Genomic DNA, 461,373 nt, shown 5'->3' on the forward strand with positions numbered 1-461,373 from the left:
TTGTTTTTTTCTGAGTGGTAATGATAATCGGTATCGTTCGTTTTTACGTAAATTTACGTCCCATTTACGCTGCTTAACATTTAAGAGGTCGGCGATGTTTGTTCCCTTTCTCATCATGCTGCGTGAAGGCCTGGAGGCAGCGCTCATCGTGAGCCTTATTGCCAGCTACCTGAAAAGGACGCAGCGCACACAATGGTTCCCTGCCATGTGGGCGGGCGTGTTTATTGCCGCTGCGCTTTGCCTTGCGCTGGGCATCGTCATTAACCAAACCACAGGGGAGTTTCCTCAGAAGCAGCAAGAGCTTTTTGAAGGCATTGTTGCGGTGGTCGCGGTCGTCATCCTGACCTCAATGGTGTTCTGGATGCGCCGGGTGGCGCGCAATATCAAGCTGGAACTGGAGCAGGCGGTCGATCAGGCTTTACAGAAATCAGCCGGGGGCGGCCTGGCCCTGGTCCTGATGGTGTTTCTTGCCGTCGCCCGGGAAGGGCTGGAGTCAGTGTTCTTTTTACTGGCCGCCTTCACTCAGGACGTCGGTTATGCGCCGCCGCTGGGGGCCGTGCTTGGCCTGGCGACGGCCGTTGTGCTGGGCATGTTGATCTACTGGGGCGGGGTTCGTCTGAATATGGCGCACTTTTTCCGCTGGACCAGCCTTTTTATTATTCTGGTGGCCGCGGGGCTGGCAGCTGGCGCTATCCGTGCCTTTCATGAAGCCGGGCTGTGGAACCATTTTCAGCAGGTGGCCTTCGATATGAGTAACACCTTATCGACCCATTCACTGTTTGGCACGCTGCTTGAAGGCATTCTGGGTTATCAGGAAGCCCCCAGCGTAAGTGAAGTGGCCGTCTGGCTGCTTTATTTGATTCCGGCATTATTACTGTTTGTTATGCCTGCACGTGCTGGAACCTCAGCCGCTGCGCGCTAACGCGTTTACCGGGCGCGTCAGGCGCGCCTCTGACTGAATAGGGAAAAATATGAAGAAGCGTTTTCGTCGTCACGCGGTGCTGGCTTCGCTGCTGGCGGTTTCCGGCTCCACACTGGCTGCAGCCATTCCACAGGTTAGCGTGAGTGTCACGGACAAGCAGTGTGAACCGATGTCACTGACGGTTCAGGCGGGCAAGACTCAGTTTCTGATCAAAAACAACAGCCAAAAGGCGCTGGAATGGGAAATCCTGAAAGGGGTGATGGTGGTTGAGGAGCGCGAAAATATTGCGCCCGGCTTCAGTCAAAAACTGACCGCCAACCTTGAAGCGGGCGAATATGAAATGACCTGCGGCCTGCTGACGAATCCGAAAGGCAAGCTGATTGTCCAGGGCGGCGCGGGCAAAAACGTGCAGAAAGGTAAAACAGAACTGATGCAGCTGGCGGGTCCAATCAACGCCTACAAAGCCTACGTGACGGACGAAGTCAACCAGCTGGTGGCGGGAACCCAGGCCTTTACGGATGCGGTGAAAGCCGGAGATATCGAAAAAGCCAAAGCGCTGTTTGCCCCCACGCGCCAGCATTACGAACGTATAGAGCCGATAGCTGAGCTGTTCTCCGATCTGGATGGTCGCATTGACGCCCGTGAAGATGATTATGAGAAAAAGGCTGAAGACCCGAAATTCACCGGTTTTCACCGGCTTGAGAAAGCGTTGTTTGCCGATAATAGCACCAAAGATATGGCGGGCTATGCCGAGCAGTTAAACAACGACGTGCGCGATTTGCAGAAACGCGTTAGCGAGCTGGCGTTCCCACCGGCCAAGGTCGTGGGCGGCGCCGCAGGGCTGATCGAAGAAGTGGCTTCCAGTAAAATCTCCGGCGAAGAAGATCGTTACAGCCGTACCGACCTGTGGGATTTCCGGGCGAACGTGGATGGCGCGCAAAAAATTGTCGAGCTGTTGCGCCCCGTCCTGAAGCAGGCAAATCCAGCGCTTCTGGCAAAAGTGGATGCCAATTTCGCGAAAGTTGACGCGATTCTGGATAAATACCGCAGCGGTCAGGGTTATGAATCGTATGAAAAACTGACGCCAGCCGATCGAACCGCGCTGAAAGGGCCGATTACTGCCCTGGCGGAAGATCTTTCTCTGCTGCGTGGCACCTTAGGCCTGGATTGATGATGGATAAGGATAAGGCGTTAAGCCAGCCATCGCGCCGCCGTTTATTGAAAGGACTGGGGATGCTGGGCGGCGCGGCGGCCGTCAGCGGTGGGTGTCCGTTTCATGCCGCTGCCGCCGAAAACCCGGACAGCTTTTCGCCCGGCACGGTAACGCCGAACGCGCGTCAGCAAGTGCAGCCCTTTTATGGCGTGCATCAATCCGGCATTACGACGCCACAGCAGGCGTCAATGATGCTGGTCGCGTTCGATGTGCTGACCCGCGATAAGCAGGAACTGCAGCGTTTGTTCAAACTGCTTACGCAGCGCATCGCGTTTCTGACCCGGGGCGGGATGGCGCCCGCGGTGACCAACCCACAGCTGCCGCCGCTGGATTCAGGCATTCTGGGCGCCGAGATTGCCCCGGACAACCTGACGATGACTGTTTCCGTCGGTCATTCCCTGTTTGATTCGCGCTTTGGTCTGGCGGCGCTTAAGCCGGCTAAACTGCAGGCCATGAGCCGTTTCCCTAACGACTCTCTGGATGCAAATCAGTGCCACGGCGATCTGCTGTTGCAAATCTGTGCTAACACGCAGGACACGGTGATTCATGCACTCCGTGATGTGGTGAAACATACGCCCGATTTGCTCGGCATTCGCTGGCGACGGGAAGGTTTTATTTCCGATCATGCCGCGCGCAGCGCGGGAAAAGAAACGCCTATTAATCTGCTGGGTTTTAAAGACGGCACGGCCAATCCCGATACGCATAACATGGCGTTGATGGATAAGCTGCTGTGGGTAACGGAAGAGCAGGCGGAACCCGCGTGGGCCCGTCACGGCAGTTATCAGGCAGTAAGGTTGATCCGTTTTCATGTGGAAATGTGGGATCGCACGCCATTGGGTGAGCAACAAACGATCTTTGGTCGCGAGAAATTAAGCGGCGCACCACTGGGCATGAAAAACGAGCACGACGTGCCGGATTATCGCCAGGATCCTGATGGCGATGTCATTGCGTTGGATGCGCATATTCGGCTGGCGAACCCGCGCACGCCTGCGACCGAAAGCAGCCTGATGCTGCGCCGGGGCTACAGTTATTCGGCGGGTATTTCAGCGTCAGGCCAGTTGGAAATGGGCTTGCTGTTTGTTTGTTATCAACATGATTTAGAATTGGGTTTTCTGACCGTACAAAACCGTCTGAATGGTGAAGCGCTGGAAGAGTATATACGTCCCTTTGGCGGCGGATACTTTTTTGTATTACCCGGCGTTATCAATGAAAATCATTATTTGGGCCAGTCCTTACTTGAAAGCTGATTAAATTTTAATCACGGCATTCTGTGCCTGACCGCCCAGCGTGCCGTATTTCTGTCTCAGGTTTTTTATCCCCCGCCTGTGTTTTCGCGCTCCGTTTTACACCGTTGATGCCGCATTGAAAAATAAACTAACTCTCTGTAATACTTGCGTAATTTAATTTAAGTAAGGTTGGCGTTAACGCAGGGTTGAATATTTATTTTTCAATAAAGTGAAAATACTGTTGCAAAATACCAATAAGATGGTTCACTTTACTATGAAAGCGTAATCGGGCGTGTTGATGTCTCACACTGGAGTTCGCGCATGGATAGATGTTTTTACAGCCGTTCAGCAGTAAAAAATATCGCATTTACCCGTGAGGAGGTTTCTTCCTCAACCGCTTTTACACCGCAATGTGTTTTCTCTTTTCAACCTCACTCCTTTTTTACCGGTATACGGCCTGGCTGTTTTGCTGCCGGATATCAATCGTCATGGCCTGTCACGGCTCTAAAGGAAGCCAACTGAAACCTCTAAAGCGTTCACGTAATCGCATCGGGCTTGTTGCCTGAGCGGGAAATGAAACCAACTGTAAGGTGCCACTATGGGAAGACAGAAAGCAGTGATCAAAGCGCGTCGAGAAGCAAGACGAGTGCTTCGCAATGACTCCCGCAGTCATCGTCAGCGTGAAGAAGAATCGGTCACTTCGCTGGTGCAAATGGGTGGGCTGGACTCGATTGGCATGGCGCGCGATGTGCGCGATCGTGCTCCGATTGAAGCCCGCAATGAAGCTCAGGCGCACTATCTCAACGCCATAGAATCAAAACAGCTTATCTTCGCTACCGGCGAGGCAGGCTGCGGCAAAACCTGGATTAGTGCTGCGAAAGCGGCAGAGGCCCTGATTCATAAGGATATCGACAGGATTATCGTTACGCGCCCGGTGCTGCAGGCGGATGAAGATCTGGGATTCCTTCCCGGGGATATCTCAGAAAAATTCGCCCCGTATTTCCGCCCGGTTTACGACATTCTGGTTAAACGTCTTGGCGCATCCTTTATGCAATATTGTCTGCGTCCCGAAATTGGCAAAGTTGAAATCGCGCCCTTTGCTTATATGCGCGGTCGTACCTTTGAAAATGCAGTGGTGATTCTCGATGAAGCGCAGAACGTTACCGCTGCGCAAATGAAAATGTTTCTGACCCGCCTTGGCGAAAACGTCACGGTGATTGTTAACGGCGATATAACCCAGTGCGATTTGCCCGCTGGGGTGCCTTCTGGTCTCGCGGACGCGCTGGCGCGTTTTGAAGAGGACGAGATGGTGGGCATTGTCCGTTTTGGCAAAGAGGATTGCGTGCGTTCCGCGCTGTGTCAGCGCACTTTGCATGCTTACAGCTAGCGTTCGATTGAGTCATGTAGCGACCAAAACCCGGCTTCGGCCGGGTTTTTTATCTCCGTGATGGGGCGCTATTCGCCGCTGCCGATTTGCCAGATAAAGGTAGGATCGCGCCCGTTGACTTCCCAGTCGCCCACGTTACGGCTTTTATAGATCACCGGATTGTGCGAGCCAATCGTTCGGGCATTGCGCCAGTGACGGTCCAGCGCTTTACTCACTCGCGTATCTGACGCGCCAAGCGCGTTAAACAGCTCACTGGCCGCACGCGTCACCCAATCCACGGCCACGACCTGCGCCTTCGCAGCCTCCACTTCTGCCTGGACGTTGGCGGCATGAATCTGCGTTTCATCTTGTCCCTGAACGTGCGTATCAAAAGCCTGTTGCAGCGCGTGCGTGGCCCGCTGCACGGCGGCATCGGTTGCCCATATCCAACTGCTGATCTGTCCCACCACCTGTAAGACCTGCACGTCCTGGCTGACCTGACGGGCATTACCGTGGCTGTAGATTCGTTTTCGGTTTGCTACGCCCTGTGACACGTCCCGCACGATAGCCCTGCCTATCCCGGCCAGCGTCGCCAGTAAGACATGCTGATAGAAGGCGGTTTGATATCGGAAGCGCTCGCTGAAATCATAGACATGGGCAGGTTCCACAACGGCCTGATGAAAACGCGTGGTTCCGCTACCGGTAAGACGTTGACCAAATCCGTCCCAGTCATCCTCTCGCACTACCGCATCCTGATGTGTACTGACCACCGCAATGACATCGCGCTGGTTGTCCGTACGCTTAGCGTAAACATCAATCCAGTCGGCATACAGCGTGCCGGTGCTGTAAAATTTTTCGCCCTCAAGCCGCCAGCCGTTGGCGGCGGGCGACACCTGCGTATTCACGTCTCCTAATCGAACGCTGCCTGTTTCACTCCAGCCGCTCCCGACAATATCACCGTCGATAAACCGATTAAACCAGCGCTGGCGCGCCTCACTGTCGGGCTGGTTAAGACGATCCTCGACAAAGGCCATGTGCGCGCGCAGCGCCTGAGGCAGGTTAGAATCCGCTTCTGCCAGCTCGGTCAGTAAGCGGAACAGTTGTGGCAGCGAGGCACCCAATCCGCCGTTTGCTTGTGGAATACGCAGCGTGCCAAAACCCGCCGCCTTCAGCCAGCGAACCGGCTCGTGAAGCAGGGTACGATTCCGTTCGCGATCGGCAGCGCCTTCGGCGATGCGGGCAAAGATGGGGCGGAAACGCGCCGCCAGCGAGGTGTAATCGGGCTCAGACATGGTGTTCTCCGTGTGTTGACTGGTCATCGATATCGTGACGAGTGGGTTCAAACCGGACGACTAACAGGAAAATGATGGGAATAAGGGCGGCCAGTGACACGATCCAGAACATATTGGTGCCATAAGCCGCCTGCAATATGGGCAGAATGAACAGCGCCAGCGCGCTCCCGATGCCTGAGACGGAACGACTAAAACCGACGCCGGTGGCCCGAATGTGCGTGGGATAGGAGAGGGCGGGATAGATCATTAACTGCGCTCCTGGCCCAAAGCCCTCAGCAAACAACCACAGCCCCAGCAGTAAAATGGCAAATACGACGCCGTAGGTTGCAACAGGATGGCCAATCAGAGCCAGTGAGATCAGCGCAATAAACTGCAGGGCAAATCCGGCAATCGCAACATGGCGTGACGGAAATCGCCAGGCCAGACGCATGCCAAGCAGGCCGCCGGTAAAGGCGAACAGCGCGTTAAGTCCTAGCGAGGCGGAGATCGTTTCAAAGACGCCCGCCCCCAGAAACTGCGCCAGGATAGAGGGCAGGAAAAAGGCGATCGCCGTATATTCGAATGAAATACAGGCGTTCATCACCGCCGCCACAACGGTGCGCTCCCGGTAAGGTTTTTGAAACAAGACGCGAAAACTGACCGCCTGGGCGACGGGTTTGGCCGCCGGCTCAGCGCGCTTATCTTCGTGCGCGTGAATGCCGTACGAATCGCGCAGGATTCGCGCTGCGCCGCTTAAATCCCCCTGGTTTGCGGCCCACAGCGGAGACTCATTCATAAACCTGCTGCGCACAGCAATGATGAGCAGGGCAGGCACTGCGCCAAACAGCAATGAAGCGCGCCACAGCCAGTCGAGGTGCTCTGCAGGCAGCAGAAAGTAAAGGCCAAAAATAATCAGAAAGCACACCGAAGACGCGGCATACCACATGGGGCACCAGGCGGCGAGCCGCGACGCTTTATTCCCCTTTCCGGAGAATTTCGAAAATTCGGCCAGATAGGCCATCGCGACAGGCAAATCGATGCCCACACCAACGCCCATCAAAAAGCGCGCGCCAATCAGTACCCAGACGTTCGGCGCCAGGCCGGCCGCAATAGCGGACACCACAAAAAAAAGCATGTCCGCCATAAAGACGGAATAGCGGCCATATTTATCCGTCAGCCAGCCCCCGACCAGATTACCGACAATGGTGCCAATCATAATGGATGAGGTGACCAGTCCGGTTAATGTGGGCGTTAAGCTGAATGTTTTCACGACATCATCAATGCCGTAAGACAGGGTGGTCAGGTCGTAGGCATCCAGAAATACGCCGCCTAACGCCAGAAACACGATCCAGCGTGCGTAGCTGTTTTTCTCACTTTGCGTATTAATCAACTTTGCAACGTCGCTGACGGAGCGAATGGGCGTTGAGTGAGGTAAGGGGATCGCGGCATCGTCATCGATATTTAATGTGCTCATTATATCCTCGTTATTGTCTGTACAGGTGACGCCTTTATATGCAGGAATCGCGATGTAAACAAACAACAAAAAGTGATAACTATTACTTTAATTTCAATAAGTTAATTTGATTTTTGTAGATAAGGGAAATACCGGGTGCGCTGTGACGCATCCGGTAAAATTAGCGGGCAAGGGGACGTGATGTCAGTCTGCTCAGCGGCAGACGGGCTATCCGAACAGATCGTTAAATCCCCTCATGATGCCTCCGCAGGCACAACCCGGCCTGATACCGAGGTTGTGCGTCGATATCCTGCGCCGGGATGAGGATGCTCAAGGCGGGCGCCCTTAGCAAACAGCTTCTCTCTCAGCGTACCGGGTTGGTAATCCTGTTTATAAACGCCACGTTTTTGCAGTTCCGGCACCAGCAGATCGACGACATCAGCAAAGGTTTCATGCGTGAGGGCATAGGCCAGATTAAAGCCATCCACGTCCGTCTCCTCCACCCAGCTTTGCAGTTCATCGGCAACGGTTTCTGTGCTGCCCACCAGCAGGGGGCCAAAGCCGCCAATGCCCACCCAGTCGGCCATGTTTTGCACCGTCCATTCACGCTGCGGATCGGCTGTGGAGAAGCTCTCTACAACAGACTGAATGGCATCGGTATGCAGATGCTTAAAAACCTGGTCGGGTTGGTACTGACTGAAATCGATGCCGGTCCAGCCGGAGATCAGCGCCAGTGCGCCTTCATGGCTGACATAGCGTTTGTAATCCTGCCACTTGGCCTGGGCCGCTTTATCGGTTTCCCCCACAATGACCGTTTGCATATTGAAAATCAGAATACTGCGCGGATCGCGGCCGGCCTCCTCTGCACGACGACGTATATCAGCCACGGTTTTCTTCAACAGCACTTTAGACGGCGCGGCAACAAATACGCACTCGGCGTGTTGTGCGGCGAAGGCTTTACCGCGGCTGGATGCGCCTGCCTGATACAGCACAGGCGTGCGCTGGGGCGAAGGCTCACACAGATGAATGCCCGGTACCTGGAAAAACGTTCCCTGATGATTAATGGGATGCACCTTATTGGGATCGCTGAAAATATGACGCTGGCGATCGCGTATCACGGCATCATCCTCCCAACTGCCTTCCAGCAGCTTGTATACCACCTGCAGATATTCGTCGGCGTAGTCATAACGCGCATCGTGGCTGGTTTGGCTGACCTGTCCCAGATTGCGGGCTCCGCTTTCCAGATAGGAGGTAACGATATTCCAGCCGATCCGACCTTTGGTCAGATGATCCAGCGTCGACATGCGCCGGGCAAACGGATAGGGATGCTCAAAAGAGAGTGATGCGGTCAGGCCAAAACCGAGGTGCTTTGTCACCATCGCCATCGGCGTAATCAGAGCCAGCGGGTCATTGACCGGTACCTGGGCGGCACTGCGAAGAGCAGCATCATTATTCCCGTTGAAAACATCGTAAATCCCCAAGACGTCGGCGATAAACAGGCCGTCGAACTTACCGCGTTCCAACAGGACCGCCAAATCTGTCCAGTATTCCAGATCTTTGTATTGCCACGAGCGGTCGCGAGGGTGCGCCCACAGGCCAGGTGACTGGTGACCCACACAGTTCATATCAAACGCATTAAGGCGGATTTCACGTTGTTTAGGCATAGCAAACTCCTGAGCGGATGCGGCACTGTCGGGCCGCCCACTTCGTTGGGATGAAAAAGGGGGGTAAATTAATTAGTCAGAGAAAGGGGACATCGCTCATGACGCGTGTCATCAGTGAGGTTGAGCAACTGGCGTGCGACGGCCTCAGCATGTGTGGCAACCTGCGGCAGGCCCATTAATTCACCAAAACGTCCGCGCGCCGCAGGCCCGACCACATACAGATGAGGATTCGCCTGGCCCTTGGGGTTTAGCGTCTGTGACCGGGCATTGACATGAATTCCCAGCGCCAGCGGATCGGACTGAATAACGCCATCCTGAGCCAGCTGGTTGAGTAACGCATCGCGCTCAATCAACGCGCCATGCGCAGGACCGGTGGTGACGATGATCTTGTCCACCTCCAGCGCCTGTACGCCGCCGAAACGCGGTTGCAGGCTGAGCCTGACGGCAGAGGGCAACGCCGCCGCCGCGGTCAGTCGTGCGGCGAGCACGCGGAGTGTGCCGCTGCGTTGGTGGTGCTTTAACACCTGCCCAACCTGGGGGGCAATCCGATAACGGTGAACGTCCCACCATGGCCGCAGATGCCGCAGGAAACGCCGTTGTTCATCCAGCGACAGGCTTTGCCAAATCGCCTGACCGTTGTGACGGACCTCATCGAACACCACCTGCCACGGGATGTGCCTGGCCGCCGCCTGGCGAATTTCCTGTCTGATCCGGCGTAGCCAGGCGCGAACGCCCAGAGGTTTGCTGAAATCAATACCAAGATGCCAGCTGAAATTGTCCTCAGTGAGGCTGGAACGCGGAAGCTGACCGCGTCGGGAAAAGACGGTGACTGGCCCGCGATGTCCCTGACGGTCCAGGGTCGCAACCATGTCTGACATGGTTAAGCCGGTACCCACAATGGCAACCCGGTCGTCAGGCGCAATCTGAGACAGGGCACCTTCCCGCCAAGGATCGGCAATCAGTGCCGGGTGAGGTGCCAGCGAGGCCAGGGCTGAGGGAAGTTGAGGCGCGGGATGGCTGATGGCCAGTACCACGATATCAGCATCGAGATGTGCGCCGGATGCGGTGCTGACCGTACCTTGTCGCAGCGCAACGGCGCGGTCCTGCACATGCAACAGCTCAACAGGGGAATGCTGTTTTACTGCACTAAACTGTTCACTGACCCACTGGCCAAACTGCCTGCGCTGCGGAAAAACCGTGCCGTCGTGCCATTCAGCCGCCGCATCCCTGGCAAATGCGGCAGAGGCACGGAACCAGCGCTCAAAGCTGCCTTCCTCGTCGCCGGCGAGTTGCATACGCGAGGCGGGGACGTTGGTGCGATGCGCCGGGTCGGTGGTCGAGTAAGCTACGCCCTGGGCCAGCTGCGCGCGGGGTTCGATGACCGTGACGCGCAGGCCCGGGCCGCCCAGACGACCAAGATGAACGGCCAGCGCCGTTCCGCTGAATCCTCCACCCACAATGACAATATGCTGCTCGGACATACACTGCCTCTCTGATTAGCTTGCACTGGCCTGTTTTTCGGGACGACGGTCGCCTCCGATGGTTTCGCCAAAAGGACCGGTATTAACCGTGCGCTGTTTATTTCCCGCAGGGGTTGAAAGCGGCAACAGCGGCATCAGCAAATCGGCAACCCGGTGTGCTTCTTCGAGATGCGGATAACCGGACAGAATAAAGTTATCAATGCCCAGCGCCTGGTATTCCCGAATCCGTTCCGCGACCTGCTGCGGATTTCCCACCAACGCGGTACCCGCGCCGCCGCGTACCAGACCGACGCCAGCCCATAAGTTGGGACCGATGCGCAGTCCATCACGCGAGCCACCGTGGAGTGCGCTCATGCGAGCCTGTCCGGTCGAATCCATTCTGGCAAAGATTTTCTGGGCGGCGGCGATGGTGTCTTCATCCAGATGTGCGATCAGCTTATCCGCCGCGGCCCAGGCTTCTTCCTCGGTTTCCCGCACGATGACGTGCAGACGAATACCGTAGGAAAGCGTCCTGCCGCGTTCCTCTGCGCGCTTCCGCACCCCTTCAAGTTTAGCGGCAACCTGCGCTAAGGGTTCGCCCCAGGTCAGATAGGTATCAACCTGACGGGCTGCAACGTCAACCGCTTCATCGGATGAGCCACCGAAATAAAGCGGTGGACCTTCGGCCTGTACCGGTGGAAAGAGGATCTCAGCCCCTTCCACGTGAATATGTTCCCCGTGATAGTCCACTTTCTCTCCTTTAAGCAGGCGGGAATAGACATCAAGAAACTCACGGGTGACCTGATAACGTTCAGCGTGGCTGAGAAAAATGCCGTCGCCCTTGTTTTCAACCGGATCGCCGCCGGTCACCACATTGATCAGCAAACGTCCTTCAGACAGACGATCCAGCGTAGCCGCCATGCGGGCCGCCAGGCTGGGTGGCTGCAATCCCGGCCGGACGGCTACCAGATAGCGAAGCTGTTTAGTAATCGGCACCAGCGCAGAGGCTACCAGCCAGGCATCTTCGCAGCTTTTTCCAGTGGGAATTAAAACGCCATAGAAACCCAGATTATCGGCGGCAAGGGCTACCTGTTGCAGATAGGGCAGGTCTACCGCTCTGCCGCCCTGGGTGGTTCCCAAATAACGCCCGTCACCATGTGTCGGTAAGAACCAAAAAAGATTGATGTTTTTTTCAGCGGTATCAGGCATTAGCAGATTCCTTTATAACGATATTTGAAATTGGCAATTAGAAAATTCATTTTCAGTTATATAGCTCTAAGCAGGATACGTGCCAACAGGTTAAGTGTTTTTTATTTTTTAATATCAATAAGATAGGTTTTTATTGCGGCGGCGGCGGCTGCTGCAAATGCAGCAATATGTGAAGGATACTGCTGTATTTGCAGCAAATCACGCTGGGCAGCGGCTCGTTTCTGGCCGCAACAAGGGATATCTTTAGCGCTCTCTCACTCACTCAGCAGGAACGCGCTATGCAACACGCTGGCCCCGATTTAATTGACCCTGCTTCCCTGGCGTTCAGGCATATTCTGGATCAGCTGGCGCCCACGGACGCGACCGTATTAATCATTGGTGAAACCGGCACTGGCAAAGAGGTGATGGCGCGCTATCTGCATCATCACAGCCCGCGCCGCCATGCGCCCTTTATGGCAGTGAACTGCGGTGCGCTAACGGAGAGCCTGGCAGAATCAGAACTCTTTGGTCATGAGAAGGGGGCATTTACCGGCGCGACCGACCGTCATCGTGGCTGGTTTGAGGCCGCGCAGGGCGGGACGTTACTGCTGGATGAAATCGGCGAGCTGAGCCTGCCCCTTCAGGTCAAACTGCTTCGCGTACTGCAGGAAAGGGAAATTACCCGCGTGGGATCTTCTCGCGCAGTAAAAGTTGACGTCCGGGTGATTGCCGCGACGAACCGCGATCTGACGACTGCGATAGCCGAGCGGCGGTTTCGCGAGGATCTCTACTACCGGTTAAACGTCGCCAGCGTTGCCTTGCCGCCGCTGCGCCAGCGGTGTGAGGATATCCCGGTTCTGGCTAACTATTTTCTGCAAAGCTATGCGCGCCGACTGGGGCGACCGCAGCTGCGCCTGAGCGACGAGGCAATGGAAACGCTCAAGGCCCATTCATGGCCAGGGAATATACGGGAGCTGGAAAATACATTACATAACGCGGTGCTGCTCTGTGAAACACCGCAGGTAGAACCACAACAGCTGCGGCTGGGCACGGTTACGGGCACGGGGCGGGTACAAAAGCATGATGCGCTTGATGATTTTATTCGCCAGCAGATCCAGTGCAGTGACACGCCACTTTATCCCCGCGTCATTGAGGCACTGGTGAGAAATGCCTATGAACTAAGCCAGGGCAACCAGTTACAGGCCGCGGCGTTGCTGGGGATTAGCCGTAACAGCCTGCGTACGCATCTTGGCCATTACGGCATCATCAAGCCGCGTCGCAGCCTGACGTCAACCCTTCGCACCGCGTCAACAACGGGCGCGCAGGAGCGCGAGTTGCGAATTGGTTATCAAAAGTTTGGCAACCTTGGCATCCTCAAAGCGCGCCAGCAGCTTGAACAGCAGCTCGCCGGGCAAAACGTCAGCATCCTGTGGAGCGAATTTCCCGCCGGGCCTCAGCTGCTGCATGCGCTGAGCAATCGGGAAATTGATTTTGGCACCACCGGCGAAGTACCGCCTTTATTTGCCCAGGCCAGTCACTGTTCTCTGGTGTACGTTGCCTGGGAGCCGCCCGCGCCACAAAGCGTGGCGCTGCTGGTGGCTAAGCACAGTCAGATAAACCAGATGGCAGACTTAAGAGGCAAACGTATTGCCGTAAATAAAGGTTCCAACGTGCATTTTCTGCTGCTGCAAATCCTTGATGAGGCGGGGATGACGCCAGAGGACGTGCGGATTGTGTACGCGCCGCCTAAATACCCGCTCACGCCCAGCGATCTGAATGCCGTTGATGCATGGATGATGTGGGATCCTCTGCTGAGCGAGGCAGAAAAAGGGGAACAGCTCCGGGTCATTGCCGACGGCGTAGGACGGGTGAATAACCATCAGTTCTACCTTGCCGATCGCCACTTCGCGAACCAGTCTCCAGACCTTTTAGAAATACTGGTAACCGCGCTGGAGCAGACGGGGCGCTACATTGATGCCCATCCTAAAGAGGCCGCCGGGCTGCTGGCCGGGGAGCTAGGGATGTCTGATCGCGCGCTGCGCCTGGCGCTGGCCCGGCGGAGCCACCAGACGCAACCAATGAATCTGGCGATCATTCGGGAGCAGCAGAGAATCGCGGATCGTTTCTACGCGCTGGGCCTGTTTCCCCGCGCGATTAACGTACGTGACGCGGTGTGGTCGCAATGACGTTTTATGACTAAAGATAGAAGTTTTACGCATTAAGGCGTTGAGGCCTGGTTTGCTATGTTGCGCTGACGACAACACCACTCAGGAAAGAGACATGAAAAAAATTATATTCAGCGCACTGCTTGCGGTCGCGCACATTAGCAGCATCGTGACGGCACACGCAGAAGAGAAACCCAGGGTAGTGAATATCGGTTTTCAGAAAGCCAACATTTTTGCCTTACTGAAATACCGGGGCACGCTCGACAGTGAATTCAAAAAGCAGGGGATTGCCGTGCACTGGGTGGAATTTCCGGCGGGACCGCAAATGCTGGAAGGGCTCAACATAGGCAGCATCGATCTGGCCGCAACGGGTGATGCGCCGCCAACTTTTGCGCAAGCCGCGCAGGCTGACCTGGTTTATCTGGGCCATTCACCGGCAAATCCACAAACCGAAGCCATAGTGGTGCCTGCGGATTCGACGATAAAAAGTGTCAAGGATTTAAAAGGCAAGCGCGTCGCCCTGAACAAGGGATCGGATGTGAATTATCTTCTGGTATCAGCCCTTGAGCAGGCGGGGCTAAAATACAAGGATATCACGCCGGTTTATCTTCCTCCTGCTGATGCGCGAGCGGCTTTCCAGCGAGGCGCTGTAGATGCATGGGTCATCTGGGACCCTTACCTGGCGGAAGTAGAAACCACCGCCGGCGCGCGGCTGCTTAAAAATGCCGAGGGGCTGGTACCGCACTACACCTTTTATCTGGCCAGCCGCAAATTTGCGGAAGGTCATCCAGACGAGGCCAAAGAGGTTCTTTCAGAGCTGCAAAAGCTGAGCAGCTGGGCCAATAAAAACCAGGGCGAAGCCGCGAAAATTCTGTCTGGCTCGACTGGCCTGCCCGAACCTATCTGGCAGCGCGCGCTGGCTAGAATGCCCTTAGGGGCCGAGCGGATGACGCCGGATGTTTTCAAAGAGCAGCAGGCACTGGCAGATAAATTTACACAAATTGGTTTATTGCCGGTGAAGGTCGATGTCCGCAGCGCGACATGGTCGCTGGATAAAAAGTAACGGGTGAATGTGTTAAAGGGCCTGCCGGGTAGACCGGTAGGCCTTTTGTATTGGTGGGGGATACATTTCGTAGCGCGTAATTTTTTGGGGAGCGGCTCGCACTTCGCGTACGCAAGGCGTGAACAGGTGAGTGGGGAATCTGAATCGCTGATAGTGTGGGCGGGTGTTATTCATGGCCAGCGGTAATGGCGATGCGCACCGATTGGATTTCTTACTTTTTTACAAATAGCTTCAGATCCATTTGGACGTAAGACCAGGGGCCTTTGGCTTGTGAAGTGTAGTAATCATTACTATAATTCTCGCCATAACGAAAAGGGACTTTTCATGGGTTTTACGCTTTATGTTCATAAACGTTTTGACAGAGTGTTTAAAAAAACGCGTCTGACAGACAGCGTCCTGTGTTACGCAGAAGGTGACGTTATTACTGGCGTGTTTGAGGCTGACTTAGGCGGTGGCGTTATTAAAAAGCGTCTTGCTCTTCACCAAGGCAAGCGTGGCGGCGTGCGAACGGTCATCTTCTTCAGACAAGGCACCAACCTGGTTTATTACGATGGATGGGTTAAAAACTTGTCGAGGAAATACGCCAGGGAAATCGATGAAGATCAGCTGGATACCTACAGGGATGTGGCAAGAATGTTTTTCCGTGCAAATAGTGAAGTGATGAGCCTGCTCGTCAGAAGCGGAATGGTCAGAGAGGTTAAATGTAATGAAAACTGAACCCGCCGAATTGAGTGAACTACTTGAAGATGCGAAAGCGTTTCACGCGTTAGGACTGGCAACAGATGAAGAAGTGGAGTCCATAGCAAAGCGCGCAAAAAATCGTGAACTCCGTGCCCGTATTGCATCAGTAAAGCCCATGACAGCAACTGAAATCAAAGACGTGCGCATGCGTTGGGGAATGTCGCAATCGCTTGTGGCGCTCTCATTTGGCATGACGGTCGATAGCGTATCGAAATGGGAGCGAGGTGAAATCACACCGAGCCCACCGGTGATGCGGATGCTGCAACTCCTTCGCGATAACGGCCCTGAACTCTTTACCTCTAAGCATGAAGGTATCTAGACGCCGAACCCCGGTCGGGGCTTCTCATCCCCCTCGGCGCAGAATATGCAAAAAAAAGTCCAGAGGTTAGTCTGGACTCTTCTTTGAATGTGGCGGTGAGAGGGGGATTCACTCGCTGCGCTCGCCCTTCGGGTGGCCTGCGGCCATGCAAAACGGCGGGCCGTTTTGTCGAACCCCGGTCGGGGCTTCTCATCCCCCTCGGCGGAGAATATATAAAAAAAAAAGCCTGAACGTGAGTTCAGGCTCTTCTTTGAATATGGCGGTGAGAGGGGGATTCACTCGCTGCGCTCGCCCTTCGGGTGGCCTGACGGCCATGCAAAACGGCGGGCCGTTTTGTCGAACCCCGGTCGGGGCTTCTCATCCCCCTCGGCGGAGAATATGTAAAAAAAAGCCTGAACGTGAGTTCAGGCTCTTCTTTGAAGATGGCGGTGAGAGGGGGATTCGAACCCCCGATACGTTGCCGTATACACACTTTCCAGGCGTGCTCCTTCAGCCACTCGGACACCTCACCGCAAATTGTTGCTGACCGCGCTGGGTCAACGGGGCGCTACTATAGGGAGTCGGCCTGAAACGGTCAAGCACTATTTTTCTCTTTTTTTCTATTCGCTTAAGCTCTGAACGAATCGCGTTAAGGCTGCGCAAATCGCGTTTTTTTGGCGCCAAAAACGCGATATTGCACAGCGTAACAGAAGGGGAGATTCGCTGGGTTGCCTGAGCTTACTGCGCGCTTTTTACGCGGTTGGCAAAACTCTTGCGCAGCTTTTGCAGTTTGGGGGGAATCACCGCCATGCAGTAACCGTTTCGCTGACCGGCGCCTTCCCAGTAATCCTGATGATAACCTTCAGCGGGATACCAGGCTTTTAACGGTTCAATGGTGGTCACAACAGGCTCAGCATGATCCTGTTGGGCACGCGCGATGGCCGCTTTGGCTTCGGCTTCCTGCTCCGGCGTCTCAACAAAAATCGCGGAACGATACTGTGTACCGATGTCATTGCCCTGACGATTGAGCTGGGTCGGATCGTGGGTCGCAAAGCTGATGTCCAGCAAATCGCCATAGCTGATCTTTTCAGCATCAAAACCAATACGAATGGCTTCGGCATGACCGGTTGCGCCGCTGCACACCTGCTCGTAGGTGGGATTAGGGCGCGCACCGCCGGTATAACCACTTTCCACTGACTCAACGCCGATCACATCTTTAAAGACCGCTTCTGTACACCAGAAACAGCCGCCTGCGATCACTGCATATTGGATAGCCATAAAATTACTCCTGTCTGGTCTGAAGGAAAGAGGTGGGGATGAGATCGATCGTTTTCAACGTCACACAAGGCATTTCAGGCCGTTGCCAGGTTTTAGCGGGGTGATGGCATGGCGTGAGATGAATGATTTAGCGTAGCAGGGATCGATCGCCTGCGCCTGGCGGGCAGCCTGAAGGCGCGGCAGGTTAATGTTTCCTTAATATAAGGAAGCGATACTGCATAAAACATCACTGGAGAGATCGATGAAAACCCCCACCGTATCCGTCAGTTCTGTTCCGTCTCGCAGCCTCAGCGAATATCTAGCCGTGATTATTGCCGCCGGCACAGTGATTGCTTTTCTGGTCTGCTGGTTCAACGGCTAAATCACGCAGTAGCGAAGTTTACCCTGGCGCGGCAGCCTGAACGATCTGGGCGATTTTCCAGCAGGAATTGTCCGCCATGGAGCTGGACAATCCGGCTGACAATGCTCAACCCCAGGCCAATGCCGCCGTAGCCGGTATCCATGCGTACAAAGGCTTTACTCAGTTCACCGCGCATACTTTCATCAATGCCGTTCCCTTCATCCTCAATGATGAGCGACAGCCCGGCTGTTGCCTCAATACGCACCGTAATGTTTCCGCCCGATGGACTGTAGCGATGAGCATTCTCTACCAGGTTACGCAGTAGCATTCTCAGCAAGATGGCATCGCCCTTCACCCGGAACATGTCCTCGACCTCCAGGGTCAGTGTCTGCTCGCGCGTCTCCAGCATTGCACTCAACTCAGCCTCCATCGGCAGGATGACTTCCTCTACTATCTCAACATTCTGATAACTGCCAGAGGTGAACTGCTGACCTGCACGCGTGAGTTGCAACAGTTGAGAGACATTGCCAGACATCTGATCAAGCCGCTGTAATAACGGTTGTGTATCGACGGCCTGGTTGCGCTGTAACAGTTCAAGATGTAAACGCAGCCCAGCGAGCGGCGTACGCAGTTCATGAGCAACATCGGCAGTAAAGAGGCGTTCGCGTTCAAGACTGGCGGTTAACCGCGCAACAAGTCGGTTAATGGACTGCGTGACGGCATCAATCTCCTGAACGGAGCCTTCAAAGATAATCGGCTCCAGGTTCACCTCACTCCGGCTTTCCAGCTCATGCTGCAGTTGATAAAGCGGGCGCGTAATCCATCTTACCGCCTGATAGCACAGCAGTAGCGTCAGGCTAATCATGACCAGGCTGGGCAGCGCCAGGCTCAGGATGGCTTCACGGACCTCTTTATCCACGTGCTTATCCATGTTGCGGTTAAGCAGGTTGGCTTCCACCAAAAACTGCACCTGCTCTTTACTCTCATGCCAGAGCCAGGCCACGCTGATCAACTGAAAAAACAGCATGATCATGCCAATCGTGAGCATCAGCCGGAAACGCATGGTATTGCCAGAACGGTAGGGATTCATTCGGGTGATGACTCGTTTTCTGTGCGCGGCTGAGATAAGGCATAGCCAAAACCGCGAACCGTTCGGATCGTGGCTTTGCCCACTTTGTCGCGCAGGTTATGAATATGGACTTCCAGCGTATTGGTGGAGGGCTCATTATCAAAGTTGTAGATGTCCTGATACAGCAACTCACGGTGAACCGGATGGCCTGCTTTCAACATCAATCGGGACAGAATGGAAAACTCTTTGGGCGTCAGGTCGAGCAGCACGTCATCCAGATGAATCTGGCGGTGAGTCATATCCAGTGACAGATTACCCACTTCGAGGCGGGAATCGCCCTGGTTGACGTGACGCCTGATCAGCGCGCGAATCCGTGCCAGCAACTCATCCAGCGCAAAAGGCTTAATCAAATAGTCATCAGCGCCGGCATCGAGTCCGGCTATGCGCTCTTCAATGGTATCGCGTGCGGTCAGGATTAAAACGGGCTGCATCTGCTTTTGACGACGCAGGCGTTGCAGTAAATGCAGGCCGTCTTCGTCCGGCAGGCCGATATCCAGCACCACCAGGCTGTAAAGTCCGCTGGCAAGGTGGGCTTCGGCAGAACGGACCGTTGAAACACCATCGCACACATAGCCTGCACCTTCCAGCGCCAGTACCAGCCCCTGAAGTAGCAGGGCATCGTCTTCAACAATCAATATTTTCATAAGTTCTGAAACCCTTTACGAATCGGCGCTGGCAGTGAGACAGGCAGATAAAGCGTGTTTGAGTCCCCATCGTGTGGGTGAACAGGACAAGCGCCCCGGGGCTATTGTGACCGAAAGCAACGTAAACGCCTATTGCGTCAGGGAATCTCAGCCTATTAATCGATGGCAAACGACGCGTAACCTTTACCGAATGCCGCGATAACGCTGAGAGACTGCCTGACGCAATGCCACATTCAGACGAATGGCAACGCCGTATGACGAAAACCTTGCCAGGGCAATAAAGCTGTCGCGATATAGCAAAACATAAAATGCCGCATTGCCAAAAGGACGTAATCAGTAATAGGGGAAAGCGACGCCCAAAAAATGATTTCATACGGAAAGGAATTATTAATCCAGGACGCATGGAAAGTCATTAATTACTATTACCACCGATTAAAAAGCGTTCATGAAACCAACAAAATACCGCCCATCCGTGTACGCGCGAATGAGTTGACAATAATTTTAAACAGTCTGCTGATTAAAGATTAAGAAAACCTTAAATAGGGCCATTTATTACACTTTTATTTCATTGCTGAGCGCTTGATAAAAAGACGGTAAGCGCTCAGGGATCGGTCCGGGCCAGTCCAGGGCATTGGAAAGCGAGACGGCTGGCACAGGAAATGCATATTCCTGGCAGAACGAAATTTAGCGACTACACTTTATGGGGCGACAATAGCAGCCAGCGGATTTATCAGCATCAAAACACATTTGTTTTTTGAGAAAGGGTTGTTGAATTGCAGGGTTTTACCACGCAGTCTCCTTACTTCACATGGCCTTGAGCCAACCTCTTGCTGAAACGTCCTCTGCTGTGATGTCCTGATGATGAACCTATTTACAGGAGAAGACACGTGACCCAGATGGCAGATAGTGATGCCTCATTTCCGTCATTGAGCGGCGGTCTGTATGCCTTCTTTTTTGATGTCGATGGCACGCTGGCAGCGATTCAGTCCCAGCCCGATGCTGTTTTCATTCCAGAAAATGTCGTCGCAGAACTGCAACGGCTCTCATCGTTATGCCATGGCGCAGTGGCGCTGGTTTCTGGCCGACCTGTCGAACAACTGGATGCGCTGGCGGCGCCTCTGCGGGCACCGGCAGCCGGCGTGCATGGAGCTGAACGGCGCGATGCGACAGGCGAACTGCATCGGGTGACTTTGCCAGATGATGTTGAACGTCCGCTCAAACGCCTGCTTGAGGAGGCGATGGAGCAGTGGCCGGGTACGCAGTTGGAAGCTAAAGGCATGGCTTTCGCGCTTCATTACCGTCGCGCGCCGCAGCACGAACAGGATGTTATGCAACTGGCTCAGGCTGCGGTGGCGCGTTTTAACGGTCTTGCGCTGCAACCCGGCAAATGCGTTGTAGAAATCAAACCCACCGGGATTGATAAAGGCGCAGCCGTCCATAAATTTATGCAGGAAGCCCCATTCTCAGGCCGTATCCCGGTGTTTATCGGGGATGACCTGACCGATGAGAAAGGATTCGCTGCGGTGAATGCCCTGCAGGGAATCTCTATAAAAGTGGGGGAAGGCCCCAGTCAGGCGCATTATCGTTTACATGACGTTACGGATGTCTATGCCTGGCTTGAAACAACACGATTACAATTAGAGCAAGACAACATTGGTAAGGAGTGTAGGTTATGAGTCGTTTAGTGGTTGTATCTAACCGTATCGCCATGCCAAATGGGAACAAAACCGGTGCTGGCGGCCTGGCCGTCGGCATTCTGGACGCGCTGAAGAGCACGGGCGGACTCTGGTTTGGCTGGAACGGTGAGATCAGTGAGTTTTCAGGTGAAGAAGAAAATCCGGTATCGGTAATGGAACATGACGGTATTGAATATGCCTCTTTCCCTCTGAGCCAGAACGAATACGATCTTTACTACTGCCAGTTTTCAAACACCGTTATCTGGCCCGCCTTTCACTACCGGTTAGACTTAGTTCAGTTCCAGCGCGAAGCCTGGGAAGGCTACTGTGAGGTCAATGATGCGGTCGCGCAGCGATTAAAGCCGCTGATTAAGCCGGATGACATTCTGTGGATCCACGATTACCACTTTTTACCTTTCGCCGCTGCATTGCGTCGGGCTGGCATTAACAACCGTATCGGCTTCTTCCTGCATATTCCTTTCCCTACGCCGGAAATTTTCAACGCGCTGCCTCCTCATAAGGAACTGCTGGAGATGCTGTGCGAATACGATCTGCTAGGCTTCCAGACAGAATCAGATCGTGTGGCTTTCCTCGATAGTGTCAGCCAGTTGACCCAGTTGCAGAATAAGGGTGACAAGAAACACCGCGCCTATGGCAATACCTTTATGACCGAGGTCTACCCGATAGGGATTGAACCCGACAGCATTAAAGAGATGGCTGAAGGGCCGTTGCCACCGAAGATGGCCGCGATGAAAAAAGAGCTGGGCGATGCCCGCAACATCATCGCCTGTGAGCGTCTGGACTACTCCAAGGGGTTACCAGAACGTTTCCTGGCTTATGAGGCGCTGCTGGAAAACTTCCCTCAGCATCACGGCAAAATTCGCTATTCCCAGATTGCGCCCACGTCACGCGGTGATGTGCAGGCTTACCAGGATATTCGTCATCAGCTTGAAACGGAAGCAGGGCGCATTAACGGTAAATACGGGACACTGGGCTGGACGCCGCTGTACTACCTTAACCAGCACTTTGACCGTCGTCTGTTGATGAAAATCTTCCGTCTGACCGACGTGGGGCTGGTGACGCCGTTACGTGATGGGATGAACCTGGTTGCGAAAGAGTATGTTGCGGCACAGGACCCGGATGATCCGGGCGTACTGGTACTGTCCCGCTTTGCCGGTGCGGCGAATGAGCTGACCTCGGCATTGATCGTGAATCCCTATGACCGGGATGAGGTGGCCGCTGCGCTGGACAAGGCCATTACTATGCCGCGCACGGAAAGAATTTCTCGCTATAACGATATGATGGCCGTTCTGCGTAAGAACGACATCACCGCATGGCGCGAAAGCTTCCTACGCGATCTCGAAAAGATTGCGCCACGTAGCGCCGATCATGGAATGGCGAATAAAGTGGCCACATTTCCAAAACTCGCCTGATGCCGCAGCAAGCCAGGGATGGCTTGCTGTTTGCTGTTTGTCGTATTTGACCCTCGCTTGCCGTCTGCAAACTCTCCTTATGTTTTAATCAGTTACCCTTAACTCAAAGGCGGTCCTGTACCGCTGCAGGACACTATTCCGGCACTTTTGCAGTCAAAATGACCCATTAAAATGTCAAAACACTATTTTTACCTGGTTAAGCTAAAGTTTTGGCGATCCGGGCCGATACTCTTAGTGCACAAAACTATCTTGCCTGCAATTCATTCACGTTATTAATGTAACTCCTTGTTACATCGACGATCACCCTCTAAACACCTTGCTGTCACCCTTTACAACGGATTGCCAGAACGCGCCTAATCCCCATCGCCTGCCGGACATGGCTGTTGCCCCTTACTCTGCAGTAAAACGCTAACTGACTAATTTAAAAACAAATAATTGTTTCTGCTGGCAGCACATTCCACTGCTTTTATGGTTTTGAATGGTTCTAAATAGGGTACAAATTGCATTCGTGAACATAAACCTGACCTCAACGGTCTGATTTGGCTTTTGCGGCCGTTTTGTTGCTAATTAAGTCCTGGTTAGGACAAATCCCTACAAAAAAAACGTAATTTCGCTCAAAAAACACACAGTCAAAATGTGATCATAAAGTATTTCTGAAGAAAAAAGGCTAAAAAGTGTGACCTGTGTCACACTTTATCCAAAATTTCACTGAACTGTCGTTGTATGTGAGGATCAGACGATATAGATTTGCCTTGTTTTCGGATTAGTCTTAAAAAATGTATGAAGGCCTCACGGAAGAAGGTTGAAGACTTAAGAATAAGGTGGACTGAAAAAATTGACTTCTGACCCAAAACACAGGGTCGTAAAAAGAAGCAGCACTCAGAACCATTTGCCTTTTATGTTTAATTATTTTTGCCATCTTTAGATTTACCAACCAGCAGCTCGATACGCAGAGATGTTATCTGCGGTAAGTTACGTCGCGTCTCTCAGGATGGAAAAATGGGTACATCTGAATTACTAAAACATATTTACGATATCAACTTGTCATATTTACTGCTCGCGCAGCGATTAATTAACCAGGAAAAAGCTTCGGCAATGTTTCGCCTCGGGATTGATGAAAAGATGGCAGATGCGTTGTCAGAATTAACCTTACCTGAAATGGTAAAATTAGCTGAGACCAATCAACTTGTGTGTCAGTTTCGTTTTACCGATAGCACCGTTATTAATCGCCTGACGCAGGAATCTCGCGTGGATGATTTGCAACAGATCCACACCGGGATTTTGTTATCCAGCCGTTTATTACGCAGCGCGTCTAAAGACGCCGCGCCTACTAAAAAGAGGGCGGTATAATGGGTGAAAAAAGTATTGTTCAGGAAGCGCGCGATATTCAGCTCGCCATGGAGCTGATTACCCTGGGTGCGCGGTTACAAATGCTGGAAAGCGAAACGCAGCTGAGCCGCGGTCGCCTGATTAAACTGTATAAAGAGTTGCGTGGTAGTCCACCACCTAAAGGCATGTTGCCTTTCTCTACTGACTGGTTCATGACGTGGGAACAAAATATTCATGCTTCCATGTTCTGTAACGCCTGGACTTTCTTACTGAAAACCGGTTTGAGCAAAGGTATTGATGCGGTAATCAAAGCCTACCGCCTCTATCTTGAGCAGTGCCCGCAATCGGACGAGGGCCCGCTGTTGGCGCTGACACGCGCCTGGACCCTGGTGCGATTCGTCGAAAGCGGTATGCTGGAATTATCGGATTGTAAAAGCTGCAACGGCAGCTTTATTAATCATGCACATCAGCCTGTTGGCAGCTTTGTCTGCAGCCTGTGCCAGCCACCATCACGTGCCGTAAAAAGACGTAAACTTTCTGCAGATACTGCCGATATCTTTCCACAACTGCTGGATGAACAGGTTAAACACGCCGTTTAAATTTGTTCGCAATGTGGAAGTCATCCAGCAGCGGTTAATCCCGCTGCTTTTTTTTTGCCTCCACGTGGTGAACATCACCTGGGTTTCTGGCTTAACGTCGACCAACACGTTACGGACGTAAGGATTTTTTGTGCTGATAATTTTAGGTTACATCGTTGTATTAGGTTCCGTGTTGGGCGGATACGCTTTAGTGGGCGGCCATCTTGGCGCGCTTTACCAGCCTGCAGAACTGCTGATGATCGCCGGGGCGGGCGTCGGTGCGTTTCTGGTGGGCAACAACGGTAAATCGATCAAGAAGACCCTGAAGGCCCTGCCGCTCCTGTTTCGTGGCTCGAAATACAACAAAGCGGTCTATATGGATTTGATGGCGCTGCTGTATCGCCTGATGGCGAAATCACGCCAGCAAGGCATGTTGTCACTGGAGCGCGATATTGAAGATCCCGCTCAGAGCGAAATTTTTGCTAATTATCCCCGCATCTTAGCCGATAAACAGTTAGTAGATTTCATCACTGACTATTTACGCCTTATGGTCAGTGGCAACATGAATGCCTTCGAAATCGAAGCATTGATGGATGAAGAGATTGAAACCTACGAACACGAGTGTGAAGTTCCTGCGCAAAGTATCGCAGCAGTGGGCGATGGCCTGCCGGCTTTCGGTATCGTCGCCGCGGTGATGGGCGTAGTGCATGCCCTGGCGTCAGCCGACCGCCCAGCCGCAGAGTTAGGTGCGCTGGTTGCCCATGCAATGGTGGGAACCTTCCTCGGGATTTTACTGGCATACGGTTTTATTTCGCCGCTGGCGTCAGTGTTACGTCAGAAATGTGCAGAAACAACCAAGATGATGCAGTGCGTAAAAGTGACGCTGCTTTCAAGCCTGAACGGCTATGCGCCACAAATCGCCGTCGAGTTTGGCCGTAAAACGCTTTACTCCGCCGAGCGTCCTTCGTTCAGTGAACTGGAAGAGCACGTACGCAACGCGAAGAACCCGGCTAAACAGACTTCGGATCAGACCTCATGAAACATGGCAATCGCCCAATTGTGCTGATTAGAAAGCGCAAACATAAGAAACATGAAGGAGGGCATGGTTCATGGAAAATCGCTTATGCCGACTTCATGACGGCGATGATGGCATTTTTTATGGTGATGTGGCTGCTGTCGATCGCCAGCCCACAGCAGTTGATTCAGATAGCGGAATATTTTCAGACGCCCTTAAAAGTGGCGCTGACGGGTGGACAACGCAGCAGCGACAGCAGCAGCCCTATCCCGGGTGGCGGTGACGACCCAACGAAGAAAGAGGGTGAAGTTAAGAAGGTTGTGGATATGGATGCGCAGAAACGCAAGCTGGATGAGATTCGCCTCAACCGGTTACGTGAAAAGCTCGACCAGCTGATTGAAGCCGACCCGCGCCTGAAAGCACTGCGTCCGCATTTGATCATCAACATGGTGGAAGAGGGGCTGCGTATTCAGATTATCGACAGTCAGAATCGCCCAATGTTTAAAACCGGCAGCGCAGAAGTTGAACCTTATATGCGCGACATTTTGCGCGCGATTGCCCCGGTTCTGAACGACATTCCAAACCGAATCAGTATCGCGGGGCATACGGATGATATTCAGTACGCCGGTGGTGATAAAGGCTACAGCAACTGGGAGCTCTCTGCTGACCGCGCCAATGCGTCACGTCGGGAACTGGTGATTGGCGGGCTGGATGGTGGAAAGATTCTTCGTATTGTCGGCATGGCTGACACGATGAAACTGAAAAACCGCGGGGGGGATGATGCCGTGAACCGCCGTATTAGTTTGCTGGTGTTGAACCACGATACCGAAGCCGCCATTGAGAAAGAGAATGCTGAAAGTGATGCCGTGCAGGTTAGCGATCCGGCTGCGTTTGAGAAAGTTACCGAACCTTCAGCCTCCATCGGTACAGCAGCAGATAAAGCGGGTGCAGTGAAAACCGCAACCTCAGCACCGTCCGCCTCGGCAGGCGGTGCGATGAAAACGACAGCGTCTTCGCCGTCCGCCCCGGCGAACGGCACAGTGAAAACAGGCACTTCCACGCAGCCCGCGTCTTCAGCGGGTGCGGTGAAAACAGCAACGTCCGCACAACCAGCGTCTTCGACTGGTGCGGTAACAACCGTATCTCCCGCGCCGTCAGCCTTATCGACGGGTACGGTGATAACAGTAACCTCTGCACCGCCAGCGTCATCGGCTGGTGCGGTTAAAACAACCTCCGCGCCGTCAGCTTCGTCGGCTGGTGCGGTCACTACAGCAGCCCCCTCACAGCAGAGGTGATTCCCGTGAGCATGGACATCAGCGATTTTTACCAGACGTTTTTTGATGAAGCCGATGAGCTGTTAGCGGATATGGAGCAACACCTGTTGGGACTCGATCCCCAGGAACCTGACTCTGAACAGCTTAACGCCATCTTCCGCGCCGCCCACTCCATTAAAGGCGGGGCAGGAACCTTTGGTTTTACGGTTTTACAGGAAACAACCCATATCCTGGAAAACATTCTGGATGGTGCTCGTCGCGGCGAAATGCAGCTCAGCACCGACATCATCAATCTGTTTTTGGAAACTAAAGATATTATGCAGGAACAGCTCGATGCTTATAAAACCGCGCAAGAGCCTAACGCGGAAAGCTTCAAGTATATCTGTGAAGCATTACGCCAGCTGGCGTTAGAGGCTAAAGGTCTGCCGGTTGAAGCGCCGGTGGTGGTTGCCCTTGATGCACCGGTCAGTCAGGCAGAGTCCGCGCAAGCAGGCGCCGATGGCGTTCATCTGCAACTGGTCGATCTGAAAGAAAAAGACATTGATTTGATGCTGGAAGAGCTGGGTAACCTCGGCACAATCAGCGATGTCAAGAAAGGCAGCAACTCGCTTGAGTGCCACATTACGGGCGTTGGCAAAGACGATATCGTCGCCGTGCTCTGTTTTGTGATTGATGAATCCCAGATTCGCTTCCCAGAGGAGGGCGACGCAGCCCCAGCCGAGACAGCGCGCGCCGCTGAGCCTGAGGTGGCCGAAGTACAGACCGCGACCGTTACCGAATTGCCCGTTGCCGCAGCCAAACGCGAAAGCAAGCGCGTTGCCGCACCGGCGAAGACCAGCGAATCCAGCAGCATCCGTGTTGCCGTTGAGAAGGTCGATCAGCTGATTAACCTGGTGGGTGAGCTGGTAATCACGCAGTCAATGCTGGCACAGCGCTCTGGCGAACTGGATCCGGTGGCGCACGGCGAGTTGCTGAACAGCATGGGCCAGCTGGAGCGTAATGCGCGTGACCTGCAAGAGTCGGTGATGTCGATTCGTATGATGCCGATGGAATACGTATTCAGCCGCTTCCCGCGTCTGGTTCGCGATCTGGCCAGTAAACTGGGCAAAGAAGTCGAACTGACCTTACTCGGCAGCTCGACCGAACTGGATAAGAGCCTGATTGAACGCATTATCGATCCGTTAACGCACCTGGTGCGTAACAGCCTGGACCACGGCATTGAATCGCCTGATAAGCGTATTGCCGCAGGAAAAGTCGCGACGGGCAACCTGACGCTGTCCGCAGAACATCAGGGCGGCAACATCTGTATCGAAGTCTCCGATGACGGTGCGGGCCTGAACCGTGAGCGTATTCTTGCTAAAGCACTGTCATCCGGTCTACCGGTTCATGAAAACATGAGCGACGAAGAAGTCGGCATGTTGATTTTCGCGCCAGGCTTCTCCACCGCAGAACAGGTCACGGATGTGTCTGGCCGCGGCGTGGGCATGGACGTTGTGAAACGGAATATCCAGGAAATGGGTGGTCATGTCGAAATTGCCTCTAAACAGGGCAAAGGCACCACAATCCGTATCCTGCTGCCGCTGACGCTGGCCATCCTTGATGGCATGTCTGTACGCGTCGCGGATGAAGTCTTTATTCTGCCGCTGAATGCGGTGATGGAATCATTGCAGCCTCGCGCAGAAGAGTTGAAACCGCTAGCGGGTGGCGAATGTGTTCTGGAAGTCCGTGGCGAATATCTGCCGCTGGTTGAACTGTGGAACGTCTTTGATGTGAAAGATGCCAAAACAGAAGCGACACAGGGCATCGTGGTCATTTTGCAAAGCGCGGGCAAACGCTACGCCCTGTTGGTAGACCAGTTAATTGGTCAGCATCAGGTTGTTGTTAAAAACCTGGAAAGCAACTATCGCAAAGTACCAGGGATTTCAGCCGCCACCATCCTCGGCGATGGCAGCGTGGCGCTGATTGTTGACGTTTCGGCGTTGCAGTCACTTAACCGTGAAAAACGTGTGGCCGGCGCTGCCGCCTGATTGATAACGAAAGGGTAAATAACATGAGTGGAATGGCAACCGTGACAAAAATTGCTGGCGAAACCGTGGGCCAGGAGTTCCTGGTGTTCACGCTGGGTGATGAAGAATACGGCATCGATATTCTTAAGGTTCAGGAAATTCGTGGTTACGATCAGGTAACCCGCATTGCCAACACGCCGGATTTTATTCGCGGCGTAACGAACCTGCGTGGCGTGATTGTGCCTATCATCGATTTGCGTGTGAAATTTGCACAGGCAGACGTTGAGTACAATGAGAATACGGTCGTAATCGTTCTTAATCTGGAAAACCGCGTCGTCGGTATCGTGGTTGATGGCGTGTCTGACGTGCTGTCGTTGACGCAGGAACAGATCCGTCCTTCACCTGAGTTTGCCGTGACAATGTCCACCGAGTACCTCACCGGTCTGGGTGCGCTCGGCGACCGCATGTTGATTCTGGTTGACATCGAGAAGCTGCTGAGCAGCGAAGAGATGGCGCTGGTCGATAACCTGCGTACGGCATAATCCTTCTTCACGGGTCAGTCCAGGCTGGCCCGTGAGGTTCTGTGTCTTGTGTACAGCCTGAATTAGTGTGATCCGCTTAACCCACGCATCGCTTCCACCTCTCATTTTTCCCCTGTTGTCTGTGACCTGGGCCACTAAAAAACACCCTCAGCTGATATCAATAATTACAAAAGCCCTAATTGCCGCTTTTTCACTGAAGTTGACTAAACCCTCTCTCTTTCCCGCCGATACAGCCCCTGCACTTTACTTTTTATGCTCGGGGAAAAAGATGTTAAAACGAATAAAAGTCGTGACCAGTCTTATCGCGGTACTGATGCTTTTCGGTGCCATGCAGCTGCTGTCAGGCAGCCTGTTCTGGTCAGCGCTGAATAATGATAAAGAGGCCTTTGCACTGTCACAAATTTCCACCCGGAACGTTGCGGCGATGACCGATGCCTATATGGCGCTGAACCAGTCTCGTACCACCCTCAACCGCGCAATGTTGCGCCTGCAAACCAGCCTGGCGTCTCAAATGAACGGCGGCCAGCTGGACAGCCTGACAGAGAAAGCCGTTAACGAGGCGAATAAAGGTGAGCAGTACCTGGCAGAATTTAACGCGATTCCGGAAACACCGGGCGCAGATACGGAAATGCGCGATCGACTGCAAAACGATTTTAAGGCCTATCTGACCGGTCTGCGCGGCATGATCGCCAGCCTGAAAGCGAAAGATCTGGAAGGCATGTTTAAACAAAATATTGAACAGAAGCAGCAGGCGATGCAGGCCACCTATTCCGCATGGCGCCTGAAGCAAAGCGAACTGTCCGCACACGGCGCAGAGCAGAATCAACAGGCCTTCACGCAGATGATGTGGATGCTCGGCATGGTGGGCGTGCTGGTGATTGTGGTTATTCTGGGCTGCTGGTTTGGACTGCGTCAGCTCTTGATTCAACCGCTTCAACGTCTGCTGGTGGATATTCGCACCATTGCTTCTGGCGACCTGACGCAACCCATTCTGGTGGAAGGCCGCAATGAGATGAGCCAACTGGCCGCCGGCATCCATGAGATGCAGCATTCGTTGGTATCGACCGTGGGTGAGGTTCGCAGCGGGTGTGATGCCATTTTCACCGGCGCCAGTGAAATCGCGGCCGGGAATAACGATCTGTCTGCGCGTACGGAAGAGCAGGCAGCTTCGCTTGAACAAACGGCAGCCAGCATGGAGCAGTTAACGGCGACGGTAAAACAGAACGCAGATAACGCACGTCAGGCTTCTCAACTGGCACAAACCGCATCCGAAACCGCGCTGCAGGGCGGTAAAGTGGTGGATGGCGTGGTGACCACCATGCAGGAAATTGCCGGCAGTTCGAAGAAAATCGCAGACATTATCAGCGTTATCGACGGCATTGCTTTCCAGACCAATATTCTGGCGCTTAACGCTGCCGTAGAAGCGGCGCGTGCCGGTGAGCAGGGCCGTGGCTTTGCCGTGGTGGCGGGTGAAGTCCGCAGTCTGGCACAGCGCAGTGCTCAGGCAGCAAAAGAGATCAAAGGGTTAATCGAAGATTCAGTGGCACGCGTTAACAGCGGCTCGCTTCAGGTTGAAAGCGCGGGCAGCACTATGAATAACATCGTGGGCGCGGTAACACGCGTGACCGATATCATGGGCGAAATCGCTTCTGCATCTGACGAGCAAAGTCGCGGCATCGATCAGGTGGGCCAGGCCGTAACAGAAATGGATCGTGTGACACAGCAGAACGCCTCGCTGGTCGAAGAGTCAGCCGCCGCGGCCGCCGCGCTGGAGCAACAGGCCAGCGCCCTGTCCCAGGCCGTATCCGTCTTTAAAATCTCGCGCGTTTAAGTTTTCCCAACCTCTTTTTACGGCCAGCGTGAACCTGTCTTCACGCTGGCCGTAAAGTTCCGCACGTCCGGGCCGATAAACAGAATCGAATTGCTAATGAATGAGGTTTCTATGTTTAGTCGAGTACGTGTTGTCTCCGGTCTTCTCTGTGTATTGGCACTGTTCGCGCTACTGCAAATTTTTTCGGGTGGCGTGTTCTATAAGACGGTGACAGAAGATAAAGAAAATTTTGCCTATAACCAACGTCTGAGTACGCTTCAACGCGCCATGGGCACCTCTTGGGTCGCACTGGTACAGGCGCGAAATACCTTAAACCGCGCCGGGATCCGTTATTTGCAGGATGGGCAAATGGCCGGCTCAGGTGCCACCGTTAAAGAGCTGGTGGCGCTGGCAGATAGTGAATTAAAGCGTGCGGAAGAAGGCTATGCCATGTTCAATGCCAATCTTTCTGAGAAAGGCAAAACTGCAGAAAACGTACTGACGCTGCAGGCAAACTATAAGCAATTCCATGACGGACTCGCGGAACTGATCGTATTTCTTGGCAACGGTAACTTTAAAGGGTTTGTAGACCAGCCGACGCAGAGCTATCAGGACAAATTCCAGAAAGACTACGATGCCTGGCTAAACTACAACCTTCAACTCAGTCAGCAGGGCGTGGATGCCAACAATGCCGCCTATCAACGCATGATTATGCTGGTTGTAGGGACGCTGTTGGTCACGCTGTTGGTGATTGTGCTGGTCTGGAACCTGATGCGCAGCCTGCTTATTCGACCGCTCAAAGAGAGCATTGAACATATTCAGCACATCGCAGGCGGCGATCTCACGCAGCCCATCAACATTAGCGTACGTAATGAAATTGGCGATCTGCTGACCTCGCTGCAGGACATGCAACGTTCTCTGGTGCGCACCGTCAGCACCGTGCGAGACGGCGCAGATGCAATTTATACCGGGGCCAGCGAAATCGCCGTCGGTAATAACGATCTTTCTTCCCGAACCGAACAGCAGGCGGCATCGCTGGAGCAAACGGCGGCCAGCATGGAAGAACTTACCGCGACCGTAAAACAAAATGCGGAAAATGCCCGTCAGGCTTCAAAGCTGGCGCTTAATGCCTCTGAAACCGCGCAGCAGGGTGGCAAAGTCGTTGATGGCGTGGTCACGACCATGAAAGAAATTGCCGGCAGCTCACGGAAAATTGCGGACATTATCAGCGTCATTGATGGTATCGCTTTCCAGACCAACATCCTGGCGTTGAACGCAGCGGTTGAAGCCGCGCGAGCTGGCGAACAGGGACGAGGCTTTGCCGTGGTAGCCGGTGAGGTTCGTAACCTGGCCCAGCGCAGCGCACAGGCGGCAAAAGAGATTAAAGGCCTGATTGAAGACTCCGTTGGTCGCGTTAACACCGGCTCAGTGCTGGTTGAGAGCGCGGGCGATACCATGAATGAGATCGTCAGTGCGGTGACGCGCGTGACCGACATCATGGGTGAAATTGCCTCTGCATCCGACGAACAGAGCCGTGGTATCGACCAGGTCGGTCAGGCAGTGACGGAGATGGATCGCGTAACACAACAGAACGCCTCGCTGGTGGAAGAGTCTGCTGCTGCCGCTGCGGCGCTGGAAGATCAGGCCAGTAACTTAAAACAAGCGGTTTCTGCCTTCAATATTGGTAAAGAAATTGTCACGCAGGCCGTTAACAAGACTACGGCGGCAAAAAATTTACGTTTAGAAAGTCCGTCAGAAGGCATTCGCCAGCCATCACCGCGCGGTGATGAGAACTGGGAAACCTTTTAATTGCCTGGATGGCCCAGCCGCTGAGACGCGGTTGGGCGTAGCAGCAGATGTTCAACAGGTTTAGTTCAGGCCAGGTGCAAAGATGAAGAAATCGACGTTATTAGATCAACCGGAAGCGACGACGCTGCTGTCACAAATGGTGCAGCGTCTGCCCCTGTCCGATACCCATTTTCGCCGTATCAGCCAGCTCATCTATCAGCGTGCGGGTATCGTGCTGGCCGATCACAAGCGCGAGATGGTTTACAACCGTCTGGTTCGTCGTCTGCGCACGCTGAATATCGATGATTTTGGTCGCTATCTGGCCCTGCTGGAAAATGATCCAAACAGTGCTGAGTGGCAGGCGTTTATTAATGCGTTAACCACTAACCTGACAGCGTTTTTCCGCGAGGCGCATCATTTTCCAATCCTTGCGGAGCATGCACGTAAACGTCAGGGAAATTTTAGCGTCTGGAGTACGGCAGCGTCCACCGGCGAAGAACCTTACTCTATCGCGATTACGTTGGCTGAAACCTTAGGCATGGGACCGGGTAAATTCCAGGTACATGCCAGCGATATCGATACCCAGGTTTTGGAGAAAGCCGTGGCGGGCGTTTACCGCCAGGAAGAGCTGCGTACGCTGTCGCCCGCGCAGTTACAGCGTTTCTTTTTACGCGGTACAGGTCCACATGCTGGCATGGTTCGTGTCCGTTCCGAACTGGCGAACATGGTGAACTATACCCAGCTTAACCTGCTGGCAAATGACTGGGCCTTACCGGGACCGTTCGATGCGATCTTCTGCCGCAACGTAATGATCTATTTCGATAAAGAAACACAAGAAAAAATTCTACGTCGTTTTGTTCCTCTGCTTAAGCCCGGCGGCATTCTCTTTGCCGGACACTCAGAGAACTTCAGCCAGATTAGTAAAGAGTTTTGGCTGCGTGGGCAAACCGTGTATGGACTGACGAAGGAAAGATGATGAGCAAAATTACCGTGATGTGCGTAGATGACTCTGCGCTGATGCGGCAACTGATGACCGAAATCATCAACAGTCATCCTGATATGGAAATGGTGGCTACGGCCCCGGATCCGTTAGTGGCACGCGATCTGATTAAACAGTTTAATCCGCAGGTGTTAACGCTGGATGTTGAAATGCCGCGCATGGACGGCCTGGACTTTCTTGAAAAACTGATGCGTTTACGGCCCATGCCCGTGGTCATGGTGTCATCCCTGACGGGACAGGGCTCAGAAATCACGCTGCGCGCGCTGGAGTTAGGTGCGATCGATTTCGTGACGAAGCCGCAGTTAGGCATTCGTGAAGGCATGCTGGCCTACAGCCAGATGATTGGCGACAAAATTCGCGCGGCGGCCCGGGCGCGCCTGCATGTTCGTAACGTTATGCCCGCGCCGGTCACGCTGAAAGCCGGCCCGTTGCTGAGTAGTGAAAAGTTGATTGCCATTGGTTCATCAACCGGCGGCACAGAGGCGATTCGCCACGTTTTACAGCCGTTACCGGCCACCAGTCCGGCACTGCTGATTACGCAACATATGCCACCGGGCTTTACCCGATCTTTTGCCGAGCGGCTGAACAAGCTGTGCCAGATCACGGTGAAAGAAGCGGAAGATGGCGAGCGTATTCTTCCCGGCCATGCCTACATCGCGCCTGGCGCAATGCACATGGAACTGGGGCGCAGCGGGGCGAACTACGTGGTGAAGCTGAATGAAGGCCCCCCGGTTAACCGGCATAAACCTTCAGTGGATGTCTTGTTTAAATCGGTTGCGATTAACGCCGGGCGTAATGCCGTCGGCGTCATCCTGACCGGTATGGGTAACGATGGGGCAGCAGGCATGCTGGAAATGCATCGTGCCGGCGCCTGGACCATCGCGCAAAATGAAGCAAGTTGTGTCGTTTTTGGCATGCCACGCGAGGCGATAGCCAGCGGTGGCGTGAGCGAAGTAGTAGATTTAAGCAACATCAGCCAGCACATGCTGGCGAAAATTAGCGCCGGACAGGCATTGCGTATATAACCAGGCCCGTCCTGCCGGGCGAGATAACACAGGAGTAGATATGGCTGATAAAAACATGCGCTTTTTAGTAGTGGACGACTTCAATACGATGCGTCGTATTGTACGTAACCTGCTGAAAGAGCTTGGTTTCAATAACGTAGAAGAAGCGGAAGACGGCGTTGATGCGCTAGGCAAGCTGAAAGCAGGTGGTTTCGATTTCGTTATCTCTGACTGGAACATGCCAAATATGGATGGCCTGCAACTGCTGCAGACTATTCGTGCCGATGCTGCCATGGCGAGCCTGCCAGTTTTAATGGTGACGGCAGAAGCGAAGAAAGAAAACATTATTGCTGCCGCTCAGGCGGGTGCAAGCGGCTATGTAGTCAAGCCGTTTACTGCAGCCACGCTTGAAGAAAAGCTGGGCAAAATTTTTGAAAAACTGGGTATGTAAGGAGATGTGATGAGCGACCTTCCGAAATCAGCTGAGCAAGCCGCGGCACACGATATCATTTCCCGCATCGGTTCACTGACCCGCATGCTGCGTGACAGTCTGCGTGAGCTGGGGCTGGATCAGGCCATTGCAGAAGCTGCTGAAGCCATTCCTGACGCCCGCGACCGTCTGGACTATGTAGTGCAAAAGACCGCTCAGGCGGCCGACAGGGCGCTGAACAGCGTCGAAGCAGCGCAACCGCACCAGGACAAAATGGAAGCGGGCGCGATTGCGCTGAAAGGACGCTGGGATGCGTGGTTTGAAAATCCAATTGAACTTGCCGACGCGCGCGAGCTGGTGACGGATACGCGTGAGTATTTAGGGGAAGTGCCTACGCACACCTCTTTTACTAACAAGCAGTTGCTCGACATCATGATGGCGCAGGATTTCCAGGACCTTACCGGTCAGGTCATCAAGCGCATGATGGATGTGATCCAGGAGATCGAGCGCCAGCTGTTGATGGTGCTGCTGGAAAACATGCCAGAAGTGAGCGCCGAGAAACGTCAGGTTGGCACCACGCTGCTTAACGGACCTCAGGTCAATGCCGCTGCGCCAGGCGTCGTGGCGAATCAGGACCAGGTTGATGACCTGCTGGACAGCCTGGGTTTCTAACCGCGAGTCTGTCTGGTCATCGCCGATCCGTTAACGGTTGGCGATTACCGCCCCTTCTAAGATGGCCTGTTTCTGACAGGCCACTTCTCTTTTCTCTTTTGCCATCCGTGAAAGAGCGCGCATTTTTCACGTTTTATCCACGCTTTAACCAAACCCAAATTTGGCATTCTATGCTCAGAATTCCTGCCAACCGAGGTTTGTGGTGTCAGAAAATAGCGACGAAGAAAAAACAGAATCGCCCACGGCCCACCGACTTGAGAAAGCACGTGAAGAAGGCCAGATTCCGCGTTCGCGCGAATTGACCTCATTACTGATGCTGTTAGCCGGCATCATGATTTTATGGGTCGGCGGTGCCATGATGGCCCACCGGCTGGCCGCGATGGTGTCAACCGGATTACGATTTGACCATGCCATGGTGACCGATGACAAAATCATCATTGCGCATGTGGGCAATCTGATTATGCAGGCCATTGCGGCGCTGCTCCCGCTGCTGGGCGGGCTGGTTCTGGTCGCGATTGCCTCGCCAATGCTGCTGGGCGGCGTGGTGATCAGTGGAAAATCCATTAAGGTCGATTTTGGCAAACTGAACCCGCTGTCTGGTTTAAAGCGCATGTTTGCCGCTCAGGCCTGGACCGAACTGTTTAAAGGCATCCTGAAGACTATTCTGGTCGGGTGTGTTGCAGGCTGGTACGTCTGGAGCCACTGGCCCGATATGCTGCGTCTGATTGCCGAATCACCGACAACGGCACTGATTCACGGCATGGATATGATTGCCATCTGCTGCTCGCTGGTCATGCTCGGGTTGATCCCCATGGTGGGGTATGACGTTTTCTGGCAACTGTACAGCCATTTTAAAAAGCTGCGCATGTCGCGTCAGGAAATTCGTGATGAACACAAACAGCAAGAGGGTGATCCGCACGTGAAAGGGCGCATCCGCCAGCAGATGCGCGCAGCCGCCCGACGTCGCATGATGGCCGATGTTCCCAAAGCCGATGTTATCGTCACCAACCCAACGCACTACTCGGTTGCCTTGCAATATAACGAGAAAAAGATGAGCGCGCCGAAGGTCATCGCCAAGGGCGCAGGGGATATTGCCTTACGCATTCGTGAACTGGGCGCGGAACACCGTATTCCGGTTCTGGAAGCGCCGCCACTGGCGCGTGCGCTGTACCGACATACTGAAATTGGACAACACATTCCGGGTGCGCTCTATGGCGCCGTCGCGGAAGTGCTGGCCTGGGTCTGGCAGCTACGTCGCTGGAAGCGCGAAGGCGGCCTGATCCCGGTAAAACCTAAAGACCTGCCGGTCCCGGCAGAGATGGACTTTGCAGGAGAGAACACAAACGATGGCTAATCTGGCCGCTAAATTACGCCTACCGGGCAACTTCAAAGATATGCAGTGGCAGGTGCTTGCTGGCCCGGTACTGATCATCATGATTTTATCGATGATGGTTCTGCCGTTACCGCCATTCATCCTTGATCTGTTGTTCACCTTCAACATCGCCTTGTCGATCATGGTGCTGCTGGTGGCGATGTTTACCCAGCGCACGCTGGAGTTTGCGGCGTTTCCAACCATCCTGCTGTTTTCGACCTTGCTGCGCCTGGCGCTTAACGTTGCCTCAACCCGTATCATTTTACTGGACGGCCACACCGGGGCCGCCGCCGCCGGACGGGTGGTGGAAGCCTTTGGCCACTTCCTGGTCGGGGGCAACTTTGCCATCGGTATTGTGGTGTTTATCATCCTGGTGATTATCAACTTTATGGTTATCACCAAAGGTGCCGGCCGTATCGCTGAAGTGGGCGCGCGCTTTGTTCTTGACGGGATGCCCGGTAAGCAGATGGCCATCGACGCCGACCTGAATGCCGGTCTGATCGGTGAAGATGAAGCGAAACGCCGCCGTGCTGAAGTCACCCAGGAAGCCGACTTCTACGGTTCAATGGACGGTGCCAGTAAGTTCGTACGTGGTGATGCCATCGCCGGCATTTTGATCATGGTAATCAACGTGATTGGCGGGCTGTTGGTCGGTATCGTGCAGCACGGCATGGATGCAGGACATGCGGCAGAAACCTATACGTTGCTGACTATCGGTGATGGTCTGGTTGCTCAGATCCCGGCGCTGGTTATCTCGACTGCGGCGGGTGTTATTGTGACGCGCGTGGCAACCGATCAGGACGTCGGCGAGCAGATGGTTGGCCAGCTGTTTAAAGATCCTCGCGTACTGATGCTGAGCGGCGGCGTAATCGGTTTGCTGGGCCTGGTGCCGGGCATGCCGAACTTCGTTTTCCTGCTGTTTACGGCGGCCTTACTGGGGCTGGCATGGTGGTTACGCGGCCGCGAAATGCAGCCGAAAAAGAGTGTCGAATCACCCAGCAGCCTCACCAAATCTATGGAAACACCCGCATCGGCCGAGGCGTCCTGGACCGATGTACAGCTGGAAGATACCCTGGGAATGGAAGTGGGCTATCGCCTGATTCCGATGGTCGATCATAATCAAAACGGTGAACTGCTGGGGCGTATCCGCAGTATCCGTAAGAAGGTGGCGCAGGACGTCGGCTTCCTGCCACCGGTGGTGCATATCCGTGACAATATGGAATTACCGCCGGCCCGCTATCGCATTTTGATGAAGGGCGTAGAAATTGGCAGTGGTGACGCGTATCCGGGGCGCTGGATGGCGATTAACCCCGGCACCGCAGCGGGCACCTTGCCGGGTGAAGCCACCGTCGATCCGGCGTTTGGCCTGGCGGCCGTGTGGATTGATGGCGCGCTGAAAGAGCAGGCCCAGATCCAGGGCTTTACCGTGGTCGAAGCCAGTACGGTGGTGGCAACCCATCTTAATCATCTGATTGGTCAGTATGCCAGCGAGCTGTTTGGTCGTCAGGAGGCGCAACAGCTGCTGGATCGCGTCTCGTCTGAAATGCCTAAACTGACTGAAGATCTGGTGCCGGGCGTCATTACCCTGACAACCCTGCATAAAGTGCTGCAAAACCTGCTGGTGGAGCGCGTCTCTATTCGCGACATGCGCACCATCATTGAAACGCTGGCAGAGCACGCGCCGGTTCAAAGCGATCCGCAGGAGTTGACCAGCGTGGTGCGTGTCGCGTTGGGTCGTGCAATCACCCAACAATGGTTCCCGGGCAACGGTGAAGTTCAGGTTATTGGCCTGGATGCTACGCTGGAACGCCTGTTACTGCAGGCTCTGCAGGGCGGTGGTGGGCTGGAGCCGGGGCTTGCCGATCGTCTGCTGGCCCAGACGCAGGAAGCCTTACAGCGTCAGGAGATGATGGGCGCGCCGCCGGTCTTACTGGTAAACCATCCATTACGTGCGTTACTGGCGCGCTTCCTGCGTCGCAACATGCCGCAGCTGGTTGTGCTGTCCAACATGGAATTAAGTGACAATCGTCAGATTCGCATGACCGCCACCATCGGAGGCAAACAATGAGATCGATGATGCTGTTTGCACTGCTCCTGCCGCTGTCTGCCCTGGCCGCTGACGGCGCCTGGAGCGCCAGCGCGGCGGGCCCGCTGATGGCCAATCGCGGTAGCTGGCAATCCTCACAGCCCTTAACGCCGCCGGGCGACGTAAAAGGGGCAATGACCGTGGTGAACTGGCGCTATCAGCTCACCCGGCCTGCGCCATCGGGCCTGCAGGTCCGGCTTTGTGCGGCGCAGCGCTGTACCGAACTGGACGGTGCCAACGGCGCGACGCGGGGTCTGACCGGCGTGACCGCGGATGAAACATTGCATATGGTGTTTGGTTTCGCTGGAAGCGGCAGCTTACCGCCCGGGCTGAAAGTGGTCAGCACAGACGTGACGGTTAATTACCAGTAAGCCTGATTATTTCATTGTTAAGACAGACCGGCAGCGATCGTGCAGGCGTGCACGATCGCTGCCGGTCTGCATAATGAAGTCATTTTCGCATTAAATCAGTCTGTGCTTAGCAGCAGAAAACGAGAGATCAATCCGCCAGCCACACCGCCCACCATCGGCACCAGCCAAAACACCCACAGCTGCTGCAAGGCCCAGGTTCCCTGGAACAGCGCCATCGCCGTACTGCGCGCCGGGTTTACCGACGTATTGGTCACGGGGATGCTAATTAAATGAATAAGCGTTAAGGCCAGGCCAATGGCGATGGGCGCGAAACCCGCGGGCGCGCGTTTATCGGTCGCCCCCTGAATAATGATCAGGAAAAAGGCGCTGAGTACTAGTTCAGTGACCACTGCTGCACAAAGGCTGTAGCCCCCGGGAGAGTGTTCGCCAAAGCCGTTAGCCGCGAACCCGCTGGTGGTGGCATCAAAATCAGACTGACCACTTGCAATCACATACAGCACGGCCGCCGCCGCGATACCGCCCGCGACCTGCATAATGATATAGGGCAAAATGGCCTGATATCCGATACGGCCGCCCGCCCATAAACCCAGCGTGACGGCAGGATTAAAATGGCCGCCCGAAAGATGACCAACAGCAAAAGCCATCGTCAGTACGGCAAGGCCGAAAGCCAGAGCCACTCCGGCAAAGCCAATCCCGGTTTGCGGAAAGGTTGCCGCCAGCAGGGCGCTTCCACAACCTGCCAATACTAACCAGAATGTGCCTATGAATTCGGCAAACGCTTTTTTAATCATCAATTTAGTTTCCTTTCTCGTTAACAGGTCAAGACCTGATGAAATGCGGGCTTATAGTAGAGCGCGCGCATCAGAAAGGAATAACCCCATGATCTTACGCAGATAAACAGGACATTATGGCGGCATGGGCCAGTTTGTCCGTTGCTATGCATCATGATGTCTGGTTTTCAGGCGATAGCGGGCCGATTCATATCGTGGGCAGAGCGGGCGGCGAAAACAGCGGTCGCGGAAATCATGACGCGGCGGCGGGGAAGGCAGGGAAGGCAGGCGCCGGGCCACGGTGGGCACTCAGCGCCTGAAGAGGTTACATGCGATCGACGGTTTTGATACCCAGCGTGTCCAGCCCCAGTTTCAGGGTTTTGGCGGTCAGGGCAGCAATCTGTAACCGGCTCTGACGGGTCGCTTCATCTTCGGCCGCCAGAATCGGGCAATGCTCGTAGAAGCCGGAGAACAGGCCAGCCACGTCATAGAGGTACGCACACATCACATGCGGCGTGCCGTCACGGGCAACCTGAGTAATGACTTCTTCAAACTGCAGTAGGCGTGTAGCCAGCAGGGCTTCACGATCGTCCGTCAGGGTGATGTCGGCCTGAATCGCGTCGGCTTCAATACCGGCCTTACGGAATACCGACAGGACACGCGTGTAAGCGTACTGCATATAAGGCGCGGTGTTACCTTCAAACGCCAGCATGTTGTCCCAGTCAAAGATATAATCCGTGGTGCGGCTCTTTGACAGATCGGCATATTTTACAGCGCTGACGCCGACGACTTCCGCAAGTGCACGCCGCTCTTCTTCGCTCATCTCCGGGTTTTTTTCGCTGACCAGCGAGTAAGCACGATCGTAAGCTTCATCCAGTAGATCCGAAAGTTTGATGGTGCCGCCGCTGCGGGTCTTAAACGGACGACCGTCTTTACCCAGCATCATGCCAAATGCATGGTGCTCAAGCGGCACAGATTCAGGCACATAACCGGCTTTACGCACGATGGTCCACGCCTGCTGTAAATGCTGATGCTGGCGCGAGTCGATGTAGTAAATCACCCGATCGGCATGCAGCGTTTCGTAGCGGTATTTGGCGCAGGCAATATCGGTAGTGGTGTAAAGATAGCCGCCGTCTTTCTTCTGAATGATGACGCCCATAGGCTCACCTTCTTTATTCTGGTATTCATCCAGAAAGACCACGGTCGCACCTTCGCTCTCAACGGCTAACCCTTTCGCTTTCAGGTCGGCAACAATACCCGGCAGCATGTCGTTGTAAAGGCTCTCGCCCATGACATCTTTGCGGGTCAGCGTGACGTTAAGGCGGTCATAGATATGCTGGTTCTGGCTCATGGTGATATCAACCAGCTTTTTCCACATCTGGCGGCAGTAGTCATCGCCGCCTTGTAACTTCACCACGTAGCGACGTGCGCGCTCTGCAAATTCCGGATCTTCATCGTAGGTGCGCTTGGCTTCACGGTAAAACCCTTCTAAGTCAGCCAGCGCCATTTCGGCATGGTTTTCGTTCTGCTGTTTCTCAAGGAAAGCTATCAGCATACCGAACTGCGTTCCCCAGTCGCCAACGTGGTTGGCACGGATGACGTTATGGCCCAGAAACGCCAGAGTGCGGACAGCGGCATCACCAATAATGGTGGAGCGGACGTGGCCGACGTGCATTTCTTTCGCGACGTTCGGGGCAGAGTAATCCACGACGATAGTCTGAGGTTCAACGCGGGCGACGCCGAGTCGCGGATGCTGAAGGGCATTCCTGGCATGTTCTGCCAGCCAGCCACGATCGAGAAAGATATTAATAAACCCGGGTCCGGCAATCTCAACCTTGCTGGCAATACCGGTAAGATCCAGATGTTGAATAACAGTTTCAGCTAATTGTCGCGGCGCCTGGCCCAGTTTTTTAGCCACGGCCATGATGCCGTTTGCCTGATAATCACCAAACTGAACTTTGGCCGACTGGCGAACCTGAGGTTCGCAATCGGAGGGAGCACCAGCCAGCACCATAGCCTGACTGACTTTTGCGGAAAGAAGCGCCTGAATATTCACCGGGTTACCTTACATATGCTAAGAAAAGCACGCTGACAGCGCAGCGCGCTTCATCCTCATTCTGCCGGAGGCGATAACCAGAGTCATCACCAGGCAGAACGGAAAAAAATGAGGGGAAAAGTATACGTGAATTGTCAGCTTGAGTCAGTAACTGGATAAACGCGGAGAAACAGAGCTAAGGATGTTTCCCAAAGGATTAGCGGCGGCGCGCGCGGCGCGCATTTTTAACGCTTTTGTCTTCTCGCACCTTCCAGTGGCGCGCAAGGGCAAATCCCATCAGTGCGATCAATGTTGCCACTACGATGAGCATAGTCATAAAAACTTTCCTTATAATGGTATTGATGCAAATTTATAAGAAAGGTGACGCGGCTGCAATCATGTTGGCGGTAAATGGGAATTGTCTTATGGCATTAATTAATGTCAATTTAAACAGATAGTTAGGTGGTTTTTGTCAACTTAAGGGTGGATCTAAAAAGAAGATAAGTCTGAATTGAAAGCGTAATTTATCTGCTTTAATGGAAAAGAATCACGTAAATAAGATGAATCTCACCATTATGTCGTTTAGGATTTAATGCTAACAATGAGTTACGATATTTAAGTCTGTAAATTTTAGAGGGGCAGAGGCAACCGTGAGCACCACCTTTCCATCAGAACTGGACGATTTACGCGAAGATTTGGCCGCTTTCGAACAACGGTTACAAAGTTTTTCACAGCGACTCGGATTAGATAATGCCGGACTCGATGTCGATCATGTCGCGGTTCGCTGTCACCAGAACACCACCGCCGAACGTTGGCAGCAGGGTCTGGCGAAAATGGGCCAGCAATTTTCGGCAGCGATGATCAATGGTCGTCCTGTCTGCCTGTTCAAACTGCATCAGCCGCTCCAGATTGCCGGCTGGCATATCGACGTGGTGGAGTTACCCTGGCCCGGCGAGAAACGCTATCGCCATGAAGGCTGGGAGCATGTGGAAGTGGTATTAAGGGGTGAGCCAGAAACGCTTGGGATGCGGGCAATGGCGTTGCTGTCCGACCATGCACTGTCCCAACCCGGTATTTCGTTCAAGACCAGCTCGCCAAAAGGGGAAAATGAACGTTTGCCTAATCCTACCCTCGCAGTAACCGACGGGGAAACCACGATAAAGTTTCACCCGTGGAGCCTGGAAGAGATCGTGGCCAGTGAGCAGTCTTAACCCAGGGCGTCAACCGCGCGTTTAAGCCGCTTTGCCGCTTCTTCCAGCAGCGCGCGTGGACAACCGAAGTTGATACGCACGAAACGATCATCGCCAAAATCGCGACCCGGTGAGAAACCCAGCCCGTACTTTTCAAAATAGAGTGCCGGGCTGGCAACCGGCAATGCGCTGGCATCAATCCAGCCGAGATAGCTGCCTTCTGGTGACACCATCGAGAGTCCGGGGAGCGCATTGACCTGTTCAACCAGCCAGTCACGATTACCGCGCAGATAGTCCAGCTGTGCATCAAGCCAGTCATCATTGTCGCGCCAGGCAACCTCTGCGGCCACCAGTGCCAGAATATCAACCGAGGGAACGATGCCCTGGCGGACGGCGTTGAAACGTTCACGCAGTGCCGGGTCAGGGATGATGGCGACGGATGCGCCCAGGCCTGCGATGTTAAAGGTTTTCGAGGGCGAAAGCAGCGTGACGCTGCGCCGGGCGGCATCGTCGCTCAGGGAGGCGAACGGGATGTGTTGCAGGCCCTGTGTTAAAAGCAGGTCGCAATGGATTTCGTCAGAACAGACAATCAGGTCGTGCTGCTGGGCAAACGCCAGCTGGGCCTCCAGCTCTTCCCGGCGATAAACCGTACCGCCAGGATTCTGGGGATTACACAGCATCAACAGCTTTTTGTCCTGCATTTTCCCTTCGGCCGCGCTCAGGTCCATGACCCAGCGCCCGTCCTGTAATATTAATGGCAGACTCAGCTGGTCGCGTTCCGCCAGTTTAGCGGCAGAGCGAAAAGGGGGATAAATCGGTAAGGGCGCCACGGTACCTTGCGGTGGCTGAGTAAAGGCGCGGACCGACAGATTTAAGCCGCAGACAACGCCGGGCAAGACAACAACCCATTCGGGATCGACCTGCCAGTGATAACGTGATGCACAGCGGGCGATAAGGGCCGCAATCAACCCCTGGGGCTTATCGCCATAGCCGAAAACGCCGTGGTCAACGCGGGCTTTAATGGCTTCAATGATACGCTCAGGCGATCGGAAATCCGTATCGGCGACCCATAGTGGCAGAATATCCTGACCCGCATATTTGTGCCATTTAAGACTATCACTGTGACGGCGGTCTATCCGTTGGTCAAAATTGAATGTCATAGTTAGTTTTCCACGTAAACTGTTCTAAGGGATAAGCGTACCTGACGAATTTGGCGTGAACAGGAAGCCATGTAAAGGAGAAGACAATGACGACACTGGAAATTTGTTGCTATGGGGTGGATTGTGCATTAACCGCCCAGCAGGCGGGAGCCGATCGCATAGAGCTTTGCGCCGCGCCGCGTGAAGGCGGGCTGACGCCTTCTGCAGGCATGCTGGAGGTCGCCCGTCGTGACATTTCAGTTCCGGTGCATCCTATTGTTCGCCCTCGCGGTGGCGACTTTTGCTATTCCAGCCGTGAATTTGAAACGATGAAGTCAGACGTGGCGCGTATCCGTGAGTTGGGTTTTCCCGGCATCGTTCTGGGCATGCTGGATGAAGATGCCAATATCCATGCCAGTCAGATGCGACAAATCATGGCCTTGTGCGACGGGATGGCGGTGACTTTTCACCGCGCCTTCGATCTGTGCCATCGGCCCAAGCGTTCGCTTGATGTGCTTACGGATTTTGGCGTCAGGCGCATCCTGACATCTGGCCAGCAACAAAGCGCGGAAAACGGAATTGCATTATTGAGGGAACTTAATGAATACAGCGCAGGTCCAATCATTATGGCCGGTGCTGGCGTTCGCCTCAGCAACCTGCAAAAGTTTCTGGATGCGGATATTCGCGAGGTACACAGCTCGGCCAGCCACCTTGTGGCATCCCCGATGCGCTACCGTAAAGTGGGTGTTTCCATGTGTTCCGAAGCCGAAATTGATGAGTTCAGCCGCAACTGCGTCGATGGCGATGTCGTTGAGGCAATGAAAAGTGTGATGCAAATGAATACCGCCCGGGTGGCCTGACTCATGACCAGTTTTGCCGCGCAGCACGCCGATTGATGACGTGATGTTTGCAAGTACCAAACCCCAGTAAATTTGCTGGGGTATTTTTTGCCCAAAATTCCTTCAGCGCCCTTTATCGTCGTGCCCGCGAGGCTGAATTCAGTCGCTGCTGGCGCTGAGAGAAGAATTCCGCTTTCCATCATCCGTCGGTTCCTGCTATTTAGGGTAAACCGTTTACGACATTGACGTCCGAGGTGCACACCATGCGATGCGTTCTGCTGTCCGCTGTGATTACGTTATTCTCCTTTCCCTCCGCCTGGGCCGCAGCCTCATGTCAGCCATACAGTAAAGCGGTGACCAACAGCAATAACTGGATCCTGCTGGGCGGCAGTGCCAAAGGTCAGGTGCGTCAGGTGATCGCCGGCGAGTTTGGTAAAGACGTCAACTCACAGAAACGGGTACTGGGGCAGTTTGATCGCTGTGGCGATCTGCTGGTGGCGGACATCAGCTATGACAAAAATGAGCGCAACGTCATTCTGAGCATGGAACAGCACCTGGTTCGGGTTCAGGACGGCTGGGTTGCGGAATATGCCTATCTGGTTAAAGTCATCAAGCAGGGCAGTGAAGTGGTGGTCGATAACCGTCAGGGCACTATTCAGTGGCAGAAGGGCAAAAACGGCAACATCATCAGCGCATCGGATAAATTTATCAGCATGGGTAAAGACGGGTTTACGGATACGACTTACCGTTATGATAAACGTTTCCACTTACTAAAAAGTATTGCGCGAGGTACCGATCCCGTCAGCAACGGGGAATACCGTTATGAGTGGAATCCACAAGGCCTGGTCACCCGTTCGACCTCTGCCCGCCGCAAAGATACCTACACCTATGATAACCAGTGGCGGGAACGGCGCCTGAATGGCACCGCAACGACAGACGTCAGCACATTGCGCACCGTGGATGAATGCCAGTTCTGGGATGAGAAGGGCAACTGCACGCTGAGTTATCTGAATGAAACGGAAGTGTTCGAGAAAGGGACGATTCAACGCCACCTCAGCGCAGTCTATAAATACCAGTACTGGGATAAACCCGCTGAGGTGACGGAATAGCCGTTATTTTACCGTTTGACTGAACGCATCCAGCCCCAGCAGCGCATGGGCAATTTGCTCCGGTGCCAGGTTGGGGTTAAGGTTTTTCAGCGTATCGCCTTCACTGTTTGCCAGTGCGCCTATTTTCACCAGATTTTCCCAGCTTTCGCCCTCCAGATGCATCTCTTTCAGGGTGGTGGGCATCTTAATAGAGCGATAGAAACGGATGTAGCGTGCGATCTCCTCGTCCGGACGCTGCTCCAGCACCATCTGGGTTAAGGTACCGTAGGCCACTTTCTCGCCGTGGGTGAGATGATGGATATCGCCTTCAATAGCGGTAAAACCATTATGAATGGCGTGCGCGGCTGCCAGGCCGGCATTTTCGAATCCCAGGCCCGACAGCAAGGTATTCGCTTCCACCACCGCTTCCACCGCCGGTGTCACGCGTTTTTCCGAAACGGCAACATAGGCGCTGTAACCCCAGGTCAGCAGGGTTTCCTCACAGGCACGGGCGATGGCCAGCCCGGCAATGGTCGGATCGCCATTGACCATCGATTTGGCATGGCTGCGGGCTACCGCCTGGGCTTCCACCCAGGTTGCGAGGCCATCCGCAATGCCCGAGGCAAACAGGCGGGCAGGCGCAGCGGCACAGACGGCGGTATCCACCAGCACCAGATCGGGGTTCTTATTGTAGAAGCGGTAGCTCTCAAACACGCCGCTGTCAGAATAGATAACGGAGAGTGCGCTACAGGGCGCATCGGTAGAGGCAATCGTGGGAACGATCACAACCGGTTGTTGGATCTCATCAGCCACTGCCTTAACGGTATCCAGCGTTTTACCGCCGCCCAGCCCGATGACCACGTTGCAGTTCTGCTGTTGCGCCTGCTGGCTCAACCGGGTGATTTCATTACTGGACGCCTCGCCGTTGAACTGCTGGCGCACCACGTTCACGCCCACCTTTGTGAGCGTGGCCTGAGCCCGTTCACCAATCAGTCCCCAGACGACATCGTCCGCGACCACAAAAGCCTGAGTACCCAGTTCGGTGACGTAGCTCCCCAGTTCATCGAGTACGCCTGCACCTTGCACATATTTGCGCGGTGACGAGAAAATAAATTTCATAAACGTTGCTCCTGATTGCATAAATCATGGCCGTGACCGACCCGTTGATAAAGCCCTTAAAAGGGTAGCAGTTAATGGGGTTTTGCTGGCTGTACAGACAAAAAACCGCTTGTTATTCTGAGCGGATGTTTACCGGGGATACGCTTATGACGGCTTCGTTGCTCTCTTTCCTGCTGGCTATTATTATTTTGACCCTGACGCCGGGCTTTGATACGGCGTTGATCCTGCGATCGGCCGCCGCACAGGGCTGGCAGCGTGCCAGTGCCACGGCGCTGGGCGTGGCAACCGGCTGTTTGCTCTGGGGCATTGCGGTAGGGCTGGGATTAGGCGCGCTGCTGCTGGCGTCTGAGATGGCTTATAACCTGCTGAAGTGGGCTGGCGCCGCTTACCTCCTCTATCTGGGCATTAAGCTGCTGTGGCATCCGCGCGCCCAAAGCGTGTCAATGGATGCCGAGGCCGCGGCTCAGCAACGTCATCTTGCCTGCTTCACGCGTGGATTATTGGGGAATCTGCTGAATCCCAAGGTGGGCGTCTTCTATGTGACTTTTTTGCCCCAGTTCATTCCGCAGGGCGCCTCTGTCCCGATCTGGTGCAGCCTGATGGCATTGACGCACATGCTGGTGGGGTTGGCATGGAGCACGGTGCTGATCGGCAGCAGCCACTATTTTGCTGAGCAGTTAAAACGGCCACGAATAGTCAAAATCATGGACCGTTTAACGGGCTGCGTCTTTATTGGTTTTGCGGCGAAACTGGCGCTGTCTCGCCGCTGAGGGTCAGGGTTTGGTGGCAACCAGAACGGCGCGCAGCGGTGCGGGATAACCTTCAACGGTTTTGCTGCTGTCGTCGGGATCCAGAAACTCGGCCAGTGATTCACTGGTCATCCAACTGGTACGACGTTGCTCTTCCGTCGAGGTCAGGGCAAAGTCGACAATGCGCACGTTAACAAAGCCACACTTCTCCAGCCAGCTTTTCAGCGCCTCGGCAGAGGGAATAAAATAGACGTTGCGCATCTGCGCATAGCGTTCGCCCGGCACCAGCACCTGGTTCACATCGCCTTCGATCACCAGCGTTTCCAGTACCAGCTCGCCGCCGCTGACCAGCTGATTTTTTAGCTGAAGGAGGTGGTCAAGGGGGGAACGGCGATGATACAGCACGCCCATCGAAAAGACCGTGTCGAACGCCTGGAGCGCCGGCAGTTGTTCAATGCCCAGCGGCAGTAAATGGGCGCGACGGTCATCATTCAACAGCTTACGCACGGCTTCGAACTGGCATAAAAACAGCTGCATGGGATCGATACCCACAACCAGATGCGCACCCGCACCGATCATCCGCCACATGTGATAGCCGCTGCCGCAGCCGACATCCAGCACGGTTCGTCCGGCCAGCGAGGAAATATGAGGCAGCACGCGCTCCCATTTCCAGTCAGAACGCCATTCGGTGTTAATCTCCGTTCCGTACAGGGAATAAGGGCCTTTGCGCCACGGCATCAAATTGCGTAGTAGTTTCTCAATGCCCTGACGATGACGATCGCTGATGTCATCCCGATCGGCGCTTACGCTGTTCAGCAGGTCCAGCCGCTGGGGTTCCAGCAGCGGTAAGTATTCCAGCGACTTGTACCAGTCACGGAAGTGCCCGTGCAGATTCTCCCGCTGCCAGTCGCTAATCTGTGCAGGCAGCACGTCAAGCCATTTTGCCAGGGGGCCAACGGCGATTTGCTGATAAAAACGGCCAAAGTCGATCATTTTAATGCCACCAACGAACCAAAATTAAAGCACTGAAACCATAATTCAGCGTGCGAAAAGCCCGCCTGCTTAAGACGAGCCTTATGCGCTTCCACACTGTCGGTCAGCATGACGTTTTCCAGCATGCTGCGCTTCTGGCTAATCTCCAGTTCGCTGTAGCCGTTGGCGCGCTTAAAGTCATGATGCATGTTAAACAGCAGTTCGCCGACGTCACGATCTTCAAAGCTGAACTTCTCCGAGAGAACCAGGGCTCCGCCGGGATTCAGCCCCTGCCAGATTTTACTGAGCAGCGTAAGACGGGCAGGCGGCTCAAGAAACTGCAGGGTGAAATTGAGCACCACCAGAGAGGCATTCTCAATCTCAATGTCACAGATGTCCGCTTCCACCACGGTAACCGGCGTGTCGGCGCGAAAGGCATTGATATGGCGGCGGCAGCGTTCGACCATGGCCGGAGAGTTGTCTACGGCGATAATCTGGCAGCCTGGCACGTGAATATTACGACGCACCGAAAGTGTGGCGGCACCGAGTGAGCAGCCCAGGTCAAACACCTGGCTGTTGGGCTGGACGAAGCGTTCTGCCAGCATGCCAATCATCGAAATGATATTGGAATAGCCGGGCACCGAGCGCTGAATCATGTCGGGAAACACTTCAGCGACACGTTCGTCAAAGGTCCAGTCGCCCAGTTTTTCAATGGGCGCAGAAAAGAGTTGATCGCGATCAGACATATCGAAAATCCGAAGAGACGGCGGAAAGGGCGCTATTCTGGCAGAAACTGCCGCGGCCTGCACCCTTTAAGCCGCAACATTAATGCAGGCTGAGCACCAGTTGCCAGGGGAGATAGATGAGGTTAAAAATCACCATTCCACTCAGGCCAAACAAGGTCAGCATCATGCCGTATTTGCGTCCACTCATCACGTCTTTACGCAGGCCATAAGCATGCAAAAAACGGCCAACAAAAAACACGATGCCCGTCAGGTGAACCATCCAGACATCCGCCCCGTTCATCTCAAGCGTGATCAGCAGCAGCAGCGCCAGGGGAATGGTTTCAACGGCATTGCCATGAATGCGGATGGCCCTGTTCAGGTCGTGATGACCGCCATCCCCAAAAGCAACATGATGTTGACGCCGAAAGCGGACGACATTGAGGGTGAACTTCATTATCAGTAACGCACCGATAACCACATATAACGCGCTAATCATCATGGATTCCTTTTTTATTCATATCACCAGAGGGGGCGAGGCTGCCTATCGCTATCAGAATAGCGAATCCTGTTGCGGCCAGTCAGGTCCGGGACCGATGCTGGCATCAATTTTTTGTAATGCAGGCCAGAGCGCCTGCACCAGCGGAAACACCTGTCCCATATCTGGCGTGTGGATAAACACCAGAGGGTCACTTTGCGTGTGCCATTCGGCCAGCTTGGCCAGCCAGATTTGAAACAGTGGCAGGCTTTCTTCCAGGTTGTCGCTGCCGACAAAACGGATCATGGGGCGCGAACCGGTCAAAAGTGCATGGGGCGGAACGCGAGGCTTTTGCTGGCGGGCGTGAAGTGCCGCCGGGCTTTGCGAGGTTGAGGCATGAACCGGACGGCTGTCCAGCACCACACGATTGACGCCGCGCTGCAGCAGGCCGCGATTCAGCGCGCGCTCAGCCTCGCCTTTGGCAAAAAAGGCGGCATGGCGGACTTCGACGCCGTAAGAGAAATGGGTGGGCAGGCTGTCCAGAAAGCGCCAGAGATCGTTCAGTTGCGCAGGGGAAAAGCTGGCGGGCAGCTGCAGCCAGTACTGACCCATGCGGTCGGCGAGCGGTGCCATCAGGCGAAAAAAATCCGTTACTAAGTCGTCGGTATTTTGCAGGGCGGCCTGATGGCTGATGCTGCTGGGAAATTTAAAACAGAAACGAAACTGGTCATGGGTCATATCCCGCCAGCGCAGGACCGTTTCCGCATCAGGCAGCGCATACAATGTGGTATTGCCTTCCACCGTGCCGAAATAACGCGCATAGTCAGCCAGGGTTTCGATTCCCCATCGCTTCCAGTGCGCGTGATGCCATTGTGGCAAACCAATACGAAGTGTCACGCCTGATTCCCGCCTTTGAGTGTGATGGTAATTATCCTGTAACGCAGTATATTGACGCAAACAGGTGAAAAGCGAACAGGAAATGCCGCGCTTTAACGTGGCTCCACTTATCCTGTTTGCCTTTTTCCATTATAATAGCGGCCTTTTTTGCGACAGCACCCCACAAGGTGACGCGGCCTGGTGCTGTCAGCTGCAGCGGCGAAGTTAAAAGGATAGTGTTATGCGTACAGAGTATTGTGGACAGCTCAATCTGTCTCATGTAGGTCAGCAAGTCACGCTTTGCGGCTGGGTCAACCGTCGTCGCGATCTGGGAAGCCTGATTTTTATCGATATGCGTGACCGTGAAGGCATCGCACAGGTTTTTTTCGATGCCGATCATCAAGACGCTTTCCAACTGGCATCTGAACTGCGTAACGAATTCTGTATCCAGATTACCGGCACCGTGCGTGCCCGTGACGAAAAAAACAGAAACAGCGACATGGCCACGGGTGACGTAGAAGTCTTTGCCCACGCGCTGAACATCATCAATCGTGCTGAACCGCTGCCTCTGGATTCTAACCAGACCAACAGCGAAGAAGCACGTCTGAAGTACCGTTATCTGGATCTGCGTCGTCCTGAAATGGTTGAGCGCTTAAAGACTCGCGCTAAGATCACCAGTTTTGTCCGTCGTTTTATGGATGACGCTGGCTTCCTGGATATCGAAACGCCGATGCTGACGAAAGCCACCCCGGAAGGCGCGCGCGATTACCTGGTGCCGAGCCGCGTGCACAAAGGCAAATTTTATGCGCTGCCTCAGTCACCGCAGCTGTTTAAACAGTTGCTCATGATGTCGGGTTTCGATCGCTATTATCAGATTGTTAAATGTTTCCGTGATGAAGACCTACGCGCAGACCGTCAGCCCGAATTTACGCAGATCGATGTGGAAACTTCCTTCCTGACCGCACCTCAGGTGCGTGAAATTATGGAGCGCATGATTCGCGAACTCTGGCAGAGCGTGAAGGGCGTGGATCTGGGTGAGTTTCCGCAGATGACCTTTGCCGAAGCCATGCATCGCTACGGTTCAGACAAACCCGACCTGCGTAATCCCATGGAGCTGGTGGACGTGGGTGATCTGCTGAAAACCGTTGAGTTCCAGGTATTTTCTGGCCCGGCTAACGACGAGAAAGGCCGTGTTGCCGCGCTGCGTGTTCCCGGCGGCGCGCAGCTGAGCCGTAAGCAGATTGATGAATACGGCAAATTTGTTGAGATTTACGGTGCCAAAGGCCTGGCCTGGATGAAGGTAAACGAACGTGCGAAGGGCCTGGAGGGCGTACAGAGCCCGGTAGCGAAATTCCTTAATGCCGATATCGTTGAAACCCTCCTCAGCCGCACGAGCGCGCAGGATGGGGATATCATCTTCTTTGGTGCCGACCGTGCCAAAGTGGTGGCCGATGCGCTGGGCGCACTGCGCCTGAAAGTGGGACGTGACCTGCAAATCACCGACGACAAAGCCTGGGCGCCGCTGTGGGTTGTCGACTTCCCGATGTTTGAAGAAGATGACGAAGGTGGGCTGGCTGCCATGCACCATCCGTTTACGGCACCGAAAGAGATGAGTGCGGAACAGCTGGCAGCCGATCCAACCCAGGCCGTAGCGAATGCTTACGACATGGTGATCAACGGTTATGAAGTCGGCGGCGGATCTGTGCGTATCCACAACGGTAACATGCAGCAGACCGTGTTTAGCATTCTGGGCATTGAAGAGCATGAACAGCGTGAGAAGTTCGGCTTCCTTCTGGATGCACTGAAGTACGGCACGCCGCCGCATGCAGGCCTGGCATTTGGTCTGGATCGCCTGACGATGCTGTTAACCGGCACCGACAATATTCGTGACGTTATCGCGTTCCCGAAAACCACGGCAGCGGCCTGCATGATGACGGAAGCGCCAAGCGAAGCGAATCCGGCGTCACTGCTTGAGTTAGGCATTCAGGTCGTCAAGAAAGATAAGCCTGAGACGAAGTAATGCCGTATAAACATCCGGTTTCTGTGTTAGTGGTGATTGTGGCGCAGGATAGTGGCCGGGTGTTAATGCTGCAGCGCCGTGATGACCCGGATTTCTGGCAATCGGTCACCGGCAGCCTGGAAGCAGATGAGTGTCCGCTGCAGGCGGCCGAGCGAGAAGTCGGTGAGGAGCTGGGGATTGATGTAAAGGCCGAGCAGCTAACGATTGAAGACTGTCAGCGTGAAATCGACTTTGAGATTTTCCCGCACTATCGTCATCGTTATGCGCCGGGCACGACGCACAACCGTGAACACTGGTTCAGGCTGGCCTTGCCTACAGAGCGTGATCTGTTGCTCACCGAGCATCTTGCCGCGCGCTGGCTCGATCCCGCCGCCGCCGCTGCCCTCACGAAATCCTGGAGTAATCGCCAGGCGATTGAAGAATTTATCTGAATGCTCGCCGCTGCGCGTTTTTCCCGTGGCGAAGGCATTAGGTTTTATGAATCGGGTGGGTTTTCAATGAACGCACCGAACAATATCGACAGTCAGGCGTAATCGGCGCCGCGAGGGTGTCCACCGCCAGCGCACCGCAACGGATCGTACTTCTGTACGTGGGAATTGCGGGTACGGCCTGGGGACACGTTCGCACGTAAGATAGCCTGCACCCAGTAAAAGATCGGAGAAAATGCAACATGGCTGGACACAGTAAATGGGCGAATACCAAGCACCGTAAGGCCGCTCAGGACGCCAAGCGCGGTAAAATCTTTACGAAGATCATTCGTGAGCTGGTCACGGCTGCCAAACTGGGCGGCGGCGATCCGGGCTCCAACCCGCGCCTGCGTGCGGCAATGGATAAAGCGCTGTCTAATAACATGACGCGCGATACCATGAACCGTGCCATTGCACGCGGCGTAGGTGGCGAAGATGACTCCAATATGGAAACCATCATTTATGAAGGTTACGGTCCGGGCGGATCGGCCATCATGATTGAGTGCCTGAGCGACAACCGCAACCGTACCGTGGGCGAAGTGCGTCACGCCTTCACCAAAACGGGCGGCAACCTGGGTACCGATGGCTCCGTCGCCTATCTGTTCAGCAAAAAAGGCGTAATCTCCTTCGCACCCGGTCATGACGAAGATGCGGTGATGGAAGCGGCGCTGGAAGCGGGCGCAGAAGACGTGGTCGGTTACGATGACGGCGCGATTGACGTGTTTACCGCATGGGAAGAGATGGGCACGGTGCGCGATGCGCTGGAAGCGGCGGGCTTTAAAGCCGACTCCGCCGAAGTGGCCATGATCCCCTCGACCAAAGCCGAAATGGATGCGGAAACCGCGCCTAAACTGCTGCGCCTGATCGATATGCTGGAAGACTGTGACGACGTGCAGGAGGTTTACCATAACGGCGAAATCTCCGACGAGGTGGCGGAAACGCTTTAATGCTGTACCGCTGCACGCTCAGGCTGGAGACGCGTCATGTCGATTATTTTAGGGATTGACCCTGGCTCACGCGTGACCGGTTATGGGGTGATTCGTCAGACTGGCCGCCAGCTCACTTATCTGGGCAGCGGCTGTATTCGTACCAACACAACAGAGTTGCCTGCGCGTCTGAAGCTGATCTATGCCGGAGTATGCGAAATCATTACGCAGTTCTCGCCGGATTTTTTTGCTATCGAGCAGGTGTTTATGGCGAAGAATGCCGATTCTGCCCTGAAACTGGGGCAGGCGCGGGGGGCCGCGATTGTGGCGGCGGTTAACCATGATCTGCCGGTGTTTGAATATGCCGCGCGCCAGGTCAAGCAAACGGTCGTTGGCACCGGTGGCGCAGAAAAAAGTCAGGTGCAACACATGGTGAAATCGCTGCTGAAACTGGCGGCGAATCCCCAGGCCGATGCCGCCGATGCGCTGGCTATCGCCATCACGCACTGTCACGTGGCCCAAAACGCGGCGCGCATGAGTGACAGCAAGCTGGTGCTGACCCGCGGCCGGTTGCGTCAGAGTTAACAACCCTTACGTCGTCATCGCTATCAGGCTGGATATTCATCCAGCCTTTTTTATGGTATAAATTCCGCCACATACTTTGGATAAGGAAGGCTTCAGGTGATTGGTCGTTTACGGGGCATTATTCTGGAAAAGCAGCCACCGCTGGTGCTGCTGGAGGCGCACGGTGTCGGCTATGAAGTCCATATGCCAATGACCTGTTTTTATGAGCTGCCCGATCTTAATCACGAGGCGGTGATCTTTACTCAGTTTGTGGTGCGCGAAGATGCACAGTTGCTGTTTGGCTTTAACAGCAAGCAGGAACGTGCACTGTTCCGTGAGTTGATTAAAGTCAATGGCGTTGGGCCTAAGCTGGCGCTGGCCATTCTGTCGGGCATGTCGGCACAGCAGTTTGTGACGGCGGTTGAAAAGGAAGAGATTGCCGCGCTGGTTAAACTGCCGGGCGTGGGCAAGAAAACCGCTGAACGTCTGGTGGTGGAAATGAAAGACCGCTTTAAAGGCATGCATGGCGATCTGTTTGGCGGCGATTCGGCCTTTACGCTGACCACGCCGGGCCCGGAGCCAGAGACCAACGATGCAGAATCGGAAGCGGTTGCAGCGCTGGTGTCGCTGGGGTATAAACCGCAGGAAGCGAGCCGCATGATCAGCAAAGTTGGCCGTCCTGACGCGGATTGCGAAACGTTGATCCGTGAAGCGCTCCGCGCCGCTATTTGAGGTAATTCATGATTGAAGCCGATCGCCTGATCTCCGCTGCCAGCATTAACGAAGAAGAGGGCCTCGACCGCGCCATTCGTCCTAAGATGCTGACCGAATATGTGGGCCAGCCGCAGGTGCGTGAGCAGATGGAAATTTTCATCAAGGCGGCACAACTGCGTGGTGATGCGCTGGATCATTTATTGATTTTTGGCCCTCCCGGGCTGGGCAAAACGACGCTGGCCAACATTGTGGCCAACGAGATGGGCGTTAATCTGCGCACGACCTCCGGCCCGGTGCTGGAAAAAGCGGGCGACCTGGCCGCGATGCTGACCAACCTCGAACCTCACGATGTGCTGTTCATTGATGAAATCCATCGTCTTTCGCCGGTCGTGGAAGAGGTACTTTATCCGGCTATGGAAGACTATCAGCTGGATATTATGATTGGTGAAGGCCCGGCTGCGCGTTCCATCAAACTGGATCTGCCGCCCTTTACGCTGATTGGCGCTACGACGCGGGCAGGCTCGCTGACGTCACCCCTGCGCGATCGCTTCGGCATCGTGCAGCGTCTGGAGTTTTATCAGGTAAAAGATTTACAGCACATTGTGGGACGCAGCGCCGCCTGCCTTGGTCTGGCACTCAGTGAAGAAGCCGCCCTGGAAATCGCCCGCCGGTCACGCGGAACGCCACGTATTGCCAATCGCCTGTTACGTCGGGTAAGGGATTTTGCTGAGGTGCGCGCGAACGGTGTACTGAGCGGTGATGTCTCGGTGACGGCGCTGGATATGCTGAACGTAGACAGCGAAGGCTTCGATTATATGGATCGAAAACTGTTGCTGGCCATTATCGATAAATTCACCGGTGGGCCGGTCGGGCTGGACAACCTGGCGGCAGCGATTGGCGAAGAGCGGGAAACCATCGAAGACGTGATTGAGCCGTTTTTAATTCAGCAGGGCTTTATTCAGCGCACGCCGCGCGGCCGGATGGCCACGCAGCATGCCTATCGCCACTTTGGTATCACCAAAGAAGCCTGATCACAGCGCCGGTTTGCGCACCATGCTGAAGAGAAAAAGGATGGCGGCGCACAACACGACGGAAGGGCCGGCGGGCGTGTCATAAAACGCCGAGAAGGTTAAGCCGCCGGTCACGGCAATCACGCCAATCAGTACGGCCACCGCCGCCATCATTTCGGGTGAACGCGCAAAGCGCCTGGCGGTGGCAGCGGGAATGATCAGCAGCGATGTGATGATCAGCGCACCAACAAACTTCATCGCCACACCAATCGTCAGTGCGGTTACCAGCATCAGCATCAGCCGGGTGCGTTGAATATTCACGCCGTCAACCTGTGCCAGTTCAGGGCTGATTGTCATCGACAGCAGTGCGCGCCACTGCCAGGCCATAACGGCCAGCACGAATATCACACCTGCAGCCATGGCCCAGAGATCGCTGGGCGTTACCGCCAGCAAATCGCCAAACAGGTAGGCCATCAAATCCACCCGCACGTTCGACATCAGGCTCACCACGACCAGTCCGAGCGAAAGCGCACTGTGCGCCATGATGCCCAGCAGCGTATCTATCGCCAGATGCGGGCGACGCTCAAGCCAGACCAGACCCAGTGCCAGACAGACCGTGACCAGGATCACGGCATAGTAAGGGTTGACGTTGAGCAGCAAACCAAAGGCGACGCCGAGCAGTGAGGCATGCGCCAGCGTGTCGCCGAAATACGACATCTTGCGCCAGACGACAAAAGAGCCCAGGGGGCCCGCCGCCAGCGCCAGCATCACGCCGCCCAGCCAGCCCGGAAGCAGTAATTCAATCATGATGGACCCGGTCCTTTGCGTAATACGATACGTCCCTGAAGGTCGTGACGGTGATTATGGTGATGACGATAGATAGCCAGTTCCTGCGCACCGCGCGGGCCGAACATGGCAATGAATTCGGGATGCTGCGACACCGCCTCAGGCGTACCTGAACAGCAAATGTGATGGTTAAGGCACAGCACCTCATCCGTTTTCGCCATGACTAAATGCAAATCATGGGAAACCATAAGCACAGCGCAGTTCAGCTCGTGTCGCAGTTGATTGATCAGATCGTAAAGCGCGACCTGCCCGTTGACATCCACACCCTGCGTCGGTTCATCAAGCACCAGCAACTGAGGCTGATTGAGCAAGGCGCGAGCCAGTAACACGCGCTGCGTTTCGCCGCCCGACAGTTTCTGCAACGGCGAGGTCAACAGGTGACCCGCCTGAACGCGTTTCAGGGCAGGCAAAATATCCTGATTGCGCGCACCGCGCGACAGGCGCATAAAACGTTCGACCGTGACCGGCAGCGTGGGATCGATATGCAGCTTCTGTGGCACGTAGCCGATGCGTAAGCCCGCACTGCGACTGACCCGACCGGAGGAGGGCGCAAGGAGGCCAAGCACCACCCGGACCAGCGTCGATTTGCCCGCGCCGTTAGGACCGAGCAGGGTTAAAATTTTACCAGGATGGAGTTCCAGACTCACGCCAGATAAGACCTGACGTTGATCAAAACTGATGGATACGTTTTCAAGTGTGACAAGTGATGGCATAAGATTTACAGGTTGCACAGAATTTCGAATGTTATAATATCACATCCAATCTGTTGATGACGAAGGAATGACGCATTATGTTACATAATAAAAAAGGGGGCTTTTTGACCCTGACGGCGATGGCTTTCGCCACCTCTGCTGCCTTGCCCGCTCACGCCGATATTGTGGCCTCCATTAAGCCCGTTGGGTTTATCGCCTCGGCCATTGCTGACGGCGTCACACCCGTGGAGGTTTTGCTGCCGGATGGCGCATCCGAACACGATTATGCCCTGCGCCCCTCTGATGTAAAACGCTTACAAAACGCGGACTTAGTTGTTTGGGTTGGCCCTGAAATGGAAGCCTTCATGACAAAATCTGCGGCGTCTCTGCCGGAAAAAAAGAATCTTGAGATCGTGCAAATTTCCGGCGTAAAACCCTTGCTACTGCGTGGAGGTGAAGACGATGATCATCACGACCATGATGACGCAGAGCACGATCATGATGAAGCGCATCATCACCATCATGGTGAGTTTAATATGCACTTGTGGATGTCACCAGAGATAGCGAAAAAAACCGCGGTTGCAATCCACGGAAAATTATTGGAACTTATGCCGCAGGATAAAGCCAAACTTGACGCCAACCTGCAGCATTTTGAGGCAGAATTAGCGGACACAGATAAGCGCATTATCTCACAGCTTGCCCCCGTTAAAGATAAAGGGTATTTCGTTTTTCACGACGCTTACACGTACTTTGAAAAACACTACGGTCTCTCGCCTACCGGGCATTTTACCGTTAACCCTGAGATTCAGCCGGGTGCACAGCGCTTACATCAAATTCGAACACAGTTGGTTGAGAAAAAGGCCGTTTGCGTCTTTGCTGAGCCACAATTCAGGCCGGCGGTCATCGATGCTGTTGCCCGTGGAACCCAGGTGCGTAAAGGCACGCTTGATCCGCTGGGTACAGACATCAGCTTAGGAAAAGACAGCTATGTGAAATTCCTCTCACAGCTGTCGAGCCAGTATGAGACCTGCCTGAAAGGAGCATAGAGGAATAGTTCAACGTGCAGCAGATAGCCCGCTCTGTCGCCCTCGCATTTAATAATTTGCCGCGCCCCCACCGCGTTATGCTGGGATCGTTAACCGTAGTGACTCTGGCCGTCGCCGTCTGGCGGCCTTACGTCTACCATCCCAGTAATGATGTGACGCCCATCGTCAAAACCATCGAACTGGACAAAAACGAATTTCGTACACTGCTTCCCGAAGCCAGTGAACCCATCGACCAAAGTACCCCAGAGCCGGATGAAGAACTCCCTGCAGATGATGTCGATCAGGACGTCGCCGACAGTGCTGGCACGCATGAATACACGGTTTCTTCTGGCGATACCCTGAGCAGTGCACTTAATCAGTACGGCATTGATATGGGGGACATTAACGCCCTGGTCTCCAGCGATCGCGATCTGCGGAATTTGCAGGTCGGGCAGCAGCTCAGCTGGACATTAAACGATGACGGCGCGCTGAACACCTTTAGCTGGGAAATTTCGCGTCGTGAAACTCGCACCTATACGCGCACGGATAGCGGCGGCTTCAAAATGCAGTCGCAGATGCAGCAGGGCGAATGGCGCAACAGCGTGATGCAGGGTGAGATACACGGCAGCTTTGCCGCCAGTGCCCGTCGGGCCGGTTTAACCAGTGGCGAAGCCAGCAGCGTGATCAAAGCGATGCAGTGGCAGATGGATTTCCGTAAGCTGCGGGCAGGCGATAAGTTTAGTGTGCTGATGTCACGTGAAATGATGGACGGCAAGAGCGCACAAAGCCAGTTGCTGGGGGTGCGTTTGCGCAGTGGCGGTAAAGATTATTACGCCTTCCGTGCTGATGACGGCAAGTTCTATGACCGCAGCGGTGCAGGACTGGCGCGCGGCTTTATGCGCTTCCCCACCGTCAAACAGTATCGGGTGTCCTCTAACTTTAATCCCCGCCGCCTTAATCCTGTGACGGGTCGCATTGCGCCGCACAAAGGCGTTGATTTCGCCTTACCGATCGGTACGCCTGTGCTGGCGGTCGGTGATGGTGAGGTGGTGGTGGCGAAAAACGGCGGCGCCGCCGGAAACTATGTGGCTATCCGGCATGGTCGTCAGTACATGACGCGCTACATGCACCTGAAGAAAGTGTTGGTGAAGCCAGGTGAAAAAGTGAAGCGCGGCGACCGCATTGCGCTGTCAGGCAACACAGGCCGTTCTACTGGCCCGCACCTGCACTTTGAGATCTGGATTAATAACCAGGCGGTTAATCCCTTAACGGCTAAGCTACCGCGTATGGAAGGCCTGACCGGTAAAGAACGGACGCAGTACCTTACCCAGGTGAAAGGCTGGTTACCTCAGCTGGGGCTAAAGTAAGTTTTTCGCTAAAATCGACGGCATTGCCGTCGATTTTTTTATCTCTGGCGCAGGATGATTGCAAATTTACTCGTCGCCACTATCATTAGCCCGTCATTGATTGAGGCGAGTGCATGGAAACCCGTAAAAAAAATAACAGCGAATTTATTCCCGTTTTTGAACGATCTTTTTTAAAGCCTAAATACTGGGGCAGCTGGTTGGGTATTGGTGCACTGGCAGGCATCGCCCTGATGCCCGCCACCGTGCGCGATCCGCTTCTGGGGCGGCTGGGCAAAATGGCCGGAAAGCTGGCGAAAGGCGCGCGTCGTCGTGCGCTGATTAATCTCTATTATTGCCTGCCTGAATTAAGCGAATCTCAACGCGATGCGATCGTTGATCAGATGTTTGCCACTGCGCCACAGGCGATGGCCATGATGGCTGAGTTGGGGATGCGCGATCCGGCACAAATTCGTCAGCGCGTTGAGTGGCACGGTCGGGAAATTATTGACCAGTTGCAGGCCGACAAGCAGAACGTTATTTTTCTGGTACCGCATGGCTGGGCTGTCGATATTCCTGCTATGCTGCTGGCCTCAGAGGGCCAAAAGATGGCAGCCATGTTCCACAATCAGAGCGATCCGCTGGTGGACTATGTCTGGAACCGTGTCCGTCGCCGCTTTGGTGGCCGTATGCATGCGCGCAATGATGGCATCAAGCCGTTTATCAGTTCGGTTCGTCAGGGCTACTGGGGCTATTATCTGCCTGACCAGGATCACGGTCCGGAGCACAGCGAGTTTGTCGATTTCTTTGCGACCTATAAAGCCACTTTGCCCGCGGTGGGGCGACTAATGAAAGTTTGCCGTGCCCGCGTTGTACCACTGTTTCCGGTCTATAACGGTGAAAGTCACAAACTGGAAATTTATGTTCGCCCTCCCATGGACGACTTACTTGACGCGGATGACCGCCAACTGGCGCGCAGGATGAATGAGGAGGTGGAGGTGTTTGTGCGTCCGCATCCGGAACAATATACCTGGATACTCAAGCTGCTGAAAACTCGCAAAGAAGGTGATATCGAACCCTACTCGCGCGACGAGCTTTATCCACGTAAATAATCATCAGGCCGCATTGCGGCCTGAAAGCTTCAGAGAGGCGTTACTTTGGCGTGACGTTTACGTTCACGCAGGAACATCAGCACCAGCCCAAACCACATCACGCCGCTGATAAAGTTGATCAGGCTAAACCAGATGACCCCACCGTTGAAATAGAAGTGCTTCGCTAACTCAATGCCGATAGCCAGGGTCAGAATACTGACCATGCCCAGCATGGCCGCCACGCTGCCTTTTCCTTCATCACTGGCATACAGTGTCAGACGATAAAGTCCTGCATTGACCATGCCGCCGCCAAAGGCATACAAACTCAGTCCCGCTGTGATAAAGAGATAGCTGTGCGCGTCAATCAGGGTAGCTGACAGGGCAAGGCTCAGGCCCAGCAGTATCGGCCATGCCGCAAATTTTACTGGCTGCTCTATCGGCATGCGGCCTACCACCTTACTCAACGTCACATTGCCCGCAATCATCGCCAGAAAAACCGGAAGCTGGAGCAGGGCATACTGCATGCGGGAAAGGCCCTCATCGCGCATTAAAATCACGGGTGACAAGGCAACCCAGGTCAGAATGGGAATGAATACCAGCCCGATAGCAAAGGAGCCATACATCACCTGGCGATGTTTCAAAAGACGGCCGTAATTACGTGCGAGCACGGGCAGCGCAACAGACTGAGTGCGATCGCCTGCGGTTTCAGGCATCACCCGCCATAAAACGAGAAAAGCCACGGCGCTACAGGCGGCAAACAGCCAAAACATACTGCGCCAGCTGCCTACCGTTAGCCAGGCTGCACCCGCCAGCGGTCCGGCGAGCGGGGCGAGCAGGGCCACATTCGCCATGAGTGCCATGATCCGCACCGCTAAGGCTTCTTCAAACGCTTCCTGAATGGCGGCATAGCCCACCGCGCCGATGAAGCACAGACTGATGCCCTGCACAAAACGCAGGCTGACAAACTGCTGAATATCACTTACCCAGGTTGTGAGAATGCAGGCGGACGCAAAAAAGAGAATGCCGAATAGCAACACGGGCCTGCGGCCATATTTATCCGACAGCGGGCCGAGTAACCACTGGAGCACGACGCCGCCCAGTAAGTAGGCCGTCAGAGAGGTTGATACCCATTCTGCGCCAACGTTGAACTCGGCGGTGACCAGTAACATGCCTGGTTGGATCATGTCGTGCGCAATATAGGTTGCAAACTCGTAGAGCACCATAGCCAGTGGGAACAGCATTATGCGCCCCGTAAGCTGGCTGATGGGTTGATAACGGGCCATCTGGCCTCCTTGTGGAAAAACAAAAACGCGACTGCAGGGCAGTCGCGTTTCCAATGGTAATACAGGTGATGGGAAAAAGGCGGAATTAATCGACGCGCAGCACACGACCTGTGTTGGTTGTTCCGGTTGCGCCCATCACATCACCCTGGGTGACCACGACAAGGTCACCCGACAGCAGAAAGCCTTTATCACGCAGCAGATTAACCGCGTCGTGCGCGTTTGCTACGCCCTCATTATTGCTGTCGAAGAATACCGGCGTTACGCCACGGAACAGCGCCGTAATGTTCAGCGTGCGCTCGTGGCGCGACATGGCAAAAATCGGCAGGCCAGAGGTGATGCGCGAGGTCATCAACGGCGTACGGCCTGATTCCGTCATCGTAATAATGGCGGTCACGCCCTGCAGATGGTTGGCCGTGTACATGGCTGACATCGCGATGGCTTCTTCGATGTTGTCAAACTGCACGTCAAGGCGGTGTTTAGAGACGTTCACGCTGGGGATTTTTTCTGCACCCAGACACACTTTTGCCATCGCCGCGACCGTTTCAGCCGGGTACTGGCCTGCGGCGGTTTCAGCAGAGAGCATCACGGCATCGGTGCCGTCCAGCACGGCGTTGGCAACGTCCATGACTTCAGCGCGGGTGGGCATTGGATTGGTAATCATGGATTCCATCATCTGGGTTGCCGTGATGATGGTACGGTTAAGCTGACGGGCGCGGCGGATAAGCGCCTTCTGAATACCCACCAGTTCCGGATCGCCGATTTCAACGCCAAGATCGCCACGGGCCACCATGACCACGTCTGAGGCCAGAATGATGTCGTCCATCGCCTCCTGCGAGGCAACGGCTTCAGCACGTTCAACCTTCGCCACCATCAGCGCATCACAGCCTGCGTCGCGCGCCAGACGGCGCGCATAGTGCATGTCTTCACCACAGCGCGGGAAAGAAACGGCCAGGTAATCCACATTGATTTTGGCTGCGGTGATGATGTCTGCTTTGTCTTTTTCGGTCAGGGCTTCGGCTGATAACCCGCCGCCCAGTTTGTTGATCCCTTTATTGTTGGAGAGCGGGCCGCCTACCGTAACTTCAGTAAAGACTTTTACGCCCTGAACTTCCAGCACCTTTAACTGAACGCGACCATCATCCAGCAACAGAATATCGCCAGGCACCACGTCTTCAGGCAGACCTTTATAATCGATGCCCACGCGCTCTTTGTCGCCTTCGCCTTTACCCATCGCCGCGTCCAGCAGGAAACGATCGCCGACGTTCAGGAACACTTTGCCTTCTTTGAAGGTCGAGACACGGATCTTAGGGCCTTGCAAATCGCCCAGAATGGCAACATGACGACCCAGTTTTGCGGCAATCTGACGGACTTTATCAGCACGCAACTGATGATCTTCAGCCGTGCCGTGAGAAAAGTTAAGACGCACGACGTTGGCGCCAGCTGCAATGATTTTTTCGAGGTTGTTGTCGCGGTCAGTGGCTGGGCCGAGGGTAGTTACGATTTTGGTTCTTCTTAAACGTCGAGACATAGGGATTCCTTTGGAGTTTGGAACTGAGCTGAATCGTTACATTTTAAGGTGTTAGCCCATCAGATACTGCTTACCACACAGAGGTATTATTATACATTCGAGTGTGTCAGAACTGTGGCACTGCGCCATAACCCTGTCGAGAAAGGGCGATTTTGTTAGATACAATACTGAGACTCATCAAGGAAGTCATCCCCCTCACGGCATTAGCGAAAGCTTAATTGACCAGGCGCATATGATGTCACTTTTCCGATCGCTTTTACGCGGTATCGGGAAAATGAACCCAGGGCGCAGAGATCAGACGCTATCGTTATCGGCAATGGCAGGTTTGTCGTAACGAGATGACTTTAGCGCCTCTTTTACCCGCTTCAGGTTCTGCCTGAAAGCGGGCCCCCGTTCCAGGGTAAAACCGGTCGCCAGCAGGTCGATCACGGTGAGTTGAGCCAGCCTGGACACCATCGGCAGATAGATATCGGTATCTTCGGGCACATCGACGAGCAGCGCCAGCGAGGCCTCATGGGCAAGCGGCGATCCGGCTGAGGTAATGGCGATAACGGTCGAGCCGTTGGCCTTTGCCATCTGCGCTAGCTCAACCATGTTGCGGGTACGGCCGGTATGAGAGATCAAAACAAACACCTCTTTGTCGCGGCTGTTGATACAGCTCATTCGCTGCATCACCACATCATCTGACCAGATAACCGGCAGGTTGAAGCGTAAAAACTTGTTGAAGGCGTCGTGTGCCACCACAGCGGAGGCACCTAAACCAAAAAAAGTGATTTTATCGGTATGCGTCAGATAGCTCACGGCCTGCTGCAGCGCGGCAAGATCGAGATGCTCCCGCACCCGCTGAAGCCCGGCCAGGGCAGAATCGAATATTTTCTCACTGTAACGCTCAACGCTGTCATCTTCCTGTACGTCCCGACTGAGCCAGTTAGGGGACTTGACCAGCGCCTGAGCAAGTTGAAGCTTGAAGTCGGGAAAACCCGCCGTGCCAAGATGGCGGCAAAACCGGTTGACGGTGGGCTCACTCACTTCCGCCGCCCGTGCCAGCGTAGCAATACTGGAATGTATCGCCTGCTCCGGAGAAGCAAGGATATGTTGTGCTACTTTACGCTCTGACTTACTGAGCGCACTCATCTGCACCCGAATTTTATCCAACATAGTCCTGACCTAATAAGCGTGGAATATCTGTTAATATGAATAATTACTGTTGTTACAGGAAATTAACGGAGAATATACCCCGCCTGACCGAGGTGGGCGCAAGGTCTGATAAGTCTGCGGCCCTTTTTTTTGCGATAATCAGGCCCGTACTGGATTTTAACCAGACAATATTTGACACAGAAAAATAACTGAAAGCGCACGTGTCAACATACCCCAGACGCTAATTGGGTGCAGAGTTAGCGTCGTGACGCCGCAGGCTGGTTTACCTGGCCTGGGGAAAAAAGTACATTGTGCTGAAAGAAAATGACAACTTGGACCCGGTGCTCAGGACGCAACGCCACCGGGACAATCCTGCAACGAGGAGAGGAAAATGGCGGTAACACAAATAGCCCAGGCATGCGATCTGGTAATTTTCGGCGCCAAAGGCGATCTCGCCCGTCGTAAACTGTTGCCCTCGCTGTATCAGTTAGAGAAAGCGGGCCAGATTCATGAAGAAACCCGCATCATCGGCGTGGGCCGTGCCGAGTGGGATAAAGCCGAATACACCAAAGTGGTGCGTGAGGCGTTAGAAACCTTCATGAAGGAAAAGATCGATGAAGCACTCTGGGACAAGCTCAGCAACCGTCTCGATTTCTGTAACCTTGATGTAAACGATACGTCGCACTTCCCACGCCTGGGTAAGATGCTGGACCAGAAAAGCCGTACCACCATTAACTATTTTGCCATGCCGCCCAGCACCTTCGGTGCGATCTGTCAGGGACTGGGCACGGCAAAGCTGAACGCTAAACCCGCGCGTGTTGTCATGGAAAAACCGCTCGGTACCTCGCTGGAAACCTCAAAAGAAATTAACGACAGCGTGGGTGAGTACTTTGATGAGAGTCAGGTTTTCCGTATTGACCACTATCTGGGCAAAGAAACGGTTCTTAACCTGTTAGCGCTGCGCTTTGCTAATGCCATTTTTGTTAATAACTGGGATAACCGCACGATCGATCACGTGCAGATTACCGTGGCGGAAGAAGTGGGTATTGAAGGACGCTGGGGCTACTTTGATAAAGCGGGCCAGATGCGCGATATGATTCAGAACCATCTGTTACAGGTTCTGACGATGATCGCCATGTCACCGCCTTCCGATCTCAGCGCCGACAGTATTCGTGATGAAAAAGTGAAAGTACTGCGCTCGCTGCGTCCTATCGATCAAACCAACGTCCGCGAGAAAACGGTACGTGGTCAGTACACCTCTGGCTTCGTTCAGGGCAAGAAAGTGCCAGGTTATCTGGAAGAAGAGGGTGCCAATAAGACCAGCGCCACCGAAACCTTTGTGGCTATTCGCGTGGACATCGATAACTGGCGTTGGGCAGGCGTGCCGTTCTACCTGCGTACCGGTAAACGTCTTCCGACCAAATGCTCAGAAGTCGTGGTGTATTTCAAAAACCCGGAGATGAACCTGTTTAAGGATTCCTACTCCCAGTTGCCGCAGAACAAACTCACTATTCGCCTGCAGCCTGATGAAGGCGTGGATATTGAGATCCTGAACAAAGTGCCGGGTCTTGATCATAAACACAAACTGCAAACCACCAAGCTGGATCTGAGCTACTCAGAAACCTTCAATCAGTCTCATCTGGCCGATGCCTATGAGCGCTTATTGCTGGAATCCATGCGCGGTATTCAGGCGCTGTTTGTGCGTCGCGATGAAGTGGAAGCGGCATGGACCTATGTGGATTCCATCATCAATGCCTGGGCAGCCGACGGCGACTCATCCAAGCCTTATCAGGCGGGAACATGGGGGCCAGTGGCCTCTGTGGCAATGATTACGCGTGATGGCCGCTCCTGGAACGAATTTGAATAACCACCCAGCCCGCCGCGAGCGGGCTTTTTTTTGCACCAACTCTCAAAAATGAACTGCCGTTTTAAAAATCTTTCCCGGTCATAGACGGGCAAACGGCGGATCCTGTATGGTAGTAGCGCTGTTAACCGGGCTGACCTGGCGATGTCCTCGCCGTGCTGCTCCCAATGTTATCCATCAGGGGACGTGATGAAAAACTGGAAAACGAGTGCCGAACAGATTCTGAAAACCGGACCGGTCGTGCCGGTGATTGTGGTTAACAAGCTGGAACATGCCGTTCCCATGGCTCAGGCCCTGGTCGCCGGTGGCGTCAAGGTACTGGAGGTCACGTTGCGCACCCCTGTGGCGATGGATGCCCTGCGCGCCATCATTAAAAACGTACCTGACGCCATTGTGGGAGCCGGCACTGTGCTTAACACCCAACAGCTGCAGGAAGTCACGCAGGCGGGTGCCCAGTTCGTCATTAGCCCGGGGATTACCGAGTCTCTGCTTAAGGCTGCCGTTGAAGGCCCGATTCCGCTGATTCCCGGCATTAGCACGGTGTCAGAATTGATGACCGGCATGGACTATGGTTTGCGGGAATTCAAGTTTTTCCCTGCGGAAGCGAACGGTGGAGTAAAAGCGTTGCAGGCCATCGGCGGGCCTTTCCCTCAGGTACGCTTCTGCCCGACTGGCGGTATCTCACCGACAAATTACCGTGACTATCTGGCTCTCAAAAGCGTGCTCTGTATCGGCGGTTCCTGGCTGGTGCCAAACGATGCACTGGAAGCGGGCGACTGGCAGCGAATCACGCAGCTGGCGCGCGACGCTGTCGCTGGCGCGGAGTAATCTCCGGCGGGAAGTCAAACGCGAGCGGTGAGTCACTGACTCACCGCAATGGCACTATCCCTGAACGCTGACAGCCGCCGCGCTGGCAACGGCACGCGCAACGGCTTCTTCAGTTGTATCCGCACTGGCCAGGGCAACACCTAAACGGCGCTGACCGTCGATTTCAGGTTTGCCAAACAGGCGCAGCTGCAAACCTGAACCCAATGCCGCCTCCACATTGACGAACTGCACGTTCTGACTGGTCAACTGCGGCAGGATAACAGCTGACGCGGAAGGACCATACTGGCGAACGGCGCCAATCGGCAGGCCAAGGAACGCACGCACATGAAGCGCGAATTCAGACAGATCTTGTGAAATCAGCGTCACCATACCGGTATCGTGCGGGCGAGGGGAGACTTCGCTGAACACCACTTCGTCGCCGCAGACAAACAGCTCTACGCCAAACAGCCCATAGCCACCCAGCGCTTTCACCACGGTTTCCGCAATGTGCTGCGCACGCTGCAGCGCCAGCTCACTCATTTGCTGAGGTTGCCATGATTCACGGTAATCCCCGTCTTCCTGGCGATGACCAATGGGGGCACAGAAATGAATGCCGTCAACGGCACTGATCGTTAACAGGGTGATTTCAAAATCAAACTTCACCACGCCTTCCACGATAACGCGCCCGGCACCCGCACGGCCGCCTTGCTGCGCATAGTCCCAGGCTTTTTCCAGCTGGCTGGCATCCCGGATAAAGCTCTGACCTTTACCTGAAGAGCTCATCACTGGCTTCACGATGCACGGAAAACCAATTTCGGCGGCGGCAGACACGAAATTATCTTTGCTGTCGGCAAAACGGTAGTGGGAAGTGGGAAGCGCGAGCTCTTCTGCTGCCAGACGGCGAATGCCCTCGCGGTTCATGGTCAGGCGCGCCGCGCGGGCGGTCGGCACGACGTGCTGGCCTTGCTGCTCCAGCTCCAGGAGTTTTTCAGTCGCAATAGCTTCAATTTCGGGTACGACGAAGTGAGGCTTTTCCTGCGCAATCACCGCGGCCAGCGCGTCACCATCCAGCATATTAATCACGTGGCTGCGATGAGCAACATGCATGGCAGGTGCATCAGCGTAGCGGTCAACGGCAATCACTTCCACACCCAGGCGCTGACATTCCAGCGCAACTTCTTTCCCCAGTTCACCGGAGCCCAACAGCATTACGCGCGTTGCACCAGGGCGCAGCGCAGTTCCAAGAGTCGTCATAAATTCCCCTAAAATCGAAGCAGTCAAAATGCGCGCGCAGTATATACGAAAACGTTTGCGTTCTCACCCTTCAGCTTATTTGCCTGGGTTTGCGCTACTTTTCCTGCTCTGACGTTTCCTGACATCTTTTTGGTAATGATGTTGTTTCTGAATGGTAAAGGGAGATGATGATGAATAACTGGCTGCAACAGATTCAATCGGTACTGGCTAAAAAAAGCAGCGAGGGTAAATCCAGCGGAGGATTAAGCGATATGCTGGCGCCGGGGGCTTTAGGCGGGCTGGCAGCCATGCTGGTGGCCAGTAAGTCATCCCGAAAGTTGTTAACGAAATATGGCGGTCAGGCTTTGATTATCGGCGGCGGGGCCGCGGCGGGTGCCGTGCTGTGGAACAAATATAAGCAGCGGGTACGCGAAACGCATCAAAACGATCCCGGCTTTGGTGAGTTGCAAACGCCAGTGGATCAGCGGGCGGAGCGGCTGGTGACCGCGCTGGTTTTTGCTGCTAAAAGCGATGGCCATATTGACGATCGTGAACGCGCGGCGATTAAGCATAATATTCACGAGGCTGGCTATGGTCAGGATGCCGAAAAACTCATCCAGCAGGCCATGCAGCGACCGCTGGACCCCGAGTGGCTCGCGGCGGACGTCAAAAATGAAGAAGAGGCGCTTGAACTCTATTTTCTGAGCTGCGCCGCCATCGATGTGGACCACTTCATGGAGCGCAGCTATCTTTCCGCCCTGGGCGATGCGCTAAAAATCCCGCAGGATGTGCGTGACGGCATTCAGCAGGATATCCTGCAGCAGAAAGCGGGCTAACCGCACAGGGCCAGCGATATGGCCCTGCACAACCTCACATTACCTTCACTTTACTTGGCATCTCTTTACATTAGTGCCACGCTTAGTGTTCATTACATTCAGCGGGACGGATGACATGAAAGCACCGAGCGCAAAAAAAATCCCTTACGAATTATCGCTGCATGGCGAAACGCGCATCGACAATTATTACTGGCTACGTGACGACAGGCGTGAAAACAGCGAGGTGCTGGACTATTTACGCGCTGAGAACAATTACGGCCAGAAAATCATGGGCTCACAACAGCCCTTACAGAATCGCATTCTGCATGAGATTATCGATCGCCTGCCGCCGCAGGACCACTCAGTACCCTATGTGAAAAATGGTTATCGCTATCAAAGCCGGTATGAAAGCGGCAATGAATATGCCGCCTATTACCGACAGCCCGCTGACAGCGATGAGAGCGACCCGTGGACACTGCTGCTGGATGCGAATCAGCGCGCATCACACAGTGATTTTTATACTATGGGCGCACTGCACATCAGCCCGGATAACCGGGTGCTGGCAGTGGCAGAGGACTTCCTTTCCCGGCGGCAGTACGGCATTCGTTTTCGCAATCTGGACAGTGGGAGTTGGTATCCGGAAGTGCTTAACGATGCCTCGTCCAGCTTTGCGTGGGCGAATGATTCACGCACCCTCTATTACGTTCGTAAACATCCGCAAACCCTGTTGCCTTATCAGCTATGGCGGCATGAGTTGGGTACGCCCCAGCACGACGATCGGCTCGTGTACGAAGAAAAAGACGATACCTATCACCTCAGCATTCATAAAACCACGTCGAAACAGTTCATCCTGATCGTGCTATACAGCACCAGCAGCAGCGAGATTCAGCTGATCGATGCGGATTTCCCGGACGCCCTTCCGCAGGTTTTTTTGCCCCGGCGGCGCGATCATGAATACAGTCTTGATCATTATGATCACACGTTCTTCATCCGCTCGAATCGCGAGGGTAAAAATTTCGGACTCTACCGTAGCCATTATCTGGATGAAGCGCGCTGGCAAACCGTGATCCCCGCGCGCGACCATATCGTAATGGAGGATTTCCAGCTTTTTCGTGACTGGCTGGTGGTAGAGGAGCGCCAGCGTGGGCTGACCAGCCTGCGGCAAATCAACTGGGAGACGGGAGAAACCAGCGGCATTGCGTTTGACGATCCCACTTACGTTACCTGGCTGGCTTACAATCCTACGCCGCGCACCAGTAAGCTGCGCTATGGCTATTCGTCCATGACCACGCCCGCCACGCTGTTTGAACTGGATATGGATACGGGGGAACGTCGCATCTTAAAACAAAGTGCGGTCAAAGACTTCAATCCGGATGAGTACAAAAGCGAGCACCATTGGATCACCGTTTCTGACGGCACAGAAGTGCCGGTCTCGCTGGTGTACCACCGCACCCATTTTCAGAAAGGGCAGAACCCCATGCTGGTGTATGGCTATGGCGCCTATGGCAGTAGCATGGACGCTGACTTTAGCGTCAGTCGGCTCAGCCTGCTGGACCGCGGGTTCATCTATGCGCTGGTGCATGTGCGAGGCGGCGGGGAGATGGGGCAGCAGTGGTATGACGGCGGCCGCCTGCTCAATAAGATGAACAGCTTCACCGATTTTATCGACGTGACAAACGGGCTCGTGGCGCGTGGATTCGGGCACCCAGACCGGCTCTATGCGATGGGAGGAAGTGCAGGGGGATTGCTGATGGGCGCAGTCATGAATCTGGCGCCCACGCGCTATCACGGTGTGGTTGCGCAGGTGCCTTTTGTTGATGTGCTCACCACGATGCTTGATGAGTCTATTCCACTGACGACCGGGGAATATGACGAGTGGGGCAATCCGAATGACGCAGAGTACTATCGCTATATCCGGCAATACAGCCCATATGACAACGTTGCGGCGAAAACCTGCCCCCACCTGCTGGTGACAACCGGCCTGCATGATTCACAGGTGCAATACTGGGAACCGGCAAAATGGGTGGCTAAGATGCGTGAATATAAAACCGATGATAACCTGCTGCTGCTCTGCACCGATATGGACTCGGGGCACGGCGGTAAGTCTGGGCGCTACAAGGCCTATGAAGGCGTTGCCCTGGAGCTCACCTTCATCATCGCCCTTGCTCAGGGCAGTTTGCCTCCGGCCGCGCTTACGGAAGCTGACTAAGGCACTTGCGCAGCGCCTGCCGTAACGGTGGGCGCAAATCTTTCACGTTATCCAACATCCATTTCAGGTAACCCGGATCTTTTCGGGCCACCACGGCCAGCGCCTGACCACGATATTTACCAAACGGCAGCACATCATCACGCTGCGCGGCAGGCTGCGAGCGCAGACTCATTTCGTCCGCACGCCAGCCGGACAGATCCATAATTCGAATGAGCAGCGCGGCCGTCACGTAGCAGTCGTACAGCGCCCGGTGAGCATGCAAATCCGCTGGCGGCGTCACATCCAGCTTGAGGCTGTGCCGAAGCGCCTGATTACCGTATTTAATGCCGGGCCATAGCTGACGAGCCAGCGTCATGGTACAGATCCACTCGCCGTGCATTTCCGGCAACATCCGACGGTCAAAGCTGGCGTTGTGGGCCACGTAAAAGGGACTGCCGTGGTAGCGCAGGATGGCCTCTTCAATCGGCGGTTTGCCCATCACCATGGCTTCAGTAATGCGGTGCACGGCCATGGCCTGACGACTGATGGGGCGATCGGGTGAGACAAGATCGCTCATTGGATTGACGATTTGGCCGTCGATCACATCTACCGATGCAACCTCAACCACGCCGCCCTGCAGTCCGCAGGTTTCCGTATCGATAACGCGTAGCATCATTATTTCTGTTTAGGCTCGTAGGGCAGGCGTGACAGGTTGAGAGAGGCCTGGCGGTAATGCATTAAACGCTGACGAAACCAGTCCCGCAGGGCTTCAGGTTGTTCGTTGGCGACCATTTCTGCCACGACAGGCATGTTGTAGCGCTCTTTAAAAGCAACGCCTGCTGCAGCCAGATCGACATTGACTTTGTCTTTCTCTTCCTGCGACAGCAAGGCAAGGTTGTGACTCATGATATTCTCCCGATAAGCGTGACCAAAAGTAATGTTTTCCTCCTCCTGGCGCAAGGGACAGGATAGCATTGCTGGCCTCGACAGTTAAATTTCAGCGGCGTATTCTTGCGCCACGTTCGTGGCCTTTGCCGCCGTTAACAGGATGAAGAGATGAAAAAAACCGCGATTTCACGTGGGGTGCTGGCTCTGATCGCCACCGGCACAATGGTGTTTAGTCAGCTTGCACTGGCGCACGCCCACTTAGCGTCGTCGGTGCCGGCAGCCAACGCGGCGGTAACGCCTGCGCCGCAACACATTACGCTGAGCTTCACCGAAGACGTTGAAGCCGCATTCAGTGGCGTTGACGTCATGAATGCACAGCATAAAGCCGTGGGTGAAAAGGCCCGGCTGGATGGCAAGCAGCACGACCGCCTGCGGGTTGATTTTGCCCAGCCGCTGGCGCAGGGTGCTTATCAGGTAAACTGGCACGTGCTGTCCGTTGACGGGCACAAAACGCACGGAAGCTATACCTTCACCGTGAAATAAAACCGTGACCCTGTTGTGGCTGGTGCTGCGCGCACTGCATTTCACGGCATTAATGTTGCTGGTTGGCAGTGCCTTTTACAGCAGGTTGCTGGCACCGGTTGCCTTTCGAACCTCGCTGGCCGCGCGATTATTTCCGCTAATGAAGTGGAGTACATGGCTGGCCCTGCTGTCGGCACTGGCGATGCTGGCCACACAAAATGTGTTGATGAGCGGTGACTGGCACAATTTGTCAGAGACGGCAGTGTGGCTGGCGGTATTCACAACCCGCTGGGGGGCCGTGTGGCAATGGCAGCTCCTCTTTTCGCTGTGTAGCGTGGCTGCGATTGTCATGCGTGACCGCTCCCGTCAGCAGGTTTGGCTGTTAACTGGCCTGCTACAGACAGGCTGCCTGGCGCTAACGGGCCATGCCGCCATGCGCGAGGGTATCGCCGGGCTCCTGCAACAAAGTAACCAGGCCTTACATCTCCTCGCCGCCGCCTTTTGGGCGGGCGGGTTAGTGCCTGTGTTGGTGTTGATGCGCATGGCGCGTAACATCGAATACCGGACAGCCGCAATCCGCACCATGATGCGTTTTTCCCGTTATGGTCACGTTGCCGTCGCCTTAACGATAATTACCGGTGTCGTTAACAGCCTGCTGATTGCCGGGGCGCCAGCAAACTGGCATCTCAACGATTATGTTGTACTGTTGTTGTGCAAAGCAGGGCTGGTCATGCTTATGGTACTGATTGCGCTCTGGAATCGTTACTGGCTGGTGCCGCGCTTTCATATTGCGGGCCTTGCCGCACAACGACTGTTTATTCGCATGACCCAGCTGGAAATTGTGCTGGCATGCGGCGTAGTGGGGTTGGTCAGCGTGTTTGCTACGTTGTCACCAACCTGAATGATGAAAACCCCATAAAGGTAAGTTATGTTGCTGAAGAAAGCGATCCCCACACTGCTGTTATTAACGCTGGCTGGTCAGGCAGCAGCGGCACAAATCATCACCGTCAGCCGTTTCGAAATTGGTAAAGACAAGTGGCCGTTTAATCGTGAAGAGGTGATGCTGACCTGTGAGAAAGATGGATCGCTGTTTGCCATCAATCCCAGCACGCTGATGCAGTACCCGCTTAATGAGAAGGCGGAGGCTCAGGTCAACGCTAAGCGGGTGAAGGCACAGCCCATCAGCGTGATTCAGGCGCCGGATAAAGCGCATCCGGATCGGATGATGAGTCTGCAACCTGTCGTGGATCGTGCACAGGCGCTGTGCACAAAATAAGACGATGCAGGCAAGAGTGCGCAAATTTGTCTTACGTGTCACAAACCTGTCGGGTTTATGGTCTGAGCCGCGGCGCTGGCTGGAAAATCTGGCGCGTTGTCCTACGCTTTAGAAGCAAGGCGAAAGCCTCTATTAATGCCAACTTTTAGCGCACGGCTCCTTGAGAGCCATTTCCCTGGACCGAATACAGGAATCGTGTTCGGTCTTTTTTTGCCTTTCAACGCTCACCATGACGACCCAGACAGCGGGGATGGTGTTCACCAGGCCGCACGGTACTGGCCCGGCTCACGCAACAGGATGGCAGAAACGAAACCGGCGCGATCGCGTTTCTCCCTCCTGTGCGAAAGGGCGTTTACACCCGGAACGCTTCTACCATACCGCGCAGCGCGTGTGCCTGCTCAGAAAGGGATTGTGAAGCGGACGATGATTCCTCAACCAGTGCGGCGTTGTTCTGAGTAACGCTGTCCATCTGGCCCACGGCGACGCTCACCTGAGAAATCCCCTGCATCTGTTCGGAAGAGGCCAGCGAGATCTCATCCATAGCCGTTGCCAGTTCACCCACCATGTTAACGATTTTCAGGATACTTTGACCGGTTCCACTCGCGACGGTTACGCCGGTTTCAACCTGCTGAACGGCCTGTTCAATCAAGGTTTTAATTTCCTTCGCGGCGGTAGCACTCCGCTGGGCCAGATTTCTGACTTCGCCAGCCACTACGGCAAATCCGCGCCCCTGCTCACCGGCACGCGCGGCCTCAACGGCAGCATTGAGCGCCAGAATGTTGGTCTGAAAAGCAATGCCTTCAATCACGCCGGTTATATCACGAATCTTCGCAGCACTGTCTGAAATGTCTTTCATGGTTGCCGACATCCGTTGCATATCTGCTTCGCCGCGTTGAGCCAGATTGGCCGTTTCGCGAGCTGATGTGGCTGTATGCTGTGCCCCGGAGGCATTACTCTTCACCGTCGCGGTTAACTGTTCCATGCTGGCAGCGGTTTCCTGAAGCGCGGCAGCCTGCTCTTCGGTACGGGACGATAATTCGGTATTTCCTTGCGCGATTTCATCGGCGGCAAGCGCAACGTTAGCTGAAGAATCTTTGATTTCGACAACCAGGCCGCGAAGTTTAGCCTGCATTCCGTCAAGGGATGCCAGCAAACTTGACGTATCCTTAGGACGCAGGTGCACCGCCGAGGTCAGATCGCCGTTAGCAATGGCCGCCGCAATGAGTTGGGCCTGAGCAGGCTCGCCCCCTAACTGGCGCATCAGTAAACGGGTAATCATCCATCCGGTGGCGACAGAAAAAACGACGGAAAGCAGGCCCAGGATAACCAAAACGAGTGTTGAGGTTCGGGTTGAACGATTATTCTCTTCCACCGCGTTGCGACTGTTATTCAACTGAACGTTGGTCATTTCACCAAGTGAACTGAGTAACGCACGCTGAGCAGGACGCACCGTCACCATCAGATAATTTGTGGCTTCCTGAGGACGGTTATCCAGGCCAAACTGACCGGCCTTTTCCAGACCGGAAATCACCTGCGCTTCATTGGCCTGAAGTTTTTCCAGCGCAGCACGTCCGGCGGGCGTGGAATCCTCACGCATGATTGTTTCAAGCGCTTCACGATTTTTTAAGTAAGCTGCTTTTTGCAGTTTCAGCCTCTCCCACTCTGGCTGCATGGCTTTCGCATCGCTGAGAAGCGCGAGGTTTCTCGCGGCAATCGCCATGTCTCTCAGTTCATCTCGCATATCAACGGCGAGCTGATATTTTCGCATCTTAACATTGACCGCATCATCCATACCGGTGCTCGCGGAATGCAGTGCTTTAAAAGAAATAGTAATACAGATAATAAAAAGCAGAATTAACAGGCCAAAACCGATTGCCAGACGCGTGGAGATTTTCATCTTAGAATTCCTGAAAGTTAAGTTCAGCGTTCTTATCGGCAAAAGACGTGTAAAAAATTAATAAAATAGACATATTTCTGAAACAGTAAATTCCGCAAGCAGGGTGGAAGTTTCCAGAGTAATGGTCATTTAAAAGGACTTATAAGTTCAATTAATCAATTGAGTGCAGGTAATCAGGAGAGGGTAATTGATATTTAAAATGCTTTTAGTAAACACAGCAGCGCGCTGGCGCGATATATGAACGGCGAGGGCAGCACTGCGCTGACCTTGATTTGAAATAAGTCTTGTCATTTTCCTAATGTGTGGCGTTTTTCGTAAATGCACAGATAAGACGACACGTTCACCCGTCCCCAATAAATATAGCCCCCTGCTGCAGGGTGTTAGCCAGATTCACTCTCACGCAAGGCACCTGTGATTCGAACGGGCGATTATATTACACCTGAGAGGCGCTCTGGCGCATTGATGAAGCGTACTTACATCTCTGATCACTCAACCCGTGCGTCGTAAATGGTAGTTAACCTGATAATCGTGGGTGTTTCTGTACATCACGGCGTAGTTGATAAATGAGCCCGTATTGCTGTATGAAAGCGAATCGACTCTGAGTAGGAGGGTTTTTTCAGCGATATCCATCAGGTGCGACAGGCGCTTATCGGATAAAACCGGTCTTAATGACTCATAATTGCCCTCTAAAACAATGCCACACTCCTGCTCGATATAGTCAAATTTAGATTTTTCCAAATGGGCCAGGCTAAGGTCAGGGAATATTTTCACTGGCATATAACTTTCTTCGAGCATCAGCAGCTTTTCATCAACATAACGTAACCGACGTGAGAAAAAGAGGCGTTCACCACTGTTTATGCGTAACTGATCGGCTATGGCGGGAGGCGCGGCGATTAACTCGAACGCCAGTACCTTACTGATCACCTCTTTTCCCTGCAGACGTAAGACTTCTGCCAGCCCGGTGAGCGAACTGGTTTCATGACTGATATCCTTTGCGGACACGTAGGTTCCGCTGCCATGCCGTCGCTCCAGCAACCCCTCTCTGACCAGTAAATCTATTGCCTTACGCAAGGTCATTCTCGCCACGCCAAACTCTGTGGCGAGCACTTTTTCAGCCGGAATAGCACTCCCGACCGTGACAAAGGGCGAATTTAGCCGGAGACGCAGTTTGTCAGCGATAAATTTATAGATCACTTTTGTACCTCCTGAGAGGGAGACATAACCGTCAACAGGCATGGCATAAAGTTAGTGCGTGCAGGGGGATAAATAAATAGATTTTTTATTTCCTATAGCCGCGCTGTGAGATGTCTAGTTATTGCCATGAAAATAGACGTCATGATGAAAATTAAAACCATGAGGGCGCTCACGAAGTCGTTAATGTCCCACTCTGCCAGAGGCGTGACTGCCTTATTTTGGCTGCGTTTACATTGACTTTAACGATATATCCTTAGAATCGTTACGTGAGGAACTTAAATGCTCAGTCAAATACAGCGCTTTGGCGGCGCCATGTTTACGCCGGTATTATTATTTCCCTTCGCCGGTATCATCGTTGGTCTTTCCATTATGTTACGCAACCCTTTATTTGTAGGGGAAGTATTAACGCATCCAGAGAGTTTGTTTAATCAAATTGTCTTCATTATTGAAGAGGGCGGATGGACGGTTTTTAGAAACATGCCGTTAATATTCGCGGTTGGCCTCCCGGTGGGGTTGGCAAAACAGGCTCAGGGGCGAGCATGTCTGGCCGTTGTCGTCAGTTTTTTAACCTGGAATTATTTAATTAATGCCATGGGCAGCACCTGGGGCGATTTTTTTGCCGTCGATTTTTCCAAAGGAACAGAAGCCGGAAGCGGACTGGCCATGATCGCGGGGATAAAAACACTGGATACCAGCATCATCGGTGCCATCGTCATTGCCGGTCTGGTGACGGCTCTACACAATCGTTATTTTGAAAAACCGCTTCCGGTTTTTCTGGGTATTTTTCAGGGCTCATCTTTTGTCGTCATTGTTGCCTTCTTAGCGATGATCCCCTGTGCCTGGTTAACGCTGTTTGGCTGGCCCAAAATTCAAACGGGCATCGAGTCGCTTCAACAGTTTTTACGCGATGCGGGCGCGGTTGGCGTGTGGGTTTATACCTTTCTGGAACGTATCCTGATCCCGACAGGATTGCACCACTTTATTTATGGGCCTTTTATCTTTGGCCCGGCAGTGGTTGAAGGCGGCATCCAGGTTTACTGGGCAGAGCATCTGCAGGCCTTCAGCCAGAGTACGCAACCACTCAAACAACTGTTTCCTCAGGGCGGTTTCGCGCTTCATGGCAACGCAAAAGTCTTCGGCGCAGTGGGGATTGCGTTGGCGCTCTATTCGACAGCCTCAGCGCGTCACCGGGTCAAAGTCGCAGGGTTGTTAATTCCGGCCACGTTGACAGCCGTTCTGGTCGGCATCACTGAACCCCTGGAGTTTACCTTCCTGTTTATTTCGCCTCTGCTGTTTGCGGTGCACGCTGTGCTGGCCGCCAGCATGGCGACAGCAATGTATATGTGCGGTGTGGTGGGGAACTACGGTGGCGGCTTACTGGACCAGTTTCTGCCGCAAAACTGGATCCCAATGTTCCCTAACCATGCCGGCATGATCTTTACCCAAATCGGTATAGGCCTGGTTTTCACGGGGCTCTACTTCGTGGTTTTTCACCAACTCATCCTGCGGCTGAACCTGAAAACACCCGGTCGGGAGGACAGTGACGTCAGGCTTTACAACAAGGCCGACTATCGGGCAGCGCGAGCAGCGCCAGCTTCCCCGGGCGGGCATAACCCGCAACGCGATCAGGCTTGGGGTTTTCTGAATGCGCTGGGTGGGGCCAGCAATATAGCCAGCATCAACAACTGCGCCACGCGCCTGCGGATAACACTGGTCGATGAGGCCAAAACGCAGAACGATGCCGCGTTTATGGCGCTGGGTGCCCACGGTGTCGTCCGGCGTGGCAACAGTATTCAGGTCATTGTGGGCTTACAGGTGCCCCAGGTGCGCGAGCAACTTGAAAGCCAAATGAAAGACCCGGCCCGGTCTGAAGCAACACTTACCATGGAGAAACCTTTATGAAGACATTCTCAGTTTTAATTGCGGGCGGCGGTAGCACCTTTACGCCGGGTATTGTGCTAATGCTCCTGGCGAACCGGCACCGCTTTCCTTTACGCCAGCTGAAGTTTTACGACAATGACGCGGCCCGTCAGGAAACCATTGCCCGGGCCTGTAAGATTATCTTGCAGGAACAGGCACCTGACATTGTGTTCAGCTATACCACCGATCCGCAGGAAGCATTCAGCGACGTCGATTTTGTCATGGCGCATATTCGGGTGGGTAAATATCCCATGCGTGAGCAAGATGAAAAAATCCCCTTGCGTCATGGTGTTCTGGGCCAGGAAACCTGTGGGCCGGGTGGTATTGCCTATGGCATGCGCTCAATCGGCGGCGTCCTTGAGCTTGTCGATTATATGCAACAGTACTCACCCGACGCCTGGATGCTGAATTATTCCAACCCGGCCGCCATCGTGGCTGAGGCAACGCGACGCCTGCGACCTGAGGCTAAAATCCTGAATATTTGTGACATGCCGATTGGTATTGAAAGTCGGATGGCAAAAATTGTCGGTCTGCAAGACCGCAAGCAAATGCGGGTGCGCTACTACGGGCTCAATCATTTTGGCTGGTGGACCGCTGTTGAAGATTTGAAGGGGAATGATTTAATGCCACAGCTGCGTGAGTACGTGGCAAAGTACGGCTATGTTCCTCCCTCTGGATCGTCATCAGTGGAGTCCAGCTGGAAGGATACTTTCCTGAAGGCGCGCGATGTGCAAGCGCTGGACCCCCAGACGTTGCCCAATACCTATCTGAAATATTATTTGTTCCCAGATTATGTGGTCGCGCATTCCAACCCTGAACGCACCCGCGCTAATGAGGTCATGGAGCATCGTGAAAAGCAGGTGTTCAGCGCCTGCAGGGCAATCACCGATGCCGGGCATTCATCCGCCGGGGAGTTGGAGATAGACGAACATGCTTCCTATATTGTCGATCTGGCGACCGCGATCGCCTTCAATACCCAGGAGCGTATGCTGCTCATTGTGCCTAATCAGGGCGCTATCCCCAACTTTGATGCGGACGCTATGGTGGAAATTCCCTGTCTGGTGGGGCGCAACGGTGCGGAACCTCTTCAGGTTGGCGACATTCCGACTTTCCAGAAGGGGTTAATGAGTCAGCAGGTTGCGGTCGAAAAGCTCGTGGTGGAGGCATGGGAACAGCGCTCCAGGCACAAGTTATGGCAGGCCATTACCTTATCTAAAACGGTACCAAGTGCCGCCGTTGCAAAAGCGATTCTCGACGATCTTATCGAGGCAAATAAAGCCTTCTGGCCGCCGTTGAGCTAGAGCGCCCGTCAGCCAGCCTGGGTTCGCGTTCAGGCTGGCTGTCTTTAGCGCAGACAGGGCAAACCAGGAGAATCGAATGCCGTGAGGGATAACCCTGTGGATCGCGCGCGCGAGTCGTCAATATTCCAGTGTGCATTGCGCGGCAGTGCAGTCCTGAGCTCGGCGTGCCGGGACTGCACTGCCGCGTCATGCCTCTCCACCGTTGCGCGTGCTTGATTTTCAGCACGCATCCCGCCACATTAGCGCCTCGTATCCTGCCGCTTGCAAAGGAGATGATCGTGTCGACTGTACCCCCACTGACCTTACTGAAGCGTATTGATGAACGCTACCGATCGCTCACCGGACATGGGCTTTACTGTCCTCATGATATTGATGACCGTTATCAGTGGCTGCATGAACAGGCGCCGTACAGCATTCTTGCCCACAGTACCGCAGCCGATCCCGTGTTTGTCTATGCCAATCGTTGTGCTCTGAACTGCTTCAAATACAGTGCGGAAGAGATACGGCAACTGCCGTCACGACTCAGTGCCGGGCCTTTCGACAGGGAAGCACGACAGCGCCTGCTGGATATTGTCAGACGCGATGGCATTGCCACCGGCTACAGCGGACCGCGTGTCGATAAGCAGGGCAAAAGCTTCATTATCTACGATGGCGAAGTCTGGCAGTCAGACGGACGCGATGAGGCGGGATGGGGCCAGGCCGCACTGTTCTGGCCCAGCCCCCGTCACGCGTTGGCAGCGTTCTGATCGGCGCGACGACGCCTTTCTGCCGTGTGCTGACAGGCTTATACCCGGAACGCTTCTACCATGCCGCGTAATGCGTGGGCCTGTTCAGAAAGGGACTGAGAAGCAGAGGATGACTCTTCAACCAGCGCCGCGTTGTTCTGGGTGACGCTGTCCATCTGGCTGACGGCGACGCTCACCTGAGAAATGCCCTGCATTTGTTCGGAGGAGGCCAGTGAGATCTCATCCATCGCGCTGGCCAGGTCGCCGACCATGCTGACGATTTTGAGGATGCTTTCACCTGTACCGTTGGCGACTTTGACGCCGCTGCCAACCTGTTCAACCGCTTGCTCAATCAGCGACTTAATCTCTTTTGCTGCGGTCGCGCTGCGCTGGGCCAGGGTGCGGACTTCACCTGCGACAACGGCAAAACCCCGGCCCTGTTCGCCAGCACGCGCGGCCTCTACCGCGGCATTGAGGGCCAGGATATTGGTCTGGAAGGCGATGCCCTCAATAACGCCGGTGATATCGCGAATTTTAGACGCGCTCAGCGAAATGTCGTTCATGGTTTCCGACATCCGGTGTACGTCGCTTTCGCCACTGCGCGCCAGCACGGCGGTCTCACGGGCAGTTGACGCAGTGCTTTGCGCACCGGCGGCGTTACTTTTCACCGTGGCGGTGAGCTGTTCCATGCTGGCTGCGGTTTCCTGCAGGGCGGCGGCCTGCTGTTCGGTCCGGGAGGACAGCTCCGTGTTCCCCTGGGCGATCTCTTCCGCTGCCAGCGCAACGTTACCCGAGGTCTGTTTGATCTCTGACACCAGAGCACGCAGTTTAGCCTGCATACCATCCAGTGAAGCCAGCAGGCTGGTGGAATCATTACGGCGGAGCGTGACGCTGGCGGTCAAATCGCCCGAGGCAATCGCGGCCGCCAGTTCCTGGGCCTGGGCAGGCTCACCGCCCAACTGGCGCATTAACACCCGGGTGATGACATAGCCGGTGGCGATGGAGAACAGCACGGAAAGCACGGATAAAAACACCAGCGTCAAGGACGCCCGGCTGGTTGCCACGCTGTTAACTTCCACCGCGTTGCGGCTGTTATGCATGAGAATTTCTGTGGTTTTGTTTAGCGCATCCAGCATATTGCGTTGCAAGGGGCGCAAGGTCTCCATGAGATAACGCGTCGCTTCATCTCGCTCATTCTTCAGCCCCAGTTGCCCGGCAGCTTCGAAAGCGCTCATCACCGTGCCTTCCAGTTCTTTAATGTGGTTTAAGGCAGCCTGTTCTTCAGCCGTGGACTGGCTTTGCATGATCACCTCAAGCGTTTCACGGTTTTCCGCGAACAGTTTTTTTTGCGCTTCAAGACGCTCCCATTCAGGCTGCATTTCCTTAACGTCGCTCAACAAGGCCAGATTTCGCACGGCTATCGCCAAATCCCTGAGTTCGCCGCGCATATCAAGAATCAACTGGTACTTCCGCATTTTGACATTCACGACCTCATCCATTCCGGTTTTAGCGTTATGCAGCGAGTTAAGTGAGACAGAGGTGCAGATAATGGAAAGCAAAATTAACAAACCGAAACCGGTTGCAAGACGAGTGGAGATTTTCATAAATATGTTCCCGATGGATTGCTGTTTTGTTCTCTATCGGCACGCGTCAGGAAAATGATTAACAAAAAGGCCAAAATTTACATAAGTATCGTTAATATTATTATTTTGAATTTAAAAAATGATCTTAATCAATAGATGACGATATTTTTGTTATGTCTTGAATATCGTAAGGTAATGGCCGAAAAATATGCAATGGGTTGATGTATTGAGTCAGGTTGAGGGGGCGTTTTTTATTAAATCATAAATTTAAATGGTGGTTGCCACTAACCCGGATCGACGGGCAGCGAAGGGCAGACATGACCTCGTAGCGGGCCTGGATCTGCGCTCGCCACTCTGTTGCTCATCAGTGATCCCGTCACGCTACCCAACAGATCAAACTCTGAAGTGACGGCGTTGGGTAAGGTGTGCCTGTGCGACGAACACAGCGCGTATACGTCCGATAAATATGTGATCGGGGTAACAATCTTGACATGAATTTTAAGTTTATCAGACAGTTCATTACGCCAGTTTCTTCACTATAGCGACTCCATTCACAGCATGGGAAAGCACAATGAGGAAACCGTTAGCAGTGGCCTGGTTGTTTTTGATCATTTCATTCGGCGCAACGGCGCAAAGTCTGACGCACAGCAGGGCCGATCCCACCCATTATGCGGGATTAAAGACGCACAGCAGCATCGCAGATACGCCGGAATCACCGGATGAGCATGTAAGAGAGAGGCAGCACGACGTGGGTAAAGCATTGTGAAGTAAAAAAATGGCTCGCCAGTGCGAGCCATCTTTTCATCAGCGTGCAGGCCTGGGTGCCAGAAACTTCTTGCCCAGTTTTATTCCCGGTTTTTCCACACAGTTAAACAGTAATGATGCCAGCGCGTAGGTCACCGGAATCGATACGGCACAAACAATCAAAAAACGCGTCAGATCATTTTGATACTCAATGTCCGTTTGATTGAGCAACAGCGCAATGGCCGGGATCACGATCAGCAGATGCAGCAAGTAGACCGAAAACGACACATCGCCCAACCATGTACTCAGACGGTTGTTTAACACCTTACGCGGAATGCGGATCAGTTTTGCCATCAGGCTGCTTTCCTGATACTGCCAGAGCACGGCCGCCATACCGATAATCATTAAGGCTTCCAGCATCACCTGCAGCTTAATGGCACCCAGCCCAATCAGCACGCTTACGGCCGGTCCGGCAAGGGCAAACAGCACGTACAGCAGGGATTTACGGCGTACCGCTTCAGCCAGCAGCATGCCTGAAATAAACATATTCAGTTTAATCAGAATCATTGACGGCATTTCAAAGGCTTCATAGTAGTCGGGCAGCAGGTAACGGCCTGCGCAACTCAGCGCCATCATGCTTAGCAGGGCGGTCGCGTAACCGAAGCGCATCACCGCCAGCATCATAAACGGAAACAGCAGATAGAACTGCATTTCCAGCCCAATGCTCCAGTCGGGCAGCGTGGTATTGAATCCATAGGCGGGCAGCACGCCAAACAGGAATGACAGATGCGTCAGCACGTTCATGAACGACTGATCCGCATAGCGTGAAGATTCTGTTGCGGTCCCGGAATAAAACTGGGCAATGGTATCGCGCATCTCACCAAACCAGGGGCCATAGATCAGGGCAACCGCCAGCAGCAGATAATAAAGCGGGGCAATGCGGAAAAAACGGCGTAACCAGAATTTTTTAATGGTTTCCGCGCGTTGCCAGGGCTCCTTGTGCTGGCGTTCCACATAGTTTTTTGCCATCAGATAGCCCGAAAGCAGGATAAAGAGATCCACGCCAATGCCGGGTGAGGAGATCAAGGTAATATGGCAATGGATAAGCAGACTTATGTGTCCCAGCAGTACCCAAAGAGAAGCGATGCCGCGTAACCCCTCCAGTTCCGTGGACCAACCTCGTGTCGCAGACATGGTAAAACCCCGTTAATCAGTTAGTTATACTTGCACTAAGGCGGTAACTAAGCCCTAACGTGGTGGTTAAGTCCACCCGTTGAGAAAAAAGTGAGAGGATTCTGACGCTGTGGTTAATAATTAATCGGCGAGATAATGCGCTCGCTGATTATTTATGGCGGTTCAAACGGGAGCACGCAAGATGAATAAGCACGGCAATACATTGTTGATCACCGGTGGGGGAACGGGCATTGGGCGCTCACTGGCGCATCGCTGGCATGACGCCGGGAACAAGGTGATTATTACCGGGCGTCGTCAGGACGCGCTGGACGAAGCGGCGGCCGGACGAGAAGGCATAGCGACCTGGGTTTTAGATGTCACCGATGCGGATGACGTCAGTCACGCCATTCCTCTGCTGCTCCAGACGTATCCGCACCTGAATGTTTTAGTCAACAATGCTGGCGTCTTTAGCCCTGAGGACATCACTTCACGCCGCGACCTGAGCGATGTTGTGAGAATGACCGAAACCAATTTTATTGCGCCCGTCAGGCTCACTGATGCGCTAATCGATCACCTGAGCGCTCAGCCCGCTGCGGCTATTATTAACGTGTCGTCCGGGCTGGCATTTGTCCCTTTCCCTGCGTCGCCGACCTACAGCGCCACTAAAGCGGCACTTCACTCCTATACCGCAGCCCTTCGGCCGCTGTTAAAAGGGAAGGTTGAGGTGATTGAGATTATCCCGCCACAGGTGCAAACCGAGTTAGCGCCCGGGCAGTCTCAGGATCCTGACAGCATGCCGCTTGATGCCTTCGCCGATGAGGTTATGACGTTATTGCACAGCGGCACAACGCCCACCGAAGTCTGTGTGGAACGCGTGCGCTACTTTCGCGAGGCCGAAGCGAAAGGGCAGTTTGATGAGGCATTGCAGATGCTGGTGCAATACAGCTAAGCCCCGGCCAGGCGCGAGGCGACAACGCGAGCGACGATTATGCTGTTCCACTGATTTCGTGCAGCCAGTCTGTGAGATCGCGCTCAAGCGTTCCTGCCTTTGCGACCTCAGGCGAGAACAGGCAATACTCTGAGCCATCTTCCACAAACCCCATTGGTGCGGCCAGTATGCCGCTTTGAATATCATCTTTAACGAGCGGCCAGGGTCCTATGGCTACGCCGATCCCGGCTACCGCCGCCTGCAGGCTAAAATAAAAATGTTCGAAACACTGCTGCACGTTAACGGGAGCCGGTATCTGCATCGCCGTCGCCCAGACCTGCCACGCCTCCGGGCGGCTTCTGGAGAGCAGTAAAGGCGCGTCCGGATTCAAACCCGGACGCTCGCTGTCGAACCAGGCCGTGACGCGATCGGGGCGGCAGACCGGTCCCACCTTTTCCCTGAACAAGTGTTCGATATGGCAGGGCGATACGTGAGTAAAATCATTGCGGCGCAGTGCAAAATCAATCCCCTGATCAAACGAGAATGCGCCACTGGCCGCGACCAGATGGATCTCATTTTTACCGAAGCGCGCCTCAAAATCGCCCCAGCGTGGAATCAGCCAGCGCATTAATAACGTGGGCTCACATGACAGCACGCGCTGGCGCGTTCCCGCGCGTAAGCGGTTTACGCTGCGGGAGATCATGGCGAAGCCGTGACTGACCGCGTCAGCCAGCTGTTCGCCTGCTTCTGTCAGACAGACTTTCCGGTTACGACGCGCAAACAGCGCAACACCTAAATCCTCTTCAAGTACGCGCACCGCCCGGCTGACAGCACCGGGCGTGAGATGCAGTTCGTCTGCTGCACGGGCAAAGCTTTCGAAACGCGCCGCCGCTTCAAAACAGCGCAGCGCCATTAACGAGGGCAGGCGGTTGCCTGGTAAAGGTGAGTTTAACTCACCGTTTGGCGCAGAAATCATCGTTATATCTCGCGTTTTTTCACCATTAATATCAATCAAACCGAGAAGGGTTGGATATTTATATTACCAGGGGGTCAGTAACGTGGACTATATCATTCGGGAAGAAATACCGTCTGTAGAAACCTATCGCCACATCAGAGTGAGCGCAGGATTAAGTGACAAAACGGAACAGGCCGCAAAGACGGGGTTAAGAAACGGTTTGTACAGCGTGGTGGTTTGCCATCAGGACGCGCCGGTTGGCATGGGAAGAGTGATTGGCGACGGAGGCTGCTTTTTTGTCATTACCGATATTGCTGTGCTGCCACAACATCATAAAAAGGGGGTGGGCGATCGTATTATGACGGCGTTAATGGCCTGGATAGCGCGCCATGCGCCGCCCTCCGCCTACATCAGTTTGATTGCCAGTCATGGCTCGCCGGGTTTTTATGCCCGTTATGGTTTCGAACCGGCATTGCTGCCAGAACGTGCGGGCATGTTTTTGCGAATCCAGGGATAAAGATGAAAAAGGGGACGTCAGCGTCCCCCTGTTATCAGGCCAGTTTCAGAATGATCATGCCCAGCAATAACAGCACAAGCCCCACCCAGCCCTTGAGGTTGAGCCGCTGACCAAACAGTATCCATCCTGCTGCCACGGTCGCGACGATACCAAAGCCGCCCCACAGGGCGTAAGCAACCGACAGATCGATGCCTTTAACCGCCTGAGACAGCGCGCTAAACGCCAGCAGCACGCAGGCCAGAGACAGCATTCCCGGGAGGATTTTTTTAAAGCCGTTGCTGTACTTAAGCAAAATATTTGCGGCTATCTCCAGCAGGACCGCCAGTGCCAGCCAGGCAAAATGGATCACATCAGGCAGGATCATGTTCTGCCTCCTTCACCTCACCGCTGCCGACTTTAATGAGCAGAATGCCCGTCATCAGCGTGATCAAACCGCAGATTTTCATTAACGACAGGGTTTCATCAAAAAGCTGCACGCTAAATAAGGTGATCAGCAGAATGCCAATGCCCTCCCAGAGCGCGTAAGCCACACCCAGCGCAATGCGCTTGATGGCGAAACTCAAAAAAAAATAAGAACAGGCAATCATCCCCAGCATGACCACATAACCCAGCTGACTCTGATTCAGGCTGGACCATTTCATGGTCAGGGTACCTATAATTTCCGTAACAATAGCGAGTACTAATAATCCCCAGGCGCGCATGGGTTTTCTCCATCAATCGACGTCATGATTTACCGTGATGCGTAACGCAACGGCAGAAAAGAAGTTGGCTGGCAGAAAGGGGACTAAAGGGCGCTGCGCCAGTGCTGATCGACGGCGTTAACGCTGACAGGTGCGAGGGTAAAAAGGGGGTTAAAAAGAGTAATGAACATCCTGCTCATAATTAAACAATGCATCCACGTTGTTGCTTCTCTTCAGTGGACGGGGAAAGCCTCCGGTAATGAACACAGTAGCGTTATATCATTAAAACCGCCCCAGGAACAGCCTGTTTATTCGGGATTTTGACAAATATCAGGTCAATATTGCTGGGATTTAGGCACGGTTGCGTTTCGGCAAAAAAAAGCCGGACAGCAGTCCGGCTTTGATGTCGTAGAAAACCTTACGCTGGGCGCGCGGGTTCCGTACGAACGGGCGCTTCGCCCGCCACATAGTAGTCAGCCGTGCTGCGTGGCAGAGCATCAAGTCCACGAATGCAGTCGGCAATTTTTTCACCGATCATAATGGTGGTCGCATTCAGGTTACCGGTGATGATCTGCGGCATAATTGAGGCATCGACAACGCGTAATCCCTGGAGTCCGTGAACGCGGCCCTCACCGTCAACGACCGACATCTCGTCATTGCCCATTTTACAGGTGCCGCAGGGATGATAGGCCGTTTCGCCGTGATTACGGACAAACTCATCCAGTTCTTCATCGGTCTGGCATTCAATGCCCGGACTGATTTCACGTCCGCGGTATTTATCCAGGGCTGGCTGATTAATGATCTCACGCGTAATGCGGATGGCATCGCGGAATTCGTGCCAGTCCTGCTCATGAGACATATAGTTGAACAGGATCGCAGGATGGCGACGTGGATCGCGCGATTTCAGGCGCACATGACCCCGGCTCGGCGACCGCATAGAGCCAACGTGACACTGGAAACCGTGCGCATCTACCGCATTTGACCCGTTATAGTTAATCGCGACCGGCAGAAAATGGTACTGAATATTCGGCCAGCTAAACTCTTCGCGGCTGCGAATAAATCCGCCTGCCTCAAACTGGTTGCTTGCCCCGACGCCGGTGCCGTTAAACAGCCATTCCGCGCCAATCTTAGGCTGGTTCCACCATTTCAACGCCGGATAGAGCGAGACCGGCTCTTTGCACTCGTACTGCAGGTACATTTCCAGGTGATCCTGCAAATTTTCACCCACGCCTGGCAGGTCATGTACCACCGGAATATCGAACTGGTTCAGCAACTCGGCTGAACCCACGCCGGAACGCTGCAGGATCTGAGGGGAGGCAATGGCCCCTGCACACAGCAAGACTTCACGGCGGGCGTGAACCGTATGCAGCGTATTGCTGTCGCCGATCAGGTACTCGACACCTATTGCACGCTTGCCTTCAAACAAAATGCGATCGGTCGTGGCATGCGTAACGATTTTCAGGTTGGCACGATTTTTCGCCCTGTCCAGATAGCCGCGCGCGGTGCTTGAACGACGACCTTCAGGCGTGACAAAGCGGTCCATTGGACCAAAGCCTTCCTGCTGATAGCCGTTAAGGTCATCGGTACGCGGATAGCCGGCCTGAACGCCTGCCTGAATCATCGCCTCAAACAGAACGTTATTGCCTTTCTTCGGCGTGGTCACGCTGACTGGACCCTCTCCGCCGTGGTAATCGTTGGCACCCGTATCACGGGTTTCTGATTTACGGTAGTAGGGCAGACAGTCCAGGTAGCTCCAGTTTTCCAGACCGGGCATGGTCGCCCAGTTGTCCAGATCCATGGCGTTACCGCGGATGTAACACATGCCGTTGATCAGTGATGAACCGCCCAGGCCTTTGCCTCGGCCACACTCCATCCGGCGGTTGTTCATGTAAGGCTCAGGTTCCGTTTCGTAGGCCCAGTTATAACGTTTTCCCTGTAAAGGGTAAGCCAGTGCCGCAGGCATCTGGGTTCGGAAATCAAAACGATAGTCGGGGCCGCCCGCTTCCAGCAGTAAGACATTCACATTGCTGTCTTCGGTCAGTCGGGTAGCCAGGACATTCCCTGCGGATCCGGCTCCAATGATAATGTAATCAAATTCCATTCGTCGCTCCTCAGGTAGGGGGATTAAAATACAGACTGAAAACGCGTCAGTTCTACCTGAACCGACTTCACCTGGGTGTAATTTTGCAGCGTCATCAGGCCGTTTTCACGTCCCACGCCAGAGTGCTTATAGCCACCAACCGGCATTTCGGCGGCAGATTCACCCCAGGTGTTAATCCAGCAAATACCGGCTTCAATCTGATGGATCACGCGGTGCGCGCGGTTAAGGTCTTGCGTGACCAGGCCGGCAGCCAGACCGAATTCGGTGTCATTGGCCCGACGTATCACTTCGTCTTCAGAGGTGTAGCTCAGAATTGACATCACAGGACCAAAGATTTCCTCACGGACAATCTTCATCTCGTCACGGCAGTCGCTGAATACGGTGGGTTCAACCCAAGCGCCCTGATCAAAGCCTTCGCCCGTTAAGCGTTTTCCGCCACACAGCAGACGTGCGCCTTCTTCAACGCCAGAGGCGATAAAGCGCATGACGTTGTCGCGGTGGCTAAAGCTGACCAACGGACCAAAATTAGTCTCAGGATCGCGCAGGTCGCCCGCTTTGATGCGCGCAACGCGCTCAAGAATTTTGGCTTCAAACGCCGACTGCAGCCCGGCGGGAATAAACACGCGCGTGCCGTTAGTACACACCTGGCCTGAACTGTAAAAGTTAGCCATCATGGCGATATCCGCGGCGAGATCGAGATCGGCATCATCAAAGATGATCAGCGGTGACTTACCGCCCAGCTCCATCGTAACGTCTTTCAGCGTAGAACCTGCCGCGTTCGCCATTACCTTCTTACCGCTGACGACGCCGCCGGTGAACGAGACTTTATCAATGCCGGGATGTTCGGTCAGCAGCTGACCGGTCACCGCGCCGGTTCCCGGCAGCACGTTGAACACGCCATCCGGCACGCCCGCTTCCGTGTAGATTTCAGCCAGTTTCAGGGCCGTCAGTGGCGTGACTTCACTGGGCTTGAAGATCATGGCGTTGCCGGCGGCCAGAGCAGGCGCTGACTTCCACAGCGCGATCTGGATTGGATAGTTCCAGGCACCGATGCCCGCAACAACGCCCAGCGGTTCGCGGCGGGTATAAACAAACGAGGTATCACGCAGCGGAATTTGCTGGCCTTCCAGCGCAGGGATCAGCCCAGCGTAATATTCCAGTACGTCGGCACCGGTCACGATGTCCACGCTGGAGGTTTCACTGAACGGCTTACCGGTATCAAGCATTTCCAGCTCAGCCAGCTCATCATTGCGCTCGCGCAGGATATCAACCGCACGACGCAGAATGCGTGAACGTTCCATTGCGGTCATCGCTGCCCAGATCTTTTGTCCTTTTCTGGCAGCGGCGACGGCACGATCGACATCCTCGCGTCCGGCGATCTGAACATCAGCCAGAACCTCACCGTTGACCGGATTGATGCTCTGGAAGGTTTCTCCAGAGGTGGCGGCAACGTAGGTACCATTGATGTAGAGTTGTTGCTCGTTGAATCGGGACATAATTTCTCCTGGTTCCGTTACTCGTGTTCGCCAGCTAACTGCTGACGAATGAATTGGGTGGTCAGTGTTCGGGCGGTGGCGGCGTCAAACGGCTTGCCACTCAACGCGGCGCGTAACCACAGACCGTCGATCATGGCCGCCAGCCCGTACGCGGCAAGACGGGCCTTTTCCTTTGGTAACTGGCGGCGAAATTCAACCGCTAAAGAGGAAAACAACCGCCGGTGGCTGACCCGTTCCAGACGTTTGAGCTGCGGCTGATGCATGCTGCTCGACCAGAAATCAAGCCAGGCTTTCATTACCGCACGTTCGATCTGACTTTCGTCGAAGTTGCCGTCAACGATAGCGCGCAGCCGCACCTCTGCTGAGGCCTCTGTCAGGGACGCCAGTCGACTCGCGACCGCCTCACGTAGCTGACGCGTCACATCGCGCATGGTGGCTTCCAGCAGGCCGTTCTTATCCTTGAAGTAATGACTGATGATGCCCGTTGAAACCCCTGCGCGCCGTGCAATCTGGGCAATGGTGGCATCATTAATACCCACCTCATTAATTGTTCCCAGCGTTGCATCGATCAGCTGCCGACGTCGTATTGGCTGCATCCCTACCTTTGGCATGACTCTCACTCCAGCCTGAAACCGAACCCCTATTTAAACTTTTTTTGATTGGATGTTCAATATAAATAGAATCCTTGTTAGGATGATGTGTCCTAAAAGTTGAGTAAGTGAAGCGGTAAGTGTGGCAGATTTGCTAGTTTTGACCAGAATGTAACAGCAGGAAACGAAGCGTAAAAACACACGACGCCGGGACGCCGGATTATCCAAACAGGATGATCCCTTGCAAAATTTACACGCCAACAACCAGAGGTAAACGATGACGAGTCCACCTAGTAGTGAAAAAGACAGAATCAATCCTGTAGTGTTTTATACATCGGCGGGATTGATTCTGACCTTTTCACTCATCACCATTTTGTTCAGTAACGAAGCCGCAGGCTGGATCCTCAAGGCAGTCAACTGGGTATCTTCCGCGTTCGGCTGGTATTACATGCTGGCGGCCACGCTCTACATTGTGTTTGTGATTTACATGGCCTGTTCCCGTTTCGGCTCAATCAAGCTGGGGCCGGAGCAGTCAAAGCCAGAGTTTAGTGTACTGAGCTGGTCGGCGATGCTGTTTGCTGCCGGTATCGGTATCGACCTGATGTTTTTCTCGGTAGCCGAACCTGTTTCGCAATATATGCAGCCGCCGGAAGGTGCAGGGCAGACCATGGAGGCGGCCCGCCAGGCGATGGTCTGGACGCTTTTCCATTACGGCTTAACCGGGTGGTCAATGTATGCCCTGATGGGGATTGCGCTCGGCTACTTCAGCTACCGGTATAATCTGCCGCTCACCATTCGTTCGGCGCTGTATCCCATTTTTGGCAAGCGCATCAACGGGCCGATTGGGCACACGGTTGATATCGCCGCCGTTATCGGCACGATTTTCGGTATCGCCACCACGCTTGGCATCGGTGTTGTGCAGCTCAATTACGGGCTGAAAGTGTTGTTTGATATTCCGGAAGGGTTAACTGCCCAGACCGCGCTGATCATTTTATCGGTGGTTATCGCCACCATTTCAGTGACCTCCGGTGTGGACAAAGGTATCCGTATTCTGTCGGAACTGAATGTCGCCCTGGCGCTCTGCCTGATTCTGTTTGTTCTGTTTGCAGGCAACACCAGTTTCCTGCTGAATGCGCTGGTGCTTAATGTGGGAGACTACATCAACCGCTTTATGGGCATGACGCTGAACACCTTTGCCTTTGACCGGCCAACGCAGTGGATGAACAGCTGGACGCTGTTTTTCTGGGCCTGGTGGGTTGCCTGGTCGCCGTTCGTCGGCCTGTTCCTGGCGCGTATCTCTCGCGGCCGTACCATCCGTGAATTCGTTCTGGGTACGCTGGTGATTCCTTTTACCTTTACGCTGCTGTGGCTGTCCGTATTCGGCAACGCGGCCCTGTATGAAATTATTCACGGCGACGCCGGTTTTGCACAGGAAGTCATGACGCACGCCGAACGTGGCTTCTACAGCCTGCTGGCGCAGTATCCGGCGTTTAAGCTGAGCGCATCGGTCGCCACCATTACCGGCATGTTGTTCTACGTCACCTCAGCGGATTCCGGATCGCTGGTGTTAGGTAACTTCACCTCAAAGTTGAAAGACATTAACAGTGATGCCCCCAACTGGCTGCGTATTTTCTGGTCGGTAGCCATCGGCGTCCTGACGTTAAGTATGCTGATGACCAACGGCATTACCGCGCTGCAAAACACGACGGTTATCATGGGGCTGCCATTTAGCTTCGTGATCTTCTTTGTGATGGCGGGGTTGTATAAATCACTTAAGGTTGAAGATTACCGCCGCGCCAGTGCTTCACGGGAAACTGCACCCTATCTGGCCCATGCGACCGATCGTCTGACCTGGAAAAAACGCCTGTCGCGCCTGATGAACTATCCTGGCTCGCGTTACACGCTGAAGATGATGGAAGAAACTCTCTTCCCTGCCATGCAGGAAGTGGCGAAAGAGCTAGAGCTGCGGGGGGCTAAGGTTACGCTGGACAGGGTTGCGGCCAATGACGAACATCCCCTGGGTTATCTGGACCTGCGGGTGCAACTGGGCGAGGAGCAGGATTTCCTCTATCAGGTCTGGCCTCAGCAGTACTCTATACCGGGCTTTACCTACCGCGCGCGTAGCGGAAAATCGACCTATTACCGGCTGGAAACCTTCCTGCTGGAAGGCAGTCAGGGCAATGACCTGATGGACTACAGCAAAGAACAGGTGATTATTGATATCCTCGATCAATACGAACGCCATCTTAACTTTATCCATCTTCATCGTGAGGCACCGGGAAACAGTATTACCTTCCCCAACGCCTGAGTCAGCAGCCCGTAAGCCATGTGGTTTACGGGCTTTTTTTATAGTCGGAATTGTCCCGACCTAAACCGTGACAAAATCAACTATGGTTAACTCTGACAGGACACCGACCAACGGGGTAGACAGGGAGTCGTATGCGAAAAATACTCAGAACATTTCTGCCGCTTTATACCACGACGCTGTTAATGCTGCTGGGTTCGGGCTTGCTGACCACCTATGTGTCACTTCGCCTGGCGCATGAAGCGGTAAACGGTGCCTTAATCGGCGCGATTATTGCCGCCTATTACATTGGCCTGGTGATTGGTGGAAAAGTGGGACACAACCTGATTGCCCGCGTCGGCCATATTCGCGCTTACGTCGCCTGCGCCGGGATTATCACCGCCTCGGTAATAGGGCACGGGCTGACGGACTTTATACCGCTGTGGGTTTTCCTGCGTTTGATTATCGGCCTGTGCATGATGTGTCAGTACATGGTGCTGGAGAGCTGGCTCAATGACCAGGCGGAATCTTCCCAGCGCGGCCTGATTTTTGGCTTCTATATGGTGGCGACCTACCTTGGCTTAAGCAGCGGTCAGGTGGTGCTGACGCTGCAAAGCGGGTTTGGTATTAACACGCTCCTGATCGTGGCGCTCTGCTTTGCGCTTTGTCTGGTGCCCATTGCGCTGACGACGCGCACGCACGTCCGGCCCATGTCGCCTGCACCGATGGAGCTGGGCTATTTCATTCGCACCATTCCTAAGTTGCTCAGTACCACCCTGTTAACTGGCATGGTGGTCGGCGCGTTCTATGGTCTGGCGCCGGTCTATGCCAGCAGCAAAGGGTTCAGTGACGCGCAGACCGGTATCTTTATGAGCCTGACCATCTTCGCCGGACTCGTCTCGCAGTTTCCGCTCAGCTGGCTGTCCGATCGCTATGACCGTCAGCGGCTGCTGTTTTATATCTCACTGGTTTTGATGCTGGCCTGTTTGCCGCTGGTCTTGCTGCCAAATCTACCCTTTAACTGGGTACTGGGTATCGCGTTTGTCGCCAGCATGGTGCAGTTTGCGCTTTATCCTTTACAGGTTGCCCTGGCTAACGATCAGGTGGCTGCCGAGCAGCGCGTTTCCCTGACGGCCTGTCTGCTGATGGCATTTGGCATCGGGGCCAGCATCGGTCCCTTGTTGGTGGGTACATTGATGCAGCCCTTCGGCAGCAACCTGCTCTATCTGTTCTTCACCCTGTGTACGCTGCTGATTGCCGCACTGAGCTTCATGAAAACGCCTCAGCCGTTACCCACCACCGAAGTACCCCTGCCGCACGTGGTGTTGCCAGACAGCCTGGCGACATCGCCCTTAGGCGCGGCGCTTAATCCGGTGCTGGAAGACGAGGCGATTCAGGCGGCGATGGTCAACAGTGATGAGATAAACGAGGACGAGGAAGGCGGTGAAGATGATGGCGGGGACGAGAATGATGACGACCCTGGCACGAATAAGACGCTGAATCAGTCATCTCCGCCCCGATGAACAACGGCCCTGAACGTGCCGCTGGCACGATGAAAATCCTCGACAAGTTGCGCGGGTTTTGTCACGCTGAAAGCCGAAATCGCCGAGGAAGATGCCATGCTGGAACTGCGCCCTAACTGTGAACGCTGTGATATTGATTTGCCTGCGGCATCCCACGATGCGCGCATCTGTTCGTTCGAGTGCACGTTTTGCGCCGCCTGCGCTGAGCAGCACCTTAAAGGGCGGTGTCCGAACTGTGGCGGTGAACTGGTCCGGCGTCCTGTCCGGCCTGCCGCTAAGCTGCTGACGCACCCGGCCAAAACGCGTCCCGCCTGAGGTCGTGACATCACAACGCCGGCTTCTGCCGGCGTTCTTCCGTTCTCATTACCGCCTGTCGTGCCCGCTAACCTCCCCGAATCACCCCCTTTGCAAGGTGAAAATGGGATGATTTCGTGACAGTGTCACAAAGGGCGAGTGGGGCGATTACCGGAACAGCCTGCCGTCGCGTACCAGCTCGCGGGGATAGCTGTTTTTAATACGGCTGCCAACACGTTTAGCCAGCCCGAGCGGCTGATCCTGATAGGTCACTATCATTTCATCCCGCGTGGGGACGCTTTCAGGATAAATATCGCGACCGCGATACCACTCTTCAGCTTCAGCTTCGTTTAGCGCAAACGTCTGATCGGGGCGCGGGGAGGCAAGGGCAATGACGGCCTCGTGTTGCCAGCGATAGCCTTTTGCAAAGGTTTCGGCCAGCTTCAGGCCAATCCGCGAGAAACGGACCTTACCTAACAGCGGTGTCACACCGTCCGGGAACAGCCAGATCTCCTTATCGCGCTGCCAGAGCTGAAGGTTGTCATCCCACTGAATCGCCACCTGCGCCGCCGACTGTACAATCTCGCTTTCCAGTTTGCGACTGACGTGGCTGAACGGCAGCTTACCGACTTTATAGGTCGGTTCAGGTAGCCGTGTGACAGAGGCCGTTTTACGCAAGCAGGCGACAAAGAACCCTTCGCTGTCGAACAGGTGCGGGAAAACGTGAAGATAACCTTCAGGCGTCGCGGCCCGCTCCGCCCCGGCAAACAACCCATTCAACGGGGCGATTTCAACGGCGTCCGGATAGCGCGCCAGCAGCCAGGCGACAACCTGTTGGTTCTCAATCTGATTAAGCGTACAGGTAGAGTAAACCAGCGTACCGCCGGGCTTGAGTGCGTGGAACGCGCTTTCGATAAGGTCGCGCTGAGTCTGCGCGATAGTCTGCGTGCTGGTCAGCGACCAGTTTTTCAGGGCATCAGCATCTTTACGCATGACGCCTTCACCCGAGCAGGGCGCGTCCAGCAAAATGGCATCAAACTGTTCCGGCAGCGCAGGCCCAAAGACGCGGGCATCAAAGTGGGTCAGGGCGCTGTTGGTTACGCCGCAACGGGTTATGTTGGCATGAAGCACTTTGACCCGGCTGGCGGAAAACTCGTTGGCCAGAATAACGCCCCGGTTGTGCATGCAGGCGGCAATCTGGGTGGTCTTGGAACCGGGGGCAGCAGCCATATCCATGACGCTCATGGCATCGGGCTGGGCCGCAAACAGTGCTGTCACCGGCAGCATTGAGCTGGCTTCCTGGATATAAAACAGGCCGCTCAGATGCTCCGCAACGCTGCCCAGCGGCAGGCTTTCGTCCTCGCGATTTATCCAGAATCCTTCCGCACACCAGGGAACCGGCGTCAACTGCCAGCCGTAATGCGCGGTTTGTGTCAGAAAGTCACTAACGCCGATCTTTAAGGTGTTAACGCGCAGGCTGCGACGTAATGGCTGCAGGCTGATGTCAATAAACTGCTGCAGGTCAGTATCATCGGGCAAGCTCTGGCGTATCAGATCGAGGAATTCGGCAGGGAAGCGTGAGGCGGAGTCGGACACGGATAAGTTCTCTTTGAGGCAAAGGCGGCAGTGTAGCACGCCAAAAGAAAACGGGCAGCCTGGGCTGCCCGTATGGCTTAAGGTTGATTCGGGTCGGGGATCGCCGTTCCCCAGTTACGCCAGTCTTTAGGCGGTTCATCCTGCAGCAGGAAGTGTTTGTTTGACGTTGCCTGAGGTGCCAGCGGCACGGTCGGCGGCGTAGCAAACTGAATACCGCCACGGATAAACTGCTGGAAGGTGCCGGTTTTCACCACGCCGCCAATCAGGCCAAAGTCCAGGTTATAGCCCGAGGCCAGCCAGAACACCGAATTGTTGCGGACCAGATGCTGGTATTTCTTACTGATACGCAGCGCGATTTGTACACGGTCTGCCATATTCCCCAGCGATGTACCGGTCACCGTGCCCACTTCTACCCCGCGGAAAAGCACCGGCGTACCCAGCGACAGGGAACCCGCTTCGGTCGCATCCACATAGATGTTCAGGCCGTTAAGGTAACGTGAATCCGTGATGGTGCTTTCCTGCAGCTCAAAGGTGCGCGCGCCACGGCCTTTGCCCGGATCGACGTTGACATAAGGCTGGAGGATCGTTTCCAGATGATTTACACCTGCGGCAGAAATTTCTGGCGATACCACCGAGAAACGGCTGTCGACGCGGGCAAAACTCTGCACATATTCAGGGTAAAGTACGGCCTTCGCCACCACCTGATTGTTGTCATCGCTCAGCGACAGCGACTCGATTTGTCCCACATTGATACCAAGGTAACGAATTGGCATGCCGGCGGACAGCTTGCTGGCGTCATAGGTATGTAACGTAATCTGGCTGCCCACGGCCCGTGCAGCCGTTTCAGACGGATAAAGCACGCGCTTCGCGCCTTTATCAATTTTCGCGCCCGTCAGGTTGTCGAAGCTAATGGCGCCTTTCAACGCCCGGTTTAGCGGCGAGGCCTGCACGGTTAACCCACTGCCGTTAAGCTGAACGCGTGCGCCGCCTTCTGCCCAGAACACACTTTCAGCAGAGAGCAGTTTGCGGTATTCCGGTTTGATGTGGACCGCGATATCAAACGCATCAGCGCGCGGGGTGACTTGCGTAATTTCACCGACCTGGAATTTACGATAGAGCACAATTGAGCCGGCCTGAACGTCTGGCAGGCTTTTCGCCGTCAGCATCAGCGTGGTGGATGGGCCATCGCCGGTAATGCCTTCTTCCGCGCGTTCAGCATCGGCAAAGAGGGGATAGGCCGTCTTAGGTGCGCCTTGTTTACCCGGCTCCAGACGAATACCGCCATCGACCCACTCGCGGGCGCTGGCGCCCAGCACCTGCATGCCATCCAGGCCGAATTTCACGTCAAGGCGACTGTTTACAATGAATTTACTGTCGCCGTGGACCAGTTGGCGCTGGTCAGGATTGACCGCGACAACAAAATTAACGCCGTTTGCATCCAGATCCCGGGAAATTACCTGACCAATTTTTAGTCCGTGCAACATCAGGGGTTGGCCGGCATCGATGCCGTAGCTTTCGGGGGCGCTCAGTTTCACGGTGAGAACATTGGGTTGCTGCAGCAGCGTTTTATTGGGTGCGACCACCGTAAAATGCTGCTGCGGTGCACCATCGCCAGGCACCAGCTCAAAGGTGTTACCGGTCAGCAGGCTGCTCAGGCTGGTATCCGTGAGGCTGAGTTTGGGGCTGCGCATCTCAATACGCGTGCCTTCACGCATCAGTCCCACGACAGAGGGATCGATCGTCATCTCACCGGTCACTTTACCGCCATCCTGCAGATTCAGTTTGGTCAGGGTGCCGACTTCTAAGCCCTGATACATCAGCGGCGTACGGTTGGCTGAGAGATTATCCCCGCTGGGCAGATCCAGCGATATCAGCACGCCACGCTGGCTGTGAGCCAGGTCGGGATAGAGCTGATAGTTCTGATCGGTTTTGGCGGCTTCCGCGCCCTCAGGCGAGTCAAAGGCGATAGCGCCGTTGACTAAGGCTGACAGGCTTTCTAGCTGTACTCTGGCCCCGCTCAGGCTGACGTCTGCATTCATTCCTGACACATTCCAGAAGCGGCTGCTGGTTTTCACCAGGTTCACGAAGCGCCGCTCAATCAGGACGTCAATCGACACGCCGTTGTTCTGATTGTTAATGCTGTAATCGTAGACCCGGCCCACCGGGATTTTGCGGTAATACACTAACGAGCCGGTGTTCAACGAGCCGAGGTCGGATGAATGCAGGTGAATCATGAGCTCACCGGTATTCACGCGGTATTTCGGTTGGGTATCCAGCGCGGTAAAGGTGTCACTTTCTTTACCATCGCCTGGCATCATGCCGATGTAGTTCCCCCCCACCAGCGCATCCAGACCGGAAACCCCCGCCAGTGAGGCTTTTGGCGTGACCAGCCAGAACTGCGTATTTTCACGCAGCGCATCGCGCATGTCGCTCTTAATGCTGGCCTTGATCTGAATCTTTTTGTAGTCGTCGCTAAGATTGATGCCCTGCACAGTACCGACTTCCACGCCCTGATAGCGGATAGGCGTGCGGCCGGGCACGATGCCATCGGCCGTCTGGAAATTGATGGTGATGGTCGTGCCGCGCTCTTGAAAATTGGTCCAAAGCAGCCAGCCCGCAATCAGCATTGCGATAATGGGCAGAAGCCAAAAAGGTGAAATTTTACGCTTGTTGCGCAGCGTAGCATTAGTCGGTGTAGTCGGCGTTTCCTGTTGCATGTGCATCCCAGAGCAGGCGGCTATCCAGCCACTCAACGGCCATAATGGTCAGGATCACTGCCGCGCCAAAATAAAACGCAGCGGGTCCCATGGTAAAAGCCAGTAGTTGATCGCGATTGACCAACGACATGGTTAGTGAAATGACAAACAGATCCAGCATAGACCAGCGTCCAACCCAGGTCACAAAACGTAGCAGACGAATGCGGGTTTTCAGGCCCTGTTCGCAGCGGAAATGGATACTGAGCAGCAGCGCCAGCATCACCAGCACTTTGGTGAAGGGAACCAGAATACTGGCGATAAACACCACGGCTGCGACGGGCACGTTACCGGATGCCAGAGACAGGATGCCGGAGAAGATCGTGTCTTCACGGCGCGATCCGTTCAGGTACACCACCGAAATCGGCAACAGATTGGCGGGAATCAGCAGCACAATTGACGCGATAAGGGCGGCCCAGGACTTTTGTAAGCTGTGGCGGCGCCGAAAATCAAGCGGCGTATGACAGCGCGCGCAGCGGCCGCGGGCGTCAGGAATATCGGTGTAGTGGCAGTTAAGGCAGACCTGAAGATCGTCACGCCGCGTCACCTGGTGCGACTGGGGATAAAAGTGCTCCCAAAGCTGCTCCATGTTCAGATGAATCAACGTAATGACGCTCAGCACGGTTAGCGCCACATAGGCGACCAGCCCATAGCCTAATTCGAGGTCGGCGTAATCCTGGACTTTTATGGAGGCGACGGCGATGCCAATCAAAAAAATATCCAGCATCACCCACTCTTTGAGCTTATCGAGCATCAGCAGCACCGGGCGCAGATTCATCCCTAAACGCTCACCCAGGGCCAGATAGCCAATGCCTGCCACCAGCGTCACCGGCGCGCCGATAGTACAGAACGCCACCATCGAGGCGGTCAGGACATTGCCCTGTAGCGTCATCTGAACGATACCTTCCAGTACGCTGGCGTCAATGCGCATGCCCAGCAGGCGAATGTCGATAAGCGGCATGCTAAAAGCAAAAGGCATCAGCACCAGCATCGTGGCCGCCATCGCCAGCAGACGTGTCATTGACCAGTCGCGGCCGCTCACAATTTGCGCGTTGCAGCGGGGACAGTGGGCTGACTGATACGATTTCACATCTGGTAAGGAAAAAAGGGTATCGCATTGCGGACAACGCTGATAACGTGCCTGAGGCAATGTCTGGCTGATAGCGTGAATTTTCATAAATTAGTGCATGTTTCGCTTATTGTGATTAACGCAAAGGGTCAGTAAGACATCGCCTGGGTACCTGTCTCGGGTATCACGCTTCGATCCACAGAATGTTAAGGTTATAGTAACTAACGCTATGATTCACCTTATGGCTATGGATTTTTAGTGCTTATTTTTAACAAGCGGAGTGGTTAGCCGCTCGGATGTCACTGGTAACGGTTGAATAATGAACAAAACTGCCTTTTACGCCGATTTAGATCGCGATATGCGCGCCTTACTGGCGGGAGAAACGGCGTTCCTCGCTGCAATGGGTAATTTTAGCGCGCTGTTGTATGAACGTCTCGAAGGCGTGAACTGGGCAGGTTTCTACCTGCTAACGGAAGCCGATACGCTGGTTCTGGGCCCGTTCCAGGGGAAAATCGCCTGCGTGCGCATTCCCGTGGGCAAAGGGGTTTGCGGCACCGCACTGGCGCAACAACAGGTGCAGCGTGTTGATGATGTCCATGCTTTCCCTGGCCATATCGCCTGCGATGCCGCCAGTAATGCAGAAATTGTGATTCCTCTGAAAATAAACGGTCAGGTTGTCGGCGTACTGGATATCGACAGTGTGGAATACAATCGCTTCGATAGTGAAGATGAAAAAGGGCTGGTCGCCTTGACTAACGGGCTTTGCGACGTGCTCGCGAACAGTGACTTAGAAAAATATTTGCAGCTGACGCGTAGCTAATCGACTGGATTGCATGGCATTTGGCGATGTTGTCATTATAATGTCGCCTGTTCATGCCTGCTCTGGTCGGCAAACCCGTAGTAATCAGGAAATTTCATGGAAAATCAACCTAAGTTGAATAGCAGTAAAGAAGTCATTAGCTTTCTGGCGGAGCGCTTTCCGCACTGCTTTAGCGCTGAAGGCGAAGCGCGTCCGCTCAAAATCGGTATCTTTCAGGATCTGGTAGAGCGCGTTCAGGGCGAAATGAACCTGAGCAAGACGCAGTTGCGTTCGGCCTTGCGTCTTTATACCTCTAGCTGGCGCTATCTGTACGGTATCAAAGCGGGTGCCACCCGTGTGGATCTCGATGGAAACCCCTGTGGTGTTCTTGATGAGCAGCACGTGGAGCATGCCCGTAAGCAACTCGAAGATGCCAAAGCGCGTGTTCAGGCACAGCGCGACCAGCAGCGAGCCGCTCGTCGCGAAGCCGGTGAAGGCGAAGAGGGTGCCAGCGCACCACGTCGCCCACGCAAGCCTGCTCCGCGTAAACCGGCAGAAGGTGATGCCGCGCGTAAGCCGCGTCCACAGTCTGCTGAGCGTCCTACTGCATCGCAGAATCGCAAACCGGCACCACGCCCGGAGCAGCAGGCTAAACCCATCACTGATACCTCAACTTTGCAACCCGGCCAGAGTATTAAAGTTAAAGCAGGCAAAAGTGCGATGGACGCAACCGTTCTGGAAGTGTCGAAAGACGGCGTCCGGGTACAGCTCGCTTCCGGCATGGCAATGATTGTGCGCGCAGAACATTTGCAGTTCTGAAACGGAGGCTGACCCCGGCATGAACACCCTTTTAAAAGTTGGATTGATTGCGGGCCTGCTGTTGTCAGGCCCTTCCTTTGCGGCCGAGAACATTACACGTGCCGATCAAATTCCACAGCTGCATGAAGATCCGCAGGATGCGACGGTAAGCGAGCGCGTGACGTCGCGTTTTACCCGTTCTCACTATCGTCAGTTCGATCTTGACGGCGCCTTCTCGGCCAAGATTTTTGACCGCTATCTCAATATGCTCGACTACAGCCACAACGTGTTGCTGGCGTCGGACGTTGCACAGTTTGCCAGCAAGAAGACCCAACTGGGTGATGAGCTGCGTAGCGGTAAGCTGGATATTTTTTACGATCTTTATAATCTGGCGCAAAAACGCCGCTTTGAGCGCTATCAGTATGCGCTTACGGTGCTGGCGCGTCCGATGAACTTTACCGGCAATGACACCATCGATATTGACCGTTCTAAAGCGCCCTGGCCGAAAGACCAGAGTGAGTTGAATGCGCTGTGGGACGCCAAGGTCAAATACGATGAGCTGAGCCTTAAACTCGCCGGTAAAGACGAAAAAGAAATCCGTGAAGTGCTGACCAAACGTTATAACTTTGCCATCCGTCGTCTGGCGCAAAGCAACAGTGAAGATGTATTCCAGCTGGCAATGAACGCTTTTGCCCACGAAATCGATCCGCATACCAACTACCTTTCACCGCGTAATACGGAGCAGTTCAACACCGAAATGAGCCTGTCGCTCGAAGGGATTGGTGCCGTGTTGCAGATGGATGATGACTATACCGTTATCAACTCTATGGTGGCCGGTGGTCCGGCGGCGAAAAGTAAAGCGATCACCGTTGGGGACCGCATCGTCGGCGTCGGTGAGCCTGGCAAGCCAATGGAAGACGTTATCGGCTGGCGCCTGGATGATGTGGTCGCCAAAATCAAAGGGCCGAAAGGCAGCAAGGTTCGCCTTGAGATTCTGCCTGCTGGCAAAGGCACTAAGACCCGTATTGTGACCTTAACGCGTGAGAAAATCCGTCTGGAAGATCGCGCGGTTAAAATGAGCATTCACACTGTCGGTAAAGAAAAAGTCGGCGTGCTCGATATTCCTGGCTTCTACGTTGGCCTGACCGATGATGTCAAAGTGCAGTTGCAGAAGCTGCAAAAGCAGAACGTTGACAGCATCGTCATCGATCTGCGCACCAACGGCGGCGGCGCACTGACCGAGGCGGTTTCGCTTTCTGGCTTGTTTATTCCAAGTGGCCCGGTTGTTCAGGTCCGTGATAACAATGGCCACGTGCGTCAGGATAGCGACAACGACGGCATTGTTTATTACAAAGGCCCGCTGGTGGTGCTGGTTGACCGCTTCAGTGCTTCTGCATCAGAAATTTTTGCAGCGGCAATGCAGGATTATGGTCGTGCGCTGATCGTCGGCGAACCCACCTTTGGTAAAGGCACCGTTCAACAGTACCGGTCACTGAACCGCATTTACGATCAGATGCTGCGTCCGGAATGGCCTGCGCTGGGTTCGGTGCAGTATACGATTCAGAAGTTTTATCGTATCAATGGCGGCAGTACGCAGCGCAAAGGCGTGACGCCGGACCTGTTGATGCCAACCGGTGTTGAAGCGGCGGAAACGGGCGAGAAGTTCGAGGACAATGCGTTACCGTGGGACAGCATTACGGCCGCGACCTACACCCGCACAGGTGATGTCAAGGCGCTGGCGCCACAGCTGACCAAAGAGCACGATGAGCGCATCGCTAAGGATCGCGAGTTCCAGTACATCATGAAGGACATCGCCCGCTTTAACGCCATGAAAGACAAGCGCAACATTGTGTCGCTCAATCTTGCCCAGCGCGAGAAAGAGAACCACGAGGAAGATGCGCTACGTCTGGAACGCATTAACGCGCGCTATCAGGCTGAAGGTAAAAAGCCGCTGAAGAGCCTTGATGATTTGCCGAAAGACTATAAAGAGCCCGATCCTTATCTGGATGAAACGGTAAAAATTGCCAATGACCTGGCGCAGCTGGAGAAATCCTCACCTGAGGCACCGGCAGCCAAAACCAACTAACGGCATAACCCGGGTTATCCAAAGCACCGCCCAGCGCGGTGCTTTTTTTTATCATTAATTTGGCAGTGATAAGCGTCGTTAATGTGTTCGTCTGAGCGGTTTCCGACAGGTTGCGCGAAAGGTTGTGTCATATTGTAAAGTTATGTCTTTTTAGACACTTAAACGTTAAGGTCGCTTGAAAACCCGCACAATGCTCATAGGATATGTATCCGCGCATGAGCGCATGAACTACTGAGGAAGATTAACCGTTATGATGCGTATTGCTCTTTTCCTGCTGACCAACCTGGCTGTGATGTTGGTATTCGGGCTGATTCTCAGCCTGACAGGAATCCAGTCAAGCAGTGTTCAGGGCCTGATGATAATGGCAGGCTTGTTTGGCTTCGGCGGTGCGTTTGTCTCACTGCTGATGTCGAAGTGGATGGCGCTACGTTCAGTTGGCGGTGAAGTGATTGAGCAACCGCGCAACGAAACCGAGCGCTGGTTAATTGACACGATTGGCCGACAGGCACAGCAGGTCGGTATTGCTATGCCCCAGGTCGCTATCTATCACGCGCCGGATATCAACGCGTTTGCAACCGGTGCGCGGCGTAATGCCTCGCTGGTGGCGGTTTCTACTGGCCTGCTACAAAACATGAGTCGTGATGAAGCGGAGGCGGTGCTGGCGCACGAGGTGGCGCACATTGCGAATGGCGACATGATCACCATGACGCTGATTCAGGGTGTGGTGAACACCTTTGTTATCTTTGTGTCGCGTATCCTGGCACAGATTGCGGCGGGCTTTATGTCCGGCAACCGTGATGGCGAGGAGAGCAGCAACGGAAATCCGCTGGTCTACTTTGCTGTCTCGATGGTGCTTGAACTGGTATTCGGTATTCTGGCCAGCATCATCACGATGTGGTTTTCACGTCATCGTGAATTCCATGCCGATGCCGGCTCGGCCAAACTGGTGGGGCGCGAAAAAATGATTGCGGCTTTGCAGCGTCTGAAAACCAGCTATGAGCCGCAGGAACCCAGCAGCATGATGGCGTTTTGTATTAACGGAAAAGGAAAATCATTTAGCGAACTCTTTATGTCGCATCCACCGTTAGATAAACGAATCGAAGCGCTGCGCAGCGGTGAATACCTGAAGTAACCCTCACGAAAAAGGCGACGGCAACGTCGCCTTTTTTTATCGCTGAACTCAGGCTTTCATTCGTGACAGGCTGAGAAGGGCGGCGACGGTAGAGAATCCTCCCGCTAATAACAGCGAGGCATGGGTTCCGCCATTTCCCATCAGATTGAACATCAGCGCGACCAGCGCCGCGCCGCTGCTCTGGCCCAGTAATCGCGCCGTGCCTAACATACCGCTGGCACCGCCGCTGCGGTTGCGCGGCGCAGCAGTGACGATTGTATGGTTGTTTGGCGACTGAAACAGGCCAAAACCGGCTCCGCACAGCATCATGCGCCAGATAATATCCATGTCGTCAGGTTGGGCAGGCAGCCGGGCCAGCAGGAACAGCCCGCTGGCAAACAGTGCCAGACCAATGCCGCCGAGCAGACCGGCATGGACCCGCTCAATCAAACGGCCCGCAATGGGTGAAAGCAGCATGGTAGCAAGAGGCCAGGGCGTCAGCAGCAGGCCTGTTGCGACTTCATCGCGACCCAGTACGCTTTGCAGATAAAAAGGCAGAGAGACCATCGCCAGCATTTGTGCACAGAAAGAGCAGACGGAAGTGCAGATCGACAGCGCGAAAATGGGAATACGCAGCAAGTCAACCGGCAGCAGCGGCACCTCCATCCTTAACTGACGACGGATAAAGAAATAACCGACCAGGATGATCACCACAATTTCGCTGGCGATCAGCCAGTGGGGCTGTCCCTGCGCAAATCCCCCCAGAGCCGAAATCAACAGCCCGAAAAAAAGCGCATTCATCACCGCACTGGTGATATCGAACTTCTGGGTTTTTGCCCGTTGTGGGTTATCGGGCAGATAACGCAACGCCAACCAGAGTGTCACTGCACCCAGCGGCAGGTTAATCAGAAATAACCAACGCCAGCTGGCAACAGAAAGAATGGCTGCCGCGACGGTGGGACCGGCAGCGGTTGAGATCGCCACCAGCAGTGCATTGATGGCAATGCCCCGACCCAGATAGCGAGGAGGATAGATAATGCGTATCAGCGCTGTATTAACGCTCATGACCGCAGCACCGCCAAGCCCCTGCAAGACACGCGCAACGGTCAGCATCGTCAGCGTGGATGACAGCGCGCAGAACACCGATGTCGCGGCAAAGACCACCAGGCCGAACTGATAAACGCGGCGGTATCCAACGATATCGCCCAAAAAGGACAGCGACAGCAGTGAAGCCACAATCGCGATCTGATAGGCGTTAATGACCCAGACCGACTGGGCCGGGCTGGCCTGCAGCTCACGTGAAATGGTTGGGAGAGCCACATTGGCAATTGAGCCGTCTAACACCGCCATGATGAGGCCAATGGCGATTGTCAGAATAGCCCAGTACCGTTGTGGCACAGGAAGTCCGCCGTCAGAAGAAGAGAGTGACATAGAGGCTAATATTAAAGAGTGTGAATATCATCATGCTAATCAATTGGCGGACAAAATGCACCGCGCCGGAATGAAAAATATATTTTACAGATGTTACAGACCTTGAAAGTTTGCCGGAGCGAGGCGCCGCAATCTATACTGCAACCCCGTTCCGTTTTTTTTGAAACACGTATTCAAGGTGAGCAATGGTTCCTGATTCAAAGGACAAACAACCTGATTCTGTCTCTTCGGTGCAAAAGGTGTTTGGCATTTTGCAGGCCTTAAGCGAAGAGCGCGATCACGGTATTACCGAACTGGCTCAGCGGCTGATGATGTCTAAAAGCACCGTTTACCGTTTCCTGCAAACCATGAAATCACTGGGCTATGTCGCCCAGGAAGGGGAAAGCGAAAAATACTCACTGACGTTAAAACTGTTTGAGGTGGGATCGAAAGCGCTGCAGAACATTGACCTGATCCGCAGTGCCGATGTGCAGATGCGTGAACTGTCCCGGTTAACCAAAGAAACGATCCATCTGGGCGCGCTGGACGAGGACAGTATTGTCTATGTCCATAAGATCGATTCGCTGTATAACCTGCGCATGTCGTCACGTATTGGCCGCCGCAATCCGCTGCACTCAACCGCGCTGGGTAAAGTGTTACTGGCGTGGCGCAGTCGGGAAGACATTAACGACATTTTGCAGCGGATAACCTTTACCATTAATACCGCGAATACGCTTTCTGACGCCGGCGCGCTTATTGACGTCCTGAGTCAGGTCAGGAAGCAGGGTTATGGTGAGGATAATGAAGAGCAGGAAGAGGGCGTTTGCTGCATCGCCGTGCCCATTTTCGATCGTTTCGGCGTGGCCGTCGCGGGGCTGAGTATCTCTTTTCCTACGCTGCGCTTCCCGGCATCGAACAAGCACACTTACGTGGCAATGCTGCATGAGGCGGGACGCCGTCTTTCCGCTGAGCTTGGTTACCACGATTACCCTTTAAACTGAAAAAGCGGGCCGTGGCCCGCTTCAGTGCGATCAGTTATCAATCACGTCGCCACTCTTTTTCAACAGCGGGCAGTCGGTAACGCCCACGACGCCGCTGTCGGTGTGCAGATATTGTGCCGTGATCATGCCCCGTGCGGTCAGGTAGTTACACTTCAGGCCCAGACCTGCGGCATTCTTGTTACTTCCGGCCAGCACGCCATATCCGGTAAACAGCATGGCCAGCCAGATGATTCCCACAACAACAATTGCCCGAATGAACAGTTTCATTGTATCTCCTTATGATACCCAACGCAGTGTTCCAGTGACTGCTGCTTAACATGATGTACAGGGGCAGCATGCCTCGCTTTTAAAAGGGATGCGATCAGAGATAACTGAAAGAAGCAGATTGATACACATCATTTACGTCACCATTATCTTTTACTGCGCCACAGGGTAGAATGGCGGGTCGTCCCCTTTATTGTGATTTCACCTGGTATCTTGAGGCAGTTATGAATGAGTTAGCCGCTAATGCGGGTCCTGTGGTCAGCTTTGGCGTGATGGGAATCGTGCTGATTGTGGCATTGATGCTATGGTTCTATGTTAACCGCGCCAGCGTTCGGGCAAATGAACAGATTGCGTTGCTGGCGTCACTGTTAGAAGAGCAAAAGAAACAAAACGCGCTGCTTAAGCGGCTGATCGAGAGGCAAACGGGTGCCGCCGAGCAAAAAGCGGAAGAGCAGGCGGAAAGCAATGATTTTATTCGCCTGATCCCGGAACGTTAAATCCTGCATGGAGGCCGGATGGCCTGGAAAAATCCCTGGTATGACAGCAGTAAACCCCATCATACGCCGGAGGGGTTTCGCAACCCTGAACCTGATATGCGCCAACAGGGTGACCTGAAGCGCTGGCGTAAGGAACGTAAAGTGCAGGGATTACCGCATCCGCCTCAGCAGGGCTATGATGGTTTTAGGGCGCAGTGGTGGCAACCCGCCGACCTGAGCGGTGACGACGATCGCATCTGGTGGCTGGGCCATGCTGCGCTGCTGTTGCGGCTGAATCAACGCTATATTCTGATTGACCCCGCACTTTCCCGGCGGGCATCGCCATTGCCGTTTCTGGGGCCGGAACGCAAAACACCTTCGCCGCTGACGATCGACCAGTTGCCACATCTGGATTACGTGTTGATCTCCCACAGCCATTACGATCATCTGGATAAGCCGACCATCAAGCAGATCGTACGCCACTTTCCAGAGGCGGTTTTTGTGGTTCCGCTGGGTCTGGCTGACTGGTGTCAACGCCGTGGCGTGAAGCAGGTACATCAGCTTGACTGGTGGCAGCAGAAAGCCTTCGAGGGTATTCAGTTTCATGCGGTTCCGGCCCGCCACTGGAGTATGCGCACGTTAACTGACCGCAACCGGTCATTGTGGTGCGGCTGGGTCATCCACACCGCGTCGCTGCGCTTTTGGTTCTCGGGGGACAGTGGCTACACTGAAAACCTTCATGCCATTGCCGCGCGTCTCGGGCCGTTTAATCTTGCCGCGCTGCCCGTCGGTGCCTATGAACCCCGCTGGTTTATGGCGGGGCAACATATGGATCCTCAACAGGCGGTGTCGCTCTGGCATGCAATAGGGCAGCCTCTCACGATCCCTGTTCACTGGGGCGTCTTTGAACTTGCTGATGAATCGCTCGATGCGCCCCCGGCAGAATTGCTGCGGGTCTTACAACAACGTGGGGAAGCAAGCAGGCATTTTACGCCCTGGCAGATAGGCGAGAGCCGCAGCCTGAGCTATATCGACCAGGCGTAGTCAGAGGTAATAACCTTTCCTTCTGACGTCACGGGATTCTGGCTGAAATCAATATTCCTTCACGGCCCCCGGCAGGCGTAATTCAAAAAACGCCTGCATGCAAGCTGTAAGTGATTGCGTTAACGCTCAACTTATGATTTTACTGGAAATAAAATTTATATTTGTACGAAATAGAATTTATTGTACAAGCCTGCTGCAATAGTTTACCCGCGCTTCACTTATCGGCTCCTTTATTTGGTGCAACTTTGCCATATTAGTGCAATGTTATTTTTTTAATGTTATCCCTCTGGCTGGACGGCCGAGACGGCGTCAGATATCACCCTGTCTGGGCAGAAAAGCATTATATTATAGGGTTGTTGTGACTATTAGTGGCGTTCAGTACACAGGCTTATGTACCAGAAAGTACATTCTCTGGGAGCTGTCTTGCAAATATGTGAAAAGCGCCGACCGTGTTTATAAAAATGGCTTGCCATTATTTAGCGGATATGTGATAACAATTCGTGGGTTAAACGAGGTACAGTTCTGTTTATGTATGGCATCTTCAGTAAAGAAGTTACGAGTAAAGACGTTGACGTTGAATACCGCTTCCTTGCCGAACTTTAATCAGTGCCTCATTCAGTAATGTCTCTGTTTTATCTGTAGGTTAGCCTCCGGGCAAAATAAACACTTTAAGGAATTAGTAAAATGGCAAAGATTAAAGGTCAGGTTAAGTGGTTCAACGAGTCTAAAGGCTTCGGTTTTATCACTCCAGCTGACGGTAGCAAAGATGTATTCGTACACTTCTCTGCTATTCAGGGCAACGGCTTCAAAACGCTGGCCGAAGGCCAAAACGTTGAGTTCGAAATTCAGGACGGCCAGAAAGGCCCAGCAGCGGTTAACGTTACTGCTATCTGATTTCGCCTCAGACGGGTGCCATGCACCACAGTCTCAGATATTAAAGCCTTGGCCAACTGGCCGAGGCTTTTTTTACGCTTTCGCTATTGTTTCCCGTCAAGTACACTTCCGCGCGTTAATCTTTGCCGGAGCGCCTGATGTCTTTGAACTGCCCACTTTGTCACTTCCCCCTGACCCTGACTGACCGCAGCTGGCGCTGTGAAAATCGCCATCAGTTCGATCAGGCGAAAGAGGGCTACGTCAATTTGCTGCCCGTTCAACATAAAGGTTCACGTGAACCGGGCGACAGTGCAGACATGATGCAGGCGCGACGTGCGTTTCTGCAGGCCGGTCACTACCAGCCATTGCGGGACAACGTGGTTGCCGTCCTTAACCAGCATCTGAACCAACCGGCTGCGCAGATTCTGGATATCGGCTGTGGAGAAGGGTACTACACGGGCGCACTGGCCAGCGAGCTCGCGCCTGAGGGCCAGGTTTATGGTCTGGATGTGGCGAAGATGGCCGTCAGGCTGGCGGCAAAGCGTTACGCCCAGGTTTTATTTTGCGTGGCATCAAGCCACCGCCTGCCGTTTGGTGATGCTTCGCTGGATGCGGTGGTCCGCATTTATGCGCCCTGTAACGAGACTGAGCTCAGCCGGGTCATTAAACCGGGAGGCTTTTTACTCACGGTCACGCCCGGGCCTCATCATCTTCAGCAGCTTAAGGCGCTGATATACCGCGACGTTCAACTCCACGCCTCGGAAGAGAAAAGCTACCAGGGATTTCGTCAACTCGCCCAGCATCGTTTAACGTATCCAATGGCGTTGAGCGGGCAGTCTGCCACCACCTTGTTGCAGATGACGCCCTTTGCCTGGCGCGCGCGACCTGATGTGTGGCAGAGCTTAGCGGAACGTACGCAGTTTCCCTGCGACGCAGACTTTATGATCACCCTGTGGCAACGCGATTAGCGTGCCTCCACCAGGGTCTGGTAAATGCGTTCCAGATCGTCAAGCTGTTGCACGGCGATAAGCAACCGCCGCTGCTCAAGCTGCATCACCAAAATACCGTCCTCGGAAAGATTGATGCTCTGTATCTGTGGATACGTTGTCCATCTGCCGGCATAAAACAGCCCCTGACTTTTCATCAGCAATTTGGGGCGGCGCACCCAGAAAAGCCAGAACGATAAAAAGCACAGCACCATCAAAAGCGTGGTTGTGAGTTTCGGCCCCTGATGGGTCAGATTGTTCCACAACAGAATGAGCAGTAAGCCAATAAAAATCAGGCTGTCTGCTTTGTGTTGGCGTTGGAGCGGGACACGTAAAAGCGCAGGGCCATGACGACGTGGCAGCACGGCTTCAACGTAAATAGCCAATAACAGAAGGGCAGCGATGCAGAGGGCGATGACGATGTCGGTCAATGACATTCTTCTTCCTTTACTGATTAAAGCCGGGCGTGAGTCACGCGACCACAATCTGAAAACATCGGGAGCCGCAGCTCCCGATGTGATGCCGGTTACAGCCCGAGCAAACCAATCCAGTAGCCAAAAATACCGATAGCAAAAAAGCCCACAATGATCCACAGGGCATTGACCTTACGGCGCAGCAGCCACATACAGGCGAAGGTCAGCAGGAGCGGTACGATCCCCGGCATCAGCTGATCCAGAATCGACTGCACGGTTGTCACCGTGGTTTTTCCGGTTTGATCGGTGATGCGTGAAACCACCAACGGAATGTTGACGTGCGTCCACTTATTGACCAGCGCCCCCATGACAAACAGGCCGAGTATGGATGCCCCCTCGGTCAGTTTTTGCAGGAAGCCACCGCCCATATCGCTGACGATATCAATCCCCTTACGGTAACCATAAGCGACGCCGTAATAACGGGTTAACAGACGCGCCAGGTTAAACAGGATAAAGAACAGCAGCGGACCGAGCAGACTGCCGCTCATTGCAATCCCCGCGCCTAATGCCGCAAACACGGGACGAACGGTTCCCCAGAAAATCGGGTCACCAACGCCAGCCAGCGGGCCCATCAGGCCCACTTTGATGCCGTTAATGGCACCGTCATCAATCGCGGCACCGTTGGCGCGCTGCTCTTCCATTGCCATCGTCACGCCCAGCACAGGCGCGGCGACGTATGGATGTGTATTAAAAAACTCCAGATGGCGTTTGATCGCCTGCTTACGATCGTCATTATTTTCAGGATAAAGACGGCGAATGACCGGCACCATTGAGAAACAGAACCCCAGCGCCTGCATACGTTCAAAGTTCCAGGAGCCCTGAAACAGGTTTGAGCGTAAAAACACAGCGCGTACGTCACCCGGCGTCAGTTTCTTTTCGACTTTTGTTATATCAACCATGTTGTCACCTGTTCCTTAATCGAGTTCGTTGTCGAGGTCGTTAGCTGACGGCGATGCCGCAGGCGCACCGGCTGCGCGGTTATATTTCGGGCTGAGCTGGATATAGAGCACCGCCATCACCACGCCAATCACGCCCAGTGCCACCAGGTTAAAGCTGGTAAACGCGGCAGTAACGAAACCCAGATAGAAGAACGGCATCAGGTAGCCTGCGCGCATCATGTTGATGACCATGGCATAACCCACCACCACGATCATGCCACCCGCGATGTTCAGGCCGTTGGTGACCACCTCCGGAATAGAGCTGAGCAGGGAGTGAACCGCATCCGTTCCTACCGAGATAGCCACAATCAGCGCCGGAATCGCGATGCGCATGGCCTGAAGCAGTAAGGCGGAAACGTGGATCCATGAGATGGCCGTAAGGTTGCCTTTCTCCGCCGCTTTGTCAGCGGCATGCTGGAAGGCTACGGTCAGCGTACGCACGATGATAGTCAGCACCTGACCGGCTGCCGCCAGCGGGATGGCCAGGGCGATACCGGCACCGACGCTCTGTCCACCGGCAATAACCAGAATGGTGGAGATAATCGAGGCCAGCGCAGCGTCCGGGGCAACCGCAGCACCGATGTTCATCCAGCCCAGCGCAATCATCTCCAGCGTACCGCCGATGATGATGCCCGTTTTCATATCACCCAGCACAATGCCAATCAGCGTACAGGCGACTAACGGACGGTGAAACTGGAACTCATCCAGGATCGAACCCATCCCGGCAATACAGGCAATGATAAAGATTAATACAATTTGAAGTGTGGTTATTTCCATCATACTGCTTGTCCTCTACAGGATAGAAAAAGACGGCTGGCGCGTTATGCGCTCACCTTTGCCACCAGATCCATCATTTTTAGTTTTGGATCGCCCGAAACTTTACGCACCTCAAGTTCGATGTTGCGCGCGTTAAGCTGGCGAAATGCGGCGATATCTTTTTCATCGACCGAGACGGCATTGTTGACCTGGGTTTTACCCTGGCGAAAAGCCATGCCGCCAATGTTAACGCTCTTGATATCAACCCCTTGCTCAACAATCCGCAGGACATCCGTCGGGTTGGTAAACAGCAGCATGACCCGATCCCGGGCATATTTGGGGTTATTCCAGACGCGCACCATCTTATCGACGCCCACCACATGCGCGGTGACGCCCGGCGGTGCCACCTGGGTTAACAGCGTTTTGCGCACGTTGTCGTTGGCCACTTCGTCGCTGACAACGATGATGCGGCTGACGTTGGTTTCCTTGGTCCAGCGTGTAGCGACCTGCCCATGAATCAGGCGGTCGTCGATGCGCGCCAGGCAAATATTCATATGGTCGTCGGGGGTGAGAGGGCGACTGGCATGCGGGGCGCTGGCCGGGGCGGAGGGCGAGGCGGCAACCGCTGCGGGTTTTTCTTCAGGTTGTGCTTTTAAGGCTCTGACGCCTTCGCGACCGGTTTCTACCGCAATGGCCACCAGTTCGTCAAAAGAGGGGTTATCATCCCGCGCCATCAGGGTTTCCACCAACATGGGAATGTTTACCCCGGCGACCACCTCATAATGTGTTTTATCAACGACCAGCCGGCTGGCTGCATTGAAAGGGCTGCCGCCCCAGGTATCAACCAGAAAAAGCACGCCCTGTGAGGTGTCCAGTTCTGTCAGTCTTGCCTGATATTTCTCAATCAGCGTGTCCGCGTTTTCTCCCGGGACAAAATCAATCCATCCCACATTTTCCTGTTCGCCTAAAAGCATCTCTGCCGTTTTTAGCAGCTGCTCCGCTGCCCAGCCGTGTGTACCAATTACAAGAGCAATGGTCACGTGCTACCTCCGTTCGCTTGTTAGTTCCTCAGAACCTGAGGAACCGTTAAGAATTATCGCGTTAACAATATCCAAATCTTGTTAATGTGATTTAACCTGACTTCAACATTGCAGGGATAACTAACTCACTACGTGATGCCGGATTTATTTTAGTGTCCGAAAAAATAAATTTTGTGACATTGGTTGGTTATTTGCAGCATGAAAGAGGGAAGTTGAGTTTTTATGTCACTCAATGCCGTCTGGCGAAAATGTAAAAACAGGAAAATTTTTTGACCTCGTGGTACGAACTGATACATTAGCGATCTGTTTATTATTCAGGAGTAGCGGGCAGCAGCCCACCCTTATGGATCGTCACCGACGTTGCTTAACCTTGTCTTTGCGCTCTTCAGCGCGCCAATTTACGCCAGACCGCGTTTTCTCTGCTTTTCCGGGCCTCTCTCTGTCACGTCCTTCGACGCGGGCATGCGTTAGCGTAATCACATCCTTTTTCTGGAGTCACTAATGGAATTTCTGTTCGACCCCTCAATTTGGGCGGGATTGCTCACGCTCATCGTGCTGGAAATCGTACTCGGCATTGATAACCTGGTCTTTATTGCCATTCTTGCGGATAAGCTGCCTCCTAAGCAGCGTGATAAAGCGCGGTTAATTGGTCTTTCTCTGGCACTGGTGATGCGCCTGGGGCTGTTGTCACTTATCTCCTGGATGGTAACCCTGACGCGCCCTCTGTTCAGCGTGGGGGATTTTAGCTTTGCCGGACGCGATCTGATTTTGCTGGCGGGCGGGATATTCCTGTTGTTTAAGGCCACCATGGAACTGCATGAGCGGCTGGAAAACCGTCAGCTGGAAAACAGCGGTAACCGTAGCTACGCCAGCTTTTGGGCGGTGGTGACCCAGATTGTCATACTGGATGCGGTCTTCTCACTGGATGCCGTGATAACTGCGGTAGGGATGGTGAATAACCTGCCGGTCATGATGACTGCGGTCGTGATTGCGATGCTGGTGATGCTGCTGGCTTCCAAGCCGCTAACCAAATTCGTTAACGCGCATCCTACTGTTGTGGTGCTGTGTCTGAGTTTCCTGTTGATGATCGGCCTGTCACTGGTGGCTGAAGGCTTTGGCTTTCATATTCCGAAAGGCTATCTGTATGCGGCGATTGGTTTCTCGATTCTTATCGAGTTGTTCAATCAGATTGCCCGTCGCAACTTCATTCGTCATCAGTCCCATCGTCCGATGCGTGAGCGCACCGCCGAGGCCATTCTGCGGTTGATGGGGGGACGTAACCGGGTGCAGAGCGCACCTGCGAGCACTGAAGAGCAGGCGATTGCCGTCGCGATGCCGCAGGAAGCGTTTAAAGATGAAGAGCGCTACATGATTAACGGCGTACTGACGCTGGCGTCACGTTCCATCCGCAGCATTATGACACCGCGCGGCGATATTTCGTGGGTGGATGCCAACCGTCCTGTGGATGAAATTCGTATTCAACTTCTGGATACGCCGCACAGCCTGTTCCCGGTGTGTCGGGGGGAACTGGATGAGATCATCGGCGTGGTCAGGGCCAAAGAGCTGCTGGTGGCGCTGGATCACGGCGTTGACGTCGCGACCTTTGCCGCCAGCACACCGACGATTATTGTGCCGGAAACGCTTGACCCAATTAACCTGCTCGGCGTGCTGCGTCGTGCCAAAGGTAGCTTCGTGATCGTGACTAACGAGTTTGGTGTGGTGCAGGGCTTAATTACGCCGCTGGACGTGCTGGAAGCGATTGCCGGTGAATTCCCGGATGAAGATGAAACGCCGGATATCATCATGGATGGCGACGGCTGGTTAGTAAAAGGCGGCACTGACCTGCATTCTCTGCAGCAGCTCCTGGACTTCCATGAGCTGGTGAAGCCGGAGGAAGATCATGCTTCACTGGCTGGCTTGTTGATTGCGCAAAAAGGGCAGTTACCTAAGCCCGGCGACGTGATCGATATCGAACCGCTGCACTTCCAGATTATCGACGCGACGGAGTACCGCATTGATCTGGTCCGGGTAACCAAAGATCAGCGTGACGACGACGAAGAAGAAGGTTAAGGCCACACCTGAAGATAAAACGCATCACGGAGTGATGCGTTTTTTTTGCGCGGAATAACGCGATGGCACACTTTTATCGCATTACAGGCCGAGGGTAAGCTGATGCTGACGCAACCATTCCGGAAAGTCCTCCAGCGGCATGGGGCGGGCAAAGTAATAGCCCTGTAAATGTTCCACTCCCCGATCCCGCAGATAGTGGGCCTGTTCCTCGGTTTCAACGCCTTCCGCAACCAGACTGATGTTCAGGCGCTGTGCCAGAGAAATCACCATATCCGTCACGGTGGCGTTGATGGCATCTGTGCCAATTGACGCGGTAAAAATTTTATCCAGCTTTAACACGTCCGGCTGCAAATCTTTCAGGTAGGACAACGAGCTGTGCCCGGTGCCGAAATCATCAATCGCCAGACGTACCCCAATGTTGTGCAGTTGAGAAATTACGGCCTGATCGACGACGGGCAGCGCATCACGTTCGGTTAATTCAACAACCAGCGTGGGAACGGGCTCGGCGGGCCACCAAAGCGTTTGCAGGTCTTCCAGAATGGCGCGGTCGCGGAAGTGGCTGGCAGCCACGTTAATGGCAATGTGAAAATGAGGGCTATGCGGAAGGTCGGGTAAGGCTTCGACAACGCGGTTCAGTACAAAGCGGGTTAACGGCTTAATCAGGTTCTGACGCTCAACAAGAGGGATAAAGACGTCAGGCGGAATCCAGCCCTGCCGAGGATTGTGCCAACGCAACAGTAGCTCAATGCCTTCACACTCAGACGTACGAGCATTGATCAACGGCTGGCAGTAAACCATAAACTCCCTGGCCGTAATGCCGTAACTAATCTGCCAGCTCAGACTCATACGATTGGCGGTCGCCAGCCAGACCACGTAGCCAATCAGTAAACTCAGCATAAGCGCCAGCGGCAACTGCGAGGGTAAAGATTCCAGCGCCAGGCGGGAAGGTGACGGACCATAGAGCGTCACGGTGTAAGGATAACGCAGTGAAGCCTCGGTATAGGTGACTTCATCCTCAGAAGGCTGCGTGGACTCAATCAACGGATTACCGTATTCCAGGCTTTTACCGTTGACGTTGAAAATGGCCCGTTCAACCCAGGGCGCCTGCGGCTCCAGCAGGTAGCTGCTCATTAATTCAATATTAATGGCCTGAAGAATGCCAGAACGATTATCCAGCGTCGTTGGCGTCCACAGTAATAAAACGGGTGAACCTTTAAGCAGATACTCATCCGTGGATAACACCATGCGCCGATCGTTAAGGGCCAGTTCGGGGTAGGTCTGACTAAATGAGATGTCCCGGGTGCCAAAAATACTGGAACAGTAGAGCGTGTCCCCATCGACCAACAGAACAGCGCGCACCGTTTGTAGTGACGAAATCTTTTCAATTAATGGAAAACGGGCATCCTGGCAGGGCATACCCACCAGGCCCAGCATGTTGTTCGCTGAGACGTCGAGAGGTGAAAACATGCGATCGAAACGCGTGATCGCCGTGTCGGCAAAGCTGATTGCTCGCTTTTGAATACGTGATTTTTCTTCAAAATAGCGAAAAGCCAGCGTTAATGTAAGAACAATCGAAGCAATCACCAGCGCAATAAGCAATCGCTTACGTCTGTATTGTCCACCATATTGCTGGGCCATGAACATCAAGAATCACCTTCCCAAAACCAGAAAATAGATATAGCTGGGTTGTTATCGGCACGGCCCGAAGCAAATTTAGGACCTGAGCGTAAAATGAAAGGTCATAAAAAAAGGAGAGCGACCCGAAGGTCGCTTTAACATTGTTAATATTTATAGCAGGCAGGGCTGACTAATGCACTGGTTAAAAAGCAGAAAGTTAGAAACAAATCTCAAAAAATATTAGTCACACTGAACTTTTATCGCCAGTCCGCCGCGGGAAGTCTCGCGATATTTGGCATTCATGTCTTTTCCTGTCTCGTACATGGTTTCAATGACCTTATCCAGCGAAACGCGCGGCTCGCTGGTGCGGCGCAGGGCCATACGTGCAGCGTTGATGGCCTTCACGGAGGCAATGGCATTACGTTCAATGCAGGGCACCTGGACCTGACCCGCCACGGGATCGCAGGTCAGACCCAGATTGTGCTCCATGCCGATCTCCGCAGCGACACAGACCTGCTCTGGACTGGCACCTAACAGTTCCGCCAGACCGGCTGCAGCCATAGAACAGGCAACGCCCACTTCGCCCTGACAGCCCACTTCGGCACCGGAGATAGAGGCATTCATTTTATAAAGAATGCCGATCGCGCCGGAGGCGAGAAAATAGCGAATAAAGATATCGGGCGTGACCGGTTCGATAAAGTGGTCGTAGTAGGCCAGCACGGCTGGCACGATGCCGCAGGCACCGTTGGTTGGTGCGGTGACCACGCGCCCCCCGGCGGCATTCTCTTCATTTACCGCCAGAGCAAACATGTTAATCCAGTCAATAACGACCATGGGATCGTTAGAGTGCTTGGCAGAGGAGATCAGCAGGCGGCGCAGTGACGCGGCGCGGCGCGGCACGCGCAAGGGACCGGGCAGCACGCCTTCGGTATTCAGGCCGCGATCGATACAGGCCTGCATGGTTTGCCAGATTGTTGCGAAATAGGCGTTAATGTCGTCACGCGAATGCAGTGCCAGTTCATTTTTCATCACCAGCCCTGACAGGGAAAGCCCGGTTTCACGGCAGTGCGACAACAACTCTTTTGCCGAGTGGAAAGGCCAGGGAACCGAAACTTCATCCAGCGCAGACTGACCAAAATGCTCTTCATCGACAATGAAGCCGCCGCCAACGGAGTAATAGGTCTTTGACAACACCAGCAGATCGCCCGAAAACGCCAGCAGGCGCAGGCCATTTTCATGCAGAGAAAGGTTCTCGCTGCGGAAGACCATGCCGCCTTCGCGAGGAAAATCGACTTCATGCGCGCCTTTCGCAACCAGCAGACGTTCCCGCTGCTGCACGTCTTTGATAAAGGCAGGAATGGAATCAATGTCTACGCTGTCAGGTGACTCACCCGCCAGGCCCATGATGATAGCGATATCGGTATGGTGACCTTTACCGGTCAATGACAGGGAACCATAGACATCGACGGCGATGCGTGTCACCTCATGCAGTTTGCCCTGTTCAGACAACAGATCCACAAACTGCTTACCCGCTTTCATCGGACCGACCGTATGAGAACTGGATGGGCCAATGCCCACTTTAAACATGTCAAAAACCGAAATCATGGGTGACACTCCTCACAAAAAAAACTTACCCTGCCGTGGCAGTTTATGGCGCTAATAGTAAACGGCGAAGCAGGATGAACGCGCTGCTTTTCGCATGAAATAAACTAATTAAAACCACGAAAAAAAATTATAGTGTGAGATTGCGCGGAAACCCGTAAACAGGGTTAAAAATGAAAGCTGCGTCAACTAAAACGCAATTTGCTGACTCAGTGAACGAATAATGCCTGCTGTCATGCCCCAGACCAGGTAATCCTGATAGCGCGACAGCCACACAGGATGGCGAATACCGGCGCGGTAGTAGTCAAGCTCTGCGTAGCGGCTGAGGCGCAACGCTTCGGTCAGGGGCATTTCAAAAGTACTCACCACTTCATCGGGGTTGATGCGCAGCGCGAGGCGGTCCGGGATGATGCCTAACACAGGCGTGACCTGAAATCCTGTGCTGCTGGTCACCGCAGGCAGGCAGCCCAAAACCTCCACCTGAGCGGGTGAAATGCCCACCTCTTCCTGCGCTTCCCGCAAAGCGGTAGCGACCAGCGAACCATCTTCGGGGTCCTGCATGCCACCGGGAAAAGCCACCTGACCGGCGTGCTTACGCAGCCCGTGTGAACGCTGGGTCAGCAGAAGACCGGGCTGCTGACGTGCAACAATGGGAATTAACACCGCCGCATGGCGCCCAGAAAGCGGCTGCGTAGGTTGCTGAGGGGGCTGCAGCAGAAAGCGGGTGCGGAAATCCGCCAGGGTCAACGCCATTCAGGCCCCTTTTTCCAGCGCGGGCAAAATGCGGCTGACCTTATCCAGGGTTTCCTGATATTCCGATTCCAGCTCGCTGTCGGCCACTAAACCGCCGCCAGCCGAACAGTAGAGGTGATGATCTTCGGCAATCAACGTACGAATCGTAATACTGGTGTCCATCCGACCACACACACTCAGATATCCGATGCTGCCACACCAGGCGTTACGGCGTTGCGGTTCCAGTTCATCGATAATTTCCATTGCACGAATTTTCGGCGCACCCGTGATCGAACCGCCGGGAAAGCAGGCGCGTAACAGATCGCAGGCCTGCAGATTTTCGGGCAGCGTGGCGCGAACGGTGCTGACCAGATGATGCACGGCCGGAAAGGGTTCCACCACAAACAGTTCGGGTACGCTTACGGAACCGGCCACGGCGACCCGGCCTATATCATTACGCAGCAGATCGACAATCATCAGATTCTCTGCCCGGTCTTTGGCGGACGTCCGCAGACTTTCGGCCTGGGCGGCGTCCCGCACCGGATCGCTGTCACGCGGGCGCGTACCTTTAATCGGGCGAGTCGTAATGACGTGTTGATCCAGCGCCATAAAGCGCTCGGGGGAAAGGCTGAGAATGGCGCTCTCCGGCAGGCGTAAAAAAGCGCTGAAAGGCGCGCGATTAGCCTGATTCAGCAAGCAGAACGCACGCCATTCGTCACCCTGATAACCGGCCTTGAAGCGCTGTGACAGGTTGACCTGATAGCAGTCACCCGCCTGGATATAGGCCTGGACCTTGCGAAAACGTTCCGCGTAGTCATCAACGCTGAGGTTAGCGGACCATTCGCTGGTCAGTGAAAACGGCGCACTTTCGCGTGTGGGCCAGCCTTCCAGCCAACTGAGCCGCTGCGCAACATCCTCTACAGCAACCAGGGTCAATGTCTGACGATGATGATCGGCAATTAATGCCCAGTTGTAGATGCCCACCGCCATATCCGGCGTCTGCAGATCGGCGGTGGCGATCTGAGGTAACTGCTCAAAGCGCCGTCCCAGGTCATAGCCAAACAGCCCCAGCGCGCCGCCCACAAAGGGTAAATCCGGATGGCGTGTTGGGGAGATGCCCAACGCGTTGCAGTAGTGCTGCACGAGAGAGAGAGGATCGTCCTCACTGTTTTCATGGCCATGTCCATGGCGAATTTCTGTTATCCTGCCACGCGTCGTCAGTGTGGTAAGGGGATCGGCGGTCAGGATATCAAAACGGTTATCGCTGTGATCGGCGTGCCCTGACGACAGCAGCATCGCCCATGGCAGATGCGCAATACGGGAAAAATAGTGCGTAAGGGCGTCAGGAGAATAACGTAGGTTATGAGTTTGAACGTTCATTGAGCACAAAATCTGACATCAGAAATGCCGTTAGACTGACATATTTTTTCCTGACTGGCACCTGTTTGTTCCCCATGAAATAATGGCAGCCCTAAAGCAGGAGTGAAACATGATTACAGGATTACCCGCACTTTCACACGACCAGCAGCAACGCGCGGTAGAACGCATTCAACAGTTAATGGCAGAGGGCATGTCCAGCGGCGAGGCGATAACCCTGGTGGCGCAGGAAATTCGTGAAAGTCACACCGGAGAACTGATTCGGGCGCGCTTCGAAGATGAAGACGACGAAGGCTGACGCCCGGAACCGGGGTTAACGCGCGGCGATAATTTTTATTTCGACTTTATACTTCGGATTCATTAAGGCTGCCTGAACCGTGCAGCGCACTGGGGCATTGCCGGGTGAAACCCAGGCGTCCCAGGCGCGGTTCATTGCCGCAAAATCAGCTTTATCGACCAGAAAAATGGTGGCATCCAGGATTTTGCTTTTGTCACTGCCCACGCGTGTAAGCAGGGCGTCAATCACCGCCAGCGCATTGGCGGTTTGCGCTTCGGCATCCGCATCAAGGTTTTCAGGCACGCTGGTATAATAAATCGTGTCGTTATGAACAACCGCTTCGGACATACGATGTTCGGGATCAATGCGCGTAATGCTCATCATCTTCTCCTTATTTTTTGGACGCCTAGCCTGACATATTCCCGATGCCATTGTCATCCATTGCAAACGCCTGCGGGCGTCGGTCGCGCATCGTGGCCGGAAAAATGGTATAAAACGTCGCTTATCAGTTCAGGACTCCTAGGAAGAAGGCATGGCGAATACGCAATATCTGTTTTGGGTGATGTTTGGCGCACTGGCGCTGCTGTCTGTGGTGGTGTCAACTTTTGTGGGCATGTCGCGTACGGCCAGACAGGGGTTTATCACGCTGGCGGTTTTATGGGTGATCCTGGCGGCGGGTGCGCTTTATATCAGTCATTAGCGGCATTCCCTGCATCCAGCTAGCATAATGGAGACGCCCGCGTCAGCAATTTCCTTAAGGCGGGAAAGACTGACATAATATACAGTGTTTTTTGCCGGAATTGAGAGGATACGTGGCAGACGATTTTGCATCAGATGGCGCGCTGGCAAAGCGTATTACGGGGTTCAAACCGCGTGAAGCACAGCGTGAAATGGCCCAGGCTGTCACCGAGGCCGTGCAGAGCAGCGGTGAGCTGGTTGTTGAAGCGGGCACGGGGACGGGCAAGACCTATGCCTACCTGGCACCGGCGTTACGCGCCAATAAAAAAGTGATTGTGTCCACGGGCTCAAAAGCCCTGCAGGATCAGCTTTATGCTCGCGATTTGCCCACCATTGCTAACGCGCTAAAATTTACCGGTAAAACGGCGCTGCTTAAAGGGCGATCTAACTACCTGTGCCTGGAGCGGATGGATCAGCAGTCTGCCACCGGCGGCGATCTGAGCGTTCAGTCGCTTACCGACCTGGTGACGCTGCGCGCCTGGGCCTCACACACCGTCGACGGCGATATTAGCGCCTGTGCAGACGTGACGGAAGACAGTCCGATATGGCCGCTGGTGACCAGTACCAACGACAACTGTCTGGGAAGCGATTGCCCGCAGTATAAAGCGTGTTTTGTCGTCAAAGCGCGCAAGAAGGCTATGGATGCCGATGTGGTCGTCGTCAATCATCATCTTTTTCTTGCCGATCTGGTGGTGAAAGAGGGGGGCTTCGGTGAGCTGATCCCTGAAGCGGACGTCATGATTTTTGACGAAGCCCATCAGTTACCGGATATCGCCAGCCAGTATTTCGGTCAGCAGATCTCCAGCCGTCAGTTAGCCGATCTGGCGAAAGACATCATTATTGCCTATCGCACCGAAGTGCGTGACGTTCAGCAGCTGCAAAAATCGGCCGACAGGCTGGCTCAGTGCGCTCAGGATTTTCGGCTGGCGCTGGGCGAACCCGGCTATCGCGGAAATCTGCGGGACTTACTCAGTGATAACAACATCATGCGCATGTTCACGCTGCTCGATGATGCCCTGGAACTGTGCTATGACGTCATTAAACTCTCTCTCGGGCGTTCTGCGCTGCTTGATGCGGCCTTTGAACGCGCAGCGCTTTACCGTACGCGACTGAAGCGCATACGATCCATCAGCGAACCGGGATTCAGTTACTGGTATGAATGCACATCGCGTCACTTTGTGCTGGCGCTAACGCCGTTATCCGTGGCCGAACGCTTCCGGGAAATGATGGATGACCGCAAAGCGGCATGGATTTTCACCTCAGCGACCCTGGCCGTCGATGAAAAGATGGACCATTTTGCCGATCGGTTAGGCGTGAGCAAGGCGAAGAGTTTGATTCTCAGTAGCCCGTTTGACTACTCACAGCAGGCATTACTGTGCGTTCCACGCAATCTGCCGGAACCGAATCGTCCCGGTGGCGCACGCCAGCTGGCTAAAATGATGAAACCCTTGATCGATGCAAATAAAGGCCGCTGCTTCTTCTTATGTACCTCACATCTGATGATGCGTGAGCTGGCGGCCGAGTTCCGCGCCTCCATGACGTTGCCGGTGTTGGTGCAGGGCGAAACCAGTAAAGGGCAACTGCTGAAACAGTTTATCGAAAAGGGCAATGCTCTGCTGGTGGCTACCAGCAGCTTCTGGGAAGGGGTGGACGTACGTGGCGATGCGCTCTCGCTGGTCATCATCGACAAGCTGCCGTTTACCTCACCGGAGGATCCGCTGTTAAAAGCCCGCATGGAAGACTGCCGTTTGCGGGGAGGCGATCCCTTCAGTGACGTGCAACTGCCCGACGCCGTGATTACGTTGAAACAGGGCGTTGGCCGTTTGATTCGCGATACTGACGATCGTGGCGTGCTGGTGATTTGCGACCAGCGTCTGGTATCCCGGCCTTATGGCGCGCTGTTTCTTAACAGCCTGCCGCCCACTCCACGCACGCGGGATATCGCGCAGGCTATTGCCTTTATTCGTCAGCAACCTGACGCGTAATTTTATGCTAAGATGCGCGCCGTTTTTGAATCCTCTGAGGTCGTTATGTCGGTCCGAATTTTAGCGCTGGATACAGCGACAGAAGCCTGTTCTGCAGCCCTGCTCAACGGGCAGCAGATTGATGCGCGCTTTGAGATCGCGCCGCGCGATCACACCCAACGAATTTTACCCTTAGTGGCAGAACTGCTGCAGTCTCAGCAGTTGGAACTAACACAACTTGATGCGCTGGCATTTGGCCGCGGTCCGGGCAGCTTCACCGGCGTGCGTATTGGTATCGGGATCGCTCAGGGGCTGGCACTGGGCGCTGCGTTGCCCATGGCGGGCATCTCTACGCTGGCCACGCTGGCGCAGGGCGCCTGGCGGCTGCACGGCGCCACGCGGGTATTAACCGCGATAGATGCTCGTATGGGCGAAGTCTACTGGGCCGAGTATCAGCGTGATGAGCAGGGTCACTGGCAGGGTGAAGCGAGCGAGAGCGTACTGTCGCCCGCCGCGGCCTTGACGCGGATGCAGGCGCTGGAGGGAGAATGGTTTACTGCCGGAACCGGCTGGCAGGCCTGGCCAGATCTGCAGCAGGGCCATGCCCTTCAGCTGGTTAACAGCCATGTGGAACTGCCTGCGGCAGAAGATATGTTGCCGCTGGCCGTCGCCGCTTTGCAGCAGGGCGCGACGGTATTGCCTGAAAACGCAGAACCCACCTATCTGAGAAACGAGGTGGCCTGGAAAAAACTGCCTGGACGCTGAAACGAGACGCAACTTATTGTTATCGGAGCACTCTAAACAGCAACTTTCAGGAGAATACCCATGTCAATTCGTCGTCACGGTGTTGCCGGTCTGCTACTGGCCTGCGCCCTGGTTTTAAGTGGTTGTGTTTCAGTGCCGGATAATATTAAGGGCAATTCCGCCATGCCCCAGCAGGACTTATTGCGGGTGATGAAAGATCCGGCCATCTATGTCGGTCAGGAATCGCGCTTTGGCGGCAAGGTGGTTAACGTGTTCAACCGTAACGGCAAAACCCGGTTGGAAATAGCGACGCAGCCGCTGGATGAGGGCGCGCGTCCCGTACTGGGCGCCAGCTCTGTGGGTCGCATCTATGCCGACATTCCCGGCTTCGTCGATCCGACGGATGTCAAAGATCAGTACGTTACGGTGCTTGGTACGATTAAGGGCACGGAGCAGGGCAAAATTGGCGAGGCCACCTATCAGTTTGTGGTCATCGACGTTCGTGGCTATCAGCGCTGGCATCTGACGCGCCAGATTGTTGCGCCTCCGCAGCCCATTGACCCGTGGATTTGGTATGGCCCGACGCGCCATCGTGGGGGCTACTGGGGACCTAACCCGTACTGGGGAATGTATAACAGCGGGCCCGCACAGGTTGAAACTATCCTGACACAGTAAGCATTACCTGTTTTATTCAGCCCGGTAGCGGTGCTCGCTGCCGGGCTTTTTATTTGTATTGTCTGCAAAGACGAAATTTAGTGATGGACTTCGCAACCTCAACATGACAAGAAGAGCAAACTGGTACAATCAGTTAAAATATTGTTAACAAATGCGATTGTCGAGGCGGCGATGAGTACACAACAAGATTATCGGGGTGAATCCTTGAATAAGGTTTGGCTAAAACGCTACCCGGCAGACGTCCCTGCCGAAATTAATGCTGATCGTTACCGCTCTCTGGTTGATCTGTTTGAGCAGGCCGTTGCCCGTTACGCCGGGCAACCTGCTTTTTACAACATGGGTCAAAAGATGACCTATCGCCAACTGGACGAAAAAAGTCGGGCCTTTGCCGCCTATCTGCAACATGAGTTGAAACTGAAACAGGGCGACCGTGTTGCCCTGATGATGCCTAATCTGCTGCAATATCCGGTTGCGCTCTTTGGCGTTTTGCGGGCCGGAATGGTCGTGGTCAACGTCAACCCACTCTATACGCCGCGCGAATTAAAACACCAACTTAATGACAGCGGTGCCAGCGCGATCGTTATTGTCTCTAACTTTGCGCATACGTTAGAAAAAGTCGTCAGCGAGACCGCGATCAAACACGTTGTTTTGACCCGCATGGGCGACCAGCTTGCACCGGTCAAAGCCACCCTTGTGAACTTTGTGGTGAAGTATGTGAAGCGACTGGTACCAAAGTACCATTTGCCGGGTGCGATAGCGTTTCGCCACGTACTGGAAGCCGGAGAGAAAATGCCGTATCAGCGCCCGGATGTCAGTAATGAGGATCTGGCGTTTCTGCAATACACGGGCGGCACGACAGGCGTGGCGAAAGGTGCCATGCTGACGCACCGGAATATGCAGGCAAACCTTGAACAGACGAAAGCCACCTACGGCAAGCTGTTACGGGATGGCAAGGAGTGCGTTGTCACAGCGTTACCGCTTTACCATATCTTTGCGCTGACCGTTAACGGCTTGCTGTTTGTTGAGCTGGGTGGGCAGAATCTGCTGATCACCAATCCGCGTGATATTCCCGGTTTTGTTAAAGAGATCGCCAAATATCCGTTTACCGCCATTACCGGCGTGAATACGTTGTTCAACGCGCTGCTTAATGACGATGGCTTTACCAAACTCGATTTTTCTACCCTGCGCCTCTCTGCCGGGGGCGGGATGGCGGTACAAAAGGCCGTCGCTGAGCGCTGGGAAAAACTCACCGGCCACTATTTACTGGAAGGCTACGGTCTGACCGAGTGCTCTCCGCTGGTCTCCGTCAATCCTTATGACATCAGCTGCCACACGGGCAGTATTGGCTTACCGGTGCCCTCTACGGACGTGATCATTCTGGATGAAAACGGCAATGAAGTGCCAACCGGAGAGCCCGGCGAATTGTGTATCCGGGGTCCGCAGGTGATGCATGGCTACTGGCAGCATCCGGAGGCCACGGCAGAAGTCCTGAAAAATGGCTGGCTCCACAGCGGGGATATTGTTACCGTTGACCACGAAGGATTTATCCGTATCGTGGACCGCAAAAAGGATATGATTCTGGTGTCAGGTTTCAACGTCTATCCGAATGAAATTGAAGACGTTCTGATGCAGCATCCCAAAGTGCGCGAAGCGGCTGCGATTGGCGTGCCCAGCGAACTGTCGGGCGAGGCGGTGAAGGTCTGTGTGGTGAAGAAAGATCCCTCGCTGACCAAAGAAGAGCTGCTCGATCACTGTCGTCGTCAGCTCACCGGCTACAAAGTGCCGAAAATCGTTGAGTTCCGCGATGAACTACCCAAAACGAATGTAGGAAAAATTCTGCGTCGTGAACTGCGCGACGAGGTGAAAACCCACACGGGTTGATTCACCGTCAGGATTCAGGTTGAACGCCGGCTCTGTCCGGCGTTTTTATTGCTTTTAACATGGAGCACCGCACGTTGTCGGCTGCGGTGAAAACTGAACGTGAACTATTCCCTGATCGATAACGATGATCGCCTGGCCGAGGTGTGCAACAAAGCACGCCAGCATACGGCCGTCGCCCTGGATACGGAATTTGTCCGTACCCGTACCTACTATCCACAGCTGGGACTGATTCAGCTGTTTGATGGCGAACAGCTGGTGTTGATCGATCCGTTACCTGTGCGTGACTGGTCACCGTTTATCGAACTGTTAACGGATACCCGCGTCACGAAATTTTTGCACGCGGGCGGCGAAGATTTGGAAGTCTTCCTGCACCGTTTTGCGGTACTGCCACAGCCGATGATTGATACACAGATTCTGGCGGCCTTTAGCGGTCAACCGCTTTCCTGGGGATTTGCCTCCAGTGGCGCACTTTACCCAGGTCGAATTAGATAAGAGGTGAGGCGCGCACGGACTGGCTGGCGCGTCCGCTGACGGAACGGCAGTGCCAGTATGCCGCTGCCGACGTGCATTACCTGTTGCCGATTGCTCATCAACTCATGCAACAGGTTGAGCAGGCAGGGAACATGGCGGCGGCGCTGAGCGAATGTGAAAACCTGTGCCAGCGTCGGCTGGATAGCTTAGCGCCGGAAGATGCCTGGCGCGATATCACCAATGCCTGGCAGCTGCGTCCGCGCCAGCTGGCGGCGCTGCAACGCCTGGCGGCCTGGCGGCTCAAGGTTGCCCGAGAAAAAGACATGGCAGTGAATTTTGTGGTGCGGGAAGAGAACCTGTGGAAAGTCGCCCGTTTCATGCCGGGCTCGCAGGGTGAGTTAGATCACCTGGGCTTATCTGGCCATGAGATTCGTTTTCACGGCAGGGCGATGCTGGCGCAGGTCGCAGACGCAGCCGGACTGGCTGAAAGCGAGCTGCCGCCGCCGTTAAGCAATCTGGTCGATCATGTGAACTATAAGCGGGCGTTTAAAGCGATCAAAGCACTGGCAGCAGGTAAGTGAGCAGAGCGGGTTTAGTCAGGAGCTGCTGGCATCGCGCCGACAGATCAATCAGGTACTGAGTCAGCACTGGGGGCTGAAGCCACAAAACCGCGAACCTGAACTGTTATCAGGGTGGCGAGGCGACGTGCTGAAACCCGGCATTATGACCATCCTTGCCGAGATGTAAGAAATTTCCCCCTGCCAGTACAGCGCAGGGGAAAATCAGGAAACGGTCGACGTCATTTAGGCACGTCTTCCGTTTCAGGTAGCGTGACGTTCAGTTCCAGAATGGAGATATCATCCCCTTTCTGGTCGAGTTGAACCGTCACCATGTCCGGATCAATCTTCACGTACTTGCAAATCACTTCGAGAATGTCACGCTTAAGTTGCGGAAGATAGTGGGGCTCACTGTCGCCCCTTCTCCGTTCTGCCACAATAATCTGTAGCCTTTCCTTGGCTATGTTGGCAGTGTTCTTCTTCCGGGATAAAAAGAAATCAAGTAATGCCATGGTTTATCCCCCGAACAGGCGTTTCAGGAAACCCTTCTTCTCTTCTTCAATAAAGCGGAAGGGGCGACTTTCACCGAGTAACCGGTCAACGGTATCGGCATAGGCTTTACCAGCATCAGACTCACCATCGAGAATTACCGGCTCACCCTGGTTAGAGGCACGAAGAACCGACTGGTCTTCCGGGATGACGCCGACCAGAGGAATACGCAGGATTTCCAGAACATCTTCCATGCTCAGCATATCACCACGATTAACGCGGCCAGGATTGTAACGGGTCAGCAGCAGATGCTCTTTAACCGGTTCCTGACTGGTTTCCGCACGGCGGGATTTGGAAGAAATAATACCGAGAATACGGTCAGAGTCGCGTACAGAGGAAACTTCCGGGTTCGTGGTGATGATGGCTTCGTCGGCAAAATAGAGCGCCATTAACGCACCGGTTTCGATGCCGGCCGGCGAGTCACAAACGATGAAGTCAAACGCCATCTCTGCCAGATCGTTCAGCACCTTCTCAACACCTTCGCGGGTAAGGGCGTCTTTGTCGCGGGTCTGTGAGGCAGGCAGAATATAAAGTTGTTCTGTGCGCTTATCACGAATCAATGCCTGGTTCAGCGTGGCATCACCCTGAATGACATTAACAAAATCATAAACCACACGGCGTTCGCAGCCCATGATTAAATCAAGGTTACGCAGGCCGATATCAAAGTCGATGACAACCGTTTTTTTGCCTTTCTGCGCTAAACCGGTGGCGATGGCCGCGCTTGACGTGGTCTTACCAACGCCCCCTTTACCGGATGTAACTACAATAATGCGTGCCATAAATGTTGATTTCCTTAACGAAAGAAAAGGGGCCTAATTAAGTGTCTGGATAGTCAGCGCGCCGTCCTGAAGGCAGAGGCGTGCCGCTTTAGCAAAAAACGCTTCGGGGATTTGATCCATGATCCAGTACTCCCCGGCGATAGAAACCAACTCTGCTGCCAGGTTGGTGCAAAAAATCTGGCAATCTCTGTCACCGCTGGCACCCGCCAGCGCGCGGCCGCGCATCATGCCATAGATATGAATATTGCCATCGGCAACCAGTTCCGCGCCGGCGCTGACGCTGCTGGTGACAATCAAATCCGCATTGCGGGCATAGATTTGCTGACCAGAACGCACCGGCGTGTTAACGATGCGTGTTTTCGCCACCAGCGCTTCCGTCGCAACGGGTTTTGACTCCGGCTCCGGCGCTTCGCGCTTGTGGCTCTCTTTACCTTCGGCCAGCACCGGAAGACCGACGCGGGCGATCATTTTTTTCAGCGCCTCGTCTTTGCATCCACTGACGCCGACGATACGGAGCCCCGTTGCGCTGACGGCCTGCTGCATCTGTTTCCAGTTTACGGCCGCATCAAGGGCCGCAACATTCAGCACCACGGGTGCGTTTTTCAGGAAATCTGGCGCCTGGTCAATTTTGTCCTGTAGCGCTTTGCGGATCACCTCTGGCTCATGGTGATGCAAATGAACAACGGACAAGGTAAAACTGCTTCCCTTAAATTCGATTGGCGATTGCGGCATCTGTCCCGACTCAGTCCTGTTTTACTACCCTGTGCTAAGCGATCATAAAAGCATCGTTAAAGCGCGATCGGCGAATATTCGAAGTACTGCAAGCATGTTATAGTTACCGCTATATTCAAACAAGCCTCACGGCTGGTTAATTCGAGTAAAAAATATGTTTTGTGTGATCTACAGAAGTCCCGTCCGCGACCAGACTTATCTCTACGTTGAAAAAAAAGACGATTTTTCGCGCGTTCCTGAGGCCCTGCTAAAAGGCTTTGGTAAGCCTCAGTTAGCGATGGTGGTGAACCTGGCCCAGCGCGACAAACTGGCCAATGCGGACATCAATAAAGTGAAGCAGGGGTTAAGCGAGCAGGGATATTATTTGCAAATTCCACCACCCATCGAAAGTTTGTTAAAAACGCATCTCGAACTGGATAGAAAAGATTAACTCGGATTGTTCCTTTAATATAAATTTTGCAGGGCCGTCATCAGCAAATTTATATTCCCGTGAGGCTGAATAATAATTGCACAGTCGCGCCGCTGCGGCGCGCTGTTTGCAACCTGACCGGTCAGATGAAGGCGGCGACGCACAAATAGCCTGGCTGACTTATTGACAATTCTCGCGCATCTGTCAGGTTTATGCATCTCAGTGATAGCTGGCAGGCTGGCTTTAGGTGTTGTCTGTCAGTAACGTCAATCCGCCGACATGACTGGCATTTCGGCACTCTAAGCAGGGGATTAGCATGTATCAGCATCGTAACTGGCAAGGCGCTTTGTTAGATTATCCCGTGAGCAAAGTGGTTTGCGTGGGCAGCAACTATGCGAAACACATCAAAGAAATGGGCAGTGCGACACCGACCGAGCCGGTTATTTTTATTAAGCCGCAAACGGCCTTGTGCGATCTGCGCCAGCCTTTATCTGTTCCCGATGAGTTTGGTGAAGTGCACCACGAAGTTGAGCTGGCCGTACTGATAGGCACCACCCTGAAGCAGGCTTCAGAAGCGCACGTGGCGCAAGCGATCGCCGGTTACGGTGTGGCGCTGGATTTAACCCTGCGTGACCTGCAGGCAGGCTTAAAAAAAGCCGGGCAGCCGTGGGAAAAAGCGAAAGCCTTTGATAACGCCTGTCCGGTGTCGGGATTTATTCCGGTCGCTGAGTTCTCAGGCGACCCGCAGAATACCGAGCTGAAGCTGGTGGTCAACGGTGAGGTTCGCCAGCAGGGCAACACCGCCGATATGATCCACAAAATTCTGCCACTGATTGCACATATGAGTCAGTATTTTACCCTGCATGCGGGTGATGTCATCCTGACCGGCACGCCTGAAGGCGTGGGGCCGATGCGCTCGGGCGATACGCTTGAGGTTTCTGTTGCGGGCCACGGCATCAGCACGCGCGTACTCTAAAACTTGCATCATCGCGTCAATATCTTTATAAGGTGCGGTTTAGGCTAAATCTGGACAATCATCATGACTGAAACCCCTTTCTGGCAACATAAGCGCCTGGCACAAATGAGCGATGAGGAATGGGAATCCTTGTGTGATGGTTGTGGCCAGTGCTGCCTGAACAAATTACAGGACGCCGATACGGATGAAATCTATTTCACCAACGTCGCCTGTAATCAGCTCAATATAAAGACCTGTCAGTGTCGCAATTACGAACGTCGGTTTGAATTTGAAGAAGACTGTATCAAGCTGACGCGCGAAAACCTGACCACCTTCAACTGGCTGCCCCGTACCTGCGCCTACCGGCTGCTGGGCGAGGGGAAGCCGCTCCCGGCCTGGCATCCGCTGCGCGCGGGCTCCAAAACTGAGATGCATGCTCAACGTATTTCGGTGCGTTATATTGCGGTGCGGGAAAGCGAAGTGCGTGACTGGGAAGATCATATTATTGATCGGCCGGATCGTAACGGCTGATGCACATACATTAAAGGCTGCCAGTGGCAGCCTTTTTAACGTTAGCGGCCAAATAGATCCCGGCGCTTAGGTTTTAACGGCTGCGCGATCAGAACCAAAATGCCGACCAGCAGATAGGCAGCGAAAACACCGATCATCCACTGTGGCATGCTGAGCGACAGGAATTCCCACCCACGATCTGAGCAGTCTCCGCTGGCGACGAACACCGACGGTAGCCATTTATCCAGCGGCAGCCACGTTGGAAAACGGGCCGCGAAATCACAGGTCACAAAAGGATTGGGATGCAGCAGGATCATCGTGTGTTCGTAAGACAGCCGCAGGCCTTCCCAGGCGCTGTAGATCCAGACCAGAATGGCCACCAGCCGCAACGGTGAACGTGGTAGAAGAAACCCGATAAGCCCTGCAGCCACTACGCCAAACAGCGCACAGCGCACATAAATACACATTACACAGGGTTTGAAGCCCAAACCATACTGGAACCACAACGCCGTAAGCTCCAAGGCCAGTGCAGAGAGGGCCAGTAATAACCAGGCCCCGCGACCACGCGAACATTGGTTTAAATATCGCAACATATTGCATTCCCTGTAAACGTTAATGCCCCGCAGTGTAAACCAAAAGTCGCTGCGCGCCATCCTGCGTTGGGTAAAAATTATGTACAAACATGACCTGGCACTGATCCAGATTAATGACTTAACAAAAATTCTGATAACCGCGTGATATTGATGTTCTTTTGCGCGTCACATCCCGCAAGCGAGGGAACCGCGTGGTAGCAATGCGCCCGCCCAAAACGCTGAGGTAAGGCTGGCGTAAATACGGCCGTAATGATCGCGGTAATCTGTCTTAATTTTGTGCTAAACCGCGCTTTTAATGGTTGTGCAGTCTGTATCCGCTATAGGGCGTCTGGTATGATGAGTCCCCATTACGATCCAGAAAGCAATGAGAACACACAGTTATGGTTATTAAGGCGCAGAGTCCAGCCGGATTTGCTGAAGAGTATATAATTGAAAGCATCTGGAACAGCCGTTTTCCGCCTGGATCCATTCTTCCTGCTGAACGTGAGCTTTCTGAACTGATTGGTGTAACACGTACCACATTGCGCGAAGTGCTGCAGCGTCTGGCGCGTGACGGCTGGCTGACGATTCAGCACGGCAAACCTACTCGCGTGAATAATTTTTGGGAAACCTCGGGTCTTAATATTCTTGAAACCCTGGCGCGTCTCGATCATGACAGCGTACCCGCCCTGATCGATAACCTGTTATCTGTCCGAACCAATATTTCTTCGATCTTTATCAGTCGCGCCTTACGCCATTATCCAGAGAAGGCACGCGAGGTGCTGGAAGCCGTAAACAGTGCTGAAGACCAGGTAGACAGCTATACCGAACTGGATTACCGGGTGTTTCGCGGGCTGGCGTTCGCATCAGGCAACCCAATTTATGGCCTGATCCTGAATGGGCTGAAAGGGCTTTACACCCGCGTTGGACGCCACTACTTTTCCAACCCGGAAGCGCGTAAGGTGGCACGCGATTTTTATCAAACGCTGCTCAACCTGTGTGACAAAGAGCCTACTCAGGACGAAATCGTTGAATGTGTCCGTCGCTATGGTCGTCAGAGTGGCGATATCTGGCATTCGATGCAAAAAACGTTGCCGGACGATTTAGGCAGCAAACGTTAATAAAAAACCGGACATGGCGTCCGGTTTTTTTTATTCCCCATTCCGCTTAAAGCGGGGAGTTACGCGGTGGATTACGGTCCAGTAGCTCAACGCTCCCGTCTTCGTTTTGCTGTTCCAGAATAACGTCAAATCCCCATAGTCGTTGCACGTGTTTAAGCACTTCCCGGCGGCTTTTGTCCAGCGGCGCACGGCTCTGCGGGACATAGCGCAGCGTCAGGGAACGATCGCCACGCAGGTCAACGTTGTAAACCTGAATGTTGGGCTCCAGGTTACTCAGGTTGTACTGAGCGGAGAGCTGCTGACGAATCGCACGGTAGCCCGCCTCATCGTGGATGGCAGCGATCTCCAGAAAGTTATTACGATCGTCATCCAGCACGGTAAACAGGCGGAAATCGCGCATAACCTTTGGCGACAGGAACTGACTGATAAAACTTTCATCCTTGAATTCACGCATCGCGAAATGCAGGGTTTTTAGCCAGTCAGAACCTGCAATATCCGGGAACCAGTAGCGATCTTCTTCGGTTGGCGACTGGCAAATGCGCTTGATGTCCTGGAACATCGCAAAACCTAATGCATAGGGGTTGATCCCGCTATACCACTGGCTGTTATACGGTGGCTGATAGATGACGTTGGTATGGCTGTGGAGAAACTCCATCATGAAGCGCTCGGACACTTTGCCTTCATCGTACAGGTGGTTCAGGATGGTGTAGTGCCAGAAGGTGGCCCAGCCTTCATTCATGACCTGGGTTTGTTTCTGGGGATAGAAATACTGGCTCACCTTACGCACTATGCGCAGAATCTCCCGCTGCCAGGATTCGAGCAGGGGCGCGTTCTTTTCCATAAAGTAGAGCAGGTTTTCCTGCGGCTCTGAAGGGTAACGCGCGGCCTCAACCAGCGTGGCTTCTTTCTCTTTGCGCGGCAGCGTACGCCAGAGCGTGTTCACCTGACTCTGCAGATACTCTTCACGGCTTTTTTGCCGCGCTTTCTCTTCCTGCAACGAAATTTTCTGGGGACGCTTGTAGCGATCAACACCGTAGTTCATCAACGCGTGGCAGGAATCAAGCAGGCGTTCCACTTCTTCAACCCCGTAACGCTCCTCGCAGTCAGAAATATAATTCTTTGCAAACAACAGATAATCCACGATGGAGCTGGCATCGGTCCAACTACGAAACAGGTAATTATTCTTGAAGAAGGAGTTGTGCCCGTAGCAGGCGTGCGCCATCACCAGCGCCTGCATGGTCATCGTGTTCTCTTCCATCAGATAGGCGATGCAGGGATTGGAATTGATCACGATTTCGTAAGCCAGGCCCTGCTGGCCGTGCTTATAGCGCTGCTCGGTCTCAATAAATTTTTTGCCAAAAGACCAGTGCGAGTAGTTGATGGGCATCCCTACGCTTGAGTAGGCGTCCATCATTTGCTCTGAGGTGATCACTTCTATTTGGTGCGGGTAGGTATCCAGACCGTAGTGTTTGGCTACGCGGTCGATTTCAGCGAGATAGACATCGAGCAGGTCGAAGGTCCAGTCGGGTCCATCGCTGATGCGTTTGCTGTCCATGAGTGAATCGTCAAAGATTGTTGTCATAGCGCACCTCTGTTTTGGCGAACGGACTCACGCGGTGGGGTTGCCCGTTGCGATTTATTTAAGGCTCTTCCTGAGAAAGGGAACCCAAAAAAACTGAGTGAACATATCAATGATAGTTCACTGTCGCTTATCCGATCCGGGAACTCAAACGAATTCTTTGGCAGAAAAATCATTTCAGGTTTAAGGGGTTGGGATTAAATAGCTCTACCGACTACATTGTAGGTATTTATTAGCACAATATTCTGGAGTTGGGCCAAAAGGCGCGCTTTGAATGATTCTCCTGAAAGTGGTGGAATTAACTATAGACAATGTCATTTATGCCTGCTTTTTTCACTATTGGCGCATAACTCTCTGAATTTAAGTGGGTGAAATGATTTTAGTTACCTGCGGATGAAAAAAGAGGTGAAATAGTTGAATTGTTTAGAGGATGTTTCCACTTTGTGATCACACTGAATGTAAACCATTGCACAGTGGATTATGCTTTTTAAATTCGCGGGGGACTTATGCACGTAGTGATTCTTGGGAGTGGCGTAGTAGGGGTAACGAGCGCATGGTATCTGGCGCGTGCCGGACACCAGGTCACCGTGATCGATCGTCAGCCTCAGCCTGCGATGGAAACCAGTGCCGCCAATGCCGGGCAAATCTCCCCCGGTTATGCTGCCCCCTGGGCGGCGCCGGGCGTGCCGCTTAAAGCGATGAAGTGGATGTTTCAGCGCCATGCGCCGCTGGCTATCCGTCTGGACGGCAGTCGCTTCCAGCTCGAATGGATGTGGAACATGCTGCGCAATTGCGATATGCGTCACTACCAGCAAAACAAAAGCCGTATGGTCCGCCTGGCCGAATACAGCCGTGACTGTCTCAAAGCGTTGCGTGCGGAAACCGGCATCGCCTATGAAGGTCGTCAGGGCGGCACGCTGCAGCTGTTTCGAACCCAGCAGCAGTTCGACAGCGCCAGCAAAGATATTGCGGTGCTACGCGAGGCCGGTGTGCCCTATGAATTACTGGAGGCGCACCAGCTGGCCAGCGTGGAACCGGCACTGGCAGTAACACAGCATAAACTCACTGGCGGCTTGCGCCTGCCTAACGATGAAACCGGCGATTGCCAGCTTTTCACGCAGCGTCTGGCCAAAATGGCTGAAGAGGCTGGCGTTGTCTTCCGGTTTAATACGCCGATCGATCAGCTCCTGCGTGATGGTAATCGTATTTATGGGGTGAAGTGCGGTGAGGAAGTGATCAAAGGTGACAGCTATGTGGTTGCGCTGGGATCCTACTCAACCTCGTTGATGAAAAACATCGTCGATATTCCTGTTTACCCGCTCAAAGGCTATTCCCTGACCATACCGGTGACCAATCCCGATGCCGCCCCGGTTTCAACGATCCTCGATGAAACCTATAAAGTGGCGGTGACACGCTTCGATAACCGTATTCGCGTCGGCGGTATGGCGGAGATTGTGGGTTTTAACACCAAACTGCTGGAGGCGCGTCGCGAAACGCTGGAGATGGTGGTCACAGATCTCTATCCTGAGGGGGGAGATGTCAGTCAGGCCAGCTTCTGGACCGGTCTGCGTCCCATGACGCCAGACGGGACGCCGGTGGTCGGTGCCACGCCGCTTTCGAATCTTTTCCTGAATACCGGCCACGGCACGTTGGGATGGACAATGGCGTGCGGCTCCGGTCAGTTACTGGCTGACGTCATATCCGGTACCTCATCCGCGATAGCCGCGGACGATCTTACCGTCTTTCGTTATTTACCCGGTTTTGCGGCGACCCGATCGCCGCTTCGTAACGTTAACGCAGTACGTTAAGCCTTCAGGGAGAGGAATATGTCACGTCCAATTGTCGCGACCATCGATCAACAGGCGTTGCGACATAATCTGGCGATTGTGCGCCGGGCGGCCCCGACGTCACGCGTCTGGTCAGTGGTAAAAGCCAACGCTTACGGTCACGGCATCGCCCGCGTATGGGAAAGCCTGTCCGCCACGGATGGTTTCGCGCTACTCAACATGGAAGAGGCCATTTTGCTGCGCGAGCAGGGTTGGAAGAAGCCGATATTGCTGCTTGAAGGCTTTTTTCACCCTGACGATCTGGCATTGATTGATCGCTACCGGCTGACGACCAGCGTGCACAGCAACTGGCAAATTCACGCCCTGGCAAACGCCACGCTCTCTGCGCCCGTTGATCTCTATCTCAAGATCAACAGCGGCATGAACCGGCTGGGGTTTCGTCCTGAACAGGTCAACGGAATCTGGCATAAGCTGCGTGCGCTCGAAAATGTCGGAGACATTACCCTGATGGCGCACTTTGCCGATGCGGAAAATCCTGACGGAATCGTCGAGCCGCTTAAACGCATCGCACAGGCTACGGAAGGGCTGGACAGTCCGGTGTCATTATCCAATTCGGCCTGCACGTTGTGGCATCCTGAAGCGCATTACGACTGGGTACGTCCGGGCATCATCTTGTATGGCGCTTCGCCAAGCGGGAACTGGCAGGATATCGCCAGCAGCGGACTAAAACCGGTCATGACGCTGAGCAGTGAGATTATCGGCGTACAGCAGCTGCAGGCCGGTGATGGCGTCGGCTATGGTTATCGCTATCATGCAACCCAGCCGCAGCGTATCGGCGTGGTTGCCTGCGGTTATGCGGACGGCTATCCACGTCATGCGCCGACAGGAACCCCGGTTGCCGTTGACGGGATAATGACGCAGGTTGTCGGCGCGGTTTCGATGGATATGATAACGGTGGATCTCACGCCGTGCCCGCAGGCTGGCATTGGCTCGTCCGTGGAGTTATGGGGGGAAAATGTCAAAATCGATCAGGTGGCGAAAGCAGCCGGAACGGTGGGCTATGAGCTGATGTGCGCGCTGGCCCCTCGCGTTCCGGTTAAAATCAGTTAACGGCGGTAATCCGGCTTTGCATTTTCTTACTGCAGCGCCAGGCCAGGAAGGCCAGCGCTGCGCCCAGCAGCATCATCAACGTTAATGACAGTTTCTCCGCTACCGGCAGAGCCACCACGATCAGGCTGCCTGCTGCGCCTCCCGCCATCTGGATAAATCCCTGCAGCGCCGAGGCCACGCCTGCCTGCTGCTGAAAGGGTTCCAGCGCATAGCTGGTTGCTGGCCCAACGGTGAAAGCCAGCCCGGCTACGGCGACCGCCACCGGGAACATATACAGCGCCCAATGGAACTGCAGGCTGTCAGGCAACAAGGTCATTCCCGCCACGAGCAGAACGGCACCCGTCAACATGGTGATAAAACCGATGGCAAGGCAAAATGGTCGGCCCGCTTTGCGAATCGCTTTATTCACCACCACGCTGACCAGCATGATCCAAAAACCATTTGCACCAAAGGCAAACGAGAAGGCCAGAGGCGAAAGTCCCCCTTCGGTCATTAATACCTGCGGGGCCAGCGAGACATAGGTCAGCACCATCCCCAGCGCGCCGGCATTGGCAAAGGCAAACGCCAAAAAGCGCGGCTGGCGGAGAATCGCGGCGTACTGGTTTACCGGAAGGCCCTTCACGCGCAGCGTATCCGCCGGACGCGTTTCAGGCAGCCAGATGATGACCATTAGCATCACGACTGCCGCATAGGCACACAGGAACCAGAACGGCGCGCGCCAGTCGAAGGCGCTGGCCAGAATGCCACCCAGCAACGGCGCCAGAGCAGGCACAATATTCAGTGCCCCGTTCAGGAAGCCGTAAGCCCGGGCGGCGTCATCACCACTGAGTCGGTCACGCACGCCGCTAAAAGCCACCACCGCGCTGCAGCAGACCGCGCAGCCCTGAACCAGTCGGGCAATTAAAAATAGCGGGAAAGTGGTCGCCGTCGCGGCAATGACGCTGCCGGCGATGTACAGCGCCAGGCCCAGTAAGGCGATGGGCTTACGGCCATAGTTGTCCACCAGCGGGCCACTGACCAACTGTCCCAGCCCCATAATCAGTAAGAAAAGCGGGATCGTGGTTTGTACCAGGGCGACGGGCGTCGATAAGCCTTCAGCAATCTGCGGCAGCGTGGGTAAATAGAGATCAATGCCTAAAGGTGCCAGCAGCACCAGGCTCAATAGCAATAAGGTATATTTTTGCATAGCAACCAGAGGGTAAACGTTCGATAAAGCGAGGAAAGAGGGTAATGATTAACAGCGAAAAAGGAAAGCAAATTACCGGGAGAAATGGCGATGCCTGCTGAAACAGGCATCGCATGCTAAATCAGTAGGCGCCGTCGCGGCGGAAAACCACACCGGCCGTTTTAAACAGGATGGCGATGTCTGTCCATAACGCCCAGTTTTTAACATACCAGGAGTCGAAATAGACGCGGGTATCGTAATCAATATCGTTACGTCCGCTGACCTGCCATAGCCCAGTCATTCCCGGTTTCGCCATCAGGTAGTAATCCACATCGCCGGCGTAGCGCTCAAGCTCAGCCTCAATCACCGGACGCGGCCCCACCAGGCTCATCTCCCCGCGGATCACGTTCCACAGCTGCGGCAGCTCATCCAGGCTGGTTTTACGCAGGAAGCCGCCGATGCGGGTAATACGCGGATCCTTCTTGAGCTTAAAGTCTTTGTCCCATTCCCGACGCGCTTCTTCACTGGTTGCCAGCAAGCTTTCCAGCACCTCTTTGGAATTGGTCACCATTGAGCGGAACTTCAGACACTTGAACTTTCTGCCATCCTGCCCGATACGTTCGTGACCATAGATGGCATTGCCCCCATCACGCTTGACCATATAGCAGAGCAGGGCAAAGACCGGTGCCAGGAACAGCAGCAGTAACGACGCCACAACAATATCGAAACTGCGCTTAAGGAAACGTGACGAATGCTTTGCCAGGTTATTACTGACGCGCAAAATCATCACTTCATGGCTAAAGATAAACGACATATCCGTGCCGTAAAGCGGGACGCCACGCAGGGTTGGGATCACCGACACTGACCGGCAGTTCATTTTTGACAGAAACTTCAACCAGCGATCGCGCTCCGGCTGCTGCTCGTACTCCATCGCGACAATAAACTGCACGTTGTCGCGATCGATGGTGCTCCAGTTAATATCGTTGGCAGAAATGACCGGTACGCCATTCACGCTCTGCTGCAGCGGCGCATCTTCTACGGAAATAAATGCCTGAACGTTATATCCCAGGATTTCTTCACTTTGTAAGGCCGCATAGGCTTCGGTAGCGTTACGGCCAGAGCCAATAATGATGGTTTCTTTTTGCCACTGACCGGCTTTATTAATGGCACTTTTAACGCCTGCGCGCAGCAGCGGCAGCAGCAGCAGGGCATAGCTCCAGCTGAACACCCACACCATGCGGGAGAAGTCCCATTTAGAAAACGCGATTAATGCCAGATCGAGCAGGGAGAAAACAACCAGTGTTTTCACAATTTCTTTCAGTTCGAACCAAAAGGGTTTGCGGTAGGTGTAGTGACGCAGGCGCATCCAAAACCAGCCGGTACATAATACCGACATAATAAACTGCGCAATAAAACGGTTTTCAATTTGATGCGGCGGAATAAACGCATCCAAATCTCCCCAAATACCCTGCACGGTAGCGGCAGAGAGAAACAGCGCCAGGTTCAGCGCAATAAGGTCTGAAAAACTCAGTGCAAACTTTACCAGAATATTCTTACGAAGACCGCTCCATGAGCGACTCGCATTGTTTATTACCATTGTACTTGCCATAAAACCTGCTCTCTTAATTAAGTAAAAGATGGCCTGACCAGAATCAAGTACGCGTTCAGGGGTTAACGACTGAAAACCCGAAACCGGGATGTTTTCAGTTTGTTACAGTCATTAGAGCCATTGATGCTACAAATAAACCGTTACTAAGCGTGATTTGAGTCACGTAAAATTGCAGCACTGAAAGAGAGTATGCAGGAGATATTTGACGGAGTTAATACGGAAGAATTCTTAAAAAACCAGGTGAAAATTGCGCAGAATTGGCTTAAATGGCTGATTTGGAAAATAATATTTTAAAAGTATAACCTATAAGCCGTGCGGCCAGGGCCACTTTTTAGGAATTACCGCCAAATCAACTGACTGGCGGTAATACTCAGGCTCAGGCCGGTTCTTTTAATACCCACCGGTCTTGCTGCTTATCGTAGTGAGCGATATGTAAAATGACCTCTTTATCGTCGATCCATGCCGGAACGCTGGTGTCGTGATCCCAGCCGTCGAGCTGATAGCTCAGTCCGGGGTTGGTGTGGCAGGGAATACTCACTGTCAGCGGTTTTTCGCTGCTGAATTCTGCATCGACAATTTCGTAGCGACCAATTTTAACCACGTGACCCATGGATAACTCCCGTTTTCACTGAATGTTATAAAAGCGTAGTGCAATTCAGCCTATTTAACGCGCCAGCGAAGTAAGATTATTCTTTGTCTTCACTTGGGCGCACACCAATTTTCACAATCTGATTATCTTCTTTTTCCGCCACGGTCCAGGTCAGTTGATTCCATTCAACCTGATCGCCCACGACGGGCGTGCCACCCAGCATGCCAAGCATCAGCTGCCCGAGCGATTGTTGAGCATTGGTCTGTTCGTCCAGTTCAAGGCCGTAAATTTGCGCCACGTCGTTCAGGCGCGCGTCGGCATCCAGAATAAAGTCACCAAAGAAACGCTGATCCAGCGCGACGGGCGGCGACTGACTGAACATTTTTCCTAGCGCAGGCAGGTCACGCTCGCGTCCAATCACGCAGATAACGTCGTTTTCTTTTAATCGTGTCGCCCCGTTGGGATGCATCAGCACATTATCCCGAAACAGGGCAGCAATGCGGGTTTCACGCGGCATCTGTAAATCACGCAGCGCAGCGCCCACGCACCATTTGTCGGCACTGAGCTGGTAAACAAACTGCTCCCAGGGATTTTCCGGGTGGATATCTAACCCAATTCGGCTGACAGGCGATGCCGTGGGCGGTACCACCACTTTGGCTTTTTTTGCCGCATAGCCCAGAGAGGTGCCCTGCAGCATCAGGGAGACCAGCACGACAAAGAAGGCGATGTTGAAATAGAGTGATGCGTTTTCAAGTCCGGCCATCATCGGGAATACCGCCAGGATGATCGGAACCGCGCCCCGCAGGCCTACCCAGCTGATAAAAATCCGTTCACGGCCTGTAAAACCGCGGAAGGGCAACAGGCCGATAAACACGGAGAGGGGGCGCGCAACCAAAATCAACCACAGGGAGAGGATCATTGCCGGAACCGCAATATGCCAGAGATCGGAAGGTGTGACCAACAGGCCCAGCACGATAAACATCCCTATCTGACTGAGCCACGCCATACCGTCAAAGGTTTGCAGAATGCCAAATCGGTTACGGATGGGGCTGTTACCCAGTAAAAAGCCGCACAGATACACGGCCAGAATGCCGCTGCCTTCCAGCACCGTTGTCAGGGCGAACACCAGAATCCCACCGCTGAGTGCCAACAAGGGATACAGGCCGGGTGCCAGGTTGATGCGGTTTATGAGCTGCTGCAGGGCCCAGCCGCCGCCCAGTCCAAGTACGATGCCCAGGCCGAACTGTTGGATGAGATGCACGAGAAACATCCAGTCAAGACCGGTTTTGCCCTGCTCGATCATTTCAATCAGCGTGATAGTGAGAAACACGGCCATGGGATCGTTGCTGCCTGACTCAATTTCCAGCGTTGAGCTGACGCGTTCGTTCAGGCCTTTATCCCCAAGCAGTGAAAAAACGGCTGCCGCATCGGTAGAGCCAATAATGGCACCGATCAGAAAGCCCTGCATCATATCCAGCCTGAAGAGCCAGGCCGCGACCACGCCGGTCAGGCCAGCCGTAATCATTACGCCTACCGTTGCCAGTGACAGGGCCGGCCCCAGCGCCACCTTGAAGGAGCTGGCTTTGGTACGCATCCCACCGTCCAGCAGGATAATCGCCAGGGCAAGGTTAGAGATAAGGTAAGCGGCGGGATAGTTATCGAAGGCGATGCCGCCAATGCCATCCACGCCGGCCAGCATGCCCAGTGCCAGAAATATCACCAGAATAGGAATGCCAAGACGGGATGAAAAAGAGCTGAGTAAGATACTCGACGCAACCAGCACGGAGCCAATAATAAAAAGACTATAAACAATAGTGTGGTTCAAACGCGGTCTCCTGAGATTCGGCAGTCAATGTCAGCTAATGTGTAGAAACATCCATGCTATCTCTGCAAGATAATGTTTTATCAATGAGTTGTCATGGTCATTTTGCAATTTATATCAATTGCTAATGCCTTGGTTAATCCGTTTAAACGATATTAATAGAGGAGTTGGAGGAGTTGTTGCAGGAAAGGCCATGTTTTAACAGGTTATTACGCAAAAAAAAAGCCGACAGAGCGTCGGCTTGATGTGTCAGGCTTCCATCGCCTGCTTGTGAAACAGTTCACGGAAGACCGGATAGATATCCTCCGGCTCGCGAATGTGCTGGATCGCAAAGTTATCAAATACAGACTGCAGATGTTCATATTCGCGCCACAGTGTCTGATGCGCGCGACGCGTGATTTCAATGTAGGTGTAGTAACGGACGACCGGTAAAATGTTCTTTGCCAGAATTTCGTGGCACAGGGGGGAATCGTCGGCCCAGTTGTCGCCATCAGAGGCCTGCGCGGCATAGATATTCCACTGTGCCGGATCGTAACGCTCTTTCACCACGTCATCCATGAGCTTAAGGGCACTCGACACGATAGTGCCGCCGGTTTCCTGTGAGTAGAAAAACTCCTGCTCATCAACTTCTTTCGCCTGAGTATGGTGGCGAATGTAGACCACCTCGACATTTTTATAGGTTCGACTCAGGAACAGATAGAGCAAAATATAAAAACGTTTTGCCATGTCCTTGGTGGCCTGGTCCATTGAACCCGAAACGTCCATCAGACAGAACATCACGGCCTGGCTGGACGGTTCAGGGCGTTTTTCAAAATTTTTATAGCGTAAATCAAACGTATCAATGAAGGGCACCCGATCGATACGTGCTCGCAGCTCGGCAATTTCTTTGCGTAAGCGCTCCTCTTCGAGCAACTGAGCCGGTTCAGATTTTTCAACCGTCGTCAGCGCATCCTCAAGCTCATGCAACTGGCGGCGCTTACCTGCGGTCATCGCCGTACGGCGCGCCAGCGAGTTCTGTAGCGAGCGTACCACGCTGATGTTGGCCGGTACGCCATTAGACGTAAAACCGGCGCGGTGGGTTTTATACTCATTCAGCTGGCGATGCTGGTTTTTACGCAGGTTGGGCAGGGCCAGGTCTTCAAACAGCAGGTCCAGATATTCGTCTTTAGAAATCTGAAAAACAAACTCATCCTGACCTTCACCGTCCTGACCGGCGTTGCCCTGGCCTGAACCGCTGCCACCGCCGCCCTGCGGCCGCTCCACGCGGTCATTTTGCACAAAGTGATCGTTACCGGGATGGACGCGGTGGCGCTGCCCGCCGCGTCCCTGATGGAAAATCGGTTCGTTGATGTCATCAATCGGAATAGAAACGGATTCGCCACTGCTGACGTCGGTGACCGAGCGTTTGTTAATGGCCTCGGAGATCGACTGCTTAATCTGAGACTTGTAACGACGCAAGAAGCGCTGGCGGTTGACCGCGCTCTTGTTTTTACCGTTTAGTCGGCGATCGATAAAATAGGCCATGATGTTCCCCCAAACTACATTGCAAGCAGGCCGGGTTGTCCCGACCTTAAGAGACCGGTGCTATCCCGCACCGGTTTGCTTACAGACTCTGATCAGGACGATTTACGCACGCGCAGATACCATTCACACAGCAGGCGAACCTGTTTGCGGGTATAGCCTTTTTCCATCATGCGATCGACAAAATCATCGTGTTTCTTCTGCTCATCCGTAGAGGTTTTCGTGTTAAACGAAATAACCGGCAACAGCTCCTCGGTATTCGAGAACATTTTTTTCTCAATCACCGTACGCAGTTTCTCATAACTGGTCCAGTTTGGATTGCGGCCGTTATTGTGCGCACGCGCACGCAGCACAAAATTGACAATTTCGTTGCGGAAGTCTTTAGGATTACTAATCCCGGCAGGCTTCTCGATTTTCTCCAGTTCCGCATTGAGCGACTCACGGTCAAAAAGCTGTCCGGTGTCAGGGTCGCGATATTCCTGATCCTGGATCCAGAAGTCGGCATAGGTAACATAGCGATCGAAAATATTCTGACCGTATTCGGAATAGGATTCCAGATAAGCCGTCTGAATCTCTTTGCCAATAAACTCAGCGTATTTCGGAATTAAATAACCTTTAAGGTGCTCAAGGTATTTTTCCGCCTGCTCCTGTGGGAACTGCTCGCGTTCAATTTGCTGCTCCAGCACATAAAACAGGTGAACAGGGTTGGCTGCCACTTCAGTGTGATCGAAGTTGAAGACGCGGGACAGAATCTTAAAGGCGAAACGCGTTGACAGCCCGTTCATCCCTTCGTCGACGCCAGCGTAATCATGATACTCCTGCCAGGACTTCGCCTTAGGATCGGTATCTTTCAGGCTTTCACCGTCATACACACGCATTTTTGAGTAGATACTGGAGTTATCCGGGTCCTTAAGTCGCGAAAGGATGGAGAATCTCGCCAGCGTTTCCAGGGTGCCTGGTGCGCAAGGCGCGGTAGACAGCTCACTGTGGTTCAGCAGCTTCTCATAAATCTTAATCTCTTCGGACACGCGCAGGCAGTAAGGCACCTTAACAATATACACACGGTCAAGGAACGCCTCGTTGTTTTTGTTGTTGCGGAACGTCACCCACTCCGATTCGTTCGAGTGGGCCAGAATGATACCGTTAAACGGCAGGGCGGAAATGCCTTCTGTACCGTTGTAGTTACCTTCCTGGGTGGCGGTCAACAGGGGATGTAGCACTTTAATCGGTGCTTTAAACATCTCCACAAATTCCATGATGCCCTGGTTAGCCCGGCACAGCGCGCCCGAGTAGCCGTAAGCATCGGGATCGTTCTGCGCATGGTTTTCCAGTTTACGAATGTCCACCTTACCGACCAGCGCGGAGATATCCTGGTTGTTTTCGTCGCCCGGCTCTGTTTTAGCAATGGCTAACTGCTCCAGAATCGACGGCCACACTTTCACCACTTTAAAGCGGGTGATATCCCCGCCGAAATCATGGAGGCGTTTAGCCGCCCATGGCGACATAATGGTGCCAAGGTAGCGGCGCGGCACGCCGTACTCTTTCTCCAGAATATTGGCGTCTTCCTGAGGATTGAACAGGCACAGTGGATGATCGTTAACCGGGCTCCGTTCGCCATCGGCGCTCAACACATAGATAGGAACGCGTTGCATCAGGGATTTGAGACGTTCCGCCAGCGAGGATTTACCGCCCCCGACCGGACCCAGCAGATAGAGAATTTGTTTCTTCTCTTCAAGGCCTTGTGCCGCGTGTTTCAAATAAGAGACGATCTGTTCAATCGCTTCTTCCATACCATAAAACTCTTCGAACGCCGGGTAACGGCCCATTACCCGGTTAGAAAAGATTCTGGAAAGACGTGGCTCCTGAGCGGTGTCCACCATCACGGGTTCACCGATTGCCATTAACAGTCGCTCTGCGGCGTTGGCGTATGCACTGCGATCCTGTCTACAGATTGTCAGAAATTCCTGCAGTGTGAACTCTTCGTCCTTGGCAGCTTCATAACGCTGACGATAATGATCGAATATATTCATAGCGATGCCCGTCCTTTCGTTTTTAGCACAGGTAAAGGAGCAATAATCAGTGCTCGTACAGCTCCCGGAAGATATTATCTGTTAGTACAGCAACCCTTATGCCAACCTGATCATTGTTATCGGGATGCACAACATTTATGACGACACTCTTGCAACAAAACCTCGGGTATTAAGTTTAACTGTAGAAGGCATTCAGAAAATTTCATCATAGATTTTTGATTAGTGAGCCACATATCAATAACAAAATCATTTTGTTGCGAAACCTTTTTGACAGGGTAATGGCGAATTTGTGATGCCTCCAACCCGGTTATGCCACATTCCGCCATAAATGCGGTAGATGATTTTCATATAAGGTTAATTCAGTCTGTAAAAAGCGTTAGACTGTATGAGTGATTGTTATATTTATGGAATGAATAAATTGTGAACCAATTCAAACTTAACACGCTTATCGCGCTTATCCCTTGTTATTTTCTGGGGCATTCAGTACAGGCCGCACCTTTATCGCTTGGCGCATCAGTGATTTATGCCCAGTCGCCTTACCGGGGTGGGCAGGACCGCTATTTGCCGGTGCCCATCATCAATTATGAAGGAGAAAACTTCTGGTTTAACACGCTGCAGGGCGGCTATTACCTGTGGAAAGACCCGCAGGATCAGCTGTCTCTGACCCTGCTCGGCTCGCCCCAGGAGTATGACCCCGGTGATAACGATCTGGGGGATATGAAAGGGCTGGATAAGCGCCGTATGACGCTGATGGGCGGGGCAACCTACCGACATACTGCAGACTGGGGGATTATCCGTACCTCACTGCTGGGCGACCTGCTCAACAACAGCAACGGGATCATCTGGGACCTGACCTATCTCTACCGCTTCAACTTCGGTGACTTTACCCTGACACCGGGCATCGGGGCGATGTGGAACAGCGCGAACCAAAACCGCTACTACTATGGTGTTTCCGGCAATGAGAGCGATCGCACCGGCATCAGCCGCTACCATCCTGATGACAGCTGGTCGCCCTATGCTGAGCTGAATGCCAGCTACAGTATTACGCCGCAGTGGAATGCCAACCTGTCCGGTCGCTATACGCGTTTTGCCAGTGAAATCAAAGACAGCCCTATGGTCGATAAAAGTGGGCAGTTCACAATCTGGACCGGTGTCAGTTACAGCTTCTGATTTGCACCCTAAGAGGGCAGGCGTTGCCCTCTGATTGTTTGTCTGCCCTACAACAGTGCAGGAGAGTCAAATGGCACAACGTCTCGATGTTGCGGGTCACCAGGGCATCCCGACTATTGGCCTCGGAACCTGGTACATGGGCGAGGACAGCGCTCGCCGTCAGCAGGAAGTCACGGCGCTTCAGGCGGGTCTGGATGCAGGCCTGAAAATTATCGATACGGCAGAAATGTATGCCGATGGCAGAGCGGAAGAGGTGGTCGGCGAGGCATTAAAAGGGCGCCGCGATAGCGCGCTGCTGGTATCGAAAGTCTACCCATGGAATGCCGGTGAAGATGATGCGATAGCGGCCTGCGAAGCCAGCCTGCGCCGTTTGCAAACCGACCGTATTGATCTCTATCTGCTGCACTGGCGCGGCAGCGTCCCGTTGGAAGAGACGATTCGCGCCATGCAAAGGCTTCAACAGCAGGGGAAGATTGTTCACTGGGGCGTTTCAAATTTTGACAGCGATGATATGGACGAGCTCTGGGCCGAACCCGGGGGCGAAGCATGTGCGACGAATCAGGTCCTTTACCATCTCGCCTCTCGCGGTATTGAGTACGACCTGTTACCGCAGTGTCAGCAGCGTGCTGTGCCGATCATGGCATACTGTCCGTTGGCACAGGCAGGGCGGCTGCGCAGCCATTTGTTTTCTGAGCCCACGCTGGTCGCTTTGGCTCAGCAGAAAGGCGTGACGGTTGCACAGCTGCTTCTGGCGTGGGTAATCCGCGCTCCCGGCGTGATGGCTATTCCTAAAGCCAGTTCCCTTCAGCACGTCCGGGAAAATGCCGCGGCACTGGATATCACCCTGAGTGATGAGGCGTGTTTCCTGATCGACAAGGCTTTCCCGCCACCGCGGCATAAAATGCCCCTGGACGTGGTGTGAATTAAGCGTTAATTCACTTTCCCTTTCAGACGGATCGTGGTGGCCAGCCGGGCCGGTTTTTCGCCCGCGCTGCGTAACGGTTTGCTGATTCGCGCCGTTTCCACGCACACCATGGTTTTATACCCTTCGTTGGGCATGTCCGTCATACTGCAGGAGAGTTCGACGCCGGGGTTCCACGTGACAACGTCACTATGATGGTGGTGATAGACTTCAATCTGGCGCTTTCCAGCCTGATCGTTAATCACCGAACAGTCATTGGCCGAGGTGAAAATACGGTCAACCCGGGTGGTAAAGCGCTGTTTGCCGTCGCCCGTGCCTGGCTGATTGTCGTTAACCTTGTCGATATAGTGCTCACCCAGACCCGACACCTCTACGCCGTTGATATCCGCCACGTTAAAGTAGCTGTGCAGGGCGGCGGTGGACATGTAGTCGCCATAGGCTTCCAGTTCGATCTCACAGTGCTGCCCCAGGCGGAAACGGGCGATTAACGTGAATTCATGTGGCCACAGCTTTAAGGTTTGCGGATTACTTTCCAGCACCAGCGTCAAGATAACGCCATCTTCGTTTTCGTCATGGGCGGACAGCGTCCACGACTGGTTACGGGCAAAACCGTGTGCGGGTTCACCTGCGGGGCCAAACCAGGGCCAGCAAATTGGAATGCCGCCTCGAATCGCTTTGCCTGGTGAGAAGGGGCTTTTGTCACTTAGCCACAGGACAGGTTTCTCCCCGCTGGGCTGCCAGGCGATGAGATGCGCGCCCTGTAACGTGATAGCTGCGCGCACGCGGGGATGACTGACGACGATAGTCGGAAGTTCGCCCACCTGACGCTGTGACAGGTAAGGCGTAATCTGTTTAATGACGGGAAGAGAAAAAAGTTTGTCTTGCATGCCCGACTCCTTACGAAAGGGATCAAAAAAAGGGTGACCGAAGTCACCCTTATTCTCTAGTGTCTGGCTGCCTTATTTAGCAGAAACCAGCGCAATCAGGTCGAGAACTTTGTTTGAATAACCGGTTTCGTTATCGTACCAGGAAACCAGTTTAACGAAGTTGTCATTCAGCGCGATACCCGCTTTCGCATCAAATACTGAAGTCAGCACTTCGCCGTTGAAGTCGGTAGAAACCACGTCGTCTTCAACGTAGCCCAGCACGTCTTTCATTTCGCCTTCTGCTGCTGCTTTGATCGCTGCACAGATTTCTTTGTAAGATGCGGCTTTTTCCAGACGAACGGTCAGGTCAACAACAGAAACGTTTGGCGTCGGAACGCGGAACGCCATACCTGTCAGCTTGCCATTCAGTTCTGGCAGCACTTTACCTACGGCTTTGGCCGCACCGGTAGATGAAGGGATGATGTTCTGAGACGCGCCACGACCGCCACGCCAGTCTTTGTGAGACGGGCCATCAACGGTTTTCTGCGTTGCAGTCGTTGCGTGAACGGTGGTCATCAGACCTTCCACGATACCGAACTTGTCATTGATCACTTTAGCCAGTGGTGCCAGGCAGTTAGTGGTACAAGAGGCGTTAGACACGATGTCCTGGCCCTGGTATTTGTCGAAGTTTGCACCACGAACAAACATTGGGGTGTCATCTTTAGACGGACCGGTCAGAACGACTTTCTTAGCACCCGCAGTGATGTGCTTACGTGCCGTTTCGTCGGTCAGGAAGATACCGGTTGCTTCAGCAACAACGTCAACGCCGACTTCATCCCACTTCAGGTTAGCCGGATCTCTCTCAGCAGTAACGCGGATTTTCTTACCGTTAACAACCAGAGCGCCGTCCTGTACTTCAACGGTGCCGTCGAAGCGGCCGTGAGTAGAGTCGTACTTCAGCATGTACGCCATGTAATCAGCGTCCAGCAGGTCGTTGATAGCAACGATTTCGATGTCAGAGCGCTGTTGAGCAGCACGGAAAACGATGCGACCGATACGGCCAAAACCGTTGATACCTACTTTGATAGTCATATATTCCACCAGCTAGTTGTTAGTGAATAAAAGGTTGGCTGTAAAATTACAAAAACCTTACCAGGCGTCAAGCGGAATCGTGTCAATTGTTGCGACAGGTCAATCCACCAGACAGGAATTATTGGGGCCGCAACCGCTTGCGCTCAGCGGTAAACGGCGTGCTCTGTTGAATCCTTCGCCGAATATATAGGGATATGCCAGAGAAAAGGTGATCGAGTTCACAAATCCACCTAGTGAGATACTGACTGAAGGGTTGAGCACAAAATAAGACCCGATTAATGTTGATCGTTTGTTAGAATACTAGTCGATTTTTACAGAATGACATCCCGGAATTGCTCAAATGCCTAAAGAAACCGCACCCGAAGCAAAAATTGCCCAACTGACTGAGATGCAACGCTATGTGACTCAACAGCGAGGAACGGAGCCGCCTTACAGCGGTGCCCTGCTGCATAACAAGCAGGAAGGGATTTATCACTGCCTGGTCTGCAATGCGCCGTTGTTTTTGTCTGATACCAAGTACGATTCAGGTTGTGGCTGGCCGAGTTTTTATCAGCCGGTAAGCGATGAGGCCATTCGCTATCTGGAAGATAATTCCCATGGTATGCAGCGCATCGAAATCCGCTGTGGCAGCTGTGATGCGCACCTGGGGCATGTTTTCCCGGATGGCCCCCAGCCGACAGGCGAGCGTTACTGCGTCAATTCTGCCTCGCTGAACTTTACAGATCAGCAAGGTGAGGAGACCCAAGGATAATCATGAAACAGCAACTTGAAGCCATGCTTGAAGCCCTGACGCCTGAAATTTATGAGCGTCTTGTTGTGGCCGTTGAAACCGGAAAATGGCCGGACGGTGTAGCGCTTACCCAGCAGCAGCGTGATAACAGCCTGCAACTGGTGATGATGTGGCAGGCACGTCATAACGATGCACCTCAGCATATGACCATCGGAAAAGACGGTGAGATGGTCACCAAATCGAAAAGGCAGCTGAAAGAAGAGTTTGGTATCGAACCAGACGTCACGCGTATCAACCTGCATTAAGTCTGATAAGGTGCTTCTGTCAGGGTGCTGACAGAAGCGTTTAGCGTGGATGACGGGCTGGCACGCTGCCAGCCCGGAGCACGTCAGACAATGACCGCACCCTGGGCGGCCATCTGGGCCAGTGCGATGTCGCTGTCTTCAGGATTCAAATTCACCCCGCGGCAGCCTTCGGCGACCACGTCCACCTGATAGCCCAGTTCCAGTGCATCCAGAACGCTGTATTTCACACAGTAATCGGTTGCCAGCCCCAGCATAACCAGATGGCTGATGCCGCGTTCACGTAACCAGCTGTCCAGCTCCGTTTTACGGCGATGGCCGTTATCAAAAAAAGCGCTGTAGCTGTCGACATCCTGATCCTGGCCCTTGTGAAAAACAGCATCAAACAGGCTGCGATCGAGACCAGGATGAAAATCAGCGCCCGCCGAATGCTGAACACCATGATCGGGCCACCAGATTTGAGGCAAACCGTTGAGCTCACCCAGGGTATAAACCGGCTCGCCCGAGACAGAAGCAAAGCTGCCATGATTGGCCGGGTGCCAGTCCTGCAAGGCCACTACGCATTCGCCTTTCTCATGAAAGGCACGGGCATAGCGATTTGCTACCGCGACGGTGTGATCGCCTTCTCTCACGGCCATTGGGCCGCCGGGGCAGAAGTCGTTCTGAATATCGATAATGATCAGTGCCCGTTTCATTCCCGTTTGCTCCGTTTTAGTCTTCTGTCAGTTCGCCACGCAGGTTTTGCTGCATTTTGGCACGGATTTGCTCGCTTGAAAGTTCCTGACTTAACAGATAGTGAAGTTTGGTCAGGGCCGCTTCTACCGTCAGATCAAAACCGCTGATCACGCCTGCATGCTCCAGCGCATTGCCCGTCGCGTAGCCGCCCATGTTAACTTTGCCGGAAATACACTGCGTCAGGTTAACGACCACAATGCCGCGCTCGCTGGCCTGCTGCAGTTCAGAGAGAAACTCAGCGTTCTGCGGCGCATTACCCACGCCATAAGAGCGCAGAATAAGGGCTTTAACCGGCTGGCGCAGGAAGTTGCGCACCACATCGGCGGAAATACCGGGGTAAATGGTAACCACGCCAATAGGCTGTGGCGTAATGGTATGAACGATGAGTTCACCTTTCCCCTGTGGCGCGGGTGGCGTGTTCAGACGACGAATGTGGATGCCGGCTTCCAGCAGCGCAGAAAGGTTGGGTGAGGCAAAGGCATTAAACCCGTCAGCATGCGCTTTTGTGGTGCGGTTACCGCGATAGAGCGTGTTATTGAAAAACAGCGTCACTTCATTAACCGGATAGTTAGCGGCGACATAGAGTGAATTTAGCAGGTTTTGCTGACCGTCCGAGCGCAGTTCTGCCAGGGGGATTTGCGAGCCGGTTACGATGACAGGCTTGGCCAGGTTCTCCAACATAAACGACAGGGCGGAGGCGGTAAAAGCCATGGTATCTGTGCCATGCAGAATCACAAAACCGTCGTAGCGATCGTAATTACGCCGGATATCTTCGGCAATTGACTGCCAGTCCTGAGGCGTCATATCGGACGAGTCGATCAGGGGCTGATATTCGTGAATCGTAAAGTCAGGCATTTCCGGGCGATGGAATTCCGGCATTTTTGCCAGCTCTTGCTGCAGGTGACCTGAAACCGGAATATAACCTTGAGCGGAACGTTGCATACCGATAGTACCGCCCGTATAGGCAACGTAAATGTTTTTCTTTTGCATAGGTGTACTCAGACTTGCCGTAAAACGCGCAGTATAAGGGCAATGGCAGGGAAAAGCAGCCCGACCAGCGGTCGGGCTGAGAGGTTTATCGCACTTCGCCGCAGGTCAGGCAGAAGGCATAGCGGTTTTGTGGATCGTTAAGATGGTCGAACAGGCCAGGCTGACGTCGCATTGCACTCATTACGTCGAACATCGGCGCAGGCAGCCAGGCTTTGATCGGGTCAGGCAGAACAGCCTGCACGGAGGCATTCATTTGATTTAGCATCAAATCAATAAAGCCGGGATCTTCCTGGTACCAGTCAAGCTGCGGCTGGGAAACCTTCGCCAGTTCAGCGGCTTTTTTCACTGCGTCATCAAAATCCCCCAGCGCATCGACCAGGCCATTAGCTTTCGCATCACTGCCGGTCCACACATGTCCCTGGGCGATGGCGTCAATTTGCTCCGGCGTTTTGTGACGCGAGGCGGCAACCAGACCAACAAAGTTGTGATAGCCGTTTTCGATGGTCAACTGCATAAGCTGTTGAACCTCGGGGGGCAGCGCCTTAGTGCTGGCGACGTCCGCCAGAGGCGATGTCGCCACGCCGTCCGTGTGCACACCAATACTGGCCAGACTGTTCTCCAGGGTATTAATTACGCCGAAGATGCCAATAGAGCCGGTCAGGGTACTCGGGCTGGCGATGATGTAGCTGGCTGGCGTTGAAATCCAGTATCCACCGGATGCCGCCATGCCGCCCATTGACACCACTATCGGTTTCCCGGCCGCTTTCGCTGCAGCCAGTTCGGCACGGATGGCCTCCGAGGCCGTCACGCTACCGCCCGGGCTGTTGACCCGAAGAATGATCGCTTTGATTTTCGGATCCAGGCGTGCATCACGAATCTGCGCCGCCGTGGTATCGCCACCGACGTTGCCCGGCGTTTCATCGCCATCCATGATGGCGCCGCTGGCCATGATCACGGCAATATTGCCTTTCTGCTGAGTGGCGTCCGGTTTCACGTTGTAGTCATAAATACTGACGCTGCGATAATCGCTACTCTGCTTATCGAAACCAAAGGTCTTGATTAACATCTGATCGGCATCGGCCCGTGAACCCAGAACGTCGACCAGTTTGTTATCCAGCGCGTATTGACCCGTATCACCTTTAACAGCCTGCAGGCCGGCGATAATGGCCGTTGCACCAGGGAACAGCTGCTCAGGCGTAATCTGACGGTTAGCCGATACGGTGTTCAGGTAATTTTGCCAGAGTTGGCCAACCCAACGGGTATCCGCATCGCGCGCTGCAGGTGACATATCGTCGCGCAGGAAAGGCTCAACGGCAGACTTATAGGTTCCAACACGGAAGACGTGTGAATTGACTTTCAGCTTTTCAAGCAGCGTTTTGTAGTACAACCCGTTGGTGGCGAAACCATGCAGGTCAACCGTACCCTGAGGCGAGAGGTAGATTTTAGTTGCATAGCTTGCAAGGTAGTACTGAGCCTGGCTGTAGCTGTCGCCCAACGCATAAATCGGCTTACCACTTTCCCTGAATTCGCGCAGCGCTTTGCCCACATACTGCAGCGAGGGCTGATCGCCACCGGCAAAGTCACGCAGGTCCAGCACCATGCCTTTGATATTACTGTCATCCTTTGCCTGACGGATCGCATCGACCACGTCAAACAGGGAGTTTTCCTGCAGTCGGTCGCTGCTGGTGCCTAACAGTTGACGGCCAATTTTGCTCAGGCGATTACTGACGGAAGGCTTATCGACCAGCACACCGGTCAGGTCAACTTTTAACGCACCTTGCTGTATGGGAGCAGAATGACTGCCTGAACCACTGACCTGAAGCCAGATCCCGACACACACGACAATTAAAAAAATCAGGAACAAATTAAGAATTAATTCCCTGATAAAGTTCAGCACTCGCCAGATCCCGCGGAACAGGCCAGCAATTATTCGCCACAATGTGCGCATCACACTCTCCATATTGATATAACCGGAAATCGCCGCTTAGCGGTCCAGGTCTCCGTTGACGACCTCATCCTAAAGAGCGGCGAAACAAAAGTCAGCAGGAAATCACCCTGGACTGTTACAAAAAATCCACCTGTGCCAGGATTACGCATGCTTTTACCCCACTGGAGAAAAACATGGATGCACTTGAATTACTGGTTAATCGCCGTTCGGCTTCCCGTCTGGCGGATCCGGCTCCCGGCGGCGAGGCGCTGGATAACATTCTGCGCGCAGCCATGCGCGCGCCCGATCACGGCACCTTACAACCGTGGCGCTTTATCATAGTTGAAAACAGTGGACGCGATCGCTTAAGCCAGCTTCTGGAAAAAGCGGCACGTGACAATCAACTGGATGACAAGGCCATCAATAAAGCCAGCCAGGCCCCATATCGTGCCCCAATGATCATTACGGTTGTGGCCCATTGTGAACTGAATCACAAGGTGCCACGCTGGGAGCAAATTGCATCTGCAAGCTGTGCCGTGATGGCTATGCAAATGGCCGCGGTCGCACAGGGATTTAATGGTATCTGGCGAAGTGGGGCCTGGACTGACGATCCCCAGGTACGCGAGGCCTTTGGCTGCCGTGAGCAGGACGCGATTGTGGGCTTTCTCTATTTAGGCACGCCCCAGCTGAAATCCAACACCACCGTGATACATCCCGACACTGCGCCGTTTGTGCGCTATTTCTGATCGCCCCTGAGCGGGTTTGCGCGGTTATTGTGCGAACAGTTCAGCATTGAACCCGGCGCGCTTATCAGCCGCGCGCCGCCAGGCTACCATAGCGCTGCTTCATCTGGCAGCGCATACTCTCTTCCAGCCTGTGCGCATGATGTAACCGTTCTTTGGACTGAGGCGCAGGCATCATGTTGCCGACTGTTTGTTGACCGGTAGTGCGTTGTCATCATTGTTGTTTGCTGACGTTAAGGATTACCCGATTTAATGCGTTTGTTTATTGCAGAGAAACCCAGCCTTGGACGGGCCATTGCCGATGTACTGCCTAAACCGCACCGGCGTGGTGAGGGCTTTATCGCCTGCGGCAATGACCAGATTGTCACCTGGTGCGTGGGGCATTTACTGGAGCAGGCGCAGCCTGATGTGTACGACAGCCGCTATGCGCGCTGGTCGCTGGTCGATCTGCCGATTATTCCTGAAAAATGGCGTTTGCAGCCGCGTCCTTCGGTGGCAAAACAACTCAAAGTGGTGGAAGGCTTACTGGCCCAGGCCGATGAAGTGGTGCACGCCGGCGACCCGGACAGGGAAGGCCAGCTGCTTGTGGATGAAGTGCTGGATTACCTTCAGCTTCCCGCTGAGAAACGCAGTAAAGTGCAGCGCTGTCTGATTAACGATCTCAACCCACAGGCTGTGGAGCGGGCTATCAACCGGCTGCGCGAGAATCGCGAATTTATTCCCCTCTGCGTGTCCGCGCTGGCGCGAGCACGTGCCGATTGGCTTTACGGTATTAATATGACCCGCGCCTGGACGCTGCTGGGCCGGAATGCGGGCTATGATGGCGTGTTGTCCGTTGGACGCGTACAAACGCCGGTGTTGGGGCTGGTGGTGCGACGGGATGAAGAGATCGCGAATTTCGTCCCGAAGGATTACTTTGAAGTGAAAGCGCACATCGTCACGCCGGATGAGAGCCGGTTTACCGCGAACTGGATCCCCAGTGAAGCCTGTGAACCCTGGCAGGATGAAGAAGGTCGCCTGCTGAAACGCTCACTGGCGGAACATGTGGTGGCGCGCATCAGCGGTCAGCCCGCTATCGTTACCGCCTACAGTGACAAGCGAGAAAACGACATTGCGCCGTTGCCGTTTTCACTCTCCAGCCTGCAAATCGAGGCGGCAAAGCGCTTTGGTTTGAGTGCACAGGCGGTGCTGGACATCTGCCAGCGGTTATATGAAACCCACAAGCTGATCACCTATCCACGTTCTGATAGCCGCTACTTACCCGATGAGCATTTTGCCGGCCGTCATGCGGTGCTCAATGCGATCCAGTCCCATCAACCCGATCTTACTCCACCAGCAGACTTTGATGCAGATCGAAAAAATCGCTGTTGGGATGACAAAAAAGTGGATGCGCACCACGCCATTATTCCTACCGCGCGCGCCAGCGCAGTGAAGCTTAATGAAAACGAACAGCAGATTTATGGACTGGTTGCGCGTCAGTATTTGATGCAGTTTTGTCCGGATGCCGTGTTCCGCAAATGCACCATCGATCTGGATATCGCGGGCGGTAAATTCGTGGCTAAAGCGCGCTTTCTGGCGGAGGCGGGCTGGCGTGCGCTGTTGGGTGGCAAAGAGCGCGATGAAGAAAACGATGGCATGCCGCTGCCTGTTGTAGCGAAAGACGATGAGCTGCTGTGCGAGCGGGGTGAGGTGCTGGCGAAACAGACACAACCGCCACGCCACTTTACCGACGCGACCTTGCTTTCGGCCATGACCGGCATTGCGCGCTTTGTGCAGGATAAAGAATTAAAGAAAGTGCTGCGTGCGACCGATGGTTTAGGAACGGAAGCCACGCGCGCAGGCATTATTGAATTACTGTTCCGTCGTTCGTTTTTGCATAAGAAAGGGCGCTATATTCATTCTACTGATGCAGGCAAAGCGCTGATCCACTCGCTACCGGATCTCGCCGCCAGGCCGGACATGACGGCGCAATGGGAATCAACCCTGACGCGTATCAGTGAAAAGGCCTGTCGCTATGATGAATTTATGCAACCCCTGGTGCAGACGCTGAGCGGGCTTATTCAGCAGGCGCGACAGCAGCCCTCGGGACAGGCGTTTCGTGGTTTACCGTCCACCGGCCAAAAACGTCCACCGCGTAAAGCAGGGCGTAAAACGAAGGAAACTGAATAATGAGTAAATCAGCCTGGCTAATTCTGGTTGCAATGGCTGCCTGTAGCCCCGCGCATGCTAACTATCATCAGCAGGGCGCGGCAGGTGGCACCAATACCGATGTGATCGTGGATATGCCACCGGAAGTCTGGACGCAGGGGCAAAACCGTCAGCAAAACTGTCTGCAGTGCTGTATTTTTGAAAACCGAAATTACACAGAAGGCGCTGTGGTGAAATCGGAAGGTGTCCTGCTACAGTGCGCGCGCGATGAGAAGTCGTTGGGAACCAATAATCTGATTTGGAAAATAGTGAAATAAGGACGCGTGGCATTTCACCACGCGTCAGGATCCTGTCAGAAGTGGAAGGTTGACCAGACCGGCGCATGATCGGACGGTTTTTCCATACCGCGAATCTCGTAATCGATGCCTGTTTCAATACAGTGTGAGGCCAGCCCGGTGCTGGCCAGCAGCAAATCGATACGCAGACCGCGATTGTCATCAAAGCCTTTTGAACGGTAGTCGAACCACGAAAACCGATCGTTAATCTCAGGGTTTTGTGCCCGCCAGGTATCAACAAGGCCCCAGCTGAGCAGGCGATCCATCCATTCACGTTCTTCCGGCAGGAAAGAGCATTTACCGGTACGCAACCAGCGCTTGCGACTGTCTTCTCCAATACCGATATCGAGATCGGTGCTGCTGATATTCATATCACCCATGATCAGCACCGGCTTATCGGCCGCCAGGCTGTCGCTCAGGTAGCTTTGCAAATCGCGATAAAACTTCTCTTTCGCCGGAAATTTTGTCGGATGGTCACGGCTCTCGCCCTGGGGGAAATAGCCGTTAATTACCGTAATATCGCCAATCGGGCTGGGGATCTCCGCCATGATCAACCGACGCTGAGCATCGTCGTCATCGCCCGGGAAGCCGCGTCGCACGGATACCGGCTGGACTTTTGTCAGCAGCGCCACACCGTAGTGCCCTTTTTGACCATGGTAAAACACGTTGTAGCCCAGCTTAGCCACGTCTTCTAAGGGGAACATATCGTCATGAACTTTGGTCTCCTGCAGTCCGATGACGTCCGGCTGATGTTTTTCTACCAGCGCTTCAAGTTGGTGAGGGCGAGCCCGCAAGCCGTTAATGTTGAATGAAATAAATTTCATGAGATGACCTTCAGCGAATGATAGGCAGGATGGTAGCGATTTTTACAGGAAAAGTCATGGCAGAGCAGGGCAATTTCAGCGAGTGGTGGACAGGCTCAGTCAGAAAGCGGGAAGCGGGTTCAAGAGGATGATTTCACCCTGCGGGCCGCGCTGATGCGCGTTGTCTCGCGATGCTCGACCCGAACCTTAGTCGAAGGTTCTCATCCCTCTCCCCGAAGAAGATGGTGATTGAGATTATCTTGGGCAGATCAGGAGAATATTTAAGATGGTGGTGGGAGAAGGATTATTCGGCGCGTTGCGCCTCACCCTGCGGGCCGCGCTGACGCGCGTTGTCTCGCGATGCTCGACTCGAACCTTAGTCGAAGGTTCTCATCCCTCTCCCCGAAGAAGATGGTGATTGAGATTATCTTGGGCAGATCAGGAGAATATTTAAGATGGTGGTGGGAGAAGGATTATTCGGCGCGTTGCGCCTCACCCTGCGGGCCGCGCTGACGCGCGTTGTCTCGCGATGCTCGACTCGAACCTTAGTCGAAGGTTCTCATCCCTCTCCCCGAAGAAGATGGTAATAAATGTCTTTATTTGGGAGGGCGTGCAATATACGAGATGGTGGTGGGAGAAGGATTCGAACCTTCGAAGTCTGTGACGGCAGATTTACAGTCTGCTCCCTTTGGCCGCTCGGGAATCCCACCGGGGATGATATGTGTGTTCAGGCAGCAGGTTCAGATGGTGGTGGGAGAAGGATTCGAACCTTCGAAGTCTGTGACGGCAGATTTACAGTCTGCTCCCTTTGGCCGCTCGGGAATCCCACCAGGGACTGAATTGTTGTGCTCTGAAGCGGGGCGCATCATACCAAATGCGCCATGACTGTAAAGCGACGACTGGCAAATGGTGAATCGTTTGCCCACTTTTTGCCCGTAGCGCTGGAATGTCAGCCAATCCAGCGCCGTTTACGCTTAAAGAATAATCGTGCGGTTACCATAAACAAAAACACGCTGGCCCAATACTTTATCCAGCGCGCGGCTCAGCACGTTTTTTTCGACGTCGCGTCCGGCCCGCATCATCTCTTCGGCGGTGTAACTGTGATCGACATTAATCACGTCCTGCATGATGATCGGACCTTCATCAAGGTTATCGTTAACGTAGTGTGCCGTTGCGCCAATGATTTTCACACCACGTTCGTAAGCCTGATGGTAAGGCCGTGCGCCGATAAAGGCCGGCAGGAAAGAGTGGTGAATGTTAATAATCTGATTTGGGTAGCGCTGCACAAAGCCCGGCGTCAGCACGCGCATGTATTTGGCAAGCACCACATAATCGGGCTGATAACGATCAATCTCGTCCGCCATGCGGTTGTCATGCTCTTCGCGCGACAAGCCTTCGTGGCTGACCAGAACAAACGGAATATCGAAACGCTCTACCAGCGAACGCAACGTGTCGTGATTACCTATAACGGCGGCGATTTCCATATCGAGGCCGCCAAACGCACTCTTCATCAGCAGGTCGCCAAGGCAGTGTGCTTCTTTGGTAATGAGAATAACAACACGGCGACGGCCTGCGCTATGCAGTTCACGCACGGAACCTTGCGGAAGGGCACTATCGAGATCGGCCAGCAGGGTGGTGTCGTTAAAAATCCCCTCCAGCTCTGTGCGCATAAAAAAACGCCCGGTGCGATGGTCAACAAACTCATTGTTTTGCACGATATTCAGTTCGTGCTTGTAACAAATATTGGTGATTTTGGCGATCAGACCTTTTGCATCGGGACAAATGGTTCGTAAAACTTTTCTTTGCATGGTTTGCGCTTGCATCTCAATCAGAGTCCTGTCAAAGCATTAAGGGTAAAACCGTTACGCAGGCAACTGCCTTAGCCGCAACATTTTTTGTATTTTTTATCGGCGCCACAAGGACAGCGATCGTTACGCCCAATAGCGGGCGTCACTCCGTCTACATAGTACCAGCGTTGATCCTCGCGAAGAAAGCGTGAACGTTCGTACATTGCCCGATCGGCGCCGTTTTCACGATAACGGGCGAAAAAAGTCACAAACGATTCATCATCATCGCGCCCCGGTTCACGCTGCGTGATGTTCAGGCTCAGCCATTCAGTACCAGCAAAACTTTCAGACAACAGTCCCGCAAGTGCCGGATCGCGCCGGGTAGGATGCCAGGTAGACACCAGGTAGTTGACGTCATGTTTGACATAAGCGCAGTAGCGAGAGCGCATAAGTTGTTCAGCTGATAAGGGAATTTCTGCTCCTTTAACAAAGGGCTGACAACATAGGCTATACTGCTTGCCGCTACAGCAAGGGCAAGATTCGGACACACTTTCTCCTGTTAATCACAGTCGTTGTTGATGATATCGTTTACTTTATCTGACCCATGCTTATGACGCTACGTATTGACGCCAGGAACCGAGCAAGATGAGAAAGCAAAAGATTGGATTGGCTCTGGGTTCCGGTGCCGCCAAAGGATGGGCGCATATCGGCGTCATCGAAGCGTTGGAAAGCGCAGGCATTGAAATTGACGTAGTCGCCGGGTGTTCAATCGGTGCCCTGGTCGGTGCGGCTTATGTCAATCACCGGTTGCCCCATATGAAAAAATGGGTCAGCGCTTTTAGCTACTGGGATGTGATCCGCCTGATGGATCTCTCCTGGCAGCGCGGCGGACTCCTGCGCGGTGAACGCGTATTTAACCATGTCCGCCAGCTCATCACGAATGATGCGCTTGAGTCATGCCATAAGCCCTTTGGCGTAGTGGCGACCAACCTGAGCACCGGGCGTGAATTATGGCTCACTGAGGGAGAATTGCATCAGGCGGTTCGCGCTTCCTGCAGTATGCCAGGTTTATTACCACCGGTCGGCTACAATGGATATTGGCTGGTAGACGGTGCCGTGGTGAATCCGGTGCCGGTTTCGCTAACGCGCGCACTGGGCGCTGATGTGGTTATTGCCGTCGATCTTCAACACGATGCGCACCTGATGCAGCCTGATTCAATGGTGCTGACGCCGCAGAGTTCTGAAGAACATGCCGCGGCTGTCGCACTGAATCTTGACTGGCGCGGAAAGCTGCGCCAGAGGCTGGTCAGTTTTACCCAGCGACGGGCATCACAAGTGCCGGGCGCGATGGAGATCATGGCAACATCCATTCAGGTCCTGGAAAATCGCCTGAAGCGAAACAGGATGGCAGGCGATCCGCCCGATGTGCTTATCCAGCCGTTTTGTCCACAAATATCCACGTTGGATTTTCATCGTGCAGAAGAAGCTATTGCGGCTGGGAAGGTTGCCGTTGAGAAACAAATGGATGAATTATTACCGCTGGTCCGTAGAAGATAATCTGGTTGTTCACGCACAGATGTTACTTCGGTCTATTCTGAAAGGCGCAACTGCGTTTTATGAACCACTATTGAATTATCGGGTACGCAGGGGGATGGAATGGAAAAACCACTGATCGGCAAAAAGATACTCATTGTCGAAGATGAGGCCGTTTTCCGTTCGCTTTTAAACCAATTTCTGTCATCGATGGGGGCTGTCACAGTTGAGGCAGAAGATGGCCTCGAGGCTATTGAGCAACTGAAGCAGCATGCTGTGGAGCTGGTGATTTGTGATCTTGAGATGCCGCGCATGAGCGGTATCGAATTCGTTGAACACGTGCGCAGCCGGGGTAACAGCGTCCCGATTTTGATTATTTCCGCCACAGAAAATATGTCCGATATTGCTCAGGTTTTGCGTCTTGGCGTACAGGATGTGCTGCTTAAGCCGCTAAAAAACTTTGAACGTTTTCGTGAAGCGGTTTACGAATGCCTCTATCCCTCCATGTTTACCTCAAAGGTGGAGGAAGACGAGCAGCTGTTTCAGGACTGGGACGCTCTGGTTCGCGATCCCTCTGCGGCGGCAAAACTCCTTAAAGAACTTCAGCCACCCGTACAACAACGCATTGCTAACTGTCGGATCAACTATCGGCAACTGACGATGGCCGAGCAGCCAGGTCTGGTGCTGGATATTGCGGCGCTTTCAGACAAAGATCTCGCCTTTTATTGTCTTGACGTTACGCGCGCTGGCGACAACGGCGTACTGGCCGCCTTGCTTTTGCGCGCCTTATTTAACGGACTCCTTCAGGAACAGTTATCTGGCCAAAAACAACGCTTACCTGAGCTGAGCAGTCTGCTCAGACAGGTTAATTTGCTGCTGCGCCAGGCAAATCTGACCGGTCAGTTCCCGTTGCTGGTGGGCTACTATCACCGCGGATTAAAAAATCTGGTACTGGTTTCAGCCGGATTAAATGCAACGCTGCACGTTCAGGCCCATCAAATACAACTCAGTAACGGTGTGCCACTTGGCACTATGGGCAGTACACATACTAACCAAATAAGCCAGCGCGCTGATGACTGGCAATGCCATATTTGGGGGGCCGGAGGCCGCATACGACTGATGTTATCGTCTGACCAGTAAACCCGAATGGATAGTTTATTATCTGATGGGAGACAGGGCCAGAAGTTAGCTTTACACTTGGGTAATAGTCTTAAATTCTACGGATAGCGGTCTTCCAGGATAAATCCGTTCACGACTAACTGATATACTCATTTCCGAATTTAAACCGACATATCAAGCATTAAAACTTGAACGGCCTATAAGAGAGGTATTTTGATGTCTGCCTATAAGACCAAAGTAAAAAAAGCGGTAATTCCAGTAGCGGGTTTGGGTACACGTATGTTGCCTGCTACCAAAGCGATTCCAAAAGAAATGTTGCCGCTGGTTGATAAGCCGTTAATTCAGTATGTCGTTAACGAGTGTATTGCTGCGGGTATTAATGAGATTGTGCTGGTTACTCACTCCTCTAAAAACGCCATTGAGAACCATTTTGATACCAGTTTTGAACTGGAGTCTATGCTGGAAAAACGCGTCAAGCGCCAGCTGCTGGACGAAATTCAGTCCATCTGTCCTCCGCACGTGACCATCATGCAGGTCCGTCAGGGCATCGCGAAAGGTCTGGGCCATGCGGTCATGTGTGCACATCCTCTGGTCGGCGATGAACCTGTTGCGGTCATCCTGCCTGACGTGATCATCGACGAATACGAATCTAACCCAACCAAAGATAACCTGGCAGAAATGCTGAGCCGTTACGAAGAGTCTGGCCGTAGTCAGATCATGGTTGAGCCCGTCAGCGATGTGACGGCATACGGTGTTGTAGATTGTCAGGGTGCAGAACTGAATCCTGGTGACAGCGCGCCTATGGTCGGGGTTGTTGAGAAACCTAAAGCGTCTGAAGCGCCATCCAACCTTGCGGTTGTCGGTCGTTACGTTCTGTCTGCGGATATCTGGCCACTGCTGGCGAAAACGCCTCCAGGTGCCGGTGGCGAAGTTCAGCTCACCGACTCCATTGCCATGCTGATGGATAAAGAAACCGTCGAAGCCTATCACCTGAAAGGGGTAAGCCACGACTGTGGTAACAAACTGGGTTATATGCAGGCTTTCGTTGAATATGGTGTCCGCCATCCGGTATTGGGTAAAGAGTTCACTGAATGGCTCAACAATACTGTTAGCGATAAAAAGTAATTTTAAACACAGGATAGCTCAATGAAAGTCACTGTATTTGGTATCGGCTATGTCGGTCTGGTTCAGGCTGCGGTGTTGGCCGAAGTCGGACATGACGTTCTCTGCATTGATGTGGATGAAAACAAGGTCGAGAACCTTAAAAAAGGCAAGATCCCAATTTTTGAGCCGGGTCTGACGCCGCTGGTTATGTCGAATTACGAATCGGGTCGCCTGAAGTTCAGCACTGATGCTGCTCAGGGCGTGAACCACGGTGTAATGCAGTTTATCGCCGTCGGCACGCCGCCTGATGAGGACGGCTCGGCCGATCTGAAATATGTTACTGCCGTAGCGCGTACCATTGCTCAGCACATGACAGATCACAAAGTCGTGATTGATAAGTCAACGGTACCGGTCGGAACGGCTGACAGAGTCCGTGCTGTCATGACAGAAACGCTGCAGGCGCGCGATGCCAACATCAGCTTTGATGTGGTATCCAACCCAGAGTTCCTGAAAGAAGGCGCGGCCGTTAACGACTGTATGCGCCCTGAGCGTATCGTTGTCGGCACCGACAATGATGACGTGGTGGAGCTGTTGCGTGAGCTGTATGAGCCATTCAACCGTAACCACGATCGTATGATTTTGATGGATATTCGCAGTGCAGAACTGACGAAGTACGCCGCTAACTGCATGCTGGCGACGAAAATCAGCTTTATGAACGAAATTTCCAATCTCGCAGAACGTTTAGGTGCGGATATCGAAAAAGTGCGCCAGGGGATTGGTTCTGACTCACGTATCGGCTATCACTTTATCTACCCAGGCTGCGGCTATGGCGGTTCCTGCTTCCCGAAAGACGTTCAGGCGCTGATCCGCACAGCGGAGTCTATTGGTTATACACCGCGCCTGTTGAAGGCGGTGGAAGACGTCAACGACAGCCAAAAGACAAAGCTGCCCACCTTCATTAAACGCCACTTCGGTGACGATCTGAAAGGTAAAACGTTTGCGCTGTGGGGCCTGTCATTCAAGCCCAACACAGATGATATGCGCGAAGCATCCAGTCGCGTGTTGATGGAAACGTTATGGGAAGCGGGTGCCTCTGTTCAGGCGTTCGATCCGGAAGCCATGGACGAAGCGCAGCGCATCTATGGTCATCGCGACGATCTGAAGCTGATGGGAACCAAAGAAGCGGCGCTGCACGGTGCAGACGGCCTGGTGATTTGTACGGAATGGCAAAATTTCCGTGCACCTGACTTTGACGTGATTAAGAGCGCACTGAAAGAACCCGTGATTTTTGATGGACGTAACCTGTATGATCCAGAGCGTATCAGCAAACGCGGCTTCGTTTATTATGCAATCGGCCGCGGAGCATCTATCCAGGCTGTGTGATTAACGAGGGATTTATGAATTTTCTGGTAACCGGCGCAGCAGGCTTTATTGGCTTTCATGTCAGTCAACGCCTGCTGGCCGCCGGTCACCAGGTTGTCGGTCTTGACAACCTGAATGACTACTATGATGTAAACCTTAAACAAGCTCGCCTTGATATCATCGGTGACAATCCATCCTTTACCTTTATTAAAGCCAATTTGGCCGATCGTCAGGCTATTGCCACACTTTTTGAACAGCACAATTTTCAGCGCGTTATTCATCTGGCCGCTCAGGCAGGGGTGCGTTACTCACTCGAAAACCCCCATGCGTATGCCGATGCAAACGTCATTGGGCACCTGAATATTCTTGAAGGCTGCCGCCACCATAAAATCGAGCATTTGCTTTATGCTTCATCCAGTTCGGTTTATGGCCTGAATAACAAGATGCCATTTTCAACAGAAGACAGCGTCGATCATCCCGTGTCATTGTATGCCGCGACGAAAAAAGCCAATGAGCTGATGTCGCATACCTATTCACATCTCTATCAATTGCCTACCACTGGCTTACGTTTTTTCACGGTCTATGGCCCGTGGGGACGTCCGGACATGGCGTTGTTTAAATTCACCCGCGCAATGCTTGCAGGCGAGGCGATAGATGTTTATAACCAGGGGCAAATGAAGCGCGACTTTACTTATATCGATGATGTTGCAGAGGCGGTTATTCGCTTGCAGGATGTTATCCCGCAGGCGGACGCAGACTGGACCGTGGAAACGGGTTCTGCCGCGTCAAGCTCTGCCCCTTATCGCATATATAACCTTGGCAATAGCCAGCCGGTGAGTCTGATTCACTATATTGAAGCGATTGAGAAAGCGCTGGGTGTGAAGGCAAATAAAAATCTGATGCCCATGCAACCGGGGGACGTGCTGGCAACCAGCGCGGACACAACCGCATTATTTAATACCATTGGATTTAAACCCCAAACCGGTGTTGATGAAGGCGTAAGGCGCTTTGTAGACTGGTATCGAAATTTCTATTCAATCTGAAAATAAAAAAAAGGAAGCGATCGCTTCCTTTTTTTTCTGGTGCGGATAATCGTAAAGCTAACAATAAGCGAAACAGGCTAAGCATTACAGCAGGAAGTCGTCTAACTGCTTACCTTGTTCTTCCATGGCTTTCTTGATTGCTGCTGGCGTACGGCCCTGACCCGTCCAGGTTTTGGTCTCGCCATTTTCATCTACAAACTGATATTTAGCCGGGCGGGCAGCACGTTTGGCTTTGCCAGCCGTTTTTGATTCTGACAGAGTATTGAATAATTCGTTGGGATCGATACCATCCGCTAACAGCATCTCGCGATATTGCTCAAGTTTACGCGCACGCTCTTCGTTTTCAGCTTTAGAGTTTGACTCTTCGTCGCGACGTTCATTTACCACGACGTCCAGTTTTTCCAGCATTTCTTCCAGCGTTTCCAAAGAACACTCTCTGGCCTGGGCACGCAGCGTGCGGATATTATTAAGATTTTTAAGTGCTTCGCTCATTGTCCTGATCTCTGAATAATTAATAGGAGAGTTGTTCTGCCCGCTAATAGTAGTGGTGGAGAAAAATAAGTTCAACATTAAATTAATTTTTAGCTTAAAAAGAGTAAGCGAGGAATTTATTAAATTATTAATTCACCCCGATGACGTGTGATGTCAGGTGGGTTGAATCAATGAAAAGATTAAGATCTTAGCTGAAAATGCGCTGATACATTATCTGTATAAAAATAATGTTTAATCACACATGTGCTTTAATATTTATCCTGACCTAAAGACCCAATGCCGCATCATATTAACCGCTGCATCATCAATGAGTGATGCTAATCTGAACAGCATAAGGTGAAAATCCCCCCAGCAGCAACCTGTAGATATGGTAAAATCGGCCCTGTTTTTTCATCGTATCCGAGAATCGGCGCAAATGGCTCAACTCTATTTCTACTATTCGGCAATGAACGCCGGTAAATCAACCGCATTATTGCAGTCATCCTACAATTATCAGGAACGCGGGATGCGCACGCTCGTCTATACCGCTGAGATCGACAATCGCTTCGGCGCAGGCAAGGTGAGCTCGCGTATTGGATTATCTTCTCCTGCGGTGCTTTATAATGCAGCCAGCCAGCTTGATGTGGAAATTGCCCAGGAACATGCGCGACAACCCGTTCACTGTGTACTGGTGGACGAAAGCCAGTTTCTGACGCGTGAGCAGGTTAAGGCCTTGTCTGACGTGGTAGATAATCTGGATATTCCCGTACTCTGCTACGGGCTGCGTACCGATTTTCTTGGTGAACTCTTCACCGGTAGCCAGTATCTTCTGGCATGGGCGGATAAGCTGGTAGAGCTGAAAACGGTCTGTCATTGTGGACGTAAAGCGGGCATGGTGCTGCGTCTGGACAGTGACGGTAAACCTTTCAGAGAGGGGGAGCAGGTCGTCATCGGCGGCAACGAACGTTATATCTCCGTATGTCGTAAGCATTATAAAAAGGCGATAGAGCAGGGTTGTTTGCAGGCCATCCATGGGGCGCAAACCCCCGTGGGGGAATAAATAGCCCTCAACCAGCGCCAGGCTGCTTTTCCATGGCGCTCGTTAAGGGCGCAAGGCGATGTGATCACGGACTTTATCCCTTTTCCCGTCCGGCTCAGGTCAATATTCTCTTCACTACGCTGATGCACCAGGCAGCAGTGTTTATCAAAGCGATAAATCCGCCATAAAAAACCCCTTGAGGCACGGGCCAGACAAGGGGTTTCGGCAGCCCGTTCATCGGGCGCGGAGCGGATTAGGCTTTTTTAGCTTTCTTCGCCGCTTTGCTGTCACTGACAGGCTGAGCCTGGGCAGCCTCGGCGGCACTGGCGAACGGCTCGACAAATTTGCGTCCGTAGTAGCTGTCCAGCATCAGCTGTTTGAGTTCGGCAATCAGCGGATAACGTGGATTCGCGCCAGTACACTGGTCATCAAAGGCATCATCCGCCAGTTTATCGACTTTCGCCAGGAAGTCAGCCTCCTGCACACCGGCTTCACGAATTGAGGCCGGAATACCCAGTTCCGTTTTGATTTCATCCAGCCATACCAGCAGCTTCTCAATTTTCTGGGCAGTGCGGTCGCCCGGCGCGGTGAGACCAAGATGATCCGCAATTTCAGCATAACGACGACGCGCCTGGGGACGATCGTACTGGCTGAATGCGGTTTGCTTAGTAGGGTTGTCATTGGCGTTATAGCGAATAACGTTGGAAATCAGCAGCGAGTTAGCCAGTCCATGAGGAATATGGAACTCAGAGCCAAGCTTATGCGCCATTGAGTGACAAACCCCGAGGAAGGCGTTAGCAAAGGCGATACCGGCGATGGTGGCGGCATTATGTACACGTTCACGGGCAACCGGATTTTTTGCACCTTCTGCATAACTCGCCGGTAAGTTCTCTTTAAGCAGCTTAAGCGCCTGCAGTGCCTGACCATCGGAGTATTCATTGGCCAGAACGGACACATAGGCTTCCAGCGCGTGCGTCACCGCATCCAGACCGCCGAAGGCACAAAGTGAACGTGGCATATCCATGACCAGGTTGGCATCAACGATAGCCATATCCGGCGTCAGCGCATAATCGGCCAGCGGGTATTTCTGTCCGGTCGCGTCATCCGTTACCACGGCAAAAGGCGTCACTTCTGAACCTGTGCCTGAGGTTGTCGTAATGGCCACCATGCGCGCTTTCACGCCCATTTTAGGGAACTTATAGATACGTTTGCGAATATCCATAAACCGCAGTGCCAGCTCTTCAAAATGGGTTTCTGGATGCTCATACATGACCCACATGATTTTGGCTGCATCCATCGGCGAACCGCCGCCCAGGGCGATGATCACGTCTGGCTTAAAGCTGTTCATCTGTTCTGCACCTTTCCGCACGATGCTTAAGGTGGGATCCGCTTCAACCTCAAAGAAAACTTCGGTTTCGATGCCGTGAGATTTTAAAACGCGGGTGACCTGATCGGCATAACCGTTGTTAAACAGGAAGCGGTCAGTCACCACAAACGCGCGTTTGGCACCGTCGGTGGCGATCTCTTCAAGCGCAATGGGTAAAGAGCCGCGACGGAAGTAAATGGACTTCGGAAGTTTATGCCACAACATATTTTCAGCTCGCTTAGCGACGGTTTTCTTGTTGATGAGATGTTTGGGCCCCACGTTTTCAGAAATGGAGTTACCGCCCCAGGAACCACAACCCAGTGTCAGAGAAGGGGCGAGTTTGAAGTTATATAAATCACCAATACCGCCCTGAGAAGCTGGCGTGTTGATCAGAATGCGGGCTGTTTTCATCTTGTCGCCAAAATAGTGCACGCGCGCTGTCTGATTGTCCTGGTCGGTATACAGACATGACGTATGACCAATACCGCCCATCGCCACCAGTTTCTCCGCTTTGCTGACGGCATCCTGATAATCTTTAGCACGGTACATCGCCAGTGTCGGCGACAGTTTTTCATGAGCGAAAGGCTCTGATTCATCGACCCGTTCAACTTCGCCAATCAGGATTTTGGTTTCACCAGGTACGCTGATGCCGGCCATCTCCGCAATCTTCACCGCAGGCTGGCCCACAATGGCGGCGTTAAGCCCACCGTTTTTTAGAATGATATTTTGTACCGCACTCAGCTCCTGTCCCTGAAGCAGATAGCCACCATGGCTGGCGAAGCGCTCGCGCACGGCGTCGTAGACGGCATCCACCACGATAACCGACTGTTCAGAGGCACAGATCACACCGTTATCAAACGTTTTTGACATCAGGATGGAGGCAACGGCGCGTTTAACATCAGCTGTTTCATCGATGACAACGGGCGTGTTACCGGCCCCCACGCCAATCGCCGGCTTACCTGAGCTGTAGGCGGCTTTGACCATGCCGGGGCCACCCGTCGCCAGAATCAGGTTAATATCAGGATGGTGCATCAACTGATTGGACAGTTCCACAGAAGGTGCATCAATCCAGCCTATAATGTCTTTGGGCGCGCCAGCGGCAATCGCTGCCTGCAGGACAATATCCGCCGCTTTGTTCGTCGCATCTTTGGCTCGAGGATGGGGGGAGAAGATAATCCCGTTGCGGGTTTTAAGGCTGATAAGTGCCTTGAAAATCGCGGTGGAGGTAGGGTTAGTGGTGGGGACGATACCGCAAATCAGGCCGATGGGTTCAGCGATTGTGATGGTGCCAAACGTATCATCGGTGTCCAGTACGCCGCAGGTTTTCTCATCCTTATAGGCGTTGTAGATGTATTCAGAAGCGAAGTGATTTTTAATGACTTTGTCTTCAACAATGCCCATGCCCGATTCTGCCACCGCCATTTTAGCGAGTGGAATTCGGGCATCCGCGGCGGCCAGTGCGGCTGCGCGGAAGATGGCATCGACCTGTTGTTGAGAAAAATTGGCGAATTCTTGCTGGGCTTTTTTTACACGTTCAACCAGTGCATTGAGTTCAGCGACATTAGTAACGGCCATTGTGCTCTCCTGAGGAAGTTAAACTTTTTTTAGTAAACAAGCCTGAATCCCTGAGTATAGCCATGGTGCAAACGGCACGGTTTACGGGAATAAAGCAGCGGTTTTTCAATTGTTTACTAAAAGAGCTTCTCTCTGTTTCGAAATAATGAGACCTGCGTTACTGACAGAGAAAGAGTATCGGGTTTGGGAGAGAACAATGATGATTTAGATCAATTTAAACCCAAGCTGACTCCTTTCAGCTCTGCATTCAGGGGGGCCGGGCTGGGGGATAATAAACGGGGCGTAAAAGTAACATCTTCCACAAGATAGTTAATGCGTGGTTAAAGCCACTAAATTGTAAGTAAAATAACAGCATAAATAACTGCTTAGGCATCTGGCGCCCACGGCTTTTTTCACTTACATTAGGCGCGTTTTTCATCTGGGATGGGGAGTTAACCGTGAATCCTGCGTTATTAGATCTGTCTGGCTATATCAAGTTTTTCGTAGGCCTGTTTGCACTGGTTAATCCCATCGGCATCATTCCGGTATTTATTAGCATGACCCGCTATCAGGGCGTGGCAGAACGCAATAAAACCAACCTGACGGCCAACCTCGCGGTGGCGATTATTCTCTGGACCTCGCTGTTTCTGGGCGATGCAATCCTGCATGTCTTCGGTATCTCTATCGACTCGTTTCGCATTGCGGGCGGGATTCTGGTGGTGACCATCGCTATGTCGATGATTAGCGGCAAGCTGGGCGAGGATAAGCAAAATAAGCAGGAAAAAACGGAAACGGCAATTCGGGAAAGTATTGGCGTGGTTCCCCTTGCGCTGCCGCTCATGGCGGGCCCAGGCGCCATCAGTTCGACTATCGTCTGGAGCACACGTTATAACAACTGGCTCAACCTTTTGGGTTTTACCGTTGCGATTGCTGTTTTCGCCTTTAGCTGTTGGCTGCTGTTCCGCGCAGCGCCTTTAATGGTCAGGCTGTTAGGGCAGACAGGGATTAACGTGATTACCCGTATCATGGGATTGCTGTTAATGGCGCTAGGTATTGAATTTGTGGTGACCGGCATCAAGGCAATTTTTCCCGGTCTGGTTGGGTAAACCGACTTATTTAATCGCGCTTAAGAAGAAATGAACCAATAAGGTGCAAAAGGCGATTTTTTTGCACCGTATTGATGCAATTATTTGCCTCTCTTCACATCCTTCTTCAGTTATCACTTCCGCTAATAACCTTTGCTGCAGCGCCAGTGCTGGCATCGCGGCATGTCACTATATTCACACTATATTCTGCTTCCGCAGCGGAAGTTGGCATGATTAATGCTGGTCTACGTCGCTTAAACCGTTTTTTAAATGATGTGACGGTGTGTATTCACACTACAACAACGCAACGCCAGGGTCTAAATGTTGTTTTTTGGTTAAATTGACATCAATGTGATGAGATTGTTTATTAATCAGTCTGTTAAGCTATTTTTAGGGCAAAAATTAACACTTCCACTGGGAAAAATCTCATGATAAAAGAGAAACAGGTAACATTTTAGCGATTTAGTTTTGGCGCCCCTCTGCAGCATCTGCTAATTTTCGGCGCATTAATAATGTTTTCCCAAACGTCAAAAGCAAAAGATTTATTCCTTATTGATGCTGGGATATCAGAATAAAAATTGGCATTTAACAAGGGTGTGGGAAATGAACGCGCAGCACTACCTGGCTTGTCTGGCACTAACCTTAACCGCATTGCCCACCTGTGCTGCCACCGTGCCATCAGACGTGACGCTCTCCGCCGTCCAGCAAATCGTGATTAATAACGGTTCGGAAGTTGCCTCGCTCGATCCGCATAAAGTCGAAGGTGTACCGGAGTCAAACATCATCCTCAACCTGCTGGATGGGCTGGTTAACACGGACAATAACGGTAATGTGGTGCCGGGTGTGGCTGAGCGCTGGGAAAACCAGCAAGGTAAAATCTGGACATTCACCCTGCGCGGCAATGCCAAATGGAGCAATGGGGAGCCGGTTACGGCACAGGACTTCGTTTACAGCTGGCGTCGTCTTGCCGATCCTAAAACTGCGTCGCCCTATGCCAGCTATCTGCAGGCTGCCCATATTGCGAATGTCGATGCGATTCTTGCTGGTAAAGTTGCCCCCGATCAACTGGGCGTGAAAGCCCTGGACGATCGCCATCTGCAAATTACCCTGACCGAACCGGTGCCTTATTTAGTGGCCATGCTGGCGCACACCGCGATGAAACCCGTTTACGCACCTGCCATCGAAAAGTGGGGTGAGGGCTGGACCCAACCCGGTCACTATATCGGTAACGGCGCCTATACGCTGAATGACTGGGTGGTGAATGAGAAAATTGTTCTGAAGCGTAATCCTCTTTACTGGAACAATGCTCAGACCGTTATTGAGCAGGGAACGTTTCTGGCCATCAGCTCGGAAAACAGTGATATCAATCGCTATCGCAGCGGTGGCATTGATATGACCAACAGCGCGGTTCCGCCCGACCTGTTTGCTAAATTGCGCAAAGATATGGGTGATGAGGTTAAAGTCAGTCCGCTGCTCTGCACCTTCTATTACGAAATTAATAACAAAAAACCGCCGTTCACCGATGCCCGCGTGCGCGCTGCGATCAAAATGACGCTGGATCGCGATATCATCGCTCGTAAGATCATGGGGCAAGGGCAAATTCCGGCCTACAGCTTTACGCCGCCTTACATCGCAGGCGCTGCGTTATCTTCCCCAGACTGGATGGCGTGGACACAGCCGCAGCGCAACGCGGCTGCGAAAAAACTGCTGGCCGAGGCGGGTTACAACGATAAAAATCCGCTGCGCTTTACGCTGCTCTATAACACATCCGATCAAAACAAAACCCAGGCCATCGCCGCCGCGTCCATGTGGCAACGCAATTTGGGCGCGCTGGTTACGTTGCAGAATCAGGAATGGAAAACCCTGCTGGAAACCCGGCATCAGGCACAATATGACGTTGTGCGCGCCACCTGGTGTGCGGATTACAATGAGCCCTCAACATTCCTGAATATGTTCCAGAGCCAGTCGTCGACCAATACCGCGTTTTACCACAGTGCGGAATACGACCGTCTGTTAGCCGCAACATTAACGGCTGAAAATGAAGCGGACCGCGCATCATTGTATCAGCAGGCAGAAACACAACTCGACAAAGACTCAGCAATTGTGCCAGTTTACTATCGCGTCAGCGTGCGGCTGGTTAAACCCTGGGTTGGCGGTTTTACTGGCCACGATCCGCAGGACATGACAGACCTGAAATACTATTTCATTAAAAAACACTGAGTCACGCGCTTAACCGGCGGCACAGTCGGGAAGGGCGTGGCCGTGCAGACCACACAACAGGGTCAATACGCCCCAGGTGGCAAACACCGGGGACCCGAATACGGGGAACGCTGAGGTCGCAAACACCCTCAGTGAAAATAAAAAACTGGAGTTAAGAATGAACAACATCACGAAAAAAACCTTGATTGCTGCCAGCGTCTTTGCAGCGATGAGTGCGCTCGCAGCGAACAGCGTTATGGCAGCCACAGTACCTGCCGGCGTAGAACTGGCCGCGAAGCAGGAGCTGGTTAAAGGAAACGGTAGCGAGGTTCAGTCACTGGATCCGCATAAAATCGAAGGCGTTCCGGAATCTAACGTGAGTCGTGATCTGCTGGAAGGTCTGGTCATCAGCGATACGGATGGTCATCCCATTCCTGGTGTGGCTGAAAGCTGGGATAACAAAGACTTTAAAGTCTGGACTTTCCACTTGCGTAAAAATGCAAAATGGTCAAATGGTGAACCTGTCACTGCTCAGGATTTCGTCTACAGCTGGGAGCGTTTGGCCGATCCGAAAACCGCATCGCCTTATGCCAGCTATCTGCAATACGGCCATCTGGCTAACGTTGATGATATTATCGCTGGCAAGAAGCCGCCTACAGACCTGGGCGTAAAGGCGATTGACGATCATACACTGCAAGTGACCTTAAGCGAGCCGGTGCCTTATTTCTATAAATTACTCATTCACCCCTCAATGTCGCCAGTTAATAAAGCTGCAATCGAAAAATTCGGTGACAAGTGGACTCAGCCAGAAAACTGGGTGGGTAACGGTGCGTTTAAGTTGGAATCACACGTTATCAACGAACGTATTACCGTTGTGCGTAACCCTGAATACTGGGATAACGCGCATACCGTGCTGAACAAAGTCACTTTCCTGCCAATCTCGTCGGAAGTCAGCGATGTAAACCGTTACTTCTCTGATAACGGCAGTGACATGACCTATAACAACCTGCCTATTGAGCTGTTTAAAAAATTGCAGCGTGACAACGGTAAAGAGCTGCATGTTGACCCGTATCTGTGTACCTACTACTACGAAATCAACAACCAGAAAGCGCCATTTAACGATCCGCGCGTTCGCGCTGCGCTTAAGCTCGGCATCGATCGCGACATTATCGTAGACAAAGTCCTGGCGCAGGGCCAGAAACCGGCTTACAGCTACACGCCGCCAGCGACAGATGGTATGGAATTGGTGAAGCCTGAGTGGTTTACCTGGTCACAGGAAAAACGCAATGCCGAAGCGAAAAAGCTGCTGGCTGAAGCCGGTTATACGCCAGAAAAACCGCTGACCTTTAATCTGCTGTACAACACCTCTGACCTGCATAAGAAACTGGCCATTGCCGCGTCGTCTATCTGGACGAAAAACCTGGGGGTGAAAGTGAAGCTGGAGAACCAGGAGTGGAAAACCTTCCTGGATACCCGCCACCAGGGCAACTTTGACGTTGCGCGTGCAGGCTGGTGTGCAGACTACAACGAACCGACATCGTTCCTGAACACCATGCTGTCTGACAGCAGCAACAATACCGCGCACTATAAGAGCCCAGCTTTCGACAAGCTGATGAAAGATGCGTTGGCCACTACAGATGATAAAGCGCGTTCGGCTGATTACGAGAAGGCAGAGCAGCAGCTGGATAAAGACTCTGTGATCGTGCCGCTTTACTACTACGTTAACACGCGCCTGGTGAAACCTTATGTTGGCGGTTATACCGGTAAGGATCCGCTGGATAACGTAGCAGACAGAAACCTGTACATCATCAAGCACTAATAAAACACCAAGAACAGCGGCGGCGCGTTACGCGCCGCCAGTACTTTTTTTAATGCAATGTGAAGCACCAGCCTGGTAGGTACGGCAATGTTAAAATTCATTCTGCGTCGGTTGCTTGAAGCAATTCCGACGCTTTTCGTTCTGATTACCATTTCCTTCTTTATGATGCGACTGGCGCCCGGCAGCCCTTTTACCAGCGAGCGCACCCTGTCGCCAGAGGTCATGGCAAATATCGAGGCGAAATATCACCTCAACGATCCTATCGGTAAGCAATACGTTGATTATCTGATTCAACTGGCGCATGGCGATTTCGGGCCCTCGTTCAAGTACAAAGACTATTCGGTCAATTACCTGGTCGGCCATGCCTTCCCGGTTTCAGCCAAACTCGGCCTTGCTGCCTTTATCCTGGCGGTGGTTCTGGGCGTCACGGCGGGCGTTATCGCGGCGCTGAAGCAGAACAGCCTGTGGGATTACGTTGTGATGGGGGTGGCAATGACCGGCGTGGTGATACCGAGTTTTGTGGTAGCGCCGCTATTGGTTCTGGTGTTCGCAATCACGCTTAAGTGGCTGCCGGGTGGCGGCTGGAATGGCGGTCAATGGAATTACATGCTGCTGCCGATGGTGGCGCTCTCACTGGCCTACATTGCCAGTATTGCGCGCATCACCCGCGGCTCAATGATTGAAGTTATGCACTCCAACTTTATCCGTACCGCGCGAGCGAAAGGGCTGCCGCTGCGTCGTATCGTGTTACGTCATGCACTGAAGCCTGCGCTGCTGCCGGTCATTTCCTATATGGGGCCGGCCTTTGTGGGCATCATTACCGGTTCTATGGTCATCGAGTCGATTTACGGACTGCCGGGTATTGGTCAGCTGTTCGTGAACGGTGCACTTAACCGTGACTATTCACTGGTGCTGAGCCTGACCATCCTGGTGGGGCTGTTGACCATCCTGTTTAATGCGATCGTCGATGTGCTGTATGCCGTTATCGACCCGAAAATCCGCTACTGATTCTGGAGTTCGCCATGATGTTAAGTAAGAAAAATAGCGAAGCTCTTGATGCATTCAGTGAAAAACTGGAAGTCGAAGGGCGAAGCCTGTGGCAGGATGCCCGTCGTCGTTTCATTCATAACCGCGCCGCATTAATCAGCTTGATGGTGCTGATGCTCATCACGCTGTTTGTGATTTTTGCGCCTATGCTGTCGCAATTCTCCTATTTCGATACCGACTGGGGAATGATGTCATCACCGCCCGATACCACGTCGGGACACTGGTTTGGCACCGACTCCTCGGGGCGCGATTTGCTGGTGCGCGTAGCCATTGGCGGGCGCATTTCACTGATGGTCGGGATTGCTGCCGCGCTGATCGCCGTGATCGTGGGAACCTTGTACGGTTCAATCGCGGGTTATCTGGGCGGGAAAACCGATTCCGTGATGATGCGTATTCTGGAAATCCTTAACTCCTTCCCGTTTATGTTCTTCGTTATCCTGCTGGTGACCTTCTTTGGCCGCAATATTCTGCTGATCTTTGCCGCTATCGGCATGGTGTCCTGGCTGGACATGGCGCGTATCGTGCGCGGGCAGACATTAAGCCTGAAGCGCAAAGAGTTTATCGAAGCTGCACACGTTGGCGGTGTTTCCACCTGGAAAATTGTGACGCGCCATATCGTCCCCAACGTTCTGGGCGTCGTGGTGGTTTACGCTTCGCTGCTGGTGCCCAGTATGATCCTGTTTGAATCTTTCCTGAGCTTTCTGGGGCTGGGAACGCAGGAGCCACTGAGTAGCTGGGGCGCACTGCTCAGCGATGGTGCGAACTCCATGGAAGTCTCGCCGTGGCTGTTACTGTTTCCGGCGACGTTCCTGGTCGTCACCTTGTTCTGTTTCAACTTTATTGGCGATGGCCTGCGTGATGCCCTCGACCCCAAAGATCGTTAAGGAGTTTCCCGATGACTATTCATGAATTTCAGCCTGCTCAGGCTGCGCGCGCGGGAAGCGAACTGCTGCTTGAAGTGCAAGATTTACGCGTAACCTTTGGCACGCACGATGGTGACGTCACCGCCGTTAACGATCTCAACTTTTCACTGCGGGCAGGTGAAACCTTAGGGATTGTGGGCGAGTCGGGTTCGGGTAAATCCCAGACCGCCTTTGCGTTAATGGGGCTGCTGGCCAGCAACGGGCGCATCGGTGGTTCGGCGTTGTTCAACGGTAAAGAGATCCTGAATCTGCCTGAGAAACAGCTGAACCGACTGCGTGCCGAGCAAATCGCCATGATCTTCCAGGATCCCATGACGTCACTGAACCCCTATATGCGGGTCGGCGAGCAACTGATGGAAGTGCTGAAGCTGCATAAAGGGATGAGCAATGCACAGGCATTTGAAGAGTCAGTAAGAATGCTGGATGCGGTTAAAATGCCGGAAGCGCGTAAACGTATGAAAATGTATCCCCACGAGTTTTCGGGTGGGATGCGTCAACGTGTGATGATTGCGATGGCCCTGATGTGTCGGCCTAAGCTGCTGATTGCCGATGAGCCGACAACCGCACTGGACGTCACGGTTCAGGCGCAGATCATGACCTTGCTGAATGAGCTTAAGCGCGAGTTTAACACCGCGATCATTATGATCACCCACGATTTGGGTGTGGTTGCGGGCATTTGCGATAAAGTTCTGGTGATGTATGCCGGACGCACCATGGAATATGGCCGCGCCCGTGATGTGTTTTATCAGCCCGCACATCCCTATTCTATTGGTTTGCTGAACGCCGTACCCAGACTGGATGCGGAAGGGGAAAGTCTGACGACGATACCGGGTAATCCGCCTAACCTGCTGCGTTTGCCGCAGGGTTGTCCTTTCCAGCCGCGCTGCCCTCACGCCATGGATATCTGCTCCAACGCACCGCCGCTGTTACCTTTTGCAGAAGGGCGTTTGCGCGCCTGCTTTAAGCCGGTGGAGGAACTCGTATGAGCAGCCTGGCAGAAAAGAAAGTGTTACTCGAAATCGCCGATCTGAAAGTCCATTTTGATATCAGGGATGGCAAGCAGTGGTTCTGGCAGCCGCCAAAATCTCTCAAGGCGGTGGACGGTGTCAGCCTGCGCCTGTATGAAGGTGAAACCCTGGGCGTCGTCGGGGAATCCGGCTGCGGCAAGTCTACGCTGGCGCGGGCCATTATTGGCCTGGTAAAAGCCACCGAGGGCCGCGTTTCATGGCTCGGGCGTAACCTGCTGGGGCAGAGTGAAGAAGAGTGGCGTAAGGCGCGAAGCGATATCCAGATGATTTTCCAGGATCCGCTGGCCTCGCTGAATCCGCGTATGACAATCGGCGACATCATTGCAGAGCCGTTACGCACTTATCATCCGGAGCTGTCGCGTCAGGATGTCAAAGATCGCGTCAAGACCATGATGATGAAGGTAGGGCTCCTGCCTAACCTGATCAACCGCTATCCACACGAGTTCTCGGGTGGACAGTGCCAGCGTATCGGTATTGCGCGCGCATTGATACTTGAGCCTAAGCTGATTATCTGCGACGAGCCGGTGTCGGCCCTGGACGTGTCCATTCAGGCTCAGGTCGTTAACCTGCTGCAGCAACTGCAACGTGAAATGGGCCTGTCGCTGATTTTTATCGCCCATGACCTCGCGGTGGTTAAACACATTTCCGACCGCGTGCTGGTGATGTATCTGGGGCACGCCGTGGAGCTGGGCACCTACGATGAGGTGTATACCAATCCGCAGCATCCCTATACCAAAGCGCTGATGTCGGCGGTGCCGATTCCCGATCCGGACCTGGAGAAGAATAAGCAAATCCAGCTCCTGGAAGGGGAATTACCCTCACCGATTAATCCGCCCTCCGGCTGTGTGTTCCGGACGCGCTGTCCGATTGCCGGCCCTGAGTGTGCGAAAACCCGACCGCTGCTTGAAGGCAGTTTCCGCCATGCGGTGTCCTGCCTGAAGGTGGATCCGCTGTAAAACAAAAAGCCGGGCAATCGCCCGGCTTTATATTCATGGTGTTACGCTATTCACGCCACAAAATATGGCACAGCTTGTGATCTTTTTCGCGACACAACAGCACGCGCGCAAAAACATCAGTAATAGGTTCGCCATCCGCTTCGCCCAGACCGATAACCACTTCTGAGAAAAAATCTGGATTCAAATCGAAATCCACATGATCCTGCCAGTCATCGGAAGGGTCAAACAGCTCTGCGCCACCACGCTCTTCAAACTGCAGGTTGAAAAGAATGATATCGGCCGGATCAAGATTATCGCCAGCCAGTTCAAGAAAAATGTCATAGGCCTGTTCCAGCGTTTCGTCTTCTGTCAGGCGGTTATTCAGATCCATGCTCAGTCCCGTTTATCTAAGGGCAGTTCGTAATTTCGCTCGTTTTACAGTAAAGGGCTGAAGAAGTAAAACAGTCGTTCGACAATCCGCTGCCACCAGGCACGTTTTGCCCAGCGTTTGGGATCGAGCAGACGCGAACGGGCAATATAGTCATCCTGCACGCAGGCCAAATCGCTGCCGAATCCGGCATCATCGACAGCCAGGGTAATTTCGAAATTCAGCCACAGGCTACGCATGTCCAGGTTAACGGTTCCCACCAGGCTCAGTTGACCGTCCACCAGCACGCTTTTGGTATGCAGCAGGCCATCTTCAAACTGGTAGATTTTTACCCCTGCCTCAAGCAGCTCGCCAAAGAAGGAGCGGCTGGCCCAGCCGACCAGCAAAGAGTCATTGTGAAGGGGAACCACAAGACTCACGTTAACGCCCCGCATGGCCGCCGTGCAAATGGCATGAAGCAGATCGTCACTCGGCACCAGATAGGGCGTGGTCATGATAAGCTGCTCACGCGCTGAATACACCGCCGTGAGCAGGGCCTGATGAATCAAATCCTCCGGAAAACCGGGACCGGAGGCGATAACCTGCACCGTGTGCCCACTTTCCTGTTCAAACGGCATGATATTGCGGTCTGGCGGCGGCGGCAAAATACGCTTACCGGTCTCAATTTCCCAGTCACAGCTGTAGACAATTCCCATGGCGGTGGAAACCGGACCTTCCATGCGCGCCATCAGGTCAACCCACTGGCCTACGCCGGCCTCTTGTTTAAAAAAGCGCGGATCAACCAGGTTCATGCTGCCGGTGTAGGCAATATAGTTGTCGATCAGCACCATTTTACGATGTTGACGCAGGTCCATACGGCGCAGGAATACGCGCAGCAGGCTCACCTGGAGCGCCTCAACGACGTCAATGCCTGCATTGCGCATCATGCCCACCCAGGGGCTTCTGAAAAACGCCACGCTGCCCGCTGAATCCAGCATGAGGCGGCAGTGAACGCCGCGGCGTGACGCGGCCATTAACGACTCGGCGACCTCATCCGCCAGACCGCCCGGATTCCAGATATAGAACACCATCTCGACATTGTGGCGAGCCAGCTGGATATCGCGAATCAAGGCTTTCATGACGTCATCAGAGCTGGTCAGAAGCTGCAACTGATTGCCTTTTACGCCCGCAATGCCCTGGCGGTTGTTGCACAGTTGAAACAGCGATCGTGCGACGTCGCTGTAATCTGTCGCAAAAATTTCGCTGCGTTTCTTTAAATCATTTAACCAGCGAGCGGTGGAAGGCCACATGGTACGTGCGCGTTCAGCGCGGCGCTTACCCAAATGTAATTCGCCAAAGGACAAATACGCGATGATGCCAACCAGCGGCAGAATAAAGATAATCAGCAGCCATGCCATCGCTGAGGTAACGGCCCGTCGCTTCATCAGGATGCGCAGCGTGATCCCGGCAATCAGTAACCAGTAACCAAACAACAGCAACCAACTGATAAGCGTGTAAAACGTGGTCATTAAGTGGACATCCTGTTCGCGCTTGAGTCAGAGAAGTTTACGTGGAGATGAGGGGGAGCGAAACCCTTAATAATAGCGGCGTTTCGATGAGAGATCCGATTTGGCATTCGCTCAGAGATCTTTATAATGCGTGCGCGTGAGTTTGATGCCAGAGAGGAAGTGATGAGACGAAGCAGAAACGAAGTGGCCCGCTGGAGAATGTTACGTCAGGTACAGCGCAGACGTTCACGCTGGCTTGAGGGGCAGTCACGTCGCTATAAACGGATTCACGGAATTCGCCATCAACTGGCGCAGCAGCAGCGTCGTTCGATTCTGTTTATCACACAAAATCTGTAATCGATCAGCCGCCCGGCGCGGCTGAGACATTAATGCCCGGTCATCAATAACTTGACGTTAACCAGCTGTACCGCAGCGGCCAGGACGATCAGCATGACGATCAGGTGCTTTTTATTCCGCCAGCCGTGTTTTCGCCACAGATAAAGCGCCGCACCTACTAACAGCATAATCACCAGCAACAGGGTGATAATAATCGATTGCATAAAATATCATCTCGAAAAAAAAGCTTCTGAGCGGCTGCCCGGAAGCTCTTTTTTGGCTGCGGAGTTAAATCAGAAGACGCGCTTAAACGGCTTAACGCTAACCTGCTTGTAAACACCGGCGGCGATGTAGGGATCGTCTGCAGCCCAGGCCTGCGCCGTTTCCAGCGACGGGAATTCGGCGACGACGGTGGAACCGGTAAAGCCCGCAACGCCCGGATCGTTACTGTCGACCGCAGGCATAGGACCGGCGACGATTAACCGACCTTCTTCATGTAACAGCTTCAGACGTGCCAGGTGAGCGGGGCGCACGGCGTTGCGTTTTTCCAGAGAATCGGCGTTATCTTCAGCATAAATGACGTAAAGCAATTGGGCGCTCCCATTAACTCTTAAATTTGGCAACACGGTAAGGGATAGTTAAGTAGAGTGCAAACGAAACCTTGCGTCAATGGCCTCTGCAGCATATTGGGCTAAACAGGCTTTTTTAGCCGCAAAACAAGGAGGTTATTGAAACTGATTGCTATTTGCATTTAAAATCGTGACTTGATTTCACTACTGCGATTGCTATGACCACGCTGACTATGCCCTTACCGAAACGCACGCCTGTCGCCATGATCTTGTCTGTTGCACTGCACGGTGCAGTCATTGCGGGTGTTCTTTATGCGTCTTTTCATCAGACCATTGAGTTACCTAAAGCATCACAGCCGATTAGCGTGACGATGGTTACACCGGCCGTTCAGCCAGAACCTGCAATCGCCCAACCCGCGCCGCAACCGACGCCTCAGCCAGAACCGGAACCCGTACCGGAGCCTCAACCTGCGCCAGAGCCGCCAAAAGCCGAACCGGTGCCGATCCCCAAACCTGAACCTAAGCCTAAGCCAAAGCCAAAGCCCCGTCACGAGCCTAAGCGTGAACAACCCAAGCGCGAGGTGAAACCGCGTCAGGACGTGAAACCGCAGGCAAATCCGTTCAGCCATGATACGGCCGCCACCCAAAGCAAGCCTGCCACCGCGCCAAAAAGTACGCCGTCGGCAGCACCCACGCAAAGTGTTTCCTCCGGGCCCAAAGCGCTTAATATCAGCAAGCCGTCTTATCCGCCACGGGCGGCGGCCTTGCGCGTTGAAGGACGCGTCAGGGTAAAATTTGACGTAGACAGCGACGGCCGGGTCGATAATATCGAAATCCTTTCTGCCGAACCGCGCAATATGTTCGAACGTACCGTTAAGCAGGCCATGCGAACGTGGCGTTATCAGAGTGGAAAACCGGGCAGCGGCCTGACGATGAATATCGTATTCAAAATTAACGGCGGGGCCAGCATCGAATAGCCGGAGAAAGGCTGTCTGAAGGGCGCTTGTGGCGCCGTGAGCGATCGCAACCTGCGCGTCGCTTACGGCAACAGGGAATTATCTGCAGGGCAGATTCAGCACCGAAAACCTGTTATCAGGCAGGGTAGGACTGGTTATCCCGTCCTGCTGGCAGTTGGCGAGGATGCCCCTCGTTGTCCACCGCGACGTAAATAAACACGGCTTCGGTAGCACAATATGTCTGCCCGATAGGTTCAGATGACACCTTCTTGATCCATACCTGAACGTTAATCGTCATCGAGCTGTTGCCGGTGCGGATACAGTGCGCATAGCAACTGACGACATCGCCCACTGCGACGGGTTTTAAGAAGGTCATACCATCAACGCGTACGGTGACGACGCGGCCTTCAGCAATCTCTTTAGCCTGGATCGCGCCACCCATATCCATTTGTGACATTAACCAGCCACCGAAGATATCGCCGTTAGCATTTGTATCCGCTGGCATCGCCAGGGTGCGCATCACCATTTCGCCCTTGGGCAATTTATGTTTATCGTCCATTGCTCTGGTTTCTTAAGTCTGAGAGAGACGTTGCCCGCCTGAGCGGACAACAGGTTTATTTTTGTTCTTGTTGCGGCATCTTACGCCAGATATAGACGCCGCTCAGCAGCGTAAACAGCAGCGTAAGGCCGGTCAGTCCAAACACTTTGAAGTTAACCCAGACTGACTGAGGTAACCAAAACGCAACATATATGTTTGCCAGGCCACAAATCAAGAAAAACAGCGCCCAGGCGATGTTGAGATTTCGCCAGACGTGGTCAGGCAGTTCCAGCTCTTTACCCAGCATGGTCTGTATTAACGGCTGTTTCATGAACCACTGGCTGAACAGTAACGCCAGCGCAAACAGGGTATAGATGACGGTGACTTTCCACTTAATAAATTCATCATTATGGAAAACCAGCGTCAGCGTGCCGAAGACGGCCACCAGAACGAAGGTGAAAATCGTCATTTTCTCAAGCTTGCGATACAGCACCCAGCTCGCAACCAGCGCCAGTCCGGTCGCGACAACCAGCGCGCCCGACGCCACAAAAATGTCGTACAACTTATAAAAAATAAAGAAAACAACAAGGGGGAGAAAGTCGAGTAGCTGCTTCATAGTCATTCCAGTTAAGGCTGCATGGCCTGCCAGTGCGCCGGAAGGCGCACGGACAATCAACGTAACAGCATATAAAGCCGGTACAAATAAATCACCAACAGGGTCGAAACCAGGTTACCGATGGCGGTGAAAATCACCGTTGAAACATTCATGGGCAACAGGGTTAATGAGGTAAAGAAAAACATCACGGCGAGCTTAGCCAGTAACCATACGATAATGGCAGGGGCAATCAGCTTCACGTTTTTCCAGGCCATTCGCATGCTGGCGCGCATTGCGGCGATAACGCCGAGTTTTTCACTCGCCAGAATGATTGGCGACAGCGACAGCACAATGGTCAGCAATACGCCCGGAACCACCAGTACCATAAAGCCCAGCTGCGCCACCAGGGTAACGAGAAACGTCAGCAGCAGTAGCTTTGGTAGCAAGGGTGCAGAGGCGCCAATCGCTCGCAGCGCACTTACGCGTTGGCCTGACGAAACCAACGGAATCAGGCACAGCATACCGCCCAACAGCAGCGTATTCCCCACCAGCCCCGCAAACGTTCCCGCTGCAGAAGCGCGCAGCAGCACCTGTTGCTGTTCGGGTGACATGCTCTGCACCATATCGAACAGCGAGGTACTGCTAATTTCGCCTTGCTGCAATATCGCCATTTGATCGTCACCGGGCGTCAGAACGTGTAACAGCATGACCGTGACAAACGCGGTCAGCAGCGACATCAGCACCAGGGTGAACAATTGATGACGAAAAAAATTTCCAGTGTCACGGTATAACGAGCTTGCCGTGATAGACATGTACTCTCCTTGAAAGAACCGGGTTAATTAACCCGGCGATTGTACATGTTCTGACGGCTCGCTGGCACCCGCAACCCGATAACTTTCTGTCATATCAGGTAAAGATGGGTGAAAAAGTGCGGGAAGGCCAAAGCGCGCTCTGGCCCGGTCGCAGCCTTCGTTCCAAACCCCCTGTTCTCCAGACATCTCAAACTCACGGCAGGGCGAAGGCCGGTTTTCATAGATACTGCACGAAACACAGCCGCCAATATCGCCCTTGAGCGCGACACAGCGCGGTGTGCGATCGTTCGTGCCGCGCATATTCCGCATTAACAGACTCAGGGGCTCCGTTAATTCCGTTGGCACCAGCCCCCCGGCGTCATCGGCTTCTGCCCAGTAAAAAGAGACGCGAAAGTGGGCACAACAGGCACCACAGCTAATACAAGGGTTGAGAGTATCGCTCATTTGATCGCCCGCCACCTCTGAGGCATCGAAGCAAAACAGTCTGGGGAGATCAGCAAAGTAATGCGGCGTTACGGTTTCGGCAAGGGATATTTAGCGACCACCAGAGCACGCAAAATTGATTTGAATCAATTCATTGTTTTTTAAATCATTTTTCCGGGTTGATTTAGATGCAATTGACAATGAATCGCGCTAAATCTGTGCGGACAAAAAAATGATTCAGTGCAGGCATTCAATTTCTCACAGGAGTGAATATGAAACTGGCTAAATGCGCCATGCTGCTGGCGCTTGCATTACCGCAATTTGCGTTGGCTCACCAGGCGGGCGATTTCTTTGTCCGTGCAGGAAGTGCCACAGTCCGACCCACCGAAGGCTCAGACAATGTGCTGGGAATGGGGCCGTTTAGCGCAAGCAACGACACTCAGCTGGGCTTAACCTTTACCTATATGGCCACTGATAATATCGGGGTTGAGCTTCTGGCCGCCACGCCGTTTCGTCATAAAGTCGGGCTGGGCCCAACCGGCACCCTGGCGACGGTACGTCAGCTGCCGCCCACGCTGATGGCACAGTATTACTTTTTTGACAGCCAGAGTCAGGTGCGTCCCTATGTGGGCATCGGCGTTAACTACACCACCTTCTGTGATGCCGATTTTAACCAGACCGGACGGGATGCGGGCTTGAGCGATCTCAGCCTGAAGGATTCGTGGGGCGTTGCCGGGCAGGTGGGGCTGGATTACCAGATCAACCGCGACTGGATGCTGAACGCTTCCCTGTGGTACATGGATATTGATACGCAGGTGAAATTCAAAGCGGGCGATCAGCAGCAGAATATCCATATGCGCGTGGATCCCTGGGTGTTCTTCTTTGGCGCAGGTTACCGTTTCTGATAAAAAAAAGGGCCACGTCAACGTGGCCCTACATTTTTTAACCGACGTTATTTAATTTGCATGTTATTAACGACGGATCTTACGCCTGCCACGCTGCGGGTAACCTGGACGGCATGGTTAGCCATCTGCGGCGAGCTGACAAAACCGCTGAGCTGCACTTTACCCTTAAAGGTTTCAACGTTGATTTCAGTCGATTTCAGCGACTCATCTTTTAACAGTTCTGCTTTTACTTTCGTGGTGATGACGGTGTCATCGATATAACCGCCGGTGCCTTCTTTAGTTGGCGTTGGCGCACAGGCGCTCAGTGTTAATGCAACAACAGCCGCGACCATGGCACTTGCCAGCACTTTAAACCATTTCATTGCTTCTCTCCCTGTCACAAATTGGATGCGACGTTACCATAACGGCGCCTGTTAATTGTGGTGCAGAAAATCCGAAATTAGCAAACCGGGAATGAAAAAAAACAGGGAAATCATGCCTTACCGGGCGGTAAGGCATGTGGGGAATTAGCGGGTGGCGGCTTTGAGGTTACCAATAAAGGTTCTCAGGGCATCCAGCATCACTTCGGGTTCTGCCTGATGTTGTTCAATGATTTTAACCACGGCCGAACCTGAGATCGCACCGGCGGAGCCCGCACCGAGAGATTCTCTAACCTGCGAGGGTTCAGAAATGCCAAAGCCCTGCAGCGGCGGCGCTGCATGATATTCCCGTAATTTTGTAATCAGGTGGTCCAGCGGCAGGCTGGCCCGCTTCTCGGTACCGGTCACCCCAGCGCGTGACAACAGATAGGTATAACCGCGGCCGTGAGAGGCAATTTCACGGAGTAGTTCATCGCTGGCGTTGGGGGGGCAAATGAAAATGGGCGCAATCCCGTGACGCATAGCGGCCTGACGGAACGGCGCGGATTCTTCCACGGGCACATCTGCCACGAGAACCGAATCAACCCCGGCCTGGGCACAGCGGGCATAAAATTCATCAATGCCGTTGCTGAACACAAGGTTGGCGTACATGAGTAAGCCAACAGGTAATTCAGGGTACTTATGACGGATGGCAGCAAGCATTTCAAAGCACTGTGCTGTGGTGGTGCCCGCAGCAAAGGCGCGCAGCGTTGCGCTTTGAATTGTCGGACCATCCGCTAGCGGATCTGAAAAGGGAATACCCAGTTCAAGCGCATCTGCACCACCTTCTACCAGCGCATCAATAATTCGTAATGACATTTCGGGTGACGGATCGCCCAGCGTAACGAAAGGCACCAGTGCACCTTCTTTCTTCTCTGCCAGACGTGAAAACAGTCGATCGTAACGTTCCATCAGATTTCTCCCTGCGCAGTCAGAATATCGTGGACGGTGAAGATATCTTTATCACCGCGACCCGAAAGGTTGACGACAATCAACTGCTCTTTCTCGGGTTCTGCCTTAATCATTCTCAGCGCGTGGGCCAGCGCGTGCGCCGACTCCAGGGCAGGAATGATACCTTCGGCGCGGCACAGCGTTTTAAAGGCAGCAAGCGCTTCATTGTCGGTTACCGAAACATAGTCAGCCCGACCAATACTGTTGAGGTGAGCGTGCTGAGGACCGACGGAAGGAAAGTCGAGTCCGGCTGAAATTGAGTATGACTCTTCAATCTGCCCTTCGTCAGTCTGCATCATCGGGGCTTTCATACCGAAGTAAATGCCGACGCGGCCGTGCTTCAGTGGTGCACCGTGTTCGCCGGTTTCAATCCCGTGTCCGGCCGGTTCAACACCAATCAGCTTCACCTTCTCTTCGTCGATAAAGTCGGCAAACATACCGATGGCATTGGAGCCCCCGCCGACGCAGGCGATCACGGCATCCGGCAGGCGACCTTCCTTTTCCAGAATCTGCTTTTTGGTCTCTTCACCAATCATGCGCTGAAACTCACGCACAATCGTCGGGAACGGGTGCGGACCCGCCGCAGTGCCCAGCATATAGTGAGCGGTTTCATAACTGCCTGACCAGTCGCGCAGCGCTTCGTTGCAGGCATCTTTCAGCGTGGCAGAGCCGCTGTGCACCGGGATGACCTCGGCGCCCATCAGGCGCATACGAAAGACGTTCGGCGACTGCCGCTCTACGTCTTTGGCGCCCATATAGATGCGACATTTCATGCCCAGCAGCGCGCAGGCAAGGGCAGAGGCGACGCCATGCTGGCCTGCACCGGTTTCGGCAATGATTTCGTTTTTGCCCATGCGCTTAGCCAGCAGAGCCTGCCCTAACACCTGGTTGGTCTTGTGCGCGCCGCCGTGCAACAGGTCTTCGCGCTTTAAGTACAGGCGGGTTTTCGACCCTTTGGTCAGATTACTGCACAGGGTTAAGGCTGTGGGGCGGCCAGCATAATTTTTCAGCAGATCGGTAAATTCAGCCTGGAATTCCGGATCTTTTTGCGCGCTGACAAAAGCTTCTTCTAGCTGTTTCAAGGCCGGCATCAAAATCTGCGGCACATACATGCCGCCGAAGTCGCCAAAATAGGGATTAAGTAAGGTCATGTTTTGCTATCCTTTTTTTTGGCCCGTCAACACACGGGCCAGGTCAATCAGTAGGCGCGAAGCGTCCGGAATACCGAGGCAATTTTGCTGGCGTCTTTAATACCCGGCTCGCTTTCCACGCCCGAATTGAAATCCAGCCCTGCACAGCCTAACTGAGCGGCTTCGACGCAGTTGTCAGCGCTCAGTCCTCCTGCCAGCAGAACATTCTTCAGGTCCTGTCCTTTTAGCAGCGACCAGTCAAATGTCTGGCCCGAGCCACCGTTGCCGTTATCGAAGACATAGCGGTCAACATGGGGCCAGCGACGTTCGGGCAGGGCCGTCTGGATGCTGAGAGCTTTCCAGATTTGCACGTTTTCTGGCAGCGCCTGATAAAGCTCAGCCACATAGTCCGGGTCTTCATCGCCATGCAGTTGCACGGCACTCAGCTGTAACGCCTCTGTTTTGGTGACAATGTCACTTATAGCGGCATCACGGAACACGCCAACATACTTTAGCGGTGCGCCAGCCATGACCGCGCGTGCACGCTCGGTATCAACCTGACGCGGTGAACCTTCAACAAAGATCAAACCACCAAAAATGGCACCTGCCTCGCAGGCCGCGCAGGCGTCTTCAGGACGGGTCAGACCGCAGACTTTATTGCTGCCCAGGGTGACGCGGCGCACGGCGGCATGAAGATCCTCTTCTTCCATTAGCGCAGAGCCGATGAGGAAACCATTCGCAAAATGGCTTAACTCGCGGACATCCCGATAGTTGTTGATGCCCGACTCGCTGATCACGGTGACGCCAGGGCCCAGGCGCGGGGCCAGTACACGGGTCCGGTTAAGGTCGATGGAGAGATCGCGTAAGTCACGGTTGTTGATGCCGACCACTTTGGCTTCCAGCGCAATCGCGCGTTCCAGCTCCTGCTCGTTACTGACTTCAGTCAGGACGCCCATCTGCAGGCTGTGCGCAATGGCGGCCAGCTGGCGATACTGCTCGTCGTCAACCACAGAGAGCATCAGCAGGATGGCATCCGCCTGGTAGTAACGCGCCAGGTAAATTTGATACGGATCGATAATAAAATCTTTGCACAGGACCGGCTGCGTAATGGCCGCGCTGACGACGGGCAAAAAGGCGAAGTCACCCTGAAAGTATTTCTCGTCCGTTAATACGGAAACGGCAGAGGCATAGTGGCGATAAACCCCGGCTATCATCTCAGGATCAAAATCATCACGAATAAGCCCTTTGGATGGAGAGGCTTTTTTGCATTCCAGAATAAAGGCAGTGCGGGTGCCCTGCAGTGCGTCATAAAAACTACGGCTGGAAAGCGCCACTCGCTGCTGGAAACTCTCCAGAGGTTGCTGCTGCTTACGCGCCTCAACCCAAACGGCTTTGTCTTTCACGATTTTATCTAACACTGTACCCTGCATGATTATCCTCTTGCTGCCAGAGCCACCACGCGCTCATAAGCCTGACCGCTACGGATGGCATTGAGCGCACGCTGTGCATTTTCACGGAGATCTTCATTACCAAACACTTTGAGCAGCATCGCCACGTTGACGGCAACCGCCTCCTCGTGGGCCTGCTCGCCATTACCCTGGAGTAAACGTGTCAGAATGTCACGGTTTTCTTCGGGCGTGCCGCCGGCCAGCGCCTCTTTAGGATGGAAGCCAAAGCCGAAATCCTCTGGCGCCAGCTGATAGCGGGTAATCTCACCTTCACGCAGCTCCGCTACATGGGTGACATCGTGAAGGGCCACCTCATCCATGCCGCCCCCGTGTACCACTGCCGCGCGCTGGTAACCCAGAACTTTTAGCGTCTGCGCGATGGGCAACACCAGCTCGGGGCTGTAAACCCCAATCACGGCCAGCGGGGGACGTGCAGGATTAATCAGTGGCCCCAGCACGTTAAACAGCGTGCGGGTTTTCAGCTGTTGGCGCACCGGCATGGCATGACGAAAGCCCGTATGGTACTGGGGGGCAAACAGGAAGCAGACATTAAGATCGTCCAGCGCTTTGCGTGCCCGCGCCGCAGGCATATCAAGATCGATGCCGAACGCCGCCAGCAGATCGGAAGAACCTGATTTGCTGGATACGCTGCGATTTCCGTGTTTCGCCACCTTCAGGCCGCAGGTTGCTGCGACAAACGCGCTGGCGGTGGAAATGTTAATGCTGTTACTGCCATCGCCACCGGTGCCGACAATATCGGCAAAGGCATAATCCGGGCGAGGAAAGGGTTTAGCATCTTCCAGTAAGGCACAGGCCGCCCCGGCAATCTCCTCGGGGTTTTCGCCACGCACCTTCATAGCAATCAGCGCGGCGGCCAGTTGAGTAGGTTCAAGCTGACCGGTGATGATGGCGCTAAACAACTGATGACTCTCGTCTTGCGTCAGGATGTGCGACTGGTAAAGTTTTTCCAGAATCGTGTTCATATCTTGCTCCCTGTTACTTCGCCAGCGCCCAGGCCAGCGTCTGTTCAAGCAGACGTGCGCCCTGCGTGGTTAAAATGGATTCCGGATGAAACTGGAACCCGCAAACGCGATCTTTCTCGTGACGGACCGCCATTACCATGCCGTTGTAGCTGGCATTCACCGTTAACTCGTCGGGTGTATTACTGCCAACCAGTGAGTGATAACGGGCGACGGGAAGAGGATTGCTGAGCCCGGCAAACATCGCTTCACCGTCATGACTGATGGCAGAGGCTTTACCATGCAGAATTTCGCCCGCCTGGCCTACGTGGCCGCCGTAGGTTTCCACGATTGCCTGATGCCCAAGGCAGATACCAATAACCGGCAGCTTTCCGCGAACCTCGCGCAGCAACGCTGGCATACAGCCCGCATCTTTCGGTGCGCCGGGTCCGGGAGAGAGCATCAGCACCGGATTATTCATGCTGTGCAGTCGGTCGAGCAACAACGACGCCGGCATCGTATTGCGATAAACCACCACGTTATGCCCGAAGGTGCGCAGCTGATCGACGAGGTTGTAGGTAAAAGAGTCGATGTTATCCAGCAGCAGGATGTCAGCCATCAGAAAATCTCCTTGCAGTGATGAGCAGTGGCAATTGCGCGCAACACCGCGCGGGCTTTATTACGGCTTTCGTCCGCTTCGGCCTGTGGGTTCGAATCCAGTACCACACCGGCCCCGGCCTGCACCGTTGCCACGCCGTCTTCCACATAGGCTGAGCGGATCACGATGCAGGTGTCTAAATCACCGTTAGCGGTGAAATAGCCTACTGCGCCGCCGTAGATGCCGCGACGGGTGCCCTCAGCTTCGGCAATCAACTGCATCGCTCTGACCTTTGGCGCACCACTAAGGGTGCCCATGTTCATGCAGGCGCGATAGGCATGCAGCACATCAAGATCATCGCGCAGCGTGCCGACGACGCGTGAGACCAGATGCATAACAAAAGAGTAGCGGTCCACTTTGGTCAGATCGGCAACATAGCGGCTGCCGGGGCGACAGATACGGGCTAAGTCATTGCGCGCCAGATCGACCAGCATCAGGTGCTCTGCCAGCTCTTTGTGGTCCGTGCGCATTTCCAGCTCAATGCGGCTGTCGAGATCGCGATCCAGGGAGCCGTCGGCGTGACGACCACGTGGACGCGTACCGGCTATGGGGTAAATTTCAATCTGACGTGAAGTGGCATCGTACTTCAGTGAACTTTCAGGCGAGGCACCAAACAGTGAAAAGTCCTGGTCCTGCATAAAGAACATATAAGGACTTGGATTACTGCGTTTCAGCGTGTCGTAAGCCGCCAGCGCAGATGGGCAGGGCAGTGAAAAGCGGCGTGAGGGCACAACCTGGAAGATTTCGCCAACGCGAATGGCTTCCTGCATTTTTCGCACCACCTCACAATACTCATCATCACTCTGGCTGGTGGTCAGCGTCATGGTTTCGACAGGCTGAACCGGCAATACCGGCGCAGGCTGTAACATCTGCCCATGCAGTTGCTCAATACGGCGCTGCAGACGCTGAAATTCAGAGGTGGAAGCGCTGAACAGACTGGCCTGCAGGCGTGCGCTGCGCGCCTGGTGATCCAGCACCAGTAGCGTTTCCGCCAGATAGAAGCAGTAGTCGGGGCAACGTTGCTCGCTGCTGAGCTCGGGTAAATCTTCGAAGCCTGCGACCAGGTCATAGGCGAACAGCCCGCCAACAAACACGGCTTCACGCTCTTCACTGGGTGAATTCACCAACTGCGGGATCAGACGCAGGGCATCAAATACCGACAGGGCGCGCAAGCGGGAATCTTCATCCTGCTGATCCTGAGGCGCAGGAAAGGTCAGAACACGGCCGTCAGGACGCGGCTCATTCAGAATGTCAGAGGGTAACGCGTCATCCAGCAGCGGCAGCAGTGCCCGACCATTGTCAGACAGCGCCTGAAAGGTGACGCGATTGCCCAACGCGCTAATGCGCAGGGCGCTGTCGACAATCATCAGGCTTTGTAAGTTTTCTTTGCTGTCAATGTCCGCCGATTCGAGTAACAGGGTGGCCGGACGCGCACCGCATAACTGGTGAAACACCGCGGCAGGATCTTCCCGATAGGGCGCGCTGCCGGTAATTAACTTCACTGTAGGTTTTGCATTGAGCATGATGATTTCTCTGAATATCGTCCAAAAAAAAGCCCGCTCGGTGGCGGGCTCAGGTATCTGCACAGTGTTTACGCTAGGTGTGCACGACAACGTCGCCCGTACTGGGAAACATTGCGCCACCAACCCATCAAAAGCGTAATAACAGTTTTCATGATCAAATACCCGTTTGCGGTGAACTTGTGTACTAGTTAACTGGTTCGCGACAAAAATGTCAATACACTTTTTCAGTGACCGATAAAATCGTTATTATGCTGACCCGAGCAGTAGCCAGCAGGAGTTGTTTTGAGCGATATCGCCCGTTTTCCGCTTTACGATCTTCATAGTCACACACGGGCTTCAGACGGATTACTGTCGCCGCAGGCGCTGGTTGAGCGCGCGGTCGACATGCGCGTCGGGGTGCTGGCCATTACCGATCACGACACCGTTGCGGGCGTAACCGAGGCGCAGCAGACCGTACGGGATCAGCAACTGCCCATTAGCGTTTTAGCCGGTGTTGAAATTTCCACGCTGTGGGAAAACCATGAGATTCATATCGTCGGCCTCAATATTGATATTCAGCATCCGGTCATGACTCAGTTCCTTGCCGGTCAGTATGCGACGCGGCTGGAACGCGCGCATCGCATTGCTGAACGGCTTGAAAAGGCCCAGATCCCGGATGCGCTGGCAGGGGCTATGCGTTTGGCTGATGGCGGAATGATTACGCGTGGCCATTTTGCCCGCTACCTGGTTGAGGTGGGAAAGGCCAACAATATGGCCCAGGTGTTTAAAAATTATCTGGCACGAGGCAAAACCGGCTACGTCCCGCCCCTATGGTGTACAATTAATCAAGCTATTGATGCTATTCACCATTCTGGTGGATGTGCCGTGCTGGCACATCCGGGACGGTATGGATTATCGGCAAAATGGCTAAAGCGCCTGGTCGCGTTTTTTAGCGCCGCGGGGGGCGATGCTATCGAAGTGGCGCAGTGCCAGCAGGCACCTGATGAGCGTACGACGTTAGCGCAATATGCCCGAGATAACGGCCTGGCAGCATCGCAAGGTTCTGATTTTCATCAACCCTGCCCGTGGATCGAACTTGGCCGCAAATTGTGGCTGCCCGCGGGGGTTGAACCGGTGTGGGAACGTTTTCCCGCGCTGGCACCCGCAGTCGAATGTACGGAAAGGGGATAAGAGGTTTCTATGAGTCAACTGTTTCATATTCATCCAGATAATCCGCAACCGCGCCTGATTAATCAGGCGGTAGAGTACCTGAATAAAGGTAGCGTTATTGTCTACCCGACGGATTCGGGTTATGCCCTGGGGTGTCGGCTGGAAGAGAAAGGGGCGATGGAGCGAATTTGCCGGATCCGTCAGCTGGACGGCCATCACAACTTCACCCTGATGTGCCGTGATTTATCTGAGCTGTCAGTCTATTCTCAGGTCGGTAATAGCGCCTTCCGGCTGCTTAAAAATAACACGCCAGGTAATTACACCTTTATTCTCAAGGCGACCAAAGAAGTGCCGCGTCGTCTGATGAATGATAAGCGTAAAACGATTGGATTACGCGTACCTTCAAATCCGGTCGCGCTTGCGCTGCTTGAGGCGCTAAACGAGCCAATGATGTCCACCTCGTTAATTCTGCCGGGTAATGACTTTACTGAATCCGATCCGGAAGATATTCAACACAGTATTGGCAAACTGGTCGATTTGATTATTGACGGTGGCACGCTAGGACAGCAGCCCACCACCGTCATCGATCTGACCAGCGATGCACCTGAAGTCGTCCGTGAAGGTGTGGGGGATGTTACGCCTTTTCTGTAATGCACTCAGGTTTTACGGGTGGCCGGAAGGGTCGCCTGTAACCAGTTTTTAAACTGGCCGTAAGGGATATACAGTGACACGTCTTTTAAAATCACTTTTCCGCTGCGGCCATTTTTAATGGCATCTGAATAACCTACGATAACCCCGCCCAGCGTATCATCACTGTTGTAAACACCGCCGCCGGACATGCCCTGAACCACACCGGCGTTAGACGCCATCGCGATACAAGGGCTTTTATTCCAGGTATTACGAATGGCTGTGCGCGCCAGGTTTACCCCTTTCGACTCCACCGGCATGGCGGAGATATAGCTGTATCCGTACATTTTCACCGCATCACCAATATCGGTGCTGCGGAACTGGGTTAGCGTATTAGGGGGATTCTTGTGATAAATAATCGCAAGGTCGCAATAAGGGTGGTAGGACTTCACGCGCTGCACGGCAAATTTAGCCACGTGCGCGGCAGTCAGGCTGTAGTCAGGCGTCAGAGGAATGCTGGTGCCCAGCGTCCCTAAACCGAGAATGGTAGGGATGCCTGTCACACTCATATCCACGTGTTGCATTGCCGTACGGCTGTACTCAGTGTGACCCACAGAACAACCGCTTAGCGCCAGCGTCATAAGCGCCGGGCATAAAAACTGTTTTTGCATAATGATGTCTTCAGGTGAGCATGTCAGTAAAATCCCTGGTGAAGATTCAAGACATGCAAATTAAAGCTCATCGTGAGCTGTATTAACGCAATATTCCTGATGCGCCGGTTTATAAATATTCAATAACAACCAGTTAGCTGTCTTTTCATACTGCCGCGATAAAGATACCGAAGCCTGTAAGGTTCTCAGAATTAGACGGCCAGAAAGGTCGTATAAGGGTTATCGGCTAAAATTCGTATTAGCCCAATTTTTTTAATTAACTTTTGCTTTATTGACAGAACGACTACATGAGCAGCAGGCCAACCCAATCAGGTCAGCACAAGGGTATTATCGGACAATAATTAAAATTGTACAATTTTTTTATCTTTGTATAGATTTGTCATGCGATTACTGTTGTTTTACAAGGTAAAAAACGCAGCTGTCCAGCGTGAAAGGGTTGGGTTTCGCGCATTCCTGTACAGGCTAAATGGCCACGCGTTTATTTGAGTTAAGTGAAATTTTGCCCGATTTTTATTTAACTCAAATTAAATGGGGTGCGCTAAATAACCTTCCTCATGGAACTTTTGTTGTCACCGCAGAAGCCGTGAGCGAACCGCTTAAATTGTTTGACGGTAAATCTATAGTACAGAAATCATTAAATACAAATCTGTTTTATAGCCATTTTTAAAAACAGATGACGCGTAAAGTTTTATAGTCGCTCATCTGAGAAACATTAGATAAAATTAAGTAACAAGGCGTTACATTTTGCGTTGAGGACAAATAAATCTCTGCCGGGAACCTGTTACAGAAAAGAGCGCGGACAGCCGTGAATCCAGACGACAGTATGCTGAGGATCTGAGGAGGCGCCTTTCTGATAATTATGCAGACAAGGCGTGGCGCGAGCCCGGCTTCAAAGACGACGTTTTCATTATTACAATAAAGAGCAGGCTTCGCTTTCCTTGCCTTCAGCCGCGTTGATGCGTAACAGACGAGCGGTGGGTTTCATCTGTTTTCATGCTGATTTTTACTTACCTGCGGCGCGCATCAGGGCAATGCCATAATACGGGTTACATTAAGAGGGACATCCTGTATAATGGGGCCAACAGGAAAATATAAGCCATTGATTTTTAAGGTTAAATTCCTAATCCATCCGACGCCTGGGAAGGCGACAATGAGGTAGCTCCATGAGCGAAAAGTTACAAAAAGTCTTAGCGCGTGCCGGTCATGGCTCGCGTCGTGAAATTGAAGCGATGATTGCTGCCGGGCGCGTGAGCGTTGACGGCAAGCTGGCCACTCTCGGCGATCGTATCGAAAACAGCAAGGCCCTGAAGATCCGTATTGACGGTCATCTGGTGTCGATTGCTGAATCAGCAACAGAAGTCTGCCGTGTTCTGGCCTATTACAAACCTGAAGGTGAGCTTTGTACCCGCAGCGATCCGGAAGGGCGCCCTACAGTCTTTGACCGACTGCCGCGCCTGCGCGGTTCGCGCTGGATCGCCGTGGGCCGCCTTGACGTCAATACCTGTGGATTGATGCTGTTCACAACCGATGGTGAACTGGCTAACCGCCTGATGCACCCCAGCCGTGAAGTTGAACGTGAATATGCGGTGCGCGTGTTTGGTCAGGTTGATGACGACAAAATTCGTCAGCTCAGTAAAGGTGTGCAGCTTGAAGATGGCCCCGCGGCATTTAAAACACTGCGCTTTGCCGGGGGGGAAGGGATTAACCAGTGGTATAACGTAACCCTGACCGAAGGACGTAACCGGGAGGTTCGTCGTTTGTGGGAAGCGGTGGGCGTTCAGGTGAGTCGACTGATGCGTGTTCGCTATGGCGATATCACGTTGCCAAAAGGCGTACCACGCGGTGGCTGGATGGAGCTTGATCTCCCTGCTGTTAACTATCTGCGCAATATGGTGGGAATGGACGATGAGACCGTCACCAAGCTGGCTGTCGAAAAAGATCGCCGCCGCACCAAAGCCAACCAGATCCGTCGTGCCGTTAAACGCCACAGCCAGACCAGTGGCAGACCTGCGCGTCGTAATCCGGGCAGCAAACGCAACGCGACCTGATATCAGGCTGAGCTGAAGCGCCGGATTAATAAAAAAGCCGCAACGTGATCGTTGCGGCTTTTTGCTGTCAGGGAGAGGTGATCTGAGCCGGTTTAGCGGTGGAACAGTGGAAACGCGCCGGTAATTAATCCCCCGGCCATTAGCACCAGACTGATTAAAATGCCCCACTTAATGGCAAAACGCTGGTGGTCACCAATATCGACTTTCGCCAGACCGACCAAGAGATAAACCGATGGAACCAGCGGGCTGAGCAGGTGGAAAGGCTGACCCACAATCGAAGCGCGGGCAATTTCCTCAGCAGAAATCCCATAGCTGGCCGCCGTTTGGGCAATGACCGGCAGGATGCCAAAGTAGAAGGCATCGTTGGACATAAAAAAGGTAAAAGGCAGGCTGATTAATGCGGTGAATACCGCGAGATAGGGGCCAAAGCTGTGGGGGATAAACGCCAACAGGCTCTTCGCCATGGCATCCACCATGCCGGTTCCGGAAAGGATGCCGGTAAAAATACCTGCGGCAAAAATCAGGGCTGTGACGGCCAGCACATTACTGGCATGGGAACCAATACGCGCCTTTTGCTCTTCCAGCGTAGGGTAATTCAGCATTACCGCAATCGCGAAGGCCAGCATAAACAGAATCTGGATAGGCATCGCGCCAATAACCAACAAAACCAGCAGCACCGTGGTAAGAATAAAGTTTGGCCAGAACATTTTAGGTCGACGATTCGCCGCGCACTCTTCCGCATCGCCCAGGCCCAGCTCAATATTATCCAGATGGTGATCGTTGATGCTCATGACCCCCAGGCGCTTACGTTCCTGCAGGCCAAACAGAAACGCCAGGCCGACAAGGGCCACGCAGGCGATAAAAATGGCCGGCAGCATGGGAATAAAAATGTCCAGCGCGTCAATGCGCAATGCCGCCGCCGCACGGGCCGTCGGGCCGCCCCAGGGAGAAAGGTTCATGATACCGCTTGCAAGGTTAACCAGACAGGTCATTGCCAGCACGTTCATACCCAGCTTGCGGTAAAGAGGCAGAAACGCGGCAATCGCGATCATGTAAGTTGTTGAGCTGTCACCATCCAGTGAGACCAGCAACGTTAACACGGCCGTTCCGACGAGAACCTTAAGCGGATCGCCACGTACGATTTTCAAAATAAACCGCACCAAGGGGTCAAACAGACCCGCATCGATCATCAGGCCGAAGTAGAGGATAGAGAAGGTGAGCATCACGCCCGTAGGAGCCAGCGTTTTCACACCATCGAGCATCATGGCGCCCAGACCCTGGTAAAATCCCCCTATCAGGGCGAACAGTGTGGGAATAAGAATTAGCGCTATCAGCGCTGACATGCGTTTGGTCATGATTAAATACATGAAACAAACAACCATCGTAAAACCCAGTATGGTCAGCAAAATAACAGCCCTCTTATTGGCAAAAAGTTATTCAATTGTGAGTAAGCAAGGTAATAATTTATGGAATTACTTAGCGTGTTAATAGTTAACCTGTTGTTTTGATTAACCATGCACATAGAGATGATATTAAAGCTAAATTATTTTTATCATTTCTTTAACATAAAAGGGTGATCCCGATCGGTTTCCGGCCCGGCTGGCCCGGCACAATGTGACTGTGATCAATGAATGCTGGCGCGGGAAAGGGTTAATTTCAGGCATCATTAACTGGAAAGGGCGCGTAAAACCTAAGCGAAAAAATGACATTGATCGCCAGTTGAATGGGGTAAGGCCGTGAGCAGCCTGCACAAATTGCCCCGACAACCTTAACGCGCCACCGGGAAGGGCGCGTGGTGGGTCATCTCGCGTTTGAGCAAGGGATGGGGATGACAGCTATAGCAAAGTGATAACAGATTGATAATTTGATTGAGACAAAAAAGAGGCGGGTCAGACGGATTCACGCCTGACCTTTATGGCATTGTGTTAATTAACGCTACCAGTCTATGCCCTGTTGGGCCTGGATACCGGCGTCAAAAGCGTGCCTGACGGGGCGCATTTCCGTTACCGTATCGGCCATATCCAGCAGCGTGCGATGGCAGCCCCGGCCAGTAACGATAACGCTCTGATGCACCGGTCGCTGTTTCAGGGCCGTTACCACCGCCTCAAGCGGAAGATAATCCATGCTGACCATATAGGTGATTTCATCAAGTATCACCAGGTCCAGCCGGGGATCGGCCAGCATGCGCTGAGCATGTTGCCACACGGCAAGGCAGGCATCGGTATCGGTCTGGCGATTCTGCGTTTCCCAGGTGAAGCCGGTAGCCATCACCTGAAACTCCACGCCATGCTGTTCCAGCAGATTGCGCTCGCCGTTTGGCCACTCGCCTTTGATAAACTGAATGGCTGCGGCACGCTTACCATGCCCGCAGGCGCGGAGCGCGGTGCCAAACGCCGCCGTGGTCTTACCTTTGCCATTGCCGGTAAACACCATCAGGATGCCCCTGACTTCACTGGCTGCGGCAATGCGGGCATCGACGTGTTCTTTCAAACGCTGCTGTCGCTGTTGGTGGCGTTCATCCGTCATTACTCGGCCGCTCCGGGTTTTCTGCCAGGCTGGGCATCAAAGCTGATACCGGTTTTGCGACGACTGTCGTCGCCCATCAAATACAGGTAGAGCGGCATGATATCGGCGGGGGTTTTAAGTTTGCTGGCATCTTCCTGCGGAAACGCACTGGCACGCATTTTAGTCCGCGTACCGCCGGGATTGATACAGTTGACCCGCAACCCATGATTTTTATACTCATCTGCCAGCACCTGCATCATGCCTTCGGTGGCAAATTTCGATACCGCATAGGCTCCCCAGCCTGCCCGGCCGGTGCGGCCTACGCTAGACGTGGTGAAGACCAGCGAGCCGCTATCTGATTTTAACAACAGCGGCAGCAGGGCCTGGGTGAGGAAGAAAGTCGCATCAACGTTAATCTTCATCACCTGTTGCCACACCAGGGGATCAAGCTCGGCCAGCGGCGTGATGTCACCCAGAATACTGGCGTTATGTAAGACGCCATCCAGGTGTGAAAACCGTTGTGCCAGTTGCCCGGCCAGCTGGTGGCAATGCGCCGGCGTGGCCTCAGACAGATCAAATACGACCGAGTGTGCCGGACATTTGTTTAACTGATTAATCGCCTCTTCTGTCTGCTGCAGCTTTTCGGCGCTGCGCCCCAGTAAGATGACTTCCGCACCAAAGCGGGCATAGGTTAACGCGGCTTCCCGTCCAATGCCGTCAGAGGCACCGGTCACGAGAATCAGGCGATTCGCAAGTAAATCATTTTTGGGTTGGTAATGCATGTTGGGAGCCTCCCGCAACGTGAGGGTTTCACGCTTTATGCCTCAATTCAGGGCATGACGCAATTAGCAACAGGTACATTCTGTGCCAGGTGCTGGCATTTCAGGCGACGAGCCAAAATAAACCAGTTAAACTAACCCTTTGTCAGTAATCCTCTGTTTAATAAGGCGACACGATGGAACTTCTTTTGAATTATGGACTGTTTTTAGCAAAAGCGGTGACGGTGGTGATTGCCATTGCAGCGATCGTCATGATCGTTGTGAACGCCGCACAGCGCAAACGTCACCAGGGTGGGCAACTCCGTTTAACCCACCTCGGTGATGACTACAGCAAAATGAAAGAGGATCTGCAGCTTGAGAAAATGAAACCTCAGGCACAAAAGCTGTGGTTAAAAAATCATAAGAAAGCCGAGAAACAAAAGGCTAAAGCAGAGAAACGCGCAGTGAAGCAGGGCAGCCTGGAGACCGCCAGGCCGACGCTTTATGTGCTCGACTTTAACGGCAGCATAGATGCCAGCGAAGTGAAATCATTGCGTGAAGAAGTCTCTGCCGTACTGGCAGTGGCCCAGCCCGGTGACGAAGTCCTGCTGCGGTTGGAAAGCCCGGGTGGCATGGTGCACGGCTATGGTCTCGCCGCCTCTCAGTTGCAGCGCCTGCGTGACGCCGGATTAACACTTACGGCTGCCGTTGATAAGGTCGCGGCCAGCGGCGGTTACATGATGGCCTGTGTTGCCAGCCAGATCGTGGCGGCGCCCTTTGCGGTCATAGGTTCAATTGGCGTTGTCGCGCAAATTCCTAACTTCAATCGCCTGCTCAAGCGCAACGATATCGATGTTGAACTGCACACGGCGGGCCAGTACAAACGCACCCTGACACTGTTTGGTGAAAACACGGAGGAAGGGCGTGAGAAATTCCAGCAGGATCTGAATGAAACACATCTGTTGTTTAAGCAGTTCGTTCACGAAATGCGCCCGTCACTCGACATCGACCGTGTCGCCACCGGTGAGCACTGGTACGGACGCCAGGCCCTGACGTTAGGCCTGATCGATCGTATTTCAACCAGTGACGATCTGATTATTCAGCACATGGATAAATTTACCGTGCTGGGCGTGAACTACGTGCGTCGCCGTTCAAGAATCGATCGCCTGACCCACAGTTCAGGACAGGTATTTGAACGCCTGCTGCTAAAGTGGTGGCAACGCGGTGATAAACCGATGTTATGAGTACAAACCCGGCTTCGGCCGGGTTTGTTGTTATTGCAGGTGGTAGCGGGGAGACAGCTCAACCGCCAGGTGTTTAAAGAGATTGAAGACCGCGGTGGTTTTTGCCGTTGGCAACCCTTCTTCATCCAAAAAAAGCGGGCCACGGAAGACCAGCACATCACCCTGCTGACTGACCGCCTCCACCGCGACACCGGCTAAATAATCATCATGTTGCCTGAGAAGAGCATTGGCAATCTCCAGTAGTGCCTGGGGCGAAATACCCTGAGTCGGGTTGTGCATGTGTCGGCTCCTTTTTGACAGTCTGACAATTCTTTCTATATTACTTGCGTATCGCATCGTTCGACAAACGGCTGCAGGGGTAAAAAGGGGCTTTACTCACAACAGATGCTAATTAAGTTGCGTAACAGATTTTATCAGGTACAGTGTGGGCGTTTCAGATTCCAGGGATATTGCACCGGGAAGTGCGATTAAGTCAGGCAGAAAAAGCGATTTTTATCATAAAGTTGCATTGGACTGTAATCACTGACCAGAGATTGAGCCCCTCGTCCTGAAATAAAAAACAGGCGTAGCAATATTGAACCCCGTGGGTTTTTGGGCATCCAATCCTCTCCCGTAGAGCAGGACGTATTCATTAGGTAAAGGTAAATATGGGTAAAGCACTCGTTATTGTTGAGTCCCCGGCAAAGGCCAAAACAATCAATAAATACCTGGGCAGTGGCTACGTGGTGAAATCCAGCGTGGGCCATATCCGGGATCTGCCGACCAGTGGTTCAACCGCCAAAAAAAGTGCTGAAACCTCGACAGATAAAAAAGTCAAAAAAGTAAAGAAGGACGAGAAGGCCGCGCTGGTCAGCCGTATGGGCGTTGATCCCTATCATGGCTGGGAAGCGGACTACCAAATCCTGCCAAATAAAGAGAAGGTGGTCGCTGAACTCAAAGCCTTGGCTGAAAACGCTGACCACATTTATCTCGCAACCGACCTTGACCGCGAAGGGGAAGCCATTGCCTGGCACCTGCGGGAAGTCATCGGCGGCGACGACAAACGCTTTAGCCGCGTGGTGTTTAACGAAATCACCAAAAATGCGATCCGTCAGGCGTTTGATACGCCGGGCGAACTGAATATTGACCGCGTTAATGCGCAACAGGCACGCCGCTTTATGGACCGTGTTGTGGGCTACATGGTTTCGCCGCTGTTGTGGAAAAAAGTCGCGCGGGGATTATCTGCGGGCCGCGTACAGTCGGTTGCCGTGCGGTTAGTGGTTGAGCGCGAGCGCGAGATCAAAGCGTTTGTTCCTGAAGAGTATTGGGAACTCAGCGCTAACCTGACGACGCCGAAGGGCGATGACCTGGCGATGGACGTGACTCACGCGGGTGATAAGCCTTTCCGTCCGGTCAATCACGAACAGACGCATGCCGCCCTGGCGCTGCTTGAAAAAGCCCGCTTTGCCGTTACCGATCGCGAAGATAAGCCAACCAGCAGTAAACCCGGTGCGCCATTTATTACGTCTACGCTACAGCAGGCCGCGAGTACCCGCCTGGGCTTTGGCGTCAAAAAAACCATGATGATGGCACAGCGACTTTATGAAGCGGGTCATATCACCTATATGCGTACCGACTCGACCAATCTGAGTCAGGATGCGGTTTCCATGGTGCGCGGCTATATCGAAGGGAATTTCGGTAAAAAGTATCTGCCAGACAACGCCAATACCTTTGCCAGCAAAGAGAATTCACAGGAAGCGCACGAAGCGATTCGTCCTTCTGACGTGGATGTGGTGGCTGAGCAGCTCAAAGATATGGAAGCGGATGCACAAAAGCTGTATCAGCTCATCTGGCGTCAGTTTGTTGCCTGCCAGATGACACCTGCTCAGTATGATTCAACCACGCTGACGGTAACAGCGGGGGATTACAAACTGAAGGCCAAAGGGCGCACGCTGCGTTTTGACGGCTGGACTAAGGTCATGCCCGCCCTGCGCAAGAACGATGAAGATCGCACCTTGCCGCCGGTGAACGTGGGTGACGAACTGAGCCTGCAGGCATTGCTGCCAAGCCAGCACTTTACCAAGCCACCGGCTCGCTTCAGCGAAGCCTCGCTGGTGCGCGAACTGGAAAAACGTGGAATTGGCCGGCCTTCGACCTATGCCGCTATTATCTCCACCATTCAGGACCGGGGCTATGTCCGGGTTGAGAATCGCCGTTTTTATGCCGAAAAAATGGGTGAAATCGTCACCGATCGCCTGGAAGAAAATTTCCGCGAACTGATGAATTACGATTTCACCGCGCATATGGAAAGCAGCCTCGACCAGGTTGCCAACAATCAGGCGGAATGGAAAGCGGTGCTTGATCGCTTCTTCTCAGACTTCAGCCAGCAGCTGGAACAGGCGGAGAAAGATCCTGAAGAAGGCGGCATGCAGCCAAACCAGATGGTGTTAACCACCATTGACTGCCCCACCTGCGGCCGCAAAATGGGCATTCGCACGGCCAGTACCGGCGTTTTCCTGGGATGTTCAGGTTACGCACTGCCGCCGAAAGAGCGCTGTAAGCAAACCATTAACCTGATTCCAGAAAATGAAGTGCTGAATATTCTGGAAGGGGACGATGCTGAAACCAATGCGTTACGCGCACGTCGTCGTTGCCAGAAGTGCGGCACGGCAATGGACAGCTACCTGATTGATAACGGACGCAAACTGCACGTGTGTGGTAACAACCCTGAATGCGATGGCTATGAAATCGAAGAGGGCGAGTTCCGAATCAAGGGTTACGACGGTCCGGTGGTTGAGTGCGAAAAGTGCGGGTCTGAAATGCACCTGAAGATGGGGCGTTTCGGTAAGTACATGGCCTGTACCAACGATGACTGCAAGAATACACGTAAAATTTTGCGTAATGGCGATGTGGCACCACCGAAAGAAGATCCGGTGCCGCTGCCAGAACTGCCGTGTGAAAAGTCAGATGCCTACTTTGTGCTGCGCGACGGTGCGGCGGGTGTGTTCCTGGCCGCTAACACCTTTCCAAAGTCACGTGAAACCCGTGCACCGCTGGTGGAGGAACTGCAACGTTTCCACGATCGCCTGCCTGAGAAGTTGAAATACCTGGCCGAAGCGCCAGCAACCGATCCGGAAGGCAATAAAACGTTGGTGCGCTTTAGCCGTAAAACGAAACAACAGTACGTTGCCTCTGAAAAAGAGGGTAAAGCGACGGGCTGGTCAGCGTTTTACATTGACGGCAAGTGGCAGGAAGCGAAAAAGTAATCCTCAGAGGCCAGCACACGCTGGCCTTTTTTCTCGCCTTATATCAATCCGTTCTACATTGTTTCTTAAAATGCTATAGTGGTTATAGCATTTCCGAACCCTTCTTGCTGCTCAGCACTCCTCCACCGGCCGGGGCGACAGTACGTCATCCGGGGATGCGACTCTGTAACCGACCAGGATAAAAAAAGATATGAAATTACAGCAGTTGCGCTATATCGTAGAAGTCGTGAACCACAATCTTAATGTCTCTTCGACAGCGGAAGGTCTTTATACCTCGCAGCCTGGCATAAGCAAACAGGTGCGTATGTTAGAAGACGAACTGGGCGTGCAGATTTTTGCCCGCAGCGGTAAACATCTCACCCAGGTGACGCCGGCCGGTGAAGAAATCATTCGTATTGCCCGCGAAGTCCTCTCTAAAGTCGACGCAATCAAGTCTGTCGCCGGTGAACATACCTGGCCAGATAAGGGCTCCCTGTATGTGGCGACTACCCATACTCAGGCTCGCTATGCCCTCCCGGGCGTGATCAAAGGATTTATCGAGCGCTATCCCCGTGTTTCACTGCATATGCATCAGGGCTCCCCAACGCAGATTGCCGAGGCGGTCTCCAAGGGAAATGCGGATTTTGCCATTGCGACGGAAGCGCTGCATCTGTACGACGACCTGATCATGCTGCCGTGCTATCACTGGAACCGCGCCATCGTTGTCACGCCCGATCATCCTCTGGCAGGTAAAGCGCAGGTAACGATTGAGGAGCTGGCCGATTTTCCGCTGGTCACTTATACCTTTGGTTTCACCGGTCGCTCGGAGCTGGATACCGCGTTTATGCGGGCAGGATTAACGCCGCGTATCGTTTTTACCGCGACGGATGCGGACGTTATCAAAACCTATGTCCGACTGGGGTTAGGGGTTGGCGTTATCGCCAGCATGGCCGTCGATCCCGTTGCCGATCCCGACCTGGTCAGAATCGAAGCCTCTGAAATTTTCACCAACAGCACGACCAAGATTGGCTTTCGTCGCAGCACCTTCCTGCGTAGCTACATGTATGACTTTATCCAGCGCTTTGCGCCTCATCTGACGCGAGATGTCGTTGATACGGCTGTCGCGCTACGCTCAAACGAAGATATTGAAGCCATGTTTAAAGATATCAAACTGCCGTTTAAGTAACAGAGATGTCCAATCCCTTAGTCTCAGGCTGCCTTGTGCAGCCTTTTTTTTGTTTGAATGTTAGCGCCATGCTTAGGTTGATAAGTTTTATTATTTTTTTGTTAATGCTGCGTCGATCACATGTTTAATGTTTGCTGTATCTTAAATGCGAAACACAACACATTTTTGACGCGATATCTTTGCGGGCTGCCAGGATAATTCCCATACTCCAGTTAAGCCTTGATGGAGAAGCGTTAATTAGGGGGTGATTAAAAGACGGGTTTAGTAATGACTGGATCTAAAGTTAAATTAACTCAAATTTTTGTCACTGCCGTTTACGTTTATTTGGAATAAGTCATTAATCATCACTTAAGTAATTTTTACCATTTTGATAAATTGCGTTAATCGTTTTGTGCAATAAAAATTACTGGATTTTTGGCCTTAACGGGTTTAGGATTCGTCCTAAATCTTAATCGATGTTATCAATCGTTTTGTTGAGAGTGATTATCAAAAACTATGACTACGAGACTGACTGTAGACCCGGGTTTCCCGGCTAAAAGCACCAAGGTTAAGCGCTCCGGTAACACTCGTCGCAACGCCTGGTTAACTGTATTTGCTGCCTCAGCGCTGTTTTGGGTTGTTGTAGCGTTAATGATTTGGCGCATCTGGGGTTAAGCCATGTGGGCAAACGCACTCTGCCATAAGCACACAATGACCACTCGTCAGCATCGCCTCTCTGGCTACAAAGCTAAAGAGCCCGTTGCAAAGGCGGAAAAAGTGTCTATCCCGGAAAGCTGGGATCTCAACGAACATCAACGCAATTTCATCGAGTCGTTTCTGGACCCGAAAGTAAAATAATTAATTATCGTTCTTTTCTTTTCGACACATCTTCTGTCATTCGGCTGCTTAAAAAAGCCTTTCACACGTAGCATAAAAGATGTCATCCGTTAAAACGGTTGGTAGTGCGGCTTTCTATTGCCCATTCGGCGCAGGAGTGATCTTATGAATATGATTAAAATGACCTGGTTCAGTGCCTATGCTTTCTCTTTTAGCGTGTGGATGGCAGCACTTTGGGCAGCCTTGTAATATATCGTTTCCTGTTAATAAATAATGCCTCGTAATTTTACGGGGCATTTTTGTTTGCGTCAGATTGTAGCAATTGGTGTTGTAATCAAAACGTTAACAGAAAAGTGGTCTATCTTTAAGCTAAACCTTGTTGTCTCTGAGGTTTAAAGACCATGATTATTAAGGAGGAGCTATGTCGTCAACCCTACGCGAGCAGAGTCAGGAAACACTGCAGGTAGATAATCAAAACTATCACATCTTCAGTCTACCTCGCGCATCACAACATCTCGGCAACATTGATCGTTTGCCTAAATCCATGAAAGTTCTGCTGGAAAACCTGCTGCGCTGGCAGGACGGTGATTCAGTCACGGAAGAGGATATCCAGGCACTGGTCGACTGGCAGAAAACGGCCCATGGCGATCGGGAAATTGCCTATCGCCCTGCGCGTGTATTAATGCAGGACTTCACTGGCGTGCCTGCCGTGGTGGATTTGGCCGCCATGCGTGAGGCGGTGAGTCGTCTTGGCGGCGACGTCGCCAAAGTGAATCCTCTGTCGCCGGTCGATCTGGTTATCGACCACTCTGTCACGGTTGACCATTTCGGTGACGATAACGCATTTGAAGAAAACGTGCGGCTGGAAATGGAGCGCAACCATGAACGCTACGTTTTTCTGCGCTGGGGCCAAAAGGCTTTTGATCAGTTTCGGGTGGTACCGCCAGGCACAGGTATCTGTCATCAGGTGAACCTGGAATACCTGGGCAAAGCGATCTGGCAGCAGAACATTAACGGTGAACGTTACGCCTGGCCTGATACGTTAGTCGGAACCGATTCTCATACCACCATGATCAATGCCCTGGGTGTACTCGGCTGGGGCGTGGGCGGGATTGAGGCAGAGGCCGCCATGCTTGGCCAGCCGGTTTCTATGCTGATCCCCGACGTCGTGGGTTTCAAGCTAACCGGGAAACTGCGTGCGGGCATCACCGCAACCGACCTTGTACTTACCGTCACGCAAATGCTGCGTAAGCACGGCGTTGTCGGGAAGTTTGTCGAGTTCTATGGCGATGGCCTGGCTGATCTGCCGCTGGCCGACCGTGCCACCATTGCTAATATGGCACCGGAATATGGCGCAACCTGCGGATTTTTCCCGGTTGATGAAGTTACACTCAGCTATATGACGCTAACCGGACGCGATGCCGAGCAGGTGGCACTGGTTGAACACTATGCTAAGCGACAGGGCCTGTGGCGTAATGCGGGCGATGAACCGATTTTCACCAGTAGCCTTGCGCTTGATATGAATGATGTCGAGTCGAGCCTGGCCGGACCGAAACGTCCGCAGGATCGCGTCTCGCTGGGTGATGTGCCCGCCGCTTTCGATGCCAGCAATGAGCTGGAAGTGAACCATGCACAGAAACCGCATAAGCAGGTCGACTATACCGACAGCGAGACCGGCCTGAGCCACACGCTGACCGATGGCGCGGTGGCGATTGCGGCGATTACCTCCTGTACCAACACCTCTAACCCCAGCGTGCTGATGGCCGCAGGTTTACTGGCGAAAAAAGCGGTTGAGCGGGGATTAAAACGCCAGCCGTGGGTCAAAGCGTCGCTGGCTCCGGGTTCTAAAGTGGTCTCCGACTATCTCGCGGTCGCGCAGCTGACACCTCATCTCGATAAACTGGGTTTTAACCTTGTGGGCTACGGCTGTACGACCTGTATCGGTAACTCGGGTCCGCTGCCGGATGAGATTGAATCGGCCATCAAAGAAGGGGATTTAACGGTAGGGGCCGTCCTGTCCGGTAACCGCAACTTCGAGGGCCGTATTCATCCGCTGATTAAAACCAACTGGCTGGCATCGCCACCGCTGGTCGTCGCCTATGCGCTGGCAGGTAATATGAAAATCAACCTGCAAACCGACCCGCTCGGTCACGATCATCAGGGCAAGCCGGTATTTCTGAAAGACATCTGGCCTTCACCTGAAGAGATTGCGACCGCCGTCCAGCAGGTCACCAGCGATATGTATCACAAAGAGTACGCTGAGGTATTTAACGGCACGCCAGAGTGGCAGGCCATTAAGGTAAGTGAAGCGGCTACCTACGACTGGGATGAAGGATCAACCTACATTCGCCTGTCGCCCTTCTTTGACGACATGGAAAAAGAACCTAAGCCGGTTCAGGATATTCATGGCGCGCGCCTGCTGGCGATTCTTGGCGATTCGGTCACCACTGACCACATCTCGCCTGCCGGTAGCATCAAAGCGGAAAGTCCGGCCGGTCGCTATCTGCTGTCCCACGGCGTGGAGCGGAATGATTTTAACTCCTACGGTTCACGGCGCGGCAACCACGAAGTGATGATGCGCGGGACCTTTGCGAATATCCGTATTCGAAATGAAATGGTGCCCGGCGTGGAAGGGGGTTACACCAAACACTACCCCAGCGGTGAGCAGTTGGCCATTTATGACGCGGCGATGAAATATCAGGCTGACGGCATTCCCCTGGCGGTGATTGCGGGTAAAGAGTACGGTTCAGGATCGAGCCGTGACTGGGCGGCGAAAGGGCCGCGTTTGCAAGGCGTCCGCGTGGTAATTGCGGAATCCTTCGAACGTATTCACCGTTCCAACCTGATTGGTATGGGGATTCTGCCGCTGGAGTTCCCTCAGGGCGTAACGCGTAAAACGTTAGGTCTGAAAGGGGATGAGGCGATAGATGTGGAAAACCTGGCGCAGCTTAAACCCGGATGCACCGTTTCTGTCACGCTAACGCGCGCAGATGGCAGTCAGGAGAAGCTGGATACGCGTTGCCGTATTGATACCGGTAATGAACTGACCTATTACCGAAACGACGGTATTCTGCACTACGTGATTCGTAACATGCTGAACTGATAAATCAGCCGGGGAAACCCGGCTGTTTCATTCAGGACTTCGGCAGAAGATGACCCATTTTTTCTGCCTTGGTATCAAGATAGTGCGCATTCTCAGGATTGCGCCCGACAACCAACGGCACCCGCTCAACAATATTGATCCCGGCTTCACCAAGAATTTCCACTTTCCGCGGATTGTTAGTGAGCAGCCGAACTTCATTTACGCCCAGTAACTTAAACATATCGGCACACAGCGTGAAGTCACGTTCGTCAGCGGCAAAGCCCAACTGATGATTGGCTTCAACGGTGTCGTAGCCTTTATCCTGCAACGCATAGGCACGAATCTTGTTCAGCAGACCGATGTTACGACCTTCCTGGCGGTGATAGAGCAGTACACCGCGGCCTTCTTCAGCAATGGCATTCAGGGCCGCTTCAAGTTGGAAGCCGCAGTCGCAACGCAGGCTGAACAGCGCATCGCCAGTCAGACACTCGGAATGAACACGAGCCAGGACTGGTTGATTATCGTTAATATCGCCAAAGACCAGGGCAACATGGTCATGACCGGTTGCCAGTTCTTCAAAACCTACCATCAGGAAATCTCCCCATGGCGTGGGCAGTTTGGCTTCTGCCACCCGTTTAAGCTGCATGTGACTCTCCAGAACCCTCAAAGGATGCACTATCATCATAATAGTGCACAGGCCGATGCGGCCCGACAAACGTGGAATATTGTGCCACAACCGCGAGGCAGGCTGTTAATCTGTGTAAACGATTGTTGTGATAAAGCACGATTATCTAATCTTAAAAGGTTATGTTATTCTTTTTTAAGCTAAAGTTATGCTTTCGCAACAGGTTTTTACCGGGAAAAAGGAAAAGGGATGATTAAAATCTTTCAACGGACGCTGGCGGGAATGCTGCTGCTGCTTATTATGCCGGTTGCAGTATGGTTGTCCGGTTGGCAATGGCAGCCTGGCGAAAGTAATACCTTTCTTAAGGTCTTGTTCTGGATGACCGAAACGGTCACACGGCCGTGGGGAATGCTGACCAGCCTGATTTTAAGCGCGTGGGTGCTGTGGTGCCTGCGTTTCAGGCTCAAACCGGCGCTGCTGCTCCTGGTGATCATGAATGCCACCATTCTGGCCGGTCAATACACAAAATCCTTTATCAAAGAGCAGGTGCAGGAACCCCGGCCCTATGTCGTCTGGCTGGAGAAAACCCACGGGCTGGACGACAAGACCTTTTACCAACTGAATCGTGAGCAACGTGGCCAGCGCGTCACGGCGCTGATTGCGGATGAATCCCATATTCCGGGCTGGTTGAAAAAGCACTGGGCCTTTGAAACAGGGTTTGCCTTCCCGTCCGGACACACGATGTTTGCCGCCAGTTGGGCCTTACTGGTCATCGGTTTACTTTGGCCACGCCGGCATTACAAAACGATTGTGCTTGTCGGACTCTGGGCGACAGGCGTCATGGGCAGTCGCCTGCTGCTGGGCATGCACTGGCCGCGCGATCTGGCCGTGGCAACATTCATTTCCTGGGTGTTTGTCGTGGTGGCAACCTGGCTCGCTCAACGCTTCTGTGGGCCGCTCAGCCTGCCACCGGAAGAGAAGCAGGAGGTGGCCGAACGGGAACAAGGATTGTAATTGCGCCCTTCAGCACCATATCTTTATCTTGAAACTGAGCAAAAGCTCTTCGTCTGATGCGGCCGGGAGCAGTATTTTTGCCGTAATTTTGGCATAATTCTATTCGACAACCTCACAACGGGATGCACTGTGAAATATTTGCTGATTTTTTTAGTGGTTTTGGTCATTTTTATCATTTCCGTGACCCTTGGCGCGCACAACGACCAGGTTATCACCTTTAACTATCTGCTGGCGCAGGGTGAATTCCGTATCTCTACGTTACTGGCAACGCTTTTCGGCGTCGGTTTTTTGCTGGGATGGGTTATTTGCGGACTCTTCTGGTTACGTCTTCGGGTCTCTCTGGCCAATGCACAACGTAAAGTTAAGCGCCTGCAGACACAGATTGATCAGAGCACGCCAGCGCCTGTCGGTAAACCGCTACCGCCGGCCGCGCAGGAATAAGTCTCCATGTTAGAGCTGCTGTTTCTGTTACTTCCTGTCGCCGCTGCCTATGGTTGGTACATGGGCCGCCGAAGCGCGCAGCAGGATAAGCAACAGGAATCAAACCGCCTGTCTCGTGACTACGTCGCAGGGGTAAACTTTTTACTCTCCAACCAGCAGGATAAAGCGGTCGATCTGTTTCTTGACATGCTCAAGGAAGACAGCGGCACGGTTGAAGCGCACCTGACCCTTGGCAACCTGTTCCGTTCGCGCGGTGAGGTTGACCGCGCCATTCGAATTCATCAGTCTTTAATGGAAAGCGCGTCGCTAAGCTACGAACAACGCTTGCTGGCCATCCAGCAACTGGGGCGTGACTATATGGCAGCAGGTCTTTATGACCGCGCCGAAGACATGTTCAAACAGCTGACGGATGAGACAGATTTCAGGATCGGTGCACTGCAACAGCTGTTGCTTATTCATCAGGCAACCAGCGACTGGGTTCAGGCTATCGAGGTGGCTGAGCGGCTGGTTAAACTGGGCAAAGACAAGCAGAAGGGTGAGATTGCCCATTTTTATTGCGAACTCGCGCTGCAGGCCATGAGCAGCGACGATCTCGACAGGGCGATGACCCTGTTGAAAAAGGGGGAGTCAGCCGATCGCCAGAGCGCACGCGTCTCGATTATGATGGGGCGCATCCTGATGGAGAAAGGGGAGCACGCTAAAGCTATCGAGCATCTGCAGCGTGTTCTGGATCAGGATAAAGAGCTGGTCAGTGAAACGCTGCCGATGTTGGAAACCTGTTTTCAGCGTCTTAATCAGCCCGACGCCTGGGCCGCATTTCTTAAACGCTGTGTGGAAGAGAACACCGGCGCCGCGGCGGAACTGTATCTTTCCGCGATTCTGGAGCAGGAGCAGGGCGCGGAAGCGGCGCAAAACTACATCAATAACCAGTTACAGCGTCACCCCAACATGCGCGTATTCCATCGTCTGATGGAGTTTCACCTGCATGAAGCGGAGGATGGTCGTGCTAAAGAGAGCCTGATGGTGCTGCGCGATCTGGTCGGCGAGCAAATCCGCACGAAACCACGCTATCGCTGCCAGAAATGCGGCTTTACGGCCCATGCGCTCTACTGGCACTGTCCGTCATGCCGGACCTGGTCATCAGTCAAACCGATTCGCGGACTGGATGGGCAATAACCTGTTGGTTATTGTCTTCGGTTTTCAATGCTTTTTAGTTACAACATACTTAAATTGTTAATTACAGAAATTGCCTGACCTCCGTGCGTTTATCGCCTGGCAGCGCAACAGGGATTGTGATGCGAAAAGCGGGCAGGTAGAATGCGTGCCGTTTGTCTAACGCGCCAGCAGGTGCCTACCGCAGAGGAAATAGCATGGCCTTATCCCAGACTTCACCGGTGTTAGTGGCGCTTGATTACCACGATATGAACAGCGCACTGCATTTTGTCGATCAGATAGAGCCGGGCAGCTGCCGCCTGAAAGTGGGCAAAGAAATGTTCACATTGTTCGGCCCACAGCTGGTAAAAACCCTGCAACAACGTGGATTTGAGATCTTTCTCGACCTGAAATTTCACGACATCCCTAATACCACCGCCCGCGCGGTCGCTGCCGCCGCCGATCTTGGCGTCTGGATGGTGAACGTTCATGCGAGCGGCGGGGCACGCATGATGAATGCCGCCCGTGAAGCGCTTCTTCCCTATGGTGAGCAGGCGCCGTTACTGATTGCCGTCACCGTCCTGACCAGCATGGATGCCGAAGACTTACTGGGCCTGGGCATCACGCTGTCTCCCGCAGAGCAGGCTGAACGCCTGGCAAAACTCACGCGCGAATGCGGTCTTGATGGGGTTGTCTGCTCCGCACATGAAGCCGCGCGGTTCAAACAGGCGATCGGTCATGATTTTAAGCTGGTTACTCCCGGCATTAGGCCTCAGGGAAGCGACGCGGGCGATCAGCGCCGCGTTATGACGCCACAGCAGGCCCGCCTTGCTGGCGTCGATTATATGGTAATAGGACGTCCCATTACGCAGTCAGCGGACCCCGCCGCGACGCTTAAGGCGCTGTTGCAGGATTTGGAGAGCGTAAAATGAGTCGCGATAATCCCTTGGTGTATTCAACCGACGCTGGCCGTATCACTCAGCCCGAACAAAAGGCGGAACGGCCCAAAGGCGACGGCATTGTTCGCATTCAGCGCCAGACCAGTGGACGCAAAGGCAAAGGTGTTTGCCTGATTTCTGGCGTCGATATGGATGAGGCAGCACTGAACCAGCTGGCCGCTGAACTGAAGAAAAAATGCGGTTGTGGCGGGTCGGTGAAAGAGGGCGTGATCGAAATCCAGGGCGACAAGCGCGATTTATTAAAAAGCCTGCTGGAAGCCAAAGGCATGAAGGTAAAACTGGCTGGGGGTTGAAAGAAGAAACCGGACTACAAGGTAGCCCGGTTTTTTATTATGTAGATGCGCTGCGTAGCCGTGATTTATTGTTATAGCGTGCTTAGTGAACCTGGTGACCGATAATACCACCCACAGCTGCACCACCCACGGTACCCAGCGCGCTGCCGTTGGTTAATACAGAGCCACCAATTGCGCCGGCACCTGCGCCAATCGCAGTGTTACGGTCGCGTTTAGACCAGTTCGAACAGCCGCTTAACGCCACAACCAGCGTGGTCGCCAGGACAGCGGCGGTCACTTTTTTCATTGTAATTGTCATGAACTTCTCCTTTATTGTGTATGCAGATGCAACACAGTAAGTATAGCTGTGAAATTTTTTCAGGCCGCCTGTGAGGCATGATTACCGCATCCTTTCAGTATAAAAATGCCAGACACCATGGACAATCTGCTTGTAGCGGCTGAAAAGCATCATTAACAGATGGACCTGTCTGATGCCTGACAGAATTCTATTCATTTTGCAGAATTTCCGAAGATGGAAAATTCTTAATTCGCGACACAATTTTTCATTCACAGCCATTTTCCGCTGCTTTTTAGCTATTTGCTCCATAACGTTTTTTCTGCCTGCTCCGCACACTATGAAAACCCTTCTCAGCAGGAGAAAAAAATGCTGGAGCACCTTAAACAACAGGTCCTGGAAGCCAACCTGGATCTCCCCAAATACAACCTTGTCACCTTCACATGGGGAAACGTCAGCGCGATTGACCGTGAGCAAGGTCTGTTAGTGATTAAACCTTCTGGCGTCAGTTACGATGTCATGAAAGTGGAGGACATGGTGGTGGTCAACCTGGCGACCGGCGAGGTGGTGGAGGGCGAAAAACGGCCTTCATCCGATACGGCTACACACCGGGCACTCTACCTGGCCTGGCCTGAGGTTGGTGGAATCGTCCATACGCATTCACGTCATGCCACCATCTGGGCGCAGGCCGGACGTGCCATCCCCGCGTGGGGCACCACCCACGCGGACGACTTTTACGGTGAGATTCCCTGCACCCGAGCCATGCGCGATGAAGAAATCAAAAATCAGTATGAGTGGAATACGGGGGAGGTGATCATTGAAACCTTCGCCGAGCGCGAACTTTCTCCTTCGGCCATTCCTGCCGTGCTGGTGAATTCTCACGGGCCTTTCGCCTGGGGCAAAGACGCACATGCGGCCGTCCACAGTGCAGTGGTACTGGAAGAAGTGGCTTACATGGGATTGTTTAGCCAGCAGCTCACGGCCGGGCTGCCTCCCATTCAGCAGACCCTGCTTGATTTGCACTATTTGCGCAAACACGGTGAAAATGCCTGGTACGGCCAGAAATAATGCCTGGGGCGCAGCGGTGCCTGCGTCCCGAAATGGCTCGTGATGAGCGAGCCTTAAGGGAAGGACAGTCCCATCAATGCCGGTTATCGGTTCGCGCCTTTCTGTGGTAAAGGCTGCGGATATCAAGAAAGTCTACTAATCATTTAAAGGTGGTGCATCGGGGATCACTCTGGAATTTATGTTGTAAATCAATCTCTCATTTGGTCTGGCCTCACTCTGGATTAGGCTGATGTGGCGCAATTAGCGCATCAAAATAATAGAGGATGAGACAATGACCGTGATTAACCAACCCACATGCAGACTGTTTTCCGAAGCCGGACAAACCACGCAGTTAGTTGCCTATTACGAGGAAGGACGTCGCACCATGTGGATGATGTTGCGCGCCCAGCCACGACCCAGTTTTAATCATGAGTTGATTGAAGAGATCATGAATCTGAGTTACACGGCGCAGCGATCGGGCTTACCTATCGACTTCTGGGTCACCGGCTCGTTAGTCCCACAAATGTTTAATGCCGGTGGCGATCTGCGCTTTTTTGTGGAATGTATCCGCAACAACCGGCGCGAAGCGTTACGTGCTTATGCCCGTGCCTGCGTTGACTGCATCCACTCGGCGGCACGTGGATTTGACACCGGCGCGGTAACGCTGGCGATGATTGAAGGCAGTGCGTTAGGCGGCGGTTTTGAAGCCGCGCTGGCCCATCACTTTATTCTGGCGCAAAACAATGCGCGGATGGGGTTTCCGGAAATCGCCTTTAACCTGTTTCCCGGAATGGGCGGCTACTCATTAGTCGCGCGGCGTTCGGGCATGAAACTGGCTGAAGAGCTGATTATGGAAGGCGAATCGCACAGTGCCGAATGGTATGAAACCCGTGGTCTGGTCGATAAGGTTTTCCAGCCGGGCGACAGCTACCGCGCCACCCGCACCTTTATCGATACGCTGCGACCTAAGCTGAATGGCGTACGCGCCATGCTAAAGGCGCGCCAGCGGGTACTGCAGCTGTCACGCGCGGAACTGATGGATATCACCGAGGACTGGGTAGATTATGCATTCACGCTTGAAGCGAAGGATATTGCCTATATGGAACGTTTAGTCCAGTTACAGAACCGCCACAGCGCATCACTGCGTAAAGCGGGTTAGATAATTACACGCGGGCAGGATGCTGAGCCAGCCAGTGCCCAAACTGATCGGCGGGCATTGGTTTTGCGTAAAAATAGCCTTGCCGCCCATCGACGCCGCTTTTTAACACAAAGGCTTCTTCATCGACGGTTTCAATACCTTCGGCAATCACCTGCAAATCAAGCGCCTTCGCTACCGCAACAATCGCCCTGACGAGTGACTGAGAAACGGGACGTTTATTCACATTACGGATAAAGCTTTGATCCAGTTTGATGGCATTAATAGGGACGCGCGCCAGCTGTGAAAGGGAGGAATAACCGGTGCCAAAGTCATCAAGGTGAATCTGGGCACCCAGTTCCTGAAATTTACGCATCAGCTTGAGCGCTTCGGCTTCATTCTCAATCAGGCAGCTTTCCGTCAGTTCGATATCCACCGGGCACTCGGTTAAACCGGCATCCGTCAGGGCTTGTTTCAGGTCACTGTAGATTGTCTGGTCGAGTAACTGGCGCGCCGAGACATTAACCGCGACGCGCAGATAAATATTCTGCTCCCGCCAGGCAATAATTTGCTTCAGCACGTTAAGCATGACCCAGCGACCCAGTGGCACGATCAGCCCGGATTCTTCCGCGTAGGGAATAAATTCCCCGGGTGAAACCAGCCCGCGCTCGGGTGAGTTCCAGCGAACCAGCGCTTCCGCACTGCGCACTTTACCGTCAGCATCCACTTTGGGCTGGTAGTGCACTAATAAATGGTCCTGCTCCAGCGCTTTGCGCAGGTTGGTGTCGAGCCAGAGATATTCAAAAACCCGGCGGTTCATCTCCTCGGCAAAAACACAATAGCTGCCACGGTTGTTCTCTTTGGCGTGATACATCGCCGTATCAGCGTTACGAATCAGACACTCACGGTCCTCTCCGTGTAGCGGAGCCAGGGCGATCCCGACGGAGCAGCCGCTGTAAACCTCGATGAGGCCGATGCGGAAAGGCTGACGCAGGCGATCGAGAATGCGCGTAGCCATTGCTTCCAGCGCAGCCTGACTGGTGTGCTCAGCCAGCACCACAAACTCGTCACCGCCCAGCCGTCCAAGCGTCTGGTTCTTGCTCAGACAGCTCAGAATCGCCAGGGAAACGGCCTGCAACAGTTGATCGCCGAACATATGACCGTAGGCATCATTCACTTTTTTGAAATTATCTAAATCCAGGTAGACCACGCCGGTTTCACTGCCCTCAGCCCGCTCCAGCGCATGGCTGATTTGCTGGTGAATCGCGTGGCGATTGGGCAGGCCAGTGATGCCATCGGTGTTGGCCATCACGCGCAGGCGCTCTTGCGCACGGCGTTCTTCCGTAATATCCGTTCCTGAACAGATGAGGAAAATTTCATTTTTACCGCTGCCACTGTGAACAAACTTATTACGAAAAAGAAACAGTCGCTGTCCTTTCATCGTCTTGATCCAGCGTTCCACTTCGTAGGAATTCCCATCGCGAAAGAACCCTGCGATGTTCCTGCGTGAGGCCGCGGCTTCCTGTTTGGTCATAAACAGCTGGAAAACATTACGGCCGATCACATCCTGTTCATACAGGCCGGTATACTCTTCGCTGAGGCGGTTAAAGCGTTGAATGTTGCCGCGCTGATCAAGGATAACGATGACCGAGTTGGCCTCCGACACGACCTGTTCAGCAAATGACAGGCCCAGCGTCAGGTCGCGCGCCACCGCCGACGTATCGCCCCATGCCGAAGCGGTGCCCGCCCACACGGACTGGTTGATCCGCCGGCCAACAAAATGCATGGCGACCTGCTCGCCGTGAATCGTTAACGTCAGATTAATACTGGAAGTAATAACGGGCATCGCGCGCAATAAACTGCACTGGCCGGGCGTCAGTGGCACAGCAACGCTGGTGTTCGATGATTCATCTAAGGCAAAAAGCAGCGCATCACTGTCTGCGGTTAATCGCCAATGAGGGCTGGTTGTACCAAACAAGGTATACAACAACGATTGCCCTTGTTCATCGGTCATGGTCACTCCCTCCAGGAAGTACATTGCTGGCGTTATCTCGTTATTTTAGCAACAGTATTCATCAACTGACGCCAGCACAAGACGAAACTGTATTTATTTTGCTTTCCAGAAAAAACGGGCAGAAAAAACCCCGCCGAAGCGGGGCACACTTTCTGTTCAGCACGGACATTTTCCCAGCTTACCGGCCTGGCTGGGGAAGCGGGCATCCAGACAATAACGATGAAAGTCCCGCTCGCTCATCGGCGCAATGTCAGGATGATGTTGCCGCATATGCTGCAGGTATTTCGGATAATCCTGCACGCCGACCATCAAACGAAAACTTTGCTGAAGTCCCTCCCACAGCGCTCGCCAGCGAAAACCCACGGGTTTTGGCCTGGAAAGTAACGTGCAGCGCATTATATGCCAGCGACCCTGTGGGCGCGCTACGCGATGGATGCTGTCAACCATGACGAAGCTCCTTACGTAAGGATATGTCTGACTCATGCGTAGTGGGCACATCGCTACGCAGCGCGCGACGAATGACAAAGAAGGCCGCAATCAGCATCGTAACGGCAACCAGCATAAAGAACCCGCACAGGGCAGCATTAATCTGGTTACTGAATACGATGGTTTGCATATCGGCCACGGTTTTCGCGGGGGCGATGATCACGCCATCATCCAGGCCTTTGCGGAATTTATTGGCCTGAGCAAGAAAACCAATTGACGGTTTTTCGTGGAAAATTTTTTGCCAACCTGCTGTCATCGACGTAATAAACAGCCAGATAGTGGGCAGAATCGTCACCCACGCATAGCGCTGCTTTTTCATCTTAAACAGCACGACCGTGCCCAGAATCAGCGCCATCGATGCCAGCATCTGATTACCAATACCAAACAGTGGCCACAACGTGTTAATCCCGCCCAGAGGATCGATCACGCCCTGATAAACGAAGAAACCCCAACCAGCGACGGCGACGGTCGTGCCGGAAAGGTTTCCTAGCCATGAGCGGTTATTGGCCAGTGAAGGCACAACCGTACCGACCAGATCCTGTACCATAAACCGGCAAGCGCGCGTACCGGCATCCACGGCGGTTAAGATAAACAAGGCTTCAAATAAGATGGCAAAGTGATACCAGAAGGCCATCATCGCGCGGCTGTTGAACACCTCCGTAATGATGTGCGCCATGCCGACCGCAAAGGTTGGCGCGCCCCCGGCGCGTGACAGAATTGAGGCTTCTCCCACGTCTCTGGCGATACCGCTTAACATTTCAGGTGTGACGACAAAGCCCCAGCCGTTAATCACCTGAGCGGCATTTTCTACCGTAGTGCCAATCAGTGCAGCAGGGGCGTTCATCGCAAAGTAAACGCCTGGGTCCAGCACGGAGGCGCATATCAGCGCCATGATTGCCACAAACGACTCCATCAGCATCGCGCCATACCCGATAAAGCGAATATGGCTTTCACGCTCAATCAGCTTCGGCGTGGTGCCGCTGGAGACCAGCGCATGGAAGCCGGAGATGGCGCCACAGGCAATGGTGATAAACAGGAACGGGAACAGGGCGCCGGAAAAAACCGGGCCTGAGCCATCAATAAATTTGGTCACAGCGGGCATTTTCAGTTCTGGCATGGCAAAGACGATGCCAACGGCCAGCCCGACAATTACGCCGATTTTCAGGAAAGTAGACAGGTAATCTCTGGGAGCCAGCAGCAGCCAGACCGGCAGCACCGAGGCGATAAAACCATAGATGACCAGTACCCAGGTCAGAGAGGTGCCTTTCAGTGTGAAGAACGGGCCCCAGTAAGGATGCTGAGCCACATCACCACCGTAGATAATGGCCGCCATCATCAGCACAAAACCGATCAAGGAGACTTCGGCGATCTTACCCGGGCGCAGAAAGCGCATGTAAATGCCCATAAACAGGGCGATAGGAATCGTTGCTGCAATGGTGAACAGCCCCCACGGGCTGTTCGCAAGGGCTTTAACCACCACCAGCGCCAGCGCGGAGAGAATGATGATCATCACGCCCAGCGCACCCAGCATGGTAATAACCCCGGCAAAGGCGCCCAGCTCCTGACGGGCCATTTCACCTAAGGAACGGCCGTCACGTCGCGTAGAGATAAACAGGATCAGAAAGTCCTGCACCGCGCCCGCCATCATAACCCCAATCAGGATCCAGATCGTGCCTGGCAGAAAGCCCATCTGGGCCGCCAGAATAGGGCCGACCAGCGGCCCGGCGCCCGCGATCGCCGCAAAGTGGTGACCGAACAGCACCCACTTATTGGTGGGAACATAGTCAAGACCATCGCTGAGGCGCTCGGCGGGGGTAAGACGGCGATCGTCCAGTTCAAAAATGTTGCGGGCGATAAACAGGCTGTAAAAACGATAAGCGATGCTGTAACAGGCTACGGCGGCAATCACCAGCCAGACTGCGTTGACGTGCTCGCCGCGGTTAAGCGCCAGCATCGCGAACGCACCCGCGCCAATTAACGCCACTGCCAGCCAGAGCACGCCGTTTTTGACGTTCTTCATAACTCACTCCTTGTAGAGACCGAATGGAAGGCGATCGGATACAACGAGCTAACGTTAATGTAATGTAATGTAAGTGGAAGTTAATAAAGATAAAACTGTGAAGCGTGGAGCAAATTTAACGCGAAGATACAGGGGCAGGCGGAGGAAAAAAGACCGTCGGAGCAGGCTGTGCTGTCCCGACGGTGGTGTCTTAGGCGGCAGGGCGTGCAACAACGCTGCGTGTTTCCATGCGAACTTCCGCAATGGTCACGTCAATCACGTCGGATACGCGGTAAACCACGTCACCTTTTATCTGTACCGTACCGCTTTCCTGGCTGCACACCAGCTCATCGCGCACGGCATGCAGGAACGGCGCAGGAATAAACGCGACGGCGCCATTTTCCAGCAGACGGACGCGCATGCCACCACGCGATACATCAATGATTTCTGCGCTAAACTTGCGGTCAGTTGCGGCAAACGGCGACAGATAGCGGGCATAAAGCCAGTCACCCACGTCGCGCTCGGCCATGCGGTTTAGACGACGACGCTCGCTCATGGTGACTGTCAGCGCATCGTCCGGACGGCCGATGGGTTCGCCGCGCACGATCGCCTTCAGCAGACGATGGTTGATCATATCGCCAAACTTACGAATCGGTGAGGTCCAGGTGGCATAGGCTTCCAGCCCCAAACCAAAGTGCGGGCCCGGCTCGGTGGTGATCTCTGCATAGGTCTGGAAACGACGAATGCGGCTGTCGAGGAACTGAGTAGGCTGCGCATCCAGCTCACGACGCAGTACGCGGAAACCGTCGAGCGTGGTGATCGCCTGCGGATCGGCCGTGATGCCGTGAGTTGCCAGGACAGCGGCGGCCTGTTCGGCGTTTGCTGCGTCAAAACCGGCATGGACGTTGTAGATACCAAAGCCCAGCTTTTCGCGCAGCACGTTGGCGGCACAGATGTTCGCCAAAATCATCGCTTCTTCAACCATCCGGTTCGCTATGCGGCGCGGTTCGGCGACGATTTCCAGCACTTCGCCTTTTTCGCCCAGCAGGAAACGATAGTCCGGGCGATCTTTAAACACCAGCGCGTGCTTTTGACGCCACTCGGCGCGTGACAGGCACAGGCGGTGCAGCAGACGAATCTGGTCAGCAATCGCGTCGCTCTGTGGTTGCCATTCGCCACTGTTTTCCAGCCAGTCTGAAACCTCGTCGTACACCAGCTTGGCTTTGGACTCGATCCAGGCCGCAAAGAACTGCACATCGTCCGCCAGGCTTCCATCCTGAGCCACGGTCACGCGGCAGGCCAGAACCGGCCGACGCACGTCAGGGCGCAGCGAGCAGACATCGTCAGACAGCTCGCGCGGCAGCATGGGAATATTGAAGCCCGGCAGGTAGTTGGTAAAGGCACGCTGCGCCGCCAGCTTATCCAGCTCGCTGCCTTCGGCAACATAAGCGGTCGGATCGGCAATGGCGATAGTGAGACGCAGGGCGCCATCGTCCAGCGCTTCAGCATACAGCGCATCGTCCATATCTTCCGTGCTGGAGCTGTCGATGGTCACAAAATCCAGCGCGGTCAGGTCTTCACGCGTCAGGCTTTCGTCCAGCATCTCGCCAAAGCCGATTTCTGGCGCTTCGCGCTCCAGATTATGACGTGACAGTGTCACCCACCACGGTGCAAGGTGGTCGTCGGCTTTAACGATAAATTCGGTGAGTTCGGCATAAAAGCCACGGTCGCCTTTTAAGGGATGGCGACGCATTTCTGCCACGGCCCAGTCGCCATTCTGGAAATCATGGCTCAGTCCACGGACCGGACGACACTGAATCGCGTCTTTGAGCAGAGGATGATCGGGCACGATAGAAAGGCGGTCATCTTTTTTCTGCACGCGGCCAACAAAACGGCTCAGAAAGGGCTCGACCAGCGTTTCAGGCTCGGCACTTTCGCGATCTTTATCGCTGTGGACGATGGCAACGATACGGTCGCCATGCATCACTTTTTTCATCTGTGGCGGCGGGATGAAATAACTTTTCTGTGCATCGACTTCCAGAAAGCCGAATCCCTTTTCGGTGCCTTTAACAACGCCTTCTGCACGGGGCGTTTGCGAGTGAAGCTTCTCTTTAAGCTGCGCAAGCAGCGGATTATCCTGGAACATGATTTTTACGTTTCGTGGCCTAATAGCGGCTGACAGTTTTACGCGAATCGGGGTCTCGCGGCAAGGCAAAAAGCCGGACGAACCGGCTTTTTGCCTGGAGAAAAGCCTGAATCAGGCGATGCGTTGGGTTGCCAGCGCCTGCGTCAGTTCGAGCTTAACCGGCACGGATTTTGAGGTGGGCGTGCCGCTGATATCACCGAAGCTGTTTAACGGAACCAGCGGGTTGGTTTCAGGATAGTAGGCGGCCAGGTTGCCGCGAGGAATGTTATAAGGCACCAGCTTGAAGCCGCTGACGCGACGCGTGACGCCATCATTCCACAGCGTTTCAATATCCACATTCTGCCCTTCGCTGAACCCTAATTCAGCCATGTCATCGGGGTTGATGAAGACGACTTCGCGCTGACCGTAAACGCCGCGATAGCGGTCGTCGAGACCGTAGATCGTCGTGTTGTACTGATCGTGCGAACGCAGCGTTTGCAGCGTGAAGGGCACGTCCTGATCCAACTGCGGAAACAGCGAGTGGGGCAGCGCAGCAGGGCTAAACTCAGCCTTGCCGGTCGGCGTATTAAAACGCAGTTCTGCCGCCGCGTTGCCAAGATAGAACCCGCCAGGCTGATCGCATTTGGTATTGAAGTCGGCAAAACCCGGAATCGTTGCCGCGATATGATCGCGAATCAGGTTGTAATCCGCCGCCAGATCTAACCACTTCACCTTGTCATCACCGAGAACCGCGTGAGCAATACTCGCCACAATTGAGGTTTCAGAACGCTGCGTCTCCGCCAACGGAATCCCCACGCCTTCAGAGGCATGAACCATGCTGAAGGAGTCTTCGACCGTAATGAACTGGTTACCCGTAGCCTGCAGATCGCGCTCGGTGCGGCCCAGCGTAGGCAGAATCAGTCCTTCATGACCCGGCACGAGGTGGCTGCGGTTAAGCTTGGTGCTGATGTGCACCGTCAGACCACAACGGGACAAGGCTTCTTCGGTACGCGGAGAATCCGGTGCCGCCGCTGCGAGGTTGCCCCCGAGCGCGATAAGCACTTTGATTTCATCACGCAGCATGGCGTTGAGCGCTTCAACAGTATTGTGGCCTGCAGCACGCGGGGGTTCGAAGCCAAAGTGCTGACCCAGCGCGTCGAGGAAAGGCTTAGCCGGTTTTTCATCAATGCCCATGGTGCGGTTACCCTGAACATTACTGTGACCGCGAACAGGGCACAGGCCCGCCCCTTTTTTGCCTAACTGCCCAAACAGCAGCTGCAGGTTGGTGATTTCACGCACGGTATCAACCGAATGCTTGTGTTGGGTGATGCCCATCGCCCAGGTGCAAATAACCCGATCGGCACTCTGATAAATTGCCGCCGCTTCGCGGATTTGCGCCTCTGTCAGGCCGGACTGCGCCACAATCTGCATCCAGTCGGTGTTATCAACTGCTTCAAAATAGGCCTCAACGCCATGGGTTTTGGCATTCAGGAAAGCCTGGTCGAACAGGCCGCTTTCGCCCGCCGCAAGGCGTGCACGATGCGTTTCCAGCAGGGCTTTCACCATGCCGCGAACGGCAGCCATATCACCGCCCAGATGCGGCTGGTAATAGGCAGAGCTGATGGTGCCCGCTTTAGACGTGACAATTTCCAGCGGCTTTTGCGGATCGGCAAAACGTTCCAGACCGCGCTCGCGTAGCGTGTTAAAGGTCACGATTTTTGCGCCATGGTCGGCGGCGTGACGCAGGCTGTGCAGCATGCGCGGATGGTTTGTCCCTGGATTTTGGCCAAAGACAAAAATGGCATCGGCATGGTCAAAATCGTCAAGACGGATGGTGCCTTTACCCACGCCGATGCTGCGTTTCAGGCCCGCACCGCTTGCCTCGTGACACATATTGGAGCAGTCCGGGAAGTTATTGGTGCCCAACATGCGGCCGAACAGCTGATAAAGCCAGGAGGCTTCATTACTGGCGCGACCAGAGGTGTAAAGCTCCATCTGATCCGGGTTATCCATCGCTTTAATATGTTGTGCGATGAGCGCAAAGGCATCATCCCAGCTGATGGGTTCGTAATGATCGCTTTCGGCGTTGTAGCGCAACGGATGTGTCAGGCGGCCCTGATATTCCAGAAAATAGTCGCTTTGTGCATACAGGGTTGCCACGCTGTGTTTGGCAAAAAAGTCGGTATCAACAACGCGGCGCGTGGCTTCCCAGGTGACGGCTTTTGCACCGTTTTCGCAGAAGCTAAAGGTACTTTTATTGTCATCGCCCCAGGCACAGCCCGGGCAGTCGAAGCCGCGTGCTTTGTTCATGCGCATGAGGTTACGCAAATTTTTCAGCGCAGCTTTACTGTCGAAAACAAAACGTGTGGTGGCTTCCAGTGAACCCCAGCCGCCCGCTGCGGCACGGTATGGCTTAATTTGACGCTTAAATTTCATCATGTGTGCAGGCTTATTTTTATGTTGGACGAATGTTGCAAGGATATATCCTGATGGTAAAGATTAGTGTGCTATTCACGACAAAGCTTGTCTAATTGATTGGCTTAATGGTGCGATAGCTGGCGTTTATCGTGGGGCACGCCAAGTGTGATGGTGTTCATGTTTTACCTTTTCGTAACCTTGCCATAACGGGTGTTATCGGCACATCGCGCTAATACTTGCTGTTTAAAACAGAAAAGGGCGCGACACCATGAAACAACTGACCAGCCAGATCCATGCGTTTGGCAAGGCGTTGATGATGCCGATTTCGGTGATTGCGGCGGCCGGCATCTTTCTGGGGCTGGCAGCCGCCATGCAGAATCCCGCCGTCACCGGTGAAGCCTTCGCACAGATGCAGGTTGCCCAGCTTATCATCGGGTTTATTCGCAAAGTCGCAGGCGCGCTCTTTGCTAATCTGCCGCTGTTCTTTGCCGTGGCCAGCGCCATCGGGCTGGCAAAAGCGGAAAAGCCGACGGCAGCCTTTGCCGCAGTTATCGGCTATATCGCCATGAATGTCGGCATTAACGCCACGCTGGCCGCCAGGGGCATTACCGCCGCCACGACCACACCTCAGGCGCTGCAGCAGGCCGGAATGGATCAAACCACGGCCATGATGACCTCGGCAGAATATATCCAGATGCTGGGCATCTTCACCTATAACATGAGCGTGCTGGGCGGCGTGATTGCCGGACTGCTTACCGTCATGTTGCATAACCGCTTTTATACGCAGCAACTCCCCACAGCGATCAGTTTCTTTGGCGGACGCCGTTTTGTGCCCATCGTGACGGTGGTTTTCCTGCCGCTGATCGGCGTGCTTCTGGCGCTCGTCTGGCCCACTATCGGTGAAGGTATTGCCTGGGTAGGACAGATGATCGGTCGGAGCGGGCAGTATGGTGCGTTCCTGCTGGGCGCTTCAGAACGTATTCTGATCCCGACGGGCCTCCATCACATCCTGAATGAAACCGTACGCTTTACGCCCATCGGCGGTATGGCCATCGTGGACGGGCAGACGATTGTTGGTGCGTTGAATATCTTCAATACCTCGCTGACCCATCCCGGGATGATTCCTGATGCGACGCTCCGCACCGCCACGCAGTTTCTGGCGCAGGGAAAAATACCGGTCATGATGTTTGGCCTGCCGGCCGCGGCCCTGGCGATCTATCACACCGCAAGGCCTGAGCATAAACAGCGCGTTAAGGCGCTGGTCATGGCCGGCGCGCTGACGTCCTTTACCACCGGGATCACCGAACCGCTGGAGTTCTGCTTTATTTTTGTTTCGCCGGTGCTCTATCTGCTGCATGCATTTCTAACGGGCCTGTCATTTATGCTGATGTCCATGCTACATCTGATGATTGGTAACGTGCAGGGCGGCATTATCGATCTGGTGGTCTTCGGCGTGCTGGGTGGCAGTAAAACCCACTGGTGGTGGACGCTGGTGCTTGGGGCAATCTACGCACCTGTTTATTACTACGCGTTTCGTTATGTGATTACGCGCATGCATGTCGAAACGCCCGGGCGGGAAACGGACGATGAAAAACCCCAGCTTGTTGAAGCCAGCGAGCGCACTAACGTGATCATCAGCGGACTGGGCGGGGCGGCCAATATAGAGGATGTCGATTGCTGCTTCACGCGTTTGCGGGTTCGCGTCAAAGACATGAAAGAAGTGGCGGATCAGACGTTAATGCGTACCGGCGCGAATGGTATTAACCGCGTGAGCGAACAGGATGTGCAGGTGATTTATGGCCCACAGGTTGAGAAAATCGCACAAGAGGTGAAATCAGCGTTGGGCGTCGGATAATCCCCCTTCACCCGGCAAAGGTGCGAGCACGGTGCCTTTGCCGTTTGTCACTCCTGTGCATTGCCCGCCTTCCTGCTCAGTGTCCATTGTCCCCTTAAAGCGCGCCTCCGCGACAATCCGTACGCTTGTAACAAACTGGTCACAATATATAAGCAGGGCTTTATGTTTCATTTTGTGAACGGGGCTTGTACTTTACCGGTAACACTCTAAGGTAAGAGGTGAAGGTCAAATACACGCAATCAAAAGGGGGTTATTAATGGCTAAACACAGTCTGATTAAAATCGTTGAAATATCAGCAATTATATTCTTTGCGTTGGTGGTGATTTATTTACTGGCTACCGGCGTCCTGTCTTCCACAGGGATTGATCACGCCTGGCCGTATCCCACGAAGTGAGTGTCGCAATACCAGGGAAACACCAATAAAATTACAAATAATACAATGTTAAGATCAACAATAACCCCAATCTATTGCCCACATGGGGCGTTCTCCACTTGATTGTCTGATGTACCGCCGTCTTAATAGCGCTTCCACACTACGCCGCATGCACGAAACCGCAAGCGCCCGCGATCTCTTTACCACAATGCTATCTCCGACTGGCAATCTGTTAACCCATCGGCACATAATAGGTGTTCATTAGAACGGTGTGACGGCGGGTAAAAGAAAATCGATATCAAGCAACTCATCTATCTCTGCAATCTCGAACGCGAACGCCATTTTGGTCGTGCCGCCGAAGCCAGCTTTGTCAGCCAGCCAACCTTATCGATGCGGTTAAAAAACCTGGAGCGTGAACTGGGCCTGTCGCTGATCAACCGCAGTAACAACTTTGCCGGTTTCACGCCGGAGGGCGACAGGGTGCTGGCATGGGCACGGGAAATCGTTTCGGTTTATCAGGGGCTGAAGCTGGAGGTCGAGTCGTTAAAACACGGCGTGAACGGTACGCTTCGCCTCGGTGTGGTCCCGCAGTGCAGCGTTTCGTTGGCAGAGCTGTTAAAAGCGGTGCAGACTCGCTATCCGCAGCTGGATTACCGCATTGCCGTGTTAAGTGCCGATCAACTGCTGGACGCGCTGAACAGCCACACGGTTGATGTCGGCATTGGCTTTTTTGAAATGGCGACGCTGCGGGAACTGCATTTTCAGGCATCGCTGCTGGCGGATAGCGGCGTTGAGGCGGTTTTTCATCCCGCCCATTTCCCCCCGTTATGCGCCCATGAAACGCTTGACCTGCCAACGCTGGCGCAGCAGCCGCTGTGTCTGGCGGAGCCAACCCGTTATTTTCGCCGCTATCTGGATATGACGTTTCGCGATGCTGCGCTGGTGCCGCGCGTGGTGGTTGAAAGCGCCTCTGTCATGCAGCTGTTGCAGTGTACCCAGGTCGGTCTGGGTGTTCTGATCTCGCCACGGGGCCATTTGCTGCCTGAATCCTTACACGGCCTGGAAAAGCGCACTATTTCGATGCCAAAAATGGCGCGTCAGGCCGCGCTGGTGATCGCAGAGCCTGGCCGGGCCACGCCGCTCGCACAGCATTTTTATGACGAAGCGCGAAGCTATCTGGCCAGCTAGCTGGCTTCACCACAGGCATAAAACAAACGGCTGTTCCAGTTGGCCAGCGCGATAGCCTGTATCACGCTGAACTGCCTGGCATGCGACCAGCCAGCTTGCGCCAGCGGTTGCAGATCGAGCGCACTGACGCGCTCTGGCTGGCGGGTGAGCTGAGCGGTTAGTGTAATGAGAGCCTGCTGCTCACTGTCGGTTTTCGCCTCGTCCGCCTGACTCATTCGCTTCTCTGCATCTGCAGCATGCTGCCAGATCCAGCGGCTGCCCAGTATCCGGGCGGCGGTCGCCTCGACGCTTGCGCTTGCGCCATCTTGCAGCTGTTGACGCAGGGCAAACCAGCTTTGCAGCAGCGCAGGCGCGTGAGCCAGCAGCCAGACTGTATCTTTAAGCACCGGCGCATGCTGACACGCGGCGACAGCGGCATGTTGCGCCTCGCTGGCATAGCGCGGCTCCAGCGGCGTCAGCACAGGCTGCCACGCGCAGGGCTGGGCAAACGTCGCCACATCGGCGTCAGGAGCCGGTGACATACCCGGCATCCAGCGCACCGGCCGTTCCAGCAGAGCATGAATCCCGGCGATGACGCGCGCCTGATAGCAGACAAAGCCCACCAGATGGTTAAGTGTGACGATATCGGCTTCGCTCAGCCCTACCGCATGCAGCGCGCGGATGCTCTCCGCCGTAATTAATGCGGGCTGCATCGCCAGCAGGCGGGCATATTGCGTAATTTGCGTCAGGCGATTGTTGCTTTCACGAGAGGAATCAGGACCCGGCAGGGGATTGAGGCGGGCGGAATAGTGGTTACACAGGCGTTGAATGCCTGCCACCTGAGCCACCGTCAAGGCGGTGCTTAGCCGGTCATACAGCGTAAGCGTATGGGTCAGTGTGGTTTCAATCTGGTCGGGAAACAGCTGGTCAACAACGTGATGGGCGATCTGTATGGCGGGCTGGTCGGCCTGAAGTAAAGGCTGAATAACAGAAGCGTCCTGTGCTAACCCCAGCAAAAACCGGTCATCGACATGGGCGGCTTCTGGAAAAAGCGGGGCAGCCTGTACGCTGCGCGGACTGGTCTGACTTTCATAAAACCAGTGGTCCTGGCCGGGATAGCGGCGTTGTTGCATCATCAGTCCTTTTGCAAAATCTGATGCGGCGCATGCGGTGATTCAGTCGCAGGCCGCAGGGCTGACTTATCGTCGCCCACGGGCAGGTCAGGGCAAAAGACCAATCGGTGATAATTAATAGCGATAAGGAATAACGCGGGGATCGGACAGGGGGCGCGCAGGGCGAGCAACGCTCGCCCGTGAGGAAACTTATTTCAGTTCCAGTTCATTCATCGCAGCGATGCTGAAACCGCCGTCAACGTGAACGATTTCACCGGTGATCCCACCCGCAAGGTCGGAACACAGGAAGGCCGCAGAGTTACCTACGTCTTCAATGGTGACGGTACGACGAATCGGGGTGACCGCTTCACAGTGGGCCAGCATCTTACGGAAATCTTTGATGCCCGATGCCGCCAGGGTACGAATTGGACCCGCAGACACGGCGTTAACACGCACGCCTTCAGGACCCATCGCGTTCGCCATGTAACGGACGTTTGCTTCAAGGGACGCTTTCGCCAGGCCCATTACGTTGTAGTTAGGGATAGCGCGCTCTGCACCCAGGTAAGACAGCGTCAGCAGGGCGGAGTTAGGGTTCAGCATCGCACGGCACTCTTTTGCCATTGCAACAAAGCTGTAGGCGCTGATGTCATGTGCGATTTTGAAACCTTCGCGGGTTACGGCATTGACGTAATCGCCATCCAGCTGGTCGCCAGGGGCGAAGCCAATGGAGTGCACGAAACCGTCAAATTTCGGCCAGGTTTTTGCCAGCTCAACGAACAGGGATTTGATGCTTTCATCTTCTGCAACATCACATGGCAGCACAATGTCAGAACCCAAATCTTTGGCAAACTCTTCCACACGACCTTTCAGTTTGTCGTTTTGGTAGGTGAAAGCCAGTTCTGCGCCCTGTTTGCGCATCGCCTGTGCAATACCGTAGGCGATGGAAAGTTTACTGGCAACACCAGTAATCAGAATGCGCTTACCGGAAAGAAAACCCATAGCTGTAATCCTTATGGTCATGGTAGTTGGCGGTCGCGTTGTTTAAATAATAGACGACCGACGTTAATCGACGTGCGGATTCTAGCACGTCTGCTTGAAATCAGGAAAACCGCTCAGCGTTTTCCACAATATGCCGCAAAATCAACGCTCACGCCGCCAGGCTTCGGCGGTCAGCGCCTCGCCAAAATGGCTGTTGATCAGGCGTTTGGTCATCTCGTGCAGCGGCGAGGCGAGCACGTCTGCCGTTCCGCCGCGTTCCACCACTTCACCGTGATGCATGACGAGTACTTTATCGCTGATGTGCTTCATCATGCCAAGATGCTGGGTCACATAAATATAAGCAATGCCGTGTTTTTCCTGGAGTTCCAGCATCAGATTGACCAGTTGAGAGCGCATGGTCATATCCAGAGAGGCCAGCGCCTCGTCGGCCACAATCACTTTGGGCTGCAGGATCAAGGCCCGTGCCAGCCCAAGGCGCTGTTTTTGGCCCGGTGCCAGCATGTGGGGATAGTAACCCGCGTGATCGCGCAGCAATCCCACCTGACGCAGCGTTGCAATGATGCGTTTTTCCCGTTCCTCAGCATCCAGCCCGGTATTCAGGCGCAGCGGCAGATCCAGAATCTGGCTCACGCGCTGGCGCGGGTTGAGCGACGTTGACGGATCCTGAAAAATCATGCGAATGCGTTGGCTACGATAGCCGTAATCACCAAAGCTGAGCGGATGATCGTCAATGATGATCTCCCCGTCGCTGGGGGCAACGGTGCCGCTAAGCATTTTCGCCAGGGTCGATTTACCCGATCCGTTCTCGCCGATAATCGCCAGGGTCTGCTTTTCACGCAGCGTAAAGCTGACGGATTTAACGGCTTCAACGTGCTGGCGGCGAAACAGGCCGGTGCGGTAGCGAAAGGTTTTGCTGAGATTGCGGACTTCCAGCAACGTTTCCATGTTATTGGCCCTCAACGTTAAGCGGGAAGTGGCAGGCGTACAGGTGCGAGCGGGTGCCCGTCAGCCGCGGCGTTTCAATGCACTTACGCTGCGCGTAGGGACAGCGTGGTCCCAGGCGACAGCCAATCGGCAGGCTCTCCAGCGACGGAATCGCGCCGGATAAGGTGTTCAGCCGGCTTTTGTGCGGCAGCGGACGACCAAAATCAGGCATGGCGCGAATCAAAGCCTGAGTATAGGGATGATGCGGGGTCGTCATCAGGTCTTCGCTTTGCGCCGTTTCGACCGTCTGGCCGCAGTACATGACGTTAATGCGGTCAGCCCACTGGCTCATCGTGCGCAGATCGTGGCTGATCAATAAAATGGTGGTGTTGTTGTTCTGGTTAAGACGGCTCAGCAGGCGGAATATCTGCGCCTGGGTTGTAGGCTCCATCGCATTCGTTGGCTCATCCGCAATCAGCAGGCGGGGCTGATTCGCCAACGCGATGGCGATCATAACTTTCTGGCACTCGCCCTCGGTTAACTCATAGGGAAAGCTGCGCATGATGTCTTTATGATCCTTAATGCCCACCCGATGCAGCAGTTCAATCGCCCGGGTTTTACGCCAGAACCAAAAACGCTTCATCCACGGGCCTTTATAGGTCCAGCGCGGAATCGCCTGCATCAGCTGACGCCCGACACTTTCAGAGGGATCGAGACAGGATTGCGGCTCCTGAAAAATCATCGATACGTTATGACCCACGATGCGGCGGCGCTCACGGGCAGACAGACGCAGCAGATCAACGTCATCAAAGACCATGCGGTCTGCGGTAACGCGCCAGTTGTCGTTAGTCACGCCGCAAATCGCCTTGGCCACCAGGCTCTTACCCGAACCGGACTCCCCGACCAGACCGCGAATTTCGCCTTCACTGAGGGACAAATTAACGCGATCGACCGCTTTAACCGGCCCGTCCGCGGTCATAAATTCAATCGTCAGATTACGAATATCCAGTAACGGCATTATTCCACTCCCGCCTCGACGGCCCGACGAATGCCATCACCGAGCAGGTTAACCACTAATACGCTTAGCATAAGCGCCGCACCGGGCAACATCACGGTCCAGGGGGCCACGTAGACCAGCTCCAGGGAATCGCCCAGCATCGCGCCCCATTCCGGTGAGGGCAACTGCGCGCCAAGGTCGAGAAATCCCAGGGCGGCAATATCAAGAATGGCCATGGAGAGCGCACGCGTAATTTCGCTGATCAGCATCGGTAACACGTTAGGGAGAATCGCATGCCACATAATATTAATGCTGGTCGCCCCATCGAGACGCGCCGCCACCACATACTCTTTTTCCAGTTCATCATGAACGGCGCTGTAAATTTCCCGCACCAGCCTTGGCATCAGCGCCAGCCAGACCGCCAGCAACGCATGTTCAAGGCGTGGGCCGAGAAAGGCCACCACGATGATGGCCAGCAGGAGAGAAGGAATTGACAGTAACGTGTCCAGCACGTGATTCAGCACGGCAGAGCGCACGCCGTGCGTCATGCCCGCCACGATACCGAGTACCAGTGCCCAGAAAGTGGCAAACAGCGTAACGACAATGGCTGAACCCACTGTCGGGGCCACGCCATTGAGCAGACGGCTGAGTAAATCACGCCCTAAATCGTCTGTTCCAAGGAAGAACGACACTTCACCGTAGCGTGACCAGGAGGGCGGTAACAGCTGGTAGCCCAAAAACTGCTGGTCGATGGGATAAGGTGCCAGGAAATGCCCAAACAGACAGAGCAGCAGCAGTGCGCCAAAGCCGTACAGACCTATCATCGCAGGCATGTCGCTATAAAAATGGTGCCAGCTCTGACGAAATGCGCTCGGCAGGCGTTTTTCGGCGTAGATGTTATCGTAGGGCATACCATTCCTTATGTTTCAGCGGATTCAGCGCCGCACCGACAATGTCCGATAGCACATTCACCACAATCACCACGCCGCCGGTCACCATCACACCGGCCGATATCGCCGCATAATCCTGCTGGCGGATAGCGTTAATCAGCCAGCGCCCCAGGCCGGGCCAGTTGAAGACCATTTCCGTGATCATCGCCAGCGTTAACATGCTGGAAAACTGCAGACCCAGGCGTGGAATGACGGGCGGAAGGGCATTATGCAGAACGTGGCGGCGAATCACGGTAAAACGGGATAACCCACGGGTGGCGGCCGCCTTCACATAGCTTTTATCCACGACATCGATGGTGCTGATACGCAATAAACGCACGATCTCGGTCGTTGGCGCCATGGCCAGAACGGTCACCGGCAAAATCAGATGCATCAGCACGCTAATCATCATTTCATTCCGCCACGGCGAGGGGCTGAGCCAGGCATCGATCAAGGCAAAGCCGGTAATGTTCTGGACCGGATAGAGCAAATCGTAGCGGCCGGAAACCGGCAGCCAGCCCAGCGTCAACGAAAAAAACAGCGTAAATAGCAGGGCAAGCCAGAACACAGGAATCGAGAACCCTAACAGGGCGAGAGCGCTGATCAGTTTATCCTGCCATTTATGCCGCATCGCACCGGCGCAAATGCCCAGCGGAATCCCGACGATCAGCGCTAAGCTAAAGGCCATCAGGCACAGCTCCATCGTAGCGGGAAACACCTCACGCAGCTGTACGCCAATTTCCTGGCCATTGGTGCTGGAAACCCCAAAGTCCAGCTGCAGCATGCCTTTAAACCAGAACCACCAAGCATCGAACAGCGATGCGCCTTCCAGCGGCGCGTTAGGGGTGAAATAGCTCAGGCTGAAGCTCACCAGCGAAAGAAAAAACAAGGTAATCACCAGCAATACCAGGCGACGCAGGATATAGATGACCACTTAACGTTCCTCTCGCTCATCACGATACACGCCGGCAAATGACGCATTGCCAAACGGACTCAAAACCAGACCTTTAATATCATGCCGATAGGCTTGCAGACGCAAAGATGAAGCCAGCGGCAGAACGGGCAGCTCGCGCGCCAGAATCTGCTGGGCTTTATCATAATTTTCAATACGCCCCGACAGCTGCTGTGACAACAGGGCATTTTTCAGCGTGTCGTCAAACGTGGGTGAACACCAGTGAGCATAGTTGGTCTGCGAACTGATGGCGGCGCAGCTGAGCAGCGGACGAAAGAAGCTGTCGGGATCGTTACTGTCAGTTGCCCAGCCCGCCAGCGTCAGATCGTGGTTCATTGCCATCAGCTGCGCCTCCTGAAAACGCCCCTCAACCGGCACGATGGTGACCTGTACGCCAATTTGCGCAAGGTCAGCCTGGATAAGCTCTGCCGTTTTCAGCGGCGCAGGGTTCCAGGACTGCGAGGCCGCGGGCACGACCAGGCGCAGATGAAGATCGTGGACGCCAGCGGCTTCCAGCGCTTCTTTGGCCTTTTTGGGATCGTAAGGGGTAATGCTGGCATCGGTATCGTAAGCCCAGGACGCGCGAGGCAGTATGGATGCAGCCGTCTCGGCAGTGCCGTAATAGATAGATTCCATCAGACGCTCATTATTCATCGCCAGCGCCAGTGCGTGACGGACTTCCGGCCTGTCGAGCGGCGGTTTTCGGGTATTAAATGCTAAATAGGCGATGTTCATCCCGGGCCGCAGCGTCATGCGCAGTCGGGGATCGTCACGCAGAATGGATATTTGGCTGGCGGCAGGATAGGCGAGCACGTCGCATTCGCCCGTAAGCAGCTTCGATAAACGGCCTGTTCCGCCGGCTCCGAGGTCGATAACCACCTGCTGCAGGCGCGGCACGCCTTTCCAGTAATGCGGGTTACGCGCCAGACGAATATATTGCCCGCTGCGGTATTCACTCAACTGGAAAGGACCGGTGCCGACAGGTAAACGATCCAGCTCTTCCTGGCGGCCCACTTTATCCAGGCTGTCAGCATACTCTTTCGACAAAACGGGCGCGTAGTGCGTCGCCAGGTGCCAGAGAAAAGAGGCGTCCGGACTATTCAGACGGAATTCGACGGTATCGTTATCGATTTTTTTAATGCTCTGAACGGAATCGGCGAACTGCAGGCTGTCGAAATAGGGGTAATAGCCACCGTTGACGTTATGCCAGGGATGTTTGCGATCGAACATGCGGGCAAAGCTGAATACCACGTCATCCGCATTCATGGCGCGGGTGGGTTTAAAGGTTGCGGTGTGCTGGAACTGCACCCCATGACGCAGGTGAAAACGGTAAGTGGCACCGTTATCACGCACGTCCCAACTGGCAGCCAGATCGGACTTCAACCGGTAGGTGTAAGGATCCACATCTAACAGGCGGTCGTACAGCTGCGCAGCCAGCGTATCCACCGTTAAACCACTGCTGGCCATCTGCGGATTGAAGGTATTCAGCGTGCCGTTAACGCAATAGACGAATCCGCTTTGACGGATATCACCCGCCAGCGTCGGCGCAGACCACACAGGCGCGCTCAACACGCTGAGACTCAGTAACAGCGAAGGAATTAGTTTTAACATAGAACTCAACGATTCTCAGGCATTAGGCAGAGTGTATCGCAAAGCGGGCCTGGCCCCAAATACGCATCAGCGATTGCCAGCTCTTTGCGCGCGCACCAGCGTAAAAGTGGGATTGGCTGCCGCTGCCGATCGCGATCAGTTTTTACTCAGGCAGAACCTGTTTGTGTCGATGGCACAGGAGGAAAGCACCCATGACTATTGATGAAGTGACGGAAAATAAAAAAATCTACCTGCCGCTATTGCGGTTGGCCGATGAACAGGAAGATATGATTGACCGCTATCTTGCCAGCGGACGCATGTTCAGGCTGTGGGATAACGGAGTGAAGTGCATTGCCGTGGTGACGCGTTTAAACGAGACGGAATGCGAGCTTAAAAATATGGCGACCTGCCCGGCAGATCAGGGTAAAGGCTATGGACGCGCGATGCTGGCTTATCTTGCAGAGACGTTTTTAAAAGCGTGAAAGACGATGTACGTCGACACCGGGGACGTGCCAGGCATACTCCGTTTTTATCATAAAAGCGGTTTCGCGAGTCACACTGGATCAAGGATTTTTTCACGGACAATGATGACAAACCGATTATCGAAGAGGGCGTACAGTTACGTGACATGGTCTATTTACGCAGAGACGCAAATGACGCGTAAGCACGCGGAGTTGCGTGAAAAATAAAGGCATAGCGTTGATGTGGAAATGAGAAAAGTTCTCAATAAGGCTTTACAGATGCGAACAGGAATGATTATTATTCAGCTGCGCTTCGACGGTGGCTCTACCGAAGAAGAGCACGACATTGCTCACATTGCTTCCAGTTGCCCGCTTCGGCGGGCCCTTTTTTAGGCTCCCGCCCGCTTTCTGACTCACTCTCTTGTCTCAGTCGTATCAAAGAATCGCCCGCGGAAAATGCCGCAGAAAAACAATGCCTTGCCACGTATCGGAACCGGCCAGATCCTTTATGCTTGTCCGTCTCGCGCCTGAATCCCGTGCTTTTTCATCATCGCTCTGAGCTGGTGGTAGGTCACACCCAGTAAGCTGGCGGCACGACGTTGATTGTACTTCGCCTGTTGTAAGCTGATTTCTACCACATCGTGCTCCTGCTGATTCTGCCACTGACGCAGGTCAAGCGGTAAAGAAGGCAGGGCCGATGCCGCATCCGGCACCAGGGCAGGCGGCGGGGCATCTTCGGGGGCGGTGCGTCGTTCAAACGGGTTGATAATGATGTTATCCAGAGGTTCATCGCTGGTGTTATGGCGATAGACCGACCGCTCAACGACGTTTTTTAGCTCACGCACGTTACCCGGCCACGGGTGTTCCAGTAAGGTTTGCTGAGCCTGCTGAGTAAAACCGGGAAACAGGGGCAAGGTCAACTCCCGGCACATCTGGATGGCGAAATGGTCCGCCATCACCAGAATATCGCTACGGCGCTCGCGGAGCGGCGGCAGTTGAACCACATCGAACGCCAGACGATCGAGCAGATCGGCACGAAACTTCCCGGCGGCGGCCAGCGCGGGCAGGTCTTCATTGGTGGCGCAAATCAGGCGCACATTCACCTGAAAAACGTGATTCCCGCCTACGCGTTCAAGCTGACCGTATTCAATAACCCGCAGGAGTTTTTCCTGAACCAGCATCGGGGCGGTTGCCAGCTCATCAAGGAACAGCGTGCCGCCGTCTGCCCGTTCAAAACGGCCCAGGTGACGCTTTTGCGCGCCGGTAAAGGCGCCTGCCTCATGTCCAAACAGCTCCGAATCCAGCAGGTTTTCATTTAGCGCGGCACAGTTGAGCGAGATAAAAGGGCCCTGCCAGCGATCGGACAGATAGTGCAGACGACTGGCGATCAGCTCTTTACCGGTACCGCGTTCGCCCACGACCAAAACCGGTTTTTCCAGCGGTGCGAGTTTCGATACCTGCTCCAGCACTTCCAGAAAGTTGTTCGATTCGCCCAGCAGGTTATCGTTGTTAGGAGACATGATGAATTTCGCCACTGATTAATCAATTTAACTATCTTAGAACAGATAAAAAAAACTGCAAAGCCATCAATACAATAAAAATCAATAAGATAAAAGTTGGCACGCATCTTGAATTAACCAGAGCAGCAAGTTGAAACTATGACAATCAAGAGGAACATCATTATGGGTATTTTTTCGCGTTTCGCTGACATCGTTAATGCCAACATTAATTCCCTGCTGGAGCGTGCAGAAGATCCGCAGAAGCTGGTGCGCCTGATGATTCAGGAAATGGAAGATACGCTGGTTGAAGTCCGCTCCACCTCTGCGCGCGCCCTGGCAGAGAAGAAACAGCTGGCACGGCGGATTGAGCAGGCAGAGCTACAGCAGGCCGAATGGCAGGACAAGGCTGAACTGGCTCTGCGTAAAGACAAAGAGGATCTGGCCCGCTCCGCGCTGATCGAAAAGCAGAAACTCACCGATCTGATCGCCACCCTGAAACAGGAAGTTGACCAGGTTGAAGAGACGCTGGCTCGCATGAAAGGCGAAATCACCGAGCTGGAGAAAAAGCTGAGCGAAACCCGCGCACGCCAGCAGGCTCTTACGCTGCGCCACCAGGCGGCATCGTCTTCACGCGATGTCCGCCGTCAGCTGGACGGCGGTAAAATTGATGAAGCGATGGCGCGTTTTGAATCCTTTGAGCGTCGCATCGATCACATGGAAGCAGAAGCAGAGAGCCACGGTTTTGGCAAACCGAAAACCCTGGATCAGCAGTTTACCGATCTGAAAGCGGATGACGAAATCAGTCAGCAACTGAACGCGCTGAAAGCCAAAATGAACCGCAGCGAATAAGACGCCGCTTTCTGCTGGACAGGATTAAGGAGAGTCAATGAGCGCATTATTTTTAGCCATTCCATTAACGATATTTGTGCTGTTTGTGGCACCCGTCTGGCTATGGCTACACTACAGTAACAAACGCAACGGGGGCACCGATCTGTCGCAGAGTCAGATGCAGCGTCTGCAACAGGTAACCAAAGATGCCCAGCGCATGCGGGAGCGCATTGAAGCGCTTGAAGCCATTCTCGATGCTGAACATCCTAACTGGAGGCAGCCATGATGAAAGGCCGCAAGTTATGGCGTAAGCCTGACGAAGGGAAGCTGATGGGCGTGTGTGCCGGTTTAGCCGAATACCTTGACGTTCCGGTACGACTGCTTCGCATCATTGTCGTCTTGTCACTGTTCTTTGGTCTGTTTGTGTTTACCGTGATCGCCTATTTCGTGTTGGGTTTTGTGCTGGACGTTAAACCGGCCGACGTGGATAACGGGGAATACGCGCCCAGCGCCGGTGAACTGCTGGACCAACTGGAAACGACACTGCAACAGGATGAGCGTAATGTTCGGGATATTGAACGTTACATCACCTCTGAAACCTTCAGCGTGCGCAGTCGTTTCCGTCAGATTTAATCGTTGTTCTGCAGCGGGCCAGTGTCTGGCCCGTTTGTGAACCGTTTGGAGGAAGTGATGACTGTTTCACGCACTGCGGCTTTTCGTCATCGCGCAACACCTGCGTTGAAGTCCGCCGCTAAATTTATCATTATCAATGCGATAACTTATGGTCCTGCGGGCGTGACCGGCTGGGCGGTGAAATCGGTGGCGCGTCGTCCGTTGCGTATTCTGTTAGGACTGGCGCTTGAGCCACTGCTGAAACGCGTGATGAACACTGTGGCATCACGCTTCATCAAGGAGAAAGATGAAAAGACTGCAAACTGAATTGCTGGCATTGATGAACCGCGGCGTCGATCGCCATCTTCGTCTGGCGGTAACCGGATTAAGCCGCAGTGGCAAAACGGCCTTCATTACCTCGCTGGTTAACCAGCTCCTGTCTGTTCACAGCGGTGCCCGACTGCCGCTGTTTTCCGTGGTGCGCGATGAGCGCCTGCTGGGCGTGAAACGCGTCCCCCAGCGAGACATGGGCACGGCGCGTTTTACCTACGATGAGGGGCTGGCGCAGCTTTACAACACACCGCCTGCCTGGCCAACCCCGACGCGAGGCGTGAGTGAAATGCGCCTGGCACTGCGTTATCGCCCCAACGATTCGTTACTCCGCCATCTCAAAGACACCGCCACGCTCTATCTTGAAATCGTCGATTACCCGGGTGAGTGGCTGCTCGATCTGCCTATGCTGGCACAGGATTATCTGACCTGGTCGCGGCAGATGAACGGCTTATTACAGGGCGATCGCGCCAGCTGGGCCGCGCCATGGCGTGCACTGAGTCAAACGCTTGATCCTTTCGCTCCGGCGGATGAGAACCGCCTGGCCGACATCGCTGCGGCCTGGACTGACTACCTGCATCAGTGTAAAGCGGAAGGGCTGCACTTCATTCAGCCGGGACGTTTTGTTCTGCCTGGCGATATGGCCGGTGCGCCAGCGCTACAGTTTTTTCCCTGGCCAACTGACGATGAAGCCCAGGCGGCGAAGCTGGCGCAGGCCGATAAAGGCAGTAACTTTGCCATGCTGCAGCAGCGATTCAATTACTACTGCCAGCATGTCGTAAAAGACTTCTATAAAAATCATTTTCTGCGCTTTGATCGCCAGATCGTGCTGGTGGACTGCCTGCAGCCGCTCAACAGCGGGCCGCAGGCGTTTAATGATATGCGGCTGGCATTAACGCAACTGATGCAGAGCTTTCATTACGGGCAGCGTACGCTGTTCCGACGACTGTTTTCACCCGTCATCGATAAGCTGTTATTTGCTGCGACCAAAGCCGATCACATCACCAGCGACCAGCACGGCAATATGGTCTCTTTGCTGCAGCAGCTTGTGCAGGACGCCTGGCAAAACGCCGCGTTCGAAGGCATCAGCATGGACTGTATTGGCCTGGCCTCGGTTCAGGCCACACAAAGCGGGCTGATCGATCACCGTGGCGAAAAGATCCCGGCACTTCGCGGTCATCGCCTGCAGGATGGCGAGGCATTAACCGTTTATCCGGGTGACGTTCCGCCCCGGCTACCGGGCAGCGCGTTCTGGCAGCAGCAAGGCTTTCAGTTTGAGCAGTTTCGCCCACAGCAGCTGGATATCGATCGCCCACTGCCGCATATCCGCATGGATGCGGCGCTGGAATTTTTACTGGGAGATAAATTGCGATGAGCGATCCGTTAAAACCGCGTATCGATTTTGCCCACCCGCTGGAGGATAAGCCCGAAAGTGTGCTGCGGCCTGCTCAAACGTTTGAAGACGATGCCCAGGCCGCTTTTTTGGCTGTGCAAGACAGCGACGCGACGGTTGAAGAAGAAAGCGCAGGGGAAAGAGCCGTCGAGGCCGCGCTGAAACCTAAACGCAGCCTGTGGCGCAAAATGGTGGGCGCAGGCCTGGCGCTGTTTGGCGTCAGTGTTGTGGCGCAGGGCGTGCAGTGGAGCCACAATGCCTGGCTGGCGCAGGACTGGTTTGCGCTGGGCAGCGGCGTCGCCGGCGGACTGATTGTTCTGGCCGGTGTGGGCGCGCTGACCCAGGAATGGCGCCGCTTATATCAACTGCGGCAGCGTGCGGAAGAGCGCGATCGGGGCCGGGAACTGCTTAACAGCCACGGCGTGGGCCAGGGGCGGGCTTTTTGTGAAAAACTGGCGCGTCAGGCCGAACTGGATCAGGCTCATCCAGCGCTGCAACGCTGGCATGCCTCGCTTCACGAAACCCACAATGATGGTGAAACGGTCCGGCTCTATGCCCAACTGGTGCAGCCGGTTCTTGATCGCCAGGCCCGGCGGGAAATCAGCCGCCATGCTGCCGAATCGGCGCTGATGATCGCTGTCAGCCCGTTGGCACTGGTCGATATGGCCTTTATCGCCTGGCGTAACCTGCGGCTGGTCAACCGCATTGCGGCCATTTACGGTATTGAGCTGGGCTATTTTAGTCGACTGCGCCTGTTCCGACTGGTGCTGCTTAACATGGCGTTTGCCGGGGCCTCAGAGCTGGTGCGCGAGGTCGGAATGGACTGGATGTCGCAGGACATCGCGGCCCGCCTGTCGACGCGTGCCGCGCAGGGCATTGGTGCGGGGCTGCTCACCGCCCGGCTGGGTATCAAAGCGATGGAGCTGTGTCGGCCTTTACCTTGGCTGGAAAATGATAAACCTCGTCTCGGCGATTACCGCCGGGAGCTGTTAGGGCAGTTGAAAGACGCGCTACAAAAGGGCGGGAATAAACATCCGCAAAACTGACTATAGATGGGGACCGTTATTTAACGTCCCCTGTTTAGCGCGCCTAATCTGCGGGAGGCCGTTCCGGGATACTGGGAAGATTAACTGCGAAAGACGTCGAAAACTCAAGGCGTTATGGCGCGCCACGCGCGACGGACGTTTAAAAAAAACGCGCTTGCGTTAACGCTGTCAACTTTTCCTGACAGCCCCCTTTCTGCGGACGGGCTGTTTAGCGTATTATCGCGACATATCAAACGGATTAAGGCCCACGCAATGCGTTTAGAAGTGTTTTGTCAGGACCGTATCGGACTGGCGCGTGAATTGCTCGACCTGTTGGTGGCGCGCAGTATCGATCTTCGCGGCATTGAAGTCGCCGCCTCAGGCCGTATCTATCTCAATTTCTCCACGCTTGAATTCGAACAGTTCAGTAATCTGATGGCGGAAATCCGTCGTACACCCGGCGTCACCGATGTCCGCACGGTCCCCTATATGCCGTCTGAACGTGAACATCGGGTACTCAGCGCCTTGCTGGTTGCCATGCCAGAGCCGGTATTTTCGGTCGATTTGAGAACGAAGGTTGAGCTGGCGAACCCGGCGGCGCAAAACCTGTTTAATCTTGATGAAAACAAGATCCGCAATTTTACCGCCGACCACCTGATTAACGGTTTTAATTTTGCGCGCTGGCTGGAGAGCGATCGCGTTCAGGCGCAGGCGCAACATGTGGTGATAGAAGGGCGCGACTTCCTGATGGAAGCACACCCGATTTACCTGTCAGAGGACAACGACCAGGCCGACCAGCTCGTCGGCGCAATGGTGATGCTGAAGTCTACTGCCCGTATGGGGCGACAACTGCAGAACCTGGTGGTGACCGATGAAACCGAGTTCGATCATATTGTCGCCGTTACGCCCAGGATGCGGCAGGTCGTGGAACAGGCGCGCAAGCTCGCGATGCACGATGCACCGCTGCTGATTATCGGCGACACCGGCACGGGCAAAGACATGCTGGCGCGGGCCTGTCATTTACGCAGCGCACGCGGAAAGATGCCTTTTCTGGCGCTTAACTGTGCATCGCTGCCGGATGACGTAGCGGAAAGTGAGCTTTTTGGTCACGCAGCCGGGGCCTATCCCAATGCGCTGGAGGGCAAAAAAGGCTTTTTCGAACAGGCAAACGGTGGCTCGGTGCTGCTGGATGAAATTGGCGAGATGTCACCCACTATGCAGACGAAGCTGCTGCGTTTTCTGAACGATGGCACTTTCCGCCGCGTCGGTGAGGAGCATGAGGTACACGTGAATGTCCGCGTGATCTGCGCCACCCAGAAGAACCTGTTTGAGCTGGTTCAGCGCGGCGAGTTCAGGGAAGACCTTTTCTATCGCCTGAATGTGCTTACGCTGAATCTGCCGCCGCTGCGCGAGCGCGTTCAGGACATTATGCCGCTAACGGAAATGTTCGTGGCGCGTTTCGCCGATGAACAGGGCATTCCACGGCCGCGTCTTTCCTCACAGCTGAATGCTTTTCTGATGCGCTATAACTGGCCCGGAAACGTGCGGCAGCTAAAAAATGCCTTGTATCGTGCATTAACCCAGTTGGAAGGCCATGAGTTACGGCCGCAGGATATCGTCTTGCCGGAACAGGCGCTGGATGTGTCACTGGGGGAAGAAGCGATGGAAGGCACGCTGGATCAGATCACCAGCCGCTTTGAACGATCTATTTTGACGCGGTTATATTTGTCTTATCCGAGCACGCGCAAACTGGCAAAACGACTGGGGGTTTCCCATACCGCCATTGCCAATAAACTGCGAGAGTACGGTCTGGGGCAGAAGCGCGGCGACAACGAATAAAACGCAGCGGATAAGTCTGGCTTATCCGCTGTGGCCATTATTTCAGCGCAGCGAGTGCGGCATCATAATCGGGTTCAGTGGTGATCTCATTCACCAGCTGGCTGTAAAGCACTTTGTCATGCTCATCCAGTACGATAACGGCACGGGCCGTCAGACCCTGAAGGGCACCATCAGCAATTTCCACGCCAAAATCTTTTTTGAATTCCTCGCCGCGCAGCGTTGACAGCGTAACCACGTTGTTGAGGTTGTCTGCGCCACAAAAACGCGATTGAGCAAAGGGCAGGTCGGCGGAAATACATAACACCACCGTGTTATTCAGTTCGCCCGCTAACTGGTTAAACTTGCGCACCGAAGAGGCGCACACGCCGGTATCGACGCTGGGAAAAATATTCAGAATCTTGCGTTTTCCTGCATACTCAGAGAGTGAAACGTTAGACAGGTTTTTCGCCACGAGGGTAAAAGCGTTAACGCTATCGCCCGGCTGCGGGAACTGACCTGCAACCGCTACAGGGTTGCCCTGAAAGTGAACAGTCTGAGACATAAGAATTCCTTCTAATGATGTTATCTGACAGAAAATAAAGCGTCAGTACAGGTATAGCCATTGTTTATGACATAAATTTTAAGGGTTTACGAGAGCATTTGTTGCCTAAAGTTAAATGGCGATGATGAATCCCAGAGAAAAGGAGAGGTAATGAGAACGGTAAAATGTTATCCCGAAGCATGGCCGCTGCATACGCCGTTTGTCATTGCTCGTGGCAGTCGCACCGAAGCCAAGGTCGTTGTCGTCGAAATCGAAGAAGAGGGCGTGAAAGGGATCGGCGAGGCCACGCCTTACACGCGCTACGGCGAAAGCGAAGCCCTGGTGCTGGAACAAATTGCGACCGTTATGCCTCAACTGCAGCAAGGGCTGTCGCGTGAAGCCTTGCAGAGCCTGTTGCCTGCCGGTGCGGCAAGAAACGCCATCGACAGTGCTCTCTGGGACCTTGCCGCTCGCCAGCAGCATGTGACGCTGGAGCAGTTAGTGGGCGCGGAACCGACCCAGTCTGTTGTGACTGCACACACGGTGAGCATTGATACGCCAGAAGCGATGGCCAGCAGCGCGCAGGCGTTGTGGCAACATGGCGCAACCCTGCTCAAAATCAAAATGGACAATAACTTTATTACCGAGCGCCTGATGGCGATTCGCGCTGCTGTTCCCGACGCGACATTACTTGTGGATGCGAATGAATCCTGGCATGCCGAAGGGCTGGCAGCCCGTTGCCAGCTGTTAGCCGATCTGGACGTGGCCATGCTGGAACAGCCGTTACCGGCAGGTGAAGACGCGGCGCTGGCGAACTTTATCCATCCTCTTCCGATCTGCGCCGATGAAAGCTGCCACACGCGGGAAAGCCTGCCTGCCCTCCGTGGACGCTATGAGATGGTGAATATCAAGCTTGATAAAGCGGGCGGACTCACTGAAGCGCTTGCCCTGGCACATGCTGCGCTGCAGCAGGGTTTTACGCTGATGTCCGGCTGTATGATCTGTACCTCAAGAGCGATTCGCGCGGCGCTGCCACTGGTGCCGCTGGTGCGTTTTGCCGATCTTGATGGCGCAACGTGGCTGGCCGTGGATGTTGAACCGGCGCTTAAGGTACATGACGGGGCGTTAATGACGGCTGCCAGCGCAGCAGAGTAAGCATCGTCTCCAGATACGTTTCTGTGGCTTCGTCCACCGAGATAGCCGGCATCTCGGCAGTGACGCAGGGCAGACTCAGGTCGTGGCACCAACTGCCAAAGGAGCCCGGCGTGGCATAGCCCACGCTGCTCACCCGCGGTAATTGGGTCTGCGCCGCCAGCCAGGCGCCTACGTCTGTCTGTTCGGGGTCATCAATGCAGGCCAGAGGCTCGTGCCACGAGACGACCCAGGCCGGTTTAAGCTGATGAATGAGCGCGCACAGCGCCTGGGTTTCCGGCTCCGATGCCGGATGTGTCCCCGTTGACAGCTTAACGTCCCGCGCGTCTGCCGCGCTGTTCCAGCGGTAAACCGTTTCGCCCGACTGCCAGTTGGCGGCCGGAAAGTTTCGGTTCAGATCCACGCCATTCGCATTGGCACGCAGGCCCAGCTGACAGCCGTCGGGGTTCATCGCCAACACCACATGATGCCGACGCTGTGCCTCCGGCAAGGTCCGCAGCGCAGCGGAAAGGGCGGCTATCGCCGCGTTTTCATCACCGTGAGTGCCGGCCAGAATCAGGCCACTGTCGCCGTCCGCCTGCACGGCGGGAAACCAGAGTAGCGGGGCGCCCAGAACAGAGCGGCCATACTGCTGCCAGGAAATAGCCAGTTTGCCGCGCAGCGGTCGCGGATGAATGGATGACATAGTGACGTTCTCCTGAGTTTATTTAAAAGTAGCGGAAAAGCCGGTCGGGGAAAATAGCTATTTATCAATCAGCAATTTGCGATAAAGTGGCCGTTAACAGGCTGAGTCAGTAATGCGCTGATCCAGCGCGTCTTTATTGCAAAGGGGTGATAATGGTAATCCGCTTTTCATTAACGCTAACGGCCCTGAGCCTGCTTAACGCGTTTGTGCCCGCGTTGGCCGCCGAGGTTCCTGCCGGTGCACAGCTCGCCGCGAAACAAGAGATTGTCCGCCATATCAAAGATGAACCCGCTTCCCTCGATCCGGCCAAAGCCGTGGGCCTGCCTGAAATCCAGGTGATGCGCGATTTGTATGAAGGGCTGACCAGTCAGGATGCCCACGGCAAAATTGTGCCCGGTGTCGCGCAGATCTGGAGCAGCAGTGACAATAAGGTCTGGATACTTACTTTACGTAATAATGCCCGTTGGTCTGATGGCAAACCGGTGACCGCGCAGGATTTTGTATACAGCTGGCAGCGCGTTGTCGATCCTAAAACCTCATCGCCTCAGGCCTCCTTTATCGCACTGAGCGGCATGAGCAACGCGGGCGCGATTACCAAAGGCGAAATGACACCGGATAAGCTGGGCGTCACCGCCCTGGACAAGAATCGCCTGAAGATTACGCTGACCCGTCCGGTTCCCTGGTTTCCTGCGATGCTCTCTAACGTCGCGTTTTATCCAGTACCGCAGGGCGTGGTTGAAAACGCAGGTGCAGACTGGACCCAGCCGGGCAAACTGGTGGGCAATGGGGCTTATCAACTCAGCCAACGCGTCGTGAATGAAAAAATCGTTCTGGTGCGCAATCCCCATTACTGGGACAACGCCCACTCCGTTTTAACCAAAGTGACCTTTGTGCCCATCAACGAAGAATCGAGCGCAACTAAGCGCTACCGCGCTAACGATGTGGATATCACCGAATCTTTCCCCAAAAACATGTACGCGCTGCTGAAGAAAACGCTGCCCGGCCAGGTTTATACGCCGGATCAGCTCGGCACCTACTATTACGCGTTTAATACCCAGAAAGGGCCAACGGCCGACGTACGCGTGCGCAAGGCGCTGTCGTGGAGTATCGATCGCGCCGTTATCGCCGAAAAAGTCCTGGGCACAGGGGAAAAACCGGCATGGCATTTTACCCCTGACGTCACGGCCGGGTTCACACCGCTGCCCGCCCTACAGCAACAGCACAATCAAAAAGAGATGGATGCGCAGGCCAGAGCCCTGTTGGCAGCCGCAGGTTACAGCCCCGCTAAGCCGTTAAAGCTGACGTTGCTGTACAACACTTCTGAAAGCCATCAGAAAATCGCGATTGCGGTGGCGTCGATGTGGAAGAAAAACCTTGGTGTGGATGTGAAACTGGAAAACCAGGAGTGGAAAACCTATATAGACAGCCGAAACAGTGGGAACTTTGACGTTATCCGCGCCTCCTGGGTAGGGGATTACAACGAACCCTCGACGTTCCTGAATCTGCTCACCTCAGGCAACAGCAGCAACATTCCGCGCTTCAGTAATGCCGAATACGATGCCGTCATTGCCAAGGCAAGTATGGAAACCAGCGATAAGGCGCGCAATGCGGATTATAACCGGGCAGAGCAGATTATCGCTGACCAGGTCCCAATCGCGCCCCTTTATCAGTACACCAATGGCCGGCTCATTAAGCCGTGGGTCAAAGGTTACCCGATTACTAACCCCGAAGACGTTGCCTACAGCCGGGAATTGTGGATTGAGAAACACTAAGTCACAGCGGCCTGACATCAGGCCGTCTTTTGACATCTTTGTACACAGGCTCAGGATTGCAACTCAACAGCGCCACGCTAGACTGTATCGTATTGATTTTGATAGCGGGGTAACGGTGTGGACGGTGTAAAAGGAAAAGCGCTTCAGGTGACAGATGCCATTATTTCCTGCCAGTTGGATGGCAAGGGTGGCATGATCCCCATTGATGAAACACAGGTGCTGCAAGACGAGCATCCCTGCTGGTTGCATCTTAATTATACCCATCCTCGTAGCGCCGAATGGCTGCAGTCTACGCCTCAAATTCCGGATGCCGTGCGCGATGCGCTGGCTGGTGAAAGCATGCGTCCCCGTGTTTCCCGGCTGGGGGACGGTTTTATGATTGTCCTGCGCAGCGTCAACCATAACAGCGATGCACGTCCTGACCAGCTGGTGGCAATGCGGGTGTTCATTAACGATCAGCTCATTGTCTCCACCCGCCGACGCAAAGTGTTTGCCGTGGATGAAGTGCTGACCGATCTCGAAAACGGCAACGGTCCGGTGAACTGTGGCAGCTGGCTGGTTGAAGTCTGCGATGCCTTAACCGGGCACACCAGCGAATTTATCGAAGACCTACACGATAAAATCATTGAGCTGGAAGATGCCTTACTTGATCAACGTATTCCGCCGCGGGGTGAGCTGGGACTGTTACGCAAACAGCTGATCGTAATGCGCCGTTATATGGCACCGCAGCGCGATGTCTTCTCGCGCCTGGCGAGTGAAAAATTGCCGTGGATGGACGACAGCGAGCGCCGCCGTATGCAGGAAATTGCTGACAGACTGGGCCGCGGCCTGGACGATCTGGACGCCGGCGTAGCCAGAACCGCCGTGCTGGCAGACGAAGTGGCCTCGGTCATGGCGGAATCCATGAACCGCCGAACCTACACGATGTCGCTTATGGCCATGATCTTTCTGCCAGCGACCTTTTTGACTGGCCTGTTTGGCGTCAATCTGGGCGGGATCCCCGGCGGCGCATGGCGCTATGGCTTTAGCGTCTTTTGTCTTTTACTCGTGGTACTGGCGTTAGGCGTGGCTGGTTATCTGCGCAAGCGACGCTGGCTGTAAGGCATGGGAGAGGAGCAGGGCGTCAGTCAGGAAAATTCCATTAACAGGACTAAAGCTGATCGACATCAATATCTGCCAGACGCAAACCGCGCAAAATCTCTCTCGCAGGTGAATGCAACGTCAAGCGATGGGCGTTGCGCTCCATATTGTCTTACTTCCTTTTTTGAATTATTGCATAGCATATTTAATTCGAAATACGCCGGCTAACTAGCCGGCTTTTTTTTGCCCGCTGGCTGAGATGTCAATTCTTTCCTAAGCTTAAAATCCATTCGCATAAGAGGAGAACGGCATGATGGCGATTCACAACAGCGAGCCCATTCCAACGGATCCGCCCCCCATTCCGCAGCCGCAGCCCGATCCGCCACCGGAACCGGAGTTTCCGCCGGTAATGGATCCGCCCCCTCACCGCAACGTATAAAAAAAGGGCACGCGAGTTGACGCGTGCCCTTTACTTTCAACGAACAGATAAGCGTTACTTAATTTCCAGCACGTTAAGACGTTCGCTGAGGTCAGGCGTTTCTTCTTCCTCGGCGCGCCAGCCAACCGGTGTGACCGGCAGCGTTTCGCGATCAAAGGCCAGATCGCCGCCATCGACCACGGCATCGCCGTGTTGAATACCTTTAAAATCAAAGAGGTTGATATCTGCCATGTGAGAGGGCACGACGTTTTGCATGGCGCTGAACATGGTTTCAATACGGCCAGGATAACGTTTATCCCAGTCGCGCAACATGTCTGCGACGACCTGACGTTGCAGATTCGGCTGAGAACCACACAGGTTGCACGGGATAATCGGAAACTGACGGGCTTCTGAGAAACGAATAATATCTTTCTCGCGGCAGTAAGCCAGAGGACGGATCACGATGTGTTTACCATCGTCACTCATCAGCTTGGGCGGCATGCCTTTCATCTTGCCACCGTAGAACATATTCAAAAACAACGTTTGCAGAATATCATCACGATGGTGGCCAAGGGCGATTTTCGTACAGCCCAGCTCCGTAGCGGTGCGATACAAAATTCCCCGACGCAGACGTGAGCACAGAGAGCAGGTCGTTTTACCTTCGGGAATTTTATCTTTAACGATTGAGTAGGTGTCTTCTTCAACGATTTTGTACTCAACACCCTGAGCATCAAGATATTCAGGCAGAATGTGTCCCGGGAATCCCGGCTGTTTCTGGTCAAGATTCACCGCCACCAGGCTGAATGACACCGGCGCGCTTTTTTGCAGGCTACGCAGGATTTCCAGCATGGTATAGCTGTCTTTGCCGCCTGACAGGCAAACCATAATGCGGTCGCCTTCCTCAATCATATTAAAATCGGCGATAGCCTCGCCAACGTTACGGCGTAAACGCTTCTGAAGCTTGTTGAGGTTGTACTGCTCTTTCTTGCTCGTTTCTTGATTTTGTTGCATTACGCGGTTTCTCAGTCATCAAAAGGGAAGTTCACAGAGTCAGTGTGCGGGTTAACCCGGCCCTGGCCCCGTGGGTCAATGCGCACAAACCTTTTACGCACTGCCGCGCCCCTTTGATTGGCTCTCTATGACGGCTTGCCGCCGGCAGTAAAAGCCAGCGGACAAAAGTATGCCGCGTATGGTACGGATTACGCGTTCAATTTCCAATATCAATTTCTGCGTGCAGCAGAAAGTTCAAGGCTAACGATTCAGTCACGACAGGTCCGTTAGCCCTGTCTGGCGATAATGATAAACAGGAAGACCTGGCTATTCTGCCTGCAAAGGTCAGGCCACCATCCAGAGGTCTGTCAGGCCTCTGCCATTTTCTATGCTGGCGCGGTTCATCATTCGCCCGGCAGGGCATCTTTATTCCCATAGCGTCCCGTTTATTCGGGCCCTGATCACATCATTTCCAGCGACTGCACGCCTTTGACTTCCATGATTTTGTCATACAGGTGCGCATCGCTGGATTTGCGCGATAAGGTAACCTGCACGCTTAATTCACACTGGCCGCTTTCTTCATCCCGGTTAATCACCGAAATATTGCCGTAGCGGATGCCTTCACGTTGCATCACCAGTAACACCAGCGGCACGCTCTTGGCTTTGAGGTAAACAATCAGCGTATGATGTTTACCAATTAATAAATGGCTCAGGCGGCGGAACACCTCCAGCACCACCAGTGCCAGCACCGTGCCGTAAATCCCAATCTCATACATACCGCTCCCGATCACCAGCCCGATAGCGGCGGTAACCCAGAGTCCGGCCGCCGTGGTCAGGCCTTTTACCACCTGCTTTTGAATCAGGATGGTGCCGGCACCCAGAAAGCCCATGCCGCTTACCACCTGCGCCGCAACGCGGCTGGGATCGAGCGCCACATGATCTTTCATCAGCATGTCGGCAAAACCGTATTTCGAAACCAGCATAAACATGGCGCTGCCGATACCGACCAGGATATGGGTACGTAACCCGGCTTCTTTGGCACGCATCTGGCGTTCCAGGCCAATCAGCCCGCCTAAAATGCCGGCCAGCGCGATACGAATCAGCATATCCATTAACATTGTTTTTCTCCGGTAATCATCATGTTCAGATAAGTGCAGTTACGTGACAGTGTGATAACAGGATAATTCTGCTTGCAATTAGCTGTGAGGTTTTTTGTAAAAAGCTGTTTCTTCTATCGACCCCGCGTCAGGGCTGACATATTCTTGCTAAGCCTTTAACTCACCTTCCCGGAGTCTGATTGATGAAAGCCGCTACTTTTCTGCTGGCTGGTGCCGCGTTGATACTGTCTGCCTGCAGTAGTAACAGCGATGACAACGAGCCACCACAACAAGCTACTGCCGCCCATGTTCAGCCACACGTGGTGATGTCGTCAATGGCAGAGGCAAACTGTGCCAATGCAGGAGGGACACTGGCGTTCTCAAGTCAGCTGGACGGATCGCGCATCGGGATGTGCCAGTTAGTTAACGGCCGCCGCTGCAGCGAACAAGCGCTAATCGGCGGTAACTGCGCACGCTAACGGGTTCAGGCCGGATAACACCGGCCGGATACGTCAGGCGGTAACCCGATTCTGACAGGTTTCGCCGCGGTTTAGCTGGCTGAGGTTTTCCAGCGTGGTGTCTGAAATCGCCGTCAGGGCTTCGGCGGTGAGAAACGCCTGATGACCGGTAAACAGCACGTTATGACAGGCTGACAGGCGGCGGAATACATCATCCTGAATCACATCATTAGATTTGTCTTCAAAGAACAGATCCCGCTCGTTTTCATAAACGTCCATGCCCAGCGCGCCTATTTTTTGCTGCTTCAGCGCATCAATCGCAGCCTGAGAATCAATTAATCCGCCCCGACTGGTATTAATGATCATGACGCCGTCACGCATCTGCGAAAAAGCCTGTGCGTTGAGTAAATGATGGTTCTCCGCCGTCAGTGGACAGTGCAGACTGATGACGTGCGACTCGGCAAACAGGGTTTTCAGATCGACATACTCCGCGCCGAGCGCTAAAGCCTGCTCGCTGGGATAAGGATCAAACGCCAGTAAACGCATTCCGAACCCTTTTAATATGCGCAGCGTGGCGATGCCGATTTTGCCGGTGCCAATGATACCGGCCGTTTTGTTATGCATGTTAAAACCGGTCAGGCCGTCCAGCGAAAAATTGGCATCGCGGGTGCGCTGGTAAGCGCGATGAATCCGGCGGTTCAGCGTCATCATCAGCCCCACGGCATGCTCGGCAACGGCTTCCGGGGAGTAGGCAGGCACGCGGACGACCTGAAGCCCCAGCTCGGCTGCCGCGTCGAGATCGACATTGTTAAATCCCGCACAGCGCAGGGCAATGTAGCGGACGCCCAGCCCCGCCAGCTCTTCGAGCACCGGGCGGCTGCCGTCATCATTCACAAAGATACATACCGCATCGCAGTCTACCGCCGTCTTCGCCGTGCTTTCGCTGAGTAAAAAATCAAAAAAGACCAGTTCGAAACCATACTGTTGGTTGACCTGTTCAAGGTACTTCTGGTCATAGTGTTTAGTACTGTATACGGCGATTTTCATCGTTGTGCTCCTGAAAAGGGAATGCAACAAGAATAACGTTTTCTGTTGCTTTTTGCTGGTCGCTGTTTACCTTTCGCGGTGAAACCTTCACCTTCCGGACGTTACGTGCCATCATTATTCTCAGGATAGTGAGAAAAAAAGGATGCTTGTTTTCATGCCGCGGATTTTCCGTCGACGTCTCGCCGCTGTTCTGGCGCTGATTTTATTGCTGCTGGGATTACTACTGACGATCACACAGTGGCTGCCGCGCCTGGTGGGGATTTGGCTGCCTGCAGGTACGCGCGTCGAGCTGGAGGGCGCGCCACGCTGGCGGAACGCGCAGGTGCTGTTTCCCAACATCCATTACCTGGCGGATGACTGTCGTCTGGCGAGTGTCAAAAACGCCGCGCTGGGTTGGCATCACGCGCGCTGGGCGCTCAATGCGGATCAGGTCACGCTGGAAAGTGAATGTCTGCAACAGCTACCTGAAACGCAAAACGATACGGCCGCGCCCAAAACTCTGGCCCAGTGGCAGGCGATGTTGCCGGGCGCCGACATTCATATTGGTAAACTGACCGTTTCCCCCTGGCAGGATTATGCTGGCGGGCTGGATCTGACGCTGGATAAATCGCGCCAGCAGTTACACTACCGCGGTGATAACCTGCAGCTCGACGCCACATTACAAGGACAGCAGCTCAATATCAGTCAACTGACGGTGACGCATCCCGCTTTACCCGAACCGCTCAGCCTCAATGGCCACTTCGAACTGCCCAAATATGCCAACGGCTTGCCGGTGAACGGTGAAATTACCGGCACGCTGGCGCTGGCGGCATTCCCGCAACCCGTGGACGCTGCGCTCAGCTGGGCGCATCAACGCGGTCTACTTAATGTCACCACGGGGGGCAGCGATCGTCCTTTACTCCATCTTCCCTGGCAGGCCAGCCGAACCCGTATTGATATCGAAAAAGGTGAATATTACTGGCCACTGGCCTCGCAGCCGCTGTCGGGTTTCGTCAATCTGACGCTGAATAACTGGCAGGACGGGCTGGAGGCGACCCAAATCGTCGGTCGTCTCAATATGCTCACGCAGGGCCGGGGCGGTAAAGGTAACGTGGTGCTGGGGATGGGGCCGGGCCACCTCAGCCTTACGCAAAGCCAGCTGCCTTTGCAGCTGACGGGCGAAAGCAAATTCGCGGCGATGCAGCTTTACGGCAGCATTCCCGGCGAGCTGAACGGCTCGTTGCTCAATCCGCAATTGACGATAAAACCGAAAGCACTTTTGCGCCTGCGCGGGCGTTTGCTCTCCACGCTGGAAGTCGATGAAGCGCGCTGGCCGCTGGCCGGCGTGCGCTTATCTTCGCAAGGCATCTCCGGACGCCTGCAGGCCATTCTCCGCGCTCACGATCCCAGCTTTGGCCGCTTTGCGCTGCACCTGGATGGCGGCGCGCATAACTTCTGGCCGGATTCAGGCGTCTGGAACTGGCGTTACTGGGGCGAGGGAGAAATGCGTCCCTTACAGGCAAAGTGGGACGTCAATGGCACGGGCGGCTGGCGTGATACGCTGATTCATCTGGATAGCCTGTCTACAGGTTTCAATCAGCTGGAATACGGCAGCGTTCAGGTAGAGAAGCCGCGCTTAACGCTAACGGCGCCGGTGAACTGGCAGCGTGATGCGCACCACCCGTCATTTACCGGCCAATTCCAGATGCAGGCAGGAGAAACGCGCTTCAGCTACGGGGGCAGGCTGGCGGCCTCAACGCTGGACTTCGGTGCGACGGGCAGCGATCCGGGGCATTTCGTCTGGGGCGGACAGCTTAAAGCGGGCAAGGTGGGGCCGGTACGTGTTAACGGTCGATGGGACGGCGAGCGTTTACGCGGACAGGCCTGGTGGCCAACGCAGTCGCTGACGGTATTCCAGCCGCTCCTCAGCCCTGAACTTAAAATGAAGATTCAGTCAGGTGAGTTACGCGCTCAGGTGGCTTTTTCTGCCGCCGCCAGACAGGGCTTTCAGGCTGGCGGTCACTGGACGGTGAAAAACGGCAGCGTCTGGACGCCGGACAGCCAGGTCAACGGGGTGGATTTTTCGCTGCCATTCCGACTGCAAAATCAACAGTGGCATTTCGGGTTACGCGGGCCGGTTTCGTTACGTATCGCCGAGATTAAAAATCAGTTTGCGATGCAGAACATTCGGGCCGACCTGCAGGGCGCTTATCCATGGCGTGAAAACGATCCGCTGTGGTTACAGGATGTCAGTCTGGATCTGCTGGGCGGACACATTACCCTGCCATCCCTGCGCCTGCCTCAGCACAGCCCGGCGCGCGTTTCGCTCCGTGACATCAGCCTCAGCAAGCTCGTCAGCGCCATTAAACCCAAACAGTTTGCCATGTCTGGAAACGTGAATGGCGAGTTACCGCTGTGGATCAGTAATCCCCACTGGATTATTGAAAATGGCTGGATTGCCAACAGCGGGCCGCTGACTTTCCGTATGGATAAAGATATGGCCGATGCCATTACCCGCAACAATGTCGCCGCCGGTGCGGCGATGGACTGGCTGCGCTACATGGAGATTTCGCGGTCATGGGCCACGCTTAATCTGGACAATCTCGGGGAGCTGACGATGGAAGCCCAGGTAAAAGGCACCAGCCGCTTCAGTAATCGTAATCAGACCGTTAATTTAAATTATCGTCATCAGGAAAACCTGTTCCAGCTGTGGCGCAGCCTGCGCTTTGGCGATAATTTGCAATCCTGGGTGGAGCAAAATGCCACCTTGCCGTCAAAAAAGGATCAATCACCATGAGCCTCAGGGCCTTACTGCTGATGGTAGCCTGGCTACCGCTGATGGGTTGTGTGCCACGCATCGAAGTGGCCGCGCCAAAAGACCCCATTACCATTAATATGAATGTGAAAATTGAGCATGAGATCCACATTAAAGTGGACAAGGATGTCGAAGCCTTACTGAAAAACCAGAGCGGCCTGTTCTGAGGAGAGCCAGCATGAAACGCATTGGTCTTGCACTTTTACTGGCGACGACGATGAGCCAGCCGGCCTGGGCTCTGACGCTTGATGAGGCCCGTCAGTCGGGCCGGGTCGGCGAAACCCTGTCCGGTTATATTGCCCCTCGATCAGACGACAGCGAAACCCTCGCACTGGTTAAACGCATCAATGACGGACGGCGCGCAGAGTACCAGCGTCTTGCCGGGCAGAACAACCTGAAAACCGATGAGGTGGCCCGCATCGCTGGACAAAAGCTGGTCACGCGGGCGGGGACGGGGGAATACGTTCAGGGCATTAACGGGCAGTGGTTGCAGAAATAGCCCTATTGAGCAGGGCGATGCAGGCATAAAAAAACCGGGCTGATGCCCGGTTCCGCGTCAAACAGCATTATCACGCAGTAGCAATCTGCTTAATCGCGTCTTTGGCTTCGCTGGTTGCTTTCGTGGCTACTTCCGGGCCGTAAGCGATGCCTTCAGCCAACACGAACTCAACGTCGGTGATGCCGATAAAGCCCAGGAACAGCTTGACGTAAGGGGTCAGCAGGTCAGAAGGGCTGTCTTTATGAATGCCACCACGGCTCGACAGAATCACCGCACGTTTACCTTTCACCAGACCTTCCGGGCCCGCTTCGGTATAACGGAAGGTCACGCCAGCACGCGCGATCAGGTCGAAATAGTTCTTCAGCTGAGTCGGGATGTTGAAGTTGTACATTGGGGCCGCCATGACGATAACGTCGTGCGCCTGCAGCTCAGCAATCAGTTCATCAGACAGTGCCAGCGCTTCCTGCTGACGCGGTGACAGTGGCGCATCAGAAGGGCGCAGTGCGCCAACTAACTCACCGTCCAGCACCGGAACCGGGTTAGCAGCCAGATCGCGCACGGTGATCTGGTCGCCCTTAGCCTGTGCCTGCTCGATATAGAAGTCTGCCAGCTGGCTTGACTGAGAATAACCCGCAAGAATGCTTGATTTCAGAACGAGTACTTTGCTCATAGTAGTTTCCTGTCTGTTATGCGGAAGGCTTTCCGCTCAATGGTTTACACTTTACAAACATCGGCCTTAGGGTGAAAGCGCAATATTTCGAGAGCTATATTCGAATTAATTGAACAAGCCGGTTTTGCCAACCATCACGGCGTAAAAGGGAATGTGCTATGCTAGGCGCAATTATTAGCGTTAATCAGCGGGTTATCTTAGCACTGTACGCTGAATCCACACCGTCTGAGTAAGGTACGTCACTACTATGTCTTCTCCGGTTTCATCCCCATTAACGCCGCTCTGGTCGCGGCTTGATGCGTTAATGCTGCGTGACCGTCAACGCTTGCAGCGTCGGTTACATGGCGCCAAAAAAATCAAAAATCCCGACGCTCAGCAAAGCATCGCCGCCGAGCTTGAGCAGGATATCATTGTTGCAGAGCGCCGCGTTGCACAACGTGTTGCGGCGACGCCGCGCATCACGTTTCCGGAAAATCTGCCAGTCAGCCAGAAGCAGCAGGTCATCGCAGAGGCGATTCGTGAACACCAGGTGGTTATCGTCGCGGGTGAAACCGGATCGGGCAAAACCACCCAGTTGCCCAAAATTTGCCTGACGCTGGGTCGCGGTATTACCGGCTTAATTGGTCACACTCAGCCGCGTCGGCTGGCGGCACGTACCGTTGCCAACCGCATCGCCGACGAGCTGGAAACTTCGCTCGGTGGCTGTGTGGGTTACAAAGTGCGGTTTAACGATCAGGTCAGCGAAACGACCCAGATTAAACTCATGACAGACGGAATTCTGCTGGCGGAAATCCAGCAGGACCGCATGCTAATGCAGTATGACACCATCATCATTGATGAGGCTCATGAACGCAGCCTGAATATCGACTTCCTGCTGGGCTACCTGCGGGAGTTACTGCCGCGTCGTCCCGATCTGAAAGTGATTATTACGTCAGCAACCATCGATCCCCAGCGCTTCTCTCGTCATTTCAACAACGCGCCGGTGATTGAGGTGTCGGGCCGCACCTATCCGGTAGAAGTGCGCTACCGTCCGGTGGTGGAAGAGGCGGAGGATGTTGACCGCGATCAACTTCAGGCCATCTTCGACGCGGTCGATGAGCTGGGGCGTGAAGGCCGGGGCGACATCCTGATTTTTATGAGCGGTGAGCGCGAAATTCGCGATACCGCCGACGCGCTGATGAAGCGCGATCTGCCCCATACCGAAGTGTTGCCGCTCTATGCCCGTCTGTCTAACAGCGAGCAGAACCGGGTATTTCAGTCGCACAGCGGGCGGCGTATCGTGCTGGCAACCAACGTCGCCGAAACGTCGCTGACCGTACCGGGCATCAAATACGTTATCGATCCCGGCACGGCGCGTATCAGCCGCTACAGCTATCGCACGAAAGTGCAGCGCCTGCCGATAGAGCCGATTTCGCAGGCCTCCGCGAATCAGCGTAAAGGACGTTGCGGGCGCGTGTCGGAAGGGATCTGCATACGGCTCTATGCCGAAGACGATTTCCTGAGCCGTCCGGCCTTTACCGATCCTGAAATCCTGCGCACCAATCTGGCCTCGGTTATTCTGCAGATGACCGCGCTGGGGCTGGGCGATATCGCGGCCTTCCCGTTCGTGGAAGCACCGGATAAACGTCACATCCAGGACGGCGTAAGGCTCCTGGAGGAGCTGGGGGCATTAACCCTCAATGACGACGGACATTACTCACTCACCGGCTCCGGCCGCCAGCTGGCGCAGTTGCCTGTCGATCCGCGCCTGGCGCGCATGGTGCTGGCAGCACAGCAGTACGGCTGCGTGCGGGAAGTGATGATCATCGCTGCCGGCTTATCGATTCAGGACCCGCGCGAACGTCCCGCCGACAAAAAGCAGGCCTCGGATGAAAAACACCGGCGCTTTGCGGATAAAGAGTCAGATTTTGTGGCGTTTGTGAACCTGTGGAACTACCTGGGTGAACAGCAGAAAGCGCTGTCCGGTAACCTGTTCCGCCGTCAGTGTAAAACAGACTATTTAAACTATCTGCGCGTACGCGAATGGCAGGATATCTATACCCAGCTCCGTCAGGTAGTGCGCGAACTGGGCATTCCCGTTAACAGCGAGCCAGCGGAGTACAGAGAGATTCACTGTGCCTTGCTGACCGGCTTACTGTCACATATCGGTCAGAAAGACGCTGATAAACAAGAGTTTACCGGCGCACGCAACGCCCGTTTTGCTATCTTTCCCGGCTCTGGGCTGTTTAAAAAGCCGCCTAAATGGACAATGGTCGCTGAACTGGTGGAAACCAGCCGGCTGTGGGGCCGCATGGCGGCGCGCATCGATCCCGAGTGGATTGAGCCGCTGGCGCAGCACCTGATCAAACGCAGCTATAGCGAACCTCACTGGGAGAAATCGCAGGGCGCGGTGATGGCAAGCGAAAAGGTTACCCTGTACGGTTTGCCGATTGTGGCTGCGCGCAAGGTGAATTACGGCACCATCGATCCCACGCTCAGCCGCGAGCTGTTTATTCGCCATGCGCTGGTTGAGGGCGACTGGCAGACGCGTCATGCGTTTTTCCGCGCCAATCAGAAACTGCGCAGCGAAGTCGAAGATCTGGAACATAAATCGCGCCGCCGCGATATTCTCGTGGATGATGAAACGCTGTTTGCTTTCTACGATCGGCGCGTGGGCAAGGATGTCGTTTCAGCCCGCCATTTTGACACGTGGTGGAAGCAGGCCAGCAAAACCAATGCTGAACTGCTGAACTTTGATAAGCAGATGCTGATCAAAGAGGGCGCGGATAAGGTCAGCCAGCTCGACTATCCCAACGTCTGGCATCAGGGAAACCTTAAACTCAAGCTGAGTTATCAGTTTGAACCCGGTGCGGATGCCGATGGCGTCACGGTCCATATACCTTTACCGCTGCTTAACCAGGTGGAGGAAGCGGGTTTTGAATGGCAGATCCCCGGCGTGCGGCGCGAGCTGATCATCGCCCTCATCAAATCGTTACCAAAGCCACTGCGCCGCAACCTGGTGCCTGCACCCAACTATGCTGAGGCGTTTCTGGGCCGTGTTACCGCCATGGAGATGCCATTGCTGGATGCGCTGTCGCGGGAATTCCGCCGCATGACCGGCGTGACGCTGGAGCGAGACAACTGGCAGTGGGAACAGGTGCCCGATCATCTGAAAATGACGTTTCGGGTTGTCGATGAGCACAACCGCAAACTTCAGGAAGGCAAAGATCTTGCTGGGCTGAAACGCCTGTTAAAAGGAAAGGTGCAGGAAACGCTCTCTAACGTGGCGGACGATGGCCTGGAGCAGAGCGGTTTGCACCTCTGGAGCTTTGGCGATTTACCGCGCAGTTACCAGCAAAAACGCGGCAGCTATGAGGTAAAAGCCTGGCCTGCTCTGGTTGACGAGAAGGACAGCGTGGGCATCCGCTTGTTTGACAGCGAGCACGAGCAGCAGAAAATGATGTGGCGCGGTCAGCGCCGCCTGTTGTTGCTGAATATTCCGTCCCCCGTGAAGTATCTGCATGAAAAGTTGCCGAACAAAGCCAAGCTGGGGCTGTATTTTAACCCTTACGGCAAGGTCATGGAGCTGATTGATGACTGCATTGCCTGCGGCGTTGACAAGTTAATCGCGGAAGCCGGTGGCCCGGCATGGGAGCAAACGCAGTTCGAAGCGCTAAGGGAAAAAGTGCGCGCCGAACTCAATGATACCGTGGTAGAGATCGCAAAGCAGGTTGAGCAGATTCTGACAGCGGTATTTTCGATTAACAAACGTCTGAAAGGGCGGGTAGATATGACGCTGGCGCTGGCACTGGCGGATATAAAAGCGCAGATGAACGGCCTGGTTTACCGGGGTTTTGTCACCCAGAATGGCTGGCAGCATCTGGCAGATACGCTGCGTTATCTGCACGGCATTGAGCGACGGCTGGAGAAGTTGCCGGTCGATCCTCATAGCGATCGCGCCCGAATGCTCAAAGTGCAGGCCGTCGAGCAAGCGAGGCAGGCATGGTGGAATAAATTGCCGCCGCAGCGTCAGGATGACGCGGACGTGCAGCATATCCGCTGGATGATTGAAGAGCTACGAATCAGCCAGTTTGCGCAACAGCTGGGAACGCCTTATCCGATTTCGGATAAACGCATCCTGCAGGCAATGGAGCAAATCGCAGGCTAGTTGCCGAGACAGCTCGCGTAAAAAAAGCCCGCATCCGGGTAAGGTGCGGGCTTTTTTGTTATGTTTCCGTCGCGGCGGCGTGCGCAGGCAGATTACTGGGCCAGCGCTTCAAGCCGGTCTTTAAAAGAGGTCACGGCAATCGCCCGGTTATCCGCAAGATAGCGATCTTTTGCGGCAGGTGCCGAACTCTGCACGGCAATCAGCTGCCAGCCTTTATCGCCTTTCAACAGTAGCGGCGAACCGCTGTCACCCGGCAGCGTATCACACTGGTGCGATAACACGGCGCGCTGCGCCCAGCCGGTGATCAGGCAGTCGCTGTGTGAATACAAGCTGTCAAGATGATCGGCAGGGTAGCCAGCCTGAGTCACTTTACGTCCGGCTTCTTTAAGCGCGTCCGTTAAATCACTGCGTGAACCATCAAACAGCGGAATCGGCGTAATGGCAGAAGGGGGATTGCGTAAAATAACCAGACCATAGTCGAACGGTGCTGCGCTGCTGGGGACGATCCATCCTTCGCCATCAGCTTTTAGCCTGTGGACCAGAGAAGGTTCAACGCGGGCATCAATGTCGTGGATCTCGTAGCGCCAGCCTTTTTTGGTCGACATAAAGCGCAGCGCGACCGGTTTATCGAACTTGCCCGGTGGCGTCAGTAAACAGTGGCCTGCGGTCAGTGCCAGGTGTGGTGAAATAAGCGTTGCGGTGCACAGGTTACCACTTTCGGTTTCCAGTTGACCTATCGCATCCCAGGGCGCGTCGCTGACGTCGGTAATCGCCTGACGATGATCCTTACCAAAAAACAGCATTTTTATTTCGGCAGGCGTCGGTGAATCATCATTATCATCGGCATGAACAACGGCGGTGAAACTGAAAAGTCCAACGATTAACAGGGTAGCCAGGCGCATAGAACTCTCAATAGCGAGAAAAAGAAAACGTTTTTGTTATTACTGAAGTGACATAACTATAGTCAGTGAGCGGTAAAAAAGGGAGTCTTTTCAGTTAATCAGTACGCGACAGCGACTAAATAAAAAAACTGGCCGCGATAACGCCACATAAGATCATCACAATCAGAATAATTTCGAAGCGATAGCGACGGACCATATTAGCCACTCCAGTAAAGAAACACCCGGCAGAACCGGGTGTTTTAATTATTAACGCTTACTCGGAACCCTAAAGGGTGACCTTATTTTTTAGCGGCTTTTTTGTGGTGCTTTTTAGCAGCCTGGGCTTTCTGAGCTGGTTTAGCTTTGTGGTGTTTTTTAGCGGCCTGGGCTTTCTGGGCTGCTTTAGCTTTGTGGTGTTTTTTAGCAGCCTGAGCTTTCTGGGCTGGTTTAGCTTTGTGGTGTTTCTTAGCAGCCTGGGCTTTCTGGGCTGGTTTAGCTTTGTGATGCTTTTTAGCGGCCTGCGCTTTCTGAGCGGTATCTTTCTTAGCGACTTTCTTTTTAGCCGCCTGAGCTTTCTGCGCGGTGTCTTTCTTCACTGCTTTTTTCTTAGCAGCCTGAGCTTTCTGTGCAGCTTTATGGTGCTTCTTGTGAGCGGCAGCTTTGTGTTCGGTCTTAGCAGGTGCAGCGGTAGTAGTAGTGGTAGCAGCAGCGGCTGGAGCAGCAGTTGTCTCGGCAGCGAAAGCAACTGAAGACAGACCCATGGCAGCGGCGATTACCAGTGCAAATAATTTTTTCATTGCAAAACCCTCGGACTATTTTTTCATGTGTAGCCCACTGCGGGGCCGGTGAAATGACTATATGAGAAAATAACAGGCGCGTCCGTGGGTCATTGGTATCGCCGTGTAACCGATTGTACAAAGTGGGCGGGGGGAAGTGAAAGGCGGCCTTCAGACCGCCTGCTACCTTAACTGTTCAGGTAACGCTGCTCAAGGTGTTTGCGGAAATAGTCCGGGTTCAGCGCCTCTCCCGTGGCATTAAGCATCAGCTGATCGGTAGAGAAACGGCTGCCGTGTTGCCAGATATTCTGTTGTAGCCAGTCAAAAACGGGCTGCAGTTCGCCATGCAAAATCAGCTCTGCCGACTGTGGAATCGCTTTTTGCAAAGCCTGGAACAACTGAGCCGCGTACATCGCGCCCAACGTATAGGTCGGGAAATAGCCGAACGCGCCATCGGTCCAGTGAATATCCTGCATGCAGCCGTTGCGGTAATTCCCGCGCGTATCGATGCCCAGAGACTGCTGCATTTTCTCATCCCAGAGTGCGGGGATATCCTCGACCTCAATCTCACCTTCGATGAGCGCACGTTCAATTTCATAACGCAGAATCACGTGGGCCGGATAGCTCAGCTCGTCGGCATCCACGCGAATCAATCCGGGTTTTACCTGCTGAGCTAAACGCACAAAGTTATCAGCCTGCAGTGCCGGTTGCGCCCCCATCTTAGCGATCACCTGCGGCAGGATGCGTTGCAGGAACTGCGCGCTGCGGCCCAACTGCATTTCCATAAACAGACTTTGTGATTCATGAATGGCGGTGGAGCGCGCCAGTGCCACCGGCTGGCCCCGCCACTGTTTGGGCAGGTTTTGCTCGTAACGGGCATGGCCGGTTTCATGGATCACGCCCATCATGGCACTCAGAAATTCATCCTGATTGTAACGGGTGGTGATGCGCACATCGTCGGGGACGCCGCCGCAGAAAGGATGCGCACTGATATCCAGCCGACCATGGTTAAAGTCAAAGCCCAGCTCGGCCATAATGCTCAGCCCCAGCTCGCGCTGCGCCTCAATGGGGAATGGCCCCTGAGGGGTTAACTTGGGTTCTTGCGCCTGTTTTTCTACCACCTGTTGCAACAGCGCCGGTAGCCAGGTTTTTAACTGTCCAAACGTCTCATCCAGTCGGGCGCTGGTCATCCCCGGCTCAAAAACATCGAGCAGGGCATCGTACCGGGAACAGCCATTGGCGTGCGCGCGCAGTTGCGCTTCCTCACGACTTAAGCGCACCACCTCTTTCAAATTTGTGGCAAAGCCCTGCCAGTCATTGGCGGGACGCTGGCTGCGCCAGGCATGTTCACAGCGCGAACCCGCAATGGATTTTGCTTCGACCAGTTCGGCAGGCAGTAAGGTCGCCTGGGTCCAGGCGCGACGCATCTCGAGCAGGTTGGCGCGCTCTACATCATTGAGAGATTGCTGTTCTGCCTGCTCAAGCCAGTCACCCAGGCGCTTGTCTGTCAGGATCTGGTGCTGCAAAACACTCATCTCCGCCAGCGCTTCACCCCGCGCAGCACTGCCGCCTGGTGGCATCGTGGTCTGCATATCCCATCCGGCAATGGCGCTGACGTGGCTGAAACGCGACAGGCGCTGAAAAGTGGCACAAAGTTGTTGATAAGCTGAAGTCACATTAATGCTCCTGAATGAGTTAACGTCGGGGCAGTTCCCGAAAGGGAAGATCCAGCGGCCAGCAAAAGCGAACGCTGGCCCCGCCTAGCGGGCTGGTTTCAATAGAAACCCGGCCACTTAATGCATGGGCAATAGAGTGAACGATGGCAAGGCCAAGCCCACAGCCCCCGGTGGCGCGGTCACGGCTTGGGTCGAGTCGTACAAAAGGTTCAAATACGCGTTCACGTTCATCAAGGGGAATGCCCGGGCCATCATCTTCGACCTGCAGGTTTCCCAGCGCACCATCAAACCACAGGCTGACCCGCAGGCGCTGACCGGCATAACGCAGCGCGTTATTGACCAGGTTATCCAGTACGCGCTCCATCAGTCGGGTATCTGAAATCCCGTAGTTTTCACGCTGGGGTAAATCGAGATCGATCTGTGTCTCCGGGTTTATCGCCCGGAAATCTTCCATGCGCTCACGTAACCAGTTCGCCAGATCCAGCGACTGCAAATTAAGATCGACGCGGGGTCGGTCGAGACGGGCATAGGTCAGCAGCTCTTCAATCAGGCTTTCTAACTGGCTGACATCGCGGTTCAATGCCGCTGACTCCGCTTCGGTCAGATTGTCGCTCATCTCCAGACGATAGCGTAAACGTACCAGCGGCGTTCGCAGTTCGTGGGCGATGCCGTCAATCAGCTGTTTTTTACTGGCGACCAGCGTATTAATGTTTTCCGCCATTTGGTTAAAAGCCACGCCGACCCTGAACAGGCTAGAGGTGCTGTCGAAGTGCGTGCGGACATCAAGCTGTCCCTGACCAAAACGCTGAGCCGCGTGCTCCAGCCGCAGCATCTCTTTCCAGTGCGGACGCAGCCAGATAAAAACCGGCAACCCCAGCGACATCCCGATAAACACCACCAGGGCCATATCCAGCAGGCGCATCTGATGCAGATAAAACAGGTAAGGGATTGGCCCAACGGTCAGAACGTAGTGGCTGCGCGGAATGTGCTGCAGGAAAGTGTATTTATCATCCAGCGCCACGATTTCGCCTGCGCGCAGCCGGCGCAGTTCATTTTCATCCAGTTCAAACTTACTCATTGGTTCAATATGCAGCTCAAACGACAAGCCGAGATCGAGACTCTTAATCGTCTTATTCCAGTCCCGTGGCGGGATCTCACGCAGTTCGCTGCGGATCAGATAGAGCGAACTGGCCATCAGGTCGTTCATTGACTGGCGACCGGCACGCTCGGCGGTAAATTTGTAAACCAGCCCGACCATTAGTGACATCACCAGGAAACAGACAAACAGCAGCAGGTAGAACTGAATAAAAAGTTTTTTCATACCGAACGCGTGTCCCAGGCCTGTGGCGCAAACAGATAGCCTTTATTACGGATGGTTTTAATACGAAATGGCTCGGTGGCGCTGTCGTGCAGCTTTTTGCGCAGGCGAGAAATCGCTACGTCAATGCTGCGATCCATCCCGTCGTAGCTGACGCCGCGCAGCGTTTTTAGCAGCGCGTCACGGTTCAGAATTTGCCCGGCATGGCTCGCCAGCACCCAGAGCAAATCGAAATCTGCCGTAGACAGGGCAATGTTTTCGTCAAACAGCACGACCTGACGATTGAGCGCATCAATCGTCAGAGAGCCAAAGCGTAACATGCGATTGTTTTTCGCTGGCGCCGGGGCTTCTTCGCTCTGGCCCTGCTGGGACTGGCGCAGATGCAGGCGCAGTCGGGCCAGCAACACCGCAGGGGGCGCCGTTTTCAGGATATAATCCTGGGCGCCCATCTCCAGCGCCAGGATATGGTTCATGTCGCTGTCGAGAGACGTGAGCAGGACAATCGGTCCCTGCCAGTTCGCGCGTAAGTCACGACAGATTGACATACCGTCTTTGCCTGGCAGCATGATATCCAGCATGACCAGGTCGGGCTGCTGCTCGACAATAGTGGCTTCCGCCCGATCGCCGCGCGTCTCCACAATCACTTCAATATCATGTCGTCCAAGGTAAGCGGCAATCAGCGAGCCCACTTCCGGTTCATCTTCAACGTAAACGATTTTGTGCATGATGCTTTCTAACGTAAAAAGGAGGGGTAAAGCATAACTTTTCCTGACGCAGAGCTCTATGCAATCACACGAAATATCCTTGAGTAACTGGGATATATTCCGCAAAATAGACAGTCATTAACCCTGCGTTTAACGTGTGTTCCGGATTCATTGTGATCACCTTGAGGAGCCAAAGTGTTTGATAAAGAGCTGGCATCAGCGGTATACCGCGATCGCATCTGCTTTAATTACAGTGATTTCCTGTCGGCATCCTGTAAAAAACGATGGAGCTTTGTGGATGCAATCTACGGCGTACTGCCTATATTTGGCATGGTGACACGCAAATCTGCGCACAGCTTACAGGCGAGTGAAGATCAGCTTAAAGAATTAGCATTACAAATCATTTCAACGCAGGTCAGCGATGAAATCAACATAGCCCGTTTGATCACGCTTGCCGAGCAGCAACACATTTCCCGCTTCGATATTCAGCTTCCGTACCCGCTGTCAGACAAGCAGCTTGAGGCTATTCATGAAGAATACCCTAAGCCTGTAGCACTGACACAGCAGGATGACCTGCTGTGTGTCGTACTGGATCAGGCGCACTAGGCAAGCAGTTCCCACATCGCAGGAAGGGTTGCCGCCACGATCAGCATCATGGCAACCCGTTCGACCGGTTTCAATGCCACCTCATGCCCGCGACGGCGCGCAAAAATAAACAGTAAAATACCCGGCGCATAGAGCACCACTGACGTAAACAGATGCAGCGGGCCTGACGCATACAACAGCCAGATGCCATACAGGCTGGCGCCCACACCGACGGCAAGCGCCCAGGGTTTTTGCTGTCCTTTCACCACTTTAATCAGATAAAGTCCGACCAGCAGGTAGGGCACCAGAATCATTTCAGAGGCAATGGTGAGCAGCGTGTTGTAATCTGCGCCGGTCAGGGCAATGAGGATCAGGCAAACCTGAATACTGCCGTTTGTCAGCCATAACGAGGCGGCAGGCGCGTTGCGGGCGTTCTGCCGGGCAATACTGCGTGGAAACGCACCCTGCTGTGCGGCAATAAAGGGCACTTCAGCCGCCATGATCGTCCAGCTCAGGTAAGCCCCGCACACGGAAATAATCAGGCCCACCACAATAATGGCGTTACCCCAGCTCCCCGTCAGGCGCGTCATCAGGCCCGCCATGGAAGGATTCCGCATTTCCGCCAGCTCCGCACGGGGAACGATGCCCAGTGACAGCAGCGTCACCAGCAAATAGACCAGCAGGGCAGCCAGCACCGCCAACAGCGTCGCGCGTCCGACATCCTTTTTATGCTTTGCACGAGAGGATACAACCACCGCGCCTTCCACGCCGATAAACACCCACAGCGTGATCAGCATGGTCTGCTTGACCTGTTCCCACAAGGGGACGCCCAAACTGAGTCCGGAAAAATCGAAGTGAAACCGGTCATAATTGAAGGCCAGAACGGCCAGCACAACAAACAGCAACAGTGGAACCAGTTTGCCAAGGGTTGCCAGCAGGTTGATGCTGGCAGCGGTTTGCACCCCGCGCAGCACCAGCCAGTGAACCAGCCACAGCAGCACCGATGCGCCCAGCATCGCCTGCCAGGTGTTACCGTTGCCAAAAATGATCCGATCAGGCGTATCCGTAAAGAAGCTCAGCGCAGAAAAAACGATAACCAGGTAGGAGACGTTAGCGATAACCGCACACAGCCAGTAACCCCACGCGGAACAAAATCCGGTCAGTTCGCCAAATCCGGCGCGGGCATAGGTAAAAATCCCGCCGTCCAGTTCAGGTTTCAGCCGCGTCAGTAACAGCATCGCCAGCGAGAGGAAGATAATCCCCGCGCCCGTGATCAGCCAGCCGATCAACAGCGCCGCCGGACCGGCGACCGCCGCCATATTTTGCGGCAAGCTGAAAACACCTGCGCCCAGCATAGAGCTGAGAACCAGCGCTGTCAGGGCACTGAGGCCTAATTTTTTCTCCAAAACGTTCTTCCTGCTAGCATAAGTGGCTGGATGACCAGCATAAACACAACGTTATATCGTCATTGTGTTACGTATAGCGCGTTAAATACTCTGAAAAACCGGCGGAGGATTTTACGGAGTGCGGTGAAGGATGGCAATGCGTGGCTATGCAAAATCGAGCAGGAATTATGCAAACAGACAACAGGGCGGCGGGCGCCGCCCTGCGGTATTTTATTTGAACAGATCGGCTGTCACGGTCAGGTTGCCACCGCTCTGGTTCTGCCACTGACGCGTCACATGGTAGAATTTAGCCCCTTTCTCGGCAGCGCGTTTCGCGGTTTCCTGTGAAACCTCGGTTGGCGTACCAAAATGTCCGCTAAAGGTTACGGTATCAAACGGCTGCATCTGTGCTGCCGTGACCGCATTAACTTCCTGGATCTCTTTGCCGTCCGGCAAGGTCACCGTATAGCGTTTACCGGTTGAGCTCTGCGTTTCAAAGAAGCGGCCTACCGTATTGCTAGGGGTTTCTGAAGAGGCGACGCCAGGGATTTCCACTTTCTTAGCGGCTGCACCGCCTGCCGCCAGCGCTGCTTTGCCTGCCTGAGAGTCGGCCGGGATGGTGTCCGGACTCTGCACCACGCGCTGTTTCGCATCGGCCTTATAGATGTACGCGGTAATGAACTGGTTGCCGCCGGTATTGGCATCAACCTGACGCACGATAAAGAAGGAGGCTGCGCCTTTTTCTTTTGCGGCTTTGGAGATCGCGTCATTTACATCAGGCTGGCTCGGGAAGAAGCCGTTGACGGTCACGGTATCGAAGGGTTCCAGGCGATAAGCCTCTGCCTTGGGCAGCTCTTTCAGGCCATTGAACATCCGGTATTCAGTTTCCTGACTGGCTTTAGGCGCGTTGGCCTTGTACAGGTCTGCGGTCACGCGCCAGTTGCCGCTGTTACCGTTGCTGTCGTTAATGCCTTGAATGTAATAAGAATCTGCATTCAGTTCATCAGCACGTTTTGAAACGGCATCGGCCGCATCGCCAATTGCATTGAAACGACCGGTGATATTAATACGTTCGAATGGCTTCAACGCGGCCGCTTGTTCTGGCGTCAGCTCTTTAGCCGCAAATGCATTTGCCGCCAGCAGAGATAACAGGGTAGATGCCAGAATAGTGTTCTTCAGCTTCATAAAAATGATCCTTCGCCTTACGCAAAATGAGTACGAAAACGTGCTGGACTCTTGATGTATAACAGATTAGCCGCTGATTATTACATGTTATAAACACGCTGTCGCAGCCATTTTTTGCGATATATCTCTTGTTGTGAGCCAGATTATTCAATCCTGACCGCGCGCCGCGCGATTTTGCCTTACGCTTAAGACAATAAGATGAAATGCGCTGTGATAACAGTACGAAAATAGTTAATGCATTGTTAATTTTAGCTTTTTTTAAAAGGAATATCAGGGTGAAGCGCGCAACAGTCAGCAGATTGTTTGCTGCTAATGTCCCTATACAGTGAGGTTATGCGGAATTGTGTCACTCCGGCTGGATATTACGGCGAATGTGACATAACTGCGCCTGTGCAGTAGATCGTCCGTAACAATTTCAGTAGCTTTAGAAACGATTAGGTTATTGCTTTTTATCACATTGCCTGATGGTCGGTATCGGCACGGCAATGTGTACCGCAAGGATCATCCTCCTTTAATCGATGAAAGGGAAAACTATGTTAATTGGAATACCCAAAGAGCGATTGGCTAACGAGTCACGTGTGGCAGCGACGCCCAAGACCGTTGAACAGCTAATCAAGCTGGGTTTCAGCGTGGCTGTAGAGCATGATGCAGGTAAGCGCGCCAGCTTTGATGATGACAGCTATCTTGCCGCGGGGGCCTCGCTGACTGACCGCCAGCAGGTCTGGCAGGCCGATATCGTGCTGAAGGTGAACGCACCCGATGATGACGAGACAGGTCTGACCCGCGAGGGCAGCACGCTGGTGAGCTTTATCTGGCCCGCTCAGCATCCCGAACTGCTTGCAAAGCTCGCCGCGCGACATGTCACGGTGATGGCCATGGACGCCGTTCCCCGTATTTCCCGCGCCCAGTCGCTCGACGCGCTCAGTTCCATGGCGAACATTGCCGGTTATCGTGCGATCGTCGAGGCCGCACATGAGTTTGGCCGCTTCTTTACCGGGCAGATCACCGCGGCGGGTAAAGTGCCACCGGCAAAAGTCATGGTCATTGGTGCCGGTGTGGCTGGCCTGGCGGCGATTGGTGCAGCCGGCAGCCTTGGCGCCATTGTGCGCGCTTTTGATACGCGTCCTGAGGTCAAAGAGCAGGTCCAGAGTATGGGTGCGGAATTCCTTGAACTCGATTTTGCAGAGGACGCGGGCAGCGGCGATGGGTACGCCAAAGTGATGTCCGATGCCTTTATTCAAGCTGAAATGGCGCTGTTTGCTCAGCAGGCACAAGAGGTCGATATCATCGTCACCACGGCGCTGATTCCGGGAAAACCCGCGCCAACGCTCATCACCGAAGAGATGGTGGCCAGCATGAAGCCGGGCAGCGTTATTGTGGACCTCGCGGCGCAAACCGGCGGCAACTGTGCGCTGACGGTTGCCGATCAGGTTACCGTCACCGCCAACGGCGTGAAAATCATTGGCTACACCGATTTACCGAGCCGTTTACCCACCCAGTCTTCACAACTTTACGGCACTAACCTCGTTAATCTGATGAAGTTGCTGTGCAAAGAGAAAAACGGTGAAATTGCTATCGATTTCGCCGATGTTGTCATCCGTGGCGTTACCGTCGTGCGCGATGGCGAGGTGACCTGGCCTGCGCCACCGATTCAGGTCTCGGCTGCACCTAAAGCCACAACCACGTCTGCACCGGTGCAGAAAAAGAGTGAGGTTGCGACGGGATCGCCACGACGCAGCTATCTGCTGCTGGCGCTGGCCATCGTGCTTTTTGCCTGCCTGGCGAACGTCGCACCCCGTGAATTCCTGTCACATTTCACCGTCTTCGCGCTCGCCTGCGTAGTGGGTTACTACGTGGTGTGGAACGTGAGCCATGCGTTGCATACACCGCTGATGTCTGTCACCAATGCCATTTCCGGCATTATCGTGGTAGGCGCTGTGCTGCAAATGGGACATGGCGGTTGGGTCAGCTTCCTGTCTTTTATTGCCGTATTGATCGCCAGCATCAATATTTTCGGTGGCTTCACCGTCACGCAGCGCATGCTGAAAATGTTTCGTAAGGGGTAACACATGTCTGGCGGATTAGTGACAGCAGCATACATTGTTGCCGCAATACTTTTTATTATGAGCCTTGCCGGGCTTTCTAAACATGAAAGCTCAAGACAAGGGAATCTCTTTGGCATCAGCGGCATGGCAATTGCGCTCATCGCCTCCATTTTTGGTCCCGATAGCAGCAATGTCGTCTGGATTTTGCTGGCGATGGTGATCGGCGGGGCCATCGGCATCCGGTTAGCCAGACGGGTTGAAATGACAGAAATGCCCGAGCTGGTTGCCATTCTGCACAGCTTTGTCGGGCTGGCTGCAGTATTGGTGGGGATCAACAGCTATATCGATCATGCCCCCGGACTGCCCGCAGTCATGGAAAATATCCATCTCAGCGAAGTGTTTATCGGTATCTTTATTGGTGCGGTCACCTTTACAGGATCGCTGGTTGCGTTTGGTAAGCTGTGCGGAAAACTGTCGTCCAGACCGCTGATGTTGCCTCACCGGCACAAGCTGAATCTGCTGGCGCTGATCGTGTCATTCCTGCTGTTGCTGTGGTTCGTCAACACAGACAGTAGCGGCGCGCAGGGATTTGCCCTGTTTGTCATGATGGTCATTGCACTGGCTTTCGGCTGGCATCTGGTTGCCTCCATCGGCGGGGCAGACATGCCTGTCGTCGTTTCTATGCTGAACTCCTATTCAGGCTGGGCGGCGGCGGCGGCAGGCTTCATGCTCAGCAACGATCTGCTTATCGTAACCGGCGCGCTGGTGGGGTCATCGGGTGCCATCCTCTCCTACATTATGTGTAAGGCGATGAACCGTTCGTTTATCAGCGTCATTGCCGGCGGCTTTGGCAGCGACAGCAGCGCGGTAACGGACAGCGAAGAGGCTGGCGAATACCGCGAGATCAGTGCGGAAGACACCGCAGAAATGCTGAAGTCATCCACGAGCGTCATTATCACTCCCGGCTACGGAATGGCGGTGGCACAGGCACAGTATCCGGTGGCCGAGATCACCGAAAAACTGCGCGCCCGTGGCATAAAGGTACGCTTCGGTATTCATCCGGTCGCTGGGCGTTTACCCGGCCATATGAACGTCCTGCTGGCTGAGGCAAAAGTGCCTTATGACGTGGTACTGGAGATGGACGAAATTAACGATGACTTCAGCGACACGGATACGGTGCTGGTGATCGGTGCCAACGATACGGTCAATCCCGCCGCTCAGGACGATCCCGGCAGCCCAATTGCCGGTATGCCGGTGCTGGAAGTGTGGAAGGCGCAAAACGTGATTGTGTTTAAGCGGTCAATGAATACCGGCTATGCCGGTGTGCAAAACCCGCTGTTCTTCAAAGAAAACACCCAAATGCTGTTTGGTGATGCCAAAGCCAGCGTGGAAAATATTCTTAAAGCGCTGTAATAAACAAGGGCGACACATTGTGTCGCCCTTGTTGCGAACCTCGCCTGATTAGTCGTGCTCGTCATCCTCTTCAAGCGTAATCGGCGAAACAAAGTCATCCGGTTTTATCGCCAGTAGATCGCAGCGCAGGTGATCGATCACCTGTTCCGCCGTGTTGCCCAGGAAAGCGGCCGACAGTCCGGTTCGGCCAATAGTCCCTAATACCACAATCCCCGCGCCCAGATGCCCTGAAAGTTCGGGTATGACTTCTTCCGGTAAACCTTTCTCGACATGGGTGAACTCTTCACTGATAGAGAACTTCTGCCGTAGCGCTTTCATCGCCACCAGGTGCTGGCCACGAATCGCGTCGTTGTACACACTGGGATCAAAGTCGGGCAGCTCAATGGCAATATTGATCGGCGTGATGGGATAGGCGCCCACCAGATGAACTTCGGTATGGTTTACGCTTTCTGCCAGTTTAACGGTTTCACGAATGAGTTTCTGATTCAGTGCATCGTGGTGAGGTTCTTCGCTGGCGAGGTTAACCGCCACCAGGGCTTTGCCACCTTCGGGCCAGGGCTGATCTTTGACCATCCACACCGGACAAGGACATTTACGCAACAGATGCCAGTCCGTCGGGGTAAAGATCACCGCTTCCAGCCGATCGTGCTGGTGCGCCATCTTAAGCACCAAATCATGCTGATGAGCCAGCACTTCCTGAATGATGGCTTCGTAAGGACGGTTATGCCAGATCACTTTGATATCGATATCCACGCCTGCATCCAGATAGGCCTGGGCCTGTTCGCGTATCCACTCTGAGCGCTGAGAGATCACGCCCTGACGCATTGAGGTGCGCTCATCCGGTGAGAGCAGGGTGGTCATCTCATATGAGAAGTCGTAGATAGGCAGAAAAGCTTTGATTTTGCCGCCGATAAGCTGGTTGAGATATACCGCACGTCGCAGCGCGGGCTGGTCATCCTGTTGAGGATCGATGGCGACCAGAATATTTTGATACTGGGACATAGGCTACTCTCCTTAAACCAAAGCGACTGGATTAAAGATAGCCTATGTTCAACGCAGTAAGAAAGTGAAAAAGATGTAGCCGGATCAATAAAATAACATTTATTAACCCGGCTTAACCATCAGGCTGCCTGATGGCTCTGGCCCGCCAGACCTTCCAGCATGGCGTGGTTCTCAATAGTGATGTATTTCCCTTTCACCGCCAGCATGCCTGATTTCTGAAAACGCCCCAGCAAACGGCTAATGGTTTCAACGGTTAATCCCAGATAGTTGCCGATGTCGCCACGCGTCATGGTCAAACGGAACTCACGCTGTGAGAACCCCCGCTGACCGTAACGGCGGGATAAGTTCCAGATAAAGGCCGCCAGCCGCTCTTCAGCGTTCTTCTTGGACAGCAACAGGATCATGTCCTGATCGCCTTTGATTTCGCCGCTCATCAGACGCATCATCTGCTGACGCAGGGCCGGCATTTTGCCCGATAAATCATCCAGCGTATCAAAGGGGATTTCACAGACCATCGCCGTTTCCAGCGCCTGGGCAAAGCTTGGATGGCTGGCATTCATGATGGCGTCAAAACCGACCAGATCACCCGCCAGATGGAACCCGGTAATTTGTTCATCGCCCTGTTCAGTGATGGTATAGCTTTTGATCGTGCCGGAACGGATAGCATAAAGGGAGCGGAGGTCGTCACCGGCTTTAAACAGCGTATGACCTTTCTGAATGGGTTTCTTTCGCTCAATAATGTTATCTAGCTGATCAAGCTCATGTTCGTTCAGTGTGAAAGGGATGCATAACTGGCTAATGCTGCAATCCTGGCAGTGAATCGCACAACCGCCTGACTGTATACGTTTTTCAGGGAACATAGTGGTTTGCTCGACGATAATTGACTGCGGTCAATTTTACCATTTTTCGCTCGCAAAGGAACTCATCCGAGCAGTTTTTAGGCATACAAAAAGTGTGGTCTGTTACACTTCGCTGAAGGCTGTTATTACTGGCTTTCTTGATGTCAAAGTGTAACGGCCGTCAATATATGTTTACGGTTTTATGATTTCAGACAGGATCTTTCTTTATCTTAAGACCGGGAATAAGGGTTAAAAACGGGGTTAGCGCAGACTTTCCCGATTTTGCTACTATTCGGGTTAAGCACTATTTTGCGTCATATCATTTTACAGGGGCGAGCGATGAACCTTGACGATGACAATCTGTTCCGTGACGCGATGAATGACGTTACGCCACTCAGAGATGCGGACAACACGCGGTGGAATCCTCTCTCCGCCAGTAAAAAAGCACGTCAACTGCCGCCAGAACAGGAAGATGAAAACATCTTAACGCGCGGTTATCTGGATATTATCCCGCTGGATCAGCCTCTGGAATACAAAGCAGAGGGCATTCAGCAGGGCGTGTTAGATAAGCTACGCAAGGGACAGTATACGCTGGACGCCAGCCTTAACTTACTGCGTCAGCCTGTAGAGGTCTGTCGCCAGAACCTGTTTAATTTCATTCGTGAGGTGCGGCAAGCCGGGTTTCGCAACCTGCTTATCATTCACGGTAAAGGGCGCGACAGTGAATCCCACGCCAACATCGTACGAAGTTATCTGGATCGTTGGCTACGGGAGCTGGATGAGGTGCAGACCTTCTGTGTGGCGCAAAAGCAGCACGGCGGGGCGGGCGCGCTTTACGTCGGATTACGCAAGACCGAGAAAGCGCGTCAGGACAACTGGGAGCGACATGCAAAACGCAGTCGCTAACTGTGAAATTTACGAATAGTACTCATCAGAACCTCAGCGCTCAGGCTTAAGGTATCGCCGGTCCGGGTGATAATACCGACCGGCTCGCCAGGGCCTGGAGAGGTAATGGGCAGCGAGAAGACGGCGTTGTGACTGAGATCTTCTTTAATGGCGCCTGAAGGCACAAACCAGATGTAGTCATAGCGTAGCGCCAGTTGGCGGGCCAGCGAGGTGGAAGAGGTTTCAACGCAATGTGGCGGTAAACAGCAGCCCTGCTCGTCAAGCATCTGCTGGGCCAGGCGGCGCGGAGCCGTTCCTTCGGGGGAAATCACTACCGGCCACTGCATGGCGCGGGATAAGGTGACGTTGTCACTTAACAGGGGATGTTCCGGCCTGACAACCAGTTTTAATGATTCGAGGAACAGCAGTTCATAGGTTAAGCCGGTCATCATCTCTTTATCAGCCATACGACCAATGCCGATATCAAATTCGCCCGCGCGCAGTCCGGCCAGCAAGACATTGTTGTGCAACGTGGCAACCTGAATGGTGGTGTTAGGACGCAGTTGATGAAAGCGATCGAGAATCTGTGGCAACATGCCCATCGCGGCAGTCGTAAGCGCGCCAAGCCGAATCACGGCAGGACGCTCGTTGATCTGTTCGTTAAAACTCTGACCGGCATGGTTCAGTGCATCCAGCACCTTTACCGCATGCGTCAGAAACTGCTCTCCCATGGTGGTGAGCTGTGCACCCAGTCGGCCGCGTTCGAACAGCCTGACGCCCGTCAGTTCCTCGAGTTCGTTAAGGGTTTTAGAGAGTGCAGGCTGGCTAAGACTTAACGTCTCGGCTGCACGCCCCAGCGTTCCCTGCTGCGCAACGGCAACAAAGGCATGTAAATGACGCAAGCGAATGCGCTGATTGAAAAGGATATTTTTTTCCATTTCCCAAACTTAATGACATTGCCAGGTAACTGGCAACTATTTAAGCTGGATTTTGTTAACTTTGCTGCAAATTTTTATTAACAATGTGTACTTTTTATCGGGTTTTCATTTAAGTTACTGATAAATAATGCTTGAGGCGCTATCGTCGGATAACGCAGCCGCCAGTCGTGACTGAAAAATCATTAACTTAACTAACCATTTTTTGAATGATTATTATTCTCGTGTAAAATTCACGCGTTTTATCGTTAACGATCGGCTATCATAAGCGCCGTTTTTTTTACCAAAACTGATAGTTATTTCGTTAAGGAGAGTACGTCCGTGAGCAGCGTTGAGTCGGTAGACGTTCGCCGGTTAATCAATCAGGGTGCCCTGAGCGGTGGCCAAATTCGATTGATTGTACTCTGTTTTATCGTCGTGGCGCTTGATGGGATGGATATCGCCATCATGGGGTTTATCGCGCCCTCGCTGAAAGCGTCCTGGAACGTCACGAACCATCAGTTAGGCGTCGTCATCAGTGCGGCGCTTATTGGCCTGGCGCTGGGCGCCATGATCGCCGGTCCACTGGCCGACCGCTTTGGTCGTCGCTTAATGATTATATTCAGCGTGCTGTTTTTTGGCTTATGGACGCTGGTCACCGCGTTTTCGCACAGCATTGAGCAGATGATCCTGTTCCGCTTTTTGACCGGGCTCGGATTGGGCGCAGCCATGCCGAACGTCAGCACCCTGGTCGCAGAATATGCCCCCGAGCGCCGTCGCTCATTCATCATCACCGTGGTTTTCTGCGGCTTTACCTTTGGCGCAGCCAGCGGAGGCTTTGCGGCATCCTGGCTGTTACCGCGTTACGAATGGCATTCTGTTCTGTTGCTGGGCGGTATTTTACCGCTGCTGGTGCTCCCGGTGCTGATACGGCAACTGCCAGAATCAGTGCGTTTCTTGATTAGCCGTGGTGCGCCGGCAGAACGCATCCGAACCATTCTGGAGCGTATGATTCCGGGCAGTACGAACCCGCACAGCCAGTTTCAATCCTCCGAAGCGGACGCCACTCAGCCAGACAAAAACGCAATCGCCACGGTTATCTCTCCGCGCTACCGTACCGGCAGCCTGATGCTGTGGGGCGGCTATTTTATGGGGCTCTTTCTGGTTTATCTGATAGGCAGCTGGCTGCCTTCGCTGGTGAGTAAACAGGGGATGACCGTGACCCAGGCCGCCATTATCACCGCCATGTATCAGGCGGGCGGCACCCTGGGCTCGTTATTTGCCGGCTGGCTGATGGACAGATTTAATGCCAACCTGGCGTTGGCCGTCATCTATTTTTGTGGCGGGATTGCCATTGTGGCGTTGGGTTTCTCACCGGCGCAGGTCACCGTCATGAGCAGCATAGCCTTCTGTAGCGGCTTTTGCTTTAACGGTGCTAATACCGGAATGAATGCCTTATCAGCCAGCTATTATCCTACCCATGCCCGCGCGACCGGCTCCAGTTGGATGCATGGCGTGGGCCGAATCGGTGCCATCCTCAGCGCGTTTGTGGGAGCAGAAATGCTGTCGCTCGGCTGGTCTTTTAACCTGATCTTTTTGCTTCTGGCGATTCCGGCCGTCCTCACGACAGCGATGCTGGTGATTAAAAACCGTTATGGTTTTAAGCCGATCACAAATTCATGATTTTTTCCGCTGACGGCAACGCGTTGGATTACAGTAGCTGCAACGCTCATGCTTTCAGGTGGTGATTATGGATAACGTTATCAGTGCGGATGCCATCCGTACGGGCTTTTCAAAGGCAATGTCGGACATGTATCAGCAGGAAGTGCCGCTGTACGGCACGTTGATGCAGTTGGTCAAAGACGTTAATCAGGCCTCGCTGGCGGCGGACAGCGCCCTGCAGCAGCGCCTGGCGCAAGCCGATGAGCTGAGCCGTTTAAGCCTGGAACGCCACGGTGCAATCCGCGTTGGCAGCGCCGAAGAGCTGGCCATGCTGCGTCAGATGTTCGCCGTTATGGGCATGTTCCCGGTCGGCTATTATGACCTTTCTCAGGCGGGCGTACCGGTACACTCAACCGCGTTTCGCCCTGTTGACGACGACGCGTTGCGTCGTAATCCGTTCCGTATTTTTACCTCATTACTGCGGCTTGAATTGATTGAAGACCCGGCGCTGCGCGATGAAGCTGCCGCAATCCTGGCCTCGCGGGACATTTTCACCGCAGGCTGTCGCGCATTAATTCAACAGCATCAACAGCAGGGCGGTCTGACTGAGACCCAAGCGCAGCGCTTTATTACCGAGGCATTAGAAACCTTTCGCTGGCACTCGCATAGCCTCGTTGAAAGCCACACCTATCAGGCCCTTAATCAACAACACCGGCTGATTGCGGACGTCGTGTGTTTTCCTGCCTGTCATATCAACCACCTGACACCGAGAACCCTGGACATTGATCGCGTTCAGGCCTTAATGCCCGAACGTGGTATCGATCCCAAAAACGTTATTGAAGGCCCGCCTCGGCGCAAGGTGCCGATTTTATTACGCCAGACCAGTTTTAAAGCGCTGGAGGAACCTGTCGTTTTCAAAGATGGCTATCAGGGCACCCATACGGCAAGATTTGGTGAGATAGAACAGCGCGGCGCAGCCTTAACCCCAGAGGGGCGCGCGCTTTACGATCGGCTGCTGACTGAGGCCGGAAGCGGCGCAGACAATCAACAGCATCAGCAACGGTTGTCTGCTGTATTTCAGGCGTTTCCGGATAACGAAACCGATCTGCGCCGGGAGGCTCTGGCCTGGTTTCATTATCGCCTGAGTGATAAAGGCCTGGCTGAACCGCCTCAGCCCGGTGAACCGCTGGACGCCCTGATCGAACAGGGCCGCATTCTGGCCGATCCCATTATTTATGAGGATTTTCTACCGGTCAGCGCGGCGGGAATTTTTCAGTCTAACCTCGGGGATCACACCCAGGCGCGCTCGTCAGGCCAGGCAAGCCGCAGCAGCTTTGAAGCCGCACTGGGCTGCGCAGTACTGGACGAAATGGCGCTGTATGCCCAGCGTCAGGAAGCCTCATTACAACGTTGCGGCCTGGTATGCTAACCCACCGGGGCGCGATTGCTCCGGATTGCGCGACTATTGCAGCCGTGAATCACGTATCAGCGTGAATCTTCCCGCGCCCAGCAGCATGATCACCAGCGCGCCCAGCAGAAACAGCGCTTCGGTCTCCAGCGACCAGGCGCCCACGCCGGTGCGATGCCATAGTGCCCCGGTTTTGACCAGCAGCGTTGCCACCACTATATTCACCGCCACAATGAACGCCGCAGGCCGCGTCATCAGCCCCACAATCAGCATCAGCGGGGCGATAATTTCCCCGATCCAGGCACCCCAGGCAAGAAATCCTGGCAGGCCGTGCTGGTGCAGCAGTTGGGAAATCCAGCCCACCCCGTGCACCAGCTTGAACTCACCGTGAAACAGCAGCAGTCCACCCAGTGTCAGACGCAATAACAGCTTGCCCAGGTCAGGATGATCGGTCATTCGAACAAAAAGCTGATTGATGCCACTGAACATTTTCTATTCCTCTCACGCGTTAAACGACATGCAGTACTAAAAACAGGTTCGCCGGGAGCGGTCAATCCCGGCGGACGTGCGCAGCACATTTTCGGTATTTTTACCCGCTGTGTTTCTGGACAAAGACAGATGGCCTGAAATAATGACCGCCTACGCAGACAAGGAATAATGCATGAAAAATGAGCACGGCCTGAAGATCGCTATCGCGGACGGTGAGCTGCAGGGCGGCATCGATGACGGGATCTTTGTGTTTAAAGGTATTCCTTACGCTGCGCCGCCGGTGGGGGACCAGCGCTGGCGCGCGCCCCAGCCCGTCATCCCCTGGCAGGGCGTGCGAAGCGCACTGCATTTTTCTGCCGCGAGCTGGCAGAACCGCGAATACTGCCTTGCGATTGGCGGCGGCGATCCCGGCGATTTCAGCGAGGACTGTCTTTATCTCAATGTCTGGACGCCTGAACTGCAGCCCGATAAGCCTCTGCCGGTGATGGTATGGCTGCACGGGGGCGGATTTACCCTCGGTTCCGGCGGGCTGGCTCCCTACAACGGTAAACCGCTGGCCTCACGCGGCGCGGTTATCGTCACGATTAACTATCGGCTGGGCCATCTGGGCTTTTTTGCCCATCCGGCCATGGAAAAAGAGCAGTCGGCGACCGGGACGCTTCACAATTTTGCCCTGCTGGATCAGATCGCGGCTTTACGCTGGGTTCAGCGCCATATTCACGCCTTCGGCGGCGATGCCCGTAACGTTACGCTGTTTGGCGAGTCATCTGGCGCACGTAGCCTGTTATCGCTGTGCTGTTCGCCCCTGTCAGCCGGTTTGTTCCACAAGGGAATTGTGCAGAGTGCCTATAGTCTGCCAGACGTGACGCGGACCACGGCGCTTGAGAAAGGCGTGCAGGTGGCCAGACGTTTAGGTTTGCCCGCTGATGCCAGCATGGAACAGCTGCGCGCGCTGCCTGCTGAGGCCTTTTGGTCACTGGACAGCAGCTACGGGCTCGGTCCTGTTGCCATCGCGGGCGATGCGGTCCTTCCCGCGCCGGTACTGGATACGTTTATGGCCGGACGTCAGCATCGTCTGCCGCTGATGGCCGGAAGCAACAGCGACGAAGCCAGCGTACTGGCGTATTTCGGTGTCGATGCCGCCACGGTGGTAGACCGGCTTCGTCGTCAAAACCGGTTCAGCTATCAGCTGTTGAAATGGATTTATCCGCTTGAGACGGATGCGTTGCTCGGACGTGCCGTGGCACGGGATATGACGTTTAGCCTGCTTCCCTGGCTGGTGATGCGGGCGCAGCAAAAAGTCGCTATGCCGGGCTGGCGCTACTGGTTTGATTACGTATCTGAACATTCGCGGGACCTTTTTCCGCACGGCACCTGGCACGGTAACGAAATCCCCTACGTCATGAATACGCTGCATAACCTGCCCGCTGTCAGCGACGATCGCCGCTTTACGGCCGCCGATCACGCGTTTGCGCAGCAGGTCAGTGACTACTGGTTTCTCTTTGCCCGCGACGTGAACACCAGCACGACACAACTGGACGGGATCTTGCCCTGGCCTGCCTGGCAGGCGAATAATGACGTGACAATGTCACTCGGGTGCGAGGGGAAAGCGGGGCTCAGACTCATGCCGCGCTTTATGCGTCGGCGGCTGGCGCTGTTTCGCCTGATGATGTCGCGTATGGTTCGCTTGTAGTGCTCCCTCAGCCCTCGTGCCGGGTGCCATCCTGCGCGCCCTCCAGGCTGATTTTTGCTGAAACGGTGATCTGTCGCGGAGGCAGTGCACCAGCATAAAAAAGTTTAACAGCGCTGTTACATTTTCGGCCTTTCTGCCGATATATCCCATACGCCCGGTGTCACGGGTTAACGTTTAAGGGATTTCAGTATGGGTATGCTTAAAAATTTCACAATTCGCGCGGTAATGCTGACAATACTCGGGCTGTTTTGCCTGCTGTGGAGCGGAATCGGGCTGTTCAGTATTCATTCGCTCAATTCGTTGAGTGACGGCAACGATGTCGATCGCCATATCGTGGAACAGATGACCGCGTTGAGTAAGGGCAACGATCAGTACTTTCGTATGATTACGCGCCTGTCGCGCGTCATGGAGAAAAAAGCGGCAGGCACAGCGCAAAACGATGAGGCTTTCGCGCCCGTACAGCAGGCACTGGACAGTATGTCTCAGCAGCTGACCCTGTTCAAACAGCTCTCTCCCGGCCCAATGGATGCAGCCGTTGCCAATGACGTCATTGATAAATGGCAAAAACTGCTCGACCAGGGCGTGACGGTTCAGCTTCAGCGCGCCCGCCAGGATTCGCTGGACAGCTATCGCCAACAGGCAAATGACGTCACCCCTGCGCTGAGCCGTGCCTTTGGTGCCAGTACTGAAAACTTCAATAAAGTGGCAAGTGTCAAACTGGGTCAAACGCGGGTTGAAGTCGATCGTATGACCGCGATGACCAAAACCCTGATTTCAGTCACCGTGGTGATTGGCTTGCTGATTCTGCTGTTTACCGACCGTTATCTGGTAAAAATGTTGGTTAAGCCGCTGGAAAAAATTCGCGAACATTTTTCAGTCATCGCCAAAGGCGATCTCAGCAAGCCGGTTGAAGATATGGGCCGTAACTGCGTCGGCAAACTGGTGCCCTTACTGAGCGCCATGCAGGACAGCCTGCGCGAAGCCGTCAGTGCGATTCGCAGCGGCACGGAAAACATTTCACGCGGAGCCGCTGAGATTTCGATTGGTAATAACGATCTGTCTTCACGTACGGAAGAGCAGGCTGCCGCGCTGGAGCAAACCGCAGCCAGTATGGAACAACTGACGGCGACCGTGAAATTCAATGCGGAAAATGCGCGTCAGGCCAGTACCCTGACCGAAGCCGCAACGATCACGGCCAAACAGGGCGGTAGTCTTGTCGGTGAAGTGGTCACCACGATGAACGGAATCTCTGACAGTTCGAAGAAAATTGCAGAGATTACTAACGTCATCAACAGCATTGCGTTCCAGACCAATATCCTCGCGCTTAACGCCGCAGTAGAAGCCGCCCGCGCCGGGGAACAGGGCCGTGGCTTTGCCGTTGTGGCCAGTGAGGTCAGAAATCTGGCCCAGCGTAGTGCGGGTGCGGCAAAAGAGATCGCTGGCCTGATTGCGGATTCCGTTGAGCGCGTGGAAAAGGGGGCGCAACTGGTCAGCACGACCGGCGGCACCATGAGCGGTATTCTGAAATCGGTGCAGGATGTTGACGCGATCATGAAGCAAATCGCGGCCGCCTCAGAAGAACAAAGCAAAGGCATTTCGCAGGTTGGCACGGCGGTAACGGAAATGGACAGCGTAACCCAACAAAACGCCGCGCTGGTGGAAGAAGTCTCCGCCGCCGCCAGTGCGCTGGCGCTGCAGACGGAAGCCTTGCAGGCCTCTGTCGCACAGTTCCGCCTGTCCAGCGATGCGCCCCTGGCACCGACGTCAACGCGGAAGCCGCCCTCACAGCCGGCCAGCCCAACGACCTCATTCCAGCCTAAAGCCGCGTCGGCGGATAACGGCGATTGGGTAACTTTCTAAACCCGCATCTGACCACCGCCTTCATCGCGAAGGCGGTTTTTACTGCCTGTATCCCATCACTCCGCCGCCAGATAACACAGCTTCTCTGCCACCTGGTATGACTTCACAAAGGAGGTCACGGGCAGGAACTCAAAGCGCGAATGGAAGTTATGCGCGCCAGTAAAGAAGTTGGGTGTTAACAGACCTTTCGCCGACAAAGCCGCGCCATCGGTGCCGCCGCGCATGGGGATCACCTTAGGCGCAATATCCAGCGCTTGCAGGGCGGCGAAAATCAGATCAACCGCCCGACGATCTTCACCCATCGCATTGCTGATATTGCTGTAAATATCGCGAAGGGTTAGCTCAACTTTGCCCGTGGGATAGCGCGCGGCGATGATATCTCTGACCGCCTGCAACTGCTGTTTGCGTGCAGCAAAGCCTGCCAGATCAAAATCGCGAATCGAGGCGTTAAGCGTGGCAATGCTGGCGTTGGCCTGCATCTCATTAAACCAGATATAGCCTTCGCGACCTTCGGTATGTTCCGGCGTCGCCTGCCGGTCGAAGTGGCTGATAAAATCGTGAGCCATCAGTAAGGGATTGACCAGCACGCCCTTGCCCGACATCGGATGCGCCGGCACACCGGTAAAGCGGATTTCCGCTGCGGCCGCGTTGAAGTTCTCATAAACGACTTCGCCCAGCTCGCAGCAATCAATCGTCCAGGCGAAATCCACATTAAAACGGGTTTCAAGATCCAGCGCTTTCGCGCCGCGCAGCCCGATCTCCTCATCCGGCACGAACGCCACCACGACGTCGCCGTGTTTGCCCTGCAAATTCTCCATCAGCGTCATGACGACGCTCACGGCCGCCTTGTTATCGGCGCCCAGCACGCTGGTGCCGTCGCTGAAAATAATCTGCTGGCCGATATAGGGCGCGATCTCCGGGTGCGCATCCCGACGTAACCAGATGTCCTGCTGTGGGTTCAGACAAAGGTCTTCACCCTGCCAGGTGAGGATCTGCGGGTGAATGTCAGGGGACAGCCCCACGTCAACCGTGTCGATATGGGTGATAAACCCCACGCGCGGCGCATCGGGGCAGTTTCCTCGTTTCAGCGCCGTTACCGTGGCATGTTCATCAATCACAACCTGCTCAAGGCCAAGGTCACGTAATTCGTCCGCCAGCAGCTGCGCCATCGCGTGCTGGCTGGGGGTGCTGGGTAAGGTGCTGGACTTTGCATCACTTTGGCTGCTTACCGCCAGGTAACGAAAAAAACGCGTAATGAGTTGCGCCTGAAGTTTGTCGGTCATCACTAATCCTTATTAGTTGACGTACTGCGGGGTTCGCTATGGTGGTGATTCATGCTATCTATCAAAGCGCTAAATCATTTATTTAGATATTCAGACTAACGGAAGTCAACAGAAAGCGAGGACAATAATGAGAAACAGGTTTACGACCCTGGCACTGCTTACTGCAGGTGTGGCTCTGGCGGGCGGCGTCCATGCAAAAACGCTGGTGTACTGCTCCGAAGGCTCCCCTGAAAATTTTAATCCGCAACTTTACACCTCGGGAACCAGCGTGGATGCCAGTGCTGTACCGGTATTCAATCGCCTGGTGGACTTCAAACCGGGCACGACCGAACTGATTCCCAGCCTGGCAGAACGTTGGGATATCAGCCCGGACGGCAAGGTTTATACCTTTTATCTTCGGCACAACGTCAAATTTCAGAGCAATAAGCAGTTTACGCCCAGCCGCGATTTCAACGCAGATGATGTGATCTTCTCGTTTATGCGGCAAATGGACAGCAAAAATCCCTATCATGCGGTCTCTGGTGGCAATTATTCCAACTTCGACAGCCTGCAGTTGGCGACGCTTATCACCCATATCGATCGCATCGACGATCACACCGTGCGCTTCACCCTGGCCCATCCGGAGTCGCCGTTTTTGGCCGACCTGGCCTGGTACTTTGCCTCTGTCCATTCAGCGGAATACGCGGACAAGATGCTAAAGGCCGGCACGCCAGAGAAGGTGGATATGGACCCGATAGGCACCGGACCTTTCCAGCTAGTGCAGTATCAAAAAGATTCACGCATTCTCTATAAGGCGTTTCCTGACTACTGGCAGGGGAAAGCCAAACTGGATCGGCTGATTTTCAGCATCACGCCGGATGCCGCCGTGCGCTACGCCAAACTGGAAAAAAATGAGTGTCAGGTGATGCCATTCCCTAATCCGGCCGACCTGGACAAAATGCGACAGAACAAGGCGATCACGCTCAAACAGGCAGCAGGGCTGAATACCGGTTTTCTCGCATTCAACACCATTAAAGCGCCCACTGATAATGTGAAAGTCCGTCAGGCGCTGGCCATGGCGATAAACAAACCCGCCATTATTGAGGCCATTTTTAAAGGCACGGGCACGGTCGCCAAAAATATTCTTCCGCCTGGCGTCTGGAGCGCAGACAAGGATCTCAAAGACTACGATTACGATCCGGAAAAGGCTAAAGCCCTGCTGGCCGAAGCGGGTGTGAAACCGGGAACGGAAATCGCGCTGTGGGCGATGCCGGTTCAGCGCCCCTATAATCCGAATGCGCGCCGGATGGCGGAGATGATTCAGGCCGACTGGGCAAAAGTCGGCATCAAGGCCAACATCGTGAGTTATGAATGGGGCGAATACCTCAAACGCGTGCGCAACGGTGAACATCAGGCTGCTCTGATGGGCTGGACAACGGCGACGGGCGATCCGGATAACTTTTTCGGACCGCTCTATACCTGCACCGCGGCGAAAGGCGGTTCAAACTCATCAAAGTGGTGCTATCAGCCGTTTGAAACCCTGATCACCCAAGCCCGGGCCGAACCGGATCAGCGCAAACGGACTCACATGTACCTGCAGGCGCAGCAGATCATGCATGACCAGATGCCCGCCGTCATGATTGCCCACTCCACCATTTATGAACCGATACGCACGACGGTCAGCGGTTATGAAGTGGATCCCTTCGGCAAGCATATTTTTTATCAGGTCGATATCAAGCCGTAATCCATGATGCGGCGGCTCACAGGGACGTGTGCCGCCTTGCCTGCAAAATGTCAGATATGTTGTACAGTTAAGAGTGTGTTTGGTGTTCAGAAGGGAAATAACATGGCGAACGGTTGGGCTTCAGAAGGGGCGGTTCAGGAACAGATCGACAGTACCGTTAACGACGGGATCGAACGCGTGCGCCAGTCGATCGGTCAGGGCGAAAGCGCCACGGAATGTGAACTGTGCGGCGAACCGATACCGGCGGCGCGCCGTCAGGCACTGAAAGGCGTGCGCTACTGTGTCACCTGTCAGGAAAAAATCGATAAGCAGCAAAAAGAAACCAGCCTTTACAACCGTCGCGGCAGTAAAGACAGCCAGCTTCGCTGAATTATGATCCCGGCATGGCCAGGCCGCTGCCGATGAACCAGGCGAGAAAACCGATGCCGGCCACGATGATAGCAATGGGGAACAACAGACCAATTCTCATGTTTATCCTGTGAGTCTATTCAGGGATTAAGCCAGCCGTAACACGGCGTGATGGTTCTTCAGCAACGTAAACAGTTCAAACTGGGTCGCCTCATTTACCGCACGCCGTATCTCGCCTTTGGTGTAAATCATTGTGTGGATATGACCCAGTTGACGCCACACAACAATCGCCGAGGCCACAAGCGCGCAGGTATTCTCTGCCTGCACACATTCTACTGTGGCATGGCAGGCATCGTCTAAGTCATTGAGAAAAATTTTCACCCCATCAGTGGGCAAGATCGCCCGAATATCATCCAGCATGACCCGGCTGACGCTGCGTGACAAATATAGAGTTAACCACTTCCTCGTCATTATGACACCTGACGTTAACGATTTTCTCCGTTATACGGGGTAAACATAGGTAATGGAAGTGTTGAGAATAGGGTAATGATATTTAACGAACTTTTTTAGCTTATTAACGGCAGGCGAATTCCCAGACGTTTTATACCTTAACGATGCGGCTTAAATAACCAATTTACACGTGCCAATTTTATACCGGCCAATACGCTGTCTCAGGTTACGACGTTAAAAACGCGGGGTGCGGTGCGTATTCCGTTATTTAATGTTTAGGGTTGTCTGTGACCTTAATTCACTGACTCGTGCTGGCTAACGTCGGGCAGGCTGGTGACGCGGCGTGATCGATGACGCAGATAACCGCCAACGCGCGGCGGCATGATCCCGGTGCCGGTAGCCGAACGGCTGTTTTCAGCCATTGTGTCTGTGAGGAATAAACCAGAGCAGGCTCCGTCATCACGAAGCCTGCTGTTGTCATCCGTTCGAACGCAGTTGCGGATAACGTTTGAAAATATAAATACACCATAACAGCGCCGCGAGTCCGATGATCGCTCCCACATTACCCACATCAGACAGGCTCATGTAAGCGCTGACCTGGCTGCCTAATAGCGCGCCCGCACCAATACCGATATTATAAATACCGGACATCAATGACATCGCGACGTCCGTCGCGTCCGAGGCTAAAGACAGCACGCGGATTTGCATCGCCAGGCCAATCATCATCATTGCCATTCCCCAGACCACGCACAGGGTAATGATCGCGCCGGGCCGGACTGCGGCGAAGATTAACAGTCCCATGCACAGCGTCACCAGCGCGATAGCGGCAATCAGCAACGCAGAGGGGAATTTTTTCCCCAGCGAACTGAATAACAGGCTGCCAATAATGCCCGCCGAACCGAACAGCAGCAGCAGTAAGGTGGTGAACCCCTCGCTGGCATTAGCAACGAGCTGCATAAAAGGCTCAATATAGCTGTAGGCCGTATAGTGCGCGGTCACAATTAACGTCACCAGCAGATACATCCCGACCAGCGCCGGTCGGCGGAACAGCAGGGGAACGCTGCTAAGCGAACCCGTGTGCTCGCTGGGCAACCGTGGCAGGATACGCGCCAGCATAATCATCAGCACCAGGGCGGACAGCCCGATCACGCCAAACGTTGTGCGCCAGCCCAGCGCCTGACCGACCACGCGTCCAATCGGCACGCCCAAAACCATTGCCAGCGCGGTGCCGGTTGCCAGCATGCTGAGTGCCTGGGTTTTTTTACCTGCGGGGGCAACACGAATTGCCAGCGATGCTGTAATTGACCAAAACACCGCATGGGACAACGCAATTCCCACACGGGATACGATCAGGGAAGTAAAACTCCACGCAAACGTAGAAAGCACATGACTGGCAATAAAGACGATAAACAGAACCGTTAACAGGAACCGGCGTTCAATATTCCGCGTCAGCAGCATCAAAGGCAGTGACAGTAAGGCCACCACCCAGGCATAGATCGTCAGCATAATGCCCACTTCAGACGTTTTCATCGAAAAGCCTGCGGCAATATCGGACAGTAAACCGACCGGCACAAATTCGGTGGTATTAAACACAAAAGCGGCGATGGCCAACAGCACCACGCGTAGCCAGGCCGTTTTACGGGAAACAGTTGTTAATGGCATGAGAAGTTAAATCAGTCTGTGCGTCAAAAAGGAGTCAGGGCGATCACCCCATGATAGTGACCTGCGTCACACTTTAGCGGTTATTGTGGAGGAATTACGCGCCGGGTGGAACCACCAGGCGCAGATTAAGATGAATTTTTTTTGCCCGATACGGCAGTATGGCGTTTACGGCTCGCGATGACGCTGTCCGGGCATCATCCGCAGCAGCGTATTGTCCTTCAGGGCGTAATGATGAAACAGCGCCGCCGCCACATGTAAGCCAATCAGCCAGTAGCCAAGTGGGGCCAGCGTTTCGTGCCAGTCGGTCAGCGTATCCGACAGATCAAAGTCAGGTTCGGCCGCCACCGGCATCGGTATACCAAATAACTGCCACTCGCGACCTTTCAGATAACGCGATGCCAGTCCCAGCACCGGAAGCGTGATGAAAAGCGCATAAATCAGCGTATGCGTCAGATGAGCCAGCCCGGTTTGCCAGCGCGGCACCGGAGGAATAATGGCGGGACTACGATGACGGAGTTTCAGCAGTAATCGCGACAGCATCACCACCAGAATCGTCGCCCCGGCGCTGAAATGCGTCACCATCATCGCAAAGCGCTGCCAGGAACCCCGCTCGACATAGCCGCGTAACTCCATCGTGGCATAGGCAATGATGAGCAGCAGAACAGTAAGCCAGTGAAGCGCAATTTGAGACGATGCGAATTTATTACGCATGGTAGAGCCCTGTATGAAAGTAAGGGTTCTAAGATAACGGAAAAAAATGAAAAAGCTTAACGAAATGACGACTCTGTGGGATGACAGACCAACCGCAGACAGCAGACTCGGGGGCAGAGAAGGCGAGGATAACCGGCACACGGGCTGGGCTGAGAATGGCGGCCAGCAACCGCCATACTGACGTCAAACGGGCGTTGCGTAATCAGAAATCCACGCCGTGCTTAAGCGCCACACTGTCCTGAGTGTGCACATTTTTACCCGGGGCAACCGGGCAACACGCATCGCACCCTAATGAACCGGGATAGTACTTACGGGCCTGCTGAATGGCTGCGGTTGCGGAATAAAATGTGCCGAGAAACAGCCGACCTTCCAAATCCGGAAGATATTTACAGCCGCTTGCATGAACCACGTGATTATCGTTGTAGCCTGATTGTTTGTTGACGTAATAGTATCGCGCCATTAGGTCTCCCCCTTGCTGTGAATTCAAAGATGACATTAATCTTTGGGATCAAACCGATTATAGCGGGGAAACGCGTGCTTTAGGCAATCATACTGATAATACGGACAATTCTTGTACGGGCCGCATTCCGGGCAGTCAAACACCCGGAATATTCATTAAGTTTTGCTAGAGTTTGCGGCGGTGCAGCTGCCAGGCAACCCACAACGCTAACAGCAGTAAAGCGGAGATAAACAGTGTCAGGCCGCCCCAGCCAAACTGATGCCAGAAAAAGCCGCCAGCCGTACCCGCCACGCTTGAGCCGACGTAATAGCTGAACAGATAGAGCGAAGAAGCCTGACCTTTTGCCCGACGAGCGCGTGGGCCAATCCAGCCGCTCGCCACGGAGTGCGCCGCGAAAAATCCTGCCGTAAACAGCATCATACCAATGAAGATCAGCACGATACCGTTAAATGCCGTCAGCAGTAACCCCATCAGCATAATAAAGGTCGAGCCAAACATAACCGGGCCGCGCCCAAACCGGCTGGTTAACGCGCCGGCTTTCGGGGAACTCCATGACCCGGTCAGATAAACCACCGACAGCAAGCCCACCACAGCCTGACTTAAATGCCACGGCGCGCCCAGCAGGCGATAGCCGATATAGTTGAACAGCGTCACAAAGGCGCCCATCAGCAGCAGGCCTTCGGCAAACAGCAGCGGCAATCCCGCATCGCGCCAGTGCAGACGGAAGTTAATGGTCAGATGGCGCGGGCGCAGCGAGGCCGGACGGAAATGGCGCGATTCAGGTAAGATTTTCCAGAACATCAGGGCAGCGGCGAGGGCAAAACAGCCAATGGCCGCAATGGCTATGCGCCATGAAAAGAAGTCGGTTAATACACCGCTTATCAGGCGGCCGCTCATGCCGCCAATCGAGTTTCCGCTGATGTACAGCCCCATCGAAAAGGCCACCACGCTGGGATGGATCTCTTCACTCAGATAGGTCATGCCCACCGCGGCCACACCGCTCAGCGATAAGCCGATCAAGCCCCGCATCAGTAAAATGCCGTGCCAGCTGGTCATAGTGGCAGAGAGCAGGGTACAGATTGCGGCCAGCATGAGCGCCGTTACCATCACGGACTTCCGTCCTATGGCATCGGACAGCGGGCCTGTCACCAGTAATCCCAGGGCCATCATGGCGGTGGAAATGGAAAGCGAAATACTGCTCGCGGCGGGAGAAATGCCAAACTGTGCAGAGAGCACCGGCAGAATAGGCTGCACGCAATACAGCAGGGCAAAGGTGGCCAGCCCGGCAGAAAACAAGGCGAGCGTGACGCGCATAAAAGGCCGGGTGCCGCGCACAATCCAGTCAGACGCGGAAGCCTCAGACTGCGCAGGCATATCGCTGTCCAGCGGCACCGCAGGTGAAGAGCGATTCACAGGGGATCCTTATGAGTAAAAACAGAGTGTTACTGTAGAAAAGGTCTATTAGGTTGTCTAATATATTAATCATCTTAAATAAGACGTTTAACCTATGAATATTGAACTGCGTCACCTGCGCTATTTTATTGCCGTTGCGGAAGAGCTGCATTTTGGCCGCGCAGCCCAGCGCTTACACATCTCCCAGCCGCCGTTGAGTCAGCAAATCATGCAGCTGGAAGCGGAAACCGGCGCGCAGTTGTTTAACCGCACCAACCGTAGCGTGCAGCTTACGCCGGCCGGCGCGCAGTTTTTACAGGATGCGCGGGCAATCCTGTTACAGGTCGAGCAGGCAACCCAGCGCGCCGCGCGTCTGCATCGCGGTGAAGAAGGAGAGCTGCGCATTGGATTTACCTCCTCTGCGGCTTTTATTGGCGTGATGTCAGATGCGCTTTATGTGTTTCGCCAGCGCTGGCCCAACGTACATGTTCAGATGCAGGAAATTAACACCCGTCAGCAGCTGGCTCCGCTGCATGAAGGCAAGCTGGACCTCGGCGTCATGCGCAACACGCCGCTCCCCGCCGATTTGCATCATCAGCTTTTGCTGCGCGAGCCATTGTGCGCCGTGGTGCATAAAGCCCATCCGCTGGCGACGGCAGGGCGGATCACCTTGCAGGCGCTGGCGCGGGAACCCTTTGTGTTTTTTGATCCTCAGGTGGGAACGGCACTGTACAGCGAAATCCTGGATTTGCTTCAGCGCTATCAGATCCGGCCCTACATTACCCAGGAAGTGGGCGAGGCCATGACTATTCTCGGACTGGTCGCGACCGGGCTGGGTGTATCTATCTTGCCTGCCTCCTTCAGCCACGCGCGTCTGGCGAACGTGGTGTGGTTACCGCTGGAGGAGCCTGATGCGCAGTCGGAGATGTGGCTGGTCTGGTCGGGCGAACGCGAAATGAGTGCGCAGATGGCGCATATGATGGCGTTACTGCGCCGTGAGTGACAATTTATCCGCCAAAGCCGGAAAAATTATGTGTGTTAAATCACATATCTAAGCAAATATTTGCCGCAAAAAGTGAATCTGCCGCACCATAGCGGATATTTATTTAGAAGCGCGAAAATAACCGGAGCAGGGTGTGAGTTCGGACAGTCAACCTGGCCATATTGACCAAATTAAACAAATTAATGCTGGCGTCGTTTACCGGTTAATCGATCAGCATGGGCCAGTCTCGCGTATTGAACTGTCCAAACGGGCCCAGCTGGCGCCTGCCAGTATTACCAAAATCGTGCGGGAAATGCTGGATGCCCACCTGGTTCAGGAAACCGAGTTTCAGGAGCCGGGCGCTCGCGGCCGTCCGGCGATTGGTTTAATCCTTGATACGGACGCCTGGCACTATCTGGCGATTCGTCTGCACCGTGGCATATTGACGCTGACCTTGCGTGACCTCAGCAGCAGGGCGCTGGTCGAAGACAACCTGCCGCTCATTGATGACGCCACGGAGCCGCTGCTGACGCGTTTGACCGACCATGTTGACGCGTTTTTTATCCGTCATCAGAAACGGCTGGAAAGGCTGACCGCCATTGCCATCACCCTACCGGGGCTGATTAATGCCGCATCCGGTGTGGTGCACCGTTTACCCGGCTATACCTGCCATGATATGCCGTTGGGCAGCACCCTGGCGGCGCGGACCGGCCTGCCGGTATTTATCCAGCACGATATCTCCGCCTGGACGCTTGCCGAGTCGCTGTTTGGTGCGTCACGCGGTGCGCAGGACGTGATTCAGATTGTGATCGACGAAACGGTAGGGGCTGGCGTGATCACTGGCGGTCAGCTGTTGCACAAAAGCGGACGCGCGCTGGTGGAAGTCGGCCACACACAGGTCGATCCTTACGGCCAGCAATGCTACTGCGGCAATCACGGCTGTCTTGAAACAGTCGCCAGTACCGGCAGCCTGCTGGCGCTGATTGCGCACCGACTTCCGGGTCAGCCCGACAGCCTGTTACGCCATCAGCCCTTAACGCTTTCTGCCGTTTGTGAGGCAGCACAGAGCGGCGACAGGCTGGCGCGGGATGCCATAGCGACAGTGGGGCATCATGTTGGCAGGATCCTCGGCATGATGGTCAATATCTTTAATCCTCAACAAATTCTTATCGGTTCTCCGCTAAATCAGGCGGCAGATGTTCTCTTTCCGGCAGTACAAAATACCATTCACCAGCAGTCTTTACCTGCATACAGCGCAGTGATTCAGCTTGCACCCACTGAATTTACTGAGCCAGGTACGCTGGGTGCGGCCGCGTTGATCAAGGATTCGCTTTACAGCGGCTACCTGTTAATTAAGTTACTGCAAGGTTAAGCAACACTAACCTTGCGCTAACGCAATCTGCTCCCCCTTTTCCTTCCTTAGAATGATCATTCGCATGAAAGCCGAATCGTCAGTGAGCTGACACCGCTTGTGAAGGAGAAGTAGAGTGAAAACGCTATTTATTACCGGAACCGATACCGAAGTGGGGAAAACCGTGGTCGCACGCGCCCTGCTGCAAAGTTTTACCCAGGCGAACGAGCGGGCTGCGGGCTACAAACCTGTTGCCCGCTGGGGCGTCAAAACAGAAGAGGGCCTGAGAAACAAGGATGGGTTGTTTTTGCAGAGCGCCTCTTCCCTTGCGCTGCCTTATCAGGCAGTGAATCCGGTCATTTTTGAGAAAGAAGAAATCTGCGGCTATCCGCCCAATAAGGTCGATTATGCGAAAATCACGCAGGGGCTTCAGCATCTCAATCAGCTTGCCGATCGCGTGGTGGTCGAGGGCACCGGGGGCTGGCGCAGCCTGATGAACGATGCCCAGCCGCTGTCGGCCTGGGTGATCGAGCAGCAACTGCCCGTTATCTTAGTGGTCGGGATTAAGTTAGGTTGTATCAGCCATGCGCTACTGACCGCTCAGGCGATCCAGGCCGACGGATTGCCGCTGGCCGGATGGGTGGCTAATCGTATTAATCCGGGGCTGGCGCACTATGCCGATATCATTTCCGTCCTGCGTGAACAGATTACGGCACCGCTTCTCGGTGAGTTGCCTTATTTGCCCCGCGCAGAGCAGCGCGATCTGTCCCGTTATCTGGATATCTCCCTGCTGAATAGCAATAACCTGCACTACGCCCGGACAAAAACAGCATGAGAGAACCAGAGCAGGATGGCGCCACGCGCGCGACGGTACCATTCATCAGAAATAACTGACCAACAGTGATACGGAATGAGAGGCAGGATTAAGTGGGCCGCAACCAACGTGCGGCCCTGATTCATTATGGATTCAGGCGGCGACGGGTACGCCCGGAGCTGAGATAATCAGCAATGTAGTCCTGGGAAATCTCGCCACTGTAACGGCCATCTTCGTCCACAATCGGCATCCAGACGGTGTTGTGTTCATAGAGTTTCGACAGAACCACACGCAGGTTTTCTTCTGCTTTGCCGGTCACTTTAAACGTATGCAGCATCTCTTCACAGCGCCCGCTCGCGTGACGCGCCTCACGGCGTTTCACAAATCCTAACGGCTTGCCGTCGTCGTCAACCACGGTGATGGAACGCATGTCGTTTTCGTCCATGGTGCCAAAAGCCTCCGTTAACGGCGTCGAGCGTTTTACCGTGATGGTGGGCTGTTGGTCGGTCACGTCGCCTGCCTGTACCAGCAGCAGACGTTTCAACGTACGGTCCTGGCCAACAAAGGAGCCGACAAAATCGTTAGCCGGCGTCGCCAGCAACTCATCGGGGCTGGCGCACTGGACAATTTTGCCTTGGCCGAAGACCGCGATGCGGTCGCCAAGTTTGAGTGCTTCATCAATGTCGTGGCTGACCAGCATCACCGTTTTCTTCAACTGACGCTGCATATCCAGAAACTCATTCTGAATAACTTCCCGGTTAATTGGGTCAACCGCGCCAAAAGGCTCATCCATCAGCAGTACCGGCGGATCAGCCGCCAGCGCGCGAATCACCCCAATGCGCTGCTGTTGTCCACCGGACATTTCACGCGGGTAGCGATGCAGAAACTTATTCGGATCCAATGCCACCATGCTCATTAACTCCGTTGCCCGCTCGCGGCACTGCTTTTTATCCCAGCCCAGCATGCGTGGCACCACGGTGATGTTCTCTTCAATCGTCATATTGGGGAACAGACCAATTTGCTGGATCACGTAACCAATATTGCGACGCAGGGTGGTGGTATCCTGAGTGCTGGTGTCTTCCCCGTTGATGAGAATCCGCCCGCTGGTAGAGGGAATTAAGCGGTTAATCATTTTCAGCGTGGTGGTTTTGCCACAGCCAGAAGGCCCAAGCAGCACGCACATCTCGCCAGCAGGAACCTCAAGACTCACATTGTCCACCGCTTTCATCAGCGTGCCGTTTTTCTGGCTGAAGGTTTTCGTCAGATTTTCAAGTTTTATCATTATCGAATTCCCTTAGGAGTCAGCGCCAGCTGCAAACGGTGCAGCAGCCAGTCAAGAACAATCGCCAGCAGGCAAATCATCAGCGCCCCGGCAATCAGCATACGAATATCACTGCCGCTAATGCCATCCAGCAGCAGCATGCCCAGCCCGCCAGCACCAATCACCGCCGCGATAGCCATCACGCCAACGTTCATGACCACGGCGGTGCGAATACCACCAAAAATCACCGGAAGCGCCATCGGGATCTCAACCCAACGCAGGCGCTGCCAGAACGTCATGCCAATGCCACGACCCGCTTCACGCAGGCCGTCCGGCAGATTTTCCAATGCGGTATGCGTGTTGCGCACAATCGGCAGTAATGAATACAGGAAGACCGCCGTGATAGCCGGTAGCGCACCAATCCCTTTCCCAATCAGCGAGAAAAGCGGAATCATCAGGCCAAACAACGCAATCGTCGGGATGGTCAGTACAACGGTGGCAATGCCGAGCACCGGCGCGGCCAGCCATTTAAAGCGCACAATTAAAATCCCAAGGGGTACGCCAATAACAATCGCGCATCCTACTGCAACCAGCACCAGCCAGGTATGTTGCCAGGTCAGCGTGAGCAGGTTATTCCAGTTATCAATGATGTAATGAAGGGTATCCACGATGCCTCCTTACAGCATGTTTTTGGATTGAAGGAAATCGCGCGCCACCTGTTCAGGCGACTGGTGATCGATGTCCACGCGCTTGTTCATCTCGGTAATGGCCTCATCGGTGATCAGCGGGGAAAGCTGATTCAGGGCGGCTTCAAGACCGGGATGGCTCGCCAGCACGTCTTGACGCACAACCGGCGTCACGTTGTAGCTGGGGAAAAAGTGTTTATCGTCTTCCAGCACCTTGAGATCGAAACCTTTCACGCGCCCGTCCGTGGTGTAGATCAGGCCGGCATCCACAAAACCATCGCGCACGGCGTTATAGACCAGCCCCGGATCCATCTGGCGAATCTGTGGCCTGTCGAGCGTCAGGTTGTAGGTCTTCTGCAGTGGCTTCATGCCGTCTGAACGGCCATAAAACTCCAGGTCCAGCCCGAGTCGCCAGTTATGTTTCGGATCTGTTTTACGCACCTGATCCATTTTGGCCACCAGTTGCGACAGCGTCGAAATACCTTCTTTTTCCGCGCGCGCGCGCTGCATGGCAAAGGCATAGGTGTTATTCATCGGGGCGGGATTGAGCCAGATAAGACCCAGTTTGCCGTCCAGATTTTTCACGGTTTTATAGGCGTCCTCGGAGGACATCGGTTTATTAATATGGTTAAAGATGATCAGTGAGGTACCGGTATATTCCCAGGTCATGTCGATCTGCTTGTTAATCATGGCATTACGACTGATGGTGGTGGCGATGTTGCGTTTCGGGATAACCTCAAAGCCTTTCTTTTGCAGCCACATAACCGTCATGGCTGAAAGAATATGTTGCTCGGTAAAGCTTTTTGTCGCGAGCACCAGCGGCGTGGCCGCCTGTACGCTTTGGCTGAGTGCCATTGAGGCCACCAGTGCCAGGGTAGAGCTCTTAATCCAGCGCGTTAGCATTACAAACCCCTTATCGTTATGCCGCAGCGTGCGGGCTAAGGTAGCGCCCTAATGACGCCAGTAGCATATCCAGCACCAGTGCAACCAGCGCCGTAGCAACGGCACCCAGGATAAGCACAGGGAAGTCATTAAGATAAATGCCGGGGAAAATCAGTTCGCCAAAGCTGCTGGCGCCAATCAGGAAGGCGAGCGGGGCGGTGCCCACGTTAATGGCGGTGGCAATGCGCACGCCCGCAAGAATAACCGGCAGGGCGTTAGGAATCTCAACCTGACGCAAGCGCTGCCATTTGGTCATGCCGATGCCGTTCGCGGCTTCGATCAACGAAGGCGGTACGGCGCTGAGTCCGGAGTAGGTGTTACGGACGACAGGCAACAGTGATGCCAGAAACAGCGCGACCAGGGCGGGCTTATCACCAATGCCAATGACAACCATCGCCAGCGCCAGAACGGCAAGAGGAGGCAGCGTATTGCCGACGTTAAAGATTTGCATGACATATTCCGCCCAGCGCCGGGCAAAAGGGCGGCTGAGTAGAATACCGCTGGGTATACCGACCAGCAGGGCGAACAGCATCGACCAAAACACCAGAAACAGGTGCTGCTGTCCGAGGTAAATCAGATCGTCTTTGCGGGCGACCAGCGTATCCCAGCCAAGCCCCCATACCAGCGCACCTGCCACTGCGACCACAGCCAGCAGTGCCAGACCGGCACGCCTGGCCAGTGAAGCGTTATGCATACGGTTTCTCCCTGTTTACGGATCTGTTGTTATAGCTACCTAAACCAGCATGACAAAAGTGGCTATCGTCAGCGCCCCTTCCAAAACCATGCCGGTCGCTAAATGCGGCAAACCGCAGTGAATTTCTGCGTAATTTCACAAAGTGCGGAAAATACCGCTTTATTTCTATAGCAGCGGTAAGCGGAGCGCGCCAGCTTTTATCGGAAAAATCAGGAAGATAGCATGAGCCAAAAAACGCCTCAGCCCTTACAGCAACAGGTTTCAGAGTGAAACGACCTGAAAAGGCCTTTTTTAAGTGACAGTGTCACAATTTGGATTGAATCGGTTCCCGTCTGGTGAAATATGCGCTAGCCTTAGGGAACAAAAAAGGGAGCATCATGACCAACAGCACCTCCGAACCACGCCGTCGCCACTGGATTCTCTTTGCCTGTATGCTTGCCATGTTTATGGCTGCGATTGAAGTCACGATTGTGGCGACCGCAATGCCCACGATTGTGGCCGATCTCGGTGGTTTTTCGCAGTTTGGCTGGGTTTTCTCTGTCTATCTCCTTACCCAGGCGGTGAGCGTGCCGCTCTATGGCAGGCTGGCGGACCTGTGGGGCCGCAAAAAAATGCTGTTTTTGGGCATCGCGATCTTCCTTACCGGGTCGGTGCTCTGCGGTTTCGCCCACACGATGCTCTGGCTGATTGTCTTCCGGGCATTTCAGGGGCTAGGGGCGGGCGCGATCATGCCGCTGAGCTCCACCATCGTGGCAGACATCTATTCCCCCCGGGAACGCGCCAGCGTGCAGGGCTGGTTGTCCAGCGTCTGGGGCGTTGCGGCGATTGTCGGTCCGCTGTCCGGTGCCTGGCTGGTCCAGCACTTTAGCTGGTCCGTCATCTTCTGGGTCAACGTACCGATCGGCATCATCAGCATGCTGATGCTGGCAGCCTTGCTGCCTGCCTATACGCAGACACAACCCTCCCAGTCTTTGAATCTGACCGGGAGCGGCTGGCTCACGCTGTGTATCAGCGCCGTTCTGATTGCGCTGCTGCAGGCTGAACAGCTTGGCTACTGGCTGCTGCTGTTCTTAGCCATTGGCCTGGTGGCTGGCTGGCAGTTAACCCGTCATGAGCAGCGCACCCGCTCGCCGCTGTTCCCGCTCAGCCTGTGGAAAAGCCCACTGATTATCGCGGGCAATCTCGGCAACTTCATCATTGGTGCAACCATGATGGGCGTCAGCGCTTTTCTGCCGACCTGGATTCAGGGCGTGACCGGCGGTTCGCCGCTTCAGGCCGGGACTGCGCTGGCTATGATGTCTGTCGGCTGGCCGCTGGCCAGTACGCTAAGTGGCCGTCTGATGCTGTTGACCTCCTACCGTTTTACCGCGCAGCTGGGCGCACTGTTATTAATCGGCGGCAGCGCCTTGCTACTGCTGTTGCACACAGAAAGCACGCTGTTCCAGGCGGGATTTACCGCCTTTGTCATCGGAACCGGCATGGGAATGACCAGCACGACATTTCTGGTATCTGTCCAGAATCATGCCGACTTTAACGTGCAAGGCATTTGTACAGCGTCGGTCATGTTTAGCCGTATGATTGGATCGGCGCTGGGGACAGCGGTGATGGGCGCGGTGCTTAACCTGAATCTGCAATGGCGGTTGCCCCATGCGCAGGATCCGGTTCAGCAAATCATGTCGCAGGAAACGCGCGACCGCCTGGCACCGGACGTGCTTCTGCCTATGCTGCAGGCAATAGCCGCATCGCTACATTGGGTCTTTATTGTGGCACTGGTCATTGCGTTCCTCACCCTGTGGGTAGCGTGGAAGATGCCGCGCCAGCAGCCGCAACAAACGGAATAGTGCGCTGAAACCTCAGGCGTGATGGGCAGAGAAGGGCCAGCAAAAGACAGGAAAAGACAGGAAAAGACAGGAAAAGACAGGGCGACATCATCGTCGCCCTGAACATTATTGTGTAGAGGAGTCTTGCGAGCTGCCTGCGCTGTCGGGCACGGAGGCGCCCTCATCACGGCCCAGCTTTTTATAAACAATTTTCTGTGTGTCGTTATCACAATGGCCAACGACCTGACCGCCAGCCTGATCAACCTGATCGTTGGCGACCACATCCAGGCTAAAGCCTGATTCAGGCACGCCGTTTTGAATGATTTTCTGGCTGATATCCGCTTTTACAGATTCGCAGGATGCCTGAGCCAGCAGGGGGAAGGCTAAAAACGTCGCTGTCAGTAATGCACTCTTGATCTTCATAACCCTTTCCTTTTGTCATGCGTCAGTCATTACTATAGCCGAAATTTACGGCAATACCGGGCGGCCCGTGCGGCGGTCTAAGCAGCGCAGCGTATTGGGTTCCCAATAGGCATTCAGATTAGCGCTCTGTTCACATTTGTCGCGCGTGTCGAATGCGCGATCGGCTTTATCGAATTCTTTCTCAACCCGGCTGTTCACTTTGTTGCGCAGCATGTGCGTATCATTCCACTGCTCTTTACTCTGACGTGCCGCTTCGTTGCTCAATGCGCTGCTGCCGTTTTCAATAATCACGTGTTCGGTGTTCGCACTGACACGCATCGCGGTGGCAGAAAGCAGGGCCACCATCAGAACCGGAACCAATTTTTTCATCGTAATATCCTTCGGTTAACACTGTTTTACTCTTGGGTAAAACTATTGCATCAAATGAGAATAGTATACCATTGCCGATTACTTGCTCACCAGCTGTGTGCATGTTGTTTACCTGTCAGAGAGATTATTGTGCTGCTTAAAACCACGCTGCTGTTTTTTATCACCGCGCTGGCGGAAATCATCGGCTGTTTTCTGCCGTGGCTGTGGCTAAAGAAGGGGGCGTCCATGTGGCTGTTGTTGCCTGCCGCATTGAGCCTCGGGTTATTTGTCTGGTTGCTGACCTTACATCCTGCGGCCAGCGGCCGGGTTTACGCGGCGTATGGCGGCGTCTATGTGCTGACGGCCATGCTTTGGCTGCGCGTGGTCGAAGGTGTCAAGCTGAGCGCATGGGACTGGAGTGGTGCGCTGATTGCGCTGAGCGGCATGCTGATTATCGTAGCGGGATGGGGCAAAGCGTAAAAGCCAGCCTTTGCGGCTGGCTTATCGGTCAGGGTTTATGCACTTTCAGCCCTGCCAGCGTCTGGCTGACAGGCATCATCTCAAGCGTATTGATGTTGACGTGCTTCGGCAGCGTGGCCACCCAGTAAACGGCTTCGGTAACGTCTTCAGGCGTCAGGGCCGTGGCGCCCTCGTAGACCTGTTCGGCCTTGCCATCGTCCCCTTTAAAGCGCACGTTAGAAAACTCCGTGCCGCCGACCAGGCCCGGCTCAATATCGGTCACACGCAGGGCCGTACCGTGTAAATCGGTGCGTAAGTTAAGGCTGAACTGGCGCACAAAGGCTTTGGTGGCGCCATAAACGTTGCCCCCGGCATAAGGCCAGCTGCCGGCAATCGAACCAATGTTGATAATGTGACCGACGTTACGCTCTACCATGGCAGGCAAAACCGCGCGCGTCATATAGACCAGCCCTTTGGTATTGGTGTCGATCATATTTTCCCAGTCGTTCACATCTGCCCGGTGCGCGGGTTCGATGCCCAACGCCAGACCGGCGTTATTCACCAGGACATCAATATTGCGCCACTCGGCAGGCAGCTGTGTGATAGCCTCTTCAATCGATGCCCGGTTACGCACATCTAACTGTACGGTATACAGATTCTCACCCAACTCCGTTTTCAGCGCCTTCAGGCGTTCAGCACGACGTCCACTGGCAATCACCTTGTGACCTGTTTCGATGAATCGGCGGGTAATGCTTTGGCCAAAACCGGCTGTGGCCCCCGTAACAAAAATAATCATCTCACTTTTCCCTCTTCCAGTTTCGTGATGTCTCCTCACCTTATCACGGCATTTTAGCCTGTGTCCGCTGAATTCCGCGGGGAGGCGCTTTTGCGCGCTTTTAGCGCACGCTGCCCCGAAATCGTGCAGAGAACGGGGCAGCAAGGTAACGTGGCAGGGGGCATTTTTACTGGCAACCGATTGCGTTGGATGAGCAACCGATTGCGTGGCGATTTTGTCAGCGAAAGCGTTGCGCAACAGGATGATATTCATAAATTATTGATAATAAAGTGATTTATCAGGTTCTGATCTGGCATGCGTCTTGCAGAGTGTTTAAAGAGAGTAGGAGATGAACAGGGCGACAACATCAGGCGCCCGGTAAGAGGAAACGATATGTCTACATGCCAGAACACGGCGATTCGTGCCAGTTTTTTTGATTTTGCCGCGGTGGCGAACGAGCCTGAGGCCATTCTGTCTCAGGCGCGTTATATCGAAGATGGTCTGCTCATTCTGCGTGAGGGCCGCGTAGTCGGTTTGCATCCCTGGTGTGATGTCAGCAGCAGTCAGGCAGCAGAGCGCGTTATCGATCTGCGCGGTAAGCTGATCCTGCCGGGTTTTGTCGACTGCCACATTCATTACCCGCAAACAGAAATGATCGGCGCCTATGGTGAGCAGCTTCTCGAATGGCTGAATCAGTATACGTTTCCGGTTGAGAGGCAGTACCGCTGTGCCGAGCATGCCGCGCAAATGTCAGCGTTTTTTCTCCATCAGCTACTGGCTAACGGCACCACCAGTGCGTTGGTTTTTGGCACGGTGCATCCGCAGTCGGTAGAGGCGCTTTTTAGCGCGGCCGAAGCGCTTGAGATGCGCATCATCGCCGGTAAAGTCATGATGGATCGCAATGCGCCTGATTACCTCACCGAAACGCCGGAAGAAAGCTATCAACATTCCCGCGATCTGATTGAGCGCTGGCACGGCCGCGGCCGACTGAGCTATGCCCTGACGCCGCGTTTTGCGCCCACCTCGTCACCCGACCTGTTAAAGAAAGTGCAGGCGCTGCGCACGGCTTACCCGGATGTCTGGCTCCACACGCACCTCAGCGAAAACCCACAGGAAGTAGCCTGGGTCAACGCGCTGTTTCCCGAACGCAATGGCTATCTGGACGTTTACCACCACTATCAGCTGACCGGCCGGCGAAGCGTCTTTGCACACTGCCTGCATCTGGAAAATCATGAATGGCAGTGTCTGCACGATACGGATTCCGCCATTGCCTTTTGCCCGACCTCAAACCTGTTTTTGGGAAGCGGCCTGTTTAATATCAAGCGCAGCTGGCAGCAGGGCATCAAAGTGGGCATCGGCACCGATGTTGGCGCCGGAACCACCTTTAATATGCTGCAAACGCTGGGCGAGGCTTACAAGGTCGGCCAGCTGCAGCAATACAGGCTGAGTGCTGCAGAAGCCTTTTACCATGCCACGCTGGGCGGGGCCCGTGCGCTGGATCTTGACCAGCACATCGGTAATTTTGCACCAGGTAAAGAAGCTGACTTTGTCGTGCTGGATCCCGCCGTATCGGCGCTGCAAAAGCTGCGTATGGGGAACTGCAAGGATATCTGGGAAAAACTGTTCGTCTTGATGACGCTGGGTGATGACAGAAACATCGTAGAGACGTGGGTTAACGGCCGACCGGTCTGGCAATCCACCACAAAGGAGAATGCCGCATGATTCAGTTTCTGCTTAACGACCAGCTCGTCACAGAAGAACGTATCGATCCCAATCTGACGGTACTCTCTTATCTGCGCACGCATCAGCGTCGCTGTGGCACCAAGGAGGGCTGTGCGTCCGGCGACTGCGGTGCCTGTAGCGTCACGCTTGGGAGCGTGGTGGACGGCAGGTTGCACTATCAGACCGTTAACAGCTGCCTGATGCTGGTCAGTGGATTACAGGGCAGGCAGCTCATCACCGTCGAAGATTTACGTGAGGGGAAAACCCTGCATCCGGCTCAGCAGGCGATGGTGGACTGTCATGGCTCGCAGTGTGGCTTCTGCACGCCGGGCTTTGTGATGTCATTGTTCAGTCTGCAAAAAAATCACAGCGACTGGGACCGGCAGCAGGCAGAGCATGCGCTGGCCGGCAACCTGTGTCGCTGCACCGGTTATCGTTCCATTATGGCGGCGGCCGAACAGTTGGTGACGCAGGCACAGCCGGACAGCTTTGATCGGTGTGAGCAGGGCGTGGTTGAGCGCCTGCGCGCGCTGGAGAATCAGGAGGTCCGGGTAATTCAGGACAAAGGCCGTCACTGTTACCTTCCCACCACCGTCGCGCAGCTCGCTGCGCTCTGTGTCGCGCACCCCGATGCCGCGTTACTGGCGGGCGGCACGGACCTGAGCCTGCTGATTACCCAACGCTACCAGGGCATTCCAGTGATGATTGCGCTGGGGCAGGTGGATGCACTGAAACACTGTTATGAGGACGACGCATCCTATCACTTAGGTGCCGCCGCCTCGCTCGACCAGATCGCAGCGTTTATGGCGACGCGCATTCCGGGAGTAACGGAGATGCTGACGCGTTTTGCCTCGCTGCAAATTCGCCAGCTTGGCACACTGGGCGGTAACCTTGCTAATGCTTCCCCGATTGGCGATGCATCGCCAACGCTGCTGGCATTAAACGCCTCTCTGCTGCTGCAGAAGGGCGACACGCAACGCACTTTGCCACTCAGCGCGTTTTTTACCGGCTACCGGCAGACCGTGCTGCAACCCGGTGAGTTTATCCATACCATCATTATTCCAAAAGTGACGGTGTCACCTGATTTTGTTGCCTGGAAGGTCTCGAAGCGGCTGGATGACGACATTTCAGCCGTGTTTGCCGCTTTCAATATCCAAACCGATAACGGCATTGTGACAGCGGCACACATTGCCTTTGGCGGGATGGCGGCAACGCCGGTGCGCGCCACAGGGTGTGAGCAGGCCATGATTGGATCGGCCTTAACCGCACAAACGATAGCCACGGCCTGTCAGGCGCTGGAAGAGACCTTTGAGCCGCTCAGCGACTTCCGCGCCAGCGCCGGTTATCGCCTGCAGGTGGCGAGCAACCTGCTGCGCCGTTACTTTTACCGTCTCAACGGATTGTCCCTGACTGAGGTAAGCCGCTATGTCCCATAATCGTCCGGCTCTGCCCGATTCAGCATTACCCATTGCTCATGCGCGCGACATCAGCAGCGGCGTGGGGCGCAGCAATAAGCATGAAAGCGCCGATAAACACGTGTCCGGCGAGGCGATATATATCGATGACAAAGCGGAGCAGCCCGGTCTGCTGCATCTCTGTCCTCGCCTGAGCGATCATGCCCATGCCCGTATCACTCACGTTGATGTCCAGCCGTGCTACGACGTTCCCGGTGTCGTCCGCGTCCTCACCTGGCAGGACGTGCCCGGCGTCAACGATGTCGGCCCGCTGCAGCCCGGCGACCCGCTGCTGGCTCAGGACTGCGTCGAATATGTTGGGCAAATTATTATTGCCGTGCTGGCCGACTCGCCGGATGCGGCCCGACAGGGCGCGATGGCGGCGGTGATCGAGTATGAGGTATTGCCCGCGCTGCTGGATGTAGAACAGGCTCTGCTGCAGGGCAGTTTTGTGCAGGAGCCCCATATCCACCAGCGCGGCGACGTCGAGGCGGCGCTGGCCCGTGCGCCGCACCGCATACAGGGCGCGTTTCATATTGGCGGGCAGGAACACTTCTATCTGGAAACCCAGACGGCCATGGTGATCCCGGGTGAGGACGACGCGCTGCAGGTGTTCTGCTCCACGCAAAACCCCACGGAGGTCCAAAAGCTGGTGGCAGAGGTCATGGGCATCAGCATGAACAAGGTCACGATTGATATGCGCCGAATGGGTGGCGGTTTTGGCGGTAAAGAAACCCAGGCGGCGGGCGTGGCCTGCCTGTGCGCCGTCGCGGCAGGCCTGACCGGCCGGGCGGTTAAAATGCGCCTGGCCCGACGCGATGACATGCGGATAACCGGCAAGCGACATCCTTTTTATGTCCGCTATGATGTGGGCGTTGAAGACGATGGCCGGTTGTGTGGGGTGAAAATCGATCTTGCCGGTAACTGCGGCTACTCGCTCGATCTGAGCGGATCGATAGTGGATCGGGCCATGTTTCATGCCGATAACGCCTACTATCTCGGTGATGCGCGCATCACCGGCTACCGCTGTCGCACCAATACCGCGTCAAATACCGCTTTTCGCGGCTTTGGCGGGCCGCAGGGCATGGTGGCGATTGAGCAGATCATGGATCACATCGCCCGCGAGCGCGGTCTGGATCCGCTTACGCTGCGAAAACGCAACTACTACGGCAAGAACGAACGCAATATCACCCATTACCATCAGCAGGTGAAAGACAACCTGCTGGATGAGATTACGGCGCAACTGGAAACCAGCAGTGACTATGATGCGCGCCGCGCGGCGATCGCAGCCTTCAATGCCAGCAGTCCCGTACTGAAACGTGGACTGGCGCTGACGCCGGTTAAATTTGGCATTTCATTTACCTCCAGCTTCCTCAATCAGGCCGGAGCGCTGATTCTGATCTATACCGACGGCACGGTGCAGCTCAACCACGGCGGAACGGAAATGGGTCAGGGGCTTAACACCAAGGTGGCACAGATTGTGGCGCAGGTGCTGCAAATCGAGGTCGATCGTATTCAGATCACCGCCACCGATACCGGGAAAGTCCCTAACACTTCGCCCACGGCGGCCTCCAGTGGCACAGATCTCAACGGCAAAGCGGCACAAAATGCCGCCGAGATATTGCGTGAGCGCATGACAACCATGCTGTGTACGCTGCACGGATGCGGGCCAGAGGCGGTGATGTTCAGTAACGGTATCGTCCGGGCTGCCGAGCACTATTACACCTTCGCCCAGGTCGCGCAGCTTGCCTGGCTGAATCAGGTACCGCTATCGGCGACGGGCTATTATCGCGTCCCCGGCATCCATTACGACCGTCAGGCCGGTCGCGGCGAACCTTTTTACTACTTCGCCTATGGCGCGGCCTGTTGTGAAGTCATTGTGGACACGCTGACGGGCGAATACCGGCTGCTGCGGGCGGATATTCTGCACGACGTGGGCGCGTCTCTGAATCCGGCCATCGATATTGGCCAGGTAGAGGGCGGCTTTGTCCAGGGGCTGGGCTGGCTGACCTGTGAGGAACTGGTCTGGAATGACAAGGGCCAGTTGATGACCGACGGCCCCGCCAGCTACAAAATTCCGGCGATTGCTGACGTACCGGCCGATATGCGGGTTACGCTGGTGGAAAACCGCAAAAATCCGCAGGACACGGTGTTTCATTCCAAAGCCGTGGGTGAACCGCCGTTTATGCTGGGGATAGCCGCCTGGTGTGCGTTACAGGATGCGGTAGCCAGCGTCGCCGATTATCGTCTGCATCCCGCGCTGGACGCGCCCGCTACGCCGGAGCGAGTATTCTGGGGCGTCCAGCGCATGGCGGGAGGCACCCATGATTTATCATGACTGGATAGCAATTTTGCACGACCTGCGCCAGAAGCGGCAACACTGCGTGCTGGTCACCGTGTTGCGCGATCGGGGTTCAGTCCCGCGTGACGGCGGCGCGAAGATGGTGGTGACGGCCAACGAAAGTTTTCTGACCATCGGTGGCGGCCATCTTGAGTTTCAGTGCATTGCGCAGGCGCGCGCGCTGTTGGAAAGTGGAGAGCGTCGTCCTCATACCGAAGACTACAGCCTGGGCGCCCGGTTAGGCCAGTGCTGCGGCGGGATGACCACCATTCTGTTTGAACCGTTGATGCAGGCGCAGCCGGAAATCCTGGTTTTTGGCGCGGGCCACGTCGGGCAGGCGCTGGTCAGCCTGCTGGCTACGTTACCCTGTCACGTTAACTGGATTGACGGTCGGGACAATCAGTTTGCCTCTGTGCCACCCGGCGTCAGCGTGCAACAGCCCGACGATCCCCTGGACTGCGTGGCCGCGGCGGCGGCGGGGAGCTATTATATTGTGATGACGCACCATCATCCGCTGGATCTTGCGCTGTGTGAGGCTATTCTGCGGCGCGGTGATTTCCGCTACGTGGGCGTGATCGGTTCGCAAACGAAAAGTCAGCGTTTTCGCTACCGGCTGGAAGGCAAAGGCATTGCCGAAGACCGGCTGGCGCGGTTACGCTGCCCCATGGGCCTGCCCGATGTAAAAGGGAAGTTGCCTGCCGAAATCGCCGTTGCGATTGCCGGGGAAATCATTGCGGTGTATCAGCAACAACGCGGTCAGGTTGTTCTGTAAGAGGCAACCTGCCACTATGAGACTCTGTGTTGTTCACCAGGAGCGCCTATGAACGCCCGTCAAAATCCTTTTTTTAACGTCAGCAGCTTGCCTTATCACACGCCACCTTTTGATCAGATTCAGGAAACCGACTTTCTGCCCGCGCTTCAGGCCGGAATGGAAGAAAAGCGCCAGGAAGTTCTGGCCATCGCCACCAATCCGGAAGCGGCAACCTTTTTGAATACCTGCGAGGCCCTGGAGAAAAGCGGTCAACTGTTGACCCGTGTGAGCCTGGTGTTCAATGCCATGACCTCCGCCCACACCAGCCCCTATTTACAGCAGGTTGACGAGGATATTGCGCCACAGCTTACCGCGCTTAACGACGAAATAATGTTGAACCGGCCGCTGTTTTCACGCATCGACCAGGTCTATTTGCAGCGCAACCCGCTTGATGCTGAATCGAAACGCCTGGTCGAGGTGCTGTGGCAGCGCTTTCAACTGGCGGGTGCCAACCTGCCGGAAACACAGAAGCAGCAGTTAAAGGCGCTGAATCAGGAGGCTGCACGACTAAGTACGCAGTTTACTAATAAGCTGCTTGCTGCAACCAAGGCGGGCGGTTTAGTGGTCAATGACGTGCAGCAGCTAGCGGGGTTGAGCCCGTCCGATCTGGCCGTTGCTCAAGCGGCGGCGGCGGCACGAGGCCTGGAGAATGCCTGGCTGCTGGTGCTGCAAAACACCACGCAGCAGCCTGCGCTGCAGTCTCTGGAAGATCGCCCGACGCGCCAGGCGCTGTTCCAGGCCGCCATGACGCGCAGTGAGAAAAATGATGACAACGACACGCGAGCGTTAGTGCTGCGCCTGGCACAGGTGCGGGCAGAGCAGGCGAAGCTGTTAGGGTTTGCCAGCTTTGCCGCCTGGCAGCTACAGGATCAGATGGCGAAAACCCCCGATGCTGCCTTTGCGTTTATGCGCAATATCGTTCCTGCGGCCCGTGCGCGGGCCGAGCGGGAAGCCGCGGCCATTCAGCAAACCATCGACAGCCAGCAGGGGAATTTTACCCTTGGCGCGTGGGACTGGAACTTTTACGCGGAGCAGGTTCGGCGGGCGCAGTACGATCTCGATGAAAGCCAGATTAAACCCTATTTCGAACTGAACAGCGTGCTGGAAAAGGGCGTATTCTGGGCCGCAACTCAACTTTATGGCATCCAGTTTACCCAACGTCACGACCTGCCGGTTTATCACCCCGATGTCCAGGTGTACGAAATCTTTGATACCGACGGCAGCGGAATGGCGCTGTTCTATACCGATTTTTTCAAGCGCGACAGCAAAGGCGGCGGCGCATGGATGAGCAACTTTGTTAACCAGTCCACGCTGCTCGACGAGAAACCGGTGATTTACAACGTCTGTAATTACACCAAACCCGCCAACGGCGAGCCTGCACTGCTGAGCTGGGATGACGTGATTACGCTGTTCCATGAGTTTGGCCATACGTTGCATGGCTTGTTTGCCAGCCAGCGCTATCCCAGCCTCTCCGGCACGGAAACGCCACGTGATTTTGTTGAGTTTCCATCGCAGATCAACGAGCACTGGGCCAGTGAGCCACAGGTGTTTCGTCATTTCGCCCGTCATTATCAGACCGGGGAGGCCATGCCAGCGGCGCTGCATGAAAAAATCATCAGAGCAGGCAAGTTCAATAAAGGTTATGAGATGACCGAGCTGCTGGCGGCCGCGTTACTGGATCTCCACTGGCATAGCCTGGAGGGGAAAACCCCGGTGCAGTCGGTCGACGCGTTCGAACAGCAGGCTTTACGCAGCGATGATATTGATCTGGCCGCCGTTCCACCGCGCTACCGTTCCAGCTATTTTCAGCATATCTGGGGCGGGGGGTATTCTGCCGGCTATTATGCCTATATCTGGACCCAGATGCTGGCCGACGATGGCTACCAGTGGTTTGTCGAACACGGCGGATTAACCCGGGAAAATGGCGACATCTTTCGGCAAAAAATCCTGTCGCGGGGCAACAGCAGCGATCTTAAAGCGTTGTATGAGTCCTGGCGCGGCGGAGCGCCTCAACTGGAGCCGATGCTAAAAAATCGCGGCTTAGCCGAATAAGCGAAAGGGCGGTGATACCGCCCTTTTTGACTATCCCAGCGGTCCACCTTCAATGGTTTCGCACAGTCCCGCCAGCACCCGTTCACCCGTTTCCGTTTTCAGCGACTGATACCATGCCGATGTCAGATGGGGATCTTTAGCATGCGTGATGTCGCAGCGTTTACGCGCTTTCAACACCAGATCCTTAACGCGTTCAACGCGGCGCATCTGGTAACGTAACAGCGCATCCTCAATGCCAAGCGAATGTGCAGACAATGCAGAGGCCAGTACAATCCCGTCTTCCATTGCCGCGCAACCGCCCTGACCAATATCCGGCGTGGTGCTGTGTGCTGCGTCGCCCAGTAAGACCACCCGGCCTTTTACAAAGCGGTGAAAAGGCTCGATGTCGTGAATCTCCACGCGGTTAGTGGTTTCCACATCAATTGCCGCGATGAGCTTCTGAACCGGTTCAGACCAGCCGCTGAAGTAGTGCTGCAAATCGTGCCGCATCGTTGATCGATCCTGCTCCAGCCCGGCGGGCAGCGGCACATCGAAAAAGAAGTAGAAGCGGTTGCCGCTGACCGGCATGAGAGAGACGCGTTTACCCTCGCCCACAAAGGTTGTCCATTGATCGGCAGGCGCGATGGACTCATCAACGCTAACCAGGCCGTTCCAGTTCACATAGCCTGCGTAGCGACGGGGCAGTTTTTCCCCCAGTACGTAATCACGAATAACCGAATGCGTTCCATCGGCCGCAACCAGAAAGTCACCCTGGGCCTGACTGCTATCTTCGAAGGTCGCGATCACGCCGCTGGCATATTGCTCCACCTGCACGATACGCTTGCCAAAATTCACCCGATGGCGGCCGTAAGCATCCAGCAGCATGGCCTGAAGCTCGGCGCGGGCAATGGGATAGGGAAACTCGCCCACCTGCTGCACCAGGGGGGAAAGGCTGAAACGGGTGAGGGTTTCACCCGAAAAGGCCTCTTTATAGGCCATATAGGCCATGTTGCCGCCCAGGGCGCGCACTTTTTCTTTCAGTCCCAATGCATTAAGGCATTTCACCCCGTTAGGCCAGACGGAAATGGCCGCACCAACGGGACGTATCGTTTTGACCGCCTCAAAAACCTCAGTGTCGAAACCTGCCTGTTCCAGAGCCAGCGCGGCGGTCATGCCACCCATCCCGCCACCAATGACGATCGCTTTCATATGTTATCTCCTGTGCACATATCAGTTATTTGCAACTTTTGTACCAGAAGCGCGACGCGCAGAGTGCGCGTCTGAATGGGGCCATGAAGGGTGAAAATGGCGCAGATGCACGGTCGCTGTGCAACAGGCTGCACCTGTCGGGTGCAGAGAAATCTGTAAACCACAGTAATCACGTGTTTTTAAGATGTTACCTATGATCTGTTTCATATTCAGCGTGATATAGATCACGTTCGCACTCACCACGACTTCGGAACCCTTCATGAAAATCGGCATAAGTAACAATCACTATCCGGAGCAGCGCAATATTTTGGTCAATCCGGAAAACGACTACATTAACCTGAAAAAACGTAACGTTTTCTATTTCCTCAATCCGCTGCGTACGCGTTTACTGAAAAAAAATAAACGTTTCGTCTTCTTACCTGTCCCGTTTGCAATGGGGCAGAAGCCCGACATTCTCCATCTGTTCAATGAAGTGGCAATAACGCAAATGAACTGGGTCGCGACGTTTGAAACCGAGCTGCCGCGCGTTCTGCCGGTAGCAGGCGTGGCCAAACACGACAACCCAGAGCTGAAACAGCTGATCCCTTATTTGCTCAAAGATAACTGTTTCGGTCTGATTGCTATTTCAGAGGCGACGCTGCACATCCAGATGAAGCTGTTTAAACCGGATGTGGCGGCAAAAATTCGGGCTAAAACGCTGGTGATGCATCCGCCACAAACGCTGTTTACCCCGCAGAAAAGCGCACGTCACAGCGACAAAATCCGTCTGGTCTTTGTCGGCAATGAGTTTTATCGCAAGGGCGGGGCCGAAATTGTGCTGGCGCTGAGTGAGCTTGTCGAAGCGGGTCAGATCGATGCATCCCAGCTTGACGTGCAGCTTATCGGCGATTTGACTAAGCGTCATAACGTGGCACACCGTAAATTCCAGGACGACGAGGCTTTTTACCGAAATATCCAGGATCGTATCTCCCGCCTGAGCTTCGTCAGCCATCATGCGCAGATGGCAAACTCGGCACTCCTGAAACTGTTCCAGAACAGTGACCTCGGTTTGTTACCGACCTGGCAGGAAACCTACGGGTTTTCCGTGCTGGAGATGCAGGCGAGCGGCTGTCCGGTGTTAACCAGTAATGTGCGTGCTCTGCCGGAAATCAACCCGGCCAGTGCAGGCTGGACGATCGGCGGCGAGCTGAATGACGATCGTGAATATCAGGTCAACAGCGAAGCCGATAAAGATCGCCTGCGCCGGGCGCTGATCGACGGCATAAAATCGACCCTGCTGGACATTCTGGCACACCCGGCCTGCCTGATGGAAAAGGGAGAAGGGTCAATTTTACGCATTAAACAGCAGCATGACCCGCGTCAGTACGGCGTCCGACTTAACGATATTTATCGTCGCGGCGTTGTGGAATGTGTTGAACATCCGCCCGCGCTCTCAATTTAACAAGATTTATCAGACGTTACGCGTCAGAGTTACCATACTTAACTGACGCGTATCTCTGGAGATCGGTTATGAAATGTCTTTTTGCTTTGCTGCTGACCTGCCTGATGGCCAGCAGCGCACTGGCACAACCCGCACACAGCTTTCCGGCGCGCGCGCCGCTTCCTCAACTGATGCCCATCGCCGCAAAATGTGATCTCTCCAGCTGTCAGACTCGCTGTTATGTTGAGCAATCTCATTGTAATACGCGTAATTCCGGTGCCTGTAGTACCCAGGCGCAGCTTTGCGTGCAATCATGCGCTGCTCAGTGTCATTGACGGCTCCCCGCCCTGGGCGAGGATTCCCACTTCACCGAGCCGAACCTGAACGGCGTTAAGCGATTTGGAATTTACAGGCTCTCCGTGAGCTAACACTGCCTGCCCGGCAGCTTTTCTATTACGGGCCGCGTTAATGTCGCGATCATGGTCGCGCGCTTATATCTCCGCCCGATTGGGCGAAGTCTTACGCGCAAACTGATGAACTGTCACCTGAATGAGTGCTGATGAAAATATATTTTACTGCATTACTCGTCGCCCTTAGCGCCAGCAGCAGCGCGACGGATTTATCCTCACAGGAGATTGCCTCGCGGGTTAAGGACGTGATTACGCCATTAATGGCGGAGCAGGGGATTCCTGGCATGTCCGTCGCGGTCCTGTATAAAGGCCGCCCGCAGTACCTGAACTTTGGCGTAGCGGATACCGCAACCGATCGACGGGTGACGGAAAATACGCTGTTCGAACTTGGTTCCGTCAGCAAAACCTTTACCGGCGTACTGGCTGGCGTGATGATACGTAACAGCGAACTTCGCCTGAACGATCCGGTACAAAAGTACTGGCCCGCGCTAAAAGGCCCGCAGTGGCAGGCGATCAGGATGGTGCACCTCGCCACCTACAGCGCAGGTGGCATGCCGTTACAGCTTCCTGCCAGCGTGGTCGATCAGGATTCCTTACTCCGTTACGCGCAGCAGTGGCAGCCCGGTGTCGCGCCGGGCATCCAGCGGCAATATTCCAATGTCAGTCTCGGCCTGCTGGGTTATCTCATGGTAAAGGGCGAGTTTGAAGAAGCCATGCAGAAGAACGTCTTTACACCGTTGCGGCTCACGCGCACTTTTTATACCGTTCCGGCGTCCATGATGTTCGACTATGCGTGGGGCTATAAAGACGGCCAGCCCGTGCGCGTCTCTCCCGGAATGCTGTCGGCAGAAACCTATGGAGTGAAGTCCACCGCGCGCGACATGATGACCTTTATGCAGGCCAATGCGAATCCCAACGGGTTATCGTCCGGCAATACGGTTTTACGCAACGGCATACTCACCGCACAGTCGCACTATTTAACGGCAGGTCAACTTTCTCAGGGGCTGGGATGGGAAATCTATCCATGGCCGGTGAAGGAGCAAACGCTCATCGACGCCAGCGACACGAAAACCGCGCTGGAGGCTCAGCCTGCCACGCTGGTGAACCCGGTAAAACCCGCGGACCGCGCCAGCTGGATCCACAAAACCGGCTCCACAAACGGGTTTGGGGCCTACATTGCCTTTGTTCCTCAGCTCAACAGCGGCATCGTTATGCTGGCGAATAAAAACTATCCCAATCCGGAACGCATTAAGGCGGCCGTGGCGATTCTCGACGCGTTACAGTAATGCCGAAAAGCAGGCAAAAAAATGGCCGCGCAGTGCGGCCATGGCGTATTAAAAACGCTTACAAGGTTCCGGTTCCCCCGTCAGAGCACCATACCTGCCCAGAGGCAAAGCTGCACTCGTCCGACGCCAGGGTGACGTAGAGTGGGGCGATCTCTACGGGTTGACCGGGGCGTCCCAGCGGCGCGTCTGCGCCAAACTGTTCCACTTTCTCCTGCGGCTGACCGCCGCTCGGCTGCAGTGGCGTCCAGTACGGACCCGGTGCGACCGCGTTCACGCGAATCCCTTCCGGGCCGAGCTGTTTAGCCAGCGCTTTGGTAAAGGCGACGTTGCAGGCTTTAGTCTGCGCGTAGTCCAGCAGGATATCGCTGGGTTTAAAGGCCTGCACGGAAGAGGTGTTAATGATACAGGCCCCGCGCGGCAAATACGCCAGCGCGGCTTTCGTTACCCAGAATGGCGCATAGACATTGGTTTTAAAGGTGGCATCGAAATCTTCTGTGCTCAGCGTACGGATGGATTCATTAAACTGCTGACGTCCGGCGTTATTGACAAGAATATCCAGCCCGCCCAGCTTCTCGGCCGCTTCGTTAACCAGCGTCTGGCAAAAGGTTTCAGAACGCAGATCGCCGGGGATGGCCACAGCTTTGCGCCCTTCGGCTTCAATCAGTTTAATCACTTCAACCGCATCGGACTCTTCTTCCGGCAGATAGTTAATGGCCACATCTGCACCTTCACGCGCATAGGCGATTGCAACCGCACGGCCAATACCCGAGTCGCCGCCGGTGATCAGCGCTTTACGGCCGGTAAGGCGACCATGTCCACGATAGCTTTTTTCACCATGATCGGGAGCAGGATCCATCTCACTGGCTAATCCGGGTGCCTGCTGCGGCTGCTGCCTGAACGGCGGCTTCGGAAAGCGATCCGGGTCTTGAATGTGGTTATTTGACGTCGTCATAGTGAACTCCTTGAACAGGGTGGTCAGAGAGTTTAAGCCTGGCACAGATGTGATATTTGTCACATTCAAATGCTTATTTAATCCGTATTGGTAGATGAAAACAGGCTTTATGACGAGGGTTTGCCGACGATATTGCAGATAAGCGCAGCGGAAGTAGCAGAATATGTTGATTTTTCCTTAAGGGGGAGCGCCATTAGGCCAAAAAGAGCGCATCCTCTTTCCTGGCGACACGCACAGGTGAAGGCTAACGCATTGAATAAAAGGCGCTTATGGCATGAAAGAAGAGGGGAGATCATTGCATATGATAAAGGAGGACAATCAGGTGTGGGAAAGCGAAGGTAAATGTTTGTACAAATGTTTCTGAGATGTTACTCTGAGTGTCCCGGCCAGCATCACTTTATAGTTTGTGAAGTCTGGCCGGAAAGTTTTTCCCTGGTGTTGGCTGTTTCAGCGACCTGGCCTTGCAGGTCAGGTTTTTTTTTACCGCTAAACAACTCGAACCCATTGTAACCTCTGGCTGAATCATTGTAAGTTATTCTTAAGTATTATCTTACCTGTACTAAAGTGCAGGTTATGTCATCGTTAAGTAAAAGAAGCAGCATGGAGCCTGAATGTTTTCTTTTTTTCTTGAAAATCAAACAATAACGGATACGCTTCAGACTTACATACAGAGAAAGTTATCTTCGTTTGGCAGTCCTGAGTACGCTTACACTGTTGTGAGCAAAAAAAATCCTTCAAATGTTCTGATTATTTCCAGTTATCCTGACGAATGGGTTAGGTTATACCGCGCCAATAATTTTCAGTTAACCGATCCTGTTATCCTTACCGCCTTTAAACGCACCTCACCCTTTGCCTGGGACGAGAACATCACTTTGATGTCCGATCTCCGGTTTACTAAAATTTTCTCATTATCGAAGCAATACAACATCGTTAATGGCTTTACCTACGTGCTCCACGACCATATGAACAACCTGGCGTTGCTATCGGTCATCATTAAAGGCAACGACCAGGCCGCACTGGAACAGCGTCTTGCCTCAGAGCAGGGCACGATGCAGATGTTGCTGATCGATTTTAATGAGCAGATGTATCGACTGGCTGGCGCAGAAGCGGAAAGAGCACCGACGGTGAATCAAAACGCCGATAAAACCATCTTTTCTTCGCGTGAGAATGAGGTGTTGTACTGGGCGAGTATGGGGAAAACCTACTCTGAGATTGCCGCCATTACCGGTATTTCTGTCAGCACTGTAAAATTTCACATCAAAAATGTGGTGGTTAAACTGGGCGTCAGTAACGCCCGACAGGCTATCAGACTGGGTGTTGAGTTAGATCTTATCAGACCGGCAGCGTCAGCGGCCAGGTAGTTACGGCGACGGGCGCGCAGCCCGTACGTGCAACAATATCCCCACCCAACTGCTGTTTATCGGCTTCCCCGGCTGGCAGCGTCAGCAGATAAATACGCTCTTTTTCCGTCAGAAAAGCTTCTTTGACCACGCTGATTTGCCATCCGGACCGTTTCAGTATTTTCAGCATTGCCCTGCTGACTATCGTGTAGATATGCGTATAAGCATTATTCTGCGCCCAGTTAACCATGGCTAAAAACAGTACCTGGCTGACAGGATAGTGCTCACCCAGCAGTTCGCGCGCGCGGGCTTTATCAACAAAAAAACGGCTGGACTCGGTGCCGTAAGCGGGCAGGGGAACGTCGTCAAAACAGTGACGAAAGGTGTGGGTAATCATATTGGGGCGATCCAGGCAGGTAAAGCGGACACTGCACACTAACTGCCCTTCGCAGATACCCAGAATATAACGCGTCCCTGGGCCATCAAACTCATCCGACTCCATGCCCTGACTGCACACGACTTCCCATCCCAGGCGGTCGCTAAAAGTTTTTTTTCTGAGCTTATAAAGTTCTTCTGAACGTGTGGTTTGCAGCTCTTCATAACTGACGTCAAACAGTTCAAGCATTCCATTTCCTCTAAAAGTTACTGCAGCCCTCACGGCTATCCTGTACTGATTTTACTAACTTTTCACTCTGACGTTCAGCTAAATAACATTTATTCATCTGAAAATAGGGCTGCTCAGTCGTTCAGTGGGCAGGATAACGCATCTCGGGCGGTAAAATTCTCCCTGAAGAGATATTATTTGCCATAACGCAACAGAAAACAATACAAATAGTAACAAGGCTGTACTATTTCAAGCGTGCATATTCGCCATGTCATAGCGATTTTATATGAGAACATTACAGGCTTATAACAAAGTAACCCCACCTGGTGTCAAAAATATTTCGTCAGAAATGTATTGATCGATAAGTTATCAATATGCACTGCATCACAAACCCGCAAAAAAACTAAATATCATAAATTGGCTGTTAATTTCTGGAATTGTTGCTACTCCTCCAGACTACTAATACTTGAGCCTGGCCTGCCTGTACAGGCAGCGCGTGGAAAGCTGACTGAACAGGTTTTTCACCTAATTATAAGGCTCATAACAATGACTATATCCTCTGTATCCTCTGTGCTCACGACAAAAGATAAAATGGGTTACGGCATCGGTGATGCCGCCAGTTCAATGGTGTGGCAAACCGCCACCTTGTTCCTCGCCTACTTTTACACAGATGTGTTTGGGTTACCGGCCGCCATTATGGGGACGATGTTTTTGGTGGTTCGTCTGGCCGATGCCTTTGTCGATCCCTGTATCGGCGCGCTGGTCGATCGCACCCGAACCAAGCACGGTCGTTTTCGGCCCTGGCTGATGTGGTTTGCGATTCCGTTTGGCGTCAGTTGTCTCATCACCTTTTATGTTCCGGATGTCGGCCCCACGGCGAAGATCGTCTATGCCTGTGTCACTTACACGATTCTCAGCTTTATTTACTCTGCGGTAAACGTCCCTTACTGCGCAATGCCCGGTGCACTGACGCTCGATCCCCGCGAACGCCATTCTTTGCAATCCTGGCGGTTTGCCTGCGCGTTTATCGGCGGGCTGGTGGTGACCGTCATCGGGCTGCCGCTGGTGGATCTGTTAGGTCAGGGTGACAAGGCAAAAGGCTACCTTTTTGCCATGGGCTTCATGGGGTTCTTAGGGGTGGTTTTAATCTACTGCTGCTTCTTTATGACCCGGGAACGTTATTTACCCCGCAGTGACAGCGCAAACTCGATGTGGTCCGACCTCAAGGCGCTGAGTAAAAACAGCCAGTGGTGCATCATTGTTATTTTTAACATCCTGCTGCTCACGGCGGTGGTAACCCGTGGCTCCTCCACCATTTATTACATGAACTACGTTTTATTGCGTCCTGACCTCGTATTCACTTTTATAATTACCGGCATGATAGCGGCATTGTGCGGGGCCTTTTTTTCAGAGCGGTTATTGGGAAAATTTGATCGCGTGCGTACTTATCAGATTTGCCTTGCCAGTTTTGTTTTTTTTGTCACCACGATTTATTTTATTCCGCCTTCTCAGGTCTGGCTGATCATTGCCGTGAATATTGTTTTTGGTTTTGTTCAGAACCTGACCACGCCCATTCAATGGAACATGTTCTCGGATGTGGTGGACTTTGAAGAACAGCGCAGCGGAAGACGACTGGACGGCCTCGTATTTTCAACGGCGCTGTTTGCCATCAAATTTGGCCTTGCCATGGGCGGGGCTGTCGTGGGCTGGATTCTGGGACTGGTTCATTACCAGCCCGGCGTGGCCGCACAAACACCTCGCGTCATCACCACCATCAACCTGATGCACAACATTATTCCCGGCGTTCTGTTTACCTGCATGTTGCTGCTGCTTTTTCTCTACAAACTGAACAGCGCGCGGGTGAATGCTATCGCCCTTGAGCTGGCCGCGAAGCGCGCCGCTGAAGAGAAAATGGACGCCAGCAAGACTATCTGAAATCTGCATAAAGGAGTGAAACATGACTGCAATCTATAAGGATCCTCATCGTCCGGTCGCTGAACGCGTCGCGGATCTGCTGCCGCGCATGACGGCGGAAGAAAAGTTCGCGCAGATGCATGCTTACTGGCTCATTCTGGATGAAGAGGGCAATCACCAGGAACGCACAGATTTAAGCGATGAGTTTACTGGCGTCAGTGCCCAGACAGCACTGAAAGAAAGATTAACCCGCGGTATAGGTCAGATTACCCGTCCGCTGGGAACGCATATCGTTGACGCGCTGACTGGCGTTCGGGCGGCGAATCGCCTACAGCGCGACGTGACTGAAGGCTCACGCCTGGGCATCCCGGCGCTGCTGCATGAAGAGTGCCTGGTCGGTTTGCTCTGCAAAGGCGCCACGTTGTTTCCCTCATCGCTCAACTATGGATCGACCTGGGATCCTGAACTCATCAGGCGGGCGGCACAGCGCATTGGCACAGAGGCGCGTTCTGTTGGCTGTAAGCAGGGGCTGGCGCCGGTACTGGATGTGTCCCGCGATGTCCGCTGGGGCCGGACGGAAGAAACCTTCGGGGAAGATCCCTGGCTGGTGGGCGTCATGGCCACCGCCTACGTCGAGGGCCTGCAGGGCGATACGCGCGATCTGTTAGCCACGCTGAAGCACTACGTCGGCCACTCATTCAGTGAGGGCGCCCGTAATCACGCGCCGGTACACCTGGGTTTCAGCGAGTTAAACGATATCTTCTTACTGCCGTTTGAAATGGCGGTCAAGCTGGCGAATGCGGGTTCAGTCATGCCGGCATACCATGACATCGATAATCAACCCGGCCACAGCGATCGTTTTTTATTGACGGAGGTCTTGCGGGAGCAGTGGGGATTCGACGGCATTGTCGTCGCTGACTACGGCGGCGTCAGCCTGCTTCATCAGCATCATGGCGTGGCGCAGGATGCGGCAGAATCTGCCGCGCTGGCTTTTAACGCCGGGCTGGACGTCGAACTGCCCAAAGATGACTGCGCTCGCCATCTGGCGGACGCCGTATCACGTAATCTGCTGTCGATGGAGAAGGTGGATGAAATTGTTGGCCGCATCTTAACCGAAAAGTTTCGTCTGGGCCTGTTCGAGCAGCCCTACATTAATGAAGAGACGATTTCACTGCAGGACGAGGAAACCCGTCAGGTCGCCCGGGAGGTTGCCACGCGGTCGATCACGCTACTGGAAAACAACGGCATTCTGCCGCTGCAACAAACCAGTCGCGTTGCGGTTGTGGGCCCCTGTGCAGACGATCCACTCGCGCTACTGAGTGGCTACAGTTTTCCTGTTCACCTGATCATTAGCGATATGCTGGAGGAAACCTCGCAGGTAACGACGCCCCTCGCCGCGCTGCGCCATACGCTGGGGCAGCAAAACGTCAGCTATGCCAAAGGCTGCCATATTATTGAGAAACGCGCGGCAGGCGCTCCCGTTTTCCCCGGAGACAGCGGGGCGAAACCTGTGCAGCAGTCGCCTGTTTCACAGGATACGCATCTGATTGCGGAGGCGGTTCGCGTGGCACAAGAAAGCGATGTCGTTGTTGCCTGCGTAGGCGATCTGGCGGGCCTGTTCCAGAGCGGCACCGTAGGAGAAGGTTCTGATACCGACAGCCTGAATCTGCCAGGCGTGCAGCAGTTATTGCTGGAAGCCCTTGTGGCCACCGGAAAACCGGTGATCGTGGTCATGACCGGTGGGCGACCTTATAACCTGCAGGGCCTGGAGAACAAGGTCGCCGCCTTTCTGCTGGCCTGGGCGCCGGGACAGGAGGGCGGCTGGGCGATAGCGGATATCCTCACCGGCCGCGCAGAGCCGCAGGGCCGCCTGGTGGTGAGCGTTCCGAAGAACGTCGGTGCGATGCCGTTCTATTACAACCACAAACTGAAAAGCGGCGGCACGCCAATCGCCTTCCATTTTGGCGCACGCTATCCGTTTGGCTACGGTCTGAGCGGGACAACGTTTAGTTGGGGGACGCTCCAGTCCGAGCAGGACAGCGTCGCTATTGACAGCGAAATCCGCCTCAGAATGACGCTGACCAATAGCGGCCAACGGCAGGGCAGTGAAGTGGTTCAGCTTTATATCCGGGACAAGGTCGCCAGCATGGTGCGCCCGCTCCAGGAGCTCAAAGCTTTTCAGCGCGTCACGTTACAACCGGGTGAAACGGCTGAGCTGTGCTTTACGCTCCCCGTCGATATGCTCAACTTTACCCGTCGCGGTGGCAAGCGCATTGTTGAGCCGGGCGAGTTTGAGCTCCAGGTCGGATCGTCCTGTCGCGATATTCATGGCGTCAGCACGGTAACGGTAAGAGGCGAAACGCGTGTTCTGCCTTGCCACTGGCGTATGTTAAGCGACTGCAAGGTCAATATGATCTGATGCCTTAACCCTGTCCATTGAGAGATGGACAGGGGCAACCCTTGCGTTTTTGCAGCGTGAAGATCAGCGCGCTGCGCTTAATGCTTTCGTCAGATAATGACGTTGCATGCCCGGTTGAGGGAAATCCGTTAACGACATCTGTCGGGCATAACCCTGCTTCTGGTAGAAGGGAAGTGCCTGGAAACTAAAGGTATCCACCAGGGCACTGTGGCAACCCGCCGTGACAGCATCCTGTTCGGCTGCATGAACCAGCTGCTGGCCAAGGCCTGAACCGCGCACGGATTCACTCACCCAGAGAAACTCAATACAAAGCCAGTGCCCTTTTTGGCTACCAATCAGTCCGCCCAGCAATTTTCCCTGCGGATCACGACAAAATACCGCCAGCGGCCCCCATGTCGAAGTATCGATGAACGCGTTGTTATAGGCGCGCAGCCCGGCCAGTAAATCCTGCTTATCGTTCTCGGTGTAAGACCGCGTGACGGCCAGAGGAAAGTTACATTTGGTCATTATACCTCCAAAATATCCGCTATCGGGGATAATTAAGTTATCAGGCGAAAGAGCAGCAAGTCTGATAATATCCTCTAACGGGGATAAATCCTCACCTATCAGGGAGCATACCGCATGATTTACAGTCCCCGCCAGTTGGCGAATCAGGTCAGGCTATTGCGGCAGCAAAACGGCTGGACCCAGGTCGAACTGGCGAAAAAAGTGGGCCTGAAACAGGCAACCCTGTCTCACTTCGAAAATGCCCCGGATACAACCTCACTGGCAACGTTGTTCAAAATCTTACAGGCGCTCGATCTTGCTCTGTCGCTTCATGAAAACAGCGCATCCTCAGCCCCGGCTGAGGATGCCTGGTAATGGCAAAGCTCATTGCCTGGATAAACGGCGAGCGTACGGGAACGCTGACGCTGCATCACAACGGCGCGCTACATTTCCAGTATGACGCCAACTGGCTTCAGCATCCGCTTGCCAGACCTCTCTCGCTTTCGTTGCCCTTACAGCGCGCCGCGATGCATTCTGAGAAAGTCGTGCACTTTTTCGAAAACCTTCTCTTTCCCAGCACTTTGATCGAAAAGGATTTTTACCCGACTCACCCGATAAAATCCTGTGAGGTGTTTGCAACATTGCAGAAAGTGGGACACACATTACCCGGGGCGCTCAGTCTGCTGCCGGCAAAGCGGCAGCCCGTCGCGTCGGACCAGGCAACGCACAGCGTCTTCAGCCCCGCCGATGAGGCACAGCAGTTCGATATCGATAATGCGTATCTGTGTCTGTCCCTGGCCCGGGAGCTAACTATCCCGGTGCCGGATGCCGTGTTAGTTCATGAGAACGGCATCCGTAAATTGAGAACAGAACGATATGATCGCCGTTGGCGTCACGACGGACAACACCTTTATCATCTTCCTGAAGAAGACGTGTGTCAGGCGCTCGGCGTGCCGCTCTCTGGCCGCGATGAGCAGCAGGGCGGTCCGGGAATTGATGACATCATGGCCTTGCTGATGGGCTCAAGCTCCGCCATGAAAGACCGTGAGGATATGATGCGCTGTCTGGTATTTCAGTGGCTGACGGGCATCACACGCGTCAACGCTAAACATCTCTCGCTGCTGATTGCTCGCGGTGGCAGCTTCCGGCTCGCGCCTTTTAAGCATCTTCTTTCCGCCTGCCCGGGCCTTTCTCTGCGCACAACAGACAGACAGGATTTCCAGCTGGCGATGGGCGTGACAGGCCCTGAGGGCAAACAGCATCACATTGACGCGATTCGGCCCGCGCATTTTCTTGCCCTTGCGGGGAGCGTGGGGTTCAGTCAGGCAGCGATGCGGCAGATACTCGCGGCCTTTATTCCGGGCTTGCCTGCCGCGATTGTTAAGGTGCGGGACAGCCTGCCGGATGATTATCCCCTGACGCTCGCCGATGCGGTTTTCAGCCACGCAATGATGATGCTGGAAAGGGTGCGCCAGGCGATCTGAGGTTAATGGCCTTCTGGTGCCCGGCGTCAGGGTTTTACTGCAACATAGTTAAGATGGCCGACTACGCCGCCTTTGCCGCCATCCCGGGGATGATTATTGCCATCTGTGACGGGCACGGAGGCGAAATCGAAAGGCGAAACGCCCGTCAGACAGGCGGCATTCACGCCGTACTGTTCAGGATTGGACCGGCTTTGATGAAACGTGTAGATGCCACAAATGGAACAGAAGTAGTGGACTGCCTCACCCGAATTAAAACGGTACTCGCTTAGCGTCTCTTTGCCTTTCACCACCTCAAGCCCCGAGACGGGCGCAAACACCACGACCGCGCCGCGCATACGGCAGAAAGAGCAGTTACAGCGCCGGGCCGTGTTCAGGCCATCCAGCAGTTTTACGTTAAACGCTACAGCGCCACAGTGGCACTGAGCCGATGTCGCATCAGACATGATTTGCTCCTTTTTTCATCCTGCAACCTCTGGGGAGGTGACAGGGATGAAGCGTTGGTGGCACAGGTAAAACAGGGGATCCCGGCTGGTATTGTGACGGTTTAAGGTCAAAGACACCAGACGGGATCCCGCAGCCTACAGATTTTTCTTCAGCATCCTGCGTTTGGTGCGCTGATGAGGGCCGTTCTGCAAGTCAGCGTTGAGTTCAACGGGCACTATTGACGGGATAACGCGGCAGGCGGTACTTGCGCCACAGCGGCGCCTGCTGTCCCGTTATGCCTGTATGAGCATAGATTTTGCCTGGCAAAGCCTGACGAGATCCAGGAGACGCGTGAAGAAGGCCGTCACGACGGGTGGTGAAAGGGTGCAGAACGCGAGCGGGGAACATGCGGGCATCCTGACAAAAGAAAACGGCAGAGCCCGTGACACGCTCTGCCGCAAACGCCCTTATCAGAACTCTTTTTGCCCGCCCAGTTCGATCACCCGGTTAGCCGGGATTCTAAACTGCTCATGCGCGCGTAGTGCATTGCGCTGGAAGAAGTGGAAGATAACGCCTTTGGCATGGGCCAGACCACGGCGCTTTTTCATCACCAGCGTGTCGTGCGAGGTAAAAAACGACGCTTCATTTAACGTACAGCCAAAGCCTTCCAGCCCACAAAGATGCAGGACATCCTGCATCGACGGACGCTCATGCCAGCCATAGGTGGCCGTCACCTGCCAGAACGACGGGGACATCTGGCGCAACGCAATGCGCTGCTGATTGTGTACGCGGGGCAGATCGACCGTTTTGATATGCAGTAAGACAGTGCGCTCATGCAGTACCCGGTTATGTTTCAGGTTATGCAGCAGCGCCTGCGGAATTTCATACTCTTTACGCGTCAGAAAGATAGCCGTTCCCCCCACCCGCATCGGCGGAGAGGCTTCCAGGGAGCTAATCAGCGCTTTCAGCCGCACCGGATCGTCAGTGAGACGGCGGATAAGCCGGGAACGCTCACTGCTCCAGATAAGCATCAGCACCAGCATGGTCATCGCCAGCAGCACCGGCACCCAGCCGCCAGACAGGAGCTTCATCAGATTGGCGGCAAACAGCGGCACATCAATTAACAGCATGCAGAGCAGAAAAACCAACGCCACCGGCAATGGCCACTTCCAGTTTTTAAAGGCCACAATACCGGCCAGACAGGCCGTCAGCACCATCGTGCCCGTCACCACAATACCGTAAGCGGATGAGAGCGCTGAGGACTGGCGGAAAGCCAGGATGACGACAGTTACCGCCGCAAACAGCAGCCAGTTTACGACCGGGATGTAGATTTGTCCTGATTCTGTAGCAGACGTAAAGATTACTCGCATCGGCGGCAGAAACCCCTGGCGAATGGCCTGATGCGTCAGCGTGTAAACGCCGCTGATGATTGACTGGGCAGCAATGACCGTGGCCAGGGTTGACAGAACAATCAGCGGGATCTGTGCCCAGACGGGCGCCAGAATATAAAACGGATTTTGCACCGCGCTGGGTTCGGCAAGCACCAGGGCGCCCTGACCAAAATAGTTCAGCACCAGAGCGGGCAGGGCAATGATCAACCAGGCCAGCCTGATGGGGGTTTTGCCCAGATGTCCCATATCCGCATACAGGGCTTCAGCACCGGTGACGGCCAGCACCACCATGCCGAGCGCGGCAAATGACAGGGCTTCATGATGAAGCAAAAAGGTCAGGGCAAAGGCCGGATTGAGCGCATGTAAAACGTGCGGATTCATGGCGATGCCGCGCACACCGAGTATCGCCAGGGTAATAAACCACACCAGCATGATCGGGCCAAAAACGCGGCTGACGCGCTCGGTGCCGTGCTTCTGGATCACAAAGAGTACCGCCAGTATGACCATGGCCAGCGGCACAATAAAGCGATCCAGCGCCGGGGCCACGACTTCAATCCCCTCAACGGCGGAAAGCACCGAGATTGCCGGGGTGATAATGCCGTCACCGTAAAAGAAGGCTCCTCCTGTGAGGCCTGCCAGTACGATGATGCGGCTGAGCCGCGCGCCGACATTTTGCCGGGCCAGGGACATCAACGTCAGTATTCCGCCTTCGCCATCATGATCTGCACGCATGATAAAGATGACGTATTTCACCGTCACAATCAGCGTCAGTCCCCAGAATATCAGAGAAAGAAACCCCATGACCGCCTCTTCGGTCACCGCCCCAGAGGGAAGAATAGACAGACACTCTTTTAAGGTATAGAGCGGGCTGGTGCCGATATCACCAAATACGATCCCCGCTGCCGCCAGCATGCCTGCAGGAAGAGACTGTTTTTCAGACTGCGCCATTTAATATCCTGTTTTGCTTCACGTAATTATCCACCTTCGCCGGAAAGGTTATCCGGTCAGCGATCAGCACGAGATTACGCGGTTTAGCGTGAGTTAGGGAGTAGGTGGTTAAGTTATGAACTGCATTTTTACAGGTTTGTACCTTTTTTTTACGACATTTTTACACGACTGTCGATTAACTCAGCAGTTATTTCGCGCGAGAAGTGGCGTAAATCCGCCGTAACGACCAGGCTGTTTAAAACCGGTTTAGTCAGCGTGTTGCATTAAGCCAAATTATGTCTTTTGCTTTGTCAGCCATGCCGACCCGCGGCGTGAATGCGGCGAATGACAAGGCTGTGTCGCGGCGGAGACAGGGAAGCCAGCGCTATGCGGGTTTTTAACGCCCGGCCCGAACGAACGGAGAAGAACGTCCCGGCGTTAACAAAAAAAATAAAAAAATTTTTAAAATAGTCCTTACTTATGATTAATTCGTTCGCGTTTGTTGCAGCGTTAATTTATTTCAAAAACGGCGGCATTAAACAACGGCGCAGCCGGTATATTCAGGCACAATTTTAAGCTGGCCTTAAGCGAAATTTTATTAATTAAACGCGCGCGCCATTTTGAATAAAGATTATTTCCCTCCTCTTAAATAAAAATTGACTTTCCTCCATCCATTAAATCCATTTGTATTTTCTGAGTCATAAATCCCTACGTCTTTATTTATGCATTCAACGGGCTAATGCTTTTTAACGGTAATGCAGCGTCCGCCCTCATTATTCAGCGGATTTACCATTCAGCGCATTAATGCTCATTCACGCCCTGTCGATATCTTTATGGCTAGCGTGCTTCAGCATAACGTAATGAATAACGAACACAGTATTCGGGGAATTTAATATGACTATTACTCAGCGGCTTTTTCTGACGTTTTCACTGCTCTCGGCATCGATGATTGCCATGGTGGTGATCGTCATCATAGTATTGAGCGGCTTCCAGTCGCGCTTTCAATACGTACAAACCAATACGCTGCCTTCACTGGTTGACCTGGATAAAATGGTCAATGGCAGTAACCGGCTTAACGTCTCGCTTTACCGACATTTGAGTGCAAAAGATCAAGGCAAACAGGCCGAGTTCGAAAAGGAAATAACAACGCGGCTGGATACCGTTAAAGCGCTGACTGAATTTTATTTGAAAAATGAAACCACTAACGATCAGGACATCAGGCTGAGCCAGAATGCCTTAGCGCTGATTAAGCAGATGGAAGACCGTTTGCCCGGTTTTATGGCGAATTCCCGTCTGCATGACGACGCTGCGCTGGCCGATCTGCAGGGCAATAGCGGGGTCGGGCAGTCTATTCGCGATTTAATTGAAAGTTACCAGAAACAGTTACAGTTTAATGTGGAGGTAGGGGCGGCATTTGAAAAAGATAACAACAAGGTTTACCGGCAAACGCTGGTGTGGCTAATTGCCGGTTCGGCCGCCATCATTCTGCTGCTGGGCGCGTTCTCCGTCAGAACGATTCTGGGGATCCGCAGGCACCTTAACGGTATGCGAATCACCATGGAACGTGCCAGCGAGCGACTGGATCTTACCCTGCGTGCGGATGACTCCCGTCAGGATGAAATTGGTCTTACGGCCAAAGCGTTTAACAACCTTATCGGGAATGTGGCCCACTCGCTGTCGTCCGTTGAACGTTCGGCCCATTCTGTCAGTTCTGCCACCTCGCAAATTTCGGCCGGCAACGAAGATCTCTCTTCACGCACCGAGCAGCAGGCGGCCTCGCTGGAACAGACGGCTGCCAGTATGTCAGAGCTGAGTGAAACCGTGCGCCAGACGGCTGAAAACACCCGACTGGCCAGCCAGCTGTCGAAAAACGCCCGGGACATTTCGGACGACAGCGCCACGAAAGTTCACACCATGCTCGGCACCATGACCGACATTAAACAGAGTTCTGAAAAAATCACCGCCATTATTAGCCTGATCGAAGGCGTGGCTTTCCAGACCAATATTCTGGCGCTCAACGCTGCCGTTGAAGCCGCCCGGGCTGGCGAGCAGGGACGGGGTTTTGCCGTTGTCGCCGGTGAAGTGCGTAACCTGGCGCAACGTTCTTCGGCTTCAGCGCGCGAGATTAAAGAACTTATCGAATCCTCGATGCGCTATGTGGAAACCGGCGTTAATCAGGCTGAACAGGTGGGTGACAATATCGGACGAATGAAGGACGCGGTGCGACAGGTAACCGACCTCGTTGACGAAATTGCCGTCGCGTCTCAGGAGCAGTCATTGGGGATTGGTCAGGTGCATCAGGCCGTCAATCAGATGGATGACGTGACACAGCAGAATGCGGCGCTGGTGGAGGAAGCCTCATCGGCATCCCGCTCGCTCATGGATCAGGCCTCAGCACTGAATCAGCTCGTCGCCACGTTCGTGCTGACCGATGCCGCGCCTGTTGCCCAATCCAGCCCCGCACGGGTTTCTTCCGCCTTTGTTCAGGCTCGTGCGGCCTATGCTAAGCAGGAAGATAACTGGCAACGTTTTTAGGGTTGTGCGGCGGGTGGGGCGATAACACGGGATAAAGGCATGCCATCGTCCTACCCGCTCAACCCGCCGCCCGAATGGTTTTATCCTGTCCTGCCACTGTAAAGCACCGGGCCGGTAGGCTGCCCGGTGGGTGAACCGCCCTGGGGCTCAAGGCTGACCGCAATCACCGCGTTTTTCAGCGTATCACGTGCGGCAAGTTTGAGCTGCGTGGTCTCCTGGGCATTCAGCAGCCCCAAGGAAACGGGCTGTTGACCGGCAGGGATGAGCCACAGTTGCAGGCTGTTGTTTGCGCCAATAGCGACCGGCTGCAACGGTGTTACACGCAGCTGCGTCAACGCCTTATCTGCACTGACCACCCATTGCCCCTGTTGCTCCGCGCCCCGCATTACGGTCAGCGGGGTAAAGTCGGGCGTTCTGATAACCTGATACGACACCAGCGTCAGCGCGGCAAGGGCTGCGGCAACCAGCCAGCCTACATAACCGCGCCTGACGCGCGGCGTTATCTTTGTCGGCAGACTTAACGTTATTTTTTTCCAGACGTATTCCGGTGGAATCTGAGGCATCAGACTGCGATCCAGTCCGGCAAGCAAGGTTTGCCATTTGGCTACCTGCTCAGTCAGTTCCGGCTCACTCTGCAGACGCTTCTGAAAGCGTAACCGCGCATTGCCGCGCAGCGTACCCAGCGCGTATTCCGCAGAGAGCGCGTCGTCACGTTGGCGTTTATTCATAGTCCGACACACTCCCGAAGGTGCGCCATCGCCCGGCGGATCCAGCTTTTCACCGATCCAACCGGCTGCTGGAGCCAGTGAGCAATATCGCCGTGGGACATGCCCTGATAGTAGGCCAGCGTGATGCTCTGGCGCTGCTCACTGCTGAGGTTTCCCAGACAGCGCTGTAAGCGTGCGGCTTGTGCATCATCCTGTCTGTTATGCAGTTCGTCATGTTCAGCGGCCAGTAGGTCATCGTTATGGGCTTCTTCCGCGCTGGCAAGGCGTGCCTGTCCGCTGCGGAGCCAGTCGATACACCGATTACGAACAATGTGGGTCATCCAGGTCAACGGGGAGCTCAGCGCGGCATTATAGGTTTCCGCCTTGCTCCAGATGGTGATGTAGCAATCATGCAGCACCTCCTCAGCCCAGGGGCGATGCTGCAACATGCGCAACGCGATGGCAAAAAGGTGAGGCGATGTCAGCCGGTAAAGTTGTTCAAATGCCTGACGATCGCCGTCGGCGATTGCCTGCATCAATTTCACCTGCTCCACTGCCTGCACCTTGTCCATAAGCGTCCCGAATGATCTGTTTCCGTTCGAGTATAAATTATTACTTCGGCATTAATACGGTATCAATCACATCTATCACGCCATTTTTTTGGTTGACGTCATAGGTACTGATATTCGCGACGTTGCCCTGGCCATCTTTCAGCTGAATATTGTGGGGGCCATTGTTCATGATCCATAACGGCTGACCGTTAACGGTCTTCAGCTCGGCATGACCGCCACCTTGTTTGATTTTGGCTTCCAGCGCCTTCATATCGTACTTACCGGCAACCACGTGATAGGTGAGTACGCTGGTCAGTTTCGCTTTATTTTCCGGTTTCAGCAAACTGTCTACGGTGCCTGCAGGGAGTTTAGCGAAAGCCGCGTTAGTTGGAGCAAACACGGTAAAAGGGCCTTTACCTTGTAAGGTATCAACCAAACCGGCTGCTTTTACCGCAGCCACCAGGGTGGTGTGATCTTTTGAGTTAACCGCATTTTCAACAATATTTTTTTGCGGGAACATGGCGGCACCGCCTACCATGACAGAACCCGACTCCATAGCGGCAAGAGAGGCAGTGGTAAACAGTAATGCACTTGATACAACGGTCACAGCGATTAGCTTTTTCATCGTAAATCCTCATTAGAGCGTGGAGTAAGTGGCTTTCAATGAGATATACGAGTAGGGGGACGAAAGTGGATGCAGAAAAAATTAAATATTTTTAACCCTGCGCTTAGCCTGCCCAATTCATCAGCCTGCGTGTGTTTTTCGGCCATGTGCGCACAGGCAAGCAGCGGCCAGAATGAGAGACGTCCGTCCCTGTCCTCTGTCACACGACATCAAAGGTAAGCCGATAATGAAAATCATCAAAAATGCCGCCGTTCCCTCAGCGAAAGGTCCTGAGGCGTATTTTACCGGCCAGGTCCGCATTGATTCCCCTTTCAGCACAGCGGCGCCGGCACGGGTTGGCGGCGCTATCGTCACCTTTGAGCCCGGTGCCCGTACGGCCTGGCATACGCATCCACTGGGTCAGACGCTGATCGTCACCGCCGGTCAGGGATGGATTCAGTGTGAAGGCGAAGAGAAGCAGACGATTAATCAGGGCGATATCGTCTGGATACCGGAGGATGTTCGTCACTGGCACGGCGCCACCGACAGCCATGCAATGACGCATATTGCCATCGCGGAATCCCTTAACGGCAGTCCGGTGACCTGGCTTGAGAAGGTCACAGAGCACGAGTTTTTATCGTAAGCAACGCCTGTTGAGCCGGTGCAACACCAGGGAGGCCTAATCGATCTCCCAAGGCGGTGCGCTGAAGGTGTGTTTCATCAGGTCGATAAAGCCCTGAGTGCGGGGAAGCCGTTTTTTTTCCTGCAGGCTGGTCAGGGCGACGATATCGGCAGACGGCAGGGTAAACGCGGGCAGCAAGGGAACAAGAAGGCCCTGGCGGATCTCGCGGCTGACATCCCAGGCGGAGCGCACCATAATCCCTTTACCGCTCAGCGCCCATTTTTTAATGATACGACCATCATTGCTGGCGAGACGTGGCGTAATCCTTAGGGTCGTTTCGTCCCCGTTGTGGCTGAATGTCCAGCGCGTCACGTCTTCCGCATTTTCCCGGATCACCAGACAGTGATGGTGCTGCAGCGCATCAGGATGCGTCGGCGTACCCTGCTGCTGCAGATAAGCCGGCGAGGCGCAGAGTAAGCGCGGATTGGCGGCGAGCCGGGTGCTGTAGAGCGTGGAGTCGCGCAGATGGCCGATATAGATCACCACATCCCACTTATCGGCCTGCATCCAGTCAGGGTTATCGGAGAGGGTGAGATCGATACTGAGATCGGCATGGCTGTCGGCGTACTCCGCCAGCAGCGGGGCAATGTGTTCGGAACCAAAGCCCAACGGGGCCAGCACTCTCAGCGTTCCGCTGATGCGGTTTCGCGTCTGATCGATCACATCCTGCAACTGGTCTATCTCATGCAAAATCACCCGGGCGCGACCCAGCAGAGCTTCGCCTTCATCGGTCAGAATGATGCGTTTTGCCGGACGCAGGATCAGCTTCACCCCGATCTTTTGTTCAATACTTTGCAGGCGCTGCGTCACGGAAGGCGGCGTGATATCCAGATGGCGCGCCGCCGCCGCCAGCGTCGGATGCAGGGCAATGACCTGAAAAAAACGTAAATCTTCGCTGTTGATCATTAGGTTCAAACCTAATCATTAATTGGGCCTGACGGCATTTTAAACAGATTTAAACGATGAGAGCATCAATAAAACCTTACAGGAATTCGACGATGCTCAATCACTTAACCATAACCACGCCTTATCTGCTGTTAGATAAAGTTAAGTTTGAACGCAATATCAACCGCTTGTATCAGCGAATCGAAGGGCAACGCTGTCAGATTCGCCCGCATCTGAAAACGCTTCGCACTCTCCAGTCTGCGCCTTATCTGCTCAAAGCATCCTCTTCACCTGCCACCGTTTCTACCCTGGCAGAAGCCGAAGCCTTTGTCGCCGCTGGCTTCAGCAATGTGCTTTACGCCGTGGGCATTGCGCCCGCTAAATTGCCGCGTATTGCCGCCCTGCGGAGCAGCGGCAAACAGGTGCATGTGTTGCTGGACAGCATGGCGCAGGCACAGGCCATCAGCGATTACGCTTTACAGCATCAGGTGACGTTTTCCGTTTTCATTGAGATCGACTGCGATGGCCATCGCGGCGGCATTCGACCTGAAGACGGGACGTTGGCCGAGATTGCCGGTCATCTGCATCAGCACGGGATGGTGGTGGAAGGGGTAATGACCCACGCGGGCGAGTCCTACCATTGCCGCACGCCGCAAGACATTCAGCGGGCGGCGCAGCAAGAGTGCCAGGCTGCCATTACCGCTGCCCAGCATATCCGTGCAGCAGGGATCCCGTGCCCGGTCGTCAGCGTTGGCTCCACGCCCACGGCGCATTCGGCTACGGACCTCACGGGCGTAACCGAGGTGAGGGCCGGGGTGTTTTCCACCTTCGATCTGTTTATGCACAATCTGGGCGTCTGCACCCAGGACGACATTGCGCTTTCGGTGGTGACAACGGTGATCGGCCACAACCACGACAAGGGCTGGGTTTTTGTTGATGCCGGCTGGATGGCCATGTCACGCGATCGCGGCACCGCCTCACAGGATACCGATTATGGCTACGGGCTGGTGTGCGACGACGCGGGTTGTCCGTTGGGATTGCTGCTGACAACCACCAATCAGGAGCACGGAATTATTGCGTTGCCGCGCGACAGTGCGTATTCCACCGGAGATTTTCCACTCGGTACCCTGCTGCGCATTCTGCCCAACCACGCCTGCGCGACCGCCGCGATGCATACGCACTATCAGGTGATCGACACCCGAAACGGCGAACATGAGGTCTGGCAACGCATCGTTGGCTGGTAGCGTTTTTTCCATTCATTGTGAGAGGACATCATGTCAGATTTTGATCCTGATAAGGTCCGTCTTTCGACCGGACATTTTATCAACGGCCAGTTTGTTTCGGCATCCGGCAAAACAATGGGGATTAAACGTCCCTCGGATGGCCAGCATTATGCCGACATCAACGAAGCGGGCGCAGAAACGGTCCGCGAGGCGGTAAGCCTCGCGGAAGACGCGCGCATTCGCAGCGGCTGGTCAAGCTGCTCGCCACGCGAACGGGGCGCGGCCATTTCCCGCTGGGCGGATTTGATCGATGCCGACAAAGATTATCTGGCGCAGCTTGAGGCGGTGGGCTCCACGCGTCCGATAACGGACACGATCAATATTGAAGTGCCTTTCACCGCTGCTGCTCTGCGTTTTTATGCAGAATGCGCAGACAAGTACAGCGGAGATGTGTTTCCAACCCAGAACAGTAGCCTGGGGATGCTGGTGCCGGAGCCTTATGGCGTGATCGGCGCGATCACGCCGTGGAATTTCCCGCTGTCGATGGCGTCGTGGAAGTGCGGCCCGGCGCTGGCTGCGGGAAACGCGGTGGTGCTCAAGCCCTCTGAGCTGACGCCATTCTCCACCGCGCGGCTGGCTGAGCTGGCCGTGCAGGCCGGTATTCCGCCCGGCGTGCTCAACGTCGTTCAGGGCGGCGGACAGGTCACCGGCAATGCACTGGTGACCCATCCGCTGGTCAGAAAGGTGTCCTTTACCGGTTCAACCGCGACCGGGGCGGCGATCATGAGCCAGGCCGCGTTACAGGGTACCAAGCCCGTGACGCTGGAACTGGGCGGAAAAAGCCCGCAGCTGGTTTTTGACGATGCAGGCGATGCGGATGAAATCGCCGAGCGCCTGTTTCTGGGCTTCACCGTTAACGCCGGTCAGGCCTGTGTTTCAGGGACGCGTCTGATCATTCAGCAAGGTATCGCGGAACGGGTCATCGAAAAGCTTATCGCCCTGTGCAAAACACCGCTGCCTGGTATGACCTGGCAGGCCGCCACGCGTTACTGTCCGCTGATCGATCAACGTCAGGGGGAAAAAGTCGCGACGATTATCGCGCAGTCCGTGGCGCAGGGGGCCAGCATTCTGGCCGGCGGCCAGCGTTACGAAAACACCGCGCAGGGCTGGTTCTGGCAACCGACGCTGTTAGCCAATGTGAATCAGGATAACGTCGCGATTCAGGAGGAGATCTTCGGACCGGTGCTGACCATCCAGACGTTTAGCGATGAAGAAGAAGCCCTGGCGCTCGCACAGCATCGCGTTTTTGGCTTATGTGCAGGCGTGCATACGCTCAACATGCCACGTGCGATGCGGCTGATGAAAGCCCTGGACAGCGGTACGGTCTGGATCAACCGCTATCGTCGAACCTGGGACTTTATCATTCCAACCGGCGGCTTTCAGGGGTCCGGTTTTGGCAAAGATCTTGGGCGCCAGGCCTTTGAGTCATGTCAGCGCTACAAGAGTGTCTTAATCGATTTTTAACACCTTTACTGGAGATCACAGACGATGCCCGCACCGCTCAGGCTTGTTCAGGACAGTACGCATTTCCCCGATTCGGTGGATGTGGTGATTATCGGTGCCGGGATTGCAGGTGCAGCGACCTGTTGGGAGCTGACCAAAAAAGGCTATCGGGTTGCCGTGATCGAAAAGGGCCTTGTCGGCGCAGAGCAGTCCAGCCGTAACTGGGGCTGGTGCCGTCAGCTTAACCGCGACGAGCGGGAAATTCCGCTTATTCTGCACGCCCTGCAACGCTGGCATGCGCTGAGCGACGACATCGGGATGGACGTAGGGTTTCGCGCCAGCGGGCTGGTCTATGCCACGCGAACGGAGAAGGATATTCGCAACTGGGATAACTGGGGCAAGATGGCAAAGCAGTACGGCATTCGCAGTCGAATGCTGAGTGCCGCCGAGGCCAAAACGATGACGCCGGGCAGTACCACAAACTGGCATGGCGGCGTACATTCCCCTGACGACGGTTATGCCGACCCGGCTTTAGCCGCGCCGGGGCTGATGGAAGCCGCGGTGAAAAAGGGCGCGTTTCTGTTTCAGCGCTGTGCGGTTCGCGGGCTGGATATCTCGGCAGGACAGGTCAGTGGGGTGATAACCGAACGCGGCCTGATCAAAACCGCCCGGGTCGTATGCGCCACGGGAGCCTGGACATCGCTGTTTTGCCGCCGCCACGGCATCGATCTGCCCGCCGGTAACGTCATTGGCAGTGCGTTTCGTACCCATCCTGCAGAGCAGCCGCTCACTCTGCCTTTCTATACGGATGCCTTTGCCTGTCGTCCACGCCAGGACGGCGGTTATACCATTGCGCTGTCTGGAACCGGACGGCTGGAGCCGGGGTTCCAGGGCTTACGCTATGCCCGAGAGTTTTTCCCCTTATACAAAGCCCGCCGGTTAAATCTGGAAACCAAAATCCGGCTCTCATCGTTTTTGCAAGGCCCTGAATCCCGGGCAAGCTGGTCTATGGATGGCCTTTCACCCTTCGAGAAACTTCGGGTGCTGGATCCTCAGGTTTCAGACGGCATCGTTGAAAAGGGGCTGGCGGCGATAGGCAGGGAGTTTCCGGCGCTGGCCGGGCTGCGGGTGACTCAGGCCTGGGGCGGCGTGATTGACTGCATGCCGGACGACATTCCGGTCATTTCTGCCGTACCGCAGCTTCCGGGGCTGATCCTGTCTTGCGGCTACAGCGGCCATGGATTTGGTATTGGCCCCGGTGCGGGACGTCTCACGGCGGACCTGGTCACCGGGGATGCGCCGATTGTCGATCCCACCGCGTTCCGCTATTCCCGTTTCCGCGACGGCACAACGCTGAAAAAGCCGGGCATGATGTAAAGAGGTGAAGATGCAACCATTAATACACACGCGCGATATACAGGACACACCGCATCCGGGCCACTATTCGCACTATGCGTTAGCCTCGGGATTGATGTTTATCTCCGGCCTGTTGCCAGTCACGCCAGCCGGAGAAATGCGTAGCACGGCCTCCTTTGCTGAGCAGACATCGCAGGTGTTGGCCAATCTGGAGGCCTGCCTGCAGCAGGAAGGCCTCAATAAGCATCATCTGGTGATGGTGAGGGTTTATCTGGTGGATGTCGGGCTGTGGGCAGAATTCAACAGGCTGTATGCACAATGGCTCGGCGAGTGGAAACCTGCCAGAGCTATCGTGCCGGTGCCGGAACTCCACTACGGCGTGCTGCTGGAGGTTGAAGCAACGGCGGCAACGGGCCGCTAAAACGCCGGACGTGAGCCTGTCCGGCAGTCGTGGTGTGTAAAAAATAAAAACCGTCGCAGGCGCGCCCGCGACGGCAGAGGTCAGGCCGTGCCTTGCGGGGTTTCCGGCTGCACCTGTTCTTTCAGCGCCCGCACCGTCTGGTGGCGATGCCAGTAATAGTTGAGCGTGTATTTAACGTGTTCAATCTCTTTTTTCAGACCGGGCAGGCGGATTTTGCTGCGCTTTTTGCCCTGTGCATTGGGCTGAACATGCTGCACATACACACTGTCTCTGCCGAACTGACGCAGCACGTTAATATTTTTGACGTTATCCCACTCAAGCAAACCGGCTGAATGCGGCTGCACGATGCCTTGCCAGGTAATGATCATCTGCGAACCATCTTTGAGCGTGAAAGGCACATCCGGAAAATACTTTAAGACCAGCGCGGTCTCTTCTTCACCCGTCGGTTGGTAACGCCAGGCCAGGCTCTCTTCATGTTGCGAGGTGAATTCTCGCTCATATTTTTGCCAGAGCCGGTGCTCAATCTGATCGGCGACCGGAATTACATCGACCCAGCTGTCCGCCGGTGATGTCGCGGCGATGACGGCGTAATCCGCCTCTTCCACGGCATAGTTAACGTTGCGCATTCTTTCAGACAGGGGGGGATGAGAATCAAAGGGATGGGGGATATTCTGTTCACGCATCGTGCTGACAAAGTCCGCGGAACTCACGTGTTGCGGCAGGCCAACGGCGATGGCCTGACTGATCCCGGGTGCATTTTCATACAGCGTTTTATTTGCAAAAAGCTTACGCTCAACTTCGTAACGATAGCTGGCATAGGCTGAGATTTTGATTAACGATTCAATAATCGCCGCAGAGGAGACCCGCGCGGCGGCGTTCCGGTCGGCGATAAATTCGCGTTCACGGCTGTTACGCTGCCACGCGAGTTCGAAGAACAGGCGATAAAGATAGAGCGGATAAAAGACAATAAGCGTGGACAGATTCTCGCTCATTAACTGCGTATACATATCGAACCGATGGAGCTTTGGACCCAGCAAGGCACCCGATGCCGTATCGCCTTCGTGCAGGTGTGTCAGTTCATGCACCATCACGCTGTCAGCCTGCGCGGTACTCAGCTGACGCAGCAGGGGAATACTGACATACAGTTTTCGGCCTTGCAGTGGCTGGTCGTTCACGCTCAGCGGTGCTTCTGTCACGAAGAAGTTGGTATCGATACCGGCGATGATGTGATCCGGCGGGATAGTGCCCACGCTGGCCGCCAGCGCGTCAACACGCGCCCAGAGTGCCGGGGCTGCTTCGCGGCTGACCACGTCGCCTTCAATGCTCTCCTCCGGCGGCAGCTTTTTAAAGATGCCTTTGATCATGTAATACATCGCAGCCAACACCAGCAGCGCGACCAGGATCACCAGCTTTGGATAGTATTTTTGCGTGAAAAAGGCGGTGCCCCAGAAAGAAAGCCACACCAACATGGCGCCCTGTACCAGCACCTGCAGCGAGCACGCCAGCATTAAAAAGGGACGCGCCAGGCGGAGGCTGAGTAACTGCCCCCGTCGGCTTTTAAATGCCAGCGCACTGAACAGAAGGATCATCAGCAGAATGACGCCGCTGAAAACCATCGTCCATAGAGCGACTTTGCCGATGAGATAAAATTGCGACAGTTCGGAACCCGGTCCACAGACGGCATTTTTATAGTCAATCAAATTATCGGCGACCGGTCCGCAGACGCTGGAAGGCGGATTGGCTTGCAGAAACTGCATTAATTTACCCAGACTTTGATTCTGCGCACGCGCATTATCGATAAAAATCTGGGTGTATTCCTGATCGAGTTCGTGACTGCCGTAGTGAGCAAAAACCAATGTAATCGCAGGGGTTAAAAACAGCGTGAGCAAAAGCCATAAGAAAACTTTTGCATATCCTTTTTTCAATGCCGTTAATTTATTCACAATAATTCGCTCGCTCATTGTCGGTGGGGGGACAAGCTGTTTATTATCTGGCGATACTGACAGGGCGTTTCCGACATCAGGAAAATGGCGTGAGATCCGTCTCAGCATGCTTCAGCTTTGTGCGTGTCTTATTTGTGCGTATCTTAGAAGAGCAAGATGGATTATATGCCAGCAATTACTTTACGTCTTCTTAACACTCGTGGCGTTCAGCGGCAGACAGCCGATCTGTCAATGCGAGAGGCTCGCGGCGGGGCTCACAGGAAAGCGATCCTGCGGCAGGCTGGCCGCATGCTCATCAGTCACGCGATTTTCGTCTGATAATTTATGATTAAACCTGATTAATGCGGCGCGTTTCGTTTTAGATTTTTTCGCTGGAAGGGCTTACTGACGCTCCATAAAGACCGGCAATTCAGGCACCGGTAACACGGATAAGACTTTCAGGCGCTGTAATGTTCTGACCTGCGCCCGCTCAAGGTGATCGCGCATACAGGCGGCCGCCAGTTCCCAGTTCCTTTTCAGTAAAAATTCATAGACCAGGCTGTGTTCATCCAGCATTGCGCTGTCGACAGGGATGCTGAGCCGCTCGTAGAAGATTCGGGTGACGATAAACGGCGATTGATTTTGCCGTAAAATTTGCATCATCAGCTTATTGCCCGCAGGCTCCAGGCTGCGAATGTGCAGATCTTCTTCCAGCATTTCGAGTTCCGCGGCATTAAGCTGTTTGCCCCGGCAGGTTTGCACGTTATCCAGCCGCGCGTTAAGCCAGGCAACACTTAACCGTTCGCCGGCTTTTCGTAATGCGGCCGGCTCCAGATGCGCCCTGATTTCAAAATGGTCAGCCAGTTCGCGCGCGGTTAACGGGCCTGTCAGCCACTGAGAATAGGGCTCTTTTTCTACCAGCCCCTTGTCGCGCAGGCGCATCAGGCTCTCGCGTATCACCGCGCGGCTGGTGTTATAGTGCTTCGCCGCGCCCGTTTCATCCACCTGGTAGCAGCCGAATACCATCGCGGTAGACAGGATCCCCTGCAGGTTTTCCAGCACTTTTTCACCCGTGCTGCGCGTATCAACCAGCTCGTCGCGCTGTTCAAGGCCGAACAGCTCGCGCGTCAGCGCAATGCGAACCGGCTCAACGTCCTCATTATCGCGCGCAACGATAAATCCCCGACCTTCAAAACGGGCAATCCAGCCTTCATCATGCAGCATGCTTAACGCCCGCCGGACGGGAACACGACTGGTGCCAAACAGCTGCGCCAGCGGACCCTCCAGCAGCACCAGCCCCGCAGGCACGCTATTCTGCTGAAAAACCTTCAGTAAAACCTGGCGAATACTTTCGTAACGCGCAGAGCCTGCATCGTCCATGTCCGTTCCCGTAACCTTGTTTTGCATTGTTTCATCTTCTGCTCTCCGTCCTGCCAGCCACATTAGCATATCTGACAGCACTCCCGGTGCAGGCTATCAACAGCACTGATGTAGTGCACCTTGCCCAATAATGGATCACTTTTAAATTAATACATTTAATGTCTGCGCGCAATTTCATCTGTGACGTGACGAAATACTCGAAAATGCGGCAAATAACCCCTTGATAACTCATCAAATTTAATTATAAGGATCGACATGATCACAATTATGCAACTTAACAGTGCTTTTTATGGCACCGTTATTGCTATCTTCAAATGTACATTGAAACGTAATATACATTTAAAGGTGATGCTGTGCAGGCCGAAAATGTTCGTCAGTTATTCATGGCTGGTCAGATTGATGCGCTGGGAATCAGTGCGCTCTATGCACAACAGCGCCTGTCGCCGCTGGCCTTTACCACAGCCTGTCTAAAAGCGGCTGAAAACGCGCCTTCCGTTTTCATCTCAATGACCGCCGCCCGTGCCCGCGAAGAGGCCGAAGCCTCAACGCTGCGCTGGCAAGCGTGCCGCCCGCTGAGCCCACTGGATGGTATTCCGGTGGCCTGGAAAGATCTGTTCGATATTCAGTCAAGCCAGACCTCCGCCGGGTCGGCTACGCGAAGCAATGTCCCTGTCGCACCACAGGATGCCGCGCTGGTGGCAAAGTGTTCGGCAGCAGGACTGGTGACGCTGGGTAAAACCAACCTGAGTGAATTCGCGTTTTCCGGCCTTGGACTCAATCCCAGTTTTGGTACGCCGGCCATCCGGGGCACCACGTCGCAGCTTTTTGCACCCGGAGGATCGTCCAGCGGCGCGGGACGGGCAATTGCGGAAGGTCTCGCCTGTATCGCCTTTGGCACCGACACCGGCGGCTCAATACGGATTCCTGCCGCATTCAGCGGCACGATTGGCTATCGCGCCAGTCGCCAGCGCTATGTGACAACGGGCGTCTATCCTCTGGCGCACTCGCTGGACACGGTGGGGCCGCTATGCCGAAGCGTACGTGATGCTATTGCCCTGGATGACATTCTGTGCGGCGCGCAAAAAATGCGCTTTCCTGCGCCGCACTTTCGTGTCGACGAGGCCTTACTGGCCGCGTGCCAGCCGGCCGTGCGTGAGAACGCTTGTCGCCGGATAGCCCAGTTGACGGCCGCCGGGTTCAGAATTGATCACGCGCCACTTCAGGCCTTTAACCAGGCACTGGCCTGGATTGCCGATAAGGGCTGGCCGGGTGGACGTGAGGCCTGGCTGCTGCATCGCGAACTGTTAGCCTCGCCTGACGCGGCATTGATGGATGCGCGCGTACGGGAACGCCTGCTTGCCGCCAGCCATCAGGATCCTGCGGTGCTTGAAACGTTTCTGGCACAACGCAAGTCGTGGCAACAGGCACTGGCGGCAGAACTGGACGGGGCGGTGCTGATTACGCCTACCGTTGCCCACACCGCACCGGAACTGGCCCCCTTGATGCAAGACGACGATCTGTTTGCCCAGACCAATCTTGCCACGCTGCGGTTAACCATGCCGGGCAGTCTGCTGGATATGCCGGGAATCGCTTTTCCGACCGGCAAAGACGCAAACGGGCTGTATACCAGCCTGCTTTTTTCCCTTCCTGCTGGCGAGGATCGCCGGCTTCTTCACGCTGCCAGCACGGTCGCAGGCACGTTTACGGCAGACCATTCCGTCTGCGCTTAACTCCTTAGAGGAAAGACTCATGGCTAAAGAAATTTTGTGTGCATTTGGTGTTGATGTGGATGCGGTTGCGGGCTGGCTGGGTTCTTACGGCGGGGAAGACTCGCCGGATGATATCTCACGCGGACTGTTTGCCGGGGAGGTGGGTGCACCGCGCCTGCTGAAAATGTTTGCTGAACACCAGTTGCGTACCACCTGGTTTATTCCCGGTCACTCCATTGAAACCTTTCCTGAGCAGATGAAAGCGGTGGTGGACGCAGGGCATGAAATTGGCGTTCACGGTTACAGCCATGAAAACCCCATCGCCATGACACCCGCGCAGGAAGAAGCCGTACTGGACCGCAGCATTGAGCTGGTCACCCAGCTGTCCGGAAAACGTCCGACAGGCTATGTGGCGCCCTGGTGGGAATTCAGCAACGTGACCAACGAGCTGCTGCTGAAAAAGGGCATCAAATACGATCACAGTCTGATGCACAACGACTTTCATCCTTATTACGTTCGCGTCGGCGACAGCTGGACCAAAATTGATTACAGCCAGCATCCCGACAGCTGGATGAAGCCGCTGACGCGTGGTGAAGAGACCGATTTGGTCGAGATCCCCGCTAACTGGTATCTCGATGACCTGCCGCCAATGATGTTTATCAAAAAATCGCCAAACAGCCACGGCTTTGTGAACCCCCGTCATCTGGAAGAGATCTGGCGCGACCAGTTCGACTGGGTCTACCGCGAAAATGACTACGCGGTGTTTACCATGACCATTCATCCCGACGTTTCAGGTCGTCCGCAGGTGCTGCTGATGCTGGAACGTCTGATCAAGTACATCCAGAGCCACCAGGGTGTGCGATTTGTCACCTTCGACGAAATCGCAGATGACTTCTTAGCGCGCAAACCGCGTTAAGTTTCTTTCCTTTATCTTGCAGAGCGATCACGACATGAGCATCTACAAAAAAAAATCCGTTAACGGCTGGCAGCCACAGCGGTTAACCATCAGGGATGTGAAATTCGCCACATGGATTGCCTTCTTCGCCTGGATTTTTGCCGTTTACGACTTCATTCTTTTCGGCACGTTACTGCCGGAAATCGGCGGCCATTTTGGCTGGAGTGAAGTTGAGCAGTCGGAGATTGCTACCTGGGTCGCTTTCGGCGGGGCGGTCATCGCCCTGGCCATTGGGCCACTGGTCGACCGGCTGGGGCGTCGCATGGGCATCGTGATTACGGTGGGTGGCGCGGCGCTGTGCTCGCTGCTGACCGCAATTGGCGGCCTGTGGGGCAAGGGCGCGTTAACCGCTATTCGCTCCGTCGCTGGCCTGGGCTATGCAGAGCAGACGGTAAACGCCACCTATTTATCTGAGCTTTATACCGCACTCGACGATCCTAAACTCAACAAGCGCAAGGGCTTCGTTTACAGCCTGGTGCAGGGCGGATGGCCGGTGGGTGCGCTGGTCGCATCAGCCCTGACCGCGATTCTGCTGCCGATCATTGGCTGGCAGGGGAGCTTTATTTTCGCCGCGTTCCCCTCGCTGGTCATTGCGCTGCTGGCGCTCAGACTCAAAGAAACGCCACAGTTTGAAGTGCAGAAAAAAATCAAAACGCTGCGCGAGCAGGGCAAAGACAAGGATGCCCGTCAGGTGGCTGCCGACTATCTGGTGCCGTATGAAGATCAGCCTAAATCGGGTTTTGCTTCGGCGTTTCGTGGCACCGCCCTGCGTTCGACCTTAGTGCTCGGCATTGCCATTCTGCTGAACTGGTTCGCAATCCAGATCTTTAGCGTGCTGGGCACGACGGTCATCACCAAAACCCACGATGTGTCGTTCAATAACTCGCTGCTGATCCTGATTCTGTCGAATCTGGTGGGTTACTGCGGTTACCTGGCGCACGGCTGGCTCGGCGATCGGATTGGCCGCCGCAACACCATTGCCGGAGGCTGGATGCTGGGCGGTATTGCCTTTGCCGCCATGCTGTTCTGTCCGGACAACTTTGCCATCATCGTTGCGCTGTACAGCGTCGGTCTGTTCTTCCTGATCGGACCCTATGCCGCTGCCCTGTTTTTTATCAGTGAAAGCTTTCCTACCGCAATCCGCGCGACGGCGGGTGCCCTCATCATGGCGATGGGACCGGTCGGTGCCATCGTAGCCGGTATTGGTACTACCTCGGTGCTGAGCCAGGGCGGCCACTGGCAGGAAGCCGCTCTCTGGTTCGGTGCCGTACCCTGTTTTGTCTCCGGCATCATTATTCTGTTTGCACGACCGGCGGCGCAACTGGATACCCAGGTCAGCGCCACCTCGACCCAGCCTCAGGCTTAAGGACAGCATATGCAGAATGAAAACGGAACGCCGGTCGCCGCTATCAGCGGTGCCGCCAGCGGCATTGGTCTGGCGCTGGCCACGCTGTATGCGCAGCGTGGCGTGCGGGTGATTGCGGGTTATTACCCGCAGGATCCGCACGATCCGGCGCTGGCGTCAGCACAGATTGAAGCTACGGGCGGAGAGGCACTCTGGCTGCCGCTCAACGTTGGCTCCACCGCCTCCGTCGATGCATTTATCGCCCAAGGCGTTCAGCACTTTGGTCGGCTTGACTACGTGGTGGCTAACGCCGGCATTCTGCGCCGCGCAGGCATTGATGAGATGAGCGATTCGCGCTGGGATGAGATGCTGAATGTCGATCTGACGGGCGTGATGCGGCTGTTCCGCGCTGCCGCCGCGCATCTGCATTCCGGGGCCAGCCTGGTTGCCGTGTCATCGATTGCAGGCGGGGTTTATGGCTGGCAGGACCATGCTCATTACGCGGCGGCGAAAGCCGCCGTACCGGGCATTTGCCGGTCGCTGGCGGTGGAGCTGGCACCGCGCGGCGTCCGCTGTAACGCCATTATTCCCGGCCTGATCGAAACGCCGCAGTCGCTGGATAAACACAACTCGCTTGGCCCGGAAGGGCTGGCGAAAGCGGCGCACGCGATTCCCCTTGGGCGAGTCGGCCGGGCGGACGAGGTGGCAAAAACAATCGCGTTTCTCACCAGCGAAGAAAGCAGTTATCTCACCGGGCAAAGCCTGATTGTCGACGGCGGGCTGACCGTCCGCTGGCCTGATTAAGGAGAGAGTATGCAGTTAGCAAGCAAACGCTGCGTTGTCAGCGGGGCGGCCAGCGGAATCGGGGCCGCCATCGCTACGCTGTTCGCCCGTGAGGGCGCACACCTGATACTGACCGACCGGAACAGTGAGCATCTGGAGGCCATGGTGACACGCTGTCGCGCCTTAGGTGTGCCCTGTTTTGGCGTGGTAGCGGATGTCGGGGAGGTCGACGGGGCCACGTCGGGCGTGGATGCCTGCCTGGAACGGTTCGATGGGATTGATATTCTGGTTAACAATGCCGGTATGCTCACGCAGGCCCGCTGCACGGATATCACGCTGACCATGTGGGAGCAGATGATGGCGGTGGATTTACGCAGCGTCTTTCTCGCCACCCAACGTGCGCTGCCTTCCATGCTGGCGCAGCGCTGGGGAAGGGTGATCAATATCGCCTCGCAACTGGGAATAAAGGGCGGCGCAGAACTGAGCCATTATGCCGCCGCCAAATCGGGTGTGATTGGTTTTACCAAGTCTCTGGCGCTGGAAGTCTCTGCCGATAACGTGCTGGTGAACGCGATCGCGCCGGGGCCAATTGAAACCCCGCTGATCGATGGCATCAATCAGGCGTGGAAAACCGCCAAGGCCGCTGAGCTACCGCTGGGGCGTTTCGGCCGGGCAGACGAGGTGGCACCGGTTGCGCTGCTGTTGGCCAGTGAGCCGGGCGGCAACTTGTTTGTCGGTCAGACGCTGGGGCCGAATTCTGGCGATGTAATGCCCTAAGGAGCACGCGATGTGTGGAATGTGCGGATTGCTGGATAATGGGCCGCAGTGGAGCGATGCGCTGGAAAACAATCTGCCCCAGCGTCAGCTACGCCTGCAGCAGCTGGCGCTGCTTAACCGGGCGCTTAAGCCCTGGCGACTGAGCTTAACCGAGTTTCACACCAGTTGGGTGCTGTCCAGTCCCACGGGGCAGCAGGTCATGGTGAGCTCGCTGGACCTGCTGTGGAAAGAAGCCGAGAAGATGACCCGACGCACTCTCGATCCGCTGGATGAGACCTGGCTGGCGGCGCTTTGATGGCGAGTAACGGAGAGTCCGCGATGCGAAATGAAAAACTGCCGCTGCATATCCTGAGCGGCTTTCTCGGTAGTGGTAAAACCACGTTGCTGAAGGGCTGGCTGACGCACCAGAATCTTAACGATGTTGCGCTGCTGGTGAATGAGTTTGGTGAAGTCGGGATTGATCACCATCTGTTAAATGAAGTGGCACCGGATACGGTGCTGTTACCCAGCGGCTGCGTATGCTGCCAGATTCGAGGTGAACTGAAAACGGCGCTGCTGGACCTCTACGAACGCCGTACGCGCGGCGAGCTACCACCGTTTAGTCAGGTGATACTCGAAACCACCGGGCTGGCCGATCCTGCGCCCATTCTGTCAACCTTGCTGCACGATCCGCAGCTTAAACACCATTTCAGTCAGGGCACGCTGGTGACGCTGGTCGATGCAGAGCACGCCCGTTTACAGTCGGCCCATCAGCCCGAATGGTTAGCCCAGGTGAGCGCGGCTGACAAACTGCTGCTCAGCAAATGCGATCGGATCGATCCCGACGGTTTGCTCGCCCTCCAGACATGGCTTGGCGGTTTAACCCCCCTAGCGGAGCTGAGCGATACGCAACATGCGCTGGCCGAACCCGGGCAGTTATTCGCGCTTCGCCTCGCCAAAGGAACGCACGCACAGCGGTTTCGCTGGCTTGGTGCCGTGGGCGATGCCCGCTACAATCTGACTCCCGGACAAAAAACGCATCATCACCCTTTAACCCAGACCTGCGTGATCACTCTGGAAGACGAACTGAACTGGCCCGCGTTTGCTATCTGGCTGTCAATGCTGTTACATAGCCATGGGCAATCGGTCTTGAGAATGAAGGGCATTCTGCGTTTTAGCGGCACCAGTGCGCCGGTGGTGATTCACGGCGTTCAGCATACCTTGCATCCGCCCGTACATATGAACGACTGGCCGGGGGATTTAGACACTTCCAAACTGGTTTTTATTCTGCGCGGACTCGACGCAGAGCGGCTGAAACAGGGATTTAACCGCTTCCAGCAGGCGTTAAAGGACAGGTAAAACGATGAATTCTGCAGCGAAGGTCAACGATCAACTCACTTTACGCGTGCTCGGGACCTCCGTCACGTTGCTCGAAATGCTACGCGTCAGCGCCGAGAAAGATCTGGGCATTCGCATTGAATATTTGCTGCACAGTGTGGAAGATGCGCAGCGCATTGCCGTCATGCAGCCTGAGAGCTATGACCTTTACGATCAGTGGTTTCACAATATTGATTTTGTCTGGCCCGCGCAGGCCATTCAGCCGCTGGAGATTAAACGACTTAAATACTGGGACGAGATCACCCCGCTGGCTAAAACCGGCAGGCTGCGTCCAGATCTGCCGCTCGCTGACGGCAGCGTGCCCTCTGAACGGCTTTATGTGCAGCGCGACAGGCATCTGGGCAGCCATGCCAGCGATCACATCAGCATGTTGCCGCTGACGCACAACGTTGACAGCTTTGCCTATCACGCCGACAGGCTCCCGACCGCGTTACAGCAGCAGGAGGAAAGCTGGGGATGGCTGTTGCATCCTTCACTAACGGGCCAGGTTGCCTTACAGGAAGATGCGGCAATGGGCGGCATCGATGCGGCGCTTGCCATGCAGGGCGCAGGTCTGGCGAGCTTTGCCAACACGGGCAATCTTACGCTCGAAGAGATCGACCTGCTGACGCAGCAACTGGCGCGCCTCAATCGTAACGGGCATTTTGCGGCATTCTGGGCCTCCCAGGATGAAGCCTGCGACCTCATTGCCAATCAGCAGGTGGAAGTGCAGAGCCTGTGGGCGCCCATCTATTTCCGTCATCACTTTCATCAACGTGGCTATAAAATGGCACGCCCGCGTGAAGGTTACCGCGCCTGGTACGGCGGCATGTCGCTTTCGCGCTGCGCGACCGGCAGAATCAAAGACGCTGCCTACGACTATTTAAACTGGTGGCAGTCCGGCTGGCCTGGCGCAGTGATGGCGCGGCAGGGTTACTATATCTCCAACGCGGAACGCAGCCGGGCGCATCTGTCAGCTGCAGAGTGGGATTTCTGGTACGGCGGCCAGCCTGCGAGAGAGGTGCTACTGGATGCCTGGGGCGCACCGCTGATTCCCCAGGGTGAAGTGCGCGACGGTGGTAGCTACGACGCGCGCATGAGCCATATTGCCGTCTGGAACGCCGTGATGGATGAGCATAACTACCTGACGCGCCGCTGGCAGGATTTTTTGCGGGCCAGTTGAAGGACGATCGACTCTTTTAACTGCGCCTGGCTAAAACAGAAGGAAGAAGGCATGCGTACGCGCCGCTCGGCCCGACTACTGATCCTCAATGCTTCGCATAACCTGTTGTTGTTTCGTTTTGTGCATACACAGGATGCACTCGCAGGCCATGCTTACTGGGCAACGCCGGGCGGCGGCGTAGAGGAGGGCGAATCCTTCGAGCAGGCGGCGCTCAGAGAACTTTATGAAGAAACGGGTATTCGCCGAAACGATCCTGGCCCGTCCCGAAGAGAGCGATGCTTTGTCATGACGCTGCCCTCGGGCGAACGCGTTCAGGCACATGAGCGTTTTTTTATCATTAATGTCTCGGGAGACGAGATTGATACCTTGGGTTGGAGTGAAAACGAAAAGTCGGTTATTGCCAGCTATTACTGGTGGTCGATTAGTGCACTTAATGCCACAACCGAAACGGTATATCCAGACAATCTCGTAGAAATGTTGACCAGCATGGATTCAGATTCATCTGGGAAGTAGAAAAAATAAATGCTGGAAAAAACTGACTAAGCCAGAAGAAGGTCGGTTAACCTGTTTATAGCGATACGATCATGCAATTATCCAGCCCATAAATAAGACATATCGACGATAATTGAAAATATAAATACATCATCTAATGATGTATTTATTAATTTCACAGGCTAAGCATATAGGATGCTGAAATTACTTTTTATTGATCATAGCGCTAACCCACACAGACATCATCAGGAAAACATCCCTTATTCGCTCTAAGTTTAAGAACATGCTGAAAGGGGGGATGCATCAGAGAATGGGCGCGCTTCTATATTCCATAACCAGTTATGTTAAATCAGAGCTCATGGTGTGCGCATTATTTTGCATCACTGCACGATATGTTCGATGCTGATTCTCTTTATAGGTTGTCATTGAGGTGAAAGTGAACTTAGTTAAAATCGACCACGTCCACATTTATGTGCATGACCTGGATAAGGCCGAGCGCTGGTATAACGACGTACTGGGGTTTTCACGCGATGAGTCGTTGCTGTTCTGGTTTAAGCAAGGTGGCCCTCTGGTTTTAAAAAATAACGCTGCAGCGATTTCGCTGTTTTTAAGAACACATCAGCCGCCCGGCAATACCGTGGCATTCAGTCTTGAAGCCACGAGTTTTTGTCCGTTACTGCACATTCTGGCAGCGCAATCCATACCTTTTATAGTCAGCGATCATCAGGTGTCGATGTCCGTTTATTTTTCCGATCCTGATGGAAATCAGATTGAACTGACGTCTTATCAGTACTCAGAAGCGAAGGAAAACCTGGCGATGTCTCAGGAGAGACTGCGGGAGGGTTAAATTGGACGGTAACAACGTCAGATCATAAGCCATTAGTTCTCATTCATGACAAAGAAGAAAAGGGCAGCGCGGTTATTTAAGGGATATCGTTATGGTGTAAACAGGTGAAAGTATCCGTTGTAAGGTTGTCATTGCAGGTGAACTGACATGTTCCTGAATAATCATACCTATAAACAGACCTCAATTGGCAATCGTATAAATTTCGCCTTGATCGATTATGCTGAATTCTGTGGAAAATTTGGCAACCTGGTGCACTAACTTTCATTTGGCAGCGTCAGTTTGGTTTGCAGGTAATCATGCAGCCTTATAAAAAAATTAAGATGCGACATGCCGGGACTCTGTGCATCTTCCATAAACACGCTTTCTCTATGCTAAGTGAATCTCGACAGAGCAGAGATGCTGATGCGCATTTCGAACCATGAACATGCGTCGCAAAAGTTCATCATCATTTAATCTCACTGAGTAAAGAGGAAAGTCGCAAAACGACAAAGCAGTTTTTTCGATTGTGGCCTGATGACGAAATGAATGAGATGTAGGTCATCAGGCAAACTTAAAGCCAGGGCGTAAAGAGACAGTAATGGCTTGGTATGCGAAAAAGACGGGCTAAACGGCCATATCAAAGTCTACCTGCAAAAGTGCGCATAATGTATATTATGTTAAATAAGACATCCCGCCGCGTACCCGGTTACGAACCGGGACCTCACCTTCGTCCCCTCTGGACCTGAAGCCCGTTAATCACCGGGCGCGCTACGTGAAAACTGGCGCACAGAACCCCTGCGGGTTATGCAGAATTCACGTAGCGTTGCCTGTCAGGATCTGACAATTGCCCACTTTTAGCTGCACGGCAGCGTCATCACACTCCGTTGTTTACGCGTCATGCGCTTTGATCGTTCAGGCTGTTCTCGCTCGTACTTATCAGCAAGCAATCATAACAACGCGAAGAATAATCATCCGCATGGCAAACTGCCGCTGCACAGATTTCAGCGCTGCGTTTTCAGCACTACAGCAGCACGTTTTCCAGTTACGCTTAAGCCAGCAAATCGCTTTGCGCTCTTCGCGTCAACTTGTTCGGTTCAACGTCACCTGCGCGCCGTATTCACGCGTCAGCCGGCGCGACTGGTAATAAACGGATTTCCAGTATGGGTTATCCAGTGACGAACGAATCACGCCTTTGCTGGCCGAGGCATGAATAAACTGATGGTCTGTGTCATAGAAGCCGACATGCATACCACCACCGATACGGAAAAACACCAAATCGCCCGGCTGTAAATGTTCCGGTGCTACGCGTACGCCCATATGCAGCAGATCGGCGGTAGTCACGCGGTCCATCGGCAGATTAAAGCGGTCATGCAAAGTACGCCAGACGTAACCAGAGCAGTCCACGCCCGACAGCTGCGTGCCGCCCCATTGGTATGGCGTATCATGCCAGGTGTGCATTTGGTCGTGAAGTGCAGCAACAATGGGAATTAAATCAGGATTTTGAGCTGAATCCGATGCGGAAACGTCCTCTGGAGCTTCGGGACGAGGATGATGGCTGCAGCCGGAAATCAGCAATATAAGGCCGGAAAGTAAAAAGAAAGATGTTCTACGCTTCATCGAGTGATCCGCACAGTAAAGATAAAGAGTCAGCAAAGTTAAGGTCTTTTATAACCTATTCAGAATCTTATAGAAACAACAGTAGTCTGGTTTACTGAAACTTACAATAGCAGGCTGCTTAGATTTTACTCATACTTTGATAGTTACATTTCCTCACATTCCGTTGCAGTTGTTCTTTGATTATTTACCTACCATACCCGCTGTTTATCTGAATACACATAATTAAAATAATAGACTCCAGGCCATAATATTTATAATCATCTAATAAGCGACTCTGCGACCTTAATAAATTCCTTTTTTTAATTATTTAAACCAAGTACACCCAGTTTTCCGGCAAGTTCGAGCCTGCTGTAACGCCAGTCAGTCAGAGCCTGGATCTGCTGCTTCTCTGCATCAGCAAGAGATTTCTGGGCATTGAGCAATTCAATGATATTACCCACGCCATTCTCATAGCGATATTCTGCTACTGAATAGGACTTTCTGGTGTTATCGAAGAGGCTTTCAGTTAATGGTAAATTATTTGTGTTAGCTTTAAGAGACTGAAAACTTTTCCATACATCAAGTTCAACGTTATGTCTTACTTCGGAGACAGCCCCCTGCTTCTGCTCAGCCTGAGCAAGACCTTCCTGGATTTTATATTCCCGAGTGAATCCCTCAAACAAAGGGACCGAGACCTGAATGCCTATGTATCTGTCATTGTGAGAGGAGTCAAGATAGGGTTGGCCTATTCCTGCGCTGACTTTCTGATTATCGCGGCTGGCTTTCCCTATGAGACTTAAAGTGGGCATTCCCTCAGCCCTCGTTTGATCGACCTCAGCTTCTGCTGCCTGTAACTGAGCCTGAGCCGCAAGCAGCGCCGGATGTATTTTAATTGCCTCATCGATTAATGCTGAAACTGATTCCTTAAATCTAAAATCAGGTTTTAGACCTTCCTGGACATTTGCCAGATTTATGTAACTGTCTGGGCGTAACCCCATATCGATAGCAATAGCACCTAAATCATTCTCAAGCGTATTTTCTGCTTTCTCTTTCTCAGTTTTAGCCTGCAGCCAGGCCGTTCTTGCTTGTAATTCATCACCGACTGAAGCAGCACCATGCCCTTCTTTAGTTACAACCACCTCTACGCTCTTTGAGGCTATTCTTTCCATATCAGCCGCAGCAGCCAGGTTTCCAGCAGCAGCCTGTGCTGCATAATAATCTTTGGCGGTGGCTATCATCACAGACTGCAGAGTTTCCATATGACTGGCTTCAGCAGCAACGAGAAGAGCTTTCGCTTTGTGCAGAGCTGCTGAGCGGGCTCCAAAATCATAGAGCACCCAGTTTAAACTAAAGTCTGCAGAATAATTTGGCGATGAATTGACTGAGCCAAACTCCGGGTGCCCGGCAACATTTGTTTCAGAACGTTCGCTGATTTCTCTTCCGGACAAGGAGAAAGTTGGCAGGTATGCACCTTTAGCTGTGCCGACAGCGGCGCTTTCTGCCTTTATTTCAGCCCAGCTTTGTGCCGTTTTGGGGTTATAACATAAACTGCGCTCCAGTGCATCATTCAAAGCCAGTGGGCTTGGCAATGGACCAAACTCGCATATTGAGTTTCCATATACCGGTGCGGCCTGTGAGGAAGGAACATCAGCTTCAGTGTCAAATATATCAGAAGCATGATTTTTCACTGTATACAGGCCTGAGAGTATTAAGGCCATCACAGGCAATATTTTATTATCTTTCATGCAGACTCTCATTACTCATTCTGATAAGCGGGTCGAAAAAGTATTGCCAGACATTTCTTTTTCCAGTTTTAATCTCAGCGGACACGGTCATGCCCGGCGTCAGTTTAATCCATCTACCTCCTGCCTCAATGCCACTTTTATCAAGGTGTACCCTGGCAGTAAAATTCAAGCCATGATTACGGTCCTGAACGGCGTCATTTGATACTGAAATTACATTCCCTTTGATATAGCCATAGTACGTGTAGGGAAAAGCATCAATTTTAACTGTGGCATTCTGCCCCTCTTTTATAAAACCAATGTCTTTATTCGCTATGTTAACTTCAACTTCCATCGCATCATCAGGTACGATTTCCATCACTTTCTGAGCACTGGTGACCACACCGCCTATCGTATGAACACTGAGTTGCTGAACTGTTCCACTTACAGGCGACACGAGATTGAGCAATTGCTTGCGTGTTTTAGCCTTAACTTCATCTTCGACGCTTTGTTTTAATTTTTGCTCAGCCTGTTCCAGAGCATCGAGCTGTTCCCGTCGGAATTGTGAACCTACTGAGGCTTTTTCTGCAATCTGCGCATCAATAGCAGCTTTGAGTTCATTAGCGTGACTGCGTTTGGCCGTAAGGTCATGCTCCTGCCCCAGCGCCGTCTGCTCTTTGTCAAGGTAGTCATTTCTTGCGACATAATGATCTTTGGCAAGCAGCTTATAACTGTTCGCCTGCTCTCTTGCCAACGGTGCCGTAGATTTTAAGCGTTCAATGTCCTGTAAAGTCGTGGCCAGTTCATCACGATGCTGTGTAAGCTCAGCATCCGCACGGTTAAGCTTATCTTTGTACTCCATGAAAATACCGTCAGCAAAACGGCTCGTGGCGTTAACATCGGCTTGTGAGAGTCCATCACTGACTTTCATCTCAGGGACATGACCAGAGATTTGCGCATCCAGTAAAGCTTTTGCCCTGATTATCGCCAGCATGGACTCCGCTCTTGACGCCTCGGTTTTAGTTAAATCGGCTTCTGCCTGTGTGGAATCCAGAACCATCAAAACGTTACCAGCATTTACACGTTGCCCGTCATCAACGTAAATATGGCGCACCACCCCCGTGATGGCAGGCTGAATTTCTTTTACTCTTGCATCCGGAATAACTTTACCCTTAGCCACAACGACAATATCTAACCTGCCAAAAAGCGAGATGCTGATAAGAACAAGTGTCAAAATAACGATGATCCTCATCGTCCAGTAGGGTGCCGGGTGAACAGGTGCTTCTGCCAGTTCTATATTTGCCGGCAAAAATGCAAGCTCATAAGACTGTCTTTCATAAGCGTTCAGTTGCTTACGCATTTTCCAGTTGGCAAGGAATACATCCTTGTAACGACGCAGCAACTCAGTTAAAGCTATTATCTTCAACATTGAATGTTCCTTTTAAGCATGCTGAAGGGAAACCAAGTGACTGTACAGACCGTTTTCTTCAATTAGTTGAGAATGGTTGCCCTGCTCTACTATCAGGCCTTTCTCCATAACTAAAATGGTGTCAGAATTTCTTACTGCAGTCAGTCGGTGAGCGATGATAATAACTGTTCGGCCCTGACATATGGCCTGCATGTTTTTGTGAATCACCCGTTCTGTTTCAAAATCGAGAGCGCTCGTTGCCTCATCGAAGATGAGAATTCGTGGGTTCGTAATCAACGCGCGTGCAATAGCAATACGCTGACGCTGGCCTCCTGACAGCCCACTTCCGTGTTCTCCGATTCGTGTGTCATAACCCTCAGACATTTCACTGATAAAATCATGAGCGCCAGCAAGTTTGGCGGCGTTTATAACTGATTCTAAAGATATGCCAGGATCAGCCAGCGCTATATTTTCACGAATTGATCTACCAAAAAGTATGTTTTCCTGAAGGACCACTCCAATTTGTCTGCGTAACCATGAGGGGTCAGCCAGGGCTACGTCGGTTCCATCGATCCAGACACGGCCAGATTCGGGAAGATAGAGACGCTGAATTAATTTAGTGAGCGTACTTTTTCCTGATCCTGAACGTCCGACAACGCCAATAACTTTTCCTGGCTCAATATCAAAAGAGATATTATTCAGAACTGCAGGTGCTTCAGGTTTATATCTGAACCTTACATTCTCAAAACGAATGGCACCCTTCAGAGAGGGCTGAGAATTCCGGCCTTGTAAGTTTTCTGTACGGGTATTGAGAATATCACCTAACCGTTGCATCGAAATGCCTACCTGCTGAAAATCCTGCCATAGCTGTGCCAGGCGCAGAATCGGCGCAGAGACGCGTTGAGACATCATATTGAAAGCTATCAGAGCGCCTACGGATAGTGCGCCCGATATGACCAGTTTCGCTCCTAAGAAAAGGGTTAAAATAGTAACTATTTTCCCAACAAACTGAACTAACTGCTGCCCAATATTTCCTAAATTACTGACACGAAATGATGCAGCAACATAACCAGCCAGTAAATTATCCCACTGACGAATAAACAAAGGCTCAACTGCAGATGATTTGACAGTTTCTATTGCGGAAACGGTTTCAACTAAAAATGACTGGTTATCAGCCCCACGCGCGTATTTTTCATTAAGACGTCGTCTGAAAGCCGGGATGATAACTGTTGTAATAATGACATAGACAGGTAAAGACAGCAGCACAATGAGTGTAAGCTTTATGCTGTAAAGGCACATCACGGCGACAAAAACCACCGAAAATATGCTGTCTATTATCGCTGTAAGGGCCTGACCGGTCAGGAAATTGCGGATATTCTCAAGCTCTTTTACGCGTGCGACAGTGTCACCAACCCGGCGCGTTGCGTAATACCCGACAGGTAACGCAAGTATATGTCGGAAAATACGCGAACCCAGTTCAACATCCATGCGGTTAGTGGTATGTGAGAAAACATAATTCCGCAGGCCAGTCAGTAAAACTTCAGCGATACCGCTGACCAACAGCCCTATACAGACCACATTAAGCGTTGAGAGAGCATTATTTACCAGCACTTTATCCATTACAACCTGGAACATAAGTGGTGATACAAGACCAAAGAGTTGTATGAGCGCAGAAACAAAAAAGACTTCTAATAAAATTTTCCTGTACTTGACTATCGCAGGCATAAACCACGTAAAATCGAATTTCGCCAGTTCACCCGTTAAAGATGCTCTGGAAGCAAACAGAAGAAAATCGCCATTGCAGCGCTGCCAGAGCACTTCTGAAAGGATGACTGTAGGTTTTCCAGCATCAGGCTCCAAAACCAATACCCTGTCCCCATCGCATGCCGTAACAATAAAATGGCGACCAAGCCGATCCAGAGCCAGTGCAGGAAAAGGTGTTTTAGCTAAACGTTCAGGCCGCACGGTAACTTTACGGGATTTAAGCCCCATTGTTCGCGCGGCAAGAATGAGGTCACCATCGGTAAGCTGTTTTTTACCTGAACCTGATAAATGTCTGATTTGTTGTGAATCAGCAGCGATTTTATGATACCTGGCTATTAAAACTAAAGCTTCGACACCCGAATCTTGTTCTACTTCTTTTTCCGTATAATGGTTTTCATTCATTTTTTTATTTGAGCTATAAGAGGAACTCATGGAATTACCTGAGTAATTTTACACTGTTGTAATCATATAAAGGCAGGCTTCTACCTGAGTAAAAGCCTGCAGCTAAACGTTAATTCCAGGCTGCGTCTAAGCTTGGTTTTAATTGCGTCATCTGATCCTGGCTAAGTGTCGTCTGACCCATTGCAGGTGGTGTCATCGTCGCCATTGCGTTAATTAAATTATCAAGCTGTGAATTAACCAGTGCATGGCCGTCGCCTGACTTTATTTGTAGTTGATTTGTTCCGCCTTCGAACCAGTTGTTAACATCAATTTCCTGGTGCGTACCTATAACGGATGCCACCAGGGTATTTCCACTCTGGCTGAACCAGAGCTGATCGGTACTTATACCATTCATGAACTGCAAGGCATCGTCCTGTGTTGCGTTTGCAATATTAAGTGACAGCGTACCTGTATTGTTCATGGAAACAATATCAGCCGACCCTGTTATTGTCAGCGAGTCACCATTACCGCTTACTGTCACAGTGTCCCCGCTCCCCTGAACGGATGTCTGTATCTGGTTGCCAGCCAGTGACACAGTTGTTACCCCGCTGGTGACGATACTTGAATTATCCCCCGTTACGGTAATACTGTTGTTTTGCCCGGATACGGATATCAACTGGTTTTTACCATCGAGCATGACAGCATTGGAATCCCCTTTGATTACGACAGTATTGCTGTCACCCTCAAGTTTAATAACCGACTGGTTACCGGTGTAAGCCAGAGCGTTATTGTTGCTCAGAGTGTTAACAGCCATTGCTGTCCCGGACACCATAAGGGCCGAGTTATCATTACTGAGCGTTACAGAGGTAGCTGTACCGGCCTGCAGGACGTTACCTTTTCCACTCACATTAACGTTGTCAGTTGTCCCGTTTAACGTAACCAAATCATTGCCCGTCATGGTAACTGTATCCGTGTTTCCGTTAACGGTTAATGTGTCACCCAGTCCCATAAGCACGGAGTTGAAGTCACCATTAAGAATATTGCTGCTGGCAGCGGTCGCTGTTGAGCTTCCACCGTACCAGTGGTCGACAACATTCTGCGCAGGTTTCCCCTGGACGCTGAAATCATCTGCGGCTACACCTGACGGATTGGCTTCCCAGTTCCACAGATAAGCCCCCTCCATCCAGCTGCCTTGCCCACTCCATGCCTCAAAAAAGGCTTCAAGAGCACGTGTCTGTTGCTGGAAATCAACCCAGTGGAAGCCACTCCAGTCACCGTTTAAAGTATTTGTTCCATTTACGCTGCGATAACCGACTTCAGTAAGAAGAACAGGCTTTCCATAAGCAGTCGACAGCGAATGGTAAAAATCAATCGGAGACAAATTATTGAATAGTGATGCTGTAGAGCTATCGCCTGAAACACTGTTCCAGCCGGCAACCATTTGCGCCACGGTGGGATCGGTGATATCGGTCGGGGCCTCGTAGGCATTCGCCCCAATAACGTCTACTTTGTTCCAGAAGCTGACACTACCGGTTTCATTCCATGCGGAAGCATAGGTAATGGGTCCGGTATAAACCTGCCGTACGGCGGATATAATATCATCCCAGTAATTTGTATAAGCACTTCCACTCATTGATGTCAGCTCTGTGCCTACACTGAACATACCCACGTGCGTTGCCTGTGCAATCGCCGCGTAGTGCAGAATAAACGTTTTGTAACTGGCAAAAAAATCGTCAACATTGGAAGGTTTCAGTAATGCCCTCCAGGTACCATCTTCAATATCGATATGCGGCTTCAGAAGCACCGACATCCCATCCGCCTGAGCCTGTCCGATTGCGAGCTCAAGATTGGCGTCGGATTCTGTCGCCGCAGTGGCTGCAATGCTGTCGCTTGTCACAGAATCCAGATACTGAGTCACCACAATTTGTGTTGAGTTAGCGCCGGTCTGTTGCATGGCTTTAAGTGATTCAGATGCATTGGCATACTGACCATTTGCAGAGGAGGTAAAACCAAATCCTTTAACCTGGAAACCACTGTTCACATTACTGTTTGACGAAACACTGTCCAGCGTAAGAGACGAGCTGGTCATCTGTAACACGTTACCCGTGCCGGAAATATCAAGTGAACCGTTCGAAGCCGCAGTAACAGTATTGTTGTTACCCGAGAGATTCAGGCTTGCTCCTGCCTCTAAAACAGCATTACCGCTGTTCATCAGAGCATACTGACCATTACCATCAACGGTAAGTTGCCCGCCATTACCGTTAAAGCCGACACCATTTTCACTACCTTTCAGCAAGACTGTGTCTGTTGACTGCGCATTAACCCAGTTATCTCCGCCATCGACTTCAACATTAGCAACTTTGCCCGCGGTGACTATGTTGCCATGGCCCTGAAGAATGAGTTGCGCATCGGCAGCAGCTGTTACACTGCCATTTTCCATGACGACCGTCTGGCCCGTTCCCGTTAAGCTGACTTCTCCACCCGTTCCGTTAACGCTGACATTGTTGCCATTTCCGTTCATCTGGATACTGTCGCTGTTGCCGTTAGCCGTAAACGTATTGCCTGAGCCATTCAGCGTTATGTTACTCCAGTCTCCCTGAAGCGAAGCACTACTCCCTGCTCCGTTGAAATTTAATGAATAACCGCTGCCATTGATTGATATATTATCATTGTCACTCAGGACGACTTTATTTCCCCCGCCATTTAACCATGCCTGGGTATTGTTTTTAACTGATACAGCATTCCCGCTCGTATGGAGGTCGTCCTGGCTGCCATCCAGTGAAATTTCATCCCCCGAACCATTGGCATAAATAACGTTCTGCTGCCCATGAATATCAATATTATTCATATCACCATTGGCCGTGATGCTGTCGTTATTTCCTGAAACAACATTAAAAGAATGTCCGCCATTGGTCGTAAACGTATTTTGATTGCCTTTAACGGTGACTACCTCACGATCACCGTTAGCGACAACAGTGGACTGCTGTCCAGTGAGGTTAATGACAAAGTCACCGCCATTAATTGTGTCGTTGTCTCTGTTTCCAAGCGTGACACTGTCATCGACGCCTGACAAGGTTGCCTGAGTATCATCAGAGACAGCAACAGTACCGTCTCCGATTGTCAGTTTACTGTTTTCACCCTGTAACAGGACAATATCACCTGGCCCGTTTGCCACAATATCGTCGTTTTCACCCTGCATCTGAATCCAGGTGGAAGGACCATTCGCTGTCAGCATATTGTTGTTGCCGACAACAGTAACAACAGCTTTTGCACCGTTCAGTGTGATGGTGTTATTTACACCTTTAACGATAGCCACTTCTTTATCACCATTGGCAGTGATATATGATGCGCTTCCTTCTGCAAGCAATGTTGAGCCGCCACCGTTAACAGTGATTAAGTCTGCATTACCAATATGAACAGCATCATTATTGCCGTTGAGAGTGAGCTGGCTGGCATCAGACAAAACTATTTGTGCACCGCCTGTAGTTAGGCTGTCATTCTGTCCGGATATTTCCACATTGCTGTGTTGTCCATTTGCAGTAAAGTTATCATTATTTCCTGATACAAATACTGTTTCGTTGTCGCCGTTACTCGTGACAGACGAATTATCTGCCTGCAGATAGAAATTGTATTCACCGCCGTTTGCTGTGAGTGTTTCATTATTACCTATAGCAACCGTATCATTACCACCATTGATGATCAGTGAATCATTGTCTGCGAGTATGGCAGTACCGCCGGACAGCGTTACGTCCTCTCCCTGGCCTTTAATATAGACAGTGTCTCCCTTTCCGTTCGCAGCAAGTGTGTTGCTGTTTCCTTCAACGAAAAATTTCGCGTTGTCACCATTAACGGTTAAGCTGTTGGTATCACCTTCCGTTGTCATCACAGCTCTTCCGCCATTCATGACAAGGGTGTTTTTACTGCCTTTGGTGATGATGTTGTTTCCATCACCATTAGCAATAATTTGGGAGGCAGTCCCGTTTGTGGTGATCGAAAAGCCGCTTCCGTTTACCTGCAGGTTTTCATTACTGCCTGCACGGACAACACCCACACTGCCTTTGACTGTACCCTGACTGTCATTTGCAAAAAATACGCTGCCACCACCAACATTAGCCGTGTCAGCCTGACCATCCATAACGACCACGTCACCACTGCCGTTCGCCCATACGGTATCGTTATTTCCGGTAATCAGAATCTGATTGTTGTTACCATTTGCTGTAAGCGTTGATGAATTACCCTGTATAGCAGAAGTGAAACTGTTGCCGTTCGTTGTGACATTATCATTGTTTCCAAGGCCAACAATATTTGACAGCCCGTTGACCACAGCCTGAGTACTGTTTGCTGTCAGTAATGTACTGTTACTGGTAGTGGCACTGTTATTTGCTCCGTTAATAACAATAATATTTTTATCACCATTAGCAGTAATACTGTTCCCGGATCCCCCTATCGTGACAACTTCAGTGTTGCCATTGGTGGTAATTGCAGAGCCATTACCTTCGAAAGCTAATGCAAAATTTCCACCATTAATTGTACCGCTGTCGCTGTTATGGACAGTTACTGAATTATTGGTACCATTGATATTTACTTTAGTATTGTCATTCAAAACGATACCATTATGCCTTGAGTCGGCGGAGATTCGCGACATAATTGCCGTGTTATCATTACTGGCAACCTGCTGAATCTGACTGGGAGTGCTTGACGCATTAGCGCCGTCTGGCAAGCTTCCGTTATCAATCACGCTATATGCAGAGCTGTTAAACGCCCCATCGATCATGTTCAGAATCTGTTGCCAGACGGGATTGACGGTACCGTTCCATCCTGGCGTAGCGTTACTGCTACCCTGAGCGAAGTTTACGTTTTCAATCGGTTCGATACTGCCATTGCTGAATATCACCGTCGCGACACCAGATACCTGATTGCCTTGCGCATTGACTGACAGTGTTTCGTTTTGCAGACGAATAGACTGAATTCCAAGCTGTGAAAGTGTGTAAGCCTGTGCCTGAGCACTGCCGTTACCTGTCGGATCAGCAAGCACGCGCAACTGGTTAAAGACCACATCAGAGGCATCAATCACGCCGTCTTTGTTAAGGTCATAGCTGGCCAATACTGCCATTGCATCCCCGGCACCGTTAACCAGGGAAGGATTAATTATTTGTGTTCCAGCCGACGTCACGATTGCGAGAACGCCGGTGTCCGAGCCGATCCAGCCCGAAGTTGACGACTGACCAGCAATGTTTACGACTGCATGCGACAGGTTTAGCGGGATAAGCTGTATCGGATGCCCGTCAAGACTCATGACTAATGGATCGCCACCACCACCACCACCGCCGTCACCACCATCACCACCGCCGTCACTACCGCCGTCGCTACTACCACCGTCGCCATCGTCACCACCACTGCTGTGGTTGTAATTATCGCTACCTGAATCTCCATTATCTCCTGTATCGCCGTTATCTCCACTGTCTCCAGCTGAGGTATCGCCATTACCATCGTCTCCTGAACCGTCTCCTGAACCATCCGCGCTCCCGTCATCGTCGCCATCATCGCCTGGGTCACCCGCCAGACCGCCATAAAGATCACTTGTTACCACATCTGGTATTTGCGCATCGAAGGAATATTGCGAAGCGTCAGAAATCCAGTTTCCAACGGCCAGGCTTTCAGTTTGAAGTGAGTCAGCAGTAAAGTTAGTGAAGGAGTCTGATGTTGCTGCGCCATTGAGTAAGGTATCTGAAAAAGAAGGCACTGAAACAAAGCTAGGAACAGTAAGATTTGCGGTGTCAAAATTAAGCTGGGCTCCTGCTGCCCCCCAACTATCTCCACTGGGAGTATAAGAGGAGCTGCCCAGGCCTGTGGGTGCTGTATCAAGTAGCGTTAAATTCAATGCACCGGCCGCATTCCAGCTAGCGAACCTGTCTGTCTCAGAAGTCCAGCTTAAATCAAATTCTTTATCATAATTAACTTGTTCGGAAGTACCATCTGAATAATTGAATTCTGTTTTAGTTAATTCTCCAGTTCCAAAGGCCTGGGAGAAAGTTTCTGTCATTGAAACAACATTGCCTCCAGGTGAACCATAGAGTGTATTACTGGAGGTACCATCTACATTATTAACAAGAGACGACGTTAGGTGTCCTGTGTCATTCAGACCACTATACTGGTTCATCACCATAGTCCAGTTCCCTTCGGTTCTGTCAATAACAGTATCCTCCGAAGTACCGTCCGGGTTATTAACCAGCGATTCGGTTAAATTTCCTTGTGCGTTAAGACCCAAATAACTATTCGTTGTGGTGGTATTACCACTGTAATTTGTTTCTGTAGATGTGCCATCCAGATTATTTGTCAATGTACTAAGGAGAGTGCCCGTTTCGTTTTCACCACTATATTTACTGGTCACGGTGCTCCAGTTACCAGTGGATTCGTTATAGACGGTCGTTTCCGATGTGCCGTCGAAGTTGTTTATTTTTGTTTCTGTGATCTGATTGGTATTATTAGCATCACCGTAAATATTAAATTTATTAGTATCAGTCCCTGTTATACTGTTCCCCGTTCCGACAATTGTTCCTGTGGAGTCATCGCCCATGAAAGCACTGTTGTTATTTCCAAAGACTGAAACGTTATCTGATGAACCACCTGTTATTACATTGCCGTTACCTATAATGTTGACTTCAGCATCAGATTCTAGATTAATAACAGAGTTATTAGCTGTAATATCAAGCCTTCCAGATGAGGATGAGATAGTAGCTGCCGAATTATTACCAACCAAAGTTGCAAAGCTTGTATTTCCATCCGAAGTAGAATAAGAGTATGTATTGCTTTTTTCGGATGTCATTGAGGTATTTACACTACTGCCATTTCCGAGATTAAATGTATCGTTACCAGTTTCTCCAGTAATGTTAACAGTTATACCACTGTCAACATTAAGCTGAACGTTTTTTAATTCACTAAATGCCGCTATTGTTGCATCATCTCCATCACCTTTTGTAATATTTATAATGGTTTCAGGGAGAGATTCTTTGGACACGGTATTATTGAAGGCATCACTGCGCGTTGCATCGCCCGGATCTGCCGCTGAAAACCAGTTTTCCATGTTCTCAGAAGCAGTTAAAGAATCACTCCATGTAAGTGAAATACCGTTAGTTACGATTGATTGTCCCGATAAGAAACCTCCGAATTGGCGTAATAGGCTGGTACCAAACTGATTTGCGATGTCGTAAATACGCTGTATAGATTCAGGTTCTGAAGCTATTTGCGAATAAATATCGTCATTAGTAATATCAAGGAGATTGGTAGTTGTGTGAACTAATTGCGCTTCATAATTGTTAAGCAAATTATCCATGATCTGCTTACCAGCAGTAGTTGCCAGAGCAGCTTGTAGCTGTTCGCTTAATGCTGTTTTAACGTCATTACCAAGAGTACCTCTTTGGGATAGTTGGTCAATTTGAGTGTCAGTAAAGCCCATGGACCTTAGCGCGTCCTCTGCAAGATCATTGTTTCTAACATCAAATTGATACAATCCGAAAGAATAAGAACTATATCCACCTGCCCAGTTAAACTCGTTTAAGACTGATGGTCTCGAACCATCTTCTGTAGCAAAAGCCGTCGTTCGATATTGTTTGAGTTGGTCAATGAGAGTTTGTTTATCAATAAATTCACTTGCAGACATGATCGTTTCCTTATATTAAAGTAATGATAATTTATTTTGGCCAGGAGTCCCACAAGTCACCGATTTTTTCATTATAAATTATACTGTTATTTTTTTGTTGTTCTTTAAGTAATGGGGCTAACTTAAGCTGCCAGATATTTACTATTTCATCTTTCCCTTGTGCCGATTTAACAATATTAGTGGGAGTTCTATATGCTTCCTGATTGTGAACACATTCAAAACTTACCTTTCCGTTCATAGTGACTGCGCTTGGATTGTCATTAATATTTTCATCGAAATATAGACGAAATAAACCTTTTTTTGTTTCAGCCTGCAATATTGTTGATGCACCGCTTTTTGGGATATTAACAATTTGTTTTATTTTATCTAGTTTCAGGTTTTTAATATTTAAATTTTCTTGGTATGCAAAAAACATTTGTTTATTTGCACTATTCATGCAAATAGCTATAGTTTCTTTCGATTTGCTCGGGCATGAGAAAATCTCTATTTGTTCTTTATTGCATATTGTTGGATAGGATGTTTCTGGGGTTTGCACCCATGCCTTTACATCAATATTATCAGAAGCATATACTTTTATGATTGCCAGATTTGAAATTAAAATACAATTAATTAAGAGAATACTAAAGAAATTGAACATTTTAGTTCCTTTTGAAATCCCAGGTTTTTTCTGAAGGTTTAAATTAGAAAAAAGAGCACAAAGAGATTGGGAAGCTAACAGATAGAATTATTTTAAAGAAATAAATATCTTAAGTAAGTCCCTTATAATATTAAGCTTACAGTAGAAATATAAAAAATTCTCGCCAATATCATATATTGTCAACATGGAAAAATAACTTCACCCATTCATGGGTTATTATATCATCTTGTCATTTCTAGACTATTTATATTTATGGGTGGTTATTAATCATCCTGAAGCTAAAATTAATTTTTATTTCTTCACACCGCCTGACAATTTAAAACACCTTAAGTGCAATGGAGATTTTTCGCCACTTGTTTTTAATTTATTTATGCATTGTTTAAACTTCATTTAATCATAAGTATAGTGCTAGAAGCATAAATATTTACACATATAATGATAAACAAAATAAAATTATCTTACACATAGACACAAAAATAGTTTAAGCAAAGGTTTTTTCTTTTTTACAGCTAGTACTTTTTATAAATAACTTAAAAGTAGGGGGGGTGATTTTTTAAGTAGTGGCAGATGAAAATTCTAATTTAATTTTTAAATTAAGTTTCTTATAAACCTTAAAGAAAAATAAACAGGCTAAAAATGAAGTGATCTGTAAATGACATGTGATTAATCTGACACAACTATCATTTCTTATGGGGTATTAATTTAGGCAATGACTGTAGTGTCTGACATGAACGATGTGAAAATTTATTCAGTGGTCAGGCTATGTCATTAAGATGATAACCACTATGCTGTGCAAAATCTGACGCATAACTCTCCTGCTTTTTTGCCAGAATTAATGAAACTACGTCTGTTTTTTATCCTGTTCATTCTCGCTCGGACCCAGTCCTTCATCCTTTAAGTGTAATGAACTGTCACCTTTCACACAGCTGATGCTCCTCAATATACTTTCCAGCTATCAGGTCATAGGGAGCAGCTCACTTGGCGTATTGATGCGGAACGAACACGACCGTTTTGATGACCACTATAATACTGACATTATTCCACAACTCCGTTCCTGACCAGGTATTCATACCAGAGTACCTGGACGCCTTCGCCCTGCCCGGCTTTTTCATTTTCTTCATTATCACCAGAGGGTTAGCATCACTGAGAGTGCGTGAAACTGCGCCGGGAGCCTGCTTTTTATTTCCGTCTGACCAGGTTATTCTCCATATACGGGAGAAAAGCCGGGAAACCGATCCAGAAAGGATCCGTTGCGGATCGATTTATTCTCATCGAAAACCCTTTACAGATGCGCGAAAATACGTTCCACACCGGCTGATAACGGAGATTAAAAGTTTGGGTACTTTGCCCCGCGAAATGACGCAGATTTCACACAGCGACGCCAGTGGTCACAATGTGAACACTTCCGGCGCTGCACGCTATTTTGACTATGAAAGTGCGGTCGCGCTGCGAAACCTGGCCGCCGCCTACGGCACCGACATGCCACGCTACCTGCTCGCCCCCGAGGTGGCCGTGCTGCTGTCAAAGGTGACCGATCTCCGCAAAAGCCTGTTTATCGATACGCTGTTGAACACCGGCGGCCGGCTCAATGAAATACTGCCGCTGACCCGGGGGGATTTTGTGCTGTACGATCCGCTGAGTGCGGCACCGCTCGTCTCGCCGTTTGTGGTGCTCCGCACGCTCAAGCAGCGCAGGCTGGAAGACTCTGCCGGCAGCCGGTCCCGTCGCCGCGGGCGCCCGACAAAAGAAGAACAGCAGGCTGAGCAGCAGGCGCAGGCGGAGATACGCGATAATCCGCCGCGCGCCGTGCCGCTTACCGATCCGGCCTTTGTCCAGCGGCTCAGAGAATGGTTTACGACCGCGCAGCCACTGCCGGCGCACGGCTCTGGGATATCCGGAGCGAAGATACCGCCCGCAGCTGGATAAGCCAGGCAGTTGAGGCCGCAAATCGTGACGGCGTCACGTTCTCCATCCGGCCGGTCACGCCCAGGACGTTCCGGGATTCGTTTGCGATGCACCTGGTTCAGCACCAGGTACCCCAGAAGGTCATTCAGACCCTGATGGGCCACAAGGACGCGAAGTCGACCGAATGGTATACGCGGGTGTTTGCGCTGGACGTGACACGCCAGCTCGGCGTGCGGTTCAGCATGGATGCAGCTCGGGCAAGGGACCTTCTCGGGCAATGATCTGCGCGAATCACTGACACTGCCGCCACGGAAAGGCTTTTACGCAACAGTTATTTTCGGTTTTGTAATGCTGTCGCCCGGACAGTTGCAGTAATGTTTAGCCTCGCAAAGAATAAGAGACGGTGACTTATCCCTCATCAGACGGTTAAGAGGATATTTTTGCAGAACCAACAGGCGCCAGTTAATCTGGTAATTTAACTTAGCTTAACCAGAGTGAAAAGACATCCTGGCCTCGTTGTCAGTCAAGATGCGTGGCCAGACTACAAAGTGCGTAATAGTCACGCATGATCATTCCAGTCTCCAGATGTCTCAGTATCAGTATCTGAAAAGCTTCGTGATGATGTTTATTGCTATCCAGGTCTCCGTGGACTGATGTAGTAGTGGGTGGTCGTCCCTGACTGTAATTATCAAAACTTTTTTTCAAAAATTGAATTGCAGCCTCTGACCAGCCCCCAGTATTAGATACAACCTTCAGTTAGTAATGTCGGTGGGTTTTTCTTCATTTTCCCGTTTCGCCAGCCTGCTGCAAATTCAGATGGCGTCTGATAATTCAGCGATGAATGAGGTCTGGACTCGTTATAGTCCTGCCGCCAGTCATTAATGATTTTCCGGGCATGAAGAACATCGCTGAACCAGTGCTCATTCAGGCATTCATCCCGAAAGCGACCGTTAAAACTCTCAATAAATCCGTTTTGAGTTGGCTTGCCTGGCTGGATTAAGCGCAGCTCAACACTATGTTCAAAGGCCCATTGATCCAGCGCGCGGCAGGTAAATTCCGGACCATGATCGGTTCTTATTGTCGCAGGATATCCACGAAACAGCGCAATGCTGTCCAGAATCCGCGTGACCTGAACACCTGAAATCCCGAAAGCGGCTGTGATCGTCAGACACTCTTTCGTGAAATCATCCACACAGGTCAGGCACTTAATCCGGCGGCCGCTGGCAAGTGCATCCATGACAAAATCCATTGACCATGTCATGTTCGGCGCATCCGGGCGGAGAAGCGGAAGCCGTTCAGTCGCCAGACCCTTACGGCGGCACCTGCGTTTTACACACAGACCGTTAAGGTGATAGATGCGGTAAACCCGCTTATGGTTGACGTGAAGGCCCTCCCGGCGCAATAACTGCCAGATCCGCCGGTAACCAAATCGCCGGCGTTCAAGTGCCAGCTCTGTGATCCGTAGAGACAGTTGCGCGTCAGCAGCAGGACGCTGGGCCGAATAACGGCAGGTTGAAAGTGACAGACCAGCCAGACTGCAGGCACGGCGTTGCGACAGACCCATTGCCTCACACATGACCTCCACGGCTTCCCGCTTCTGGTCTGTCGTCAGTACTTTCGCCCCAGAGCCACCTGAAGTGCCTCCTTATCCAGCATGGCTTCGGCAAGGAGCTTCTTGAGGCGGGCGTTCTCCTCTTCAAGCGACTTGAGCCGCTTCACTTCGGGAACTTCCATGCCGCCGAACTTCTTGCGCCAGGAGTAAAAGGTGGCATCTGAAATGGCATGCTTGCGACAGAGTTCCCGGGCCGAAACCCCGTCTTCTGCCTCGCGGAGAATACTGATGATCTGTTCGTCGGAAAATCGCTTCTTCATGGGGATGTCCTCATGTGGCTTATGAAGACATTACTAACATCACGGTGTATTAATCAACGGGGAGCAGGTCATATCAACTATGAAATGTGCGTCTACAACTGGATGTCCTACATTGTTAGCATCGAAGCCTGACACTGTAAAAATTGATGTGGCACCTAGTTTTTCCATTATTTTTCCTTAAGATTGCTGTTAATTTTTTATTTTATGGCGCTGTGATAGCTGGGGTAATAATTGAAATTTTTATCAAACAAATCATATTCAACAGCGTAAAAAGAATGACCAACATCAGATGTTTTAAAGAGTATTGAAGGCATACTTATTTCTTTAGCAACACCGTAGAGTATGCTGTCATTCTTTTCTCTGGCAATTGAGTACCAGGCTTTATACCACGAGCAAGAACGACTATCTTCCGGTAACATCAATTCTCCACCAGTATCATAAAAAACATCATAATTCCCCCCCTCTATTTCAGGGTATGTTCTAAAACAATAGGCGAGTGTTTGCTCCTGATTTTTACCATAATGTTCCAGAGCACAGTGTGATAAGTTTTTATAAAACTGACCTCTAAGTGTATAAAATCCTTTATGAATAATTAAATCTTTCAAACCTGAATAAGGATAAATAACGACCATGGTAACTGACAACACAAGAACAAATAAATAATGCCACTTCCTTTTTATTAAGCTAAAAAAGAAAATCAGTACATATAAAATAATAATAATGAATTCTATTGTTGAGTTTAAATGGCCAAGAGCGCTGTATTTTGTGAAGTCAAAATATATATAAGCACCAGGAAGTGACAGGAGTAAAACCAATGTAAACATAGTTGGCTTTACTTTTTTTCTGAATTTATAATTACTTTCTTTTTTTTCCTTACAAAACCCCATTTTTTCCTCATCATTGACTTAACGGCATAATCGGTTTAAGTAATCCTTAATTCACTCTTAATTTAAAATGCACTCGCTTACAAATTAAATGATTACTCCGGCCATGACCCCCATAGATCATACATTTTATCTTCATGTAATTCTGGATTATCTTTTTGTTCTTTTTCAAAAAAAGCATTGAATTTAATATGCCAGAGATTTACCAGATCATCTTCACCTTGTTTCGATTTAATAATATATGTAGGGGTTCGATATGTTCTCTGGTCGTGGATGCATGCGAAAGCGACCTTTCCGTTCAGAGTCACCACTCCTGGATAATTTTCATCTGAATCTGAAGAATTTTCATCAAGATAAAATCGAAATAAGCCTTTTCCTGTTTCAGCTTGCAATATGGTAGATGGTCCATTTGACGGGCTATCCATAGCCCGTTGGATGCTGTTCAGCTGAATGCTTTTCTTTATTCGATGCTGCCGGTAGACAAAGCTTATCAATTCATCTTTTCTAGTCATGCACAATGCAATAGTGTGCCGTGATTTATCAGGGCATGAGAATAATTCAATCTGATGTTTATCACAGAGCGTTGGATAGGCAGTTTCCTTTGTCTCTCTCCACGCTGAGGCGCTGATATGATCAGAGGAATAGGCTTTGGTAGCCAGAGTACTCAATGCGAATGTAGAACAGAAAATGAATGAATGTATAAAGTGCGACATTCCGTATCCTTTATAAGGATGAAGCCGTGGCGGAAAAACTTCCTTTTTTTAACATCAAACCTATAATTTATTAAAAATATAAACCGCTCATGAGTCGTAAATTTAAAACGCTCAAAAACTTGACTGGTAAATGTTAAACTAAAACATGGTTAATTTGAGCATGTTCAAAATAAATAAAATCATAATGAATTTCTTATTAGATAATTTTTTTTCCTACCCTTTGTTTACACTCTGTTTAAATACGGAAATCCATTAGCCTCCTGAATTGAATTGCGCAATTACACCCCAATGACGGAAATTTATTGACACAATATCCAACATTAAAATATAAAAATATACATCTAGTAACACAAACACATCTCTTTAATGTATTAAGAAAGAAAAACATTAGCGAGATTAACACCCCCCCGAGGGTGTTAACTCTTTATTTTATGTTCAGATATCTCATGCCAAAATAAGATATACTTAAAGGCGTTTTCCTCAGCATTTTATTTTACATAAAAATTAAATTTTGGATGTTTTTAGCTAAGTATTTTAAAAGCAGGATAACAACGCTACGCCAATTCTGACCCATACTTCCCCTGCCCGTTCCTCAGAATTCACGTAGCGACGCCTGTTTTTTGTTCTATCCGTTTTCACTCGGATCCAACCCGCACACCTGCCAGCGCACGGAACTGACACCTTTCTCCAGGCTGATGCGGCTCACCAGACTTTCCAGCTGTCCGGTCATGCTGGGCTGTCCCATCACTTCAGCATTCACTTCCATACGATGTGGCGGATCCATATCTTCGCTATGGAGCGACTGCAGGCGCAAGCCGCTGTTGCCCAGGCTGTGCAGCATCAGGCTGCGTACCTGAACTTCATCCTGAGCCAGACAGACAATTTGTACTTTATAATGTTGCACCGCTTCGTCGGCAGAGACGATGGACTGACGATTAATGCCCAGCGCCAGCTCGCGCAGCAGGATATTGGCGCACAGAATCACCATGCAGCCAATCGCGGCTTCAAGCAATAATCCCATGCTGCACAACACCCCAACGGCCGCGGTACACCACAAGGTGGCGGCAGTGTTCAGGCCACGAACGTTTAATCCGTCGCGCATAATCACCCCGCCGCCGAGAAAACCAATACCAGAAACCACATAGGCGGCAACGCGCGTCGCGTCGCTGGCAATGCCCGGCACACATTGGGTCATAAGAACAAACAAGCAGGCGCCGGTGCTCACCAGCGCATTCGTACGCAAGCCGGTCATACGTTGGCGCAGTTGGCGTTCGCTGCCAATCAGCGCGCCAAGAATCAGCGCAGCCGACACGCGCAGTAAAAAGATTTTCCAGTCCATGATAAACCTCTCTCCGCCACGCACGTATGCGCAGTACGGAAAAATAAAGATGAATAAAATGGATTACAGCGGGCGCTGATGCACAGAGCACATCACGTTATGGAGGGAAGATTGAGCCGCCATCTTAACGCGCAGTTAAGACAGCCAGAAGACTATCTTACTGCAGAAGCCAGGTGTAATCGTTCGGGACTTGTGTCCAAGGTTGATTGCCTCATGAGTAAAATTCCCGGCGATTATAGCCATCTGAGTAGAGATTTCCACTCAGATGGCCGTTCGTTAAGGTTTGGTTTAGACCAGCAGAAAACCGTTAGCGGCGCGTTGCGCTATCCGCCGGCGCCTCTGTCTGGGCCAGTTCCATCATTACCGGGGTGCTTTTATAGGAAGGAATACCGCTTTTCGTGTCGTAGCTGTCCAGCGGTATGAGTACGTTGGCCTCGGGATAATAAGCTGCGACCGAACCTTCAGCCATGTCATGTACGGCAATGGTGAGATTATCAATACGACGATGCGTTGGGTTTCCGTCAGGATCCAGCGCAATCACATTCACCCGATCGCCCATGCGGACACCGTTTTTTTCCGCCTCATTTTCACTGATAAACAACACATCACGGCGTCCTTTGATTCCGCGATAGCGGTCGTCAAGGCCGTACAGCGTGGTGTTATATTGGTCGTGGCTGCGCAATGTCGTCAACACCAGGTCGTGGCACTTCAGCGAGCGCGGATCTTCATTGATGCCTTCCATGACCAGGAACTGCGCTTTGCCCGACGACGTGTGCCAGACTCGCTCGGAGGCGCCGTTGGGTAAACGAAACCCGCCCGGCTGCTGGAGGCGCTCATTAAAGTTTTCAAAGCCCGGCACCACTTTCTCGATGGCATCGCGAATAAGGCTGTAATCGGCAATCATGCTGTCCCAGTCCACTACCGTGCCCGGCAGTGTGGCTTTCGCCAGGCCGGCAACCAGCGCGGGTTCGGATTTCAGATGCGGTGAGGCAGGATCAAGGGTACCGCGTGATGCGTGCACCATCGACATGGAGTCTTCAACCGTGACGCTCTGCGCGCCGGATTGCTGCCGATCGATCTCTGTGCGGCCTAACACCGGGAACAGATAGCTGTGTTTTGCCAGAAGCAAATGCGACCGGTTCAGCTTGGTGGCCATATGCACGACCATGTCCAGCTTGCGCATGGCAGGAAACGTCACCTGAGGATCAGACATCGCTTCGGCCAGGTTACCGCCGAGGCAGAGCAACGCGTTGATTTTGCCATCCCGTATCGCCTGAACGGCCTGTACCGCACTGTGACCATGTTTGGCCGGTGGCTTAAAGCCAAAGACCTTTTCGAGGCTGTTCAACAGGCTTTCGGAGGGAATCTCAGTGATGCCAACGGTACGATCGCCCTGCACGTTAGAGTGACCGCGCAAAGGGCAGATTCCAGCGCCCTTCTTGCCCATATTGCCGCGCAACAGTAGCAGATTGGCAATCTGCTGAACATTTTGCGTTCCATACTGGTGCTGGGTAATCCCCATGCCGTAGCAAATGATTGTGCGTTCAGCATTGGCATAAAGGTGAGCAATATGCTGGATTTGCTCGCGCGTCATACCGGACACTTTCAGGATATGATCCCAGTCTGTCGCAGCCAAATCGGCTTTTAACGCGTCAATACCTTGCGTATGTTGTTCAATAAAGGTCTCATCTAAGATGCCAGGGTTGCCGTTCGCTTTAGCTTCATCATCCATCGCCAACAAACATTTCATCACGCCTTTCAGCATCGCGGCATCGCCGCCTACCCGAATTTTATAATAGGTTGAGGCGAGTTCCGTTGAGCTGAGGGTTATCATCTGAACCGGACTCTGTGGCGCGGTAAAACGTTCAAGACCGCGCTCGCGCAGTGGGTTGATGGCGACGATTTTGGCACCGCGTTTTGACACCTCCTGCAGGGTTGCCAGCATGCGGGGATGGTTGGTTCCAGGATTGTGACCGATACAAATCACCAGATCACAGTGGTCAAAATCATCCAGCTCCACCGTGCCTTTGCCGATGCCAATGGATTCGGGTAAGCCTACACTGGTTGGCTCATGGCACATGTTTGAGCAGTCGGGGAAATTGTTGGTCCCAAACTCGCGGGCAAACAGCTGCCAGAGAAACGCCGCTTCGTTAGAGGCGCGGCCGGAGGTGTAAAACTCCACGCTGTCGGGATCCTGATAACTCCGCAGTCGCTCGCCAATTTCGTTAAAGGCCGTTTCCCATGCAATGGGCTGGTAGGTATCGCTGGCGGGATCATACTTCATCGGATGCGTCAGTCTGCCCTCTCCCTCAAGCTCATGGGCATTGCGCCCCCATAGCTCGGTAACGGTATGCGCCGCAAAAAATTCAGGTGTGGTGCGTTTGCTGGTTGCTTCCCAGGAAACCGCTTTTGCGCCGTTTTCACAGAACTCAAACGATGAAGTATGCTTGGGATCGGGCCAGGCGCAGCCCGGACAGTCAAACCCTTCAGGTTGGTTGACCTTGAACAGCGCAATGACATCCTGGGTTACCGCCATCTGTCCGCGAATGGCACCGGCCACTGCTTTTAACGCGCCCCAGCCGCCCGCCGCACCGTCATAGGTATGAATGCCTGATGTGCTCTCTTGCTCTTTCATATTGCTCCACAATCACTGTTATTGGCTTTTCTTTAAGCCTGGTACAGTAATTGCGTTGGTGCGTGGGAACAGTGATGTAAAAGCCAGGATAACTTTTGCTAAATGTTACATGGCGGGTTATCGCAGGCAAAACCACAGGATTTTACCGGCTTTCAGGCATCGGTATTTGTGGCTCGCCGCTGCCGACGGCAGCGCTCGGAGCAATATTGCACCTCTTCCCAGCACTTTTCCCACTTTTTGCGCCATGTCATCGGTTTCTGGCACTGTTTGCAATAGCGAACCGGCAATGACTGTTTATTGCCTTTAAATGTTTTCATTTATCGCTCCTTTGCTCAGGTTACGCCTCAGCATAAAAAGTTCAGACGCCGGGTAAGGCAAACTGCGTGACCTGATGCTGCCAGGGCTGATTGACTTTGCGGCAAATAGGATCAGAATAGCCTGCATCAAGGACTGCGCTACACGGAGTTTATTATCATCAGCCTTCGCGATCTTTTCCGCCTTAACGCGGCGGTAAAACCCGGCCTGTTAGCCTCGGCTTTACTGCTGGTCAGCTGTGCCTCGACGCCGCCTAAGTCACTGGTTACGCCTTTTCCGCCCGCCAGCAAACCTGCGCAGCCTTCTCAACCGGTGCCGCACAACGCACCCATGCGCGGCGTCTGGCTCACCACCGTTTCACGCCTCGACTGGCCGCCGCTCGCCTCGGTGAATATCAGCAGCGACGACGTGCGCATCCGGGTGCAGAAAAAAGCGTTGACGGATAAGCTGGATAAACTGAAAAGTCTGGGAATCAACACGGTGTTCTTCCAGGTTAAACCTGACGGAACCGCGCTCTGGGACTCTAAAATCCTGCCCTGGTCAGACATGATGACCGGGAAAATTGGGCAGAATCCGGGCTTTGACCCGCTGCAGTTCATGCTCGATGAAGCGCACAGGCGCGGTATGCGGGTACATGCCTGGTTCAATCCCTATCGTGTATCGGTGAATACCAAACCTTCAACGGTAGCCGAGCTAAACCGCACGCTGTCGCAACACCCTGCCAGCGTATTTGTGCTCCATCGTGACTGGATTCGTACCGCGGGGGATCGCTATGTGCTCGATCCGGGCATTCCCGATGCCCGTGACTGGATAACCAGTATTGTGGCTGAGGTGGTCAAGCGTTATGACATCGATGGTGTCCAGTTTGACGATTACTTCTATGCCGAGTCCCCCGGCTCAGCCCTGAACGACAGCCAGACCTTTATTAAATACGGTCAGGGCTTTGCGTCCAAAGCAGACTGGCGCAGACATAATACACAGTTGTTAATCGAGCAGGTTTCCCACACCATCAAGCAGCTCAAGCCGAATGTAGAATTTGGCGTCAGCCCTGCGGGCGTCTGGCGCAACCGCTCACATGATGCGGCAGGCTCAGACACGCGCGGCGCGGCCGCTTACGATGAATCTTACGCGGATACGCGCCGTTGGGTGCAGGAAGGGTTGCTGGACTATATCGCGCCGCAAATCTACTGGCCCTTCTCGCGCAGCGCTGCCCGCTATGATGTGCTGGCAAACTGGTGGGCTAACGTCGTCAAGCCGACCAAAACTCGCCTGTATATCGGTATCGCCTTATATAAAGTTGGCGTGCCGGCCAAAAATGAGCCTGAATGGACGATTAACGGTGGCGTGCCGGAGCTGAAAAGACAGCTGGATCTTAACGATTCCCTCCCGCAGATTGATGGCACTATCTTGTTTCGTGAAGATTTCCTGAATCAGCCGCAAACGCAGGATGCCGTGAATTATCTGCGCAGCCGTTGGGGGCAGACTCGATGATTCATACCGACATCGTCCCCGGCAGCGCACCCGCGCTACAGACGCTGACGGCCCGCCTGTCAGCCGAGCTGTTGGCAATAACCGGCGACAACGGAACCCATCACTTTACGCCATCAGACGGGGCGCTGTGGATACTTGCCACCGATGAAGTGGGTAACGCTGTTGGCTGCGGCGCACTCGTGCATGTTTCCGCTGAAACCGCCGAACTGAAACGCATGTTTTCAACCCGACAGCACGCGGGAACCGGCGCGGCGCTGCTGTCAGCCCTAGAGCAGCTTGCCCGGGCGCGCGGCTACAAGGCAATTCGCCTTTCTACCCGCGTCGTTAATACCCGTGCGGTAGCGTTTTATCAGCGTCACGGCTATCAACAAACCGCGCGCTATGGTGTGTACAAGGATAAGCATGTGTCGGTTTGTCTGAGTAAAACGTTATGAGCATTAACAATTATTTTACTAATTTGCCATAAATAGCACGTTTGTCAGCACCGCCATTTTTTCGTGGAGTAAGATACGTCAATAAACGTAAAGCCTTAAGCGGAAATCTTCATGTCTGATTACACCAGTGACGTAAAATCAAGCCAGCCGGATCTGCCCCCCACCGTTGACGACAGCCAGAAGATTCTGGTGTCGATTCTTGGCGCGGTCGCATTTTCCCACTGCTGTAACGATTTTATCCAGGCCATGCTGCCATCGATTTATCCCTTGCTGAAAACCAACTTTACGCTGAGCTACGCGCAGATTGGTTTGATCACGCTGATCTATCAGATGACGGCGTCGCTGTTGCAGCCCTGGATCGGCCTGTACACCGACAAACATCCCAAACCCTGGCTGCTGCCGTCTGGCATGGTTTCGACCCTGATTGGCATCGGACTCCTGGCGATGGCCCCGCACTTCTCCGTGGTGTTGGTTGCTTCGGCGCTGATTGGCGTTGGCTCTGCAACCTTTCACCCGGAAGCCTCGCGGGTTGCAAGAATGGCATCGGGCGGCCGCTTTGGTACGGCACAGTCAACGTTTCAGGTCGGCGGTTATATTGGCACGGCGTTTGCGCCTTTAGTGGCGGCGATGCTGATTATTCCGCATGGACAGATAGCGGTCGGCTGGCTGATGATCATTGCGCTGTTTGCGGTCATTATTCTTTCCGGCATCAGCCGCTGGACGGTGAAACACGGCCATGCGCACATGAAAAAACACAACCTTCAGGCGCTGCGGTCGCTTTCTTCGCGGGATGTCAAAGTGGCGTTGTCCGTGGTTGGCGTGCTGCTGCTGGCAAAATTTACCTATATTGCCTCAATCAGTAACTACTACATTTTTTACCTGGTTGAGCGCTTTCAGCTCCCGATTCCGCAGGCGCAGATCTACCTGTTTACCTTTCTGGCCGCCGTCGCGGTTGGCACGCTGGCCGGCGGACCGATTGGCGATCGCATTGGCCGCAAAGCGGTTGTCTGGATCTCGTTTCTGGGTGTTATCCCGTTCTCGCTGCTGATGCCGCATGCCAATTTGTTCTGGACCGTGGTGCTGACCGTTTGTATCGGCCTGGTCTTTTCATCGGCATTTGCCGCGCTGGTCGTGTACGCGCAGGAAGTGTTGCCCGGCCGTACCGGGATGGTCGCCGGGATTATGTTCGGCACCATGTTTGGCATTGGCGGTATCGCCGCGGCGGCGCTGGGGAAACTGGCTGACGGGTACGGTATCACTACCGTGTATAACGCCTGTGGCTTTCTTCCGCTGCTGGGATTTGCCACGCTACTGATGCCTGATACACGTCGGGTTAACTAAACCGCGCGAACAGGCAGCGCGTCGCTGCCTGTTGCCTTTCTCAGACGTAACCCATCATTTTCAGCATCGACTGCGCCTGAGTCATCGCCTCAGCCCGATGCGTAATCCCCAGCTTCTGATAAAGATTCCGGATATGGGTTTTGATCGTGGTTGAGGCTACGTCCAGCTCCGCCGCAATCTGCTCGTTGCTGTAGCCGGAATAGATCAGCCCCAGCACCTGCCATTCACGCTGCGTTAGCGGACTGGTACGAATCAGCTCGGGCACGTCAGGATGATTCAGCAAACGGCTGACAAAGCTTTCATCAAAATGGGCAAATTTGTGACGATGATACTTATTGATCTCGTTAAGGATGCGGCGCGCCCGGTGGTTATCCAGCTCATCAAGGGTATTCAACTGCAATAACTGACGCAGCTGTTGCGCCATGGATTCGCCCTGCACCACAAAGTGGCTAATGAACCCCGTGCTGCGGGCCAGCCGGAGCGCATCCAGCAACGCATGCTGCGCTTTTGCACGCTGATCGGTTTCCCAGTAAATCTGGTTCAGCAGCAGTACATTACGGTTGAGATCGCTCATCAACTGCAAGGGCCGCGCATTTTCATTAAGCTCGTCGAGAATCACTTCTGCCTGCGTGTAATACCCGAGCAAAATCTGTGCCCGTGCCACGTTTCGCCACTGGCCCTGCAAAAAATGGTTATTGGCGCAGGCCGGTTTAGGTGTCTGACGCAGCCACTCACTGGCGCTTTGCGTATCGCCAGTCATTTGCCAGTACAGCACTCTGACCTTATCGGCATTGGCGAGCCAGTCATTGTGCCAGCGGCCGTTGTTTAGCAGGTTTTCCAGCCGGTTCAACAGGCTGCGTGCGTTGTCCAGGTTGCCCCGGGCAATTGCGCTTTGCACTAATAAGCCCAGGCACTGTATTTGCTGCTGAGGCTGATAACCCTGCAGCACTTTCATGCCCTCGCGTGCCGCCTGCTCGGCTTCATCCAGCCTGCCCCAGGCCCACAGCAGCTGGGCGCGGATACGCAACAGAAACTCATGCAGCGGAAAGTGCGAAAGATGCTGCTTTTTGACCAGCACGAAGGCCCGCTCCTGAGTCTCGTACGCCGTTTGCAGGAAGCCTTGAGCAAACAAAATTTCGCTTTGCTGGATCAGGCTCCAGAGCACATAGTGCCAGGCTTCATCCCGCCGCGCCATTTGCTCTGTCTGGCGCATCAACTCCAGCGAGTTACTCAGCTCGCCTTTACAGTGCATGACTTCGCCATGTACCGAGGTTGCCACGATACGGCTGTAGTGGCGGCTCTCAGGCAGCGTATTCAGCGCCAGCATCGCCAGGCGTTCCGCCTCATCGGCATTGCCATCGTTAATGGCGACCTGCGCCAGTAACGCGTTAAATTCACCGCGTAATACCGCATCAATTTCGCACTGGCTTTCCTGCTCAAATCGGGCCAGCAGGCTGTTCACCTCTGCGTAGCGGTGTTGGCTTTGCATCAGCCAGGCCTGTAACAACACCAGGCTGGGATTATCGAGCCGCATCGCCCAAGGCAGTGCATTCAGCGAGGACTCCAGTAAAGGCAGCTCGCTTTGATTAAACAGCGACCATGCGTGCTCGGTTAACACATCACGCAGCATCTCCGCGTCACCGGAAGCACGCGCATGATGAATCGCCTCGCTCGGGAAGCCCTGCGCCATCCAGCTGGTTGCCGCCGCCCGATGCAGCGCCGGAAGTTCAGCAGCCAGTTCCCACTGGCAACGCTGTTGCAGGAAACTGCCAAACAGAGGGTGATAGCTAAACCACTGGCCGGAGTCATCCATCCGCTGCAGAAACAGCCCCTGCCGCTCAATGTCTTCCAGCCAGCACTGGCCGTTATCCTCGCCTGTCACCTGGGTAATCAGCGGCGCGTTAAGTGAACGCAGCAGCGAACTTTTCAGCAGAAAATGGCGCGTGGTCAGACTGACGTTATCCAGCACTTCCTCAACCAGATAATCGGTTAAGTGGCTGGCATTGATCCCTGACAGGCGACGCGCGGAGTGCTGGGCCGCGCCCGCCCCCTGTCGGGCCGAGAGCGCGATAAGCTGCAGCGCCGTGGCCCAGCCTGCAACGTCATCACACAGGCGTCCCGCATCTTCGGACTCCAGCGGCGCAGGCAGGCGGGCATCGAAAAACTGCTGCGCCTCCTGATGGGTAAACGCCAGTTGCTGACTGCTCAACTCTATCAACTGCTCGCGAACGCGCAGGTTGGCGATCCCCAACTGGGGAAGATTACGCGAAAGCACCACCAGGGTAACGTTTTCAGGTTGATGGCGTAAAAAGAAACGCATCGCTTCATGAATCACCGGATTGGTGATGTGATGGTAATCATCGATAATCAGCCACAGCGGTTGATGCCAGGCATGAAGCTCATTGAAAATCTGCGTAAACAGCGCATTCAGATTCACGTACTGCCGTTTGTTTGCCAGCGCTTCGCTCCGGCTACAGCTGCCGTGCGTGGCCTGCTGCAGGGCGGCAATTAAATAGTCCGCAAAACGCTCTGGCTGATTGTCACTTTCATCCAGGGAGTACCAGCCCAAATCGGCTTTGTCTGCAGCCCACTGCGATATCAGGGTGGTTTTGCCATAGCCTGCAGGACTGGTTACCAGCACCAGGCGGTAGTTACCTGCAGCGGAAAGTTTTCGTATCAGCCGCTCCCGTTTCACCGTGGCTTCATGGCGGACAGGACGGCTGAGTTTAGAGGGGATTAACATGTACGCACGCTTCTCCGTTAACGTCTGGCGCATCATTTTTTTACGCTTCGTAATTATTCCTCACACGTTCAGCTATCCCTCCTGATAAAGCAAGCGGACGCTTTAGCGAATCTTCACAAAAGCGAGTCTAATCACACTTAAGTGAAATTTTCAGACTTGCCTCAACGTCTCCTCCCTTGCCCTCATCCTGACGGAACTTTTGCCAGGAGGATGAGCGATTCCGCGCGCAAGGGCAGACTCATCCTCATTCCCATTCTTTGTCGACAGGACACCCGGCTATGACACAGCACCCTTTTGATCGTTCCCGTTTTGACGCTGCGCTGACGCGCCAGTGGCAACGCTTTGGCCTGCATGATGCAGGAGAAATGACGCCATATCAGTGGTGGCAGGCTCTGAGCGGCGCGCTGGCAGAAATGCTCAACGCGCTGCCCGCCCGCCCGGCACCCGGTGATTTGCGCCATGTGAATTACCTCTCTATGGAGTTTCTCACCGGGCGGCTGACCGGCAACAACCTGCTCAACTTAGGGTGGTTCGACGGCGTTAATACGGCCCTGAAGCAGTGGGATGTTTCGCTGAGCGAGGTGCTGGAAAGCGAGAGCGATCCGGCGCTGGGCAATGGCGGACTGGGCAGGCTGGCGGCCTGTTTTCTGGACGCGATGGCCACGGTGGGTCAGCCCGCAACGGGCTATGGCCTGAACTACCAATATGGCCTGTTTCGTCAGCGCTTTGTCGAAGGTGAACAGGATGAACTGCCCGACGACTGGCAGCGCGACCGCTACCCCTGGTTTACACATAATGCTGCGCTAACGGTGCAGGTAGGCCTGGGCGGCAAAGTTGTGGCAGAGAATGGCAAAGCGCACTGGCAGCCTGCGTTTCAACTGGAGGGCGAAGCCTGGGATCTGCCGGTCGTGGGCTTTGAGAATGGCCTCACGCAGCCTCTGCGGCTGTGGCAGGCAAAACATGCGCACCCTTTCGATCTCAAAACGTTTAACGGCGGCGCTTTTTTACGGGCGGAAAAGCAAGGCATTAATGCGGAAAAACTGACCAAAGTGCTTTACCCCAACGACAACCATCAGGCAGGAAAAAAACTGCGCCTGATGCAGCAGTATTTTCAGTGCGCCTGTTCGCTGGCAGACATCCTTCGTCGTCACCGTCTGGCGGGCCGTGCCATTGAAACCCTACCAGATCATGAGGTGATCCAGCTGAATGATACGCACCCAACGCTGGCTATTCCTGAACTGATGCGGCTATTGCTGGATGACCATCAGCTCAGTTGGCAGGACGCCTGGCACCTTACCCAGCGCACCTTTGCCTACACCAACCATACGCTGATGCCGGAAGCGCTGGAGTGTTGGGATACTCACATCGTGCGCAGCCTGCTTCCGCGGCACATGGAGATTGTTAACGCCATCAATACCCAGCTCAAAGAGGCGGTTAACCGGCAGTGGCCTGGGAACAAGGCCGTCTGGTCGAAACTGGCCATCGTGCACGGTAAGCAGCTGCGCATGGCCAATTTATGCGTGGTGACCTGCTTTGCGGTAAACGGCGTGGCCGCCCTGCACTCGCGGCTGGTAAAAGACGATCTGTTCCCGGAATACGTCACCCTGTGGCCGGAAAAATTCCACAACGTCACCAATGGCATCACACCGCGCCGCTGGATTCATCAGTGTAATCCCCGACTGGCGGCGCTTATCGGAAAAACGCTTAATCAGCCCTGGCTCAACGATTTGGATGCGCTTCAGGGGCTGGAAAAACAGGTGGATAATCCGGGGTTTTGCACGGCGTACAGCGAGATTAAACAGCGCAATAAAGTGGATTTGGCCTGCTGGATTGCGCAACGCACCGGGATTAAGGTTAATCCCGAGGCCCTGTTTGATGTGCAAATCAAACGGCTGCACGAGTACAAACGTCAGCATCTCAGCCTGCTGCATACCATCGCCTTATGGCAAACCCTGGTGAGCGATCCTCAGGCGAACCGCTGTCCTCGCGTCGTGATCTTCGGCGCGAAAGCGGCACCGGGCTATGCGTTGGCTAAAAATATCATTTTTGCCATCAACAAGGTGGCCGACGTCATCAACACCGATCCGCGCGTGGCCGATCGCCTCAAAGTGGTGTTTATTCCCGACTATAACGTCTCTGTGGCAGAACGGCTTATCCCGGCAGCAGACCTGTCAGAGCAGATTTCACTGGCGGGCAAAGAGGCCTCGGGCACCGGCAACATGAAGCTGGCCCTGAACGGCGCGCTGACCATTGGCACGCTCGATGGTGCGAACGTGGAGATTTCTGAACAGGTCGGCGAGGAGAATATCTTTATTTTTGGTCATACGGTAGAACAGGTTAACGCCCTCAAGGCCGCTGGCTATGCCCCTGGAAAATGGCGCGAAAAAGACGCCCAGCTCGACCAGGCGCTGACGTCACTGGAGGATGGTACGTTCAGCGCAGGCGACCGGCACGCTTTTGATCTGCTGTTGCACAGTCTGGGGGCTAAAAACGGCGATCCTTATCTGGTGCTGGCCGACTTCCGGCATTACCTCAACGCTCAGCAGCGCGTTGAAGCACTGTGGTCTGATAAAGCGGCCTGGACGCGCGCCACGATACTCAACACCGCTCGCTGCGGCATGTTCAGCGCCGACCGGTCGATTCGTCACTATCAGCAACGTATCTGGCAGCGTAAACGCTAAGGATCAGCATGAAACCACTTCATTATCCGGCCGGGATCGGCAGGGTAGCCACTGAATATGTTGATGCGCATGGGGCGGTCCGGCAGGTTTCTGCATCGACCCGCGATCGCTTGCTGGCGGCGATGCAGCCAGGCCCTGGCCCTGGCGTTATCCCACCGGTCGCCGTCTTTACCCAGGGTTTGCCCATCCGTTTAACGCCCTCTCTGGCTGGCCCGGCACGCTGGCACCTGGAGGGCGAATCGGGTGAACGCTGGTCAGGGCACTGCGAGCCTGAGGCGTCTTTGACGCTCCCGGCGCTGCCTGAAGGTTACCATCTTCTGACGATAAACGCGGATGCACAGCAATCGAGGTGCCAGATAATAGTGACACCGTCACGTTGCTATGAGCCGGAGGCCTTGCTACGGGGCGAGAGACGCTGGGGAACCTGTGTCCAGCTCTACGCTTTACGATCGGATCAGAACTGGGGAATCGGCGATTTTGCTGACCTGCGGGACATGGTGAAGGCGGTTGGCATGCGCGGCGGCGCTTTTGTGGGGCTGAATCCCCTGCATGCGCTTTTTCCTGCGTTACCTGATGATGCCAGCCCCTATAGCCCGTCTTCCCGGCGCTGGCTCAACGTGCTCTATATCAGCGTTCCTGAGGTTGAGGACTTTAACCTGAGTGCCGCTGCGCAGTGCTGGTGGCAGTCGGATGAAACGCAACACAGGCTGCACCAGGCGCGTCACGCGCCCTGGGTCGATTATTCGACGGTGGCATCACTTAAGCTGGATGCCCTGCGGTTTGCCTGGCAGCAGTTTATGCAGCGTGAGAAAGAGGATAGTCAGGCCGAGGCATTTGAGGCGTTTGTGGCTGAGGGCGGTGAAAGTCTGCTGCATCAGGGATTGTTCGATGCCCTGCAGGCCTGGCTTCGCGAAGAAGATCCCCTGCGTCACGGCTGGCAAACGTGGCCCACTGCCTATCAACAACCCGATACGGCCGCCGTACACGCGTTTCGGATTGAACATGGCGATGAGATTCGTTTCTATCTCTGGCTGCAATGGCTGGCGGCGCGTCAGTTTGCCGCCTGTTGGCACCTGTGCCAGCAGCACCAGATGGCACCTGGACTTTATCGCGATTTGGCCGTTGGCGTCGCCGCAGGGGGATCGGAAACCTGGAGCCAACGCGGGCTTTACTGTTTAGCGGCCAGCACAGGCGCCCCGCCGGATATTCTGGGCCCGCTTGGCCAGAACTGGGGGCTGCCGCCAATGGACCCGCAATCTTTGTATGATCGGGCATATGAACCCTGGATTACGTTGCTGCGTGCGAATATGCGCGATTGTGGGGCGTTACGTATCGATCATGTCATGGCTTTGCTGCGACTGTGGTGGATTCCGCAAGGAGAAACGGCCGCCGCAGGCGCGTATGTCGCCTATCCCATTGACGATCTGCTCGCTATTCTGGCGCTGGAAAGTCAGCGCCAGCGCTGCATGGTGATTGGTGAGGATTTGGGCACGGTGCCGGAGGCGATTGTCGATAAACTCCACAATGCTGGCGTCTACTCGTATAAGGTGCTCTATTTTGAGCAAAACTCGCACAAGGGCTTTCGCCCACCTGCGGCATGGCCGCGTCAGGCAATGGCTGTAGCCACCACTCACGATATGCCAACGCTCCGTGGCTGGTGGCAAAGTGACGATCTGACACTGGGGAGCCAACTGGGGTTGTATCCTGATAAAGCGGTGCTTGCCGGGCTGTATCATCAGCGCCGGGCAGCCCGATCGGCGCTGCTTCAGACCCTGACGCGCCACGGTTACCTCAAGCCCAAAGGGCGGGTTCAGGCAAACAGTCCGCGCATGAGCCTGTTACTTAACCAGGTTATCCATCAGTATCTCGCGGACTGCACCAGCGCCCTGCTGGGTTTACAACCCGAAGACTGGCTGGATATGGCCTCGCCGGTTAATGTGCCGGGCACGGTAGAGGCTTATCCGAACTGGCGGCGTAAGCTCAGTCTGTCGCTGGAGGCGATGTTTGCAGATAAGCGTATCACGGCACTCCTGGAGGAGATTTCCCGGCGTTGTTCGTGATTTATCAGGCGATCCAGGGATAAGTTTCAGGCGTGATCCCGGATCGCTGAAATCGTTGTCGCAGAGGCTGTTCAATGCGGTCAGCATGAAGAGCAGTACACCAAAATGGACTGGCGTGAGAAAATACAGGCAGAACATAAGGTTTGCGTTTAGCTATCGATTCGTGTTTTTTACTCTGTAAAATGGATGCCATTCTGGCTTTTGAGTTAGCGTATGTTTTCGATTCCCTTTCCTGCTTTGACGTTATTTGCACTACTGATATTAATGATGATGCTCATTCGTTCTGGTAAGCGCGAATACCGTGGGGCAATGATGTTTATTGCAGCGTCAGCAGGACTAATGGCCTTGAGTATAATTAGGTGGGAATGGCATTTCTCTCTTCTTAAACCCCTGCAGGCTATACTGGCAACACTCTTACCCGCAGTGGCCTGGTCGTGCTTTAGCGACCTTACGCATCAATCCCGTGCGCGTCGCCTGAAGCTGGCTGTTATCCCTGTTTATACTGCCATCATCGTCCAGTTGTGCCTGCCCGTTCTGACAGACGCTCTGTTGTTTCTGATTTATGCAGGTTATGGCATCGCACTACTACGTGCAGCAACAAACGGAGCTGATTTTTTTGTCGAATCACGCTTCAGAGAAGCCTCCATAACGCAGAAAATGACCTTTTTTGCGGGGTGTTTTCTTTGCTTCTCGGCACTCACCGACGCGGTTATCAGCAGGATGATGAATATTGCCCCGCAATTAATTGCCCTGTTTCAGGGAATGACACTACCGTTACTTTGTATTGCCATTGTCCGGGCAGTAAAGAGCGTTCCTGCGGGTGAACCTCACGCCGAAGAAACGTCATCCCTTACCGATGATGAGGCAAAGGATGCGACGCTTGAGCCCTTATGCCTGCACATCGAAAACCTTGTCCGCGCACACGCTTACTATCTTGATACCGATCTTACGCTGAACAAGCTTGCACGCAAACTCGATATTCCAGCACGGCATATTTCTCGTGCGGTAAACGCTACACGGCAGTGCAACGTTTCGCAGTGGCTCAATGGGTTCCGTATAGAAAAGGCGCAGGACATGCTGCGCCAGCCACAGCTAAAAATTACCGACATCATGCTTGAAACCGGGTTTATCAGTAAGTCGAACTTCAACCGGGAATTTATGCGCATTACGGGGAAAACCCCCACCGCATTTCGTCAGGCTATGGATGATAGTGCAGCGCGGTGTTGAGATACGCACTGATTTTACCGATCAACATGTTATGAAGTGCGTTTCTGTTCACGCCCTGTCCATCCCGGCAGACTTCCCCTTCGCCCGGCGCGCTTTGCTCAATCAGCGCCTCCCCCTGCGGTTTGCATTGCTGCATAAAGCTAAAATGGGTCGCGCCAGGGATAACACCATAAGTGACAATGTCACTTGATAATGCCTTTGCCAGATACTTCGATTCAAGCGAGGCAGGCAGCGCCGGCGAATCTACACCTGCCGCTAAGATCAGCACGGGCAGCCGAATATGCCCCAGACTCTGCGTCGTGAGTCCGCGAGCTAATCCTAAATCCAGCGCCACTACTGCCTTAATACGCCGGTCTTGCAGGTCTGAGCTCAGGTGGCTGGCCCCTTGCCTGTTATCAAGGCCCAGTGTTGTCATTAGCCGACAGCTGGACAACTCAGCGTGTTGGATGCAGTCATGAGCAAATTGTTGAGGATTAAAACGCGCCCCCGCTAATTCCATTACCGTCCAGCCGCCAAGAGAATGCCCGACAGCGGCGATTCGTTTCACGTCAGCACGCCCTGCCAGCAGGGGATCGTTCAGAATCCGCTCCAGTGCCATGATTAAATCCTGAGGACGCCGCCAGAGCTGTCTGGCGTGTGCCGATGTTAAATCCGACGTCGTGGTACCGGGATGATTGGTCGCAATCACGATATATCCCTGTTCAGCCATCGCGTCGGCCAGCCATGCAAGGTTGCGCCAACTCCCGCCATAACCATGAGATAACAGTAATACAGGATGTAAGCCGGGCAAGGGTTTAGCATTTCGCACCACGCTGACACCTGTAAACGCGGGATTATCCGCAATGTTTTCCTTGGGCGACGACGCTGCACTGGGATACCACACGGCAACCTCAACCGGGCGTTGCTGCTCGCCTGCTATGAACTGGCGAAAGCCGTTGCTGGCCATCGCAGAATGACTAAATACGATGAGGGAAAAAGAGATAATCAGACGTATTAACATGATGAAGGCTCCAGTTGTGATAGAGCCTTTTTTGTATCAGTGCCGAAGGTTATGCGCGTCCTGGAACGCGATCGGGTACCTCAATAACATCATTTAGGCTAAGGATTGCGCAAAGCCTGACCAAAAGTATCAGCCTCTTTGAAAGAGAAAGGCGCGAATTTACGCCAGAACGGAACAGGTTAAGCGCGAGGGACAGGTAACTGACCTCATAAAAAAAGGTGCGCCTCAGCGCACCAGATGGAACAAATCAGCACTGCCGGAGTGATTACCCCTTGCCTTTAACACTGCTGATAAAGGTTTGTCGCGCAGACGTCGAGCCGAGCCGTTCGGCCTCATCCAGCAGTCTGAGCGCTTTATCAATATTGCCCTGCGCCGACGCCTGGCGAATGGCATCGTTAAAATAGCCTTCGGTATCCTGAACAATAGGCTGTGTTTTCGCTGCAGGAGCCGCAGTGGGCGCACGACTGTCTGCCGCCGGTCGACTGTTTCCGACCGTAACCGGAGCCGGGCCCGATGATCCAAACAACGGCCCGACCAGTATTGAGGAATCCGAGCGGGTGCTCAGCTTTATTTTTACTGTGCCAGATGTTGTATGACGGGCAACCGGATCGGGAATATCGGGAACGGCATGGCCGGTGCCTTTGGCATAGGCTTTTGCCGGATCAACCAGCGTTGTGGTCTGAGCAAGATCCGTCTCTGTGGTGAATACCAACAGATAAATTTTTTGCTGTCCGGGAACCGGGGTCAACTTCATCACGCCTTCCAACCGGTCAGCGGCCATCACGCCAGGTTGCTGATAAGAAAACCAGCGGCTGGGGAACCAGGCGGCCGGACGCAGGTTTTCGTCCAGAATGAGCACGTTGGGCGCAAAGACCTGGTTCTGCTGTACCTCACTACTTAAGGTGATTGTCAGCTCGCCCAGCGTGGCAGGCAGGCTGTAAGCGGCGACCGGCCCGGTGATACCGGCAACGTTTAGCGGACTATGCCCGGCCGTTAACGTCGTTACCTGCGGCCGTGCGGTATCCAGGGGTTGCCAGTGCATGCTCTGCAGGCTGGAAAGCGGAATGTCGGGCGCTGCAGAGACATCCTGCGGCATCAGATTGATCGCGGCCCGTGCAGGCAGACTGTGTCCTGCCAGCAGGAGCGCGCTCAGGCAAAGTGCGGTGAATGTTTTATACGTTTTCATTTTTAACCTCGAGAAACGGGCAGACCGCGGCAACGCAGGCAATAGCCGCCGCGGCCTGAAAGACAGTGCGAAACGGTCTACAGCGGTTTATCCAGAAAAGGGATCACCACCAGATTTCCATTTGCGCGCCAAAGGTCCACTCATCATTGTTGCCGCGGCTGTTGGTAAACAGGCCGTTTCCGGTGCTGTCCTGTGACGCGAAGGTGGTGATATCACCGGCCGCGTCTTTGTTATAACCCCACTTCTCATCCCATTTGGCATAGGTCGCGAAGAGCCGCAGCGCAGGACGTGACCAGATGCTGTCTCCCGCCTGCCACTGCTGCGCCAGCGTGATTTTGTACTGACCATTGCGTTCGCCGACCTGCTGTGACTTCACGTTGTCATAGCCCACTTCCAACAGGGTGCTCATGATCGGCGTCCATTTGTACATGGGCCGCACGCCAACGGTGTACCACTCATTACCCCGGTTGTTATCCAGATCGGTGTTTTGGTACATCGCGACGTACATCATGTCCCAGCGTTCCGCCAGGGTGATCGCCCCGTGGTCCAGAACCCGATACATCTTGCCGTTGTTATTGATATTCGTGCCCTGTGCCAGCCCTTTCCCCTGGGACGTCAACGCATCGGTCGCGTACTGCAGCACAAATTTGTTGTAGCCTTTGAGCATGCTCTGCGTATGCTCAGCGGTGAACAGCCAGCCGTCTCGGGATGCGCCATCTTCTAAGCGGTAGCCGTCACGCGCATTGGCACGGCCGTAATCCACACCCAGTTCCAGGACGCCATTTGGGTTGGTTTCCAGCCCTGCCAGACGGACGTCAAAAACATCATCTGCGGTACTGGTGGCGTAATTGCGAATGCGATCGTTAGAAAAGGTGTAAGAGCCGCCCGCTTCCGATGAGCGCGTTGCGGCAAACGACAGCTTACCAAATCCCAGATCGACATCTTCCAGACCCGCACCCGGGCCGGAAATATCCCAGTAGTAGAAATCGATCATGTGAACGTCATGGCGCTGGTAGAAACGTTTACCGGCCCAGATAGTGGAACCCGGCAGGGCGTCGATCAGGTTTTTACCCTTGACGTTGGCTTCACGAAAAGCCGGTGAAGTGGATTCCCAGTCGTTTTGCTGAGAAACCGAGTACGCCACGTTGGTGTCGAAGTAGAAGCTCTTGTCGCCCTCTTTCCACACTTCCTGACCCAGCTTAAGTTCAGCATAGGTTTCGCACTCGTTACCCAGACGGTATTTACTTTGAGCACCGGTTGCCTGGAAGCATTGCTGCTCGCCGCCGCTGCCCGTCCAGCCAATGCCGGAGCGAGCATAACCGGTAAAATCCACCGCCATCAGCGGTGAAGACAGCGTGCCTGTCGCTACCGCTACGGCAAGGGAAAGTTTGCGCAGAGTTAACATTTTCTATCTCCTGAGGTCATTGCTTTTATTGTTTTGCTGGATTAAACGCCGGGCTCCTGATGCAGCCTGCGACACGCACTTCCGTCCTCTCGGAACAGATGACAACGCTCGGGTGGCAAGCCAATGCCCATCATGGCGCCCTCTTTTACCAACACCACGTCCTCCTGGCGGTACACCAGGTTTTGACGGATGGCGGGGATTTGGATGTGGATTTGAGTTTCGTGTCCCAGTTGCTCAACGACCTGCACTTCCCCCTCAAGGGTGACGTCAGCGATATCACTGGACAGCAGATGTTCCGGCCGGATACCCAACGACATATTGCTGCCGACCTGCACGTTGGCGCTGTCTACCGGTAGCCAGACCAGCTGATTATTGGGCAGGCGCACCTGCACCTGTTCAATCGCGGTGGCGGTGACCTTAACGGGGAGGAAGTTCATTTTTGGCGAGCCAATAAAGCCTGCAACAAAGCGGTTTGCCGGATAGTGATAGAGCTCCAGCGGCCGACCAACCTGCGCCACACGACCGGCGTCCAGTACCACAATTTTATCGGCCAGGGTCATGGCTTCGATCTGGTCGTGAGTCACGTAAATCATGGTGCGCCTGAGTCGCTTATGCAGGCGGGAGATCTCGATGCGCATCTGCACCCGCAGCGCGGCATCGAGATTAGAAAGGGGTTCGTCCAGCAGGAAGACTCGGGGTTCGGCGACCAGCGTGCGGCCGATGGCAACGCGCTGGCGCTGTCCGCCAGAGAGCGCCTTTGGGCGGCGATCAAGCAGATGCGCCAGCTGTAGCACCTCAGCAACCTGGGTTACGCGCTGCTCTCTTTCCGCTTTTTTAACGCCGGCCAGCTTCAGGCCAAAAGACATGTTTTCTGCCACCGAGAGATGGGGATAAAGCGCGTAAGACTGAAATACCATGCCAATGCCGCGTTCGGCAGGCGGCACCTCATTCATCCGTTTATCGCCAATCAACAATTCACCGCGGGTAATCGTCTCAAGGCCAGCAATCATCCGCAGCAGCGTTGATTTACCGCATCCAGAAGGCCCGACAAATACGACAAACTCGCCTTCACCAATCTCCAGATTGATATCGTTCGACACGACCGTGTCGCCCCAGGCTTTGGTGACATTGCGTAACACGACGCTCGCCATAGTACTTTCCTCTCCACTCGCTAATGCGGCCCGCACGTCAGCGGACAAATTCTGGCGTTCACTATGCGTAGCGTGACGCGTCGCCACATCCTCCACCGACGCGCTTTATCTGGGGGAGGAGACGGGAGGAGGAGAAAACATCAGCACACGAGAGCGGTCGCGCGCTGCGCTGATTTTTGTGATCGGTAACGCAGTCTGGCACCCACCTTAGTGTGAGCCAGACCGTGATAATCCTGTCACTTTGTAACAGCGATCACACCTCGACGGCGGCAGGCGTAGAGGCCAGGAGGATGAGAAGCCGGTAAGAACACGCAGAATGTGCGGCAAGCAACATGTTCGTTTCCGCTAACAGGATGGAGTGTTAAAGATGAAAACTGGCGCAAAAATTTTGGCTCTGTCAGCCCTCTCGGCGGTGCTGTTCTCCGCTTCCGCAGTCGCAAAGATTGAAGAAGGAAAACTGGTTATCTGGATCAACGGTGACAAAGGCTATAACGGTCTGGCCGAGGTGGGTAAAAAGTTTGAACAGGAAACCGGTATTCACGTCACGGTCGAGCACCCGGATAAAATGGAAGAAAAATACCCGCAGGTGGCCGCGACCGGTGACGGTCCGGACATTATCTTCTGGGCGCACGACCGTTTTGGCGGTTACGCCCAGTCCGGCCTGTTAGCCGAGGTGTCACCGGACAGCAGTTTCCAGCAAAAAATCTTTCCTTTCACCTGGGACGCCGTGCGCTTCGACGGCAAGCTCATTGGCTATCCGGTTTCAGTTGAGTCGCTATCGCTAATCTACAACAAAGACCTGCTACCCACGCCGCCGAAAACGTGGGAAGAGATGGCCGCCCTGGATAAGTCGCTGCGCGAGAAAGGCAAAAGCGCCATCATGTTTAATCTGCAGGAGCCCTACTTTACCTGGCCGCTGCTGGCAGCCGGCGGCGCTTATGCCTATCAGTTGACGGACGGACACTATGATGTCAAAAACACCGGCGTTGATAATGCCGGAGCCAAAGCTGGCATGCAGTTCCTGGTCGATCAGGTCAAAGCCAAGGTCCTGAACGCCGATACGGATTACTCCATTGCCGAAGCCGCTTTTAATAAAGGCCAGACGGCGATGACCATTAACGGCCCCTGGGCCTGGAGCAATATCGATAAGAGCGGTATTCACTACGGCGTCGCGCCGCTGCCGACGTTAAACGGCAAGCCCACCAAACCTTTTGTTGGCGTACTCAGCGCCGGGATCAATGCGGCCAGCCCGAACAAAGAGCTGGCTAAAGAGTTTCTGGAAAACTATCTGTTAACGGATGCCGGCCTTGAGGCCGTGAACAAAGATAAACCGCTGGGTGCGGTGGCGCTGAAGTCCTTCCAGCAAAAGCTGGAGAAAGACTCGCGTATTGCCGCCACCATGAACAATGCACAACGCGGTGACATTATGCCCAACATCCCACAGATGGCCGCGTTCTGGTACGCCATGCGCACCGCCACCCTTAACGCGCTGAGCGGCCGTCAGTCCGTTGATGCCGCGCTCAAGGATGCGCAGTCACGTTTAAGCAAATAAATCGTTCAGTGCAGGCCAGTTTGCTGGCCTGCAACCTGCCGTTAAGGAAATCGGGTCATGTCAGAAAAACCGCAAACGGGACGGCATCGTTCTGTGTTGAAAGGCGCACTGGTGGGCATCTGTTGTTTGCTGGTCGGTTATTTACTGGTGCTGATGTATGCTCAGGGGGAATACCTGTTTGCCCTGCTGGCGCTGGTCATAAGCGGGCTGGGCATCGGGATTTATGCCAATCGCAGGGCCTACGCCTGGCGTTATGTTTATCCCGGCATGGCTGGAATGATGTTATTTGTCTTGTTCCCTCTGGCCTGTACCGTGGGCATTGCCTTTACCAACTACAGCAGCACCAATCAGTTGACCCAGGAGCGGGCGCAGCAGGTTTTACTCAGCAGACAATATCAGGACGGTGCAGGCCTGAATTTCAGCCTGCTTCCCGAAGGCGATCGCTGGCGGCTGGTGCTTAGCGAGGGATCGAACAGTCAGACCTGGGTGTCACCGCTCTTCTCCTTCGACACTGCGGGCCCATTAAAGATGGTGAGCGCACCTGCTCCAGAGGGAGAACGGGCAAACTTACGCGTCATCACCACACATCGCCAGGCACTGGCAAAACTCCGCGCCGTGCTGCCTGACGGACGTGAACTGGTCATGAGTTCCTTGCGTCAGTTTTCTGGGACGCGCCCGCTCTATGTGGTAACGGATCATCAGACGTTAAGAAACCAGCAAAGCGGCGTGAGCTATCGCGCCAATCCGAATACCGGCTTTTATCAGGTGATTGACGCAAAGGGCCAGTGGGGAGAAGAACGTCTGAGTCCCGGATTTACCGTGGGCGCGGGCTGGCAGAACTTTATTCGCGTGTTCACCGACGAGGGGATTCAAAAGCCGTTCCTGGCCATCTTTGGCTGGACGATGATTTTCTCTTTGCTGACCGTGGTGTTAACGGTGGCGGTGGGCATGGTGCTGGCCTGCCTGGTGCAGTGGGAGGCGTTAAAAGGCAAAGCCGTCTACCGGGTAATGCTGATCCTGCCTTATGCCGTGCCCGCCTTTATCTCCATCTTGATCTTCAAGGGATTATTCAATCAGAGCTTTGGCGAAATCAACGTCATGCTCAACGCCCTGTTTGGCAGTAAACCGGCGTGGTTCAGCGATCCTACGCTGGCGCGTGCCATGCTGATCATCGTGAATACCTGGCTGGGTTATCCCTACATGATGATTTTGTGCATGGGGCTGCTGAAAGCGATTCCCGAGGATTTGTACGAAGCCTCTGCGATGGACGGTGCCGGGCCGCTACAAAACTTTTTCCTGATTACGGTACCGCTGCTGTTAAAACCGCTGACGCCGCTGATGATTGCCAGTTTTGCCTTCAATTTTAATAACTTTGTGCTGGTGCAGCTACTGACGAATGGTGCACCCGACAGGCTCGGCACGACCACGCCTGCGGGTTACACCGACCTGCTGGTGAACTACACCTGGCGTATTGCTTTTGAAGGCGGTGGCGGGCAGGACTTTGGTCTGGCAGCGGCTATCGCTACGCTGATTTTCCTGCTGGTTGGCGCACTGGCGGTGATCAATCTGAAAGCCGTGCGGATGAAATTCGACTAAGGAGTCATGATGGCGATGGTACAACCCAAATCGCAGAAGTTACGTCTGTTTATGACGCATCTGCTGCTGCTGGCGTTTATTGCGGCAATACTGTTTCCCTTACTGATGGTGGTGGCGATTTCACTGCGCGCGGGAAATTTTGCCACCGGCAGTATTATTCCGGAACATATCTCCTGGGAACACTGGCGGCTGGCGCTGGGCTTCAGCGTTCAGCATGCTGACGGCTCAGTCACGCCGCCGCCCTTTCCTGTTTTGCTGTGGCTGTGGAACTCGGTCAAGATCGCGGCTATCAGCGCAATGGGCATTGTGGCGCTGTCCACCACCTGCGCCTATGCCTTTGCCCGGATGCGCTTTAAAGGGCGTGAGAGCCTGTTAAAAGGGATGCTGATTTTTCAGATGTTCCCGGCGGTGCTGTCGCTGGTTGCGCTTTATGCCCTGTTCGACCGTCTCGGGCAATATCTGCCGTTTGTGGGTTTAAATACCCATGGCGGCGTGATCTTCGCCTATCTTGGCGGCATCGCGCTGCATGTCTGGACGATAAAAGGCTATTTCGAAACCATTGATAGCTCGCTGGAGGAAGCGGCGGCGCTGGATGGCGCAACGCCCTGGCAGGCTTTCCGGCTGGTTTTACTCCCGTTATCGGTGCCCATTTTAGCCGTGGTGTTTATTTTGGCGTTTATCGCTGCAGTAACGGAAGTCCCGGTGGCCTCACTGCTGCTGCGTGACGTCAACAGTTACACGCTGGCCGTGGGCATGCAGCAATATCTTAATCCGCAAAACTATCTGTGGGGCGATTTTGCCGCAGCCGCCGTTCTCTCTGCCATTCCTATTACCCTGGTGTTCCTGCTGGCGCAACGCTGGCTGGTTAACGGCCTGACCGCCGGCGGCGTGAAGGGCTGATCGCGTCATCCTTCCCCTTTCAAGGGGATAATGCGAACATTGGCGGCCCGTCATGGCCGCCTTTTTTCAATCTTCACTGACCAGATCGTCGTAGACCGCCCGCAAGCGCATGCGCAGATACAGTACGGCTTTATGCTTGCGCGACAGCAAGGTCTGAACACTGACGCCGGTTAATTCTGACAGCGCTTTATAGCTGATTCCCTGCAGCTCCGTTTGGTCAAACACCTCATACTGCGCGGGCGGAAGTTCGGCTAGCGCCGCCTCCAGCGCCTCCCAGAGTAGCGCGCTGAGGTAATCATCTTCAGGGGTTTGCGGAATGCCAAACAGGGTTTCAGCCAGTTCGCTTTCAACCCCATCCTCCTCGTCGTTTTTCATGTAGCTGGCAAGTGGCAACTCCCGCTTCTTACGCGCCCGATCCGTCATTTCATTGCGTGCCGCCCGAAACAGCCAGGCTGAGATATTCTCAACCGGCTGTTCCACGCCGATCAGCTGACAGGTAATTTCCTGCAAAATATCTTCAGCCTCCTCCCGTGCTGGGGTACGGGCACGAATAAATCGCTGGAGTTTCGTTCTGCAGAGCGTAAGCGCTTTGACCCACGATGAGGCTTGCGATGCGCTGGCCTTCATCGTCTACTCAGTCCGGGCAGCATGGTTGTCATCTGACGACGGAGGCTGTTCGTCCCGGCGTTTATCACGGCAGTGTTGCCCCCGATGGCCAAAACCTTCCCGACGTTGCTTCATAAATGCGTCTCGTTGTTCCGGTGTCATCTGCATCCAGCGTTCATGCATACGACGCCGGGCATGGCCAAACATTCCCGGCCTGATACCCAAGCCGCCAAACAGAATCCGGCACAGTAGCAACAACCCTGCGGCCTGCCAGAAACCGATCGTTTTAACCCCGATAAGCGCGGGCAGCAAGGCATTCCACAGTGACATGACCAGCAGACATAGTGCGACAATAAAAACGGCGCCCACTATCAAAGGCTTCGCCAGTCGGTTTCTGCCCCTGGCACGGGCATGGCGGAACGAAGGGTGATCAAAATCTCTCATATCAGAATGACCTCATCAGTGATAAACACACGTTTGTGATGAGGTAGACGAATGAGCCAGCAGAATATTGCTGACGGCGGAAAAAAAAGTGAAGGCATCGACGTGTTGTGCGGGTGACGGAGACAACACAGCGGTGCCGGTGAGCGAATATTCACCGGCACCGAGTACCTGATGCGGTCAGGAAGGCATCACGCGCCCTCTTTATTGTGACATTGTCACGTCAGGATTTACTGGCCTGCCCGGGCATAATTTTTTCAACGGCCTTTCCCTCCAGCGCGGCCTTTACGACGGTGAAAACGTCGGTATTATCGATGTAATCGCCCTGATTGTAACCGACATATTTGGCATAGCCCGCGTCGTTACCGCGCACGCGTTCGGCGAAGGCTTCAGCGCCCACACCTTTTGCCCACAGCGGAACCAGCGCGTTAGCGTGATTGCCGGTGGGACGGAAAGACACGCCTGGCATGGCGCCTTTGCCGTTATTGATGACGGGTTCAAATGCGCGAGTCTGCGCATCCGGCCCCATCGGCATGCCGTTATCATGATCCGTGGTAACAATCAGCAAGGTCTCGTTCCAGTTGCTGTTTGTCTCGACCCATTCAATGACAGAGGCCACGGCGTGATTAAAATCGGCGCTTTCTTCAATCAGACGGCCGTATTCAACGCCCACACAGTTGGGGTTATACGTGTTGCCCCAGTCTCCTTTACCACTGCAGGCATTGCTGGTATGGGCAGACCAGTCGGTTGCCCCACCTTCTACCATCATAAAGAAGCCGTTCGGATTTTTGCTCAGATGCTGAATCGCGCCACGGGTCATCAGGTTCAGCGTTGGCACCGTGGTAATAAATGCATCGCCTGATGGATTCGCCGCATCTTTACCAACAAATTCACCCTGCCGGCCCTGCTGTAACGTTCCGTTGGGGGCGACGTTGGGCGATCCCAGCAGCGGGCCATCATAGTTCAGCGAGCCGTTAGCCAACTGGGTAAACGCCTCCGTGCTGCGCACAATTTTCCACGGCTGACCGCCCGCTGGCGCCAGCTTACCCGCGCGGAGTAAATCCCATTCGGTTTGCGCCAGATAAAGGTTCGCATCTTTGCCACAGCCGGCGGTGGACTCATTTTTCGCCAGATGCTGACAATCCGTTCCATTCACGTTGAAGCCCGGCAGTCCGGTTCCCATAATCACGTCGAGCTTACCGGCGGTGAGCATTTGTCTGGCGATCGCGTGATAATCGTTACGGGAAGCATTCTGCGCACCAAAGGCCGCTGGCGTGGCGTGCGAGAACGGCACACTGGTGACGACGCCCGTGGCCTTTCCCTGTTCCCTGGCTGTCAGAGTAATGAAGTCGACCGGTTTACCCATGTTATCGACGTTGATGGCGTTGTTATAGGTTTTTACCCCGGATGCCAGCGCGGTGCCCGCCGCCGCACTGTCAGTAGGATTGATGGCCAGATATTCGTAACCCTTAAAGGGCAGTTCTTTGCTCTCGGTTTTTGTCGTGTCCCAGGCTTTCTGCGGGTCATAATTAACAAGGGATTCATTGCTGTGTGTGGCTTTTTTCGAGGCGTTGAGTGGATAGGTTGTCATGGCATACTTTACCGGGAATCCAGCATAAGGCGTTTTATCGCGCCCACCGTACTGCCAGTATGCGGTGGCATCCCATGTTCCCCAGCCTGCACCATCGTTAATCATGACAATGACGTTTTTCGCTTTGATGGCGTCGGCAAACGCAGAGGCACTGAGGGTCAGACCGCCCAGAGCCAGCAGGCACAGAGGAAGTTGACGCAGGGAAAACACAGTAGAGGAAGGGTGAAGACGAGGTTGACGTGGCATAAAACTCTCCATAATGATGACAGCGACCGCCTGAACAAAGAAACAGGTTTCAAAGGATGTCGAAAGATGTCTTTTTGTTACTCCGTGGCTGTGCAGTATTGGGATGCGTTGTGACAGTTTTATGAAAATCCTGTGCCGATGGACGAGAGAATTCCCTAAGGCAAATTTCATCACGGGTAAGCCTGTTACTTATCAACCTGTTACCGGAACAATGCGGCTGATTTTCAATTTTTTCAATTAATGTAAACGTTTGTCAGCCCGACGCCGCGCGCCCTTTTATCCCACTTTGCTGTTCTTGCCGGCTTAATTGTTAAGTTCGTGTTGGCATTTTGTATCCAGATTTCACAAGCTGTAAGCAGACACAAAAAACCTTCCATATTTCAGCTCAAGTGTGGCTGAAGCTTTCATAAGCATCTGATTAGCAAGAAAAGCCAAATTCGTTAACCGGAAAAGGTATTTTATAACTTTTGCCGACAGTCCTTAACATGACCGCGTTAATCGAACTCATGGCGAATGAATTAAAAAATCGATGGCGCTCAACAGGCGCGTGATGCCGTAATTTCAGATATTCAGGAGCACGAAAATGAAAGCACTTGTTCAGGATATTTTGTCTATCTTCTCTCCTCAGACCGTTAGCCCTGTGTTTATCCGTACAGGTTTGTCTCAGGATGAAAAAAATGCCATCAAGCCGATGGGCGTGACAACCGTCACCTGGGCGACATCGATGGAAGAAATCACGGATGCCCTGCTGCGCAAAGCAACGGAGGCGGGTGCTGTGGGCTATCACATTACCCACGTTGATTCCCATAAACCGGGTAACGATCAGCAGCATATTCTGGAAGCCACCGCGACGCTGTATGCGCTTGACGAGAAGGCGTTGCAGAGAGCCTGATTGTGACCGATCACTCTTCGCAATGCGTTATTAGCCCCCCTGAACCCTGCTGTTATCTTCGGCAATAACAGCAGGGGTTCCCGTTTTCCCCTGCTTACGCAACGTTATCTCATCTTTTTCAGGCCGTGATCGCTTTACATATTCTGCCTGATCTTCATGTTTCTTATGTATGCTGTAACTAAATAAGGCTGTTCAATAAATTGTTACGCTGCCAGAAGTACGCGTTTGCTCATCAGCCACTATAGTTTTCAACACACTTTCCCCCTGCGCCGACAATGAGGTTTTTATGAGCAAGCTCTTTTCCCCTTTCTCTCTGGGTGAGTTAACCCTGGATAACAGGATAGTCATTGCGCCAATGTGTCAGTATTCGGCTGATGAAGGCAGTGCGACCGCCTGGCATCGTATTCATCTGGGCCATCTTGCCTTATCGGGTGCAGGCTTGTTGATTATTGAAGCTACCGCCGTTGAGGACATCGGCCGGATCACCTATGGCGATTTAGGCTTATGGGACGATGAAACAGAAACGGCGCTGAGCGAGGTTCTGCAGGATATTCGTCAGTACTCAGATATGCCGATCGGCATTCAGCTCGGCCATGCCGGGCGTAAAGCATCCTGCACCGTTCCTTGGGAAGGTGGCGAACAGATTACGCCTCAGGATGGCGGCTGGCAAACCCTGGCCCCTTCTGCCCTGTCGTTCAGTGATGGCGAGCATCTTCCGCTGGAGATGCAGGCCAGCGATCTCGAGCGCGTTAAAAATGCTTTTGTCGCAACGGCAAAACGCGCGGTTCGTCTGGGAATAGAATTAATTGAAGTTCACGCCGCGCATGGCTACCTGCTCCACCAGTTTCTCTCTCCCTTATCCAACAAGCGAAGTGATGAATACGGCGGCTCGCTGGAAAACAGAATGCGTTATCCCTTGGAAGTGTTTCATGCGGTACGTGAAGCCGTACCCGCAGAGATTCCGGTTGGGGTGCGTATTTCGGCCAGCGACTGGGTAGAAGGCGGATGGGATGTCGGCCAGTCCATTGCCTTCTCTAAGCAGCTTGAATCCCTGAACTGTGCCTACATCCACGTATCCAGCGGCGGATTGTCGGAACAACAGCAGATTAAGGTCGGGCCAAATTACCAGGTTCCTTTTGCACGCGACATCCGCCAGCAGATTGGCATTCCGGTGATTGCGGTAGGCTTAATTACCGAGCCACAGCAGGCTGAAGATATTTTGCAACAGCAGGAAGCCGACCTGGTCGCCCTGGCGCGCGGCATGTTGTATAACCCACGCTGGCCATGGCACGCCGCGGCCGAATTCAATGCCAATGTCAAAGCACCGCCGCAGTATCTGCGCTCAGAACCCCATGGCGCGAAAGGAACGCTGACGCAGGACGAATAACTGACCCTGGCCGCAACCCGGTTGCGGCCTTAACGGTTAGCCTGCTGGTGACACTGCAGCAGCGCCAGATGCGGACCTGACAGGGGCTGACGTTCAGGCGGAAACTGCTGCGCAACCGGTGCCATCGAACTCTGTGCCAATACCACCCGCTCTGCGCCCTGCTGCCAGGCATGTTCCACCGCTGTACGTACGCAGTGAAAATATCCCGCTCCATCTCCCGCTTTAAAGCGCTGCCAGGCTTCGGGAATCAGGCGGATGTCCGGCGTTTGCCCATCGGTACAGAACAGCGCACGCGTTGCGCCAAGCGTGGATTCTGCCGCACAGAGCACCACCGTTTTCTTTGCGCTCTGATGCACGGCTTTTGCCAACATGCCGTCGGTACGCCAGACAGCGCAGGGTTGTCGGGATGAGGTGAAGGCTTCGGAAACCGGCCCTAATGTCGAGCAGGTGATCAGAATGACATCGAAGTGCGGTTGCAGATCCCGTAACAGAGCAACCAGCCGCTCGTGCAGTCCTGCGGTCAGGCCGCCGCTGGCTTCAGCTTCAGCCAGCAGGTGCGGCATGACCAGATGGCTGAGCTGCAGATGGTCCAGCTCAAGCTGACGGGCAGCATCGTCAAAAATGGCGATATTGCTGGCGGCGGTATGTAAGCAGGCAATATTGATCACGTGTTGGCTCTTACGCTGAAAGATGTCCCTCATCATGCCACGCGTTTACCCGGCCACCAAGCCCTTGCCCGCCTCACATATTTGGCGGTTTTGCGTCAGTCGTTCACGTTAACCGCACGCTTATTACTTGCCCCCTGTGACGTCAGGCAGGTTCAAGGGATGAGGCTGAAAAAGAGGACTACAATCGCCAGGTGCCGTGCTGAAGCACCGTACGATAACCGTCTTTATCCTGGAAGGTAGCGCCGTTTTCCGCCCAGTAGGGATTAAACGATGTTACGCGCGTAAAACCTGCGCGGGTCAGGCTGAGGCAGCGTTGCTGCCAGTCCGCTTCACTGGGCAAATACAGCACCAGAAGATCCTCGGCTGTTGAAGCCGGTTTGACGGGATGGTGATGGCAGTGGGTAAATTCCAGATGCCAGGACAGGGTTTCGTCGCCAAGCATCACCCCACTAAATCCCTCGTGATCGGTGAATTCCCCAATGGGCATCAGGCCCAGGCCCGAACAGTACATTGCGCAGCTCTCGGCTAAATCCGTAACGGGTCGGGCAATACGCAATTGCTGAATCGTCATCTCTTTTCCTCGTCGGGTAAACGCGCTATTAATATGCCATTCAGATGGCCTTACACTGAGGTTTATAGTGCATCTTCAGACCCCGCGTTTATTGCTCAGAGCTATGCGCCCTTCCGATGACAAGGATCTGTTCAGGATTTACGGTGATCCCGCGACCAATACGTTTAACCCGGCAGGCCCTTATCCTGATCTGGCTCACGCGCAAAAGGTGCTGGCCGACAGACTGCGATCGTACCAGCGTTATGGCTATGACAGCTGGGCGATAGCAACCCAGGATGCACCGGATGCCCTTATCGGTTTCGGCGGGCTGAGCGTTCGCATTCACGGTGACGAAACCATTCATAATCTTGGCTATCGGTTTGCCACCAGCGCATGGGGTAAGGGCTACGCTACGGAGCTGTCGCGCTTCGCGCTGGAGTATGGTTTTCGCGAACTGGGGTTGGATACGATATCAGCCCGGGTAAGAAGCCATCATCAAGCCTCTATCCGCGTGCTGGAAAAAACCGGGTTGCGATTTCTTAAAGAGATTCATGATGTGGATAATGCGCCGCCCAGCCTGTTTTATTCGATCACACAACAAGCATGGCAGGCGCTGGTGGCAGCAGATAATGCGGCTGATATTCACGCTCGTTGCCTATGCAATGACGCACAGCGCCTTCCCTGACCATCAGGCTCAAAGCGGCCCGTCCTGATAAAGCCTTTCTTTTTGTTAAAGGCAACCGCCTGATGATTCTGTTCATCAACATCAAGTTAATTAACGCCCTGATCATGAATGGCCTGTTGCAGGAGTAATGTGGCTCTCCCCCGCGGGATGGCATCGACAAAGCGCATCTCTGTAAAATTCCCACTGCCTCTGGTAAACCCGATGATTGAGCCGTCATGACTACAGACGGAATACTCACTGACCCGAACCATAAAGGACTGGCTGGACAGAACGACAGATATGAAGTGGGCCAGTACAGATGCGGAGCGGCAGGTATCGTGCTGATAAAGCCGAAGGAAAACGCAGGATGATTAAATCTCGCTAATTATTATTAAGCATACCTTAACTTTCACGGCCCATTAGCGCCCTTTTATATGGAATTTCGCGCCGGAACTCCATATAATTTATTAATAATGGTTAAGCATAAGGGTCTCTGATGCAACTTATAAAAACTGAATACTCTCTCAATTCCGGTTATCCGATTGTCAGGCGCACGCTGGAGGACAAAAAGAAACGAGTGGAACAACCTGGTTTCGGTCCTGAGTCTTGCTGTGCAGTAGTCGAGTACAGGCTTCGGGGGAATATTCGTTATGCGTTCGGAAACAGTCGGATGCAGGTAAGCATGCCACCAGGAATCTATACCCATAACTGGGTCAGGCTACATGGCGAAATGGCGGCGCTAGTTGCCGCGATAGACCGCATCGAGCGCTATTCCACCGATGATGTAATACCCATCACGGCTGCCTATATTGAATTGCGACCCTGTGAGGCCAATTGTATGCAGGCACTGCGTAATATTCTGCCTGAGGATGCTCGCGTCTATTACTCTTTTGAACATCCCACTCAGGTTGACGAATGGAAAGTAAGAGCCAACGAGCTCTGTCGCGTTTGAAGTTTTCCACCAAAACATTTTCCGGGCAAATCAGAAACGATATCCCCATAATTTATGGTGACGTAGTGGGTGAATGAAAACGCAGACATTTCCATTAAGAGCTACCCCGCTGGTTGCTCTCAGACAAAATTGCACTGAATTCATGTCCGCTCTGTGTCAAGAGCGGACATGACTAAAATCGCGATGTATTTTCAATGAGAGTAGGTCACGACCGCCATATTAAGCCAGCTGAATTCTTTTAGAAATCACGCCAGCGACGTAGTAACGACCTGTTATTATACAAAGTGCCAATTAACACAGCGCCATTGACCTGTTTGGAAACCTTGTCCTTTGCTTAGTACAGTGTTTTATTTTCTCTAGCGAATAATATAATTCTTTCTCTTTCATATTAATTACCTTCAAATTCCTCAAGACCAAGAAAACAATTTAACCCCATAATATTAAAAGAAAAAATAAAATGGTCCCATTTTTTTATTGGATACAAATTGTTAAAAATGAAAGTTAGTGAAACAGATTTTTACATTTATCCCTCCGGACTCGACGAATAAAGAATCACTTATTCAATGTATTTCGCCGAAGTTTCCGTCCACACTGTTGCATCATTAGCAATTTGAACGGCACGTCATATACTTTATGCATATTCTCATTCGGAATATAAAAAAATTTCAATTTATGGCAGCGCAAACGGCCCTGTGAGGGCGTCTGTGCAAGGAGAAAGTATTATGGATCAAACCGCATTTTTGATCGGGTTTTCGGTCATGGCACTTGCGTCATTGGTGATTTATGCCTCAGGCAAAAAAATATTCCCCCTCCGGCATCATACGTTAATGCATGCCTCGGTCCCTTTTATTGCGGCAACCGCTTATCTGGCAATGGCATTTGGTTTCGGTAATCTGGCGACCGAAAGTGGCAGCATCGTTTATCTCGCCCGCTATGCTGACTGGTCCGTCACTACACCTGTATTACTGGCGGGGCTGGTTATGGTCGCCTTTCATGAACAGAGTAAACCGGGTGAGATGGGTGGTTTTTTAACGGCTATCATCATTCTGGATGTGATGATGATTATTACCGGTCTGGTCTCTGCACTGGCGACAACGTTCGCCGCAAAATGGGTGTGGTATCTCTGGTCCTGTGCTGCGTTTCTTGGCGTGGTTTACCTTCTGTGGGGACCGCTGCGTACGATTGCCGCTGGGCGCGGCAGGGCGATGGCGGTCGCTTACAACAAAAACGTCGCATTGCTGACGGTGGTCTGGTTTATCTACCCTATCGTTTTCCTTGTCGGTCCGGAAGGATTAAAAGTCATCACCGACCCTGCGTCCGTATGGGCATTCCTGGTTCTTGATATCATCGCCAAGGTGTTTTACGCCTTTTACGCTGCATCCAGTCTTGAAAAAGCGCTGCGCCATTCCACATCAGATGGTGCTGTGCGGGTATGAGTCTGCGGCAAACTGCCAGCTGGACAGGACTGTGGGGGGCAGCGCTGGCTGCCTCTTTCAGTCCGCTGCGCGTACAGTTAATGTTTGCCATAGTAGCAATAGGTGTGATTGGCATGGCACACGGTGCCAGCGATCTGGCAATAGTAAAACGCGGGCGTAAGTTGCCATTCCTGGCGGCTTATGGCGTGATCATCCTGCTTTGCCTGTTCTGGTGGCACTGGTCGCCGGCACTGGCATTACCCGGTTTCTTGCTGGCATCTGCGCTGCATTTTGCCCTTGAGGATGCGCCAAAGGGAGGGATGTCAGAGCGCCTTGCCAGAGGAGTCAGCATGATAGCGACCCCAGCCTTCTTCCACCTGCGAGAATACAACATCATCCTTCACCAGGCAGGACTGACACCCTCACTGCTCAGTTCCGTGACGTTTTTCATGGCTAACGCGGGCGCACTTTGTACCCTTAGCCTGGTTATCACCGGATTGATTCGTCACGATGTGCGGCTCATTACCGGAACGCTGGCCTTGCTGATCCTTCCACCTTTTGTCGGCTTTTCCATGGGTTTTTTAATTCTGCATGCCCTGCCGCAAACCCGGTTACGTCGAATTCAGTTGGGTTATGCTCATTACACAGGTTACCTTTATGCGACCTGGCCGGTGCTTTTAGCGGCAATTCTGCTGGCGGCCGTGACAACCTGTATCATGTACCCCTCTAGTGACGCAGACATTAAATCGCTATTTGCTGCGCTCGCTTCTCTCGCTATTCCTCATATGCTGATTACTCCGTACTTTGTGCCAGGTAACAGTGAATAATCTCAGAAGTAACAGGTACGCTTCGCAGTAAGCAGAGAGTTAACTGGCGTCAGCATATAAATGTCCGGTTTTGAGACATGATAACCAGGGGGTATCACTTTTCGATGTAACCACTGCGCGCGTTTCAGCGTTCCCCTGAATATCTCCAGGCCACGGCTCTGAACGTGTGCGTAATGACGGCGTAAGATTATGCCTCAGGAATTATGCAGCGGCAAAAGCGGTCAACGTGAGGGAGATGAGTGGGAAAAACGAGTATTGGGGTTCAGCCTGGCAGTCGTAGGGCATCAGTTCCCGGCTTTAGGGCCGAATAAAATACGAAGGAGTTCACAGTAGTGCTGCTCTTCTTCTGCACTTCCTGCCAGTTCCAGGCGACGGACAAGCTTGCTACAAATGGCCGTGCGGTTCAGGCTTTTTCCTGCGCGAAGGATTTCTGACGCAATGCTTCCCAGCGTTTCCTGCTGAGTAGGCAGTGACGCACTGTCGAAGTAGCGTGCAATGGCGCTCATGGCGTCGGGCTTGGAGGCGTTTTTGTACAATGTCAGCTCTGGGAACGCGATTTAAGGGTTTACTGTTACTTGTTTATAAAGTTGTAGGCTTGATATCAGCTGTTGAAGTGTATTTTAGGAAACGATCGTTCTCTTTAGCAAAACGTGCCTTTACGCAATATGATTTAATCCCCTTTACCGAATCGTAAATGATCCCTGGCTTTACTGTGCAGGTAAACCCTGGACGGAATATCCGAAGATGAGCCATGAGTGAGTCAATACATATGAATTAGCAAATATGTTATTGACTCGCCGTAGACAGACAGCAACAATGTCTTCTGTTCCGTAATCAGGAGTCAGCATGCCTCAACTTCAGCCTCTTCAGCTTTTCAAAAATTTTTCGGATGAAACACGCCTCAGTCTGGTAGTGCTGTTGCGTGAAAAAGGCGAGCTTTGCGTCTGTGAACTCACGTCAATCCTGAGGCAAAGTCAGCCTAAAATTTCACGGCATCTGGCACTGCTCAGAGACAGTGGTCTGCTTATTGACAGGCGTGACGGCAAATGGATTCATTATCGGTTGTCACCACACATGCCCGCATGGGCTGCTATGGTGATCGAGCAGGCTTACCTGTGTCAGCGCGATGACATTCTGCAACTCAGCCAGCAGGCTGAAAGGAATAACGCGACCACCAACGGCAAGCCTGTCTGCATTTAAAAATTTACTCAAACACATATGATTTTTCATATCTGTTTGCAGGGCTGTCTTACGTCCTGTTTACCAGACTTTGTATTAAAAGGAAAAAGTATGTTTCTCGCAGGCGCTATATTCGTCCTGACACTGGTACTGGTTATCTGGCAGCCAAAAGGGCTGAGTATTGGCTGGAGTGCTGTTATCGGGGCTGCGCTGGCCCTGCTGACGGGCGTAGTGCATTTCGGCGATATTACGGCCGTCTGGCAGATCGTTTGGAACGCGACGGCCACGTTTATCGCGGTGATTATCATCAGCCTGCTGCTCGATGAATCTGGTTTTTTTGAGTGGGCTGCCCTGCACGTTTCCCGATGGGGTGGCGGTAAAGGCAGGCTGCTGTTCACGTATAGTGTTCTGCTGGGTGCGGCAGTGGCGGCCTTGTTTGCGAATGACGGGGCGGCACTGATCCTGACGCCTGTTGTCATTGCCATGCTGTTGGCGCTGGGCTTCAGCACCGGCGCAACGCTGGCGTTTGTGATGGCGGCAGGTTTTATCGCTGACACATCCAGCCTGCCACTCATCGTATCGAACCTGGTTAACATCGTGACGGCGGACTTTTTTAAGCTGGGATTCAGCGAATACGCGTCTGTCATGATGCCGGTCAACATGGCATCCGTGGCGGCCACGCTGGTTATGCTTCACTTCTTCTTCCGTAAAGACATCCCGGTCGCCTATGACATGGCAAAACTAAAGGTACCACGGGAAGCCATTCGTGACGTGCGAACCTTCAAAGCCGGATGGCTGGTTCTGTGTCTGTTGCTGACCGGTTTTTTTGCTCTGGAGCCGCTCGGCGTTCCGGTCAGTCTGGTTGCTGCGGTCGCGGCATTTATTCTGTGGCTGGTTGCCCGTAAAGGACAGGTGATTGATACCCGTAAAGTCCTGAAAGGCGCGCCCTGGCAGATCGTCACCTTCTCGCTGGGTATGTATCTGGTGGTTTATGGCCTGCGTAACGCCGGACTGACGGATTACCTCTCGTCCGCCCTGAACGGGTTTGCAGAGCATGGTGTATGGGGAGCCACATTCGCTACCGGTTTTCTGACGGCCTTTCTGTCATCGGTGATGAACAACATGCCTACCGTCCTGGTCGGTGCCCTTTCCATTGATGGCAGCACGGCTGAGGGTGTGGTGAAAGAGGCGATGATTTACGCCAATATCATCGGTTGCGATCTTGGTCCGAAAATCACCCCCATCGGCAGCCTGGCGACCCTGCTGTGGCTACACGTTCTGGCGCAGAAAAATATCACCATCAGCTGGAGCAACTACTTCCGCGTGGGCGTTGTGATGACCCTGCCGGTACTTTTTGTCACGCTGGCGGCGCTGGCCCTGCGTCTTTCTGTTTAACCTTTACAACGTGACTGCGCCAGCGTAGCCCCGTAACGGAGTGCCATTTATGACTAACATCATCATTTACCACAACCCGGCCTGTGGGACGTCGCGTAACGCCCTGGCGCTTATCCGCAACGGTGGCGTGGAGCCAACAGTGATTTTATATCTGGAAACGCCACCCTCCCGCGACGAGCTTAAAAAACGGATAGCGGATATGGGGATCCGCGTGCGCGATCTGCTGCGCAAAAACACAGAGCCGTATGAACATCTGGGGCTGGCCGAAGATCGGTTCAATGATGATGAACTGCTGGATGCTATGCTGGCTCATCCTGTCCTCATCAACCGTCCGATAGTCGTGACGCCGCTCGGCACAAGGCTCTGTCGTCCGTCTGAGGCCGTTCTGGGCATTCTGCCTGAGTCACAGAAGGGAGCCTTTACGAAAGAGGATGGCGAAAAAGTTATTGATGAGTACGGCAACCGGACCGGTCACTGATTTTTCAGCGTTTTGCCGACAAGCAGCAAAAAACATAGCCGACGCTTTGTCCCGTTTTTACCCTGTGGCGCACGACAAAACAACCCGATTCGCCATTTCAGGCAGAGGCGTTCGGTTAGGCATTCGTCGCCATCTGTGCCACCAGCCCATCCGGTAACCGATATCGCTAAAGAGGGTGAAATTGGCCCCCCGTGACGGTGACGGATACCGGTGCCCTCCTCCCCGGCAGACAGCAAAGCCCGGCGAAAAGTAACGTTTACGCTTGGGTACAAGTCACAGGGCCACTCACCTGAAAAGGATGCCCGTAGCGGCTTCACTATGATGGCCGCGAACGTCGGACAGCACTGTCGGCCCTCTCTTCTGCAATACTGATATCCGACGAGCACGGCACGTCACTGTAATGCTGATCGTCAGCCCAGCACATCCTCCACACAGGCTTTAAACACTTTCACTCCCAGCGCCAACGCATCGCGGTCAAAATGCATCTCCGGATGATGCAGGCCGGGCGTCAGGTTGGCGCCCAGTCCCCAGAAGCCGCCTTTGATTTGAGGCCGAAGACGCAGATAGTGGAAGAAATCTTCACTGCCTGGTGTCGATTTAGCCGCGGTAAGGCCGGTTTCACCAAACACACTGCGGATAGCACGTGTGATAACCGCTGTTGCCTCGTCATGGATAATCGCGGCGGGCATCTCTTTCAGAATGCGAATTTCCGCGCGCGCACCATACGCGGCGGCGCTGCTCTCAATCGCGCGTATCACCTGAGGTTTGAGGCTATCCATCGCTTCGTTCTCTGCGGCGCGCAGATCCCAGCACACCTGCGCGCGATCAGGAATCGAGTTGGTCACGCCCGCATCGCAGAGAAAACGCGTCGCTTTCGCGCTCCATGTCAGCGAGGGCGCAAGATGAATGCCGTTTACCGCCTGCACCGCATGGGCGGCGGCATCCAGCGCGTTAACGCCTAAGTGCGGGCGCGCAGCGTGCGCCGCTTTGCCATGAAACATCACTTCCACCGTGGCGGACGCGGAGTAGTACATTGCCGGCACGGCCTGGCCCATCGGGCACTCCTCCAGCGGGCGCAGATGAAAGCCAAGCAACATATCAACATCATCCAACACGCCGCCTTCGGTCAGGGCTATCGCGCCGGTGCCTAACTCCTCAGCAGGCTGGAAGATCAGCTTCAGCCTGCCCTTTTTCACTCGCTCCTCAGCCATCACCTCCTGGGCCGTGGTCAATACGACGGTGGAGTGACCATCGTGCCCGCAGGTGTGGCGCGCCACATGTTTGCCGTCAATGATATGCCCCAGCGCATCCATATCGGCGCGCAGCGCTAAGGTCGGGCCGGGCTTACCGCTGTCCAGCACCGCGACAATACCGGTGGTGTTATTAACCTGGCGCGTGACCTGGTAGCCTGCCGCCTCCAGCACGCCCGCGATGTAGGCGGACGTCTTGTACTCTTCGAACCCCAGTTCCGGGATCTGGTGCAGGTAATTAAAGTGCTCAAGTGTAGGTGACACGTCTTACTCCTTAATGCTCAGGCAATAACGCGCATAATCAACATGGCGATTACGGCATTGAGAATGCTGACCGCCATCAGTAGCGGCCAGTACTTTTTCGGTACATCGGCCACGCCCAGCAGGCGCCCCATGTACTGGAGTTGCGAACCCATCAAAAAGATGGCGGGCGCAAGAATCGTGATCTGCCCGATATCAAGCTGGCCTTTGCTCAGCAGGCTGATGGCAACGCCGGTTCCGGCAGATGACGAGAGCCAGGCGGTTAACAACACGGTGATCGCCTCACCGGGCAGGCCGAATAGCCCCATCAGCGGTGCGCACACGTGGCCAATAATCTGCATCACCCCTAACAAATTAAGCATTTCGGCGATCACGTAGGCCATTAATACATTCGGCATCAAATTATTAATGGCAATATTAAAACCCTTGCGCGCACCAATTACGAAAATATCAAACGGATTACTGGAGACTTTTGCCTGATTACTCATTGTCGAAATCTCGCTTATAAACAGTATTTAATGCCAGTCGGACCACGGCTGCGCCAACGAATTTAAGCACAAACATTAAAACCAACGGAATAATAATCGGGATGGTGAGTGAAGCGAACATCGCCGAGCCGATAGAAAAATAGTTATTAATCAACCCGGCGCCGGAGTATTGCCAGGATCCCATAATCACCACGTCTTTGCGGGTGATCTTTTTGCTGTCATAGAGCTCTTTCGTTAATGCCGCGCCGGCATCGGTACTTTGCAGGTCGGTAATCAGCGCAAGGCCGGTATAACCCGGAAGGCCGAGCAGTGGTTTTAACAGCGGCGTGAGTAATTTATGTGCTGCGCGGATCGCGCCATAATGGGTGAAGATTTCCAGCAGGCCAAGTGCCAGCATCACCGTGGGCACCAGCGAAAGCGCGAAGAGGAAACCCGCTTTGGCACTGATGCCGCCGCTGCCGATAAAGGTGTTGGTTTCCGGCGTCTTCATGGTGCCGAACGCGCCGCCAAGCGTGGTGAAATCAAACGCGCCCAGCCATGCCATGCCGTCAACCTTGAAAAAGAAGCCTGAAAAGACAAGCAGCACAATGACCAGTGAGATCCACGCGCCGGGCCCGACGTTCCACGCCTCTGTGGCCTCTTTTTCTGGCTCATTCAGTGTTTTTGGTTCGCTCATATCATCTCTCTTTACATCTGTAAGGGAAAAGTCCTGATACTAAGCAGGATCCATGCCTGAATAGCCCAGCCGTAAAATAAATGCCTTTTATTAAGATTAATGGCGCAATAAAACCCCCTCGCTAAAACTCGCAAGAAATTTATTTTTTTGCCGGGAATTGCTATTTCATTACGCCTGCTTCGAATCGCAACAAAGTATTCCCTCACCCTTTTGGGGCGCATTTTTGGTGCAATAAGAGCACTTTTACTTTTTTATTTACGCTCTCTCAACGCCTGGCCATTAATTTGATTATCACTATTTAAACGGCTTGATAAATAGCCATCAAATGATGTTATTGTTGCTCTCTGGTCAACAGTAACGAGGAAGTGTGGCAGATGTTCCAGGATAAACAGGTGGGTTATCTGTATGAAGTCGGTAACCAGGGCGGCATTCGCCGCGCGGCAGATATCCTCGGCGTTAACGCATCCGTGGTCAGCCGGCAGATTGCCCAGCTTGAACGTTCGCTGCAGCTTCCCCTGCTGGAACGGCGCGGGCGTAATGTGGTGTTGACCGAAGCGGGACGCCTGCTGGCGGCGGATTATTTTACCAGCCGTCAGCGGCGCGAAAAGCTGGAGAGTCAGCTTAAAGATCTGCGCCATATGCGCGGCGGGACGATTTCGGTGCGCATCGGCGGCGGATTGATCACGGCGTTTATTGAGGGCGTCATGCGTGAGTTTGCCCAGTGTTACCCGCAGGTGTTTGTCGATATTGTCGTGGGCAGCATGCAGGAGATGATGAACGATATCGTGAGCGGCGAAGCGGATATGGCGCTGGCCTTTGGCCCGATCGGCACACCGGAACTCAAGCGCCACAGCTTTCAGTGGGGGCCGATTTGTGCCGTCGTCGCGCCGCAGCACCCCATTGCCAATCGCGCCAGCATTACCATTGAAGAGTTGACCGCTCACCCGCTTATTGCCCTGACGGAGAACTTCGGCCTGCAGCGGCACATGAATGCGATGTTCAAAAGCCAGGGTTTGCAATTTCACCCGGCCTACCGATGCAACCTCTTCTCCACCGCCATGCACCTCAGCCAGGCGGGGCTCGGCGTCTCGTTTATGACGGCCTACGCCGCTGCCGATCCTATTCGCCAGGGCGCGCTTGTCGCCGTTCCACTCGACCACCCGATCGCCAGTAGCGCCCAGTGTCACCTGCTACGGAACTCGGACAGGCGCTTTACGCCCGCAGCTCATCATATGTGGCGACTTCTGCACAATGCGTTTCGTGACAAATAAATATTGAGATCCCTGTCTTTACTGAAGGCCACATTTTTTGAGATGCGTTCATGCTGCTGCATGCCTGTTGATAACAGAGATGTGCTTAACACCCAGCATCCACAGCGTCAGATAACAGACAGAACGTTACCCTGTAAATGTTGCTCCCGATGTATTGAATGAAAAGTGCACATGACAGTTAACTCACGCTTCAGTTTGGCGACGCTGTGGGTCTGATAGTTATTTCTGTTGTGTCAACGTTTTCAGGCGCTTCAATAATGTGCCTTACGGCACGGGCAATATCCGCGGGTTTAAGGGCAACAGAACGGTAAGCGTCCATTGCCGCCATCGTTTCCGCATGGGTAATCGTCGACGCCAGTTCACTTTCTACCACCCCTGGATTGACACAGGTCACGCGGATTTTTGAGCTTTCCTGCCGCAGGCCATCAGAAATAGCCCGTACGGCGAACTTGGAGGCACAGTAGACCGCGGCGGTGGGTACGACAGAAAGGGCGCCAATCGAGCCAATATTGATTATCTGTCCGGAACCCTGCGCTTCCATCAACGGAAGTACGGCACCCATTCCCCACAGCACGCCCTTGATATTTACGTCAATGATGCGTTCCCATTCGTCCTGTTTTCCGGCTGCAAGCGGTGAAAGCGGCATAACGCCCGCATTATTGATGAGAACATCAACCCTGCCCCAGTTATCCAGCGCGGCCTGAACAAAAGCGGCCATAGATACCCGGTCTGTGACATCCAACAAATGTGCTTGCGCGATACCGCCTGCGCTGCAGATTTCCGCTGCAATGGCTTCAATACGCGCCAGTCTGCGTGCTCCCAGTAACACCTTCGCGCCTGTCGCCCCTAACTCTCTGGCAATACCTTCCCCAATACCACTGGATGCGCCGGTAATTAATATAACCTTATTCATAACGTTCTCCTTCAAATGGGTTCGGAGAGAGAATAGGACGTTACGATAAGTTCAGGTATCCTGCTTTCAATGTACTCAGTGGTTAGCAGCATTAAACAATGAAAATCGATCTTAACCTTTTGCCCGTTTTTATCGCGGTAGCAGAAGAAGGTAATTTCAGTAAAGCCGCCGCACGGCTGGGTGTGACTCGTTCGGCGGTCAGTCAGGGAATGAGACGGCTTGAAGATACTTTCGGGACGATGCTTGTCATGCGCACCACCCGCGCGGTTAATTTAACGGAAGCGGGAGAACGACTGCATAAATCGCTGTCATTACCTTTAACCGGAATTAACGCTGCGTTCGAAGAGATCGTTTCTGACCCTGCGCCACGTGGACTTCTCAGAATCGCGGTGACATCGATAGCGGAAGAATTCCTGTCAGGTCCGTTGATCGCTTCGTTTGCAGCGGCCAATCCGGCCGTGACGCTCGATATTGTTGTGACGGACGAAGAGTTTGATATCGTGGCTGCAGGTTACGATGCCGGCGTAAGGCTTGGAGAAGTCATTGAAAAAGACATGATTGCGGTTCCCCTGACCGGTGAGCAACGCGAAATGGTGGTCGCATCCCCTTCCTACTTCACTGCCAACGGCCTGCCTGTTCATCCGCGCGATCTTGTACATCACCAGTGTATCGGCTGGCGCCAGTCCCCGCATATTCCGCCTTATCGCTGGCCATTTGAAGAGAACGGAAGCGCGTTCGACCTTGCGATTGAGCCGCAAATTACCACTAATGATCTGCGTCTGATGTTGAGGCTGGCTCTAACCGGCGGAGGCATCACACTGGCCACTCAGGAAACGTTCAGGCCCTATATTGAGAGCGGTGAGCTTGTATCCGTACTTGATGACTTTCTGCCAACATTTCCAGGCTTCTATCTGTATTTCCCTCAGCGTCGCAATATGGCCCCAAAGCTTCGCGCCCTGATTGACCACGTCAGGAAATGGCGGCAACAATCGACGTAAATTCCTGCACAGGTTCTGTTTCATATCAGACCCGCGTGTTGAAGAAGGGGCGGTGTTGGAGGTGGGTTGAATAACCCTTTACAGGGATGATGCTTCCGCAACGGCACCATAACAGGACGCAGTTTGTCCCATTCGAATATTTTCAGCGGCTCAAACCGGTCTTTAAGCTTGACCTAAACTTAACCTGAGCTTTTAGAATGCATGTTTTGCTACGCATTGGGCGGATTGGGTATATGAAAATAGTCGATGTTGGTTTTACGCACGTTGCATTCGCTGTCAGAGACTTAGATAAGAGCATTGCTTTTTATGAACGCTATGCCGGTATGGTTGTTGTCCACCGTCGCGAACCCAACGTTCCGGATGCACGTAAAGTGGCATGGCTCAGTGATCACAGCCGTCCATTTGCGCTGGTTTTGGTTCAGTCAGACAAGGTCACAGACACGCCCTTAGGTCACTTTGGGCATCTCGGCGTGGCATGTGCCAGCCGGGAAGAAATGGATAAGAAAATTAAAATGGCGCGCGCTGAAGGTGTTTTGCGTAAAGAGCCTGAAAATGCGGGTGATCCTGTGGGTTATTACGTTTTCTTCGCTGATCCTGATGGCAATACGCTGGAGCTTTCTTACGGACAGCGAGTGGGGCTTGAAGCCATTGGCAGCATGGCTTCTGATTAAAAGCCCGTTAACAAAAGCGATATTATTTCAGCAGGATTCGTGCCACCAGCTGTCCGGTATCGTTCTCTGTCCACTAACGGTATTTGATGACTATGCTGAACGGATCATAAAGCCTGCATTCCCGGTGCTCAACATCGTTATTTTGCCAAAGAACGTCGCGCCATGATGTCTTGTGCATAACCTTCAATACCAATATGGTGATCATGACTGATCTGAGAGATAAAGCTCTGCAGGAATTCGGGTGTTGAGTGAAGCGTGTCGGCAACGAGGTTATCGAAATCGCGCTGGGTTAAGCGGTCATTTCCTTTTAGCGTCGAATGCTGAAGCACTGTATGCGCAGTAATTTCGAGAACGGCGCGTCGGTAATTATCAGTCAGCAGGACATCAAGATCTTCCCGCTTAATCTCAAATGCAAATTCATAAGTGATAAATCCCGAATCGACAGGGAGTGAGTAGACCAGTTTGCCCCCTTCCTGAACGACATGAGGTTCATAGCCTTCTCCCATAAGATGCACTGACTGCATTTCTCGCTCCTTTTTTGTCCTAAACTATTGAAGATGACTCGCTGAAATAACAACGTTTTTATGTCTTATCGGCTTGATGGCAGGCGGCAAGGTGCTCTGCATCCGTGCCCTTCACGCCCATAATGACACAGGTCTCCCGCAGCGTCGCAACACGAAGTCGCTACGCGTCATACGTCGAAGTGGAAACGGCTGTTCAGGCCTGCATTTACCCCTGCCCATGAGTATCAGCATCTCAAACGTAATGCATGACGTTGTTAATGATTAAAAGATTTCTTTGAATGAAATACCGATAAATGCACGGGGATTTAACGAAATGACTTTCGCACAATATATTGTGGATGGGGCATAGCATGTAGATTTTTAAGACGTTGCGGTGCAACGTTATATCATTGGTGCTGCCAGGGTAGCCCTTTCGTCCCTGAGGCAATAAAAATTGAATACACTGTCTTCTGGACAACGATCTTCAAAAAAATGATAAGGAAGCCGATGAACGATGTAACCTGTGTACCTGATGGTGATCTCTACGATGCCACTTACGATGAGCGCATTCTTCATCTCCGGGATCAGGCCAAGGCACTTTGTTATGACTATAACCTGAGTCGACCCGACAATAAGGAAGCGCGCCTGGCTATCCTGCAGCGGCTTCTTAAAAAGTGCGGCAACAACCCTGTTATTGAACCGCCTTTCTACTGTGACTATGGCGCTAACATCAGGGTTGGCGACAATTTTTATGCTAACCATCATCTTGTTATTCTTGATGGGGCGGACGTGGTGATCGGGGATAATGTTTTTCTCGCCCCAAACGTCGGTATTTATACCGCAGGCCATCCTCTGGATTCTGAACGCCGTAATCAAGGACTTGAATATGCGCTTCCCGTGACCATCGGCAATAATGTCTGGATCGGCGCAGGTGTCAGCATTGTTCCGGGCATTACCATCGGCAATGACGTTGTCATCGGGGCGGGAAGCGTCGTGGTCAAAGATATTCCGTCAGGCGTACTTGCTGCAGGCAACCCTTGTCGTATTATTCGCGAAATCAATGATGAAGACCGCGCCCGCACGGCATTTTGCCCCAGGAAAGCCCCAAGGTGAGATCGGCATTTTGCGTGATCGAACAGGAAATATTGCTATGGCCGAACAGGTCAGTCAGGCCGGGAAGTCAAAACCAGGGCAGGCTATTGCCGGTATTGCACCAGCGTCCTGAGCAGCGACGCTGGAGAGAGCTTACTGGCGAGCCTGGGCCAGAAGATAAGCGAGGCTGCCGCAGTGCTTTCTGCACGCTGTTGCTATTCACCGCCGCGTTATAAGACGATTCTTCAGATTAACGTTAAGCAATTTAAAAAGTGATGGCTTTTATTGCTGCTGTACAAGCCCGCAAGGAAAGCCATGCCCCTCCGGAGAGAAGATCTGGAGAACGATCGCCGTCAGAGGTGGGTAACCAAGCAACGTCGACCATCAGGAATCACGGTTATCGTGTTAACGGAAAGACATAAAAAATTTCTGCTCCGAAGGGGAGATTCGTGATTACAATTTCTCGCAATGTTATTCACTTCAACTAGGTTTCACACTAATACTGACGCAGGCAAAAGGGGTTATCGGGCAAAGGCCGAACGTCTGGAATCTGTCACCTGATGGGCAGTGTGCATCGGCGTCATAAACGAAATTATCTTGTTATGGATTTAAGACCGAAAATCATTTATCCCTGCTGGTTATTATTCTTTGAGGATGAGTTATGACCCCATTTTTACCTCTGCTTGACGTACAGGATGTGACGCTTTCAAGCCAGGGACGCACGCGACTCCTCCCCGTTTCTTTACAGATTCATCGCGCAGACTCGCTTGTCCTGACCGGCCCTTCCGGCAGCGGCAAAAGCACACTTCTCAAAATTATGGCTTTATTATTAAACCCAACCGCTGGGCAAATTCGCTTCAGGGGGCAGGATATCACTGCGCTTAACACCGAAGAATATCGCCAGCGGGTGTCTTATTGCTTTCAGACCCCACAGCTATTCGGTAACACGGTCTATGAAAATCTGGCACTGCCGTGGCAACTTCGCCAGCAGAAGCCCCAGCGCGACCACCTTGTGGCAGCCCTGGAAAGCGTGAATCTGTCACCGGAGATGCTGAATAAACCGGTTGAGCAACTTTCAGGTGGGGAAAAGCAGCGTGTCGCACTGCTTTGTCATCTGCAATTTGTGCCTGATGTCCTGTTACTCGACGAGGTGACCAGCGCGCTGGATGAAGATAATAAACGGGTGGTTCACGCGTTGATTAACAGCTTTGTCACCAGCGATCAGATGGCGGTTGTGTGGGTCAGCCATGATGTTAATGAAATACAGCACGCCACACGTCTGTTACGTTTGGCGCCGTCAGAAAAGGAGAATAATGTTGAGTCAGCATAATATTACTGACACCTCGCTACTGCTGTCCCTGATTCTGGTGGCCGTGGCAATGCTGATCAGCCAAAAAGAGAAACTGGGTATGGGGAAAGACATCCTCTGGAGCGTAACCCGGGCCATCATTCAGTTGGTCATTATCGGTTATGTTTTGACGTCGATTTTTGCTGTCAACAATAGCTGGGTGACGGTGTTGATGGTGCTGTTTATTTGCGTGAATGCCGCCATTAACGCGGGAAAACGCAGCCGTAATATTGAGCATGCCGTTGTGATCTCCTTTGTAGCGATCGTCAGCGGAACGGTCATGACGCTGGCTATTTTGGTGTTGAGCGGTGCGATCGCGTTTCTGCCCATGCAGGTTATCCCCCTTTCGGGAATGATTGCCAGTAATGCCATGATTGCGGTGGGCCTGTGTTACAGCAATCTGAACCAGCGCTTTAGCGATAACCGCCAAAAAATTTTGGAAATGCTCAGTCTTGGGGCACCGGTAAAGCTGGCTTCTGCGCGCATCATTAGTGAAAGTATCCGGGCTGCCATGATCCCAACAGTGGATGCGGCTAAAACGGTCGGTCTGGTGAGTTTGCCTGGCATGATGTCTGGATTGATTTTCGCAGGCATTGATCCATTAAAAGCGATTAAGTACCAAATGATGGTTACGTTTATGCTTATTGGCACGGCCAGCTTGTCGACCATCATTGCAGCCTACCTGTCCTATCGGCGATTTTATACTGCCCGTGCACAGCTCAAAATGACCTTGTAGGCGATTTTTAACGCGAGTCTGGCTGTGCTCGCCTTTGCTCGTGGCAGTAACATCGCTGCGCAACGCGTGAGCCTGTTAAATTCACCTCTGTCGTCCTGTTGTTATCGCTTATTTTCAACACAACGAGGTAAAACACATTCATTAAATTTATGCTTAACCATTGGCAAAAAATGCTTTCTTTGTTAATTTTTGTTCATCGTTATCTGTCGGGCATCACAATAAATGCGCGTTTTAATTGTCGAAAAAGAGCAATCCTGTGGTCACGAGCTGGCATCCCGGTTGTCCTGCCAGGGCATGGTGGCCGACATCGCTTTTGAAGGCAATGACGTAGTCCGTCTTATCAAAAAGAACCCGCCTGACCTGTTTCTCTTCCGGTGTCATCAATTAACGGATCAACACTGCGCGTTGATAGCGCGTTACCGTAAAAGAGGCATAGACGTACCTGTCCTGATTGCGGCGGCGGAGAGCACTAAAGCACTCAGGATTAAGGTCCTGGGCGCAGGCGCGGATGATTTTATTGACGATGATACGGATACAGAAGAGCTGGCAGCGCGTATGCACGCCATCGTTCGCCGTGGTCAGGGCAAGGCCTCATCGCTGATCCAATTGCCCCCCTATGAGCTTGATACCTTTTCCCGACAATTGATGAAAAATGGAACTGACGTCGCGCTGACCTGCTTCGAATATATTATTATTGAGACGCTGATGAAGAATGCCGGAAAAATCGTCACTAAAGAGCGATTGATGCATCAGCTCTATGCCGATGCTGACTATCGAAATCAGGACGTGATCAACGTTCTGGTGTGCAGACTAAACAAAAAGCTGAGCATCGAACCCGACAACCAGATTCGAAGCGTCCGCCGGCTGGGTTATACTTTTCAGCAGCCAGCATGATCTCATTAGCAACCTTAGGGGGAAACCCTTATCTACGCGCTTTTTTTACGCATTATGTACCACGGCGTAAAATGTGTCTTCGCGGTCAGGCGCGACGTAATAACAGCTTGTGAGCAAGTGCCCGCGCGTTGCGATGGCCAAAAGGCCCGGAACACCGGGCCAGCCGAATGAATGAATCCGGAGATGACGTCAGACTCGAAAAGCCTCAACCATTCCGCGCAGCGCATGCGCCTGTTCAGAGAGTGACTGCGAGGCAGAAGAGGATTCCTCAACCAGTGCGGCGTTATTCTTCGTCACCCCATCCATTTGATTCACGGCTACACTAACCTGAGAAATACCTTGCATCTGTTCGGACGAGGCAAGGGAAATGGTATCCATTGTCTCAGCCAGTTCACTCACCATGCCAACCACTTTCAGGATACTCTCGCCTGTTGTTGAGGCGACAACCACACCGCTTTCGACCTGATGAACGGCCTCTTCAATCAACACTTTGATATCTCGTGCCGCATTGGCACTTCGCTGCGCCAGCGTTCTGACCTCGCCAGCCACAACAGCAAAGCCCCGCCCGTCCTCACCCGCCCGTGCCGCCTCAACCGCCGCATTCAGATCCAGAATATTGGTCTGAAACGCGATACTTTCGATGACGGAGGTGATGTCGCGCACTTTGGTAGCACTCACCGAGATATCGTGCATGGTTTCTGACATTCGCTTAACGTCTTCCTCGCCCGAGCGTGCCAGACTGGCGGTCTCGCGGGCTGATTCAGCCGTCTGCCGGGCGCTCATCGCGTTCGTCTTAACCGTGGCAGTCAACTGTTCCATGCTGGCAGCCGTCTCCTGAAGCGCGGCTGCCTGCTGCTCGGTCCGGGATGACAGTTCCGTGTTGCCTTGAGAGATCTCATCAGCAGCGAGTGCAACGGAGGAGGACGTATCCCTGATATGGGTCACCATGCTGCGCAGATTCGTCTGCATGGCATTGAGCGAAGCCAGCAGGCTGGACGTATCATTACGTCGCAGTACGACAGGCGATGTCAGATTACCCGAAGCGATAGCCGCTGCCAGAACCTGCGCCTGCACCGGCTCTCCGCCAAGCTGGCGCATTAACGTGCGGGTAATAATCCAGCACGCCGCGATGGCGATGCCAAAAGAGAGAGCCACCAGCACCGACATCAGAACTGCAGTCTGGGATACCGTTTCCCTCGCATCTTTGACCGTTTTTTCACTGACCTGCATCTGGATTTCAGAAAGTTTATCCAGTGCGTTTAACATCTTACGTTGTACCGGCCTCACTGTTTTCATCAGGTAATCGATCGTTCCCGACGGCGATTTGTTCATGGCTGTTTTACCCGCGAGGGTAAGCATATCCAGGGCTGTATCATCCGTTGCCCGCAGATTTTCAAGGGCGTTTTTTCCTTCTTCTGAAACGTTCACTGCCATGCTGGTAGCCAGCTTGTCTCGGTTCAGTATGTATTTTTCCTTTTGCGCCATCAGCCTGTCCCATTCCGGCTGTTTTTCCTTTTCGTCGGTTAACAGTGCGATGTTTCTTACCGCCACCGAGATGTCCCTGGCCGAGTTGCGCATATCCTGAATCAGGTTGTATCGATACATTTTATTGTTTACCGCATTATCCATGTCATCGCGCGCCTTAAGGAGTGCGTGAAGTGCAATCCCTGTGCAGAGTAGAAACAGGATAATCAGCAGACTAAAACCGGCTGCGAGACGGGTGGCTATTTTCATATTATTTTCCTTTATGGTTCTATACGTTGCTGTGTCGTACTGGCATTGCTGAAAGTATTCGCAGGTAAGCAGGCTACGAATGAAGTTTTTCTCGTCTTAGTACGTTTAACGGCGGACCGGGCATTATTTATAGATCAGAATTGTTAATTTATAGCGGACAAAACGGACGAGACGATAAACCAGGGACGCAAAGCCCAGTACTAATGCGGTTCTGACCATAACGAAGGCAGGCTGAATATATTGTTATAAAAAGTTTCATAACTTCCAAGGACAATTTCAGCAAACGTTTTTTCTTTCTGCCATGCGTTCCATATTAAAATTGAGAGCAGGCAATACGATAAATCAGGTCGCCATCGTCTTCATTATTATCCGGGTGCGATGACCTTTCCAAACCGATAAAAATCGTCCCATTTTTTAATTTATCACTTTGATATAAATATCTTTTTCACACTCACTGTAAACGCCCAATACCTTTCTCCTGAAGATGGCGCTTCTGATGCTGCCTGTAAACTTTAACTTCATGTATTGCTAAAACAGGCGCGCGTACAATGTTTATCAAGTAATGGTTACCATACCGACTTAACACAATTTTTTTCTGTGAAGGATTTCTGAGCGAAGGTAACAGTAAAATGCTTTTTTAAAGTAAACAAAAATAATGACGTTAAGGTTTCTTTAATGTCTTGACCGGAAAATAGGCCTTTTATTCTCCCAACGGATACATACCTAAATGGGCAATGCGCTTGAGACATATAATCAGGCTTTATTTCTGAAAATCAACGCCCTTCCCGGGACGCCTGAATGGCTGATCGATTTTGGCATTTTCTGCGCCCAATACCTGATTTTTTTGCTGCCGCTTATTCTGCTTATCTACTGGTTTGCCGGTGGACGAGAGGAACGTGAAACCGCCTTGTTTGCGGCAGCAACGGCATTTACCGGACTGTGCCTGGGCTTCCTGTGCTCTGCTGTCTGGTTCCATCCGCGCCCGTTTATGATTCGGCTGGGTCATCTCTGGATTGATCACGTGGCGGACTCGTCTTTTCCCAGCGACCACGGTACGCTTTTTTTGAGTATCACACTGGCGTTACTGGCACGACGCAGCTGGATCGGCGGCATCGCATTGGCACTGATGTCAGCGCTGGTCGCCTGGGCACGTATTTATCTGGGCGTTCATTTTCCATTAGACATGGTAGGCTCACTGGCGATGGCCGTTTTAGCCCTGTTGGTGACTCAACGCATGTGGCGACACAAGGGCGCATCCCTGCTCTCTCTCTTTGAAGCACTATTACTGTTGCTTCTCAGCGCTTTACCCTTGAAGTTTGTTCGCTGGTGCAGCAGAAGATGAGAGGCGCAGACGCAGAGCGCGCGTGAAACAGGGCGTTGAAGCGTTGTAGGATGCGCGTTCAGCAGCGTCCTGCATTATTGCAAGCGTCAGAGAAAGGCCATACTGACTTGTTTTCAGGTCTGCTGACATCCTCCAAAACAGGCTTTATGTCATGTGCTACGTTCAAGGCGTCAGGCTAAAACTTGAACGCGCGGCGCCGGGCGCTCAGCCCGCATTTGATTAACCGGGGCATCCCTTTCCCCACCTCCGCGCCGTGGATTCAGAGCAATCCGAATGCCCCGTAAAAGAGGCGCTGCGCTTAGTGGCGCGCCCTTCTGACCCTTTCCCGCCGGCAGGTTAACAGCCAGCAGGGTTAAGCATGCTTTTTTCACTCATCTACACTTTAGCCATTCATTCCCGGCAAGCCTCAGCGGTTTGCCCATGCAAAGGACGACACCATGACTGTACAATCGACAACAAATCACGCCTGGCTTTTGGCTTCACGCCCACAGGGTGAACCAACGGAAGATAATTTCCGTTATGTTGCGCAGCCAACGCCTGAGATCAAAGAGGGCGAGATCTTACTGCGGACGATTTATCTGTCACTCGACCCTTACATGCGTGGACGCATGGACGAGGGAAAATCTTACGCGCCACCGGCCGAGCTGGATCAGCCGATGGTGGGCGGTACGGTCTGTCAGGTCGTCGCATCAAAAAACGGTGAGTTTAAAGAAGGCGACTGGGTACTTTCACAGAGCGGCTGGCAGGAATATGCCGTTTCCAGGGGTAACGATGTTGCCCGCCTGGATAACGATCTGCCCCATCCTTCCTGGGCGCTGGGTATTCTCGGTATGCCCGGCTTTACGGCCTATATGGGGTTAATGGATATCGGTCAGCCGAAAAAAGGTGAAACCCTTGTGGTTGCCGCCGCAACGGGTCCAGTGGGCGCCACCGTGGGCCAGTTAGGTAAAATGAAAGGCTGCCGCGTGGTCGGCGTGGCTGGTGGTGAAGAGAAATGCCGCCATGCCGTTGAAAATCTGGGGTTCGATGCCTGTATCGATCACCACAGTCAGGACTTCGAAGAGCAGCTGAAAAACGCCTGCCCGGACGGTATTGATATCTATTTCGAAAACGTGGGCGGTAAAGTATTCGATGCCGTGTTCCCGCTGTTGAACACTGCCGCGCGCGTGCCGGTCTGTGGGCTGGTTTCCGCCTACAGCCAGAAAGAGCTGCCTGCCGGTCCGGACAGAACCTCGCTGATTATGGCAGGCATTCTGAAACGCCGTATTCGCATGCAGGGTTTCATTATTTTCCAGGACTACGGCGATCGCTACCCGGAGTTCCTGAAAGCCATGACCCCGCTGGTGGAGAGCAAGAAAATTCAGTATCGCGAGCACGTCATTGAGGGCCTGGAAAATGCCCCTAAAGCCTTTATTGATATGCTGAACGGCAAAAACTTTGGGAAAACGGTCGTTAAAGTGGCCTCGTAATCCCGCTCTGGCTGGCAAAATGCAACGTCACTGACGTTGCATTTTTTTATCAGGCCGGGCGGGAAACGTGATCTGCCGCCGCATTGTTGGCTTTAGCGACCGCGCCCGCAAGTTTATCGCCAGCGTTAAGCGACTGACACAGCACGCCCATGAAGCAGTCGCCCGCGCCATGGGTGCTGACCAGGGTGACCTGACGGGCAGGAAAAGCCTGCGTTTCCCCTGCTTCACTGAAGGCCACGCCGTGCTCTCCGGCAGTCACCACCACGCGGTCGAAACGCGGTGCCAGCTCTGCTGCAGCCTGCCTGGCTGAGGCCAGATCGGTCACCGCGATGCCAGTCATATCCCGGGCTTCAACCCCATTCACCACCAGCAAATCAATGCAGCGCGCAAATTCGGGAGAGAGTGGCCGGGCCGGTGCCGCATTAATGCACACCGGAATCTGCTGCTGCCGCGCCGCCTGCGCCGCGACCAGATTAATGGCTTCCGGCACCTCATTCTGCAGCACCAGCATCGACACATCCTGCCAGAAACCGGCCTGCATGAACGGCTCGGCAGCGATATGTTGATTGGCGTTGGACACCACCACCGCGCCGTAATCGCCTTCAGCATCGGTAATGGCAACGCTCATGCCAGACGCAATATCGTCAATCCTCGTGACCGCGTCGGTATTCACCCCTGCCTGGCGCAGCGTTTTCAGCAAAAACGCGCCCTGCTCATCGGCCCCTACCGCACCAATAAAACGGACATCTGCACCTGCTTTTGCGGCCGCTATCGCCTGATTGCCGCCCTTGCCCCCAAACTTGAAGTGGCAGGCGGTTCCCATAACCGTTTCGCCTTTTTCAGGCCGATGATGCGCATCCAGCATAATGTCGTAGTGAAGACTGCCGGTAACTGCAATTTTACTCATGCTCAGAATTCCCGCAGATCCTGAACCGCATGCTGGGTTTTCATCAGGTTTTTCTCCGCACGCGTTAAATCCTTTTTCGCGATGGCCACGAACAGCGCATCCAGTATATTCAGCTGGGCAATTCGTGATGCGGCATTTTCACCTAACAGATGCGATCCCTGAGAAGTTGAATTAAGTACCACATGCGCATGACGCGCAATAGGCGACTCCGCGTAATTCGTAATCACAATCACTCTGGCACCGTTACGTCCGGCTAATTTAACCGGATCGTTAACAGCACGCGTCGCACCGGAGTGACTAATCGCAATCACGACATCATCGTCAGATAACACGGCGGCAGACATCAGCATAATATGGGCGTCATCGTAGGCAGTGGACTTAATGCCGATCTTCAGCATCTTGTGGGAGAGATCGCGGGCAACCGTGGCCGATCCCCCTACCGCATAAAGATCAATATGACGCGCCTTAAAAATAATATCTGCTGCGCGGTTAAATTCAGATACATCTAAAATCGACAACGTTTCTTCAATAGCCTGAATAGATGTTCTGAAGACTTTTGCCAGTAATTGTTCCGATGAATCATCGGGCTCAATTTCCGCATGTAAGCCTGCCACTTCAGAGGCGTTATAATAAATTAAACTGCTTCTGAAATTCCTGAACCCCGTGAAGTTAAGCTTTTTAGTGATCTTAACTATCATGGCTTCCGATACGCCGTTTTCCTGCGCAATCTCTTTTAAAGACGTGTGTTCGGTGATATCCGTTCTGGCAATGATTGCCTCAATGACTCGCCGTTCTAACGGCGTCAGTTGGGGTAATCGCATACGAATTTGAGCGCCAATGGCTCGCGGATCTTGCTTCATTACTTGCCTCGGGTCGCTCGGTCAATCAACATCGCTATGATAATAATAAGACCCGTAGCGAGCAATTGATAAAACGCCTGAATATTAAGCAAGGTCAGGCCGTTACGTAACGCCCCGAGAATAATCACGCCAATCAGGGTGCCAAAGATACTGCCTTTGCCGCCCATCAGTGACGCACCGCCGATGGCAGCGGCCGCAATGGCATCCAGCTCCCACAGGTTGCCGATGGTGGGTTCCGCCGCACCCAGACGGCCAATCAGAATCAGCGACGCCAGAGAGGCCAGCATGCCAGAGATCACGTAAACCGTGACTTTGGTACGTTTAACCGGCACACCTGCCACGCGGGCCGCTTCTTCATTACCGCCAATCGCCAGAATGTACTCTCCCAGCGGGGTTTTATTCATGACCGTCCAGAGGCACAGCGCAATCACGGCGACCACAACGATCGGCGTGGGCACGCCGAACACCGTGCTGTTGATCAGGCTACGGAACGACATGGGAATACCGAATACGGGATTACCGCCGGTGGAGATCAGCGCAATAGCACGAAACAGCGACAGGCCACCCAGCGTGACGATAAAGGGTTGCAGCCCGGCATAAGCGATAAGCGTCCCGCTAAATATCCCGCTGACTGCGCCGACGCAAAGCGTGGCCATGATGGCCAGCGGCACCGGCACGCCAGACACCATCAGCGTGGCGCCCAACACGGCAGAGAGCGCAGCCGTTGGCCCAACCGATAAATCGATTCCGCCTGAAATGATCACCAGCGTCATGCCCAGCGCAATTAAGGCATTAATGGAGGACTGCTGCAGAATATTGAGCAGATTCGGAACGGTAAAAAATACCGGCGACAGAAAAGAAAATGTCACCACAATAATCAGTAATCCAATTAACGTGCCGGCATCGCGCAGATTAAATTTTAACAGCGGAGAGGCGCGGCTCACCGGCTGCATGTTCGTTTCAGTCGTCATGGTTATCGCCTTTATATACAGGTATGAGATCAGGCAGTTTCAACATCTTTAATGGCAAAACGGGCAATATTGTCTTCGGTGATAGCCTCGCCCTTTAACTCTTTGGTTATTTTCCCTTCGCGCATAACCAGTACACGATCGGAGATACGAATGATTTCCGTCATTTCCGATGAGACAACAATAATGGCTTTACCTGCCTTCGCCAGTCGTTCAATTAAATTATAGATTTCTGACTTGGCACCAATATCAATGCCGCGCGTGGGTTCATCAAATAAAAAGACTTTTGCGTCAGCGGCTACCCAGCGTCCGATAATGACTTTTTGTTGATTACCGCCACTGAGCGTACCGATGGTTTTCTCAATATCCATGGGGCGCAGTTTAAGATCGCTCATCACCTCATGTGCTGCCCTGTTTAACCGCTGCTTATTGATTACGCCGCGCAGGGTGAACTGACGCATGGACGGCAGCGCCATATTCATTTTCACCGGGCGGGCTTTAATGATCCCCTCTTTTTTACGATCTTCCGGCACCAGACCAATCCCCGCTTTTATGGCCGCGCTGATATTATGGTTTGGAACGGAATAGCCATTGACCTTCACCGTGCCGCTGCTGCGCCTGTCGATACCGGCAATCAGCTTAAGCAACTCAGTACGTCCTGCGCCGACCAGCCCCGCAATGCCCAACACTTCCCCGGCGTTGACGCTAAAATTAGCGGGCGATATTTCATTGCCACGCGCCAGATTTTCGACGCGTAATACTTCCTGAGCGGTGACAAAGGCGTTGTGATCGAGCCGTTCTATTTTGCGCCCGACCATTTTAGCCACGATGCTTTCTTCATCTTCATCGCAGATGTTCACCACCCCAACCTGTTTGCCATCGCGCATGATCGTCGCCCGGTCACAGACTCTGAAAATCTCGTTCATCTTATGTGATACATAGATTAAAGAGACGCCCAGCGATTTGAGGTCGGCGATCAGTTCAGCCAGCCGGTCAAACTCGCGCGGCGTCAGACTGGAAGTTGGCTCATCCATCGCGATGATTTTGGCGTCATCCAGCAACGCACGGGCTATTTCGACAATCTGCTGCTGCGAAACCTTAAGATGTTTAATCGGGCTGTTGGGATCGATCGTCGGATCGAGCCGTTTCAGAATCAGCGCGGCACGCGACAGCTGGGCTTTTTTATCCACCCACCAGCCTTTTGCTTTGGTCAGTGGGCGGCCCAGAAACATATTCTGCGCGACCGAGAGCTCTGGAACATGCTGCAGTTCCTGATGGATCATCGCGATCCCCGCATGACGCGCGCTGAGTGGGCTTTTCATCTGCACCGTCTGGCCGTTGACGCTGATTTCGCCACTGTCCGCGCCGCGCACGCCGGAGAGAATGTTTAGCAGCGTTGATTTGCCCGCGCCATTCTCACCGATCAAGGCATGCACTTCACCGGGCTTCACAAAAAAGTCGACATTTTGTAAAGCTGCCGCGCTGCCGTAGGTTTTGTTGATGCCGCGCATCATTAAACGATACTGTTCCATACGCTCTCCGCCAGGCTTACTGTTTAGCTAACAGTTGACGCAGCTTTTCCATGTCCTGAGTGGAAAACGCATCCGCATTCTCTTTGGTGATCAGCGCCTGCGGTGTGGACACCACGCGTGAGATTTTCTGGCCGTTAATCAAACGCAGCATCACATCCATCGCCACTTCACCCGTCAGCACCGGGAAGCTGTCCACGGTACCGGTCAGTTCGCCGCGCTTGATGGAGGCATAGGCATCGGAGATCCCATCGGTTCCGAATACGGCCACCTGTTTGGCTTTGTCCATGGCGCGTACCGCTTCCACCACGCCCAGCGCCATCGTGTCGTTATTGGCATAAAAACCGATCAGGTCAGGATGCTGTTGCAGGATAGTGCTCGCCGCATTAAAGGCCTGCTCACGACTCCAGTTGGCCGGTACGCTGGCCACCACATTGAATTTGCCGTTGGCCTTGAGCGTTTCTTTAAAGCCGCTGGTGCGCTGACCGGCAGCATAGACGCCAGGCTGTCCTTCGATCACCGCAACCTTGCCGCCCTGCGGATGGTGCTCGATAAACCATTTCGCTACGCGCACGCCGTTGTCTTTCTGGACATTACCGACGTAGTGTTCCGCATTCGGCATCACCGCGTCATTGACGTTCACAACCGGGATTTTTTTACTGTTGGCGCTTTCCAGTGCAGGCTCAAGGTTAATGTCGGTTTGCGGAGAGACCAGCAGGCCGTTATAGCCCTGAGAAATCATGGTTTCGGCAATCGACAACTGGCCCAGTTGATCGTCTTCATTTGCCGCGGCCTGATAAGCCACGGTGATGCCATATTTTTTGGCGGCGTTCTGGTAGCCCTCGCCCAGCAAACGCCAGTATTCATTGGTCAGGGTTTTGGATACGCCACCGATTTTGAGCGATTTATCGACTTTCGGCATCGCGCCATAGCGACTGTCGAGCGTTGACCAGTCGGTGCGGTCCTGTTCCGTATCGGACTTAAGCGGAGCCAGATCGGCGGCATAAACGCTGGCACACAAGAGCGACGAAGCGATAACGGCGAGTAAACGTTTTTTCATTTTTTCAGCCTTTTATTCTGCGTTTGTAGGGTAAGAAATTGCTGTTCTGCAGCCGGCGTCGTGCGTTAACGCGCCAGCATAATGTCGTTGACGATTTGCTGTGAGGCGACCGCATCCTGACGGCTGATCGCCGCTGCCAGCGCCGGATTATCATTAAGCTGGTCGCAGAGCTTGAGTAATCGCGTCACGGTGGCAATGTTGGTTTCGGCTTCACGTACCGGATCCAGTCCGCTGGCATCCGGGAAGGTGTCAAAATAGTAGGCGCCCTGATAACCATCACGCTGCATCTGCCACAGAAACTCCAACGTGGCGCGCGGATTAACCGATGCCGCCATCAGTCCGTCATCACGTTTGCCCCAGCCGTCGTTTAAATCCAGCCCCAGCAGCCGTGAACGACGCGCCACCATGGCCGCCGCCCAGGCAGGAATTTCATTGGCGAACAGGACATGGGCGAAATCCAGCGTGATGCCGAGATTCGGGCTTCCGGCCTCTTCGACGGCCAGCAGGCAGGTGGTCACGTTGGGAAAAATGCTGTAGGCACGCGGCTCGTTGGGTTTGTATTCAATGCTCACATCCACGTCCGGCGCGTAGTCGGCGATTTCACGCACCGCGCTGACGGCGTCTTCCCAGATTTTTTTGTAATCGACCTGGAAGCAGTAGTCGAAACCGTCCTGGCCCATCCATAACGTCATTAAGCGGGAGCCAAATTCCCGTCCGGTATCGATTCCCCGCTTGGTCAGGTCAATCGCCTCACGGCGAATTTTCGGATCCGGATGGGTAAATGCGCCAATTTTGAACTGCGGTGCATCCCACCGCATCTGCATGCCGTTGACCGCCAGCCCGGCATCCTCAATAGCCTGGCGCAGCGTTTTACTGTCACTGGTGAGGTGCTGGGGATAGTTGAGATCCAAATGCGTTAAGCCTTTAACCTTGCCCGCGCGCGCAACCATTTGCAGTACAGAGGGCTTGCCCTGCAAATCTGGCCAGTAGAGATGTGCCCCCGAAGCAAAGGAGTTAAGACGAGTAGCAAACTTTAAATCTGACATGAGGCTCAATCCTTAGTAACAGGGTTGTAATGTACTTTCCTTTTTCACAACTAACTGTGAAGTTATATTAGAATTTACACTTCTCGCTTGAACACGCAATCCTTGTTGTCGCTGAAATAACCAAAATGCGAGAGCGGTCACGGATTAATCAGCGCGGGCAACGACCTGCGGGAGCAGCCAGTAAAACGTGGACGACTGCGCCAGGTCAGCCATGGCCGGCAGCAGTAAATGTGAAAACCTGGGAGGATTAGCCGATGCAATGGCCAGATATGCGCTACGCTTACTCCATGCATTACCCTTATAAAAATGGAGACTATTTCGATGAGTCATGATGAGCGTAAACCCACCACAACCGATGCCGGTATTCCGGTGGCCAGCGATGAGCATTCCCTTTCCGTCGGTCCCGATGGCCCCCTGGTGCTTCACGACCATTACCTGATTGAGCAGATGGCCAACTTCAACCGGGAACGCATTCCCGAGCGGCAGCCCCATGCGAAAGGAAGCGGCGCATTTGGCTTTTTTGAGGTGACTGAAGATGTGAGTTGCTACACCAAAGCCAACGTTTTTCAGCCGGGCACGAAAACTGACGTGGTGATGCGTTTTTCAACGGTGGCTGGCGAGCGCGGCAGCCCGGATACCTGGCGCGATCCGCGCGGATTTTCCATTAAGTTTTATACCCGCGAAGGCAATTACGACATGGTGGGCAACAATACACCGGTGTTCTTTATTCGCGATCCCATGAAGTTTCAGCACTTCATTCGCTCGCAAAAGCGCCGCGCCGATAACAATCTGCGTGACAATGATATGCAGTGGGATTTCTGGACGCTGTCACCCGAATCCTCGCATCAGGTCACCTGGCTAATGGGCGACCGTGGGATTCCCAAAAACTGGCGTCATATGAATGGGTATTCCAGCCACACTTATATGTGGGTCAATGAACAGGGTGAAAAGTTCTGGGTGAAATACCATTTCCACACCGACCAGGGCATTGAATACCTGACGCAGGAGCAAGCCGATAAACTGGCAGGCGAAGATGGCGATTACCATACGCGTGACCTGTTTATGTCGATCAAAAACGGCCAATTCCCGAGCTGGACCCTGTACATGCAGATCATGCCGTTTGCTGAGGCTGACAGCTATCGTTTCAATCCTTTCGATTTGACCAAGGTGTGGCCGCACAGTGATTATCCGCTGATCAAAGTTGGCAAGCTGACGCTGAACCGCAACCCAACGGACAACCATGCGCAGATTGAACAAGCCGCATTTGAACCGAATAATCTGGTCCCTGGCATCGGGCTCAGCCCGGATAAGATGCTGATTGGTCGCGTGTTTGCCTATGCCGACGCCCATCGCGCACGGCTTGGAGTGAACTATAAACAGATCCCGGTTAATGCCCCGCAGTCGCCGGTAAACAGCTACAGCAAAGACGGGGCGATGCGGATGAATCCGGTATCCGACCCGGTTTATGCCCCCAACAGCAAAGGCGGCCCGGTGGCAGATGGCGACCGCTATCCCACCGACTCGGTCTGGTCAGCCAGCGGCGACATGGTTCGTGCTCCTTACTCACTGCGTCAGGACGATGACGACGTGGGCCAGGCAAATACCCTGATCAACAAGGTAATGGATGATGCCGCGCGCGACAGGCTGGTCAACAACGTTAGCGGTCATCTGCTGAACGGGGTTGAAGAGCCGGTGCTTTCGCGAGCGTTTCAGTACTGGCGCAACATCGACCAGACCATTGGCGATCGTATCGCCAGCAAGGTGCAGGAAGCACGCGCTAAGCGATAACCCGCACATCTGACGGTGGCGTAAGCCACCGTTACTCTTTTGCGCAAACGCGCTCAGCCATGTCTGGCACAAAACAGCTCAATATCCCCTGACTGAAAATCGGCCAGGTTAGCCATGATTTTTTCCAGCGGCCAGTTCCACCAGGCAATGTGCTGTAGCCGGGTTGCAATCGCCGGATGAAAACGAACGCGGATTGGTTTAGCCGGCACGCCACCCACGACGGTATAGGGCGCCACATCTTTGGTCACCACCGCACCTGCCGCCAGCACCGCACCATCGCCTACCGTCACGCCAGGCAGGACAATCACGCCATGACCTATCCAGACATCGTTGCCAATGATCACCCGGTCTTCGCGGCGGGCGCTGAAAAAACCGTGGTCGCGCGTGGCCGTAGCATCGTAATACTCCGGACAATAGGTGAAGCGGTGTTGCGACGCCCGATCCATCGGATGGTTAGGTGCACCGATGCGTACCTGATTGGCAATGGCGGTGAAGCGGCCTATTGCGCTGTCTGCGATGCAGCAGTGTTCACCGACGTAAGAGAAGTCGCCAAGGGTGCTGTATTCAAGGTAACTGTGCGCCAGAATTTCACACTGTGAGCCAATCTGGGTTTCGCGCATACGTACGCTGGCGTCAATTTCGGTCTGCTGGAGTTTGGCGGGTTTGACAATGGCAAGTGACATGAAAAGGCTCCCGGAACTGCTCTGATGTCTGGATAAGTTGTGCCTTTCAGGCACCCGATTGCCGCGCCACTGTAGCCGGGAAAGATGACAGGCAATTGACAACGAAAAAGGCGGAGTGGTTAGCTCCGCCTTGGTCAAAGTTCCGGTTAATTTGCATGACCGGTCAGTTGCATAAGGGCAACGATGATCTGCAAGATGATCCGGATGATTTCCAGAATCAGCTTCGTCAGTTCCATCACTTTCCTTCTCCCGCAACAGGAGCGCGCTGTTCAGCAACCAGGGCCTTACCGTTACCCGCCAGGTGCCTGAGCACAACTTTGTGGAGAGGGCTGAGCGGCACTCGGGGTTTAAGCCACAGGTCAGCACCACCTGTTACCTGCCGGGATTTGCATTACCGAGCTCCCCTGGAAGCAATCAGTTAACCCTGCGGCGATACCCAACACTCAACACATGTATAAATATACAGTATTTTCGCCAAACTTGAAGTCTTGCGCCGCCCTCTTTACAATCAATTTGTGGAGAGTGCTGAGCACCTCGTTCGCCATCCGGTTACCCGCCGGGCAACGAACGCATAAAAAAAGGATTTGGCATTACGCCAAATCCTTTTTTTTGTACCTGCAGTTTAGCCTTAGTTCGCCGAACTCACGCGCCAGATCGTATCACCGGCGTCATCCGCAATGATCAGACCGCCCTGTTTGTCGCTGGCCAGACCGACCGGTAAGCCACGCACCTGTTTCTCGTCTTGGGTTAAGAAGCCGGATACCACGGTTTGCGGTTGCCCTACCGGTTTGCCGTTCTCAAACTTCACCCAAATCACTTTGTAACCGTTGAGGGGTTTGCGGTTCCAGCTGCCGTGCTCACTGATAAACGCGCCACCGCGATACTGCGGCATGTTCTCAGCGCCATAGAACAGCAGTCCGAGCGGTGCGACATGCGAACTCAGCGCATAGTCAGGCTTAATCGCCTTTTCAACCAGATCCGGCCGCTGTGGCTGCGCCCGCACGTCAACATGCTGGCCGAAATAGCTGTAAGGCCAGCCATAGAAGCCGTTCTCTTTAACCGAGGTCAGGTAATCAGGCACCAGGTCAGAGCCGATTTCATCACGCTCATTAATCACCGCCCATAGCTGCTTCGTCTGGGGTTCCCAGTCAAGGCCGGTGGGATTACGCAGCCCGCTGGCGTAGATCCGGCTGGCGCCGCTGGCGGCATCCACTTCCAGAATCGCGGCGCGGCGATATTCGGCGCCAATGCCGTTCTCGGTAATGTTGCTGTTGGAACCGACGCCGACATAAAGCTTGCTGCCGTCCGGGCTGGCCAACAGCGCTTTCGTCCAGTGGTGATTAATGGGCCCGCCAGGTAACTCGGTGACCCACTGGGGCGCGGTGCGAATTTCGGTTTGCCCTTCGCTGTAGGGGAATTTCACCAGACTGTCTGCGTTAGCCACATACAGCGTGTTCCCCACCAGCTGCATACCAAAGGGGGCACTCAGGTTTTCAATAAAGCGATGCTGTTCCCATTTACCGTTTACGTTGCGCAGCAGCGTGATGCGGTTGCCGCCCTTGCCCCCTTTGCCCGAGGCATTTTTGACCAGCCCGGTGATCAGCTCTTTGGGCTTGGTGGTCGGTTTTGGCATGCCGTTCGATTCGGCGATCAGGATGTCGTTATTCGGCAGAACATAAACCTGACGTGGATGCTGAAGATGGTCGGCAATCTTTTCAATTTTCAGCCCCTGCGCCACCGTTGGCTTTTCACCGTTCTTCCAGGGTGCGCCTTCCGGTACCTGCATGGGCGGCACCATAAAGTTTTTGGCTTCCGGTAACTCGGGATTGGCACCGATTTGCTTTTGCGGATCGATAGTCGCACCGGTATCACAACCCGCCAGCAGGGCCATCATCGTCAGCGCAATAAGGGATTGTTGCGGCATTTTCATTATGGCTTCTCCTTAAGCAGTACGTTGACGTAGCGCAAGTTGCACGTTCGCCAGCAGCAGCAGTATCACGACCAGGGTCGACAGAATCGCCGCCGTTGGCACCACGGCATACGCATCACGGCTGTGAATAAAGGCATTGGCAATGGCCAGAATGATGGCGACCAGAGAGAGCCAGAAATGGGTTTTCTCTGGCGCAGTGCTGCCGCGAAACATATAAATCAGACTAATTATTCTGGGCAGGATGGCAATCACAAGGCCAATGGCGATTAACCAGCTGGCACTGATTGACCAGAGAATGATAAAGGTTTTCATATAGATGATATCGAACAGCCAGGCCGCCACGAAAAAGCCAAGCGGTACAGGCTCCAGAAGAGCATACAGCGTCACGGCGACGGCCGAACGTCCAGAGGTATTGCGCATGTTTTTCTCCATTTTGAATAATATTACAGCTCAAGCACAGCGCATTACTTTTCCATCACGCCGTAAACCTGCCTGTAAAATATTAGTAAACCTGAAGAAAAATGACGGTTTTAATTCACATTATCGCGGATTTAACCTGACCCGCACCGCTGTCAGGCGGCGATGAGAGAAAACGCCCCGGATAATCGGCCGTAATCGCCTGTTCCAGGGTATGGCGCCCGAACAGCCTGTAGCGGTTGAGCGCGATACCGTTGTAGAAAAAATTACTGATGGGGTCGGGAAACGCGCGCAGGACGCTCAGCGCCCGCCACGGCAGCGGTAACTGCTGCATCACCCGCAGCACCGCCTGGGCACGCAGCCAATGACCATCGCTACGGATATAGACGATCGTATTGATATTATCCTCGGGCAGGCCGGCCCATTTCAGCAGCCCTTTGCCCTGTTCACTTTGCACGGACGCAAAACGAACCTGCCGCGCCAGCCGATGGCGCAGCAGAAAACGCACCCAGCCCGTACAGAGTTTACATACGCCATCATAAAGCACGACGCTCTCGCCCGTTTGCAGATAGGGTGGCTGTGGCATGCTGCTCTTCCTCTGTTTCATCCTTAACAGAAGCAGTATAGCCTGCCCTCCTCAGATGTTGAGCCAGCCACTGGCCCACCGCGTGCTCGTCAATGGCACTGGCATTGACTTTCAACATCGGCCCCAGCGCCATCGGCTGCGCCTCCTCCGCCAGGCGACGCAGCTCGGGAAGGTACTCGGCGCCCGGATGGCCCGGCATGCGCTGCGTGAGCCGTGACTGATAGCGCGCGACGGCGGCGTCCGGCGCTATCTGCATCCAGACCTCCAGCACCTCGCTCACGCCAGCCCGCTTTAATCCCTGCTCCAGTACGCTTTTGGGCTGAAACCCAAACCATGCATCGATCAGGAAGACGCAATCAGCCGGCGACTGAGCGACAATGTTCCAGATAGCCTGGTACGCTGCACAGCCCAACTGCCGGTTACGCTGGCGATCGACCGGCGCAAAGCTGGACATAAAAGGCTCCTTCAGGCTGTCCAGCGTGAGAACCGGCAGGGAAAAACGCCGTGACAGCGCACGGGCCAGCGTGCTTTTGCCTGAGGCGGGAATGCCGTTAACCAACACCACCCGCTTGGTGACAGTTTCACTGGTCATAGGATCTCCATCACTTCCGCGACGCTGCTGGCCTGACGTAACCTGACCAACGTTTCTTCATCCTCTAGCAGGGTGACAATCGCGCGAATCCCCTCTTCTATGTGGGCATTACTGTCACGGGCGCCAAACATGATCACAATATCCGCCTTGTCGCTGCCGTCAAACGAGACCGGCTCCGAAAGCAGTACCATGCTGAAGCAGTCGCGAATCACGCCCGTTTCCGGGCGGGCATGCGGGATGGCGATACCTTCTTCAAACACGTAATAGGCACCGTGAGTCAGCGTATTCTCGATCACCGCCTGAGGATAAGAGGCCTGGATATAGCCGCCCTCCACCAGCGGCCTGGCCGCCATGGCGATAACCTGCTGCCAGTCCCTGGCGGCAATACCTACCTGAACAGCATTGGCTTCCTGTAATAACTGTTTAATGGTCATTACTGCTCCTTAAACTGATTTACGCACTAGATTGCGTAATTCATCAATTTTCACAAAAAGAGGATCAATGTCATCCCGGTAAAGGCGACTTTTCGCAAACAATGATAATGCACGGTTATATTCCAGCATTAATTGTTTTTGCGTTTCAGTGTCGCCTGAATTCGCTGCCAGCTTTGCTTCCAGCGCCGTTATTTTTTGACTGACCTGCTCTGCCTGACGATCGCGTTCTGCATCCTCTGAGGCCGTATTTTCCACTTTCTTTTTCATGAATCCAAACATAGCGTCTCCTGCCCCGAAAAGCGCCAGGGCACTTCAGGTTTATTCACGTCGGGATAATAAAAGTGCTTAACGGAACAGCTGCATTTTTTCTACTAATACATTGGTCACTGCATTATTCGCAGGCACAAGGAAATTACGCACGCTGTCGTTAACTTTGCCTTTTTCAAACGTTGCCTTGCATTGGGCGACCCACTGCACATTCATTTCCGTTCCCACGTTCACTTTTTCGATACCGCTGCCCACCGCCAGGCGCATGTCGTCGTCACTGACCCCGGTACCACCGTGCAGAACCAGCGGCGTAGCCGTGGCAGCCGTAATTTCCGCCAGCCGTTGATGCTGAATATGGGCTTTACCGGTGTAGAGCCCGTGAACCGTGCCGATGGAAATGGCCAGCATATCCACGCCGGTTTCATTCACAAAACGTTTGGCATCCTCTACCGTGGTGAACGCAATATCGCTCATTTCCACACATTTCCCGTCTTCAGAGCCGCCAATTGCGCCCAGCTCCGCTTCCACAGAGACATTTACGGGGCGGGCCATATCAATCACCCTGCGGGTATTGGCAATATTCTCATCAAGCGGTAAATGTGACCCGTCATACATGACCGAACTAAACCCGGCTTGAATTGCCGTCTGAATCGCGTCTAAATCGGAACAGTGATCCAGGTGCAAACAGGTCGGAATATTTTTACTCTTTGACAGCGATTTAATTGCATCCACCAGTAATTCATGCCCCAAATATTTCGCTGTACCGGTTGAAATTTGAATCATTAATGGGCTGTTGGTATTTTCGGCGGCTTTAAAAAAAGCCGGTAACATTTCCAGGCAGTGTAAATTAAATGACCCTACCGCTTTAAATTGGCGTTCTTTGGCAATTTTCAGCAATTCGGTAAAGTTATAAAGTTTCATGCACGTTTTCCTCACGGGGTTTAGTGGATTTTCCGTTAACAAACCAGGCGATAGCGGTAACAAAAGCAATAAACACAGCAACGAACAGCCAGTTATTCTGGAAAGCATGTCCCAGCACCAGGCCGGTACTGATGACGTCGGAATCGCTGAAGGTCACGCCGGTAAAGCCGTAGCTTTCCAGCATCGGCACCAGAATGGCGGGCAGGAAGGTGATAAACAGGCCGTGGACGAATCCGCCGATCATCGCCCCGCGTCGTCCGCCCAGCGCGTTACCGAACACGCCTGCCGTTCCGCCGGCAAAAAAGTTAGTCAGCAGACCGGGCAGAATCATCGCCAGACCAAACATCGGGAAAACCAGCATCCCCACCACAGAGCCCAGCGTTGTCGCGAGAAAGCCGACAATGACCGCGTTTGGCGCATAAGGGAACATAACGGGACAGTCGAGGGCGGGTTTCGCATCCGGCACCAGCCGCATGGCAATACCGCGGAAAGCCGGCACCAGTTCGTTCAGCAGCAGTCGCACGCCGCTATAGAGTACAAACACGCCTGCCACAAACTGAATGGATTGCATAAAGGCATACATCAGGTAGTTGGTGCCGCTGCTGTACTGGGCGATAAAAGCCGGGCCTGCCGCCACGGCAGGAATCAGGTACATCGGCACCATCACCACCGCCATGGACAGATAGGTGTCCTGCAGAAACTTAAAGTTATCGGGCAGCTTTAAGTCTTCCGTCGAGCGAGAGCCTTTTCCGACCACCTTCGCCACTGCCGCAGTGAGCAGGTAACCAATGGTGCAGAAGTGACCGAGCGCGACATCGTCCGAGTCGGTGATACGACGCACCACCGGCTGCGCCAGCGCTGGCATCACGACCGCCATCACGCCACCAAAAATACCGCCGGTTAAAATGAGCGGTAATCCGGTGAGGCCGGCTTTATAGCCGATAACCGCGCCAATGGTGGCCATCCACAGTAGCGCCTGGCCGGTCAGGAAGATGTATTTAAACGGTGTCAGGCGGGCAATGATGATGTTGACGATGAAGATCACCAGCAGCGTCATGGCCACTTCCGATCCCAACTCGCGGTTTGCCAGTCCGGCAATCGCCGCCACGTCGGTGATGTAGCCCTGCATCCCAAAACCATGGGTGAAGATGCTGTTAAGGAAGGTCAGCGCGCCCACGATGATGTTGATGCCGGCCATCATGATCAAGAACCCCAACAGGGTTTTAAACGTGCCTTCTACCACCTTGCCGGCAGATTTTTTTTGCAGGACCAGTCCGATTAGCGCAATAAACGCGATCAGAATGGATGCCTGCCCCAGTAAGTCTTTAACCAGAAAATTAATTACACTATTCATGATTAGCAACCTTCACATTACGCTCTTTTAAGAAAGCCACGATTTTTTGCTCAATTTCAGCTTTATCGGTGAGTTTATTTAATATAATTACGCGTTTAATCTGTTCTGGTGTGGCGTCGGCATTTAAGACATCCGCAAAGGCTTTTTGCGTCAGGATCATGTCGGATTTAAATGCGTTAGCTTCTGAAATCGTGGTGTGATCGATGTCGGCGTCAATCTCCAGTTTTTTTAAAACGGCTTTCGCACTCATTTCGATAGCGAAACTTGACCCCAGACCACAACCACAGACACATAAAATTTTCAGCATGTTTTCTCCTCACAATATATGCAGTTGTTTAGCGAGTTTATAATGATGCCCTTCTGTATCGACCAGGCGTTTTTTCATGCTTATTAAGTCAATCGGAATAGGCTTATTACTGCCGTTAATAATCACGGCTTTATTGCGCATTCCGGATTGAATACAACGAACCACTTCACTTGCCATAATGGTGCCCTGATAAATTTCCTCACAGGTGGGATCGCCATTTCGCAGTCCATAGCCGACGATCGTTTTGCGAATGCGCACGCCGATCAACGGTTCAAGCTGCTTAATTAATGTGTCAATCGCCCCCTGAAAGCCCGGTGAATATTCCCGTGTGTAACCTTCTGAGCAGAGGATTACCACGCTGTTTTGTTCGCTGAGGCGCTGAGTGATGCGTTCTGCCAGCACGTTTGTGGGGATCTGGCATTCCGGGATCAGTGCAAAGTCGGCGTTGGATTTGAGCGCTGACTGGAGCGTCAATTCGCCACAGTAGCCGCCGAGCAGTTCCACCATAAATACCCGGCCCGTTAATGCCCGACCGGTGTTTCTGAGCTTTGCCACCTCTTTTAATACCTGCTCACAGGCGGTGGAAAAGCCCACGGTGTAATCACTGCCGTAGACATCGTTGTCAATCGTCATGCCGATGCCAAAACAGTTCACACCAAATTCACTGAGCGTATGCAGAAATTGCAGCGATCCATCGCCTCCAGCCAGAATTAATACGTCGATGCGTAATGCTTTTAACTGCCGGGCGATCGTTTCATATTCGCTACGAATTAATTTTCGCGCGGTTCGGCCTGACTGCATTACCGGAAGAGAAGTAATGGAAAAATCCACTAAATCGCGCTGAGAAATTTCCTGGCAGACATTATCCAGCAAGCCTGGAATGCCACCGTTAAATAATATCATCTCCGCCTGCGTCATCCTGGCTATCTGGAAAATGAAATTATTAATGCCGGTGACGTCGCCGCCGCTAATGACCATTCCGATTCTCATCCTGACATCCTTCTGGCTTAATGCGTCTGAAGCTATTGTTTCGGGATATCAGCCTGGTATTTGCAAGTGAGATCACAAAAACGAGAGGAATTTATGCAGGCAATATATTGACAGCCCCTTGAACCAGCTTATTTATGTGAAACAAATCACATTTACTGATTCAGGAAAGACGATTAGCTTCACTTTATAAAACAACAGGTTAAATATAGGGATCGGAATAACTTTTCTGTCAATACGGCATCACGCCATTGCCAATAAAATCTCGATGTGAATTTGTGATTTTGACCTCATTTTTTTAGGTTCGGCAGGCGATCTGTTATTTCCGAAACAGACGATGGCGTGGTGAATCCGCAGGAACACCATGATGAGATGCATTTTTTTGCTCGTACTGTCGCAGGGCGAAAGGATGCCGAGGGGTGAGTGGAAGGACGACGAATGGCGCTTAGCCTGGCCGGCGGCGGCGTAATCTGCTGCAAAAAAAAAGCCCGACACCTGGGTGCCGGGCCGGAAAAGTAACGGAATTTACTTGGCGTACGCTTCCGTAGAAATAGTCAGTGTCACGTCATCACTGACTGCTGGGACATATTTGTCCAGTTTGAAGTCAGAACGCTTAATGGTACCGGTGGCGTCAAAACCAATCGCCTGCTTCTTGACCATCGGATGCTCACCCTGCTTATTCAGCGTGGCATGCAGCGTCACAGGTTTGGTAATGCCTTTCAGAGTGAGGTTCCCTTCAACATCAAATTTGTTATCGCCTTTGGCAATAACTTTGGTGCTGCGGAAGGTTGCACTGGGATACTTCGCCACGTCGAAATACTCCGCGCCTTTGAATTCCTTGGTCAGGGCAGGAACATGGCTGTCGATTTTGCTAACCGGTAACGTGACGTCAACGCGCGACTGCTCAGGCTTGCTGCTGTCAAAAACCAGAGAACCTGTCGTGTCTGGAATGTCAGCAGTCGGATGGGAGAAGCCGAAGTGCTCCCAACTTACCACAACAGAGGTATGTTGCGGGTCGAGTTGATAATGCATGGCTTCAGCCTGAGAAACCGGAACATACAGTGCAGCAGCTGCGAGCAGTGGCAGCGTGAAACGTTTTACATTCTTCACTTTTACTTCCTTATTTTATGACATCACCTTGAGTCTGAGCCATATAAGCAGGAAGTAAAAGTGAACAGATTTGGCGTAAACAATCAAAATTATTCAGCAATATCAGTGTGTGATTATTCTAATTCTTACCTTTAGCATACAGGATCTGCCAGCGGTGCCGATCGGTCAGTAAATGCTGCTGTAACTGCTTCACCTCTCCCTCAGTGAGTGCGGCTATCTTCTCCGCCTCCAGGTTTGGCAACCCATTCGCCTGGCGTAACGCCACTTCACGTGCATCTTCTTTCACCTGCAAAAGCGGCGTTTTGAGCGGATCGATTGCCTGCTGGGCAATGTAGATCGCTATGTCACGCAGAAAGTCTTCGCAGTATTGGATCAGGGTCGATGCCGGACAATCCGGTGACTGAAGCGCAAAGAGAAGACCATCGCTATCCGTACTGCGATGGTAGCGGCAACTGACGACGTAGCCGATCGGCTGTTCTACCCGGTAGCGCTGATAAAAGCGCGGCTCACAGATCAGCGCCAGCGCGCGAAGTGCGGCCAGCTGCTGCGGGTCGCCCAGGGGAATAAACAGCAGAACGGCACTGTCATCGCTGGGATGGGGAATACAGGTTTCACCGCCTACGCAGCGGTACTCAGGGCGCGTAGGTGAATTCACCGTCAGCACACTCAACTGCCGGGACACGAGCCGATGCTGTTCGGCATTGCCCCCGAGCAGGACGGCACGCCAGCATTGCGGATTGAGTGACGTCGCCAGCCGGAGCGGCAGCTGGCGCAGCAGTTCGCGTATCGCAATGCCCGGTATCACCGGCGTGGATACGCTGTGTGTCTGCATCAGGCATTGCACAAGCTGCCCCAGTGCCGCACTGAGCAGCGTCTTGTCTGACGGCAGGCGCAGGGTGAGTTGCCAGACGCCCTGCACCTCACGCCACTCTCCGCTGCCGGAAAAATGCCGCAGCACCGCAAACACGGGGCGTAACTCAGGCTCGCAGGCCGCGCCGGCTGCCCATGTTGTATAAAGTTCAGGACGCAGCACCAGCGTGCCCTGCGTCTCATCCGGTGTGATATGGGGTAACACGGCCTGACCGGTCGGCTCTGCACGCAGCGGCAAGAGATTCGGCTGCGGGTAAAATGTCCACCTGACGGGCGGGCAATTCATCACGGGCTTTTGCCAGGCTGTCAGTGACAGGTCATAACCCTGAACCCTGTGCGTTTCACCTTTAACCTCGGCGGCGCACATCAGCGTGGTCGCTGTGGCGGCGTGCATTTCGTTCAGTAAGGCGTCCAGGTCGGGACAGTCGCCCACGGCCGCAAAGCCCAGCGCGCGCGCCTGAAGTTGCTGCAGGGGGGACTGTGCGGCCAGGCGCTGCTGCGCCAGCTGCCAGTAGTGCTGCCGCTGCACCGGCGTGGTATGGCGCAGCGCCTCAAGAAAGGACGCGATCAGGGGCGGAACAGCGGCCGGATCCTCCGTGACGAACGTGACCGCCACCCACATGTCCGCGTCCGACTGATAAAGCCATTTCACGTCAGGCTGGCTGGCCCGCGTGCGTGCATACAGCGTTTCCAGCAGCCCGCCTGGGGCATCATCAAGGAAAAACTCGCGCAGTAAAGTGACACTGTCACGAAGTTGCGCGGGTAAAATCCAGCTTTGCCAGAGTGCTGATGGCCCTTCCTGCTGTAACGCCAGCGCCCTGTTGGGCGAAAGCATTACCGGGGCATCGGGCCGCCTGGCACTGTTGCGTGGCTGAAACGCAGCGGCAAACGCCTTCGCCAACGCGGTGAGCTGTTCCAGCGACTGTGGGCCCTGCAGCCACAGCGTCAGGTTGTCTGAGTGAAAGAAGCGCTGATGAAAAGCCCGCAGCGCCGCCTGCAAATCAGTGACGTTGTCACCGAACGACATCCTGTTCCCGACATGAAAGCGTTTAAACTGCGCCGGAGACGTCACTGGCGTAAACATGGCGGCTTCCGTGCGGGCCGCAGCATGGCGCTGCAGCAGGCGGTACTCTGCATCAATCACCGCGATTTCCTGGCTGATGGCCTCGCGGGTCAGGCTCGGCGCACTCAGCATATCCTGCAGGCGCAACAGGCCTTCACTGAAGTTGTCGGGGGTGACCTCAAAAAACCAGGCGCTTTCGCGTGCCTGGGTGGTAGCATTCACCTGTCCGCCGTTCGCCTGAACCCAACTCATCAGCCGCCCATCATGCGGCCAGCGCTGACTGCCAGTAAAAAGCAGGTGCTCCAGCAAATGCGCGAGTCCAGGCCAGCGCTCTGGCTCGTCATGGCTGCCTGCCGCCACTTTGACCAGCGCCGCCGCCTGGGTGGCGTCCGGCTGGTGGCACAGCGTTACGTTCAGTCCATTGAGTTGCAGGCAGCGTGAATGCATTACAGAATCCGCGTTTTATAGATCAGCTGAGAATTGCTGCGATTGCGGAACTGAAGCTGACCAATTTTAATGTCGCTGCAGTCGGCTTCACGGCGGGCATCAAGGATTTTGCCATGGTGCGGCGATTTGCTGCAGACCGGATCGGCATTGTCTGCATCGCCGGTAAGCATAAAGGCCTGACAGCGACAGCCGCCAAAATCTTTCTCTTTTTCGTCACAGGAGCGACAGGGTTCCGGCATCCAGTCATAGCCGCGATAGCGGTTGAAGCCAAACGAGTGGTACCAGATATCCTCCAGGCTCTGTTCAAGCACAGAGGGGAAAGCCACCGGCAGCTGGCGTGCGCTGTGGCACGGAAGCGCGGTGCCATCGGGCGTGACGCTCAGGAAGATCGCGCCCCAACCGCCCATGCAGGGCTTGGGACGTTCTTCATAATAGTCAGGCGTCACGAACAGCAGATTGGTGAGGCTACCGCTGTCGCTCATGCGCGCACGGTACTGATTCACGATGCCTTCGGCCCGGGCGATCTGCTCACGGGTAGGCAGCAATCCCTCACGGTTTAACTGCGCCCAGCCGTAAAACTGACAGGTCGCCAGCTCCACATCATCGGCTTCAAGCTCGATGCACAGATCGATAATCTTATCGATCTGATCGATATTGTGACGATGCAGCACGAAGTTCAGCACCATGGGATAGCCGTGGGCTTTGACCGCGCGCGCCATCTCCAGCTTCTGCTGAAACGCCTTCTTAGAGCCGGCCAGCGCCGCGTTAAGGGTTTCATCACTGGCCTGGAAACTGATCTGAATATGATCCAGTCCCGCGTCGCTGAAAGCCTCAAGCTTTTTCTCCGTCAGGCCAATCCCGGAGGTAATCAGGTTGGTATAAAAACCTAAGTCACGTGCCGCTTTGATCAGGTCGGGCAGGTCTTTGCGCGTTAACGGCTCCCCGCCGGAAAAGCCGAGCTGAACGCTGCCCATGGCGCGTGCTTGGCGAAAGACGTCGATCCACTGTTCAGTGCTCAGCTCTTTTTCCTGCTGGGCAAAATCCAGTGGATTTGAGCAGTACGGGCACTGGAGCGGACAGCGGTACGTCAGCTCGGCCAGCAGCCACAGGGGCGGATTGACGCCGGGTTTATGCTGGTTCACGGAACTGTATCCACTTCTGTTCATAGGCTGACTGCAGGAATTCTTTGACATCCTCGCCCACACCGCCTGCCTCGGGGAAACGCGCATCCAGAATGGCAATGATCGCGGCGATATCCTGCTTGCCGTCAACCAGCTCCAGAATGGCGGCGGCGGTTTCATTGAGTTTCGCCATGCCTTCCGGGTAAAGCACGACGTGGCTGTCCTGTGCCGCTTCCCATTGCATACGGTAGCCCCGGCGAAAGGCGGCAATTGTGTGTTCGTTCATCGTTATACCAGTCGGGTTGTGTGCCAGGCCGCTTTATCCGTCACGCTATGATAAGGCGGGCGTTGAAGTTCGTAAGCCATGGTCATGGCATCCAGCATGGTCCACAGAATGTCCAGCTTGAACTGCAGGATCTCCAGCATGCGGTTCTGTTTTTCGGCGGTGTCGCAAAACGCCAGCGCCAGTGCCAGGCCGTGCTCCACGTCGCGGTTGGCCTGACTCAGGCGGCTACGGAAATAGAAGTAACCTTCTTCTTTGATCCACGGATAGTGCTGCGGCCAGCTGTCGAGCCGGGACTGATGTATCTGAGGCGCAAACAGCTCGGTCAGCGAGCTGCAGGCCGCTTCCTGCCAGTTTGCGCGACGGGCAAAACTGACATAGGCATCAACCGCAAACCGGACGCCCGGCAGGACATGCTGCTCCGAGACCAGTTCATCCCGGCTTAAGCCCACCGCTTCGCCCAGGCGTAACCAGGCCTCAATGCCGCCATCTTCGCCCTGGCTGCCATCATGATCCAGGATGCGTTGTACCCATTTACGTCGGGTTGCCGGATCGGGGCAGTTGGCCATGATCGCCGCGTCTTTCAGCGGAATGCTGGTCTGGTAGTAAAAGCGATTCGCCACCCATCCCTGAATCTGCTCAGGCGTGGCCTGACCGTTATGCATCGCAATATGGTACGGGTGATGAATATGGTAGTAGGCGCCTTTATCACGCAGCGCCTGTTCAAAGGCCTGCGGCGACAGGGTTTCCGTAATCAGCATCGTTTAGTCCTGAAGATGTATCGCCATCCCGTCGTGACTCACCTCAATGCCCTGTTGTGTCAGGTACTGCCGCTGAGGTGACTGTTCGTTGAGAACGGGATTCGTGTTGTTAATATGGATTAAAATCTTTCGTTTTGCTGGCAGACGGGCGAGCAGTGCCATCAGCCCCTGCTCTTCGGCCAGCGCCAGGTGGCCCATGGCCTTGCCGGTATTTTTACCCACGCCCGCGGTCAGTAATTCATCATCCTGCCATACCGTACCATCAATCAGCAGGCAGTCGGCCTGCTCAAGCCAGGGCAGGATCACCGCATCCGGCTCCCCAAGCCCCGGGGCATACAGGAGCGTCTGGCCGTTGGCGCGGTTTTCAATAAACAGCGCGACGTTGTGGCCCGGTAACGGACGGTCACGGTAAGGTGAATACGGCGGTGCATTGCTGAGGATCGGGATAGCGGTAAACTGGAGATCCGGACACACATCCACGTTAAACGGCGTTAACGGACGAATGGGCCGGTGTTGAAGTCCGCCATTCCAGTGTTTCAGCATGGTAAACACCGGGAAACCGGTCGTCAGATCGTCATGCACTTCGGGTGTACACCACACCTGATGCGGACAGCCCTCACGCAGGCTGAGCAGCCCGGTGGTGTGGTCAATCTGACTGTCGGTAAGAATAATGCCGCCGATCGCGGTCCCGCGCAGAACGCCTTTTTTCACTAATTCAGGCGTGTGCAGTATTTGCTGGCTGATGTCAGGTGAGGCATTGCAGAGAACCCAGTCTTCACCGTTATCACTGATGATGATGGAGGACTGGGTGCGCGGGCTGGCCTGCAGAGTCCCGTTACGCACACCATCACAGTTGGGGCAGTTGCAATTCCACTGAGGGAATCCACCGCCTGCAGCCGATCCAAGGACTTTAATAAACATGAAAGGAACCAGGTGTTGAAACAAAATGCCCGCACAGACGGCGGGCAAGTGATTAGCGGTTGGAGATGTACAGCGTCACTTCCAGACCGAGGCGCAGGTCAACAAACGTTGGTTTTTTCCACATAACTTTCTTCCTTATAGATTGAGATAAACAGACAAATGAATGACTGCAAGACAGCATTGTGACAGGGGTTAAAATGCGAACCTTGTCACACTATTTTCACGCAGACGGCCAGGTGAAATCAATGAAAAGCCCGTAAGAAAACATGTTAGTGCAGTCCTGTGTGTTGCAAAACCCGCAGCCAGTTTCCCCACGTTAATTTTTCCAGCATGCGTTGATCATAGCCCGAGTCGCGAAAAACGGCGAGCAATCGCGGCAGACCGCGGACGTCACCTAACGCCTCAGGCGGCGAGATCCCGTCAAAGTCTGAACCGAATGCCACGTGATCTTCGCCCATTATGTTAATTAAGTGATCGCAATGTTTGACGATTTCTGTCAGATCGGTATCGCTGTCGCGTTTTCCATCAGCACGAAGGAACGCATTGCCAAAGTTTATGCCAACCAGCCCACCGCTGGCATGCATCGCCTTAAGCTGGTTATCGGTCAGGTTGCGCGGCTGAGCACATAAAACGTGAGCATTAGAGTGGCTGGCCACCAGCGGCGCAGCGGAAAGCCGGACCGTATCCCAGAAGGCTTTTTCATTCATATGCGACACATCAATCATCATGTTTAAGGCAGCGGCCTGCCTGATAAGCGCTTCCCCTTCTGCCGTCAGGCCTGGCCCCGTATCTGGCGAACCTGGAAAACTGCCGTTAACCCCTTCGCCGAAGCGATTTTTCAGATTCCAGAATGGGCCGATAGAGCGAACACCTGCCTGGTAGAAGGCGTTTAGCGTTTCGCCCTCCGCATCCAGCGCGTCGGCCCCTTCAATATGCGCCACCAGCGCCAGCACGCCCTCAGCACGGCAGGCTTCAATCTCTGCAGCGCTGTGGCATAGCCTGGCACGGCCCGCTGACTGCGCAGCGATCTGCTGCAGTATCGCCAGCTGCTGCCACATGATTGTCAGCGGATCATAGGGTTCTTGCGCGGCGCGAGCCGGAGCAACCTGAGCGAGATAGTCCTGCGGCGGCACAAAAACAGCAAACAGCCCACCGGCAAAACCGCCCTGCTGCATACGAGGAAAGTCGAGGTGACCTTTTGGCACGCCCGCATAGAAAGCCTCTGCGGGCGCATCGCGATGGTACAGCCACAGATTGAGTAACAGATCGTTGTGCCCGTCGAAAACCAGCATAGGGAAACCACCTTGAGAAACATCAGGTTATGCTACCGCTCTCTTTCCCCTTCAGCAAACGCCTGCGCACTCAGCGCCACAAGGCGTCAACAAAATTGTCACTTTTGCGCTTCAGGTTGTCAGTTTTCCGCGCGCGGCGGGCGTAACGCCACGCCACACTGGATTAACACCTACAAGGAGATGACTATGTTGATGCATCCGGCTGAGAAATATCGTCCGTTCCCGTCCGTTGATCTGGCCTCTCGCCAGTGGCCTTCACAGCAGATCACCCGTGCGCCGCGCTGGCTGTCTACCGACCTGCGGGATGGCAATCAGGCCCTGGCAGAACCGATGAATCGTGCGCAGAAACTGCAGTTCTGGCAATTATTACTGGACTGCGGCGTTAAAGAGATTGAAGCCGCCTTTCCTTCTGCCTCGCAAACGGATTTTGACTTCGTGCGGGATCTTATCGAACAAAAGCGCATTCCTGATGACGTGACGTTGCAGGTGTTAACGCCAGCACGTCACGACCTGATTGACAGAACATTCTGCGCACTGGAAGGCGCACCGCGCGCCATTGTGCATTTGTATAATGCCACCGCCCCCTTATTTCGCGAACGCGTGTTTAATCAGAGTAAAACACAGATCGTGGCGCTGGCGACCACGAGCGCAAGACAGATTCGTGCTGCATGTGAGGCCGCGCCTGACACACAGTGGAGCTTTGAATATTCACCCGAAACCTTCTGTTTTACAGAGCCGGCCTTCGCGCTGGAGATATGTGAGGCGGTAGCAGAGGTCTGGCAACCCAGCCCGGAACGTCCCATGATCATCAACCTGCCCGCCACTGTTGAAGTGAATACGCCCAACGTCTATGCCGATCAGATAGAGTTTTTCTGCCGTCACTTTAGCCGACGCGACGCGGTATGTATCAGCGTTCATCCTCATAACGACAGAGGAACGGGCGTCGCCTGCGCGGAACTTGCCCTGCTGGCAGGCGCGGATCGGATTGAAGGCTGCCTGTTTGGCAATGGTGAACGTACAGGTAACGTTGATTTGGTGACGTTGGCGTTAAATCTTTATACCCAGGGCATTGCGCCGGGACTGGACTTTAGTGATATGGCGCGGGTTATTGAGGTGGTGACCGACTGCAATAAACTGCCGGTTCATCCCCGTCATCCCTATGCCGGGGAGCTGGTATTTACCGCTTTTTCCGGCTCGCATCAGGATGCGATTAAGAAGGGATTCGCTTACCGCCGCCAGCATAAGGAAACGCAGTGGCAGATCCCCTATTTGCCACTCGACCCTGCCGATATCGGCTGCAGTTACGAAGCTGTGATTCGGGTAAACAGCCAGTCGGGTAAAAGCGGCGCCGCCTGGTTGCTGGAGCAAAATCATGGCCTGCAACTTCCCCGCCCTCTGCAGCAGGATTTCAGCCGTTGCGTTCAGCAGGAGAGCGATCTGCACGGTAAAGAAATGACGCAGCACGCTGTCTGGCAGCTTTTCTGCCGTCACTATCAGATTGAGCAGCCCGCTCTGCGCCTGATGGAAGCGCACAGTCAAAGCGAGTCGGGCGAGCAGACGCAACTGCGTGCCCACGTCCATCATCAGGGCCGCACTCTGCGTCTGACAGGCCGCGGTAATGGCCTGCTTTCCGCCGCTGTGACGGCACTCCGTCAGTCCCTCGACCTGGCGCTGACCATTGAAGATTATCATGAACATACGCTGGGAAAACGTAGCGACAGCCGCTCAGTTGCCTATGTCAGCTGCATCAACCTTCAGGGCGAACGCCACTGGGGCGTCAGCATCGACAATGATACGTCGCGCGCCGCACTGCAGGCGTTGCTTAACGCGGCAAGCCACTTTCTGCCGCAGGAAAATAGTCCGTTGGCGATACACCCAGCAGACGGCGAAACATGGCGCTAAAGGCACTCGGGCTTTCATAGCCCAGATCCAAAGCCACGCGCAATACGCTGTCGCCCTGCGCCAGCCGTGTCAGTGCAACAGCCACGCGCGCCCGCCGGACCCAGTCACTGAACTGCAGGCCGGTTTCACGCACGAAATGGCGAGCCAGCGTCCGGCCAGACAGGTTGAGCCTGGCGCTGGCCGCCGCCAGAGACCAGTCGCCCGCCAGATCGGCCTGAATCTGCATGCACAGCGCCCGTAAACGTGGGCTCTGTGGCAGGGGCAACGCATAAGGCAGCGCATCCATGCCGCGAATTTCATCCAGAATCAATTCATAAATCCGCTCGCTACGGCTGGCTGGCGCATAGGACACAGGCAAATCGATGGCGTGGATGATCAGCTCGCGCAGCAGGGCTGAAATCTGCACGACCTGGCAGCTGGCGGGAAGATCGGCCCTGGCAAGGGGATCGATAAACAGCGTGCGTGCGGCGACTGCGCCGGTAATGTACAAGCGATGACGAGTAAAAGCGGGCAGCCAGACGCCACGACTTGGCGGTACGGTCCAACTGCCCTGTTCTGTTTCCACGCGCACGACGCCGCTCAGCGTATGAATAAGCTGCGCGCAGCTGTGATGGTGCCAGGGTTCTGTCGCACCATGCGAATAGTCGTGCGCCAGCGGCACCAGCGGGCGCGTGCTGAAATCAAAACTGACCCTTGAACTCATTGCGACTTAAGATATTTATAGATCACGGCTAAGTCCTCTTCACCGTGCCCAGCTTCCACGGCCTGCTGCCAGACGCTGGCGATATTTTCCAGCGCGGGCAGTGAACTGTCTGAGGCGTCCAGTGCCAGCTTCGCGTCTTTAAGCGCCCATTGCAGATGCATCTGCGGGGTATAATCATCGCTGGCCATCATGCCCAGCTTCATTTTGGCATAAGGCGCCGCCAGCGGGCCACCGTCCAGCACCTGCCACAGATCGTCGGTTGAGAAACCAAACTGGTCGGCAAGCCGGGTACTTTCGGCCAGGCTCTGCATCAGACCAATCAGCCAGCTGTTGATGACTAGCTTCATGCGCGCGCTCTTGCCCGCCTCACCCAGCCACTGCGTTCCTTTACCTATCGCGTCGAAGACGGCCTCTGCGGCCTGAGCACGGGACCGATCGCCACTGGCCATCACCAGAATCTGGGCGTTCTCTGCGGGCGCCTTGGTACCGGAAACCGGCGCGTCGATAAACACCACATCGGGACGAGCCTGAGCAAAGAAAGTGATCAGCGCATCCGTTTTTTCAACGCCGATCGTGCCCATCTGGCACAGCGTTGCGCCCTGTTTCAGCGCCGCTTTCGCCTCGTGCAGGACCTGCTCTGTGGTCTCGCCGTCGGACAACATGGCAATTACCACGTCCGCCTTCTGCACGGCTTCCGCTGCGGAATCGGTTAACGTCAGTCCCGCCGCAATCAAATCTTCCCCCCGCGCACGGGTGCGGTTCCAGCCGTACACTCTGAACCCCTTTTTCAGTAAATTAGCGGCAAAGGCATGCCCCATCGCCCCTAATCCCAGTACTGCAACATCAGGTTGTTTCATGCTGATTTCCTTCGTTCTGATTATGGGTATCCGTCTTCTGTGTACCTGACGGCGCAGGCTAAAATGTAGCATCTGTTACCCGGCGCGTCCCGTCGGCACGCCGTGACCTGCGCGTAACGGGCCATGAAGACACCGTGGCCCGACAGGCCTCTTCGCGGGGTCAAGCCGGTCAGAGAATAACAAGGTTGGCGACGATGCGATCACATAAACCGGCCAATCATTTACGCTTTCCAAACCTCTGACAAAACCAGTAACATGTGTCGCGATTGTTCCAGTTGGTTCATTTAGTACCACCATTTTCGCGACCTGCCGATAGCCACCGTTGTTTTCGTCACTCTGGCAGGCGACATATACCCAGGGATCCACGCTTTCAGGCCAAATACCGATGAATATTAAGCGATCACGCCAGGCAAGCCTGCCGTTATTAGTGCTGCCTGTCCTCTTTCCGCTGCCGCTGTTTGCGGCAGATGGCGGTAATACCCTTGTTGTCAGCGCCGCGCCGCCAGTAAAAGGCCTTAATGAACTTGATACGCCTGCCGCCGTGAGCGTGGTAAACGGCGACGATATGCGCCAGGCCGCCCCGCGCGTTAACCTGTCAGAAAACCTGACCAGCGTACCGGGGTTGCAGATCCAAAACCGGCAAAATTATGCACAGGACCTGCAGTTGTCCGTGCGCGGCTTTGGTTCCCGTTCGACTTACGGGGTCCGTGGCCTGCGCATTTATGTCGATGGCATTCCGGCCACCATGCCGGATGGTCAGGGACAAACGTCCAATATTGATATCGGTTCGGTCAATCGGGTGGAGGTGCTGCGTGGGCCGTTTTCTGCGCTGTATGGCAATGCCTCCGGCGGCGTCATTAACGTTACCACTCAGACCGGTCAGCAGCCCCCCACACTTGAAGCAGGGAGTTGGTTTGGCAGCTACGGTAGCTGGCGCAACAGCGTGAAAGCCAGCGGCGCCACCGGCGACGGCACAAAAGCCGGCGATGTCAATTACACGCTTTCCGCCTCGCGCTTTACCACTCACGGTTATCGCGACCACAGCG

The 461,373-nt window shown here is 53.7% G+C and carries 415 protein-coding genes, 3 tRNA genes, 5 other RNA genes, 4 pseudogenes and 1 other annotated feature (1 of these 428 cut by a window edge); of the genes and pseudogenes, 214 read left to right on the forward strand and 213 right to left on the reverse strand.

Going from position 1 to position 461,373, the window contains the following annotated elements; all coding sequences use genetic code 11:
* The first annotated feature begins 94 nt into the window (after positions 1-94).
* From efeU to phoH, 4 genes are all read left to right on the forward strand, one after another.
* Positions 95-922: an iron uptake transporter permease EfeU gene (gene efeU / locus P9J57_RS08850; RefSeq protein WP_483279476.1), complete on the forward strand. Its 828-nt coding sequence runs from the start codon at positions 95-97 to the stop codon at positions 920-922.
* Between the two features lie 49 nt (positions 923-971).
* Positions 972-2,093 carry an iron uptake system protein EfeO gene (gene efeO / locus P9J57_RS08855; protein ID WP_013026127.1) on the forward strand — a complete coding sequence of 374 codons (1,122 nt, stop codon included), beginning with the start codon at positions 972-974 and terminating at the stop codon, positions 2,091-2,093.
* Positions 2,093-3,382, forward strand: coding sequence for an iron uptake transporter deferrochelatase/peroxidase subunit (efeB, locus tag P9J57_RS08860; protein WP_028715243.1), 1,290 nt, complete (start codon positions 2,093-2,095; stop codon positions 3,380-3,382). Before efeO ends, efeB begins: the two co-directional genes overlap by 1 nt.
* Before the next feature lie 577 nt (positions 3,383-3,959).
* Positions 3,960-4,748: a phosphate starvation-inducible protein PhoH gene (phoH, locus tag P9J57_RS08865; RefSeq protein ID WP_013026125.1), complete on the forward strand. Its 789-nt coding sequence runs from the start codon at positions 3,960-3,962 to the stop codon at positions 4,746-4,748.
* A gap of 68 nt (positions 4,749-4,816) precedes the next feature.
* Here phoH and P9J57_RS08870 read toward each other — a convergent pair whose 3' ends face one another.
* The 5 genes from P9J57_RS08870 to ssuD form a co-directional block, all read right to left on the reverse strand.
* Positions 4,817-6,019, reverse strand: a complete 1,203-nt coding sequence (locus P9J57_RS08870) for an acyl-CoA dehydrogenase family protein (RefSeq protein ID WP_015700089.1) — start codon at positions 6,017-6,019, stop codon at positions 4,817-4,819.
* A complete protein-coding gene (locus P9J57_RS08875; protein WP_014593915.1) occupies positions 6,012-7,472 on the reverse strand; it encodes an MFS transporter in 1,461 nt (486 codons plus the stop codon). The genes P9J57_RS08870 and P9J57_RS08875 overlap by 8 nt, the downstream gene beginning before the upstream one ends.
* 233 nt (positions 7,473-7,705) lie before the next feature.
* Complete coding sequence (locus P9J57_RS08880) at positions 7,706-9,115, reverse strand: LLM class flavin-dependent oxidoreductase (RefSeq protein ID WP_013026122.1); 1,410 nt, start codon at positions 9,113-9,115, stop codon at positions 7,706-7,708.
* Positions 9,116-9,183: 68 nt separating this feature from the next.
* Positions 9,184-10,596 carry an FAD/NAD(P)-binding protein gene (locus P9J57_RS08885; protein WP_013026121.1) on the reverse strand — a complete coding sequence of 471 codons (1,413 nt, stop codon included), beginning with the start codon at positions 10,594-10,596 and terminating at the stop codon, positions 9,184-9,186.
* Between the two features lie 15 nt (positions 10,597-10,611).
* The gene (gene ssuD / locus P9J57_RS08890) at positions 10,612-11,784 is read right to left on the reverse strand and encodes an FMNH2-dependent alkanesulfonate monooxygenase (RefSeq protein ID WP_013026120.1); all 1,173 of its coding nucleotides are present in this window, start codon (positions 11,782-11,784) and stop codon (positions 10,612-10,614) included.
* A 278-nt stretch (positions 11,785-12,062) separates the two neighbouring features.
* Between ssuD and P9J57_RS08895 the strand changes: the two genes are divergently transcribed.
* The 4 genes from P9J57_RS08895 to P9J57_RS08910 all read left to right on the forward strand — a co-directional run bounded on the left by P9J57_RS08895 (position 12,063) and on the right by P9J57_RS08910 (position 16,051).
* Positions 12,063-13,949 (forward strand): aliphatic sulfonate ABC transporter substrate-binding protein, encoded by a 1,887-nt coding sequence (locus P9J57_RS08895; RefSeq protein ID WP_483279477.1) that lies wholly within the window; start codon positions 12,063-12,065, stop codon positions 13,947-13,949.
* Positions 13,950-14,043: 94 nt separating this feature from the next.
* A complete protein-coding gene (locus P9J57_RS08900; protein ID WP_015700094.1) occupies positions 14,044-14,991 on the forward strand; it encodes a sulfonate ABC transporter substrate-binding protein in 948 nt (315 codons plus the stop codon).
* 324 nt (positions 14,992-15,315) lie between these two features.
* Positions 15,316-15,708: a type II toxin-antitoxin system RelE/ParE family toxin gene (locus P9J57_RS08905; RefSeq protein ID WP_041457680.1), complete on the forward strand. Its 393-nt coding sequence runs from the start codon at positions 15,316-15,318 to the stop codon at positions 15,706-15,708.
* Positions 15,698-16,051, forward strand: a complete 354-nt coding sequence (locus P9J57_RS08910) for a helix-turn-helix domain-containing protein (protein ID WP_013026116.1) — start codon at positions 15,698-15,700, stop codon at positions 16,049-16,051. Before P9J57_RS08905 ends, P9J57_RS08910 begins: the two co-directional genes overlap by 11 nt.
* A gap of 90 nt (positions 16,052-16,141) precedes the next feature.
* On the opposite strand, the gene P9J57_RS08915 is transcribed toward P9J57_RS08910, so the two are convergent.
* The 6 genes from P9J57_RS08915 to pmrA form a co-directional block, all read right to left on the reverse strand.
* Positions 16,142-16,265, reverse strand: a non-coding RNA gene (locus P9J57_RS08915) — RtT sRNA.
* A gap of 43 nt (positions 16,266-16,308) precedes the next feature.
* A non-coding RNA gene (locus P9J57_RS08920) (RtT sRNA) lies at positions 16,309-16,433 on the reverse strand.
* Positions 16,434-16,474: 41 nt separating this feature from the next.
* Positions 16,475-16,562 (reverse strand) — tRNA-Ser (locus P9J57_RS08925).
* Positions 16,563-16,768: 206 nt separating this feature from the next.
* Positions 16,769-17,308 (reverse strand): peptide-methionine (S)-S-oxide reductase MsrA, encoded by a 540-nt coding sequence (gene msrA, locus P9J57_RS08930; RefSeq protein ID WP_019105771.1) that lies wholly within the window; start codon positions 17,306-17,308, stop codon positions 16,769-16,771.
* 362 nt (positions 17,309-17,670) lie between these two features.
* Positions 17,671-18,738: a two-component system sensor histidine kinase PmrB gene (pmrB, locus tag P9J57_RS08935; protein ID WP_013026114.1), complete on the reverse strand. Its 1,068-nt coding sequence runs from the start codon at positions 18,736-18,738 to the stop codon at positions 17,671-17,673.
* On the reverse strand, positions 18,735-19,421 hold the full coding sequence (gene pmrA, locus P9J57_RS08940) for a two-component system response regulator PmrA (RefSeq protein ID WP_029568859.1): 687 nt from the start codon (positions 19,419-19,421) through the stop codon (positions 18,735-18,737). Before pmrA ends, pmrB begins: the two co-directional genes overlap by 4 nt.
* An 887-nt stretch (positions 19,422-20,308) precedes the next feature.
* On the opposite strand from pmrA, the gene otsB reads away from it, so the two are divergent.
* The 17 genes from otsB to flhE all read left to right on the forward strand — a co-directional run bounded on the left by otsB (position 20,309) and on the right by flhE (position 39,807).
* The gene (gene otsB, locus P9J57_RS08945) at positions 20,309-21,097 is read left to right on the forward strand and encodes a trehalose-phosphatase (RefSeq protein WP_078828734.1); all 789 of its coding nucleotides are present in this window, start codon (positions 20,309-20,311) and stop codon (positions 21,095-21,097) included.
* Entirely contained in the window at positions 21,094-22,530 is a 1,437-nt protein-coding gene (gene otsA, locus P9J57_RS08950) for an alpha,alpha-trehalose-phosphate synthase (RefSeq protein WP_013026111.1), read from the forward strand. The genes otsB and otsA overlap by 4 nt, the downstream gene beginning before the upstream one ends.
* Before the next feature lie 999 nt (positions 22,531-23,529).
* A complete protein-coding gene (gene flhD, locus P9J57_RS08955) occupies positions 23,530-23,880 on the forward strand; it encodes a flagellar transcriptional regulator FlhD (RefSeq protein ID WP_006120236.1) in 351 nt (116 codons plus the stop codon).
* Positions 23,880-24,458 carry a flagellar transcriptional regulator FlhC gene (gene flhC / locus P9J57_RS08960; RefSeq protein WP_013026109.1) on the forward strand — a complete coding sequence of 193 codons (579 nt, stop codon included), beginning with the start codon at positions 23,880-23,882 and terminating at the stop codon, positions 24,456-24,458. Before flhD ends, flhC begins: the two co-directional genes overlap by 1 nt.
* Positions 24,459-24,588: 130 nt before the next feature.
* On the forward strand, positions 24,589-25,476 hold the full coding sequence (gene motA, locus P9J57_RS08965; RefSeq protein ID WP_006120238.1) for a flagellar motor stator protein MotA: 888 nt from the start codon (positions 24,589-24,591) through the stop codon (positions 25,474-25,476).
* Positions 25,473-26,747 carry a flagellar motor protein MotB gene (gene motB, locus P9J57_RS08970; RefSeq protein ID WP_013026108.1) on the forward strand — a complete coding sequence of 425 codons (1,275 nt, stop codon included), beginning with the start codon at positions 25,473-25,475 and terminating at the stop codon, positions 26,745-26,747. Before motA ends, motB begins: the two co-directional genes overlap by 4 nt.
* Before the next feature lie 11 nt (positions 26,748-26,758).
* A complete protein-coding gene (gene cheA, locus P9J57_RS08975; protein WP_014593908.1) occupies positions 26,759-28,753 on the forward strand; it encodes a chemotaxis protein CheA in 1,995 nt (664 codons plus the stop codon).
* A 23-nt stretch (positions 28,754-28,776) separates the two neighbouring features.
* Positions 28,777-29,274 carry a chemotaxis protein CheW gene (cheW, locus tag P9J57_RS08980; protein ID WP_013026106.1) on the forward strand — a complete coding sequence of 166 codons (498 nt, stop codon included), beginning with the start codon at positions 28,777-28,779 and terminating at the stop codon, positions 29,272-29,274.
* 268 nt (positions 29,275-29,542) lie between these two features.
* Positions 29,543-31,105, forward strand: a complete 1,563-nt coding sequence (locus P9J57_RS08985) for a methyl-accepting chemotaxis protein (protein WP_014605658.1) — start codon at positions 29,543-29,545, stop codon at positions 31,103-31,105.
* A gap of 111 nt (positions 31,106-31,216) precedes the next feature.
* Positions 31,217-32,893, forward strand: a complete 1,677-nt coding sequence (locus P9J57_RS08990; RefSeq protein WP_041457997.1) for a methyl-accepting chemotaxis protein — start codon at positions 31,217-31,219, stop codon at positions 32,891-32,893.
* A gap of 82 nt (positions 32,894-32,975) precedes the next feature.
* Positions 32,976-33,848: a protein-glutamate O-methyltransferase CheR gene (cheR, locus tag P9J57_RS08995; protein ID WP_013026103.1), complete on the forward strand. Its 873-nt coding sequence runs from the start codon at positions 32,976-32,978 to the stop codon at positions 33,846-33,848.
* Entirely contained in the window at positions 33,848-34,897 is a 1,050-nt protein-coding gene (locus tag P9J57_RS09000) for a protein-glutamate methylesterase/protein-glutamine glutaminase (protein ID WP_014605660.1), read from the forward strand. The genes cheR and P9J57_RS09000 overlap by 1 nt, the downstream gene beginning before the upstream one ends.
* A gap of 40 nt (positions 34,898-34,937) precedes the next feature.
* Positions 34,938-35,327 carry a chemotaxis response regulator CheY gene (gene cheY / locus P9J57_RS09005; RefSeq protein ID WP_013026101.1) on the forward strand — a complete coding sequence of 130 codons (390 nt, stop codon included), beginning with the start codon at positions 34,938-34,940 and terminating at the stop codon, positions 35,325-35,327.
* A gap of 9 nt (positions 35,328-35,336) precedes the next feature.
* On the forward strand, positions 35,337-35,978 hold the full coding sequence (cheZ, locus tag P9J57_RS09010; RefSeq protein ID WP_014593904.1) for a protein phosphatase CheZ: 642 nt from the start codon (positions 35,337-35,339) through the stop codon (positions 35,976-35,978).
* Positions 35,979-36,180: 202 nt separating this feature from the next.
* Complete coding sequence (flhB, locus tag P9J57_RS09015; RefSeq protein WP_014605661.1) at positions 36,181-37,332, forward strand: flagellar biosynthesis protein FlhB; 1,152 nt, start codon at positions 36,181-36,183, stop codon at positions 37,330-37,332.
* A complete protein-coding gene (gene flhA / locus P9J57_RS09020; RefSeq protein ID WP_014593902.1) occupies positions 37,325-39,418 on the forward strand; it encodes a flagellar biosynthesis protein FlhA in 2,094 nt (697 codons plus the stop codon). Before flhB ends, flhA begins: the two co-directional genes overlap by 8 nt.
* Positions 39,415-39,807: a flagellar protein FlhE gene (flhE, locus tag P9J57_RS09025; RefSeq protein ID WP_015700157.1), complete on the forward strand. Its 393-nt coding sequence runs from the start codon at positions 39,415-39,417 to the stop codon at positions 39,805-39,807. The genes flhA and flhE overlap by 4 nt, the downstream gene beginning before the upstream one ends.
* Before the next feature lie 95 nt (positions 39,808-39,902).
* On the opposite strand, the gene aqpZ is transcribed toward flhE, so the two are convergent.
* A complete protein-coding gene (gene aqpZ / locus P9J57_RS09030) occupies positions 39,903-40,598 on the reverse strand; it encodes an aquaporin Z (protein WP_015700158.1) in 696 nt (231 codons plus the stop codon).
* Positions 40,599-40,902: 304 nt separating this feature from the next.
* Positions 40,903-42,633 (reverse strand): arginine--tRNA ligase, encoded by a 1,731-nt coding sequence (argS, locus tag P9J57_RS09035; protein WP_014605664.1) that lies wholly within the window; start codon positions 42,631-42,633, stop codon positions 40,903-40,905.
* A gap of 629 nt (positions 42,634-43,262) precedes the next feature.
* Between argS and P9J57_RS09040 the strand changes: the two genes are divergently transcribed.
* On the forward strand, positions 43,263-43,823 hold the full coding sequence (locus P9J57_RS09040) for a VOC family protein (protein WP_013026094.1): 561 nt from the start codon (positions 43,263-43,265) through the stop codon (positions 43,821-43,823).
* On the opposite strand, the gene P9J57_RS09045 is transcribed toward P9J57_RS09040, so the two are convergent.
* A complete protein-coding gene (locus P9J57_RS09045; protein WP_013026093.1) occupies positions 43,820-44,962 on the reverse strand; it encodes a MalY/PatB family protein in 1,143 nt (380 codons plus the stop codon). The two genes, P9J57_RS09040 and P9J57_RS09045, sit on opposite strands and share 4 nt — an antisense overlap.
* 86 nt (positions 44,963-45,048) lie before the next feature.
* Between P9J57_RS09045 and cutC the strand changes: the two genes are divergently transcribed.
* Together cutC and P9J57_RS09055 are read left to right on the forward strand one after the other, a co-directional pair.
* Positions 45,049-45,801, forward strand: a complete 753-nt coding sequence (gene cutC, locus P9J57_RS09050; RefSeq protein ID WP_013026092.1) for a copper homeostasis protein CutC — start codon at positions 45,049-45,051, stop codon at positions 45,799-45,801.
* A 242-nt stretch (positions 45,802-46,043) separates the two neighbouring features.
* Entirely contained in the window at positions 46,044-46,889 is an 846-nt protein-coding gene (locus P9J57_RS09055; protein ID WP_089517299.1) for a hypothetical protein, read from the forward strand.
* Positions 46,890-46,892: 3 nt separating this feature from the next.
* On the opposite strand, the gene P9J57_RS09060 is transcribed toward P9J57_RS09055, so the two are convergent.
* The gene (locus P9J57_RS09060; RefSeq protein ID WP_105079440.1) at positions 46,893-47,987 is read right to left on the reverse strand and encodes a glycerol dehydrogenase; all 1,095 of its coding nucleotides are present in this window, start codon (positions 47,985-47,987) and stop codon (positions 46,893-46,895) included.
* A gap of 146 nt (positions 47,988-48,133) precedes the next feature.
* On the opposite strand from P9J57_RS09060, the gene P9J57_RS09065 reads away from it, so the two are divergent.
* Positions 48,134-48,757: a LysE family translocator gene (locus P9J57_RS09065; RefSeq protein WP_072136862.1), complete on the forward strand. Its 624-nt coding sequence runs from the start codon at positions 48,134-48,136 to the stop codon at positions 48,755-48,757.
* 3 nt (positions 48,758-48,760) lie between these two features.
* Here the strand turns inward: P9J57_RS09065 and cmoB are convergent, their stop codons facing one another.
* The 4 genes from cmoB to P9J57_RS09085 all read right to left on the reverse strand — a co-directional run bounded on the left by cmoB (position 48,761) and on the right by P9J57_RS09085 (position 51,805).
* Complete coding sequence (gene cmoB / locus P9J57_RS09070; protein ID WP_014593894.1) at positions 48,761-49,729, reverse strand: tRNA 5-methoxyuridine(34)/uridine 5-oxyacetic acid(34) synthase CmoB; 969 nt, start codon at positions 49,727-49,729, stop codon at positions 48,761-48,763.
* Positions 49,726-50,454, reverse strand: coding sequence for a carboxy-S-adenosyl-L-methionine synthase CmoA (gene cmoA / locus P9J57_RS09075; RefSeq protein WP_014605669.1), 729 nt, complete (start codon positions 50,452-50,454; stop codon positions 49,726-49,728). The genes cmoB and cmoA overlap by 4 nt, the downstream gene beginning before the upstream one ends.
* Before the next feature lie 79 nt (positions 50,455-50,533).
* Positions 50,534-50,929 carry an MAPEG family protein gene (locus P9J57_RS09080; protein ID WP_014605670.1) on the reverse strand — a complete coding sequence of 132 codons (396 nt, stop codon included), beginning with the start codon at positions 50,927-50,929 and terminating at the stop codon, positions 50,534-50,536.
* A gap of 54 nt (positions 50,930-50,983) precedes the next feature.
* Entirely contained in the window at positions 50,984-51,805 is an 822-nt protein-coding gene (locus tag P9J57_RS09085) for a DUF72 domain-containing protein (RefSeq protein ID WP_014605671.1), read from the reverse strand.
* 220 nt (positions 51,806-52,025) lie between these two features.
* Here P9J57_RS09085 and aspS point away from each other — a divergent pair, with 220 nt between their 5' ends.
* The 6 genes from aspS (at position 52,026) to ruvB (ending at position 57,506) form a co-directional block, all read left to right on the forward strand.
* Complete coding sequence (aspS, locus tag P9J57_RS09090; RefSeq protein WP_024472105.1) at positions 52,026-53,804, forward strand: aspartate--tRNA ligase; 1,779 nt, start codon at positions 52,026-52,028, stop codon at positions 53,802-53,804.
* Positions 53,804-54,235, forward strand: a complete 432-nt coding sequence (gene nudB, locus P9J57_RS09095; RefSeq protein ID WP_013026082.1) for a dihydroneopterin triphosphate diphosphatase — start codon at positions 53,804-53,806, stop codon at positions 54,233-54,235. Before aspS ends, nudB begins: the two co-directional genes overlap by 1 nt.
* Positions 54,236-54,474: 239 nt before the next feature.
* A complete protein-coding gene (locus tag P9J57_RS09100; protein ID WP_013026080.1) occupies positions 54,475-55,218 on the forward strand; it encodes a YebC/PmpR family DNA-binding transcriptional regulator in 744 nt (247 codons plus the stop codon).
* A gap of 36 nt (positions 55,219-55,254) precedes the next feature.
* Positions 55,255-55,782 carry a crossover junction endodeoxyribonuclease RuvC gene (gene ruvC / locus P9J57_RS09105; protein WP_013026079.1) on the forward strand — a complete coding sequence of 176 codons (528 nt, stop codon included), beginning with the start codon at positions 55,255-55,257 and terminating at the stop codon, positions 55,780-55,782.
* 96 nt (positions 55,783-55,878) lie between these two features.
* On the forward strand, positions 55,879-56,493 hold the full coding sequence (gene ruvA / locus P9J57_RS09110; protein ID WP_013026078.1) for a Holliday junction branch migration protein RuvA: 615 nt from the start codon (positions 55,879-55,881) through the stop codon (positions 56,491-56,493).
* Positions 56,494-56,501: 8 nt separating this feature from the next.
* Entirely contained in the window at positions 56,502-57,506 is a 1,005-nt protein-coding gene (gene ruvB / locus P9J57_RS09115; protein WP_013026077.1) for a Holliday junction branch migration DNA helicase RuvB, read from the forward strand.
* Here the strand turns inward: ruvB and znuB are convergent, their stop codons facing one another.
* Both znuB and znuC read right to left on the reverse strand, forming a co-directional pair.
* A complete protein-coding gene (gene znuB, locus P9J57_RS09120) occupies positions 57,507-58,292 on the reverse strand; it encodes a zinc ABC transporter permease subunit ZnuB (protein WP_014593886.1) in 786 nt (261 codons plus the stop codon).
* The gene (gene znuC / locus P9J57_RS09125; protein ID WP_014593885.1) at positions 58,289-59,044 is read right to left on the reverse strand and encodes a zinc ABC transporter ATP-binding protein ZnuC; all 756 of its coding nucleotides are present in this window, start codon (positions 59,042-59,044) and stop codon (positions 58,289-58,291) included. Before znuC ends, znuB begins: the two co-directional genes overlap by 4 nt.
* A 77-nt stretch (positions 59,045-59,121) precedes the next feature.
* Here znuC and znuA point away from each other — a divergent pair, with 77 nt between their 5' ends.
* The 3 genes from znuA to lpxM all read left to right on the forward strand — a co-directional run bounded on the left by znuA (position 59,122) and on the right by lpxM (position 62,503).
* Positions 59,122-60,069 carry a zinc ABC transporter substrate-binding protein ZnuA gene (znuA, locus tag P9J57_RS09130; RefSeq protein ID WP_013026074.1) on the forward strand — a complete coding sequence of 316 codons (948 nt, stop codon included), beginning with the start codon at positions 59,122-59,124 and terminating at the stop codon, positions 60,067-60,069.
* A gap of 14 nt (positions 60,070-60,083) precedes the next feature.
* A complete protein-coding gene (gene mepM / locus P9J57_RS09135; RefSeq protein WP_013026073.1) occupies positions 60,084-61,415 on the forward strand; it encodes a murein DD-endopeptidase MepM in 1,332 nt (443 codons plus the stop codon).
* A gap of 113 nt (positions 61,416-61,528) precedes the next feature.
* The gene (gene lpxM, locus P9J57_RS09140) at positions 61,529-62,503 is read left to right on the forward strand and encodes a lauroyl-Kdo(2)-lipid IV(A) myristoyltransferase (RefSeq protein ID WP_019105099.1); all 975 of its coding nucleotides are present in this window, start codon (positions 61,529-61,531) and stop codon (positions 62,501-62,503) included.
* 29 nt (positions 62,504-62,532) lie between these two features.
* Here lpxM and P9J57_RS09145 read toward each other — a convergent pair whose 3' ends face one another.
* The 3 genes from P9J57_RS09145 to P9J57_RS09155 form a co-directional block, all read right to left on the reverse strand.
* Positions 62,533-63,765, reverse strand: a complete 1,233-nt coding sequence (locus tag P9J57_RS09145) for an MdfA family multidrug efflux MFS transporter (RefSeq protein WP_483279478.1) — start codon at positions 63,763-63,765, stop codon at positions 62,533-62,535.
* Positions 63,766-63,850: 85 nt separating this feature from the next.
* On the reverse strand, positions 63,851-65,293 hold the full coding sequence (pyk, locus tag P9J57_RS09150) for a pyruvate kinase (RefSeq protein WP_013026070.1): 1,443 nt from the start codon (positions 65,291-65,293) through the stop codon (positions 63,851-63,853).
* A gap of 294 nt (positions 65,294-65,587) precedes the next feature.
* Positions 65,588-66,451 (reverse strand): MurR/RpiR family transcriptional regulator, encoded by an 864-nt coding sequence (locus P9J57_RS09155; protein ID WP_105091509.1) that lies wholly within the window; start codon positions 66,449-66,451, stop codon positions 65,588-65,590.
* A 370-nt stretch (positions 66,452-66,821) separates the two neighbouring features.
* Between P9J57_RS09155 and zwf the strand changes: the two genes are divergently transcribed.
* Positions 66,822-68,297: a glucose-6-phosphate dehydrogenase gene (zwf, locus tag P9J57_RS09160; RefSeq protein ID WP_022623260.1), complete on the forward strand. Its 1,476-nt coding sequence runs from the start codon at positions 66,822-66,824 to the stop codon at positions 68,295-68,297.
* Positions 68,298-68,483: 186 nt separating this feature from the next.
* Positions 68,484-69,122, forward strand: coding sequence for a bifunctional 4-hydroxy-2-oxoglutarate aldolase/2-dehydro-3-deoxy-phosphogluconate aldolase (locus P9J57_RS09165; RefSeq protein ID WP_015700167.1), 639 nt, complete (start codon positions 68,484-68,486; stop codon positions 69,120-69,122).
* 54 nt (positions 69,123-69,176) lie between these two features.
* On the opposite strand, the gene purT is transcribed toward P9J57_RS09165, so the two are convergent.
* Entirely contained in the window at positions 69,177-70,355 is a 1,179-nt protein-coding gene (gene purT, locus P9J57_RS09170; RefSeq protein WP_014593878.1) for a formate-dependent phosphoribosylglycinamide formyltransferase, read from the reverse strand.
* A gap of 170 nt (positions 70,356-70,525) precedes the next feature.
* Here purT and P9J57_RS09175 point away from each other — a divergent pair, with 170 nt between their 5' ends.
* Entirely contained in the window at positions 70,526-71,170 is a 645-nt protein-coding gene (locus tag P9J57_RS09175) for a tellurite resistance TerB family protein (protein ID WP_483279505.1), read from the forward strand.
* A gap of 115 nt (positions 71,171-71,285) precedes the next feature.
* Positions 71,286-73,358 carry a prolyl oligopeptidase family serine peptidase gene (locus tag P9J57_RS09180; protein WP_483279479.1) on the forward strand — a complete coding sequence of 691 codons (2,073 nt, stop codon included), beginning with the start codon at positions 71,286-71,288 and terminating at the stop codon, positions 73,356-73,358.
* Here the strand turns inward: P9J57_RS09180 and exoX are convergent.
* Together exoX and P9J57_RS09190 are read right to left on the reverse strand one after the other, a co-directional pair.
* Positions 73,342-74,013: an exodeoxyribonuclease X gene (gene exoX / locus P9J57_RS09185; RefSeq protein WP_014593875.1), complete on the reverse strand. Its 672-nt coding sequence runs from the start codon at positions 74,011-74,013 to the stop codon at positions 73,342-73,344. The genes P9J57_RS09180 and exoX overlap by 17 nt on opposite strands.
* On the reverse strand, positions 74,013-74,243 hold the full coding sequence (locus P9J57_RS09190; protein WP_019105100.1) for a DNA polymerase III subunit theta: 231 nt from the start codon (positions 74,241-74,243) through the stop codon (positions 74,013-74,015). The genes exoX and P9J57_RS09190 overlap by 1 nt, the downstream gene beginning before the upstream one ends.
* 150 nt (positions 74,244-74,393) lie before the next feature.
* On the opposite strand from P9J57_RS09190, the gene copC reads away from it, so the two are divergent.
* From copC to P9J57_RS09205, 3 genes are read left to right on the forward strand one after another with little or no spacing between them, the layout of a single operon-like run.
* Positions 74,394-74,768, forward strand: a complete 375-nt coding sequence (copC, locus tag P9J57_RS09195) for a copper homeostasis periplasmic binding protein CopC (protein ID WP_013026061.1) — start codon at positions 74,394-74,396, stop codon at positions 74,766-74,768.
* A gap of 4 nt (positions 74,769-74,772) precedes the next feature.
* On the forward strand, positions 74,773-75,648 hold the full coding sequence (gene copD / locus P9J57_RS09200) for a copper homeostasis membrane protein CopD (RefSeq protein ID WP_029568848.1): 876 nt from the start codon (positions 74,773-74,775) through the stop codon (positions 75,646-75,648).
* Between the two features lie 27 nt (positions 75,649-75,675).
* A complete protein-coding gene (locus P9J57_RS09205) occupies positions 75,676-76,023 on the forward strand; it encodes a YebY family protein (protein WP_014593872.1) in 348 nt (115 codons plus the stop codon).
* Between the two features lie 352 nt (positions 76,024-76,375).
* Here the strand turns inward: P9J57_RS09205 and P9J57_RS09210 are convergent, their stop codons facing one another.
* Both P9J57_RS09210 and P9J57_RS09215 read right to left on the reverse strand, forming a co-directional pair.
* A complete protein-coding gene (locus P9J57_RS09210) occupies positions 76,376-77,920 on the reverse strand; it encodes a methyl-accepting chemotaxis protein (protein ID WP_104933430.1) in 1,545 nt (514 codons plus the stop codon).
* Positions 77,921-78,409: 489 nt separating this feature from the next.
* Positions 78,410-79,114: a GntR family transcriptional regulator gene (locus P9J57_RS09215; RefSeq protein ID WP_126842919.1), complete on the reverse strand. Its 705-nt coding sequence runs from the start codon at positions 79,112-79,114 to the stop codon at positions 78,410-78,412.
* Between the two features lie 279 nt (positions 79,115-79,393).
* On the opposite strand from P9J57_RS09215, the gene P9J57_RS09220 reads away from it, so the two are divergent.
* The 3 genes from P9J57_RS09220 to P9J57_RS09230 all read left to right on the forward strand — a co-directional run bounded on the left by P9J57_RS09220 (position 79,394) and on the right by P9J57_RS09230 (position 83,081).
* Complete coding sequence (locus tag P9J57_RS09220) at positions 79,394-81,016, forward strand: alpha-glucoside-specific PTS transporter subunit IIBC (RefSeq protein ID WP_483279480.1); 1,623 nt, start codon at positions 79,394-79,396, stop codon at positions 81,014-81,016.
* Positions 81,013-82,335: a 6-phospho-alpha-glucosidase gene (locus tag P9J57_RS09225; RefSeq protein ID WP_022623252.1), complete on the forward strand. Its 1,323-nt coding sequence runs from the start codon at positions 81,013-81,015 to the stop codon at positions 82,333-82,335. Before P9J57_RS09220 ends, P9J57_RS09225 begins: the two co-directional genes overlap by 4 nt.
* Positions 82,336-82,607: 272 nt before the next feature.
* On the forward strand, positions 82,608-83,081 hold the full coding sequence (locus P9J57_RS09230; RefSeq protein WP_029568844.1) for an MEKHLA domain-containing protein: 474 nt from the start codon (positions 82,608-82,610) through the stop codon (positions 83,079-83,081).
* A gap of 38 nt (positions 83,082-83,119) precedes the next feature.
* Here P9J57_RS09230 and P9J57_RS09235 read toward each other — a convergent pair whose 3' ends face one another.
* A complete protein-coding gene (locus tag P9J57_RS09235; protein ID WP_013026053.1) occupies positions 83,120-84,664 on the reverse strand; it encodes a methyl-accepting chemotaxis protein in 1,545 nt (514 codons plus the stop codon).
* Positions 84,665-85,214: 550 nt separating this feature from the next.
* On the opposite strand from P9J57_RS09235, the gene P9J57_RS09240 reads away from it, so the two are divergent.
* Positions 85,215-85,409 carry a hypothetical protein gene (locus P9J57_RS09240; RefSeq protein WP_078828724.1) on the forward strand — a complete coding sequence of 65 codons (195 nt, stop codon included), beginning with the start codon at positions 85,215-85,217 and terminating at the stop codon, positions 85,407-85,409.
* 38 nt (positions 85,410-85,447) lie between these two features.
* Here the strand turns inward: P9J57_RS09240 and P9J57_RS09245 are convergent, their stop codons facing one another.
* The gene (locus P9J57_RS09245) at positions 85,448-86,581 is read right to left on the reverse strand and encodes an acyltransferase family protein (RefSeq protein ID WP_078828723.1); all 1,134 of its coding nucleotides are present in this window, start codon (positions 86,579-86,581) and stop codon (positions 85,448-85,450) included.
* A gap of 181 nt (positions 86,582-86,762) precedes the next feature.
* On the opposite strand from P9J57_RS09245, the gene P9J57_RS09250 reads away from it, so the two are divergent.
* The gene (locus P9J57_RS09250; protein ID WP_161611153.1) at positions 86,763-87,509 is read left to right on the forward strand and encodes an SDR family oxidoreductase; all 747 of its coding nucleotides are present in this window, start codon (positions 86,763-86,765) and stop codon (positions 87,507-87,509) included.
* 37 nt (positions 87,510-87,546) lie between these two features.
* Here P9J57_RS09250 and P9J57_RS09255 read toward each other — a convergent pair whose 3' ends face one another.
* Entirely contained in the window at positions 87,547-88,464 is a 918-nt protein-coding gene (locus P9J57_RS09255) for a LysR family transcriptional regulator (protein ID WP_026020937.1), read from the reverse strand.
* A gap of 82 nt (positions 88,465-88,546) precedes the next feature.
* Between P9J57_RS09255 and P9J57_RS09260 the strand changes: the two genes are divergently transcribed.
* Positions 88,547-88,960 (forward strand): GNAT family N-acetyltransferase, encoded by a 414-nt coding sequence (locus tag P9J57_RS09260; RefSeq protein WP_013026048.1) that lies wholly within the window; start codon positions 88,547-88,549, stop codon positions 88,958-88,960.
* A gap of 34 nt (positions 88,961-88,994) precedes the next feature.
* Here P9J57_RS09260 and mdtI read toward each other — a convergent pair whose 3' ends face one another.
* The 5 genes from mdtI to betI all read right to left on the reverse strand — a co-directional run bounded on the left by mdtI (position 88,995) and on the right by betI (position 93,848).
* Positions 88,995-89,324, reverse strand: coding sequence for a multidrug/spermidine efflux SMR transporter subunit MdtI (gene mdtI / locus P9J57_RS09265; RefSeq protein WP_013026047.1), 330 nt, complete (start codon positions 89,322-89,324; stop codon positions 88,995-88,997).
* A complete protein-coding gene (mdtJ, locus tag P9J57_RS09270; protein ID WP_014593863.1) occupies positions 89,311-89,661 on the reverse strand; it encodes a multidrug/spermidine efflux SMR transporter subunit MdtJ in 351 nt (116 codons plus the stop codon). The genes mdtI and mdtJ overlap by 14 nt, the downstream gene beginning before the upstream one ends.
* 397 nt (positions 89,662-90,058) lie before the next feature.
* Positions 90,059-91,741, reverse strand: coding sequence for a choline dehydrogenase (betA, locus tag P9J57_RS09275; RefSeq protein ID WP_078828720.1), 1,683 nt, complete (start codon positions 91,739-91,741; stop codon positions 90,059-90,061).
* A 23-nt stretch (positions 91,742-91,764) separates the two neighbouring features.
* Entirely contained in the window at positions 91,765-93,237 is a 1,473-nt protein-coding gene (gene betB / locus P9J57_RS09280) for a betaine-aldehyde dehydrogenase (RefSeq protein ID WP_013026044.1), read from the reverse strand.
* 17 nt (positions 93,238-93,254) lie between these two features.
* Positions 93,255-93,848: a transcriptional regulator BetI gene (gene betI / locus P9J57_RS09285; RefSeq protein ID WP_014593862.1), complete on the reverse strand. Its 594-nt coding sequence runs from the start codon at positions 93,846-93,848 to the stop codon at positions 93,255-93,257.
* Between the two features lie 256 nt (positions 93,849-94,104).
* Between betI and P9J57_RS09290 the strand changes: the two genes are divergently transcribed.
* From P9J57_RS09290 to P9J57_RS09300, 3 genes are all read left to right on the forward strand, one after another.
* On the forward strand, positions 94,105-96,135 hold the full coding sequence (locus P9J57_RS09290) for a choline transporter (RefSeq protein WP_013026042.1): 2,031 nt from the start codon (positions 94,105-94,107) through the stop codon (positions 96,133-96,135).
* 131 nt (positions 96,136-96,266) lie between these two features.
* Positions 96,267-97,634, forward strand: a complete 1,368-nt coding sequence (locus P9J57_RS09295; RefSeq protein ID WP_072138810.1) for an MFS transporter — start codon at positions 96,267-96,269, stop codon at positions 97,632-97,634.
* Between the two features lie 96 nt (positions 97,635-97,730).
* On the forward strand, positions 97,731-97,949 hold the full coding sequence (locus P9J57_RS09300) for a DUF1272 domain-containing protein (protein ID WP_013026040.1): 219 nt from the start codon (positions 97,731-97,733) through the stop codon (positions 97,947-97,949).
* 147 nt (positions 97,950-98,096) lie between these two features.
* Here the strand turns inward: P9J57_RS09300 and rsmF are convergent, their stop codons facing one another.
* From rsmF to yebS, 3 genes are all read right to left on the reverse strand, one after another.
* Positions 98,097-99,524 (reverse strand): 16S rRNA (cytosine(1407)-C(5))-methyltransferase RsmF, encoded by a 1,428-nt coding sequence (rsmF, locus tag P9J57_RS09305; RefSeq protein ID WP_014605693.1) that lies wholly within the window; start codon positions 99,522-99,524, stop codon positions 98,097-98,099.
* Positions 99,525-99,601: 77 nt separating this feature from the next.
* The gene (locus P9J57_RS09310; protein WP_015700191.1) at positions 99,602-102,241 is read right to left on the reverse strand and encodes a PqiB family protein; all 2,640 of its coding nucleotides are present in this window, start codon (positions 102,239-102,241) and stop codon (positions 99,602-99,604) included.
* Positions 102,210-103,454 carry a membrane integrity lipid transport subunit YebS gene (yebS, locus tag P9J57_RS09315; protein ID WP_013026037.1) on the reverse strand — a complete coding sequence of 415 codons (1,245 nt, stop codon included), beginning with the start codon at positions 103,452-103,454 and terminating at the stop codon, positions 102,210-102,212. The genes P9J57_RS09310 and yebS overlap by 32 nt, the downstream gene beginning before the upstream one ends.
* 211 nt (positions 103,455-103,665) lie before the next feature.
* Between yebS and P9J57_RS09320 the strand changes: the two genes are divergently transcribed.
* From P9J57_RS09320 to htpX, 4 genes are all read left to right on the forward strand, one after another.
* Positions 103,666-104,166 carry a GAF domain-containing protein gene (locus P9J57_RS09320; protein WP_013026036.1) on the forward strand — a complete coding sequence of 167 codons (501 nt, stop codon included), beginning with the start codon at positions 103,666-103,668 and terminating at the stop codon, positions 104,164-104,166.
* A 96-nt stretch (positions 104,167-104,262) separates the two neighbouring features.
* Entirely contained in the window at positions 104,263-104,964 is a 702-nt protein-coding gene (gene proQ, locus P9J57_RS09325; RefSeq protein ID WP_105088179.1) for an RNA chaperone ProQ, read from the forward strand.
* A gap of 19 nt (positions 104,965-104,983) precedes the next feature.
* A complete protein-coding gene (gene prc / locus P9J57_RS09330; protein WP_014605697.1) occupies positions 104,984-107,029 on the forward strand; it encodes a carboxy terminal-processing peptidase in 2,046 nt (681 codons plus the stop codon).
* Positions 107,030-107,279: 250 nt separating this feature from the next.
* On the forward strand, positions 107,280-108,161 hold the full coding sequence (gene htpX, locus P9J57_RS09335; RefSeq protein ID WP_013026033.1) for a protease HtpX: 882 nt from the start codon (positions 107,280-107,282) through the stop codon (positions 108,159-108,161).
* A gap of 48 nt (positions 108,162-108,209) precedes the next feature.
* Here the strand turns inward: htpX and P9J57_RS09340 are convergent, their stop codons facing one another.
* Positions 108,210-109,571 (reverse strand): MFS transporter, encoded by a 1,362-nt coding sequence (locus P9J57_RS09340; RefSeq protein WP_013026032.1) that lies wholly within the window; start codon positions 109,569-109,571, stop codon positions 108,210-108,212.
* Between the two features lie 185 nt (positions 109,572-109,756).
* On the opposite strand from P9J57_RS09340, the gene kdgR reads away from it, so the two are divergent.
* A complete protein-coding gene (gene kdgR / locus P9J57_RS09345) occupies positions 109,757-110,551 on the forward strand; it encodes a DNA-binding transcriptional regulator KdgR (RefSeq protein WP_013026031.1) in 795 nt (264 codons plus the stop codon).
* 30 nt (positions 110,552-110,581) lie between these two features.
* On the opposite strand, the gene P9J57_RS09350 is transcribed toward kdgR, so the two are convergent.
* On the reverse strand, positions 110,582-110,818 hold the full coding sequence (locus P9J57_RS09350; protein WP_013026030.1) for a YobH family protein: 237 nt from the start codon (positions 110,816-110,818) through the stop codon (positions 110,582-110,584).
* A gap of 221 nt (positions 110,819-111,039) precedes the next feature.
* Between P9J57_RS09350 and P9J57_RS09355 the strand changes: the two genes are divergently transcribed.
* The 5 genes and pseudogenes from P9J57_RS09355 to rlmA all read left to right on the forward strand — a co-directional run bounded on the left by P9J57_RS09355 (position 111,040) and on the right by rlmA (position 114,176).
* The gene (locus tag P9J57_RS09355; protein ID WP_044042541.1) at positions 111,040-111,312 is read left to right on the forward strand and encodes a YebO family protein; all 273 of its coding nucleotides are present in this window, start codon (positions 111,040-111,042) and stop codon (positions 111,310-111,312) included.
* Positions 111,313-111,330: 18 nt separating this feature from the next.
* Entirely contained in the window at positions 111,331-112,335 is a 1,005-nt protein-coding gene (locus P9J57_RS09360; RefSeq protein WP_483279481.1) for an MBL fold metallo-hydrolase, read from the forward strand.
* Between the two features lie 528 nt (positions 112,336-112,863).
* Positions 112,864-112,982, forward strand: a pseudogene (locus P9J57_RS09365) (DUF2627 domain-containing protein).
* Positions 112,983-113,019: 37 nt separating this feature from the next.
* On the forward strand, positions 113,020-113,229 hold the full coding sequence (cspE, locus tag P9J57_RS09370) for a transcription antiterminator/RNA stability regulator CspE (protein ID WP_001062678.1): 210 nt from the start codon (positions 113,020-113,022) through the stop codon (positions 113,227-113,229).
* Positions 113,230-113,366: 137 nt separating this feature from the next.
* Positions 113,367-114,176, forward strand: coding sequence for a 23S rRNA (guanine(745)-N(1))-methyltransferase (gene rlmA, locus P9J57_RS09375; protein WP_014605700.1), 810 nt, complete (start codon positions 113,367-113,369; stop codon positions 114,174-114,176).
* On the opposite strand, the gene P9J57_RS09380 is transcribed toward rlmA, so the two are convergent.
* The 4 genes from P9J57_RS09380 to manX all read right to left on the reverse strand — a co-directional run bounded on the left by P9J57_RS09380 (position 114,173) and on the right by manX (position 117,401).
* The gene (locus P9J57_RS09380; protein WP_014593854.1) at positions 114,173-114,631 is read right to left on the reverse strand and encodes a DUF986 family protein; all 459 of its coding nucleotides are present in this window, start codon (positions 114,629-114,631) and stop codon (positions 114,173-114,175) included. The two genes, rlmA and P9J57_RS09380, sit on opposite strands and share 4 nt — an antisense overlap.
* Before the next feature lie 89 nt (positions 114,632-114,720).
* Positions 114,721-115,566, reverse strand: a complete 846-nt coding sequence (locus P9J57_RS09385; protein ID WP_013026024.1) for a PTS mannose transporter subunit IID — start codon at positions 115,564-115,566, stop codon at positions 114,721-114,723.
* A gap of 15 nt (positions 115,567-115,581) precedes the next feature.
* Positions 115,582-116,382, reverse strand: coding sequence for a PTS mannose/fructose/sorbose transporter subunit IIC (locus P9J57_RS09390; protein ID WP_026020938.1), 801 nt, complete (start codon positions 116,380-116,382; stop codon positions 115,582-115,584).
* Positions 116,383-116,426: 44 nt separating this feature from the next.
* Positions 116,427-117,401, reverse strand: coding sequence for a PTS mannose transporter subunit IIAB (gene manX, locus P9J57_RS09395; protein WP_014605701.1), 975 nt, complete (start codon positions 117,399-117,401; stop codon positions 116,427-116,429).
* Between the two features lie 501 nt (positions 117,402-117,902).
* Between manX and P9J57_RS09400 the strand changes: the two genes are divergently transcribed.
* Positions 117,903-119,471, forward strand: a complete 1,569-nt coding sequence (locus P9J57_RS09400; RefSeq protein ID WP_022623238.1) for a TerC family protein — start codon at positions 117,903-117,905, stop codon at positions 119,469-119,471.
* Between the two features lie 81 nt (positions 119,472-119,552).
* On the opposite strand, the gene P9J57_RS09405 is transcribed toward P9J57_RS09400, so the two are convergent.
* The 4 genes from P9J57_RS09405 to pabB all read right to left on the reverse strand — a co-directional run bounded on the left by P9J57_RS09405 (position 119,553) and on the right by pabB (position 124,802).
* Positions 119,553-121,115: an EAL domain-containing protein gene (locus P9J57_RS09405; RefSeq protein WP_019105116.1), complete on the reverse strand. Its 1,563-nt coding sequence runs from the start codon at positions 121,113-121,115 to the stop codon at positions 119,553-119,555.
* A 213-nt stretch (positions 121,116-121,328) separates the two neighbouring features.
* A complete protein-coding gene (locus P9J57_RS09410) occupies positions 121,329-122,693 on the reverse strand; it encodes an L-serine ammonia-lyase (protein WP_014593850.1) in 1,365 nt (454 codons plus the stop codon).
* A 186-nt stretch (positions 122,694-122,879) separates the two neighbouring features.
* On the reverse strand, positions 122,880-123,443 hold the full coding sequence (locus tag P9J57_RS09415; protein ID WP_013026018.1) for a CoA pyrophosphatase: 564 nt from the start codon (positions 123,441-123,443) through the stop codon (positions 122,880-122,882).
* The gene (gene pabB / locus P9J57_RS09420; RefSeq protein ID WP_116584458.1) at positions 123,444-124,802 is read right to left on the reverse strand and encodes an aminodeoxychorismate synthase component 1; all 1,359 of its coding nucleotides are present in this window, start codon (positions 124,800-124,802) and stop codon (positions 123,444-123,446) included.
* A 109-nt stretch (positions 124,803-124,911) separates the two neighbouring features.
* Between pabB and P9J57_RS09425 the strand changes: the two genes are divergently transcribed.
* Positions 124,912-125,097, forward strand: coding sequence for a YoaH family protein (locus P9J57_RS09425; protein ID WP_013026016.1), 186 nt, complete (start codon positions 124,912-124,914; stop codon positions 125,095-125,097).
* A gap of 15 nt (positions 125,098-125,112) precedes the next feature.
* Here the strand turns inward: P9J57_RS09425 and P9J57_RS09430 are convergent, their stop codons facing one another.
* Positions 125,113-125,457, reverse strand: coding sequence for a RidA family protein (locus P9J57_RS09430; RefSeq protein ID WP_014605705.1), 345 nt, complete (start codon positions 125,455-125,457; stop codon positions 125,113-125,115).
* 151 nt (positions 125,458-125,608) lie between these two features.
* Here P9J57_RS09430 and P9J57_RS09435 point away from each other — a divergent pair, with 151 nt between their 5' ends.
* From P9J57_RS09435 to rnd, 6 genes and pseudogenes are all read left to right on the forward strand, one after another.
* Entirely contained in the window at positions 125,609-125,776 is a 168-nt protein-coding gene (locus tag P9J57_RS09435; RefSeq protein WP_013026014.1) for a hypothetical protein, read from the forward strand.
* Positions 125,777-125,888: 112 nt separating this feature from the next.
* The gene (gene yoaA, locus P9J57_RS09440; protein WP_014605706.1) at positions 125,889-127,799 is read left to right on the forward strand and encodes a DNA repair helicase YoaA; all 1,911 of its coding nucleotides are present in this window, start codon (positions 125,889-125,891) and stop codon (positions 127,797-127,799) included.
* A 45-nt stretch (positions 127,800-127,844) separates the two neighbouring features.
* Positions 127,845-128,543, forward strand: coding sequence for a tRNA (adenosine(37)-N6)-threonylcarbamoyltransferase complex dimerization subunit type 1 TsaB (gene tsaB / locus P9J57_RS09445; protein ID WP_015700197.1), 699 nt, complete (start codon positions 127,845-127,847; stop codon positions 128,541-128,543).
* Between the two features lie 60 nt (positions 128,544-128,603).
* On the forward strand, positions 128,604-129,197 hold the full coding sequence (locus tag P9J57_RS09450; protein ID WP_013026011.1) for a Slp/YeaY family lipoprotein: 594 nt from the start codon (positions 128,604-128,606) through the stop codon (positions 129,195-129,197).
* A 204-nt stretch (positions 129,198-129,401) separates the two neighbouring features.
* Entirely contained in the window at positions 129,402-131,078 is a 1,677-nt protein-coding gene (fadD, locus tag P9J57_RS09455; protein ID WP_126843543.1) for a long-chain-fatty-acid--CoA ligase FadD, read from the forward strand.
* A gap of 99 nt (positions 131,079-131,177) precedes the next feature.
* A pseudogene (gene rnd, locus P9J57_RS09460) lies at positions 131,178-132,296 on the forward strand (ribonuclease D).
* 52 nt (positions 132,297-132,348) lie between these two features.
* Here the strand turns inward: rnd and minE are convergent.
* From minE to minC, 3 genes are read right to left on the reverse strand one after another with little or no spacing between them, the layout of a single operon-like run.
* Entirely contained in the window at positions 132,349-132,618 is a 270-nt protein-coding gene (gene minE / locus P9J57_RS09465) for a cell division topological specificity factor MinE (RefSeq protein ID WP_010616394.1), read from the reverse strand.
* A gap of 3 nt (positions 132,619-132,621) precedes the next feature.
* Positions 132,622-133,434 (reverse strand): septum site-determining protein MinD, encoded by an 813-nt coding sequence (gene minD, locus P9J57_RS09470; protein WP_014593844.1) that lies wholly within the window; start codon positions 133,432-133,434, stop codon positions 132,622-132,624.
* Between the two features lie 33 nt (positions 133,435-133,467).
* Positions 133,468-134,166 carry a septum site-determining protein MinC gene (gene minC / locus P9J57_RS09475; RefSeq protein ID WP_013026006.1) on the reverse strand — a complete coding sequence of 233 codons (699 nt, stop codon included), beginning with the start codon at positions 134,164-134,166 and terminating at the stop codon, positions 133,468-133,470.
* Between the two features lie 154 nt (positions 134,167-134,320).
* Between minC and P9J57_RS09480 the strand changes: the two genes are divergently transcribed.
* From P9J57_RS09480 to P9J57_RS09490, 3 genes are all read left to right on the forward strand, one after another.
* Positions 134,321-134,596 carry a YcgL domain-containing protein gene (locus tag P9J57_RS09480; protein ID WP_013026005.1) on the forward strand — a complete coding sequence of 92 codons (276 nt, stop codon included), beginning with the start codon at positions 134,321-134,323 and terminating at the stop codon, positions 134,594-134,596.
* A gap of 295 nt (positions 134,597-134,891) precedes the next feature.
* Positions 134,892-135,551 carry a fumarylacetoacetate hydrolase family protein gene (locus P9J57_RS09485; protein WP_483279482.1) on the forward strand — a complete coding sequence of 220 codons (660 nt, stop codon included), beginning with the start codon at positions 134,892-134,894 and terminating at the stop codon, positions 135,549-135,551.
* Between the two features lie 63 nt (positions 135,552-135,614).
* Positions 135,615-136,061, forward strand: coding sequence for a YcgN family cysteine cluster protein (locus P9J57_RS09490; RefSeq protein WP_013026002.1), 447 nt, complete (start codon positions 135,615-135,617; stop codon positions 136,059-136,061).
* A gap of 41 nt (positions 136,062-136,102) precedes the next feature.
* Here P9J57_RS09490 and dsbB read toward each other — a convergent pair whose 3' ends face one another.
* Positions 136,103-136,633, reverse strand: a complete 531-nt coding sequence (gene dsbB, locus P9J57_RS09495) for a disulfide bond formation protein DsbB (protein WP_024472129.1) — start codon at positions 136,631-136,633, stop codon at positions 136,103-136,105.
* Positions 136,634-137,013: 380 nt separating this feature from the next.
* Between dsbB and fadR the strand changes: the two genes are divergently transcribed.
* Positions 137,014-137,733 carry a fatty acid metabolism transcriptional regulator FadR gene (gene fadR, locus P9J57_RS09500; RefSeq protein WP_013026000.1) on the forward strand — a complete coding sequence of 240 codons (720 nt, stop codon included), beginning with the start codon at positions 137,014-137,016 and terminating at the stop codon, positions 137,731-137,733.
* 46 nt (positions 137,734-137,779) lie between these two features.
* Here fadR and P9J57_RS09505 read toward each other — a convergent pair whose 3' ends face one another.
* Positions 137,780-139,315 (reverse strand): SpoVR family protein, encoded by a 1,536-nt coding sequence (locus tag P9J57_RS09505; protein ID WP_104933418.1) that lies wholly within the window; start codon positions 139,313-139,315, stop codon positions 137,780-137,782.
* A 503-nt stretch (positions 139,316-139,818) separates the two neighbouring features.
* Here P9J57_RS09505 and P9J57_RS09510 point away from each other — a divergent pair.
* Positions 139,819-141,120: a D-amino acid dehydrogenase gene (locus P9J57_RS09510; protein WP_483279483.1), complete on the forward strand. Its 1,302-nt coding sequence runs from the start codon at positions 139,819-139,821 to the stop codon at positions 141,118-141,120.
* 18 nt (positions 141,121-141,138) lie between these two features.
* On the forward strand, positions 141,139-142,209 hold the full coding sequence (dadX, locus tag P9J57_RS09515) for a catabolic alanine racemase DadX (RefSeq protein ID WP_014593840.1): 1,071 nt from the start codon (positions 141,139-141,141) through the stop codon (positions 142,207-142,209).
* Here dadX and P9J57_RS09520 read toward each other — a convergent pair.
* From P9J57_RS09520 to yeaG, 6 genes are all read right to left on the reverse strand, one after another.
* Positions 142,202-143,395 carry a multidrug effflux MFS transporter gene (locus P9J57_RS09520; protein WP_024472131.1) on the reverse strand — a complete coding sequence of 398 codons (1,194 nt, stop codon included), beginning with the start codon at positions 143,393-143,395 and terminating at the stop codon, positions 142,202-142,204. The genes dadX and P9J57_RS09520 overlap by 8 nt on opposite strands.
* A 121-nt stretch (positions 143,396-143,516) precedes the next feature.
* Complete coding sequence (wbaP, locus tag P9J57_RS09525) at positions 143,517-144,983, reverse strand: undecaprenyl-phosphate galactose phosphotransferase WbaP (protein WP_014605710.1); 1,467 nt, start codon at positions 144,981-144,983, stop codon at positions 143,517-143,519.
* Between the two features lie 376 nt (positions 144,984-145,359).
* On the reverse strand, positions 145,360-145,593 hold the full coding sequence (locus P9J57_RS09530) for a DUF1480 family protein (protein ID WP_013025994.1): 234 nt from the start codon (positions 145,591-145,593) through the stop codon (positions 145,360-145,362).
* A 76-nt stretch (positions 145,594-145,669) separates the two neighbouring features.
* Complete coding sequence (locus P9J57_RS09535; protein WP_019105126.1) at positions 145,670-147,397, reverse strand: potassium/proton antiporter; 1,728 nt, start codon at positions 147,395-147,397, stop codon at positions 145,670-145,672.
* Positions 147,398-147,643: 246 nt separating this feature from the next.
* The gene (locus tag P9J57_RS09540) at positions 147,644-148,918 is read right to left on the reverse strand and encodes a YeaH/YhbH family protein (protein ID WP_013025992.1); all 1,275 of its coding nucleotides are present in this window, start codon (positions 148,916-148,918) and stop codon (positions 147,644-147,646) included.
* A 92-nt stretch (positions 148,919-149,010) separates the two neighbouring features.
* Entirely contained in the window at positions 149,011-150,945 is a 1,935-nt protein-coding gene (gene yeaG, locus P9J57_RS09545) for a protein kinase YeaG (RefSeq protein WP_013025991.1), read from the reverse strand.
* A gap of 420 nt (positions 150,946-151,365) precedes the next feature.
* On the opposite strand from yeaG, the gene P9J57_RS09550 reads away from it, so the two are divergent.
* Together P9J57_RS09550 and P9J57_RS09555 are read left to right on the forward strand one after the other, a co-directional pair.
* Positions 151,366-152,115 carry a MipA/OmpV family protein gene (locus P9J57_RS09550; protein WP_013025990.1) on the forward strand — a complete coding sequence of 250 codons (750 nt, stop codon included), beginning with the start codon at positions 151,366-151,368 and terminating at the stop codon, positions 152,113-152,115.
* 70 nt (positions 152,116-152,185) lie between these two features.
* Complete coding sequence (locus P9J57_RS09555) at positions 152,186-153,037, forward strand: aldo/keto reductase (RefSeq protein ID WP_483279484.1); 852 nt, start codon at positions 152,186-152,188, stop codon at positions 153,035-153,037.
* An 8-nt stretch (positions 153,038-153,045) separates the two neighbouring features.
* Here the strand turns inward: P9J57_RS09555 and P9J57_RS09560 are convergent, their stop codons facing one another.
* Both P9J57_RS09560 and gapA read right to left on the reverse strand, forming a co-directional pair.
* Complete coding sequence (locus P9J57_RS09560) at positions 153,046-153,924, reverse strand: D-hexose-6-phosphate mutarotase (protein ID WP_013025988.1); 879 nt, start codon at positions 153,922-153,924, stop codon at positions 153,046-153,048.
* Positions 153,925-153,996: 72 nt separating this feature from the next.
* On the reverse strand, positions 153,997-154,995 hold the full coding sequence (gene gapA, locus P9J57_RS09565) for a glyceraldehyde-3-phosphate dehydrogenase (RefSeq protein WP_014593833.1): 999 nt from the start codon (positions 154,993-154,995) through the stop codon (positions 153,997-153,999).
* A 340-nt stretch (positions 154,996-155,335) separates the two neighbouring features.
* Between gapA and msrB the strand changes: the two genes are divergently transcribed.
* A complete protein-coding gene (msrB, locus tag P9J57_RS09570; RefSeq protein ID WP_013025986.1) occupies positions 155,336-155,746 on the forward strand; it encodes a peptide-methionine (R)-S-oxide reductase MsrB in 411 nt (136 codons plus the stop codon).
* Positions 155,747-155,748: 2 nt separating this feature from the next.
* On the forward strand, positions 155,749-156,030 hold the full coding sequence (locus P9J57_RS09575; protein ID WP_013025984.1) for a YeaC family protein: 282 nt from the start codon (positions 155,749-155,751) through the stop codon (positions 156,028-156,030).
* Positions 156,031-156,113: 83 nt separating this feature from the next.
* On the opposite strand, the gene pncA is transcribed toward P9J57_RS09575, so the two are convergent.
* The 3 genes from pncA to sppA form a co-directional block, all read right to left on the reverse strand.
* Positions 156,114-156,722, reverse strand: coding sequence for a bifunctional nicotinamidase/pyrazinamidase (gene pncA / locus P9J57_RS09580; RefSeq protein WP_013025983.1), 609 nt, complete (start codon positions 156,720-156,722; stop codon positions 156,114-156,116).
* Between the two features lie 16 nt (positions 156,723-156,738).
* Positions 156,739-157,752 carry an asparaginase gene (gene ansA, locus P9J57_RS09585; RefSeq protein WP_483279485.1) on the reverse strand — a complete coding sequence of 338 codons (1,014 nt, stop codon included), beginning with the start codon at positions 157,750-157,752 and terminating at the stop codon, positions 156,739-156,741.
* An 85-nt stretch (positions 157,753-157,837) separates the two neighbouring features.
* A complete protein-coding gene (sppA, locus tag P9J57_RS09590; RefSeq protein ID WP_014605713.1) occupies positions 157,838-159,700 on the reverse strand; it encodes a signal peptide peptidase SppA in 1,863 nt (620 codons plus the stop codon).
* 173 nt (positions 159,701-159,873) lie between these two features.
* Here sppA and P9J57_RS09595 point away from each other — a divergent pair, with 173 nt between their 5' ends.
* The 3 genes from P9J57_RS09595 to P9J57_RS09605 all read left to right on the forward strand — a co-directional run bounded on the left by P9J57_RS09595 (position 159,874) and on the right by P9J57_RS09605 (position 162,887).
* Entirely contained in the window at positions 159,874-160,425 is a 552-nt protein-coding gene (locus P9J57_RS09595; protein WP_013025980.1) for an NAD(P)H nitroreductase, read from the forward strand.
* A 249-nt stretch (positions 160,426-160,674) separates the two neighbouring features.
* Positions 160,675-162,591, forward strand: coding sequence for a DNA topoisomerase III (locus P9J57_RS09600; protein ID WP_014593831.1), 1,917 nt, complete (start codon positions 160,675-160,677; stop codon positions 162,589-162,591).
* On the forward strand, positions 162,591-162,887 hold the full coding sequence (locus P9J57_RS09605) for a YnjH family protein (protein ID WP_013025978.1): 297 nt from the start codon (positions 162,591-162,593) through the stop codon (positions 162,885-162,887). The genes P9J57_RS09600 and P9J57_RS09605 overlap by 1 nt, the downstream gene beginning before the upstream one ends.
* 35 nt (positions 162,888-162,922) lie before the next feature.
* Here the strand turns inward: P9J57_RS09605 and xthA are convergent, their stop codons facing one another.
* From xthA to P9J57_RS09645, 8 genes are all read right to left on the reverse strand, one after another.
* Positions 162,923-163,729 carry an exodeoxyribonuclease III gene (xthA, locus tag P9J57_RS09610; protein WP_013025977.1) on the reverse strand — a complete coding sequence of 269 codons (807 nt, stop codon included), beginning with the start codon at positions 163,727-163,729 and terminating at the stop codon, positions 162,923-162,925.
* Positions 163,730-163,841: 112 nt separating this feature from the next.
* Positions 163,842-163,954, reverse strand: a non-coding RNA gene (locus tag P9J57_RS09615) — RtT sRNA.
* Between the two features lie 41 nt (positions 163,955-163,995).
* Positions 163,996-164,123, reverse strand: a non-coding RNA gene (locus P9J57_RS09620) — RtT sRNA.
* Positions 164,124-164,164: 41 nt separating this feature from the next.
* A non-coding RNA gene (locus tag P9J57_RS09625) (RtT sRNA) lies at positions 164,165-164,292 on the reverse strand.
* Positions 164,293-164,333: 41 nt separating this feature from the next.
* Positions 164,334-164,418: transfer RNA gene (locus tag P9J57_RS09630), tRNA-Tyr, on the reverse strand.
* 35 nt (positions 164,419-164,453) lie between these two features.
* Positions 164,454-164,538 (reverse strand) — tRNA-Tyr (locus P9J57_RS09635).
* Positions 164,539-164,682: 144 nt separating this feature from the next.
* Positions 164,683-165,531 (reverse strand): formyltetrahydrofolate deformylase, encoded by an 849-nt coding sequence (purU, locus tag P9J57_RS09640; RefSeq protein WP_013025975.1) that lies wholly within the window; start codon positions 165,529-165,531, stop codon positions 164,683-164,685.
* A gap of 56 nt (positions 165,532-165,587) precedes the next feature.
* Entirely contained in the window at positions 165,588-166,043 is a 456-nt protein-coding gene (locus P9J57_RS09645; protein WP_014593829.1) for a YchJ family protein, read from the reverse strand.
* 97 nt (positions 166,044-166,140) lie between these two features.
* Here P9J57_RS09645 and rssA point away from each other — a divergent pair, with 97 nt between their 5' ends.
* The 5 genes from rssA to P9J57_RS09670 all read left to right on the forward strand — a co-directional run bounded on the left by rssA (position 166,141) and on the right by P9J57_RS09670 (position 171,656).
* Positions 166,141-167,052: a patatin-like phospholipase RssA gene (gene rssA / locus P9J57_RS09650; RefSeq protein WP_014593828.1), complete on the forward strand. Its 912-nt coding sequence runs from the start codon at positions 166,141-166,143 to the stop codon at positions 167,050-167,052.
* Between the two features lie 99 nt (positions 167,053-167,151).
* Positions 167,152-168,168: a two-component system response regulator RssB gene (gene rssB / locus P9J57_RS09655; protein WP_014605716.1), complete on the forward strand. Its 1,017-nt coding sequence runs from the start codon at positions 167,152-167,154 to the stop codon at positions 168,166-168,168.
* 195 nt (positions 168,169-168,363) lie between these two features.
* On the forward strand, positions 168,364-169,272 hold the full coding sequence (gene galU, locus P9J57_RS09660; RefSeq protein ID WP_014593827.1) for a UTP--glucose-1-phosphate uridylyltransferase GalU: 909 nt from the start codon (positions 168,364-168,366) through the stop codon (positions 169,270-169,272).
* 21 nt (positions 169,273-169,293) lie between these two features.
* Positions 169,294-170,634, forward strand: a complete 1,341-nt coding sequence (locus tag P9J57_RS09665; protein ID WP_013025970.1) for a UDP-glucose dehydrogenase family protein — start codon at positions 169,294-169,296, stop codon at positions 170,632-170,634.
* 14 nt (positions 170,635-170,648) lie between these two features.
* Positions 170,649-171,656, forward strand: a complete 1,008-nt coding sequence (locus tag P9J57_RS09670) for an NAD-dependent epimerase (RefSeq protein ID WP_014593826.1) — start codon at positions 170,649-170,651, stop codon at positions 171,654-171,656.
* Positions 171,657-171,740: 84 nt separating this feature from the next.
* Here the strand turns inward: P9J57_RS09670 and hns are convergent, their stop codons facing one another.
* Positions 171,741-172,148: a histone-like nucleoid-structuring protein H-NS gene (hns, locus tag P9J57_RS09675; protein WP_014605719.1), complete on the reverse strand. Its 408-nt coding sequence runs from the start codon at positions 172,146-172,148 to the stop codon at positions 171,741-171,743.
* Positions 172,149-172,563: 415 nt separating this feature from the next.
* Here hns and tdk point away from each other — a divergent pair, with 415 nt between their 5' ends.
* Positions 172,564-173,187 (forward strand): thymidine kinase, encoded by a 624-nt coding sequence (tdk, locus tag P9J57_RS09680; RefSeq protein WP_024471785.1) that lies wholly within the window; start codon positions 172,564-172,566, stop codon positions 173,185-173,187.
* Positions 173,188-173,419: 232 nt separating this feature from the next.
* Here tdk and adhE read toward each other — a convergent pair whose 3' ends face one another.
* The gene (gene adhE, locus P9J57_RS09685; protein ID WP_015700205.1) at positions 173,420-176,107 is read right to left on the reverse strand and encodes a bifunctional acetaldehyde-CoA/alcohol dehydrogenase; all 2,688 of its coding nucleotides are present in this window, start codon (positions 176,105-176,107) and stop codon (positions 173,420-173,422) included.
* Positions 176,108-176,544: 437 nt separating this feature from the next.
* On the opposite strand from adhE, the gene P9J57_RS09690 reads away from it, so the two are divergent.
* The 7 genes from P9J57_RS09690 (at position 176,545) to oppF (ending at position 185,143) form a co-directional block, all read left to right on the forward strand.
* Entirely contained in the window at positions 176,545-177,192 is a 648-nt protein-coding gene (locus P9J57_RS09690; protein ID WP_013025965.1) for a YchE family NAAT transporter, read from the forward strand.
* Between the two features lie 582 nt (positions 177,193-177,774).
* On the forward strand, positions 177,775-179,391 hold the full coding sequence (locus P9J57_RS09695; protein ID WP_105082726.1) for an ABC transporter substrate-binding protein: 1,617 nt from the start codon (positions 177,775-177,777) through the stop codon (positions 179,389-179,391).
* 157 nt (positions 179,392-179,548) lie between these two features.
* The gene (oppA, locus tag P9J57_RS09700; RefSeq protein WP_014593821.1) at positions 179,549-181,189 is read left to right on the forward strand and encodes an oligopeptide ABC transporter substrate-binding protein OppA; all 1,641 of its coding nucleotides are present in this window, start codon (positions 179,549-179,551) and stop codon (positions 181,187-181,189) included.
* Positions 181,190-181,276: 87 nt separating this feature from the next.
* A complete protein-coding gene (gene oppB / locus P9J57_RS09705; RefSeq protein ID WP_013025963.1) occupies positions 181,277-182,197 on the forward strand; it encodes an oligopeptide ABC transporter permease OppB in 921 nt (306 codons plus the stop codon).
* A gap of 14 nt (positions 182,198-182,211) precedes the next feature.
* Positions 182,212-183,120, forward strand: a complete 909-nt coding sequence (gene oppC, locus P9J57_RS09710; RefSeq protein WP_013025962.1) for an oligopeptide ABC transporter permease OppC — start codon at positions 182,212-182,214, stop codon at positions 183,118-183,120.
* Positions 183,121-183,131: 11 nt separating this feature from the next.
* On the forward strand, positions 183,132-184,145 hold the full coding sequence (gene oppD, locus P9J57_RS09715; protein WP_483279486.1) for an oligopeptide ABC transporter ATP-binding protein OppD: 1,014 nt from the start codon (positions 183,132-183,134) through the stop codon (positions 184,143-184,145).
* Entirely contained in the window at positions 184,142-185,143 is a 1,002-nt protein-coding gene (gene oppF / locus P9J57_RS09720) for a murein tripeptide/oligopeptide ABC transporter ATP binding protein OppF (protein ID WP_013025960.1), read from the forward strand. Before oppD ends, oppF begins: the two co-directional genes overlap by 4 nt.
* 46 nt (positions 185,144-185,189) lie before the next feature.
* Here oppF and P9J57_RS09725 read toward each other — a convergent pair whose 3' ends face one another.
* Both P9J57_RS09725 and cls read right to left on the reverse strand, forming a co-directional pair.
* The gene (locus P9J57_RS09725; RefSeq protein ID WP_196492568.1) at positions 185,190-185,519 is read right to left on the reverse strand and encodes an HI1450 family dsDNA-mimic protein; all 330 of its coding nucleotides are present in this window, start codon (positions 185,517-185,519) and stop codon (positions 185,190-185,192) included.
* A gap of 38 nt (positions 185,520-185,557) precedes the next feature.
* Complete coding sequence (gene cls, locus P9J57_RS09730) at positions 185,558-187,018, reverse strand: cardiolipin synthase (protein WP_013025958.1); 1,461 nt, start codon at positions 187,016-187,018, stop codon at positions 185,558-185,560.
* Between the two features lie 162 nt (positions 187,019-187,180).
* Here cls and P9J57_RS09735 point away from each other — a divergent pair, with 162 nt between their 5' ends.
* A complete protein-coding gene (locus P9J57_RS09735; protein WP_006119368.1) occupies positions 187,181-187,354 on the forward strand; it encodes a YciY family protein in 174 nt (57 codons plus the stop codon).
* Positions 187,355-187,383: 29 nt separating this feature from the next.
* On the opposite strand, the gene P9J57_RS09740 is transcribed toward P9J57_RS09735, so the two are convergent.
* Together P9J57_RS09740 and P9J57_RS09745 are read right to left on the reverse strand one after the other, a co-directional pair.
* Positions 187,384-187,557 carry a hypothetical protein gene (locus P9J57_RS09740; protein WP_013025956.1) on the reverse strand — a complete coding sequence of 58 codons (174 nt, stop codon included), beginning with the start codon at positions 187,555-187,557 and terminating at the stop codon, positions 187,384-187,386.
* Between the two features lie 69 nt (positions 187,558-187,626).
* Entirely contained in the window at positions 187,627-187,923 is a 297-nt protein-coding gene (locus P9J57_RS09745; protein ID WP_014605725.1) for a YciI family protein, read from the reverse strand.
* 197 nt (positions 187,924-188,120) lie between these two features.
* Between P9J57_RS09745 and tonB the strand changes: the two genes are divergently transcribed.
* Positions 188,121-188,879: a TonB system transport protein TonB gene (tonB, locus tag P9J57_RS09750; RefSeq protein WP_483279487.1), complete on the forward strand. Its 759-nt coding sequence runs from the start codon at positions 188,121-188,123 to the stop codon at positions 188,877-188,879.
* Between the two features lie 115 nt (positions 188,880-188,994).
* On the opposite strand, the gene yciA is transcribed toward tonB, so the two are convergent.
* Genes yciA through P9J57_RS09770 form a run of 4 tightly spaced genes read right to left on the reverse strand, consistent with a single transcriptional unit; the run spans position 188,995 to position 191,247 of the window.
* Complete coding sequence (gene yciA, locus P9J57_RS09755) at positions 188,995-189,417, reverse strand: acyl-CoA thioester hydrolase YciA (RefSeq protein ID WP_013025953.1); 423 nt, start codon at positions 189,415-189,417, stop codon at positions 188,995-188,997.
* A 55-nt stretch (positions 189,418-189,472) separates the two neighbouring features.
* The gene (locus P9J57_RS09760; RefSeq protein ID WP_014605727.1) at positions 189,473-190,012 is read right to left on the reverse strand and encodes a septation protein A; all 540 of its coding nucleotides are present in this window, start codon (positions 190,010-190,012) and stop codon (positions 189,473-189,475) included.
* 56 nt (positions 190,013-190,068) lie between these two features.
* A complete protein-coding gene (locus P9J57_RS09765; RefSeq protein ID WP_013025951.1) occupies positions 190,069-190,803 on the reverse strand; it encodes a YciC family protein in 735 nt (244 codons plus the stop codon).
* Between the two features lie 27 nt (positions 190,804-190,830).
* Complete coding sequence (locus P9J57_RS09770; protein WP_015700210.1) at positions 190,831-191,247, reverse strand: YkgJ family cysteine cluster protein; 417 nt, start codon at positions 191,245-191,247, stop codon at positions 190,831-190,833.
* A 251-nt stretch (positions 191,248-191,498) separates the two neighbouring features.
* Here P9J57_RS09770 and ompW point away from each other — a divergent pair, with 251 nt between their 5' ends.
* On the forward strand, positions 191,499-192,131 hold the full coding sequence (gene ompW / locus P9J57_RS09775) for an outer membrane protein OmpW (RefSeq protein ID WP_483279488.1): 633 nt from the start codon (positions 191,499-191,501) through the stop codon (positions 192,129-192,131).
* Positions 192,132-192,178: 47 nt separating this feature from the next.
* Here ompW and P9J57_RS09780 read toward each other — a convergent pair whose 3' ends face one another.
* From P9J57_RS09780 to P9J57_RS09805, 6 genes and pseudogenes are all read right to left on the reverse strand, one after another.
* Positions 192,179-192,493 (reverse strand): BON domain-containing protein, encoded by a 315-nt coding sequence (locus P9J57_RS09780; protein WP_014605729.1) that lies wholly within the window; start codon positions 192,491-192,493, stop codon positions 192,179-192,181.
* A 144-nt stretch (positions 192,494-192,637) separates the two neighbouring features.
* Positions 192,638-193,441: a tryptophan synthase subunit alpha gene (gene trpA, locus P9J57_RS09785; protein WP_013025947.1), complete on the reverse strand. Its 804-nt coding sequence runs from the start codon at positions 193,439-193,441 to the stop codon at positions 192,638-192,640.
* Entirely contained in the window at positions 193,441-194,631 is a 1,191-nt protein-coding gene (gene trpB, locus P9J57_RS09790) for a tryptophan synthase subunit beta (protein WP_013025946.1), read from the reverse strand. The genes trpA and trpB overlap by 1 nt, the downstream gene beginning before the upstream one ends.
* Before the next feature lie 47 nt (positions 194,632-194,678).
* Positions 194,679-196,040, reverse strand: coding sequence for a bifunctional indole-3-glycerol-phosphate synthase TrpC/phosphoribosylanthranilate isomerase TrpF (trpCF, locus tag P9J57_RS09795; protein WP_210450741.1), 1,362 nt, complete (start codon positions 196,038-196,040; stop codon positions 194,679-194,681).
* A gap of 2 nt (positions 196,041-196,042) precedes the next feature.
* A pseudogene (gene trpD, locus P9J57_RS09800) lies at positions 196,043-197,636 on the reverse strand (bifunctional anthranilate synthase glutamate amidotransferase component TrpG/anthranilate phosphoribosyltransferase TrpD).
* A complete protein-coding gene (locus tag P9J57_RS09805; protein WP_028715221.1) occupies positions 197,636-199,198 on the reverse strand; it encodes an anthranilate synthase component 1 in 1,563 nt (520 codons plus the stop codon). Before P9J57_RS09805 ends, trpD begins: the two are co-directional and overlap by 1 nt.
* Before the next feature lie 23 nt (positions 199,199-199,221).
* Positions 199,222-199,326 (reverse strand) — a sequence feature (Trp leader region).
* 154 nt (positions 199,327-199,480) lie between these two features.
* On the opposite strand from P9J57_RS09805, the gene rnm reads away from it, so the two are divergent.
* Together rnm and P9J57_RS09815 are read left to right on the forward strand one after the other, a co-directional pair.
* The gene (rnm, locus tag P9J57_RS09810) at positions 199,481-200,368 is read left to right on the forward strand and encodes an RNase RNM (protein ID WP_028715220.1); all 888 of its coding nucleotides are present in this window, start codon (positions 199,481-199,483) and stop codon (positions 200,366-200,368) included.
* Between the two features lie 9 nt (positions 200,369-200,377).
* On the forward strand, positions 200,378-200,998 hold the full coding sequence (locus P9J57_RS09815) for an L-threonylcarbamoyladenylate synthase (protein ID WP_028715219.1): 621 nt from the start codon (positions 200,378-200,380) through the stop codon (positions 200,996-200,998).
* Between the two features lie 5 nt (positions 200,999-201,003).
* On the opposite strand, the gene P9J57_RS09820 is transcribed toward P9J57_RS09815, so the two are convergent.
* On the reverse strand, positions 201,004-201,645 hold the full coding sequence (locus tag P9J57_RS09820; RefSeq protein ID WP_013025940.1) for a hypothetical protein: 642 nt from the start codon (positions 201,643-201,645) through the stop codon (positions 201,004-201,006).
* A gap of 466 nt (positions 201,646-202,111) precedes the next feature.
* Between P9J57_RS09820 and P9J57_RS09825 the strand changes: the two genes are divergently transcribed.
* Positions 202,112-202,312, forward strand: coding sequence for a hypothetical protein (locus P9J57_RS09825; protein WP_028715218.1), 201 nt, complete (start codon positions 202,112-202,114; stop codon positions 202,310-202,312).
* A gap of 496 nt (positions 202,313-202,808) precedes the next feature.
* Positions 202,809-203,693 (forward strand): 23S rRNA pseudouridine(2605) synthase RluB, encoded by an 885-nt coding sequence (rluB, locus tag P9J57_RS09830; RefSeq protein WP_014593812.1) that lies wholly within the window; start codon positions 202,809-202,811, stop codon positions 203,691-203,693.
* A 92-nt stretch (positions 203,694-203,785) separates the two neighbouring features.
* Here rluB and P9J57_RS09835 read toward each other — a convergent pair whose 3' ends face one another.
* The 3 genes from P9J57_RS09835 to P9J57_RS09845 form a co-directional block, all read right to left on the reverse strand.
* Entirely contained in the window at positions 203,786-205,099 is a 1,314-nt protein-coding gene (locus P9J57_RS09835) for a CitMHS family transporter (protein ID WP_013025938.1), read from the reverse strand.
* Positions 205,100-205,628: 529 nt separating this feature from the next.
* The gene (gene cobO / locus P9J57_RS09840) at positions 205,629-206,219 is read right to left on the reverse strand and encodes a cob(I)yrinic acid a,c-diamide adenosyltransferase (RefSeq protein WP_013025937.1); all 591 of its coding nucleotides are present in this window, start codon (positions 206,217-206,219) and stop codon (positions 205,629-205,631) included.
* Positions 206,219-206,980: a YciK family oxidoreductase gene (locus P9J57_RS09845; RefSeq protein WP_022623214.1), complete on the reverse strand. Its 762-nt coding sequence runs from the start codon at positions 206,978-206,980 to the stop codon at positions 206,219-206,221. The genes cobO and P9J57_RS09845 overlap by 1 nt, the downstream gene beginning before the upstream one ends.
* Before the next feature lie 173 nt (positions 206,981-207,153).
* On the opposite strand from P9J57_RS09845, the gene sohB reads away from it, so the two are divergent.
* Positions 207,154-208,200, forward strand: a complete 1,047-nt coding sequence (gene sohB / locus P9J57_RS09850; RefSeq protein ID WP_014593809.1) for a protease SohB — start codon at positions 207,154-207,156, stop codon at positions 208,198-208,200.
* Between the two features lie 30 nt (positions 208,201-208,230).
* Here sohB and P9J57_RS09855 read toward each other — a convergent pair whose 3' ends face one another.
* Positions 208,231-208,479: a YciN family protein gene (locus P9J57_RS09855; protein ID WP_014605738.1), complete on the reverse strand. Its 249-nt coding sequence runs from the start codon at positions 208,477-208,479 to the stop codon at positions 208,231-208,233.
* A gap of 368 nt (positions 208,480-208,847) precedes the next feature.
* On the opposite strand from P9J57_RS09855, the gene topA reads away from it, so the two are divergent.
* The 5 genes from topA (at position 208,848) to acnA (ending at position 216,529) form a co-directional block, all read left to right on the forward strand.
* Entirely contained in the window at positions 208,848-211,445 is a 2,598-nt protein-coding gene (gene topA / locus P9J57_RS09860) for a type I DNA topoisomerase (protein WP_013025933.1), read from the forward strand.
* A gap of 190 nt (positions 211,446-211,635) precedes the next feature.
* Positions 211,636-212,610: an HTH-type transcriptional regulator CysB gene (cysB, locus tag P9J57_RS09865; RefSeq protein WP_014593807.1), complete on the forward strand. Its 975-nt coding sequence runs from the start codon at positions 211,636-211,638 to the stop codon at positions 212,608-212,610.
* Positions 212,611-213,105: 495 nt separating this feature from the next.
* Positions 213,106-213,264, forward strand: a complete 159-nt coding sequence (locus tag P9J57_RS09870) for a YmiA family putative membrane protein (protein WP_013025931.1) — start codon at positions 213,106-213,108, stop codon at positions 213,262-213,264.
* A 36-nt stretch (positions 213,265-213,300) separates the two neighbouring features.
* Positions 213,301-213,447: a hypothetical protein gene (locus P9J57_RS09875; protein ID WP_227022862.1), complete on the forward strand. Its 147-nt coding sequence runs from the start codon at positions 213,301-213,303 to the stop codon at positions 213,445-213,447.
* 400 nt (positions 213,448-213,847) lie between these two features.
* Complete coding sequence (gene acnA / locus P9J57_RS09880) at positions 213,848-216,529, forward strand: aconitate hydratase AcnA (RefSeq protein WP_014605739.1); 2,682 nt, start codon at positions 213,848-213,850, stop codon at positions 216,527-216,529.
* Between the two features lie 31 nt (positions 216,530-216,560).
* Here acnA and ribA read toward each other — a convergent pair whose 3' ends face one another.
* Positions 216,561-217,154, reverse strand: coding sequence for a GTP cyclohydrolase II (ribA, locus tag P9J57_RS09885; protein WP_015700216.1), 594 nt, complete (start codon positions 217,152-217,154; stop codon positions 216,561-216,563).
* A gap of 228 nt (positions 217,155-217,382) precedes the next feature.
* Here ribA and pgpB point away from each other — a divergent pair, with 228 nt between their 5' ends.
* The 5 genes from pgpB (at position 217,383) to yciH (ending at position 220,992) form a co-directional block, all read left to right on the forward strand.
* Positions 217,383-218,147 carry a phosphatidylglycerophosphatase B gene (pgpB, locus tag P9J57_RS09890; protein ID WP_013025928.1) on the forward strand — a complete coding sequence of 255 codons (765 nt, stop codon included), beginning with the start codon at positions 217,383-217,385 and terminating at the stop codon, positions 218,145-218,147.
* Positions 218,148-218,276: 129 nt separating this feature from the next.
* Positions 218,277-218,588, forward strand: coding sequence for a LapA family protein (locus P9J57_RS09895; protein ID WP_014593805.1), 312 nt, complete (start codon positions 218,277-218,279; stop codon positions 218,586-218,588).
* A gap of 6 nt (positions 218,589-218,594) precedes the next feature.
* Positions 218,595-219,764 carry a lipopolysaccharide assembly protein LapB gene (gene lapB, locus P9J57_RS09900; RefSeq protein WP_013025926.1) on the forward strand — a complete coding sequence of 390 codons (1,170 nt, stop codon included), beginning with the start codon at positions 218,595-218,597 and terminating at the stop codon, positions 219,762-219,764.
* Positions 219,765-219,958: 194 nt separating this feature from the next.
* Positions 219,959-220,672, forward strand: a complete 714-nt coding sequence (gene pyrF / locus P9J57_RS09905; RefSeq protein ID WP_014593804.1) for an orotidine-5'-phosphate decarboxylase — start codon at positions 219,959-219,961, stop codon at positions 220,670-220,672.
* Positions 220,669-220,992 (forward strand): stress response translation initiation inhibitor YciH, encoded by a 324-nt coding sequence (gene yciH, locus P9J57_RS09910; protein WP_014593803.1) that lies wholly within the window; start codon positions 220,669-220,671, stop codon positions 220,990-220,992. Before pyrF ends, yciH begins: the two co-directional genes overlap by 4 nt.
* 82 nt (positions 220,993-221,074) lie before the next feature.
* Here the strand turns inward: yciH and osmB are convergent, their stop codons facing one another.
* On the reverse strand, positions 221,075-221,290 hold the full coding sequence (osmB, locus tag P9J57_RS09915) for an osmotically-inducible lipoprotein OsmB (protein ID WP_014593802.1): 216 nt from the start codon (positions 221,288-221,290) through the stop codon (positions 221,075-221,077).
* 345 nt (positions 221,291-221,635) lie between these two features.
* Between osmB and araD the strand changes: the two genes are divergently transcribed.
* Together araD and P9J57_RS09925 are read left to right on the forward strand one after the other, a co-directional pair.
* Positions 221,636-222,334 (forward strand): L-ribulose-5-phosphate 4-epimerase, encoded by a 699-nt coding sequence (gene araD, locus P9J57_RS09920; protein WP_019105140.1) that lies wholly within the window; start codon positions 221,636-221,638, stop codon positions 222,332-222,334.
* Positions 222,335-222,605: 271 nt separating this feature from the next.
* Positions 222,606-223,472, forward strand: a complete 867-nt coding sequence (locus P9J57_RS09925; protein ID WP_013025921.1) for a crotonase/enoyl-CoA hydratase family protein — start codon at positions 222,606-222,608, stop codon at positions 223,470-223,472.
* A 4-nt stretch (positions 223,473-223,476) separates the two neighbouring features.
* On the opposite strand, the gene pdeR is transcribed toward P9J57_RS09925, so the two are convergent.
* From pdeR to P9J57_RS09950, 5 genes are all read right to left on the reverse strand, one after another.
* Positions 223,477-225,462: a cyclic di-GMP phosphodiesterase gene (pdeR, locus tag P9J57_RS09930; RefSeq protein WP_014605742.1), complete on the reverse strand. Its 1,986-nt coding sequence runs from the start codon at positions 225,460-225,462 to the stop codon at positions 223,477-223,479.
* Positions 225,463-225,618: 156 nt separating this feature from the next.
* Positions 225,619-225,909: a YbdD/YjiX family protein gene (locus P9J57_RS09935; RefSeq protein ID WP_072403963.1), complete on the reverse strand. Its 291-nt coding sequence runs from the start codon at positions 225,907-225,909 to the stop codon at positions 225,619-225,621.
* Entirely contained in the window at positions 225,902-227,968 is a 2,067-nt protein-coding gene (locus tag P9J57_RS09940) for a carbon starvation CstA family protein (protein WP_013025918.1), read from the reverse strand. The genes P9J57_RS09935 and P9J57_RS09940 overlap by 8 nt, the downstream gene beginning before the upstream one ends.
* A gap of 190 nt (positions 227,969-228,158) precedes the next feature.
* A complete protein-coding gene (locus tag P9J57_RS09945; RefSeq protein WP_041457661.1) occupies positions 228,159-230,093 on the reverse strand; it encodes an exoribonuclease II in 1,935 nt (644 codons plus the stop codon).
* Positions 230,094-230,204: 111 nt separating this feature from the next.
* Positions 230,205-232,508, reverse strand: a complete 2,304-nt coding sequence (locus P9J57_RS09950) for an FdhF/YdeP family oxidoreductase (protein ID WP_105077031.1) — start codon at positions 232,506-232,508, stop codon at positions 230,205-230,207.
* A 250-nt stretch (positions 232,509-232,758) separates the two neighbouring features.
* Here P9J57_RS09950 and P9J57_RS09955 point away from each other — a divergent pair, with 250 nt between their 5' ends.
* From P9J57_RS09955 to P9J57_RS09965, 3 genes are all read left to right on the forward strand, one after another.
* Positions 232,759-234,345: a PTS transporter subunit EIIC gene (locus tag P9J57_RS09955; RefSeq protein WP_019105143.1), complete on the forward strand. Its 1,587-nt coding sequence runs from the start codon at positions 232,759-232,761 to the stop codon at positions 234,343-234,345.
* A gap of 256 nt (positions 234,346-234,601) precedes the next feature.
* Complete coding sequence (locus tag P9J57_RS09960; RefSeq protein WP_014605744.1) at positions 234,602-234,739, forward strand: hypothetical protein; 138 nt, start codon at positions 234,602-234,604, stop codon at positions 234,737-234,739.
* A gap of 270 nt (positions 234,740-235,009) precedes the next feature.
* A complete protein-coding gene (locus P9J57_RS09965) occupies positions 235,010-235,906 on the forward strand; it encodes a LysR family transcriptional regulator (RefSeq protein WP_210452887.1) in 897 nt (298 codons plus the stop codon).
* On the opposite strand, the gene P9J57_RS09970 is transcribed toward P9J57_RS09965, so the two are convergent.
* From P9J57_RS09970 to sapA, 7 genes are all read right to left on the reverse strand, one after another.
* On the reverse strand, positions 235,903-237,018 hold the full coding sequence (locus P9J57_RS09970) for a carboxymuconolactone decarboxylase family protein (protein ID WP_022623208.1): 1,116 nt from the start codon (positions 237,016-237,018) through the stop codon (positions 235,903-235,905). The genes P9J57_RS09965 and P9J57_RS09970 overlap by 4 nt on opposite strands.
* Before the next feature lie 189 nt (positions 237,019-237,207).
* Complete coding sequence (gene fabI, locus P9J57_RS09975; protein WP_014605755.1) at positions 237,208-237,996, reverse strand: enoyl-ACP reductase FabI; 789 nt, start codon at positions 237,994-237,996, stop codon at positions 237,208-237,210.
* 141 nt (positions 237,997-238,137) lie between these two features.
* Positions 238,138-238,941: a putrescine export ABC transporter ATP-binding protein SapF gene (sapF, locus tag P9J57_RS09980; protein ID WP_014605756.1), complete on the reverse strand. Its 804-nt coding sequence runs from the start codon at positions 238,939-238,941 to the stop codon at positions 238,138-238,140.
* 1 nt (position 238,942) lies between these two features.
* Complete coding sequence (gene sapD, locus P9J57_RS09985; protein ID WP_024471798.1) at positions 238,943-239,938, reverse strand: putrescine export ABC transporter ATP-binding protein SapD; 996 nt, start codon at positions 239,936-239,938, stop codon at positions 238,943-238,945.
* Complete coding sequence (gene sapC, locus P9J57_RS09990; protein WP_013025909.1) at positions 239,938-240,828, reverse strand: putrescine export ABC transporter permease SapC; 891 nt, start codon at positions 240,826-240,828, stop codon at positions 239,938-239,940. The genes sapD and sapC overlap by 1 nt, the downstream gene beginning before the upstream one ends.
* On the reverse strand, positions 240,815-241,780 hold the full coding sequence (gene sapB / locus P9J57_RS09995) for a putrescine export ABC transporter permease SapB (protein ID WP_013025908.1): 966 nt from the start codon (positions 241,778-241,780) through the stop codon (positions 240,815-240,817). The genes sapC and sapB overlap by 14 nt, the downstream gene beginning before the upstream one ends.
* Complete coding sequence (gene sapA, locus P9J57_RS10000) at positions 241,781-243,409, reverse strand: ABC transporter substrate-binding protein SapA (RefSeq protein WP_041457658.1); 1,629 nt, start codon at positions 243,407-243,409, stop codon at positions 241,781-241,783. It abuts the gene before it with no gap.
* Between the two features lie 31 nt (positions 243,410-243,440).
* On the opposite strand from sapA, the gene P9J57_RS10005 reads away from it, so the two are divergent.
* Both P9J57_RS10005 and P9J57_RS10010 read left to right on the forward strand, forming a co-directional pair.
* Positions 243,441-243,611 (forward strand): hypothetical protein, encoded by a 171-nt coding sequence (locus P9J57_RS10005; RefSeq protein WP_022623206.1) that lies wholly within the window; start codon positions 243,441-243,443, stop codon positions 243,609-243,611.
* Positions 243,601-243,870: a hypothetical protein gene (locus tag P9J57_RS10010; RefSeq protein WP_483279489.1), complete on the forward strand. Its 270-nt coding sequence runs from the start codon at positions 243,601-243,603 to the stop codon at positions 243,868-243,870. The genes P9J57_RS10005 and P9J57_RS10010 overlap by 11 nt, the downstream gene beginning before the upstream one ends.
* Before the next feature lie 485 nt (positions 243,871-244,355).
* Here the strand turns inward: P9J57_RS10010 and pspF are convergent, their stop codons facing one another.
* Positions 244,356-245,369, reverse strand: a complete 1,014-nt coding sequence (gene pspF, locus P9J57_RS10015) for a phage shock protein operon transcriptional activator (RefSeq protein WP_041457657.1) — start codon at positions 245,367-245,369, stop codon at positions 244,356-244,358.
* Positions 245,370-245,531: 162 nt separating this feature from the next.
* Between pspF and pspA the strand changes: the two genes are divergently transcribed.
* From pspA to tyrR, 7 genes are all read left to right on the forward strand, one after another.
* On the forward strand, positions 245,532-246,197 hold the full coding sequence (gene pspA / locus P9J57_RS10020; protein WP_014605758.1) for a phage shock protein PspA: 666 nt from the start codon (positions 245,532-245,534) through the stop codon (positions 246,195-246,197).
* A 37-nt stretch (positions 246,198-246,234) separates the two neighbouring features.
* On the forward strand, positions 246,235-246,462 hold the full coding sequence (pspB, locus tag P9J57_RS10025; protein WP_013025903.1) for an envelope stress response membrane protein PspB: 228 nt from the start codon (positions 246,235-246,237) through the stop codon (positions 246,460-246,462).
* Positions 246,459-246,809 carry an envelope stress response membrane protein PspC gene (gene pspC, locus P9J57_RS10030; RefSeq protein ID WP_483279490.1) on the forward strand — a complete coding sequence of 117 codons (351 nt, stop codon included), beginning with the start codon at positions 246,459-246,461 and terminating at the stop codon, positions 246,807-246,809. Before pspB ends, pspC begins: the two co-directional genes overlap by 4 nt.
* A gap of 57 nt (positions 246,810-246,866) precedes the next feature.
* Positions 246,867-247,115: a phage shock protein PspD gene (pspD, locus tag P9J57_RS10035; protein ID WP_014605759.1), complete on the forward strand. Its 249-nt coding sequence runs from the start codon at positions 246,867-246,869 to the stop codon at positions 247,113-247,115.
* Positions 247,096-248,493, forward strand: coding sequence for a YcjX family GTP-binding protein (locus P9J57_RS10040; protein WP_483279491.1), 1,398 nt, complete (start codon positions 247,096-247,098; stop codon positions 248,491-248,493). The genes pspD and P9J57_RS10040 overlap by 20 nt, the downstream gene beginning before the upstream one ends.
* Positions 248,490-249,557 carry a YcjF family protein gene (locus tag P9J57_RS10045; protein ID WP_013025899.1) on the forward strand — a complete coding sequence of 356 codons (1,068 nt, stop codon included), beginning with the start codon at positions 248,490-248,492 and terminating at the stop codon, positions 249,555-249,557. Before P9J57_RS10040 ends, P9J57_RS10045 begins: the two co-directional genes overlap by 4 nt.
* A gap of 252 nt (positions 249,558-249,809) precedes the next feature.
* On the forward strand, positions 249,810-251,375 hold the full coding sequence (gene tyrR, locus P9J57_RS10050; RefSeq protein WP_044042545.1) for a transcriptional regulator TyrR: 1,566 nt from the start codon (positions 249,810-249,812) through the stop codon (positions 251,373-251,375).
* A gap of 37 nt (positions 251,376-251,412) precedes the next feature.
* Here tyrR and tpx read toward each other — a convergent pair whose 3' ends face one another.
* Entirely contained in the window at positions 251,413-251,916 is a 504-nt protein-coding gene (gene tpx, locus P9J57_RS10055) for a thiol peroxidase (RefSeq protein WP_483279492.1), read from the reverse strand.
* Positions 251,917-252,066: 150 nt separating this feature from the next.
* Between tpx and ycjG the strand changes: the two genes are divergently transcribed.
* Entirely contained in the window at positions 252,067-253,050 is a 984-nt protein-coding gene (ycjG, locus tag P9J57_RS10060; protein ID WP_013025895.1) for an L-Ala-D/L-Glu epimerase, read from the forward strand.
* Here ycjG and mpaA read toward each other — a convergent pair.
* Positions 253,001-253,732, reverse strand: coding sequence for a murein tripeptide amidase MpaA (mpaA, locus tag P9J57_RS10065; protein ID WP_013025894.1), 732 nt, complete (start codon positions 253,730-253,732; stop codon positions 253,001-253,003). The genes ycjG and mpaA overlap by 50 nt on opposite strands.
* A gap of 152 nt (positions 253,733-253,884) precedes the next feature.
* Between mpaA and P9J57_RS10070 the strand changes: the two genes are divergently transcribed.
* The 3 genes from P9J57_RS10070 (at position 253,885) to P9J57_RS10080 (ending at position 257,023) form a co-directional block, all read left to right on the forward strand.
* Positions 253,885-255,504 (forward strand): peptide ABC transporter substrate-binding protein, encoded by a 1,620-nt coding sequence (locus tag P9J57_RS10070; protein WP_483279493.1) that lies wholly within the window; start codon positions 253,885-253,887, stop codon positions 255,502-255,504.
* A 117-nt stretch (positions 255,505-255,621) separates the two neighbouring features.
* Positions 255,622-256,605 carry a zinc transporter ZntB gene (gene zntB / locus P9J57_RS10075; RefSeq protein ID WP_483279494.1) on the forward strand — a complete coding sequence of 328 codons (984 nt, stop codon included), beginning with the start codon at positions 255,622-255,624 and terminating at the stop codon, positions 256,603-256,605.
* Positions 256,606-256,894: 289 nt separating this feature from the next.
* On the forward strand, positions 256,895-257,023 hold the full coding sequence (locus tag P9J57_RS10080; RefSeq protein WP_022623200.1) for a hypothetical protein: 129 nt from the start codon (positions 256,895-256,897) through the stop codon (positions 257,021-257,023).
* A gap of 54 nt (positions 257,024-257,077) precedes the next feature.
* On the opposite strand, the gene ttcA is transcribed toward P9J57_RS10080, so the two are convergent.
* Positions 257,078-258,013, reverse strand: coding sequence for a tRNA 2-thiocytidine(32) synthetase TtcA (gene ttcA / locus P9J57_RS10085; protein WP_014605764.1), 936 nt, complete (start codon positions 258,011-258,013; stop codon positions 257,078-257,080).
* Positions 258,014-258,453: 440 nt separating this feature from the next.
* Positions 258,454-259,110 carry an MgtC/SapB family protein gene (locus tag P9J57_RS10090; RefSeq protein ID WP_013025890.1) on the reverse strand — a complete coding sequence of 219 codons (657 nt, stop codon included), beginning with the start codon at positions 259,108-259,110 and terminating at the stop codon, positions 258,454-258,456.
* 182 nt (positions 259,111-259,292) lie between these two features.
* On the opposite strand from P9J57_RS10090, the gene P9J57_RS10095 reads away from it, so the two are divergent.
* The gene (locus P9J57_RS10095; RefSeq protein WP_014605765.1) at positions 259,293-259,568 is read left to right on the forward strand and encodes a putative hemolysin; all 276 of its coding nucleotides are present in this window, start codon (positions 259,293-259,295) and stop codon (positions 259,566-259,568) included.
* A 33-nt stretch (positions 259,569-259,601) separates the two neighbouring features.
* Here the strand turns inward: P9J57_RS10095 and P9J57_RS10100 are convergent, their stop codons facing one another.
* Positions 259,602-260,594: a 2-hydroxyacid dehydrogenase gene (locus P9J57_RS10100; RefSeq protein ID WP_015700235.1), complete on the reverse strand. Its 993-nt coding sequence runs from the start codon at positions 260,592-260,594 to the stop codon at positions 259,602-259,604.
* A 142-nt stretch (positions 260,595-260,736) separates the two neighbouring features.
* Between P9J57_RS10100 and P9J57_RS10105 the strand changes: the two genes are divergently transcribed.
* From P9J57_RS10105 to P9J57_RS10115, 3 genes are read left to right on the forward strand one after another with little or no spacing between them, the layout of a single operon-like run.
* Positions 260,737-263,370 carry a YdbH family protein gene (locus P9J57_RS10105; RefSeq protein ID WP_483279495.1) on the forward strand — a complete coding sequence of 878 codons (2,634 nt, stop codon included), beginning with the start codon at positions 260,737-260,739 and terminating at the stop codon, positions 263,368-263,370.
* Complete coding sequence (locus P9J57_RS10110) at positions 263,367-263,555, forward strand: YnbE family lipoprotein (protein ID WP_014605768.1); 189 nt, start codon at positions 263,367-263,369, stop codon at positions 263,553-263,555. Before P9J57_RS10105 ends, P9J57_RS10110 begins: the two co-directional genes overlap by 4 nt.
* Before the next feature lie 11 nt (positions 263,556-263,566).
* Positions 263,567-263,887: a YdbL family probable chaperone protein gene (locus P9J57_RS10115; RefSeq protein WP_013025885.1), complete on the forward strand. Its 321-nt coding sequence runs from the start codon at positions 263,567-263,569 to the stop codon at positions 263,885-263,887.
* Between the two features lie 70 nt (positions 263,888-263,957).
* On the opposite strand, the gene azoR is transcribed toward P9J57_RS10115, so the two are convergent.
* Positions 263,958-264,557, reverse strand: coding sequence for an FMN-dependent NADH-azoreductase (gene azoR, locus P9J57_RS10120; RefSeq protein ID WP_013025884.1), 600 nt, complete (start codon positions 264,555-264,557; stop codon positions 263,958-263,960).
* Positions 264,558-264,804: 247 nt separating this feature from the next.
* Here azoR and hrpA point away from each other — a divergent pair, with 247 nt between their 5' ends.
* Positions 264,805-268,704: an ATP-dependent RNA helicase HrpA gene (gene hrpA, locus P9J57_RS10125; RefSeq protein WP_089517325.1), complete on the forward strand. Its 3,900-nt coding sequence runs from the start codon at positions 264,805-264,807 to the stop codon at positions 268,702-268,704.
* Positions 268,705-268,796: 92 nt separating this feature from the next.
* Here the strand turns inward: hrpA and P9J57_RS10130 are convergent, their stop codons facing one another.
* The 6 genes from P9J57_RS10130 to rstA form a co-directional block, all read right to left on the reverse strand.
* Complete coding sequence (locus P9J57_RS10130) at positions 268,797-269,606, reverse strand: trypsin-like serine peptidase (RefSeq protein ID WP_013025882.1); 810 nt, start codon at positions 269,604-269,606, stop codon at positions 268,797-268,799.
* Positions 269,607-269,721: 115 nt separating this feature from the next.
* A complete protein-coding gene (ydgU, locus tag P9J57_RS10135) occupies positions 269,722-269,802 on the reverse strand; it encodes a small membrane protein YdgU (RefSeq protein ID WP_013025881.1) in 81 nt (26 codons plus the stop codon).
* A gap of 82 nt (positions 269,803-269,884) precedes the next feature.
* Positions 269,885-270,382: an acid resistance repetitive basic protein Asr gene (gene asr, locus P9J57_RS10140; RefSeq protein ID WP_013025879.1), complete on the reverse strand. Its 498-nt coding sequence runs from the start codon at positions 270,380-270,382 to the stop codon at positions 269,885-269,887.
* Between the two features lie 167 nt (positions 270,383-270,549).
* Positions 270,550-272,037, reverse strand: a complete 1,488-nt coding sequence (locus P9J57_RS10145; protein ID WP_022623196.1) for a carboxypeptidase M32 — start codon at positions 272,035-272,037, stop codon at positions 270,550-270,552.
* 19 nt (positions 272,038-272,056) lie between these two features.
* Positions 272,057-273,358, reverse strand: a complete 1,302-nt coding sequence (gene rstB, locus P9J57_RS10150) for a two-component system sensor histidine kinase RstB (protein WP_013025877.1) — start codon at positions 273,356-273,358, stop codon at positions 272,057-272,059.
* Positions 273,355-274,080, reverse strand: coding sequence for a two-component system response regulator RstA (gene rstA / locus P9J57_RS10155; RefSeq protein ID WP_014593781.1), 726 nt, complete (start codon positions 274,078-274,080; stop codon positions 273,355-273,357). Before rstA ends, rstB begins: the two co-directional genes overlap by 4 nt.
* A gap of 174 nt (positions 274,081-274,254) precedes the next feature.
* Here rstA and P9J57_RS10160 point away from each other — a divergent pair, with 174 nt between their 5' ends.
* Positions 274,255-274,665: a hypothetical protein gene (locus P9J57_RS10160; RefSeq protein ID WP_013025875.1), complete on the forward strand. Its 411-nt coding sequence runs from the start codon at positions 274,255-274,257 to the stop codon at positions 274,663-274,665.
* Here the strand turns inward: P9J57_RS10160 and P9J57_RS10165 are convergent.
* Together P9J57_RS10165 and ydgH are read right to left on the reverse strand one after the other, a co-directional pair.
* On the reverse strand, positions 274,662-276,050 hold the full coding sequence (locus P9J57_RS10165; RefSeq protein WP_015700238.1) for a basic amino acid/polyamine antiporter: 1,389 nt from the start codon (positions 276,048-276,050) through the stop codon (positions 274,662-274,664). The two genes, P9J57_RS10160 and P9J57_RS10165, sit on opposite strands and share 4 nt — an antisense overlap.
* 210 nt (positions 276,051-276,260) lie before the next feature.
* Positions 276,261-277,214, reverse strand: coding sequence for a DUF1471 family protein YdgH (gene ydgH, locus P9J57_RS10170; RefSeq protein WP_013025873.1), 954 nt, complete (start codon positions 277,212-277,214; stop codon positions 276,261-276,263).
* Positions 277,215-277,747: 533 nt separating this feature from the next.
* Here ydgH and pntA point away from each other — a divergent pair.
* Positions 277,748-279,280, forward strand: a complete 1,533-nt coding sequence (gene pntA / locus P9J57_RS10175) for a Re/Si-specific NAD(P)(+) transhydrogenase subunit alpha (RefSeq protein WP_028715180.1) — start codon at positions 277,748-277,750, stop codon at positions 279,278-279,280.
* A gap of 3 nt (positions 279,281-279,283) precedes the next feature.
* Positions 279,284-280,672, forward strand: coding sequence for a Re/Si-specific NAD(P)(+) transhydrogenase subunit beta (pntB, locus tag P9J57_RS10180; RefSeq protein WP_019105164.1), 1,389 nt, complete (start codon positions 279,284-279,286; stop codon positions 280,670-280,672).
* Positions 280,673-280,720: 48 nt separating this feature from the next.
* Here the strand turns inward: pntB and uspE are convergent, their stop codons facing one another.
* Together uspE and P9J57_RS10190 are read right to left on the reverse strand one after the other, a co-directional pair.
* A complete protein-coding gene (uspE, locus tag P9J57_RS10185; protein WP_013025870.1) occupies positions 280,721-281,674 on the reverse strand; it encodes a universal stress protein UspE in 954 nt (317 codons plus the stop codon).
* A gap of 119 nt (positions 281,675-281,793) precedes the next feature.
* The gene (locus P9J57_RS10190; RefSeq protein ID WP_013025869.1) at positions 281,794-282,534 is read right to left on the reverse strand and encodes an FNR family transcription factor; all 741 of its coding nucleotides are present in this window, start codon (positions 282,532-282,534) and stop codon (positions 281,794-281,796) included.
* Positions 282,535-282,852: 318 nt separating this feature from the next.
* Between P9J57_RS10190 and smrA the strand changes: the two genes are divergently transcribed.
* The gene (gene smrA / locus P9J57_RS10195; RefSeq protein WP_014593778.1) at positions 282,853-283,419 is read left to right on the forward strand and encodes a DNA endonuclease SmrA; all 567 of its coding nucleotides are present in this window, start codon (positions 282,853-282,855) and stop codon (positions 283,417-283,419) included.
* Here smrA and P9J57_RS10200 read toward each other — a convergent pair.
* Positions 283,416-284,336 carry a LysR substrate-binding domain-containing protein gene (locus P9J57_RS10200; RefSeq protein ID WP_013025867.1) on the reverse strand — a complete coding sequence of 307 codons (921 nt, stop codon included), beginning with the start codon at positions 284,334-284,336 and terminating at the stop codon, positions 283,416-283,418. The two genes, smrA and P9J57_RS10200, sit on opposite strands and share 4 nt — an antisense overlap.
* Positions 284,337-284,654: 318 nt before the next feature.
* Here P9J57_RS10200 and P9J57_RS10205 point away from each other — a divergent pair, with 318 nt between their 5' ends.
* Positions 284,655-285,995 (forward strand): MFS transporter, encoded by a 1,341-nt coding sequence (locus tag P9J57_RS10205; protein ID WP_013025866.1) that lies wholly within the window; start codon positions 284,655-284,657, stop codon positions 285,993-285,995.
* Between the two features lie 67 nt (positions 285,996-286,062).
* Positions 286,063-287,403 (forward strand): 2-oxoadipate dioxygenase/decarboxylase HglS, encoded by a 1,341-nt coding sequence (gene hglS, locus P9J57_RS10210; RefSeq protein ID WP_029570052.1) that lies wholly within the window; start codon positions 286,063-286,065, stop codon positions 287,401-287,403.
* A gap of 33 nt (positions 287,404-287,436) precedes the next feature.
* Here hglS and P9J57_RS10215 read toward each other — a convergent pair whose 3' ends face one another.
* Entirely contained in the window at positions 287,437-287,871 is a 435-nt protein-coding gene (locus tag P9J57_RS10215; RefSeq protein ID WP_072138795.1) for a DoxX family protein, read from the reverse strand.
* A 172-nt stretch (positions 287,872-288,043) separates the two neighbouring features.
* Between P9J57_RS10215 and P9J57_RS10220 the strand changes: the two genes are divergently transcribed.
* Positions 288,044-289,564, forward strand: coding sequence for a carboxylesterase/lipase family protein (locus tag P9J57_RS10220; protein ID WP_072138794.1), 1,521 nt, complete (start codon positions 288,044-288,046; stop codon positions 289,562-289,564).
* Positions 289,565-289,753: 189 nt separating this feature from the next.
* Complete coding sequence (locus P9J57_RS10225) at positions 289,754-291,424, forward strand: methyl-accepting chemotaxis protein (RefSeq protein WP_013025862.1); 1,671 nt, start codon at positions 289,754-289,756, stop codon at positions 291,422-291,424.
* Positions 291,425-291,480: 56 nt separating this feature from the next.
* Here the strand turns inward: P9J57_RS10225 and pepT are convergent, their stop codons facing one another.
* The gene (pepT, locus tag P9J57_RS10230; protein WP_014605778.1) at positions 291,481-292,707 is read right to left on the reverse strand and encodes a peptidase T; all 1,227 of its coding nucleotides are present in this window, start codon (positions 292,705-292,707) and stop codon (positions 291,481-291,483) included.
* 127 nt (positions 292,708-292,834) lie between these two features.
* Between pepT and P9J57_RS10235 the strand changes: the two genes are divergently transcribed.
* Both P9J57_RS10235 and P9J57_RS10240 read left to right on the forward strand, forming a co-directional pair.
* A complete protein-coding gene (locus P9J57_RS10235) occupies positions 292,835-294,430 on the forward strand; it encodes an ABC transporter substrate-binding protein (protein ID WP_105078881.1) in 1,596 nt (531 codons plus the stop codon).
* Between the two features lie 102 nt (positions 294,431-294,532).
* A complete protein-coding gene (locus P9J57_RS10240; RefSeq protein WP_014605780.1) occupies positions 294,533-294,799 on the forward strand; it encodes a DksA/TraR family C4-type zinc finger protein in 267 nt (88 codons plus the stop codon).
* A gap of 1 nt (position 294,800) precedes the next feature.
* Here the strand turns inward: P9J57_RS10240 and P9J57_RS10245 are convergent, their stop codons facing one another.
* From P9J57_RS10245 to P9J57_RS10275, 7 genes are all read right to left on the reverse strand, one after another.
* Positions 294,801-294,899 carry a YoaK family small membrane protein gene (locus tag P9J57_RS10245; protein ID WP_015700245.1) on the reverse strand — a complete coding sequence of 33 codons (99 nt, stop codon included), beginning with the start codon at positions 294,897-294,899 and terminating at the stop codon, positions 294,801-294,803.
* 26 nt (positions 294,900-294,925) lie between these two features.
* Positions 294,926-295,249: a hypothetical protein gene (locus P9J57_RS10250; RefSeq protein WP_013025858.1), complete on the reverse strand. Its 324-nt coding sequence runs from the start codon at positions 295,247-295,249 to the stop codon at positions 294,926-294,928.
* 272 nt (positions 295,250-295,521) lie between these two features.
* Positions 295,522-295,650: a hypothetical protein gene (locus P9J57_RS10255; RefSeq protein ID WP_483279496.1), complete on the reverse strand. Its 129-nt coding sequence runs from the start codon at positions 295,648-295,650 to the stop codon at positions 295,522-295,524.
* 55 nt (positions 295,651-295,705) lie between these two features.
* The gene (locus P9J57_RS10260) at positions 295,706-296,890 is read right to left on the reverse strand and encodes a sugar transporter (RefSeq protein ID WP_019105173.1); all 1,185 of its coding nucleotides are present in this window, start codon (positions 296,888-296,890) and stop codon (positions 295,706-295,708) included.
* A gap of 165 nt (positions 296,891-297,055) precedes the next feature.
* Positions 297,056-297,601: a cytochrome b561 gene (gene cybB, locus P9J57_RS10265; RefSeq protein WP_029568805.1), complete on the reverse strand. Its 546-nt coding sequence runs from the start codon at positions 297,599-297,601 to the stop codon at positions 297,056-297,058.
* A 202-nt stretch (positions 297,602-297,803) separates the two neighbouring features.
* Complete coding sequence (locus P9J57_RS10270) at positions 297,804-298,061, reverse strand: hypothetical protein (RefSeq protein WP_014605782.1); 258 nt, start codon at positions 298,059-298,061, stop codon at positions 297,804-297,806.
* Between the two features lie 165 nt (positions 298,062-298,226).
* The gene (locus P9J57_RS10275; RefSeq protein ID WP_015700247.1) at positions 298,227-299,474 is read right to left on the reverse strand and encodes an MFS transporter; all 1,248 of its coding nucleotides are present in this window, start codon (positions 299,472-299,474) and stop codon (positions 298,227-298,229) included.
* A 94-nt stretch (positions 299,475-299,568) separates the two neighbouring features.
* Between P9J57_RS10275 and P9J57_RS10280 the strand changes: the two genes are divergently transcribed.
* The 3 genes from P9J57_RS10280 (at position 299,569) to bioD (ending at position 302,621) form a co-directional block, all read left to right on the forward strand.
* Entirely contained in the window at positions 299,569-300,456 is an 888-nt protein-coding gene (locus P9J57_RS10280; protein ID WP_014593769.1) for a LysR family transcriptional regulator, read from the forward strand.
* 133 nt (positions 300,457-300,589) lie between these two features.
* Positions 300,590-301,807: a sugar metabolism global transcriptional regulator Mlc gene (gene mlc, locus P9J57_RS10285; RefSeq protein WP_483279497.1), complete on the forward strand. Its 1,218-nt coding sequence runs from the start codon at positions 300,590-300,592 to the stop codon at positions 301,805-301,807.
* A gap of 115 nt (positions 301,808-301,922) precedes the next feature.
* Positions 301,923-302,621, forward strand: a complete 699-nt coding sequence (bioD, locus tag P9J57_RS10290) for a dethiobiotin synthase (RefSeq protein WP_019105177.1) — start codon at positions 301,923-301,925, stop codon at positions 302,619-302,621.
* Between the two features lie 124 nt (positions 302,622-302,745).
* Here the strand turns inward: bioD and osmV are convergent, their stop codons facing one another.
* The 4 genes from osmV to P9J57_RS10310 form a co-directional block, all read right to left on the reverse strand.
* Positions 302,746-303,882, reverse strand: coding sequence for an osmoprotectant ABC transporter ATP-binding protein OsmV (osmV, locus tag P9J57_RS10295; RefSeq protein ID WP_013025850.1), 1,137 nt, complete (start codon positions 303,880-303,882; stop codon positions 302,746-302,748).
* Positions 303,882-304,529: an osmoprotectant ABC transporter permease OsmW gene (gene osmW / locus P9J57_RS10300; protein WP_015700252.1), complete on the reverse strand. Its 648-nt coding sequence runs from the start codon at positions 304,527-304,529 to the stop codon at positions 303,882-303,884. The genes osmV and osmW overlap by 1 nt, the downstream gene beginning before the upstream one ends.
* A gap of 9 nt (positions 304,530-304,538) precedes the next feature.
* Positions 304,539-305,402 carry a glycine betaine ABC transporter substrate-binding protein gene (locus P9J57_RS10305; protein ID WP_227008738.1) on the reverse strand — a complete coding sequence of 288 codons (864 nt, stop codon included), beginning with the start codon at positions 305,400-305,402 and terminating at the stop codon, positions 304,539-304,541.
* Between the two features lie 64 nt (positions 305,403-305,466).
* On the reverse strand, positions 305,467-306,183 hold the full coding sequence (locus P9J57_RS10310) for an ABC transporter permease (RefSeq protein ID WP_013025847.1): 717 nt from the start codon (positions 306,181-306,183) through the stop codon (positions 305,467-305,469).
* 377 nt (positions 306,184-306,560) lie between these two features.
* Here P9J57_RS10310 and P9J57_RS10315 point away from each other — a divergent pair, with 377 nt between their 5' ends.
* Entirely contained in the window at positions 306,561-308,024 is a 1,464-nt protein-coding gene (locus P9J57_RS10315; RefSeq protein WP_483279498.1) for an MDR family MFS transporter, read from the forward strand.
* A 105-nt stretch (positions 308,025-308,129) separates the two neighbouring features.
* On the opposite strand, the gene P9J57_RS10320 is transcribed toward P9J57_RS10315, so the two are convergent.
* Positions 308,130-308,426 (reverse strand): DUF1161 domain-containing protein, encoded by a 297-nt coding sequence (locus P9J57_RS10320; protein WP_013025845.1) that lies wholly within the window; start codon positions 308,424-308,426, stop codon positions 308,130-308,132.
* A gap of 45 nt (positions 308,427-308,471) precedes the next feature.
* Complete coding sequence (locus P9J57_RS10325) at positions 308,472-308,771, reverse strand: DUF1283 family protein (protein ID WP_227008739.1); 300 nt, start codon at positions 308,769-308,771, stop codon at positions 308,472-308,474.
* A gap of 156 nt (positions 308,772-308,927) precedes the next feature.
* Here P9J57_RS10325 and P9J57_RS10330 point away from each other — a divergent pair, with 156 nt between their 5' ends.
* Positions 308,928-309,254, forward strand: a complete 327-nt coding sequence (locus tag P9J57_RS10330) for a YnfA family protein (RefSeq protein WP_028715174.1) — start codon at positions 308,928-308,930, stop codon at positions 309,252-309,254.
* Positions 309,255-309,282: 28 nt separating this feature from the next.
* Here the strand turns inward: P9J57_RS10330 and ydfG are convergent, their stop codons facing one another.
* Positions 309,283-310,029 carry a bifunctional NADP-dependent 3-hydroxy acid dehydrogenase/3-hydroxypropionate dehydrogenase YdfG gene (gene ydfG / locus P9J57_RS10335; RefSeq protein WP_014605789.1) on the reverse strand — a complete coding sequence of 249 codons (747 nt, stop codon included), beginning with the start codon at positions 310,027-310,029 and terminating at the stop codon, positions 309,283-309,285.
* Between the two features lie 372 nt (positions 310,030-310,401).
* Here ydfG and guaD point away from each other — a divergent pair, with 372 nt between their 5' ends.
* From guaD to dcp, 5 genes are read left to right on the forward strand one after another with little or no spacing between them, the layout of a single operon-like run.
* Positions 310,402-311,730, forward strand: a complete 1,329-nt coding sequence (guaD, locus tag P9J57_RS10340; protein ID WP_014605790.1) for a guanine deaminase — start codon at positions 310,402-310,404, stop codon at positions 311,728-311,730.
* Complete coding sequence (gene xdhA / locus P9J57_RS10345; RefSeq protein ID WP_014593763.1) at positions 311,727-313,166, forward strand: xanthine dehydrogenase small subunit; 1,440 nt, start codon at positions 311,727-311,729, stop codon at positions 313,164-313,166. The genes guaD and xdhA overlap by 4 nt, the downstream gene beginning before the upstream one ends.
* Positions 313,156-315,522 (forward strand): xanthine dehydrogenase molybdopterin binding subunit, encoded by a 2,367-nt coding sequence (gene xdhB / locus P9J57_RS10350; protein WP_105078885.1) that lies wholly within the window; start codon positions 313,156-313,158, stop codon positions 315,520-315,522. Before xdhA ends, xdhB begins: the two co-directional genes overlap by 11 nt.
* Positions 315,509-316,297 (forward strand): xanthine dehydrogenase accessory protein XdhC, encoded by a 789-nt coding sequence (gene xdhC / locus P9J57_RS10355; protein WP_013025839.1) that lies wholly within the window; start codon positions 315,509-315,511, stop codon positions 316,295-316,297. Before xdhB ends, xdhC begins: the two co-directional genes overlap by 14 nt.
* Positions 316,298-316,345: 48 nt before the next feature.
* The gene (gene dcp, locus P9J57_RS10360; RefSeq protein ID WP_483279183.1) at positions 316,346-318,388 is read left to right on the forward strand and encodes a peptidyl-dipeptidase Dcp; all 2,043 of its coding nucleotides are present in this window, start codon (positions 316,346-316,348) and stop codon (positions 318,386-318,388) included.
* A gap of 30 nt (positions 318,389-318,418) precedes the next feature.
* On the opposite strand, the gene hpxO is transcribed toward dcp, so the two are convergent.
* Positions 318,419-319,576, reverse strand: a complete 1,158-nt coding sequence (gene hpxO / locus P9J57_RS10365; RefSeq protein WP_029568798.1) for an FAD-dependent urate hydroxylase HpxO — start codon at positions 319,574-319,576, stop codon at positions 318,419-318,421.
* A gap of 259 nt (positions 319,577-319,835) precedes the next feature.
* Here hpxO and P9J57_RS10370 point away from each other — a divergent pair, with 259 nt between their 5' ends.
* Positions 319,836-321,017, forward strand: a complete 1,182-nt coding sequence (locus tag P9J57_RS10370; RefSeq protein ID WP_483279184.1) for a glycosyltransferase — start codon at positions 319,836-319,838, stop codon at positions 321,015-321,017.
* A 532-nt stretch (positions 321,018-321,549) separates the two neighbouring features.
* Positions 321,550-322,692, forward strand: a complete 1,143-nt coding sequence (gene ampC, locus P9J57_RS10375; RefSeq protein WP_370620509.1) for a class C beta-lactamase — start codon at positions 321,550-321,552, stop codon at positions 322,690-322,692.
* 58 nt (positions 322,693-322,750) lie between these two features.
* Here the strand turns inward: ampC and P9J57_RS10380 are convergent, their stop codons facing one another.
* A complete protein-coding gene (locus P9J57_RS10380; RefSeq protein ID WP_014593760.1) occupies positions 322,751-323,644 on the reverse strand; it encodes an SDR family oxidoreductase in 894 nt (297 codons plus the stop codon).
* A 611-nt stretch (positions 323,645-324,255) separates the two neighbouring features.
* Between P9J57_RS10380 and P9J57_RS10385 the strand changes: the two genes are divergently transcribed.
* A complete protein-coding gene (locus P9J57_RS10385; protein WP_013025833.1) occupies positions 324,256-325,005 on the forward strand; it encodes a helix-turn-helix transcriptional regulator in 750 nt (249 codons plus the stop codon).
* On the opposite strand, the gene P9J57_RS10390 is transcribed toward P9J57_RS10385, so the two are convergent.
* On the reverse strand, positions 324,977-325,609 hold the full coding sequence (locus tag P9J57_RS10390) for an acyl-homoserine-lactone synthase (RefSeq protein ID WP_014593759.1): 633 nt from the start codon (positions 325,607-325,609) through the stop codon (positions 324,977-324,979). The genes P9J57_RS10385 and P9J57_RS10390 overlap by 29 nt on opposite strands.
* Before the next feature lie 525 nt (positions 325,610-326,134).
* Here P9J57_RS10390 and P9J57_RS10395 point away from each other — a divergent pair.
* Together P9J57_RS10395 and P9J57_RS10400 are read left to right on the forward strand one after the other, a co-directional pair.
* Positions 326,135-327,523, forward strand: a complete 1,389-nt coding sequence (locus P9J57_RS10395; RefSeq protein ID WP_014605798.1) for an MFS transporter — start codon at positions 326,135-326,137, stop codon at positions 327,521-327,523.
* A 22-nt stretch (positions 327,524-327,545) separates the two neighbouring features.
* Complete coding sequence (locus P9J57_RS10400) at positions 327,546-329,921, forward strand: glycoside hydrolase family 3 N-terminal domain-containing protein (protein WP_104933394.1); 2,376 nt, start codon at positions 327,546-327,548, stop codon at positions 329,919-329,921.
* 63 nt (positions 329,922-329,984) lie between these two features.
* On the opposite strand, the gene P9J57_RS10405 is transcribed toward P9J57_RS10400, so the two are convergent.
* Positions 329,985-330,428, reverse strand: a complete 444-nt coding sequence (locus P9J57_RS10405; RefSeq protein ID WP_013025829.1) for a GNAT family N-acetyltransferase — start codon at positions 330,426-330,428, stop codon at positions 329,985-329,987.
* Positions 330,429-330,542: 114 nt separating this feature from the next.
* Between P9J57_RS10405 and hipB the strand changes: the two genes are divergently transcribed.
* Both hipB and P9J57_RS10415 read left to right on the forward strand, forming a co-directional pair.
* Positions 330,543-330,782 carry a type II toxin-antitoxin system antitoxin HipB gene (hipB, locus tag P9J57_RS10410; RefSeq protein ID WP_013025828.1) on the forward strand — a complete coding sequence of 80 codons (240 nt, stop codon included), beginning with the start codon at positions 330,543-330,545 and terminating at the stop codon, positions 330,780-330,782.
* Positions 330,782-331,891: a HipA domain-containing protein gene (locus tag P9J57_RS10415; RefSeq protein WP_483279185.1), complete on the forward strand. Its 1,110-nt coding sequence runs from the start codon at positions 330,782-330,784 to the stop codon at positions 331,889-331,891. Before hipB ends, P9J57_RS10415 begins: the two co-directional genes overlap by 1 nt.
* Positions 331,892-331,917: 26 nt before the next feature.
* Here P9J57_RS10415 and P9J57_RS10420 read toward each other — a convergent pair whose 3' ends face one another.
* Both P9J57_RS10420 and kup read right to left on the reverse strand, forming a co-directional pair.
* Positions 331,918-332,334 (reverse strand): GFA family protein, encoded by a 417-nt coding sequence (locus tag P9J57_RS10420; protein ID WP_014605803.1) that lies wholly within the window; start codon positions 332,332-332,334, stop codon positions 331,918-331,920.
* Positions 332,335-332,784: 450 nt separating this feature from the next.
* Entirely contained in the window at positions 332,785-334,653 is a 1,869-nt protein-coding gene (gene kup / locus P9J57_RS10425) for a low affinity potassium transporter Kup (RefSeq protein ID WP_013025825.1), read from the reverse strand.
* Positions 334,654-335,526: 873 nt separating this feature from the next.
* Between kup and P9J57_RS10430 the strand changes: the two genes are divergently transcribed.
* Positions 335,527-337,167 (forward strand): methyl-accepting chemotaxis protein, encoded by a 1,641-nt coding sequence (locus P9J57_RS10430; protein ID WP_483279186.1) that lies wholly within the window; start codon positions 335,527-335,529, stop codon positions 337,165-337,167.
* A gap of 80 nt (positions 337,168-337,247) precedes the next feature.
* On the opposite strand, the gene P9J57_RS10435 is transcribed toward P9J57_RS10430, so the two are convergent.
* Genes P9J57_RS10435 through P9J57_RS10445 form a run of 3 tightly spaced genes read right to left on the reverse strand, consistent with a single transcriptional unit; the run spans position 337,248 to position 339,050 of the window.
* Positions 337,248-337,895 (reverse strand): anti-sigma factor, encoded by a 648-nt coding sequence (locus P9J57_RS10435; protein WP_014593753.1) that lies wholly within the window; start codon positions 337,893-337,895, stop codon positions 337,248-337,250.
* Positions 337,892-338,446 carry an RNA polymerase sigma factor gene (locus tag P9J57_RS10440; protein ID WP_013025822.1) on the reverse strand — a complete coding sequence of 185 codons (555 nt, stop codon included), beginning with the start codon at positions 338,444-338,446 and terminating at the stop codon, positions 337,892-337,894. Before P9J57_RS10440 ends, P9J57_RS10435 begins: the two co-directional genes overlap by 4 nt.
* 40 nt (positions 338,447-338,486) lie before the next feature.
* On the reverse strand, positions 338,487-339,050 hold the full coding sequence (locus tag P9J57_RS10445; protein WP_014593752.1) for a fasciclin domain-containing protein: 564 nt from the start codon (positions 339,048-339,050) through the stop codon (positions 338,487-338,489).
* 226 nt (positions 339,051-339,276) lie between these two features.
* Here P9J57_RS10445 and P9J57_RS10450 point away from each other — a divergent pair, with 226 nt between their 5' ends.
* Entirely contained in the window at positions 339,277-339,672 is a 396-nt protein-coding gene (locus P9J57_RS10450) for a (R)-mandelonitrile lyase (RefSeq protein ID WP_089517339.1), read from the forward strand.
* Positions 339,673-339,708: 36 nt separating this feature from the next.
* On the opposite strand, the gene P9J57_RS10455 is transcribed toward P9J57_RS10450, so the two are convergent.
* Entirely contained in the window at positions 339,709-340,617 is a 909-nt protein-coding gene (locus tag P9J57_RS10455; protein ID WP_019105195.1) for a LysR family transcriptional regulator, read from the reverse strand.
* A 92-nt stretch (positions 340,618-340,709) separates the two neighbouring features.
* Between P9J57_RS10455 and P9J57_RS10460 the strand changes: the two genes are divergently transcribed.
* The 4 genes from P9J57_RS10460 to P9J57_RS10475 are packed head-to-tail and all read left to right on the forward strand — an operon-like array spanning position 340,710 to position 345,099.
* The gene (locus tag P9J57_RS10460; protein WP_029570034.1) at positions 340,710-341,840 is read left to right on the forward strand and encodes a DSD1 family PLP-dependent enzyme; all 1,131 of its coding nucleotides are present in this window, start codon (positions 340,710-340,712) and stop codon (positions 341,838-341,840) included.
* Positions 341,841-341,870: 30 nt separating this feature from the next.
* A complete protein-coding gene (locus P9J57_RS10465; protein ID WP_483279187.1) occupies positions 341,871-343,343 on the forward strand; it encodes an aldehyde dehydrogenase family protein in 1,473 nt (490 codons plus the stop codon).
* A 24-nt stretch (positions 343,344-343,367) separates the two neighbouring features.
* Entirely contained in the window at positions 343,368-344,699 is a 1,332-nt protein-coding gene (locus tag P9J57_RS10470; protein WP_110286762.1) for an NAD(P)/FAD-dependent oxidoreductase, read from the forward strand.
* Positions 344,700-344,709: 10 nt separating this feature from the next.
* The gene (locus P9J57_RS10475; protein WP_110286761.1) at positions 344,710-345,099 is read left to right on the forward strand and encodes a RidA family protein; all 390 of its coding nucleotides are present in this window, start codon (positions 344,710-344,712) and stop codon (positions 345,097-345,099) included.
* Between the two features lie 80 nt (positions 345,100-345,179).
* On the opposite strand, the gene P9J57_RS10480 is transcribed toward P9J57_RS10475, so the two are convergent.
* On the reverse strand, positions 345,180-347,060 hold the full coding sequence (locus P9J57_RS10480) for a M48 family metallopeptidase (protein ID WP_029568787.1): 1,881 nt from the start codon (positions 347,058-347,060) through the stop codon (positions 345,180-345,182).
* 363 nt (positions 347,061-347,423) lie between these two features.
* The gene (locus tag P9J57_RS10485) at positions 347,424-348,470 is read right to left on the reverse strand and encodes a GntR family transcriptional regulator (protein ID WP_019105199.1); all 1,047 of its coding nucleotides are present in this window, start codon (positions 348,468-348,470) and stop codon (positions 347,424-347,426) included.
* Between the two features lie 284 nt (positions 348,471-348,754).
* On the opposite strand from P9J57_RS10485, the gene P9J57_RS10490 reads away from it, so the two are divergent.
* The 10 genes from P9J57_RS10490 to P9J57_RS10535 all read left to right on the forward strand — a co-directional run bounded on the left by P9J57_RS10490 (position 348,755) and on the right by P9J57_RS10535 (position 357,848).
* Positions 348,755-350,131, forward strand: coding sequence for an amidase family protein (locus tag P9J57_RS10490; RefSeq protein WP_483279188.1), 1,377 nt, complete (start codon positions 348,755-348,757; stop codon positions 350,129-350,131).
* A 19-nt stretch (positions 350,132-350,150) separates the two neighbouring features.
* The gene (locus tag P9J57_RS10495; protein ID WP_013025811.1) at positions 350,151-351,026 is read left to right on the forward strand and encodes a polysaccharide deacetylase family protein; all 876 of its coding nucleotides are present in this window, start codon (positions 350,151-350,153) and stop codon (positions 351,024-351,026) included.
* Positions 351,027-351,060: 34 nt separating this feature from the next.
* A complete protein-coding gene (locus P9J57_RS10500) occupies positions 351,061-352,431 on the forward strand; it encodes an MFS transporter (RefSeq protein WP_483279189.1) in 1,371 nt (456 codons plus the stop codon).
* Between the two features lie 9 nt (positions 352,432-352,440).
* Positions 352,441-353,214: an SDR family NAD(P)-dependent oxidoreductase gene (locus tag P9J57_RS10505; protein WP_078828683.1), complete on the forward strand. Its 774-nt coding sequence runs from the start codon at positions 352,441-352,443 to the stop codon at positions 353,212-353,214.
* A 9-nt stretch (positions 353,215-353,223) separates the two neighbouring features.
* On the forward strand, positions 353,224-353,970 hold the full coding sequence (locus tag P9J57_RS10510; protein WP_483279190.1) for an SDR family NAD(P)-dependent oxidoreductase: 747 nt from the start codon (positions 353,224-353,226) through the stop codon (positions 353,968-353,970).
* Positions 353,971-353,980: 10 nt separating this feature from the next.
* Complete coding sequence (locus P9J57_RS10515) at positions 353,981-354,265, forward strand: hypothetical protein (protein ID WP_014605818.1); 285 nt, start codon at positions 353,981-353,983, stop codon at positions 354,263-354,265.
* A gap of 23 nt (positions 354,266-354,288) precedes the next feature.
* A complete protein-coding gene (locus tag P9J57_RS10520; protein ID WP_483279191.1) occupies positions 354,289-355,308 on the forward strand; it encodes a CobW family GTP-binding protein in 1,020 nt (339 codons plus the stop codon).
* A gap of 4 nt (positions 355,309-355,312) precedes the next feature.
* Positions 355,313-356,509 (forward strand): ABC transporter substrate-binding protein, encoded by a 1,197-nt coding sequence (locus P9J57_RS10525; protein ID WP_483279192.1) that lies wholly within the window; start codon positions 355,313-355,315, stop codon positions 356,507-356,509.
* Positions 356,510-356,560: 51 nt separating this feature from the next.
* Positions 356,561-357,022, forward strand: coding sequence for an NUDIX hydrolase (locus P9J57_RS10530; RefSeq protein WP_014593739.1), 462 nt, complete (start codon positions 356,561-356,563; stop codon positions 357,020-357,022).
* Positions 357,023-357,437: 415 nt separating this feature from the next.
* Positions 357,438-357,848: a VOC family protein gene (locus tag P9J57_RS10535; protein WP_019105202.1), complete on the forward strand. Its 411-nt coding sequence runs from the start codon at positions 357,438-357,440 to the stop codon at positions 357,846-357,848.
* Positions 357,849-358,907: 1,059 nt separating this feature from the next.
* On the opposite strand, the gene P9J57_RS10540 is transcribed toward P9J57_RS10535, so the two are convergent.
* The 6 genes from P9J57_RS10540 to P9J57_RS10565 form a co-directional block, all read right to left on the reverse strand.
* On the reverse strand, positions 358,908-359,444 hold the full coding sequence (locus P9J57_RS10540; protein ID WP_014593738.1) for a C40 family peptidase: 537 nt from the start codon (positions 359,442-359,444) through the stop codon (positions 358,908-358,910).
* A gap of 299 nt (positions 359,445-359,743) precedes the next feature.
* Positions 359,744-361,168: a TolC family protein gene (locus P9J57_RS10545; protein ID WP_483279193.1), complete on the reverse strand. Its 1,425-nt coding sequence runs from the start codon at positions 361,166-361,168 to the stop codon at positions 359,744-359,746.
* Positions 361,158-362,573 (reverse strand): HlyD family type I secretion periplasmic adaptor subunit, encoded by a 1,416-nt coding sequence (locus P9J57_RS10550; RefSeq protein ID WP_014593736.1) that lies wholly within the window; start codon positions 362,571-362,573, stop codon positions 361,158-361,160. The genes P9J57_RS10545 and P9J57_RS10550 overlap by 11 nt, the downstream gene beginning before the upstream one ends.
* A gap of 12 nt (positions 362,574-362,585) precedes the next feature.
* Complete coding sequence (locus P9J57_RS10555) at positions 362,586-364,718, reverse strand: type I secretion system permease/ATPase (RefSeq protein WP_050442526.1); 2,133 nt, start codon at positions 364,716-364,718, stop codon at positions 362,586-362,588.
* A gap of 109 nt (positions 364,719-364,827) precedes the next feature.
* Complete coding sequence (locus tag P9J57_RS10560; protein ID WP_151260298.1) at positions 364,828-372,357, reverse strand: glycoside hydrolase family 113; 7,530 nt, start codon at positions 372,355-372,357, stop codon at positions 364,828-364,830.
* Positions 372,358-372,388: 31 nt separating this feature from the next.
* Positions 372,389-372,994: a hypothetical protein gene (locus P9J57_RS10565; protein ID WP_014593732.1), complete on the reverse strand. Its 606-nt coding sequence runs from the start codon at positions 372,992-372,994 to the stop codon at positions 372,389-372,391.
* A 1,011-nt stretch (positions 372,995-374,005) separates the two neighbouring features.
* Between P9J57_RS10565 and P9J57_RS10570 the strand changes: the two genes are divergently transcribed.
* Together P9J57_RS10570 and P9J57_RS10575 are read left to right on the forward strand one after the other, a co-directional pair.
* Positions 374,006-374,920 (forward strand): hypothetical protein, encoded by a 915-nt coding sequence (locus P9J57_RS10570; protein ID WP_483279194.1) that lies wholly within the window; start codon positions 374,006-374,008, stop codon positions 374,918-374,920.
* Positions 374,842-375,180, forward strand: coding sequence for a tyrosine-type recombinase/integrase (locus P9J57_RS10575; RefSeq protein WP_246873274.1), 339 nt, complete (start codon positions 374,842-374,844; stop codon positions 375,178-375,180). Before P9J57_RS10570 ends, P9J57_RS10575 begins: the two co-directional genes overlap by 79 nt.
* A 471-nt stretch (positions 375,181-375,651) precedes the next feature.
* Here P9J57_RS10575 and P9J57_RS10580 read toward each other — a convergent pair.
* From P9J57_RS10580 to P9J57_RS10605, 6 genes and pseudogenes are all read right to left on the reverse strand, one after another.
* Positions 375,652-376,771, reverse strand: a pseudogene (locus P9J57_RS10580) (IS3 family transposase).
* A gap of 197 nt (positions 376,772-376,968) precedes the next feature.
* The gene (locus P9J57_RS10585) at positions 376,969-377,658 is read right to left on the reverse strand and encodes a hypothetical protein (protein WP_483279195.1); all 690 of its coding nucleotides are present in this window, start codon (positions 377,656-377,658) and stop codon (positions 376,969-376,971) included.
* Positions 377,659-377,750: 92 nt separating this feature from the next.
* Positions 377,751-378,368, reverse strand: a complete 618-nt coding sequence (locus P9J57_RS10590; protein WP_014593729.1) for a hypothetical protein — start codon at positions 378,366-378,368, stop codon at positions 377,751-377,753.
* A 625-nt stretch (positions 378,369-378,993) separates the two neighbouring features.
* Positions 378,994-379,707, reverse strand: a complete 714-nt coding sequence (locus P9J57_RS10595; RefSeq protein WP_014605821.1) for an MgtC/SapB family protein — start codon at positions 379,705-379,707, stop codon at positions 378,994-378,996.
* 307 nt (positions 379,708-380,014) lie between these two features.
* On the reverse strand, positions 380,015-382,342 hold the full coding sequence (locus tag P9J57_RS10600) for an FdhF/YdeP family oxidoreductase (RefSeq protein WP_105080235.1): 2,328 nt from the start codon (positions 382,340-382,342) through the stop codon (positions 380,015-380,017).
* A gap of 152 nt (positions 382,343-382,494) precedes the next feature.
* On the reverse strand, positions 382,495-382,659 hold the full coding sequence (locus tag P9J57_RS10605; RefSeq protein WP_105078647.1) for a DUF2256 domain-containing protein: 165 nt from the start codon (positions 382,657-382,659) through the stop codon (positions 382,495-382,497).
* A gap of 154 nt (positions 382,660-382,813) precedes the next feature.
* On the opposite strand from P9J57_RS10605, the gene P9J57_RS10610 reads away from it, so the two are divergent.
* The 3 genes from P9J57_RS10610 to P9J57_RS10620 all read left to right on the forward strand — a co-directional run bounded on the left by P9J57_RS10610 (position 382,814) and on the right by P9J57_RS10620 (position 385,923).
* On the forward strand, positions 382,814-384,148 hold the full coding sequence (locus P9J57_RS10610; protein ID WP_181416451.1) for a glycoside hydrolase family 10-like protein: 1,335 nt from the start codon (positions 382,814-382,816) through the stop codon (positions 384,146-384,148).
* Entirely contained in the window at positions 384,145-384,582 is a 438-nt protein-coding gene (locus tag P9J57_RS10615) for a GNAT family N-acetyltransferase (RefSeq protein ID WP_105078645.1), read from the forward strand. Before P9J57_RS10610 ends, P9J57_RS10615 begins: the two co-directional genes overlap by 4 nt.
* A gap of 111 nt (positions 384,583-384,693) precedes the next feature.
* On the forward strand, positions 384,694-385,923 hold the full coding sequence (locus P9J57_RS10620) for an MFS transporter (protein ID WP_014593725.1): 1,230 nt from the start codon (positions 384,694-384,696) through the stop codon (positions 385,921-385,923).
* Positions 385,924-385,963: 40 nt separating this feature from the next.
* On the opposite strand, the gene malT is transcribed toward P9J57_RS10620, so the two are convergent.
* Complete coding sequence (gene malT / locus P9J57_RS10625; RefSeq protein ID WP_105078653.1) at positions 385,964-388,666, reverse strand: HTH-type transcriptional regulator MalT; 2,703 nt, start codon at positions 388,664-388,666, stop codon at positions 385,964-385,966.
* 278 nt (positions 388,667-388,944) lie between these two features.
* Between malT and malP the strand changes: the two genes are divergently transcribed.
* From malP to P9J57_RS10640, 3 genes are all read left to right on the forward strand, one after another.
* On the forward strand, positions 388,945-391,347 hold the full coding sequence (malP, locus tag P9J57_RS10630) for a maltodextrin phosphorylase (RefSeq protein WP_028715142.1): 2,403 nt from the start codon (positions 388,945-388,947) through the stop codon (positions 391,345-391,347).
* A gap of 8 nt (positions 391,348-391,355) precedes the next feature.
* The gene (gene malQ / locus P9J57_RS10635) at positions 391,356-393,407 is read left to right on the forward strand and encodes a 4-alpha-glucanotransferase (RefSeq protein WP_105078644.1); all 2,052 of its coding nucleotides are present in this window, start codon (positions 391,356-391,358) and stop codon (positions 393,405-393,407) included.
* Between the two features lie 213 nt (positions 393,408-393,620).
* Positions 393,621-394,634 (forward strand): helix-turn-helix domain-containing protein, encoded by a 1,014-nt coding sequence (locus P9J57_RS10640; protein WP_105078643.1) that lies wholly within the window; start codon positions 393,621-393,623, stop codon positions 394,632-394,634.
* Here the strand turns inward: P9J57_RS10640 and P9J57_RS10645 are convergent.
* The 4 genes from P9J57_RS10645 to malK form a co-directional block, all read right to left on the reverse strand.
* Positions 394,606-395,634 carry an alpha/beta hydrolase family protein gene (locus tag P9J57_RS10645; protein WP_105078642.1) on the reverse strand — a complete coding sequence of 343 codons (1,029 nt, stop codon included), beginning with the start codon at positions 395,632-395,634 and terminating at the stop codon, positions 394,606-394,608. The genes P9J57_RS10640 and P9J57_RS10645 overlap by 29 nt on opposite strands.
* A 265-nt stretch (positions 395,635-395,899) precedes the next feature.
* On the reverse strand, positions 395,900-396,820 hold the full coding sequence (gene malM, locus P9J57_RS10650) for a maltose operon protein MalM (RefSeq protein WP_105078641.1): 921 nt from the start codon (positions 396,818-396,820) through the stop codon (positions 395,900-395,902).
* Positions 396,821-396,923: 103 nt separating this feature from the next.
* Positions 396,924-398,225, reverse strand: a complete 1,302-nt coding sequence (locus P9J57_RS10655; protein ID WP_014593718.1) for a maltoporin — start codon at positions 398,223-398,225, stop codon at positions 396,924-396,926.
* Positions 398,226-398,266: 41 nt separating this feature from the next.
* Positions 398,267-399,376, reverse strand: coding sequence for a maltose/maltodextrin ABC transporter ATP-binding protein MalK (malK, locus tag P9J57_RS10660; protein WP_014593717.1), 1,110 nt, complete (start codon positions 399,374-399,376; stop codon positions 398,267-398,269).
* 367 nt (positions 399,377-399,743) lie between these two features.
* On the opposite strand from malK, the gene malE reads away from it, so the two are divergent.
* Genes malE through malG form a run of 3 tightly spaced genes read left to right on the forward strand, consistent with a single transcriptional unit; the run spans position 399,744 to position 403,424 of the window.
* The gene (gene malE, locus P9J57_RS10665) at positions 399,744-400,928 is read left to right on the forward strand and encodes a maltose/maltodextrin ABC transporter substrate-binding protein MalE (RefSeq protein ID WP_042677592.1); all 1,185 of its coding nucleotides are present in this window, start codon (positions 399,744-399,746) and stop codon (positions 400,926-400,928) included.
* A 57-nt stretch (positions 400,929-400,985) separates the two neighbouring features.
* Complete coding sequence (gene malF / locus P9J57_RS10670) at positions 400,986-402,524, forward strand: maltose ABC transporter permease MalF (RefSeq protein WP_105078640.1); 1,539 nt, start codon at positions 400,986-400,988, stop codon at positions 402,522-402,524.
* 9 nt (positions 402,525-402,533) lie between these two features.
* Positions 402,534-403,424, forward strand: a complete 891-nt coding sequence (gene malG / locus P9J57_RS10675) for a maltose ABC transporter permease MalG (protein WP_014605835.1) — start codon at positions 402,534-402,536, stop codon at positions 403,422-403,424.
* 66 nt (positions 403,425-403,490) lie between these two features.
* On the opposite strand, the gene P9J57_RS10680 is transcribed toward malG, so the two are convergent.
* From P9J57_RS10680 to P9J57_RS10690, 3 genes are all read right to left on the reverse strand, one after another.
* Positions 403,491-404,051 (reverse strand): RNA polymerase sigma factor, encoded by a 561-nt coding sequence (locus P9J57_RS10680; RefSeq protein WP_105078638.1) that lies wholly within the window; start codon positions 404,049-404,051, stop codon positions 403,491-403,493.
* Positions 404,052-404,054: 3 nt separating this feature from the next.
* Positions 404,055-404,474, reverse strand: coding sequence for a hypothetical protein (locus P9J57_RS10685; protein ID WP_014605837.1), 420 nt, complete (start codon positions 404,472-404,474; stop codon positions 404,055-404,057).
* Positions 404,475-404,694: 220 nt separating this feature from the next.
* Positions 404,695-406,308, reverse strand: coding sequence for an alkaline phosphatase (locus P9J57_RS10690; RefSeq protein WP_105078637.1), 1,614 nt, complete (start codon positions 406,306-406,308; stop codon positions 404,695-404,697).
* Positions 406,309-406,891: 583 nt separating this feature from the next.
* On the opposite strand from P9J57_RS10690, the gene P9J57_RS10695 reads away from it, so the two are divergent.
* Positions 406,892-407,200: a YdgH/BhsA/McbA family protein gene (locus P9J57_RS10695; protein ID WP_013025782.1), complete on the forward strand. Its 309-nt coding sequence runs from the start codon at positions 406,892-406,894 to the stop codon at positions 407,198-407,200.
* Between the two features lie 286 nt (positions 407,201-407,486).
* Complete coding sequence (locus tag P9J57_RS10700) at positions 407,487-408,587, forward strand: NADH:flavin oxidoreductase/NADH oxidase (RefSeq protein WP_483279196.1); 1,101 nt, start codon at positions 407,487-407,489, stop codon at positions 408,585-408,587.
* Positions 408,588-408,616: 29 nt separating this feature from the next.
* Here P9J57_RS10700 and P9J57_RS10705 read toward each other — a convergent pair whose 3' ends face one another.
* On the reverse strand, positions 408,617-409,291 hold the full coding sequence (locus P9J57_RS10705) for a hypothetical protein (RefSeq protein WP_013025780.1): 675 nt from the start codon (positions 409,289-409,291) through the stop codon (positions 408,617-408,619).
* Between the two features lie 142 nt (positions 409,292-409,433).
* The gene (locus tag P9J57_RS10710) at positions 409,434-409,826 is read right to left on the reverse strand and encodes a VOC family protein (protein WP_483279197.1); all 393 of its coding nucleotides are present in this window, start codon (positions 409,824-409,826) and stop codon (positions 409,434-409,436) included.
* Positions 409,827-409,893: 67 nt separating this feature from the next.
* Between P9J57_RS10710 and P9J57_RS10715 the strand changes: the two genes are divergently transcribed.
* The 4 genes from P9J57_RS10715 to P9J57_RS10730 all read left to right on the forward strand — a co-directional run bounded on the left by P9J57_RS10715 (position 409,894) and on the right by P9J57_RS10730 (position 413,663).
* The gene (locus tag P9J57_RS10715) at positions 409,894-410,490 is read left to right on the forward strand and encodes a GNAT family N-acetyltransferase (protein ID WP_019105224.1); all 597 of its coding nucleotides are present in this window, start codon (positions 409,894-409,896) and stop codon (positions 410,488-410,490) included.
* A gap of 661 nt (positions 410,491-411,151) precedes the next feature.
* A complete protein-coding gene (locus P9J57_RS10720; RefSeq protein ID WP_228225198.1) occupies positions 411,152-411,421 on the forward strand; it encodes a hypothetical protein in 270 nt (89 codons plus the stop codon).
* A 722-nt stretch (positions 411,422-412,143) separates the two neighbouring features.
* Complete coding sequence (locus P9J57_RS10725; RefSeq protein ID WP_014593707.1) at positions 412,144-412,857, forward strand: bacteriorhodopsin; 714 nt, start codon at positions 412,144-412,146, stop codon at positions 412,855-412,857.
* Positions 412,854-413,663 carry a Brp/Blh family beta-carotene 15,15'-dioxygenase gene (locus P9J57_RS10730; RefSeq protein WP_105088139.1) on the forward strand — a complete coding sequence of 270 codons (810 nt, stop codon included), beginning with the start codon at positions 412,854-412,856 and terminating at the stop codon, positions 413,661-413,663. The genes P9J57_RS10725 and P9J57_RS10730 overlap by 4 nt, the downstream gene beginning before the upstream one ends.
* A gap of 284 nt (positions 413,664-413,947) precedes the next feature.
* Here P9J57_RS10730 and ycgZ read toward each other — a convergent pair whose 3' ends face one another.
* On the reverse strand, positions 413,948-414,199 hold the full coding sequence (gene ycgZ / locus P9J57_RS10735) for a regulatory protein YcgZ (protein ID WP_013025774.1): 252 nt from the start codon (positions 414,197-414,199) through the stop codon (positions 413,948-413,950).
* A 310-nt stretch (positions 414,200-414,509) separates the two neighbouring features.
* Here ycgZ and P9J57_RS10740 point away from each other — a divergent pair, with 310 nt between their 5' ends.
* The 3 genes from P9J57_RS10740 (at position 414,510) to arsC (ending at position 416,715) form a co-directional block, all read left to right on the forward strand.
* On the forward strand, positions 414,510-414,863 hold the full coding sequence (locus P9J57_RS10740) for a metalloregulator ArsR/SmtB family transcription factor (RefSeq protein WP_483279198.1): 354 nt from the start codon (positions 414,510-414,512) through the stop codon (positions 414,861-414,863).
* A gap of 90 nt (positions 414,864-414,953) precedes the next feature.
* Complete coding sequence (locus tag P9J57_RS10745) at positions 414,954-416,237, forward strand: arsenic transporter (RefSeq protein WP_483279199.1); 1,284 nt, start codon at positions 414,954-414,956, stop codon at positions 416,235-416,237.
* 49 nt (positions 416,238-416,286) lie between these two features.
* Positions 416,287-416,715, forward strand: coding sequence for a glutaredoxin-dependent arsenate reductase (gene arsC, locus P9J57_RS10750; protein ID WP_483279200.1), 429 nt, complete (start codon positions 416,287-416,289; stop codon positions 416,713-416,715).
* Between the two features lie 410 nt (positions 416,716-417,125).
* On the opposite strand, the gene P9J57_RS10755 is transcribed toward arsC, so the two are convergent.
* Genes P9J57_RS10755 through P9J57_RS10765 form a run of 3 tightly spaced genes read right to left on the reverse strand, consistent with a single transcriptional unit; the run spans position 417,126 to position 419,390 of the window.
* Entirely contained in the window at positions 417,126-418,229 is a 1,104-nt protein-coding gene (locus P9J57_RS10755) for a M20 peptidase aminoacylase family protein (RefSeq protein WP_014605846.1), read from the reverse strand.
* Between the two features lie 17 nt (positions 418,230-418,246).
* Positions 418,247-418,714 carry a YjiG family protein gene (locus P9J57_RS10760; protein ID WP_013025769.1) on the reverse strand — a complete coding sequence of 156 codons (468 nt, stop codon included), beginning with the start codon at positions 418,712-418,714 and terminating at the stop codon, positions 418,247-418,249.
* On the reverse strand, positions 418,707-419,390 hold the full coding sequence (locus P9J57_RS10765; RefSeq protein WP_014593702.1) for a nucleoside recognition domain-containing protein: 684 nt from the start codon (positions 419,388-419,390) through the stop codon (positions 418,707-418,709). The genes P9J57_RS10760 and P9J57_RS10765 overlap by 8 nt, the downstream gene beginning before the upstream one ends.
* A 374-nt stretch (positions 419,391-419,764) precedes the next feature.
* On the opposite strand from P9J57_RS10765, the gene P9J57_RS10770 reads away from it, so the two are divergent.
* Positions 419,765-420,661 carry a LysR family transcriptional regulator gene (locus tag P9J57_RS10770; protein ID WP_019105226.1) on the forward strand — a complete coding sequence of 299 codons (897 nt, stop codon included), beginning with the start codon at positions 419,765-419,767 and terminating at the stop codon, positions 420,659-420,661.
* Positions 420,662-420,851: 190 nt separating this feature from the next.
* On the opposite strand, the gene P9J57_RS10775 is transcribed toward P9J57_RS10770, so the two are convergent.
* On the reverse strand, positions 420,852-421,574 hold the full coding sequence (locus tag P9J57_RS10775; protein ID WP_019105227.1) for an SDR family oxidoreductase: 723 nt from the start codon (positions 421,572-421,574) through the stop codon (positions 420,852-420,854).
* Positions 421,575-421,672: 98 nt separating this feature from the next.
* Between P9J57_RS10775 and P9J57_RS10780 the strand changes: the two genes are divergently transcribed.
* Together P9J57_RS10780 and P9J57_RS10785 are read left to right on the forward strand one after the other, a co-directional pair.
* A complete protein-coding gene (locus P9J57_RS10780; protein ID WP_116584504.1) occupies positions 421,673-422,572 on the forward strand; it encodes a LysR family transcriptional regulator in 900 nt (299 codons plus the stop codon).
* A gap of 233 nt (positions 422,573-422,805) precedes the next feature.
* Positions 422,806-423,243, forward strand: coding sequence for a VOC family protein (locus tag P9J57_RS10785; RefSeq protein WP_227008718.1), 438 nt, complete (start codon positions 422,806-422,808; stop codon positions 423,241-423,243).
* A 137-nt stretch (positions 423,244-423,380) separates the two neighbouring features.
* Here the strand turns inward: P9J57_RS10785 and P9J57_RS10790 are convergent, their stop codons facing one another.
* On the reverse strand, positions 423,381-423,767 hold the full coding sequence (locus P9J57_RS10790; RefSeq protein ID WP_014605851.1) for a hypothetical protein: 387 nt from the start codon (positions 423,765-423,767) through the stop codon (positions 423,381-423,383).
* Positions 423,768-424,253: 486 nt separating this feature from the next.
* Here P9J57_RS10790 and P9J57_RS10795 point away from each other — a divergent pair, with 486 nt between their 5' ends.
* From P9J57_RS10795 to P9J57_RS10810, 4 genes are all read left to right on the forward strand, one after another.
* Positions 424,254-424,859 carry a sugar O-acetyltransferase gene (locus tag P9J57_RS10795; RefSeq protein WP_015700320.1) on the forward strand — a complete coding sequence of 202 codons (606 nt, stop codon included), beginning with the start codon at positions 424,254-424,256 and terminating at the stop codon, positions 424,857-424,859.
* 640 nt (positions 424,860-425,499) lie between these two features.
* Positions 425,500-426,168, forward strand: coding sequence for an iron efflux ABC transporter ATP-binding subunit FetA (fetA, locus tag P9J57_RS10800; protein ID WP_013025760.1), 669 nt, complete (start codon positions 425,500-425,502; stop codon positions 426,166-426,168).
* Positions 426,155-426,922 (forward strand): iron efflux ABC transporter permease subunit FetB, encoded by a 768-nt coding sequence (gene fetB / locus P9J57_RS10805; RefSeq protein ID WP_146109552.1) that lies wholly within the window; start codon positions 426,155-426,157, stop codon positions 426,920-426,922. The genes fetA and fetB overlap by 14 nt, the downstream gene beginning before the upstream one ends.
* A gap of 222 nt (positions 426,923-427,144) precedes the next feature.
* Positions 427,145-427,816, forward strand: a complete 672-nt coding sequence (locus P9J57_RS10810) for a winged helix-turn-helix domain-containing protein (RefSeq protein ID WP_014593693.1) — start codon at positions 427,145-427,147, stop codon at positions 427,814-427,816.
* Between the two features lie 189 nt (positions 427,817-428,005).
* Here the strand turns inward: P9J57_RS10810 and P9J57_RS10815 are convergent, their stop codons facing one another.
* Positions 428,006-429,550 carry a methyl-accepting chemotaxis protein gene (locus tag P9J57_RS10815; RefSeq protein ID WP_483279201.1) on the reverse strand — a complete coding sequence of 515 codons (1,545 nt, stop codon included), beginning with the start codon at positions 429,548-429,550 and terminating at the stop codon, positions 428,006-428,008.
* A gap of 727 nt (positions 429,551-430,277) precedes the next feature.
* Between P9J57_RS10815 and P9J57_RS10820 the strand changes: the two genes are divergently transcribed.
* Positions 430,278-430,892 carry an undecaprenyl-diphosphatase gene (locus P9J57_RS10820; protein ID WP_105087543.1) on the forward strand — a complete coding sequence of 205 codons (615 nt, stop codon included), beginning with the start codon at positions 430,278-430,280 and terminating at the stop codon, positions 430,890-430,892.
* A 437-nt stretch (positions 430,893-431,329) separates the two neighbouring features.
* A complete protein-coding gene (locus P9J57_RS10825) occupies positions 431,330-432,361 on the forward strand; it encodes an NADP-dependent oxidoreductase (RefSeq protein WP_483279202.1) in 1,032 nt (343 codons plus the stop codon).
* 49 nt (positions 432,362-432,410) lie between these two features.
* On the opposite strand, the gene P9J57_RS10830 is transcribed toward P9J57_RS10825, so the two are convergent.
* From P9J57_RS10830 to P9J57_RS10855, 6 genes are all read right to left on the reverse strand, one after another.
* Positions 432,411-433,268 carry a PfkB family carbohydrate kinase gene (locus P9J57_RS10830; RefSeq protein WP_110286853.1) on the reverse strand — a complete coding sequence of 286 codons (858 nt, stop codon included), beginning with the start codon at positions 433,266-433,268 and terminating at the stop codon, positions 432,411-432,413.
* A 2-nt stretch (positions 433,269-433,270) separates the two neighbouring features.
* On the reverse strand, positions 433,271-434,128 hold the full coding sequence (locus P9J57_RS10835) for a MurR/RpiR family transcriptional regulator (protein WP_014605861.1): 858 nt from the start codon (positions 434,126-434,128) through the stop codon (positions 433,271-433,273).
* Positions 434,128-435,099, reverse strand: a complete 972-nt coding sequence (locus P9J57_RS10840) for an ABC transporter permease (protein ID WP_014605862.1) — start codon at positions 435,097-435,099, stop codon at positions 434,128-434,130. The genes P9J57_RS10835 and P9J57_RS10840 overlap by 1 nt, the downstream gene beginning before the upstream one ends.
* A gap of 29 nt (positions 435,100-435,128) precedes the next feature.
* Positions 435,129-436,628 (reverse strand): sugar ABC transporter ATP-binding protein, encoded by a 1,500-nt coding sequence (locus tag P9J57_RS10845; protein WP_483279203.1) that lies wholly within the window; start codon positions 436,626-436,628, stop codon positions 435,129-435,131.
* A 16-nt stretch (positions 436,629-436,644) separates the two neighbouring features.
* Entirely contained in the window at positions 436,645-437,685 is a 1,041-nt protein-coding gene (locus tag P9J57_RS10850) for a sugar ABC transporter substrate-binding protein (protein ID WP_014605863.1), read from the reverse strand.
* 65 nt (positions 437,686-437,750) lie between these two features.
* Positions 437,751-438,731 carry a TIM barrel protein gene (locus P9J57_RS10855; RefSeq protein WP_014605864.1) on the reverse strand — a complete coding sequence of 327 codons (981 nt, stop codon included), beginning with the start codon at positions 438,729-438,731 and terminating at the stop codon, positions 437,751-437,753.
* 321 nt (positions 438,732-439,052) lie between these two features.
* On the opposite strand from P9J57_RS10855, the gene P9J57_RS10860 reads away from it, so the two are divergent.
* Positions 439,053-440,519, forward strand: coding sequence for a catalase (locus tag P9J57_RS10860; protein ID WP_483279204.1), 1,467 nt, complete (start codon positions 439,053-439,055; stop codon positions 440,517-440,519).
* 53 nt (positions 440,520-440,572) lie between these two features.
* Here the strand turns inward: P9J57_RS10860 and P9J57_RS10865 are convergent, their stop codons facing one another.
* The 20 genes from P9J57_RS10865 to P9J57_RS10960 all read right to left on the reverse strand — a co-directional run bounded on the left by P9J57_RS10865 (position 440,573) and on the right by P9J57_RS10960 (position 456,865).
* Complete coding sequence (locus tag P9J57_RS10865; protein ID WP_116219723.1) at positions 440,573-441,202, reverse strand: DapH/DapD/GlmU-related protein; 630 nt, start codon at positions 441,200-441,202, stop codon at positions 440,573-440,575.
* Positions 441,203-441,830: 628 nt separating this feature from the next.
* On the reverse strand, positions 441,831-443,132 hold the full coding sequence (locus tag P9J57_RS10870; protein ID WP_014593685.1) for a PQQ-dependent sugar dehydrogenase: 1,302 nt from the start codon (positions 443,130-443,132) through the stop codon (positions 441,831-441,833).
* 12 nt (positions 443,133-443,144) lie between these two features.
* Entirely contained in the window at positions 443,145-443,552 is a 408-nt protein-coding gene (locus P9J57_RS10875; protein WP_014605867.1) for a DUF2231 domain-containing protein, read from the reverse strand.
* A 115-nt stretch (positions 443,553-443,667) separates the two neighbouring features.
* Positions 443,668-444,135, reverse strand: a complete 468-nt coding sequence (locus tag P9J57_RS10880) for a thiol-disulfide oxidoreductase DCC family protein (RefSeq protein WP_019105239.1) — start codon at positions 444,133-444,135, stop codon at positions 443,668-443,670.
* Complete coding sequence (locus tag P9J57_RS10885; RefSeq protein ID WP_022622763.1) at positions 444,086-444,727, reverse strand: P-loop nucleotide/nucleoside kinase family protein; 642 nt, start codon at positions 444,725-444,727, stop codon at positions 444,086-444,088. Before P9J57_RS10885 ends, P9J57_RS10880 begins: the two co-directional genes overlap by 50 nt.
* The gene (locus P9J57_RS10890; protein WP_013025742.1) at positions 444,724-445,161 is read right to left on the reverse strand and encodes a PTS sugar transporter subunit IIA; all 438 of its coding nucleotides are present in this window, start codon (positions 445,159-445,161) and stop codon (positions 444,724-444,726) included. The genes P9J57_RS10885 and P9J57_RS10890 overlap by 4 nt, the downstream gene beginning before the upstream one ends.
* Before the next feature lie 9 nt (positions 445,162-445,170).
* Positions 445,171-445,440 (reverse strand): hypothetical protein, encoded by a 270-nt coding sequence (locus P9J57_RS10895; protein ID WP_013025741.1) that lies wholly within the window; start codon positions 445,438-445,440, stop codon positions 445,171-445,173.
* A gap of 66 nt (positions 445,441-445,506) precedes the next feature.
* On the reverse strand, positions 445,507-446,349 hold the full coding sequence (locus P9J57_RS10900) for a class II fructose-bisphosphate aldolase (RefSeq protein WP_022622761.1): 843 nt from the start codon (positions 446,347-446,349) through the stop codon (positions 445,507-445,509).
* Entirely contained in the window at positions 446,336-447,703 is a 1,368-nt protein-coding gene (locus tag P9J57_RS10905) for a PTS sugar transporter subunit IIC (RefSeq protein ID WP_014593681.1), read from the reverse strand. Before P9J57_RS10905 ends, P9J57_RS10900 begins: the two co-directional genes overlap by 14 nt.
* Entirely contained in the window at positions 447,696-448,010 is a 315-nt protein-coding gene (locus tag P9J57_RS10910; RefSeq protein ID WP_013025738.1) for a PTS sugar transporter subunit IIB, read from the reverse strand. Before P9J57_RS10910 ends, P9J57_RS10905 begins: the two co-directional genes overlap by 8 nt.
* 9 nt (positions 448,011-448,019) lie before the next feature.
* A complete protein-coding gene (locus tag P9J57_RS10915; RefSeq protein WP_014593680.1) occupies positions 448,020-449,000 on the reverse strand; it encodes a 6-phosphofructokinase in 981 nt (326 codons plus the stop codon).
* 240 nt (positions 449,001-449,240) lie between these two features.
* Positions 449,241-449,492 (reverse strand): hypothetical protein, encoded by a 252-nt coding sequence (locus tag P9J57_RS10920; protein ID WP_483279205.1) that lies wholly within the window; start codon positions 449,490-449,492, stop codon positions 449,241-449,243.
* Between the two features lie 30 nt (positions 449,493-449,522).
* Positions 449,523-450,107, reverse strand: coding sequence for a YceI family protein (locus P9J57_RS10925; protein ID WP_022622759.1), 585 nt, complete (start codon positions 450,105-450,107; stop codon positions 449,523-449,525).
* A gap of 118 nt (positions 450,108-450,225) precedes the next feature.
* The gene (gene pqqF, locus P9J57_RS10930) at positions 450,226-452,487 is read right to left on the reverse strand and encodes a pyrroloquinoline quinone biosynthesis protein PqqF (protein ID WP_483279206.1); all 2,262 of its coding nucleotides are present in this window, start codon (positions 452,485-452,487) and stop codon (positions 450,226-450,228) included.
* Positions 452,487-453,629 carry a pyrroloquinoline quinone biosynthesis protein PqqE gene (pqqE, locus tag P9J57_RS10935; RefSeq protein WP_013025734.1) on the reverse strand — a complete coding sequence of 381 codons (1,143 nt, stop codon included), beginning with the start codon at positions 453,627-453,629 and terminating at the stop codon, positions 452,487-452,489. Before pqqE ends, pqqF begins: the two co-directional genes overlap by 1 nt.
* Entirely contained in the window at positions 453,616-453,894 is a 279-nt protein-coding gene (gene pqqD, locus P9J57_RS10940) for a pyrroloquinoline quinone biosynthesis peptide chaperone PqqD (RefSeq protein ID WP_013025733.1), read from the reverse strand. The genes pqqE and pqqD overlap by 14 nt, the downstream gene beginning before the upstream one ends.
* Before the next feature lie 2 nt (positions 453,895-453,896).
* A complete protein-coding gene (gene pqqC / locus P9J57_RS10945) occupies positions 453,897-454,652 on the reverse strand; it encodes a pyrroloquinoline-quinone synthase PqqC (protein WP_013025732.1) in 756 nt (251 codons plus the stop codon).
* A 3-nt stretch (positions 454,653-454,655) separates the two neighbouring features.
* Entirely contained in the window at positions 454,656-455,573 is a 918-nt protein-coding gene (gene pqqB, locus P9J57_RS10950) for a pyrroloquinoline quinone biosynthesis protein PqqB (RefSeq protein WP_014593676.1), read from the reverse strand.
* Between the two features lie 52 nt (positions 455,574-455,625).
* Positions 455,626-455,697 carry a pyrroloquinoline quinone precursor peptide PqqA gene (gene pqqA, locus P9J57_RS10955; protein ID WP_009090272.1) on the reverse strand — a complete coding sequence of 24 codons (72 nt, stop codon included), beginning with the start codon at positions 455,695-455,697 and terminating at the stop codon, positions 455,626-455,628.
* 145 nt (positions 455,698-455,842) lie between these two features.
* Positions 455,843-456,865 (reverse strand): dipeptidase, encoded by a 1,023-nt coding sequence (locus P9J57_RS10960; RefSeq protein WP_078828668.1) that lies wholly within the window; start codon positions 456,863-456,865, stop codon positions 455,843-455,845.
* Positions 456,866-457,051: 186 nt separating this feature from the next.
* On the opposite strand from P9J57_RS10960, the gene leuA reads away from it, so the two are divergent.
* Complete coding sequence (leuA, locus tag P9J57_RS10965; protein WP_014605876.1) at positions 457,052-458,767, forward strand: 2-isopropylmalate synthase; 1,716 nt, start codon at positions 457,052-457,054, stop codon at positions 458,765-458,767.
* On the opposite strand, the gene P9J57_RS10970 is transcribed toward leuA, so the two are convergent.
* Positions 458,688-459,470 (reverse strand): AraC family transcriptional regulator, encoded by a 783-nt coding sequence (locus P9J57_RS10970; RefSeq protein ID WP_024471589.1) that lies wholly within the window; start codon positions 459,468-459,470, stop codon positions 458,688-458,690. The two genes, leuA and P9J57_RS10970, sit on opposite strands and share 80 nt — an antisense overlap.
* Positions 459,467-460,327, reverse strand: a complete 861-nt coding sequence (locus P9J57_RS10975; protein ID WP_028715114.1) for an NAD(P)-dependent oxidoreductase — start codon at positions 460,325-460,327, stop codon at positions 459,467-459,469. Before P9J57_RS10975 ends, P9J57_RS10970 begins: the two co-directional genes overlap by 4 nt.
* 385 nt (positions 460,328-460,712) lie before the next feature.
* Here P9J57_RS10975 and pqqU point away from each other — a divergent pair, with 385 nt between their 5' ends.
* A protein-coding gene (gene pqqU, locus P9J57_RS10980) for a TonB-dependent receptor PqqU (RefSeq protein WP_300963952.1) crosses the window boundary here: on the forward strand, positions 460,713-461,373 show its 5' end (the start). Its footprint extends 1,466 nt past the window's final position; the window shows 661 of its 2,127 coding nt (coding positions 1-661); its start codon is at positions 460,713-460,715; its stop codon lies off the right edge, out of view.

It is taken from the genome of Pantoea sp. nfd-35 (assembly GCF_056892255.1).

Excerpts from the sequence above, each read along its gene's own strand:
- P9J57_RS10620 (WP_014593725.1), top strand. The coding sequence starts at position 384,694 with ATGTCTGATTACACCAGTGACGTAAAATCAAGCCAGCCGGATCTGCCC.
- cysB (WP_014593807.1), top strand. The coding sequence starts at position 211,636 with ATGAAATTACAGCAGTTGCGCTATATCGTAGAAGTCGTGAACCACAAT.
- P9J57_RS09190 (WP_019105100.1), bottom strand. The coding sequence starts at position 74,243 with ATGAGTCACAACCTTGCCTTGCTGTCGCAGGAAGAGAAAGACAAAGTC.
- P9J57_RS09945 (WP_041457661.1), bottom strand. The coding sequence starts at position 230,093 with ATGTTCCAGGATAATCCGCTGCTTGCGCAGCTTAAAGAGAAGCTTCAC.
- P9J57_RS10495 (WP_013025811.1), top strand. The coding sequence starts at position 350,151 with ATGGCTAAAGAAATTTTGTGTGCATTTGGTGTTGATGTGGATGCGGTT.
- pdeR (WP_014605742.1), bottom strand. The coding sequence starts at position 225,462 with ATGACCGATGAACAAGGGCAATCGTTGTTGTATACCTTGTTTGGTACA.
- P9J57_RS10790 (WP_014605851.1), bottom strand. The coding sequence starts at position 423,767 with ATGCAGTCAGTGCATCTTATGGGAGAAGGCTATGAACCTCATGTCGTT.
- P9J57_RS10215 (WP_072138795.1), bottom strand. The coding sequence starts at position 287,871 with ATGTTCAGTGGCATCAATCAGCTTTTTGTTCGAATGACCGATCATCCT.
- znuB (WP_014593886.1), bottom strand. The coding sequence starts at position 58,292 with ATGATTGAATTACTGCTTCCGGGCTGGCTGGGCGGCGTGATGCTGGCG.
- P9J57_RS10100 (WP_015700235.1), bottom strand. The coding sequence starts at position 260,594 with ATGAAAATCGCCGTATACAGTACTAAACACTATGACCAGAAGTACCTT.
- kup (WP_013025825.1), bottom strand. The coding sequence starts at position 334,653 with ATGGCGCAGTCTGAAAAACAGTCTCTTCCTGCAGGCATGCTGGCGGCA.
- hipB (WP_013025828.1), top strand. The coding sequence starts at position 330,543 with ATGATTTACAGTCCCCGCCAGTTGGCGAATCAGGTCAGGCTATTGCGG.
- hrpA (WP_089517325.1), top strand. The coding sequence starts at position 264,805 with ATGTCTTCTCCGGTTTCATCCCCATTAACGCCGCTCTGGTCGCGGCTT.
- P9J57_RS10595 (WP_014605821.1), bottom strand. The coding sequence starts at position 379,707 with ATGGACTGGAAAATCTTTTTACTGCGCGTGTCGGCTGCGCTGATTCTT.
- P9J57_RS10860 (WP_483279204.1), top strand. The coding sequence starts at position 439,053 with ATGAGTCATGATGAGCGTAAACCCACCACAACCGATGCCGGTATTCCG.
- P9J57_RS09825 (WP_028715218.1), top strand. The coding sequence starts at position 202,112 with ATGGCCACGCGTTTATTTGAGTTAAGTGAAATTTTGCCCGATTTTTAT.
- kdgR (WP_013026031.1), top strand. The coding sequence starts at position 109,757 with ATGGTTCCTGATTCAAAGGACAAACAACCTGATTCTGTCTCTTCGGTG.
- P9J57_RS09520 (WP_024472131.1), bottom strand. The coding sequence starts at position 143,395 with ATGCAAAAATATACCTTATTGCTATTGAGCCTGGTGCTGCTGGCACCT.
- ycjG (WP_013025895.1), top strand. The coding sequence starts at position 252,067 with ATGAGAACGGTAAAATGTTATCCCGAAGCATGGCCGCTGCATACGCCG.
- flhE (WP_015700157.1), top strand. The coding sequence starts at position 39,415 with ATGAGATCGATGATGCTGTTTGCACTGCTCCTGCCGCTGTCTGCCCTG.
- znuA (WP_013026074.1), top strand. The coding sequence starts at position 59,122 with ATGTTACATAATAAAAAAGGGGGCTTTTTGACCCTGACGGCGATGGCT.
- P9J57_RS08870 (WP_015700089.1), bottom strand. The coding sequence starts at position 6,019 with ATGTCTGAGCCCGATTACACCTCGCTGGCGGCGCGTTTCCGCCCCATC.
- P9J57_RS10785 (WP_227008718.1), top strand. The coding sequence starts at position 422,806 with ATGAAAATAGTCGATGTTGGTTTTACGCACGTTGCATTCGCTGTCAGA.
- P9J57_RS10525 (WP_483279192.1), top strand. The coding sequence starts at position 355,313 with ATGAATTCTGCAGCGAAGGTCAACGATCAACTCACTTTACGCGTGCTC.
- P9J57_RS09210 (WP_104933430.1), bottom strand. The coding sequence starts at position 77,920 with ATGAAAATCTCCACGCGTCTGGCAATCGGTTTTGGCCTGTTAATTCTG.
- P9J57_RS10260 (WP_019105173.1), bottom strand. The coding sequence starts at position 296,890 with ATGCCATTAACAACTGTTTCCCGTAAAACGGCCTGGCTACGCGTGGTG.
- P9J57_RS09960 (WP_014605744.1), top strand. The coding sequence starts at position 234,602 with ATGGCTAAACACAGTCTGATTAAAATCGTTGAAATATCAGCAATTATA.
- P9J57_RS10405 (WP_013025829.1), bottom strand. The coding sequence starts at position 330,428 with ATGACCAAATGTAACTTTCCTCTGGCCGTCACGCGGTCTTACACCGAG.
- P9J57_RS10095 (WP_014605765.1), top strand. The coding sequence starts at position 259,293 with ATGAAAGCCGCTACTTTTCTGCTGGCTGGTGCCGCGTTGATACTGTCT.
- P9J57_RS10725 (WP_014593707.1), top strand. The coding sequence starts at position 412,144 with ATGGATCAAACCGCATTTTTGATCGGGTTTTCGGTCATGGCACTTGCG.
- P9J57_RS09390 (WP_026020938.1), bottom strand. The coding sequence starts at position 116,382 with ATGGAAATAACCACACTTCAAATTGTATTAATCTTTATCATTGCCTGT.
- P9J57_RS10645 (WP_105078642.1), bottom strand. The coding sequence starts at position 395,634 with ATGTTAATACGTCTGATTATCTCTTTTTCCCTCATCGTATTTAGTCAT.
- aspS (WP_024472105.1), top strand. The coding sequence starts at position 52,026 with ATGCGTACAGAGTATTGTGGACAGCTCAATCTGTCTCATGTAGGTCAG.
- P9J57_RS10555 (WP_050442526.1), bottom strand. The coding sequence starts at position 364,718 with ATGAATGAAAACCATTATACGGAAAAAGAAGTAGAACAAGATTCGGGT.
- P9J57_RS10825 (WP_483279202.1), top strand. The coding sequence starts at position 431,330 with ATGACTGTACAATCGACAACAAATCACGCCTGGCTTTTGGCTTCACGC.
- P9J57_RS10680 (WP_105078638.1), bottom strand. The coding sequence starts at position 404,051 with ATGAAGGCCAGCGCATCGCAAGCCTCATCGTGGGTCAAAGCGCTTACG.
- P9J57_RS09670 (WP_014593826.1), top strand. The coding sequence starts at position 170,649 with ATGAATTTTCTGGTAACCGGCGCAGCAGGCTTTATTGGCTTTCATGTC.
- efeU (WP_483279476.1), top strand. The coding sequence starts at position 95 with ATGTTTGTTCCCTTTCTCATCATGCTGCGTGAAGGCCTGGAGGCAGCG.
- ompW (WP_483279488.1), top strand. The coding sequence starts at position 191,499 with ATGAAACTGGCTAAATGCGCCATGCTGCTGGCGCTTGCATTACCGCAA.
- aqpZ (WP_015700158.1), bottom strand. The coding sequence starts at position 40,598 with ATGATTAAAAAAGCGTTTGCCGAATTCATAGGCACATTCTGGTTAGTA.
- P9J57_RS09290 (WP_013026042.1), top strand. The coding sequence starts at position 94,105 with ATGACGAGTCCACCTAGTAGTGAAAAAGACAGAATCAATCCTGTAGTG.
- cheA (WP_014593908.1), top strand. The coding sequence starts at position 26,759 with ATGGACATCAGCGATTTTTACCAGACGTTTTTTGATGAAGCCGATGAG.
- P9J57_RS09165 (WP_015700167.1), top strand. The coding sequence starts at position 68,484 with ATGAAAAACTGGAAAACGAGTGCCGAACAGATTCTGAAAACCGGACCG.
- P9J57_RS10485 (WP_019105199.1), bottom strand. The coding sequence starts at position 348,470 with ATGCTAATGTGGCTGGCAGGACGGAGAGCAGAAGATGAAACAATGCAA.
- P9J57_RS10105 (WP_483279495.1), top strand. The coding sequence starts at position 260,737 with ATGCTTGTTTTCATGCCGCGGATTTTCCGTCGACGTCTCGCCGCTGTT.
- P9J57_RS10975 (WP_028715114.1), bottom strand. The coding sequence starts at position 460,327 with ATGAAACAACCTGATGTTGCAGTACTGGGATTAGGGGCGATGGGGCAT.
- P9J57_RS10890 (WP_013025742.1), bottom strand. The coding sequence starts at position 445,161 with ATGACCATTAAACAGTTATTACAGGAAGCCAATGCTGTTCAGGTAGGT.
- P9J57_RS10575 (WP_246873274.1), top strand. The coding sequence starts at position 374,842 with ATGGTTTACGACCGCGCAGCCACTGCCGGCGCACGGCTCTGGGATATC.
- P9J57_RS08990 (WP_041457997.1), top strand. The coding sequence starts at position 31,217 with ATGTTTAGTCGAGTACGTGTTGTCTCCGGTCTTCTCTGTGTATTGGCA.
- P9J57_RS09870 (WP_013025931.1), top strand. The coding sequence starts at position 213,106 with ATGACTACGAGACTGACTGTAGACCCGGGTTTCCCGGCTAAAAGCACC.
- uspE (WP_013025870.1), bottom strand. The coding sequence starts at position 281,674 with ATGTCCCAGTATCAAAATATTCTGGTCGCCATCGATCCTCAACAGGAT.
- P9J57_RS10080 (WP_022623200.1), top strand. The coding sequence starts at position 256,895 with ATGATGGCGATTCACAACAGCGAGCCCATTCCAACGGATCCGCCCCCC.
- P9J57_RS09765 (WP_013025951.1), bottom strand. The coding sequence starts at position 190,803 with ATGTCTATCACGGCAAGCTCGTTATACCGTGACACTGGAAATTTTTTT.
- sapD (WP_024471798.1), bottom strand. The coding sequence starts at position 239,938 with ATGCCGTTACTGGATATTCGTAATCTGACGATTGAATTTATGACCGCG.
- oppD (WP_483279486.1), top strand. The coding sequence starts at position 183,132 with ATGACTATTCATGAATTTCAGCCTGCTCAGGCTGCGCGCGCGGGAAGC.
- P9J57_RS10795 (WP_015700320.1), top strand. The coding sequence starts at position 424,254 with ATGAACGATGTAACCTGTGTACCTGATGGTGATCTCTACGATGCCACT.
- P9J57_RS10910 (WP_013025738.1), bottom strand. The coding sequence starts at position 448,010 with ATGCTGAAAATTTTATGTGTCTGTGGTTGTGGTCTGGGGTCAAGTTTC.
- P9J57_RS10225 (WP_013025862.1), top strand. The coding sequence starts at position 289,754 with ATGGGTATGCTTAAAAATTTCACAATTCGCGCGGTAATGCTGACAATA.
- rssA (WP_014593828.1), top strand. The coding sequence starts at position 166,141 with ATGAGAAAGCAAAAGATTGGATTGGCTCTGGGTTCCGGTGCCGCCAAA.
- cheR (WP_013026103.1), top strand. The coding sequence starts at position 32,976 with ATGAAGAAATCGACGTTATTAGATCAACCGGAAGCGACGACGCTGCTG.
- P9J57_RS09605 (WP_013025978.1), top strand. The coding sequence starts at position 162,591 with ATGAGTAAATCAGCCTGGCTAATTCTGGTTGCAATGGCTGCCTGTAGC.
- xthA (WP_013025977.1), bottom strand. The coding sequence starts at position 163,729 with ATGAAATTTATTTCATTCAACATTAACGGCTTGCGGGCTCGCCCTCAC.
- P9J57_RS10370 (WP_483279184.1), top strand. The coding sequence starts at position 319,836 with ATGAAAATCGGCATAAGTAACAATCACTATCCGGAGCAGCGCAATATT.
- fabI (WP_014605755.1), bottom strand. The coding sequence starts at position 237,996 with ATGGGTTTTCTTTCCGGTAAGCGCATTCTGATTACTGGTGTTGCCAGT.
- nudB (WP_013026082.1), top strand. The coding sequence starts at position 53,804 with ATGCCGTATAAACATCCGGTTTCTGTGTTAGTGGTGATTGTGGCGCAG.
- sapA (WP_041457658.1), bottom strand. The coding sequence starts at position 243,409 with ATGTTAAAACTAATTCCTTCGCTGTTACTGAGTCTCAGCGTGTTGAGC.
- malT (WP_105078653.1), bottom strand. The coding sequence starts at position 388,666 with ATGTTAATCCCCTCTAAACTCAGCCGTCCTGTCCGCCATGAAGCCACG.
- P9J57_RS09350 (WP_013026030.1), bottom strand. The coding sequence starts at position 110,818 with ATGAAACTGTTCATTCGGGCAATTGTTGTTGTGGGAATCATCTGGCTG.
- P9J57_RS10970 (WP_024471589.1), bottom strand. The coding sequence starts at position 459,470 with ATGAGTTCAAGGGTCAGTTTTGATTTCAGCACGCGCCCGCTGGTGCCG.
- hpxO (WP_029568798.1), bottom strand. The coding sequence starts at position 319,576 with ATGAAAGCGATCGTCATTGGTGGCGGGATGGGTGGCATGACCGCCGCG.
- P9J57_RS10915 (WP_014593680.1), bottom strand. The coding sequence starts at position 449,000 with ATGAGAATCGGAATGGTCATTAGCGGCGGCGACGTCACCGGCATTAAT.
- P9J57_RS09310 (WP_015700191.1), bottom strand. The coding sequence starts at position 102,241 with ATGCAACAGGAAACGCCGACTACACCGACTAATGCTACGCTGCGCAAC.
- P9J57_RS10545 (WP_483279193.1), bottom strand. The coding sequence starts at position 361,168 with ATGAAAGATAATAAAATATTGCCTGTGATGGCCTTAATACTCTCAGGC.
- pabB (WP_116584458.1), bottom strand. The coding sequence starts at position 124,802 with ATGAACGTTCAAACTCATAACCTACGTTATTCTCCTGACGCCCTTACG.
- smrA (WP_014593778.1), top strand. The coding sequence starts at position 282,853 with ATGAACCTTGACGATGACAATCTGTTCCGTGACGCGATGAATGACGTT.
- P9J57_RS10720 (WP_228225198.1), top strand. The coding sequence starts at position 411,152 with ATGCCACCAGGAATCTATACCCATAACTGGGTCAGGCTACATGGCGAA.
- P9J57_RS10745 (WP_483279199.1), top strand. The coding sequence starts at position 414,954 with ATGTTTCTCGCAGGCGCTATATTCGTCCTGACACTGGTACTGGTTATC.
- P9J57_RS08880 (WP_013026122.1), bottom strand. The coding sequence starts at position 9,115 with ATGCCTAAACAACGTGAAATCCGCCTTAATGCGTTTGATATGAACTGT.
- P9J57_RS10710 (WP_483279197.1), bottom strand. The coding sequence starts at position 409,826 with ATGACGATTCAGCAATTGCGTATTGCCCGACCCGTTACGGATTTAGCC.
- P9J57_RS09540 (WP_013025992.1), bottom strand. The coding sequence starts at position 148,918 with ATGGCCTATTTTATCGATCGCCGACTAAACGGTAAAAACAAGAGCGCG.
- rluB (WP_014593812.1), top strand. The coding sequence starts at position 202,809 with ATGAGCGAAAAGTTACAAAAAGTCTTAGCGCGTGCCGGTCATGGCTCG.
- P9J57_RS10835 (WP_014605861.1), bottom strand. The coding sequence starts at position 434,128 with ATGAAGCAAGATCCGCGAGCCATTGGCGCTCAAATTCGTATGCGATTA.
- P9J57_RS10875 (WP_014605867.1), bottom strand. The coding sequence starts at position 443,552 with ATGCGCAATACCTCTGGACGTTCGGCCGTCGCCGTGACGCTGTATGCT.
- P9J57_RS10445 (WP_014593752.1), bottom strand. The coding sequence starts at position 339,050 with ATGAAAAAGCTAATCGCTGTGACCGTTGTATCAAGTGCATTACTGTTT.
- osmB (WP_014593802.1), bottom strand. The coding sequence starts at position 221,290 with ATGACAATTACAATGAAAAAAGTGACCGCCGCTGTCCTGGCGACCACG.
- oppB (WP_013025963.1), top strand. The coding sequence starts at position 181,277 with ATGTTAAAATTCATTCTGCGTCGGTTGCTTGAAGCAATTCCGACGCTT.
- P9J57_RS09155 (WP_105091509.1), bottom strand. The coding sequence starts at position 66,451 with ATGTTGGATAAAATTCGGGTGCAGATGAGTGCGCTCAGTAAGTCAGAG.
- prc (WP_014605697.1), top strand. The coding sequence starts at position 104,984 with ATGAACACCCTTTTAAAAGTTGGATTGATTGCGGGCCTGCTGTTGTCA.
- P9J57_RS08895 (WP_483279477.1), top strand. The coding sequence starts at position 12,063 with ATGCAACACGCTGGCCCCGATTTAATTGACCCTGCTTCCCTGGCGTTC.
- P9J57_RS10395 (WP_014605798.1), top strand. The coding sequence starts at position 326,135 with ATGACTATATCCTCTGTATCCTCTGTGCTCACGACAAAAGATAAAATG.
- P9J57_RS10590 (WP_014593729.1), bottom strand. The coding sequence starts at position 378,368 with ATGTCGCACTTTATACATTCATTCATTTTCTGTTCTACATTCGCATTG.
- pqqF (WP_483279206.1), bottom strand. The coding sequence starts at position 452,487 with ATGCATTCACGCTGCCTGCAACTCAATGGACTGAACGTAACGCTGTGC.
- malP (WP_028715142.1), top strand. The coding sequence starts at position 388,945 with ATGACACAGCACCCTTTTGATCGTTCCCGTTTTGACGCTGCGCTGACG.
- efeB (WP_028715243.1), top strand. The coding sequence starts at position 2,093 with ATGATGGATAAGGATAAGGCGTTAAGCCAGCCATCGCGCCGCCGTTTA.
- efeO (WP_013026127.1), top strand. The coding sequence starts at position 972 with ATGAAGAAGCGTTTTCGTCGTCACGCGGTGCTGGCTTCGCTGCTGGCG.
- P9J57_RS10730 (WP_105088139.1), top strand. The coding sequence starts at position 412,854 with ATGAGTCTGCGGCAAACTGCCAGCTGGACAGGACTGTGGGGGGCAGCG.
- leuA (WP_014605876.1), top strand. The coding sequence starts at position 457,052 with ATGTTGATGCATCCGGCTGAGAAATATCGTCCGTTCCCGTCCGTTGAT.
- ttcA (WP_014605764.1), bottom strand. The coding sequence starts at position 258,013 with ATGCAACAAAATCAAGAAACGAGCAAGAAAGAGCAGTACAACCTCAAC.
- P9J57_RS10385 (WP_013025833.1), top strand. The coding sequence starts at position 324,256 with ATGTTTTCTTTTTTTCTTGAAAATCAAACAATAACGGATACGCTTCAG.
- sapF (WP_014605756.1), bottom strand. The coding sequence starts at position 238,941 with ATGGAAACGTTGCTGGAAGTCCGCAATCTCAGCAAAACCTTTCGCTAC.
- cybB (WP_029568805.1), bottom strand. The coding sequence starts at position 297,601 with ATGCGTAATAAATTCGCATCGTCTCAAATTGCGCTTCACTGGCTTACT.
- P9J57_RS10190 (WP_013025869.1), bottom strand. The coding sequence starts at position 282,534 with ATGTTCCCTGAAAAACGTATACAGTCAGGCGGTTGTGCGATTCACTGC.
- P9J57_RS10380 (WP_014593760.1), bottom strand. The coding sequence starts at position 323,644 with ATGACGACGTCAAATAACCACATTCAAGACCCGGATCGCTTTCCGAAG.
- pncA (WP_013025983.1), bottom strand. The coding sequence starts at position 156,722 with ATGAAACGGGCACTGATCATTATCGATATTCAGAACGACTTCTGCCCC.
- P9J57_RS10115 (WP_013025885.1), top strand. The coding sequence starts at position 263,567 with ATGAAACGCATTGGTCTTGCACTTTTACTGGCGACGACGATGAGCCAG.
- exoX (WP_014593875.1), bottom strand. The coding sequence starts at position 74,013 with ATGATGCTACGCGTTATCGATACGGAAACCTGCGGACTGCAGGGCGGC.
- P9J57_RS09760 (WP_014605727.1), bottom strand. The coding sequence starts at position 190,012 with ATGAAGCAGCTACTCGACTTTCTCCCCCTTGTTGTTTTCTTTATTTTT.
- tsaB (WP_015700197.1), top strand. The coding sequence starts at position 127,845 with ATGTCGGTCCGAATTTTAGCGCTGGATACAGCGACAGAAGCCTGTTCT.
- oppF (WP_013025960.1), top strand. The coding sequence starts at position 184,142 with ATGAGCAGCCTGGCAGAAAAGAAAGTGTTACTCGAAATCGCCGATCTG.
- P9J57_RS10325 (WP_227008739.1), bottom strand. The coding sequence starts at position 308,771 with ATGGTGGCCCTGCTTTCTGCCACCGCGATGCGTGTCAGTGCGAACACC.
- P9J57_RS10420 (WP_014605803.1), bottom strand. The coding sequence starts at position 332,334 with ATGTCTGATGCGACATCGGCTCAGTGCCACTGTGGCGCTGTAGCGTTT.
- adhE (WP_015700205.1), bottom strand. The coding sequence starts at position 176,107 with ATGGCCGTTACTAATGTCGCTGAACTCAATGCACTGGTTGAACGTGTA.
- P9J57_RS10505 (WP_078828683.1), top strand. The coding sequence starts at position 352,441 with ATGCAGAATGAAAACGGAACGCCGGTCGCCGCTATCAGCGGTGCCGCC.
- wbaP (WP_014605710.1), bottom strand. The coding sequence starts at position 144,983 with ATGGCAAGTACAATGGTAATAAACAATGCGAGTCGCTCATGGAGCGGT.
- malM (WP_105078641.1), bottom strand. The coding sequence starts at position 396,820 with ATGAAAACGTATAAAACATTCACCGCACTTTGCCTGAGCGCGCTCCTG.
- P9J57_RS10220 (WP_072138794.1), top strand. The coding sequence starts at position 288,044 with ATGAAAAATGAGCACGGCCTGAAGATCGCTATCGCGGACGGTGAGCTG.
- lapB (WP_013025926.1), top strand. The coding sequence starts at position 218,595 with ATGTTAGAGCTGCTGTTTCTGTTACTTCCTGTCGCCGCTGCCTATGGT.
- P9J57_RS10510 (WP_483279190.1), top strand. The coding sequence starts at position 353,224 with ATGCAGTTAGCAAGCAAACGCTGCGTTGTCAGCGGGGCGGCCAGCGGA.
- purU (WP_013025975.1), bottom strand. The coding sequence starts at position 165,531 with ATGCAAGCGCAAACCATGCAAAGAAAAGTTTTACGAACCATTTGTCCC.
- P9J57_RS09255 (WP_026020937.1), bottom strand. The coding sequence starts at position 88,464 with ATGATTTCTGCGCCAAACGGTGAGTTAAACTCACCTTTACCAGGCAAC.
- P9J57_RS10760 (WP_013025769.1), bottom strand. The coding sequence starts at position 418,714 with ATGAGTAATCAGGCAAAAGTCTCCAGTAATCCGTTTGATATTTTCGTA.
- oppA (WP_014593821.1), top strand. The coding sequence starts at position 179,549 with ATGAACAACATCACGAAAAAAACCTTGATTGCTGCCAGCGTCTTTGCA.
- P9J57_RS09875 (WP_227022862.1), top strand. The coding sequence starts at position 213,301 with ATGACCACTCGTCAGCATCGCCTCTCTGGCTACAAAGCTAAAGAGCCC.
- minD (WP_014593844.1), bottom strand. The coding sequence starts at position 133,434 with ATGGCACGCATTATTGTAGTTACATCCGGTAAAGGGGGCGTTGGTAAG.
- galU (WP_014593827.1), top strand. The coding sequence starts at position 168,364 with ATGTCTGCCTATAAGACCAAAGTAAAAAAAGCGGTAATTCCAGTAGCG.
- P9J57_RS09770 (WP_015700210.1), bottom strand. The coding sequence starts at position 191,247 with ATGAGCGATACTCTCAACCCTTGTATTAGCTGTGGTGCCTGTTGTGCC.
- P9J57_RS10235 (WP_105078881.1), top strand. The coding sequence starts at position 292,835 with ATGAGAAACAGGTTTACGACCCTGGCACTGCTTACTGCAGGTGTGGCT.
- P9J57_RS10270 (WP_014605782.1), bottom strand. The coding sequence starts at position 298,061 with ATGGCGCGATACTATTACGTCAACAAACAATCAGGCTACAACGATAAT.
- xdhB (WP_105078885.1), top strand. The coding sequence starts at position 313,156 with ATGTCCCATAATCGTCCGGCTCTGCCCGATTCAGCATTACCCATTGCT.
- ansA (WP_483279485.1), bottom strand. The coding sequence starts at position 157,752 with ATGCAAAAGAAAAACATTTACGTTGCCTATACGGGCGGTACTATCGGT.
- P9J57_RS09360 (WP_483279481.1), top strand. The coding sequence starts at position 111,331 with ATGGCCTGGAAAAATCCCTGGTATGACAGCAGTAAACCCCATCATACG.
- P9J57_RS09740 (WP_013025956.1), bottom strand. The coding sequence starts at position 187,557 with ATGCAATCGATTATTATCACCCTGTTGCTGGTGATTATGCTGTTAGTA.
- tdk (WP_024471785.1), top strand. The coding sequence starts at position 172,564 with ATGGCTCAACTCTATTTCTACTATTCGGCAATGAACGCCGGTAAATCA.
- P9J57_RS10400 (WP_104933394.1), top strand. The coding sequence starts at position 327,546 with ATGACTGCAATCTATAAGGATCCTCATCGTCCGGTCGCTGAACGCGTC.
- P9J57_RS10600 (WP_105080235.1), bottom strand. The coding sequence starts at position 382,342 with ATGAAAGAGCAAGAGAGCACATCAGGCATTCATACCTATGACGGTGCG.
- P9J57_RS09145 (WP_483279478.1), bottom strand. The coding sequence starts at position 63,765 with ATGGCCCGTTATCAACCCATCAGCCAGCTTACGGGGCGCATAATGCTG.
- malK (WP_014593717.1), bottom strand. The coding sequence starts at position 399,376 with ATGGCGAGCGTCGTGTTACGCAATGTCACCAAAGCCTGGGGCGACACG.
- P9J57_RS10465 (WP_483279187.1), top strand. The coding sequence starts at position 341,871 with ATGTCAGATTTTGATCCTGATAAGGTCCGTCTTTCGACCGGACATTTT.
- dadX (WP_014593840.1), top strand. The coding sequence starts at position 141,139 with ATGTCACGTCCAATTGTCGCGACCATCGATCAACAGGCGTTGCGACAT.
- P9J57_RS08985 (WP_014605658.1), top strand. The coding sequence starts at position 29,543 with ATGTTAAAACGAATAAAAGTCGTGACCAGTCTTATCGCGGTACTGATG.
- P9J57_RS10540 (WP_014593738.1), bottom strand. The coding sequence starts at position 359,444 with ATGAAGCGTAGAACATCTTTCTTTTTACTTTCCGGCCTTATATTGCTG.
- P9J57_RS09600 (WP_014593831.1), top strand. The coding sequence starts at position 160,675 with ATGCGTTTGTTTATTGCAGAGAAACCCAGCCTTGGACGGGCCATTGCC.
- P9J57_RS09530 (WP_013025994.1), bottom strand. The coding sequence starts at position 145,593 with ATGGGTCACGTGGTTAAAATTGGTCGCTACGAAATTGTCGATGCAGAA.
- P9J57_RS09100 (WP_013026080.1), top strand. The coding sequence starts at position 54,475 with ATGGCTGGACACAGTAAATGGGCGAATACCAAGCACCGTAAGGCCGCT.
- P9J57_RS10585 (WP_483279195.1), bottom strand. The coding sequence starts at position 377,658 with ATGGGGTTTTGTAAGGAAAAAAAAGAAAGTAATTATAAATTCAGAAAA.
- P9J57_RS09240 (WP_078828724.1), top strand. The coding sequence starts at position 85,215 with ATGAGGAAACCGTTAGCAGTGGCCTGGTTGTTTTTGATCATTTCATTC.
- oppC (WP_013025962.1), top strand. The coding sequence starts at position 182,212 with ATGATGTTAAGTAAGAAAAATAGCGAAGCTCTTGATGCATTCAGTGAA.
- P9J57_RS10045 (WP_013025899.1), top strand. The coding sequence starts at position 248,490 with ATGAGCGATCCGTTAAAACCGCGTATCGATTTTGCCCACCCGCTGGAG.
- P9J57_RS10010 (WP_483279489.1), top strand. The coding sequence starts at position 243,601 with ATGACTATTGATGAAGTGACGGAAAATAAAAAAATCTACCTGCCGCTA.
- msrB (WP_013025986.1), top strand. The coding sequence starts at position 155,336 with ATGCCTAAAGAAACCGCACCCGAAGCAAAAATTGCCCAACTGACTGAG.
- hns (WP_014605719.1), bottom strand. The coding sequence starts at position 172,148 with ATGAGCGAAGCACTTAAAAATCTTAATAATATCCGCACGCTGCGTGCC.
- P9J57_RS10430 (WP_483279186.1), top strand. The coding sequence starts at position 335,527 with ATGACTATTACTCAGCGGCTTTTTCTGACGTTTTCACTGCTCTCGGCA.
- P9J57_RS10905 (WP_014593681.1), bottom strand. The coding sequence starts at position 447,703 with ATGAATAGTGTAATTAATTTTCTGGTTAAAGACTTACTGGGGCAGGCA.
- P9J57_RS10815 (WP_483279201.1), bottom strand. The coding sequence starts at position 429,550 with ATGAAAATAGCCACCCGTCTCGCAGCCGGTTTTAGTCTGCTGATTATC.
- P9J57_RS08900 (WP_015700094.1), top strand. The coding sequence starts at position 14,044 with ATGAAAAAAATTATATTCAGCGCACTGCTTGCGGTCGCGCACATTAGC.
- P9J57_RS10615 (WP_105078645.1), top strand. The coding sequence starts at position 384,145 with ATGATTCATACCGACATCGTCCCCGGCAGCGCACCCGCGCTACAGACG.
- tonB (WP_483279487.1), top strand. The coding sequence starts at position 188,121 with ATGACCACGCTGACTATGCCCTTACCGAAACGCACGCCTGTCGCCATG.
- P9J57_RS09340 (WP_013026032.1), bottom strand. The coding sequence starts at position 109,571 with ATGTCACTCTCTTCTTCTGACGGCGGACTTCCTGTGCCACAACGGTAC.
- P9J57_RS09220 (WP_483279480.1), top strand. The coding sequence starts at position 79,394 with ATGCTCAGTCAAATACAGCGCTTTGGCGGCGCCATGTTTACGCCGGTA.
- pyrF (WP_014593804.1), top strand. The coding sequence starts at position 219,959 with ATGGCCTTATCCCAGACTTCACCGGTGTTAGTGGCGCTTGATTACCAC.
- P9J57_RS09065 (WP_072136862.1), top strand. The coding sequence starts at position 48,134 with ATGACGGCTTCGTTGCTCTCTTTCCTGCTGGCTATTATTATTTTGACC.
- P9J57_RS10530 (WP_014593739.1), top strand. The coding sequence starts at position 356,561 with ATGCGTACGCGCCGCTCGGCCCGACTACTGATCCTCAATGCTTCGCAT.
- zwf (WP_022623260.1), top strand. The coding sequence starts at position 66,822 with ATGGCGGTAACACAAATAGCCCAGGCATGCGATCTGGTAATTTTCGGC.
- P9J57_RS09970 (WP_022623208.1), bottom strand. The coding sequence starts at position 237,018 with ATGCAACAACGCCGCTATCCCGGCCAGGACCACTGGTTTTATGAAAGT.
- P9J57_RS10200 (WP_013025867.1), bottom strand. The coding sequence starts at position 284,336 with ATGGAAAAAAATATCCTTTTCAATCAGCGCATTCGCTTGCGTCATTTA.
- P9J57_RS10895 (WP_013025741.1), bottom strand. The coding sequence starts at position 445,440 with ATGTTTGGATTCATGAAAAAGAAAGTGGAAAATACGGCCTCAGAGGAT.
- P9J57_RS10515 (WP_014605818.1), top strand. The coding sequence starts at position 353,981 with ATGTGTGGAATGTGCGGATTGCTGGATAATGGGCCGCAGTGGAGCGAT.
- sppA (WP_014605713.1), bottom strand. The coding sequence starts at position 159,700 with ATGCGCACATTGTGGCGAATAATTGCTGGCCTGTTCCGCGGGATCTGG.
- P9J57_RS09425 (WP_013026016.1), top strand. The coding sequence starts at position 124,912 with ATGATTACAGGATTACCCGCACTTTCACACGACCAGCAGCAACGCGCG.
- minE (WP_010616394.1), bottom strand. The coding sequence starts at position 132,618 with ATGGCATTACTTGATTTCTTTTTATCCCGGAAGAAGAACACTGCCAAC.
- P9J57_RS09080 (WP_014605670.1), bottom strand. The coding sequence starts at position 50,929 with ATGATTAGCGCGTTATATGTGGTTATCGGTGCGTTACTGATAATGAAG.
- P9J57_RS09485 (WP_483279482.1), top strand. The coding sequence starts at position 134,892 with ATGTATCAGCATCGTAACTGGCAAGGCGCTTTGTTAGATTATCCCGTG.
- ribA (WP_015700216.1), bottom strand. The coding sequence starts at position 217,154 with ATGCAGCTTAAACGGGTGGCAGAAGCCAAACTGCCCACGCCATGGGGA.
- P9J57_RS10655 (WP_014593718.1), bottom strand. The coding sequence starts at position 398,225 with ATGTTAACTCTGCGCAAACTTTCCCTTGCCGTAGCGGTAGCGACAGGC.
- P9J57_RS09000 (WP_014605660.1), top strand. The coding sequence starts at position 33,848 with ATGAGCAAAATTACCGTGATGTGCGTAGATGACTCTGCGCTGATGCGG.
- P9J57_RS09230 (WP_029568844.1), top strand. The coding sequence starts at position 82,608 with ATGATCGTGTCGACTGTACCCCCACTGACCTTACTGAAGCGTATTGAT.
- P9J57_RS09805 (WP_028715221.1), bottom strand. The coding sequence starts at position 199,198 with ATGCTCAATGCAAAACCTACAGTGAAGTTAATTACCGGCAGCGCGCCC.
- cspE (WP_001062678.1), top strand. The coding sequence starts at position 113,020 with ATGGCAAAGATTAAAGGTCAGGTTAAGTGGTTCAACGAGTCTAAAGGC.
- pqqD (WP_013025733.1), bottom strand. The coding sequence starts at position 453,894 with ATGAACGAACACACAATTGCCGCCTTTCGCCGGGGCTACCGTATGCAA.
- P9J57_RS10565 (WP_014593732.1), bottom strand. The coding sequence starts at position 372,994 with ATGTTCAATTTCTTTAGTATTCTCTTAATTAATTGTATTTTAATTTCA.
- P9J57_RS09320 (WP_013026036.1), top strand. The coding sequence starts at position 103,666 with ATGAACAAAACTGCCTTTTACGCCGATTTAGATCGCGATATGCGCGCC.
- P9J57_RS10090 (WP_013025890.1), bottom strand. The coding sequence starts at position 259,110 with ATGTTAATGGATATGCTGATTCGTATCGCGCTGGCCGGCATTTTAGGC.
- P9J57_RS10475 (WP_110286761.1), top strand. The coding sequence starts at position 344,710 with ATGCAACCATTAATACACACGCGCGATATACAGGACACACCGCATCCG.
- P9J57_RS10850 (WP_014605863.1), bottom strand. The coding sequence starts at position 437,685 with ATGAAAAAACGTTTACTCGCCGTTATCGCTTCGTCGCTCTTGTGTGCC.
- P9J57_RS10810 (WP_014593693.1), top strand. The coding sequence starts at position 427,145 with ATGCGCGTTTTAATTGTCGAAAAAGAGCAATCCTGTGGTCACGAGCTG.
- guaD (WP_014605790.1), top strand. The coding sequence starts at position 310,402 with ATGTCTACATGCCAGAACACGGCGATTCGTGCCAGTTTTTTTGATTTT.
- P9J57_RS10470 (WP_110286762.1), top strand. The coding sequence starts at position 343,368 with ATGCCCGCACCGCTCAGGCTTGTTCAGGACAGTACGCATTTCCCCGAT.
- pntB (WP_019105164.1), top strand. The coding sequence starts at position 279,284 with ATGTCTGGCGGATTAGTGACAGCAGCATACATTGTTGCCGCAATACTT.
- pyk (WP_013026070.1), bottom strand. The coding sequence starts at position 65,293 with ATGTCTCGACGTTTAAGAAGAACCAAAATCGTAACTACCCTCGGCCCA.
- gapA (WP_014593833.1), bottom strand. The coding sequence starts at position 154,995 with ATGACTATCAAAGTAGGTATCAACGGTTTTGGCCGTATCGGTCGCATC.
- pmrB (WP_013026114.1), bottom strand. The coding sequence starts at position 18,738 with ATGAATCCCTACCGTTCTGGCAATACCATGCGTTTCCGGCTGATGCTC.
- P9J57_RS10520 (WP_483279191.1), top strand. The coding sequence starts at position 354,289 with ATGCGAAATGAAAAACTGCCGCTGCATATCCTGAGCGGCTTTCTCGGT.
- P9J57_RS09505 (WP_104933418.1), bottom strand. The coding sequence starts at position 139,315 with ATGACAACAATCTTTGACGATTCACTCATGGACAGCAAACGCATCAGC.
- betB (WP_013026044.1), bottom strand. The coding sequence starts at position 93,237 with ATGTCCCGATTCAACGAGCAACAACTCTACATCAATGGTACCTACGTT.
- P9J57_RS10700 (WP_483279196.1), top strand. The coding sequence starts at position 407,487 with ATGAGCAAGCTCTTTTCCCCTTTCTCTCTGGGTGAGTTAACCCTGGAT.
- pspD (WP_014605759.1), top strand. The coding sequence starts at position 246,867 with ATGACTGTTTCACGCACTGCGGCTTTTCGTCATCGCGCAACACCTGCG.
- P9J57_RS09055 (WP_089517299.1), top strand. The coding sequence starts at position 46,044 with ATGCGATGCGTTCTGCTGTCCGCTGTGATTACGTTATTCTCCTTTCCC.
- mpaA (WP_013025894.1), bottom strand. The coding sequence starts at position 253,732 with ATGTCATCCATTCATCCGCGACCGCTGCGCGGCAAACTGGCTATTTCC.
- P9J57_RS10865 (WP_116219723.1), bottom strand. The coding sequence starts at position 441,202 with ATGTCACTTGCCATTGTCAAACCCGCCAAACTCCAGCAGACCGAAATT.
- yebS (WP_013026037.1), bottom strand. The coding sequence starts at position 103,454 with ATGAAAATTCACGCTATCAGCCAGACATTGCCTCAGGCACGTTATCAG.
- mdtI (WP_013026047.1), bottom strand. The coding sequence starts at position 89,324 with ATGATCCTGCCTGATGTGATCCATTTTGCCTGGCTGGCACTGGCGGTC.
- P9J57_RS09295 (WP_072138810.1), top strand. The coding sequence starts at position 96,267 with ATGCGAAAAATACTCAGAACATTTCTGCCGCTTTATACCACGACGCTG.
- P9J57_RS10780 (WP_116584504.1), top strand. The coding sequence starts at position 421,673 with ATGAAAATCGATCTTAACCTTTTGCCCGTTTTTATCGCGGTAGCAGAA.
- P9J57_RS09555 (WP_483279484.1), top strand. The coding sequence starts at position 152,186 with ATGGCACAACGTCTCGATGTTGCGGGTCACCAGGGCATCCCGACTATT.
- P9J57_RS10460 (WP_029570034.1), top strand. The coding sequence starts at position 340,710 with ATGCTCAATCACTTAACCATAACCACGCCTTATCTGCTGTTAGATAAA.
- P9J57_RS10305 (WP_227008738.1), bottom strand. The coding sequence starts at position 305,402 with ATGGCACTCAGCCAAAGCGTACAGGCGGCCACGCCGCTGGTGCTCGCG.
- P9J57_RS09510 (WP_483279483.1), top strand. The coding sequence starts at position 139,819 with ATGCACGTAGTGATTCTTGGGAGTGGCGTAGTAGGGGTAACGAGCGCA.
- pspB (WP_013025903.1), top strand. The coding sequence starts at position 246,235 with ATGAGCGCATTATTTTTAGCCATTCCATTAACGATATTTGTGCTGTTT.
- cheY (WP_013026101.1), top strand. The coding sequence starts at position 34,938 with ATGGCTGATAAAAACATGCGCTTTTTAGTAGTGGACGACTTCAATACG.
- P9J57_RS09665 (WP_013025970.1), top strand. The coding sequence starts at position 169,294 with ATGAAAGTCACTGTATTTGGTATCGGCTATGTCGGTCTGGTTCAGGCT.
- P9J57_RS09560 (WP_013025988.1), bottom strand. The coding sequence starts at position 153,924 with ATGCAAGACAAACTTTTTTCTCTTCCCGTCATTAAACAGATTACGCCT.
- yciA (WP_013025953.1), bottom strand. The coding sequence starts at position 189,417 with ATGGACGATAAACATAAATTGCCCAAGGGCGAAATGGTGATGCGCACC.
- sohB (WP_014593809.1), top strand. The coding sequence starts at position 207,154 with ATGGAACTTCTTTTGAATTATGGACTGTTTTTAGCAAAAGCGGTGACG.
- P9J57_RS09205 (WP_014593872.1), top strand. The coding sequence starts at position 75,676 with ATGTTGCTGAAGAAAGCGATCCCCACACTGCTGTTATTAACGCTGGCT.
- ydgH (WP_013025873.1), bottom strand. The coding sequence starts at position 277,214 with ATGAAGCTGAAGAACACTATTCTGGCATCTACCCTGTTATCTCTGCTG.
- P9J57_RS09415 (WP_013026018.1), bottom strand. The coding sequence starts at position 123,443 with ATGGCGTTGACCCTGGCGGATTTCCGCACCCGCTTTCTGCTGCAGCCC.
- P9J57_RS10435 (WP_014593753.1), bottom strand. The coding sequence starts at position 337,895 with ATGAATAAACGCCAACGTGACGACGCGCTCTCTGCGGAATACGCGCTG.
- cheZ (WP_014593904.1), top strand. The coding sequence starts at position 35,337 with ATGAGCGACCTTCCGAAATCAGCTGAGCAAGCCGCGGCACACGATATC.
- P9J57_RS09045 (WP_013026093.1), bottom strand. The coding sequence starts at position 44,962 with ATGACATTCAATTTTGACCAACGGATAGACCGCCGTCACAGTGATAGT.
- htpX (WP_013026033.1), top strand. The coding sequence starts at position 107,280 with ATGATGCGTATTGCTCTTTTCCTGCTGACCAACCTGGCTGTGATGTTG.
- P9J57_RS10855 (WP_014605864.1), bottom strand. The coding sequence starts at position 438,731 with ATGTCAGATTTAAAGTTTGCTACTCGTCTTAACTCCTTTGCTTCGGGG.
- pqqC (WP_013025732.1), bottom strand. The coding sequence starts at position 454,652 with ATGCTGATTACGGAAACCCTGTCGCCGCAGGCCTTTGAACAGGCGCTG.
- znuC (WP_014593885.1), bottom strand. The coding sequence starts at position 59,044 with ATGCCATCACTTGTCACACTTGAAAACGTATCCATCAGTTTTGATCAA.
- P9J57_RS09940 (WP_013025918.1), bottom strand. The coding sequence starts at position 227,968 with ATGAAGAACGTCAAAAACGGCGTGCTCTGGCTGGCAGTGGCGTTAATT.
- P9J57_RS09950 (WP_105077031.1), bottom strand. The coding sequence starts at position 232,508 with ATGAAATTTAAGCGTCAAATTAAGCCATACCGTGCCGCAGCGGGCGGC.
- P9J57_RS10070 (WP_483279493.1), top strand. The coding sequence starts at position 253,885 with ATGGTAATCCGCTTTTCATTAACGCTAACGGCCCTGAGCCTGCTTAAC.
- trpA (WP_013025947.1), bottom strand. The coding sequence starts at position 193,441 with ATGGAACGTTACGATCGACTGTTTTCACGTCTGGCAGAGAAGAAAGAA.
- rstB (WP_013025877.1), bottom strand. The coding sequence starts at position 273,358 with ATGAAAAAACTTTTTATTCAGTTCTACCTGCTGCTGTTTGTCTGTTTC.
- araD (WP_019105140.1), top strand. The coding sequence starts at position 221,636 with ATGCTGGAGCACCTTAAACAACAGGTCCTGGAAGCCAACCTGGATCTC.
- hglS (WP_029570052.1), top strand. The coding sequence starts at position 286,063 with ATGGATAACGTTATCAGTGCGGATGCCATCCGTACGGGCTTTTCAAAG.
- P9J57_RS10830 (WP_110286853.1), bottom strand. The coding sequence starts at position 433,268 with ATGAGTAAAATTGCAGTTACCGGCAGTCTTCACTACGACATTATGCTG.
- P9J57_RS10040 (WP_483279491.1), top strand. The coding sequence starts at position 247,096 with ATGAAAAGACTGCAAACTGAATTGCTGGCATTGATGAACCGCGGCGTC.
- P9J57_RS10245 (WP_015700245.1), bottom strand. The coding sequence starts at position 294,899 with ATGAGAATTGGTCTGTTGTTCCCCATTGCTATCATCGTGGCCGGCATC.
- rstA (WP_014593781.1), bottom strand. The coding sequence starts at position 274,080 with ATGCACAAAATCGTTTACGTTGAAGATGAACCGGAAGTGGGCTCGCTG.
- yeaG (WP_013025991.1), bottom strand. The coding sequence starts at position 150,945 with ATGAATATATTCGATCATTATCGTCAGCGTTATGAAGCTGCCAAGGAC.
- P9J57_RS10250 (WP_013025858.1), bottom strand. The coding sequence starts at position 295,249 with ATGACGAGGAAGTGGTTAACTCTATATTTGTCACGCAGCGTCAGCCGG.
- P9J57_RS09225 (WP_022623252.1), top strand. The coding sequence starts at position 81,013 with ATGAAGACATTCTCAGTTTTAATTGCGGGCGGCGGTAGCACCTTTACG.
- otsA (WP_013026111.1), top strand. The coding sequence starts at position 21,094 with ATGAGTCGTTTAGTGGTTGTATCTAACCGTATCGCCATGCCAAATGGG.
- pqqB (WP_014593676.1), bottom strand. The coding sequence starts at position 455,573 with ATGTTTATTAAAGTCCTTGGATCGGCTGCAGGCGGTGGATTCCCTCAG.
- flhC (WP_013026109.1), top strand. The coding sequence starts at position 23,880 with ATGGGTGAAAAAAGTATTGTTCAGGAAGCGCGCGATATTCAGCTCGCC.
- trpB (WP_013025946.1), bottom strand. The coding sequence starts at position 194,631 with ATGACCTTACTTAATCCCTATTTTGGCGACTTCGGCGGCATGTATGTG.
- mdtJ (WP_014593863.1), bottom strand. The coding sequence starts at position 89,661 with ATGCGCGCCTGGGGATTATTAGTACTCGCTATTGTTACGGAAATTATA.
- malG (WP_014605835.1), top strand. The coding sequence starts at position 402,534 with ATGGCGATGGTACAACCCAAATCGCAGAAGTTACGTCTGTTTATGACG.
- P9J57_RS10690 (WP_105078637.1), bottom strand. The coding sequence starts at position 406,308 with ATGCCACGTCAACCTCGTCTTCACCCTTCCTCTACTGTGTTTTCCCTG.
- P9J57_RS09175 (WP_483279505.1), top strand. The coding sequence starts at position 70,526 with ATGAATAACTGGCTGCAACAGATTCAATCGGTACTGGCTAAAAAAAGC.
- P9J57_RS09380 (WP_014593854.1), bottom strand. The coding sequence starts at position 114,631 with ATGTCATTGACCGACATCGTCATCGCCCTCTGCATCGCTGCCCTTCTG.
- tyrR (WP_044042545.1), top strand. The coding sequence starts at position 249,810 with ATGCGTTTAGAAGTGTTTTGTCAGGACCGTATCGGACTGGCGCGTGAA.
- P9J57_RS08885 (WP_013026121.1), bottom strand. The coding sequence starts at position 10,596 with ATGTCCGAGCAGCATATTGTCATTGTGGGTGGAGGATTCAGCGGAACG.
- P9J57_RS10415 (WP_483279185.1), top strand. The coding sequence starts at position 330,782 with ATGGCAAAGCTCATTGCCTGGATAAACGGCGAGCGTACGGGAACGCTG.
- pspC (WP_483279490.1), top strand. The coding sequence starts at position 246,459 with ATGATGAAAGGCCGCAAGTTATGGCGTAAGCCTGACGAAGGGAAGCTG.
- minC (WP_013026006.1), bottom strand. The coding sequence starts at position 134,166 with ATGCCGCAATCGCCAATCGAATTTAAGGGAAGCAGTTTTACCTTGTCC.
- P9J57_RS10685 (WP_014605837.1), bottom strand. The coding sequence starts at position 404,474 with ATGAGAGATTTTGATCACCCTTCGTTCCGCCATGCCCGTGCCAGGGGC.
- arsC (WP_483279200.1), top strand. The coding sequence starts at position 416,287 with ATGACTAACATCATCATTTACCACAACCCGGCCTGTGGGACGTCGCGT.
- flhD (WP_006120236.1), top strand. The coding sequence starts at position 23,530 with ATGGGTACATCTGAATTACTAAAACATATTTACGATATCAACTTGTCA.
- fetA (WP_013025760.1), top strand. The coding sequence starts at position 425,500 with ATGACCCCATTTTTACCTCTGCTTGACGTACAGGATGTGACGCTTTCA.
- P9J57_RS10775 (WP_019105227.1), bottom strand. The coding sequence starts at position 421,574 with ATGAATAAGGTTATATTAATTACCGGCGCATCCAGTGGTATTGGGGAA.
- cutC (WP_013026092.1), top strand. The coding sequence starts at position 45,049 with ATGACGACACTGGAAATTTGTTGCTATGGGGTGGATTGTGCATTAACC.
- phoH (WP_013026125.1), top strand. The coding sequence starts at position 3,960 with ATGGGAAGACAGAAAGCAGTGATCAAAGCGCGTCGAGAAGCAAGACGA.
- P9J57_RS09815 (WP_028715219.1), top strand. The coding sequence starts at position 200,378 with ATGAGTCAACTGTTTCATATTCATCCAGATAATCCGCAACCGCGCCTG.
- P9J57_RS09735 (WP_006119368.1), top strand. The coding sequence starts at position 187,181 with ATGAGACGAAGCAGAAACGAAGTGGCCCGCTGGAGAATGTTACGTCAG.
- P9J57_RS08905 (WP_041457680.1), top strand. The coding sequence starts at position 15,316 with ATGGGTTTTACGCTTTATGTTCATAAACGTTTTGACAGAGTGTTTAAA.
- asr (WP_013025879.1), bottom strand. The coding sequence starts at position 270,382 with ATGAAAAAATTATTTGCACTGGTAATCGCCGCTGCCATGGGTCTGTCT.
- rssB (WP_014605716.1), top strand. The coding sequence starts at position 167,152 with ATGGAAAAACCACTGATCGGCAAAAAGATACTCATTGTCGAAGATGAG.
- malQ (WP_105078644.1), top strand. The coding sequence starts at position 391,356 with ATGAAACCACTTCATTATCCGGCCGGGATCGGCAGGGTAGCCACTGAA.
- P9J57_RS09855 (WP_014605738.1), bottom strand. The coding sequence starts at position 208,479 with ATGCACAACCCGACTCAGGGTATTTCGCCCCAGGCACTACTGGAGATT.
- P9J57_RS10390 (WP_014593759.1), bottom strand. The coding sequence starts at position 325,609 with ATGCTTGAACTGTTTGACGTCAGTTATGAAGAGCTGCAAACCACACGT.
- P9J57_RS09060 (WP_105079440.1), bottom strand. The coding sequence starts at position 47,987 with ATGAAATTTATTTTCTCGTCACCGCGCAAATATGTGCAAGGTGCAGGC.
- P9J57_RS10885 (WP_022622763.1), bottom strand. The coding sequence starts at position 444,727 with ATGACCAGTGAAACTGTCACCAAGCGGGTGGTGTTGGTTAACGGCATT.
- P9J57_RS10440 (WP_013025822.1), bottom strand. The coding sequence starts at position 338,446 with ATGGACAAGGTGCAGGCAGTGGAGCAGGTGAAATTGATGCAGGCAATC.
- sapC (WP_013025909.1), bottom strand. The coding sequence starts at position 240,828 with ATGCCCTACGATAACATCTACGCCGAAAAACGCCTGCCGAGCGCATTT.
- P9J57_RS09845 (WP_022623214.1), bottom strand. The coding sequence starts at position 206,980 with ATGCATTACCAACCCAAAAATGATTTACTTGCGAATCGCCTGATTCTC.
- betA (WP_078828720.1), bottom strand. The coding sequence starts at position 91,741 with ATGGAATTTGATTACATTATCATTGGAGCCGGATCCGCAGGGAATGTC.
- P9J57_RS08910 (WP_013026116.1), top strand. The coding sequence starts at position 15,698 with ATGAAAACTGAACCCGCCGAATTGAGTGAACTACTTGAAGATGCGAAA.
- P9J57_RS10870 (WP_014593685.1), bottom strand. The coding sequence starts at position 443,132 with ATGAAAATGCCGCAACAATCCCTTATTGCGCTGACGATGATGGCCCTG.
- betI (WP_014593862.1), bottom strand. The coding sequence starts at position 93,848 with ATGCCAAAGGTAGGGATGCAGCCAATACGACGTCGGCAGCTGATCGAT.
- P9J57_RS10280 (WP_014593769.1), top strand. The coding sequence starts at position 299,569 with ATGAATATTGAACTGCGTCACCTGCGCTATTTTATTGCCGTTGCGGAA.
- P9J57_RS10450 (WP_089517339.1), top strand. The coding sequence starts at position 339,277 with ATGAAAATCATCAAAAATGCCGCCGTTCCCTCAGCGAAAGGTCCTGAG.
- purT (WP_014593878.1), bottom strand. The coding sequence starts at position 70,355 with ATGACGACTCTTGGAACTGCGCTGCGCCCTGGTGCAACGCGCGTAATG.
- P9J57_RS09250 (WP_161611153.1), top strand. The coding sequence starts at position 86,763 with ATGAATAAGCACGGCAATACATTGTTGATCACCGGTGGGGGAACGGGC.
- cmoB (WP_014593894.1), bottom strand. The coding sequence starts at position 49,729 with ATGATCGACTTTGGCCGTTTTTATCAGCAAATCGCCGTTGGCCCCCTG.
- P9J57_RS09400 (WP_022623238.1), top strand. The coding sequence starts at position 117,903 with ATGGAATTTCTGTTCGACCCCTCAATTTGGGCGGGATTGCTCACGCTC.
- pspF (WP_041457657.1), bottom strand. The coding sequence starts at position 245,369 with ATGTCTCCTAACAACGATAACCTGCTGGGCGAATCGAACAACTTTCTG.
- P9J57_RS10840 (WP_014605862.1), bottom strand. The coding sequence starts at position 435,099 with ATGACGACTGAAACGAACATGCAGCCGGTGAGCCGCGCCTCTCCGCTG.
- ydfG (WP_014605789.1), bottom strand. The coding sequence starts at position 310,029 with ATGATTATTTTTGTTACGGGGGCCACAGCCGGTTTTGGCCAAAGCATT.
- P9J57_RS10310 (WP_013025847.1), bottom strand. The coding sequence starts at position 306,183 with ATGCATAACGCTTCACTGGCCAGGCGTGCCGGTCTGGCACTGCTGGCT.
- dsbB (WP_024472129.1), bottom strand. The coding sequence starts at position 136,633 with ATGTTGCGATATTTAAACCAATGTTCGCGTGGTCGCGGGGCCTGGTTA.
- P9J57_RS10560 (WP_151260298.1), bottom strand. The coding sequence starts at position 372,357 with ATGTCTGCAAGTGAATTTATTGATAAACAAACTCTCATTGACCAACTC.
- pspA (WP_014605758.1), top strand. The coding sequence starts at position 245,532 with ATGGGTATTTTTTCGCGTTTCGCTGACATCGTTAATGCCAACATTAAT.
- ruvC (WP_013026079.1), top strand. The coding sequence starts at position 55,255 with ATGTCGATTATTTTAGGGATTGACCCTGGCTCACGCGTGACCGGTTAT.
- P9J57_RS10550 (WP_014593736.1), bottom strand. The coding sequence starts at position 362,573 with ATGTTGAAGATAATAGCTTTAACTGAGTTGCTGCGTCGTTACAAGGAT.
- cobO (WP_013025937.1), bottom strand. The coding sequence starts at position 206,219 with ATGACGGATGAACGCCACCAACAGCGACAGCAGCGTTTGAAAGAACAC.
- P9J57_RS10500 (WP_483279189.1), top strand. The coding sequence starts at position 351,061 with ATGAGCATCTACAAAAAAAAATCCGTTAACGGCTGGCAGCCACAGCGG.
- malE (WP_042677592.1), top strand. The coding sequence starts at position 399,744 with ATGAAAACTGGCGCAAAAATTTTGGCTCTGTCAGCCCTCTCGGCGGTG.
- proQ (WP_105088179.1), top strand. The coding sequence starts at position 104,263 with ATGGAAAATCAACCTAAGTTGAATAGCAGTAAAGAAGTCATTAGCTTT.
- P9J57_RS10480 (WP_029568787.1), bottom strand. The coding sequence starts at position 347,060 with ATGAGCGAGCGAATTATTGTGAATAAATTAACGGCATTGAAAAAAGGA.
- xdhC (WP_013025839.1), top strand. The coding sequence starts at position 315,509 with ATGATTTATCATGACTGGATAGCAATTTTGCACGACCTGCGCCAGAAG.
- P9J57_RS09955 (WP_019105143.1), top strand. The coding sequence starts at position 232,759 with ATGAAACAACTGACCAGCCAGATCCATGCGTTTGGCAAGGCGTTGATG.
- P9J57_RS10740 (WP_483279198.1), top strand. The coding sequence starts at position 414,510 with ATGCCTCAACTTCAGCCTCTTCAGCTTTTCAAAAATTTTTCGGATGAA.
- P9J57_RS10605 (WP_105078647.1), bottom strand. The coding sequence starts at position 382,659 with ATGAAAACATTTAAAGGCAATAAACAGTCATTGCCGGTTCGCTATTGC.
- pmrA (WP_029568859.1), bottom strand. The coding sequence starts at position 19,421 with ATGAAAATATTGATTGTTGAAGACGATGCCCTGCTACTTCAGGGGCTG.
- cls (WP_013025958.1), bottom strand. The coding sequence starts at position 187,018 with ATGACCACGTTTTACACGCTTATCAGTTGGTTGCTGTTGTTTGGTTAC.
- P9J57_RS09490 (WP_013026002.1), top strand. The coding sequence starts at position 135,615 with ATGACTGAAACCCCTTTCTGGCAACATAAGCGCCTGGCACAAATGAGC.
- P9J57_RS10845 (WP_483279203.1), bottom strand. The coding sequence starts at position 436,628 with ATGGAACAGTATCGTTTAATGATGCGCGGCATCAACAAAACCTACGGC.
- P9J57_RS09575 (WP_013025984.1), top strand. The coding sequence starts at position 155,749 with ATGAAACAGCAACTTGAAGCCATGCTTGAAGCCCTGACGCCTGAAATT.
- P9J57_RS10695 (WP_013025782.1), top strand. The coding sequence starts at position 406,892 with ATGAAAGCACTTGTTCAGGATATTTTGTCTATCTTCTCTCCTCAGACC.
- pgpB (WP_013025928.1), top strand. The coding sequence starts at position 217,383 with ATGATTAAAATCTTTCAACGGACGCTGGCGGGAATGCTGCTGCTGCTT.
- P9J57_RS10880 (WP_019105239.1), bottom strand. The coding sequence starts at position 444,135 with ATGCCACAGCCACCCTATCTGCAAACGGGCGAGAGCGTCGTGCTTTAT.
- P9J57_RS09935 (WP_072403963.1), bottom strand. The coding sequence starts at position 225,909 with ATGGTTGACAGCATCCATCGCGTAGCGCGCCCACAGGGTCGCTGGCAT.
- P9J57_RS09820 (WP_013025940.1), bottom strand. The coding sequence starts at position 201,645 with ATGCAAAAACAGTTTTTATGCCCGGCGCTTATGACGCTGGCGCTAAGC.
- P9J57_RS09430 (WP_014605705.1), bottom strand. The coding sequence starts at position 125,457 with ATGAGCATTACGCGCATTGATCCCGAACATCGTATGTCCGAAGCGGTT.
- yciH (WP_014593803.1), top strand. The coding sequence starts at position 220,669 with ATGAGTCGCGATAATCCCTTGGTGTATTCAACCGACGCTGGCCGTATC.
- azoR (WP_013025884.1), bottom strand. The coding sequence starts at position 264,557 with ATGAGCAAAGTACTCGTTCTGAAATCAAGCATTCTTGCGGGTTATTCT.
- P9J57_RS09245 (WP_078828723.1), bottom strand. The coding sequence starts at position 86,581 with ATGTCTGCGACACGAGGTTGGTCCACGGAACTGGAGGGGTTACGCGGC.
- P9J57_RS09235 (WP_013026053.1), bottom strand. The coding sequence starts at position 84,664 with ATGAAAATCTCCACTCGTCTTGCAACCGGTTTCGGTTTGTTAATTTTG.
- P9J57_RS10765 (WP_014593702.1), bottom strand. The coding sequence starts at position 419,390 with ATGAGCGAACCAAAAACACTGAATGAGCCAGAAAAAGAGGCCACAGAG.
- dcp (WP_483279183.1), top strand. The coding sequence starts at position 316,346 with ATGAACGCCCGTCAAAATCCTTTTTTTAACGTCAGCAGCTTGCCTTAT.
- P9J57_RS09595 (WP_013025980.1), top strand. The coding sequence starts at position 159,874 with ATGGATGCACTTGAATTACTGGTTAATCGCCGTTCGGCTTCCCGTCTG.
- P9J57_RS09925 (WP_013025921.1), top strand. The coding sequence starts at position 222,606 with ATGACCGTGATTAACCAACCCACATGCAGACTGTTTTCCGAAGCCGGA.
- flhA (WP_014593902.1), top strand. The coding sequence starts at position 37,325 with ATGGCTAATCTGGCCGCTAAATTACGCCTACCGGGCAACTTCAAAGAT.
- P9J57_RS10130 (WP_013025882.1), bottom strand. The coding sequence starts at position 269,606 with ATGCGCCTGGCTACCCTGTTAATCGTTGGACTTTTCAGTTTCACCGCC.
- P9J57_RS09300 (WP_013026040.1), top strand. The coding sequence starts at position 97,731 with ATGCTGGAACTGCGCCCTAACTGTGAACGCTGTGATATTGATTTGCCT.
- P9J57_RS10900 (WP_022622761.1), bottom strand. The coding sequence starts at position 446,349 with ATGAAACTTTATAACTTTACCGAATTGCTGAAAATTGCCAAAGAACGC.
- osmV (WP_013025850.1), bottom strand. The coding sequence starts at position 303,882 with ATGATAAAACTTGAAAATCTGACGAAAACCTTCAGCCAGAAAAACGGC.
- P9J57_RS09385 (WP_013026024.1), bottom strand. The coding sequence starts at position 115,566 with ATGGTTGATATAACAAAAGTCGAAAAGAAACTGACGCCGGGTGACGTA.
- ssuD (WP_013026120.1), bottom strand. The coding sequence starts at position 11,784 with ATGCCTGATACCGCTGAAAAAAACATCAATCTTTTTTGGTTCTTACCG.
- P9J57_RS09780 (WP_014605729.1), bottom strand. The coding sequence starts at position 192,493 with ATGAAATGGTTTAAAGTGCTGGCAAGTGCCATGGTCGCGGCTGTTGTT.
- P9J57_RS10820 (WP_105087543.1), top strand. The coding sequence starts at position 430,278 with ATGGGCAATGCGCTTGAGACATATAATCAGGCTTTATTTCTGAAAATC.
- lpxM (WP_019105099.1), top strand. The coding sequence starts at position 61,529 with ATGGAAACCCGTAAAAAAAATAACAGCGAATTTATTCCCGTTTTTGAA.
- malF (WP_105078640.1), top strand. The coding sequence starts at position 400,986 with ATGTCAGAAAAACCGCAAACGGGACGGCATCGTTCTGTGTTGAAAGGC.
- fadR (WP_013026000.1), top strand. The coding sequence starts at position 137,014 with ATGGTTATTAAGGCGCAGAGTCCAGCCGGATTTGCTGAAGAGTATATA.
- P9J57_RS10240 (WP_014605780.1), top strand. The coding sequence starts at position 294,533 with ATGGCGAACGGTTGGGCTTCAGAAGGGGCGGTTCAGGAACAGATCGAC.
- trpCF (WP_210450741.1), bottom strand. The coding sequence starts at position 196,040 with ATGCAGGGTACAGTGTTAGATAAAATCGTGAAAGACAAAGCCGTTTGG.
- P9J57_RS09695 (WP_105082726.1), top strand. The coding sequence starts at position 177,775 with ATGAACGCGCAGCACTACCTGGCTTGTCTGGCACTAACCTTAACCGCA.
- topA (WP_013025933.1), top strand. The coding sequence starts at position 208,848 with ATGGGTAAAGCACTCGTTATTGTTGAGTCCCCGGCAAAGGCCAAAACA.
- P9J57_RS10770 (WP_019105226.1), top strand. The coding sequence starts at position 419,765 with ATGTTCCAGGATAAACAGGTGGGTTATCTGTATGAAGTCGGTAACCAG.
- P9J57_RS09435 (WP_013026014.1), top strand. The coding sequence starts at position 125,609 with ATGGCGAATACGCAATATCTGTTTTGGGTGATGTTTGGCGCACTGGCG.
- P9J57_RS10110 (WP_014605768.1), top strand. The coding sequence starts at position 263,367 with ATGAGCCTCAGGGCCTTACTGCTGATGGTAGCCTGGCTACCGCTGATG.
- cheW (WP_013026106.1), top strand. The coding sequence starts at position 28,777 with ATGAGTGGAATGGCAACCGTGACAAAAATTGCTGGCGAAACCGTGGGC.
- acnA (WP_014605739.1), top strand. The coding sequence starts at position 213,848 with ATGTCGTCAACCCTACGCGAGCAGAGTCAGGAAACACTGCAGGTAGAT.
- pepT (WP_014605778.1), bottom strand. The coding sequence starts at position 292,707 with ATGACCGACAAACTTCAGGCGCAACTCATTACGCGTTTTTTTCGTTAC.
- P9J57_RS09410 (WP_014593850.1), bottom strand. The coding sequence starts at position 122,693 with ATGATTTCGGTTTTTGACATGTTTAAAGTGGGCATTGGCCCATCCAGT.
- P9J57_RS09180 (WP_483279479.1), top strand. The coding sequence starts at position 71,286 with ATGAAAGCACCGAGCGCAAAAAAAATCCCTTACGAATTATCGCTGCAT.
- ruvB (WP_013026077.1), top strand. The coding sequence starts at position 56,502 with ATGATTGAAGCCGATCGCCTGATCTCCGCTGCCAGCATTAACGAAGAA.
- P9J57_RS09480 (WP_013026005.1), top strand. The coding sequence starts at position 134,321 with ATGTTTTGTGTGATCTACAGAAGTCCCGTCCGCGACCAGACTTATCTC.
- P9J57_RS10255 (WP_483279496.1), bottom strand. The coding sequence starts at position 295,650 with ATGGCTGAAAACAGCCGTTCGGCTACCGGCACCGGGATCATGCCGCCG.
- P9J57_RS09355 (WP_044042541.1), top strand. The coding sequence starts at position 111,040 with ATGAATGAGTTAGCCGCTAATGCGGGTCCTGTGGTCAGCTTTGGCGTG.
- P9J57_RS10640 (WP_105078643.1), top strand. The coding sequence starts at position 393,621 with ATGTTTTCGATTCCCTTTCCTGCTTTGACGTTATTTGCACTACTGATA.
- msrA (WP_019105771.1), bottom strand. The coding sequence starts at position 17,308 with ATGGCTATCCAATATGCAGTGATCGCAGGCGGCTGTTTCTGGTGTACA.
- copC (WP_013026061.1), top strand. The coding sequence starts at position 74,394 with ATGAAAAAAACCGCGATTTCACGTGGGGTGCTGGCTCTGATCGCCACC.
- ydgU (WP_013025881.1), bottom strand. The coding sequence starts at position 269,802 with ATGGTCCGTCGCTATCGCTTCGAAATTATTCTGATTGTGATGATCTTA.
- cmoA (WP_014605669.1), bottom strand. The coding sequence starts at position 50,454 with ATGTCTGATCGCGATCAACTCTTTTCTGCGCCCATTGAAAAACTGGGC.
- P9J57_RS10455 (WP_019105195.1), bottom strand. The coding sequence starts at position 340,617 with ATGATCAACAGCGAAGATTTACGTTTTTTTCAGGTCATTGCCCTGCAT.
- tpx (WP_483279492.1), bottom strand. The coding sequence starts at position 251,916 with ATGTCTCAGACTGTTCACTTTCAGGGCAACCCTGTAGCGGTTGCAGGT.
- P9J57_RS10320 (WP_013025845.1), bottom strand. The coding sequence starts at position 308,426 with ATGAAGATCAAGAGTGCATTACTGACAGCGACGTTTTTAGCCTTCCCC.
- pntA (WP_028715180.1), top strand. The coding sequence starts at position 277,748 with ATGTTAATTGGAATACCCAAAGAGCGATTGGCTAACGAGTCACGTGTG.
- P9J57_RS10315 (WP_483279498.1), top strand. The coding sequence starts at position 306,561 with ATGACCAACAGCACCTCCGAACCACGCCGTCGCCACTGGATTCTCTTT.
- rlmA (WP_014605700.1), top strand. The coding sequence starts at position 113,367 with ATGTCTTTGAACTGCCCACTTTGTCACTTCCCCCTGACCCTGACTGAC.
- P9J57_RS09405 (WP_019105116.1), bottom strand. The coding sequence starts at position 121,115 with ATGTTCATGGCCCAGCAATATGGTGGACAATACAGACGTAAGCGATTG.
- P9J57_RS08875 (WP_014593915.1), bottom strand. The coding sequence starts at position 7,472 with ATGAGCACATTAAATATCGATGACGATGCCGCGATCCCCTTACCTCAC.
- P9J57_RS09450 (WP_013026011.1), top strand. The coding sequence starts at position 128,604 with ATGTCAATTCGTCGTCACGGTGTTGCCGGTCTGCTACTGGCCTGCGCC.
- P9J57_RS10705 (WP_013025780.1), bottom strand. The coding sequence starts at position 409,291 with ATGATGAGGGACATCTTTCAGCGTAAGAGCCAACACGTGATCAATATT.
- P9J57_RS10960 (WP_078828668.1), bottom strand. The coding sequence starts at position 456,865 with ATGCTGGTTTTCGACGGGCACAACGATCTGTTACTCAATCTGTGGCTG.
- xdhA (WP_014593763.1), top strand. The coding sequence starts at position 311,727 with ATGATTCAGTTTCTGCTTAACGACCAGCTCGTCACAGAAGAACGTATC.
- motB (WP_013026108.1), top strand. The coding sequence starts at position 25,473 with ATGAAACATGGCAATCGCCCAATTGTGCTGATTAGAAAGCGCAAACAT.